The following is a 350,506-nucleotide window of genomic DNA, read 5'->3' on the forward strand; positions in this document are numbered from 1 at the left end:
TGTTCGGCCCTGATACATAGCTGACAGGTGTTCATAGACATGCCTGACACTTTCCGGATTGATTCTGGGAGGTGGCGATGACTTGGGAGACGAAGTCCGTGGTGGATCAACGGTTAGAGTTCTGCCGCCTTGCCGAGCTTGAAGGGGCGAATGTCTCGCAGTTGTGTAGACGCTTCGGGATTAGTCGGCAGACGGGCTATGTCTGGTTGAAGCGGCTTGGATCCGGCGAGCCGCCACAGGATCGCTCGCGCCGCCCGCATCACAGTCCGCGCCGCACGGAAGCATCGCTGGAGCAGGCGGTGTTGGAGGTGCGCGATGCCCATCCTGCATGGGGTGCGCGCAAGATTGCCCGCTTACTGCAAAATGCCGGGCTCGATCCGCCATCCGCATCGACGGTTCATGCCATTCTGGCTCGGCACGACCGTATCACGACACTTGCGGGTGCAGGGCCGGCGTTCGGTCGGTTCGAGCGCGCAGCGCCCAATCTACTCTGGCAGATGGACTTCAAGGGCCGCTTTCAGCTCGTCTCGGGCGATTGGTGTTATCCGCTCACGATTATCGATGATCATTCCAGGTTCGCCATCGGGATCGAAGCCTGTACCGACGAGCGCACATTGACGGTCCGCGACAGACTTGAACCCATCCTGCAACGTCACGGTCTGCCGATGGCGATCTATACCGACAATGGAAATCCATGGGGAACCGGAGTTCCCGGCGGCTGGACACGGTTGCGCGTGTGGCTCCTCAAGCTGGGCATAGACCTCATACATGCCCGTCCTTACCATCCACAGGGGCGCGGGAAGAACGAACGCTTCCACCGCAGCCTCAAGGCAGAGGTCCTGGCCTTCGCTTCGTTTTCCAATCTCAAGCAGGCTCAGGGCGCTTTCGACCGTTGGCGCGACCTTTACAACCATCACAGACCGCATGAGGCCATCGCCATGGTCGCCCCCGCAACCCGCTACACGCCATCGACACGAAACTTTCCTGCCAGACTTCCCGAGCCCATCTACGATGAGGGCGAGATCGTCAGACGTGTCAGCACCACAAAGGCTTACGTCACCTTCAAGGGGCGGCCATGGCGCGTGCCAAAAGCATTCCAAGGCGAAACGCTCGCCATCAGGCCGCTAACGCAAGACGGTCAATATGGCGTCTTCTTCGCAGCCAACCAGGTCGCGCTTATCGACCTCAACAAACGACAATGACTGTCAGGCATGTCTATGAACACCTGTCAGGCATGTCTCCGGGCTTTACAAGAGGCCGAAGTCGCGGATAAAAACCGCCGAACGGGGTACCGGAAGGTACCACTATACTAAACTAACGAGGTGCCCCCGGTACCCCGTCCGCTTCCCCTGTGTCTGGAGTTACGGGGAAGGAAATTACAGGTGATGCCGAACCGGAGGGGGAGAGCCTCTGCGGGGTTTTGGGGTGCCCAAAAATCAAACCGATGAAAGGAACCGCAATGCAGAGCCAACTGACACCGCAACAGCAACAGCACTATCAATATCGCCTGCGCATCGCCGAGACCTGGCGGATGCCGGCCGCCTGCGGCTATGCCGACTGCCGCCGCCACGGGCATTGCTTCTGGCGCCGCCGGGGCACCGCCCTGCCCCATTGCCTGAGCCTGATGGACCCGGCCGCGCAACAGCGGGTGGAGGAGATCCTCGCCGAGGTCAACGTCCTGTTCGACGCCATGCGGCAGCACACGACCTATGTCGTCGACCGGGCGGACGGCCCGCGCCGCGCCCTGCAGCTTCAGGCGCTCGCCGTCGCCGCCCGCTTCTATGGCCACGGCGCGCCCGATGACGCGAACCGCACCGCGCGGGACTGGCGCAATCTCTGCCGCAGCTACGTCAAGGATCCGCGCCGCGCCCCGCAGTCGCGCGGAAAGCTGGTGACGCCTGGCGAAACGCGCCGCTGATCCGGCTATTCCGCCGCCTTGGCCAGGTCCTCGGTGATCTGGTCAAGCTCGTAGGAATAGCCTTCGAGCATCGTGTAGGCCTGCTCGATCGCCTCGATCTGCGTCTCGGCCTGCTTGATCGCATCGGCGATCGACTGCGAGCGGGCGCGCAGCATCGAGCCGAGCACGTCGGTCTCCGGCTTCTTGCCCAGCCGGTCGAGATGCTTCCTGACCCGCGCCCGGTGGCGCTCCAGCTCCAGGATGTGGAAGCGGCTCTTCAATATGTCGTCCGAGAGTTTCCGCCGCATCGCCGCCACGGGGTCGAAACTGCCCGGCTCGCGCTCGTCGAGGATGAAGTCGTTGACCAGCGTCTCGATCATCATCAGGCCCTTGAGGTCCTTGGCGTCGGCGAGCTGCGGGTCGTAGCCGGTGTCGTCGTAGACCCTGCGGCGCACCGGGTCCTTCAACAGGTCGAAAGCCGCCTGCAGCCGCGAAAACTGCTCCGCGTCGCCGCCCGAATCCGGATGCGCGCTCTTGGCCGCCTTGCGATAGGCCGTCTTCACCGCCTGCTCGTCCGCATCGCGCTCGATGCCGAGCATCTTGTAGGGGTCGATCACCATCGTCACCTGTCTCTCGTCGCGTTCCACCCCGGCCCGCCCACAGACCTACCGCCCCCGCCGCCCCGCTTCAAGGCTCGGATGCGCTTTCCACCGATCAATGAAGGCGGGTATCATCACGGCAAAGCAAAGGCGGAAAATGTGGTGAAAGCGAGTCGACCGCCCTACTCCGCCGCCTGCAGCTTCGGCCCGCCGGCGATATCCACCGCCGAAAACGCGTCGAGGATCACCTGCGGTCCCGCCCCGGCCTTGGTCGCCTCGGTCGACAGGATCTGCCGATACCGACGCGCGCCGGCAAATCCCTGGAACAGCCCGACCATGTGCCGCGTCACGTGATTGAGCCGCCCGCCGCCCGCCACCCAGCGCTCCGCATAATCCGCCATCGTGTCGCGCACCTTCAGCCAGTCGACCGCGTCCGCCGCCTCGCCGTAGATCGCCGCGTCGACCTCCGCCAGCAGCCCGGCATTGTGATAGGCCGCCCGCCCGAGCATCACCCCGTCCATCACCTCCAGATGCCGCTTCGCCTCGGAAATCGTCGTGATCCCGCCATTGATGCCGAGGAAGACATCAGGGTTCTCTCGCTTCATCCGATGCACCAGATCGTAGTCGAGCGGCGGGATCTCCCGGTTCTCCTTCGGCGACAATCCCTGTAGCCAGGCCTTGCGCGCATGGACCCAGACCGCATCCGCCCCGGCGCCCACCATGCGCCTCAGGAAATCCGGCAGCACGTCTGAAGGCTCCTGCTCGTCCACCCCGATCCGGCACTTCACCGTCACAGGCACGGTCGCGACCTTCTTCATCGCGACGACACAGGCCTCCACGACATCAGGCGTCTTCATCAGGCAGGCGCCGAAGGTTCCCGATTGCACCCGGTCCGACGGACAGCCGACATTGAGGTTGATCTCGTCATAGCCGAACTCCGAGGCGATCCGGACCGCCTCCGCAAGCTTGCCCGGGTCCGATCCGCCCAGCTGCAGCGTGACCGGATGCTCTTCGGCCGAAAACCCGAGCAGCCGCTCGCGGTGTCCGTGGATCACCGCGTCCGCCACCACCATCTCGGTAAACAGCACCGCCTTCTTCGTCAGCTGCCGGTGAAAGAACCGGCAATGCCGATCCGTCCAGTCGATCATCGGCGCGACGGCAAAGACGGGTGTCCGGAGATGAGTGCGCTTTTCTGCGTTATCATGCGCCTGCAAGGATGTGATCTCCGTCTTCTTCACGCGCGTTTCGGGCCATAATCATCGATCCCGGTCGATCTGCGAACAGACGACCGCCCCAGGCCTTGCGTCCCACGGGATGACCGCATCCCGCCAATTGCCGCCCTTGTTACCGAAGGGCGCCGCCTTTTTCAAATCGGAAGGCCGCTTGACACATTTGTTGCACCGCACCAATAATTGCCGTGCGGCTTTTCAGCGCACTGTGGAGCATAGCCATGGCTTTCTCGGAAGTTCGCAAGCGGGAATTCATCGACGAGACATTTCGGCTGCTGTCCGGGACCCTGGGGGCAAGCAGGCTGGTCTTCTACTCCGTCGACGACAACAACAACCTGCACAACTTCGTCTGTTCGCGCGTCCCCTCCGAATTTCTGAAAATATACATCCGCGAAATGCACGCCCATGACCCGCTGCATGTGCGTCAGATCGAGCACGAGCAGAACCCGGTGGTCAAAATGACCGACGCGCGCCGCTATGCCCCCGAAAGCGAGGTGGCGCTCTATCGGCAATTCCTGGACGTGTTCAAGGTCAGCAACACCATCGAACTGATCTTCCAGCGCGACCGCCAGATCTACGCGGGGATCAGCGTGATGTGGACGGCCGACGACAGCATGCCGACCGACGAGCAGTTCCATCTGGCCGATACGCTGCATCCCTACATCGCCTTCAATCTCAAGGAAGTGCTTCCGACACCGAAAGCCGTCGTGACGCAGAAGGCCAATGCCCTCCTGCACCTCACCCAGCGCGAGGCCGAAGTGGCGAGACTTCTGTGCTGCGGGCGGACCAATGCCGACATCGCCCAATGTCTGGGGATCGGGCTGGCAACGGTGAAGACCCATCTCATCCACATCTTCGACAAGGCCGGCGTCGACAATCGCGCGGCGCTGGTGTCGCGGATGATGCAGTTCGGCTGAATTCCAACGACCCTGACACGAAAAGTCCGCCTCCGGCGGCCGTCGCAATCGGCTGCTCAACCGCAAGCGGCCGCAACGCTTTGCCGCGGCTGCGAAAAACCGCCTTTTCTTTGACATCTGTCAACCGTTCGGTGGATGGACAAGATTTAGGCATGCACAAATATTGACCTCCAAGAGTTGACGAAACGCAGTTGAGACCCCTGCGACCGTCGGCGGTAAACACCTTGAAATGGAGGATCGTCCGTGAACGAGAGACCGACAGTTTCCCTATCCCAGAAAGCCTCGCCCACCTTCGCGCATCCGCTCGATCCGCTGACGGCGGACGAGCTGATCAAGGCCGCGTCGATCCTGCGCGCCCATTTCGATTTCGGCCCGGCGCTCTTGTTCGAGACGATCGAACTGCTGGAACCGGCCAAGGACGTCGTCCGCGCCTTTGTTCCGGGCATGCCGATCGAGCGCAAGGCCCGCTTCAACGTGCACAAGCGCGGCGGCACCGGCGTCTGGCGCGGCCGGCTGGATCTGGACACCGGCACCGTGATCAAGGTCGATTTCCTGGCCGATGCCCGGCCGATGATCTCGCCCGAAGAGTTCATGATGATCGAGGATGTGGCCAAGGCCGATCCGCGCTTCCAGGAGGCCATCCGCCGCCGCGGTATCGACAACATGGCCTATGTCTGCGTCGATCCCTGGTCGGCCGGCAACTTCTCCGTACCCGGTGAGGAAAACAAGCGGCTGGCGCATACCTTCGTCTGGCTGCGCATGTCCGATCTCGACAATTACTACGCCCACCCGGTCGAGGGACTGAATGTCGTAGTCGATGTCGACAAGCTGGAAGTGCTGCGGGTCGATGATCATTCGGCTGCCTCCGGCACCTTCGTCCCGGTCCCGGACACCCCGATCAATTACGATGCCGAACTGCTCACCGATTTCCGCAAGCCGCTGAAGCCGCTGGACGTGGTGCAGAGCGAAGGCCCGAGCTTCACCATCGAGGGCAACAAGCTGACCTGGGACAACTGGGATGTGCGCATCAGCTTCAACGGTCGCGAGGGTCTCGTTCTGCAGCAGGTCGGCTATACGGTCGATGGCCAGCGGCGGCCGATCCTCTATCGCGTGTCGATGGCCGAAATGGTTGTGCCCTACGGCAATCCCGACGGCGTGCATTACCGAAAGAACGTGTTCGACAGCGGCGAATACGGCTTTGGCAAGCTGGTCAACTCGCTGGCACTCGGCTGCGACTGCCTTGGCCACATCCACTACATGGACGTCGTCCTGCCGGACATGATGGGCAATCCGCGCCTGATCCCGAGCGCCATCTGCATCCACGAGGAGGATGCCGGCCTTGCCTGGAAACACTTCGACTTCCGCTCGGAGCGCACCGAAACCCGCCGCCTGCGCCGTCTCGTCATCTCCTCGATCACCACGGTCGGCAATTACGAATACTGCTGCTACTGGTATCTCTTCCAGGACGGCACCATCGAGTTCGAGATGAAGGCGACCGGTGTCATCAACACCGCTGCCTGCATTCCCGGCACCGAACAGAAATACGGCACGGAAGTCGCCCCCGGCGTCGTCGGTCACATCCACCAGCACGTCTTCTGCATGCGCCTCGACATGGAGGTCGACGGCCCCGACAACACCGTTGTCGAATGCGACACGGTGGCCCCGCCGATCGGCCCCGACAATCCGATGGGCAATGCCTTCTATGTCGAGCAGACGCCGCTCACCAGCGAGCTGAAAGCGCAGCGCCGGGTCGACTTCGAAAAGTCGCGCTACTGGAAAATCACCAATCCCAACGTCAAGAACTGGGTCGGCAAGCCCACCGCCTACAAGCTGGAAACCCCCTCGGCCATCCAGCCCTACACACATCCGGACGGCCCGTCCGGCAAACGCGGCGGCTTCATCTACAATCATCTCTGGGTCACACCCTACGATCCCGAGGAACGCTTCCCGGCCGGCGAGTACATGAACCATTCGAGCGGCAATGACGGCCTGCCCGCCTGGACGGCCAAGGACCGGTCGGTCGAAAACACCGATATCGTCGTCTGGCATTCCTTCGGCCTGCACCACATCCCCCGCGTCGAGGACCACCCGGTGCAGCCTTGCGTGCTGTGCGGTTTCAAGCTGATGCCGGTCGGCTTCTTCAACGGCAATCCGCTGATCAACCTGCCGCCTGAAACCAACAAGGCCAGCAAGTCCAATACGCAAGGCGCTGCCTGCTGCCACAGTTGAGCGCGTGGCGGATCACGCCACCGCCTGTATCGCCGCAATGCCAGATCGCAATGATTGTCGATAACGAACCAGAGGGTCCTATCCATGAAGCGTCGAAACCTCCTGCAATCCTTCAGCCAGTCCCGGCGCGCCTTTCTGCGCGACACTGTCTCGATTTCGGCGGGCATCGCCGCCGCCTCCATGATGCCGCGCGGCGCCTGGGCGGCCCGCGAAAACGAAATGAACATCTATTGCTGGGAGGGCTACAATTCCGACAAGGTGCTCGACCCGTTCCGCAAGGAATTCAACTGCAACGTCAAGGCGCAGGGGCTGATCTCCGACCCGGAAGCCGTCAACCAGCTACGCGCCGGCGACACGAAGGTCTGGGACATCATCAACCTCAACAATGCCTGGGGTCGTCGGCAGCTTTATCCCGAAAACCTGATCAAGCCGCTGGACAAGGCGAAGTTCGAGCCCTTGTGGGACATGATGATCCCCGAGTTCAAGTGGCCCTATCACTGGGCCATGTCCGACGACGGCAATGCCCTGCTCGGCATGATCCAGCGCTACGGCCCCTCCGGAATGCTGATCAACACCGACAAGGTATCGGCGGAGACTCTCGCCGATGAAGGGTATGACCTGATGCTGTCGGATGACTACAAGGGCAAATATGCCGTGCTGATGTATGACGACTGGGTCATCATGCATGTGGTGATCGCCGCCGGTTTCAGCCCGTTCCGCGAAATGACCGACGACGAAATCGCCAAATACGAAGTGGTGATGCGCAAGCTGATCAACAATGCCGCCTTCCTCTCCGACGATATGAACGCCATTGCGCTTGGCATGATCAACGGCTCGATCGAAGGCTCCTTCCCGGGCAGCGTCTATTCCGTCTCGGCCGCCCGCTATGACGGCAACCCCAACCTGCGTTGCGTCGTGCCGAACAAGGGACCGGAAGAAATGGGCGGCAAGGCTGGCGTCTGCTGGATGGAACTGACCTCGCTGGTCAACAACCCGCAGCTCTCGCCGCGCGCCGAGGACTTCATCGAATACTGCTTCCGCCCTGAAACCGCAAAGAACGTCTCCTTTGCCGAGGGCACCTACAATCCGGTCGGCCAGATGGGCGATCCCAAGGTCATGGCGCTGTTCAACACGGAAGAACTCGACGCCTTCCAGTACGACACGCTGGCGGCCGACATGGCGAAGTGCGCCGACTTCGACATCATCCCGAGCTACGCCAAGCTGCACGAGATATTCCAGGCCGCCGTGCGCGAGAAGGCCTGACAAGGACGGGAGGTCGGCGCTCCCGTCCTCCCAACGCTCTGATCCTGCCAACAGACCGATGGGACCGCACGATGACAGTAACTGCCAACACCGATATCGCATCAGCAGCGCCCGTGCCCATTCTCCAGCTACGCGCGGTCGACAAGTTCTTCGGCGAGTTCCCGGCCGTGGACCGCATCAGCCTCGACATCAGGGAGGGCGAGTTCTTCACCATCGTCGGCCCGTCCGGCAGCGGCAAGACCACCATGGTGCGCATGCTGGTCGGCATGGACAAGCCGACCAATGGCGACATCCTGCTGCGCGGCGACCGCATCAACGACGTGCCGGCCAACAAGCGCCCGACCTGTATGGTCTTCCAGTCGCTGGCGCTCTTTCCCCATCGCACCGTCGGCCAGAACATCGAATTCCCCTTGAAGATCCGCGGCGTTCCGGCAGCACGTCGCAAGGAGCGGGCGCTGGAGCTGATGGCGCAGCTTCGCTTGCCGGACAGCTATTACGGCAAGGGCGTGCTGCAATGCTCCGGCGGCGAGCGCCAGCGCGTTGCGCTAGCCCGGGCACTCGCCTTCGATCCCGAAATCCTGTTCTTTGATGAACCGCTGTCGGCACTCGATTACAAGCTGCGCAAGATCCTCGAAAAGGAACTGAAGGACATTCACCGCGAGACGGGAAAGACGTTCGTCTACATCACCCACTCGCTCGAGGAAGCCATGGTGATGTCGGACCGCATCGGCGTGATGAACAAGGGCCGCTTCGTGCAGATCGGCACGCCCAACGAAATCTACGGCAATCCCTCAAGCCGCTTCGTCTCGGAGTTCATGGGTGAGGTCAATGTTCTCGAGGTCGGCCCCGGCCCTGATGGTACGGTGATCGACCAGACGACCGGCGCGAGCTATCTGGCCCCGCCGGTGGCCGACGCCTTTTCCGGCGGCGCGCTGGTCATCCGTCCGGAGGACATCCGCTTTCTGGACGGACCAGCCCCCCAGGCGACCAACACGCTCGAAGGCGTGGTCTACAACGAATATCTGCTGGGATCGCGGGTCCAATATCAGGTGCGCGTCGGCGATACGCAGGTCTTCCTCGTCGAGAAACTGCGCGAACAGCAACTGGCAGGCACAGCCGGCGGTCGCGTCACCATCGGCTGGGACGCCAGGGATTCGACGATCTTCCCGACCGCGCGGTTTGCCAACTGATATCAGCAGCACTGAGGGAGAATGTCGCGTATGACGGATGCAAGCGAAACGCTCAGCCACACCGCGGTCCCGCCGCGCCGGACATCCCGTACCGAGCCCTTTCAGATGCGGCTCGCGCGGGGCGTGCTGAACCCCGGCTTCCTCGCGGCATTACCGGTCGGTCTTCTCTTGCTCGTGGGCTTTCTCGGTCCCCTCACCCTGGTCCTGGTCTTCGCCTTCATGCCGCCGCAGACCTTCTCCGTGCTGCAGATGCCGACGCTTGAGAATTTCCGCGCGATTTTCTCCGACAGCTATTACCTGTCTTTCCTGGCGTCCGTGCAACTGGCGGCATCGACCGTCGCGATTCTCCTGGTGGTCTGCTATCCGCTCGCCATTGCCATGGTGCGCGTGTTTGACCGCTCGGCCGGAGTTCTGGCCCTGCTCCTGGCCGCGCCCCTTTTCGTCGCCGACAATCTGCGGCTGATGGGCTGGATGCTGTTCCTGGTCAAGGGCGGCGTGGTCTCCGGCACCCTGCAGACCTATTTCGGCATTCCCGTCGATTCCATGCTTTACACCTTCAGCGCCACGCTGTTCGGCCTCGTCTACATCAACCTGCCGATGATGCTGTTCCCGATGATCCTCGGCGTCTCGATGGTCCCGGCCCAGATGCGCGAAGCGGCCTTCGATCTCGGCGCCAGCCGCTGGCAGGTGATGAAGGAAGTCGACATCCCGCTCGCCATGCCCGGAATCATGATCGGCGCGCTGATCACCTTCATCCTGGCCGCCGGTGCGATCACCGAAGCCAAGGTGCTCGGCGGCACGGCCGTCGTAATGATTGCCCAAGACATCCAGAAGGAATTCACCTTCGCGCAGAACTGGCCGAAAGGGTCGGCGCTGTCGATGCTGATGATCGTGCTGGCCGGATCGCTGGCGCTGGCCATGTTCAAGCGCGTCGATCTCGACGCCATCTTCGGCCGCAAGAGATGAGAGGAAAGAGCCCATGAACGATTTCAGCCGCAGCGCCAAGATCGCCTACGGCGGTGCCATGGCCGCCCTCATCGTCTTCATGTACCTGCCGATGATCACCATGGCGCTCGCCTCGTTCTCGCGCTCGAAATACTTCAGCTTCCCCGTGCCGAAATATTCGGACAAATGGTATCTCGAGGTCTTCGAGTCCCTGTCGATCCGCGATTTCTTCTGGACCTCGACGGTCATCGCCGTGGCGGTCGCCTGCCTCTCCACCGTCCTGGCCTTCTTCGGCGCGCTCGCCTTTGCCCGCTACGACTGGAAAGGTCGGCGCCTGTTCCAGAAGATCATCCTCCTGCCCATCCTCTTTCCGCAGGCCGTACTGGGCCTTGCCCTGCTGCTGTGGTTCACCGCGCTCGGCATCACGCCCTCCTGGCAGGCGACCGTCTTTGCCCATCTGGTCTGGATCGCGCCGATCGCCACGCTTGTGATCGCCATCCAGGTCTATTCCTTCGATCCGGCGGTGGAGGAGGCCGCCTATGATCTGGGAGCGAGCCGCTGGCAGGTGATGCGCGAAATCACACTGCCCTTGCTGGCTCCGGGCATTTTTTCCGGCTTCACCTTCGCCTTCCTGCTGTCCTGGGCGAATTTTCCGCTATCGATGCTGTCATCGGGCGCCGATTCGACCATTCCCGAATGGGTCAGCGCCAAGCTGCAATCCGGATACACGCCCCAGGTCCCGGCGGTCGGTACGCTGACCATCCTCGCCGCCGCCGTGGTGATGGCGCTCGGATACCAGATCTCGGCCCTGATGAAGCGCCGCCAGGTCAGAGGCTAAGCGCAGGCAGAATTGGGGATGAGCGGCTTTCGGGCCGCTCTTTTTTTCAATTCACCGCCGCGCCATACATCCACAGCGATCCGGCGAGAACGAGGGCGATACCGATGCCGTGGGAGACGTGGGTTTTCGTCACGCTCTTCTCGAGCGCCATGGCGAGGAGGAGCAGCGCCATGGCGACGATGTTCATCATGCCAAGGAAGATCATGCACATCATCAGTGGCCCGTTGGACCTTACGCAATAGCCCGCATAGCGAATGCCTGCGGGCAATGAGGAGGTAAGGCGGGCATCGCCGTGAATGTCAGGGAGGTTACACGTCGCGATCTGGAGCCGCGCTCCGTGCTTGAACCCTGTCCATTGAAAAACGCCGGCGCCAATGACAGCGGCTGCAGCCAGAACGCCCGTCAAACCTGCCGTCGAGACGAGGTGCGGACCGACGTGAAGGTGCAAGGTCATGTCGACCGTCGCGAGCACCAGTGAAAACAGGATCCAGATAAAACCGTAGCCGCCGAGGAAGCCAAAAGCGGCGGAGGCGACCCCTCCGGTGCGGAGCATCCGCCAGGCAGGTGACGCACACGGCAACATCATGGCGAGCGTCATGATGGCCCCCATGGCGCAGAATTGGCTCCAGCTGGCCCAAGAGAAATCAGGCTCTACGTCCGTGACGCAAAGTGACTGCCAGAGCTCAAGGGGAATACCCTTCACCTTCAGGAGGACGCCACTGACGACCGCCATGCCGGGGCCGAGCGACCCGGCTTCGGAGGAAAAGATGGCGGTATCGAGCATGTCGAGGATTGCCAGCCAACCGAGGGCGACAAGGCCTGCCGCCAGCACGTATGGCGGTCGTACGACAGGCGGAAACCCTGTTGAGAACGAAAGCCGTTGGGAAGGCATACCGGTCGTTCCTCTCAAGGCAGACCCAACTTGATATGGGACTGAAGTCTGCGCACGAGGAAGTCGCTGTGCAATCAACCGTTTGGTGGAGAGCCCGAAGCGGCAGCCGGCCCGTACCACAGCCCGTCCTCGCCCCTGGCGAGCAGAGGCGTCTCAAGGCTGCCGCGCACCCGTTCCGGCCAGTGCGGCCCCTCCTCGCCCAGGGCCTTGTGCCAGCGATCGGATTGCAGCATCGCGGCGCCGACCACCACCGGCTCGACGCCACAGGTCTGAAGAAGCGACAGCGCCGCACGGATAGAGGTTCCGCTGGAAATCACGTCGTCGACAACAGCGACGCGGCGTTCCGTCAACAGCGGCAGCATGCGCGGATCGACGTAGAGGCGCTTCTGCTGGTCCGGCGTGGTGATAGACGACAGCGGCACCGACAAGGCATCGGAATACCAGAACTTGCGCGAGGTGCCGAGCGGCACGTAGCGGCGATGGCCAAGCTTTTGCGCCACGGCGGAGGCAAGCGTCAGCCCCAGCGTCGGCAGGCCCACCACGATCTCGGGGCGCAACGGGGACAGCCGCCCGGCAAGATCCTCGGCCAGGGCATCGACCACCGCAAAGCTGGCTTGATTGACGATCAGCGAGGCGAGCGCATGTCGCCCGTCTGAGAGCGGACGGATCGGCAGGCAGATCTGGCGTCCGTCGGCAAATGTCGCCGGATAGAAGTCCGCATGCCCGCGCGCCGGATCAAAACTCTTCGGCGGCAGGATGTCCTGCCAGAAATCATGGGGCTGCATGCCACGCTCCTTGAATTTCTCCGGGCCGCAGCGGGATGATCATCGCCCGTTATAGAGCCGCTGCGTCCAGCGTTCGCCGATGACACGCTCCCATTCCTTCGGCTCGAAACCCTCGTAGCCGCCGCCGGGGTAGAGCGTGATTTCGCCCACGTGGACGCTGTCGTCGGAGACGAAGAAATCGATACGGGCGAAGTCGAGCTCGCGGCCGAGCGTCGAAGCGATCCGGCACATCGCTTCGAACTGCTTCGGACGCGGCACCTCACCCTTGTGATGCGGGAAATATTCGGGGTCGTAGAACGGCAGCTTGGTCCAGTCCGGCCCATAGGCACAGGATGTTGCCGTCTCGCCGTGGCGGATGTCGACCATGAAATGCGAGATCTTGCCGTCGAAGACGAAGGCGCGGAAGTCGGCGGGGATGCCGCCGTCGACGACGAGCATCTGCTCGATCATCATCTTGGGCTCGACCTGGCTGTAGGCCCATTCGCGATTGTACCTGTAATGATTGACCGCCAGCCATTCGGCCGAAGGGTCATCGGCCAGAAGCTCCGCGACATCCTCGGGCGTGTAGATGAAGCGCCCGAGACCGCTGGCGTGGTTCGGCTTGACGACGACCGGCAGCGGAATGGTGCTCCAGTCGACGCTTTTCAGGTCCCTGCCGGCCCAGTAGACCTGCAGCACGTGCTCGGCTCCGACCCGCTCGGCGATCCACGCCTTGACGGCATTCTTGTCCACCAACGTGGCATAAAGAGGATTGCGGTCCCAGAGCTTGCGGGCCTGCACCTTCTCGCCGAACATGACCGGGTTCGAGAGGTTCGGCCAGGCGCCTCTGATCAGACGATATTGCAGCCGGACGTAAAGCGGATCTGGGAGCGGGGCGATCAGACGCCAGGCAATCCGCCGCAAGAGATTGCCAAGTCCCTTCGTATGGATTTCCTCGAGCTTGAATTTTTCTTTCCGGGCGATCGCCACGCCGCTTCCCCCTCCGTCGTGTCGTTGAACGGCAACTCATAAGCGAGGAAACCGAAATTTGCGTAAACGCGACACTACCGGATTTCGGAGGTTCAGCGCCCCCTACAGCAGTCCGAGCTCGGCCAGTTCCCGCTTCAGGTCGTCGGGCATGTCCTCGATATTGGCACCTGAGGCGGCAAGGTCGCGGGGCGCGGCATCGGCTTCAAGATAGCGCCAGCCCTGGAACGGACGGCGCGGCGCCGGCGCGACTTCGATGACCTCTGGACCGAGGATGAGTTCACAGCGCGTGATTCCGTCGCCACCGGTGAACGTCTTGATGTCGAGGAGTTTCTGCCGGGCCGAGAGCTGGCCCTTGATGATCCAGTAGAGCGAACCACCGTCGAGCAGTTCCGCGATGCGCTTCGGGACCATGCGGGTGACATGCGAGGAATGCGGCTCAAGCCCCGCCGCGACGGCCACCAGGCAGCGCTCAGAGACCCAGTCGCGCAGGTCATCAATCGAATCGGCTCCGACGCAGAGTTTGAGGAGATGCAAGGTCATGGCTACCGAGATAACCGGTCCTGGCCAGCGGTCAAGGGCAAGGCTGACGCAGACGGAGTGTGCTCAACAGCTTCAACACTCCACCACGTTCACCGCCAGACCACCGAGCGAGGTTTCCTTGTACTTCTCGTTCATGTCGTTGCCGGTCTGCCGCATGGTCTCGATCGCGGCATCCAGCGGAACGAAATGCGTGCCGTCGCCCTTGAGCGCGAGCGAGGCGGCGGTGACGGCCTTGACGGCGCCGAGCGCGTTGCGTTCGATGCAGGGTACCTGGACGAGGCCCGCGACCGGATCGCAGGTCATGCCGAGATGGTGTTCAAGCGCAATCTCGGCGGCGTTCTCGATCTGCTCCGGCGAACCGCCCATGACGGCCGCAAGACCTGCGGCCGCCATTGCCGAGGCCGAACCGACCTCGCCCTGACAGCCGACCTCGGCGCCGGAAATGGACGCATTGTGCTTGATGATGCCGCCGACGGCCGCCGCCGTCAGAAGGTAATCGCGGATGCCTTCCTGATCGGCATCAGGATGGAAGTGCAGGTAATAGCGGATGGTCGCCGGAACGACGCCGGCCGCGCCATTGGTCGGCGAGGTTACGACACGACCGCCGGCCGCGTTTTCCTCGTTGACCGCCATGGCGTAGACCGACAGCCAATCGTTGGCGAGCACCGGGTTCAACCGATTGGAGCGCCACTCCTCCTGCAGCTTGTCGTGGATCGACTTGGCGCGCCGCCGCACCTTGAGACCACCAGGCAGCTGACCCTCCTGTCGAAGACCGCGATCGATGCAACTCGCCATCGCGTCCCAGATCCGGTCGAGGCCGGCATCGAGCTCCTCGCGCGACATCACCGCCTCTTCGTTGGCCCGCTTCATCTGGGCGATCGTCAGCCCGGAACTTGCCGCCATCGCCAGCATCTGTTTCGCCGACGCGAACGGGTACGGCACCTTCTGCGAGGTCGCCGCCTTCTTCTGTTTCTGCATGGCGAGAAGCTCGGTGTCGGTGACGACGAAGCCGCCACCGATCGAATAGTAGATCTGGGTCAGGAGCAGCCGGTCGTCCCGGTCGAAGGCCGAGAGCCGCATGCCGTTTGCATGACCGGAGAGCGGCGTTTTCTTGTCATAGACGAGGTCGTCCTTCGGCAGAAAACGGTACGAGGGATGGCCGGGCGGTGTCACCTGCCCCGTCCGTTCCACCTCGGCGACAATGGCTTCCATGCGATCGGGATCGACCTTGTCAGGCGCCTCGCCTGTGAGCCCGATGATGACGGCGTTCCCGGTGCCATGACCTATTCCCGTATAGGCGAGCGAGCCGTGCAGGCTGGCCTTCAGCGCCACGACATGGGCTCCGGCCGGACGCGGCCAGTCATCGGAGGCAATGAGATCCAGGAAGCGGTTGGCGGCGGTCATCGGCCCCATCGTGTGGGAACTGGACGGACCGACCCCGATCTTGAACACGTCGAACACCGAAAGAAACATGCTTTTCCCCTTGCCGCTTTTGACCAAGGCTAAATCAGCGCGGGAGCCGAACCCGGCGGCGAACCGACATCGCCTTTCATTCGAGCGACACGGAAGAGCACGGACAATACAGGAACGGCGCGGCCCGTGAAGGCCACGCCGTCAAGATTTCGAGTTGTCGAACGTCTCAGACGCGTCCGAACAGGTAGACAATAGCCAGGACACTTGTGAAGCCGATCAGCGCGCGAAACGTGATGGCCCAGCAAGACTTCTGGATGCTGTTTTCCATGATAACTCCGAATTGGTCCGCCAAATGCGGAACGCTGTCCCCCGACCGCGTTTCCGGCGCCCTTATTATTAAATTCCGTCAACCTCCGCAACCTCCAAAAAAGGCTAAACCAAGGCGACCACGACATGGCAGTCATGCACAAGACGCACGAACGGATTAAAATTCAGTCACTTAATCAAACTGTCACATTTGTGCGCTTGTGGCACACCGCCCCAATTTTGGCGTAGAGATTGCGGTCGCGTTAAGGCCTTGCCTGTGGAAATGGCAAACGCCTACAACAGGTGACCGACGACGCCTTTCAACAAGGGACCTCCGCATGCCGATCGCCGATCTCGTGGCCCTCGCCTTCTTCATCGTCAGCTGGATCGTATTCGCCTGGGTGACCGGGGGCGCACGAATCGTGTCGCGAACCAGCCTGACGCAGGCGATGAGCGAACGGCGGCGCCAGTGGATCGAAAATTCGCTGAAGCGCGACCTGAAGATGATCGACACGCAGATTCTCGCCGGGCTGCAGAACGGCACAGCCTTCTTCGCCTCGACGTCCATCTTCGCCATCGGCGGCTGCTTTGCGCTTCTGGGCGCAGCCGAGCAGGCGGACGCGGTGTTCCGCGACCTGCCCTATGTCGCCGCCGGTGGACGCTCGGCCTTCGAGCTCAAGGTCTGTGGCCTCACTGCCATCTTCGGCTATTCCTTCTTCAAGTTCGGCTGGTCCTACCGGTTGTTCAACTACTGCACCATTCTGTTCGGCAGCCTGCCGATGCAGGACGAGGCGAAACGCTATCCGCTGGCCGCACGCGAGGCAGCCGAACGGGTGATCCGCATGAATGTGCTCGCCGCCGGCAATTTCAATGCCGGGCTACGCGCGATATTCCTGTCGATCGGTTATCTCGGCTGGTTTGCGGGTCCCTATGTCTTCATACTCATGACCTCGTTCATCTTCCTCGTCCTCATCCGGCGCCAGTTCTTCTCCGAGGCGAGGCAGGCGGTGCTGGCCGAAGTGCGTCATGAAAAGGACGAATTCCGGGTCTGAAACGCGGCCGTCCGGCCCGAGTCGGCGACCCATCAGAGGCCGGAGAGGACAGCCCGTGAACAGCGATACCCCTGCCACGAAAGCCCCGGCGCCGCGCCGGATCGAGATCATCGACACGCTGCGCGGTGTGGCGCTCGTCGCCATGGCGACCTATCATTTCAGCTGGGACCTGGAGTTCTTCGGCTATCTCGACCCCGGAACGACAACCCACGGCTTCTTGAAATACTACGCACGCTCGATTGCCGGCAGCTTCCTCTTTCTCGTCGGCCTGAGCCTCGTTCTCGCGCATTTCCCACAGATCCGCTGGAAGGGCTTCGGCAAGCGTCTCGCCATGGTGGTCGTCGCCGCCGCCGCCATCAGCATCGCCACCTATATCGGCACGCCCGACGCCTTCATCTTCTTCGGCATCCTGCATTCGATCGCCGTCGCAAGCGTGCTCGGTCTTGCCTTCGTCAGGTGGCCGCCGCTGGCGACGCTCGCTCTCGCCGTCGCGGTGATCGCGCTACCCCAGATCTGGCGGTCGGCGGTGTTCGATCATCCGGCATTGCTGTGGGTCGGATTGTCCGAAACGCCGCCGCGCTCCAACGACTACGTGCCACTCTTCCCCTGGTTCGGCCTGGTGCTCGCGGGAATAGCGGCGGGACGGCTGCTGCTGTCCTCAGGCTGGCTCTCGCGGCTCGCGGACATGCCATCCGGGCCGCGCCTCCTTGGCTTTGCCGGGCGCCACAGCCTGGCCTTCTACCTGGTGCACCAGCCGGTACTCATCGCATTGGTCTGGATTATCGCGCAGATCGCGCCACCGGCGGCCCCCGATCCTGCCGTGTCCTATCTTCGCAGCTGCGAAGTCAACTGCACCGCCCAGCAGGGCGACGCCGGCATGTGCGTGCGCTTCTGCGCCTGTACGCTGGACCGGCTGAACCAGGAGGACCTGTTCGAGCAACTCCAGTCCGGCGCAATCTCCGTGAATGAAGATGAGCGAATCTCGCGCATGGCGAGTGAATGCACAGCCGCAAGCCAATAACGGAACAGCATCATGAATGCCTATCGTTTGAAGCCAGTGCGTTTTCCTTGGCCCCCGTTTCTCTACGCCGTGGCGATCGTCGCCGCCTTCGCGCTCGGTCATCTCGTCCGCCTGCCGCTGCCCGGCCGGTCCGTGCTCATTCTGGTCGGCGGACTTGTCTTGATGGCAGGGATGCTTCTCGATCTCTCGGCGCTGAAGACGCTGATCACCGCGAAGACGACGGTGATGCCACATAAGGCGGCCTCGCACCTGATCACCACCGGTCCATATCGTATCACCCGCAACCCGATCTATGTCGGCTATACGCTGAGCACGGTGGGGATTGGCCTGATCCTCGGCAATCCCTGGTTTGTCGTCGCGGCAATCGCAGCGGCGCTCGTCACCGATATTGTGGTGGTAAGGCGGGAGGAAATGCACCTGCTTGCGCGATTCGGCATCAAGTACGAATCGTATTGCCGCCAGACGCGACGCTGGATCTGAGAAACGGTGCACCTCCGAGCGCTTGATCGCGTCAGGTGCCGACGCCGATCTCGACCAGCCGTGTGAGGCAGGATTCCTCGGCGACATCGAGCTCGGCGATGGTTTCCTCGATATCCTTGCGCTTCTGGCGCAATTCCTCGCGCTTCTCGTCGATGCGCTTCATCATCAGCTTGAGCTGGCCGACCTCGCCCGGCGGCTCCTTGTACATCTGGATGATTTCGCGAATCTCCGCGATGGTGAATCCGATGCGGCGACCGCGCAGGATTTCCATGATCAGCCTGCGGTCGGCCGCGCGGTAGAGCCGCGTGCGACCGCGACGTTCGGGATGGATCAATCCCTCGTCTTCGTAGAAGCGCAACGTGCGGGTGGAAACGCCGAATTCCCGCGTCAGCTCCGTGATGCTATAATGTTTTTTCAAGGTCGTTCCGATTCAAAGTGCACGACCATTCTATTAACTCTTACGTAAAAGTCAATTTGCCGGCCTCATCGGATATTGAACCACCACGCCGCAAGTCCGAGGAACGAGAAGAAGCCGGTGATGTCGGTGACGGTGGTGACGAAGACCGCCGAGGCGACCGCGGGGTCCGCACCGATCCTGTCGAGCAGCAGCGGGATCAGGATTCCCGCGATGGCGGCCGCCATCATGTTGATCAGCATGGCCGTCGCGATAATGCCGCCGATGTTCGGGTCCTGAAACCATAAAGCGGCGACGATGCCGATCAGGATGCCGAACACCATGCCGTTCAACAGCCCCACCCCCGCCTCTCGTCGGACGACGCGCCAGGCATTGTGGATGTCGAGATTGCGGGTCGCGAGCGCCCGCACGGTCACCGTCATCGTCTGCGAGCCGGCATTGCCGCCCATGCCGGCGACGATCGGCATCAGCACCGCGAGCGCCACGATCTCCTCGATGGTCGCCTCGAACAGCGATATGACCGAGGCGGCGAGAAATGCCGTGACGAGGTTGACCGCAAGCCACGGAACACGCGACCGCGACGTTTCCCGGACGCTATCCGACAGCTCTTCGTCGCCGACGCCGCCGAGGCGCAGCAGGTCTTCCTCGGCCTCTTCCTGGATCACGTCGACGACGTCATCGATGGTGAGAACGCCGACGAGGCGCTCGTTCTCGTCGACGACGGCGGCCGAGAGAAGGTCATACTGTTCGAAGAGCTGGGCTGCCTCTTCCTGGTCCATTTCGGCCGGGATCGGGTGATTGGTCTCGCGCATGATCGTCTCGACCTTCACCTGACGCTTGGTGCGCAGGATACGGTCGAGGTCGACGGCGCCGAGCAGCTTGAAGGTGGGATCGATAACGAAGATCTGCGTGAAGCTCTCCGGCAGTTCCTCCTCGTCGCGCATGTAGTCGATCGTCTGGCCGACCGTCCAGAACGGCGGCACGGCGACGAATTCGGTCTGCATGCGGCGGCCGGCCGAACTTTCCGGATAATCGAGCGAACGCCTGAGGCGAACACGCTCGGTAAACGGCAGCTGAGCGAGGATCTCCTCGCGGTCCTCGTCGTCGAGGTCTTCCAGAATGTAGACGGCGTCGTCCGAATCGAGGTCGCCGATCGCCGCCGCGATCTGCGCGTTCGGCATCTGGTCGACGATCTGCATGCGGATCGCTTCGTCGACTTCGGTGAGCGCCGTCAGGTCGAAGTCGTCGCCGAGCAGCTTGACCAGCGCGAGACGCTGGTCCGGCTGGATCGCCTCGATCAGGTCACCGAGTTCGGATTCGTGCAGCCGCGCCACATGCTGGCGCAGGAACAGCACGTCGCGGTCGGCGATCGCCGCGCCGACCAGCGTCAGGAAGTCGTGACGGACGTAGCCTTCCTCGTCGTAGATATCGTCGTGCTGATCATCCGGCGCCGGGCGGTTGAGGGCGTCTTCGTCGGTTTCGCTCATCGCTCCGCCTCTCGCTCCTGTGCCGGTTTATCCGGTTCGCGACGAGCACGGCCGGAGCTCAAATTATGCTGATGGACCAAACTCTTGCAGCACGCGCAGCAGCGCAGCCCAAGCCAGATGTCCGCCCCTCTGCTAACGCATTCGCGCCGACGCGTCCAGACCCGGAGCCACCGGCCTGGCGCATTGCACGAAGGCCCCGGCAGGTTTATCGGAAGGCGGCGAGATTTTGCCACACCGGAGGCCCAGCATGCGCCGCGACATCATCGTCTATCCCGATCCTAGGCTCGCCGCGGCGTGCCGGCCCGTCACCGACTTTGGCCCGGATCTCAAGGCCCTCGCCGATGACCTTTACGAGACGATGAAGGCAGCTCCGGGCGTCGGCATTACCGCCGCGCATGTGGGGATGGACCTGCGTCTCGTGGTGCTCGACCTGCCGCAACTGGGTGGCCGTCGCGACTTCGCCAATCCGGAGATACTGAGCGCATCCGCCCACACGATGGAGCACGAGGAAGGCAGTGTCTCCATGCCCGGCGCCATCGAAACCCTGGAGCGGCCAGCGGCGATCCGGTTGAGATACACGGATCTGTCGGGCGCCTCCCATGAAGTCGACATGGAGGGCTTCCCGGCGATCTGCATGCAGCACGAGATCGACCAGCTCGACGGCATTTTCTGGCTTCAGCGCCTGTCGCGGCTGAAGCGGGACCGGCTGGTCAGGAAATGGGAAAAATCGCGTCCCGGCCGAAAGGCATGACCGGCGACTGAACCAAGACGCCTCTGTGACGTTTCCTTGGCACCAACCCAAGGAGCACACCGATGGCCGACGAAAAGAAGCCCCTGTCCCGCGAGGAAGACTACCGCGATTATGCCGAACGAGATGTCGATGACGGCTGGCCCTATGCCGACGAGCCGGGTGCGGCCGCGCGCCCTGTCGACAATGTCGCCTATGGCGGCGCCGGCGCCAATTTCGATCGCCAGCGCAACGAGGGTTACCGGATCAGCCGCGCCGACGAGACAGGTCTCGAGCACAAGCCGAAAGATCCCGTCCTGCCCGAAACTGATCACCGCGAAGACAGCGACCAGCTGGAGGCGGACGTCACCTCGGCAATCGAGATGATCGACGGCATCGACCCTGACGCCATCGACGTTCATGCCGACGGGCATACGGTAACGCTGACGGGTGCTGTGGACACTGCCGAAGAACGGCGCATGCTGGAGCTTGCCGTGCTGGCCGTTCCGGGCGTGGCCGAACTGCGCAACCAGGTAACCACGCTCGGCGTCGACACGCACATTCCAGCCGACGCGGACGAATGATCAGACGCGGCCGAGCTGCTGTCCGGACAACAAAAAACCCGGCCGAAGCCGGGTTTTTGGTGCGGTCGAGAAGACTCGAACTTCCACGGGTTGCCCCACAGCGACCTCAACGCTGCGCGTCTACCAATTCCGCCACGACCGCATCGTGGTAGGCCGACTTGCGCCGGCGGGGCAGCATGTAGCAAAACGATTTCCCCCGCACAAGGCCACCATGACAGATTTTTGATGAATTCCGGGAACGACCCTCCAAAGCCCTTGCACCGCGGGATTCCGGCTCTTGATATTGTCCGCCGTCGCTGCCAATTAGGGGCCGAGGTGGCCAATGCTCCGTACCGATCTTTCCGTTGAAATGCACGCATCCGCCGGTTCTCCGCCAGTCCGCTGGAGAATCTCCGAGGGGCTCGTTCCGTACGAGGCCGCCATCGCCACGATGGAGGCCGAGGTGGCCGCCATTGCCGACGGAAAGGCGGACGAACTCGTCTGGCTGCTCGAACATCCGCCGCTTTATACCGCAGGCACCAGCGCCGACGCCAAGGACCTGATCGATCCGGATCGGTTTCCCGTTCACGCCACCGGGCGTGGCGGCGAATACACCTATCACGGCCCGGGCCAGCGGGTCGCGTATGTGATGCTCGACCTGAAACGCCGGCGCCAGGACGTCCGCGCCTATGTGGCTGCGCTCGAGGAGGTGATCATTCGCACGCTTGATGCCATGAACGTGAAAGGCGAGCGCCGCGAGGACCGCGTCGGTGTGTGGGTCCGCCGGCCGGACAAGCCGCCGCTGCCGGACGGTGCGGTGACCGAAGACAAGATCGCCGCCCTCGGCATCCGGCTGCGCCGCTGGGTCAGCTTTCACGGCCTGTCGCTCAACGTCGACCCGGACCTTTCGCATTTCGGCGGCATTGTGCCCTGCGGCATCAGCCGCTACGGCGTGACGAGTCTCGTCGATCTCGGCCTGCCTGTGATGATGGCCGATGTAGACATCAGACTACGCGAGGCGTTCGAAGAGGTATTTGGCGCGACCGCGAACGAGACGCGCCAAGCCGGCTGACTAGTCGCGCCGCGTTGAGCGCTGCATCTCGTCGACCTGCCGCTGAAGGCTGGACAGCAGCCGGCCGCTTTCGGTGTGAAGTTCCCGCATGCGCAGCAACTGCGTCTGCATCGCCTCGATCGAGAGTTCGCCATTGCCGCCGTGCACCGGCCCATCACCCTGCCCCGTCATCAGCCACATCGGCGAGACGCCGAGAATGCCGGCGAGATTGACGAGCCGCGACGGACGCGGCTCGGCGCGATCGGCCTCCCACGCCTGCAGCGTCTCGTGGCGAACGCCGAGCTGGTTGGCGAGGTCGGCGAGGCTGACGCCCACTGCGTCTCGCGCGCTGGAAAGCCGGCCGCCGAGCGTGTCGTCACTGGCATCGGGAACGAACTTGTCCATCCGGGTGAAGGTGTTCATGGGTATCCTTCCTGTATTTTCGCGGCCGGAGCGATTATCGCGGGGAAAAGCGTGCCGCGCTGCAGGCCGTTCTTCTTCAATTGCACTGGAACGAAGGCGATACGCCCGAAGAATGGTCCAGATGATGGCAGCTGGTACTATAGGTGGTGTGTACCGGGACCGCCACCCCGCTTGCGCCACAAAATGCCGTAGCATGACAAAAGTCGAATAAAGGTTGCTGCCAGCTTTTGGACCGTAAGGCCTTGCGAGGCCGCGACCCGCATGCTTCAAGGCGGCTTCAACGAACCGAGCCGCCATGTCGACAGCACTCCAAAACCACAGCCGCAGCCCGGTCCACGGCATGGTCCTGATGGGCGGCTGCATGCTGGTTTTGCCGCTGATGGACGCGATCGCCAAATACATGGCGTTGTACGAACACATGTCGCCGGCGCAGATCACCTTCTTCCGCTTCTTCTTCCAGTTGGCCTGCACGCTGCCCGTCCTGGTCGCACTGCACGGCCGGGCGGCCCTCACCGCAAAACGTCCCTTCCTCAACCTGCTGCGCGGCGTGCTGCACGGCGCGGCAAGCCTGATGTTCTTCATCGCGGTCAAGTACATGCCGCTCGCCGACGTCTTCGCCATCTACTTCGTCGAGCCCTTCATCCTCACTGCTCTGTCCGCGCTCTTTCTCGGTGACCGCGTCGGCTGGCGGCGCTGGCTGGCGATCCTGATCGGTTTCGGCGGGGCCCTGATCGTCATCCAGCCGAGCTGGGAGATTTTCGGCTGGACGGCGCTGCTGCCGGTCGCCTGCGCCTTCCTGTTCGCGCTCTACATGTTCTTGAACCGCGCCATCGGCGAGGCCGATTCGCCGATGACCATGCAGACCATGGCCGGTATCGGCGGCACGCTCTTCATGGGTGCAGCGATCCTGGTCGGCGACGGGCTTGCGATCCCGGATTTCGCACCGTCTCTCCCGGCGTCGCTGCTCGGCCTCGTACTGCTGATCCTGCTCGGATCGATCTCCGGCTATATCCATCTTCTGGTCGTGCGCGCCTTCCGGATGGCGCCGCTCTCGGTGCTGGCACCGTTCCAGTATTTCGAGATCATCGCCGCCACCGCACTGGGCTACGTACTGTTCGGCAATTTTCCGACGCTGTCGAAATGGGCCGGTATCCTGATCATCGTCGCCTCCGGGCTGTTCATCCTATGGCGCGAACACAAGCGTGCCGGAACGGCACAGGCCTGACAACGGGTTACGGACCGCTAACCCTTCCGATTGTCCGGTTGGAAACAGATCGCGCCTATTCTGTTTCGAGTTTCATGATGAAACGGGGATAGAAAGAATGGACGATCATCGTCTTTCTTTTCCGGCATGTGTGATCGCCGGGAAGACGGCGCTCGACGCCGCCGACATGGACAGATTGCGCCGCTACGCATTTCCGGAAGGGTTGCGCAGCCGACGCGACGTCATCGCGCTTCTCGGCATCAACAATCTCTGTCCCGTCAAATGTGCCGAATGGCGCAACTATGTCATCGAATCTGTCACCCTTTATCTTGTCGACGGCAGCGAACCCCGGGGCATCATCGACGACGTGTGGGGCCGCTGGCTGGAAAGCCTTCTTGCCAGCGACGGCGCGATCCATTCGACCCTCGAGCTTGAGATCGTCCTGCATGTCCTGGAGACGGCACGGTCGGTTCCCGAATTTCTGTCGACCCTGGCACTCGACCAGTTGCGCCTGGCGGTCTGCGAGGATCGCGGCGCTTACAGGCACTGGCGCAACAACGCGGGCTCCGGGGTCGGCCTCGACGATCTCACCTTCATCTACCGCATTCTGCGCGGCTGCGTGGCTCGCGGCAAGGTCGTCCTGAGCGCACCGCAGATTGAAATCCTGACGCGGATCGAGCGAGAGACGCCGGCGGGACGGGTGCACCATCCGGGCTGGCACGACCTGTTGTCGGCTATCGTTCCTTCCGAGGTCATCGCCAGGACCGGCAAGGCCCGATGGCTCAACGTGCCTGATCATGTTCTGCTGGAAGGCGTCAGAGCCGCCTGACCGCGACCTTGACAGCGACCGCCCAAAACGGTCCAAAGGGCGCATGGACACCAAGAACCCTCACCTTCCCATGGGCTACTCGCCCGTTCCACCCGGCAAGCTCGCCAACGTCGTCACCTGCCTCGAAATGCTCGAGCCTCCGCCAACGCGACCGGCGCCCGCCGGATCGTTGACGGTCGAACGCTGGCACAGCCCGTCAGTGGAAGACTACCGCGACCTGTTCCGGCGCGTCGGCGAGGACTGGATGTGGGTCTCGCGCCTGTTGATGGCGAAGGAAGAGCTGGCGGCCATCCTTGGCGACCCGGGCGTCGAAGTCTACACGCTGACGGATGGCCGCGAGCGGCTTGGCCTGCTGGAGCTCGATTTCCGCAAGGAGGGTGAGTGCGAACTCGCCTTCTTCGGCCTCGTTCCTGAAGCGATCGGCGGCGGCTCCGGGCGCCTGCTGATGAACACAGCAATCGGTCGCGCCTGGGAAAAGCCAATCTCGCGCTTCTGGGTGCACACCTGTAATTTCGATAGTCCGGCCGCCCTGCCCTTCTACCAGCGCTCCGGCTTCAAGCCGTATGCGGTGATGGTCGAGGTGAGCGACGATCCGCGCCTGACCGGCGAAATGCGTCGCGACGCGGCCAGTCATGTGCCGCTGATCGAAGTACCGTGAAGACCATTCTCGCCCCTTGAGGCGAACACGTCCGGCGTGCCAATGTCGGGCCGAAACAAAAGCAGATATGGAGGATACCATGGACGTTCGCGCCGCCGTCGCCACCCAGGCCGGCAAGCCCCTGGAAATCATGACGGTTCAGCTCGAAGGCCCGAAGGCCGGCGAAGTCCTGATCGAGGTCAAGGCGACCGGCATCTGCCACACCGACGATTTCACGCTGTCGGGCGCCGACCCGGAAGGCCTGTTCCCGGCGATCCTCGGCCATGAGGGCGCGGGCATCGTTGTCGATGTGGGCCCGGGCGTGACGTCGGTGAAGAAGGGCGACCATGTCATTCCGCTTTACACGCCGGAATGCCGCGAATGCTATTCCTGCCTCTCGCGCAAGACGAACCTCTGCACCGCGATCCGCTCGACCCAGGGCCAGGGCTTGATGCCTGATGGCACGAGCCGCTTTTCGATCGGCAAGGACAAGATCCACCACTACATGGGCTGCTCGACCTTCGCCAACTTCACGGTGCTGCCCGAGATCGCCGTCGCCAAGGTCAATCCGGACGCGCCGTTCGACAAGATCTGCTACATCGGCTGCGGGGTCACCACGGGTATCGGCGCGGTCATCAACACAGCCAAGGTCGAGATCGGTTCGACCGCCATCGTCTTCGGCTTAGGCGGCATCGGCCTGAACGTGTTGCAGGGTCTTCGCCTTGCTGGCGCGGACATGATCATCGGCGTCGACATCAATCCGGACCGCAAGGCCTGGGGCGAGAAGTTCGGCATGACCCACTTCGTCAACCCGAAGGACGTCGGCGACGACATCGTGCCCTATCTCGTCAACATGACGAAGCGCAACGGCGACCTGATCGGCGGCGCCGACTATACCTTCGACTGCACCGGCAACACCAAGGTGATGCGCCAGGCGCTGGAAAGCTCGCATCGCGGCTGGGGCAAGTCCGTGATCATTGGCGTCGCCGGCGCCGGCCAGGAAATCTCCACGCGTCCCTTCCAGCTGGTGACCGGCCGCAACTGGATGGGCACGGCCTTTGGCGGCGCACGCGGCCGTACCGACGTGCCGAAGATCGTCGACTGGTACATGGACGGCAAGATCCAGATCGACCCGATGATCACCCACACCATGCCGCTCGAGGACATCAACAAGGGCTTCGAGATGATGCACAAGGGCGAATCCATCCGGGGCGTCGTGGTTTATTGAGCGGAAAGGCTTACGATCGCGTCGACGTGCGGAGGATGGAAGACTTCCCCGCCGTCGAGCTTTACGAGATGCTGAAGCTGCGCGTCGACGTCTTCGTCGTCGAGCAGCACTGTCCCTATCCCGAACTCGATGGCAACGATCCGGACTGCCTCCATTTGCGGCTCTTCGATGGCGACGCCCTTGTCGCCTGCGCCAGGCTCTGGCGTCCGACGCCGGACCATCATCCCCGCATCGGCCGCGTGGCGGTCGCGCCTGAGCATAGGGGCAAGCGGCTGGGCGACGCGCTGATGCGCGAGGCGATCGCCGAAATCGAGAAGCGCCACCCCGGCGAGCCGATCGAGATATCGGCGCAAAGCCACCTGCGGAAATTCTACGGATCGCTTGGCTTCAAGCCTATCTCGGAGGAATATCTGGAGGACGATATTCCCCATGTGGACATGCTGCGGCGGGGATGAACTGATGCCTGAAATCTACGTCGATGCCGATGCCTGCCCGGTGAAGGCGGAAATCCTCAAGGTCGCGGAGCGGCATGGCCTGCCGGTGACCTTCGTCGCCAATTCGGGCCTCAGGCCTTCGCGCGATCCCATGGTGAAGAACGTGATCGTGTCAGGCGCATTCGACGCCGCCGACGACTGGATAGCGGAGCGGGCCGGCGATGGCGACATTGTTGTGACGGCGGACGTTCCGCTGGCGGGACGTTGTGTGACCGCTGGCGCCCTCGTAACGGGCCCCACCGGCCGCATCTTCGACAAGGCCAATATCGGCATGGCGACCGCCATGCGCGACCTTGGCGCGCATCTGCGCGAGACCGGCGAAAGCAAGGGCTATAACGCTGCCTTCACGCCACGCGACCGCTCCGCCTTCCTCGAAACGCTCGACCGGCTATGCCGGCGCGCCAAGGCGTGATAGCCAGACCGCACGATTGAACGCAGATGACGGAGGCCCCTTGCGGCTGGAGAGTATCCTATCCCGGCGCCACAGGGCCTTTATGATCGCCATTGCGACAGCGGCGGCGGCAGGCATTGCCTGCACCCTCATGCTCCCACACCTTGCGGTCGAGCTCTCCGCCGTTGTCTTCTTTTTCCTGTATCTCGTGCTGATGATGCTTCGCCTCCCGCATCTGACGGCGGACTATCTGCATGGCAGCGCGGAAGAGGCGGACGAGCCGGCACCCGTCATCCTTCTGGTCACCCTGTCAGCAGTGGGCGTGTCCGTTACGTCACTGTTCATCGCCCTCAATGACGGCGGACGCGTCGGACTGGCGGAACTGCTCTTCGCCTTCGCATCCGTAGTCGGCGGCTGGTTCGCAATCCATATGATGGCGGCCATGCACTATGCCCATCTCTTTTGGCGCCCCGATGGCGACAAGGCCAAGGGCCGCCATCATGGCGGGCTCGACTTCCCCGCCACGCCCTCCCCTTGCGGCTGGGACTTCGTCTATTTCGCCTATGTCATCGGCATGACGGCGCAGACCTCGGACACGGCCGTGACCACGACCGCGATGCGGCGCCTCAACCTGCTGCACGCGATCGTCTCCTATTTCTTCAACACCGTGCTGATCGCCGCCGCCGTCAACGGCGCGGTGCAACTGGCCGGCTGATCTCAATTGAAATGAAAGGAACAGAAATGAAAGTCATTTCCCAGAACACGGCCTTCGGCGGCATGCAGGGCGTCTTCTCCCACGAGTCCGAGGCCTGCAGGTGCGAGATGACCTTCGCCGTCTTCGTACCGCCGCAGGCGATCGCAGAGAAGCGGCCCGTGCTCTGGTATCTGTCCGGCCTCACCTGCACCCATGCGAACGTCATGGAAAAGGGCGAGTATCGGCGGCTTGCTGCCGAACTCGGCCTGATCATCGTTTGCCCCGATACCAGCCCGCGCGGCGATGACGTTCCGGACGAACTTACCAACTGGAAGATGGGCAAGGGCGCCGGTATGTACCTAGACGCCACCGAAAAGCCTTGGGCCGATCACTACCGGATGTACACATACATCACCGAAGAGCTACCGGCCCTGATCGCCGAACAGTTCCGCGTCGATATGGACCGCCAGGGCCTGCTCGGCCATTCAATGGGGGGCCATGGCGCCATGACGATCGCGCTGAAGCACCCCGACCGGTTCAAGAGCTGCTCCGCCTTCGCGCCGATCGTCGAACCCTCGACCGCCGGCTGGACCTCCGACGCGTTCGAGAAGTATCTCGGTGCCGACAGGGCCAAATGGCGCGAATACGATGCCTGCGCGCTCGTCTCCGATGGTGCCCGTTTCCCGGAATTCCTGATCGACCAGGGCAAGGCCGATCCCTTCCTCGACGAAGGACTGCGCCCGTGGCTGTTCGAGGAGGCGGTGAAGGGGACGGACATCAAGGCGACCGTGCGGATGCACGATCGCTATGACCACTCGTATTTCTTCGTCTCCACCTTCATGGACGACCACCTGCGCTGGCACGCCGAACGCTTGGGCTGAGTCTCGGTCGGCCCGCTTCGTCTATCGCGGCAGATAGGCGAAGCGGTCGAAGTCGGCGGCTTGTCCCCGCCCGCTCGTATCGAAGGCGAACATCCCGGTGAACGCACCGGTGAACGAGCCGTGCTCGCCGCGACCGCCCTCGTCGGAAACGACGCCTGCGTCAAGAACGGGACCGATCGCCCGCCATTCGTCCCGGCCGTTTTCGCTGATGTAGAAGCGCAGCTCGTTGTCGCTGACCTCCATCGCCAGCTCGACCGGCCCGTCCGTGACCGCCTCGCCCTCCCCGATCGGGAACGACAGCCGGCTTTCCGGATAATCGCCCGGGCAGCTGAGGATCGTCACGACACGGCCGAGCTTCTCGTGCAGGGTCACACCGATCGCGTGGAACTTGTAGCGGTTGTAGTAGTAGGTCAGACCCGCGACCTGCTGGTAGGTATCCGGAGAGAAGTCGAGCACCGTCTCCGCGCGGAAACAATGGCTTTCCTGGCGGCGTGCGACCAGCGACTGCTCGAACCAGGAACCGATGCTTTCGCGTCCGAAGAGCCTGAGATGGCCGGGTCGCGCCGCCAGACTGAAGAGCCTTGCAGGCTCGGGCGTGCGCAGCCACTGGAACTCCGGCGGCAGTTCGCCGTCGTCGAAATGCCGGACCGCGGCCGAGGGCGCCTCGGGTTCGACGTCGGTCGGCGACGGCACGAAGACCTCGGGCACCTGGGTCCCGTTTGCGAGATAAAGCCAGCCGTCGTCCTTCCAAACGCATTTCTGGATCGATGTCTCGCGGCCGAGCGTGCAGCGCCGCTTCGGCGCCAGTGGCCGGCCGCTCAGATGGGTATGATAGACTTCCCCATCCGGTGTCTCGACATACTGGCCATGACCGGCCCGCTGCAGCTCGGCGTCAGGATGGTCTTTCGAAGTGATCAGATGCGTCTGCGGATGCATTTCGTAGGGACCATCGATGGTGCGTGAGCGGGCCATCGTGACCGCATGGTCGTAGCCCGTACCGCCTTCGGCCGTCGTCAGGTAGTACCAACCATTGTGTTTGAAGAGGTGCGGACCCTCGACGAGGCCGAGGCTCGACCCCGGGAAGATGTTCCTGATCGGGCCCACCAGTTCCTTGGCGACTGGGTCCCATTCCTGCATGAGGATGCCGTCAAAGGCCGGATGCTTGGGAGAGCCGCCGTAGCTGGCGGTGCGATGGTTCCACTGCATGTTGAGGAACCACTTGCGGCCATCGTCGTCGTGGAACAGCGTCGGATCGAAGCCGCTGGAATTGACATAGACCGGATCCGACCATTCGCCTTCGATCGACGACGCGGTGACGATGTAATTGTGCGCGTCCTTGAAATTACCGTCGAAGCGCTTGACGTCGGTGTAGACCAGCCAGAACAGCCCGTCGGCATGGGAAAGGCATGGCGCCCAGACGCCGCAGCTGTCGGGATTGCCGCGCATGTCGAGCTGGCTCTTCCGGTCCAGCGGCCGGCGCACGAGCGTCCAGTTCACCAGATCGCGCGAGTGATGGATCTGGACACCGGGATACCATTCGAAGGTGGAGGTCGCGATGTAGTAGTCCTCCCCCACCCGGCAGATGGACGGGTCGGGATTGAAGCCCGGCAGTATCGGATTGCGGATCAAATGTGCGTCCTCCCAAAGGTTTCGAACTGCCCCTCATCCCCTGCCGGGACCTTCTCCCCGCTTGCGGGGAGAAGGAGGATGGAGCGCGGCGGTGCCACTTGTCCCTTCTTCCCGCGCGCGGGGAGAAGGTGGCGTCAGCCGGTTGAGGGGCCTGTCTTGCAAAAACTACTTTTTCCGCCGGGGCGGCCCTTTCCGTTCCGCCGAGGCGGCCCAGAGGTTGATGTCGGCGTCCCTGGCATGAACGTCGATCCGCGCCAGTTCGTCGTCGGTGAAGCTGTCGTTCTCGAGCGCCTTGACGCAGTCGATGATCTGCTGCGACCGGCTGGCGCCGATCAATGCCGAAGTGATGCGGCCGCGCCGCAGAACCCAGGCGATCGCCATCTGCGCAAGGGTCTGGCCGCGCTCCTCGGCAATGGCGTTGAGCGAGCGGATATTCTCGACATTGCGATCGTTGAGAAAGTTCGGGTCGAGCGAGCGGTCGAGCGAGGCGCGGCTGCCTTCGGGAATGCCATTGAGGTATTTGGCGGTCAGCATGCCCTGCGCCAGCGGAGAGAACACGATCGAGCCGATACCGAGGTCTTCGAGCGTGTCGATGAGCCCGTCTTCCTCAATCCATCGGTTGATCATCGAATAGCTCGGCTGATGGATCAGCACCGGTGTGCCCATCTCCTTGAGGATCGCATGGGCCTCGCGCGTGCGCTGCGAGTTATAGGAGGAGATGCCGACATAGAGCGCCCTGCCCGACCGGACGATGTGATCGAGCGCGCCGCAGGTCTCTTCGAGCGGCGTATCGGGGTCGAAACGGTGCGAGTAGAAGATATCGACATAGTCGAGGCCAAGGCGCTTGAGGCTCTGGTCGCAGGAGGCAATGAGATACTTGCGGCTGCCCCATTCGCCATAGGGACCCTTCCACATGCCGTAGCCGGCCTTGGAGGAGATGATGAGCTCGTCGCGCAGTCCTGAAAACTCGTCCTTCAGGATCCGGCCGAAGGCTGTTTCGGCGGTGCCGGCCGGCGGACCGTAGTTGTTGGCGAGGTCAAAATGGGTGATGCCGAGATCGAAAGCCGTGCGGCACATATCGACCTTGCGGTCGTGCGGCGTGTCGTCGCCGAAATTGTGCCAGAGGCCGAGCGAGATCGCCGGCAGCTTCAGACCGCTCCGGCCGAGGCGGTTGTATTTCATTTTCTCGTAGCGATCGTCAGCCGGTTGCCAGGCCATGGTTCTCTCCCTGTCTCGTCATGCGGGGCGGAGCACGTCTGCGCCCCGCCCGGACCATAAACGGCCAGCCTTCTATTTCAACAGGGCCTGCGCTTCCTCGATGCCGAGCGCCGCCGGCTGGGTGCAGGTGGTGGAGAGCTCGACGAAACGGCCCTCCTCGCCTGACTGCAGGATGGCCGTCATCACGTCGACGCCATGCAGCGCCCGGTCGAGCGAGCAGCGCGCATCCCGCTTTTCGAGGATGGCCATCGCCATGTCGGCGAGGCCGGCCGTGCGGTAGTTGGCGCGAGGACCTTGCGGGCTCTCCTGGTTGTTGACGCCGAACGGATGCTCCCAGGCCGGCAAAGGCTGGATGTCCTTGTTGCGGCCCGACGCTTCGACGAGACCGCCGAAAAAGTTCGGGTCGGGCACATAGAGCGAACCTTCGGTGCCGTAGAGCTCCATGTTGGCGTGACGGTGGCTCCAGACGTCCCAGCTGGCTGAAAAGGTGATGGTGGCGCCGTTCTGGAATTCCATCAGCGCGTGGATGTTGGTCGGCGTCTCGACCGGGATCACCTCGCCCGAACGCGGCTGGCTGGTGATCGTGCGCGTGGTGCTCGCCATGGAGGTGAGAGCGGCGACGCGCTTCACCGGGCCGATCAGGTTGATCAGATTGGCGATGTAATAGGGCCCGAGGTCGAGAATCGGTCCGCCACCCGGCAAGAAGAAAAAGTCGGGGTTCGGATGCCACATCTCCATGCCCGGGCTCATGACATGGCAGGTTCCCGAGGTGACCCGGCCGATGCCGCCCTGGTCGACATACTGGCGGGCGAGCTGATGCGCGCCGCCGAGGAAGGTGTCGGGCGCGCATCCGACGGAGAGGCCCTTGGCGCTCGCGATGCGCCGCAGCTCCTCGCCCTGTTCAAGCGTCAGCACCAGCGGCTTTTCCGAATAGACGTGTTTGCCGGCTTCGAGGATCGCCTTCGACACCGGAAAATGCGCAGCCGGAATGGTCAGGTTGACGATGATGTCGAGCTCGTCATTGGCGAGAAGCTCCTCCATCGGCTGGGCGATGACGCCGTATTCTTCCGCCCGCAGTTCAGCGGCGTTCATGTTGAGGTCGGTGCAAGCCAGCACCTTCAGCCCCTTGAAGAGCGGTGCGAGGCCAAAATAGGTGGTGGAGATATTGCCGCATCCGATGATGCCGACGCCGAGTTCGCGTGCCATGTGGTGCCTCGAAGGAAAGAAGGATATCAGTAGGTGCCGAACGACGCGATCGAGCGCGTGATGAGGCGATCGATGTCGTTCGGATTGTCGTGTTCGACGATGTAGTGGCGGACATTGAACGGCTTAAGCGCCGCGACCAGGCCCTTCCAGTCGACGGTGCCATGGCCGACGTCAGCCCACCCGTCCTCGTCGGTGTTCTCCCCAGCCGGCGCGATGTCCTTGACGTGGACGGAGGTGATGCGCTTGCCGTAGCTCTCGATCCACGAGAACGGGTCCGCCTTGCCCCGGATCACCCACGCGATGTCGGCCTCCCAGGACAGATCCGGCCCGCCGGCGAAGATCTGTTCCTGCGGCGTCGAGCCGTCGGCGAGTGTCGCGAATTCGAAATCGTGGTTGTGCCAGCCGAAGTCTAAACCGGCGTCGCGGAAAGGCTTGCCTGCTTCCTGCAGGCGTTTGCCGAACGCGAACCACCCCGCAGCATCCGTCGGCCGCTGGTCAGGCATCAGATAGGGGCAGTAGATTGCCTCAAGACCGAGCGTGCGGGCGATCGTCAGCGCCCGGTCCGTCTCCTGCTCCAGCATGTCGATGCCGAAATGCCCTGTGGGCATGGTCAGGCCGCAGCCATCGAGCTCGTCGCGAAGGGCCTGGAGACCGCTTTCGTCGAGCGAGGCGTAGAGAGCGCCATAGCCCTCGACCTCCCGGTAGCCAGCCTTGGAAAGCAGCGGAAAAATCTTCGAAAACGGCTGGAAATTGCGGGCGCTGTAGAGCTGGAAACCGAGACTGGTCATTGTCTTTCCTCCTGGATGCCGGACGGGGCCTCGTGCTCCGCGTCCGGAAACGTGGTCATCCCGCCGACTGGCAGGAATGAAGATCGTAGAGCCTGAAGGCCGGTACCGTACCGGCGGCAGGCGGTGAAGATGGCGTGAAGACGATCCGGCGGCTCCCGCCGGCTGGAAGGTCGAAAGCGTTGTCGGAGTACCGTCCGGCCATATCGCTCTCAACCATGATGTAAAGGGCAAGACCGGTCGCCGAGACCTCCAATTCGTAGGTTCCGTCACCAATGTTGGTAACGTTGAGATCAAGACCGGATGGCTGAAGTTCCAGCGCCTTGTAGCCTTCGGCGACGTAGTGCCCTTCGCCGCTCATGCCATTCGACGCGATGAAGCTCCAGGCGAGGATCGCGCCCGGCGGGATGTCGACGAGATCCACGGTCGCCAGAAGCCCTGCCCTGTCCGCTGCGCACTCTCCGCTCGCTGTCTTCAGCGGCACTTGCTCGCCCGTCATCGTCAGCGCGAAGATATTGGCATCGAGCGTCACCGGTTCGGCCGTGTCGTTGACCATCCGGAGTTCGATCGTCCCGCCCCCCTCCTCCGGAACCGGCATGACGTTTACCGGCTGGAAGAAACGCCGCGCCATGTAATGCATCGCCTTCCAGCCGCCGCCATGGTCGAGGCTCGACCACGAGGCGACCGGCCAGGTGTCGTTGAGCTGCCAGTAGAGCGTGCCCATGCAGTGCGGTTTCAGCGACCGCCAGTAGTCGACGGCGGTCTTGATCGCCAGCCCCTGCTGAATCTGACTCAGATAGACGAAATTGGCGAAATCCTTCGGAAAGCGGAAATACCGGAACATCGTCCCGGCGATCCGCTCGTTGCCGCCGACATTCTTCTGGTGCAGCTCCATCACCGGGGAAGCGATGTTCATGTCCTTGCGGTCCGCGAAACCTTCGATGACGGGCAGCGACGTGTAGGACTGGAAGCCGAATTCAGAGCAGAAGCGCGGCTTGACGCTCCGATAATTGTCGAACGACTTGTTCTCGTGCCAGACCGACCAGTAATGCATGTCGCCGGACCCGTCGGCATGCCAGGCGTCTCCATAGTCGAGATAGCCGGACGCCGGGCTCGATGGCCACCATATCCCCTCTGGCTCGGCCTTCTTCACGCCCTGCTCGATAACCCTGTTCAACCGGTCGTAGGCGACGAGATAGCGGTCACGGTTGTCGACCGATTCCGGGAACCAGGTGAGCGCGCCGACCAGTTCGTTGTCGCCACACCACAGCACGATCGACGGATGCGAAGCGAGCCGCTTGACCTGGTAGTCGACCTCGGCCGCGACGTTGTCGAGAAACTCGTCGCTGCATGGATAGAGATTGCAGGCGAACATGAAATCCTGCCAGACCATCAGCCCGAGCCGGTCGCATAGATCGTAGAACCAATCGTGCTCGTAGAACCCGCCGCCCCAGACGCGGATCATGTTCATGTTGGCCTGGATGGCCGACCGCAGAAGGTCTTCGGTCTTGTCGGGTGAGGTGCGGGAAAACAGCGCGTCGGCCGGTATCCAGTTGGCGCCGCGGCAGAAGATTTCGCGCCCGTTGATCCGGAAGGCGAAGCGGCTGCCTGCCTCGTCGGGGTCGGTCAGCAGCTCGACCGTGCGCAGACCGATCGTCCGGCTGACAGTATCGCCCGGCACATCGACCGTGAGCGTGTAGACTGCCTGCTCGCCGCTGCCGGCCGGCCACCACAGACGCGGTTTGTCGATGACGAAGACGTGGTTGACCTGCGTTTCGCCGCGCTCTATCCCGCAATCGAGACGGACGCGCTCGCCATCGAGATCGAAATGCACAGGCACGACGGCCGGATCCTCGGCGAAGACGGTGGCTGTAACGTGCAGTTCCACCGAGCCGTCGACAGCATGCACCTGCCGCGTCGTGACGTGCTCGATGCGCGCAGGCTCGAGCTTGCGGATCGCGACCCTGCCGTAGAGGCCAAGCGGCGACAGCGCGATGTTCCAGTCCCAGCCGAAATGGCATTGCGGCTTGCGCAGCATGTTGCCGTTCGGGATCGGCGAGTTCAGCTTCTGATAAGGGATGTAGAATGGTTGACGCGCCTGACGCTCGGCGCCAGCCGCGATCGCCGAATGGATGACGATCCGGATATGGTTTTCGCCCTGCTGAAGGGCGCGCGAGACAGACGGCCGGTAGCGCCGGAAGCAATTGTCCGCCGTCAGAACCGGAACGTCGTTGATGAACACCACCGCGACCGTATCGAGATAGTCGACGTCTAGGTACCAGTCGCCGTCGACATGATCGACCGTGAAGCTGCGCTCGATAACCCAGTCGCGCTCGGCGACCCATTGCACGGCCTCCTCGTTCCGACCGAAATACGGTTCCGGAATGACGCCCCCAGCGGCGAGCGCCGAGTGCACGTCGCCGGGGATCGGCATCGCCACCGCATGTTCGCCGTCGCTCGTGGAAGCCTGCCACGAACCTCTGAGGTCGATCATCTGGGAAGCGGTCTGCGTCATCGTCGTCTCTCATATCTGCCGGTCGGCCGTTGCAATGGGGCCGCGCCCCTCGTTGATTCTCGCCCCGCATTCGGGCGGAACGAGGCCGAGGAGCGGTTTATCCGTCAGATGCGCTCCTCCGTCACCGCATCGAACAGCGAGGCAACAGACATGTCAAAGCCGAGACGCAAGGCGTCGCCCGGCGAGAAGCGCCGCGTGCCGCCGATGCGGACGGCCAGTACGTGACCCGCGTGCTTGAGCCACAACAGGTTGTCCGCACCCATCGGCTCCTCGATGTCGACCACGGCGTCATGGGTTTCTCCGCCGGCGGGAATGTCTTCATTGATCCGGATGTGCTCCGGACGAACGCCGAGCACGACCTCGCGACCAGCCTGAAGTGGCTCCTGCGCCTGATATCCGTCGAGCGAAAAGACAGTCCCCTGCGTGACGAAGACGACTGCGCCGTTGCGCTCCTCCAGCTTTCCGTTGATGAAATTCATCGACGGGGAGCCAATGAAGCCGGCGACGAACTTGTTGATCGGACGATTGTAGATGGTCATCGGATCGTCGAGCTGCTGGATGACCCCGCCCTTCATGATGGCGATGCGATCCGCGAGCGTCAGCGCCTCGATCTGGTCGTGCGTCACGTAGATCATCGTGTTCTTCAGCGAATGGTGCAGGCGCTTGATCTCGACGCGCAGCTCCGAGCGGAGCTTGGCGTCGAGGTTGGAGAGCGGCTCATCGAACAGGAAGACATCGACGTCACGCACCAGCGCGCGGCCGATCGCGACACGCTGCCGCTGGCCGCCGGAAAGCTCGGACGGCTTGCGGTTCAAAAGCGGTTCGATCTGGAGGATTTCGGACGCACGGGCGACCTTCTCCTTGATCTTGTCGGAAGGCACCTTCGCGACCCTCAAGCCGAACGACAGGTTCTTCTCGACCGTCATCTGCGGATAGAGCGCGTAGGACTGGAACACCATGCCGATGCCGCGATCCTTGGGCTCTTCCCAGGTGACGTTGCGACCCTTGATGAATATCTGCCCTTCGGTCGGCTCCAACAGGCCGGCGATGCAGTTGAGCAGCGTGGACTTGCCGCAGCCGGACGAGCCGAGCAGCACCAGGAACTCGCCGTCGCGAACCTCGAGATCGAGGTTCTTCAACACTTTGACCGCTCCGAACGAAAGCGAGAGATCGCGGATGGATACGCTGTTGGTCATGGATTACCCCTTCACTGCGCCTGCGGCGATACCGCGGACGAAAAGCCGGCCTGAAACGAAATAGACGATGAGGGGAACGGCGCCCGTCAGAAGCGTCGCGGCCATGTTGACATTGTACTCCTTCACACCCTGGACGGAGTTGACGATATTGTTGAGCTGCACGGTCATCGGATAGGTGTCCGGGCGGGTAAAGACCACGCCGAACAGGAAGTCGTTCCAGATGCCGGTGATCTGGATGATCATCGCGACGACGAAGATCGGCAGCGACATCGGCAGCATGATCTTCAGATAGATCTGCCAGAATCCGGCGCCGTCGATGCGCGCCGCCTTGAACAGCTCGACCGGCAGCGACGAGAAGTAGTTGCGGAACAAAAGCGTCAGGATCGGCATGCCGAAGATCGTGTGAACGATCACGAGACCGGTCAGCGTTCCATAGATGCCGAGTTCGCGCAGCGCGATGACAACCGGATAGATCATCACCTGATAGGGAATGAAGGCGCCGATGATCAGGATCGAGAAGAACAGCTCCGATCCCTTGAACCGCCAGTTTGCAAGCGAGTAGCCGCTGACCGAGGCGACGAAGATCGACACGACGACCGACGGAACGAGGATCCGGACCGAGTTCCAGAAGCCGCGCGAAAGGCCGTCGCAGTTGAGGCCCGTGCACGCCTCCGCCCAGGCCTTGACCCAGGGCTCGAAGGTGATCTCCATCGGCGGCGAGAAGATGTTGCCCATGCGGATCTCGGGCATGCCTTTCAGCGACGTCACCACCATGACGTAGAGCGGCAGCAGGTAGTAGAGGGCCGCGACGAACAGTGTGCCATAGAGGATGATGTTGCGGCGCGACAGCGTCCGGCGCGGACGGCGCCCGCGCGGGCCGGAGACATCGGGCGCGACGGCATCGACACCTGCGGCGGTGGTATTGAGTGAGGATACGTTAGCCACGCTTCTTCCCTCCGAACTCGAGATAGGCCCACGGAATAATGATGATCGCGACTGTGATCAGCATCATGGTCGAAGCGGCGAAGCCCTGGCCGAGATTCTGGGCCTGGAACATGTAATCGTAGACGTATTTGGCCGGCACTTCGGACGCATTGCCCGGACCGCCGCTGGTTTGCGCCACCACGAGGTCGTAGACCTTGACGATACCGCTGGCGATGATCACCAGCGTGGTGATGAACACCGGGCGCATCATCGGGATGACGATGAAAAGATAGGTGCGCCACATCGGAATGCCGTCGACGCGGGCCGCCTTCCAGATGTCCTCGTCGATGCCGCGCAGGCCGGCAAGCATCAGACACATCACAAGGCCAGTCCCCTGCCACAATCCGGCAATCAGTATGCCATAAATGACGATGTCGGGATTATAGAGCGGATCGAACCGGAAACTCTCCCAGCCGAGCGACCGCACGATGCCCTCGACGCCGAATTCCGGGTTCAGGATCCATTGCCAGACGAGGCCCGTGACGATGAAGGAGAGTGCGAACGGATAGAGGAAAATGGTGCGGAAGACGTTCTCGAACCGGATCTTCTGGTCCATCAGCGCCGCAAGCAGGAAGCCGATCACCAGGCTGAAGATCAGCGAGAGGATGCCGTAGATGGCGAGATTCTGGATCGAGATGATCCAGCGCGATGTGTTCCACAGCCGCTCGTACTGGTCGAAGCCGACAAAGTTCGCGCGCGGGAGCAGCTTGGAATTCGTGAACGAATAGACGATGGTCCAGATCGAGCCCCCGAAGAAGATGCCGACGGCAATCAGGATCATCGGAATGGAGGCAATCTTGGAATTCAGATTGCGGAAAAGCTGGTTGGGGCGTTTGGCAGGCGCGTGACCTGTCATCTCGTTTCCTCCTCGAGCGCTTTATCGCCGGAACACGGGGACGCGTGGCGTCAAAGCCGTCGCCGCCGAATGGTGCGGGCCAGAGACATGCCGATCCGGCCGGAGCCCGCGCGGGTTCCGGCCGGATGCAATTGTTCTCGATCAGTCGGCGGAGCCGATGATGTCGGCGAAGCGTTCCTGTGCCGCCTCGGGCGTCATCGAGTTGCTGGCGAAGAACTCGGTCAGAAGGTCTTCCTTCTGCTTCTGGCTGTCGGCCGAAAGCGCCTGGTCGGTACTGGTGAGCGCATTGCCGGCGGCAACGATCTCCAGACCCTTCTTCATGCAGTCGTTGGCGGCCGACAGGTCGACGTCGCCACGAACCGGAAGAGAGCCCTTTTTGAGGTTGAAGGCGACCTGGGTGGCCGGATCGAGCATCGTCTGCGCGAGCACGTCCTGGGCCTTCGACTTCTCCTCGTCCTGAAGAACCGGGAAGTAGAACGCGTCACCGCCTGTGGTGATGTAGGGGCTGAGACCAAGACCTGGAAGGCAAGTGTAGTCCTTGCCGGCGACCTGTCCGGCAACCTGGAACTCGCCCTGGGCCCAGTCGCCCATGACCTGACCACCGGCCTTGCCAGTGATCACCAGGTTGGTCGCCTGGTTCCAGTCCTGCACATTGCTGCCGGCGGCCATTTCGCGGGCCTGGGCAGCGGCCTGGAACACCTTCGCCATTTCCGGACCAGCCGCGGCGTCGGCGTCCTTCTTGACGAACACGTTTTCGAACAGGTCCTTACCGCCGAGGTTCAGCACCAGCACGTCGAACAGACCACCGGACTGCCAGGCCTGGCCGCCGAGGGCGAGCGGCTGCAGACCGGCTTCACGAAGCTTCGGCGCAGCGGCAACGAACTCGTTCCAGTCCTTCGGAACCGGGACGCCCGCCTTTTCGAAGGCTGCGTTCGACAGCCAGAGCCACTGCCACGAATGGATATTGATCGGCGCGCAATAAATCTTGCCATCGATGGTGCAGCTATCGAGCAGCGACGACGGCTTGATGATGTCCTTCCACTTGCCGGCTTCGGCGACAGCCGTGAGGTCGCGCATCAAGCCTGCCTCGACAAGCTCCTGCGCCTGACGACCGTGGTTGAACTGGGTTGCGCCCATCGGGTCGCCGCCGGTGATGCGGCTGATCATGATCGGCCGGGCGGTGCTGCCGGCACCGGCAATGGCGCCGTCGATCCACTTGTTGCCGGTGGCGTCGAAAGCCTTGGCGAGTTCAGCGACCGCAGCCGCTTCGCCACCGGATGTCCACCAATGGGTTACTTCGAGATCGGTTGCCTGCGCCAAACCGAACGGCATGACGACGGTTGCCGCCAATGCGGCTGCAAAGCTACGAAAATTCATGAGTCTCCTCCCTCACTGAAACGTTGCCGTAAAAACTTATTCGAAACGATTTAGGGACGCAACCGTCCCACAGAAGAAAAAATTCATTCGCCGGCAAATCCCGCAATGATTGCATCCCAATACCTGTAACCAAATACATGCGCAGCGCATATTTTTGCGACGCAATAAGCGAAAAAAGGCGTTTTCTCGATGGGTTTTACGCATTCAAAGCCTTGAAGTCTCCCTCTGCCGAATAGTACTCGCCTTCGCATCCGCACAACCGAACATCAATATCTCGTGCTTCAATCAGCGGTTATCCTAACAACCGCCGGGCGTAAATTTTCCTCGACATTTCTACTGTATCGTTACAGATTTACCGCTTTCAGCGCTGTGCGGCCGTGACCGCGTGGCATTGGACGAACGTGATTTAGGTCGTATAAGAACAATACAGACACACGGGGCGGGAATGGCTGAGGCATACGAGGGGGACCGCGCGAGACTCGCGGCCATGCGCGAAAGACCGACACTGAAGACGATAGCCTTCATGACGGGCCTGGGCATAACGACGGTGTCGCGTGCGCTCAAAGACGCGCCAGATATCGGAGCGGAAACCAAGGAACGCGTGCGGATGGTGGCGCGGCAGCTCGGCTACCAGCCGAACCGCGCGGGCGTGCGCCTGAGGACCGGCAAGACCAACGTGATCGCCCTGGTGCTGTCGATCGACGAGGAGATCATGGGCTTTTCCAGCCAGATGATCTTCGGCATTTCCGAAGTGCTGAGCGGTACGCCCTATCACGTCGTCGTCACGCCCCACTCGCACAGCAAGGATCCGATGCTGCCGGTGCGCTACATCCTCGACACCGGATCGGCCGACGGCGTCATCATCTCGCGCATCGAGCCGGATGACCCGAGGGTCAGGCTGCTGGAAGAGCGCAACATGCCATTCGCGACCCACGGCCGCACGAGCGGCGGCGTCGTTCATCCCTATCACGACTTCGACAACGAGGCCTTCGGCTACACCGCCGTCGAGAAACTCGTGAAGCGCGGTCGCCGCCGGATCGCTTTGCTCTCTCCGCCGAAGTCACTCACCTATTGCGCCCACACCCGTGCCGGCTTCGATCGGGCGCTCAAGGGTTGCGACGCCAGCGAAGTGCCGGTCTCCGTGGACATCGATACGCCGCTCGCCGACCTCAACGGTGCGATGGAGGCGCTGATGCGCTCTCCGGAACGGCCTGATGGCATCGTCTGCTCATCGAGCAGTGCCGCGATCGCCGCCAACGCCGCGATCGAGACGGCCGGACTGAAGCTTGGGCACGATGTCGATCTCGTCTCCAAGCAGGGCCTGCCGATCCTTAACTGGATTCGCCCGGAGATCATCACGGCGCTGGAGGATGTCCGCCTTGCCGGACGCGAACTCGCCAAGGCTGTCATCGCCCGCATCGACGGCATTTCACCCGATCTGCTGCAGAGCATCAGCCAGCCGGCCTGGCCGGACGAGACGCGTTAGTTCTGCTATTTCCGCCCCGGTTCTTTGGTGCAAAAATGACCCGCGATCCGGGTGCAGCCTACCCTTGACGAACCCCAAAGCTTGTGACCTTGTCTCGGCAAAAAACCAGGGGCAAAACGTGCGTCAACGTCTCATCGACATCCTGAAATCCCAGCGCTGGGAAAACTTCATCATCGCGGTCATCCTGATTAATTCCGTCACGCTCGGCATGGCGACGGACAAGGACCTGATGGCCTCCTTCGGTCCTCTGATCGACGGCATAGACCGGCTGATCCTGGCGATCTTCGTCGTCGAAATCGTGGCCCGGTTCATCGCCTTCCGCTTCCAGCTGTTCCGCGACCCGTGGAGCGTATTCGATGTCTTCATCGTCGTGATGGCACTTATACCAGCGACCGGACCCTTCCAGGTCCTGCGCGCGCTGCGCATTCTGAGGCTCCTGCGTCTTATTTCGATCATCCCGTCGCTCCGGCGCGTTGTTGGCGGGCTGATCTCCGCCCTGCCTGGCATGGGATCGATCGTGGTGCTGCTGGCACTTCTGTTCTATGTCTCTGCCGTGATGGCGACGAAACTCTACGGCGACCAGTTCCCCGACTGGTTCGGCAGCTTGGGCGCGTCACTCTACACGCTGTTCCAGGTCATGACGCTCGAAAGCTGGTCGATGGGCATCGTCCGTCCGGTGATGGAAGCCTATCCCAGCGCATGGATGTTCTTCGTACCCTTCATCCTCCTCAGTACCTATTCGGTGCTGAACCTGTTCATAGGTGTCATCGTTTCCGCGATGCAGAAGGAAGCGGAGGCGCACACGGACGCGGAACTGCAATCGCTGCATAGCGACAATACCGCCGTCTTGGCCGAGCTGCGCGCGTTGCGGGCAGAAATCGGAGAACTGCGGCAGAAGCTGACACCTTAGCGGGCAGCTTCTGCTTGCCTCACCAACCAGAACGTTGAAACGAAAAAAGCCCGGCAATGCCGGGCTTGTCTGTTATTCATCCGCAAATCAGAACGTCGCGGCACCGCTGCCCCACGGACCGTGGTGGAAGTCCTTGCCATCGATGCGGTCGAAGCCGTGAGCGCCGAAGAAGTCGCGCTGCGCCTGGATCAGGTTGGCGCTGCCGCGCGCCTGGCGATAGGCATCGAAATAAGTGAGCGCCGAAGCCAATGCAGGAACGGGCAGACCTGCGGTCACGGCCGCAGCGACGACGCGGCGCAGCGATGGCAGGCTTTCCTTGACCATCACAGAGAAGGCCGGCGTGACGATCAGGTTCGCCGCATCCGGGTTTGCGGTGAAGGCACGGGTGATCTCGTCGAGGAACTGCGAGCGGATGATGCAGCCCGCGCGCCAGATCTTCGCAATCGTCGGCATCGGCAGGCTCCAGGAGAATTCCTCGCTCGCGGCTGACATCACGGCGAAGCCCTGCGCGTAAGCCGCGATCTTGGCGGCGAACAGCGCCAGTTCAAGGTCCGCCTCGACATTGCCGCCGGCAAGCTCGAACCGGGCGGTCTCCTTGCCGAACATCTTCTCGGCGACCTCGCGTTCCGCTTTCATCGACGAGAGCGAACGAGCCGCGACAGCCGCCTCGATGGCGGTCGCCGGAATGCCCATCTGCTGGGCCTCGATGACCGACCACTTGCCGGTGCCCTTCTGGCCGGCCTTGTCGAGGATCATGTCGACCATCGGCTTGCCGCTTTCCGGATCAGAGGCCATCAGCACCTTCTCGGTGATTTCGATCAGGTAGGAATTGAGGCGCCCCTTGTTCCAGCTGCCGAACATCGTGCCGATCTCGGTCGCCGAACGGCCGAGACCGTCGCGCAGGATGCCGTAGATCTCGGCGATCATCTGCATGTCGGCATATTCGATGCCGTTGTGGATCGTCTTGACGAAATGGCCTGCGCCATCCGGGCCGAGCCAGGCAACGCACGGATCGTTATTGAACTTGGCGGAGATCGAGGTCAGGACCGGCTCGACGCGCTTCCAGCTCTCCTCGGTGCCGCCCACCATGATCGAAGGACCATGACGCGCGCCCTCTTCGCCGCCCGAGACGCCCATGCCGATGAAGGTCAGGCCGGTATCCTTCAGCCAGTCGAAGCGGCGCACGGTATCGCGGAAGTTTGCGTTACCTGCATCGATCATGATGTCGCCCTTTTCGAGATAGGGCTTCAGCAGCTCCATCTGCTGGTCGACCGGCTCACCGGCCTTGATCATGATGATGATCGGCCGCGGCGGGCGAATGGACGCCACGAACTGCTCGATCGTCTCGCAGGGAACGATGCGGTCGGCGAGATCGCCGGCCTCGGCCATGAATTCCTGGGTCCGGGCGAAGGTGCGATTGAACACCGCGATCCGGTTGCCCTTTTCGGCGATGTTCAGCGACAGATTGGCGCCCATCACACCGAGTCCGATCAACCCGATTTCCGCTTGCTGCATGCCATGCTCCGATTCATATGATCAATATCAACGGACCGTCTTGTGGCACTCCTCGTTCCTGCGGGCAAGGCTGAAGCTGTTCCGAAAAGGCATGTCAGCCTTGCGGACGATCGTCCCCGTCATCAAGCACCCGCCAGGCTGCCCCCTCCAGGTCGTCGTACTGCCCGCTTTTCAGCGACCAGAGAAAGGCGAAAAGACCGAGGCCTCCGAGGAAAAGTGCGATCGGGATGAGGTAGATCAGCATATTCATGAGGCTAGCCCGGTCCGTGGCGCAATCATACCCTGTGTCCGCATCTCGTCTGCCGCCTTCGCTTCGGCCGTGCCGAGGCGGTTGAGCCTGAGCGCGTTGACGACGACGATGATTGACGACGTCGACATCGCCACAGCGGCGATCAGCGGAGTTGCATAGCCGAGGATCGCGATCGGTACGGCGAGAATGTTGTAGCCGACGGACAACGCGAAGTTTTCCCGGATGAGACGGCCAGACCGCTTCGACACCTCGATCGCAAAGGCCACAGTGTCGAGGTTCGGCCGCACGAACACGAAATCCGCCGCCTGCCGCCCGACATCAGCCGCCGTGGCCGGCGCCATCGAAACATGCGCTGCGGCGAGCGCCGGGGCGTCGTTGATGCCGTCGCCAACCATCAGCAGACGGTGCCCGCTCGCCTGCATCTCGGCGCAGAATGCTGCCTTGTCGCGCGGGGCAAGCTCCGCTTTCCAGTTTTCGATTCCAAGCCGAGCTGCGATCGATCGCACAACGCCGGCACGGTCACCGGAGAGAATGCCGACCGAGAAACCCTGGCGCCGCATGAATGCGATCGCCTGCTCCGCGCCGGGCCGCAACGTGTCCTCGAAGCGGAAGGCCTGCAGCTCCCGGCCATCGAGCGATAGCACGACCTCGGAATACGCGTGCTGGTCCTTGGCCTCTGCCTGATTACCGCAGGCGAAGCGCCGGCTTCCGAGGCGATAGAGGCCCTCCTCCGTTTCGGCCTCAATTCCGGCGCCGGGGATTTCGCGCACGGTATCGAACAGGCGGGGCGCAGCCAGTGCGGCAGCCGACAACGCCTGCGACAACGGATGACGGGAGTGCCCGGCCAGGCCGGCGGCAATGGCAAGGGTTGACGACGATATCCCGGTGGCATCAACCAGCCGGGGGCGGCCCAGCGTCAGGGTGCCGGTCTTGTCGAATGCAACGGAATCGATCTCGGCCAGACGCTCCATGGCCGATCCATCCTTGACCATGATACCTGCCCGGTAGAGACGGCCGGCAGCGACCACCTGTACCACCGGAACGGCAAGGCCGAGCGCGCACGGGCATGTTATGATGAGCACCGCGACGGCGACAAGCAGCGCATGTTTCCAGTCACCGTTGTAGAAGCCCCAGCCGAGAAAGGTGAGGAATGCGGTCAGATGCACCACCGGCGAATAAAGCTGCGCGGCACGGTCGGCGATGCGGCGGTAGCGCGCCCTGCCCCCTTCGGCCGCCTCCATCAGATGGATGACTTCCGCAAGGAACGAATTCTTCGCCGTCGCCGTCGCCTCGACGACAAGCGATCCGGTAAGGCTCAGGGTTCCCGCCTGTACGACGTCGCCGGGCGCCGCCTGCATCGGCGCACTCTCGCCGTTGACGATGGAGACGTCCATGTCGCTCGCCCCGCTGACGATCGTTCCGTCGACCGGAATGCGTTCGCCGGCGGCAACGGCGATCCGGTCGCCGACACGGATTTCGTCGACCGGACGGTAGTCACGGCTGCCATCGGGTGCCACAACCATGGCGCCGCGCGGGCTGAGCCGCGCCAGCCCGCTGATCGCCGAGCGGGCACGGTCACGCATGATGTGGTCAAGGGTGCGGCCGATCAGCAGGAAGAAGAGCAGCGAGGCCGTGGCGTCGAACCAGGCGTGTTCGCCGTGGTTGATCGTTTCCCACAGCGAGATGAAATAGGAGAGCGAGATGCCGATGGCGATCGGCACGTCCATGTTGGTGCGACCGTTGCGGATCGCCTTCCAGGCGGAGATGTAGAAAAACCGCCCGGCGTAGATGAGCGCCGGTGCCGCGATCATCGCGGAAATCCAGTGGAACATGTCACGTGTCGAGGCGTCGGCACCGGACCAGATCGACACCGACAGCAGCATGATGTTCATCGCCGCGAAGCCGGAAACGGCAACGGCACGGACCAGCTGGTTTCGCAACTGGTCGGCGGCCTCCTCACCCGCGGCGAAAAGGTGCGTCTCGTAGCCTGTGGAGGCGATCGCGCGGGCGATGACCTGCGGGTCGGTGACGGCCTCGCCAACCTCTTCGCGCCAGACGACCGACACGCGGCGGGTCGACAGGTTGACGCGCGCACGCTCGACTTCGGGCAGGCGCTTCAATGCACCTTCGATTGCGGTGATGCAGGCGCCGCAGTGCACGGCCGGAACGCTGAGATCGATCTGGCGAAGGCCCTCGCCAACGTCCCGGCTGGCAAGCTTCAACTCTTCCGACGTCGGCAGAGCGTGGGCCGAGCGTTCGATCTCGAGAGCGCCTTCGGTTCCGGCGGCACAGCAGCTCATTTTTTTGCCTCGATCACCGCAATGCGGTTGGCTTCATGCATGATGATCTCGCCGTCACGCATCGCGATCATCTCGACGATCCAATGCCCGGGAAGAACGGGATGGCTTGCGACATAGTCGCCGTTCCCGGCCGGTTGCAGAGCGACGACAAAATCCTGATGCTCGCCGACGGGACGCTTGAAATGCGCCGTCACCGTGTCAGCGACAACGGGACCTTCATCCGCAATGCTGAGACTGTAGCGGATGTCTCCACCCGTAACTGTCAGCTTTCCCTTGATGCCGGTCGCCAGCATGTCCCGGATCGCCGCGGCCTTACCGTTGAACTGCTGGCTCGCCACATAGGTGTTCGGGACCACCAGACCGCTCCAGGTGGACGTTGCGAAATAGGCCATCAGCATGTTCACCGAGATGATCACCCCGAAGAAGGCGACCATGATCGTCGCCATGTGCCAGCCGGTGAAGACGAAGCCCGTCTTGCTCTGCTGTAACCTCATTTCTTGACTCCCGGTCCATTGAAGACGGCCTTGTAGCTCGCGGCCTCGTGACCCTCGACGTCTTCCACGATGAATTCGAACTCTTCCGACGTCCAGGCGACCTGATCCCCGGGCAGCGTGACGAACACCTTCAGCGTATTGGCTTCGTCCGGCTTTGCCTCGATGACCATGCGGCGCGGGTCACCGCTCTCGACGCCGTTGGCCTTCATCGAGGCGCCAGGCAGACCTTCAAGGGCGACGCTGATTGTGCGCGGCTCCGGGATCATGTTCAAGATGCGGACAGTATAGCCGTTGCGGATCGAGCCGTCGGATTCCAGGACGTATTGCGGATTGCGGTCGTGAAGCACGTTGACCTCCAGTCTGTCGCGCGACAAAAGCGCGATCAGCAGACCGAGGCCGACGGCGCACCAAACGCCCATGTAAAGCAGCGTGCGCGGACGGAAGATGACCTTCCAGTTGAAGTGCCGGATGCTGTCGCTGAACGAGCCGTCAGCCTTGCGCACCTTGCGGGGATCGATCGCCGTCGCGCCGTTGCCGGTCGCGAGCGCCATGTTCGACTGGTACTCGTCGAGCGTCGCATAGGCGATCAGTCCGCGCGGCTTGCCGATCTTGTCCATGACGCCGTCGCAGGCGTCGATGCACAGCGCGCAGGTGATGCACTCGAGCTGCTGGCCGTCTCTGATATCGATCCCCATGGGACAGACCGCGACGCAGGCATTGCAGTCGACGCAGTCGCCGACCACCTCGCCGGCTGCCGCTGCCTTCTTGGCGTGCCGCGAGCGCGGTTCGCCACGCCAGTCGTTGTAGGTCACAACGAGCGAGTTTTCGTCCAGCATCGCGGCCTGAATGCGCGGCCAGGGGCACATGTAGACGCAGACCTGCTCGCGCATGATGCCGCCGAACACATAGGTCGTGGCGGTAAGGATCGCCACGGTGATGTAGGCGACGGCCGGTGCCTGTCCGGTCACGACATTGACGAGCAGAGTCGGCGCGTCAGCGAAATAGAAAATCCAGGCACCGCCCGTCGCGACCGCGATGACGATCCAGGTCGCGTGCTTGGCGACGCGCTTACGGACCTTTTCGACGGTCCAGGGGCCGGCATCGAGTTTCATCCGGGCATTGCGGTCACCTTCGATGAAACGCTCGACGACAAGGAACAGGTCGACCCAGACCGTCTGCGGACAGGTATAACCGCACCAGGCGCGTCCGACGGCCGAGGTGATCAGGAACAGGCCGAAACCGGCCATCACAAGCAGGCCCGCAACGAAGAAGAATTCCTGCGGCCAGATTTCGATAAAGAAGAAATAGAAACGGCGGTTTGCCAAGTCGATCAGCACCGCCTGATCGGGCGCGAAAGGCCCCCGGTCCCAGCGCAGCCAAGGCGTGAGGTAATAGATGCCGAGCGTGATGAGCATCACCAGCCATTTGAACTGGCGAAACCGACCCTCCGCCCTTTTGGGAAATATCTTTTTACGCGCTTCGTAAAGCGGTTGTCGGACCTTGGCCGACATCACCGGTTCAGCTTCGATGCGCTCGATTTCGCCGCTGTTGGCGGCATCTTTGTCTAACTGGACGTTCATCTACGGCAACCTCGTCTTTCGAGGTTTGTCATCCCACGTCGGACGGCCATCCTCCTTGACTTATATCAAGTAGCGGCCAAGTGTCACAACAGATGCGATTTTCAATATATGGCAGGAGATTTCGAAACACCCCAAGCAAGCCGATTTCCTGGCAAATTTCGGGGGTTCCGGTGGTACGCAAAAGGAAATGCGGCGGAATGTCGCCATTCCGCCGCATTGGTTTTCAACTCATTCGCCGCCGCCCAGCGAGTGGACATAGATCGCCAGCTGCTTGACCGTGGCTTCGCCGAGGCGCGCGCCCCACGCCGGCATCACGCCGTGTTTGGGCTGTGCGACCTGGGACGCGATCCCGGCCTCACCCTGGACCTTCAGCCAGATCGCATCGGACAGATTCGGCGCGCCGAGATCGCGATTGCCCTTGGCATCCTCACCGTGGCAGGCCGCGCAGTTGTCCATGAATATCTGCTGGCCCGGAGCAACCATCGAGGCATCCGCCGGCGTACCAGTCAGGCTGATGACATAAGCGGCCACCTGCTTGATCTGCTCCGGCTCCAGAATGTCGGCGTAAGCCGGCATTTCGGAGACCCGAGTGTCCGGATCGCCGTCGTAACGGATGCCGTGCAACAAGGTCGTCTGGATCGCTTCCAGATCGCCGCCCCACAGCCAGTCGTCGTCGTTGAGGTTGGGATAGCCGGCACCGCCGGCCGCACCCGAACCGTGGCATGGCGAGCAGTTGACCTTGAACGCAGCGGCACCGCCAGCGGTAGCGAACTGCGTCAGTTCCGGATCGGCGACGATCTCCGTGATCGGCAGCGCCGCGATCTTGTCGAGGTAGACCGCTTGCCCTGCCTTGGCCTCGCTGAGTTCGGCCGCGACCTGGGCACGGCTCGAATAACCGAGCAGACCCTTGGTGTTTTCCGTCAGGAGCGGCCACGCCGGATACATGATCGTATAGCCGATGGCCCAGACGATCGTGGCATAGAAGGTCCAGACCCACCAGCGGGGCATCGGATTGTTGAGCTCGCGAATGCCATCCCACTCGTGGCCAGTGGTTTCGACGCCACTGATCTCGTCAATATGTTTTTCTGCCATTTCTCAATCCTCCTTGAGAGGGATGCTGGCGGCCTCGTTGGCGGACTTCTTTCCGCCCGGCCGGAACGTGAACAGGACGACCCCGACGAAGAACAGCGCCATGGCAAGAAGCCCCCAGCTGTCTGCGAAGTGGCGCATGGCCGTATAGGTTTCCATGGTTCACACCTCTCAACGGTATCCGGTCGCGTCGTCATACGTGGAGAAGTCGACGAGAGTGCCGAGCATCTGCAGGTAGGAGACCAACGCGTCCATTTCGGTCAGTTGCGCGGGATTGCCGTCGAAGTCCCCTATCTTTGCCTTCGGGTAGCGGGCAAGAAGCCCCTCCGTGTCGGCGTTCGGATCGGCCTGGGCCTTGAGATCGGCTTCCGCGTTTTCGAGCATCTCGTCGCTGTAGGGCACGCCGACAAGGCTGTTGGCCTTGAGGTTGGCCGTAACGTTCGCGACCTTGAGCGGCGTCTGCAACAGGAACGAATAGCTCGGCATGATCGACTCCGGCACGACGTCGCGTGGCTCGGTCAGGTGCTGGACATGCCAGGCGTTCGAGTAGCGGTCGCCGACGCGGGCGAGGTCAGGCCCCGTCCGCTTCGAACCCCACTGGAACGGATGGTCGTACATCGACTCCGCCGCCAGGCTGTAATGGCCGTAACGCTCGACTTCGTCGCGGAACGGACGGATCATCTGGCTGTGACAGACATAGCAGCCTTCGCGGATGTAGATGTTGCGTCCGGCCAGTTCGAGCGGCGTGTACGGCCGCATGCCCTCGACCTTTTCGATCGTGTTCTCGAGATAGAACAGCGGAGCGATTTCGACGATGCCGCCAATGGTCACGACCAGCAGCGAACCGAGGAGCAGAAGGCTCGAATTCTTCTCGAGAATTGCGTGTTTATCAAGAATGGACATTGAGCCTTCTCCTTATTCAGCGGGCTGCACGGCCGCGGGCACGATGGAGCCCGGGATCGGCGCTTCCTGCCGCTCGTATCCGAGGATGGTCATGAGCACGTTGTAGGCCATGATCACACCACCGATGAGGTACAGGCCACCACCGAGGGCGCGCAGGACATAGTAGGGGTACATCGCGGCGACCGACTCGGCGAACGAGTAGACCAGGAAGCCCTGATCGTCGTATTCGCGCCACATCAGGCCCTGCTGGATGCCGGCGACCCACAGAACGGCGGCGTAGACGACGATGCCGAGGGTAGCGAGCCAGAAGTGCCAGTTGACCAAACGCAGCGAGTAGAGCCGGTTACGGTGCCACAGCTTCGGCGTCAGGTAGTAGATCGCGCCGAACGAGATCATGCCAACCCAACCGAGAGCGCCGGAGTGGACGTGACCGATGGTCCAGTCGGTGTAGTGGCTGAGCGAGTTGACGGCCTTGATGGACATCATCGGACCTTCGAAGGTCGACATGCCGTAGAAGGCAATTGCAATGACCATCATGCGGATGATCGGGTCAGTGCGGATCTTGTCCCATGCGCCCGAGAGCGTCATCAGACCGTTGATCATGCCGCCCCAGGAAGGCATCCAGAGCATGATAGAGAAGACCATCCCGAGGGTCTGCGCCCAGTCCGGCAGAGCCGTATAGTGCAGGTGGTGCGGGCCGGCCCAGATGTACATGAAGATCAGGGCCCAGAAGTGGATGATCGACAGGCGGTAGGAATAGACCGGACGACCGGCCTGCTTGGGCACGAAATAGTACATCATGCCGAGGAAGCCGGCGGTCAGGAAGAAGCCCACGGCGTTATGGCCGTACCACCACTGTGTCAGCGCATCCTGGACGCCCGAGAACAGAGAATAGCTCTTCACGCCGACGAAGGAGACCGGCATCGCCAGGTTGTTGACGATGTGCAGCATCGCGATCGTGACGATGAACGACAGGTAGAACCAGTTCGCCACATAGATGTGTGATTCCCGCCGGGTCATGATCGTCCCGAGGAAGGTGATCAGGTAGGCGACCCAGACGACGGTGAGCCACAGGTCGACATACCATTCCGGCTCCGCGTATTCGCGGCCCTGGGTGATGCCGAGCAGGTAGCCGGTCGCGGCCATGATGATGAAGAACTGGTAGCCCCAGAACACGAACCAGCCGAGGCTGCCGCCGAACAGACGCTGCCGCGAGGTGCGCTGGACGACGTAGAAGGACGTCGCGATCAGGGCATTGCCGCCAAAGGCGAAGATCACGGCCGAGGTGTGGAGAGGCCGCATGCGACCGAAATTGAACCAGGGCTCGATGTTGAGGTCGGGATAGGCCAGCTGCAGCGCGACCACGACGCCGACCAGAAAGCCGACAACGCCCCAGAAAACGGTGGCGATGACGCCGTATTTCACGACTTCGTCGAAATATTCCGACTTGGCCTGTGCGGAGGATGTGCCATTCGCCGGCGCGAAGGTCATGCGACGCAGCATCACGATGGTGCCGGCGGCTAGCGTAAAGAACGCAACCCACATGTGGGCAGCAAAGAGGCTGTCGGCGGCGAACGCCACTCCGAGCAGCGCGGCGAAGGCAAGGACCGCCATCACCAATGTTTCAAAGGTATAATTCATTGTTGGTATCCCCCAACACATTGTGCGTTTCGTGCGCAGGTACCCCTTCGACGGACCCGAAGCGACATCCTGCATCACGGTGAGGATTGCCATTCCCGGCAACAAGCCACCTTGATCCAGATCAAGGCGAGCCTGCCTTGATTGAGGGAAAAACAATTTACTTTGGCCGGACGTCCGCGCCGCTTCTGACAGGCGGCGCAACGATGCCCCTTCAAGGACGCATAAGACGGGCCACCCGCCTCGCGCATCCGGTCGCGACGCGCGGACGTGACATCGACGGAGAGAGCAAGATGCAGTCGGAAACGCCGTTAAGTGCCGGCATTGACGTCATACAGGTCCAGAAACCGGGCGTATCCGGCGAGAGCAAGAACCTGGGCTGGCTGCGCCGCGCTCATCAGGAACAGCTGGCCCTCTGCCGCGAACTGGAGGAGATAGCCGATTCGCTGCCGGCAAATATCAACCGCCAGAAGTGCATTTATGCCGCCAAGGCGCTCGGCCCCTTGATTCGCGGTGTCCATCATTTCGAGGAGACAACACTCTTTCCCTGGCTCAGCGATCGGGAATACGGAGACCTGGATCTTTCACGCACGCTAGACCGCCTGCGGTTCGAACATTGCGAGGACGAGTGCTTCGCCGAAGAACTGACCGACGCGCTCCTGCATCTCGGGGCCGGCGAAGCGGTCAACATGGAGGCTGTCGGCTATATGCTGCGCGGCTTCTTTGAGGGCGTGCGGCGCCACATCGCCTTCGAAACCGAGCACCTTCTGCAGCACCTTCCGGAGGATGCTCTGCAGACGGCCTAACGGCTCAAAGTCGTTTTCTCCCAGAGCCCTGCCTATCGCTTCGAACGTCAGGCCGCGAGAACGGTATTCCCGTCGCGAAGCGGCCGCGCCATCACAATGACGCCGAGCGTTTTGCCTGCGGACCCGGCCAGAGGACTGAGCCGGCATTCAAGCCCGCCCCCGTCCGTACCATTAGACCAGGACGGGATTTCAACAGTCTCGCCGCCCAGGCAACGATCGAAATGGCTCTTGCCGGTCGATTGAAACCAGTCCTGCCCGAACAGATCACCCACATGCCGTCCGATCGTGTCGAACGGCGTACGACCGAAATAGCGCGCATGCGCAGGGTTGCAGAACAGGTATCGATAATCCACGGTAATGACCGAGACGAGATCTGGCAGGCTGTTGAGAACCGTCTCGTTGAGAAAGACGTCGTCGCCAGGGCCCGACCGGTTTTCCATGCCGTGCGACGTCGGGCAGGACGCGGCGATGCCTTCCGAGCCAAAGTACCGCTCGAGCAGCACCGCCAGCATCGCAGAGTGCCTAAGCACACAGGACCTGTCGTCTGCATCCTCGCGGATGAGGCTGTTGATGAAGCGGAGCTGCTGATGCACCTCGTGGGAGCATTGGGCTCGGTGGTCGATGATCGCGCCGATCAATGGTTCGAGTTCGCGGTCCAGCATGCGCACGAGCCTCTCGTCCCCAACCCGAATCGCATGCTGGAGCTGATGACACTTCAGCGAAAACGCCTCGAAGAGCGGCAGCAGGCTATGATCTTTGACGTTCTGTGCCATCGTGACCGATCTGGTGCTCGACCTGTTTCTCTCCCCGGCGCATCGCCGCAACGCGGACTACGCCCCATTGCAAAGTGGGTAACATGACGCCCCTTCATGTTCAACAGACTAGGTTTAGGGTATTTGCAGAACGGAAGAATGTACTAAAATGAAGATACCGGAATGTATAAAATGCAGGTGAAACCGCCAGCGTGCAATGCTCCGGGTTTGACTTGAAATATTAGCGAATAACAACCGGTTACATTGCCTTGAAGGCGTCTGACGTTGCGCCTCCGATTGCCTGAGCGATTACAGGCTACGCTTGATCGACCAGCGATCGTGATACCAGAGCCATTGCTCCGGATATTCGCGCACCCAGCTCTCCACCTTGTCGTTCAACAACTGGGCCGTCGCATCGACATCGAGCTGACCGCGCTCGTCACGCGGAAGCGTCATGGCCGGTTCGATCTCAAGACGAAACCTGTTGTCCGGGAGGCGGATGCATCTCGCTGGATAGACTTCGCAGTTGAACTGCCGGGCGAGCTTTGCCAGCAAGGGGTTGGTCTTGACCTTCTGGCCGAAGAACACTGTCTCGCGGCCCTTGTTGAATTTCTGATCGACCAGCACGCCAACACCGCCGCCCGCCTCGAGCTGGCGCGCGAGCGCAAAGGATGACCCGGCGTGCGAAGGCACCAGCTTTCCCATTCTGCCAGCGCGGAAGTCGAAGACCTTCTGGGCGATGTAGGGATTGTTCGGCGGACGGAACAGCACGGTGACATAGAGGCCGAACGCGGCACCGGCGACCGGCAGCATCTCGAAATCTCCCGAATGCGCGGTGAAGACGATGAAGGGACGCGGATTGTCGCGCAGGTCGAGGAAGATCGGTATTCCCGACACCTCCACCCTGCCCGTCTTGTCGCTGAACGGGTCGAAATCGAAGAGACGGTCAAGAAAGATATACTCCGCCGCCATCCGGCCCATGTGGCCCCAGGCGGCAAGCGCGATGGCTTCGCGCTCGGCCTCGTCCTTTTCGGGAAAGGCGTTGGCGAGGTTGACCTGCATCAGCCGGTGACGGCTGGTCTTCGGACCGATCCAGCGCATGGCCTGGTCCGCAAATCGGATTGCCGGGTCGGCCGGCAGGATCTTCAGGAGATTGAGCAGCGCGAATGTCAGCTGCGCCACGGCCCATTGCGGGAACCGGCGCATCGCCACAACGAATCGCGTGACCAGTGCTCTCAAGGGATCAATCCATCCTGAGCACGATCTTGCCGAACACCTGGCGGCCTTCCATCCGTTCCAGCGCACGGTCGATGTCGTGAAGCCCGACCTCGGTGTCGATCACCGGATGCACGATGCCGCGCGCCATCTTCTGCATGGCGTTCGCCATGTTTTCCATGCGGCAGCCGAAGGAGCCCAGCAGTTTCAGCTGCTGCTGGAAGAGCATCATCAGGTTCATGTCGGTCGAAACGCCGGACGTGGAGCCGCAGGTGACCAGACGCCCTCCCCGCTTCAGGCAGAGCATCGAGCCGGCCCAGGTGTCCTTGCCGACGTGTTCGAACACGACGTCGACACCCTTCTTCTTGGTGATCTTGCGCACCACACCCTCGAAGCGATCGGTGCGATAGTTGATCACGTGATCGGCGCCGAGCGCCTTCGCCTTTTCGATCTTGTCGTCGGAGCCGACGGTGGTGATCACCGTGCAGCCGATGCGCTTGGCAAGCTGGATCGCCGCCGTGCCGATGCCGGAGCCGCCTGCATGGACCAGAATGGTCTCGCCGGGTTCGAGCCTGGCATTGTCGAACAGCATGTGCTCGACAGTACCGAACGTGACTGGCGCGAGCGCTGCTGCGACGGCATCGATGCCCGGCGGCGCCGGCACGAGCTGGCGCGCCGGAATGTTCATCTTTTCCTGCGCAAAGCCGTCGAGATGGAAGCCGTGCACACCGCCGACGTTTTCACACAGATTGTCGCGCCCCTCGCGGCAAGGCTTGCAGAGGCCACAGACCCTGGCACCGTAGACCGAGACCAGCTGACCCGGCAGCACATTGGCGACGCCGGGACCGATGGCATCCACCACGCCGGAAGCCTCGGCACCGATGACCAGCGGCATCTTGCGCTTGGCGAACGCCATCCCGCGCCAGCCCCAGACATCGATGTGGTTAAGCGCAACCGCCTTGACCCGAAGCGTCACCTCGCCTGGGCCGGGAGCCGGCGGTTCGGCGATATCGGTGATCTCAAGCTTGCGGTCTTCGACGAGCTGCAGTGCGCGCATGGAATTGGTCCTCGCCGGTCAGGCGGTTGATTGATCTGGCGTTGGGCGGTGACTTAGGCCGGTTCCCGCGTCATGACAAGGCTGGCGTTCTGTCCGCCGAAGCCGAATGAGTTCGACAGTACGGCCGACACATCCGCGTCACGCTTCACGTTCGGCACCACATCCAGCTCGATTGCCGGATCGGGATTGACGTAATTGATGGTCGGCGGGACCGTCCCGGTCAGCATCGTCTGGATCGAGAATACCGCCTCGACGGCGCCGGCGGCCGTCAGTGTATGGCCGATCATCGACTTGTTCGACGACACCGGGATCGCCTTCAGGCGGTCGCCGAACACCGCAAGCATGGCGCCGTATTCCATCTTGTCGTTCTCGGGCGTCGACGTGCCGTGGGCATTGATGTAGCCGACCTGGCTCTCCAAGAGACCTGCGTCGTCCAGCGCCGCACGAATGGTAGCAATCGCAGGCGCACCGTCCGGCGACGAGCGCGTCCGGTGGAAATGGTCTGCCTTCTCGCCGCAACCCTTCATGATGCCGAGCACCTTCGCACCGCGGGCGACGGCCGATTCCAGCGATTCCAGCACGACCGTCGCCGCGCCTTCGGCGATGACGAACCCGTCGCGATCCTTGCTGAACGGCTTCGAGGCCTTCTCCGGCGGATCGTTGTGGGTCGACAACGCCGACAGCAGCGCGAAGCGGATGAGCGCCTCGGCGCCAACGGAGCCGTCAGTCGCCACAGTCAGCGCGCGGTCGGTGCGGCCCTGACGGATGGCCTCGACGCCGAGCTGGATCGCGGTGGCGCCCGAGGCGCAGGCCGTCGACAGCGTCACCGGCAGTCCGCGCGTGCCGAACCGGTCGGCGAGCCGTTCAGAGATCGAACCGAACTGGACCGCCTCCATGAAGACCGGATCGGCCTTGGCGCGCATCGCGGCCGTCAGTCGATTATAGGCGTGCCCGTGGTTCTCGTCCGGCGGGCACCGCTCCACCACCCGGAAACGATCGTCCCATTCTGGCTCGACCGGCGGGGCGGCGAGGAAGAGAGGACCCTCGAAATCACCCGAAAGGCCGGCTTGCGCCAGCGCTTCGAGGGTCGTCTCGCGTGCCATGGCGTAGGAGCGCTCGACGGCGTTGACTGCCGGGAGTTCGATGAAATCGACCGTGCCTGAGATCCGGGTGTTGAGCCCTTCGGTCGGAAAGCGGGTGATCTTGTGGATACCCGAAACGCCGCTTGTTAGCTTAGCCCAGTTATCCTCTAGCCCCTGACCGAGCGAGGTGATGACCCCCATGCCGGTGACGGCAACGATTGGGCGGCCGAGATGATCCTTGAAGCGGGACTGTGTCATGTCTGTCTCCTCAGCCTTCCGCGCTCAACCGGGCCATGCCTTCACCGCGAACATAGCCGACGGTGGTCACGATGGCGTCTGACGCTTTCGTCGTCATTGCCGCCTCGGCGCCGGCATCGAACGGCGGCACGAGCGCCTTTGTATCTAGCGCAAGCGCGGCAAGCGCCAGTCCAAGAGGGAACTGCGCCTCGAGCGCATGCCCCGTCACGCCGCCAAAACCGCGTAGAACGGCCTTCCGGAAGGCGGTTTCAAGAGCGGATTTTTCGCGCCGGGACAAGTCGACCATGCCGCTTGCGCCCGAAAAAACCAGCGTCCCGTCGCCGGCACCCGCGCCAACGGAGGCAGCCATGCGCGCCAGACGCTTTTCAAGGCCGCCGTCCTCACGGCGACCACGGTCGCCCTCGATGGCATCGATCGTCGCGTAGATGTGGGCGGATCGGGATTCCGCGTGCGAACGCGATTCAAGAACAAGGAAAGCGCCGACGGTGCCGAACATCATGCCGCCGCCATGCGACGTATCGCGCTGCCAGAGCGGTTTCCACGCTCCGGTCAGATGCGCCTGAACCCCTTCGACCAGCAGGAAGATATCGTCGCGATCTGCGACGAAGGCGCCGCCGACGAGGGAATGGGTCGACTGGCCAGCGCGGATGCGCGCAAAGGCTGTCTCGATCGCGGAGATGCCTGCGGCTTCCTCGCCCATGAAGGTGCGCGACGATCCGGTAACTTTGTGAACGATCGAGATGTTTCCGGCCATAAGATTGGAGAGCTGTGCCAGGAACAGGGTCGGGCGCAACTCGGTGGTGAGCTTCTCGTTGACCAGTTGGTCGCGATCGTTCCGCTTGAGGCCTTCATCCAGGATCAGCGTGTCAACATTGATGTCGCGTTCGCCGCCGCCGGCAGCAACGATCATGTCCATGGTCGCGCAGGCCTCCGCATCATCCTTGAAGCCTGCGTCGTCGAGAGCAAGACCTGCCGCGTAGACACCGAGCCGCTGCCAGTTTTCCATCTGCCGCTGGTCGCCACGCTTCGGGATCTGCGTCGACCAGTCGATCTCCGGCATCGGATGGATCGGGTAAGGCTTGAAACGCTCCGCTTCCACCGGTGGCTGCAAGCCTGATTGGCCGGACAACAGCGCGACATGCGGCTCCTTGCCGGTTCCATGGCAGGTGACGATGCCGATGCCGGTGATCACCACATCGTTTGGCTGTTTTGTCATATGTCGTCCTCTCGGCGGAGAGTGTGTGAAGCGGCAGCGTTGGAGCCGGGTACCGCAATGGTCGGGATGACCCGCTCTAAAAGCGCAAGCGACGCCGCCCGTCAACAGTCTTCAATCAAGGAGGAATGCAATGCGGACGGCGACGGATCAGCCGGCGGCCTTCATCGCGGCGACAAGTCCGACCTCGACGGCACGCGCCTTGACGATATCGCCGATCGGAATTTCGCCGAACGGCATCGTTCTCAGCTTCAGCTGCGCGTCGCAGACCTTCTTGGCGCCGGCGCTGATCTTTGCCTTCGTCACGGCGAAACCGGATCCGTCATGTTCCAGCCGCGCCTCGATCTCGAGCTCCGTCTCCGGCTCGACGAAGGTTCGCATCTTGGCGCCGTCGACTGTCATCAGGAAGGGCATCGCCGAGAAATCATTGAGCGCGAGCAGCAGGAAGCCGGACGCCTGGGCCATGGTTTCGATCAGGAGAACGCCGGGAACGAGCGGCATGCCGGGAAAATGTCCCTCGAATACCGGGCTCGCCGCAGGTACGCGTGACCGCGCTCGCAGTACGCGCTCGCCCAAGTCGACCGACTCGATCCGGTCGATCATCTGGAAGTATTCGAGCAGCATATCGGTCTCCCGCGCCTGGAAGGGCTCAGCCCTTGGCGGCGCGCAGTTCGTCGATCTTGGCGCAGAGGTTCTTCAGGACGAAATAGTCTTCCGTCGAAACCTTGCCCTCGTTGACATCCTGCGTCCACTGTTCCAGCGGAATCTTGATGCCGAATTCCTTGTCGATCGCGAACACGATATCGAGGAAGTCGAGGCTGTCGATGCCGAGATCGTCGATCGTGTGGCTCTCGGGCGTAATCGTCTCGCGATCGATTTCGCTCGTTTCAGCGATGATGTCGGCAACCTTGTCGAATGTAGCAGTCACGCCAGTGTACCCCGTGGTCTCAAAAATCAAAGCCCCACATAGGCAAATGAAACTGAAATGCCAATGGGTTCCGCATCGCGCGGTGACGATTTGCAGGCGAAGTGTTGCCTAAACAGCAATGGAATGGCGGCCTTTGCCATTCGAGAGGTAGGCGTCGAAGACCGCCGCGACGCTGCGGGCAAATGGCCGACCGGCCGCTGTCAGGCTGAACCGGTCGCCCTCTATGCGACAGACGCCATCCCTATCGCCGGCGGCAAACACGCGTGCTTCCCCGATGACCTCCTCGGCACCGCGAGGGAAAAGCGCGCGGGCGGCCGAAAAATCGAAGCCGAAATTGCACATCACCTGCTCGATCACATAGGCGCGCAGCCGGTCATCCGCTGTAAATTCGATACCCCTGACGGCGCAGAGACCATCGGCCAGCGCCATTTTCTGGTACTCGCCGGTGGCAGGCATGTTCTGGATATAGCCCTGCGGCAATTGCCCGATAGAGGATGCACCGAGACCGATGAGCACCTCGGCGCCATCGTCTGTATAACCCTGGAAATTCCGTCGCAGCTTTCCCTCGCGCGCGGCAATCGCAAGCCGGTCGGCGGGCTTGGCGAAATGGTCGATGCCGATCTGCTCGTAGCCGGCGGCAAGCAGCATGTCGGCGGCTCGCACCATTTGCTCATAGCGCGCCTCGACATCCGGAAGCGCCGCCTCAGGGATCATCTGCTGGTGCTTTTTCATCCATGGTACATGCGCATAGCCGAACAGCGCGATGCGGTCGGGATCAAGGGAAATGATATCGGTGACCGTGCTCTCAAGGGTTTCCAGCGTCTGGTACGGCAGGCCGTAGAGAAGGTCGCAATTGACAGAATGGACGCCGCGAGTCCGAACAGCCTCGACCACGCCGGCCGTCTGCTCGAACGTCTGGATGCGGTTGATCGTCTTTTGAACCTGCGGATCGAAGTCCTGGACGCCGAGGCTGGCGCGTGTCATGCCGATCGCGGCGAGCGCGTCATAGCGGGAGTCGTCGAGATCGTTCGGGTCCATTTCGACGCTGATTTCCACGTCGTCGGCGAAGCTGAACGCCGCACGCAGTTTCCGCATGAGCAAGATCAAGTCATCCGGTTGGAGCATTGTGGGCGAACCGCCGCCAAAATGCACGGCCGTGACCTTCGCCGCCGGATCGATGAACGAGCCGACCTTCTCGATCTCCGCGTGGAGCGACGCAAGATAGGTGGTGATCGGCTCATACTTAAGCGTGTGTTTTGTATGGCACGCGCAGAACCAGCAGAGCCGGTCGCAGTACGGAATGTGAATATAAAGCGAAATGTCCTGCTCACCTGTCAGCGCTCCGAGCCAGCGTGCGTAATTGCCGCACGCGACACCCTCATGGAAATGCGGTGCCGTCGGGTAGCTCGTGTACCTGGGAACAGCCCCGGAATACTTGGCCAGCAGGGATTTTGTCATGTCGCGTGCACCATGAATCTAAGCCTCTCGATACCTGAAGCTTAGAGGTAGTCACATTCACAACCTTTGACTTCGATCAATTTACTGGTAGATTCACGACAACAAGCAAGACGGTGAAGAACCCGTGGAAATGGGTCATTTGGTCACGTCCGTCGCGAGTCGTCTCGACGCGGCTTGCCGGCGTGTTTAAGAGGGTGGAAAAACCATGGACGCGCAGAAAATGGACGCGCAGAAGAGAGCCCCCATCGATCTTGAAGCTCCTGTCGTGTGCCGGGCCTGCGAAGCTCGGCATGGCGGTGTATGCTCGACCTTGACCTCGGCACAGCTTCTCGAACTCAATCGTCATTCCACGCGCCGCAAGGTCGAAGCCGGTAACGAAGTTATCGGCCAGGGCGAGTCGATCGACAGCTATTCGAACATACTCCGCGGTGTCGTGAAGCTGTCGAAGATGATGGCCGATGGCCGTCAGCAGATCGTCGGCTTGCAGTTCGCACCCGACTTCATGGGACGACCTTTCATACACGAAAGCACCGTGACCGCGGAGGCCGCGACGGACGCGGAGATATGCTCTTTCCCAAGAGCTCTGATCGACCGCATGGTCGCCGAGGCGCCGGATTTCGAACGGAAGCTGCACGACCAGTCGCTCAAGGAATTGGACGAAGCCCGTGACTGGATGCTCACGCTCGGCCGCAAGACGGCACAGGAAAAGGTGGCGAGCTTTCTCCATCTGATCGCCAGCCATGCTGACCCGATCAGGGGACATGTCACATCGTTCGACCTGCCGCTTTCCCGCGCCGACATCGCCGATTTCCTCGGCCTGACGATCGAAACCGTGTCGCGCCAGATGACCAAGCTGCGCAAGGACGGCATCATCGTCATCGAGAACAACCGGCACGTCACGGTTCCGAACCTCGAGCGGCTTCGGTACGCCTCCGGCAACGACTGAACCGGTCGCGGCTATCTGCGGCCCGGTTCAGCTCTAGTCCAGCGCCGTCAGCGCGTGATCACGATGCGCGTATTTGCAAGACCATTCTTCTGAGCCATCGCAAAGAGCTGAGCCGCATTGTCCGGATGCAGTCGCACGCAACCGTGCGAAGCGGGACGACCAAGGCGCTTCAGGTCGAATGTCGCGTGAACCGCGTAGCCGCCCTTGAAGAAGATCGCGAATGGCATCGGTGCATTGTCGTACTTGCGCGACCGGTGGTTCTTCGAAAGCCATTTCGCCGAATAACTGCCGGTTGGCGTGACGTAACCTTTGCGGGCCGTCGAGACTTTCCATCTGTATTTGACGATGCCGTTCTGGCTGACGGTCATCATCTGGTCGGAAATGCTGATGCGAGCTACGAGGCTCGCGGCTTCGGCGATCGCCGGCTGCATCTGAAGGCAAAGAAAGGCCGTGGCGACCATAAGCAACTTGCGCATGTTTTCCCCTCCGTTTTACCCCTTGCCGGGTTTTGGCGCTGCTCAAGATAGTAAAAACAGCGCTACACTCCGTTAAGGCGTATCGGATCGAAACAGTAAAGCGGGTTGCTAGACTTTTAAGGGATCGGGTGTCAGAGCGCCGTGACGGCGAAGATGGCAAGCACAAGCCCAGCCGTGACGCTGCAAGAGGCCCAGAACAGCCGCGTTGCGCGATCAATGTCCACGGCAGAGGCATCGGCGCGTCCGGCGCCGTTGATCATCGGCTCGCTGACCAGGTCGCCGCCATAGACGCGTGGACCGGCGAGCCTGAGATCGAGCGCGCCGGCGAAAGCCGCCTCGGGCCAACCGGAATTGGGCGAGCGATGCAGGCCAGCATCGCGACGACCGACGCTGAAGGCACGCGACATGGCCGCGCGCCCTGCCGTGAACAATGCGCCTGCGGCGATGATGAAGAGCGACAGCCGCGCTGCCGGCCAGTTGGCCAGATCATCCAGCCGTGCTGCCGCCCAGCCAAACGCAAGATATTTCGGGCTCTTGTGGCCGATCATCGAATCCGCCGTATTGAGCATCTTGTAGGCGAATATCCCGGGAAGGCCGCCGACGGCATACCAGAAGGCCGGCGCGACCACGCCGTCGGCGAAGTTTTCCGCAAGGCTTTCTATGGCAGCCCGGCAGACCCCGGGCTCGTCCAGCGTCCTGGGATCGCGCCCGACGATCAACGATACGGCGCGACGGCCGCCCTCCAGCCCGTCCTGCCGCAAGCCGTCAGCCACGGCACCCACATGGTCTGCGAGACTTTTCTGGGCAAGCAACACCGCAACGACCACGATTTCGACGAGAACGCCGAGAACATGGAGGTGCGACAGCAGTGCATGAAGGACAAGACCTGCAAGGCCGCTGCCAATCACGAGAACCGTGGCAGAGACCAAACCGTTGAGGCGCCTTTGCTCGGCGGGGAGTTCGTCGCGGTTGAAGCGGACGTCAAGGAAAGAGATTGCCGCGCCGAAGAGCACCACCGGATGCTTTACCTTTCCCCACAGCCACGGTGGATCGCCAATCAAACGATCGGCGATCAGGGCGAGGAACAGCAGAGGCAGGTGCGACATCTCAGGATTTTCCGAAAGCAGCGAGCGCTGTCGCCAGCCGGGCTTCGGAGGTCTCGTTCGGGGTCAGTCCGAACCGAAGCCAGGTCGGCGCATAGTCGAAGGGGCGCGTCAGGATATGGTGGCGGCAGAGGTGTTCGTAAAGACCGCGGGCGTTGTCGTGGCGAACGAGCACGAACAGGTTGGTGCCGCCGACGATCTGAAGGCTTGCGGTCTCCAGCACACGCCGCAGACCCGCATGTCGTTCGGAAATGACGGCCCCAAGTGCACGCGTGTCCGCGCGAAGAAGTACGGCGGCCACCGCCAAGGCCGGCCCCGACACTGACCACGGACCCAGCCAGTCCGACATCGTCGCGGCCCGCTCGGCACGCGTGAAGACGAAACCGAGCCGGACGCCCGCCATGCCGAAGAACTTTCCGAACGAGCGGAAGACAATGAGATTGTCGTGTCGGGCAACGAGCGGAACCAGGCCGGCGCCGCTCTCGGCGTCTGCAAAGGCCTCGTCGACCACCAGGAGCCCGTCGGAGGCCCCGAGCCGCGACGCGACATCCTCCAGCAGGGACGCGTCGTATCGACGACCATCGGGATTGTTGGGGTTGACGACGACCAGCAGCCCGTGCCGGTCAGGATCGACGTCCTCCGGCCTGTCGAGACGATCGACCGGCAGTCCGGCGGCGGCAAGCGATCGCTCGTATTCGCCATAGGTGGGCCAGACGACGGCCGCCCGCTTTGTCGCTCCAACCAGTCGGGGAAGAAGCTGGATCGCGGCCTGCGTTCCGGGGACGGCGAGCGGAAGCAACGCACCGGAACCATAGAACGTCCGTGCAGCCTCGCAGGCGGCCTCTACGAGGGACCTGTCCGGCAGACGGTGCCATGCCTCGGCAGGTATGACAGGCAGATCGGGCGGACACGGATTGATGCCCGTCGACAGATCCAGCCACGCGTCCGGGGTACCACCGAAGCGGGCGACAGCCGCCGCGATCGCTCCACCATGCGCGATCGGAGCGCTCATGGCGCGTGGCTCTCGATATCGATCAGATGCAGGAAAGAGCCTGCGACCCGGCCGCGCTGCCTCCCGAAGGTCCCGAGTTCGCTGCCAAGGGCGTCGACGGCCGAAAACAGCGGCTCGCCCTCGCCTTCCGACACGACCGTCGCATAGTGAAATTCGTGGGCGGTCATCGGCGCGTCGAAGAAGGCTCCCACCGGCGTCACCCGACGATAGCCGAGATGACGGGACCGTGTCTGGAAGCTCGTCACGACGGGAAGCAGACCGAGCATTTCGTGCCGCTCCCCGCTCGCGTCGATCAGCCCCTCGCCCATCACCATGTAGCCCCCACACTCGCCGAAGATTCGCGCGCCGCGATCGCGGGCTGCGAGCACGCCGGCACGGAAGGTTGATGCGGCTGCGATCCTGCCCGGCTGCAGTTCGGGATATCCGCCGGGAAGATAGACGGCATCGACGTCCGTGGCCGGTGCTTGGTCTGCGAGCGGAGAGAAGAAAGATATCTCCGCGCCCCGCCGACGCCAGCCCATCAGCATGTGCTCATAGGAGAAGGCGAAAGCCACATCCCTCGCGACCGCGATCTTCTGTCCGAGCGGCGGCAACCGGTCGATATTGGCCTCTGACGGCCGGTCTGGAATGTGCCGCGCCGCACGCAGCAGCATGCCGAGATCGCATTCCGCCGCCACGATCTCGCTCGCCTGCTCGATGAACCCGTCGAGTTCCGCATGTTCGCCGGCCTGGACGAGGCCCAGATGACGCTCGGGGATTTCCAGCACCTTGTGCGACCGGATGACGGCGAAGACCGGCATGCGGATCTTTTCCATCGCAAAGCGCAGCATCTGTTCGTGCCGGTCGCTGCCGACCCTGTTGAGGATGACCCCAACGATACGGGTATCGACACGGTAATTGGCAAAGCCGCTGACAAGCGCGGCAATCGAATGCGAGGCCCGTGCGCAATCGACCACCAGAACCACAGAAAGGCCGAGGATGGAGGCAAGGTCCGCCGCAGATCCCGAACCGTCGGCCGCTCCGTCGAACAGACCCATCATCGCCTCGATCACCAGCGTCTTGCCGCCGCTGGCGTGGAGCGCGGCATTCGCCAGCAACAGCTCGCGACGCATGCCCCAGGGGTCGAAATTGAGACAGAGCTCACCGCTTGCCGCTGCGTGAAACGCGGGATCGATGTAATCAGGCCCCGCCTTGCCCGGCGCGATCGCATGACCGGCCTTCCTGAGCGCCCGGAGTAGCCCGAGCGTCACCGTCGTTTTCCCCGAGCCGGTTGACGGCGCGGCGATCATCAATCCACTCATGCACTGTCCTTCTGGGCCCGGTCCGCGAACGGATCGGGCTGCAATGTGCGCCCGGCCATGGCGCCAAGCCAGTCGAGCGATGGCCTCAGCCGCACCACTTCGCCGACAACGACGATCGCCGGCGGTTCGAGCCCCGATGCCTCGACCGCCTGGGCCGCCTCGACGAGCGTGGTTTCCAGCACCCGCTGCCGCGCGGTCGCTGCGTCGCAGACAAAGGCAACAGGTTCGTCCGCACGACGACCCGCGGCGATCAAAGCGTCAGCGATATGCCCGATATGCTTCATCGCCATGTACATCACGATGACAGGCGAACCGCGTCCGATCGCCTCCCAGTCGATTCGGTCTGGCACGACACCCGACGAATCATGGCCTGTGAGGAAGGTCACCGCGTGATTGACCTCGCGATGCGTCACCGGGATGCCTGCATAGGCAAGACCGCCAATACCGGCGGTGATGCCCGGAACGATGCGGAACGGAACGCCATGCTCGACGAGTGTCAGCGCCTCCTCCCCACCTCGGCCGAAGACGAAAGGATCGCCGCCCTTCAATCGCAGAACACGCTTGCCGGCGCGCGCGAGCTCGACCAGTCTCAGAGAGATGTCACGCTGCTTGGCCGACGGCTTACCACCACGCTTGCCGGCATACTCAAGCTGCGCCCCAAGCTTTGCGAGCTTCAGGCAATCATCGTTGACCAGCGCGTCATGGACGATCACGTCCGCCTCCGACAAGGCCTTGGCGGCGAGCAGCGTCAGGAGACCGGGATCGCCCGGCCCCGCGCCCGTGAGCCAGACATGGCCGGGCAGCATCGAAGGCAGATGGGCGAAGGGATCGAACGTCATGGCCAAGCTCTATGCTCCGCATGTCGAAATTGCAATCTTTGACAGCGCTGCCGGTGCTTTCGCCCGACGGCCCGCTGGCCTATAACGACGCCATGAGCGCGCCGGTCGACAGTCCAGAACACGCAACAGCATCCGACGGTCGTCGGCCCGGCGGTCCGTTGCGCAAGGGCTGGACGACAGGCGCCTGCGCGACTGCCGCGACAAAGGCGGCGCTGACCGCGCTGCTCACCGGCGACTTTCCCGATCCCGTCATCATAACCCTGCCACGCGGCGAGACACCGGCCTTCTCGCTGGCCATGGAGCGGCTCGGCGACGGATTTGCAGAAGCTGGCATCGTCAAGGATGCCGGTGATGATCCGGACGTGACCCATGGCGCCACAGTAATATCCCGTGTGCGACGCCTTCCGCCCGGAAGCGGTATCCGCTTTGCCGCTGGCGACGGCGTCGGGACCGTCACACGCCCCGGCCTGCCGATCGGGGTTGGTGAACCCGCCATCAATCCCGTGCCGCGCTCCATGATGACGACGGAAATCGAGGCGATCTGCGCCAAGCAAGGGATCGCCGCCGATGTCGAGGTGACCATCACCATTCCGGGCGGAACCGAGATCGCCCGACAAACCTGGAATCCGCGCCTCGGAATCGTCGGCGGCCTGTCGATCCTCGGCACCACGGGCATCGTCAATCCGTTCTCGTGCGCCGCCTGGATCCACTCCATCCATCGCGGCATCGACGTGGCCCGCGCCATCGGCCTCACGCATGTGCTCGGCGCCACCGGTTCGACCTCGGAGAACGCCGCCCAGAAATTGCTTGGGCTTCCCCAGGAGGCCCTGCTCGACATGGGCGATTTCGCAGGCGGACTTCTGAAGTATCTGCGGGTCCATCCAGTGCCCCGCCTGACGATTGCGGGCGGCTTTGCCAAGATGGCGAAGCTGGCGCAAGGCGCCCTCGATCTGCACTCCTCCCGCAGCCAGATCGACATGGCATTTCTGGCATCTCTGGTGGAAAAAGAGCAACTGACTCAATCACTCAGCGACCGGATTCAATCTGCCAACACCGCGCTTGAAGTGCATGAAATAACGACGGAAAACGGAATTGACCTAGCGCCCGAAATCGCCGTCCGGGCACGGCTGACAGCGCTGGACACCTTGCGCGGCGCGCCTGTCTCCGTGGATGTGATCGTCACCGACCGCAAGGGACTTATCCTCGCCCATGCCATCTGATCATCCGATATCCGGGGCGAGCAAGATACTTATCCTGGGCGGGACCACGGAAGCCCGTGCGCTGGCAGAGCGTCTGGTCGCTGAAGGCTATCACGTCATCACCTCGCTCGCCGGCCGCACGGCGGATCCTGCAATCCCCCCGGGCGATATCCGCATCGGCGGCTTCGGCGGAGTGGACGGCCTCGTCCGCTATCTGCGCGAGGAAAAAATCACGAGGGTGATCGACGCCACGCACCCCTTCGCGCGACAGGTCTCCGAGAACACGGCCACCGCCTGCGCGGCGGCAGGTGTGCCACTGGAGAGGGTCGACCGTCCGCAATGGCAGCCGCAGCCCGGCGACCAATGGATCGATGTATCGTCGCTGACAGAGGCGGCCGCCGCCCTGCCCGCCGGCGCCACCGTCTTCCTCGCGCTTGGCCGACAGTATATCTCCGCCTTCGAGGGTCGTGACGACTGCCATTTCGTCGTCCGAATGGTCGACCGGCCCGAGCATCGGCTGCCGTTCCGATCTCACGACCTGCTGCTCGGCAAACCATCACCGGATGCAGCCAAGGAAGCAGCGCTCTTCACTCTATACCGCATCACTCATCTGGTGGCGCGCAACTCCGGTGGTGACGCGGGATACGGCAAGATTGCCGCCGCGCGCGCGCTCGGCATTCCCGTGATGATGATCGGCCGCTGAAACTGACTGCGGTTCGTTGAACGGGATGGTCCGGACTCGTGACTTTGCCGCCTGATCAGCCGATCATTCGGCAGCACGCATCGGCGCGCGGCTGAGGTCGTTGCCGGCTTCCACGGCCTTCCGGAGCAGACCAAGCAAGGTTTCCGCCTCGTCTTCGTCCAGTCCGCGCAACATCAGCGTCTGCGCGGAGCGCACGGCGGGCTCGATCTCCTTGAGTGTTTTCGCTCCGAGCGCAGTGACGCGCAGTTCCCGGACCCGCCGGTCACTGACGCTGGCCTGACGCGTCGCAAGGCCCTTCTGCACGAGACGGTCAACGACACCGGTGATTGTCGTCCGGTCGTAGGCGATCACGCCGGCAAGACCGGCCTGATCGATGCCTGGATAACTGTCTATAGCTGAAAGGGCCGCGAACTGGACGGGCGTGAGGTCGAACCCCAGCGCATTCGCCTCGGCATGAAAGACCGCGACCGCGATCTGCTGAAAGCGGCGGGCGAGATGGCCAGGCATGTGGTCGAAATCCTTCATCGTCGTTCCTCGCAAATTTTCTTTACAGTATACCGATAATATGTATGCTGATCAATAGGAGACGGGCGGAGGATTGCCCGTAATGGGAGGCTGGCGGGGACCATCGGGAACGGTGGTCACCCGCGAAGGAGGATCACACCATGCAGTTCCACCACAACGGTTTCAGAACGGGCGATCCGGATATCTCGGAAGCGCTCAGTGACGCAGAGCATAACCCCAACGCCTTGCCGCGCGAGGTGGACGTCCTGATCATCGGCTGCGGCCCGGCCGGACTGACGCTCGCCGCACAACTGTCCGCCTTTCCAGATATCCATGTCGCGATCGTCGATCAGAAACCCGGCCCTCTTGAACTTGGCCAGGCGGACGGTATCGCCTGTCGTACGATGGAAATGTTCAACGCCTTCGGCTTCGCAGAGCGTGTCCTGCGGGAATCGTACTGGGTCAACGAGACGACGTTCTGGAAACCCTCCGACGCCGATCGTAGCAAGATCATCCGACATGGTCGGGTGCAGGATGTCGAGGACGGGCTGTCGGAATTTCCGCACGTTATACTGAACCAGGCGCGGGTCCATGATTTCTACCTGGACATCATGAAAAAATCCCCTCGCCGCCTTGAGCCCCATTACAACCGCCGACTGTCCGACCTCACGATTTCCCCGGTTGGCGACCACCCCGTCACCGCCTCGCTGGAGGGGCCCGGTGCTGGTCACGAGGGAGAAACGGAAACGGTGAAGGCCCGCTACGTCGTCGGTTGCGATGGCGCCCGGTCCGGCGTCAGGAAGGCGCTGGGCCGCGACCTGAAGGGGGATTCCGCCAACCAGGCTTGGGGCGTGATGGACGTTCTCGCCGTCACCGACTTTCCGGATATCCGGCTGAAGGCACTGATCCAGTCCGAGGGCGAAGGTTCGATCGTGCTGATCCCGCGCGAGGGTGGCCATCTCGTGCGCATCTATGTCGAACTCGACAAGCTGGCGGAGAACGAGCGCGTCGCCACACGCGCCATAACCGTCGACTACCTCGTCGCCGCCGCGAACCGCATCCTCAAACCATACAGCATCGACGTGAAGCAGGTCGCCTGGTGGTCGGTCTATGAAATCGGCCAGCGGCTCACCGACAAGTTCGACGACGTACCGGAAAGCGAAGCGTCGTCGCGCACGCCCCGCGTCTTCATCGCGGGCGATGCCTGCCACACCCACAGCCCAAAGGCTGGCCAAGGCATGAACGTCTCCATGCAGGACACGTTCAATCTCGGTTGGAAGCTCGCCAACGTGCTCCGGGGCCATTCCGCGCCCGACCTGCTGCACACCTATTCGGCGGAGCGGCAGGCAATCGCCAGGACGCTCATCGATTTCGACCGCGAATGGGCGAAAATGTTGAGCGCGCCACTGAAATCCGAACGCAATCCCGACGGCGTGGAGCCTGCCGAGGTGAAGCGCTATTTCGTCGAGCACGGCCGCTATACCGCCGGCACCGCCACCGTCTACAGTCCCTCCATCCTGACGGGCAAGTCGACGTACCAAGAGCTGGCGAAAGGCTTCCTTATCGGAACCCGCTTCCACTCGGCGCCGGTGATCCGCCTCGCTGACGCCAAACCCATGCATCTCGGCCACGCCGCGAAAGCGGATGGCCGCTGGCGGATCTATGCCTTCGCGGACCGGGCTGGAGCCGCCAACGGCTCACCGCTTCACAAACTCTGCGAGTTCCTGGAAACCGACCCTGCATCACCGGTGGGTAAAGTTACGCCACGGGGTGCCGACATCGACTCGCTGATCGACCTGCGGGCCATCTTCCAGAAGGATCACCGCGACCTTGACCTCGAGACGATGCCGCCTCTCCTGATGCCGAGAACCGGAAAACTCGGCCTGCGCGATTACGAGAAGATGTTCTGCCCGAACCTCAAGGACGGACCCGATATCTTCGACCTACGCGGAATCGATCGCGACCGTGGCGCTCTGGTGATCGTTCGCCCGGACCAGTACGTCGCTCACGTCCTGCCGCTTGACGCCCACGGCGAGCTTTCCGATTTCTTCGCGGGCTTCCTGCTGCCGGCCAGTTAGCCGGCAGGATCTCACCAGGACGTGGTCAGTCTTCCTTGACCGACACGATCGTGTCGTGGATCAGCCGAAGCACGCCGTCCGGATCGATGCCTGTGCAGATCTTCTGACTGACGATGCCGTCCCAGTCGGACGGGCCGAAGCCCATGCCATCAGGCTTCTGGATCGTCTGGCCATCCGCCAGACCTCCGCAGACCACGCGCACCGCGCCGGACCGGGTGGTGAAAAGCCCCGGCGCCACGACATAGGCACAGGCGCAGCTGTCATGCACCACCATGCCGTCAGGCACGCGGCTTTCGTAAAACTTGATGTAGAACTGCGAGAGGTCGAAAAGCAGCCGTGCACGGCTGGAACCGGCCGCATCCCGGATATCGGCGAGTTGCTGGCGCGTCATCACTGTCTGCGTGGTCACGTCGAGACCGACGATCACGACGGGCCAGCTCGCGGTGAACACCACGTCGGCGGCCTCCGGATCGCCATGGATGTTTGCTTCCGCTGCCGGCGTCACATTACCGTTGATGTCGAAGGCGCCGCCCATGATCACGACCTCCTTCACAAGGCCGACGATCTCCGGATCCTCCTTCAGCGCATTGGCAAGGTTGGTCATCCGGCCGACGGCCACCAGCGTGACCTCTCCCGGATGGGCGCGGACGGTCTCGACGATGAACCGGTGCGCCGGACGCGGGTCAAGCGGCAGGTCGATCTCGTCGGGCACGCCGATATTGCCGAGACCATCGTCACCGTGAATGAATTTCGGCGGCTCGTGGCTGACACGGTGCGGAATAAAGGTCTCCCCCGCTCCCTTGGAAACCGGCGCGTCGATCTTCCATTCCCGTTTCAGGAACAGCGCATTGCGCGTCGTCATCTCGATCGTCGCGTTTCCGAACACAGTGGTGATACCGACAAGGTCGATGTCCCGGTGATGATGCAGGAAGAGGAGCGCCATCGCGTCGTCGACGCCGGGATCCGTATCGAAAATGACCTTGTGCATGAAGGGGAAGCCTTTCAGAAGTGAGCCGGCGTCTTATCGCAATCCCGTCAAACGGGAAAGCGATTACCGGGATGTCTCCGCAAACTCCGCCAGAAGGGCCGGAAACGCCTCCATCGGCGGGAACTGCTCGTAACTGTGCCGCACCGGCACCGTTACCCATGGCAGTTTTTCCGCCGCACAGGTCTCGATGAAGGGCGCAATTTCTGCGGTGTGATCCAGCATGCTCGACCGTATGTTGATCAACGGACCGAGCATGTCCGCCCGCGTAAAGATCCAGCTGAGGCAATGCGGACAGAAGTTGTGCTTCAGTTCGCCATGCATGCCGCCAATGACCGGATCGAGGCCCGTGATTTCCACCGAAGCCTCGGGAAAAAGCGCGCTGAGGGAAAACGCGCTTGCCGTCATCCGCTGGCAGCCTTTGCAATGGCACGCCATCGTCATCAACGGCTTGCCCTGCACCTTGAGACGGACCTGGCCGCAGCGGCACGCACCATGGGTAATGCTGTTTTCGTCCGTCATGCCTCGATCCTTTCACTGCGTTTGAAGCGACACCTGTTGACGGGGGGGTCACGACAGGCGACACAAGCCTCCGTCGCGATCTAGCACTCTTACCTGACGACAATCCAGCGGCGGAGAAAAATGTATCCGGCGGTCAGGACGACCAAGAGCCCGGACACGCGCAGCACCTGCCGGTCTATATCCGTCGAATAGGCGACAAGACCGAAAGCATAGACAGTTAGCCCGAGAGCCACATAACCGATCATCATGCGCCACCAGACTGGCGGAAAACCGGTCATCCAGCCGAGGATAACGCGGCAGACAGGCAGAGCCGGCAGACCCCATAACAGGATGTTGAAGGTCCACTGCCAGGCCGTGCCGCTGTCGATCACGGTATAGCCGAGCCAGCCGCGGAAATTGCGGATCCAACCGCTTCCCATATATACGGACAGGTAGAGAAAGAGGGACATCAACATGATGATGAAGCCGGCAACAAAGGCTGCAAGGAAGACCATGTACCGGCCGAATTCAGTCGTCACATGATAACCCCGCTGAATGTCCGGGCGCTCAGCCACCCACGGCCTTCTTTTTCTTGCCTACATTCCGCAGTACGTGACTGAAACCGGAATTGTAGAGGTCGCTGTCTCGGAATTCGACGTGCCCGAACACCCTGCCGACCATGATCAGCGCCGTGCGGGTGATCTTCGCCTTGCGCACCTCTTCCGCCATCCCCTTGAGCGTCGTGCGGATGAAGAGCTCGTCCGGCCAGGTCGAGCGGTAGGCGATCACCACCGGGCAATCCTCGCCGTAGTACGGTGTCAGCCTATCGCGGATATGGCCGAGATTGCGGATCGACAGGTGGATGGCAAGCGTCGCGCGCGACTTGCCTAGGATCTCCAGCGTCTCGAACTCCGGCATCGAGGATGCCTTCATTTCTGTACGGGTGACGATCACCGTCTGGGCGATCTCCGGCAGCGTCAGTTCCGTCTTCAGCCGCGCCGCCGTCGCAGCGAAGGCCGGCACCCCCGGCACGACCTCATAGGGAATGCCGAGCGCATCGAGCCGCCGCATCTGTTCGGCGATTGCGCCGTATATAGACGGATCGCCGGAATGGACACGCGCCACGTCCTCGCCGCGCGCATGCGCCGCCTCGATTTCGGCGATGATCTCGTCGAGATGCATGGGCGCCGTATCCTTGACGATGGCGCCTTCCGGTGCGGCCTTGACCGTCTCCTCCGGCACAAGCGATCCGGCATAGAGACAGACCGGGCAACGCTCGATAAGCCGCAGGCCGCGCACGGTGATGAGATCGGGGGCTCCGGGCCCAGCGCCGATGAAATAGACGGTCATGCCTCAGCTCCCTTCATTCCCGTATCCGCCTTTCCAGAATAGCCGCGCGGCGTGTAGACCCAGGTCTTGCCGTCGCCGGTCTTCACCGTCCGGCTTTCCGAAGAACCAACGACGACCACGGTCAGCATATCGACATCGTCGACATTGAGGTCGCCGAGCGGCACGGTGCGCACAGTCTCGCCCTCGCGGCCGAGATTGGTGGCAAGGATCACGGGCGTCGACGCCGGGCGGTACTCGAGAAGCTTGTCGCGCGCCCAGGCGAGTTGGGTACGACGCTTCATCGAAACGGGGTTGTAGAAGGCAATGACGAAATCGCCCTCGCCGGCCGCCCTCACGCGGCGCTGGATATGCTCCCACGGCGTCAAGAGGTCCGACAGCGAGATGGTGCAGAAATCGTGCCCGAGCGGCGCGCCAATGCGGGCGGCGGCGGCCTGCAGGGCCGATATGCCGGGCGAAACCTGCACCTCGATCCGGCTTGCCGCATCCGTGATGCCGCCCTTGTCGAACAGTTCGAACACCAGCGTCGCCATGGCATAGATTCCAGCATCGCCCGAGCAGACCAGCGCCACCGTCCGCCCCTGCCCCGCGAGCTCCATGGCATGCACGACACGGGCCTCCTCCTTGCCGAGGTCGAAATCGTGTCGCGTCTTGCCCTCGCCAAGCGGTCCCAGCAGGTCGAGATAGAGCGAGTATCCGACGAGATCGGTGGAGGCCGAGACCATCGCCGACACCTCGGGCGAGCGCCAGCCTTCCGAGCCGGGGCCGATGCCGACGACATAGAGCCTGCCCCGTGCCCGGCCAATCGATTGCGGATCGACAATATCGCTGGCGCGCGCGATGGAAGCGGTCGCCCCCTTCGACTTGATCTTTTCGACGACGAGTTCGCCCGAAACACCGACGGCAGCCAGAGCGGCCCCTTCGGCGACACCATGGCAACCGACTTCGGCGAACACGACATCGGAGGGGTTCTTAAGCCTCGTCGCCTCCGCCTCCAGCGTCTGCGCCGTGAAGAAGCGCGCGGGAATGCCGAAATGGCTGGCAACCGCATGGATCGCCGTCTCGTCGGCCTTGAGGTCGATCGAGCAGACGGCAGCGAGGCTGTCGCGGGAAAAGCCGCCGCTCTCCAGCGCCTGCTCGGCCAGCGCAATCGCCTCTTCGCTGGACGCATGTCGCTCGCAACCCATGCCGAGCACCAGCGTCTTCGGATGATAGACGAGCTCCATCGGCTCGGGCGTCTTTGTCTTGTCGGTCACGGTCAACGTCACACGGGCCTCATTGTCGAAAGGAAGTCGGGATTGAGTGAGCCAGGCGGCAACGGCCGGACCAGAGGCGCCGGCATCGATGGTCAGCCTCGCCTCGGCGCCAGCCACGAGCTCGGCCATCACAGCCTTTGCACCCAACGGATTGGCGAGCACATGACCAACCGGCGGCTGGTCCAGCGCAATGCCGAATTTCAGGTCTCCGGCTGTGGTGATCGCCGCGTGAGTACCGAGCCCTTCGGCGATCATACGTGCGAGATCGTTGGCTCCATGATGCCCGCCCAGCAGTGGCACCACGGAAGCTCCGTCCTCCGAGACAGCCAGCACGGGCGGTTCGCCCTGCTTGTCGGCCAGAACCGGCGCCAGAAGTCTTATGACGGCGCCTGACGCCATCACCGAAACGATCGGTCGACCGCCGGCGAAGAGTTGCCGAAGGTGTTCCTTGGGCGAAGCGAAGGACACATCAGCCGTCGTTACCCGCGCAGTCGCTCCATGCAGCTCGCCGCCGACGATAGCGGCAATGCGACGGCCGATGGCGGCCGCTTCCTCGGTTAACACCACGACAGCGGGAACAAGCCCGTTCATGCGCCAGCCTCGTTGTTGCCAAACGCCGGATGCCAGACCTCGCCACCCTTATAGATCAGGATCATAGAGAAATACGGCGCAGCGTCATCCGGCACTTCGTCGAGAGGCATCAGTTGCTGATTGTCGAGGCTGACGCGCTCGGCATAGGCCGCCTGCCCCATCAGTCCGAGCCGCTCGACCAGTGCCCGGATACGCGTGAAGTGCCGCCCGACCTTGATGATCGCCACCGCGTCGGCGGCTGCAATCCGAGCTTCCAGTATCTCATCGTCCAACGGTCCCGGCACGACGCTCAGGACGTCGTTGCGCGCCGCCAACGGTCGCTTGAGCGCCGAAGCCGCCGCCATCACCGACGAAACGCCGGGTACGATCTGGGTCGGATAGCGATCCGCTAGCCTCTCGAAAAGATACATGAAAGACCCATAGAAGAAGGGATCGCCCTCGCAGAGCACGGCGACATCCGATCCCGCATCGAGATGGCGCCCAATGGTCTCGGCGGCAGCGTCATAGACCTCCTGCGCAGGAAACCGCTCCACCCGCATGGGCATCACGACAGGCACTTCCAACTGGTACGCTCCGATATAGGAAGCCGCGATCTGGCGGGCGAAACTCGGGCCGGTATCCGGCGCCGGATAGGCGATCACAGGCGCGGCCGTCAGGATACGGTGTGCTTTCAGCGTGATCAGTTCCGGGTCGCCGGGACCAAGGCCAAGGCCATAGAGCTTGCCGGTCATTCCAACTGTTCCTTCTTCATCCCCCAGATCGTCACCGGCATCAGCGATTTCCAGCCACAATAGCGGCCGACCGGAGCGGAGCGGGACACCTGGAGGCGGACGAGATCGCCACCATGGAGACTGCGCAGATAGGCAATCTGCCCTTCCCCCTCGATGGTGACGGCATTGGCAACAAGAAGTCCGCCGGGTTTCAGCGCCTCGAAGCACGCCTCGAACACACCCTCATTGTTGATCCCGCCACCGATGAAGATACGATCCGGCGCCGGAAGACCATCGAGCGCGGTCGGCGCCAGACCTTCGACGATCTGCAGGTCGGGCACGCCCAACCGGTCGGCATTCTCCTCGATCATGGCGCGGCGTTCCGCCTTCGCCTCGATCGCGATCGCCTCGGTGCCCATGCCGCAGCGCAGCCATTCAACCGAGATCGAGCCGCAGCCGGCCCCGACATCCCAGAGCAGCGCATTGGGCTGCGGCTTCAGGAAGGACAGCGTGACCGCGCGGATCTCGCGCTTGGTGAGCTGTCCATCGTGACGAAAGGCATCGTCCGGCAGACCCGGAACGGGCGGCAGCACCGCGCCATCGCCGGCGACATCGATGCCGAGCGTGTAGAAATCGTCGATCTCGGGCTTTTCCGCCGCGAAATCCTCGGCGGTCATCCGCACGATCCGTTCCGCCGCGCCGCCGATATGCTCCAGCACGGTCAGGACAGATGCTCCGAAGCCCGCGCCGACGAGACGGTCGGCCACCTCGCCAGCGGTATGCCGGTCGCCGGTCAGGGCCAGGATGCGAGCGCCAGGCATCATGTGGCGGGCAAGATGCGCGACGGGGCGGCCATGCAGCGAAATCTGCGCCGTCGTCTGCAGTGGCCATCCCAGTCGCGAGGCGGCCAGCGAGAAGGCCGAGGGCGACGGGATCACATGCATCTCGCGGGCGGAGACGTACCGTCTCAGCGTCGCGCCGATACCGAAATGCATCGGATCGCCGGTCGCCAGAACCGTGACAGGCGTGCCGCGCAAAGCCAGCACCTGCTCCAGCGTATCGCGAAAACCGCCGGACCAGTTGAGCATGCGCTTCAGGCCGGGAAGCTGGCTGCCGGACAGCACCGCGTCCAGCCGTTCGCCGAGCACGATGGTCTCCGCCTGCCAGAGCAGCGATTGCGCCTCCGGCGTCAGGCTCGCAAGCCCGTTGTCGCCGATGCCGATGACGGTGAGCCAGCGGCCCGTCTGCTGTTCAGACATTGGTGCCAAGCCCTCCCGCCAGCGCATTGATAGCGGCCGAAGCCATGGCCGAGCCGCCGCGCCGTCCGCGCACCGCGATATAGGGAATGCCGCGACTGTCCGCGATCAGGGCCTCCTTGCTTTCCGCCGCCCCGACGAAGCCGACCGGGAAGCCGAGGATGACCGCCGGCTTCGGCGCGCCCGCATCGATCCGTTCGAGTAACCGGAACAGGGCTGTCGGCGCGTTTCCGATCGCCACGACCGCCCCTTCCAGCCTGTCGTCCCAGAGATCGACCTGCGCGGCGGAGCGCGTGTTGCCGATCTCCTCCGCCTTCGGCCGGACCCGCTCGTCGTTCAGCAGGCAGACGACATCGTTGTCGGCCGGCAGCAGCCGGCGAATGACCCCGTGGCGCACCATCTCCGCGTCGACCAGCACGGGCGCGCCCTTTTCAAGGGCCGCTGCCCCGGCCTCGAACGCGCCCTCGGAGAAAGCAATGTCGCCGGCCAGATCGACCATGCCGCAGGCGTGGATCAGCCGGATGACCAGCGGGTGAAGCACGGCGGGAAAGCGACCAAGATTAGCCTCGGTACGGATCGTCTCGAAGGACTTTTTGTAAATCTCGGTGGGATCTCGAATGTACTCGAGGTGCCTGCCTCCCGGCGGTGCGGATTCAGAAGCGTCAACGGCAACAGACAGCTCTCGATGACCAATACCCAAAACCCAGCCTTCCTCGGCAACCGATGTCGCGACTTCCTCTTCGGTCAACATCGCCGGACGACCGAGAAGCGTCGCGAGCCGACCATCCGCATCGAAACGACAAAAGGCTTCGGCCACCGCCCTCACCTGCGCCGCGTCCCTCACCTCGTCGCCGTCAGGCAGGGCAAAGAGCGACGGATAGATTTCGGCAAACACGAAGGGTTTGTCGAAGCGCGTCGTGAAACCGGTCTCAAAGGGCCAGACGGCGATTTTGTCTTGAAGCCCACCTTCATCGAGAAAACGCGAGAGGCATGCGATCCCGAGCAGCGTCTGGCTGCCGACGGAGCCGTTATAGGAGAGCTGCCAAACCGACTTCGCGCCCTTGGCGAACTGCTCCGAGCGGCGAAAGGCAAACGGCGCGCCTTGTGGCGCCGGTGGCTTCGTATCGCTCAAATCGGCGTAGACATGCTGGTGAGGGCGACCCCAAAAGCGCGGCTCTCCCGGAAAATAGGTCGCGTTCCAGCGGGAAGCCAGGTCGAAACGGTTGTTGGTATTGTCCGGCCCGTCCTCGATCTCCGCGGCGATCTTGCGCCACAGGGAACGCCAATCGGCCTTGCCGGTCAGCCGCTCCGCCGTGCCGGCGGGGTAGCCAAAGGCAAAGTCAAAGCCGCAGAGAAGGCATTCGCCCTTTGCAATCGCTTCCCGCACGATCTGATCGAGTCGCAGCATGAAGGCGTGACGGGTCGAAAAATTCTCCAGCCATTCGATCGCGGTCCCATCGCCCTCGCGCCGGGCGAGGCACGCCCAGAGCGAGTTGCGGCCGGTCGCCGGTTGCCCGGCGCCCGACCAGTCGACGATCAGGATGCGATCGAACAGCGCCATTACTTTTTCTTCTGCATCGACTTCGGCCCCAGCGGATGGTCCGCGTGCGGGTACGGCGCATGATGGTGGTGATGATCGTGGCCGTGACTGTGACCATGCGAATGATCATGCCCGTGATGGGAATGATCGTGGCCGTGGTCGTGCGAATGGCCGTCATGGTGGTCATGATGGCCATGGTCATGGCCGTGATGACCGCAACCGCAGTTCGGTCCGTGCTCGTGTCCGGCGAACTTGCCGCTCGACGGCGCGTCCATCACAGCCTGCAACTCGGCATCCACCGCCTTGTCCGCGAGCGCTGCATATTTGCCGCCGAGCGTGAAGGAGGCAGAATAATCGAAGGCCGGTTCCAGATCGTGCGGCTCGGCATGCGAGTGAACCGGCGTCCAAGGAAGACCATGTTCCCGGCAGAAATCAGGATCGCGACAGGAGGCATCGCAGTCACCCTTGCACGGACAGTTTTCCAAGCCCCCGCCGATCCCCTCGACATGATGGTGATGGCTCTCCTGGGGCTGGCCGATATCCGCCTCGAAGCCGAGCACCTGCTCGCGGTACTTGCACATCTGGCAGTTCATGACCGCGGCGCCCTCGAGGATTTCCTTGACGCGATCCTGGAAGGCATCGAGCACCAGCGGGTGGTCGTTGAGATAGCTCGCCTTGACGAACTGGATCTCCGGATGCCGCGCGGCCACCTCGTCGGTATAGCTGTAGATGCGCTTCACCAGCACGCCGGTGAACAGGAAGTACGGGAAGACGATGATGCGCTTGTAGCCGAGCTTGGCCGCGTGCGTCAGGCCCGGTTCGACCAGCGGGAAGGTCACGCCGGAATAGCAGGTCTCGCCCCAGCCGAAGCCCATGCCTTCCCAGAGCATGCGCATCACCTTGGTGGCGTTCGAGTTGGCATCCGGATCGGAGGAACCGCGACCGACGACCATCAACAGCGTGTCATGCTTCTCGACGAAGCCGAGTGTCTCGTTCGCCTCGTCGACGGCCGCCTGAATACGGTCACCGGCGGCGCGGATCATCTTCAGGTCGATGCCGAGTTCGCGGCCGTAGTTGATCACCATGCCGGGGTTCTGAGCTTGGTAGGTATTCAGCACCGACGGGATGTCGTTCTTGGCATGGCCGGCCGCAAACAGCATGCCGGGAACGGCGAGCACCCGCGTTACGCCCTGTGCCTTGAGGCTGTCGAGCCCGGCGGCGATGACGGGATTGCAGAATTCGAGGTAGCCGTACTCGACCGGCATGTCCGGATTGCGGGCGCGCAACGCCTCCGCGATCACGGCGAATTCCTTCGCCGCGTTCTGATTGCGGCTGCCGTGGCCACAGACCATGATTCCGAGTTTTTCCGCCATAGATAAGGCCTCCCTGCTTCGTTGCACCATGTACGAAGCGCCGGAATCACTCGATGATTCCATGGCCTTTACGGACAGCTCCGGAATTGGCCCCCTGCTTGGGTCGGCCGCACCGGACTATTTCCAGCCTGTCGAACAGGCGCCGTCGCACATGGCACGAGCTTTATCCAACCAGGCTTGAGGGGTCAAACCCGTTTGCGCCGTATTGTGTGGAGGATGCGCCGATTGCGACATTCACCCGAAAGCGGAACGGTTGCGGGCGCGACCGGTTTGGGGCAAGAGAGGCAACCTGTCGCAGCGTTCCGGAATTCCCGTGGTCGAACTCGCTTTTGAGAGCATCGCTCTCCTTTTTCTCGCCGCCTTCATTGCAGGCTTTGTCGATTCCATCGCCGGCGGCGGCGGTCTCATCACCATTCCGGCCATGCTGATCGCCGGCATCCCGCCTCTCCAGACGCTCGGCACCAACAAGCTGCAATCCATGTTCGGTTCGGCGTCCGCCACCATCGCCTATGCTAGGCGTGGCCATGTCGATCTCAGGAGCCAGCTGCCGATGGCGGTCATGGCCTTCGCCGGCGGAGCGATCGGTGCGGTGATCGCAAGCTTCGTGCCGGGCAATGTCTTGCGCGTGCTCATGCCGTTTCTGCTGATGGCGATCGCGCTTTACTTCGCGCTTAAACCGAATCTCTCGGATCAGGACCGCCACCAGCGGATGACGCCCTTCGTCTTCTGTTTGACATTCGTTCCCCTGATCGGCCTCTACGACGGTATCTTCGGCCCTGGCACCGGTTCTTTCTTCATGCTGGCTTTCGTCTCGCTCGCCGGATTCGGCATGCTGAAGGCGACGGCTCACACCAAGCTCCTCAACTTCGGCTCCAACCTGGGCGCCTTCGTCGTCTTCACCTTCGCCGGTGTGATCCTCTGGAAGATCGGCCTGTTGATGGGGCTCGGTCAGTTCTTGGGTGCGCAGGCTGGCTCTCGGCTGGCAATGAGAAGCGGCGCAAGGCTGATCAAGCCGCTGTTGATCATCACCTGCCTGGCGCTGGCTGTTCGGTTGCTGATGGACCCGACCAATCCGGTACGGGTCTGGGCGGGTTTCTGAATTCCATCAGTATCGAACGATCTGGCGGTCACACTGGCGGATGATCTCGACGCGCGGGTCGTAGAGCGGCGCGCGGTACTCGATGTAGTATTCGTCGCAACGGACAGGACGCACCGCCACGGAGGCGGGGGCCACGACCGCCGCCGCTCGCTGCTGGACGACCACGGGCCGTTCCGTCTGGTAGAGCATGTCCGCCCCCACCGCAGGGCTTGCGCCAATCACCAGCAAGACGATCGCGGACGATAGCAGAACGCTTTGAATGACCCTCAGCATGGTGCGGCTCCTGTTGCAGACGTCTCGTAAACACGCGTGGCGCCGGGAGGTTCCCTTATAAGTTCCGGTTCAAAACTCGACGCCCACCTGCGCCTTGATCCCGGAGCGGAACGGATGCTTGACCAGTTCCATCTCGGTGACGAGATCGGCGATTTCGATCAGCTCTTCCTTGGCGTTTCGTCCCGTCAGGACAACGTGGGTCATGTGCGGCTTTTCGGCGCTGAGAAACTCCACCACTTCGCCGATATCGATGTAGTCGTAGCGGATCGCGATGTTGATCTCGTCGAGCAGCACCATGGAATTGCTCTCGTCGCGGATCAGGTCTTTCGCCTTCTCCCAGGCTGCCTTCGCCATGGCGATGTCGCGCGCCTTGTCCTGGGTTTCCCAGGTGAAGCCCTCGCCCATCGTGTGGAACTCGCAGACATCGGAGAAATGCCGCAGGATCAGGTCGCGTTCGCCGGTCGACATAGCGCCCTTGATGAACTGCACGACCGCGCATTTCTTGCCATGGGCGATATGGCGGAAGATCATCCCGAACGCAGCCGACGACTTGCCCTTGCCCTTGCCGGTATGGACGATGACAAGACCCTTCTCGTCGGTCTTCGTCGCCATGATCTTTTCGCGGGCGGCCTTCTTCTTCGCCATCTTTTCCGCGTGGCGGGCCAGATCGTCCGTTTCCGGCTTGATGTCCTCGGTCATGTATCGCTCCCGCTATCGTCAAATGTCTTTGCATACCAGATACGCTGTGGCGCCTGGCCGGTTTTCGGAAGGCGGCCGATCTCGGCATAGCCTTCCCGTAGATAGAAGCGTGGCGCCTGAAACTCGAACGTATCGAGATAGACGCCGGCGAGCCTATCGTTGCGCGCCATGTCCTCCGCCGCCGCAAGAAGCTTGGCACCGACGCCGCGGCCACGCGCGTGTTCGCTGACGCCGAGCAGCTTCACGTAGAGCCAGCCCTGCAGCCGCGCGCCGACCAGGCCGCCGAGCATCGTCCCGTCCGGAGCACTCGCACGGATATGGACGCGTTCGCTGACGAACGGCCTGCCTAGCGCCAGCGCGGCCTCGTCAAGGATGCCGTCGACGGCGGTGACGAATTCGTCGACACCGTCCCCGGTCACCTCTGCAATCAGGATGTCAGTTGTGTCAAAGGCCATTTCAGTGCTCGTTCTTCGGCAGGCCGTCGACGACATGCAGCCAGCCCACACGCTCGCTCCAGAAGTCATGAGCCTTGGGCACGATAGCGGACGGATCGTCGAGGCAGGCGATGTAAAGATCGATCTCCGCCGGTCGTCTTTCCGTTTCATAGGACATCGGCGAACCGCACGTGCCGCAAAAGCCGCGCGTGACACCGGGTGACGATACGAACCGCCTCAAGCTCGCGCCGGAGAGTTCGGCATCCTTCCGCGCCACCGTGAAGAAGCTCGCGACGCCGGACGAGGTCGCCCGGCGGCAGCTCTCGCAGTGGCAGTGGTTGGCGTTGAGGACAGGCCCCGACACCGACAGCCGCACGGAACCGCAGAGGCAGCGACCGACAAGCTCAGTCATGACACGCTCCCTTCCAGAACGATTTCGGAAAGCGAGAACTTGGCGGAATTGCTTCTCGGCGTCCACAGTCCGCGCTCAATCGCCTCGATCAGCCGCTCGGCAAGTTCCTTCAGCGCCGGGGCGTTCTTCTCCGCCATGAACGCGCGCACGCGCTCATCCATCAGAAAGGCTTGGTAGACAGCCTCGAAGTGGTGGTCGCGCACGGCCCCTGTCGTCGCTGCGAAGGCGAACATGTAGTCAACAGTCGCGGTGATCTCGAAAGCGCCCTTGTAGCCGTGCCGCATCACGCCCTCGATCCACTTCGGATTGACGACGCGGGCGCGGACCACCCGGCCAATCTCTTCCTCCAGCGAGCGGATCACCGGCTTTTCCGGCCTAGAGTGGTCGTTGTGGTAGACGGCGGGACGCCCTCCGGCGACGTGCTCGATCGCCGCCGTCATGCCGCCCTCGAACTGGTAGTAATCGTCGCTGTCGAGCAGGTCGTGCTCGCGATTGTCCTGGTTCTGCACGACCGCCTGCACAGAGCGCAGTCGTTCCTCGAACAGGCCGCGCTCCGCCTTGCCCTCGACATCCGCGCCATAAGCATAGCCGCCCCAGACGAGGTAGGCCTCGGCCAGATCGCCGCGCCGCTCCCAGCCCTTTTCGTCGATCAACGCCTGCAGGCCGGCACCGTAGGCGCCCGGCTTCGACCCGAACACCCTGTATCCCGCTTGCCGCGCCGCCTGCTTCGCGTCGAGCCCCTCGGCCTCCAGCTTTTCCGTTTCCGCGCGAACGCGCGCCGCGACCGGATTATCGCCCTCGTCTTCATCCAGCGCGGCAATGGCCCGGACAGCCTTGTCGAACAGCGCGATCTGCTCCGGAAAGGCATCGCGGAAGAAGCCGGAGATGCGCAGCGTCACGTCGACGCGCGGCCGCCCGAGCATCGCCATCGGGATCACCTCGAACCCCGTCACTCGCCGGGACGCCATGTCCCAGACCGGTTTGACGCCAATCAGCGCCAGCGCCTGGGCGATGTCGTCACCACCGGTACGCATGTTCGACGTGCCCCAAGCGGTGAGTCCGAACGATGTCGGCCAGTCGCCGTGGTCCTGCACATAGCGCTGGATCAGCAGTTCGGCGGACTTTCGGCCGAGCTCGTAGGCCACCGGTGTCGGCACCGCCCTACTATCGACGGAGTAGAAATTCCTGCCCGTCGGCAACACGTCCGGCCGACCCCGCGTCGGCGCCCCGGAGGGACCGGGCGGCACGAAGCGGCCGTCGAGGCCCTTGAGAAGCCCCGCGATTTCGGCGGCGCCCGACTTCACCACCGCTGGCTTGAGACGCGTTTCGATTTCGTCAAGCACGACCCGTGTCGACACCCAGTGGTCTGGCGCGTCGATCTCCGTCGCCACAAGGTTCGCCGCCAGCAGTTCTATCCGCTCGACCGTATCGCCATTGGTGCGCCACGGCTGCTCGTCGAGCTCGGCGAGAATCACGGGTTTGGGTCCGGTCCACGGTTCGGACATGACGCAATCGAGAGGGTCGAAAGCGACGCCATTGGCGCTCAGATCAAGGTCGTCGGCGATCGCCCGCTGGAGACTCCGGTCTCCGCCCTCGCCCAACCCGCGCGGCACCCGCGCCAGAGCCACGACGAGATCGGTCAGCAACCGCCCCTCCGGCGCCAGACCGAACACGTGCAGCCCATCTCGGATCTGCATTTCCTTGAGGTCGCAGAGATAGGCGTCGAGCTTTTCGAGCGCCGTGTCCTCAGCCTCGCCCTTGCCGATCCCGACATCCTGGTCGAGACCGATGTCCGCGATGAGGTCGAGGATCTGCTTCTTCAGCAGCTTCAGACGACGCGGATCGCCGCCCGCCGCCTCGTAATATTCGTCGACCAGCACCTCGAGATCCTTCAGCGGACCGTAGCTTTCAGCCCGCGTCAGCGGCGGGGTCAGGTGGTCGATGATGACGGCCGAGGTGCGCCGCTTGGCCTGGGTACCCTCGCCCGGATCGTTGACGATGAAGGGATAGAGATGCGGCAGCGGGCCGATCACGGCTTCCGGGTAACAGGTCTCCGACAGCGCCAACGCCTTGCCCGGCAACCATTCGAGATTGCCATGCTTGCCCATGTGGATCATCGCATCGACCCCAGCGACCTTCCGCAGATAGGCGTAGAAGGCGAGATAGCCGTGTGGCGGAACGAGGTCCGGAGAGTGATAACTCTCCTTCGGATCGATGTTGTAGCCGCGCGCCGGCTGAATGCCGAGGAATACGTTGCCGAAGCGGGTGAGTGGCAACGCGAATGCTCCATCCTGAAAGAAGGGATCGCCTTCCGGTCCACCCCATCGAGCCGTGATCTCTTCTTGAATCCGCTTGGGAAGAGATTCGAAAAACGCTATGTAATCATTCAAGGAAATGACATCGCGGATTTCCCGCCCATCACGCGCGGCATTGGTCGGCCCGGCCATCATATGCGCCATCAGCGCATCGCCATCCGAGGGTATGTCGGCGACCGAATAGCCTGCCGCCTTCATCGCCCTCAGCACCTCGACGGTGCCGGCGGGCGAGTCGAGGCCGACGCCATTGCCAAGCCGGCCGTCGCGGTTCGGGTAGTTCGCCATGATCAGTGCCACGCGGCGGTCCGCCGCCGGCGTCCGTCGCAGCCTAGCCCAGCGCGCGGCAAGCTCGGCGACGAAAGCCATGCGGCCGATATCGGGCTCGTGGCTGACGATATTGGTCTCGACCGTCTCATCGAACCGCGCTGCCGCCTTGAACGACACGGCCCTCGTCATCACCCGCCCGTCGACCTCCGGCAACGCCACATGCATCGCAAGGTCACGTGCCGAAAGGCCCTGAGACGATTTTTCCCAAGCGTCCAGAGCGGAACTCGAGAAAATCGCCTGCAGCACAACCGCCCCGCTCTCGTCGAGCACGGTAGACGGATTTTCACTGCCGGGCGCCGAAACCGCGAATCCGGTGACGTTGATGACCACGTCGGGCGCCACCTCGGCGAACACCGCCCGCAGCGTTTCTACCGATACCGGGTCCTTGAGAGATCCCACGAACACCGGCAAGGCACGCATGCCCTGCGCTCGCAGCGCCTCCACCATCGCCGCGACTGGCTTGGTTTCGCCGCTCTGCACGAGCGCGCGGTAAAAACAAATCGCGGCGATCGGCGCCGTTGATCCTGCAGCCTTTTTCCACCCTTCCACGCCGACGACACCCCGGCCCGGCCACCAGATACCCGCCTTCATCAGCGGAATGGCCGGTGCCGGCTGCACGCCTTCTCCAATGAGGAAAGCGGCAAAGTCTAGGAACGCCCGTGCGTTCTCCGCCCCACCCTCGATCAGGTAGGACCACAGATTGGCAAGGTTATCCGGCCCGACAGTCGAAAACGGCGCCAGCCCTTCATCCGGTTTGTCATCTCCCGGCAGCACGGCGATCTTCGCGCCGCTCCGCCGAGCGGCGGCGTGCAGCGCCTCTAGCGCATAGTGAAAATAGCTCGCCCCTCCGAGCGCCCTGACCACGATCAGCTTCGCATGCCGAGCTGTCCGCTCGACATAGGTATCGACCGACATCGGGTGCTTGAGGCTCATCAGGCTCGCCAGCCGCACGGATGGCCCGCCCTCACGGCCAGCAGCAGCGGCCGCGATCGCCGCGAGCTCCGTATCGGCCGCAGACAGGAAGAGGATGTCGCCAGGCGTCTGCCCGAGATCGATCGCCTCCTCCCCGTCGCTGATCGAGCCTTTCTGGGCGAGCAGAAGATGCATCGATCAGCCGGCCGCCGCCTGCACCGCCTCGACAACCGCGCCGTAGTCCCACTCGTGCAGGCCGATGACCACGAGACGGGTCTCGCGTTTTTCGCCGCTCGTCCATGGGCGGTCAAAATAGGTGTCGACGCGGCTACCGACGGCCTGCAAGACGAGGCGCATCGGCTTGCCGGGCACGTCGATGAAGCCCTTGAGCCGCAGGACGTCATGGGTTGCGATCACGTCTTTCAGCTTCTCGACGAAACCCGCCGGATCGGCGATCGGCGGAAGCTTCAACACGAAGCTCTCGAACTCGTCGTGATCGTGATGGTGCAAGTGGTCGTGATCGCCGCCGGCGGCGTGGGCTGCCTCGTGCTCCAGTTCGTGGTGTGACTTCCGGTTTTCGATATCGTCCTCGGTGCCGGCGCCGATGCCGAGCAGCACGAGCGAGGGGACCTCGCCGTTCCGGGCCTCGATCATTGTCGGCTTGCGCGCGGTGCGGCCGGCCACCTCGGCGCGCACCGCGACGACACCAGCGGCATCGAGCAGGTCGGTCTTGTTGAGCACGATCAGGTCGGCGCACGTCAACTGGTCCTCGAACAACTCCTCGATCGGGCTCTCGTGATCCAGGCTCTCGTCGTCGGCCCGCTGGGCGGCAACGGCGTCATGATCGTCGGCGAAACGACCCGCCGCGACCGCCGCGCTATCGACCACAGTCACCACGCCGTCGACCGTCACGCGGGTACGGATGTCGGGCCAGTTGAAGGCCGCCACCAGCGGCTGCGGCAGGGCAAGGCCGGATGTTTCGATGACAATGTGGTCAGGCTTGATATCGCGGTCGAGCAGCTTCTGCATGGTCGGCACGAAATCGTCCGCCACCGTGCAGCATATGCAGCCATTGGTCAGCTCGATGATGTCGTCTTCGGTGCAGTTCTCCGCCCCGCAGCCTTTCAGCACCTCACCATCGACGCCAAGATCGCCGAACTCGTTGATGATCAGCGCGATCTTCTTGCCGCCGGCATTGGTCAGCATGTTGCGGATGATGGTCGTCTTGCCCGCGCCGAGAAAGCCGGTGATGACGGTGGCGGGAATTTTCTGCTGCAACATGGTTCAACCCTTCATCTTGAGCGGCAGTCCGGCCGCCACGAAATACACTTGCGCCGCCACCTCGGCGACGCTCTGGTGAAGCCGTCCGGCATGATCGCGAAATTCCCGCGCCATCCTGTTATCGGGCACGATGCCAAGCCCGACTTCGTTGGAAACGACGATGACACGCGCCGAGAGCGACGGAAGAACTTTCACGAGGCTGGTGGCTGAAGAGTCGACGGAACGCTCCTCCATCATCAGATTCGTGATCCATAGCGTCAGGCAGTCGACGAGGACCACACGGTCCGGCGAGTCGAGAGCCCACAGACGATCGGCAAGATCGAACGGCTCCTCGTGCGTCGTCCAGCCATCCCCGGCGCGATCCGCCTTGTGTTTGTCGATACGCGCTTGCATCTCATCGTCAAAGGCGCGGCCTGTCGCCAGATAGTGCAGATCGAGACCGCTTTGACGAGCCAGGCGCTCCGAAAAGGACGACTTGCCTGAGCGGGCGCCACCGAGCACGAGAATGGTCCTGTTCATCTTGCCTCCATCGCATCCGTCGCATACATGCCGCCGCCCCGCGCCGCAAAGGCTGGAAAAGTCGCGGTTGGCCTTGCGGCAGACCCGTCAGAAGGGTGCAGGGAATAGGTTGATGTCACGACACGGCTCGTAGTCTCAGCAGACGCAGAAGAAAGTCCATCAACCGTCTGCTGGGTCGTGATCGGATCGTCCTGAAAAGACGGAACCACCGCAAACGCCGTCGCGGCAACAATCAGGATGCCGAGGGCGATCGAAAGGAAAGAGAAATTCTTACGCACGACGTGTCGCCCCGGCGCGTTTCACAGCGCGGCCCAGGGACTCATCGCGTGTTGACCGGACGTACGGATACACCACGCCTGTCGTCTGTGTCGCCATGACAACCTCCGTGCTGGCAACGGGGAAATCCTTCCCCAAGGCTGGGCAAAATGCCCGGCACGGATGGCAGGTCTCCTGGCTCATGGCATAAGGCCCAATCAAGGGCACGCGGGTCCGTCTCGCCTTCCCGGCGCATCGGCAATATCGCGAAAAGGTGGACGATTCGTAGATCCTAGAGGCGTCCGACCCCGGCTGATCGCGCATGCCGCGCCAGTGACTTTTCCGGACTTTCCCGTAGCGCCGTCCAAGGCACCATGCCCTGATCCCGACGTGTCCGGGGCAGATCCGGATGACGGACCCTCGCCACTCTACAGTCGCGGGGTCGGCTGCGATGGGGACGCCCGGAATGGGTCCGTCCTGTCGCATTCCCTTTTGCTCTCCGCCCACCCTTTGCGGGACGACGGAAACCATCCGTTCATTCCGACTTGATTAGGCCGACGACATCGGCAAGTCAATCGCGCCGGCGACCTTCGCCGTTCACGGATTGCAGGTCGGATCGGTTGCCACGTCGCAAGTGGAGCCGCCGCCGATGGTGATCTTGCCGCTAGCACCTTCCTCCACATTGGTGCCCGATGGGACCAAGGGCGCGGCAGGCGGCGCGACGGTCGGCGCGGGCACCACCGCGGGCGCGGCAACCGAGACTGGCGCGGCCACAGCCGGAGCATCCGCTTTCAGCTTGGTCGACATGGTCCGCGGCTTCGGGCGGGGCGGAGGCAGGCGAGGCGTTTGCAAGGAGAAGGCGAAGCGAATTCGCGCTGCTGCCTCTTCCGCAAGGTTCTCGTCGGCGATACGGGGATTGTCGGTAGAACTGTGAACAACGAATGTTCCCGATGCGACGGGATTGCCGGTGTCGATGTCGGCGGCTGTCACCTTGAAGCGAACGCTCGCACGCCTGTCACCATAGCCCTGTACCGGACGATAATCGTCGAACTTCACCGTCAGCACGACCCTTTGCAGCGGAACAGTGCGACGAGTGGCATTGACTGCCGCAGCGACACGGCGGTCAACGCCGGCAAGCACGACGAGAGGCACGTCGGCGGCACCGATCACCGCAACATCCCTGACATCATACATCAGTGGCCGGCGGATCGGCTCGCGCCCCGTGAGAATGCAGGAGGGCAGCACCGCGACGACCGCGATAATCGCAAGGAGACGGAGAAGGAATCGCTGCATGGGGAATCCCGAAAAGACGTTTCGTCTTTTTCGACATTCCTGATTTATGGTTAGCGGGTGGTTAACTCAGCCGCGACGGGCCGAAAATACACCATAAGCCGCGGCCATTTCCTCGAACCGCTTGGCCCGGCGATGGGCCGCTTCCGCGTCGATACCCCAATGCTCGTCCGTCCAGTCTTCGTCGAGATGGGCCAGAGACCATGCCTCTTCCAACGAAATCCGCCCTTCGGCCAGCGCGAGGCCGATGAGCGCCGAGCCCGTGAGGGTTGTCATGACGTGCAAAGCCGAGAGCGCGAAAGGATCGCGATGCCTGGCAAGCGCCTTTTCGAATGCGGCGATCGCCGCTTCTGGCTGCTCCTGGTGCATCACACCAACAGCCAGGATGAAGCGCGCTCCAAGGGTCTCCGCGGCCCAGTCCAGCAGGGGATTCCACGAGAGGTTCTGGCGCTCTACCAGTTCCTGCGGCGTGTCGGCGCGATAAAAGATCATGTCCGTGCCTGCAAAGCGGAGAATTTCCGCCGCCACCATGTCGACCTGTTCGGCCACTGCATCGATTGCGGTGTTGGCGAGCCTCGTCACGGGCATGGTCGCCGGATCGATCACATCCCTCTGAGCCCGCCATTCAACCGCCACAAGTTCGGCGAGCGGTGTGGTCGGAAGGAGAAGCGTATTCCTGGCAGGCGTCTTTACGGGTCGCCCGTCGAGCTTGACGGCGAAGCTGTCGCCATCTGCCTCCACGCTTACGTTTTCGTAGAATTTCTTCGGCAGAGGCCGCTTCATCTGGATCTGCGCTCGGCGGACCGGATCTTCGTGGCTGGGCTCAGGCACGAATGTGCCGAAGATATCAGAAAGTTCATCGCGCATCGGGTTACCCCTTGTGAATATAAGCGAGAAGATCAGCGGGTCGCTCCACCACCGCGTCGGCGCCGGCCTGCCAAAGCTCCTCGACGGAACAGTAGCCCCAGGAGACACCGATCGCCGCAGCACCCGCCGCCTTCGCCATCTGCATGTCGTAGATCGCGTCGCCGATGACGACCGTCTCCGCCGGCGAGATGCCGCTCTGGTCGCAGCATTCCGTCACCATGGCCGGATGTGGCTTGGACGGACAATCGTCGGCGGTGCGGCTGACGAAGAAATGGTCCCGCCAGCCGTTCGAATCAAGGATCAGGTCCAGCCCGCGCCGCGACTTTCCTGTCACCGCCCCGATCAGCACATCGTCCCGCGCGGCAAGCGTAGCAATAACCTCGGCGATGCCGTCGAAACGCCGCTCTGTGGCTGCCCCGCTGCCGCGGACATCCGAGAAGATCGCCTTGTAGTACGCGGTCATCTCGATCGCTTCGTCGTCGACATGCGACTTCCCTTGCAACCGCGCGATTGCGATATCGAGCGTGAGCCCGATGATCGCCTTGGTCGCGGCAAGGGTCGGAGGTGGGTAGCCAGACCGCTCGAAAGTCTTCTCCATCACTGCATGGATCAACCCCGCGCTGTCGACCAGCGTCCCGTCGCAGTCGAAGAGCACGAGCTTCATTCGATATCTGCCTCTGGCCCATCGACATCGAAGCCGAGCAGGTTCCAGCTCTGCACCATATGCGGAGGTAGCGGCGCCGTGACGCGCAGCCGCCCGCCGTCCGGATGCGGAATGTCGATATGGCGCGCGTGCAGATGGAGCCGCTTCTGGATACCGCCCGGGAATTCCCAGTTGTGGTCGTCGATGAAGTATTTCGGATCGCCGATGATCGGATGCCCGATGTGCAAAGCGTGCACGCGCAATTGGTGGGTACGGCCGGTATACGGTTCCATTTCCAGCCAGGCGAGGTTCTGCGCAGCCGTGTCCACGACGCGATAGTAGGAGACTGCGTGGTCCGCCCCCTCCTCGCCATGCTTGGCGATCCGCATGCGGTCGCCGTTGATCGTCGGCTCCTTGACCAGCCAGGTGGAAATCTTGTCCTCCCGCTTGCGCGGCACGCCCTTGACCAGCGACCAGTAGGTCTTCTTCGTATCGCGCTCGCGGAAAGCCGCCGTCAGTTTCTGGGCCGCACCGCGCGTCCGCGCGACGACCAGAACGCCGGAGGTGTCGCGGTCGATACGGTGCACAAGGCGCGGTTTCTCGCCCTTTCGGCTGGTCCAGGCCTCGAGCATCTTGTCGATGTGCCGCGTGACGCCGGAACCGCCTTGCACCGCGATCCCCGCCGGCTTGTTCAAGACGAATACCTTCTCGTCCTCGTGCAAGAGCATGCGAGACAGCAATTCCGCGTCGCCGGCATGCTTCAGATCTTTGCCGGCGATCGGCCCGGTCTTCGGGCTTTTCGGATCGATATCCATCGGCGGAATTCGAACGAGTTGGCCCGGCTGGACGCGGCTGTCGCTTTTCACCCGGCCGCCATCGACACGGATCTGCCCGGAGCGCAACAGCTTCTGCAGCGCTCCGAAGCCCAGTCCCGGATAGTGCACCTTGAACCACCGGTCGAGGCGCATGCCCGCCTCGTCCGCGTCCACCTTGATATGCTCTATGCCGGCCATGGGTTCTCTTCCGTGCGCGCGGCCGAAACGCCGCGTCTTGCTTGTCAGACGCCGGCTTTACTGCATTTCACCGCCTTCGGACAACCTCTATCGAGGATACCGTCAAAACAGCATGCGGCCGATCTGCAGACCGCCAATCACCGCGCAGATGGAAAGGAGGACACTTGCCGCGAGGTAGGTCACCGCCGCAACTGTTGCGCCGCGCTCGAACAACGAGATGAAATCCAGGGAAAAAGCTGAAAACGTGGTGAAGCCGCCAAGGAAACCGGTGATCATCAGCAGTCGTAATTCCGCCGAGGCGTTGAACCGCCGTGCCACCAGTTCGGCAAACAGCCCGATCGCCAGAGAGCCCACGACGTTGACGGTCAACGTGCCGCAAGGGAAGGCCGGCCCGAACCAGCGCAATGTCAAAAGACCGACGAGATAGCGGCAGACCGAGCCGGTAGCGCCGCCGAGGGCGACGAGAAGGACATGCAGCATAGGGACTCCGGCGTCGAACGCGGGCGAGATTCGTCCGGACCTTACATCCGGCCGCCGTTGTTTGCACCCTGTCAGCGGTCAGCCGACCACAGGAAAACGGACACAAACCGGTCGATTTCGCTCCAGTCGGTGAACTCGACATCCTCACCGGTGTCCGATGGTGCGCCTTCCCGCTCCGCCATGCGCTTCATCATCCAGCGCTTGAAGAAATCGTACTCGCTGAAGCTGAAGGCACCGGCGGCATGGTGCACATGATCCGGCGCCCATCCGGTTTCGGTCTTCAGCGCATCCGGAAAGTGTCGGGCCTCCTCCTGTTCCGCTTCGATATCGCTGCGGATGAACAGCGAAACGGACACGAAGGCATTCGGAACGGACGACAGCCAATCCTTCTCGCGGCGGACGAAATCGACGAAGGGCGCCGGATAGCGGCCGGCATGGATGGGGGCGCAGAGGATCGCCGCATCGGGCCGCTCCAGCGCATACTCCGCCATCGACATCACGTTGAAGAGAACGGCGCGGTGGCCGTCCTTTTCGATCCGCGCCGCGATCGCTTCGGCGATCTTCCGCGTCTGGCCTTCGATACTGACGTAACCCACGAGTACGATCATCTGAACCCTCCATCAGGCATCGCGAGCCGGCGCAGTCTTAACATTTTCAGGCACTGACAGACAGGTCGCGCCGCCGATGCTCTGTTCAAGCTTGACCAGTTTCTCCGCAAACGCAAGCGACCGGCCGGAGGCGCCATGTCGCACCCTCCGTTGAACCGTTAAAATTCTAGGCTTTAATTTAAAGAACCGTACAAGCAGGGGCTGTTATATTAGAGAGATAAACAAAGTGGTAAGGCCATGACCCAAGTAGTCACAGTGTCGGCCCATACCGCCGCCTATGCGTCGGAGGCCGTGAAAAAACCGATCCGGTCTCCTCGCAAGACCGATGTCCAGGACAATATGCGCGCGGTCGTCAACAACGCCGCCGAGGGCGAGGACGTCTGGAAGACGGCACCGCTGAACATGGTGCAATCGTCCAAGCTCAGCCTAGATTTCCTGAGCGCGAACCAGTCGCGGCACGAGCAGCAGGCAACGCTGAAGCAGACGATCGACGCCTACAAGAACAGCACGACCTGACCTGCCAAAAGGGGGTTCGGCAAGGCCGCGGCCTGACTGACCGCGGCCTCTTGTTTGGTATCAGTTCTTCTTGCCGGCAGCCGCCACCGGAAGCATGATCTCCACCTCGCCCGCGTTCTGGAAGACCAGCTTCACCGGAACAGTTGCGCCTTCGGCGAACGGTTCCTTGACCTCCATGAACATCATGTGAAGTCCACCAGGCTTCAACTCCACGGTCTGCCCGGCCGGCAAAGGAATGCCGTCCGCCAGTGCACGCATCTTCATCACCTCGCCGACCATCGCCATTTCGTGCAGTTCGACGCGACCGGCATTCGGCGATTCCGCCGACACCAGAACGTCGTCGTGATGACCGTTGTTCTTGATGGTCACGAAGCCGCCGCCGACGGGCTGTCCGGGCAACATCGCCTTGGTAAAGCCGGCCGTCAGTTCCAGGTCACCGACCGTAACGGGAGTGAAGCTACCGGGGTCGGCTGCCGCGGCCATATCACCGTGCCCGGCATGGGCATCGTGGGCGCCGTGCGCTCCATGGCCTGCATGAGCGTCTTCGGCCGGATCGGCGGTCACGATCTTCAGAACGGGCGCCGGGTTTTCCAGAGAATGCGGATCGACACCCGCCGCAGCGACCTCGGTCCAGCTGACCTGCGCATCCGAGCCGCATAGCTGAACAGTCGGGAAGGCGAGGCCCGCCTCGTCGGCTTCGGCGACCTTCCCGTAAATCACGAACGTATCGTAGAAATTATCCGGCAGTTCGCCGTTCTTCCAGCGGATTTCCACCGGACCGGAGGTGATCTGCGTGCGGTGATTGTCATAGGCTTTCTGGTAGTCGCCGGTGATCACCTCGATTTCCCAGCCGGCTTTGGGCTGCGGCTTGGCGGAGATGAAGCCTTCCGGCAATTTGATCTGGACCTCGTTGGTCGCCTTGCCGTCGCAGCCGTGCGGCACCTGCAGCGCCGCGGCGACATAGGAACCGACCTTCACCGGCTGGTTCGCGAAGGTGGCGTGGGCGAGCGCCTGGCCGCCGGTGAGCGAAACGAGCGCGGTGGCGCCGAGAAGAAAAGTGGTTTTCATGGGTGTTCTCCGTGTCCGGCCGCCCTGCGACGTCACCGGATTTGCCGCAAGGCGGCGATTGATCATCGTTTGCATTGAAGATCAGGAGAACGTCGGCGGCCCGCGCGACCGGGGCAGAGAAAGCGCATCAACGGTGACATGGGCCACGACGTCGGAAAGGCCATTGTCCAGACATTTAAAGCTGTCGATCAGCCATGACTCGTCGTCAGGCAGCGGCAGAAGCGTCGAGCCGCCGATGAGGCAGGCCTCGCATTTCGCCATGTCATGGCCTGGATGCGGCAGGCCCTCGTCACCGATACAGAGATCGGCATAGGTTCCGTCGGGAAGGAGGAGCGCAGCCGTATCGAACGCCGCGAGCGCGACACGCGGCGGAGTATGTGCGAGCCCCAGCGACAGCATCGCGATCGCGCACAAAAGGCGCGTCATCGTCCCGACCATCGCAATTGTCTTGCCCATTTCCGCAGGCCCTCCGGCAGCCCTCCTTAGCCGGAATCAGTCGGCAAGGCAAAATCGAAAAGGGGCTGCGACAAAGGAACACAAAACCGTCTCTCGCTGTTTGTCGTTCATCAACAACCAGAGGAGAAACCAATGCCCGCAAAATCGAAAGCCCAGCAGAAAGCAGCCGGCGCCGCCCTCTCGGCCAAGCGTGGCGATACCCCGAAGGAAAAGCTCAAGGGGGCCTCGAAGAGCATGGCCGAATCCATGAGCGAGAAGGAGCTTGAGGACATGGCGGAAACGAAGCGCAAAGGTCTTCCGGACAAGAAAGACTAAGCGCCACATTCGGCACGCGCACGCCCCCGCGTACGATGCGACGAAAATTGTGCTGGCGACGACATTTGCCCCTTGCCAAGCGCCGGGTCCCGTCGATAATGGCGACAACCCGTTGGGAGAACCGGTTCGATCCGGTGCCGAAGGAGCAACCGCCCCGGAAACTCTCAGGCCAAAGGACCACGGGTGCCGACAGGACTCTGGAGAGACGTCACCCGAGTATGTGTGACGCGCCGAAGGGATAACAATCTCAGGCGAAGGGACAGAGGGGGCTCAATGAACCGGTGCGCGGGAATCGTGCGCCAATTTTGAGCCAGCGCGCTTCGCGCCAATCCGGAGGCCATGGTGGACGACACCGTTCCGCTGAAAAAGACCCCGCTCCACGCCCTTCACCTGTCGCTTGGCGCCCGTATGGTACCCTTTGCCGGCTATGACATGCCGGTGCAATATCCGATGGGCGTCCTGAAGGAGCATCTTCATACCCGCACCAGCGCCGGCCTCTTCGACGTGTCCCACATGGGCCAGGTGCTTCTGCGTGCGAAGTCCGGCCGATACGAAGACGCCGCCCTTGCCCTGGAGCGTCTCGTTCCCGTCGACATCCTCGGACTGAAGGACGGGCGCCAGCGCTATGGTTTCTTCACCGACGCGAACGGCGGCATCCTCGATGACCTGATGATCACGCACCGCGGCGACCATCTGTTCGTCGTCGTCAACGCCGCCTGCAAGGACGCCGACGTGGCGCACATGAGGGCGCATCTGTCCGAAACCTGCAACATCGAACTGCTTGAAGACCGCGCCCTCATCGCCATCCAGGGCCCCCGCGCCCACGAAATCGTGCCGCAGATGTGGGCCGGTCTCGACGCGATGAAGTTCATGGACATGCGCGAGGGACCTCTGCACGACATAGACTGCATAGTCTCCCGCTCGGGCTACACCGGGGAGGACGGCTACGAGATCTCCGTTCCCGCAGACCGCGCGACCGAACTGGCCGAGATTTTCCTCAGCCACCATGCCTGCGAGGCGATCGGCCTGGGCGCCCGCGATTCGCTGCGGCTGGAGGCTGGCCTCTGCCTCTACGGCAACGACATCGACACCACCACCTCGCCCGTCGAGGCTGGCCTGGAATGGGCGATGCAGAAAGCCCGTCGCAGGGGCGGCGAACGCGAAGGCGGCTTCCCCGGCGCGGACCGCGTGCTCGCCGAGCTTGAAGACGGCGCCACGCGCCGCCGTGTTGGCCTGAAACCTGAGGGTAAGGCCCCCGTCCGCCCTCCGGCGAAACTCTTTGCGGACGCGGAAGGCTTGAACGAGGTCGGCCATGTCACCTCGGGCGGCTTCGGCCCGACCGTCGAAGGTCCCATCGCGATGGGCTACGTGCCCACGGCGCTCGCCGCACCCGGCACGCAACTCTTCGCCGAGGTTCGTGGCAAGTATCTGCCCCTAACCGTGACCGCCCTGCCCTTCGTGACGCCCGGCTACCGGCGTTAGCCGCCACCAGCATTTTTTTCCCTATCCCACCAGAGGACAACACAATGATCAAATTCACCGCCGAACACGAATGGCTCAAACTCGACGGCGACGTCGCGACCGTCGGCATCACCCGTCATGCCGCCGACCAGCTGGGCGATCTTGTCTTCGTCGAGCTTCCGGAGGTCGGCGCGACATTCAAGAAGGATGGTGAAGCCGCCACCGTCGAGAGCGTCAAGGCCGCATCGGACGTGTTTTGTCCGCTCGACGGCGAGATTGTCGAGGTCAACCAGGCGATCGTCGACGACCCGTCGCTGGTCAATTCCGATCCGCAGGGTGCTGCCTGGTTCTTCAAGCTGAAGCTCGCCAACGTGGCCGATGCCGACGCCCTTCTCGATGAAGCCGCCTACAAAGAGCTGATCGCATGACAACGCCAGTCGAATTCTCCTTCACCGACTACGATCCGTACGACTTCGCCAACCGTCGTCATATCGGCCCCTCACCGTCCGAGATGACGGAGATGCTGAAGATCGTTGGCTATCCCACGCTCGATGCGCTCATCGACGCCACTGTGCCGCCCTCGATCCGGCAGGAAATCCCGCTCACCTGGGGCGCCGCCATGACCGAGCGCGAGGCGCTGGACAAGCTGCGGGAAACCGCCAACAAGAACCAGGTGCTGACATCGCTGATCGGCCAGGGCTATTACGGCACGATCACGCCGCCGGTGATCCAGCGCAACATTCTCGAAAATCCCGCCTGGTATACGGCCTATACGCCCTACCAGCCCGAGATTTCCCAAGGTCGGTTGGAAGCGCTGCTGAATTACCAGACCATGGTCTGCGACCTGACCGGCATGGACGTGGCCAACGCCTCGCTGCTGGACGAAGCAACCGCGGCCGCCGAAGCCATGGCGCTCTGCCAGCGCGTCGCGAAATCCAAGGCCACCTCCTTCTTCGTCGACAGGGACTGCCACCCGCAGACCATCGCCGTCATCCAGACCCGCGCGGAACCGCTCGGCTGGACCGTGATCGTCGGCGACCCCTTCGCCGATCTCGATCCGACCGAAGTCTTCGGCGCGATCTTCCAGTATCCCGGCACACACGGGCACGTCAGGGACTTTTCGGGCCTGATTGCCCGCTTGCACCAGACAGGCGCAGTCGCCGCCGTCGCGGCGGATATCCTCGCTTTGCTTCTCCTGAAGTCGCCCGGCGAAATGGGCGCCGACATGGCGATCGGCTCCTCCCAGCGCTTCGGCGTGCCGGTTGGCTATGGCGGACCGCACGCGGCCTACATGGCCGTCAAGGACGCCCACAAGCGATCGATGCCCGGCCGTCTCGTCGGAGTCTCGGTCGACGCGCGCGGCAACCGCGCCTATCGCCTGTCGCTGCAGACCCGCGAACAGCATATCCGCCGCGAAAAGGCGACCTCAAACATCTGCACCGCCCAGGTGCTGCTCGCCGTCATGGCCTCGATGTATGCCGTCTTTCACGGTCCCGATGGCCTGAAGGCGATCGCGCAACAGGTCCACCGCAAGGCGGTTCTAACGGCCAAGGGGCTGCAAAAGCTGGGCTACAAGGTCGAGCCGGACACCTTCTTCGATACGATAACCGTCGACGTCGGCCATATGCAGGGCCTTATCCTGCGCGCTGCAGTGGCCGAAGGGGTAAACCTCCGCAAGGTCGGCGAGACGAAGATCGGCATCGCGCTCGACGAGCGCACACGCCCGGCAACGCTGGAAGCAGTCTGGCGCGCCTTCGGCGGCGGCTTCAAGGTTTCGGAGTTCGAGGCGGATTATCGCCTACCGGCGGACCTGATGCGCACGAGCGACTATCTCACGCATCCGATCTTCCACATGAACCGCGCCGAAAGCGAGATGACGCGCTACATCCGCCGGCTGTCCGACCGCGACCTGGCGCTCGATCGCGCCATGATCCCGCTCGGCTCCTGCACGATGAAGCTCAACGCCACGGCCGAGATGCTGCCGATCACCTGGCCGGAGTTCTCCGAAATCCACCCCTTCGCGCCGCCGGAACAGGCGCTCGGCTACAAGGAGATGATCGACGACCTCTCTGAAAAGCTCTGCGCCGTCACCGGCTATGACGCGATCTCGATGCAACCGAATTCAGGAGCTCAGGGCGAATATGCGGGCCTCCTGACGATCCGCAACTACCATCTCGCCCGGGGTCATGCCCACCGCACCGTCTGCCTTATCCCGACCTCGGCGCACGGCACGAACCCGGCCTCGGCACAGATGGCGGGAATGGTAGTCGTACCGGTCAAGGCGAAAGACAACGGTGACGTCGACCTCGATGATTTCCGCGCCAAGGCCGAACAGCATGCGGACAACCTCTCCTGCTGCATGATCACCTATCCCTCGACGCACGGCGTGTTCGAGGAAACGGTGCGCAAGATCTGCGCCATCACGCACCTGCATGGCGGCCAGGTCTATCTCGACGGCGCCAACATGAATGCCATGGTCGGCATCTCCCGGCCCGGCGATATCGGCTCCGACGTGTCGCACCTCAACCTGCACAAGACCTTCTGCATCCCGCATGGCGGTGGCGGCCCCGGCATGGGCCCGATCGGCGTCAAGTCGCATCTGGCGCCCTACCTGCCGGGCCATGTCGCGACCGACGGTCGTCCGGGCGCGGTCTCGGCCGGTCCCTACGGTTCGCCGTCGATCCTGCCGATCTCCTGGTCCTACTGCCTGATGATGGGCGGCGAAGGCCTGACGCAAGCGACCAAGGTGGCTATCCTCAACGCCAACTATATCGCCGAGCGACTGAAGGGCGCCTACGACGTGCTCTACAAGTCCGAGGCTGGACGCGTGGCGCACGAGTGCATCATCGACACGCGACCGCTGAACGCCTCTGCGGGCATTTCGGTCGATGACGTCGCCAAGCGCTTGATCGACTGCGGCTTCCATGCCCCGACCATGAGCTGGCCGGTGGCCGGCACGCTGATGATCGAACCGACGGAAAGCGAGACCAAGGCGGAGATAGACCGCTTCTGCGAGGCGATGCTGGCGATCCGCGAGGAAGCCCGCGCGGTCGAGGACGGCCGGATGGATAAGGACAACAATCCGCTGAAGAACGCGCCGCACACGGTCGAGGATCTCGTCGGCGAGTGGAACCGTCCCTACAGCCGCGAACAGGCCTGCTACCCGCCCGGTGCCTTCCGCGTCGACAAGTACTGGTCGCCGGTCAACCGGGTCGACAACGTCTTCGGCGACCGCAACCTCGTCTGCACCTGCCCGCCGATGAGCGAATACGCCGAGGCAGCCGAGTAAGGCTTGCGCAACATCGAAACGCCGCCCCAGGGCGGCGTTTCTCGTCAAGCAACTTGCGACGCAACCTATCGCAGATAATGAATATGCGGCCGGCCGTGATGGGCCGAAGCCTCCACCCGCGCGTCGACGGCAAAAACCCGCCGAAGCAGGTCTTCCGTCAGCACGTCCTCGGGTGATCCAAAGGCCACGATCCGTCCGTGATTCAACACGATCAGCCGATCGCAGAACATGGCGGCGTGGTTGAGGTCGTGAAGTGCGATGATGCTGGTGACCGGCAGACCGGCGACAAGCCGCAGAAGCCCGATCTGGTGCTGGACGTCGAGATGATTGGTCGGCTCGTCGAGGATCAGCTCTCGCGGGCTTTGTGCCAGTGCCCGCGCGATATGCGCCCGCTGCTTCTCCCCACCCGAAAGGCTCTGCCAGCCGTCGTGGCGCTTTGCCGACATCCCTGCCCTTTCAAGCGCCTCCTCGACGGCCACGTCGTCTGCCGCAGTCCAGCCGGCGAACATCCAGCGGTGCGGAAAACGACCAAGCTTGACAACGTCGACGACCTGCAGATTGGCATTGGTCGCAGCATGCTGCTCGACAAAGGCGACCCGTTGCGCGATCGCTCGACGGGCGGTCTCGCGGATATCCCGGCCTTCGATCAACACGCGGCCGGCGTGAGGCGTCTTCAATCCGGCGATCAGCCTTAGAAGCGACGTCTTTCCGGACCCATTCGGACCGAGCAGGCCCAGCATCTCGCCTGGCCGCGTCTCGAACGAGACCCCGTCGAGGATCGTCTTCCTGCCGATCTTCCAGCCGAGATTTTCAACCGAGATGCTCATGACACGCGCTGGAACCGATAGAGGATGACCGAGAAGAAGGGGACGCCGACAAGCGCCGTCACCACACCGATCGGCAGAATCTGCTGCGGCACGAGGATGCGGGAGGCGATGTCCGCGAGAACCATGAATACCGCCCCGCCGACCGCGCAGGCCGGCAAGAGCCTGATGTGCAGCGGCCCCACGAGGAAGCGCACGGCGTGCGGGACGACGAGCCCGACGAAACCGATCGAACCGACCATGCTGACGATCGTCGCCGTCATCGCCGCCGTCAGCGAGAAAAGCGCGATCCGCGAGCGCCCGACATTGACGCCGAGCGCCGCCGCCGCCTCGTCGCCGAACGCGAAGGCATCGAGAACGCGTGCATAGAGCAGACAGATGACGAGCCCGCATCCGACCACGACGGAGACGACCGCGAATTCCGGCCAGCGCACGCCGCCGAAGCTGCCAAGCAACCAGAACATGATGTCGCGCGCCTGCTGGGCGTTTGCTGATGTGGTCACGATATAGGAGGTCGCGGCGTTGAAGAGCTGCGACGCGGCAACGCCGGCGAGAATGGTCCGGTCGGCGCCACCACGGGTGCCGTTGGAGAGCAGTGCCACGAACAGGAAGGCGGCGAAGGCGCCTGCGAAGGCGCCCGCCGAAAGCGACACCGCCCCTGCCCCGAGTCCCAGGATCACGATGGCCACCGCCCCCGTGGACGCTCCGGCGGAAATGCCGAGCACATAGGGTTCGGCGAGCGGGTTGCGCAGCAGCGACTGCATGATCGCGCCGGACAGCGCGAGCCCAGCGCCGCAGAAGGCCGCGACCAGCGCCCGGCTCAGCCGATAGTCCCAGATGACGGTCTCATGAATGCGGTTGAGCTCGGCCGTGGTCCAGCCGAGCTTGTTGGTCACCGCGTAGAAGGTCGTCTGCAGTGGGATCGGCAGGTCGCCGATCCCAACGCTTGCGGCCACGGCGAGCGCCACAGCCCCGAGCGAGGCCAGAAGCAGCGCCCAGAACGTGAAAGCGCGGTTGCGTGTGGCCGTCAGCGTGCTCACTTGAGAAGACCGAGTGCCTTCAGCTGTTCGGCCACCTGTTCCGCCCCATAGACGGTGCGGATCGTCGGGTTCATCGCCTGGCCGTCCATAACGACGATCGCCTTGTTCTGCACCGCCGGCATCTGGCTGGTAGCCGGATCGGTCGTCAGGAACTGGATCTTGGCCTCCGGCTTGTCGAGTTCCCACCGGTTGCGGTCAAGGCTTGCGACGACGATAACGTCGGGATTGGCGGCGATGATGCCCTCCCATCCGACCGTCGGCCACTCCGCTTCGGTGGTGATCGCGTTCGTTCCGCCGAGCAGGTCGGCAATGAAGCCTGAGGCGCCGTTCTTGCCACCCAGATAGGCTTCGGCCGACGGCGAAGGGCTGGAGAACCAGAAAACGTAGGAAAGCTTCTTGCCGTCCTTCGGCGCCGCTGCGCGAAGTGCTGCCTCGCGGGCCTTGAAGTCGGCGATCAGTGCCTGGCCGCGATCGGCAACATCGAAAATCTGCGACAGCTCGTCGATCTCCTTGTAGAGCAGGTCCATACTCCACAACGCCTTGCGGCTACCGTACATATCCGACTTGCCGTCCGTCGCAAGGCAGGTGCTCGGCGACAGGTAGCTCGGCACGCCGACCTTGTCGAAGTCCTCGCGCTTGGCGACCTTGCTGTCGGGTCCGACAAGGCTCGGCAGGGCTGACGCCACGAAATCCGGGGTCTCTGCAAGGATCGACTCGAACGTCGGGAACTCGACCGTCAGAAGCTTGACCTTGGCATTGGCTTCCGCGAGCTCCGGCAGCACCTTGCTCGGCCAGAAGGCCGTCCCGGCCATCTTGTCCTCGAGACCGAGCAGCAGCAGGATTTCCGCGCTGTTCTGCCCAAGCGCGACCGCCCGTTCCGGCGCCTTCTGGAAGGTGACCTGGACACCACAATTCTCAAGCGTCAGAGGGTATTCCGTCGGAGTAGCCGACGCGGCTCCAGCAAGTAGACCGATGGTCACAAGGGTGGAGGCGGCGAGCGTGCGGGCAAAAATCATCGGGATAAATCCTAGTCGGTTGTCTGTCCGCAGGCCTATAGTTCCGGGCGCGACAGAAAACAAGATAATAACAATCATGTTTCTATGCATTGCCGGATGCGGGACGCGCGTTGTGGGTGGAAAGATGGCGTCGCAAGACGCTGACACGCCTCTCCGTTCGAAACGGACCGGGCAATCCGCCGCTCTCTCCCGCTCCCTGAAACCGTAGTCAGGTCGATCGTTTACACGGCACCGACCTCGAGAAAAACGAAATGCGTAACCAGCTTATTCTTGCCGGCACTATGGCACGGTCCGGTGGAACTCTACCCCGAGTGAAGGGCTTCCGCTTGTCATTCGGCCGATGTCGATGCAAGACAGCGACTATCCCGTCAAGCAGAGCCCTTTGACGAATGCCGCACGCCCAAAACATTATCCGCCCGAATGGTGGAAAAATATCGGAACCGTCGGCGTGAGCGGCGGTATGGGGGCGTTATTCGGGCTTTTTTCCTCTGCCTTTCTGGCGGCCACCCTCCTCCCGGCGCAGTCGGAATCCGTGCTTGTTTACCTCGTTCTTGCCGGCGGCCATCCGCTCGCTCTGCTGGTGACCGTTGCGAGCCTCGGCAATGTTCTCGGCTCCGTCGTCAACTGGTTTCTCGGGCGCGGTCTTGAACGGTATCGCGACCGTCGCTGGTTTCCCGTCTCGCATGCGGCCCTGGAGCGGGCGCAGCGCTGGTATGCCAGGTACGGCCGCTGGTCGCTGTTGGCGAGCTGGCTTCCCGTCGTCGGCGACCCGATCACGGTGGTCGCGGGTGTGCTGCGCGAACCGTTACCGACCTTTCTCGCACTCGTCACTCTGGCCAAGGTCGGACGGTATCTCGTGCTCGTCGCCGCCACAGCGGGCTGGATGTCCTGAAGACTGAACGTCAAGAACTAGCCCCGGCTCTCCGGATGATCACCGGAGGCACCACGTCCAGGTCGCTTGCCTTTCGCTTCCGGCTTCGACATAGCTCACCCTCACCATCGAGGCGAAGGCGCATCCATGTTCGTTTCCGAAACTCTGGCCATCGGCTCCGCCGCCTGCATCGCGGCAAGTTCCATGTTCGTCAATGAACTGAACGGCCGGGTTCCATTGATGCGGCTGACGCGCTGGCAGCTCACCTCCGCCTTTCTCTTCACTGCCATCGCGGCGACGATGACCGGCGGCTGGAATACGCTCGGTCCATGGCAGATCTGGGCACTGATCGGCTCCAGCATAGCCGGCATCGTTGTTGCGTCCACAACCTATTTCGCGGCGATCTACACGGCCGGACCGCGCGTAACGGCGCTGCTCTTCTCCCTTGCGTCACCCTTCGCGCTGCTGTTCGGCTATGTGGCTCTGGGAGAGACGATCTCCGGCCGCCAAGGCGTCGGTGTAGCGCTCATCCTGACCGGGATCCTCATTGCCATCGGCGTACGCCGCCGACGCCCAGCCCCCATGATACCGCTCGCCGACCAGAAGCCTATCGAGGCACCGGCACCGCAAAGCCCGCCGATATCGCTGCTTGGGACCGCGCTTGGCGTTGTTACCGCTTTCGGCCAGGCATTCGGCAGCCTGCTCGCTCGACCGGCAATGGCATCCGGGGTTGAACCGTTTGCGGCGATGGACATCCGGTCAGGCTTTGCTGTCCTTGTGTTCTGGGCTCTTCTCTTCATTCCTGCCATCCGGCGCGAAGGCGGAAGATTCCGCCTCGGCGACCTCGGACTTGCCGCGACCGCAGCATTTTTCGGCACCACCCTCGGCATGTCCCTGCTGATGGCAGCGCTGGCGGGCGGCAATGTCGGCATCGTCTCCACCCTTTCTTCCATGACGCCGATCGTCATCCTGCCGATGGTATGGCTGCGCAGCCGGAAGATGCCGCGGCCACACGCATGGGTCGGCGCCGCGCTGGCGATCGCGGGAACGGCGCTCATCAGTCATTGACGGCCAAAGATGCAAAAAGCGGGAATGTATCTTCCTTAAAATGCAGTGTTTTCAAGAAATGCTTCGCTCACCTCGTCTTTTCAGAGTTTGCTAAAACCTTCATATTATCAATGGAGCCCTGACCGTTCTGTGCATCGGGGGGCAAGGAATGAGCATCTCAGCCGTCATGGGTGTCGCCCTGTCCGGCATGCAGGCGCAAACGACGCGGCTAAGCGCGACGGCGAACAATGTCGCCAACGCCCTGACGCCCGGCTATGACAGGCGCGTGACCGACTTCGTTACAGGCTCGCGCGGTGGCGTTACCGCTTCCGTTTCTCCGTCGGGGGAAACCACCCTCCCCGACGCTTCCAATGTCGACCTCGCCCAGGAAATGCTATCTCTCGTCGAGGCAGAAACGGCCTTCAAGGCGAACGCCGCCGTCTGGGAGACCGGCGCCGAAATCTGGGACGTGCTGCTCTCCATCAAGCGCCACTGAGCCCTGCGGTCGGCGAAGCCGGCCATCATCGGACCGGCTTCCGGTTATCTTACTCTTCTTCGTCGATCACCGGCTCATCGTCGACAGGCTCGTCTTCGACAAACTCGTCTTCGACGGGCTCCTCGACCTCTTCAGCATCGTCCGCATAGTCCGGTTCTTTGTCGACAACCTCCTCTTCCACGACATCGTCCTGCTCCGTCGTGTCGTCGGACTCCTCGTAAATCGCCTCGTCATCGCCGGCCTGATCGTCCGCGCCATCGACATCGTTGCCGACATCGTCGCTCATGTCTTGTTCGATGTCAGCGGCAGTGTCCTCATCGGCGCTCTGGTCGGATTGCGGTGAGATGTCCCCGTCATCAGTCGTTTCCTCCGTTTGGTGGTCCTCCGAGAATGTCGCTTCTTCCGAATACTCCTCGATCTCCTCTTCCACCAGCAGATCGCCGGCAGCGTCGTCCGGCAGGCCTTCGTCGAGATCACCCTCGGCGTATTCCTCGACCTCTTCGTAGACGACCTCCTCGTATTCCTCGTACGTCACTTCGACATACTCTTCGGTCACGGAGAGTTCCTCCGTGGTGATGACGGTGTAGCTTTCGAACACGGTCCACTCCACCGTGTAGCCGAACGTGTAGGTCAGGTCGACGAAATGGCGGCCGCGCGAACCGGTCACGATCGGGCTTACCCCGCGACCGAGCGATAGGACGAGAAGGCCGATGATCTCCGAGTTGCGACCATCGACGGCCATCAGCGCTTCGGTGCCGAAGCCATCCCTGACGTGCAGGAAATAGACCTGCGCCAGACGGCGCATGGCGATAACCTCGATGCCGCGCTTCTCGAGTGCGGTCATGATGAAATACGGAGACCTCACGCGTTTCATGCGGTGCTGGACGGCCGCTTCCGCTTGGTAGTGGGAGATGGAGGCGACGCCCGCCGCCAGTTGCAGCGCAATGGCCGCCGAGCAAAGAACTTTGCGCACGGAAATGATCCTTGGAGAGAATGATCTGTGGACGCTCCGGCCCCTCCGAGGGCGTCCGTCGGCAACGTTGGCGCAAAGCATGGCCACGGTCACCGTCCAAAACCGGGCCTATCGGATATGGCCTATTTTGGCCGATTTATAGGAGCAACGTCCTCAGCCCGAGGCCCACGGAAAGCAGCCCGAACCCGAGAAGCACGGCACCCGACACCCAAGACACCCAGGTGGAGAATGAAGGCGGTAGGCGATGCTGCAGAAGCCGCACGAGGCCGGAGAGAAAAATCCACCAGAGCATCGAGCCGCAGAAGACCCCAGCCACGAGCAAGGCCGGGCCGGCCCGCTCCCCCGCCAGCCCAAGCCCGGCGAAGATGGCCGCGAACGAGAGGATTGTCGCCGGATTGGCAATGGTCAGGAAAAAGGTGGCGACCGTGGTCGAGACCAGATCGCGCGCACCTGTGCCGGCGGCCTTCACTTCGCCGCGCGGACGAAAACTCGTCACACCGAGCCAGAGCAGGAAGGCACCTCCAGCCAGTTGGAGCGGCAACGACACCACCTCCAGCAGGCCCGAAAGAGCCGCAAAACCAGCCGCCGCCATCGCGGCATAGGCACCGTCGGCGAGCGCGGTTCCCAGACCGCCGGCGACACCGGCGAGAAAACCCCGCTGTAGCGTTCTCTGGATGCAGAGCGCTCCTATTGGACCCACCGGGGCAGCGATGGCGAGTCCCAGCAACAGCCCCTTCCCGAACAGCAGCATACTCACCCTGCGCCCACCCGATCGATCACCACGCCAAGCTGCCACATTGGCAAATCATCGTGACTGAGGCAACGCGCGGAGCAGACCTGTCATCCGTGCGCGTCGGCCACCTGTTTCTGCCGCGCAAGCTCGGCAAGGTCGGCCGCTTTCAACTCCACCGACTCACCACAGCCGCAGGCTGACGTTTGGTTGGGATTGTGGAACGTGAACCCCGAGCGCAACGTCGTGGTTTCGAAATCCATTTCAGTTCCAAGCAGATAAAGCACGGCAGCCGGATCGATCCAAACCGACGCGCCATCGCGTTCGATCCGGTCATCCTTCGCCTGGGGCTCGGTCACGAGGTCGATGGTGTATTCCATCCCGGCGCATCCGCCCTTCTTGATGCCGACGCGCACGCCCCTGGCGCCCGGGGAATTCTCGACGATCGCACGAACCCGTGCTGCCGCCTTGTCCGTCATGGTCATGACGCTGAAAGCCATGGTCTTCTCCTTGGGCATCCGGGTTCAAGGTCCGGTGCCTTCGTCTTCAATGTAGGGGTTGGCGGTCAAAGGATCAACAAGACCGTCAACGAAACAACCGTCCCCAGTCCCGTGCGCCGTGAAGAACGCGTAGGATTTCGATATGCCTGCCCGAGCGCCGAAAGAAGATCAGATAACCATCCTTGGGAAAGAACAGCAGTTTTCCACGTCCTATCGTGCGCTCGATACCGATTCCCGGCAAATCCGCAAGCAAGTCGAATGTCCGGAAAATCTCGTCTTGCCAAGCCAGCGCTGCCCGAGGATTCTTTTGACCGATGTAGGACATAATCGAGTAGATGTCGCCTTCCGCCGATGGCCGAAGACGATAAGCCATTTAAAGCTTGTCCCCGAACTCTCGTTCGAATTGCGCACGAATACGCCGAAACGCCTCTTCCCCATCGATCGGATCGCCGCTGTCCAAGCCCTCCTGGATCAGCGCATCGAGCTCCTCCGGCGTAAAATTCGCCAGCAGCCGTTCGGCCTGCCATTGTGTGAGGGCCGCCGACACGACATCTTCCGCCGACTTGAAGTCGCCCGACGACATTGCATCCTCGACAATGTCGCGCATGTCGTCGCTCAAGGTCACGCGGATTGTTTCGGCACCCATCGTCTTCGCCTCCGCAAATCCCGCAGAGAATACCCGATCCGTCGCCTCAATACCAGCCTACGGCCACCTGCGCTTCTTCCGACATGCGATCCGGCGTCCACGGCGGATCGAAGCTCATCTCGACCTCGACATTCGACACACCCTCGACCGCGCCAACGGCGTTCTCCACCCAGCCGGGCATCTCGCCGGCAACAGGGCAGCCGGGCGCCGTCAAGGTCATGACGATTTTGACTGTACGGTCGTCCTCAATGTCGATCTTGTAGATGAGACCAAGCTCGAAGATGTCGGCCGGAATCTCCGGATCGTAGACGGTCTTGAGCGCCGCGATGATATCGTCGGAAAGCCGCGCCACTTCCTCGGCCGGAATGGCGGTGTTGATGATGCCCTCGCGGACGTCGATCTTGTCTTCCGTGTCGCTCATGGCATGATCCTCAGGCAAAAAAGCTGCGGGCATAGTCGAGCGCGTCGGCGAGCGCATCGACCTCTTCCCTCGTGTTGTAAAGTCCGAACGAGGCGCGGCAGGTCGACGTCACGCCGTAGCGGGCCAGAAGCGGCTGTGCGCAATGCGTACCTGCTCGAACGGCGACACCGCGGCGGTCGATCAGCATCGAAACGTCGTGCGCATGGATACCGGCAAGCTCGAACGAAAAGATCGCCCCCTTGCCGGGCGCATTGCCGAAAATCTTCAGCGAATTGATCGCCCTCAGCCGCTCCTCGGCATAGGTTTTCAGATCGGCCTCGTGCGCAGCGATCGCATTCCGGCCAAGACTTTCCATGTAGTCCAGCGCGTATCCGAGCCCGATCGCCTGGACGATCGGCGGCGTGCCCGCCTCGAACCGGTGCGGCGGATCGTTGTAGGTGATCGCATCTTCGCTCACCTCGACGATCATCTCGCCGCCGCCCATGAACGGGTCCATATCGCGCAACCGGTCCATCTTGCCGTAGAGCACGCCAATGCCGGAGGGACCATAGAGCTTGTGGCCGGTCACCGCATACCAGTCGCAGTCTATATCGGTGACATCGACCGGCATGTGCACGGCGCCCTGGCTGCCGTCGACCATGACAGCGATGCCACGCTCACGGGCGATGCGGCAGACTTCCTTGACCGGAACCACGGTGCCGAGCGCATTCGACATATGCGTGATCGCGATCAGCTTGGTGCGCTCCGTCAGGCAGGCTTCGAAGGCCTCCATGTCGAAGGCGCCATCGTCTGTGACAGGTGCCCAGACGAGCTTCGCCCCTTTGCGCTCGCGCAGGAAATGCCACGGCACGATGTTGGAGTGATGCTCCATGATCGACAGAACGATCTCGTCGCCCTCGCCGATATGCTTCATGCCCCAGCCATACGCGACCGTGTTGATCGCCTCGGTCGAGGATTTTGTGAAGATCACCTCATCTATCGAACCGGCGTTAAGGAACCGCCGCACCTTCTCCCGCGCCGCCTCGTAGGCATCGGTTGCCGCGTTCGACAGGAAGTGCAGGCCACGATGCACATTGGCATATTCGTGGCCATAGGCATGGCTGATCGCGTCGATCACCATCTTCGGCTTTTGCGCCGAGGCGGCATTGTCTAGATAGACCAGCGGCTTGTCGCCGTGGACGGAGCGCGACAGGATCGGAAAATCCCTGCGTACCGCCTCGATGTCATAGCCAGCCTGCGTGGCGATCGTATCAGCCATGACGCTCCAGCCAGTCGGAGATGACGGTTTCCAGTGCTTCCACCAGCGCCTCGTCCTCCAGTTCCTCGACGATCTCGGCAACGAAGCCGTTGATCAGCAGCCCACGTGCCTTCTTCTCCGGAATGCCGCGCGACATCAGGTAATAGAGATGCGTTTTCATGATATCCGCGACCGTCGCACCATGGGCGCACTGCACGTCATCGGCAAAGATTTCCAGCTCCGGCTTGACCGAGAACTCGGCATCATCAGACATCAGCAGCGTATTGCAGGCCATTCGGGCATCGGTCTTTTGCGCATCCGGCGCCACCTTGATCATGCCCTGGAAGACGCCCTTCGCCCGATCGAACACCACGTTGCGGATGACTTCCGTCGACGTCGTATTGGGAACGTCATGGCCGAGCGTCATGGTGATGTCGGTATGCGTGTCCCCACCGAGCAGGTTCACTCCCCGCAAGGTGAAGTCCGATCCCTCGCCGGCCGTGTTCACATGCACTTCCTGGCGCACAAGCCTGCCGCCGGTGTTTACGATGAACAGCCGGAACTTCGCATCGGTGCCGAGTACCGCCTTGATCTGGCCGAGATGGGTATCCTCGGAACCCTGCCCCTGCACGATCACCCAGGTGATCTCAGCACCTTCACCGAGCTTGAGATCGCTGACCGAACTCACGAAAGACGCACCGGACGCGGACGAGATATGCCGTTCGATCACCGTCGCCTTAACACCGGCGCCGATCGAAACCGGAAACCGACTATGCGCTTGTCCGGCCGCATGCGTGAGCTGGAGTTCGAGTGGCGCCTCGAGTTCGGCGCCGTCGGCAAACGACAGTGCAAAACCGTCGGTCACGAAACTTCCGTTGATCCGGCCGATCGCATCGTCCGCCTTGAACGGCACGAGGCAAGCGACGTGACGACCTGCAACGAGAGCTTCGCTCAACCGCTCGACGACAACGCCGTCCGGCAGCGATCCCGCGTTTTGCGTGCGACCCTGGTTGACAACCAGCAGCGACGACCCGGCGACCAGCGGCGTAGCCACGTCACCCGTCGCCGCAGGCTCCATCGCCGGAACCGCGCGCAGCAGGGTCTTGAGGTCGGTATAGTGCCAGGCCTCGACCCGGCGTGTCGGCAACCCACCCTGACGAAGCTCGGCGAACAGCCGGTCGCGGGCGATCATCACGGAGCCGTCACCCGGCAGGGTTCCGACCTGGGCGGTATAGGCCTCGATCAGCGCGCTTTCGGCGGCTGTCGGCCTGTTTGCAGCTTTCAGATCCATCGAAAAGCTCCTTCCTGGCCTCAGGCCGCCTCACCGATGATGTCGGCATAGCCATTGGCTTCGAGCGCAAGCGCAAGGTCCTTGTCTCCCGACTTGATGATCTGGCCCTTGTAGAGAACGTGAACGGTATCCGGCACGATGTAGTCGAGCAGGCGCTGGTAGTGGGTGATGACGATCACGGCGCGATCCGGCGAGCGCAGCGCATTGACACCATCGGCAACGATCTTCAGCGCATCGATGTCGAGACCCGAATCCGTTTCATCGAGAATGCAGAGCTTCGGCTCCAGAAGCGCCATCTGCAGGATCTCGGCGCGTTTCTTTTCGCCGCCGGAGAAACCGACGTTCAGCGGGCGCTTCAGCATATCAGGATTGATCTGCAACTTGGCCGAGGCTTCCTTGACGAGACGCATGAAATCCGGCGTCGTCAGTTCCGACTCGCCGCGCGCCTTGCGCTGCTCGTTCATCGCCACCTTCAGGAACTGCATGGTGGCCACGCCCGGGATTTCGACCGGATACTGGAAGGCGAGAAAGATGCCCTTGGCGGCGCGCTCGGCCGGATCGAGTTCGAGAATGCTCTCGCCGTTATAGAGGATATCGCCCTCGGTGACCTCGTAGTCCTCGCGACCCGACAGGATGTAGGACAGCGTCGACTTACCCGAGCCGTTCGGGCCCATGACGGCGGCGATCTCGCCCGGCTTCACGGTCAGGTTCAGGCCGCGGATGATCTCGGTGCCGTCTTCGGCGATGCGGGCATGGAGGTTCTTGATTTCAAGCATGATTTCTATCCCAGATATTTGGTTGTCTTGCGCGGCGATCGGCTATTCGCTCAATTCCAGCCGCTTTTCGATCCGGTCGAGACGCAGCTTCAGTTCCGCAATCTCGCCATCCTGTCTCGTCTCGTCGGTCATGAACCCGGCCATATGCTGCTTCATAGCCCGCATTTCGGACCGCATCCCGACCATCTCCTCTTTCAACGAGGCGATATCGGTGCGCATGACACGCAGATGCTCCAAAATGAGGTTCTCGACCTTCTCGTTCATTACCCCACGCTACCCTCGAGCGAGATGTTGATCAGCTTCTGCGCCTCGACGGCGAATTCCATCGGCAACTGCTGGATGACGTCGCGGACGAAGCCGTTGACGATCAGCGCGATCGCCTCTTCTTCCGGGATGCCACGCTGCATGGCGTAGAACTTCTGGTCCTCGGAGATCTTCGAGGTCGTCGCCTCGTGTTCCACCTTGGCCGTCGAGTTCTTCACCTCGATGTACGGCACCGTATGCGCGCCGCACTTGTCGCCGATGAGCAGCGAGTCGCAGTTGGTGAAGTTGCGGGCGTTTGCCGCCTTGCGGTGCATCGACACCTGGCCGCGATAGGTGTTTTCCGACACGCCGGCCGAAATACCCTTCGAGATGATCCGGCTTCTGGTGTTCTTGCCCAGATGGATCATCTTCGTGCCGCTGTCGATCTGCTGATGGCCGTTCGACACCGCGATCGAGTAGAACTCCCCCTGGCTGTCGTCGCCGCGCAGGATGCAGGACGGATATTTCCAGGTGATGGCGGAGCCGGTCTCGACCTGGGTCCAGGAGATCTTGGAGCGCGCACCACGGCAATCGCCACGCTTGGTGACGAAGTTGTAGATGCCGCCCTTGCCATCCTTGTCGCCCGGATACCAGTTCTGGACGGTCGAATACTTGATCTCCGCATCGTCGAGCGCCACGAGTTCGACAACGGCCGCATGCAGTTGGTTTTCATCGCGCTGTGGCGCCGTGCAGCCTTCGAGATAGGATACGTAGGCCCCTTCTTCGGCGATGATCAGCGTGCGCTCGAACTGGCCGGTGTTCTTCTCGTTGATACGGAAGTAGGTCGACAGCTCCATTGGGCAACGAACACCCTTGGGAACGAACACGAAGGAACCGTCGGTAAACACCGCGGAATTCAGCGTCGCGTAATAATTGTCGGAGGTTGGAACGACCGATCCCAAGTACTTTTTCACAAGATCAGGGTGCTCGCGAATGGCTTCCGATATCGACATGAAGATCACGCCGGCCTTCTTCAACTCTTCCTTGAAGGTCGTGACGACCGAAACCGAATCAAACACCGCGTCGACAGCAATCCTCGACGACTGAACGCCGGCCAGCATTTCCTGCTCCTTGAGCGGAATGCCGAGCTTCTCGTAAACCTTCAGAAGCTCCGGATCGACTTCATCAAGCGACTTCGGACCCGCAGCAGTCTTCGGTGCGGCGTAGTAATAGATGTCGTTGAAGTCGATCTTCGGGTAGTTGACGCGTGCCCAGGTCGGCTCCTCCATGGTGAGCCAACGCTTGTAGGCTTCAAGCCGCCATTCCAGCATCCATTCCGGCTCCTGCTTCTTCGCGGAGATGAAACGGATGATGTCTTCGTTCAGACCCTTCGGAGCCTTCTCGACCTCGATCGTGGTCTCGAAACCGTATTTGTACTGGTCGACATCGATCTGGCGGACCTGATCGATTGTTTCCTGTACCGCAGCCATGTGCGTTCTCCAATCTTGCCGGGTCAAGGCCGGCAGCTTGTCAACGTAGTGAGGCGGGGAAGTCCCGACTCTATGTAAGAGCGAAAGGCGTGATTTCACCCCTTTTCGCAAGCGAAATTTGCCAATCGGCAAGTTTTACGACCTCAGGCGGCCCTTTCCTCCCGAGGCCGCCGGCCGTTGACCAGGGCGAAGACCTCCAAGGCCCGGTCGATCTCTTCCTCTGTCGTCGAATACCCGAGAGACATACGCAATCCTCCCGATTTCGGATCGTGCCCCATCGCCGTCAGCACGTGACTTTGCCCGACCTTTCCCGACGAACAGGCCGATCCGGCCGACAGCGAGACACCTTCGATGTCGAAGGCGATCTGCCCGGTTTCGGACTTCAGTCCCGGCAGGCCGAAGAACGTGGTGTTGCAAATCCTCGGTACCGACGCGCCGTAGATTGCGACATCGGGCGCAACTTCCCGCATCCGCGTCTCAAGCCGGTCGCGCAAAGCCCCAATTGACGCATTTCGATCGCCGATGCCTTCGGCCATTGCGGAGGCCGCGACCCCGAAACCGACAATCGCGGCAACGTTTTCCGTACCGCCGCGGTGCCCCTTCTCCTGCCCGCCGCCCGTCACCAGCGGCTTCGGCATGAGGGTCTCGCCACGCGACACCAACGCGCCCACCCCTTTCGGACCGCCGATCTTGTGAGCCGAGACAATCAGGAAATCGGCGTCCAGCGCCGCGATATCGAGCGGAATGCGTCCTGCGGCCTGCACGGCATCGACGACGATCAGACCACCCCTGGCATGGACGAGCGAAGCCGCCTCCCGAACGGGCTGGATCACACCGGTCTCGTTGTTCGCCGCCATGACCGCCACCAAAGGCAGGCCGGCATCGGCCGGATGGCCAGCAAGCAAGGTTTCAAGCGCTGCAAGATCGACGACGCCATCCGATGTCACAGAAATTTCGGTCACCTCGGAAGCGGCGAACCGCCCTCCGAGCCTGACCGCCGGATGCTCGATTGCAGAAACGTAAAGCCGGCCGAAGCGAAGCGGCGAGCGGCCCATCGCGAAATCGGGCGTCAGCACCATATTGGCCGCTTCCGTCGCCCCCGACGTGAAAACGACATTCGCCGGCGTCGCCCCGACCAGCGCCGCCACCTGCCGGCGCGCGGTCTCGATGGCGGCCCGTGCCGCACGACCATCCGCATGAACCGAATTCGGGTTTCCCTGAAGCGAAAGCGCGTCGACGAACGCATCACGAGCGACCGGTAGAAGCGGCGCCGTGGCATTCCAGTCGAGATAGATGCGGCTCTTGCTCATCCGGGACCAGTTTTCGTTGGTTTCGGTCAACCGACGCATTTTTCTTGATATTCGCGCCGGGCTTGAACTAAGACACGTCCACACCGGATGGCCTACCATCGCAGTTTCGAACGGTTCTAAACTGTTCTAGAAAAGCTGACATGTTTCGTCAAGTCAGCTCGCGGGATATGGGGTGTCCGAACACAGAAAAAAGACAGGGACCCGAGTTTATGCCCGAAGTCATCTTCAACGGCCCGGCCGGCCGCCTCGAGGGACGCTACCAGCCGTCGAAGGAAAAAAGCGCCCCGATCGCCATCATCCTGCACCCGCACCCGCAGTTCGGCGGCACGATGAACAATCAGATCGTCTACCAGCTCTTCTACATGTTCCAGAAGCGCGGTTTCACGACGCTCCGTTTCAACTTCCGCGGCATCGGCCGCAGCCAGGGCGAATTCGACCATGGCGCGGGCGAACTCTCCGACGCGGCTTCGGCGCTCGATTGGGTCCAGAGTCTGCATCCCGATTCGAAGAGCTGCTGGGTTGCAGGCTATTCCTTCGGCTCGTGGATCGGCATGCAGCTGCTGATGCGTCGCCCGGAAATCGAGGGCTTCATTTCTGTGGCCCCGCAGCCGAACACCTACGACTTCTCCTTCCTGGCACCCTGTCCCTCCTCTGGCCTGATCATCCACGGCGATAGCGACAAGGTCGCGCCGGAAAAGGACGTTCAGGGCCTGGTCGACAAGCTCAAGACCCAGAAGGGCATCCTGATTACCCATAAGACCATCCCCGGCGCCAACCACTTCTTCGGCGGCCAGGTGGAAACGCTGATCGAGGATTGCGGCGACTACCTTGATCGCCGTCTCGACGGCGAGCTGGTGCCGGAGCCCGCTGCGAAACGCATTCGGTAACCCAATACGGGTTGTCTGAAGGGCGGCGAAAGCCGCCCTTTTTCGTTTGCGCCTTGTCTGCCGGTATTGGGCATTGACACGGCAGGACGAAAGTTCTGACCTGAACGACAGCGCACTCTACGAAACGAACACATGTCAGATCATCCAACTTTTGATGCCGTCGGGCTCGCAGGGGGCGGCAACCGCTGCTACTGGCAAAGCGGCTTCCTGAAGGCTTATTCTGAACACGCCAGCCTCACGCCGCGCTTCTACGTTGCCGTGTCGGCCGGCGCCTATCATGGCGCCATGCATCTGGCGGGAGTCGGCGACCGGGTTCGCGCGGCAGCCTTCGCCTTCGCCGAAACCCGTCAGCGCGACTTGGACTGGAGGGCGCTGAAGCGGCGTCAATCGCCGCTTGTCGTCGGAGACCTCTATCGCCGGTTCCTCGCCCAGGAATTCGGAGAAGCCGAACTGGACGCGCTGAAGGCAGCCCCACCCATGCTGATCCAGCTATCCGCGCTGCCCGGCTGGATGCCAGGCGCCCTTGGCGCACTCGGCTCGATTGGCGCCTACCAGATCGAGAAGCTTTTGACGGACGGGTCCCATTCTCGCGCCGGACGACACATGGGGCTGAAGCCGGTCTGGATCTCGACGCACAATGTCGACTACCCCGGCGAACTGGTCGACGCCCTCATGGCGACGTCCTCGGTACCGCCGTTCATGCCCGTCGGACGACTGCGCGGCCGCGCCTATCTCGATGGGGGGCTCGTCGACAACCCGCCGCTCATCAAGCTCCGGGAAGTCGAGGAAAAGGGTTGGCGCACGCTGCTGCTGTCAACCCGGTTTGGCCGAAAGCCCCCGGAGGCTCCAAACCGCACAGTTGTCGGTCCGAGCGAGGACATCCCGGTCAACAAGTTCGCCGTGGGAGATCCCGATGGCATACGCCATGCCTACGAAGTGGGGTTGCGGGACGGCAAATCGTTTTCACAACGCTCCCTTGCGACCATCTCTTGTTAGGCGCGTATCGGCCTCGCCAAGACCCCACCCGTCATCGGCCGCGCCACGCCGGTGGTGCCCGGAAAGGTGAGCGGCAACCCGGCGAGCGAGCGTACCGAGAGATAGGCCCAGGCTTCCGCTTCCATCGCATCGCCGTCGAAACCCGCTTCCTCCGCCGTCAGCACCTGAGCGTCATGCCGGGAAGCCATTTCGGCGAGATCTTCCATCACGGCGCCGTTGAGCCGCCCGCCGCCGCAGATGATGAAGCATTTCGGCATCGCCGACAGGTGACCTGCCGACCGCATGACGGAAGCCGCCGTCACGTAGGCCAGGGTTCGCGCGCCGTCGTGGAGGCCCGCCTCGTCCGCAGCAGGCGGCCGAAAATCGCTGCGGTCGAGCGAGCGGCGCGTGTCGGAGGTGAAGAAGGGATGATCCAGATAGCGATCGGCAAGGGCCATGATGATGGTACCCTCGGATGCGATCCGTCCGCCCTGATCATAGGGAACGCCGGCGTTCTCCTCGACCCACTGGTCGATCAGCGTATTTCCCGGTCCGCTGTCAAAGGCAATGATCTCGTGATCCGGGCCGATATAAGTGAGATTGGAGATACCGCCGATATTGACGAAGCAGACCGGGCTCGTCCGATCCTCCAGCCGGGCGGCAAGCGCGGCATGATAGGCGGGAACGAGCGGCGCCCCCTGCCCGCCATGCGCGATGTCGTTTGCCCGCATGTCGAACACCGTGGCGATGCCCGTGCGGTCCGCCAACAGCTGGCCGTCGCCAATTTGCACCGTCAGTGCGGCATACGGACGATGAAGCACCGTCTGCCCGTGGAAACCGATCACATCGATATCGCCGGGCAAAATGCTGTTTTGCTTCAGGAAGTCATTGACAGCATCGACGTGTCGCAGGGTGAGATCGCGCTCCAGGTCCGCAAGATCGCCGGGCCGCTCATGCCGCTCGTGAATGGTCTTGGCGGTTTCGAGGCCGGCCTTCAGGCGCTCCCGAAAGTCAGGATCGTAGGACACGGAAAGAAACGGCCCCCGCTCGACAGTCTCGCGCCCGTCGGTCGCCAGCAGCGCCACGTCGATCCCGTCCATCGACGTGCCGCTCATCAGACCCACGGCCCGCTTCAACTCACTCACGATTCAGCTCCTTTTCGAATCAACGTCACGAATGAAAGTCTTGACGAGATTTCATGGCCGAACCACGTGCACAAATCACAAAACAGTGGTAAAGCGCCGGCGCATTTGCGTTTATTCCAGAAAGCCAAGAGTCATGTCGAAGTTCAAGTCCGATTTTCTCCGCACCATGCACGAGCGCGGCTTCATTCATCAGGTCTCCGATGAAACAGGCCTCGACGAGCTGCTCGCAAAGGAAAGCGTGACCGCCTATATCGGCTTCGACCCGACGGCCCCCTCCCTTCATGCCGGCGGCCTGATCCAGATCATGATGCTGCACTGGTTCCAGGCGACCGGACACCAGCCGATCTCGCTGATGGGCGGCGGCACCGGCATGGTGGGAGACCCCTCCTTCAAGGAGGAAGCCCGGCAGTTGATGACGATCGAGAAGATCGAGGACAACATCGCCTCTATCAAGCGCGTCTTCGCCAACTACCTCGACTACGACAAGGGTCCGAAGGGCGGCGCCCTGATGATCAACAATGCAGAGTGGCTGCGCGGCCTCAACTACCTCGAATTCCTGCGTGATGTCGGCCGGCATTTCTCCGTCAACCGCATGCTGTCCTTCGACAGCGTGAAGACGCGTCTCGACCGCGAGCAGTCGCTGTCCTTCCTCGAATTCAACTACATGATCCTCCAGGCCTACGATTTCGTCGAGCTGAGCCAGCGCTACGGCTGCCGCCTGCAGATGGGCGGTTCCGACCAGTGGGGCAACATCGTCAACGGCATCGATCTCGGCCACCGCATGGGCACGCCGCAGCTCTACGCCCTGACATCGCCGCTACTGACGACGTCGTCCGGCGCCAAGATGGGCAAGTCGGTCAACGGCGCGGTCTGGCTCAACGCCGATATGCTGTCGGCCTACGACTTCTGGCAGTACTGGCGCAACACCGAGGATGCCGATGTGTCCCGCTTCCTCAAGCTCTACACGACGCTACCAATGGACGAGATCGCTCGACTCTCCGCGCTTGGCGGCTCCGAGATCAACGAGGTCAAGAAGATCCTCGCGACGGAAGTGACCGCCATGCTGCATGGCCGCGTGGCGGCCGACGAAGCCGCGGAGACGGCGCGCAAGACGTTCGAGGAAGGAGCATTGTCCGCGAACCTGCCGACCGTCGAGGTCGCGTCGAGCGAGCTGGAGGCCGGCATCGGCCTGCTGGCCCTGATCGTCCGCGCTGGCCTTGCAGCGTCGAACGGCGAAGCTCGCCGCCACGTCCAGGGCGGTGCGGTCCGCATCAACGACGAGCAGGTCTCCGACGAGCGGAAGACGATCGGCACCGGCGAACTGACCGCCGACGGCGTCATCAAGCTCTCGCTCGGCAAGAAGAAGCACATGTTGGTAAAGCCGGCCTGACATCAAGGCGCATCGAAAGACATGTGGAAAAGCCGGCCCTGCGCCGGCTTTTTCGTCAGCGGAATTCGAAGATCTGACGAAAAACGCCGGGAGCGATGATCGATAGCGGATTGACGGCCAGCCTCGGCTCTTCCGTCGGTCCGGAGAGCCGGAAGGTGATGCCAAGCAGGCCGCGGTCGCGGCCATTTCCGAGGATGGCGCCGATGATCGGCAGCTCGCCGAAGATGCGGTTCAGCCCGTAGGCAGGCATGAAGGTGCCGGTGAGGTCCATGCGGCCGCTCTCGTCACGGACGACCCCCTGGAATGTCGCGCCCACCTGCTCTCCCCGCACGACGCCGTTTTCGACGCGGAAGGCACCCGCTGTGGTCACCAGCCGGGCAAAAGCGCGCTGGAAGCGTTCGGAGCTCACGTCGATGTCACGCCGCACGGCATTGTTGAGGCTTTGTCCGTCGCGGCCGGCCGGCGTCGAGACGATGGACTGCAGGCGCTGCTCGTTCACCAACTGGAAATTCCGGACGTCGACCGTGCCGCTCCAGCCATTGGCCTGCTCGTTGAGCTTGAGGTTCAGCAGCCCCCCCGCCATGCGGGTGTAGAGGTTGGCGATCCTGAGCACGGCGCCGGCATCGCTGCTGGTCAGGGTGAGCGTCCGCGTTTCTCCAGGAGTCATTTTCGCGACGACCGCCTCGCCCCTTTCGGTGACGGCCGTTAGGTCGAGCGATGATGTCTTGCCCCCACTGGCAAGGTAGGAAAGGGAGACATTGCGCAATTCTTCGCCACCGAAACCCTCGACCGAGTCGAGCCCCACGGTAAGGGCAAGCCGCTTGGAGCCGGTCGCGGCACCACTGCCAGCACTCGACTTCAACTGCGCCATAAGCGACCGGATATCCGCCGATCCGCCGGTGACCCTGACATCGTAGCCACCCTTTGCCGACGTCATGACGACGGCGAAATCGTCGGCCGGCGATAGCCTGACCTTGCGGAATTCCGCCGACTGCAGCCCGTCCTTGCCGACGACCAGATCGCCGCTGGCACCGAAGCCGTCGCCGGTCAGCTCCAGCCCCTTGATCCGCGTCAGGCCATCGGCTTCGGTCACCTCGAAACTGGCCTTCGCGGCGACCCCCTGCCCCTTCGACCAGCCCACCCACGGCACCCGCAGCGTCGCACGCGCAAGGTCGAGATCGAGCTTCTGGCGGCTCTCGTCGATCCGCGTCATCGTCAGCGACAGCGGCCCGTCGATGATCTCCTCGAGGCCCGGCACTAGCCGATCCCGCTCCGCGTTCGACAAGGTGGCCTTGACGATTCGCTCGCGCGCGACGGTAGAACCTGCCTCCACCGGCTCGACGAGGGTGAGCTCCATCGGCACCCCGTCGATTTCTCCGCCCCCTTTGAGGCGCGCTGCCGCGCGGTCCACGTCCAGCGTTCCATCGAACGCGGCGACCTTACGCCCCGCAATCTCCGTCGCCAGCGACACCTTGCTAAGATCAAGATGCGCATTCCACTCGGTCGGCGGTGGATTTTGATCGCGTATCAGACCGACGCGCAGCCTCACCTTGGCCTTGACGTCTCCGGAGAGATCTTCCGGCTTCAGACCGGTCCGCGACAGCACGTTGATCGGCTCATAGGTGACGAGCTCACCGACGGCATCCGCCTTGCCTGAAAGGTCGAGGTCGAGATCGGCCATCAATGGCTTGAGATAGACGTCGTCGACCGTCAGTCGCCCGGCATCCAGCTTCACCGTGCGCCCGGAGCTGAAATAGGAGGCCCCGGTCTTGAAATCGATGGCAAGAGCCTCGCCATTCATCGTGATATGGGCGCTCGCATCTCTCACCGGCGGGATTTTTCCTGTGACGTTGACCCGACTGTCGACAAGATCGATATCGAGTTTCAACTCGTCGCCCCGCAGGTGTAGCGGCGTCGGCTCGACGCTCATCCGACCGGCAGGAATGAAGACGTCGATCGTCCCCCTGGCGACGGTACCGCCTATGACGTTCTGCATTATCCAGTCGCGCGGCTTGTCCGCGATCCAGAACGGCCACAATTGTTTCACCACCTCGGTTTTCATATCGGCAACGTTGCCGCTGAACCGCACCTCGGGCGACTGCGCTCCCGTATTGCGCACGCGCGCCGATGCCGTCATGGTGCCGGCTGGCGTCGAAACGATCAGCTGGTTGGCCTGCAGTTCGGAGGTCGCGTAGAGATAGCGTCCGTAAACCTTGAAATCGAAGGGCACCGGGGCTGCGGCCGCCTTCGGCACAGACGCCGTTCCCTGCCGTACCAATAGGTCGATGCCGATCCCGCTTCCGGTGGGATAGTCGCCTTCAAGGCGGTCAAGGTCGATCAGCGCACCGGTAAACGGCAGCACCGTGGCGCCGAAAACGGCGCGAGATGACCGCAGTTCGATCGTATCCTTCGAAAAGTCGTAGGCGAGGTTGATGTCCGCCATCGTCAGCGGCTGAACCTTGCCGTCCATGTAGAACAGCCCGTCCTGGCCGGTGACTTGGGCCGACAGCACAGGCGACTGCCCGTCATCGGCACGGCGCGCCTCCATCGCTATGGTGGCATCCGCATCGAGCCCCTGGCGAATTTCGCCGGCCCGGCTGCGGCGAATGAGGAAAGGCGCAAGGTCCACCGATTCCAGCCGCGCGTTCATCGACAACGTTCGCCCCGGCAGCCCCTGGCTATCGATCTTCAGCGTCGTTGCCTTCCCCGCGACGGCGACGGAACCCTCGATCACCAGCGACGTCTCCTCCACCCGCTCCAGCGTCAGGTCATCGAGCGCCGCCACGATCCGCCCGGTCTCCGGATTGCCCCGAAGGATCTGCAGGTCGTGTAGGCTAACCCGGTCGAGACTACCGCGGGCGATGAAGGTCGAGGCGTTATCGATCTCGACGAAGGCTCTTTCGAGCAGCGCCGGCAGCTGGTCGACCCGAAGCTTCGCAAGATCGATGGGCGGACCGGCTGGCAGCTGGTTGGCGTCGATCACCAGACCTTCCCCGTCGATCTCGTCGATCTCCACGCGTCCGAACCCGAGCGCCAATGGATCGATGACCAGGCGGACGCTCTCCGCCTGCCCGAACACGCCGCCGCCGTCGCGCTTGTGGACCGTCACGCCGCGCGCCTCGACGGACAGATGGATGCCGGTGAAAAAGCGGACCTGGGTCGTCTCGATCCGCGCGATGAAATCGGGAGCAAGCGCCGTATTCAGCGCGGCCTGCGCCCTTGCCGCGAGGATGCGATCGAAGCCGCCGCCCTCGACCGTGAGCATCACGGCCGACACGGAGAGCAGAAACAACAGGCACGTCACCAGTCCATACCGCAACAGGCGGCGGCCCAGTCCCAATCGCGGCGGGCAGTGAACGATCAACGGATCCTCGGCCTGCGCCGACGGAAGCCGGTGCAGTGGCACGATGTCTTGCCTGCGAAAGCTGACCTTTTCGCCCCGGATTTCTCCCATGCGCGGTCGATCGTCTCCATCGATCGGCGATGGCCAGTCCTGCTCTGGACCTTCTCCGAACCCTTTCCATATCTACGCAGTCGTTTATATCGACAATGACGGCGAAAGAAAGGATTACCATGAGCGCGCTTGCAATCGGCGATACCGCACCGGCCTTTACCCTGCCCCGCGACGGCGGCGGCAGCGTCTCCCTCTCCGATTTCACCGGAAAACCGGTGGTCGTCTACTTTTACCCCAAGGACGACACCAGTGGCTGCACCACCGAGGCCGTCGCCTTCAGTGGCCTGGCGGACGACTTTGCCAAGACAGGCGTGATCGTCATCGGCGTCTCCCCCGATTCGGTGAAGAGCCACGACAAGTTCGTGTCGAAGCACGGCCTGAAGGTGATTCTCGCCTCCGACGAGGGCCAGGACATGCTGAACGCCTATGGCGTCTGGAAGGAAAAGAGCATGTACGGCCGCACCTACATGGGCGTCGAGCGCACCACCTTCCTGCTCGACAAGGATCACAAGATCGCTGCAGTCTGGCCGAAGGTGAAGGTGCCCGGCCATGCCGAAGCCGTTCTCGAGGCGGCAAAGTCGCTGTGACACCTCGTGAAGGCGGCACGCTGCCGCAGATATCATCGCTGCGCGGCGGCGCGACGCTTGCCATCATCTCGGCCGACCTCGACGTGAAATGCGCCCTCGCCCGTGATACGGCGAGGCGCTGGCACGAGCGACGGCTGTCATTGCGTTCGCCGCTCGACCCGCCGCTGCCCGATCGCCCGGGTCGACCGGCCAAGCCCGAACTCGTCCCTCCGAAAGCGGTCGGGAAGCGCTCGCTGCACACGCTGCCGGGCCGCGTTGCCATGTTGCATGCGCTCGCCCATATCGAGCTCAACGCCGTCGACCTGGCGCTCGACATCGTCGCGCGGTTCGCCGCCGAACCGGTGCCACATTCCTTCTTCGACGGATGGATGCGGGTCGCCGATGAGGAGGCCAAGCATTTCGGTCTCGTGCGAGATCGCATGCGCGCGCTAGGCGCCGATTACGGCGATATGCCCGCCCATGACGGCCTCTGGCAGGCGGCGCATTCCACCCGCAACGACCTGACGGCCCGCCTCGCGGTCGTACCGCTGATTCTGGAAGCCCGAGGCCTCGACGTGACGCCGTCGCTCCAGGAGAAGATGCGCGAAACCGGGGATCTGGAGAGCGCCGAAGTCCTGCGCATCATCTACGAGGACGAAAAGGGCCATGTCTCGGTCGGCGCCAAATGGTTCCGATTTCTGTGCGCCCGCGAAAAGAAGGACCCGGCGGCCACGTTCAAGGAGCTGGTTCGCGTCAACTTTCGTGGGGCGCTCAAGGCGCCGTTCAACGATGTCGCCCGCGCAGAAGCCGGTCTCACCCCCTCCTTCTACCGCTCTCTGACCTCCACAAGCAACGGCTGAAATACCGTTGCGATCGAGGCCGCGCAACCATCGCGAACAGCATCGGGAAAGGCTTCGTTAACCATATTCGGTTCTACTCCTGCCATCGGTAAGGCGCCGCCCATCGGTCTGGATCATGCGGCACTGAGAACGGCAGGAGAGTAGCTTTGTCAGCCAGGACGCAGGGCCGCGTATTTGGAAAACGCCGCGAGCCACACATCATCATCGTGGCGCAGGGCGACAACATCCGGCACGTAACGGTCAGGCCGTGGATGGTTGCGCTTGGCGTCTCCTTCCTCGGCATGATGGCGATCGGCTATCTCGGAGCCACAACCTATCTCGTCCTGCGCGACAATCTCATCGGCGCCAGCATGGCCCGCCAGGCCCGCATGCAGCACGACTACGAAGACCGAATCGCCGCCCTTCGCGCCCAGGTCGACCGTGTCACCTCGCGGCAGCTCCTGGACCAGCAGGTTGTCGAGGAAAAGGTCGAGAAGCTTCTCGAACAGCAGATGGCGCTCAGTTCCCGCCATGGCAAGCTCGATACGCTTGTCGATCGCGCCGAAGAAAACGGCCTCGTCCCGGAGGCTGCACCGCTGCCGACAGTGAAACCCGGAGACGGCTCGCAGCGTGCAACGCTGAGCGGCGGCATCGGCGCCATCGACAGACTGCTCGGCAAGGACAGCGCGGAAGCAGAAGCCACACCGGACAACCTCACCCTCGCCTACGTGCCCTTGCGGCAGACGGCTGCCGATCGGGCGGACCGGCTGTTCTCGACGGTGACGCGGTCGCTTAAGGATATCGAACGCAGCCAGCTCGACCGTCTCCAGCAGTTGACGATCGGCGCCACGGTTGTCGCCGACGAGATCGACAGCATTCTGCGAAAGACCGGTGTCCGTGTCGACGTCGCGTCCAGCGCGATCGCCGACCAACAGGCGATCGGCGGACCCTATCTGGATCCCCAGTCGCCGACGGATTTCGACAATTCCCTCGATGAACTCGATGCGGCACTTACCCGGCTCGAAGCCATGCGCTCGACCGCCAAACGACTGCCCTTTGCCAACCCGGCACCCGGAAAACCGATCACCAGCCGTTTCGGCAATCGCATCGACCCCTTCTTCGGACGCCTTGCCATGCATGCCGGGATCGACTTTTCCGCGACGACCGGCAGCGATGTGAAAAGCACCGGCGCAGGTGTCGTCATCACTGCGTCCCGCTCCGGCGGCTACGGAAACATGGTCGAAATCGACCACGGTGACGGCATTACCACGCGGTTCGGCCATCTGTCGCGCATACTCGTAAAGGTCGGAGACGAGGTCGCCGCCGGTGATCTCATCGGCCTGGCCGGCAGCACAGGGCGCTCCACGGGCCCGCACATCCATTATGAGGTCCGCCGTCACGGCGACGCCGTCGATCCGATGCACTTCCTTAATGCCGGCATGAAACTCACCTCGCTGGTAGATTGACAGCAGCAGAGGCGCGCGCGAGGGTACGTCAACCTCCGGAGTCGCCATGGACAGCCATATTCTCCTAGCCTTCGCCGCCGCCTTCTTCGTGTTCGCCGCAAGTCCCGGCCCTGATAACATGACGATCGTCGCGCGCACGGTGACCAGCGGTCCCCTCTCGGGAATCGCTTATGGGCTTGGCACGGTTGCCGGAATCCTCGTCTATCTCGCGCTAGCGGCCTTCGGCCTGACGGTGCTTGCCGCCGAGATGGGCTGGCTGATGACGCTCCTGCGCTATGGCGGCGCCATCTACCTGATCTGGATGGGCATCAAACTGTGGACCGAGCCGGCCCGCGTTCCAGCCGAAAACGTCGAGGCACGCCAAGGCGATGTGTTCAAGATTTTTCTGACCGGGTTTGTCCTCAACCTTGGCAATCCCAAGATGCCGCTGTTTTACGTGGCCCTTTTGCCGAACTTCGTCGGAGAAAGCTTCGGCCGCGCCGATTTCGTGGCCCTCGCGACCGTCATTCTCGGTGTCGAAACGCTGGTGATCGGCGGACATGTCGTGCTCGCCTGGCGCGCGCGACGTCTGCTGCGGACGCCGTCCGTCGTCACCATCACCAACCGTGTCGCCGGCACGCTTCTGGCCGGCGCCGGCATCGCCACGCTTGCGCTCCGCCGCGGCTCCTGAATTGCTTGTTAAGGGTTAATCGCGGGAATCTCCCGCATTCCTTGACTTTCAGGCTCTTTGGCTCTATCCCGCCCTTGCGAAACGGCCCGTCTGACGGGTCGACTCATGAGTTTTCGCCAAAACCGAAATGGAAAACGATCTCCCTTTGACAACGTTCGCCGATCTTGGCCTGAGCCAAAAAGTCCTGTCCGCCGTTACCGACGCCGGTTACACAATCCCGACGCCGATCCAGGCAGGCGCCATTCCGCCGGCGCTTCAGCGCCGCGACATCTGCGGCATCGCCCAGACCGGAACCGGCAAGACGGCCTCGTTTGTTCTGCCGATGCTCACACTGCTGGAAAAGGGCCGCGCCCGCGCCCGCATGCCACGCACGCTGATTCTCGAGCCGACGCGCGAACTCGCGGCACAGGTTGCCGAGAATTTCGAGAAGTACGGCAAGAATCACAAGCTGAACATCGCGCTTCTGATCGGCGGCGTCTCCTTCGAGGAACAGGACCGCAAGCTTGAGCGTGGCGCCGACGTGCTGATCTGCACGCCCGGCCGCCTGCTGGACCACTGCGAGCGCGGCAAGCTACTGATGACGGGAGTCGAGATTTTCGTCATCGACGAGGCCGACCGCATGCTCGACATGGGCTTCATCCCAGACATCGAGCGCATCGCCAAGATGATCCCGTTCACGAGGCAGACGCTGTTCTTCTCCGCGACCATGCCGCCGGAAATCCAGAAGCTGGCCGACCGCTTCCTGCAGAACCCGGAGCGGGTCGAAGTCGCTCCGCCGTCCTCTACGGCCAAGACCGTGACCCAGCGTCTCGTCGCCGCCAACAAGAAGGACTACGAGAAGCGCGCCGCCCTTCGCGATCTGATCCGCGCCGAGGAAGGCGAGTTGAAGAACGCGATCATTTTCTGCAATCGCAAGAAGGATGTCGCTGACCTGTTCCGCTCGCTGGAACGCCACGGCTTTTCTGTCGGTGCCCTCCACGGCGACATGGACCAGCGGTCGCGCACCAACATGCTGGCCGGCTTCAAGGACAACCAGATTAAGCTGCTCGTGGCCTCCGATGTCGCCGCACGCGGTCTGGACATCCCTGATGTCAGCCACGTCTTCAATTTCGATATCCCGATCCATGCGGAAGACTATGTCCACCGCATCGGCCGTACCGGCCGCGCTGGTCGTTCCGGCAAAGCGTTCACGCTCGTGACCAAGGCCGACACGAAGTATCTCGACGCCATCGAGAAACTGATCGGCCAGAGCATCGAATGGATGAGTGGCGACCTGTCGGCGTTGCCGGCATCGGAAGAAAGCCTGGACGAGCCGCGTTCGCGTGGCCGTGACAAGGATCGCGACCGCCGCAAGGGTGGTCGCAAAGCTGAACCCCGGCGGGCGGAAGCTGCTCCGGTTATCGAGGAGATCGAAGTGCAGACAGAAGTCCGCGAACCGCGTCGCAGCGAAAACCGCCCGGCACCGCAGCCGCGCAACGAACGTCCGCGTTCGCGCGACAACGATCGTCCGCGTCCGGCCAATGACGACCAGCAGCGTCGCCGCAACCACTACCGCGATCACGATGATGGCCCGACACCTGTCGGCTTCGGCGACGACATCCCGGCATTCATGCTGATCGTCGCAAACGCCAAGGCCTGATCGCTTCCCATGGGAATGCCCGGCATCGACTTTCCCGGCCTCGGTGTCGGGCTCGCGCTCCTGCGCGACGACCGGATTCTGCTCTACCGCCGCATGAAGGCGCCCGAGGCCGGCCACTGGAACATCGTGGGCGGCAAGGTCGACCACATGGAACCGGCTGAACGGGCCGCGCGCCGCGAAGCGGAGGAGGAAACGGGTCTGTCGATCGGCGCGCTGACCTTCCTCGGCCAGACCGAGCAGATCATCGAGGCCGACCGCCAGCACTGGGTCTCGCTGCTGTACAAGACAACCGACTTCAGCGGCGAGCCGCAACTGACTGAACCCGACAAGCTCTCCGAGTTCGGCTGGTTCGATCTCGATGCGCTCCCCGAGCCCCTATCGGCCTTTACCCGCGCCGTCCTTCCGCTTCTTCGCTGACTTCTTCTTCGGCACCGTCGGCCCGGCCCTGAGCCCCGCCTCGTAGGCGAGACCCACCCATTTCGCCATCTCGTCCGGATCGTCATAGGCACCGTCAGGGATTGTCCAGTAAGGCATCGCAACCGGCGACTTGCCCTCGCGCTGGTAAACCCACTGCGTCGCACCAGCCTCGGCGAACTGGGGTCCGCTTTCGGTGTCGGCTTTCAGCATGATCTCGTCGAAAAGGTCGATCGCGATGATCACGCCGTGATGATAGATGCCCTTGCCGCCGAACATTCGCTTGATCGTCACGGGCCCGAGCGACTGGAACATCTCCTCGATATCGATCGTATCCACAGTCTCACCCCTTCAGGATTCCACCAGCGGAGACTACCGCCTCGGGGGTATCGACGTCGAGATGGGCGGCGGCACCAATCTCGACGTCGATCACCGGAAGTCCCGACCCCTCGACGATCGGCCGCGCGCCGATATCACCCTCAAGAGCCTTTACGGCATCGAAGGTGGAACGCGGCAGGATCACGGGATTGCCGCGCTTTCCATTGGCGACGGCCCGCACGATGGCCGTGCCGCCATGCTCGCGAAAAGCATCTATCAGTCGTTTCAGGTCGTCCGCCTCCAGTCCCGGCATGTCGGCAAGCATGACCAGCACGCCGTCGCTCTCCGCGACCTGCGGCACCGCAAAACCCGTCTTGAGCGAACTCGCCATGCCGCTCGCAAAATCGGGATTGTCGACGACATCAACGGCAAGACCAGCCAGCGCACCACTGATGTCCGCTTCCCTGTGCCCGGTCACGACGACGACGTGCCCGGCACCGCTCTCCAGCGAGATCCGCGCCGACCGCCTGACGAGCGGTTCGCCATCGAATTCCGCGAGCAGCTTGTGGTTTCCGCTGCCGCCCATACGGCTGGCTTTGCCGGCTGCCAACAACACGGTCGAGATCGACAAACTCGTATCGCCATGCGTCGCGACCTCGCGCGGCAGCGGCCGGCTCGGAATTTCCATCAGCAAGCCTCCAACGCCCAATCCGGACAACTCCCGCGCGGTCGGCCATTCGCCCGCCAGCAGCCGGTTCATCACCCAGTCGAAGCCGTTTTCCTTCGGTGAACGCGCGCATCCCGGCGCGCCGATAACAGGCACGTCGTCCACGCGTCCGAGCACCAGCAGATTGCCCGGATCGACCGGCAGGCCAACCTGCTCAACCATGCCGCCAGCCATCCGGATCGCCTCGGGGATCACGTCGGCCGGATCGGTCATCGCCGACGCGCCGAAGATAATGACCATCGACGGTTCCTCATGCCGAACCGCCAGCGCCGCCTCGATCGCCGCCGCAACATCGCGCGCATGATGCGGAACCCGACGCTCACCGACGAGCCGGCTGCCTGACGGCGAAAGCCGTTGCTGCAGGACCCGTGCCGTCTTTTCCATCACCGAGGTCTTCAGCGACGGCAGTTCGGTGGCGATCAGCGACACTGCATATGCGCTGTAAGGCTTTAGCGTCACCGGCGCCGATTGCCGGAAGATGTCCACGGCGATATCCACGCTCTGCCGCGAGACAGCCAGCGGAATGATCTTGACGGTTGCCACGAGATCGCCGGTCCGCACATCGCTGTGGTCGTCGAGACAGGCGAAGGTGATCGCCGGATCGACGCGGTTGAAGCGATCGACAACCTCGCGATCGGCCACGAACAGACCGTTACATGCGGCATGTATGTTAACGCGGCCTGTGGAAGCCGGCGAGAAACGCAGATGATCAGGCGCCATGGCGGTCGCCAACGCCTCGGCCGCCAAATCTTCCCCAAGATCGCCCTCCTCGATGCGGCAGGCGATCACTCTTGTGACACCGCCGGCCCTCAACGCCTCGACGTCACCGGCCGTCAGGTGATGGCCCTTTGGCAGCTTTCCATCGGCCAGGCGTATCGAATGGGCGAGCACCAGCCCCTCGGCCACATCAAGCGAAAACTCGCCGAAGATCATGCTGCTTCTCCGGCGGCCAGCCCGCGCCGACGGAAGGCGCCGATGATATCGGCCAGCACCGCAACGGCGATCTCGCCCGGATTGGCGGCGCCGATATCGAGTCCGATTGGCGCTGAGATGCGCCCGATCTGCTCGGGGCCGAAGCCTTCGGCGGCAAGCCGTTCGACGCGTTTCGCATGCGTCTTGCGACTGCCGAGCGCGCCGACATAGAAACATCCTGTACGTAAAGCCTCCGCCAGCGGAAAATCGTCGATCTTCGGGTCGTGCGTGACCGCCGCCACCGCCGTATAGGCATCGAGCGGCCGCGCCTTCAGCACATCCTCCGGCCATTCGGCGACGAGATCGACGCCCTCGAACCTTTCAGGCGTGGCAAAGGCGGTGCGGGGATCGATGACGGTGACGTCGAAGCCCGCAATCCGTGCCATCGGACAAAGCGCCTGACTGATATGGACGGCGCCGATGATGACGATGCGCGGTGGCGGCAGGTAGACATTGATGAAGTGACTGCCGCCGCCCGTGTCCACCACTCCCGCCTTGCCGGACCGAAACCGCGTGGCAACCTCGTTGCCCAGTTCCCCCGCAACGCTCTCGCCCTCCAGCACCAGCCGCCCCGCGCCTGTGACGAGGTCCGTGACAACGGCCGCCGCCGTCCGGGCGGCCCGTGCCGCGTTCAGCCGCTCCAACAGGTTCCGGTCCATCAGCCGAGCCTCTCGACATAGACGCGAATACGCCCGCCGCAGGAAAGCCCGACGCGCCATGCGGCCTCGTCGGCCACGCCGAACTCCAGCATGCGCGGCGCGCCGCTCTCGATCACCTCCATCGCCTCGGTGATGACGGCGCCCTCCACGCATCCTCCGGACACCGAGCCCTCGAAATTGCCCTCGCCGTCGATCACCAGATGGCTGCCGACAGGACGGGGCGCCGAGCCCCAGGTCTCGACCACGGTCGCAAGCGCGACCGAGCGTCCTTCGCCGGACCAGGTCTGCCCGATGACAAGCGGATCGCGCGTCTCGTCCATGGATGTCGTCACTGCAGCCTCCCGTGTTTCAGAAATCGCCGCGGATCCGCTTTCCGGCTCGTCGCGCCGGACAATGCGGCCGCGAGATCCGCGAGTGAATTGAGATTGTGGACCGGGCGGAACTCGTCGACATGCGGCAGCATGGCCTTGACCCCGCTCGCCCGCGCCTCGAAACCGTCGAACCGGAGCAAGGGATTGAGCCAGACGAGCCTGCGGCACGAACGGTGCAGCCGGTCTACCTCGGTCTTCAGAAGTTCCACCCCATCGCGCTCCAACCCATCGGTGATGAGCAGCACCACTGCGCCCTGCCCCAGCACCCGCCGCGCCCATATGCGGTTGAATTCCTTGAGCGTCTCACCGATTCGCGTACCGCCCGACCAGTCCTTCACCAGCGCCGAACATTGGTCGAACGCCTCGTCTGGATCGCGAAAACGCATCTGCCTCGTGACATTCGTTAGCCGGGTACCGAACAGAAAAGTGTGCACCCGCCGCCTTCGCTCGGTCATCACATGCAGGAAGTGCAGGAAGACGCGCGTGTACTGGCTCATCGAGCCGGAAATGTCGGCGAGGATCACCAGCGGCGGCTCTATCTCCCGTCGGTCGCGAAAGCGCGGCAGGATGAGATCGCCGCCGCTCTTCAGCGACGCCCGCATCGTCGCGCGCGGATCGAACGCGCGTGGCCTGTGCGATGGCTGGAAGCGCCGCGTCTGCAAGGTGTCGAACGGCATGACGAGCTGTTCCATGATCCGCCGTGCATGTGCCAGTTCCGAGGCCGACATCTGGGCAAAATCCATCTGCTTCAGAAACTCGTTACCCGACACTGTGAAACGCGCATCAATCTCGATCTCCGGCTCGTCCTTTTCCCGCAGTGGGCGCTCACGTTCGGCGAACAGCGCACCGCTAACGCGCGCCGAGCCGGCCTTGTCCTTCTCCTTGTGTCCTTCGGGCGCAACCGGCGACATCATAGCGATCATCTTGCCGACGAGATCGCGGGTCCGCCAGTAGAGCCGGAACGCCTCGTCGAACACGGCCTGGTCCTCATGGCGCTTGACGAACACCGCCGAGAGCGCCGCGTGAAATTCCTCCCGCGACCCGATGCCGATCGCCGACACCGCCTCGATCGCATCCGCCACCGCGCCCGGCCCCGGCTTCAGCCCTGCCTTGCGCAGCACGCGAGCGAAATGCACGATGTTGTCGGCGAAGCGACCCTCGCCTTGCGCCACCGGCGGCATCACGAGACCGTCCTGTGCTCCGGTCGCCGCCATCGTCAACCCGCCAGCAGTTCCGCCCGGACCTCGGCGAGCAACTTCTGTCCCTCGCCGCCCTGTATCCGGGCAATATCGTCCTGATATTTCAAGAGAGTCCCGAGCGTGTCGGAAATCGTCTCCGGATCGAGCGCCAGCCGATCGAGTTCGGTGAGCGCCGTCGCCCAGTCGATGGTCTCGGCAACGCCGGGGTTCTTGAAGAGGTCGAGCGTTCTGAGTTTCTGCACATAGGCGACGATCTGGCGCGACAGCGCCTCGTTGCATGCAGGCACCTTGCGGCGGATGATCTCCAGCTCCTCGGCGGCCTTGGGATAGTCGACCCAATGGTAGAGGCAGCGCCGCTTCAGCGCGTCGTGCACCTCGCGTGTCCGGTTCGACGTGACGATGACGATCGGCGGTTCGGCGGCGCGGATGGTGCCAAGCTCGGGCACCGTGACCTGGAAATCGGACAGCATCTCAAGCAGAAAGGCCTCGAAGGCCTCGTCCGTACGGTCCAGTTCGTCGATCAAAAACACCGGCGCCTTGCCCTCGACACCCTGCAGCGCCTGCAGCACCGGCCGGCGGATCAGGTAGCGCTCGGAGAAGATGTCGCCCTCCAGGCGACCCCGGTCAGACACGCCGGTCGCTTCCGAGAGGCGAATCTCCAGCATCTGCGCCGGATAGTTCCATTCGTAGACGGCCGACGAAATATCGAGGCCTTCATAGCATTGCAGGCGGATCAGTGGCCGGTCGAGTGCCTTTGCCAGCACCTTGGCAACCTCGGTCTTGCCGACCCCCGCTTCGCCTTCGAGAAACAGCGGCCGTCCCATTTTGAGCGAGAGAAAAAGCACGGTGGCGAGTGGGCGGCTGGCCAGATAGTCATGACGCCCAAGAAGCCCGGCCATCTCGTCGATGCTTGCCGGCAGGTTGCCGTCCGACTGTCCGCTCATGGCTGCTCCCTCGTGTTTTCGAAGGAGCTTACAGGCTGTGATAGCCCCGGTCCAGATAGATGAGACTTTCGTCCTTCGGACCGAAATGGACGCCTGCCACCTCGCCGAAGAGAACGGTATGCGTCGCCGTCACCTTCATGTCGACGACCCGGCAGTCGAAGGATACGATGGCGTCCTTCAGCACCGGCGCTCCGGTCGCGAGACTGATCCACTCTGCCATCCCGAAGCGTTCGTCCGCAGAGAGGCTTCCGAACCCGGCAAAGGCGTTGGCAAGCGTCTGGTGCCGTGCACCGAGCGTGTTCAGCGCAAAACGGCCGCTCTCGAAGAAAACGCCGTTGCTGGCGTTGCTGTTGTTCAGGCAGGCAAGCACCGTCGGCGGATTGTCCGAAACAGAGCAGGCGGCTGTAATGGTCACGCCGCGCCTGACGCCCTCGTGTTCGGTCGTCACGATCTGCACATGCCCGGCATACTGCGCCATCGCATCGCGATAAAGGACGGGTTCGATCTTATGCCTGTTCAACAAGTCTATCTCCAGGAGTGCCTGCACGGCGCCAGCGTCTCAGATGTGGCTGTGCCGTCAATATGGAGCGCAGGCGTTACCTTTTCCACAATGGGCGTTGCAATATGCCTGCAACGGCAATTTGGCCACCATCTTGCGGTTTCCTTTGCGATGGCATGCCTCTAAGCTGCATCCATTGCCGAAGGACCGATTGCTGATGACGATCCGACTTGCCCTCACCGCCCTCTCCTTCCTGTCCGTCGCATCCCATTCGGTTGCGGAAGGCATCGCCGTCGTGGCACCCCAGTCCGGTCCCTATGCGGTGCTCGGCGAGCAGATCCGCGATGGTGCCGCGGCCGCCGCATCCGCGGTCGGGCAGAACATCTTCCTCGTCAACGAGAGCTGCGAGGCGGGCAGTGGCCCCGACATCGCCGCCCGGATTGTCGAGGCCGGCGTCGACACCGCCATCGGCTTCCTCTGTTCGGAATCCCTTGACGGCGCCCTGCCGGCCCTCGCCGAGGCTGCCATCCCGGCGATCACAGTCTCGGTGCGCTGGAAGGTCCTGATGGAAGACGCGCTGAAAAAGGGCTGGCCGTTCTTCCGGCTGGCACCCGCTCCGGACGACGAGGCGGAAAAGCTCGTCGAGGTCATTCTCGCCAACTGGCCCGGATCGCCCATCGCTCTCATCGAGGACGGCACCATTCACGGACGCGAACTGGTCGAGTCCGTCAGGGCGGGACTGGAGGAGCGCGGCCTGACACCTGTTTTCACCGACACCTTCCGTCCCGGCCAGGAACAGCAACTCGCCCTCGTGCGCCGTCTGAAGACCGCCGGCGCGACGCACGTTCTGGTCGGCGGCGACCGCAACGACGTGTCGATCATCGCCCGTGACGCCGCCGCCGAATCCATTCCGCTGACGGTGATCGGCGGTGACGCCATGCGAGCCCTGGATGAGCCCGTTCCCCTGGCCGACGGCGTGTTGGCCGTCGCCCTGCCCGACCATGCCGGCGACACCACGGCCGCAGGTGCCCTCGCAGCACTCGCCGCCGTCGATGTCGCCCCGCAGGGCTACGTGTTACCGGCCTTTGCCGCTGTCGAGATCGCCCTTGCCGCGGCGACGACGGCGACCGATCGCAAGCTGCCGATTGCCGACATCCTCGCCAGCGAAACATTTCAGACCGCCATTGGCCCGATCAGGTTCGGACCGGATCATGAACTGGCAGAAAACCCCTACCGGCTCCTGGAGTGGCAAAACGGCCGTTTCGTCGAGCCTGCGCCGCAGGGACAGTAATATCCGTCGGCGTCAAACCGGATAGGGCCATTGGGGCTGCGAAAACAGACCGCCATCAACCCAGATCGTCTGTCCCGTGATGAAGGCGGCGTTGTCGCCCGAGAGAAACAGCACGGCCGACGCGATATCCGCCGGCTGTCCGGCACGGCGCAGCGGCGTCAGCTTCGACCACGTCTCCTCGTAATCCGGCGCCTCCTCCAGCGTCCGCTCGGTGATGATCGCGCCGGGCGCCACGCAGTTGACCCGGATACCCTGCGGCCCGAGCTCCACGGCCGCCACCTTGGTGAACTGCTCGATCCCGCCCTTCGACGCCGTGTAGTCGACGAGGCGCGGAAAGGCGAGCTTGTTGCAGCCAGACCCGATATTGACGATCGCCCCGCCCTTTCCGGCATCCACCATGCGTCGCGCCGCCGCCTTGGTGTTGAGGAAGGTTCCCGTCAGGTTGGTCCGGATCACGCGGTTCCAGGCCTCCTCGGGAAGATCGAGCAGAGGCGACCAGGTCTGGATGCCGGCATTGTTGACCAGAACATCCGGCACCATCCCGGCCCAGTCAACGACGGCGTCGAAAAACCGGTCGACCGCCTCCCCCTCACCAGCGTCGGCGGCAAACCCTCTGGCCTGTCCGCCCCGCTCCGTGACATCTGCCTCGACCGCAACGGCGCCGGCCTGGTCGTTGAAATGGCTGAAGGCAACCCGGTAACCGGCCGTCGCGAAGGCCTCCACCAGTCCGCGGCCGATACCGCTGCTTCCACCCGTGACCACCGCCAGTTTCGTCATGTCATTCTCCTTGCCGTCGCGAAACGTCCTTACACCGGCCGACGGAGGTCCGCCAGATCGTCGATCCCGACGCCGTGATGCGACGAAAGACGCGGCCGACCGATCCGCGCGAGTGTTGTGACACGGCCCGCCCGGTGCTATGGGCGGCAACATCGCCGAATGCCGAGGAGCCCGCCGCCATGACCCGCCCGTTGAAGATCGCCCCGTCGATCCTTGCCGCCAATTTCGCCAAACTCGGCCAGGAAGTCGCCGACGTGACGGAGGCCGGCGCCGAATGGATTCACCTCGACGTCATGGACGGGCATTTCGTGCCGAACATCTCCTACGGGCCCGCCGTGATCAAGGCGCTCAGGCCCTTCTCGACAGCCGTCTTCGACTGCCACCTGATGATCTCGCCCGCCGACCCCTATCTGGAAGCCTTCGCCGATGCCGGCTGTGACGTGATCACCGTCCATGCCGAAGCCGGCCCGCACCTGCACCGCTCGCTGCAGAAGATCCGCTCCCTCGGCAAGAAGGCCGGCGTCTCGCTCAATCCGGCGACACCGGTCAGCGTCCTCGAACACGTCCTCGACGACCTCGACCTGATCCTGATCATGAGCGTCAACCCCGGCTTCGGCGGCCAGAAGTTCATCCCAGCCATGGTCGAAAAGACCGCGCAGGCCAACCTGCTGATCGGCAACCGTCCGATCGAGCTTGAGGTCGATGGCGGTGTCACCGCCGAGACCGCGCCGCTCGTCACGGCCGTCGGCGCCAACGTACTCGTCGCCGGTTCCGCCGTGTTCAAGGGCGAAGGCGTTGACGACTATCGCAAAACCGTCGACACTCTGAGGAAAGCTGCGGAGGGAGCACGCGCTTGACGCGATGGGAGAGAGGCCGGCTGGTCGCGATGACGATGTTTGTGCTCGGCATGACCGGGCCAACGCTTGCCGGAGATATGGCGGCCTTCAATCCCCTCGGTTTTTCCGCCGATGGCAATATCTTCGCCTTCGAGCAATACGGCATCCAGGACGGCTCCGGCTTTCCTTACTCGGAGATCTTCGTCATCGATACCGCGAAGGACGCCTTTCTGCCAAAGACCCCTGTCAGGGTCAGGATCGACGATGAGGCGGCAGGCCTTTCGCAGGCACGTGCCAAGGCCGCCAGCGACGCCTCGCCCCTCCTGAACCAATATGGCCTCTCAGATCATCCGGGCCATCTGGTCGCTTTCAATCCGGTCAGCGAGATCGAGGCGCCGGCGCACCAGCTCGGCTATCGCGCTTTTCCGGCGAAGCCCGCCTTCGGCGAACCCTACCGGCTATCGCTGACGGAAACCGAAGCCCAGCCGTCCGACGCCTGCAAGGATCTCGGAACGCCGATCAAGGGGTTCCGCCTCTCGCTGACGGAAAAGAACGGCGAGGCCGCCGATGTAACGCTTCATGAGGACGGCAAAGCCGTCCCGTCCAGCCGCCGCTGCCCGACCGGCTACCGCATTGGCGGCGTCATGACGTTTCATCCCATGCAGGGCGAGCCGGTGCATGTGGCCCTGGTGCTCGTGCTCAGCTACGGCTTCGAAGGCCGGGACGGACGATGGATCGCCGTTCCGTTTCGCCCCTGACGATGGTCGACGACACGCGGCACACGCCGGGCGGCAGACCTTCGGCCCTCAAGACACCTCTGCTGCCATGGCTCGGCGGCGCTGTTCTCTGGGGTACGGCGATGGCAATCTCCGCCTGGCTCGGGTTTGCGTTGTTGCAGAACATCCCCGTCACCCACCACGACGAGTTGATGATCCTGTATTTCGCCGGAGGCTCGCTGACCTGGTTAACCGTCCTGCCGCTCATCCGCTTCCTGTCTTATGCCCGACCGGCCGAAACCCGCTTTGCTGCCGCCTTGCTTCTGCTTGGAGCAGGCACGGTCGCGATGACGGCTTTCATCTTCGCCATGCAGTACCGGCTGTTCTATGCGCAATGGCACGCACCGTTCGGATCCCGGATCTGGATGTTCCAGTTCGTTTTCACCTCCGCCGGTGCCGTATACCAGTTCGCGGTGCTCGGCATCCGCCCCCTGCTGCCGATCGGCGGACCGATCCTCGTGGCGATGAGCCTGCTGCTTGCCCGCCGGCACCGTTGAGATTGCCGCCGCTCTTTGCTAAAGCGGCGCCAGTCCTTCCCGCACCCGTTCTTTCGAAGACAGAAAGCCCAAGCCGATGATCCCCCGCTATTCCCGTCCCGAGATGGTCGCCATCTGGTCTCCCGAAACCAAGTTCCGCATCTGGTTCGAGATCGAGGCCCATGCCTGCGACGCGCTTGCCGAGATCGGCGTGATCCCGAAGGACGCGGCCAAGACGATCTGGGAAAAGGGTGGTGCCGCCGAGTTCGACGTCGCCCGCATCGACGAGATCGAGGCCGTCACCAAGCATGACGTCATCGCCTTCCTGACGCACCTTGCGGAATTCGTCGGCCCCGACAGCCGCTTCGTCCACCAGGGTATGACGTCCTCCGACGTGCTCGACACCACGTTCAACATCCAGTTGGTGCGCGCCGCCGACATCCTGATCGCCGACATGGATCGCGTTCTGGCGGCACTCAAGAAGCGCGCCTTCGAGCACAAGGACACCGTCCGTATCGGCCGCAGCCACGGCATCCATGCCGAGCCGACGACCATGGGCCTCACCTTCGCCCGCTTCTATGCCGAGATGGACCGCAACCGCGCCCGCCTCGTCGCCGCCCGCGCCGAAGTGGCCACGGGTGCGATCTCCGGTGCCGTCGGCACCTTCGCCAACATCGATCCGCGCGTCGAGGAACATGTCTGCGAAAAGCTCGGCCTGAAGCCCGAGCCGATCTCCACCCAGGTCATCCCGCGCGACCGCCATGCGATGTTCTTCGCCACGCTCGGCGTCATCGCCTCGTCGATGGAAAACATCGCGATCGAGATCCGTCACATGCAGCGCACCGAAGTGCTGGAGGCCGAAGAGTTCTTCTCGCCCGGCCAGAAGGGCTCGTCCGCCATGCCGCACAAGCGCAATCCCGTTCTCACAGAGAACCTGACCGGTCTCGCGCGGCTGGTGCGCATGTCGGTCACGCCGGCGATGGAGAACGTTGCCCTTTGGCACGAGCGCGACATCAGCCATTCGAGCGTTGAGCGGGCCATCGGCCCCGATACGACGATCACCCTCGATTTCGCCCTGAACCGGCTGGCTGGCGTGATCGAAAAGCTCGTCATCTACCCCGAGAACATGTTGAAGAACATGAACAAGTTCAAGGGCCTGGTGATGAGCCAGCGCGTGCTCCTGGCCCTGACGCAGGCCGGCGTGTCCCGCGAGGACAGCTACCGTCTCGTCCAGCGCAACGCCATGAAGGTCTGGGAAAAGGGTGCCGACTTCCTCGAGGAACTGCTGGCCGACGAAGAGGTCCGCGCGGCACTCTCCGAGGAAGAAATCCGCGAGAAATTCGACCTCGGCTATCACACCAAGCACGTCGACACGATCTTCAAGCGTGTCTTCGGCTGATCTACAGCACTCTTGCTGCTCCGGTTTTCGCGGGCCGCCGGAGATCATCCGGCGGCCTTGCCGTATCCGTCGTCAGCGTCTGTCCGAAGCCACCATTGCCCGGTAGAGATGCCAGGTCCCATGGCCGAGGATCGGCATGGTGATCGCCAGGCCGACGAGCAGCGGGATGGACCCGACCACCAAAAGTCCGGCGACGATCGCGCCCCAGAGCGCGACCGGCAACGGATTAGCAAGCGTTGCCCGTATCGAAGTCTCAACTGCCGTCGCAACGCCGCAGTCTCGGTCGAGCAGCATGGGGAAGGCGATGACGGTCGACGCCAGGACGGCGACGGCAAAGAAGAAGCCGACGAGAATGCCCCAGAAGGTCATGGCCCGCCCATGGCTGGTCTCCAGGACGCCGCTGATAAAATTTGCGAATGACGTCGGGATGACCTCGCCGAAATAGCTGGCATAGATCTGCTGGGCGGTCAGAAGCCAGACCACCAAGACCATGGTCAGCAACACGCCCAGCGCCAGGATCGAAGGCAGCGCCGGAGACCGTCGAATGGCAACGATGTCCTCGAATGTCCAGGACAACCCCTGCTCGCGCCTCCGGCTGATCTCGTACAGCCCGAGCGCGGCGAACGGACCGACCAGCGCGAAACCGGACAAAAGCGGAAACAGCAGCGGCAAGAGATTGGCGCCGGAGGCCCAGGCCATCAGCAGCGCGCCCGCCACCGGATAGATGAGACCGAGAAAGAGATAGTGCGACGGACTGGCGCGAAAGTCCTCCGCCCCCGCCTTCAGTGCCGCCAGAACATCAGCTATGCCGATCTCGCGGATGACGACACGAGACCTTTCGACGCCGGTGGATCCGGCCCATACGTGGAAAGTAGCCATGCAAACCTCCTCCGTTTCACGACTGGTGAGACCGGCGCATCCGCGGCGAAGGTTTCGACCGACGTCACGAAAGAGCACCGGCAGAGTTCAGATTAGCAAAAGCAGCGCCCTTTGTCGCCCCGAGCCTTGACACCACTTCGTGAACGTCACAAATCGGGCGTCACCATGAAAGCATCCGACGCCGACATTCTCATCATCCCCGGCTATACCAATTCCGGGCCCGACCACTGGCAGAGCCGATGGGAGAGCAAGCTCTCCACCGCCCGCCGCGTGGAACAGGCCGAATGGTCGAAGCCCGTGCGCGAAGACTGGGTCGAACAGGTCGCGGAGGCCGTCAATGCCGCGAGCCGGCCGGTCGTTCTTGTGGCCCATTCCCTCGGTGTTCCAACCGTGATCCATGCGATACCGCATTTCCGCAAGCCGGTCGCAGGCGCCTTCCTCGTCGCGCCGCCAGACGTCGCCAATCCGGCGATCCGTCCGAAGCATCTGATGACCTTCGGCCCCTACCCGCGCGATCCCCTGCCCTTCCCGTCGATCACCATCGCCAGCCGCAACGATCCCTTCGGCACCTACGACCACGCCGACGATATCGCCTCCGCCTGGGGTTCGCTGCTGATCGACGCCGGCGAGTCGGGCCACATCAACGCGGAGTCCGGGCATGGGCCATGGCCGGAAGGGTCGATGGTCTTCGCCCAATTTTTGGGGAGGCTCCGGTAAAACTTCCGGCGCCTCTTTAAGCCGATCTTAATCTGCGCATACACATAGTCAGCCTTCTAGTTTTGCTTGCAGACGAGTTGGCCGTGCCCGTCAGTTCCGCCTTACCCTTGAGCCGCGAGGCGACGCCGCAGGAGCGATCCGCATATCTTGAGGCCCTACCGCAAGCCGCGGCCATCGTGGATGTATCCGGTACCGTCCTCGCGATGAACGAACCGTTCCATCGGTTGATGGGCAGCGCACGACGTAACGGTACATCATCATGTTTCGAACTCGTTGATATCTCCGACCAGCCGAGACTTCAGGCCAACCTGACGGCCGCTCTGACGGGAAGCACGCCGCCGCCTTGCGACGTGATCCTCACCGCCGGCGATGGGAGACGTTCCACGGTCCTGGCGCTGACAAGCCAGGTGGATGATCGCCGCACACGCACCGCCGTTCTGCTACAGTTTGTTGACATCAGCGAACGCGCGGAACGCGAGGCGGAACTTGCTCGACATGAAAGTCGCTGGCATCAGGCCCTCACCAGTGCTGCGACGGGAGTCTGGGATCACAATTTCAAAACCGGCGAGATGTACTACTCGGAAACGTGGCGGCACCTGCGAGGTCTGGGCCCCGACGACATGCCGGCTGCAACGGCAGAGGAATGGCTCCAGCTCCTGCACCCCGACGACCGGGATCGCGTCTGCCACGCCCTCGAACGGCAGAACGCCGGCGATCCGGACTACATGGCGTTCGAATACCGTGAACGCCACAAGGCCGGTCACTGGGTCTGGATCGAGTGCCGCGGCGCCTGCGTCGAGTGGGATGACAAAGGCCAGCCGACCCGAATCATCGGCACGGACATCGACATCACGGCGCGCAAAAACGCCGAGGAAATGTTGCGACAGATGACCGCGCGGCTGGAACTTGCGCTGGAGACATCCAAGATCGGCGTGTTCGAGGCCGATCTAGATACGATGGAGGTCTACTGGGACGAGCGCGTGATGCGCATCTACGGCATGGAGGGACCCGGCCGGATACTGCCGAACGGCACGTGGCAGAGCGTGCTCCATCCCGACGACCGGGACCGCGCAATCGGCAACTCCGAAAATGCGATCCGGGGCGGCGATGAGTTCTACGACCAGTTCCGGATATTCAGGAAGAACGACGGCGAGATTCGCCACCTGCGCTCGCGGGCAACGACCATCATCGACCAGAACGGCCGCCGGCGCCTTCTCGGTGTAACCTGGGACGTCTCCGACGATATCACCCTGCACCAGCAGCTCGACAGCGCAAAGACGCTGGCCGAGGCGCGCAATCGCGAGTTGGAAGGCGCGCGCCAGCGCATGGAGCATATCGCGCTCCACGACCACCTGACCGACCTGCCGAACAGGCGATATCTCGATGCGATGCTGGACCAGATGGAAGAGCATTGCCGGTTGACGCACAAACGTCTCGCGGTCCTTCATATCGATCTCGACCGCTTCAAGCAGATCAACGACACGCTCGGCCACAATGCCGGCGATGCGCTGCTGCGTCACGCCGCATCGATCCTGAGGGCCGAGGTCGGCCAGGGCGATTTCGTGGCTCGCATCGGCGGCGACGAGTTCGTTGTCCTCGTTCAGTTCGAAGGACCGGAGAAGCGGCTCGGCAAGCTCGCAGAGCGCATCATCGATCACACCCGCCGCCCCGTCACCATCGAAGGACATGAGTGCCGGTTCGGCAGCAGCATCGGCGTCGCCGTGTCGCGCGGCCCTGTCATCAATGCGCGCCAGCTACTGCTGAATGCCGACATGGCGCTCTATCACGCCAAGAACCGCGGCCGGAACCGGTTCGAATTCTTCCGCGACGACGACCAGACCCGCGCCGTCAGCACCAAGCGCTTGTCGGACGACATTCTGCGCGGGCTTGAGCAGGACGAGTTCGTTCCCGTTTACCAGTTCCAGTTCGACGCCCGGACGCTTGACGTCGCTGGCGTCGAAACTTTGGTTCGCTGGCAGCACCCCGAGCGTGGCCTTCTGACACCCGATCTGTTCCTGAAGGCCGCCGACGATCTGAACGTCGTCTCCGATATCGACGGCCGCGTGCTCGACAAGGCGCTGGCCGACATGCGCCTCTGGCGCCAGCGCGGCTTTTCCATTCCCAAGCTGTCGGTCAACGTTTCCTCAAGGCGGTTGCACGATCCGAACCTGCGCAAGGCGCTGGCCGGAATCGAGATCCCGCCCGGCGCGCTGTCCTTCGAACTGCTGGAATCCATCTTCCTCGACGACTTCGACGCGCAGGTGAAGGAGAACCTGCGGCTTCTGCGCCGGCTCGGCATTTCCATAGAGATCGACGACTTCGGCACCGGGCATGCGTCGATCGTCAGCCTGTTGCGCCTCAATCCTCAGGCGCTGAAGATCGACCGTGAGCTGATCCGCAAGGTGCCTGACTCCCGCGAGCAGCGGCAGCTCGTCCGGGCGATCATCGAGATCGGTCACTCCCTGAACGTCAAGGTCGTCGCCGAGGGGGTCGAGACCGACGCCCATGTAGAGGTATTGCGCGACCTCGGCTGCGATGTCCTTCAGGGTTTCGGACTCGCCCGCCCCATGCCGTTCGACCAGACGGAAACCTTCCTCAAAGGCCAGACATGGAAACGCCCCGCCACGGCCCTATCGGGCAACGACACGGGGCGTTGAAAAATCTGTCCTGATATTAGGTGTTCTGAACCTGCTCCACGGCGACGCCGAGAAGTTCCAGCATCTTGGCGCGCAGTTCCTCATCCGAAACGGACACGCCGCCGGCAGCCAGGTCGCCCTTGACCTTGCGGAATACGTCCTCGTCGCCGGCTTCCTCGAAATCCGAGGCTACGACTTCCTTGGCATAAGCATCGACATCGGTCTTGCCAAGCAGTCCGCCAGCCCAGATGCCAAGCAGTTTGTTGCGACGCGCTTCAGCCCTGAACTTCAGGTCCTGATCGTGCGCGAACTTGTTTTCAAACGCTTTTTCCCGGTCGCTCATGCCACTCATATCGTTCTCCCGAAATCTCTTGCCTTCTTGATGGCGCGTTTCCCCATTAATCAAAAGGCTGTAGAAAGTGCAATGCGAAGTTTGTCGTTTCCCTGAGTCGTTACCGGTTTGTCGGAAATATCCGTGAGGAACAACAGCTGCATTGTGAAAACGGATGTTTTCCTTTATGGGACCGCTTCAATTGCCGATCCACTGCGCCCCGCGCGAGGCGCCAACCAGCAGAGTAATTTGTCCATGAACCGTCGCCGCCGTATTTACGAGGGCAAGGCCAAGATCCTGTACGAGGGTCCGGAGCCAGGCACGCTGATCCAGTTCTTCAAGGATGACGCCACGGCTTTCAACAAGAAGAAGCACGATGTCATTGACGGCAAGGGTGTCCTCAACAACCGCATTTCCGAATACCTGTTCACGCACCTGAACAAGATCGGCATCCCGACCCACTTCCTGCGCCGCCTCAACATGCGCGAGCAGTTGATCAAGGAAGTCGAGATGATCCCGCTCGAGATCGTCGTGCGCAATGTCGCCGCCGGCTCGCTCGCCAAGCGTCTCGGCATCGAGGAAGGCGTCGTTCTGCCGCGCTCGATCATCGAATTCTACTACAAGTCCGACGCGCTCGACGACCCCATGGTCTCCGAGGAGCACATCACCGCCTTCGGCTGGGCCAATCCGGCCGAACTCGATGACATCATGGCGCTCGCCATCCGCGTCAACGACTTCCTGTCAGGCCTCTTCCTCGGCATCGGCATCCAGCTCGTAGACTTCAAGATCGAGTGCGGTCGCCTGTTCGAAGGCGAGATGATGCGCATCATCCTTGCCGACGAGATTTCGCCCGACAGCTGCCGCCTCTGGGACATCGAGACCAAGGAAAAGCTCGACAAGGACCGGTTCCGCCAGGATCTCGGCGGGCTTCTCGAAGCCTACCAGGAAGTCGCCCGGCGGCTTGGCATCATCAACGAGAACGAACCGATCCGTGGAACCGGCCCGGTTCTGGTGAAGTAAGGAAGAGGGAAATTCCAGTGATCAAGGCCCGTGTCACCGTCACCCTGAAGAATGGCGTTCTCGATCCGCAGGGCAAGGCGATCGAAGGCGCGCTCGCAACCCTCGGCTTCGACGGCGTTGGCCACGTCCGCCAAGGCAAGGTCTTCGACCTTGAACTTGATGGCGCCGACAAGGCAAAGGCGGAGGAAGACCTCAAGGCCATGTGCGAAAAGCTCCTCGCAAACACGGTCATCGAGAACTATACTATCTCCATCGCCTGAGGGTTGAAGGAGCGGTGGCATGGCCGACCAGACGCAGGAACTGATGTTCGAAATTCTGCGGAAACTGCAGGCGGATATTTCGACCATCAAGGATGGCCAGCGGGAAACGCGTCAGGATATCAATTCGCTCCGCAACTACATGCATGTGATGCAGGGCGACCTCAACAATATGCATGGGACGATGAGCCAGGTTCTGGACCGTCTCGATCGCATCGAAAATCGCCTGGAGCTGCGGGAGCTCCAGGAAGCCCAAGCAAGGTTTGAGCACCAGCCATGAAATCAGCCGTTCTCCAGCTTCCAGGCCTCAACCGCGACCGCGACATGATCGCCGCGCTGACCAAGATTTCCGGACAGGCGCCGGTGACGGTGTGGCAGACCGAGACGGACCTGCCCGATGTCGACCTCGTGGTCATCCCCGGCGGTTTCTCCTACGGCGATTATCTCCGCTGCGGCGCGATCGCCGCCCGTATGCCGGTGATGCAGGCGGTCAAGAAGGCGGCTGAGCGCGGCGTGAAGGTTCTCGGCGTCTGCAACGGCTTCCAGATCCTCGTCGAAGCCGGCATGCTGCCTGGCGCGCTGATGCGCAATGCCTCGCTGAAATTCGTCTGCCGCCAGGTGAAGCTCGAAGTGGTCAATTCCGACACCGACTTCACGCGGGCCTACGAAACCGGGCAGATCATCCGCTGCCCAGTGGCACACCATGACGGAAACTACTTCGCCGACGACGAAACGCTGAAGGCGCTCGAGGGCAACGGTCAGATCGTCTTCCGCTATGCCGATGGAACCAATCCCAACGGTTCGGTGAATGACATCGCCGGCGTCATGAACGAAAAGGGCAATGTGCTCGGCATGATGCCGCATCCGGAAAACCTGATCGAGGCCGCCCATGGCGGCAATGACGGACGCGCGATCTTCGCCTCCGCCCTCGAAGTCATCGCTGCGGCGTGAAGGTTTGAAAAACATGCGCAAAGCGCTCGGTGCGACCGCCCTGCTCGCCCTCATGGCCCTCGTCGGCTGCCAGCCCAAGGCGACGACGCCGGCCGGGGGGCCTTCGGCGCTCGACATCATGGAAAAGGTGGCCGTCGGCGCCAACCGCTGCTGGTTCAAGTCGGGCGATCCCGCTTTCAAAGCCTATTCGCTGGCGCCCGAACTGACGTCCTTCTCCGGCCGGCCGCGCATCCTTCTCGTGCGTAAGGGGTCAAGCGACATCCGCCCCCTGCTCGTCGTGCAGGCCGAAGGCAAGCCCGCTCGCCTCCAGGCCTTCGGCCCGATGATGGGCGAGCCGATTTCCGGTCGTATCGGCAAGGATGTCCAGCGCTGGGCTGCCGGCAATACCGACTGCTGAACGGATCCGGCGTCACGGGGTCGGGGAGACGCAACGCCGGATCCGTGCTTCCGCCAGGGGCGGAGGTCTAAGCGGCGGAAGCTCAGAACCAGGTCAGCAGGCGAGAACGACCCGCCTCCGACATCGCCTCGAGCCGCGACACGCCGATATCGCGCAACTGCTCGTCCGACATGCCTCTCAGCGAAAGCCGGCCGACGCGCCGTGCGTTCCAATTGCGCCACCGATCCACCAATCCCAAAATCCCGCTGCGCGGCGCCGGCATCGGCGCTGGCGCCAACAGGTCGCCGCTTGCGAGAAACTGTGACTCCCTGACATAGCTATCGGGATAGATTGTATCGATTGTGATGAGATATTCGTCATATCTACGCATATTGCACCTGCCACATCGGGCGTTTCGGATGAATTGTCATCTATATTGACAGGGACATTATGCCAATGTAGAGAATTGTCCCCATGACAAATTGGCTTCCCAATCTCGCGGCGGGCAAAGGTCCGCTCTACGTTCGCCTTGCCGATCAGATGGAGGATGCCATCATGACCGGCCATCTTCCGGCGGGTAGCAAGCTCCCGCCGCAGCGAAACCTCGCCTTCGATGTGAAGGTGACAATCGGGACGATAACCCGCGCCTACGCGCTGCTGCACGAGCGCGGCCTCGTCAGCGGCGAAGTCGGCAGAGGGACTTACGTCCTTCCCCGCCCCAATGGCGAGGCGGCCAACGATCCCGTCAGCGCGAGCCTCGCCGGCACCCGTCCCTTCGTCGCGCCGGACGACAAGATCCGCTTCGACAGCACCGCCGCACCCGATGTCGGGCAGGCCGAGGTTCTGAGCGGCCTGATGGCGGAGATCACGCGCGACCACGCGACCGATATCGCGAGCTACACGCGCTCTTTCCCACGCCAGTGGTTCGAGGCGGGCGCCGACTGGCTGGCCTGCAACGGCTGGCGCCCCGCGCCCGAGACGATCGTGCCGACGCTCGGCGCCCATGCCGCGATCATGTCTGTCCTGACCGTGCTGACGAGCCCCGGTGACAAGATCGTCTTCGAGCATTTCACCTATTCCCAGGTCTCGCGGGCCGCCGGTCTGGCAGGCCGCCGGACGGCGCTCGTCGAGTCCGACGCCGAGGGCGTGAAGCCGGACGACTTCGAAAGGGTCTGCATCCAGCAACATCCCAAGATGGCCTTCGTGATGTCGACGACACAGAACCCGACGCTGGCCACCATGCCGGTCGAGCGGCGCAAGGCGATCGCCGATATCGCCCGCAGGCACAATGTCTGGCTGATCGAGGACAATCTCTATGGCGCCCTGACCGACTCGGCCCTCCCCCTGATCGCCACCTTCGCGCCGGAGCGCACCTTCGTCGTCGACGGCCTGTCGAAATCGGTCGCCGCCGGTGTTCGCGGCGGCTGGGTCGCCTGCCCGCCGCATTTCGCACAGCGGGTCCGCATCGCACACAAGATGATGACCGGGGGCCTGCCGTTTTTGCTTGCCGAACTGGGTGCCCGGTTCGTGCTGTCAGGCGAAGCGGCGCGCATCCGCGATCTCTGCCGCAGAGAGATTGCTGCCCGAGTCGAGATCGCCCGAAGGGACCTCGCAGGCTTCGACTTCCGCTCGGATACCTTCGTGCCCTTCCTCTGGCTGAAGCTTCCCGAGCCGTGGTTGTCGGCGACCTTCAAGCAGGCTGCCTACAATGACGGCGTCCTCATCGACGATGAAAACGAATTCAAGGCCGGCCGGTCAGAAAAGGTGAGCCACCGCGTCCGTCTCGGCTTCTCTTCGTCGCAAGACCGTACAGAGGTCTCGCGCGGCATGAAGATCGTCCGCCGTCTGCTCGAAAACGGCGCAGCCGGCTACGACAGCGTCGCCTGACGGGCGCCCCCGGGTCCGGGAGGCGCTAAGCCGTTGAAACGGCCATTTTCCTGTCGCGCTTGCCCGTCACATGCGCTAAAGAGGCCGCAATCCCGAACCGGCAGCCGTCCCAGGAAAAGCGATGACGATCTCCAATACGATCCAGATCACTCCCGAACTCGTAGCCGCACACGGGCTCAAGCCCGACGAATACCAGCGAATCCTGGATCTGATCGGCCGCGAGCCGACCTTCACCGAGCTCGGCATCTTCTCCGCGATGTGGAACGAGCACTGCTCCTACAAATCCTCCAAGCGCTGGCTGCGCACCCTGCCGACCAAGGGTCCGCGCGTCATCCAGGGACCGGGCGAGAACGCCGGCGTCGTAGATATCGATGACGGCGACGTCGTGGTCTTCAAGATGGAAAGCCATAACCACCCGTCCTACATCGAGCCCTACCAGGGTGCGGCGACCGGCGTCGGCGGCATCCTGCGCGACGTCTTCACCATGGGCGCGCGTCCCATCGCCGCCATGAACGCGCTGCGCTTCGGCGCGCCGGATCATCCGAAGACCAAGCACCTCGTTGCCGGCGTCGTTGCCGGCGTCGGTGGATACGGCAATTCTTTCGGCGTGCCGACCGTCGGCGGGGAAGTCGAATTCGACGCCCGTTACAACGGCAACATTCTCGTCAATGCCTTCGCCGCCGGCCTCGCCAAAGCCGATGGCATCTTCCTGTCGGAAGCCAAGGGCGTCGGCCTGCCGGTCGTCTATCTCGGCGCCAAGACCGGCCGCGACGGTGTCGGCGGCGCGACGATGGCGTCGGCCGAATTCGACGAGTCGATCGAGGAGAAGCGCCCGACCGTCCAGGTCGGCGACCCCTTTACCGAGAAATGCCTGCTGGAAGCCTGCCTCGAACTCATGCAGACCGGCGCCGTCATCGCCATCCAGGATATGGGTGCGGCCGGCCTCACCTGCTCGGCCGTCGAGATGGGCGCCAAGGGCGACCTCGGCATTGAGCTCAACCTCGACAAGGTGCCGGTGCGCGAGGAGCGCATGACGGCCTACGAGATGATGCTGTCGGAAAGCCAGGAGCGCATGCTCATGGTGCTCGAACCTTCCAAGGAAGAAGTTGCCAAGGCGATTTTCGTCAAGTGGGGCCTCGACTTTGCGATCGTCGGCTACACCACCGACGACCTGCGCTTCCGCGTCATCCATCAGGGTGAGGAAGTCGCCAACCTGCCGATCAAGGATCTTGGCGACCAGGCGCCGGAATACGACCGCCCGTGGCGCGAGCCCGGCAAGCGAGGCGCCCTGCCCGCCAACCTCGTCGCCGAACCGGATGACTATTCGGCAGCCCTCCTGAAACTGGTCGGCTCGCCCAACCAGTCGAGCCGTCGCTGGGTCTACGAGCAGTACGACACGCTGATCCAGGGCAATTCGCTTCAGCTTCCCGGTGGCGACGCCGGCGTCGTCCGTGTCGACACGCACCCGAAGAAGGCGCTCGCCTTCTCCTCCGACGTGACCCCGCGCTACGTCGAGGCCGATCCGTTCGAGGGCGGCAAGCAGGCGGTCGCCGAATGCTGGCGCAACATCACCGCGACCGGCGCCGAGCCGCTGGCTGCCACCGACAACCTGAACTTCGGCAATCCCGAGCGCCCGGAAATCATGGGCCAGTTCGTGCATGCCATCAAGGGAATCGGTGAGGCCTGCCTTGCACTCGATTTCCCGATCGTCTCAGGCAATGTCTCCCTCTACAACGAGACAAACGGCGTCGGCATCCTTCCGACCCCGACCATCGCCGGCGTCGGTCTGCTGCCCGACTGGTCGAAGATGGCCCGCATCGGCAGCGCCCAGGATGGCGACCACCTGATCCTGATCGGCACCGACGGCAGCCACCTCGGCAGTTCGGTCTATCTCCGCGACATCCTCGGCCTGACCGATGGTCCTCCACCGGAAGTCGATCTCCATGCCGAACGCCGCAATGGCGACTTCGTGCGCTCGGCGATCCGCAACGGACAGGTCACCGCCTGCCACGACATCTCCTCCGGCGGCCTTGCGGTCGCGCTTGCCGAGATGGCGATGGCGTCCGGCAAGGGCATGTCCGTCAACCTCACCGAAAGCCGTGGCCCCGCCCACGCCCTGCTCTTCGGCGAGGACCAGGCCCGTTACGTGGTCGCCGTCCCGGCCGACATGGCGAATTTCCTCTGCGCCAATGCAGAAGGTGCCGGCGTTCCCTTCCGCCGTCTCGGTACGGTGGGCGGCTCGACGCTTGCCGTGGAAGGCGTGCTCTCGGTCTCCGTGGACCAATTGCGCTTGGCCCATGAATCGTGGTTTCCTGAGTTCATGGACGGCAAGGCCATGGCCTCTGCCGCGGAATAACAGGGAGCATACCGATGGCAATGAAGGCCGGCGAAATCGAAGATATGATCAAGGCGGGCATACCCGGCGCGAAAGTCGTGGTCCGCGATCTGGCCGGCGATGGCGATCACTATGCGGCGGAAGTCGTGGCGGAAGCCTTCCGCGGCAAGACCCGCGTGCAGCAGCATCAGATGGTCTATGACGCATTGAAGGGCAATATGGGCGGCGTTCTCCACGCGCTTGCCCTCCAAACCTCCATTCCGGAATAAGGTGATACCGCCATGGCGAAGGGGCTCGTCGCGGAAATCGTCGAAAACGTCATCGAAGGCGTCCTAAAGGAGGTCCTGAAGAAGACCACCGGCCGCAAGACGACGCGCCGTCGCAAGCGTCAGACGCGCTCGGCCACAACGGGCGGCTTCGTTCGCAAGAAGACGGTGCGCAAGCCCGCCCGCAAGCAGGTGAGCCGGCGCCGGACCGCCGCCAAGCGCAGCCGGCAGAAATCCCGATAACGAGGCGGACCGACCATGATCCTCCGTAGTCTGATGATCGCTGCGTGGGCATCCGCCGCGATGCTGACCCAGCTCCCTCTCAAGGCCCAGGCCGGCGAAATACACTGCCACGCCAATGAGAACTTCAACGTCGCTGTACGCGAATACGACGAAGAGCCGGGTTCGCAGTTCGCCGTCACAGTTCTCGATGGGGCGGAAGCGCCGGCGGACTGTGTATTCGATGCACAGCTTGCGGACATTGTCATCGGCGAGGCAGGAGACCCGCTCTGGTATGGCGAACTCACCGCCGATTTCCTCGTCACAACCCGGTCGACCGGCCCGGAAGGCGATCTCGTCGTCTTCGATCTGTCCACAGGCGAGAAAGTTCTCGACGCACCGGCGGACGAATATGACATCGAGGATGGCTTCATATCGTTCTGGCAGCGCGCCGGCGAGGCAACGTCGGCAACCTGCACGGAATACGCCGAGAACCAGGCGAACGGCTTCGGCTCCGTCATCCTCGAGCACGTCGCCTTCGACCTTCAGGCAAAGACCTTGGAAAAGACGGGCGATACGCGCTGCGGGGCGACCCAGTAGGCTTCAGTCTGAAGCGCCGGCAGCTTATCCGCACCATCACGGTTTTTTCGGCGGTCGGCTGGAATTTGGCCACCGACATGTTATTTAGGGGCAAGCAAAGCAGCGGACCTTGAACCCGCATGTGAAAGGATATGCCATGAGCGCCAACGAATTCATCGCCAATGAAGTGAAGACCAACGACGTGGTTCTCTTCATGAAGGGCACGCCGCAGTTCCCGCAGTGTGGTTTTTCCGGCCAGGTCGTGCAGATTCTCGATTACCTCGGCCTCGACTACAAGGGTATCAACGTCCTTGCCGACAGCGAAATCCGCCAGGGCATCAAGGATTATTCCAACTGGCCAACGATCCCGCAGCTCTACGTCAAGGGCGAGTTCATCGGCGGTTGCGACATCGTCCGCGAGATGTTCCAGGCCGGCGAGCTGCAATCGCATCTCCAGGAAAACGGTATCGCCGTCCGCGGCGCTGCCTGAGGTCTCTAGACCCTTTAAAATTTAATGGTTTCATGACAAGGCGCTGCCCCCGCAGCGCCTTGTCGCTGCTTGAAAGAAAGTCATGTCCAGTCAATCGGAAAACCCGCCGGCGCTCGGCGCTATGCACCGGGTCGAATTCATTGCCCTCATGGCAGCCTTGATGTCGCTGACGGCGCTTGCCATCGACAGCATGCTACCCGGGCTTGCCATCATTGGCGCCGACCTCGGCGTCACCGATCCCAACCACAACCAGTATATCGTCTCCGCCTTCCTTCTGGGCTTTGGCGCGGCACAGCTTTTCTACGGCCCGGCCTCGGATCGGCTCGGCCGTCGTATTCCTATCTTCTTCGGTCTCGCGCTCTACATCATTGCCTCGCTCGGCGCCGTCATCGCGCCGAGCTTCGAGGTCATGCTGGTGCTGCGCGCCATCCAGGGCGTTGGCGCCGCGTCGCTGCGCGTCATCACCGTGTCGATCGTCCGCGACGTATACGGCGGCCGCCGCATGGCCGAGGCCATGTCGCTGATCCTGATGGTCTTCATGGTCGTGCCGGTCATCGCGCCGGGCACCGGACAGGTGATCATGCTGTTCGCCGACTGGCACTTCATCTTCGTCTTCATGGCGCTGGGCGCGCTGGTTGTCGGTCTCTGGACATACATCCGCCTGCCCGAAACCCTGCCCGTCTCCGAGCGTCGCGCCTTCACGCCGAAGATCGTGCTCCAGGGTTTCCGGATCGTGCTCTCCGATCGCATCGCGCTGTGCTACACACTGGCCAGCACCTTCATCTTCGGAGCGCTGTTCGCCTTCATCAACTCGGCGCAGCAGATTTATATCGATATCTATCAGCTCGGTGAGTGGTTTGCCGTCGCCTTCGCGGCCGTCGCGATCTTTATGGCGTTGTCGTCCTTCATCAACGCCAGGCTCGTCGGCCGCTTCGGCATGCGCCGGCTTTCCCACGGCGCGCTGGTGGGCTTCCTGTTGATCAACCTGGTCTGGCTCGTCGGACACTTCGTCGGCCCGTCGCCAATGCCGTTCCCGCTGTTCATCGCGCTCTTCGCTCTGGCGATGTTCCAGTTTGGCTGGATCGGCTCGAACTTCAACTCTCTGGCAATGGAGCCGCTCGGCCATGTCGCCGGCACCGCGTCCTCCGTTCTCGGTTTCCTCAGCACGATCGGCGGCGGCCTGATCGGCGCCGTCATCGGCCAGGCCTTCAACGGCACCGCGATCCCGATGGTCGCCGGCTTCTTCACGGTCTCCGTCATCGGCCTCGTCTTCGTACTGATCGCCGAAAAGGGAAAGCTGTTCCAGGCGCACAACCCGCCGGTCTGACACGTTCGTCAGTCCCCGGAAACGACGAGGCCCGCGGAGATCGCTCCGCGGGCCTTCTCTTTTGGGCTGACAAGCCGGCTCAGGCGGGACGAAACACCTCGCGCGACAGCATCTCCCAGCTCGCCTTGTCGGGCGCGACCAGCAATCCGCCATCGACATGGCTCGGCAGATAGGTCGATCCGTCGAGCCTTGCCACATGGGCGCCCGCCTCCGCCGCGATCAGCGCGCCGGCCAGATGATCCCAGGGCATCAGCTTGCGATACATCAGGAAGTGCACGTGGCCGCCGACGAACATGCGGTATTCGTGCGCGGCGCAGCGGTAGGTGGTGAAGAGCCTCACCTCGGCGAGCCGCGTCAGCAGCCCGCGCCGTTCCTCGATCGGCACGTAGCTCGCATTGGCGATCCCGACCATGTCGGCAAGCGGCACGCCCGGCGCCACGCCCATCTGCGTCTGCGAACCGTCGGGACCGCAAAGCCAGGTACCCGAGCCCTTCTCCGCGATCACCCAGTCATTGCCCATCGGATCGTAGATGATCCCGGCCACGACCTCGCCCTTCGACACGACGCTCGCCATCACCCCGAACAGCGGCAGGCCGGCGGCGAAGTTGAAGGTCCCGTCGATCGGGTCGACGACGACGGCGAGATCGGCATCCGCCAGCTTCGGCAGGAGGTCCGGATCGGCCGCGACCGATTCCTCCCCGACGAACAGCGCGTCCGGCATCGCCGCCTCGATCCGCGCCCGGATCAATCGTTCCGCCGCCTCGTCCGCTTCCGTCACCAGGTCGATGGCCTCGGTCTTGATCCTGACATCGCCGTCACCGAGATTGCGGAACCGCGGCAGGATCTCGACCGCGGCCGCCTCCTGCAGCGCATTGGCAAGCATCGCGATATCGAGATCGGGCATGGGTGTTCTTCCTTCCTTGTTCAGTCGAGCGCGAGAATCTCGCGCCTGATCATCGTCCAGCTGTCTAAGTCGGGCGCCGACAATATGCCGCCCGTGGTCTCGCCCGGACGATAGGGAGTGCCATCGAGCTTGGCCGTATGTCCGCCGGCTTCCTGGTGAACGAGCACGCCGGCCAGATGGTCCCAGGGCATGAGCTTTTCGTGGCCGATGAAATGCACCTTGCCGGTCGCCGCCAGCCAGTATTCGTGCGCCGAGCAGTTGAGCGACAGCGCCATCCTGATACGGCTCATATTGGCGGCGATCAGCGGCCGCCGAGCGGGCGCGCTGTGCCCCCAGGAGAAGATGCCGACCATCTCACCGAGCTCGACCGGCGCGGCAACCCGGATTGGCGTCGTCTGACCGTCATGCCGCCGGAGACGCGCCCCCGCCCCCTTCACCGCGACAAGCGTATCGCCCATGACAGGATCATGGATCAGCCCGGCAACTGTCTCGCCGGCCACCGTCACCGCCAGCAAGGTCCCGAAAGCGGGGAGCCCCGATGCGAAGTTGAAGGTACCGTCCACCGGATCGATCACAAAGGCAAGCGGCGCCTCGGCGAGACCGTCTACAACGCCGGGATCGGCGGCATAGGCCTCCTCGCCGACGATGTGGGCGGACGGAAAACGCGCCCGGATCGCGGCGGTGATCCGCTTTTCTGCGTCGAGGTCCGCCTCGGTGACGAGATCGACGGAAGACGCCTTCTCGCTGATGTCGGCGGAGCCGAGATTGCGGAACCGTGGCATAATGTCATGAATGCCGGCTTCCCGTACGGTGGCCAGCAGGAAATCGATGTCTGTGTCTGAGAAGCTCATGGAAGAAGATCGGTCTCGGTGGAAGGGTCCGCCTGACTATCCTCTCCCGATGACGACGCCGTGACAGCAAGCCCGGCAAAATCGAAGAGTTTTCTATCCATGAGATGCGAAGGGTTCACGTGCCCGAGTGCCCGAAGCATGGCGTCCTTGCGGCCCGGCATCTTCGCCTCGATGCCGGCCAGCATCTCCTTCATCGCATTGCGCTGCAGCCCGTCTTGGCTGCCGCAGAGATCGCATGGGATGATCGGAAACGCCATGGCCTCGGCAAACCGCGCCAGATCTTCTTCCGCCGCATAGGCGAGCGGCCGGAGCACCATCAGGTCACCCTCGTCGTTGACGAGCTTCGGCGGCATGCCCGCAAGCCGCGCCCCATGGAACAGGTTCATGAAGAACGTCTCGAGAATGTCTTCGCGGTGATGCCCGAGCACCAGCGCCTCGCAACCCTCTTCCCGCGCGATGCGGTAGAGATTGCCGCGCCTCAGCCGCGAACAGAGCGAACAATAGGTCGCGCCCTGCGGCACCTTCTCCTTCACGATCGAATAGGTGTCGCGATACTCGATCCGGTGTTTGACCCCGATCGCGGCGAGATAGTCGGGCAGCACATGTTTCGGAAAGTTCGGCTGCCCCTGGTCGAGATTGCAGGCGATCAGCTCGACCGGCAGCAGACCGCGCCATTTGAGATCGAGCAGAAGCGCCAGCAGGCCGTAGCTGTCCTTGCCGCCTGACAGGCCGATCAGCCAGCGCTTTTGGCCCTTCAGCATGTCGAAGTCCTCGATCGCCTGCCGCACCTGCCGGATCAGCCGCTTGCGCAGCTTGTTAAAGCCGACGGAGCGCGGCGCTGCGGCAAACATCGGGTGCGCGCCGGAAAAATCGGCGTCGTCGACCGGTTCGGCATCCTGGAGGGACTGGGCTATGGGGGACGTGAGGTTCATGCCGTCTTCCGCAAATGGCGTTCGAGAAGCGACATGCCCCCATCCGGGTCCAAGATCAAGTCCCGAATACCGACCAGCCGGTGCGCGTCGCCAGCATTTCGAGCGCGACGGAGCCGAGCGCCGAGTTGCCGACCTTGTTGAGACCGGGCGACCAGACAGCGATCGACGCCTCGCCCGGGGCGACGGCGAGGATGCCACCGCCGACGCCGGACTTGCCGGGAAGGCCGACATGGAAGGCGAAGTCGCCCGACCCGTCATAGTGGCCGCACATCAGCATCAGCGCGTTGATGCGTCTCGCCCGCTTCGGCGAGACCACCGAAAAGCCCGTGATCGGATTGGTGCCGCGATTGGCGAGATAAAGCCCGGCATGGGACAGCTGCACGCAGCTCATCGCAAGCGCGCACTGGTGAAAATAGACGCCGAGCACATGCTCGACCGGATGATGCAGGTTGCCGTAGCCGCGCATGAAGTTGGCGAGCGCGAAATTGCGATAGCCGGTCTTCTGCTCCGACTGGGCGACCTTCTCGTCGATGCTGAGCGTCTCGTCATCGGCGAGATAGCGCATGAAGCGCAGGTATTCGCCGATCGCCTCGCGCGGCGCATGGCCGGCAAGCACCATGTCGGTGACCACGATGGCCCCGGCATTGATGAAGGGATTGCGCGGGATTCCGTGCTCGTATTCCAGCTGCACGATCGAATTGAATGACGATCCCGACGGCTCGCGCCCGACCCGTTTCCAGATCGTCTCGCCCGCCTTGCCGAGCGCCAGCGTCAGCATGAAAACCTTGGAAATGCTCTGGATCGAGAAAGAGGTATCGGCGTCGCCGGCCTTGAAGGTCCGTCCATCGACGGTGGTGATCGCGATCCCCAGCTGTTCCGGCTTCACCCGCGCAAGCTCGGGGATGTAGTCGGCGACATTGCCCTCGCCCAGCCGCGGCTTAAGCTCCCGCACGATGTCGTCGGCGATCGCCTGCAGATCCATGTCGTCCCCTCGTCACAAAACGCCCGTCGCAATATTCAACGACGACCACCGCACCGCAACAAAAAAGCCGCCCCGAGGGACGGCTTTTCCGAAATCGATAACTGAAACCAATCAGCGCGAATAGAATTCGACGACCAGGTTCGGTTCCATGATGACCGGGTACGGTACATCCGAAAGGGTCGGCACGCGCGCGAAGGTCGCAACCATCTTGTTGTGGTCGACTTCGAGATAGTCCGGAACGTCGCGTTCGGCGAGCGAAACCGACTCGAGAACTGTTACGAGCTGCTTCGACTTCTGGCGAACTTCGATCACGTCACCGGCCTTGCAGCGGTACGAACCGATGTTGACGCGGACGCCGTTGACCGTGACGTGGCCGTGGTTGACGAACTGACGGGCAGCGAAGACCGTCGGCACGAACTTGGCGCGGTAGACGATGGCGTCCAGGCGCGACTCGAGCAGGCCGATCAGGTTTTCGCCGGTGTCGCCCTTGCGGCGGTTGGCTTCTTCATAGATTGCGCGGAACTGCTTCTCGCGGATATCGCCGTAGTAGCCCTTGAGCTTCTGCTTGGCGCGCAGCTGTACGCCGAAGTCCGAAAGCTTGCCCTTGCGGCGCTGGCCGTGCTGGCCCGGGCCGTATTCGCGACGGTTGACCGGCGACTTCGGGCGGCCCCAGATGTTTTCGCCCATGCGGCGGTCGATTTTGTACTTGGAAGATGCGCGCTTGCTCATCCGTATTTCCTTTTCAACAGGTTACAGCGGTTTGTTGCCAAACCGCCTTAAGGAAACACGCCCTCCTCTGAGCCCTGTTTGGGAGCTCTGACAGGCTTCTCACGTCAGCGAACGGAGAAAACCACGGGACATGTCAAAACAAACACCGGGCATTTCGGCCCGGCGTTGGGGGCGTCTTTAGTCAGGATAGGCATTTTTGTCAACAGCCATGGCCCAACTTCGCACCCGCCACGCCGACCGTATCGCTTCGGGCGTCGGACCACACGGCCATACAGCGCCATGCCGTCGTCCGCCAACAGTTGAAAATACCGTGAAGCGGCACACGGCGGCTGACAGCCCGGGTGATCTGCGATATGCGGAAGGACTGCATTCCATTTATCGAAAGATCGCCATGTCGTCCCGCGTTCACACCGCCGTCGCCCGCACGTTTCTCGCAATAGTCCTGACTTTCACCGCCAGCCAGGCCCTCGCCGGTCGCGCCCATCTTGTGGTCGACGCGCAGACGGGGACCATTCTGGAAGCCGAGAACGCCGACGAGCTGAACTATCCGGCCTCGCTCACCAAGATGATGACGCTCTACCTCACCTTCGAGGCGCTGCATCAAGGTCGGCTGACATGGGACAGCAAGCTGGTGATGTCGGAAAACGCCGAGAGCAAGGAACCCTACAAGTTCGCCGTCGGCGTCGGCCGCTCGATCACCGTGCGCGAGGCAGTGATGGGCATGATCGTGCTGTCCACCAATGACGCCGCCGTTGCGGTCGCCGAGGCGCTCGCCGGCTCGGAGGCAGCCTTCGGCCAGATGATGACCGCAAAGGCCCGCCAGCTCGGCATGGCAAGCACCGTCTTTACCAATCCCGCCGGTCTGCCGGACCCGAACCAGGTGACGACCGCGGCCGACATGGCGCGACTTGGCCTTGCGCTGCTGCGCGACTATCCGGAAGAGTACAAGCTGTTCTCGACCCGGACCATGACCTTCCGCGGCATGAAGTTCCGCGGCCACAACGGCGTTCTCGCCGCCTATCCGGGCGCCGATGGCATCAAGACCGGTTATACGGAAGCGTCCGGCTACAATCTGGTCACCTCCGCCAGCAATGGCGGACGCCGCCTCGTCGGCGTCGTGCTCGGCGGCAACAGCGCAGGCGAGCGCGACAAGCAGATGATCGCGCTGATGGAGAAATATCTCGGGCCTGCCCCGGCCGGCCAGTAACAAACATTGAAGGATCGGAGCACGCCATGACCGACACCGTTCTCGACCGCCTGCTGCGCTACGTCATGATCGATACGCAATCCGATCCGGAATCCATGGCGCAGCCCTCGACGGAAAAGCAGAAGAATCTCGCCCGCGTGCTCGTCGACGAGCTTCTGGCCATGGGCCTGTCCGACGCCCACATCGACGAACACGGCAATGTCTACGCGACCCTGCCCGCCAATACCGGCAAGCCGGTCCCGGTCATCTGCTTCTGCTCGCACATGGACACCGCGCCCGATTTCACAGGCACCGGCGTCAAGCCGCAGGTCGTCAGGAACTACCAGGGCGGCGACATCGTTCTGCCGGGCGACACCAGCCGCGTGATCCGCGTCGCCGAACATCCGGACCTGAACGACCAGATCGGCCACGACATCGTCACCACCGACGGCACCACCCTTCTCGGCGCCGACGACAAGGCGGGCGTCGCCGAGATCATGACGGCGATGCGCCATTTCGTCGACAATCCCGACATCCCCCATGGCACGGTGAAGGTGCTCTTCACCACCGACGAGGAAATCGGTCGCGGCGCCGATAAGGTCGACCTCAAGAAGCTCGGCGCCGCCTTCGGCTACACCATGGACGGCGGCAAGGTCGGCGAGATCGAGAACGAGACCTTCTCCGCCGACGGCGTCGACATCGCCATCACAGGCGTCTCAATGCATCCGGGCACGGCCAAGGACGTGATGGAAAACGCCATCAAGATCGCCGCCGACATCGTCGCACGCCTGCCGAAGGATCAGGCGCCGGAAACGACCGACGGACGCCAGGGCTTCATCCACCCGACCGACATCTCCGGCGCCATGGACGCTGCCCACCTGAAATTCATCATCCGCGACTTCGACGTGAACGGCCTGCACGAGAAGGAAGCGCTGCTGGAGGGCATCGCCCAGGACGTGATGAAGGCCTATCCCGGCTCTTCGATGACCTTCAAGGTCCGCGAGCAGTATCGCAACATGAAGGAAGTGCTGGACCGCCATCCGGACGTAATTGCCAATCTGGAAGAAGCCGTCCGCCGCGTCGGCCTCACGCCCGTCACCGCCTCGATCCGCGGCGGCACCGACGGCTCCCGCCTCTCCTTCATGGGCCTGCCCTGCCCCAACATCTACACCGGCGGCCACGCCTACCACTCGCCGCTCGAATGGGTGAGCGTCCAGGACATGGAGGTCTCGGTGAAGACGATCGTCGAACTGGTGAAGGTTTGGGAGGAGCGGGTCTAGGACGTCCTCGCCGCCGACCTGTCCTCATCATCCGTCACCGATCCCCGTCTCGCGCAGACGCGGCGCTTCGTTCTGACGCTGCCCGGTGCCAGGGCCATTTCCCCTCGATCTCGACCTCCAGCGACAGGCTGAGAAACGTCCGGACCAGGACGATACCGGCCAGCACCGCAAGACTGTCGAGGCTGGGCTCGATCGCAACGGTGTTGATGATGTCGGCCGCGACCAGAAGCTCGAGCCCCAGCAGGATCGCCCGGCCGAGCGTCGAGCGAAGCTTCCGGTAGGCGCCCTCTTCCGCACGATCACGGATGAACTTGCCGAAGGCTACCGAGATGCCGATGACGATCACGACCACCCCGGCCGCCTCGATCGTCAGCGTCGTGATGTCAAGGAATGTCGCGAAGTTGATATCCATCCGGGGGCCCCTTTTTGCTGAAAGGGGAACTCGTTTCACCGGAGGAAGTTTCAAGAACAGACCCACGCAACCAACCCTCAATCCAGAGAGGACAGCCCGTGACGCAACCCGACGACAATCTCCAGCGCTTCATCGACGCCCAAGCCCCCGTCTACGACACGGTCCTGCGCGAGCTCCGCGCCGGTCGGAAGCAGAGCCACTGGATGTGGTTTGTCTTCCCCCAGATCGCGGGCCTTGGGTCCAGCCCGACCGCCCGGCGCTACGCCATCACATCGCTCGACGAAGCACGTGCCTATCTCGAACGTCCCGTTCTCGGCCCACGTCTCCGGGAAAGCTGCCAGATCCTGCTCGCACTCGACGAAACCGATGCCGAGCGCATCTTCGGCTATCCCGACGTCATGAAGCTGCGCTCGTCGATGACACTCTTTGCCAGGGCCAGTGCAAACCCGAACATCTTCGAGGATGTGCTTCGGAAATTTTATGACGGCAAGGAAGACGGCGAGACGCTGGCCCGCCTCTGACCCTCATTCGGCCGCGGACGGAACCTCGCCGCCAGCTTCGTCTGTCGCGTTCGGATCACCCGGCGCCGTCTCGGCCTGCAGGTCGGGAAACGCCACGATCCGCTTTCCGGAAAAATCCGTGTGCACCACCATCAGGCCCTGCTCCTCGAAATAGCCGAGCAGACGGCGCGCGCGCCGTGCCGAATGCGTGCCGTAGGCCTTGGCGATGCGCTGGTCCGACGGGCACACCTCGCGGGTCAAAGCCGCCTTGGCGAGCAGCAGGAAGACGCCCTGAAGGTCATCGGATACCTGCGCCGACAGCGATAGCGCCGTCGCCCAGCCCTCGCTGGCTACCGTCTCCTCGTCCACGCCGGAACGGGAAATGGCGACGCGACGCCGGAACTCCCCCATCGCCATCGGCGGACCGCCGACGCGACGCATGCGGGCGCGCACGAGGAATTCCTGGTAGAGAACCGAGTCGGTCCGATACGCCGCCTGCGGATCGGCGAGAATTTCGTCCAGTACGGCCGCAAGCCGCTCCTCGCGCTCCTCCGCCGAGATTTCGGGCGCGGCCGGACGCGACGGCGTAGCGGCGGACGGCTGGTCTTCGCCACCGGCGGGCGCGGCGCGCGACAGCTCCGCCAGGATATCCGTGGTCGGACGCGGCGCCGGCGGCGCGCGGCGCACGATCGGCCGGGTGAATTCCTCCGGATCGGGCGTGAAGATCAGGTCCTCCACATCCTGCGGCGCATCCGGCAGCGGCATCAGCTTCGGCGAGGACGAGCGCGCCGAGGTCTCGACATTGCCGATCACGATCGGCAGCGGCCGACGCGACAGTGCAGGTCCGAGCGCGACGAAATTGCCACGCTTCAGGTTACGGAACATCTCCGCCTGCCGCCGGTCCATGCCGAGCAGGTCGGCAGCGCGCGCCATGTCGATGTCGAGAAAGGTGCGCCCCATCAGGAAGTTGGAGGCTTCGGCCGCGACGTTCTTCGCGAGCTTGGCCAGCCGCTGCGTCGCGATCACGCCGGCAAGCCCGCGTTTGCGGCCGCGGCACATCAGGTTGGTCATGGCGCCGAGCGACATGCGCCGCGCGTCTTCCGACACGTCCCCCCCCATCGACGGCGCGAACATCTGCGCCTCGTCGACCACCACCAGCACCGGAAACCAGAATTCGCGGTCGGCGTCGAACATCCCGTTCAGGAAGGCGGCGGCCGCCCGCATCTGCTGCTCGATTTCAAGGCCTTCCAGCGTCAGCACGCAGGACACGCGGTGACGCCGGATGCGGTCGGCGATCCCGGCAAGCTCCGCCTCGGTCCGGTCGGCATCGATGACCACGTGACCGTATTTGTCGGCGAGCGTGACGAAATCGCCCTCGGGGTCGATGATCACCTGCTGCACCCATTTGGCGGACTGCTCCAGCAACCGGCGCAACAGATGCGACTTGCCCGAACCGGAATTGCCCTGCACCAGCAAACGCGTGGCCAGCAATTCCTCGATATCGAGCTTGGCCGGGTCACCGCCCGCCAATGTTCCCATATCGATCCCGACCTGCAACGTGAATCACCCTTTCAGACTGTCTGGAAGATGCCGGCTACGGCTATCGCGGCAAACCAATCCCCGCAATAGCAGACCCGGCGCGCGGTGACGCGCCGGGAATCGCGAAACCCACAGGCAATAACGCCACAGCGGTCAGATTTCGCCCTCGCCAACCGGCGTCACGAGAAGCTTGTCGATGCGGCGGCCGTCCATGTCGATGACCTCGAACTTCCATCCGTCCTTGATGAAGCTCTCGCCGAGATTGGGAATGGTCTTCATCTCGTCGATGGCGAAGCCCGCGACCGTCGTATAGTCGGGTTCGTCCTCGATGCGCACACGGATGTGATCGATGAATTCGTCGATCGGGGTCCAGCCGGCCACCAGATAGGAACCGTCCTCGCGGCGCAGCATCGCCGGCTCGTCGTCGCCCTCCTCCTGGAAGGCGCCGGTAATGGCCTCCAGAATGTCGCCCGAAGTGACGATCCCCTCGAAATGACCGTATTCGTCATAAACCAGCACCATGTGCAGCGGCGTCCGACGCATCGCCTGGATGATGTCGGTCGCGCCGGCGAGGTCGGAGATGATCGGCACCTCGGCCGCCATCGTGCGGATGTCCACCGGCTGGCCGAGCGCCAGCGCCTCGTAGACCTTGCGGCTGACGAGGACACCGAGGATTTCGTCCGAATCGCCGGTTCTGACCGGCAAACGCGAATGCTGGCTGTTCCTCAGCGTGTCCTTCAACTCTTCGAGCGTATCGTCGACGTCGACCATCTCGACATCGCGGCGCGGCGTCATCAGGCCCCGGGCGGTGCGATCGGCAAGCCGCATCACGCCGGAGATCATCGCCTGCTCTTCCGTCTCGATCACGCCGGCGCTCTGGGCTTCCGCGAGCACGCTCTTGATCTCCTCGTCCGTAACGGTCCCGACATTTCCGCCGCTTTGCCCGAGCAGGGCAAGGATCAGTTTGCCGGAGGTGTCGAGCAGCCAGACAAGGGGCGCCGCGACCTTGGACAAAAGAAGCATCGGCCGCGCCACACGCGAGGCGACGCCCTCGGGATTGCGCAGCGCGATCTGCTTCGGCACAAGTTCGCCGACGATCAGCGACAGATAGGTGATGAGCACGACGACCGAGCCGACACCAAGCGCATTGGCAGCCGTCGTCGAAAGCCCCTCGCTTGCGAGAAACTGGGCAAGGCGCGCACCGAGCGTGGCGCCTGAAAACGCACCCGAAAGGACGCCGACAAGCGTGATGCCGATCTGTACCGTGGAAAGAAAACGACCGGGGTCTTCACCCAGCCGGATGGCGACTTGCGCGCCGTGATTTCCCTGATCCGCCAGGATTTTCAATCGAGCCGGCCGCGACGAGACAACAGCCAGTTCGGACATGGCGAGAACGCCATTCAGCAACGTCAAGAAGATGACGATCAATATCTCTGTTAACAAAACGAAACGAGCAACGCTCCTCTACACCGGCTAAACGGCCGGCCACTCCGGTTCTCTATCATACAAGACCGGTCCTTCCAAACGACAAGGACCGGCAACCGGCGATCAATTCTTGCGGAACAGGATGCGGCGACGAGGTCACCGCATCCTGCCTGATTGACGGGAATTTACCGGTCCTGTCACTCAGAACCGGATATCCCAAAGGCTCGGGCGCGACGGAGGAGGAAAGCGCTCCTCGAGCGGCAAACCCATGTCGCGGCGCATCCTGTCCGACAGGCCCGCGATGGCGTTGTAGCGCCGCCGGAGCCGCATCTCGTTGATGAGCAGGGACAGGGCGATGCGCCAGAAGCCGAATTTTTCCCGCAGTTCCTGGAGCGGAATCCGCGGCGACGCTTCAATCAAAAGTTGATCTCTGAACATGGTTTCTCATGCCGTCGCCTCTCGGCCGACGGCTCCTCGAAAAATGAATGAGCGCGCGATTACGGCTTACGGCGCAACAGGCGCCGAGGGGCAGAAATCAGGCACGGGATGATGGTGAAAAGGCCGACGAACCGGACTTATCGGGCTCTCAATGCGAGGCGCGACCGGAGCAACCTCGGACGACGTTTGTCGAAACACGCGTCGAGGCGGCGAGACCGAGGGTTCGGCGCATCAGTCGTGCAAAATGAGTCATAACGCCTCCAACGGTTCGGATTTCGGATTGTTGGACGATGCCATAGAGGTCCGATCACGGCAAGAGCACAATTCGCGATTGCATCAACGGGGCGTGAGCCGTTGCCCAATAGCAACATTATCGACGCTCACCCCACGCGCAGACCAAATCCCTGCATCAGCCGCCGCGTCGAGAAATCCGGATTGCCGGACGTGAAGACGGCGAGATCGAATCCCTCCGGATGCTCCGCGCCTTCGACAACAGGCACCAGCCGCCGCGCCTGCCGGGCGATCGCCTCGGCCGGGTCCAGCCAGTCGACCGGCCATGGCGCCAGCCGCCGGAAGACGTTCGCCATGAACGGATAGTGCGTGCAGGCGAGCACAACGATGTCGGTCCTGCGCCCCTCGCTCTCGACAAAGCATGGCGTAATCTCCGACAATACCTCGTGGTCGGAGACGGCATCACCCCGAATATAGGCCTCGGCCATGCGCGCAAGGTTCTGCGATCCGACCAGCCGGACGTGGCACTGTGTGGCGAAAGACTGGATGAGGTCGCGGGTATAGGCGCGTTTCACCGTTCCCGGCGTGGCCAGCACGGAAACCAGCCCCGATCGCGTGCGCTCCGCCGCTGGCTTGATCGCCGGCACCGTGCCGATGAAACGCATTTCGGGAAATGCTGCCCGCAAATCCGCGCCGGCCAGCGTAAAGGCGGTATTGCAGGCGACGACAACGGCTTCGGGATCATAAGTGACGATGAGCTCTCGGAAGAGAGCGACGATCCGCGCCTTGAGCGGCGCCTCCTCCCAGTCGCCATAGGGAAAGCCGGCGTCGTCGGCCACGTACACGAAACCGCGTTCCGGCATCAGCACCCGCGCCTCGCGCAGGACCGTCAGCCCGCCAATGCCCGAATCGAAGACGAGAACAGGCTTCAGCTCACGCGTCTCCGTCGCCATCCTCGTCCCCGCTCCTAGACTTGACCGACCCTTTGGGATTGTTGCGGCTGTAGCGGTCGAATGTGGCGAAAACACCGCGCAACACGCTGATCTCCTGCTCGGTGAAGGCCCGCCGCGACAGCACCGCGCGGAGATTTTCGATCATCCGTGGCTTCTTGCCCTCAGGGCGAAAATAGCCGCGTGCGTCGAGCGCCTCCTCCACCTGCTCGAACAATCCGATCAGATGGTCCTTGGTCGCCGGTCGCTGCTCGGAGGCGGTAAACCGCGTCTCCGCCAGATCCTCCATGCCCGATTTCATCCACTCATACGACATCAGGAGCACGGCCTGGGCGATATTGAGCGAGGCGAAGGCCGGATTGACCGGAAAGGTCACGATCTCGTCGGCGAGCGCCACCTCCTCGTTCGTCAGTCCCCAGCGCTCGCGGCCGAACAGGATGCCGGTCCGCTCGCCGCCGGAAAACTTCGCCCGCAGCGTCGAGGCAGCGACAACGGGCGAGCGCACCGGCTTGAAGCCGTCGCGTTCGCGCGCGGTCGTCGCATAGACGAAGTTCAGATCGGCGATCGCTGCCTCAAGCGTTTCGTAGACCTGCGTGGCGTCGATCACGTGATCGGCCTTGGAGGCGGCGGAGCGCGCCTTCTCGCTCGGCCAGCCATCGCGCGGATTGACGAGCCGGAGCTCCCAAAGCCCGAAATTCGCCATGGCGCGAGCCACCATGCCGATATTCTCACCGAGCTGCGGCTCGACCAGAATGATCACCGGACCTTCCGCCAACAATTCGCGCTCGCTGTTCGTGCCTGCCATTCTATTCGCCCGCTCTCGATGAAACGGCGGCTTCACTGGCACAGGTGCCGCGAAAATGCAAAAGCGATGATCATCTCCACGGCACCGGCTTGCCCGACGCCTGCCGTTCGAGCCAGGCCTTGAGCGAAAACCATCCGCCACTTTCAAGTGGCCTGAGAACATCGTCGATCGCATATCGCGACGATGAACCTGCGACCGGCTCGAAGATGAACATCAGGCGGTGCCCCCCCTCGGGAAAGTTGTCGCCACAGTCCGGTGTCTGCAGGCTCACATCGATCATGTTGCGGGTATCGGCGCGTGTCCGGTCGATTACCCCGACCTTGCCGATCGGACAACGGTTGGGATCGCCGGTCATCGCATCCGTCTCGAACAGCACCACCGCGCCCGCCGCCTTCGCCATACGGACCGCACCGGTATAGGCCTCGACGAAGGACAGCGTGAAATCGTTCAACAGTTGCGTTTCCGTAAAATACGGCTCATGCCGGTCGGGTTCGTCGAGCGCGTTCACCACGATCCGCTCCACATAGCCGTCAACCAGATCCCGCCGGTTGTCGGCCTGAGCCGGCGCCGCCAGAACCAATCCCGAAGTCAGGAACAAACACGCCAACCGAAACATTGCATCTCCCGGACATCCGTCTCTGTCCGGAGATTGCGCGCAAGACCAAAACAGCGCAAGGGCGCCGCGACCATCAGTCTTCGGCGAGCGCCCGGAACTGTTCCCTGAGCGAGTGGTCCGTCTTGCCGTCGTCGCCGAGATGGCGGATGTCATCGACGTAATACCACGGCGCGGGCTCGTTGTAGCCCTCCTGCACGACGTCGAAGACCACACGCGTTCTCACCTTGGCCCACTCCTCGCCGAAACAGGCAAAGGCATTGAACTCCACGAAGACAGGCGTCTTGTCGCCCTCCGGCTTGCCGACCTCGTAGGTAACGTCGGTCACCTCGCAATTGTCCTGCCCGCCGATCACGGGCTCGTGGTCGAGGAACATCATGTCCTCGTTGCTCTTCACCTTGACCAGTGCAGCGGCGAGATCCCTTGTGAAGCCGACGCTGTAGAGCGCCATCAGCGCCTCAGGATCGAAATAGCTGGTCGACACGTCCCCGCCGGTCGTCTCGCCGCCCGAACTGCGGATCGTCACGCCCATCACGGCCTTGACCGGCCGCAACGGATCGGCGCCGTCGGCCAGCGAGATCGAGGGCGTGGCCGTCAGCATCGCCAGACCAAGGCTTACAAACAGCAGGCGTCTTGAGGACCGCGGACTGCTCATTGAGCACCGATTTCCTTCAGATAGCCCTTCAGCGATTCGCCGGTCTGCCCGTCGACCACCTCATAGAGGTCGTCGATCACCGCTTTGCCTTGCTCTTCGATCACATGGAAGATCAGCACGCGTTCGGGCTCGTTGGTCGCCTCGTCGAAGCAGTTCCGGTTATCGAAGGTCGCGACCACCTGGCCGTCGCCGTCGTCCTCTATCTTGAGCTTCTCGATCGGGCAGCTGTCCTGTCCGCCGACGATCGGATCGTAGTCCAGCGGCGTGCCTGTCGTTTCACCTTCCGGCGGATCGTAGACCGGAAACTTGGATGCCTCGCGATAGCTGTTGGCGAAGTCGCGGCTGTAAATCTCGTCCAGCAGGTCGTCGCCGAACATGTCCCGGAAATCGGTATTGTCCCTTTCCCAGTTCTTCTGGGCGATCTGCATCAGGGTCTTGACCGGAGCGGTCATGTCGATGGCCAGGGCGGAACTGGCGAGAAGCGTCAGCGACAGGCCGAGGAGGATGGATTTCATCTGTGGATTTCCGCAGGTTTTGAGTTTATCGCAATCTATCGATACCATGGGAAACGGCAAGCGCGCCTCCGATCGACGACGCGACCAAAGTTGGTGGCAATTTCTTCAGCAAAAGCACGATAGCAGGGCTTCTGCGCTTTGCCTCGCGCCGTCGCGATGCTATAGCGCAGCAAATTTCGCTTGAAACCCCGCGGGATTCCCCTCCCACAGAGCAGAAGAGGCAATTCATGAACAAGATCAAGGTTGCGAACCCGGTCGTCGATCTCGACGGCGACGAGATGACCCGCATCATCTGGCAGTTCATCAAGGACAAGCTGATCCTTCCCTACCTTGATCTGGACATTGAATACTACGACCTGTCGGTCGAGAACCGCGACGCCACCAACGACCAGGTGACCGTCGACGCCGCTCACGCCATCAAGAAGCACGGCGTCGGCATCAAGTGCGCCACCATCACGCCGGACGAAGCCCGCGTGAAGGAATTCAATCTGAAGCAGATGTGGAAGAGCCCGAACGGCACGATCCGCAACATCTTGGGCGGCGTGATCTTCCGCGAGCCGATCATCTGCAAGAACGTTCCCCGCCTCGTTCCCGGCTGGACCCAGCCGATCGTCGTCGGCCGTCACGCCTTCGGCGACCAGTACAAGGCAACCGACTTCAAGTTCCCCGGCAAGGGCAAGCTGTCGATCAAATTCGTCGGCGAAGACGGTGAAGTGATCGAGCGGGAAGTCTACGACGCCCCCGGCGCCGGCGTGGCGCTCGCCATGTACAACCTCGACGAATCGATCCGCGAATTCGCCCGCGCCTCGATGATGTACGGCCTGATGCGCAAGTGGCCGGTCTACCTGTCGACCAAGAACACCATCCTGAAGGCCTATGACGGCCGCTTCAAGGACATCTTCGAGGAAGTCTACCAGAACGAATTCAAGGCCAAGTTCGACGAAATCGGCATCGTCTACGAACACCGCCTGATCGACGACATGGTCGCCTCCGCTCTGAAGTGGTCCGGCGGCTATGTCTGGGCCTGCAAGAACTACGATGGCGACGTCCAGTCCGACACGGTAGCCCAGGGCTTTGGCTCGCTTGGCCTGATGACCTCGGTTCTCCTGTCCCCGGATGGCCGCACGGTCGAGGCAGAAGCCGCCCACGGTACGGTCACGCGCCACTACCGCCAGCACCAGAAGGGTCAGGAAACCTCGACCAACTCGATCGCCTCGATCTTCGCCTGGACCCGTGGCCTCGCCCACCGCGCCAAGCTCGACGACAATGCCGAACTCGCGAAGTTCGCAACAACGCTTGAAAAGGTCTGCATCGACACGGTCGAATCCGGCTTCATGACCAAGGACCTGGCGCTCCTCATCGGTCCCGATCAGCCGTGGCTCTCCACGACCGCCTTCCTCGACAAGGTCGACGAAAACCTGAAGAAGGCCATGGCCGCCTGATTGTCATAGACCAAGTGACGACGAGAAACCCGGTCTTCTGGCCGGGTTTTTTTCTTGCATGGAGCGCCGAGCCATTGACGCGCCGGTGATGCGGGCCCTAGCCTTCCGCACAACCTTTGGGAGGGCTCAAGATGTCCGAAATCGTATTCTACACCAATCCGATGTCGCGCGGCCGCATGGTGCGCTGGATGCTGGAAGAGGTCGGCGTTCCCTACCGCGCGGAGATCGTGCCCTTCGGCCCGCCGATGAAGACCCCGGACTATCGTTCAGTCAACCCGCTCGGCAAGGTGCCGTCGATAAGGCACGGCGATAACGTTGTCACCGAAGTCGCCGCAATCTGCGCCTATCTGGCGGACGCCTTCCCCGAAGCTCACCTTGCTCCGCCACCCGCCGACCGCGCCTCCTATTATCGCTGGATATTCTTCGCAGCCGGCCCGCTGGAGGCCTGCCTCGTCAACCGGGCGCTGGGCGTCACGGTCCCTGACGACAAGCGCGGTATGGTCGGGTACGGCCGCTACGAAACCATGCTCGATACGCTCGAAGCCGCCGTTAGCGCATCGGACTATGTCGCGGGCAAGGCCTTCACCGCCGCTGATGTCTATGTCGGCTCCCATATCGGCTGGGGGATGCATACCGGCGCGATCGAGAAACGCCAGGCCTTCACAGACTATCTTGGTCGTGTCGGCAGCCGCCCCGCCGCGCGGCGTGCGGCGGAACTCGACGATGCCGCTGCAGCGGCCATGCAAAATACCTGAGCCGCTGCGGGGGCCGGCCTTGCCCCAAGCAAGGCCAAGGTCTCTAATCCGGCATCACAATCTCCGCTCGACCGAGTCGCCATGTCCGCCAGCCTCGAGACCTTCGAACCGAAATCCTTAAGCGTCCTGAAGGAAGGCTACGGACTTGCGCGGCTGCGCGCCGACGCGATTGCCGGGCTCACCGTCGCGATCGTCGCCTTGCCACTCTCCATGGCCATCGCGATCGCTTCGGGCGTGACACCGGATCGGGGACTGTTCACCGCTATCATCGGCGGCTTCCTCGTGTCGCTGCTCGGCGGCAGCCGCCACCAGATCGGCGGTCCGGCCGGCGCCTTCATCGTGCTGGTCGCCGCCACAGTCGACCGCCACGGCATTACCGGCATGCTGCTCGCCGTGATGATATCAGGCTTCTTCCTGATCCTCGCCGGCAGCCTGAAGCTCGGCACCTACATCAAGTTCATCCCCTACCCCGTCACCGTCGGCTTCACCGCCGGCATCGCCGTCATCATCTTTTCCAGCCAGCTCGGAGAGCTCTTCGGCCTGACGCTGCCGGGCAAGGAACCCGGCCCGATTGTCGAGAAACTCGAAACGCTGGCCGGCGCCTGGCAGACGATCAATCCGGCGGCCTTCGCCATTGCCGCGCTGACGATCCTGATCATCCTCGTGCTCCGGCGCCTGCGCCCGCATTGGCCGGGTCTGCTGATCGCAATTTGCGTCGCCTCGCTCGCAACCGCGCTGCTCAGCCTCGACATCACCACGATCGGCTCGCGTTTCGGCGGCATTCCGCGCACGCTGCCGCTGCCGGAAGTGCCGCCCTTGTCGTTCGATCTGGCGGTCGCCGTCCTGCCGGATGCCATCGCCTTTGCGCTGCTGGGGGCGATCGAGTCGCTTCTCTCCGCTGTCGTAGCCGACGGCATGACCGGACGACGTCACCGATCGAATGTCGAACTCGTCGGCCAGGGTGTCGCCAATATCGGCTCGGCGCTGTTCGGCGGCATCTGCGTCACCGGCACCATCGCCAGAACCGCCACCAATGTCCGCGCCGGCGCCACGAGCCCCGTGTCAGGCATGCTGCACGCCCTCTTCCTGCTGCTCTTCATGCTCGTCGCCGCGCCGCTTGCTGTCTACATCCCGCTTGCCGCGCTCGCCGGCATGCTGGCGGTCGTCGCCTGGAACATGGTCGAGCGACCCGCCTTCGCCGCACTCCTGCGATCCTCGCGCGGCGACGCGGCGGTGCTTCTCGTCACCTTCCTGCTGGTCGTCTTCCGCGATCTGACCGAAGGCATCGTCGTCGGCTTTGCGCTCGGCGCGCTGCTCTTCATCGGCCGCATGAGCAAGGCTGTGACCGTGACACCGCACGAGGAACCGGGCGCAGCCGAAAAACCCATCGACCAGAGCGACGAGGACACCGTCGTCTACCGGATCGGCGGCGCCTTCTTCTTCGGCGCGGCCGCCACAGTCGGTTCGGTTCTGGACCGCATCGCCGACCGCTACCACAATTTCGTCCTGGATTGCTCCGATGTCTCCTTCATGGACTCGACGGCGGCGAACGTAATCGAGGGAACGGTCCGGAAGGCCGAGCGCGCCGGTGTCAGCGTCTACATCGTCGGCGCAGGGGAAGAGCTTAAGAAGCTGCTGGAGACGCATGAACTGGAGCCGCCGCGCGTCACCTATGTAGCCCGCATCGCCGACGCCCGCGCGGCCATTGCCGCAAGGCGTGCCGTCACGTCGCCTGTCTGAGGCCGTCCCGGTCCGGCCGGCCGGCATCCTTGCTCTCCGCCATCAGCGAAGCGATCAGCTTGAGCCCGGCGCTCGCATTGAGCGCGGTGACCCGGTTGCGGCCGTTGCGCTTGGAGATGTAGAGCCCCCGGTCGGCGATGCCGAGCAGAAAGTTAATGTCGGCGTAGCTGGCGACATCGGCGCTGAGGCCGATGCTGACCGTCATCCGCAGCTCCTGGGGTCCGAGCCTGACAGGCGCCCGTTCCACCGCCTCGCGCAGCCGCTCGCATGTCGCCCTGGCATCCTCGAGCTCGCAGTCCGGCAGGTAGAGCGCGAACTCCTCGCCGCCGATCCGGCCGAACACGGCACCCTGCGGCAATTGCGCGATGACCAGCCGGCTGAACGCCATCAGCGTCTCGTCGCCGCCCGCATGGCCATAGGTATCGTTGATCCGCTTGAAGTGATCGAGGTCGAGCAACGCCAAGGCGCCTTGCGCCTTCGACTGCTCGCGGCAGCGGTCGACCGCCTTGATGAACGCCCGGCGGTTGAAGATGCCGGTGAGCGAATCGATCTCCGCCTCCCGCCTGTAGCGGAATTCCAGCCGCTCGCGCGTCATCACGAAGATCGAGAAGCCGCCCATCAGCGCCAGCGCAAACAGGCTGAACATGAAGATGCCGTTGGTCAGCGAAGCGATGCTCTCCGGCGGTTGCACCAGCGTCACGATGAGCCGCAAAGCATAGACCGCCGCATGCAGGCCGAAAAACACCGAGAGCCAGGTCCGCGCCGGCAGCGGTTCTTTGGCCCGACCCCGCCAGCCGGCGCCGGCGACCAGAACCGATGTCACGACCATGAGCACCGAAGCGCCGAGGATACGGGCTCCGAGATCGTTCTGAAACGTGGGCAAGCCGAAATAGAGGCCGAGCCAGATTGCTGGCGGCACGGTGGCCCAGAGCGGATTGACCGGCCGGTCGTCGAAGGCCCGAATGCCGACCCAGTAGAGTGGCATGGCGTAGGTCGTGAGAGCGTTGCCGACGCCGGCGACCAGCCATTCGGGCGCAAGCCCGCGCAGGGACAACAGGAAAACACCGGTAGCCGACGTAAAATAGGCCAATGCCCAGAAGAACAGGGCGGCGTTGGATCGCTCACGAAGCCAGTTGGCGGTCACGAAGACACAGATGATCGCCAGCCCGGTGGACAGGCACAACATCAGGGTCGACACATTCAGCAATTCGGACACGCACTACTTCCCGCTCACTGATGCCGAGACGTAGCAGCGAAGTCTTAAATAATGACGTAAGCGGATCGTTAGAAATCTGTCGTGCCGAAAATAGTTCGGCACGACATCGGTTTTCGGGCAAATCGTCAGCCGCCGATTGCAGCGGCGACGGCATCCACGGCCGCCTGGGCATTGGCTCCATCCGGACCGCCCGCCTGCGCCATGTCGGGACGGCCACCGCCACCCTTGCCGCCAAGCGCGGCCGAGGCCACGCGGACCAGATCCACCGCGCTGAAGCGACTGGTCAGGTCTTCGGTGACCGCGACGACGGCGCTTGCCTTGCCATCTTCCGAAACCCCGATCAGCGCGACGATACCCGAACCGAGCCCGGCCTTGCCGTCGTCGGCGAGGCCCTTCAGGTCCTTCGGCTCGACGCCCGACAGCACCTTGCCGACGAACTTGACGCCGGCGATCTCGGTCGCTTCGACGGCACCACCACCCTGGCCGCCGCCCATCGCAAGCTTGCGCTTGGCATCGGCCAGTTCGCGCTCCAGCTTCTTGCGTTCTTCGATCAGCGCCTCGACACGGCCGACCAGATCGGCCGGCTGCACCTTCAGCGAGGCCGACAGCGTCTTCACCCGCTCGTCCTGCTCGGAAAGATAGGCGCGTGCAGCCTCGCCCGTCAGCGCTTCGATACGGCGCACGCCGGCGCCGACCGCGCTGTCCGACAGGATGCGCACGAGGCCGATATCGCCGGTCGCCGAAACGTGCGTCCCGCCGCAGAGTTCGATCGAATAGGCCTTGCCGGCCTTCTCGCCGCGCAGCGCCGTGCCCATGGCGACGACACGAACCTCGTCGCCATACTTCTCGCCGAACAGCGCCATCGCGCCCTCGGCGATCGCGTCGTCGACGCTCATCAGCCGCGTCGTCACAGGCGCGTTCTGCAGCACGATTTCGTTCGCCATCTCTTCGACGATCTTCAGCTCCTCGGCGCTGATCGGCTTCGGATGCGAGACGTCGAAGCGCAGCCGCTCCGGCGCCACCAGCGAACCCTTCTGCGCGACATGGGTGCCGAGCACCTCGCGCAGCGCCTCGTGAATCAGGTGGGTTGCCGAATGGTTGGACCTGAGGCGACCACGACGGGCGTGGTCGACATCGAGCGTCGCCGCGACACCGACGGCGACCTTGCCGTCGCGCACGGTGCCGATGTGAACGAACAGGCCCTCGCCCTTCTTCTGCGTGTCGGTGACATCGATGATGAAACCGTCGCCGGTGATGACGCCGGCATCGCCCATCTGTCCGCCCGACTCGCCGTAGAACGGCGTCTGGTTGACGACGATCTGCACTGCCTCGCCGGCCGATGCCTGGTCGACGGACGTGCCGTCGCGCACGATGGCCTGGATTTCGCCTTCGGCGGTTTCGGAGCTGTAGCCGAGGAATTCGGTGGCGCCGAGCTTTTCCTTAAGCTCGAACCAGATTGTCTCGGTCGCCTTGTCGCCGGAGCCGGCCCAATGCGCCCGTGCCTCGGCCTTCTGCCGCTGCATCGCGTCGTTGAAGCCGGTGATGTCGACCCCGATGCCCCGGGCGCGCAGCGCGTCCTGCGTGAGGTCCATCGGGAAGCCATAGGTGTCGTAGAGTTTGAAGACAGTCTCGCCGTCGAGCGTATCGCCCTTGGACAGATTGGTGGTCGCATCCGACAGCAGCGACAGGCCGCGTTCGAGCGTCTTGCGGAACCGGCTCTCCTCGAGCTTCAGGGTTTCGGTGATCAAAGCTTCCGCCCGAACCAGTTCCGGATAGGCCCGGCCCATCTGCTGCACCAGCGCCGGCACCATCTTGTAGATCAGCGGCTCGCGCGCGCCGAGCAGTTCGGCATGGCGCATGGCGCGACGCATGATGCGGCGAAGCACGTAGCCGCGGCCCTCGTTCGACGGCAGCACGCCATCGGCGATCAGGAAGGCGGACGAACGCAGATGGTCGGCGATGACCCGGTGGCTGGCGCGGCGCTCGCCTTCGGCGGCAACGCCCGTCAGGTCGACCGAGGCCTCGATCAGCGCCCTAAAGAGGTCGATGTCGTAGTTGTCATGCTTGCCCTGCAGAAGAGCTGCGACGCGCTCCAGGCCCATGCCGGTATCGATCGACGGACGCGGCAGGTCGATCCGCTCCTCCTTCGTCACCTGCTCGTACTGCATGAAGACGAGGTTCCATATTTCGATGAACCGGTCGCCGTCTTCTTCCGGCGAGCCGGGAGGGCCGCCCCAGATATGGTCGCCGTGGTCATAGAAGATTTCCGAGCACGGTCCGCACGGGCCGGTATCGCCCATCGCCCAGAAATTGTCGCTGGTGGCGATGCGGATGATCTTCTCGTCGGAAAGTCCGGCGATCTTTTTCCAGAGATCGAAGGCCTCGTCGTCAGTGTGGTAGACCGTCACGCAGAGACGCTTCCGATCGATGCCGAATTCCTTGGTGATCAGGTTCCAGGCAAGCTCGATCGCACGTTCCTTGAAATAGTCGCCGAACGAGAAATTGCCGAGCATTTCGAAGAAGGTATGGTGGCGCGCGGTGTAGCCGACATTGTCGAGGTCGTTGTGCTTGCCGCCAGCACGCACGCATTTCTGCGCCGTCGCCGCCGTCGAATATGGACGCTGCTCAAGTCCAGTGAACACGTTCTTGAACTGCACCATGCCGGCGTTCGTGAACATCAGGGTCGGATCGTTGCGCGGCACCAGCGGGCTGGAGGAAACGACCTCGTGACCATTCGTCTTGAAGTAGTCGAGAAAAGTCGACCGGATGTCGTTTACACCGCTCATGTCACGCCCTTCATTCGGGCCGGAAGCCCGGCCAATTCGCAAAATCAATGGCTTTTATCGCCCGGCATCGCCCCTGTCCAGCGGCGTATCCGCATGCGCAAATGAAAACCGGCCGCGTCCCGAAGGAAACGCGGCCGGTTGAATTTCGACAGACTGGCGAGAGCCTTACATGTCGTCGGCACCGTCGCCGTCATTGGCGTCGGGACCACCGTTCTGCAGGAAGCGCTCGGCGATCAGGCCGGCATTCTGCCGCAGCGCCATCTCGATCTCGTCGGCCACGGCCGGATTGTCGCGCAGGAACAGCTTGGCATTCTCGCGGCCCTGGCCGAGGCGCTGGCTGTTATAGGAAAACCAGGCGCCCGATTTTTCGACGATTCCGGCCTTGACGCCGAGATCGACCAGTTCGCCGGTCTTCGAAACACCTTCGCCATACATGATGTCGAATTCGACCTGCTTGAAGGGCGGTGCCATCTTGTTCTTGACGACCTTGACGCGGGTCTGGTTGCCAACCACTTCCTCTCGATCCTTGACCTGGCCGATACGGCGGATGTCGAGGCGCACGGAAGCATAGAACTTGAGCGCATTGCCGCCGGTCGTGGTCTCGGGAGAACCGAACATCACGCCGATCTTCATGCGGATCTGGTTGATGAAGATCACCATGGTCTTCGACTTGGAGATCGAGGCCGTCAGCTTGCGCAGCGCCTGGCTCATCAGGCGGGCCTGCATGCCCGGCAGGCTGTCGCCCATTTCGCCCTCGATTTCGGCCCGTGGCGTCAAGGCCGCGACCGAGTCGACGACGAGAACGTCGATCGCGCCGGAGCGCACCAGCGTATCGGTGATCTCGAGCGCCTGTTCACCCGTGTCAGGCTGCGAGATCAGCAGGTTCTGCAGATCGACGCCCAGCTTGCGGGCATAGACAGGGTCGAGCGCGTGTTCCGCGTCGACGAAGGCGCAGATGCCGCCCTTCTTCTGGGCTTCCGCGATGGTCTGCAGCGCCAGCGTCGTCTTGCCCGAGCTTTCCGGACCGTAGATTTCGATGATGCGCCCTTTCGGCAGGCCGCCGATACCGAGCGCGATGTCGAGGCTGAGCGACCCCGTGGAAACGGTCTCGACCTCGACCACGCTCTCGTTGGCGCCGAGCTTCATGATCGAGCCCTTGCCGAACGAGCGCTCGATCTGCGACAGCGCCGCTTCCAATGCCTTGCTTTTATCCACTGCTTTATCCTCTACGAGCCGCAAAGAATTCTGTGCCATTTGATCCACCTTTAGGTTATTGAAGCCGCATAGGCAATAAAGCAGCCGATGTCGGTTATGTACACTTTTTGTTCTTGTTTTGCAAGAGCCGCTCAACCACCTGTTATCATTGAGATAACGGGAGAGCGTTCGATTTTCGTTCCGCAGCCTCTCCTGGATGACAGGGGATATGCGCCGTCCGAGATCCGACACCCGTCGCGGACCCTGCTCGATTCGACTCGCCGGGGCCTTTCGGAGGGCGTGGCGTGAGCGGTCCCTTGGTGGTTTTCGGCGGGGCGCATATCGATCGCCGCGGACGCATCGAGGCCGATACGGTGATGGGTGCGAGCAATCCAGGTCACTTCATGTCGGAGGCCGGTGGCGGCGCCTTCAACGCGGCACGCGCGCTCGCGCGGCTCGGCCATAGCGTGCGTCTCGTGGCGCCGCGCGGCGGCGACGCGGCCGGCGAAATCGTCACCCATGCCGCCGCCGAGGCTGGCATCGACGACCGGCCCTTCGTTTTCCTCGATCGCGAAACGCCGAGCTACACCGCGATCCTCGACCGCGACGGCGGCCTCGTTATCGCCCTTGCCGATATGGAACTCTACCGCCTCTTCTCCCCCCGCCGGCTGCGCACATTGTCGGTGCGTGCCGCGCTTGCGGATGCCGGCGCGATCCTCTGCGACGCCAACCTGCCGGCCGAGACGCTGGAGGCATTGGCAGCGACCGGTCGCCAGCGTGGCCTGCCGGTCGGCGCGATCGCCATCTCCCCGGCCAAGGTGGTGCGGTTCCGCGCCGCGCTGCCCCATCTCGACTGGCTGTGCATGAACGTGGCCGAGGCACGGGCGCTTTCCGGCGCCGATGCAGCCTCCGCCGGCGACTGGGCGACAATCCTTCGCGGTCTCGGTCTTGCCGGCGGCCTCGTCACCAACGGCATGCATCCCGTCGTCGCCTTCGACCGCGAGGGCATTGCCATTCTGACACCCCCGCGCCTCGATAGGGTCGCCGATGTCACCGGCGCCGGTGACGCGACGGCCGCCGGCTTCCTGTCGGCCAGGCTTGCCGGGATACCGCTCGGCGAGGCGCTGCGCCGCGGTGTCGCGGCGGCGCTGGTGACGCTGAAGACTGACAGCGCGACGGCGACAAACCTTTCGCCCGACCAGCTGAATGCGAATCTGCCCCTTGTTCCGGCGGCGCAAATGTTGTCATGACAACGCGAACACTTGATCGGACGGCCCCATGACGAAGCATAACCTCCCGCAACTCCCCCTCGCCTATTCCAAGGAAGTCTCCGACGCCAAGGCGCGCGGCGCGCCGATCGTCGCGCTGGAATCGACGATCATCACCCATGGCATGCCCTATCCGGGCAATCTGGCGATGGCGAGAAGCGTCGAGGATATCATCCGCCACGCCGGCGCCGTTCCCGCCACGATCGCGGTGATCGACGGCACGCTGCACATCGGGCTTGAGGCCGACCAGATCGAAAAGCTCGCCCAGGCCACCAATGTCATGAAGGTCTCGCGCGCCGATCTCGCCTTCGCCATTGCCGAGCGGCGCACCGGCGCCACCACCGTCGCCGCAACGATGATCGCCGCCGCCCGCGCCGGCATTTCCGTCTTCGCCACCGGCGGCATCGGTGGCGTCCACAGGGGTGCCGAGGAAAGCTTCGACATCTCCGCTGACCTCGAGGAACTGGCCCGCACCGGCGTTCTCGTCGTCTGCGCCGGCGCCAAGGCCATTCTGGACATTCCAAAGACGCTCGAAGTGCTGGAAACCCGCGGCGTCCCGGTCGTGACCTTCGGCAGCGAGGACTTCCCGGCCTTCTGGTCGCGCGTATCAGGACTGAAAAGCCCGCTGACGCTGTCGAGCCCGGAAGCGATCGCCAACTTCCAGCGCACCCGCGAGAGCCTCGGCATCGACGGCGGCATGCTGATCGCCAATCCCGTGCCGGAAGAGTTCGAAATCCCGCGCGAGGAGATGGAAATCTATATCGGCAGGGCGCTCGCCAGCGCCGAGCGCGAGGAGATCGCCGGCAAGGCCGTCACCCCGTTCCTGCTCGACAATATCTTCCACCTGACGGCCGGCCGCAGCTTGAAGACCAATATTGCGCTCGTCGAAAACAATGCCCATCTCGCCGCCGAGATCGCGGTCGCGCTTGGTTGACATACTCAAGACAACGCGCGGCTTCGTCAGGAAATGAAGCCGCGCCTCAAAGCCTCGGTGACGGCATGCTCCAGCGTGTCGACGCCGAGCTTGGAGCAGACGGACGATACCAGATAGTTCACCGTCCGGGCCGAAAAGCCCATCTTCTGCGCGATAGCTGACGAGTCGAGACCCGATGCGGCAAGCGTCAGGCATTGAATGTCGAGTGCCGAAACACCGGCCGGCCAGCCGCCGCCGCGCTTCTCCAGCGTGTAGACCCGGTGGAGCAGCTGGAACGAGAGAAGGCTGAAATCGTCGAGTTCCGACGCCGACAGCGGCTCGCGGTTGCCGTAGAAGGCGACGATCCGGTTCGGTCCCTCAACCGCGTGAAGCGAAAAATAGACGCCGAGATGCAGCTGGTAATCGTCCAGCAGCTCCAGCACGCGGCAACGCTCGGGCTCCTGATAAGCCCTTTCGACGAAATCCCGTGTCCAGACGAACGTCCGGCTCTCCCCGGAATGGAAAAGCTCCTCAGGCGTCGGCACTCGTACGCCGGTCTGCTCAAGCCGGGTGAAAAACTCGTCCGGGAAATTGTTGAGAAGCAATTGCTCGCGGAAGCTGGCGCCCGGCTCCGGCTGCGACACGAAGATCTTGTAATAGGAAAACCCGAGCCGGACCTGGATCAGGGAAAGCGCCTCGCCGATGCCTGTCAGCGTTTCGGCGGCATGGATGCGCGCCACGATCCTCTTGCGGCCGTCGGGGCAGTCCTCGGTCTCGCTCATGCCGCTTCCCCTTGCTCGTTCGGTAGATATGCCGTCACCGGCTCACCGACCGCCTTGATCCGGCTCAACTGTCGAGCATCTCCCGCACGGCGACGGCCAGTTGCTTCAGCGAGAACGGCTTCGGCAGGAAGCCGAATTTCGCGTCGGCCGGCAGGTTCCGTGCAAATGCATCCTCGGCATAACCGGAGACGAAGATGAACTTGAGGTCGGGATAGTTTTTGCGCAGCTCGCGCAAGAGGCTCGGCCCGTCCATCTCCGGCATCACCACGTCGGAGACGACGATGTCCACCTTCCCGTCCAGCTCCTCCATGATGTCGAGAGCCTCGACGCCGGAACCGGCCTCGTGCACGGTATAGCCGCGCGTTTCCAGCATGCGCTTGCCGCCGCGCCGCACCGCCTCCTCGTCCTCGACGAGCAGCACGATCGCCGACTTGCCGGTGAGGTCGGCCTTCTCGTCCGCCGCCGGATCGGCGCTCGACGCCGGCGCATCCACGGCGGCCTCCGCCGCCTCGGCGCTCTCGGCCGGAACATGGCGCGGCAGGAAGATGCGGAAGGTCGTTCCCTTGCCGACTTCCGACAGCGGATAGATATAGCCGCCCGACTGCTTGACGATCCCGTAGACCATCGCGAGGCCAAGTCCGGTGCCCTTGCCGACATCCTTCGTGGTGAAGAATGGCTCGAAGATCTTGTCCATGATCTCGGGCGCGATGCCCGTGCCGGTATCGGTGACCTCGACCATCACGAAATCGTCGGCCGGCAGGCCGCGATGATTGAAGGTCGCGACCTCCGCCGCATCGACATTGCGCGTGCGGATGGCGATGGCGCCGCCGTCCGGCATCGCGTCGCGGGCATTGACGCAGAGGTTCACGAGCACCTGCTCGAATTGCGACAGATCCGTCTTCACCGGCCAGAGATCGCGATCGAACTCGACCGAGAGCTTGACGTTGGTGCCCGAGATCAGCCGATCGACGAGGATGCGCAGGTCGCCGATCACGTCGGTGAGGTTCAGGACGCTCGGCCGCATCGTCTGCTTGCGCGAGAAGGCGAGCAACTGCCTGACGAGCACCGCGGCGCGGTTTGCGTTGCGCTTGATCTCCATCAGGTCGGCGAAGCTCGCGTCCGAGGGTCGCGCCTGCAGGAGAAGATGGTCGGAGGAGAGCAGGATCGCCGTAAGCACGTTGTTGAAGTCGTGCGCGATGCCGCCGGCGAGCGTGCCGACAGCATTCATCTTCTGCGTCTGCGCCATCTGCGCCTCGAGCGCCTTCTGCTCCGTCACGTCGACGGCATAGACGATCGCTGCCTCTTCGGGCGCCTCATCGCTCTGGTCGATCACGGCGTTCACGTAGAAGCGGAAATGCCGGCCCTCGACGGACGGATGCCGGGATTCGATCGGCGCGATGTCGACCTGGCGGTCCTTGGCGGCGGCCAGCGCCTCGGCGAACCGCTCCCGGTCGCTTTCGGGAAAGACGACCTCCATGCGGGCCCCGCTTTCAAGATCGTCGCGCGAAACGAGATCGGCGAAGAGCCGCATGAACGGCGCATTGGTGCGCAGGATTTTCCCGTCGCCATCGACAGAGGCGATCGCCATCGGCGTATTGTTGAAAAAGCGGGTGAACCGCATCGAGGCGACGGAATCCGACTGGTCGGACCCAGCCGTTTCTGTGCGTTTCAGGATGATCGTCCGGCTTTCGCCCGGCGCGCCGTCGCGGGTGGAACGTACCCGATGGACGAAGCGGACGGGGAGGCTCTGGCCGTTGCTGCGGCGCAAATCGAGATCGAGCGTGGCAGTGCGCGTCAGACCCGGCTCGGCCTGGACGGATTCGATCAGCGCCATGCCCTGGCCGGCGACGATGTCGGCGACCGACATCGAGCCGGGCGCGAATTTGGTGAGATCGATGCCGAGCCATTCGGCGAGTGTCGCATTGATATAATAGATTTCGCCGTTTCGCCCCGCTGACAGGAAACCGGCGGGCGCGTGGTCGAGATAGTCGATCGCGTTCTGCAAGTCGCGGAAGAAGCGCTCCTGGTCGTCACGCTCGGAACTGATGTCGACGATCTGCCAGACATGCATTTCCCGCTTCTGCTCATCGCCCTTCAGAAGGCGTGCCTTGAGACGGTACCAGTGGGCGCCGGTCGGATGCGGCGCCGCCACCCCGAGAGGTTTCAGCAGGCGGAACTCCTCATAGCCCTCGCGCCCCTCGCGCAGCCCGTTCGTCAGCCGGTAGAGCGCCTCGCTGGATTCCCGGTGCTTGGAAAGCAGCGTCTCCAGATTCTGCACCTCGGCAGCCTTGCGCGCGCCGGTCAGCCGTCCGTAGGCGGCATTGGCATAGATCACCCGCCCCTTGGTATCGGTGATCAGCGTCCCATCCGGCTGGCTGGCGAGGAATGCCCGGGCGAGCGTGTCAGACTGCGATTGCGGCATCACCTCGACGAAGCCGATCACGGCAGAGACGAGGAAGAATATCCCGACCATGGCGAGAATGCCGAGAAGCCCTATCACCACCTGGCTGTCGAGCGTCTCCTTGAAGATGACGAATGATACGGCGGCCGCCATCAGCACGAGGGCGAGCATGAGGATACGGATCGCGGTCCCGGAACGGTTTCTGCGATCCACCAAAGGCGCTGCCGTATCGACGGCCTGCTGCGATGTTTTCATCAATCCCTCATGCACGACGCCGGCGACTGTTGCGGATAAACCGGAATCGCGCCCGTCGATTCTTCTTTAGCAACTTGCGCCATGCATCAAAAGCGCCGCCGCAGCAGATAACGCACTGCATTCACAACCAATCCCAAGCCCGATCCCAAGCATTGCCACAATCACCTCTATGCTGCGCCACCCCGGCGCCTTGCCGCCGGCAAGGGTCGGCCACGGGACGCTCAAAGCTGTGGCAGGGCGGCAGCTGTGCGTTGCCATTGTGCCGGTCTTCTGTCACAAAGCCGCAAAAGGAGACGCGACTATGCTCGAAGAAATGGTGTCTGCCTACGGCAACCGGTTTCTGATCGCGGCAGCTGGCGTGAGCCTTGCCCTGCTGGGTTTGTTCGTCGTTTTGTGGGTGCTGCGGCATCGCGCCCCCTCGCCCTTCGTGCGCGGCGGACGCAATCGCCAGCCGCGCCTGCAGGTTCTCGACGCCGCCGCGGTCGACGCGCGCCGCCGCCTCGTGCTCGTGCGCCGCGACAATATCGAACATCTGATCATGATCGGCGGCCCGACCGACATCGTTATCGAGAGCGGGATTGGTGACGACCGCACCTATATCTCCGTCCAGCAACCGAGACAGGAAGAGCTCCCGGAGCCGGAGCACGCCGCGCCGCTGATGCCGCCGGTGCAGCAGGTGACAGAGGCCCGGAAGATCGCTCCGCAACCGCCGGGAATCGAACAGCGTGTTGCCGCCCGCGCTCCAGAGCCGGCCATGCCTTCACCCCGCCCGGTGCCCTCGCAACCGCCGGCGCCCAATCCTGTGGCAGTCCAGCCAGCGGCAACCCAACCGTCCGCGATCCAGCCGGCCACCGCTCAGCCCGCCGCGTCCCAGCCTCCGGTGCAGCAGCAGTCCGCGCCGGCACCTGCTGTGGAGCGCGAGGCCGCAACCACCACACAGCCAATACCCGCGGCACGACCGCCGGCCGCGCCGACAGTACAGCAACTGGCTCCCGTCGCCGCACAGCCGGCTGCGAGCGCCGCGCCCCAGGCGCCGCAGACGCCTCCCGTCGCGCCGCCACGGGAGACCTCGCCGACGCCCATAACCGCGACGCGGACCGAGCCCAGTGTCGATGACGTCTTCGATGCGGCGCGCAAGCGCGTGCTCTCGGTCGATCCGGATGAGGCGGAGCCGGCCGCCGCCGTAGGCCCCGAGCCGATGCGCGCCGCGGCCCCCGGCGGCAGCGCGTTCGAGCAATTGCTCGAGGCGGAAATGGCGACGCATCTGGACGCGGTGAAGGCCGCAACCCAGGCAGCACCGCGTCCCGTACCGACCGTATTGCCTCCCGCACCGCCCAGCGTTTCCGCATCGATGGTCGCTGTGCCCTCGGCCACCTCGCGCCCGTTGGTAACGCCGGCCGCACCTGCCTCGCCGGTGCCGGCTAGACCCGCTCCGGCGGACGCTCAACCCGCGTCGAAAGCGGCACCGGCCCCGCAGCGCGAAGAACCCAATCTCCAGACGGAAATTGCCCGAATTTTCGGCGAAATGGAGTCGGGCCGCGATAAGTGATCGCCGGATTTTCTTCTGGTCGAGACAAAAAAACCCGGCGGAACGCTCCACCGGGTCTTAAAAATCACGGATAAAACCGCAGACTCATTCGTCCCGGTAGACTTTTTCGCGGCGCTCGTGTCGCTCCTGGGCCTCGATCGACAGCGTCGCGATCGGGCGGGCGTCGAGACGCTTGAGGCCGATCGGCTCGCCCGTCTCCTCGCAGTAACCGTAGGTGCCGTCCTCGATGCGCTGCAGAGCGGCGTCGATCTTGGAAATCAGCTTGCGCTGACGATCACGGGCGCGAAGTTCGATAGCGCGGTCGGTTTCCGACGAGGCCCTGTCCGCGAGATCGGGGTGGTTTGCGCTTTCTTCGGCGAGGTGGTCAAGGGTTTCCCGGGCTTCCCGGAGAATGTCGTTCTTCCAGGCAATCAGTTTGGCGCGGAAGTATGCCCTTTGGTTCGAACTCATGAACTCTTCGTCTTCCGAGAGCACATAGTCGCTAAGATTGATCTTCTCACTCAACGCGATTCTCCTGAAGAACATCTCAATGGGCGGCTGTATATCCTTTCAAAACGGTGCATTCAAGCCTAAAGCCACGATTTAAGAAAGAGTTCACATTGTCGTAAAACTCTCATAAACGGCTAATATTTCATCGTTTTTCGGAAAGTGTCGCTCATTTTTCCGGCAGTGCCCTCCAACCCATCGATCCGCCTTTGGCCTTACGCCCTTGGCTGTGGTTGACGGACATCCCCCTCAACCGCTAGTGCAGGAGAGCCGACCAGCCTCGCACATGAAGAACCGGGATGACGACCGTAACTCCGCCCCCCTACCGGATTTACCTGCTACGGCATGCCAAGGCGGGCTGGGCGCAGCCGGGAGGGCGCGATTTTGATCGCGAACTGACGGAAGACGGACATGCGGAAGCCGAGGCCATCGGCCGTATGGCCGCCGAACGTGGCTACAGGCCGTCCATGGTCATCAGTTCCACCGCCGCCCGCTGCCGCCAGACCGCCGAGGCGATGCGCCGCGCGCTCGGAGACAGCGGAGAAGTCCGCTTTACAGACGATCTCTACAACTGCCCCGCCGAAACCTATTTCGACCTTCTGGAAAGGCTTGGCGACGTCCAGTCCGTGATGATCGTCGGCCACAATCCGGCAATCGAGGAGGTTCTGGCCGGACTGGCGGGCTCAGACGCGGTGTCTGACCGCGTACCCATGGGCTATCCGACCGCCGGCCTCGCCGTTATCGACCATTCAACCGGCAACGGTGACAGCGCCACCTGGCGCGTCGTCGACTTCCTCGGCGCCTGATCCGTTGCCAAACGCCGGCCGATGGCGAACCGTTGCCTTCCGTCCGCGTTGCCGTCTTCCTATATGTCGTGAAGAACAACAGACCGGGAGCGCATTTTGCCGCCGAGAATAACCACCTTCGCCGACGAGGCGATCATTGCGCTCGACAACATCGCCGATCGCGCCGTGCATTTCATGCAGCCGACGCTGCGCCTCGGGGTGACCGGCCTCTCCCGCTCCGGCAAGACTGTCTTCATCTCCTCGCTGGTCCACAATCTCCTGAACGGCGGCCGCCTGCCGCTGTTCGAACCGCTGCAGTCCGGCCGCATCACCGCAACCCGGCTGGAAGAGCAGCCGGATGATGCCGTGCCGCGCTTCCAGTACGAGGATCACATCCGCTCGCTGGTCCGCGACCGCGTCTGGCCCGACTCGACGCGGGCGATTTCCGAGCTGCGGCTGACGATCGACTACGAAAGCGCCAGCGGCTGGAGCCGCTTCTTCTCGCCCGGCCGCCTGTCGATCGACATCGTCGACTATCCCGGCGAATGGCTGCTCGACCTGCCGCTGCTGGCGCAGGACTTCCGCACTTTCAGCGACAATACGACCGCGCTTGCCAGAACCGGCATCCGCGCCGAACTCTCCTCCGAATGGCTGGCGGCCGCGGCCGCGATCGATATGGACGCGCCCGCAGACGAAATGACTGCCCGCGAGATCGCCCGGGTCTTCTCTGAATACCTGAAGGCCTGCAAGCGGGATGAGCGCTCCCTCTCCACCCTGCCGCCGGGCCGCTTCCTGATGCCCGGAGACCTCGACGGCTCGCCGGCCCTCACCTTCGCTCCGCTGCCCGACATGCCATCAGGCCCGCCGCCGGCGGGTTCGCTCAGGGCCATGATGGCGCGGCGTTTCGAGGCCTACAAGAGCGTCGTCGTCAAACCCTTCTTCCGCGAACATTTTGCCCGGCTCGACCGGCAGATCGTTCTCGTCGACGCGCTGCAGGCGATCAATCGCGGCACCGAGGCTGTCGAAGACCTCGAAAGAGCACTCGTCGATGTGTTGAGCTGCTTCCGCCCCGGCACCAACAATTTCCTGACTTCGCTGCTCCAGCGCCGCATCGACAAGGTCCTGGTCGTTGCCACCAAGGCCGACCATCTCCACCACGAAAGCCACGACCGCCTGCAGGCTATCACGCGCCGGTTGGTCGACCGGGCCGTCCGCAGCATAGGCCTGTCCGGCGCCGGCATAGAGGTCATGGCGCTCGCCTCCGTCCGCGCCACCCGGGAGGCCACCGTGCGCGAAGGCGGCGAGGACCTGCCTGTCATCGTCGGCACGCCGATGGACGGCGAAACGATCGGCGGCGAGCGCTTCGACGGCAACCGCAAGACCGCCGTCTTCCCCGGCGACCTGCCGGAAGACCCGGAAGCCTTCTTCGCCTCGCTGGAGAACGCCACCGGCAGCCGGCCGATGCCGGAACTCAACATCGTCCGCTTCCGTCCGCCGGAACTGGAACAGACCGGCGAAGGCCTGAAGCTCTCCGTCCCGCACATCCGCCTCGACCGCGCCATGCAGTTCCTGCTGGGAGACCGTCTCGCATGACACCGACCTCCAAAACCCCGAACGCGGGCCGCCGGCCGGCGTCCTTTACCGTCAAGGACGATACCGCTCCGCCGGAGACGAAACAGCTGCCGCGAACCCCACGCAGCTTCGACGCGCCCGTGGCCGTCGTCGTGCCGGACGAGGAGGATGTTTTCCTGGCCGAAAGCCTCTCCGCGGACATGACGACCGCGGACGCGATCGCCCTTCCCCGTCGCCGCCGCTTCTCGTTCCTGAAGCTTGCGATGAGCGCCTTCGGCGTGCTGGTCTCGCTGGCGCTCGGGCTCTGGGTCGACGGACTGGTGCGCGATCTCTTCGCCCGCGCCGACTGGCTTGGCTACACCGCGCTTGCGGTGCTGACGATCGGACTTTCCGCCACGCTCGTCGTCATCCTGCGCGAACTCGCCGGGCTGATGCGGCTCGACGAGGCGCAGGTGCTGAAAAGCCAGGCCGCCGACGCCATCGCGAAGAACAACGACCGCGAAGCCCGCTCCGTTGCCGACAGGCTCTCAAGGCGCCTCGCCACCCGCCCCGAGACCGCCAAGGGCCGGGCGACGCTGGAAGCGAGCCGCGACGACATCATCGACCCGCCGCACCTGATCGCGCTTGCCGAACGCGAACTGCTGGCGCCGCTCGACCGCAAGGCCCGCGCCCTCATCCTCGGCTCCTCCAAGCGCGTCTCCGTCGTCACCGCTGTCAGCCCCCGCGCCATCGTCGATCTGGTCTATGTGCTGTTCGAGGTCGTTCGACTCGTCCGCGCCATGGCCGAACTCTATGGCGGCCGGCCTGGGCGGCTCGGCATGCTGCGCCTGCTGCGCGACGTGATCGCCCACCTCGCTGTCACCGGCTCCATCGCCGTCGGCGATGGCCTTGCTCAGCAGATTCTCGGCCACGGCCTCGCCTCGCGCCTGTCCGCCCGTCTCGGCGAAGGCGTGATCAACGGCCTGATGACCGCCCGCATCGGCATCGCAGCGATGGACCTCTGCCGCCCTCTGCCCTTCGTCGCCGTCAAACGTCCGGGTATCGGCGATTTCATTGGCGATCTGACACCCAGCATGAAGGGCGAAAAACCCGACAATCGCGAGTGACGGTACGCGCGAAGACGATTGCCGAACGGCGGCGAATATGGTTAATCGAAATGAAGCATTAACCACTCCGCGTTAAGGTGCGGTCAGGTTTCCGGTTGCTCGTACCCCAAGGTAGCTCGATGTCTTTCCGTTCGTTCACGCTCATCGGCGCGTCTTTCGCCCTCCTCGCCACGGCGGTTGTTGCCGTGCCGTCTCCGGCCGACGCCGCCCCCCGCGACAAGCGCTTCTTCGATTCCGTCGCCGGCATCTGGACCGGTCCGGGCGAAATTGTCGCCGGCAAGTACAAGGGCACCAAGTTCACCTGCAATCTCACGGGCATCTCGTCCACGGGCCCTGCCGGCCTGACACTGGATGGCACTTGCCGCGTCGGCGTCTTCTCTCAGCCGATGAAGGCTGTGATCTCGCAGGTCGGCAACGGCTACCAGGGCAAGTTCCTGGACGGCGCCGAAGGCAAGGGCCTCGACATCATCTCCGGCAATGTCAGCGGCAACAAGGTCGTGATGGGCATCAACCGCGCCAAGCTGAACGGCGCGATGGTCGCGAGCCTCAAGAACCAGACCGCGATGAACATCACCATTTCCGTCAAGGTCGAGGACCAGCTGGTGCCGGTAATCGGCCTCAGCCTCAACCGCCAGGCTGCCGCGCGAGCTGACTGATCAGCGAAATTCACCGACAGCTTTCGAAGGCCGCGTTTTCGCGGCCTTATTCGTTTGAGCGCCACCAGCCGCCGTCGGCGCTGGCCGCCTCGATGCCGCCGGCGTCGACGATAGAAGTCCAGTCCCGTACCGACTTGCCTGCAATGTCGAGCTCCGGCGCGATATCCGCGAGCGGCACCAGCACGAAGGCCCGTTCGGTGATACGCGGATGCGGAATGGCAAGCGTCTCGGTCGAGACGTCCTGGTCGTCATAGGTCAGGATATCGATGTCGATCGTGCGCGGCCCCCACCGCTCGATCCGCACCCGCTTCATCTCCCGTTCGATCGACAGGCAGAGCTCAAGAAGCGGCTGCGGCGCAAGCCGCGTCTCGATCAGCGCGCAACAGTTCAGGAAATCGGCCTGGTCGGTCTTCCCCCATGGCGGCGTGCGGTAGAGTTTCGACACCGACACGACCCTGCAATCGTCCCGCCCATCGAGCCGCGCCAGAGCGTCGGCCATGGTCTGCCGGGGATCGCCGACATTGCCGCCGAGGCCGAGCGTGACGCGCGACCAGCCGGACGTCTCAACGGGAGAGTTCAACGCACACCTCGGCGTAATCGAGCACGCCCTGGATCGGCGCCGACGGTTTCCGCACTGTGATCGCCACGTGGCGTATCGGCGGAAACCTGCCGAGAAGCGTGCGGCAGATGTCGAGCGCCAGCGCCTCGATCAGGCGCCGGCGCGTGCCGGTGACGACCTTCTCGATCTCCTTGAAGGCGGCGCCGTAGTCGACCGTATTCTCGAGCGCCTCGCGGTCGAGCGACTCGCCGGCATCCACATCCATCTCCGCGTCGACGAAGAACCTCTGTCCCAGAACCCCTTCCTCTGGATAGAAGCCATGATGGGCGAAGAACGCGCAGTTTTTCAGTCTGATCTTGTATCGTCCGGTCAAAGACCCTGTCCTTCTGTAAATACGCCGCGGGCGGCCAGCATAGCATCGGCCACCTTCAGCGCGTCGCGATTCGCCGCGACATTGTGCACCCGGAAAACGCTGGCGCCCGCCAGCCTGAGCAGCGCCGACGTAGCAGCCGTCGCGATATCCCGATCGGCCGCCCCCCGCCCCGTCAGCGTCCCGAGAAACCGCTTCCGCGACGTGCCGACCAGAAGCGGCAATCCGAGATCATGAAGCTCCGCGAAGCGCGCCATCAACTCGACGTTTTCGGCTTCTGTCTCCTTGGCGAAGCCGAAGCCGGGATCGAGCACGATCCGTGCCCGGTCGATCCCGGCGCCGGCGGCGATCTCAAGCGAACGCGCAAGATAGGCCTTTTGATCCTCGATCGGATCGGCAAGCCGGGCCCGGCCGCGGCCCGAATGCATGATGCAGACGCCCGCAGATGCGGACGCGACGACGCCGGCGATGTCGGGCTCGCGCTGCAACCCTTGCACGTCGTTGACGATATGCGCGCCGGCGGCAAGCGCCAGTCTTGCCGTTTCCGCCCGGTAGGTGTCGATCGAGATGACCGCGTCGGTCTCGCGCGAAAGCCGCTCGATCACCGGCAGGACCCGGTCCTGCTCCTCATCCGCCGTCACTTCGACGGCGCCGGGACGGGTCGATTCGCCGCCGATGTCGAGGATGTGAGCGCCGTCCTCCAGGCACCGCAGCGAATGGCGCAAGGCCGCCTCCGCCGTCGCATGCTTGCCGCCGTCGGAGAAGGAATCCGGCGTGACGTTGACGATCGCCATGATCAGGCTCTCCGGCCCGAGCTGCAGCTGACGACCGTGGCCGATCAGCCACGTCGATCGAACGATCTGCTCCATCGAGCCTCTCCCTCTCAAAAATCGCGACCCGATATTGCGCTCGCGATGGCTATGCCCCAAGGTCGGGTGGAATTCAACAGATGGACTCGCCGATGACCCGCCTGCGCAGCCTTGCGACCTTCTTTCTCGCCGCAATTCTGCCTCTTGTGTTTGTCCAGCCAGTCCCCGCCGAAACGATCGTCAAGAAGCGCACAACCTATTTCACGATCGGTGGTCGCACCGCCGAGGAGCTGGACAACGAGTTGTCGCGCCACGGCCCGATGACTCAGACGACCGGCGCCCGGCACCCCGGGGCGACCCGGATCAAGTTCGACGGTGAACTGACATACGTGGAAAAGGGCGGACGCTGTCGCATCGGCAAGGCAACCGTCGTCGTGGACACGCACCTGATCCTGCCGCGCTGGAAGAACCGCAAGACCGCCAGCCGCGACTTGGGCTTCATCTGGGATGCGCTGTCGAGCGACATCAAGCGTCACGAGGAACGGCACGCCGAAATCGCCCGCCAGCACGCCCGTTCGCTGGAGAAATCCCTGAAGGCCCTACCCGCCATGCGCAGCTGCGAACCGCTCCAGGAACGCGTCCAGCAGCTCTCCGACCGCGCCATCGAGGCGCATGACGCCGACCAGATGCGGTTCGACCGCGTGGAATCGGTCAACTTCGAACGCCGCCTGATCCGGATTCTGGAAAGCCGGCTCGAGCGTTCGGCCAAGTCCAAGTAGCCCACGGCCGAATCTGCACAACTTTTTTACAACTTTGCTCGCAAGCTTGTGCAAAACTTGTGCGTAAGCCTGTGAATAACAGGCCATTTCTCGCCGTGGAACTTGATAAAAAACTGAAATACAACTGTCATCAACGTCAAGTGCTGGCGTTGATGGTCCCGAGTTCTCCTGGCGCGTCCTTGATGCCGCGGGTGTATCCTCCCTCTCCCGTTGGCGATGCGCCCCCTTGCCTCGCTCGTCGCATGCGACGTAGCGAGGCCTTTTTATGTGGGTATGCCTCAGGGAGACGGGTCTGCGGATCAGCCCTGGCGCTCGGGAACGTTGACCACGAGCCCGTCAAGGGCCGGCGTGATCTTGATCTGACAGGACAGACGCGAGTTTGGACGGACATCGACGGCAAAGTCGAGCATGTCTTCCTCCATGGGCGACGGCTGGCCGGCAGCGGCGACCCAGGCGTCATCGACATAGACATGACACGTGGCACAGGCGCAGGCGCCGCCGCATTCGGCCTCGATGCCGGGCACCGAATTGCGGACAGCGTTTTCCATCACGGTTGAACCCGGCTCCACCTCCAGGTCATGGCGGGTACCGTCAAAGGCGACAATCGTCAGTTTGGTCATTTTTGCATAAGGTCCAGGCTAGGCTTTCGGAGAGGCCCGGAGTCATCCACGAATTCCCGATCCCAGTCAACAAAAAGGCCGCCGCCGATAGGGTTTCTAGGGCGCGGCCTCTTGTCTCTTGTTCTGTCGAGGTCAGCGGCAGAGCTTCAGGATGAAGTTTTCCGCTTCGACGATCGCCGCGCTGACGACGGCGAGATTGGCAGCCGAGGCGCCATCGCGCTCCAGTGCCTCCGCCGCGTCGATGACGCGCTGCGCCCCGATCTGGCCGGCCGCACCCTTGAGCCGAGCCGCGGCTCCGGCAATGGTGGCCGGATGCTGGCTGACGAGATCAAGAAGGCAGGCCCGCGCCTGGCGGCTGTAGGCCTTCAGGGCCTCGATCTCACGTTCTTTGTCGCCCTGCGCCGCAGCGGCCAGGAAGACGAGGTCGACGGGCCGCGACAGCGACGCAGTGGCGGCGGTGGCGTTGACCGGAGGTTCAAATGCGATATTCAAGGCAGCCATGATCAGGTTTCCCGAGTTTTTGTCCTTTGGCACGGACACCCTGCGCCCGGAAAAGTCGATTTCGCGTTAAATGCGCCTGGTTGGCGCCTGCAAATCTCTGAACATGGTTAATTTTCGGTAAATGCTTATATAGTTTCGCATTTCCGTCCGAGACTTCGTTCAAATGCTGTTAACAACCTCCGACGAAAGCCGTAAGCGACCCGCCCTATTAATTGTCACGGCCCTGTGAATGTGTCACTACGATACGAATGAATGGGCAAGTGTCTCAAACCTTTGCCTGAAATGGCTGGAGGATGGTATGTAAATATCGTCCAGCGCCCGACGAAATTCGGGCTCCGGCAGAGTAATAGTGTACGTCGTATCCCGTTAGGGCAAGGGGATGCGGCGGGCCAGAGTACGGATCTGCCAACGCTCTCGAGGCAGCGGCGGAAGGGGGCAAGGCGGAACTGGCTTGGAAAGCGGTAACGAGGCGTAACCCTATGGCGAATAATAAAACGAGCGGATCGATCGACGAAAGCGCCTATCAGGCCCTTGAAGCTGCGCTTCGGATCGAATTCGACGACACCGAACAGCCGGCGCCTGGTAGGCAGTATGCGCCGGACGCTGCGGAGGCCAAAGTGTCCGATCAGTCCAACCCGCGTACCGCCGCAGATCGCCGCAATGTTGAGCGAAAGGCAGCACGGCCAAGCGAGAGCCCCGAACCGCGCGCTCCCTCATTCGAACCGGCCAATGACGCATCCCGACGCAGCTCGGCCGCGATCATGAAATCGCTCGACGGCGCTTCCATGCGCTCGGCCCTGCGCAATGCGTCGATCGTGTCCGTCGCCTGGGTGATCGGCGCTGTCGGACTTGCACAATTGCTGTTCGGGTCGATGATCTGGCAGTCGCCTTCGGTCTCCGACCTCGTCGCCAATCCCGGTCTCGTCGCCATCCTCGTCGGCACGATCCTGCCGGTCATGCTGTTTTTCGCCTTCTCCATCATGATGGCCCGCGCCCATGACCTGCGCAACGCCGCCCGCTCGATGGCGGAAGTGGCACTGCGCCTCTCCGAACCGGAAACGATCGCCTCCGAGCGCATCATGACGGTCGGCCAGGCCGTGCGCCGCGAAGTCTCGGCCATGAACGAGGGCATCGAACGCACGATCGCCCGCGCCACGGAACTCGAAACCCTCGTCCACTCTGAAGTCTCGGCGCTGGAGCGCAGCTATACCGACAACGAACTGCGTGTCCGCGGTCTCGTCCACGAACTCGGTGCCGAGCGCGATGCCATCGTCAATCACGCCGAGCGCATCCGCACGTCCATCATCGGCGCCCACGAACAGCTTAAGGAAGATCTGTCGCTGTCGACCGAGGAAATCTCGGTTCGCCTCGCGACATCGGGCGAAGCCTTCGCCTCGCTGCTCGACACCCGCGCCGCCGCCCTCATGGAGAAGTCGGACGCCGCCGCCAACGCGCTCGGCAGTCTTCTCGCAACCAAGACCGAGAATCTGGTCCAGGCGCTGAGCGTCTCCGGCATCTCGCTCGCCAGCGAGTTCGACACCCGGTTGCACTCGCTGACCTCGACACTGGCGGAAAGCGGCCAGCGGCTGCTCGGCGAGTTCGAGACGCGCGCCTCCACGCTCGAAGCCAATACCGAGAAGCTGAACGAAGCGCTGATCGAACGCGCCCGCCAGCTCAACGAGACGCTGGCCGAGCGCACCCGCGCCATCGCCGACAGCCTGACGACCGGCGAACGCGACATCACAACCTCGCTCGATTCGGTTCTTGCCAAGCTCAACAGCGCGCTCGACGAAAAGGGCACCAGCTTCCGCCACAGCCTGCAGTCCAGCGTCGACGACGTGGTCGTCGATCTCGACCTGCGCACGGGCCTGTTCGAGGAGCGGCTCCAGGGCACGATCGGCCAGATCAACACGATCTTCGACGACAGCATCTCCGGCTTCGCCACCGCCTTCGACCAGCGCGCCGGCACGCTGGACAACAAGCTGATGGACAGCCTCAACCGGATCAACGAATCGCTGTCCGGCAACGTCGAGTCCCTCGACGGCATCCTGAACTCCGGTATCGACCGCCTCGGCTCGACCCTGACCGACCAGTCGTTCGCGCTTGCCACCACCCTTGGCACGGGTCAGGAACTGATCGAAGGCGCCCTTTCCGATCATCAGGCGAAATTCCAGCAGGTTTTCTCGGAACGCTCGGCGGAGGTGATCTCGACCTTCGAGAGCGGCCAGCAGCGGCTCGCTGAGACGCTCGATGCCAAGACCGCCGAAATCGACGGCCTGCTCTCGACGGGTGTCGACAATGTCACCCGCAGCCTCGAAAGCCGCTCCGGCACGCTGATCGGCGCGATCTCCGGAACCGAGGAACGCCTGTCCGAGACGCTTGGTACACGGACCCGCGAAATCACCGAGGCGCTCGATCACGGTCAGGAACGGCTGGCGCAGAGCCTTGATTCACGCACCGAAATCCTGTCGCAGTCGCTGTCCGGCACCGAGACCCGCCTCGCCGACATCTTCGAGCGCCAGACCTCGGCCATCGCCGAAACGGTGTCGGACGCCGAGCTGCAGATCGAAACCGTTCTCGCTGTCCGGGCGGAAACGCTGCAGGCCTCGCTTGAGGAAAGCCAGCGCCAGATCGACGAAAGCCTCGGACGCCACACCGAAGGCATGTCGACGGCTCTTGCTTCGGGCACCGAGCGCCTTGATGGCGTGTTGCGCGGCGCCGGCGAACAGATCGAGGTCAACCTCTCCCGCCATGCCGACGATATCTCCGGCGCCCTCACCTCCGGCACCGACCGGCTGGATGGGGTACTGCGCGGCGCAAGCCAGGAGATCGACGGCCACCTGTCCCGCCACACAGAGACGCTCGCCGAGACGCTGTCTTCAAGCGCCCGGACGCTCGACGCAGTACTTCGGGACGGCGAGACCCAGATCGGCAACACCATCTCCGAACAGGCCGCAGCCCTTGGTGCAACCGTGGCAGCAAGCGCCGGCATGCTCGAAATCTCCATCGAAGGCCACAGCGACGAGCTGCGTCGCGCGATCGACGACAGCGGCAAGGCGCTCGACGAACGCCTCCGCAGCACCGTCGGGGCGATAGCCGGCGAACTCGGCTCGGCCGCGACCGACGTCACCCGCTCGGCACAGGACTTCTCCGAACGCGTCGAGAAGTCGATCAGCGGCATGACCACGCGCCTCGACGAAACCTCCACCCGCATCGAGACAAGCCTCGGAACGCTGGAAGACCGCATCCGCAACGGCCTCGACGGGGTCGACAGCGCCGTCGACGATGCCGGCGAGAAGTTCTCCGCTCGTCTGTCCGAGAAGGTCTCCGTCATGGAGCGGGTCGGCTCGGAAACGACCGAGCGGATCGCCCGCGTCATCGAGGAAGGCACAAGCCGCGTTGGCGAGACGCTGGACAGCCGTACGGCGAAGATCGACGAACGCCTCTCCACCATGGACAAGGCTCTGAATATCGGCCTCGAAAACGTCAACCGCACGATCGAAACAAAGGCGGCGGGTCTCGCGAGCGCTCTGCGCGCCGCGGTCTCCGATGCCGCCCAGACGATCGACACCGAAGCCAGCCGCTCGGTCGAACGCATCGGCGAGACCGGCGAGCAGTTCGCCTCCCGTCTGGCCCAATCCACCAGTGACTCGACGCGCAGCCTGACGGAAGCCGCAAGCAGCGCCGCAGCCTCGCTGAGCGAAGCGGCGGCGAACGCAACACGATCCTTCGGCGAAGCTGGCGACGCGCTGGAAAGCCGCGCCGAATCCGTCCGGACCGTCCTGTCGACGACCGCCACGGATGCGACCACCTCGCTGGAAACGGTCGAGAAGGCATTGGAAGCGCGCGGCAATTCGATCCGCTCCGTCCTCGACGAGCGGACCCGCGAACTCAATTCGATGCTCTCCGGTCGTGCCGCCGAGCTCAATCGTGTTCTCGACGAAAAGGCCCTGCCCGCGATCGAGCAGTATACCCGCACCAGCCGGACCATCGCCGACAATGTCACGAGCGCAGTCCAGGAAGGCGCCGACCGCATCCGCACCGAAAACGCCGCGATCGTCGGCGCGATCAACGAGCGGACGGAAAACGCTGTCCGAACCTTCGGCTCCACCGAGAATTCGCTGGTCAACAGCGCCGGTCGCCTGATCGAGCGCCTGGAAGCCAACAGCGCGATCATATCCGAAACCCTGCAGAGGGCGTCGTCGGAAATCGCCTCGGCCGACGAGCGCCTGGATGCGACGACCAACCGCTTCGCCGAGGCCTCTTCGCGTGCGGCGGATTCGCTGTCGAGCTCCAGCCGTCTGCTCGACGATAAGCTGCAGCGCCTGTCGACCATCTCCGACGAAACGCTGTCGCAGGTCTCCAGCATCGTCAGCCGCTTCGGCGACCATTCCCGCGTTCTCGGCCAGGCCGCGGAGCTTCTCTCGGCCGCGCAGTCGAACCTCGCCGGCACGCTCGAAGAGCGCCAGCAGGCGCTGCGCGATCTCTCCATCGGCCTCGTGAAGCGATCCGAGGAAATCGAGAACACCATGAAGTCGCTCGGCAGCATGGTCGAGGTCGCCTTCGACCGCGTCGAGGATCGCTCCAACCAGGTCGCCGGCAATCTCCGCCAGTCGGTCTCCTCGTCCTTCTCGGATGTCGGCCGCATTCTCGGCGAGACCGAAAAACAGGCGACCGCCACCGCAGCGTCGATGCGCGAGGCGCTGATGTCGGCGGGTCAGGACGTCACCAGCACGATCGAAAGCACGCTGTCGGAAGCGGAAAAGCGCTCGGCCGACATCGCCAACCGGCTGCGCTCCGGCCTGTCGAACTCGCTCGGCGATCTCGACCGCCTGCTCGCCGATGCCGGCCATCGCTCGGATCAGACCGCCGCCCACCTGCGCGAAGCGCTCAAGGGTGCGGTCGAGGATGCCGTCGGTCGTTTCGCCGGCGCGACGGAGGAAATCCGCCGCTCGGCCAGCGACATCCGCAAGGAACTGGATCTGACCCGCAACGAGCTGAAGCGCGGCGCCTTCGATCTGCCGGAAGAAGCCAAGGAAAGCGCTGCCGCCATGCGCCGCGCCGTCTCCGAGCAGATCCGTGCTCTGCAGGACATCTCGCAGTTGGTCGGCCGTTCCGTCCAGCCGATGGAAGTCTCGACGCCCCGCGCACCGGCCCCTGCACCCGCTCCCGCTCCGGTCGCCCAGGCGCCGCAGCAGGAAGCCCGCCGCGCTCCGGCGCCCGCCGCCGCTCCGGCACGCCAGGCTCCGGCCGCCGATTTCGGCCTGCGCGGCAGCCTCGGCATGGAACAGCAGCCAGCCCGCCAGACTGCCCCGGCCCGCAGCGACGAAAGCGGTGGCTGGATCAGCGACCTCTTGCGCGGCGCCTCCCGCGACGAGCAGCCCGAGCAGCCGAGCCGTCCGGCGGCACCTCGTCAGCCGGAACCGCAGCAGGCCACCCGTGCCAATGACAGCCGCAACCCGCGCCATGTCGTGGAATCGCTGAACTCGCTGTCGGTCGATATCGCCCGCGCCATCGACCACGACGCCTCGGTCGACCTGTGGCGGCGCTACCAGCGCGGCGAGCGCGATGTCTTCACCCGCAGGCTCTACACGCTGAAGGGCCAGCAGACCTTCGACGAGATCAAGCGCAAGTACGACCGCGAGCCGGAATTCCGCGTCGCCGTCGACCGCTACATCGCCGATTTCGAGAAGCTCCTCGCCGACGTCGCCCGCACCGACCGCGACAAGACCGTGACGCAGTCCTACCTGACGTCCGATACCGGCAAGGTCTACACCATGCTGGCGCACGCGGCGGGTCGCTTCAACTAAGGCAAGCCGCCCAAAACGATCAGAAAGCCGCCGCTCACCCGGCGGCTTTTTCGTTGGTGGCCGGGCAGGCCGTCGAAGCCGGAAACGCTAAGATTTTATTGATGATATAAATCGCAGCGAAAGAAACCCTGAGTAGCATCGCCTGAAAGCCGTCAGCCTCGGAGTGAATCATGATCAGCATCCTTCTTTCTATCGTGGCGGCCTTCGGCCTGACGATCATGAAGGGCTGGCTCGTTTGCCAGGATCTAACTGCGGGACGGTACAAGCCTCGCAATTTCGCTGTGCTTGCCGTGTTGTGGTTGGTGGTGGTCGTGCCGGGCATCCATCGAGTCTGTACTGATATCTATTGTCGTTACGGCATTCGTCTTGGCTGGTTGCTCGACGGCTTCGTACAATCCGCCAGCGCAAACGCGAACATACAGATCACCTACGCTCTCCTCACCGCGTTGGCTCTGTTGTCGGTCTACGTGTTCGGGCATCTCCTCGGTTTGATTTTCTATGGGTTTCAGCGTGCCTTCAAAGCCTGGGATCCCCGAGCGCAGTAATCAAACGAAATTAGAGCAGCAAAAAACCCCGGCCGGGCGAAAACCCTCCGGTTGGTGACTGTTCATTCTGTTGTCCCTCCGAAGAAGGACGGGGCACCGGCGCTGCCGGGTATGCGGTATGCCATGCGGTGTCGTTCGTGGCAGCTTTATCGGCGCCCCGTTCGGCAATTAAGTCTCCCGGTCTGATCCATGCCAGCATCGGCGCCACCCGATGCCTCCTCCGGTCGACACGTGTCAGTTGCCGTCCGGTCTCTGCGGCGACGCATCTGGCGTCGCCGTGGCATGCCTCATTCCGGTCGGCCCTCGGGGATGAAGGATCGCGTCCGCTCCCACCCGCCCAGGCGCCGGTCCCGCCTCGCCGGCACGTCTGCCGGTGTATCCAAAGCGGAACGGGAGAATTGTCTCACGACCTGGAAAAAGGGGGACGCGGAGCAAAGAATATTTTTCAAAAATTTTTCGGGGTCGAAGTCGAGGTCGCCAGTATCTCAACAAAAACAAAGCCCTGGACGATGCCAGGGCCATAATCTTTTTTTTCAAGCGGAAAGCGCCGTCAGATATTCGACAGCGTCCACGACACGATCTGCGCCGATACCTGGCCGAAAGCTCGGTCGAGCGCGGAGATATAGGCTGGGTTCTGTGTGCCCGATGCGGGGACGGTGGCGCGAAACACCTGCTGCGCCTTAACCGTGCCGTTCCGGTCGTTGAGCAGCTTGACGGAGATCTCGACGATCGCCCGGTCGGCACCATTGGTATCGATCTCGAAGGCCCTGATGTCGGTGACCAGCTGGTAGTCGATCGCAAGTCCCTGCCCCGGCTTGCCGACGCCGCCGAGACGGCCGGTGTTCTCGAAGGTCTCGACGAGCTTGGCCTGGACCACCTTCGGCAGGCTGTCGCTCCATTGGGCACCGGAGAGATACTGAACCTCCGAACCCGAGAGACGGACGACGACCTGTTCGCTGTCGAGCACCTTGAGCGCGGTCGGATCGGGGACCAGCAGCTGCCGCGAGCGCGCGGAGGACGAGGCCTCTATCGCGGCCGCCGAAAGATCGAAGGTGTCGTTCTTGGCACCCGTGCCGCAGCCGGACAGCGCTGCCAGGCAAACCGCGACAACGGCGGCGGTGACACCCCGGCGATACGCAAGACGCTCCGATACACCCATGACTAGCCCGCCTTCCCGCATCTCTGTCCTCAACGCCTTGTCCGCCCGTCATACTGCTTGACGGTTTCCCCGCCGAAAAGCAACCGCTGCGGATTTTCGTCGAAATTGCTCACAGCCGAATTCAGCGTGCGCACCGCATCGCGCGTCTCGCCGACCAGCGACTGGATGTCTCTCAGCCCCGTACCGGAGAACCGCGCCAGGTTGGCGGCGATGGGGCCGATCTGGGCATTGAGGTTGTCGGCAACCGCCCGGATCGATTCGAGCGTCCGGCGCGCCTCGGCCGAGAGCGACTTGGTGTCGTCGGTACCGAGTAGTTCGTCGACCTTCCTGAGGATACTGTCGACACGGTCGGAGGAATTGTTGAGCTTGTTGGCAAGCTGCGTGAAGTCGGTGATCGCCTGGTCGATGTCCTGCTGGCGTCCGCTGACATTCTTGCCGACTTCCGCGAAGGAGGAGATCGCCTCCCGCGCTTCGCCGGTGGCGACAGAGATGTCGTCGACCGCCTTGCCGATCTTCTGGCTGTCGACGGCGGCGATCAGCTGGTCGACCCGGTCGAGCGTCTCGTTGGCGCTGGCGCCGAACTGCTTGAAATTCGCGATCGTCGCCTCGAATTCGTCGATGACCGGACCCGCCTTCGCCGACACGTCGGCGGCATTGCGGCTCACCGTCTCCACATTCGACAGGATCGTGTCGATCTTCTTCGCATCGACCGCCCGCACCAGATCCTCAACCGCCGTCAGCGTCGAATCGAGACGGCCGGAGAGACCTGTGACCGTATCGGACAGCGCGCTCACGCTGGTGAGGAACTTGTCGACACCATCGGCATTGTCGGCGAGCGCCTTGGAAAAGGTCTCGGCATTGCGAACGGTGTTCGTCAGCGGCGTACGCGCATCGGCGATGAAACCCTGCAGATCGCCGATCGCGCTGTCGGCGCGCTGCAGGATCTTGTCAGCGGTCGCGAGCAGGTTCGTAACGCTCGACTGGTCGGCGACGAGCACGGCCGGCTCGTCCCGCTCGATCGAATCCCTGAGGATTTCCCGATCGCCCGGCTCCCCGCCGGAAAGTTCGATATAGGCAGCACCCGTCAGCCCCTGGATCTCAAGGACCGCCGTGCTCGACGCGGTGACCGGTGCATCGGCCCGGATTTCGGTCATGGCGATCGAATACTTCGGATCGGCCTTGTCGATGAACAGGCTGCGCACCGAACCGACCGCAATACCGTTGAAGCGCACGGGAGAGCCGACGCTCAGCCCGTTGGCGGAACCTGGAATGCGGATGATCAGCTGCGCCGTCGGGCCGCCGCGGCCGTATTCGGACATCCAGTAGATGAAGCCGAAGGCGGCGAAGATCACGACGACCGCGAAAAATCCGACGATTGCGTAGTTGGCTCTGGTTTCCATGTCGTTACGTCACTTCATCGGATTTTCGCCCGCCTCGGAGGCCGGCACAATGGATCGGGCCCGCTTGCCGCGGAAATAGGAGCGCACCCAGGGATCGTCGCAGGCGAGCATATCGTCTATCGTACCCTCGACCAAGACCCGCTTCTCGCCGAGTACCGCAATTCGGTCGCAGACGGAAAACAGGCTGTCGAGGTCGTGCGTCACCATATAGACCGTCAGCCCCAGCGTGTCGCAGAGCCTTGCGATCAGATCATCGAACTCGGCCGCGCCAATGGGGTCAAGACCGGAGGTCGGCTCGTCGAGGAAGACCAGATCGGGATCGAGCGCCAGCGCGCGGGCAAGCGCGGCGCGCTTGATCATGCCGCCGGACAGCTCGGACGGATACTTGTCCGCCGCATCCTCCTGCAAGCCGACCAGCTTGATCTTCAGATGCGCCAGTTCGTCCATCAGCCATTGCGGCAGGTCGAGATATTCGCGCATCGGCAGCTGGATGTTCTCCTTGACGGTCAGCGAGGAAAAGAGCGCCCCATGCTGGAACAGCACCCCTAAACGCATGTCGAGCCGTGCGCGTTCCTCCTGCGTCGCATTATCGTAATCCGTGCCGAGAATTTCGATCCGCCCCGCACGACGCGGCAGCAGGCGCAGGATCGTCCGCATGAGCACAGACTTGCCGGCGCCCGACGCGCCGACGAAACCGAGGATCTCGCCGCGATAGATGTCGAGGTCGAGATGATCCAGAACGATCTTGGGTCCGAAGCCCACGGTGACACCGTGCACCGACAGTACGACCTCGCGTCCCGACTTGCCCTGCCTCTTCTCGTCCAAAGCGTCGCTCCTCAAAAATCGATCGCCGAATAGAACATGGCGAACAGGGCATCCACGAGGATGACGACGAAAATGGACTTCACCACCGAAGCGGTAACGTGGTGGCCGAGCGACTCCGCACTGCCGCCGACCTTCATGCCCTCGACGGCGGCGACGACACCGATGAGCAGCGCCATGAACGGCGCCTTGATCATGCCCGACGCGACGGTCGAATAGTCGATCGCATCGTGCAGGCGCGAGATGAACACCTCATAGGTGACGCCGGAATAGACATTGGCAATTATCGCGGCGCCGACGAGCGCCGAGAAATTGGCGATCACCGCAAGCAGCGGCAAGGCGATGGTGAGCGCCACGAGGCGCGGAAAGACCAACACGCCGATCGGATTGAGGCCGATGACCTTGAGCGCATCGACCTCCTCGCGCATCTTCATCGAGCCGATTTCGGCCGTGATGGCGCTGCCGGAGCGGCCGGCGATCATGATCGCCGTCAAGAGCACGCCGATCTCACGCAGTTGGAGAATGCCGACGAGATCGACGACGAAGACTTCCGCCCCGAAATAGCGAAGTTGGAAAGCGCCCTGCTGGGCGATGATCGCGCCGATCAGGAAGGACATCAGCGCGATGATCGGAACGGCGCGCACGCCCATGTGGTCGAGCTGGTTGACGACGGCCGCAGGCGAGACGCCGCCGCCACGGCCAAGTTTCATCTGCGCGCCGCGCACGGCAGAGCCGACGACGTAGAGCATCGCGACGACATCGTCGAAAAGGTCGTAGGCGCCCTTTCCGATCGGCGTGAAGATACGTTGAAAAAGGGCAGGCTTCGGGCCTTTGCCGGCCTCGGTCTCGACCCTCTCCGGCAGGGCCTCGACCAGGTCGGTCATGATCGCGGACGCGCCGACGAGACGAACCTCCGCCCCGGCCTTGCGCCGGGTCACCAGAAGCCGCTTGACGAGCCACGCGCCGGTCGTGTCCATGTCCGTGACGCCGCTGAGATCGATGTCGACCCGGCCTCCGCCTCCGGACGCGCCAAGTTCGTCCAGAGGCTGGAGCACACCGCCGATGCTGGTATTGAGCCAGGCGCCCGACAGGCGCAGCTGCGCATCCGCTCCTCCGCCGGAACTGGCGAGCTCGATCCGTGCGCTGTCAGGATGAACGGGCTTCAAGCTGCTGCCATCTCCGCTTGCTCGATACATACAGACGCCGCGAGTCACGCCAAACGGCTCGCGGACGCCGGACTATAGACAAGCCTTGGGCAAAAAGCACCCGTCCGCAACCGTTAAGCAGCAGGCGTCTCCATATCGCAACAGCAGACCGAAAGCCCTGCCGAAATCACGCCGCCTGGACGTCTTCGGCCTTCGCCCCTTCCGGCAGCAAAACCGGTACGGCGGGCGCGGCGAGCAGCTTCACCTTCTTCGGCATGGCGATCATGTGACCCCAGGAAATCATCTCGAACCGGCCGTCGAAATGCTCGACAACGGCCGTGCAGCTTTCGACCCAGTCGCCCGTGTTGATGTAGTGGATACCGTCGATATCCTCCATCACGGCATGATGGATGTGGCCGCAAATCACGCCGTCGACCTCGTTGCGGCGGGCCTCCTCGGCCACGACCCGCTGGAACTCGCCGATGAAGTTGACGGCCTGCTTGACCTGCTGCTTGGCCCAGGCGGAGAATGACCAGTAGGGCATTCCGAGACGACGCCGCACGGCCGACAGCACGACGTTGATCGAAATCGCCGCGTCATAGGCCCAGTCGCCGAGATAGGCGAGCAGGCGGGCATTGCGCACCACGACGTCGAACTCGTCGCCATGCAGGACGAGATACTTCTTGCCGTCGGCGGCTTCATGGATGATGCGCTCGGCCACTTCGATCCCGCCGAAATGCGTGCCGGGAAAATCGCGGAGAAACTCGTCGTGATTGCCCGGGATGTAAACGATATGCGTTCCCTTGCGCGCCTTGCGCAGCAGTTTCTGCACCACGTCGTTGCAGTCTTGCGGCCAGAACCAGCTGCGCTTCAGGCGCCAGCCGTCGACGATGTCGCCGACCAGCACGATCTTTTCCGCCTCGTGCTCGCGCAGGAAGTCGAGCAGGAAATCCGTCTTGGCCGCCTTCGAACCGAGGTGGACGTCGGAGATGAACAGCGTTCTGTACTTGCGGGGTTCAGAATGGGAAGTCATGATCATGGCCTCTCGCCTCATCAGCGTTTGGCCTTCCAAGATCAGACTCTTGTATCAGGAAGATGACAGCGCTGGCGAAGCCGCGTGCGGATTCGGATCAGCCGGCGCATCCCGTCGTGTAGTTGACCTGCATCTCGCCGCTGGAACGCTTGCTGAACATGGCCAGATAACCCTGCTTCCCGTTGACGCGCGTGACACACCACGGCCCTGTCCCGTTGGTATCGAAACAGGCCCAGATCGGCACGCAGCTGCCGGCCGGGATGCTGAAATGCACCGGCTGGTCGAAACCGATCTTCGCCCTGAAGTTCAGCCCTGTCAGAACGGTGACGTTAACGGGCTTGGTGTAGGCGGTGGAATTGCGTGGCAGAGACGTGGGAAGGCCGAGCTCGTAATCGGTGGCGCAACTGTCGCCGCTGCCGCGCTTGACGCAGGAAACACCGCGGACGAAGGCTTCCCGTGCCCCCACCGGCACCGAACCGCTTCCGGCCACCCGTGGCGCAGCACCCGCCGGCGCCGGTGTGGTGCGCTTGAAGCGGATCTCGGCACCGGACGACAGATATGTCACGAGGTCGCCGCCCGATGGTTTCAGCCGCGCCACCGACTTGTCGAGAACGGTTCTTAGATCGACCAGATCGCCTGACATCCGCCACTGGGTGACGAAGGCCCAGTCGCCCGAGCAGAAATTCGTCTCGGCCTGGAGGTTGCCGAGGATGTCGCCGCCCTTGAGGTGCAGGGTGCAGCCCTTGTAGGTCCAGGTTCCGACGTAGAAATTGTTGGCCCCGGCCGTGCCCACGCCCCAGAGCATGAGACCGAAGGCAATCAGCAAGCATCTCAGTGCCATCCTCACCTCGGTTCGCCCTCCGGTGCTCAAGTCGTCTCTAACGGGTTGAGCGCATGGCCCTTCACCCGGCACCGCGGCACAGACTGTCATGATGGGGTAACCCTGTCACGTCACAAAATCGCCAGCAATTGGCGGCGGGTACTCCCAGCGTGCGCCATTTGGTGTATGCAGGAATCGATTGAACTTAAGACGACCGCACGCGGGGACAGCATGGATACGAGCGACACGACCAAGAAACCAATCGGCACGGTGCCGGCAGATCTGGACGAACAGGCGCTGTTCTACCACCGCTATCCGCGCCCCGGTAAGCTCGAGATTCAGGCGACCAAGCCCCTTGGCAACCAGCGCGACCTGGCGCTGGCCTACTCGCCGGGCGTCGCAGCCCCCTGCCTTGCGATCCGCGACGATCCGGAAACCGCTTTCGACTACACCGGGCGCGGCAACCTCGTCGCCGTTGTCTCGAATGGCAGCGCCGTCCTCGGCCTTGGCAACATCGGTCCGCTCGCCTCCAAGCCGGTGATGGAAGGCAAGGCGGTCCTCTTCAAGAAGTTCGCCGGCATCGACGTCTTCGACATCGAGATCGAGGCGCCGCTGGTCGACCAGATGGTCAGCACAGTCGCCGCGCTCGAGCCCACCTTCGGCGGCATCAACCTCGAGGACATCAAGGCGCCGGAATGCTTCGAGGTGGAGCGACAGCTGCGCGAGAAGATGAATATCCCCGTCTTCCACGACGACCAGCACGGCACCGCAATCATCGTCGCAGCCGCGATCCTGAACGGCCTTGAACTGGCCGGCAAGTCGATCGCCAGCGCCAAGATCGTCGCCTCGGGCGCGGGTGCGGCAGCCCTCGCCTGCCTCAATCTGCTCGTCGAGCTTGGCGCCAGACGCGAAAACATCTGGGTCCACGACATCGAAGGCCTTGTCTATGTCGGCCGCGAAGCCCTGATGGACCAGTGGAAGGCCGTTTACGCGCAGGACAGCGACAAGCGCGAGCTGTCGCAATCGATCGACGGCGCCGACGTCTTCCTCGGCCTCTCCGCCGCCGGCGTCTTGAAGCCGGACCTGCTGGAGCGCATGGCGGAAAACCCGCTGATCATGGCGCTGGCCAATCCCACGCCCGAGATCATGCCCGACCTGGCGCGCGCCGCCCGTCCCGACGCAATGATCTGCACCGGCCGCTCGGACTTCCCGAATCAGGTCAACAACGTCCTCTGCTTCCCCTATATTTTCAGGGGCGCGTTGGACTGCGGCGCCACGACCATCAACGAGGAAATGAAACTGGCCGCGGTCCGCGCCATCGCCGCGCTGGCGCGCGAGGAAGTCTCCGAGGTCGCGGCCAAGGCCTATACCGGCGAATCCCCGACCTTCGGCCCGAATTACCTGATCCCCTCGCCCTTCGATCCGCGCCTTATCCTGCGCATCGCCCCGGCCGTGGCGCGTGCCGCGGCTGAGACCGGCGTGGCGCGACGGCCGATCGCCGATTTCGACGTTTACATGGATCAGCTGAACCGCTTCGTGTTCCGCTCCGGCTTCGTCATGAAGCCGATCTTCGCCGCCGCCAAGAAGGCCGAGAAGAAGCGGGTGATCTTTGCCGAGGGCGAGGACGAACGCGTGCTGCGCGCCGCTCAGGTGCTGATCGAGGAAGGAACGGGCCGTCCGATCCTGATCGGTCGTCCGCAGATCATCGAGACGCGCCTCAAACGCTTCGGCCTGCGCATCCGCGCCGGTGCCGACTTCGAACTGGTCAATCCCGAAGACGATCCGCGCTACCGCGAATATGTCGACGAGTATTTCGCCCTTGTCGGCCGTGCCGGCGTCAACCCCGAGGCAGCGCGCACCATCGTGCGCACCAGCAACACGGTGATCGGCGCGCTTGCCGTGCGCCGGGGCGATGCCGATGCTCTGATCTGCGGCCTCGAAGGCCGTTTCGACCGTCACTTGCGCGATGTTAGGCAGATCATCGGCAAGAAGCCCGGCGTCTGCGCCTTCTCCGGCCTCAGCCTGTTGATCTCGCAACGCGGCGCGATCTTCTTCACCGACACCTTCGTGACATACAACCCGTCGGCCGCGGAGATCGCCGAAATGACGGTGCTCGCCGCCCAGGAAATCCGCCGCTTCGGCATCACGCCGCGTGCGGCGCTTGTGGCCCATTCGAACTTCGGCTCGCGCGATTCCGAAAGCGCCCGCAAGATGCGCGAAGCGCTGGTGCTCGTCCGCGAGCTGGCCCCCGATTTGGAAGTGGACGGCGAAATGCAGGGCGGTTCGGCGCTGTCGGAAAGCCTGCGCAAGCGTGCCATGCCGGACAGCACGCTGACCGGCGAGGCCAACCTGCTGGTGTTCCCCAACCTCGACGCGGCCAACATCTCGCTCGGCATCGTCCGGACGATGATGGACGCGCTGCATGTCGGCCCGATCCTGCTCGGCGCCGCCCTGCCCGCCCACATCCTGTCGACCTCGGTGACGTCGAGAGGCGTGGTCAACATGGCAGCGCTCGCGGTCGTAGAGGCTGAACAGCCCGTCTGATCCACCGCTCCAGATAGTCGGCGCGACACCCCGAAGGATGTCGCGCCTCCGGCCTCGCCCCGCCGCCATTAAGCAAAACCGCCATAAGCGGTTGGCCTTGTGGCACCGCTTGGTTATGGTGAGGGCGGAACAGGCGGAAGCCGTCCCGCCCCGGCCCCACAGGATGAACGCGTGAAACAACGCCGCCCATTGCTGCAGTTGATTTCCCTGGCTTTGCTCCTTGCCACGCAGGCAGGCGGAGCCGAGGCCTCGCTCGTCTGCGACAGGCTGCGCATGAAGCTCGCCAACACGCCGGAGAGCGAGGCGACGACGGCCGAAATCCGCAGTTATTCCAGCGCAATAGCCAGACAGAACCTGGAGATCCGCAAGACGATCCAGGACCGGAAACGCCTCGGCTGCACGAGCGGGAGCATCACCGTGGTCAGCGAGCCGTCAGGCTGCGACGTTCTGAATGACGCGCTCGACCGGATGGAGAACAACAAGCGCATCCTGACCTCGAAGCGCGAAGGCCTAGAGCGCAGCGTCGGCCAGCAGGCGGCGCGCAACCGCGTTCTCGCGGCCATGCGCACCAATGGCTGCGGAGACGGTCCGGCCGCCGACCTGGCCTCGGCGGTTATCGAAGACGACGCGATGATCGGCGAACTGCGTATCCCGAACGAGGGGCTGGACACCGATGGCGGCTGGACGCTGAGCCCGTCGGACCGGGTAGGCACGCTCCGGACGCTCTGTGTGCGGACTTGCGACGGCGCCTTTTTCCCGATCTCGTCGAATGCCACGCCGCTGAGCTTCCGGCGGGACGCGGCGATGTGCCAGCAGATGTGCCCCGGCACAGAGACCGAGCTCTACTACCACTCGATCATGAAACAGGAATCGGCTGAGATGGTGTCGGCCACGACCGGCCGGCCCTATCGCGAAATGCCCGGCGCCTTCGCCTATCTGGGCCGCGCCTCCTCCAAGGACCCCTCCTGCAGCTGCAACCTGTCGGCCTACTACGACCGCGCCAGGCAGTCGCAGCCGTCGTTTGGCCGGGAAGAGCAGCCCTATTCGTCGATCAAGCAGATAAGAACCCGCCCCGCCAAGCCGGATGAACCGATCGAGGCGCGCGAACGCCCCTACGATCCGGCCAGGGACAAGGTACGTCAGGTCGGCCCGACCTTCCTGCCGACGGAAACAAGCAGCATCGACCTGAAGAACCCGGCGCTCGACGGCCCGCAACCGCTGCAGCAGTGACGCTTGGCCGCCCAAATGCAAAGAGCCGCCCGATCGGCGGCTCCTGCGGTATCGGTGTGTCACGCGGCGCGTGACAAGCGGGGCTGCCGCTCCTGTGAAAGCCGGAACTGGCCGATCTGGCCGCTCATGTCCTCGGCTTCGCCCGCGAGTTTGTGTGCGGACGCGGTCATTTCCTCGACCATGGCGGCGTTCTGCTGCGTGACCTGATCCATCTGCGAAATCGCCGAATTGATCTCGCTGAGGCCCATGGCCTGCTCGCGAGCACCCGTCACGATGTGGCGGATGTCATCGTTGATCTGGAGCACCTGCTGCTGGATCAGCGACAGGATTTCGCCGGACTGGTTGACCAGCGACACGCCATTGCTGACGGCACCGTTCGACTGACTGATCAGCGCGGCGATCTCCTTGGCGGCGGTCGCGGAGCGTTGCGCCAGTTCGCGGACTTCCTGGGCGACCACGGCGAAGCCCTTGCCGGCATCGCCAGCACGCGCGGCCTCGACGCCGGCGTTGAGCGCGAGCAGGTTGGTCTGGAAGGCGATCTCGTCGATGACGCCGATGATCTGGCCGATCTGCGAGGAACTCCGCTCGATATCGCCCATGGCCTTGATCGCGTTGCGCACGATACCGTCCGACTGGTCGGCCCGCTTGCTCGCCTCGGCGACCTTCTGGCCCGCCTCGTCGGCGATACGGGAGGCGTTCTTCACCGTGTCGGTGATTTGTCCGAGAGCCGCTGCGGTCTCTTCGAGCGCTGCCGCCTGCTGCTCGGTCCGCCGCGCCAGGCCGTCTGAGGCGGAACGCATCTCGGCCGAGTCGCCACGGATTTCGTCGGAGATGTTCGAGATATCGGTCATCGCCCGCTGAAGCTTCTCCGCCGACTGGTTGAAGTTGAGGCGAAGCCGGTCGTATTCGCCGTCGAAGGTGGTGTGGATACGGGCCGTCAGGTCACCCCCGGCAAGACGGTCGAGCGCGTCGGCCAGAACGTCGACCGTCGACTTAGACCGATTGAATTCGGCGGTCCGCCGCGCCTCTTCCGACGAGCGCATGTCATCCATTTCCAGCCTGCGACGCTTGTCTTCCTCGTCCGCATGCTGCTTGGCGAGAAGGTTCTCTCGGAACTTGACGAAGGCGCGGGCCAGATCTCCGATCTCGTCGCGGCGATCGGCGCCGTCGAGCGAGACCGACAGGTTTCCTTCGGCAAGGCCGTTCATGGCGCCGGTCGCCCGCGTCAACGGCCGCATCAGGCGCCGCGACACGAAAAACGCCAGCGCGATGCCGCACAGCACGGTGAAAGCGCCAAGCAGCTCCATAACCAGCAGCATCCGGGCGCCGTTCGCCTGCACGCTGACCAGCGCCGCCCCGGCCTCGGCGTCGCTTTTCGCGACGATGCCGGAGACGATCGACGTCATCGATTCCACTTCGGCCTGCAGCGCGTCGGACACGGCGTCGAAATTGCCCATGAGGACATTGCCCTTCTCCGGCCCACCCGCGATATAGGCGTTGGCCATCTCGATGCCGCCGGCGTGGAACTCATCGTACCGCGCGACGAGCTGACCAATGGCGGAGGCCAGTTCGGGTGAATTGAGTTTCGACGCGAGCTGCGTAATGCCACCCGCATATTCGTTTAGATGCCGCGCCTCTTCCTCGGCGAGCGCGAAACCGTCATCGAGACCGTCTCTGCCCTGTGTAGCCGAAATATCGGTCAGCGATTCCTGCGTGCTGACAACGGAGAGCTCGACATTCTTCTGGAGCGTCACCAGCTCGCGGATGAGCAGCGCTTCGTTCTGTGTGCGCTCATGCAGGTCAATCACATCAGCGAGCTGCCGCTGACCAACAATATCCGAGATGACAAGCGATCCGGCGCTCAGGGCAACGAGGCCCGCCACGGCAAGGGGCACCGCCCGGCCAAGTCTAACATTTCCAAAAGACATGATTTCTCCGCTCAAACACTCTCGTGCGCAGCAACCGCCCCTAGGGGGATCAAAGATCCCGCATAGGCAGCTCGTTGCCGTTACGTGATGCTGAAATTAGTAATCGTCCTTTAAAATAACATTAAACATATGATGCAGCTTTTAAGCGACCGATCGAATTCAGACACCTTTAGGACGAAGGCCATGTCTCCTCGAAGACGAGTTCATCGAGCGGCATCCGCTGGCGCCAGCCCTTGATCGCAAGCTCCGGCTGATCATAGAGCCTCTCGACATAGCCGAGACAGAACCAGCCGATGATTTCCACATGCTCGGGAATGTTGAGGAGGACGCGCAGATCCTCCTGGTGGAAGATGCTGACCCAGCCCATGCCGATCCCCTCAGCCCTCGCCGCGAGCCAGAGGTTCTGCACCGCGCAGACGGAGGAATAGCTATCCATGCGAGGGTTATGGGTCCGGCCAAGGACCACCGGACCGCTCCGCGTCGGGTCGCAGGTGACGCAGATGCCGACGGGCGCCTTGCGGATGCCCTCCAGCTTCAGCCGCATGTATGCGTCACGACGCTCCTGCGGAAACATGGCCGCCGCCTCCTCGTTGGCACGGCTGAAGGCTTGCCAGACAGCCTGCCGCTTCGCCGCGTCGCGCACCACGATGAAGTTCCAGGGCTGCATGAAGCCGACGGAGGGCGCGGCGTGGGCGGCTTCCAGCAGGCGCCGCACCAGGGTATCGGGCAGCGGGTCGGGCAGGAACTGGTCGCGCACGTCGCGGCGCGTATGAATGGCGCGGTAGACCGCTTCCCGCTCTTCCGGCGAAAAGGCAGCGGCCCGCACGAGATGGTCGTTCGGTTCGTCGTGCATCGTCAAATCCCCAACGGTGCATGCGACCGCCTGCCGTCCACGCAGGCAAAGCCTATCTTGTCGGGCCGGTCTTCTGGCTCGGCTTCCTCTGCCTTTCCCACCTTCCCGGCGAAACCGCCAGTGGCCTGAGCAATCGCTCCTTGAGAAAGGCATCCGCCTCACAGCGTTGGGCACGCACCGGATTTCCACCGGCTTCCCGATTCTCCCCCGTCGCCGAGGGCACCTGACGATGATGTTCTAGCGCGCCCGGAGGGCAAGGCAAAGCCCTGCCTGCGACGCCCGGATGCTATTCCGGGAAATAGCGGACGAAGGCGAACGCGCTGCCGTCCGGCGACCAGTTGGGCACATTGATGCTGCCCTGCCCGCCGAAGAACTCGAACAGCGTCTCGACATTGCCGCCATCGGCATCCATCAGCCGAAGCCGGACGGTCTTGTCGCGGGGATGGTCGAAGACGTCGGCGTCATAGGAGAGAAACAGCACCTTGCTGCCATCGGGCGACGGATGCGGAAACCAGTCACCGTAGCCGTCCGACGTCAGCTGTTCGAGCCCGGTGCCATCGGGATGCATACGCCAGATCTGCATCAGACCGGTGCGACTGGAATTGAAATAGATCCACTGTCCGTCGGGCGAATAGTCGGGTCCGTCATTGCGCCCCTCGCCCGATGTCAGTCGCCGCTCGGCGCCGCCGTTGACGGAGATCGTGTAGATGTCGAACTGGTCGTTTCGGATGCCGCAATAGGCAAGCTCCTTCCCGTCCGGCGACCAGCCGTGCCAGTAGGACGGCATGTTGGCCGTCACCTGGCGCGGCGCCTCATCCCCGTCGCCGAGGATATAGATGCAGGACTTGCCGAACAGCGTCTTGTCGGAGAAGGCAATGGAGGCGCCATCGGGCGAAAGCCCGTGGTCGTTGTTGAGCCGGACCGCGAAACCCGTATCGATCAGTTCCGGCTCCGGATCGTCCTCATCGAGCGGCAGGGCATAGAGCAGGCCATCGCCGTTGATAACGAGGAAATCCCCGTCGCGCGACCAGTTGGGCGCCTCGACCAAGTCTTCCGTCTGCCAGACGACCTCGCATTCGTGTGTCGCAATGTCATAGATCTCAACCGAACTGCGCATCCGCGCATCCTCCCGATAAAGGGTTCAACGATCCCTGAACCGGTTGGTGATCGGGTAGCGGCGATCGCGACCGAAATTCTTCTTGGTGATCTTCACACCCGGTGCCGACTGCCGGCGCTTGTATTCGGCGAGGTAGAGAAGGTGCTCGACGCGATGGACGGTCGCGATGTCATGGCCACGGGCGACGATCTCGTCGACCGACATCTCCTTTTCGACGAGGCATTCGAGAATGTCGTCGAGAACCGGGTAAGGCGGGAGAGAATCCTGGTCGGTCTGGTTGGGCCGAAGCTCGGCCGAGGGCGCCTTGGACAGGATATTCGCGGGGATCACCTCGCCCGAAGGCCCGAGCGCGCCGGGCGGCACGTGGCTGTTGCGCCAGGCCGACAGCGCGTAGACCTGCATCTTGTAGAGGTCCTTGATCGGGTTGAAGCCGCCGTTCATGTCGCCGTAGAGGGTGGCGTAGCCGACCGACATTTCCGACTTGTTGCCGGTGGTGACGACCATCGACCCGAACTTGTTGGAGATCGCCATCAGGATCGTGCCGCGCGTGCGGCTCTGCAGGTTCTCCTCGGTGATGCCGCTCTCGGTGCCCTCGAACATCTCAGACAATGCCGACAGGAAGCCTTCCACCGGTTCGGCGATCGGCACCGTATCGTAGTGGCAGCCGAGCGCCTTTGCACAGGCTTCGGCATCGGTGAAGCTCTCCTGCGAGGTGTAGCGATAGGGCAGCATGACCGTGCGCACCCTCTCCTCGCCCAGCGCATCGACGGCGATCGCCGCACAGATGGCGGAATCGATCCCGCCGGAGAGGCCGAGCACCACGCTCTTGAATCCGTTCTTGTTGACGTAATCGCGGAAGCCCAGCATGCAGGCGCGGTAGTCCGCCTCCTCCGCCGTCGGGATTTTCGACACTGGCCCGGCGTCGCAACGCCAGCCATCGGCGGCGCGCCTCCAGGTAGAGACGTAATGGGTCTGCTCGAACTGGCTCATCTGGAAGGCGAGCGTCTTGTCGGCGTTGAAGGCAAAGCTCGCGCCGTCGAAGACGAGTTCGTCCTGGCCGCCGAGCTGGTTGGCATAGACCATCGGCAATCCGGTCTCGATCACCTGCCTGAGCACCACCTGATGGCGCACGTCGACCTTGCCGCGATAGTAGGGAGAACCGTTCGGGGAAAGCAGGATTTCCGCGCCCGATTCCGCCAGCGTCTCGCAGACCCCGAGTTCGCCCCAGATGTCCTCGCAGATCGGGATGCCGATGCGGACCCCCCTGAAATTGACGGGTCCGGGCATCTCGCCGGCGACGAAGACGCGTTTTTCGTCGAACTCGCCGTAGTTCGGCAGATCGACCTTGTCGCGGATCGCGACGATCTTGCCGCCGTCGAGCAGCGCCACCGAATTGTGCCGCCCGGCCTCGCCCTGGCGCGGAAAGCCGATCACCACGCCCGGACCGCCGTCGGCCGTCTCGGCGGCCAGTTCCTCGACCGCCATCAGGCAGGCCTTCAGGAAAGCCGGCTTGAGCACGAGGTCTTCCGGCGGATAGCCGGAGATGAAGAGTTCCGTCAGCATCACCAGGTCCGCCCCATGGGCGGCGGCCTCCGCACGCGCCTCGCGGGCCTTGGCAAGGTTGCCCGTCACGTCACCCACGGTCGGGTTCAGCTGGGCGATGGAAATGCGGAGTGTGTCGGTGCGTGAAGGCGTGTCGGTCATGTCCATTCCTCTACCGTGCGCGCCCACCGATCGCAATCGCGAAGCCGCCTCGCAAGCCCCTTCTTCGCACCGCAAAATTTTTTCGCCGGAACAAAGTTCCCCGCCGCCGGTTCATCTGGCGTTCATGACAGTAATGTGACAGTGATATGACGCAATCGTCATGAAGGCCGGATTTTTCGAAACTGGCCAATCCGAACCATCGCTGGAGAACCGAGTTGGCCGACACTGCCTCCGACACCACCGCTGTGACCGCCGCCATGCCGGCGAATGGCCGCTCGCTCGAGGTCGGCAATGCGCGGTTTTTCATGCGTTGCGCCAGCCGCATGGCGATATCCGGAGCGCTCGCGCTGCTTCTGGTTTTCGTCACCGAATGGATCTCGCGAGGCAGCATCGTCGACATCGGCAACTATCTCCTGGCCCCGGATCGCCCGGGTCTCGCGGTCGTCGGCGTGCTGTTCCTCGTCTTCCTCGGGCTCGACGCGCTGTTCGGCCGCGCGCACCAGGCCGCGCTGGTTCTTTTCCCGGCCGCTCTGCTGCTTGCCTTCTTCTCCAGCCAGAAGCAGCTCTATCTGTCCGACCCACTCTACCCAAGCGACATGCTGTTCGGCCGGCAGATCGCCGAACTGCTGCCCGTGATGGCCGCAGCCCAGCCGCTGAAGGCCGTGGCGGCCGGGATCGGTTTTCTCGTCGTCTGCGCCCTCCTGGTCTACATGTGGATCTTCGGCCGGCGCAATTTCAACGCCATTCCCATGGGCGGCCGGGCTCTGCGGCTCGTCGTTGCCGTGCCGCTTCTGGTGGCCTTCGTTCCGCTGCTCGACTACACCCGCTTCTACGAGCTGCGCGACCGGCTGAACATGATCCCGATGATGTGGGATCAGCAGGAAAACTATCGCCACAACGGCTTCCTGCTCGCCTTTGCCTTCAACGTGCCGATGACGAATGTCACCGCGCCAGAGGGATATGGCGCCGAAGCGATCGACATGATCCCCTCGCCCGGCAATGTCTACGGCTATTCCCCGAGCCGTCAGCCAGACGTGATCGTCGTCATGAGTGAATCGCTGTGGGACCCGACCCGACTGTCGAATGTCGAGCTCTCCAAGGATCCGATGCCGGTCATCCGCGCCAACCAGTCGGGCCAGGTATTTTCGCCGGAATTCGGCGGCATGACCGCCAATGTCGAGTTCGAGGCCCTGACCGGTTTTTCGAACGCCTTCCTGCCCTATGGCAGCATTCCCTACCAGCAATATATCCGGGGCGAGCTTCCCTCGCTCGCCACCTTCTTCCGCTCCAAAGGATATGTGGCGAAGGCCTTTCACCCCTTCCAAAGTTGGTTCTGGAACCGCGGCAGCGTCTATAGCCATCTCGGCTTCGAAAGCTTCCTGTCGGAGGAAAATCTGCCGGCAATGGAAAAGCGCGGCATCTTCGCTTCCGACGCAGCTCTTACCGACAGCCTGATCCGCGAGGCCGATCGCAGCAGCGCGCCGTTCTTCTTCTTCGCCGTGACGCTGCAGGGTCATGGACCTTATGAGGCGAACCGCTATGTCAAGAACACGGTAGAAGTGGAGAGCGACGTGCTCTCGCCGTCGGCCCATGCCTCCCTCGCAACCTATGCGCAGGGCGTGCGCGAGGCCGACGACAGCCTCAAGCGGCTGATGGACTGGGCGAAGAAGCGCAAGCGCGAAACGATCATCGTGCTCTTCGGCGACCACCTGCCGCCGATGGGCGACGTCTACACCCAGACCGGCTACATGGAAAAGCCCGTTGCCACCCGCAAGGCCTCGCCTGCGATCATGGCACGCGAGCATGAGACACCGCTTGTCGTCTGGTCGTCTAGGCGCGGCGTGCAGAAGGACCTCGGATCGATCAGCCCGTCACAGTTGCCCTACCACGTCGTCCGCCTGACGGGTTTCCGCCATCCGTTCTATACCGGCCTGCTGCGCGATGTTCAGAACCGCTATGCCGTGGTCGACCGTCACCAGCTGATCGACCGCGAGGGCCGCGGTTATCCCGACTGGCAGATAAACGGCGCCGACCGTGATCCGCTGCTGAAGAATTACGGCCTGCTGCAATACGATATGATGTTCGGCAAGGCCCACGCCGGGGAACGCTATTTCCCGGAACTGGGCGAGCTGCAACCAAGCACGTGAGGTCGTCCTTCCGGCATCACTAAAGTAGCTTGTTTATCATAATAATGCATATCAGTTGACTTTTTCGGGTATCGCCCGTTGATATCGAGTGGCGGGCTGTCCGTAGTCTGACCCTGCGCTTCCGTACGGCTGTTCCGTGCCTTGTGATCTGACCGATGATGCTGAAAATCGAAGCCGTTGCCGCGCCGCAATCCCGCCCCCTGGACCGCGAGGATATCCAGTCCCATCCGCTGTTCGCGGAAATCGAGCGCCAGATCGCGCTGCATCTCATCGCCATCCACGATCGCACGCCGCGCCTGTCGCGCCTCAAGGCCTCGCACCGCAAGTGGCTGATGACGCATTCGCTTTTCGCGCTGAGCCTGCAGCGCCGCGACGACGATCCGCTGTCGGGGCTGACGGCCACCCGCTTCGTCGACACCGTAATGCGGCTTGCGGCCGCGAGCCGGAACACCGCGACCGCCTATCTGGCCGAACTGGTCGCCTACAAGTTTCTCCGCGACGTGCCTGACGTCCCCGACCGCCGCGTGCGCGTGCTCGAGACGACGGAAGCGGCCTATGACGCCATGCTCAGCTGGTTCAATGGCCACCTGGCGTGCCTCGACCGTCTGGACGGCGGCACCCGCCAGCAGCGGAGCCTTGCCGACGGACGGATCTTCCGGCTGGCCCAGCCGATGATCGCCGAACGCCTGTCGGAAGACCCCCTTTGGCGCGATCCGCCCGACAGTATCGGCAACTTCCTCTGGTCCGACTATGGCGGCATGGTCCTGCACGACTTGATCACCCGCATCGAACACTACGATCCGAAAGCGGAAACGACCGAGATCGCCCCGCTGGCGCTGTCGACCCTGAGCGACAAGTACATGCTCTCCACCACCAATCTGAAGCGCATGTTCAAGAAAAGCGAGGACGACGGGCTGATCGGCTGGCAGCAACCGCGTCGTCGGGGGCACATGTGGTTCTCGCGCTCGTTCCTGCACGACTATTTCCAATGGCAGTCGGCCAAGTTCGCAGCCGTCGACGCGGCGTTCCACGAGGCAAGCTCGCGCCTGGACGACAATCGTTGGACAGCCGCACCGGGCGCGTCCGGCTAGCCAGTACGCCCTTGCGGATAGCGCGGCTTGCCGTCGTCGATCTCGTAGAAATCACCCTTGTCGGCGCAGAAGATATGGTAGCCGATCGACAGGCCGCTCGGCTGCTCGAAGGCACCGGCCATCACGGACACATAGTCCTCGCCATCGCCTTGCCAGAACAGCGCCGACCCGCAGACCCGGCAGAAGCCCCGGCTTGCCGTATCGCTGGCGCGATACCATGTGACATTGTCGGCGCCCTCCACCTCGATCCTGTCGCGCGCCACATTGGTCGCGGCATAGTAGAGCCCCGTCTGCTTGCGGCATTGCGAACAATGGCAGGCAATCACCTCGCGCAGCGGCCCTCGCGTTGAAAACCGGACCGCGCCGCACAGGCAGCCGCCGCGATGCTCATCGTTCATCCCTCACTCCCCTCAAACGAAAACCGGGCCAGCATTTCCATGCCGGCCCGGTCCGTCAACTTAAAAGCGGTGAAGCTTAGCTTCAGCCGTTTTCACCGGCCATCAGCCGTTGGCGACCATCATCCGCTTTTCGTCGCGGCCGCTCTTCATGCGCTCGGCCAGCAGGAAGGCCAGTTCCAGCGCCTGGTCGGCGTTGAGGCGCGGGTCGCAATGGGTGTGGTAGCGATCCTGCAGGGCTTCCGCCGTGACCGGACGGGCGCCGCCGGTGCACTCGGTCACGTCCTTGCCGGTCATCTCGATATGGATGCCGCCCGGATGCGAACCCTCGGCACGGTGGATCTGGAAGAAGCTCTCGACTTCCGACAGGACACGCTCGAACGGACGGGTCTTGTAGTTGTTGAGCGTGATCGTGTTGCCATGCATCGGATCGCACGACCAGACGACCTTGCGGCCTTCCTTCTCGACGGCGCGGATCAGCTTCGGCAGATGGTCGGCGACCTTGTCGTAGCCGAAGCGGCAGATCAGCGTCAGGCGGCCGGCCTCATTCGCCGGGTTCAGCGCGTCGATCAGCTCAAGCAAGCCGTCAGCCGTCAGCGACGGACCGCACTTCAGTCCGATCGGGTTCTTGATGCCGCGGAAGTATTCGACATGCGCATGATCCGGCTGGCGCGTCCGGTCGCCGATCCACAGCATGTGGCCCGACGTCGCGTACCAGTCGCCGGTGGTGGAATCCACCCGGGTCATCGCTTCCTCGTAGCCGAGAAGCAAAGCTTCATGGCTGGTGAAGAAATCGGTCTCGCGCAGACTCGGATTGTTTTCCGACGAAATGCCGATCGCCCGCATGAAATCCATGGTCTCGGAAATGCGGTCGGCGAGCTTGCGGTAGCGTTCCGCCTGGGGTGAGTCCTTGATGAAGCCCAGCATCCACTGGTGGACGTTTTCCAGGTTGGCATAGCCACCCATCGCGAAGGCGCGCAGCAGGTTGAGCGTTGCGGCGGACTGGCGGTAGGCCATGATCTGCCGTTCCGGATTCGGAATGCGCGATTCCGGCGTGAACTCGATGCCGTTGATGATGTCGCCACGGTAGCTCGGCAGTTCGGTGTCACCGGACTTCTCGAAATCGGACGACCGCGGCTTGGCGAACTGGCCGGCAATACGGCCGACCTTGACCACCGGCAGCTGGGCGCCGAAGGTCAAGACGACAGCCATCTGCAGGAAGGCGCGGAAGAAGTCGCGGATATTGTCGGCGCCGTGTTCGGCGAAGCTCTCGGCGCAGTCGCCGCCCTGCAGCAGGAAGGCATTGCCTTCCGCCACTTCGGCGAGCTGCTTCTTCAGGCGGCGTGCCTCACCCGCAAAAACGAGCGGCGGAAAGCTTGCGAGCCGCCCTTCCGCGGCCGCCAGCGCGGCAGCATCCGGATAGGCCGGAACCTGCTTGATCGGCTTTTGCCTCCAGCTGTTCGGGGTCCAGTTCTGTGCCATGTCATCACCTGTTGTCGATCGGGCCGGCATATCCGGCTTTTTGAATGGGGCGGCTTATAGACGGTTAATCGGGTCTTGCAAAGCCGCAGTGCGACGCCCGCTGTCCGATTCGACACCCCTTCTCCGGCAAAAGCCATCAAAAAAGATGCTGCATCGCAGCGTATTCTGCCGACTGGGAGAGCGGGTTTGCGCCTATACCCGCTCGCCGTTCCTGACCCGATAGCTCGGGCTGTACATGGTCACGAGTTCTTCCGCCGCCGTCGGGTGAACGGCCATGGTGCGGTCGAAATCGTCCTTGGTGACGCCCGCCTTCAGCGAAACGCCAAGAAGCTGCGCCATCTCGCCGGCGTCGTGGCCGAGGATATGGGCACCCACCACCTTGCGGTCTGCGGCGTTGACGATCAGCTTCACGATCATCTTTTCCTGCCGGCCCGACAGCGTCGCCTTCATCGGCCGGAACTGGGCGCGATAGACCTCGATTTCATCGTACCGCTTCGCCGCATCCTCTTCGCTCAGGCCGACGGTGCCGATTTCCGGCTGCGAGAAGACGGCGGTGGCGATCAGATCGTGGTCCGGTGCGGTCGGATTGTTCTTGTATTCGGTCTCGATGAAGCACATCGCCTCGTGGATCGCGACGGGCGTCAGCTGCACGCGGTCCGTCACGTCGCCGAGCGCGTAGATGTTCGGCACGTTGGTGCGGGAGTATTCGTCGACGATGACCGCACCACGATCATTGACCGCCACGCCCGCGGCCTCGAGGCCGAGACCGGCGGTGTTCGGATCGCGGCCGAGCGCCAGCATCACCTGATCGGTGGACAGGTGGCCGTTGTTTTTCGTCTCGGCCAGCAGGCCGCCGGCGGCGGTACGGCTGACCTTGGTGATGATATCCTCGCAGAGGATGCGAATGCCCTTGGCTTCCATCGCCTCGTGCAGCCCGTGACGCATGTCCTGATCGAAGCGCGACAGGATTTCCTTGCCCCGATAGATCAGCGTCGTATCGACGCCGAGGCCGTGGAAGATATTGGCGAATTCCACCGCGATATAGCCACCGCCGGCGATCACGATCGAGCGGGGCAGTTCCTCCAGATGGAAGGCATCGTTGGAGGTGATGCAGAGCTCGTATCCCGGCAGCGAGGCGTGCGGATTGGCCGAACCGCCGACGGCGATGACGATGCGCTCGGCCGTCACCACCTTGCCGCTCTTCACGAGCCTGATGTTGTGCGGCCCAACCAGTTCCGCCCGCGTCTCGAGGATTTCCGCACCGGCGTTTTCCAACCCCTTGCGGTAGAGACCCTCAAGCCGAGCGATTTCCCTGTCCTTCGCCTCGATCAGCGCCTTCCACGAGAACGAGGTGTCGCCGACCGTCCAGCCATAGCCGCGGGCGTCTTCGAAATGCTCGTGAAACTGAGACGCGTAGACGAAAAGCTTCTTCGGCACGCAACCGCGGATGACGCAGGTGCCGCCGAACCGGTATTCCTCGGCGATCGCCACCCGCTTACCCATGGCCGCGGCGAGCCGGGCGGAGCGTACACCGCCGGAGCCGCCCCCGATTACGAAAAGGTCGTAGTCGAATTGGGTCATGGTCATCTCCGGATTAACAACGTGAAAAGCCGCCCTTCTCAGGCGGCCATTGGAAAGAAGGCCCGGACATGGTGTCCCGGGCCTTGTTTTGCAAGACGATCAGGGATTGGCCGGAGCCGCGGTCCCCTCGGCGGCCGCCCCGTCCGCCGGCTGCTGCGTCGGTACCAGCTTCAGCATTTCCTCGTTGGTCTTGGTGCTGAGGTCACGCTGGATGCCCGATGCCCAGATGTCGGCGGCCTTCAGCATTTCGCGCGCCGCGATCGGACCGTCCTTCAGGAGCTTCTTGCCCGTTTCGCTGCCGTAGAAGTCGGCGATCGCCTTCAGTTCCTCGACGCTGAAAGACTTGGCGTAGACCAGAGCCGCTTCGCGCTCCAGATCCGCACGACGCGGGGCCAGCGACAGCGCCGTCTGGTCGACCGTAGCGGAGATCTGATCCTCGAGGTTCGGATAGTTGAGGATAAGTTCGCGCTTCAGCCTTTCAGCAAGCGTCGGCAGGATGTTGTCGAACTGGTTCGTCAGGCCCAGCGCGCTGATCGCGGCGCGCGCAGCCTGCACATGTTCTTCCGGCACGTCTTGCGCCCGGGCCGAGGCACCAAGGGCAAGTCCGCTGATGACGATAGCGACCGATACGGCGCGGCCGAAGCCCGTTTTCGTGAACATGAAACTCATTGCTCCTGTTTATTTTTGTGTCTCGACCGTGCGCGCGCCGGACGGACCGGCGATGATCGCAAGCGCAGCCAGATTGATGAAAAGCCCGTGCTCGACGACCCCCGGAATCGCGTTCAGCGAAGCTCCGAGCGCCTCTGCATCAGGAATACGGCCAAAAGATGCATCAAGGATCAGGTGCCCGCCATCCGTCATGAAAGGATCGTCACCCGACTTGCGCGGGGCGATATCGCCGCTGAGACCGAGCCGTGCGGCGACCTTCTCGATGGCGATGCGGGTTGCGACCTGACCGAAGGGATTGATCTCGATCGGCAACGGGAATGCGCCGAGCGTGTCGACCATCTTCGTCTCGTCAGCGATCACGATCATCCGCGAGGAGGCCGCTGCCACGATTTTCTCGCGCAGCAGAGCGCCACCGCCACCCTTGATCAGGCGCAACGAGCGATCCACCTCGTCGGCGCCGTCGATGGTGAGATCGAGTTCGGGGAGTTCGTCGAGCGATTTCAGCGGCACGCCGAGTTCGACACACAGCCGCGCTGTACGTTCGGAGGTCGGAACGCCCTCGACCTTCAGCCCGGAGGCCACCTTTTCCGCCAGCAACCGGACGAATTCTTCGGCGGTCGACCCAGTCCCGATCCCGAGCCGCATGCCGTCCTCGACATGCGACAGCGCCGCCTCGGCGGCCTTGATCTTCATCTGGCGGGCGTCCATGCGCCGGATACTCCGTCTGTTTCGTCGCAAGCTGTTTACACGCCTCGCCCGCCAAACGAAAGCCCCTTTTGCCACCCTCGCCCGCCTTGCATTTCGGGCATGCGTGACGTACGCGCAGACCATGAAACGCTTCGAAAGGCCGCGCCGTGACAGTCACCACAATCGTATTCGACCTTGACGGAACGCTGGTGGATACCGCTCCGGACCTGATGCACAGCCTGAACCACACGATCGCCGCTGTCGGTCTGGCGCCTGTCGGCTACGAGGACATAACTCATCTCGTCGGACAGGGCGCCAAGGTGATGATCGAGCGGGCCTTCAGGCTGCGTGAAGCACCCCTGGCGGATAGCGAACTGCCAGCCCTTCTCGACCGTTTCATCGACCACTATTCCGCGCATATGCCGGGCGAAAGCCTCCCCTTTCCGGGGGTCGTCGACGCCCTCGACCGGCTGACGGCTGCCGGCTACCGGTTGGCGGTATGCACCAACAAGATGGAGCGCCTTGCCGTTCCTCTGATCGCAAATCTCGGCCTTGGCGATCGTTTCGCGGCGATAGCGGGCGGCGACACCTTCCCCACCCGCAAACCGGACGGGGCGCATATCGTGTCGACGGTTGAAAAGGCCGGCGGCGATCCCCGCCGTGCGATCATGGTCGGCGATAGCGTCAACGACATCCTGGCGGCCCAGAATGCCCGAATGCCTTCGATCGCCGTGCCGTTCGGCTATTCGGATGTCCCGGTCGACACACTCGGCGCCGACCGCATCATCAGTCACTTCGACCAGCTGACATCGGAACTGGTCGAAGCTCTTCTCGCCTGAAGCCGTTGAGCCAGGGCGTCAGCCCTGGGCTCCGCGTGCCTTGGTCGTTGCCTCGAACGCCTTCATCGTGTGCTCGTCGCGACCATAGACGTCGTCGAAGAACTCGACCTGACCGTCCTTGTTCGGCCACGCCGTGAAATAGGACACGTAGACTGGAATGTCGCCCTTGACCGGGATCGCCTTGTTGCGACCCTGGGCGATCTCCCGGCCGACGTCCTCGACGCTCGTGCCCAGCACCGCCGCCGCCATCACCCGCGGTTCCGCAAGGCGCACGCAGCCATGGCTGAGCGCCCGGACGTCACGCTGGAAGAAGCTCTTTTGCGGCGTGTCGTGCATGTAGATCGCGTGGCTGTTGGGGAACAGGATCTTCAGTTCGCCAAGCGCATTGCCGCCGCCCGGCGGCTGACGGACATCGACGCTGTGGGTCGAGTTCCAGTCGACCTGGCTCGATGCGACGGTTCGGCCCTTATAGCTCACTTCATAGCCGAGACGATCGAGATAGGTCGGATCCTGGCGCAGCTTCGGCAGCATCTCGTTGACGATGATTGACTGCGGCACGCCCCAATAGGGATTGACCTCGACGGTCTCGATCTTGTCCTGGAAGAAATAGGTCTGGTTGGCGCGCGAGCCGACAACGACGCGCATCGACAGCTGCTCGCGTCCATCATTGACATAATAGACACGATAGGCCGGCTGGTTGATGAAGACGTAGCGCGAGCCGAGATCGGCAGGAAGCCAGCGCAACTGCTCCATGGCGATCACGAGCTTGGAAATCTTCTCGGCATTGCTGTGCCCGACGAGCGCGCGGATCGTGGCGGGGCCAATGACGCCATCCGGCTTCAGGCCGGCTTCCTTCTGGAAATCCTCGACGGCAGCGACGAGTTCTGGCGTGTAATCCTGACCATCGACATAGGCTGAAAGCGTCGCGGCATGCGTAGCCTTCATCGCCTCCGATCCGTTCTTGCGCAGCGCCGCGACGACATTGCGAAGTTCGGGGCTCGTATTGCCGGGTTTCAGGAGCGTGCCGCTGGCGATCACGATCGACGGACCGGCGGAGGCTTCCTCGGCCCGCAGCTTCGCCAGCTCGCCCTTCAGCGCCGCAAATTGCGGGCTGGACGGGTCACGGTTGCGCAGATAGGCCGCGACATCGGGGCTGAGCCGCAGCATGTTGAGCACAGGTCCGAGGTTGACCGGCTTGCGCTTGAAGTCATGGTAGCCGGAGAGCTTGTTCGGGTCGATCCGACCGCGCACCGTGTCCTGAACATAGGCGACGACCTTGGCCGACAGCATCAGCTCGAACCGTGCCAGCGCGCGGCGCTGGGCATCGATATCGGTAGCGGCGAGCGTGGCTTCGGGAGGGCTGACCAGGTAGTCGGACGCATCCAGACCGACATCGCCTGCGGCAGCCAGCGCCGACATCGCCGATTTCGCCTTTTCGGTAACCGCATCGCCTTCGACCCAGATCAACGGCTTGCCGGAGGCATAATAAGCCTCGACCGCCTTGGCGACGTCGTCGGTCGCCAGAACCTTAGTCTCGGCAAGGGCCGCCCGAACGTCGGAAACAGGCGCAACCGAGCCGGTCGTCACGTCGGTGTCGGTCGCAGCCGGTGCGGAGACGGCGGGCAAAGCGATCTTGATCGGCCGCTGCGCCTCGGTCTTGTAGGTGTAGTAACGCGGTCCGCTCACCTTCGGCAGCGGTTCGGGATCGCCGTCGAGCATCGGCGCGGCAGCGGACGAGGAGCCGCCGAAAAGCGTGGGACGCTTTTCAGCATTCCTCTCTGTCGACTTGCCGGGGCCGCCGCGCAGAAGGTCCATCAGCGTGGTCGCGTGGGCATCCGCAACGAGGGCGGTGCTCGCAATCAGGGAAATGGACAGGGCCGAGGCCCAAACGAATGGTGTCTTGAACTTAGGCAATGTCATTCCCCGACGGATCTAGGCGAAGGCTGAATCGAAGTTTGGAGCTGAATGCTCCAGTTAGCGGATAGGCGAAAGGTTGAAAAGGCAAAGCCTGCAACACCCGTCGGCTAATTTGTCACTTGTCCGTGAGACGGCCACGGTGCTCGTCACAGGCCAACGATTGTAAAAGGGCCGCCAGTTAATGCAAAGTTAATCTGGACCGTAAAATCCACAGCATTCCTCGGTGACCTCGGAACGCCGCCAGCGCGTGAGCGAAAAACGATAAGATGACTGCAGACATCAAATTAACCGCTTCATCGTATCGCCGACCGGCAGGCCGTTGTGATAAGGCGATGGCCTGCAATTTCTGTGACGGAGACACTTCATGACGACGACACGCACCGAAACCGACACCTTTGGCCCGATCGACGTGGCGGCCGACCGCTACTGGGGCGCGCAAGCCGAACGCTCGCGCGGCAACTTCAAGATCGGCTGGGAAAAGCAGCCGCTGTCGGTCGTTCGTGCGCTCGGCATCGTCAAGAAGGCGGCCGCCCGCGCCAACATGGCGCTCGGCGTTCTCGATCCGAAGATCGGCAATGTGATCGTGGACGCCGCGCAGGAGGTGATCGACGGCAAGCTCGACGACCATTTCCCGCTGGTCGTCTGGCAGACCGGGTCCGGCACCCAGTCCAACATGAATGCCAACGAGGTGATCTCCAACCGCGCCATCGAAATGCTGGGCGGCGAGATGGGCTCGAAGAAGCCGGTCCACCCCAACGACCACGTCAACATGAGCCAGTCGTCGAATGATACCTATCCGACGGCCATGCACATCGCCTGCGCCGAGCAGATCGCCCATCACCTGATCCCGGCTCTCACCCATATGCACAAGGCGCTGGAGGCGAAGTCGCAGGCCTTCGCGCACATCATCAAGATCGGCCGCACCCATACGCAGGACGCGACGCCGCTCACGTTGGGTCAGGAGTTCGGCGGCTATGCAGCCCAGGTGCATTCGGCGATCAAGCGCATCGGCGACACCATGGGCGGACTGCTGGAACTCGCACAGGGCGGCACGGCCGTCGGCACCGGCCTCAATGCTCCTGTGGGCTTCGCCGAAAAGGTCGCAGAGGAAATCGCCAGGATTACCGGCATGCCGTTCGTGACCGCGCCCAACAAGTTCGAGGCGCTCGCCGCCCATGACGCAATGGTCTTTGCCCATGGCGCCATCAACGCCGCGGCCGCCGCCTGCTTCAAGATCGCAAACGACATCCGCTTCCTCGGCTCCGGTCCCCGCGCCGGACTCGGCGAGCTGGCCCTGCCGGAAAACGAACCGGGCTCGTCGATCATGCCCGGCAAGGTCAACCCGACCCAGTCGGAGGCGATGACTCAGGTCTGCGCCCACATCTTCGGCAACCAGGCGGCCATCACCTTCGCCGGCAGCCAGGGCCATTTCGAGCTCAACGTCTACAATCCGATGATGGCCTACAATTTCCTGCAGTCGGTACAGTTGCTCGGCGACGCCGCGATCTCCTTCACCGACAATTGCGTCGTCGGCATCCAAGCCCGCGAGGACAATATCAAGAAGGGCGTCGAGAATTCGCTGATGCTGGTCACGGCGCTGAACTCGCGTCTCGGCTACGACACCTGCGCGAAGATCGCCAAGACAGCCCACAAGAACGGCACGACGCTGCGCGAGGAAGCGGTCGGCGGCGGTTACCTGACGAACGAGGAGTTCGACCAGCTGGTGCGGCCGGAACTGATGATCGGTCCGAAGTAAGCCGCGTCACATCTCGGCGAGGTGAGCGTCAGACCGTGCTCACCTCGACACGGTTTCGTCCGGTTTCCTTCGCGCGGTAGACAGCCATATCCGCCGCGTGAATGAGTTCGGCAATCGACGGGTTTTTCGAGGCCCGCGTCGCAACGCCAAAGCTCGAAATCAATGCGCCCTGCTCCACGGCATTCGTCGAGGCAGTCTCGAGAGTAGCCCGCAAGGCTTCCGCCCGTTCGCGCGCGTCCTTCTGGCTCGCCCCTGCAAGGACCAGCGCAAAGGTCTTCTCCGACAGGCGCCCGCCAAGATCGGCGGGGCCAAGCACACCGCGAACGATGTCGCCGACGACGACCAGAGCCCTGTCGGCCGCCTCGCGGCCATGCCGGCGTCGGATGTCGCCGTATCGGTCGAGGTCGAAGACGACGACGCTCAGCTTTCCCTGGCCGAGGACGACCTCCGCCAGCCGCTCGTCGCCCATGTCATAGATACCGCGCGCGTTCGCTAGTCCGGTCAAGGGGTCGCGCATGGCGCGCTCGGTCACCTGCTCTCCCAAAACGGCGATCTCGCCAACGAGGCCGCAGACGCCACGCGTGACGATCCCGATCTCGCTATTTCCGCGCTTGTCGAGCCTGCTTTCGCTGAGATGACCGGTCGCGCGGTAGACGGAAATGGCCTTGGACAGTCGGCGGATTGGTGAAACGATCTTCCACATCAGCCCGAGGCAGACGACAGTCCCGACCAGAGTGGCACCGAGCACGGTCCAGAATGCCGCAAGGTCCTCAGCCAAGCCGCGCGAGAAGAACAGGGCGGCCAGAGCCAGCAGCGGCAGGTGAATGCAGACGAAGCTGACCACGAATATTCTGAAGATCACCGTCTGATGCCACACCGGTGATTGCTGCGTCGTCCTGCTCATTCCTGTCTCCGCTCGTCGTGTCCTGTCGCCCCTCATGTCATGACAGACATTATGAATATCCTAAAAAGGGAATGCTATGTCTCCGTCCTGACCGGCCGTGGCCATAGGCTTTCGGCTCATTGAAATTCCGCCCCGATAATCCTAAACCACGGCGATTTTTCCGCGTCCGCACGAAAGGCTCGCATCCATGGCTGACGATCTCTTCCCACTTGGCGAAGACCAGACCCCCTACCGCAAGATCACGTCGGACTACGTGTCGACGACCAGCTTCAACGGCAAGGACATCCTGTCCGTCGATCCGGAAGGCATCCGCCTTCTCGCCGAAACCGCGATGGCCGACATCAACCATCTCCTGCGTCCGGGCCACCTGAAACAGCTGGCCTCGATCCTCGAAGACCCGGAAGCCACCGATAATGACCGCTTCGTCGCCTATGACCTGCTGAAGAACGCCAATATCGCCGCCGGCGGCATCCTGCCCATGTGCCAGGATACAGGCACCGCGATCGTGATGGCGAAGAAAGGCCGTCGCGTCTGGACCGAGGGTGGCGACTACGAGGCGCTGGCCCAGGGCGTGCGCGATGCCTATGAGCGCAAGAACCTGCGCTACTCGCAGCTCGCGCCGCTGAAGATGTTCGAGGAAAAGAACACGAAGACCAACCTCCCGGCACAAATAGACATCTACGAGGAGGGCGAGGACGCCTACAAGTTCCTGTTCATGGCCAAGGGGGGTGGCTCGGCCAACAAGACCTTCCTCTACCAGGGCACACCGTCGCTGCTGACTCACGACCGGATGATCGACTTCCTCAAGGAGAAGATCCTCACCCTGGGTACGGCGGCCTGTCCCCCCTACCACCTGGCGATCGTCATCGGCGGCCTCTCGGCGGAGATGACGCTGAAGACCGTCAAGCTCGCTTCGGCGCGCTACCTCGACGACCTGCCGACCGAAGGGTCCGAAAGCGGCCACGCCTTCCGCGACATCGAGATGGAGAAGGAAATCCACAAGCTCACCCAGTCCATGGGCGTCGGCGCCCAGTTCGGCGGCAAGTATTTCTGTCATGACGTCCGCGTCATCCGCCTGCCCCGCCACGGCGCCTCGCTGCCGATCGGGCTCGGTGTCAGCTGTTCCGCCGACCGCCAGGCGAAGGGCAAGATCACGAAGGATGGCATCTATATCGAGCAGCTGGAAACCAATCCGTCGAAATACATGCCTGATATCGACGAAAGCGCCCTCTCCTCCTCGGTCGTGAAGATCGACCTCAACCAGCCGATGAGCGCCATTCTGGCCGAGCTGACGAAGCATCCGGTCAAGACGCGGCTGTCGCTGACAGGCACGATCATCGTCGCCCGCGACCTGGCTCATTCGAAGATCAGGGAACGGCTGGAAAAGGGCGAAGGCATGCCCGACTACATGAAGAACCATCCGGTCTACTACGCCGGCCCGGCCAAGACCCCTGCTGGCTACGCCTCCGGCTCCTTCGGCCCGACGACCGCCGGACGCATGGACAGCTATGTCGACCAGTTCCAGTCCTTCGGCGGCTCCATGGTGATGCTTGCCAAGGGCAACCGGTCCCGCGCGGTCCGCGAGGCCTGCAAGACGCATGGCGGCTTCTACCTCGGCTCGATCGGCGGCCCCGCCGCCCGCCTCGCCCAGGACTGCATCCGCAAGGTCGAGGTGCTCGAATATCCGGAACTCGGCATGGAGGCGGTCTGGAAAATCGAGGTCGAGGACTTCCCCGCCTTCATCGTGACCGACGACAAGGGCAATGATTTCTTCCAGGAATTCAACCTTGGATGAAGCGGGTACGCGCCGGGCAAAGCGGCAAGACTTTGCCCGGCACCCAAAAATTCAAATAAAGACAATCACTTGGTTGGATTCTTGCTGAGATACCCAAGAATTACTGAACCACAACTGGGGTAATCTCCATTAAAACTTTTCAAACAATTTTACCGTAACCATTAAGCGAATGCGGTTTAAGAATTTGGGGGCATGCGGATGGCCACGGCAACGACGCCGAAGGGTATGAATCCGGACATTGGCGCACAGATCAGCTATGCCATGCGTTCCATGGGCATTGCCCCGATCCCGCGCAATTACGAGCTTTTTTACGAAGCCTACATAGGGTCCAATCCGGCGCTCAGCCGCGAACTGGCGGCACTCGGAAGCCAGGCGACCCAGGAAGAGCTCGACGCCATCGGCCAGCAGTATTTCTCTTCGCAGCATGGGCGAATGGTGGAGACTGCGCACGACCGGATCGCCGCCGAACTGGACAGCCTGCTTCGCCTGCTGCGCCAGGAACAGAATTCGCTGGAAAGCTACAGCCGCCTTCTCGGCGAAACCTATTCGCGCATCAATTCCAAGAACAACGCCAGCGCCGATATCCTCAGAAGCGCAATCACAATTCTGACGGAAGCAACCGAGGGCACCATGGCCCACGGAGAACAGACCGTTGAAAGCGTCACGCGCAAGTCCCACGAAATGGACATGGTGCGCAAAGAGCTCGACGAATACAAGCGGATCGCCAACACCGATTCTCTCACCCGTCTGTCAAACCGCCGCGCCTTCGACGACCGACTTGCCGCAGTCTACGACGGCAGCGCCGGGCTGACCGGCCTCATCCTGATCGACATCGATCATTTCAAGCGCGTCAACGACAGTTTCGGCCATCCCGTTGGCGACAAGGTGCTCGCCACCGTCGCCACCGTGATCCGCAACCATGTGCGCAAGGACAGCTTCATCGCCCGCACCGGCGGCGAGGAATTCGCCGTCATCGTTGACGGACTGGGCGCGGAAGAAATCCAGCAGATCTGCGAGCGCGTTCGAACAGCGCTCGAGTCCACTCCGTTCAAGAACTCGAAGTCCGGCGTCAACTATGGCCCGATCACCATTTCTCTCGGCTACTGCATGGCAGGAGAAGCGGACGATGCGGGCGACCTCTACAGCAAGGCCGATATCGCGCTCTACTGTGCCAAACATGCCGGACGAAACCGCACCAAGATGTTCGAAGCCGGCATGCAGAAGGATTTCACGAAGAGCTGGTTGATCTATCGCCGCTGAACCGAAAGATTACCACATCGTCTTGGCGGCCCGCTCCGGCCACTGCCTGTCATAGGTTTCCTTGTCGAAATCGGCTTTCGCCGCCTGCAGGAGATCACCGGGCGTTGGCAGGTTCTTCGGATCGGCGTAACGCTGCGGGTTCCAGAGTTGCGACCGGATCAGCGCCCGCGCGCACTGGAAATAGACCTCATCGATCTCGATCAGCACGACGCTGCGCGGATGTCTGCCCTCCATCTCGAAGCTCGCGAGAAGGTCCGGATCGACGGATACGACGGCCTTGCCGTTGACGCGCATGGCCGTATTCGAGCCCGGGACGAGGAACATGAGCGCGACACGCGGATCGCGCACGATGTTGAGGAGCGAATCGATCCGGTTGTTGCCGCGCCAGTCCGGCAGCGCGAGCCGTGTCGGGCTTTCGACGCGGACGACGCTGCCATCGTCGCCGCGCGGGGAACAGTCCATGCCCTCCGGGCCGATGGTTGCCAGCGCCACGAACGGCGAGGCTTCGATCATCTGCCTGTATGCAGGCGTGAGAGACGCTGTGACCTTGACCACAGATGCTTCGCTGACACCGTCATAGATCGCCTTGAGCTCTTCTACGCTGCGAAGAATGGTCATGTCGGATGCGCCTCCCTTGGGGTGTCTCCCTGCTGCTATCGCTCGACCATATCAGTTTCATGACGACCGGCCACCGCCTCTGTCGCTGCATCCCCATGCGCGAAGACGGCGACGGTTCCGATGACCTCCGGGGCGCTGACGATGCGCCGGTGACCGCGACCGTTCGCCCATTCGAGGCGAACATGTTCACCTAAACCTTCGTACCTGCGGGCGTGGCGGGGATGGACCTCCTTGTCGTCCTCCGCATGGATCACCAGCAAAGGGCGTCCCAGGCGGCGGGCGATTGCAACGGTGTCAAACGCCTCCAGCGTCGTCCCGACCCTGCGCTCCGCGTGGCCGAAAAGACGCCTCTGCGCCTTGGGCGGCAGACCCACCATGGCGAAGAAATCCTCGAAGATGAACTCGATTTGCGATGGTGCGCCGAGAACAGCGAGCCTGGGCGCCCGCACCGCCTCGATGCCCGGGAAAATCCCTCCGGCCGCAACCAGCAGCGACGCGCCACCGAACGAATGGCCGACCGCCGCGTCGAACGGCCCGAGCGTCTTTTCGACCGCTGCGATCGCCTCGGCCGCCAGCCGCATGTCGAGCGCTCTTCCGTAGGATCGCCCATGGCCTGGCAGATCAAGGACGGTGACGTCGAGGCCGCTGGCGCGCAACCCCGAAGCCAGACCGGCCAGATATTCCGCCCGCGATCCCCAGCCGTGGATGATCAGGACCCGTGGCGCGTCGTGGCACGAAAGCCTGTACGTCATGACGGCGCCCGAGCCGGTCGGGACCGCGACACGCTGCGCGCTGGCGAGCGTCCGCACGCCCTCATCGAACGCCTTGCGGGCCTTTTCGCCTGCCGGCCGGCGCGACGGTGTCCGGCGGAACAGCCGCCAGGCAAGCCTGCCGGCCAGATCCGGCGCGACCGCACCGAGCCCGCCGACTCCGAGACGGGTGACCTTGAGCAGAAACGGTGGCATAGTCGGGACTCCGCAGATATGTTCAACTATGAACAATAAGAACAAATATGGACGAAAATCAAGTTCTGCCTTGGGATCATCCGCGATTTCGCAGCTGGATAGCCGTCGGCCGCGCCTGCCAGATGATGCAACAGGCCCTGTCGCGGGCGCTCGCACCCCTCGACATCAAGCCGCCGCATCTCGACATTCTCGTCAACCTCTACCGTTTCGAGGGCATCTCGCAGCAGGAACTGGCCCGCAAGCTTCTGGTCGGCCGCTCCAACATGAGCATGCTGCTGCCGCAGATGGAAAAGCGCGGACTGGTGGAGCGTCGCGGCGATCCGGCCGACAAACGCGTCCTGCGGCTTTATTTGACGGAGAGCGGGAACGCTCTGACCCGCAAGGCGATGGTCATCCAGACGGAACTGATCGAAGCGACGCTGTCGGCCACCCCGCTCGAAGAATGCCTTGCCATGGCCGAAGTGATGGAGGCGCTGACCCGCCGGTTGCAGTCCGAGGAGAAGTTAGCCTGCTGACGCTCAGTTGTGGTGATCAACCACAACTTTCTCCAGACGTCGATCCGGCACGATCCACATCAGGGCGACGACCGCGTAGAGACCGTAGGATATCAGCGGAGACACGAAGGCCAGAGCAATGGCCGTCACGTATATCACAGGCGAGATCAGTCCTTTTACGTCCCGACCAAGGGCCGATCTTAGGGCGTCCCGCCGGGACGACGAGTCGATGATCTGCACCTGGAGAATCTTGTAGGCGATCGCCGCCATCAGCATGACCGCACCGTAGCAGGCGGCCGGCATCGCGGCGCCATGCGACTCTCCCACCCAGCCGGTGACGAATGGCACGAGAGACAGCCAGAACAGCAGATGCATATTGGCCCACATCTCGCGCGCCGTGGTCCGCCCGCAGAACGTCAGGAGATGATGGTGATTGTTCCAGTAGATCGCCACATAGACGAAGCTCAGCACGTAGCTGAGAAATACCGGTAGAAGCGGAATGAGATTAGCGAGGTCCTCGCCGTGCGGAACCTTGAGCTCCAGCACCATGATGGTGATAACGATCGCAAGCACCCCGTCACTGAATGCTTCCAGTCGTGCCGTACTCATGACGCTCTCCCTCGCCCGTGTCGTCAGCGAGGATCGCGGCTGAGCCCCTTTTCCGCAAGTGCCTTTTCATAGTCGGCGAATTTTTCAGCGCCACTCTCCCCGAGCTCGCCGAGATAGGCCCAGGTAAAGATGCCGCTGTCGTGACCGTCGTCGAAACCGATGCGCACCGCATAATTGCCGGTCGGCGTCATCGAGGCGATCGCGACCAGACGTTTTCCGGGCACGGTAACGCCCTGCCCCGGCCCGTGACCCTGCACCTCCGCCGAGGGAGATAGAACCCGCAGCATTTCGGCCGGAAGCGCGTAGGACGCCCCGTCATTGAAACTGACTGTCAGGGTTCGCCTGTCCTTGGAAACCTTGAGTTCGGTCGGCCAGATGTCGGTCATGAGCGCAATATCCCGCGAGTTTTCAGAGGCAGACCTAGTCGCCGCACGACCGCCGCGCAAGAGATTTTGAACCGATTGCACGTACCCTTCCTTGACCGGATTGCCCGCAAGTCCCAGATTAGCCGCAAGCGTAGGGAGACATGCCTTGGACAACAGCATTGCGGCCTTTCGGGAGGGAAAACCTCTTGCCGCCGCCGAAGGACCGATGATCGACCCGTTCGGACGCGCGGTGACCTATCTCAGGGTCTCCGTCACCGACCGTTGCGATTTCCGCTGCACCTATTGCATGGCGGAGAACATGTCCTTTCTTCCCAAGAAGGATCTGCTGACGCTGGAAGAGCTGGACAGGCTCTGTTCTGCCTTCATCGCCAAGGGCGTGCGCAAGCTGCGCCTGACCGGCGGCGAGCCGCTGGTGCGCAAGAACATCATGTACCTGGTACGCCAGCTCGGCCGCCATATCGAGGCGGGTTCGCTCGACGAACTGACGCTGACGACGAACGGCTCGCAACTTGTCCGCTTCGCCACCGAACTTTATGACTGCGGCGTCCGCCGCATCAACGTTTCCCTCGACACGCTTGACCCGGCCAAGTTCCGCGCGATTACCCGCTGGGGCGAGTTCGACAAGGTCATGGAAGGCATCGAGGCCGCCCAGTCTGCCGGCCTGAAGGTGAAACTGAACGCGGTTGCCTTGAAGGGCTTCAACGAGGACGAACTGCCGGAGATGCTTCGTTTCGCCCATGGCCGGGGCATGGACCTGACCCTGATCGAGACCATGCCCATGGGCGAGATCGACGAGGATCGCACGGACCAGTATCTACCGCTCTCCGAAGTGCGGGCCCGGCTCGCCGAAACCTTCACTCTGAAGGACAACCTCTTCCGCACCGGCGGGCCCGCGCGCTATGTCGACGTCGCCGAAACGGGCGGACGGCTGGGCTTCATCACGCCGATGACCCATAATTTCTGCGAGAGCTGCAACCGCGTCCGCCTCACCTGCACCGGAACGCTCTACATGTGCCTGGGGCAGAACGACGCGGCGGACCTGCGGACAGCGCTCAGGGCGTCCGATGATGACGCCTACCTTCACAGCGTCATAGACGAGGCGATCCTGCGCAAACCGAAGGGCCACGACTTCATCATCGACAGGGAGCATCGCCGCCCGGCTGTCGCGCGCCACATGAGCGTCACCGGCGGCTGAGCGCCGCCGGCGGATACCTCACGCGCTTCGGCGGAACGCGGTCTCCGAGATACCGGGCGTCTCGGTCTGGAAATGCCCGACCTTCTGCATCAATACGTCGACGCGCTGGCGAAGCCCGTGGATTTCGGCATTGTTTTCCTCGACCATCGCCGCGTTCTGCTGGGTGATCAGCTCGACGTCGCGCACCGCGCTGGTAACCTCGCTGATGCCGGTCGACTGTTCGCGGGTTGCCGACGAGATGGTTTCCACCAGCCCCTGAACCTCTTCCACCTGGTCGATGATGGACCGTAGCGCAGCGCCGGTGTTTTCCACGAGCTCGACGCCGGTCTTCACCTGGTCGCCACTGACGGAAATCAGCGACTTGATCTCCTTCGCCGCATTGGCACAGCGCTGGGCAAGATCGCGGACTTCCTGGGCCACGACGGCGAAGCCGCGACCCGCCTCTCCGGCACGGGCAGCCTCGACGCCGGCGTTGAGTGCCAGCAAGTTTGTCTGGAACGAGATTTCGTCGATGACGCCGATGATCGTCGAGATTTTCTCAGACGACTGGCTGATCGCGGCCATGGCATCGACGGCCCGCCGAACCACGACACCCGACTGTCGTGCATGTTCGCGCGCAGCCGTGACCGATTGCGCCGTCCGCGCGGCACCGTCGGCGGTGGAGCGCACCACTTCGCCGAGATGCGAGAGCGCCCGCACGCTCTCCTCCAGTGCGGCCGCCTGCTGTTCGGTGCGGCGCGCCAGATCGTCGGCCGAAGCCGCGAGGTTTTCCGTGCCGGCATTGATGTCGCTGCTGGCGCCGCGAACCTCGTCGATGGTCGCCCGGAGCGCCTCGACCGCCTGGTTGTAGGTGGTCGCCATGGCGCGGAAGTCGGCCGGCAGGTCGTTGCGCATGGACGCATGCAACTGGCCGCGGGCAAGCGCCTCCAGAACAGAGGAAAGGGCATCGAGCGCCGCTCTCTGGTCCGCTTCGACCTGCGCCCGTTCGCGGGCGCGCTGCTCGTTCTCTTCCGCCGACCGTTGCCGCGAGGCGGCGGCCTCCTCCTCGAGGCGGCGGTTTTCAAGGGCGGCATCGCGGAACACCGTGACGGACCGCACCATGTCGCCGATCTCGTCGCCGCGATTGCGACCGTCGATCGGGACCGACAGATCGCCGCTTGCGAGCCTGGACATGACGCCGGTGATGCGTTTGAGCGGCGCGCGCAGCGTCTCGATCAGCATCAAGCCGCCGACGATCGCCAGAAGCGTGCCGACGACCATCGTGACCACCGAGATCGTCGCGGACCGCTCGCTGTCTTCCTTGCCAATTTCCTGGGCTTGGCTGACGAAATCGCGCAGCGCAGCCATGGCGGCGGCAACCTGCGCGTTCGTCGCAAGCCGCTGTTCATCCCACGCCTTGCCGGCGTCAAGCAGCGCCTGCGAACCCGTCTCGATGGCAGCGACACGCGGCGCGATCTTCTGCGGAAAGTCGCGCAATGCCGCGTTCTTCGCGCCAAGTACGGAAATCCGCCCCGCCATGTCGGTCAGCGACGCAAGATTGGCGAGCACGGCGGCGCGGGTCTCGCCCTGCGGATTGCCGCGCATCTGCTGGATCCGCAGCTCAAGTGTCGCGATCTGCAGCGCGGCGGCGTCCACGAGGCTCATGAGTTCGCGCTGATCGATGACCAGCTTGTTGAGGCCGACGAAACGGTCAGCCGCGATATCGGTGTTCTTGGCCGCCTGCAGCGTGATCTTCTGCTCGATCTGCACAAGCTCGGACAGGACGCGCGACAGAGCCTGCGCCTTGGTATCCTCCGGCTCGCTCCCCTGGAGCAGCGCATCGATCTTGCCCATGGCGCCCTCCACCTCGGCGATCAGGGCCATGCCCTTCTTCGAGGCGATCGCCTTGGCTTTCGCGATATCCTTGTTGACCGGGCCTGCGAACTTCGTCGCCTCCTCGATCTGTTCGGCCGGAGTGAAAGCCATCTGCACGCCGGCGCGCAGCTTGCCGAGCCGGTCGATCAGCATCTTGTATCCGGATGCGTCGAACAGCAGTTCCTTGGCAAAGGTTTCCTTGTCGGAAATCTCCTTGCGCACGAAATCCACCTGCTTGACGATCTGCTGGCCGTCGCCCTGGAGCTGCGCGAACGCCTCGGCAAGCCCTGCATCGAGCGCCGCGCGCTCGCTTTCGGTCTGCCACATCGTGGCGGCCTGCTGGCGCATCCGCTCCGGCAATGCGCGCAGATCCTCAAGATCGGCGCGTTCGGCCTGCTCGGCGATGACACCGTCAAGCACGGTCAGGCCGCTCTGCTGAGCGTCAACTGCGGCGAGAAAAGCATCCCGGCTGCCTTCCGTCGGCTCAAGGCTGAACTCCTGCAAACCCTGCTGCACGCGTTCGAGATCACTGATGTTGCCAATGGTGGCGCGGGTAACCGTCATATGGCCGTTGAGCATCGTGGCAGTCCGGTAACCCAGAAGTCCGACGCCGGCCATCAGAAGAACGAGAGGAACGACGAAAAGCAATACTTTGGTGACGATCCTGCGGCTCTGCAGGAGGCGATCGATAAAATTCATGAGGGCCCTCGGCAATATCAACCGACGGCAGCCATGCATCGGCCGGTCGTCGAACGGGCATAAACCCGCCTCATGCGGGTCGTGCCAGCTTTGCGAGCGAAGTTTGAACAAAGGTTAAACCGGAAGCAGAGTTTTCGCAGTGCAGCACATTTTCTTGGTGTCCCGATCCCAAAAAGGCGGTTTCGCCATCTCACCGCTTGGTCTACAAGAACCGGCGCAATTGAGAATCTGGTAAGACATGGCCTTTTCCGACAATACCCGCGGCGCTCTCCTGATGTCGCTCGCCATGGCTGGCTTCACCTTCAATGACGCGCTGACCAAGACGCTGACTGATGACCTGAATGTCGGGCAGATCATGTTCGTGCGCGGCGTGATGATGACGATACTCGTCTTCGCGCTGGCAAGACGTTTGGGCGGTTTCGCGCCGATCCGGACCGTCATGCAGCCGATGGTCCTGGCACGGGTGGCGCTGGAATGCGCCGCGACCATTCTCTTCCTGTCGGCGCTCGGACTGCTGCCGCTCAGCAGCGTGTCGGCGGTGCTGCAATCCATGCCGCTCGTTGTCACGGTTGGCGCAGCACTCTTCCTGCGCGAACCGGTCGGCTGGCATCGCTGGACGGCGATCATCATCGGCTTCGGCGGCATGCTGCTGATTATCCGCCCTGGTCCGGAAGGGTTCCAGCCGGCATCGGTCCTACTTCTGATCTGTGTGTGCTGCACCGCCGGACGCGACCTCGTCACCAAGAGGATCGGCCCCACCGTACCGTCCGTGATGGTGACCTTGCTCACCGCCATCGCCGCCATCGTCATCGGCGCCGCGCTGATCGTGCCTCTCGGCGGGTGGCGCCCGCTCACGGCATCGGCGGTCGGTGTCCTGGCAATCGCCGCCGTCCTTCTCGTCGTGGCGCACCAGGCGATCGTCATGGCCATGCGCACGGCGGAAGTCTCCTTCGTCGCGCCGTTCCGCTACACGAGCCTCATCTGGGCGGTCGCGATCGGCATCGTGTTCTTCGGCGAGACGATCAACATTCCGACCGCCTTCGGCGCTGTCATCGTGATCTGCTCGGGCCTCTACACCTTCTACCGCGAAAACAAGCGCAAGAACGCCCGGCCCATCAGCCAGTCGTCCCGTCCGGGATCACCTTTGTGACGAAGATGATAGCGCTGACAGGACACCGACAGACATGACCGGCGGCCGTTTCCTAGACCGGCGCACGCCGCCGCACATCCTGACCCTCGTGCTGATCGCCGGCCTCTCGGCACTGACGATGAACATCTTCCTGCCGTCGCTGCCGGAAATGGCACAGCATTTCGGGGTCGACTATTTCGTGATGCAGTTCGCCGTCTCCGGCTACCTGACTGGCATCGCCATCCTGCAACTCGGCATCGGACCGTTTTCCGATCGCTTCGGCCGTCGCCCGACGATGATCCTCGGCATCGTCGTCTTCCTGTTCGCCACCGTCCTCTGCATCGTGGCGCCCTCGGTCACCTGGTTCATGGTCGGACGCCTTCTCCAGACGACCGTCGTGGCCGGCATGGTGCTCTCGCGCGCCATCGTCCGCGACATGGTGCCGATGGAGGAAGCGGCCTCGATGATCGGCTATGTCACGATGGGTATGACCATCGTGCCGATGATCGGCCCGACCGTGGGCGGCGTCCTCAGCGACGTGTTCGGCTGGCAGGCGAATTTCATCGCGCTCGGCGTGGCCGGCCTCATCGTACTGGCGCTCGTGGTCTTCGATCTTGGGGAGACCAATCGGCAGCGCTCCACGAGTTTCATGGATCAAGTGCGAGCCTGGCCGCAGTTGCTGCTGTCGCCACATTTCTGGGGTTTCACGCTGACGGCCACCCTGACATCGGGCGCCTTCTTCGCCTTTCTGGGGGGCGCACCATTCATCGGCAGCACGATCCTCAAGCTGTCGCCGAGCGTGCTCGGCATGCAGTTCTTCTTCGTTGCCGGAGGATATCTGATCGGCAACTTCCTGTCCGGCCGCTACACGCGCCGCTTCGGCATCCCGAACATGATGCTGTGGGGCGCCCTGCTCTCGGTGGTTGGAACGGTGATCCCGCTGGTGCTGCTGGTCTTGGATTTCCACACGGCGCTGTCCTTCTTCGGTCCGCTGGTTCTGGTCGGGCTTGGCAACGGCTTGACGCTTCCGAGCGCCAATGCCGGCATGGTAAGCGTCAGGCCGCATCTCGCCGGATCGGCATCCGGTCTCGGTGGCGCCATCACCATGGCCGGTGGGGCGATGCTGTCCGCCCTCGCCTCGGCGATCCTGACCGAGGAGACCGGCGCTCTTCCGCTTCTGATCGTCATGCTCCTCTGCTCTCTGGCCGCGATCGGCTCCGTGCTCTATCTTCGCCGCCTGGACGCTCCGGCATAAGCGGCAAGGGGAAGGCATGAGAACGCAATCGGTCGACCTCGCTGTGATCCTGGCCGGTGGCCTTTCCCGCCGCATGGGGCAGGACAAGGCGACGGTATCACTTGCCGGCAAACCGCTCGTCGGTCACGTCATCGACCGCCTGCTGCCACAGGCGCGAACGCTGGCGATCAACGCACCGGCGCCGCTCGATCTGCCCTATCGGATGCTGCCAGACACAAGATCGGACCGGCCCGGGCCGCTGGCCGGTATTCTCGCGGCCATGCGCGAATCCGCGCGCTGTGGTCTGCCGCACGTCCTGACGGTGCCGGTCGACACGCCCTTCCTGCCGACCGACCTTTCGGAACGGCTAGGTGCAAAAGCCGCGCCGGGTTGCATCGCAGTTGCAAGCTCCGCCGGGCGAAGCCATCCGGTGGTGGCGCTTTGGCCGAGCGCTCTTGCCGAAGATCTGGAGCTTTGGCTGGCCGACCCGCAAAACCGCAAGGTCACCACCTTCCAGGCCCGCCACCCAAGCATTGTTGTGGAATTTCCGCTGCGCGAGGACCCAGCCCGCCCGCTCGATCCGTTCTTCAACGTCAACAACGCCGACGATCTCGCGAGGGCGGAACAGATAGTGGAGGCAGGGGGATGGGACTGATGCGTGTCTTCGGCATCGCCGGCTGGAAGAATTCGGGCAAGACGGGCCTCGCCACGCGCCTCGTCGAGGAATTCACGCGGCGCGGATATCGGATCTCGACCATCAAGCACGCACACCACGACTTCGACATCGACAAGGTCGGCGCCGACAGCTGGCGGCATCGCCATGCCGGCGCCCACGAAGTGGTGATCGTCTCCGGCACCCGCTACGCCATCATGCACGAATTGCGCGGCGCGCCCGAACCGAGCTTCGAGGAAATCCTCGGCCGCATCGGTCCCTGTGACCTTGTGCTGATCGAAGGTTACAAGCGCGAACCCGTTCCGAAGATCGAGGCGCGACGCTTAGAGGCTGCCAAGCGCGAGCCCTTGGCGCCGACCGATCCGCATATCGTCGCCATTGCAGCCGACCACGCCGTCACCAACACCGACCTTCCGGTCTTCGATCTCGACGACACCGTCGCCGTGGCCGATTTCATCGCACGCATCACCGGACTGCCGCCGCGCACGTGAAAAAGCCGCCGGATCGCTCCGGCGGCCAGGTCTTGGCGTCTGTGCCGATCAGCGCGAGGCGACCGGCTTCACCAGCGGCGTCACGCGCCGGATCGTCACCCGGCGATTTTGCTCTTCGGCCGCCTGCGTGCGGATCTTCAGGTACCGCTCGCCATAACCCTGCGTCGACATGTTCTCCGGCGGGATGCCGTAGACCTCGGTCAGAAGGTTGGCCACGGTTTCCGCCCGCTCGTCCGAAAGGATCAGGTTTGAGCGATCCGAACCGACGGCATCGGTATGGCCTTCGATCAGGAAGACCTCGCCCGGATCCCGGTCGAGGATCTTGAGCATCGCCTCGGCGACGCGGCGCAGGGTTTTGGCCTGCGACAGCGACACCTCGGCCGAACCGGTCTGGAACGTGATCGTGTCGAGATCGATACGACGGACCTTGTCGCGCAGTCGGGCCGACGACTTCACCTCGTCGATCGAGTAGACGCGCTCGACGCGCTCGACCGGCGGACGGGCGAGGAAGTCGTAGTAGTCACGATCCGGCTCGTGCGACATGGTCACGATATAGTCGCTGACCGGAACCGTCAGACGCATCGGCGGCAGGCTGGCGCCCACGTCGACATACATGCGCGGGCGGTCGCTGTCGGCTTCGGGCGAGTAGAACAACACATATTCCTCGCCGCGCGGCGAGAACCGCGAACGAAGAATGATGTCGCCGAACCGGTTGTAGATCGTCACAAGGCGCGAGCCGTCCAGTCGCTCGATCGTCTCGCGAACCCGGCCACGCGATAGTTCCTCGTAATACGTACGCTCTTCGTCGTAGCGCAGGCGCGGACGGTCATCGTGACGAACGACAACCTTGTCGCCGACATTGATGATCGTCCGGTTGTCGACCTGCTCGACGACCCGCACTTCGGTGACCTGGTTCACGACGTTATTGGTCACATTGTTCGTGACATTGGTCACGTTGGTGACGTTGTTGACAACGGTCGTCGGGACCTGGAACGTCGGTGCGGCATTGAGTTCGGTGCCCTGCTCGTTGGCCGCTTCGCGGATCACCTCAGGCTCTATGCGGACGGCATCGGCCTGGGCATCGGCATCGCTCTCCGGCGGCGGAGCAACTTCTGCTTCCTCGCGCTGCTCGCTGCGCTGTTCGCGAACGTCGGTCTGGCCGCTATTGTCGGCGTCCTTGTCGCTGTCGAGAACGGCGGCGCCGTCCTCGACCGGAAGCACGATGGTCTCGGACGTCGAACCTGGATCCTCGGCGATCGCCTGCTTCTCTTCCTCGGTGCGGGTGTCCTCGATTTCGACGACCGGCTGTTCCTCGGGCGGCTCTACCGCCGGGACGACAACCTGTTCGCCTTCCGGAAGCGGCTCTTCGCCGGTCTGCTGCTCGTCGGTCTGTTCCTCCTGGCCGGCAGTGTCCTCGCCATCCTGCGACGGACGAAGGTCGCCGTCACCGGGCTGTTCGGCCTGCTGCTCTTCGTCGCTCGAAGGCTGCTCGGCCTGTTCGTCCTGCTGCTGCTCGACCTCGGCAGGTTGTTCTGCCTGTTCCTCAGTCTGTTCTTCCGCCTGCGGCTGTGCCTCCTCGACAGGGCATTCGTCTTCGGAAGCGGCCTCTGAGCCGTCGGCGCAGGTCACGACGCCGGCCTGGGTTTCGCCGGCTTGCTGTGCGTCCTGGTCAGCCTGCTCGGCAGCCTGGCGTTCCGCTTCTTCGGCGGCCCGCTGTTCCTCGGCCTGACGCGCCGCTTCTTCCTCGGCGGCCTGTTGCTCGGCCTGTTCGGCGGCCTGCTGTTCCTCGGCCTGGCGAGCGGCCTCCTGCTCTTCTGCCTGACGCGCGGCTTCTTCCTCAGCCTGTCGCTGGGCTTCCTCGGCGGCCTGCTGCTCTTCCGCCTGGCGTGCGGCTTCTTCGTCAGCCTGACGCTGGGCCTCTTCCGCCGCCTGCTGCTCTTCAGCCTGACGAGCAGCCTCTTCCTCTGCTTGACGTGCGGCTTCCTCTTCGGCGGCTTGCTGCTCGGCCTGACGTGCCGCCTCCTCTTCGGCGGCTTGTTGTTCTTCCGCCTGGCGCGCGGCTTCTTCGTCGGCCTGACGCTGGGCTTCCTCTTCCGCCGCCTGCTGTTCCTCGGCCTGGCGCTGCGCCTCGTCGTCGGCGGCCTGCGCCTCTATCGCATCGCAGGTCTCCTGGTCCGGAGCCTCCGACCCGTCGGCACAGGTGACAGTCTCGGCCTGGGCGACAAGCGTGCCGACCGGTTCGGCCTGTATCCTCGTCTCGCCCACGCGGGCGGTTGCGGAAGCCAGGGCGGGTTGTCCGGCGACGACGGCGGACAGCACCGGCACCGCGACAGTGGCAAAGAGTTTCGATCTCAACGTCATTTCATCTTCCTTGCAGGGCGTGCAGACACGCTCGTTTGAGGCGGGAGCGCGTGAAAACAGTCGTTACGACTCTCCGGACGCCCTCCCAGACACGTCCGAAGCTATTTTCCGGCACATTAACCGCCGCTGAACGAAAAAGTTTCGCAGCATCTCGGGATCACGCCTCCATGACGAATTTCACTCGATTGCGGCGCAATTCGGCGCGATTCGTCACCTACACCCGTCTTTCCTGTTGATTTTCCGGTGAAAGGCGTAGGAATATCGGCCCAGGCCCGACATGGAGACATGAAGGCTTCACCGTTCAGCGCGGGCATCACAACCGTGCGGACGACCAACAGAGAGGATCTCATGCGTATTTCCACCCGCTTCTTCGCCGCTGCATCGATCGCCGCCCTGTCGCTCTTCGCCGGCAGCGCGATGGCTGAAGACAAGCTGATCATCGGCACCGAAGGCGCCTACCCGCCCTTCAACAACCTCGAGGCGGACGGCACGCTCGTCGGCTTCGACATCGACATCGCCAAGGCACTTTGCGAGGAGATGAAGGTCACCTGCGAGTTCGTCACCAACGATTGGGACGGCATCATTCCCGCCCTGCAGGCCAAGAAGTTCGACGCCATCATCGCCTCGATGTCGATCACGCCTGAGCGCGCCGAAAAGGTCGACTTCACCCACAAGTACTACAACACGCCGCCGGCACTTGCCGTGCCGAAGGACAGCCCGATCACCGACGCCACGGCCGAAGGCCTGAAGGGCAAGGTCATCGGCGCCCAGGGTTCGACGACCCACTCCAACTACGCCGAAAAGCACATGCCGGATTCCGAGCTGAAGCTTTACCCGACCGCTGACGAGTACAAGCTCGACATCTCCAACGGCCGCGTCGATGCAGTCGTCGACGACGTCGTCGTTCTCTCCGAGTGGGTCAAGTCCGACGCCGGCAGCTGCTGCAAGATCCTGGCGACCCTTCCGGTCGACGTTGAAATCAACGGCGAAGGCGCCGGCATCGCCATCCGCAAGGGCGAAACCGAGCTGGCCGAAAAGTTCAATGCCGCCATCGACGCGATCCGTGCCAACGGCAAGTACAAGGAAATCAACGACAAGTACTTCGATTTCGACGTCTACGGCGAATAAGCGCCAGACGTTCTGTTGATACAAGACGGCGGAAGGGTTGCCCTTCCGCCGTTTTTGCTGGAAAAAGACCGGATAACAAGAAACGCGGCGCCTGCCGCGAGGGGATAGAAATTTATGGGCGGAGCCCTTTCCGCGATCGGGTCTTTCCTTGCATCCGCCGGACATCTGGTCGATCCGCTGTGCGGACCGGTGGGTGTGTTCACGCTGCTTGGTCCGTCGTCGATCCTGTCCTGTGGGGCCGAAGGCTGGGGTGACGAGATCGCGTTCGGTTTTCGCGTCTCCCTCTCGCTTGCCATCGCCACCTTGCCGGTCGGCCTTGCCATCGGCTTCTTCGTGGCCCTTGGCTCCCAGTCGGGCGAGCGCAGCCTGCGCACCGCCGCCGGCATCTACACCACCATTTTTCGCGGACTGCCGGAGCTCCTGACGCTCTTCATCGTCTACTATGGCCTGCAGATCCTCATCCAGTCGACGCTGACAGCGCTCGGCATCGAGCAGCGCATCGAGATCAACGCCTTCTTCGCCGGCATGATCGCGCTCGCGGTGGTCTTTTCCTCCTACTGTTCTGAAGTCCTGCAATCGGCCTTCAAGGCCATTCCCAAGGGACAGTACGAAGCCGGTCACGCACTCGGTCTTTCCGGCGGCCGGACACTTCGTCTGATCGTCCTGCCGCAGTTGATCCGCATCGCCCTCCCCGGCCTCGTGAACCTCTGGATGAACCTGTTGAAGGATACCGCGCTCGTCTCGGTGGTCGGCCTTTCGGACATCATCCGCCAGACCGGCATTGCGGCGAAAGTGACCAAGGAAGCGTTTTTCTTCTACCTGATCGCCTGCGCCCTTTATCTCGCGCTTGCGGTAGTCTCCTCGATCGGCATCCGCTTCATCGACCGCTGGACCAAACGATCGGAGGCACCGCGATGAGCGTCGCCGAACACATGATCGACCCGCGCCCGGCGCCGCCGCCGGCTCCCAAGCCGTTGACCGCCGGCCGCATCATTGGCACCGGCATGATGGCGCTCTGGCTGCTGCTGGCCGCGAGCCTCCTTGCGATGATCGTCACAGGTTGGGACACGGATAAATTCGTCCGCTACGGCCCCCGCTATCTCGAAGGCCTGTGGGTCACGGTATCGCTGGTGACGGTGTCGGTGGCACTCGGCGCCCTGCTCTCCGTCCCGCTCGTCTTCGCCCGCATGTCGAAGAATTCCGTGCTGAACGCCATCGGTTTCGGTTACGTCTATGTGTTCCGCGGCACGCCCCTGCTCGCCCAGCTCTTCCTGATCTACTACGGCCTCGGCAGCTTCCGTGGCTTCTTCGAGAGCATCGGCCTGTGGTGGTTCTTCCGCGAGGCCTGGTATTGCGGCCTGCTGGCGCTGACGCTGAACACCGCCGCCTACCAGGCGGAAATCCTTCGCGGCGCGATCCAGAGCGTGCCGAAGGGTCAGCATGAAGGCGCCGCGAGCTTGGGCCTGCCGAAACTCGTCACCTTCTGGAAGATCGTCCTGCCGCAAGCCCTCATCGTCGCGCTTCGACCCTACGGCAACGAAATCATCCTGCTGATCAAGGGCTCGGCCGTCGTCTCCATCGTCACGGTCTTCGACCTGATGGGCCAGACGCGCTACGCCTTTTCGCGTACTTTCGACTATCAGGCCTATCTCTGGGCGGCGATTTTCTACCTCGCGATCGTCGAGACCATGCGGCATGCCTGGGCGGCGATAGAGCGACGCCTGACGCGCCACCTCGTCCGGTAAGCGCTTGTCAGCACTCTCACCGATTGGCTGCTAACAATCTGAAAGAAAAAGAGAAAATCTCTTTTGACGACGATCCGTTAAGCTTCGGTTAAGCATCCCTTGTTTCCATTGAGGAAGCTCCCGGGCGGAGCACAAAAAAATGGGAACAGCTTGACGAGGCGGACATGAACGCAGACATGGACATGATGTTGAAGGGCTATGGCCTGACGACGGCGCAGATCCTCTACCGCATGCCGGACCACCCGGCTCTTCTGCAAACCTATCTCTGGCAGCACTACGACCTGGCGCCGGACTTCCCCGAAATGAAAAGCTTCCTCAAATTCTGGCAGGAAAAGCTCGACGGCCCTCTGCACTCGGTGCGCTACGTGCACCGCAAGCTGATCGGCGCCAGCGAATGGAGACATCTGAACGGCGAATTCATTCTGCACTGACCTCGCTCAGACATGCACCTCGCCATAGGCGAACTCGCCGTTGTCAGGCTCGCGCCGGACGGCGAAATAGAGGATTGCGAGGTGCACCAGACCGACCGTCATGAGCACCGACCAACCGGGCAGCGGGCCAAGGCTGGCATTCTGCACCAGATGTCCCCACGACCAGACCAGATCGGTCGCCGGCTGGTTGGGCAGAAGCTTGGGTGTCGAAATCTTGAGGCTCCAGGCGAGCAGCAGGATCAGGTACATCCAGCCGTAGTTCCGGCGGATGCGGCGCGCCACGGCCTGACGCCGGGTCATCAGAAAGGCCGGCGACCGTAGGCTGTTGGCAATCGCCCCCGCCCAATCGGCATTGAGTTCGGCCTGTGGCAACAGGGCCTGCGCGAAATAGTGTCGCTCCAGCTGCCGCACCCGCGCCCTGTAAACGTCGAAGAACCGATAGCGCCGGGCCTCGATCATCAGGAACACGGAGATGATCAGCATCGCGAACAGCACGACGCCGTGGTGAGAGGTTGGCGTCGACAGCGACACCGACAGCAGTCCGGCGACCACCGTCATGGCCCAGTTCGACGTGCGGTCGATGCGGTCGCGCCAACTCGTCATCCGGCCGAGTTCCCCGCGATAGTAGTGGATGATCATGTTGGCCTTCTCGCCGGACGACGACGGAAGCCTTGGCGCCGTCGGCCCCGGTCGCTCCGTCTTCTCGAAAATGGTCTCCTGCGTATCCATCGCTCGCTCCGTTCGTTCAAAGGAGAACGGAGAAATGGAAATTCCGGTTCCACCCCGCTTTGCATTGCCAAAGCGGCGGCGAAGCTTTAGAGCCCGCCTCAAACGACCTTCAGGAGACGACAATGGCCAAGATCGACGAGGAAGCCCTGGCGGAGGCCTATAACCGCGCCCTGGCGCACGAGAAGGCCGGAGAGGTCGACGCCGCGGTCAAGGCCTATGAGGAATGCCTCGCGCTCGATCCCGATGATCACGGCGGCGCATCGGTGCGCATCGCCGCACTCGGTCGTGGCGAAGCGCCGCCGAAGGCGCCTGACGCCTATGTCGAGACCCTGTTCGACCAGCACGCCGCCGCCTTCGAGGATATCCTGGTGGAGCAGCTCGGCTATGCCGTTCCCATGCTCGTGCGCCAGCGCCTCCAGGAACTGAAGCTTGGGCCCTTCAAGCGTATGCTCGATCTCGGCTGCGGCACCGGCCTGACCGGTGGCGCGCTCCGCGACATGGTCGAGGACATCACCGGCATCGACATCTCGGAAAACATGGTCGAGCTTGCCCACGAAAAGGACCTGTACGAGACCCTCTACGTGGCGGAGGTCGAGGACTACCTCGAAGACAATGACGAGGACGCGTTCGACCTCGTCACCGCCACGGATGTGCTGCCCTATCTCGGCGCGCTGGAACCGCTGTTCTTCGGTGCCGCCGAAAACATGGAACAGGGCGGCATCTTCGTCTTCTCGTCGGAAACGCTGCCATCCGGAACCGGCACCTATGCCGTCGGCCCGCATCAGCGCTTCCTGCATTCCGAGGCCTATATCCGCGACCGCCTGGCGGCGACCGGTTTCGAGCTTCTGGAAGTCACCGAGATCAATGTGCGCATGCAGGACGGCGAGCCGAGCCCCGGCCATCTGGTGATCGCGCGACTGGCGTGAGCCAATCCAGCCACGCAGCCTGCCATCGCATCGGCGACCCTGACAGCCCCTTTCGTCGGGCGCCCACATGCTTTAATCGTTCGGCCAACAAGGCAAGACAGGAGTTTAAGGCATGGCGAAGGTAGCGTTCATCGGTTTGGGCGTCATGGGGTATCCGATGGCGGGACACCTGAAGGTGAAAGGCGGCCACGACGTCACGGTCTACAATCGCACGACCGCAAAGGCCGATGCCTGGGTGAAACAGTACGGCGGCACATCGGCCGAGACGCCGGCAAAGGCTGCCGAGGGCGCTGATTTCGTCTTCACCTGCGTTGGCAATGACGACGACCTGCGGTCCGTTACCCTCGCCGACCAGGGCGTCATCGGCGCGATGAAATCAGGCGCCGTCCTGATCGACAATACCACCGCCTCCGCAGAGATCGCCCGAGAGCTGGAAGCAGCGGCGAAAACACGCGGCTGCGGCTTCGTCGACGCGCCCGTCTCCGGCGGACAGGCCGGCGCTGAGAACGGCGTGCTCACGGTCATGTGCGGCGGCGATGAAGCGACCTTCGAACAGGCGCGGCCGGTCATCGACGCCTATGCCCGCATGGTCGGCCTGATGGGTCCGGCCGGCTGCGGCCAGCTCGCCAAGATGATGAACCAGATCTGCATCGCCGGCCTCGTCCAGGGGCTGGCCGAGTCGATCCACTTCGGCAAGAAAGCCGGTCTCGATATCGAGAAGGTGGTCGAAGTCATCTCCAAGGGAGCCGCCGGCTCCTGGCAGATGGAAAACCGCCACAAGACCATGAACGCCGGCAAGTACGACTTCGGCTTCGCCGTCGACTGGATGCGCAAGGACCTCGACATCGTGCTGTCGGAGGCCCGTCGCAATGGCGCCAATCTGCCGGTGACGGCGCTGGTCGACCAGTTCTATGGCGAAGTTCAAAAGCTCGGCGGCAAGCGCTGGGATACGTCCTCGCTTCTCGCGAGGCTGGAATCCAAGTGATCGGCCCGTCCTCCTCCGCCGAGGACATCATCGCGCATCTGCGAACGATGCGGTCCGATGAAAATATCGCCGGCATGGCCCGCTATGGCATCGTCACCGAAGATGCGCTGGGGATCGGCAATCCGGCCATCCAGAAAATCGCAAAGGCGATCGGCAGCAATCAGGCGCGGGCGTCCGCGCTCTGGGAAAGCGGCATCCGCGAGGCGCGGCTGCTGGCGATATGGACATTCGATCCCGCGCAGTTGTCGCGGGACGACATCCGGCGCCTTGCGGCCGATTTCAACTCCTGGGAAATCGTCGATGCCGCCTCCGATCTTCTGACCGAGACGCCCTTCTGGCGCGAACTTGTCGAAGAATTTGCGAAAGACGAGCGAGAGTTCGTGCGGCGCACGGCATTTGCCATGCTTGCCGGTGCGACGGTGCACAACAAGAAGGAGCCGGACGAGACCTTCATCGCCTGGCTGGCGCTGATCGAGCGATACGCTGTCGATCCCCGCAATTTCGTGAAGAAGGCTGTCAACTGGGCACTGCGCAACATCGGCAAGCGCAGCCGCAAATGCCACGACCACACGCTGCCGCTGGCCGAAAGGCTTGCGGAAAGCGGCGATCCCTCAGCCCGCTGGATTGGCAAGGATGCCCAGAGGGAACTGCGCGACCCGAAGCGCATCGCCAAACTGAAGAGCTGAGGCGGTCGGCCTATTCCTCGCCGGACTTCTGGTTGTCGATCACCATGTAGTCGAGCGGCAGCTCGGTCGTGTACTTGATCTGCTCCATGGCAAACGCCGAGGAGACGTCGCGGATTTCGATCTTGGCGATCATCCGCTTGTAGAAGGCGTCGTAGGCGGCGATGTCTGGCACGACGACGCGCAGCAGATAGTCGACGTCGCCGCTCATGCGGTAGAATTCGACCACCTCCGGAAATTCGGCGATAACTTCGGAGAAGCGCTTCAGCCATTCGATCGAATGCGTATTGGTGCGGATCGACACGAAGACAGTCACCTTGGTGTTGACCTTGGCCGGATCGAGCAGCGCCACGCGCCGGCGGATCACACCGTCCTCTTCCATCTTCTGGATACGGCGCCAGCACGGCGTCGTCGACAGTCCAACCTTCTTGGCGAGGTCGGCGACGGCGAGCGTCGAATCTTCCTGGAGGATACGCAGAATCTTTCGGTCTAGTCGGTCCATTGCATGCCTTTCACGTTCCCTCCGTCTTATAGAACGAAGACATTAAAACAAACTCTATCTTTCTAGGCGATCATTCGCTCCACCTCTTTCCGCAGCACCGGCAACACCTCTGCCTCGAACCACGGATTTCTCTTCAGCCAGCCGGTATTGCGCCAGCTTGGATGCGGCAGAGGCAGCACGCGCGGAAAGATGTCGTTGGCGAAGAACATGGCCCGCCAGTTCTTCACGGTGTCGGTCATCGTCTTCTGCCGGTGGTCGCGCATGTGCCAGGCCTGCGCATACTGGCCGATGACCAGAATAAGCTCGATCTGCGGCATCGACGCCATCACCGTTGCCCGCCACAGCGGCGCGCACTCCCGCCGCGGCGGCAGATCGTGCCCCTCGGCGTCATATCCCGGAAAACAGAAGCCCATCGGGACGATGGCAAAGCGATCGCGATCGTAGAAGGTCTCCCGGTCCACCCCCAACCAATCCCGCAGCCGGTCGCCGGAGGCGTCGTTGAAGGTCAGTCCGCTCTGATGCGCCTTCATGCCGGGCGCCTGGCTCGCGATTAGCACCCTTGCCGTTGCGGAAATCACGGGTACGGGCCGCGGCTCGTGCGGCATACGGCGCTCCGGTCCGCCATCTGGCGCATCGCGGCATTTCCGGCAGCCGGCGATTGCCAGCCTCAGCTCATCGAGGTCGTGCATGTGTTCTCCATCGACGCCATTCTCCCAGTCGTCCCGGCGAAATCCTGAACGGCGGGGCGATCCGTTGAGTTTCATGGCAAACAAATCCTTTAGCGAAGCATCTTCTTAAGAAATCGCCTCTAGTCTGTCGTGAGTTTGGTGAAATCGTCAGATCGTCATGAGTACAGACGCAAGTTCCTCGACCGACAAGAACATCGTCGACCTGACGCGCAAGCACCGCGACAAGGCGGTGGCGAAAGCCGTCCGCACTACGCGCGAGCGGCTGCAGTCCGGCAACAATGCCACCGGTGCGTTTGCTCCCGAAATGCTCAGGATGTATCTCTCGTCGAGCCTTCAGGGTGCTGCGATCATGCCGGTTCTGGTGATGCTCGTCGGCGGTGTCGGCGCCTATCTCGACCTCCGGCCGGAACTCTATCTCTGGGCACTTCTGACGCTCTCTGTCCACGCCCTCAATATCGTGCTGGCCCGGAAGGCGATCAAGAGCGAGATCACCCAGACCACTGTCGGCAAATGGCGTACCGCCTTGCTCGTCGGCCAGGTCGCGATGGGATCGTGCTGGGCTGTGTTCGCCTGGCAGGATTGTTCAGCCTGCGACGGCAATACATACATCCTCTACAAGGGCGCGGTCCTTCTCATCGTCCTGTCGATCACGGCCATGGCCAACATGCTGTTGCGACAGGCGGTACTCGTCGGCTTCTTGCCGACTGTCCTTGTCCTCAGCCTCATCGCCGGCACCACCCGCCAGCCACTCGATATCGGCCTTACCGCGATGTTCACCACGGCCATGGTGTTCTTCGTCTACGTGACCGACCGGCTCTACCAGAACAGCCTCAGGCTCATGTCCTTCCAGACAGAAAAGGATGACCTGATCGCGGAGCTGGAGGTCGCGAATTCCATGTCGGACGAGGCACGTCGCCGGGCCGAGGAGGCCAACCTCGCCAAGTCGCGCTTCCTCGCCTCGATGTCGCACGAGCTTCGCACCCCGCTCAACGCGATCCTGGGCTTTTCCGAGGTGATGGCGACCGAAGTCCTCGGCCCCCTCAACAATCCGCTCTACAAGGAATATGCTGGCGACATCCATCGCTCCGGCCAGCACCTTTTGAACCTCATCAACGAAATCCTCGACCTCTCCCGCATCGAGGCGGGCAAATACGAGCTGAATGAGGAAGCGATCTCGCTGCTCGAGCTCGCCGACGACTGCATCGGCATGGTGCAACTGCGCGCGCGGGCCAAGAACATCTCGATCACGCCGCACCTCGAACAGCAGCTGCCGCAGGTCTGGGCCGACGAAAAGGGCATGCGGCAGGTGATCCTCAACCTGCTTTCCAATGCCGTGAAATTCACACCGCAGGGTGGCGAGATTTCCGTGAAGGTCGGCTGGACGGCCGGCGGCGGGCAATACGTTTCCATCCGCGACAACGGTCCGGGCATTCCGGAAAAGGAAATCCCGGTGGTGCTCTCGGCTTTCGGCCAGGGATCTATAGCCATCAAGAGCGCCGAACAGGGTACGGGCCTCGGCCTGCCGATCGTCCAGGCCATCCTCGCCAAGCATGGCGGCGACTTCAAGCTGAAATCCAAGCTGCGCGAAGGGACCGAGGTCATCGCCATCATGCCCGCGAGCCGCGTTCTTCAGAGCCTGCCGGCCGTTGCCGAAACCCAGGCGATCGAGCCCCGCAAGCGCCAGTTCGCCTAACGTCGGGCCTGTTGCTTCAAGGCTTTCCGCCTTCTTCCAGCCGTCACGATTCCGCGATAACGTCGGGCCGATCAACCGCCGTTCCGGAGCAAATGATGTTCAGCGCCCGCGCAACCCTTCTTGCCGCCCTCGTCTCCTCGATACTCTGCTTCAGTGCGCAGGCGCAGGTGCCGACAACCGAATTGACGGTGATGTCCTTCAATATCTGGGGCGGCGGCGCCAATGAAGGCAAGGGCGTCGAGGAAACGGTCGCCGCCATCCGTGCGGCCGGTGCCGATATCATCGGCATTCAGGAGACAAAACCGGAACCGGAGGTCTGCGAGGCGGACGATTGCGCCGCCACCGGCGAGAGTGTGGCTGCGCGCATCGCCGAAGCGCTTGGCTTCCACCACTTCGATCAGAGCGAGGAAAACCCCGCGCTTTGGGCAAACGCGATCATCAGCCGCTATCCGATCGGCAAGCCAACCGCAAACGAACTCGGCGTCGAGATCGCGGTCGGCGACCGCAAGGTCTACGCCTTCAACATCCACCTGACGGACTTTCCCTACCAACCCTACCAGCTTCTGAACATCGAATACGGGCCGGCGCCGTTCCTGAAGACCGGCAAGGAAGCGGTCGCCGCTGCCAAAGCGGCGCGCGGCCCGGCGCTCGACCTGTTGATGAGCGACCTGAAAGAGGCCGACGGCGCCGATGCGGTGTTCCTCTTCGGCGATTTCAACGAGCCCTCGCACCGGGACTGGACCGAGGCCGCGGTCAAGGCCGGTCATCAACCCACCGTCGTTGAATACCCGACCACACTCAGGATCGAGAAGGAAGGCGGCTTCACCGATCTTTTCCGCGCGGCATTTCCCGATGAAGTCGCAAAGCCCGCCTTCACCTGGACGCCAACGAGTGAGCCGACGAATCCCGAGGATCACCACGACCGCATCGACTTCACCTTTGGTAAGGCGGATAACCTAACAGTCGTTAAGGCCGGCATCGTCGGCGAGAAGGCGCCGGAGGCCGATATCGTCGTGACGCCGTGGCCGTCGGATCATCGCGCCAGCATGGCGACCGTCAGGTTCTAGGCGAGAGCGGTGCGGACAACGACGCTCGCGACGAACACCGCATTGGCCACGAGAAGGCAGAAAACGGCGAAGGAACCCAGATCCTTCGCGTGTTTTGCGACGATGGAAAACTCCGGCGAAATGCGGTCGATGATCTCCTCGATCGCCGTGTTCAGCGCCTCGACGGCGAACAGCACGAAGGCCAGAACGCTGAACAGCAGGTAATCGTTGAACGACGCGCCAAAAACGGCGAAGAGAACGATGATACCGGCATAGGCGAGCAGTTCGTGGCGGAACGCCGACTCCTGCGTCAGCCGCTTGAAACCCTGAAACGAATAGCGGGACGCGGCAAAGAAGTGAGCGATCCCCCTCTCCTTGCGGATTCCGGTGTTGCCGATGATGTCGGGCTCGGGTGCCTTGTGTTCATTCATGGGACTTGTTGCTCACGCCTGCGCTTTCGAACGTCGCCATGCCCGAATGGCAGGCCGCAGCGGCCTTCACGATACCGGCCGCGAGTGCAGCGCCTGTCCCTTCGCCAAGCCGCATGCCGAGCGCCAGGAGCGGCGTCTTACCAAGACGGTCAATGGCCTTGATGTGACCGGGCTCGGCCGAGACGTGGCCGATCAGGCAGTGATCGAGCGCCGACGGGTTCATCGCCTTCAGGATCGAGGCCGCCGCCGTCGTCACATAACCGTCGAGCAGCACCGGAACGCGCTCGACGCGGGCGGCCAGGATGGCACCCGCCATGGCCGCGATTTCGCGCCCGCCGAGACGGCGCAGCACTTCGAGCGGATCGCCGAGATGGTCACGGTGGAAATCGACGGCCTTCTCCACCGCCTCGATCTTCCGCTTCAGGACGTCGCCTTCCGAACCGGTGCCGGGTCCGACCCATTCCTCTGCTGTGCCGCCATAAAGCGCGAGGTTGATCGCAGCCGCGATCGTCGTGTTGCCGATGCCCATCTCGCCGACGCAAAGAAGATCGGTGCCGCCGGCAATCGCCTCCATGCCGAAGGCCATGGTCGCCGCGCAATCGCGCTCCGACAAAGCCGGTTCACAGGTGATGTCGCCGGTCGGATAATCGAGCGCCAGATCGAAGATCTTCAGCCCGAGGTCGTTGGCGACGCAGATCTGGTTGATGGCAGCGCCACCCGCGGCGAAGTTCTCGACCATCTGCTGCGTCACCGACGAGGGGAACGGCGTGATACCGTGCTTGGTGACACCGTGATTGCCGGCGAAGATGGCAACCAGTGGGCGATTGACCGCCGGCGGACGACCGGTCCACGCTGCCAGCCACATCGCGATCTCCTCGAGACGACCGAGCGCGCCCGGCGGCTTGGTCAATTGCCGATCGCGGTCGCGCGCGGCAACGAGCGCGGCCGTATCCGGTCCCGGCAGATCCCGCAGGAGGGTGCGAAAGTCGTCGAAAGGCAGTCCGGTGACCGTCATGGAGAAAGCTTTCTTGTCATCTTCGTGTAAATCAGGCTTTGTGCGCTTGTCATAATGAGGCTGCGTCACGGCCACAACATGAAAAAGCGACATTTGTCGCGTCCGATGGAGCAGTCGATCGCCATGCAATTGCGTGGATTTTTGGGCGATAGCGTAAGAGCGGTCGGCTTTCTCAGCCGCTTTCCCGTCCCTTCACGGTTTTACGAGGGGCATACGGCGCCTATCTCCGCCATGGCGGGCGCCTTTCCCCTGGCCGGTGCGATCGTGGCCCTGCCTGCCGCCATGCTGCTCCTCGTTCTCGACGCGACGGGCGCGCCAGAACTGCTTGTCGGCTTTCTGGTCGTCGCCACACAGATCGTATCGTCAGGCGCACTGCACGAGGACGGTCTCGCGGACTGCGCCGACGGCCTCTTCGGGGGCCGCGATCGGGACAGGATGCTGGCCATCATGAAGGACAGCCGCGTCGGCAGCTACGGCGTGTTGGCCCTCGTTCTGGCCGTTGGCATCCGCGCATCGGCCATCGCGGCCGTTGCCGACGCACAGTCGCCGCTTGTCGGCGCCGTCGCCTTGCTGATCGCAGCGATCCTCAGCCGCAGCGCCATGGTGTGGCACTGGTCATCGCTCCCGCAGGCCCGGCCCGACGGCGTGGCGGCCGCGGCTGGCGCACCGGATCGGTCCGCAAGGAGGATCGCCGTGATCAGCGGTGTCGCGCTTTGCCTTGTTCTCGGCACGGTGGAGTTCATCGTTCCTGCCGTCCTGCTGGCCATCACAGCCTCGGCGGTGACCGGCCAGGTCTTCGCCAGCTTCGTGACCCGCAAGATCGGCGGCCACACCGGCGACACCATTGGTGCCAGCCAGCAAATTGCCGAGATCGTGACACTGCTCTGCCTTGCCCTGGTGCTCTGACATACCAATATTAGGCCGCAAACACGGAACATCTCATGGAATCGCCCTGCATTCTCGTCTGCTCCATCGACGACAAGACCGGATACTGTTTCGGCTGCGGCCGCACGCGCGACGAAATCGCCGGCTGGATCGGCTATTCCAGCGCCGAACGTCGAGCGATCATGGACGCGCTTCCGGCGCGGCTGGAAACGGTCGAACGTAAGCCCCGCCGGGAAACGCGTCGCACCCGCATGGCCAGGGAGCGCCAGGACGGTGTTTAGGCTCGGTTTCGCGCTCGCGGTTCTCGGCTTCGGCCTCGTCGTGCTGATCATGAACAATAACAGCGGCCGGAGCTTCGGCATGGACAACGACCGGTTCGGCGAGATGATCACGCTGCTGCCCTTTGCCGCTCTCATCGGCGCCGGAATCCTGGCGAGCCGCAGGTCGCTCGGCGAAAGCGCGCGCCAGATGTTGATCTGGGTGGTGATCGTGCTGGCGCTCGTCACGGGATACGTCTATCGCGGCGACCTGATGGCAGTAAGCGATCGGGTGCTCGCAAGCCTGGTCCCAGGCCGCGCCGTGGTGGTTGAGGAAACAGACGGAGCCCAGTCGGTGGTCCTGCACAAGTCGATGGGTGGCCACTTCGAGGCCACGGTCGATGTCAATGGCACGGGACTGCCGATGCTGGTCGACACCGGAGCATCATCGGTGGCGCTGAGCTGGGACGACGCCATCAGGGCGGGCATCGATCCCCAATCGCTGACCTTCTCTCGCACCATCCTGACAGCCAACGGAACGGCGCAGGCGGCACCGGTCAGGCTGCGCAGCGTATCGATCGGTCCGATCTGGCGTGAAAATGTCGAGGCTCTGGTAACCGAACAGGGCAAACTCAGCCAGAGCCTGCTCGGCATGAGTTTCATCGGCACGCTCGGCGCGCTGGAAATGCGCGCCGACGAGCTACGGCTCAGAAACTAGCAGTATCGCTGCCAGAGAAGCGAGAGACGCCTAGCGCTTCTGCGCGCTCCTGATCTGGGTCAGGGTGTCGAGGTTCTGGTTGACGCGGCAGTAGAATTCCTCGTCGATGAACGGCCGCAGCATGAAGTCGTTGCCGCCGACCTTCAGGAACCGCGCCGACAGGAGGCGGTTCGTCGAGGACGAGACGCCGATGATGCGCAATTCGTGCGAGCCGCGCACGCCGCGGATACGGCGGGTCAGTTCGAAGCCGTCGATGTCGGGCATGTTGTAGTCGGTGACCACCAGGCCGATATCCGGATTGGCCTTGAGAATCTCGAGCGCCTTGGCGCCGCTCTCCGCCGTGCTGACCTTGAAATTGTAGCGCTTCAGACGGCTCGACAGCAGGGTTCTGGCGGTCGGGCTGTCATCGACGATCAGCACGTGATGGCGATGGTTGGTCAGGAAGCGATAGACCGACTCGATCAGCATTTCGACGGCGAAGATGCTGTCCTTCAGGATATAGTCGACGATGTTCTTCTGCAGCAGCTTCTCGCGGGTCTCGTCGTGGAACGTACCCGTGAAGACGATCGTCGGGATATTGCAGTCGATGAGATATTCCAGAGCCTCGCCGCTTTCCGCGCCGGGCAGGTTGATGTTCGAGATGGCAAGAACCACCGGCTCGGACGACAGCTCGTTCGCCGCCTGTATATCCTCGAACGTCCGGCAGATTTCGCAATCGATGCCGAGAAGTTCCTTCAGCCGCGCCGAGATCATGGAAGTGAAGACATTCGAATCCTCGCCCACGAGGATACGAACATCAGGAAACTGCTCACCGGAATACTGCATTCCGGAAATACCAAGGACTGCCATGCTGCGCCTTTTCTGGGAACGACCGAACTGAATCGGACGCTAGCACGTGTCACTTAGGGAACAGTTAATCGGCAAACGCGAGGAATTGGTAAAGCCTAACGAAGGGTAAATCCCACCAGGCTAGATTTGCCACAGCCACGCCGGTGCGAGAGCAGTTAGCGGTGGTCAACGCACGGTCGCCGAGCCATCCTTCACGTCGACGGTCTCGCCGCCCTCCAGGCCGACGCGGTCGCCGTTCGGCAGCGTCAGGAAACAACCGGCCGGGCAGATGGTTTCCGTCTGGCCGGCGTCGAGCGCCACCTCCATCCGGTTGCCGCCCTCGACAACGACGAGGACAACCGGGGCGGAGCCAGAATTGGTCACCGTCGCGGAGAAAGCCGGCACGGCTGCGGCGGAGATCATCGACATGGCGATCAGAAATCTTTTCATTCTCGTCCAGCGTGCGAGCGCTGCCTCTCAGTAGTCGACCCGGTGTTTCCGGGCCTGCCCCTCTTTATTAGTTGAATGAGACTGAACGGACGCTGAACGACCGTTCAGTCTCGCGTGACTGTGTCAGCCTCTGGGCGATCTTGCAATTGCCCGTGGTCGCCATCCGGCAACTTCGCCCCCGTTGCGCGCCCGAGTTCGGTCTGGACGACCTCGCGTACGAAGAGATTGACGTCGTGCTTCTGGTAGGGAATTTCGATGCCCTCCGCCCGGAATTTTTCCAGAATCGAAATGCGGACACCATTCTTCACGGCAAGACTGTCCAGAATATCGGGCACGAACAGACAAACCTGGAAGTCCAGCGACGACGCGCCGAAGCCGAGGAAGATAACGAAAGGCTCAGGCGTCAACAGCACGCCCTCCTGCTCCAGCGCCGCCTGCTGAAGGAGTTCCATGACCTTTCGCGGATCGCTGTCGTATCCGGCTCCGACGACCACATCGATACGCGCCAGGCGGTTGCGGTGGGTCCAGTTGCCGACAGACGCGTTGATCAGCTCGGAATTCGGGACAATGATAGACTGGCGCTGGAAAGTCTCGATCTCGGTCGCCCGCACCGAGATGCGCCGCACGAAGCCTTCCGTCGTTCCCGTCGCCACCCAGTCGCCCACCTTGAACGGCCGCTCGGCGAGAAGAATGAGACCCGAAACGAAGTTCGAAACGATGTTCTGCAATCCGAAGCCGATGCCAAGCGACAGGGCGCCTGCTACCAGCGCCAGGCTTGAAAGGTCGATCCCGGCTGCGGAAATGCCGATCAGCCCTGCCAGCGCCGTTCCAAGATAGCCGACAGCCGTCCTCACCGAGTTGCGCACACCGCCATCCACATGCGAGCGCGCCATGACGCTGCCGTCGAGCCATTTCTGGAACCAGCGGGTCGCAAGAAGGCCCAGCACGAACAAAAGGATGCCGCCGAAGATCCCGACAAGCGAGATTCGAATGCTGCCGATCGAGATCTCGGTGAACGCCTGGTAGGCGAGGAGTTGCAGGTCGCGTGGACTGAACCCCCAGGAAAACAGGATGAGCGGCAGGCCGATTGCGATCGCGAAGGCATAGATGAGTAGACCCGCCGCCAGACCCGTCTGGTCTAGCGCAACCGGCGAAAGGGCGAACCGCTGACCGAGACGCCGGCCGACCAGCGTCTCGCCGAACCGGTTGGGCGCGGAAATCGCTTTACCAGACAGGATACCGAGATAGACGGTGACAAGAACCGCGCCCGTCACAACGATCTGGGTCGCCATGAAGCGGGCGAAGCCGACATAGCCGGTCAGTGCAGCGAGGATGAGACCGAGCCCGACCAGGCGGAAGCTGATGGCAAGCGTCCTCGGCCAGGGGCGTCCGCGCAGTGCCGGGTCACCGCTGGCATCCGTGACAGGACGCAGGAAGGACACGATGAAGATGATGAGACCGACGAGAACCGAAGAGATCAGGCTCTTGACGACCGTCAGGACGATTGGCGAACTCAAGGCTTCCGTCGCGGAGCCCACCACATAGTCCAGGCCGTTGATCACGGCCATCATCAGCACCGCGAAATTGAGGTCGCGTGCACCCTTGTTCGACAGCCGCACCAGCCGCCAGTCAGGCTCCCTTGGCGCAAGGACGGCTGTCGCCAGCAGCGAGACGAACACCACCAGACCGACGAACCCGAACAGCGCCTGGACGATCGGCGCGATGTCGGCTCGCAGCACGTTGAAAACATCAAGGAAAAAATAGCTCGAGATCAGGAAGACCCCGAGCGCCAGCGTCGGGAGGATCGTCGACCAGAACGCCACCGATAGCCGGCTCATGTAATTCGGATTGCCGCGAGTCCGACTGCGTCGGATCAGGTTTCCGAAGAGGCGATATTCGGAGAAAGCAAGTGCCAGTGCCAGGACGAGCGACAGTGTCACGGCGGCGCCGAGCGCGGCGCGCTTGAATTTCCACACGAACGAATACCAGCTCGACACGACCCGACCGAACCGGTCGGCTTCCTGCACGAAGGCTCCGGATGCTTCCGCGAACACGTCGGCGGAAATATCCGTGTGCTTGAACAACTCGTCGGCAAAAAGCTGCCGACGGATCTCCGTCACGGAATTGGAGAGCGTCGTCCCGCGGATCGACAGGTCTTCGGCCTGTCCCGTCAGCGCATTGATCTGCAACCGTTCGGCGTTCAGCCGATTGCGCTCGTCGGTAATCTCGGGAGCCTCCGCCGGCTCTCCTTCGGCCGGCGGCTCTCCCAGTTCCGTGAGGCGCGACTTCACCTCGTTGAAACGCGGCCGCAAGTCGACGGAGATTTTCAGGAGGTCCCGCACGATCGAATCGATCTGCGCCTTGATCTCCGTCAGGGCAGCGTCGTTGGTGCTTCGGCCCTCGATCTGGCCTTCAAGACTGTTAAGCCTCTGGCTGGCCGTTTCGATCGATTTGCCTGCCTGCTCTAGCTGCGCGGGCGCTGCCGGCGCCTGGGCAAGAACCGGCGTCACGGCGAAGCTGCCGCAGACGAGACATGCGGCCAAGATCACTCGAAGCAAAAGCAGGCGTTGAAAAATAAGAATCAAAATCGGTCCCTGTCGGAGTTCGCAGCACGAGCGCGGAAAATAGGGACAGTTCGGGACAAAAGAAAGGAGGCGTTGATCCTCGCCTCCTCCGGACTTGCTGCAAATGCGTGTGTGTCAGGCCGACGCCATGTCGCCGCGCAGGGTTTCGAACTGCTCGAGTTGCGCGGCGATCAGGTTCCGTTCGGCATCGCGCCGCACGAAGACCTTGAACATCGCCTTGCCCTCGCTGTTCATGAACCATACCGAGCACGACCGCCGGCCGTGGAAACCACGATCGACAAACACGATCGAGACGCAACGATCCTTGCGGATGTGACCGCCGATCGGGCTGTCGCCGTGAATGTTGAACCATCCATGGCCTTCGCTGCCGGCAGGCAGCGCGCCTTCGACTTCAAGCACGATATCCTCGGTATGCACGATCATCAGGACGTCTCCCCAGGCGCCGAGACGCGCCCAGATGTCCTCGAACCGACTGGCCGGCACGATCACCGCGGCGCCCTCAGGCAGCACGGCAAGCACGTCGAGCGGCGTGACGCGGCCATTGGCGGCGATCGCCTCGACCACCCCGTCCGGCTTCTCGGCCAGTGCCGCCCGCGCCTTTTCGGCCGTCTCGGGCGCGATTTCGATGCTCAAGGCGCTCATCACGCGGCCTCGGTCAGGCGCTGGCCCTTGCTGTCTTCGTGGATGATCACCTGGAAGCCCTCGAAATGCGGTCCGGCCAGATACTGCACCTTGCTCTCGCCGGTGCGGGAATGGGCAGCGCGGAACTGCTCGGACTTGGTCCAGTCCTTGAAGTGCTCCTCGGTTTCCCAAACCGTATGCGATGCATAAAGCGTGTGATCGTCGCTCTTGGGGCCTTTCAGCATGTGGAACTCGAGATAGCCCGGCATTTCCGCAAGCCTGCCCTGGCGGCTGCGCCACATGCTCTCGAAAGCTTCTTCGTAACCGGGAACGACCCGGAAGCGGTTCATTGCGATATACATCGACCTCAATCCCTTGCTTTGCCACGGTATTCGCCGCGACGGCGATTATCGCCCGCCGCGATCCTGTTGCCTTCTTATTTAAACATGCGTATTAGAGTCAAGTTATAACGCCCTCGGCAAACCGACGACGCGAGCTCCGCACGCGCGCCGGAAACTCGTGCCCGGCGACCAAAGAAACCTCGTGTTTTCAAAGGCCTGATAATATGAACGCTTTCATCTCCAGACTGTTCGGCTTTGCCCTCGGGGTCGCCTGCGTGGCCACGCCCGCGCTTGCCGATGACACCTATCCCGACGCCCGGCGGATCGTCTCGGTCGGCGGAACGGTGACCGAAATCCTCTATGCCCTCGGCGTACAGGATCGCATTGTTGCGCGGGACTCGACAAGTCTTTATCCGGCTGACGCCGCCACGAAGCCGGATGTCGGATACATGCGACAGCTGTCTGCCGAAGGCATCATATCCCAGAACCCCGACCTGATCCTCGCCGAAAGCGGGGCCGGACCGGCAGACACGATCGCCATTCTTCAGGCGGGCAGTGTTCCGCTGGTCTCGATCCCGACTCCGCCCACGGCGAAATCGGTCGGGCCCCGGATTCGCGCCGTCGGCGCAGCGGTCGGCAAGCCAAAAGAAGCGGAGGCGCTGGCTACCGATGTCGAGGCGCGCCTTGCCACATTGACCGACGAAATCGGCAAGCTCACGGGCGCCAAGAAGCGCGTGCTCTTTGCTCTGTCTCTGGCAAACGGCCGCGTGATGGCCGCCGGCCGCAACACCGCCGCCGATGCCATGATAAGGCTTGCAGGCGCCGCGAACGCGGTGGAATCCGTCGAAGGCTACAAGCCGCTGACAGACGAAGCGGTGATCGAGGCGGCGCCGGACGCGATCCTGATCATGAACAATCCGGGCCGCCACATGACAGCGGATGAGGCCTTCGCCATCCCGGCCCTTAAGGCCTCGCCAGCGGGGCAATCCGGCACGCTGATCGCCATGGACGGTCTCTACCTTCTGGGCCTCGGCCCGCGCACCCCGCAAGCGGCTCGCGAACTCGCCTCGAAGCTCTATCCCGACCATTTGGCGCCATGAACGCGATCGCCCTGATGCTCCGCCGCAATGACGACGGCGATCGGACCGGCAAGGGGATCATGACCCTTGCCGCCCTGATGTTTCTGCTCGCCATCGCCGCTCTGGTATCGCTCCACAGCGGCGCCACGGAGGTCGGTCTTGCCGACCTTCTGCGCTATTTGTTCGGCGACGCATCGGCGCTTCCCGAGCAGGACCGCATGATCCTCGAATCCGTGCGCCTGCCGCGCACGGTGTTGGGCCTTCTCGTTGGCGCTGGCCTCGGCGTTTCGGGTGCGATGATGCAGGGCCTGTTCCGCAACCCGCTCGCCGATCCGGGCATCGTCGGCGTCACCTCGGGCGCCGCCTTCGCCGCCGTCACCGCCATCGTGCTTGGTGGGACGGTCCTTGCCCCGTTGCAGGCGCTGCTCGGCCTGCATTTTCTGCCGATCATGGCCTTCCTTGGCGGGTTGGCGAATACCCTCGTGCTCTACGCGATCGCCACCCGCAACGGCCAGACATCGACCACCGCCCTGATCCTTTCGGGCATCGCGATCGGCGCCATGAGCGCCGCCGCCACCGGACTGCTGATTTTCTTGGCCGACGACAGGCAATTGCGCGACATCACCTTCTGGAGCCTCGGCTCGCTCAGCGGTGCAAGCTACGCCAAGGTCACAGCCACCCTCCCCTTCATCCTTGCCATCCTCGCCGCCACGCCGTTTGTCGCCCGCGGGCTCGATGCGCTGGTGCTTGGCGACGCCGCGGCCTATCACATGGGAATCTCCGTCCAGCGCCTGAAGAAGCTGTCGATCCTGGCTGTCGCCGCCGCCTGTGGCGCCACCGTTGCCGTCGCCGGTTCGATCTCCTTCGTCGGCATCGTCGTCCCGCATCTTCTGAGGCTCGCCATCGGTCCTTCGCACCGCTTCCTGCTGCCGGCATCCGCGCTTGGCGGTGCCGCTCTGCTGCTCTTCGCCGACAGCGTCGCCCGCGTTGTCGTCGCGCCGGCGGAACTACCGATCGGCATCATCACTGCGATCCTCGGTGCCCCCGTGTTCCTGATGCTGCTGCTCGGGAGGACCGGCCGCGCCCAGATGGAGAACCTGCAATGATCAAGGCAAGCGGGGTTTCCGTCATCCGCGCCGGCCGCGCGCTCGTCGACCAGGTGGATCTTGCGCTCTGCGCCGGCCGCTTCACGGTCGTCCTCGGCCCGAACGGCGCCGGCAAGTCGACGCTTCTCAAGGTGATGGCCGGCGAAATCGCGGCCGATGCGGGCCATGTCCTCTACGACGACCGCGACATCAGGGACTGCCGCCCGGTTGATCTCGCACAGCGTCGCGCCGTCCTGCCCCAGTCGATGGCAATCGCCTTTCCGTTCACCGCGCTCGAGGTCGTGCGCATGGGCGCCATCGCCCATGGCAGCCTGACACCGACGGAAGATGCCAGACGGGCGCTTGCCCGCGTCGATCTGAAGGGTTTCGAGGCTCGGTCGTATCAGGCGTTGTCTGGCGGCGAGCAGCAGCGCGTGCAGTTCGCCCGGGTGCTGGCGCAGGTGTCGGAACCGGTCGAGCACGGCCGCCCGAAGGCGCTGTTTCTGGACGAACCGACGGCAAGCCTCGACATCGGTCACCAGATATCGGTGCTGGAAATTGCGAGAGATTTCGTGGCCCGCGGCGGCGCGGCACTGGCCATTCTGCACGACCTCAACCTCGCCTGCGAGTTCGCAGACCGCCTCGTCGTCATGCACCGGGGTCGCGTCGTTGCCGCCGGAACGCCGGTCGAGACCATCACCGAGGAGGTGATCGCGTCGGTGTACGGCATCAGGGGCGCAGTCGGTCGCGTACCCCACGCCATTCCCTACGTGCTGCCGCAGGCACGTATATAGCCGGCTATCGGCCCAATAGTTATCCACAGCTCTCCACAGGAACATTCTGAGGCGCACGCGGCGCGCAGGGAACGAGTCCGGAACATAAGGGGAAACCAGGGACTTTTTCGGTCCATCATGCGCCGCTTTCGATGCCACCCTTCAAGTTCGCATCTCGCCGTGGCGCATCGCCCGCGACCATGACTTTCGTTTATTCGGCCGGACGATGGAACAGAGCGCGAGCCTTAAGGTTAGCCCTGTGCAAGGCACAAGGAGAAACACATGCGCGCGCTCAACCTCATCACACTGCTTCTCGTCATCGTCGGCGGCCTGAACTGGCTTCTGGTCGGCATTGCCGACTTCGATCTCGTAGCCACGCTGTTCGGCGGACAGGACACCGCACTGGCCACCATCGTCTACGTCCTCGTAGGTCTATCTGCGATCTGGCAGTTGGTGCCGTTCGCCAAGGCTATGTCGGTAGGCGAACCGGCAGCCGAATCCAATCTCGGTCACCGCCACTAACAGGCCGCAAGGTTTTCACACGCGCGCCGCTGGCAGGGTCTGCCGGCGGCGTTCTTTTGCGTGGCTGCGAGAAAAGCCCTGCGCCGGTCATATAGATCAGCGCAAAACGCCAAAAAGCGGCCATAGCCGCTCTTCCACATCATCGCTAACTCTTTGAAAATGGTGGGTGATGTAGGGCTCGAACCTACGACCCGCTGATTAAGAGTCAGCTGCTCTACCAACTGAGCTAATCACCCGAACGCTGCCTTCCGGCGGCGTGAGGGGGGCTATAAAGGGGAACGTTCGGCTTGTCCAGCACCTTCGGAAAAAAACTTTCGCCACCGGGCGATTTGCGCAGAACAGGGTTACCGCCCGCTCATATCTCCAGCGTGCCGGTAGCGATACGGACCGCCTGACCTCCGATACGGGCACGGGAAATACTGCCATCCTTGATGTCCATGTGCAGATGGATATAGGAGGGCCGCCCCATTTCGACCCCCTGCTCCACCAGGACTGGATGATGGCCGTCGGGCATGGCGTCGAAATGGTGGATGGCGCCGGCAAGTGCCGCCACCGCCGAGCCTGTTGCTGGATCCTCCGATATCCCCATTCCGGCCGCAAACATCCTGGCATGAAAACGCGCCGTATGGTTCACACCGCCACGACAGTAGACATAGGCTGAAACGAGCCCGCCCTCGGCGAACGGCGCGACCTGTTGCCAGAGTTCTGCATCGAAATCGAGACTTTCGACCGCTTGGAGATTATGCACCGGTATCACGGCAAACGGCACGCCAGCCGTCCAGATCGACGGCACGTGGTTCTCGAAGCCGATATCGGTGCTCTTCAGTGACAAGGCATCGGCCACGCCCTGTCGGTCGAGCGGATGATCGAGGCGCACCGGCACTTTCGGCAGGTCAAACTCGGCAAAGGCGGCCTCGTCCTCGCGCAGCCGCACGGCGCAGCGGACCGGACCGATCTTTTCCTCGATGACGGACACGATGTCGAGCGATGCGCCCTCCCCGCCATAGGATCGCTCGGCGAGCGCGATGGCGGTTCCGACCGTCGGATGACCGGCGAACGGCAGCTCCCGGCCGGGCGTGAAAATGCGGATCCGTGCTGTGTGGGCGGGATTGTCGGCGGGGATGACGAAGACCGTTTCCGAGAGCTTCAGCTCTGCCGCGATGGCCTGCATCGTCTCGTCGCTCAGACCATCACCATCGAACACCACGGCAAGGGGATTTCCGGCCAGTTTCGTGCCGGTAAACACATCATAGATCGAGTAAGCGCGCGCCAAGCCTGCCTCCGCTCCTTCATTGCCGTCCGCCGCGACGGCCGCTCCACATTTCTGCCGCCCCCTTCGACAGGGTCAAGTGCCGCCGCCGAAAAACCACGAGAGGAGCGGCGGCATGGTCGGGTTATACGGATGCGCGTCCGGATCGGCCGAGCGTATCGCGATCGCACCCGCGATCTCCTGTTCCTCATCCTCCACCATGTGCCGCTCGATGGCCGCCAGAAGTTCGTCCGCCGACTGGCGGAAACGAAACACCCGGCAGACCATCATCCGCCGTTCCTGATGACAGGCGAAATAGCGACCGTCGTCATCGGCCTGTCTGAGGTCGAGGCCGGTTTCCTCCCGCACCTCGCGCACCATGTTGCCGAGCACGTCGCATACGCCGTCAACGACATCGGAGGCATCGAGCGAACCGGCCGGACAATAGACCTGTCCGGGATTGGCGGTCCGCTCGCCCATCCGCACTGCGATGATCGCCCCGTCGGAACTGACCGGCACGGGATAACAGAACAGGTGCAGGCCTCCGCTCGGCCGCTCCTGCCGGCGCCACCAGAGAAAGGTGGAGAACGGCACCATGTAGGCCTCGCCGCGAATGATGCCGTCCTGCAGCGCCAGCCGGTGCTGGAACACCATCTTGCCGTCGAACAGCGCCGGATTGGCAGCGACTTCCTTCCGCCAGTTTTCCGCCGCCCTCTCACGCTCGGCGAGATACCAGGGATGGTCGCCGGGAGAGACCTTGAGGTCCAGCCCCGAGATCGGAAAGACAGTGTTCGCCGGATAAAGACGGAAAGGATCGTGATCGATCGACACGGTCATGCAAAATCCAGGCTCATGACAACAGGACAATGGTCGGAGGCCTTCGGCCGGTCCCAGCCGACCCGCGGAAAACGCTCGACCTCCTGCCCCGGCGGAAACACGGTACGGAAGGGCTGCCCGCCGCGCACGATCTCCGGCGCCCGTCCGGCATTCCGGGCCGCGAGCGACGGCGACAGCCAGATATAGTCAAGCTGGCAGAGGTGCTGCTCCTCCGGACCGCGGGCATGATACAGCGTCCAGCGGTCGAGAGGCTCTCGCCGCCGCATGACGTTTTCGGCGAATCCATCGTGGCTGAAAACGTCGAGCGCGCTAGGCAGGCCGTCCTCGTGCGTAAAGCCGTATCCGGTGCGTCTGGAGCCCGATACGATGACCCGCTCTTGGTAGTCGTTCATGTCGCCGCAGATCGCAAAGTCCTTGCGGCCCGCATGAACTGGCCCGAAGCGGTTCTCGATGATGTGCCGGACGGCAAGCGCCTCAGCCCGGCGGATCGGCATGGTCGAGGTGCGCCCGTCGACGCCGTCCCGACCGTTGGTCATCGACTTGAAATGCACGACATAGAGCGTGAACGGCCGTCCGCCGATCTTGAGATCGAGTTCCAGGCAATCGCGCTTGAAGATCTTGTCGTCCGGCTTGTTGGTCGCGGCGATCTCGGGCGAAAAGAGCCCGATGTCGGCATAGGTCAGCGCCGCATGGCTCTTGATGTCGACGATCTCGATCCGCTCGCCGTCGCGCGTCTGATCGCGCATCATCACGCCCACATCGATGCCGCGGCTGTCGTTACCCTCGACGAGATACTTGTGCATGTAGCCGTGCCCGACCATGCGAAACAGGTAGCCGTATTCAAATGCCCTCAGGGCATCCATGTTATCGACTTCCTGCAGGCAGATGATGTCGGCCTCGGCCTCGGCGATCGCCAGTGCCGAAAGCTGGCGGGTATCGTCGGTCGAGGCGACGATGCGGGCGGCTTCGAGCCTACGGTAATCCTCCTCCGACTTCACGTCGAACAGCTTCAGCACGCGGTCCTGGCGCAACTGGTTGCGAAAGCCCGTGAAATCGAACCGGCTCATGAGATTTTCGACATTGAAGGTGGCAAGTCTCAAAGACATCGGCGGTCCGCTGTGAGAAAGCGCCGACTGGGCCGGCTGATCATTTCTGGCATGTCACGCCTGGCGGGTCAAACGCCGCTGGGCAAGCCATCCGTCAGCCTATATCGTCGCAAGCGAGCATTATCCGGGGGGACGCATGCAACGTATTTCGACATTTCTCTTCACTATTACCCTGATCGTCGCGACCACTCTGTCCGGCACGGCCGAGAGTGCCGGCCAGAGCTTCGGCGCGATCGCCTACTCGCCACAAACGGGCGCCATGGGCTGGTCCTATGATTTCGGCAATCAAAGACAGGCGGAGCGGCGCGCGCTTTCGGGCTGCGCGAAGCGGGCCCGCGACTGCCGTGTGGCGATCTGGTTCAGCAATGGCTGCGGCGCGGTGGCCGTCGGTTCGTCCGGATGGGGATCCGGATGGGGCGGCGATCGCAACCGGGCAGAGTACGAGGCGATGGGCAGTTGCGCCAAAAATAGCTACGGATGCCGCGTCGTCCGGTGGCAGTGTTCCGGCGCCCGCTGACGGCATCAAAGCCGCCACCCCGACCTGATCGTCACCCGCAGCACATCACCGGCTGCCGCCAGCAAGCGGCTGTAGGCCCTCAACCGTTGCCCGTCACCAAGTATCAGCCGCAAGGCGTGGCGCTCGCCCTCGAAGGTGGCGCTTTCAACGGTGGCCGTTAGCCCGTCGCCACCGATCTCGACATCCTGGGGACGAACCAGCACGTCGACCGTGGGCATGCCCGCGGCTGTGCCAAGGCAAGCCCTCAGGCGCGGCCAATCATAGCCGCGCTCGCTCGTGCCGTCGTCGCGGACCTGAAGGATAGCGCCCTGCCCGATCAGCGACCCCACAAGCCGGCCCTGGGGCCGGGCGTAGAGCTCGGCCGGCGGCGCCATCTGCAGCACGCGCCCCTCCGACATCACCGCGACGTCGGTCGCCAGCGCCATCGCCTCGGCCTGATCGTGCGTGACATAGATCATCGTGGCGCCTGAGCGGGCATGGAAGTCGCGGAACGCCTCCTCCATTTCCTGCCGCAGATGACGATCGAGATTGGCGAGCGGTTCGTCGAGCAGCACCACGTCAGGCTCGGTCACGAGGCATCGGGCCAGCGCCACGCGCTGCCGCTGGCCGCCGGAGAGATCCGCCGGTCGTCGGTCGGCGAAGGCTTCCAGATGCACCGCCGCAAGCGCCTTGCCGACCTTATCCGCGACGACACCGGCCGAAAGTCCCCTCACCTTCAGCGGATAGCCGACATTTCCGGCAACCGTCATATGCGGCCAGAGCGCATAGGACTGGAACACCATCGCCATGTTCCTGCTCTCGGGCGGCACGACGGCATTGGCGGACGAGAGCAGCCTGTCGCCGAGCCGGATCGCCCCCTCGTCGGGCGTCTCGAAGCCCGCAACCATCCTGAGCACGGTTGTCTTTCCGCAGCCGGAGGGACCGAGAAGTGCCAGAAAGCCACCAGGACGCAGCGTGAGCGAGACACCATCGACGGCCGCCCTCCCACCGCCGAACGTCTTTCGCAAATCAGAAAGGATCAGTTCCGCCACGGCACAACTCCCTTCGGCAGCCTGGCCGCCATCAGTTCCAGCAACAGCATGAGGATAACGACCATGATCACCACCAGCACGGAGAGCGCCGAGGAAAGATCGTAGGAGCCGCTGTCATCGAGATTGTAGATTGCCACGCCGAGCGTCTGCGTGCCCGCCGACCAGAGCAGCGCCGAGACAGTCAGCTCGTTGCAGGCGATCAGGAAGACGAGGATCACCGACGCGCCCGCCGCAGGTGCGATCAGCGGCACCAGTATATCGGAAAGCCTTTGCCTGAATCCGGCACCCGAAAGCCGCGCGGCCTCCTCGAGCGCCGGGTCGAGCTGGCGGAACGCACTCAGAATCGGCTTCAGGCCGACAGCAAAGAAACTGGACAGGTAGGCAAGCAGGATGATCCAGATCGTCCCGTAGATCGACACCTCGATCACCGGCAGCGGCGCGGCGAAGAGCAGTATGAAGCCGACGGCAATGACGATTCCCGGCAGCGCGTAAGGTATCTCGATCATCGCCGACAGCAGCCCGACCAGCCGCCCGCGCTGCCGCGTCAGCACATAGGCCGTCAGCACCGAGAGCGCCAGCAAAAGCACGGCGGCCGAGGCGGCGAGGAAGATCGAATTGGAAAACGCCGTCTGCGTCACCGACTGCCGGAACAGGATTTCCTCGTAGGCCGACAGCGATGCCGTCTTCAACGACAGCGCCACGCCGTAGGCCGGCACGAGCGAGGCTGACACCAGCGCCAGGAACGGCGCCACCAGCATGACAATCAGCATCAGCCACAGGCAGAGTTGGATCGGCAGCCGCAATCGACCGAGTGCGAATGTCGCCATCGCGCCCGACAGGCCGATCAGCCGGTAGTCGCGCCCCTTCAACGCCCGCTCCTGCACCGCGAGCCCCGCCACGGCAAGAAGACCGATCATGGCGGAGAGAATGGCGATATCGCCGAACGTGCTGGTTCCGAAGCTCGCGAAACGCGAATAGACCAGCGTCGGCAGCGTGTAGATCGAAGCAGGTATGCCGAGGATAGCCGGAATCCCGAAATTGCCGATCCCGGAGACGAAGGCGAGAGCCGCCCCGGCAATCAGCCCCGGCAGCGACAGCGGCAGGATGATGTCAAGCAGCACCCGCATCGGCCTGGCCCCCGCCAGCATCGCCGCCTCGACGGCATCACGCGGCAAGGCGAGCAGCCCCGCCCGCAGAGCCAGATAGACGAGCGGTGCGTGCTGCACACCGTAAAGCAGCGCAATCCCGCCGATCGAATAGAGCGGCTGTGGGCTGCCGAGCGGCGGCGCAAGCCCCAGCGTCTTCAGAAGCGGGCTCGACGGCCCGGACATGCCGATCCAGGAGAGCGCCGTCACCTGCGGCGGGATCATCATCGGCAACATGAACAGGAAGCTCAGCCACCACTTGCCGCGAATGTCGGTGAGCGTCAGCACAAGCGCGAACAGACCGCCGATCAGGACCGCGATGATCATGCCGAGGAAGGAGGTCGTCAGCGTATTCCAGGTCGCCAGCCAGAAGGCGCGGTCGGCAAGAAGCGACGCCGCCGACCCCGAGGAAATCGTCCCCACGCCGGCGGCCGCCAGCCTCAGCAGCGGCAGCGCGCACAGAAGGAAAACCGTTGCGAGCACAAATGGAAACAGCCAGCGGGGCTGGCTGTTTCCCTTGATGAAAGGCTTGGGCATCAAGACTGTCAGTTCGTTCCGAAGATAGACGAAAAGGTCTTCAGGTCTTCGTCGGTGGCCTTCAAAGCCGCGGCGGCGTCGAGCGGCAGGACCTTGATCGACTCGCGGGCCGGGAAGCCATCTGGAACCGGCATGCCATTGCGCGCCGGAATATAGCCGAGCTTCAGGAAGCCCTCCTGGCCCTTTTCGGACAGGACGTAATCGACGAACTTCTTGGCGGCGTCGGCATGTTCGGTGCCGTTGAGGATCGCGACCGGCTCGGTCACGGCCGAAACGCCCTCTTCCGGGAATACGAACTCCACCGGCGCGCCCTTGGCCTTCTCGCGGATCGGCATGTAGTCGACGACGACTCCATAGGCCTTTTCGCCCGATGCCACTGATTTCAGGACCCCGCCATTGCCGCCAGCGGCGATCGCGCCGTTTTCCTGAAGCGCGCGGTAATAATCCCAGCCTAGGCTGTCGACGCCGGTCAGCGTCTGGGCATGAATCAGCGCGGCCCCCGAGGTCAGCGGGCTCGGCATGGTGACGAGCCCCTTGGCTTCCGGCTTGGCCAGATCCTGCCAGCTCGTCGGCTTCATCGAAGCCGCCGTGTTGTACATGATGCCGGTGGTGATCAGCTTGGTCGAGTAATAATGGCCGTCGGCATCATAGAGGCTCGCCTCGTAGTTGGCGGCCTCCGGCGACTGGTAGGCCATCAGCTGGCCGGCCTGCTTCATGCGTTCCAGCGTCACGGTATCAGCGATCAAGAGAACGTCGGCGACCGGATTGCCGGCCTCGATCTCGGCCATCAGCTTGGCCATGATCTTCGGCGTGCCGTCGCGCACCCAATCGACCTTGATATCGGGGTTTTCGGCCATGAAGCCGTCGACGGTCGCCTGCGCGTCCTCGTTGGGCTGGCTTGTGTAGAGCACCAGGTCGGCGGCGTTTGCGAAAGACGTCGCGGCACCGAGGGCAACCAGGGCCGTCGCGGTCAAGAGCAGCTTCTTCATGGGATATCTCCTTTCATCGGTGGCCGCTCAATAGGACCCGGTTTTAACAGCCATGTGACATCGCGGCCGTCCCGCCCCGGCAACTCGCCCGCTCGGTCACCGATTTTTGCAACGTTCTCAGACTTTTATCGGTCGAAAGCCGGCACCCGCTTCCAAGCCGGATTGTTTTGCACTAGTGGCCTTCACGGAACATTGATCTTTGCAAGGGGGCAAGGGCACCATGAAGGCGGAAGCGGGTTGGCGCGCGCGGGCACGCTATGCATTCGACAAGAGCATGGCGGGCGGCGCCGTGGCGCTGATCGGCTGGCTCGGGCTGATCTCGCTGATCGTCATCATTCTCGCCGGCCTGTTTCTGTCCCTGACTGGAATAGCCCCTGAAGGCGGCGAACCCGTCGGCTTCATCGAGGGCGCCTGGGAATCCCTGATGCGCACCATGGACGCCGGGACCATGGGTGGCGACATGGGGTGGAGTTTCCGCATGGTGTCGCTGTTCGTCACCATTTCGGGCATCTTTGTCTTCTCCGCCTTGATCGGTGTTTTAAGCAGCGGTCTCGAGAACAAGCTCGACGAATTGCGCAAGGGCCGCTCCAGGGTGCTGGAACAGGATCACACGATCATCCTCAACTGGTCGCCCTCGATCTTCGACATCATCTCCGAACTCGTCATCGCCAATCAGAGCCGCCGCAATCCGCGGATCGTGATCATGGCGAACCGCGACAAGGTCGAGATGGAGGAAGAGATCGCCGCCAAGGTCGACAATCTCAAGAACACCAGGATCATCTGCCGCTCCGGCGATCCGACCGACCTCTACGACCTCTCTATCGTCAATCCGCAAACCTCGCGCTCGATCATCGTGCTCGCCCCGGAAGGCGACGATCCGGACAGCCAGGTCATCAAGACCGTACTGGCACTGGTGCATGATCCCAAGCGCCGCCAGCAACGCTACATGATCGCCGCGGAAATCCGCGACGCCGAAAACGCGGAGGTCGCCGGCATCGTCGGTGGCGGCGAACTGCAGCTCGTGCTCGCCGACGACCTGATCTCGCGGATCGTCGTCCACACCAGCCGGCAATCGGGTCTTTCGGCCGTCTACTCCGAACTTCTCGATTTCGACGGCTGCGAAATCTATACGCTGGAAGTCCCGGCGCTCACCGGCAAGAGCTTCGCCGCATCGGTCATGGCGTTCGAGAACTGCGCGCTGATCGGTGTCTGCGACCGGAACGACGCGGTCCATCTCAATCCCCTGCCCAACCGCGTATTCGAAGCCGGCGACAAGGCGATCATCATCGCCGAGGATGATGCCTCCATCGGTACCTGGGGCGAGGACATAAAGCTTGACCGCGAGGCAGTGATCGCGCCCGTGAAGCATCCGAACCAGCCGGAACACACCCTGATGCTGGGCTGGAACCGCCGCGGCCCGATCATCACCCGCGAACTGTCCCGCTATGTCGCCAAGGGCTCGCACCTGACCATTGCCGCCAGCACGCCCGAGTTTGAGAGTGAGATCGACGCGCTCGCGCTGCCGGTCGACAACATGACGGTGACCCATAGGGTCGTTGACACCAGCAGCCGTTCTGCGCTCGATACACTCGACATCGACAGCTATGATCACGTGCTCGTCCTCGGATACAGCGACCACATGAATGCGCAGTCCGCCGACACGCGCACGCTGATCACCCTGTTGCATCTCAGAAAAATCGCAGAGCGCGCCGGACACCATATCAACGTCGTCAGCGAGATGACCGACGTCCGGAACCGGGAACTGGCCGAGGTAACGCGCGCCGACGATTTCGTCGTCAGCAACAAGCTGGTCAGTCTGATGCTCGCCCAGGCATCGGAAAATCCCTACATGTCGGCGATCTTCGCCGAACTTCTGAACGAGGAAGGTTCGGAACTCTACATGCGCCCGGTGACGGATTACGTCTCGATCGATCGTCCCGTGAACTTCTTCACGATCGCTTATTCGGCCTTGCGCCGGGGCGAAGTCGCGATCGGCTATCGCCGTCTGCGCGACAACGACCCGGACGAGCGCAATCTCGGCGGCGTTGTCGTCAACCCTCACAGGGCGCCGGCCATGACCTACCAGCCGGAGGACATGATCATCGTGCTCGCGCGCGACTAAGCGCGCGGAAGCCTGGTCCAATGCAAAGGCCCGCGATCGCTCGCGGGCCTATTTTTGTTTTGGCTAACGACACGCGGTCACGCTGCTGCGGCAATCGCTCCGCCGACCAGGCGTCCGAGACGCTTGATACCCTCGTCGATCATCGCCTCGTTGGCGCAGGAGAAGGAGAGCCGCAGCGTGTTCGTCCCCGACCGGTCGGCGAAGAACGCCTGCCCCGGCACGAAGGCGACCTTCTCCGTCTCCACCGATCGCGCCAGAAGTTCGGCGCCGTCCATGCCCTCGGGCAGCGTCACCCAGACGAACATCCCGCCTTCCGGCTTGGTCCAGGTCGTCCCGGCCGGCATGTACTTTTCCAGCGCCTTCAGCATCGCGTCGCGGCGCGCGCTGTAGGCAGACTTGATCTTGGCGACCTGCTCCGGGAAATGCCGCTCGGCCACATGGGTGATGGCGATCTGGTTGATCGTCGAGGAATGAAGGTCGGCAGCCTGCTTCATCAGCACCAGCTTACGGATGACGGGCATGGCGGCGACAACGAAGCCGACCCGCAGGCCCGGCGCCAGAGTCTTGGAGAAGCTGCCGCTGTAGATCGTACGCGTCTCCTCGATCGAGCCCTTTTCGGCGATCTCGAGCGCGAGGATCGGCGGAACCGGTTCGCCGTCGTAGCGCAGCGACTGGTAGGCAGCATCCTCGATGATGGCGATGTCGAGTTCCTCGGCAAGCTTCAAAAGCCGCTCGCGACCGGCGCGGTCGACCGTCTCCCCCGTCGGATTGGCGAAATCGGCCGAGAGATAGGCGAACTTGACGGCACCGCCGTTCTTCTCCGCAGCCGCCTTGTAGCTCTCCGGCGTGCGATTGCCGGAAAGGCTGAGCTGGTCGTAGTTCGGCTCGTAGGCATTGAAGGCCTGCAGGGCGCCGAGATAGGTCGGCCACGTCACGAGCGCGGTATCCTTCGGCGACAGGAACAGCTTGCCGAGATAATCGAGCGCCTGTTGCGATCCTGAGGTTATGAAGATGTTGTCGATGGTGCAGGGAATGCCGAGCTTTTCCATCTCGCCGCGCAGCCATTCGCGCAGCGGCTTGTAACCCTCGCTCACCGAATACTGCAGCGCCGCGCCGACCTGGTCGCCGGAAAAGATGTCGGCATAGGCGGTCTTGAACGCCTCGTCCGGAAACAGCGCCGGATCGGGAATGCCGCCAGCAAACGAGATGATGTCAGGCCGCTCGAGCAGCTTCAGAAGTTCACGAATTTCGGAGGCGCGCATACGCGAGGAACGCGTTGCAAAGATATGGTCCCAATTCAGCACGGGAGTTTCCTCGAAGTGTTTTTGTGATCGAGGAAGATCACCACACAAACCACGATAAGTCAACAATGCTGACCTATCGCCACACGCAACATTTCTCACATTTTTTCGGATGCTGGATAATGTTCGGTCGTCTCTACCCCTTCAGCGGACCGAATCGAACCGCGTCAACGGGTGCACAGCCAGCGAAACACCCAATTTGGTCAGTGGGCGGAGGACTTTGTTTAGACTCCGGCGCTAGCGTGCAGTCACACAATCGAAGCGTTATATTTATGCCCGCCAAGTCAAATTACATCCTGCAGTCTGTCATCGGTCGTGAATTCGGTTCCGAACGCTATTGTTGGTCGGTGCTGGATGACCTCTTCTCCATCTGGCCTCATCTTCTCGCGGGCGCGGCCATCGCCCTTGTGGCGCTGCAGACCGCAATCATAGCGGAACCCGCCTATCTCCAGTGGTCCATGGCAGCCCTCGCAATTCAACTCGTCGGCCGGTTCGCCGTCGGATACGCCTACAGACACCGATCCGCATCGTCCTCCGAAGCGCTGAACCGGTGGCTGATGGTCTTCTGGCTTGTCGCCGGCGGTTCGGGAGCGCTGTGGGGTGCTTCCCTCGGACTACTGCTGCTCGATGCCAGCAGCGAGGCGACGGTCACCATCCTCGTCGTCGGCTGCATTCTCGTACAATCGGCAAGCGCGCGCGCCTATATGACGCCGATGCCGGCCCTCACCCAGGCTGGGCTGCTGCTCTCGACGCTGCTTATGATCTCGGTCGCGAAAGGCCATCTTCTGATGCTGCCCCTGACAGCGATCTTCGTCGCCTTCCAGCTGGCCTATGTCAGCCGCCTGATCGGCCTGCGCCTGTCGCAGATGAAGGCAGAGACCGAAAAGGACGGCCTTCTCGGGGAGTTGGAACTGGCAAACCGGGAACTGTCCTCGGCGAACGAGCGTCTGGCCCGCCACGCCTTGACCGACGGGCTGACAGCGCTGCCCAACCGCCGCCATTTCGACCGTAGCCTGCCGAGCCTGCTGGATCGCGCCAACCGCCTCGGCCTGCCGTTCTCGATAATCCTCGTCGACGTCGACCACTTCAAACGCTTCAACGACACCCACGGGCATCTTGCCGGCGACGCCTGCCTCCGTGCGGTTGCGACAGCAATGGCGACTCGCGTGGACGACTCGCACGTGCTTGCCCGCTATGGCGGAGAGGAGTTTGCGGTGCTGCTGCCGGACACTGACGCTTGCAAGGCGCAAGACGTCGCTGAGCGGCTGCGCCAAGCAATCGCCGGGCTTGATCTCGCCGCGGCAACGGGAACCGCAACCTCGATATCCGCCAGCTTCGGCGTCGCCACCAAGCCCGCGCGCGATGCCGCGAAGGATGAGACCCTGTTGTCTGAAGCTGATGAAGCCCTCTACGCCGCCAAGGGCGCCGGTCGCAACTGCGTCCGCCACGCCGGCGACCTCTCGCGCCAACAGCCCCGGCTGGAAGCCTGACTCAAGGTCAGGCATCCCTCCTTGTGGAAACATCGGCGAGAACACCCGCGATCAGCTTCCGGGCGGCCCACAGGGCCGTATCGATGGCCTCTTCGGTTTCGAGGTCACAGACATCCTTGAGAACGACGAGCGTTTCGATGCCGCACATCAACCCCAGCGCATGAACGAGACGACGGAAGTCCGCGGCGGAAAGCTCGGCCTCGAGCGGCTGTAGCGCCTCGCTGAGCCAATCCGCCCGCCGCCCGGCACGCTTAACGGAATGGCTGCCGCCCACGGTGCTCGCAAGCAGAGCGCGAAACGTCGCTTCATTTGTCTCCACCATGTGCAGAACCTGTCCGATGACATCGACCGCCCTGCATGATGCATTCGAATCGTCGCTGAGCGGCTGCACCTGAATTCGGTTCGCAACTGCATCCAGCACGGCTTCGCGGATCATATCCTCGGCTGTCGAGAAATACCGGTAAGCGGTCGCCTTGGATATGCCCGCGTGTTCCGCCGCCTCTACAACGGTCGGCGACAAGCCACGTTCCGTCAGTTCCAGTGCGGCGCGCATCAGCTCGGCGCGTGTACGCTTCTTCTGGTTGACTCGTTCGAAATTTTTCTCTTGACCTGGCATTTACACCTCATTATGAGACTATCGTCTCGTGATGATCCGATACTATCATTTAAGAAAGGAGTTGCAAGCATGAATCCCTCACATGCGTCATCCGGCCACTCGGCGCCGCGCACAGTTCATTTTCTCGGAAACCTTTTGACCTTCATTGCCAAAGCGCCGGACACGTCCGGGAGCTTTTCGCTGGCGGGGTGCCTGACGGCGCCGGGAGCGGGATCGCCCTATCATACCCAGCAGGACGAGGAGGGCTTTCTCGTCGTCGAAGGCACCTACGAATTCATCCTCGACGGCCAGCCGCGCACATGCAAGGCGGGCGACTTTGTCCACATTCCCCCGGGCCTGCCGCACATGTTCCGCAACACGGGCGACGCCCCCGGCAAGCTCGTCATCATCAACCTACCTGCTGGCCCGCACGAGGATTTCTTCATGGAAGTCGGAACGCCGGTTGAAGCCGACTCAACGACCTTCCCGCCGGCATCGGAGCCGGACATACCCTTCGTCATGGCGGCGGCGGCCCGTCACGGTATCGCAATCCTCCCGCCGCCCTCGGCCTGACCGTCATATATTATCGACACGCGCGCGGATTTAGGGAAGTTTTAGGAAGCGGATAACACCCCGAGCGCGTATTGCCGCCACGAGGTGAAGCGAGGCCCGCGCCATCGCCGGCCGACGACTATCAGACACAAACACAGCAGATCAGCTCGGGCGATCAGTATCGCGTCCTCCCGCCCGTCGCAGCCGCTGTCGCGACATTCGAAATCAACTGCATGTCCGCGCCCTGATCCGGCTGACGGACGGTTCCATATTGGAGAGGTATAGAAATGCGTGGACTTTCATTCTTCTGCCTGGCGACTGCCGTCGCCTACGCGCTGGTCGCCATGGCGCTCGGCATCTTCATGGCAGCGTCTCATGACCACATGCTGGCACCCGCCCATGCACACCTGAACCTGGTCGGTTGGGTCAGTGTCGCCTTGTACGGTCTCTTCTATCATGCCGTTCCGGCGGCGTCGGGGATGAGGCTGGCAAAGGTGCAGGTCGGCTTTGCCACGGCCGGTGTCGTGACGCTTTGTCCCGGTATCGCGCTCGCGGTTCTCGGCATTTCGGAAGGTCTGGCGGTGCTTGGCTCCTTCCTCACCATTATCGCAATGGCGCTGTTTGCGACCGTCGTCTTCAGGTCCCGCGCTCGCGCCTGAGACGATCATCGCCGTCGTTATGCAAAAGCGCATAACATAAAGACGGGAATGCAGTTTGCTGATCGGTCGGACCGTCGCTAGAGCAAGGCGGCGGAGCGCTGGCGGCAGGCGGCGATCCATTTTCAACAACAGGAACGCTGCGGGAATTCGGAGCGGGTCCGGACAGGCCGGAAGCCGGTAACGCAGGGACCGCTTCCGGCAAGGCCGTCGCGCGCCGTTTCTGCGGGCGGACGGCATCACCAAGAGTAGGGATCGGCCGCACCGGACGATCGCAACCATCAGCATGGCGAACCACGTGCGCACCCGCACGGGGGCGGGATGACGCGTGCCTTTCAACCGGTTTTGCCGGTGGCGGCGGTCATCCTGTGCGGCCAGCGGCAACACAACCATTGAAAGGAAACACCATGGCTTACAGGTACGGAACAGATAACGCTGAAACCATGATCGGCGACGACAGCGCCGACTATTTTGCGGCACTCGGCGGCAACGACCAGATCTACGGCGGGTTTGGCAGTGACATTGTCTCCGCTGGCGAGGGCGAAGATACCGTGGACGGCGGCTTCCAGGACGACACGCTCTATGGCGAAGCCGGCAACGACAAGCTGATCGGCGGCTCGGGCGATGACCTCCTGATTGGCGGAGTTGGTGCCGACACGTTGTCCGGCGGCATCGGTGAGGACACCTTCAACGAATTCGACCCGGGAAATTGGGACGGCGACACGATCGACGGCGGCCTCGGCGTCGATATGATGCAGTTCGACCTGCGCTGGTTCTCAAGCGGCGTCACCTTTGCTGTTGCCGATCCGACCGTGACGAACTCCATCCTCGGCGCAACTGTCAAGAACGTGGAAAGGTACGGGATCTTCGGCACCTCCTACGCCGATACGCTGACAGGCGGCGCATGGAACGACGAGCTTTACGGCGGTGCCGGCAACGACAGGCTGAACGGCGGCGGCGGCAACGACTACCTCATCGGCGACACCGGTGCGGATACCCTCTATGGCGGTCAGGGCGACGACTATATCTCCGGCGGCAGTGACAACGACACGCTCAGCGGCAGCTACGGCAACGACTACATCAGCGGCGACGATGGCGACGACACGCTTTCCGGCGCCAACGGTAGGGACAGCCTCTATGGCGGGCGCGGCAAGGACAATATCACGGGCGGCTCCGGCAACGACTATATCGATGGCGGCGAAGGCGATGACATCATCGATGCCGGCAACGACAACGACTATATCATCGGTGGCGACGGCAATGACCGCATCAATGCCGGCAGCGGCAACGATGAGATCATCATGACCATCGGCCAGGGCCGCGACACCGTGGATGGTGGCTCCGGCACCGACATCCTCGACATCACCGGGCTGAGCGGCGTGTTCACCGCCAAAGCCGCCAACCTGACCAATACGCTCTCCGACGGCACCACGATCAAGGGTATCGAAGCCTACAACCTCAAGGGCTCGAACGGCAGCGATACCTTCACGACACTCGATGGCAACGACGTGATCTTCGGCTATGGCGGCAACGACCGCCTGAAGGCCGGCGCCGGCAATGACATGGTCAACGGCGGCCTGGGCAACGATGTCATCTACGGCGAGGCCGGCAACGACGTCCTGATCGCCGGAGGTGGAAAGGACACCATCTATGGCGGTTCCGGCATCGACACGGCCGTGATCGACGTGTCCGACTCCAACGCCAACACCACCTTCTCGATCAGCGGCACGACGGGCAAGGTCTCCAACGGCACGACCGCAAAGGACGTCGAAATCTACGAGATCACTACCGGTCGGGGCAATGACATCCTGCGCGCCGGCACCGCGCGTCAGGTCACCTTCCAGACGGGCGACGGCAACGACCAGCTCTATGGCGGCAAGGGTGACGACTATCTCTACAGCGGCCTCGGCTCCGACAAGGTCGAGGGCGGAGACGGCGATGACACCGCCTACGACCTCGGCGGCAACAACACCATGAACCTCGGGAACGGAAACGACCGCGTGGACATCACGGTGTTCCAGAACCATTCCGGCGGCGACAAGTCGGTCGTCAATCTTGGCGCTGGCAATGACAGCGTTTCCTTCAACAGCGGTCTCGGCTACACCTATGGCGTCCTGCAGGCCGACGGCGGCTCCGGCACCGACGTCGCATCGGTGGATCGTTCGCGCGGCACGTCGAACATGTCCTTCACGCTGAGCTCGAATGCCACCTTCGTCAACGGCAATGCCGTTCTGAAAAACTTCGAGGCCGTCATCCTGGCCAGCGGCTCCGGCAACGATACCCTCAAGGGCGGCAATCTCGCCGACACCTTCCGCGGCAATGCCGGCAACGACACCATTTCCGGTCTTGGCGGCAATGACTGGATCTATGGCGGCAGCGGTGCCGACAAGCTCTACGGCGGCGACGGCAATGATCGCCTCTATGCCGCCGACGGCAGCGGGGATACCAGCCGCGATGTCATCAGCGCCGGCGCCGGCAACGACCACATCTACATGAACGGCAACGACACCGCAGATGGTGGCAGCGGCATCGATACCGTCCACCTGAACCTCAGCACCCTGTCGGAAGGCGTCAAGTTCACCCTGTCGAGCGGCACGGTGAAGGTCAATGCCAACACCACGATCACCGGCATGGAACAGCTGGACTTCACCGGCACCTCCGGGAACGATGTCGTCACCGGTGGAGCACGCAACGACGTCCTGCGCGGCAAGAACGGTAATGACACCCTGAACGGCGGCGCCGGCAACGACACGCTTTATGATGGCGCCGGCAATGACAAGCTCTACGGCGGCTCCGGCAATGATCAGTTCTACCGCGATGTCTACAGCGGCACCGACCGTTTCGACGGCGGCTCCGGCACCGACACGCTTTCCTTCGGCAACTGGTATGGCGACATCTCCGCCAAGGTGGACCTCCTGGACTCCACCAAGAATGACGGTCCGGCTCGCGGTCTGACTTTGGTCTCCATCGAGAACGTCACCGGCTCCGCCAAGGACGACTGGATCGCCGGCAGCAATGAGGCAAACGTGCTGACCGGCGGCGCCGGCGGTGATGCCCTTTACGGTCGCGGCGGCAATGATACGCTGAACGGCGGAAGCGGAGCCGATCTTCTGTCAGGCGGTTCTGGCGACGACCGGTTCGTTTTCGATACCTTCGTCGGGGGCGGTGACGAGATCACCGACTTCCAGCGGGGCCACGACAAGATCGCGATCGACTCCATCGATTTCGGCCTGAAGAGCAACTACAAGCTCGCGCTCATCCAGGGCGCAAATCCAGTGGCCACCGGCCACGGTCCGACCTTCCTGTTCGAGACCGACACGCACCGCCTCTGGTTCGACGCGGACGGCGCCGGCGGCGATCAGGAAGCGCACCTGATCGTCACCCTGGACAATGTGAAGTCCCTGTCGGCCAGCGACTTCCTGTTCATCTGAACAGGCGAACCCACGAAAACAAAAGGGCCGGAGAGCGATCGCTCTCCGGCCCTTTTGTTTGCAGCAGCGCCGTGCGCGACGCGCCTTGGCGACAATCAGTTGCGGGCCTTGTCGACCAGCTTGTTCTTGCCGATCCACGGCATCATGCCGCGCAGCTTTTCACCGACCTGCTCGATCGGATGCTCGTCGTTGAGGCGGCGGGTTGCCTTGAAGCGGGCCGCACCCGAATGCCATTCCTGCATCCACTCGGCGGTGAAGCGGCCGGTCTGGATGTCCTTCAGGACGCGCTTCATTTCGGCCTTGGTCTCGGCAGTGATAATGCGCGGACCGGTGACGTATTCGCCCCACTCGGCCGTGTTGGAGATCGAGTAGTTCATGTTGGCGATGCCGCCTTCATAGATCAGGTCGACGATCAGCTTCACTTCGTGCAGGCACTCGAAATAGGCCATTTCCGGAGCATAGCCTGCCTCGGTCAGCGTCTCGAAGCCGGCGCGGATCAGTTCGACCAGACCGCCGCAGAGAACGACCTGTTCGCCGAAGAGGTCCGTTTCGCACTCTTCGCGGAACGTCGTCTCGATGATGCCCGAACGGCCGCCGCCGACGCCGCAGGCGTAGGAGAGCGCGAGTTCGAGCGCGTTGCCGGAAGCGTTCTGGTGAACGGCGACCAGGCACGGCACGCCGCCGCCCTTCTGGTATTCGCCGCGAACGGTGTGGCCCGGGCCCTTCGGCGCGATCATCACGACGTCGACCGAAGCCTTGGGCTCGATCAGGCCGAAATGCACGTTGAGGCCGTGAGCGAATGCGATTGCCGCGCCGTCACGAATGTTCGGAGCGATGTCGGCCTTGTAGATGCCGGCCTGCAGTTCGTCCGGGGTTGCCATCATCAGGAGGTCGCCCCAGGCGGCCGCTTCCGCAACCGTCATGACCTTGAAGCCGTCGGCTTCGGCCTTCTTGGCGGTCGGCGACCCGGCCTTCAGCGCGATCGCAACGTTCTGCGCGCCGGAATCCTTGAGGTTGAGGGCGTGCGCCCGGCCTTGGCTGCCATAGCCGACGATGACGACCTTCTTCGACTTGATGAGGTTTACGTCGGCATCACGATCGTAATAGACGCGCATTGTCTGTTCCTTCCCTATGCTTGTCAGTTGTGGTGAGTGTTTGTGACGGACCGGCCGGAGGCGGAATTGCCCTCCGGTCCAGCCAGAACCTTGTCCGTGCCATAGAGCGCCAGGAAGGCGTGAACCGCCTGCTGGGCCCGGGCTGCGAATTTCTTGGTGTCGGGCATCTCGCCAAGCAGCATGCGCACATGCATGTCCTGAACGATGAGCCCGTAAAATGTGCGGTAGGCCTCTTCGCCATCGGAAAAGCGTAGAAGTCCGTCGCGCTGGCCGGCGTCGAGGAGCGCCCTCGCCCGCCTGTCGATCTGCCGGCGGCCGCGCTCGCGCAGCAGCGTCCCGAGCTTGGAACCGTCGCGGCTGGTCTGGCCGATCGCCAGCCTGTTGAGCGCCAGCGACACATCACCGGCAAGAACATCCAGAAGATCATGCGCGAAGATGTCGAGATGCTCGCGCAGGCTCGCCGGCGTCAGTCTCTCGCCCTGGCGCTCGACGGTGCGAACCTTGCTCGCCTGATAGGAGATCATCGCGGCAAGCAGCCCGTCGCGGTCGCCGAACCATTTGTACAGGCTTTCCTTGGAGCAGTTCGCGGCGCGGGCCAGCCCAGCCGTCGTGAGCGCCTTGTCGCCGCCCTCCACCAGCAGACGCAGAGCCTCCGCCAGGACGGCGTTCTGCCGCGGCGTGAATCCTGCATCGCTCGTGAGATCCGCTGACAAAAAAGCACCTCCAATTCGCGTACCGTACCGTACGGTTCATATCTCTATAGCGGCGGATATGGGAGGTCAAGCGTCTATGACTGCGAAAACGCCATTTAAAAAAGACAAGCCCAACAACCGCCTCACGATCCCATCACACACGAGTGATTGTTGTTGCATATAATTAATCACAGCGTTCACAAAACCGGAATAGTAATGTTAAGTTATTGATTTTAAACGGATACACAAAAGCTTCACACAGGACGTATCGAACCAGAAAGTTCGATTGACCGCAATTGACCCCTTGTCAAAAACCAATCCGTATCCCAAATCCAGCTCATCGAACCGACAAGTTCGATATACAAGACAACAAAGAGGTTCGTCATGAACAAGCTCGCAATCGTAGCAGCCGCTACACTTCTCGCCGGCGCTTCCACCGCCTTCGCTATCGAACCGATCCCGGGTTCGATCACCTACGGTGGAAACGTCGCCCAGCTGGAGAAGGCACCGGTAGGCTCCACCGTCCTCCACACGTTCACCAACGCGGGCAAGGACGTCAATGAAGTTTACGTCGTTGCCGCTGACAAGACCCTTCAACTGGTCTCGCGCTCCATCAGCAACGACTGACATTCAACCGCTCAACCAGAGAGATCTCCGGCAATCACCCGAAGTCTCCCCATAAAACACTGAAAAGGAAACACCCCATGAAGACCATCATCGCAGCAACCGCCGTCATTGCATCGCTTGCCGGCGCATCCTCCGCTTTCGCCGTTGAGCCGATCCAGGGTTCGATCACCTATGGCGGCCATGTCGCCCAGCTGTCTGAAGCTCCGGTCGGCTCCACCGTCCTTCATAGCTTCAGCGCCGGCGGCAGCGACTTCCGCGAAGTCTATCGCGTATCGGCTGACCGTACGCTCGACCTGGTATCCCGTTCGGTCGCCAACGACTGATCTCGACAAAGGTGAACGCCAGCAACGTCACCACAAATACAACCCAAGATTAAAGTCCTCCCAAGACTTGAAAGGAACACAACCATGAAGACCATCATCGCAGCAACCGCCGTCATCGCTTCGCTTGCCGGCGCCTCCTCCGCCTTCGCCATCGAACCGATCCAGGGTTCGATCACCTATGGCGGTAACGTCGCCCAGCTCCAGCAGGCACCGGTCGGTTCGACCGTCCTTCACAGCTTCAGCGCCGGCGGCAGCGACTTCCGCGAAGTCTACCGCGTCTCCGCTGATCGCACTCTGGACCTCGTCTTTCGCTCGGTCGCCAACGACTGATCCCAACACACATCAAGACCCGGCGCAGTCGACTGACTGACCGGAACCCAAATCGAAAAGGAACATGACCATGAAGACCATCATCGCAGCAACCGCCGTCATCGCTTCGCTTGCCGGCGCATCCTCCGCTTTCGCCGTTCAGCCGATCCAGGGTTCGATCACCTACGGCGGCCACGTCGCCCAGTTGTCTGAAGCTCCGGTCGGTTCGACCGTCCTCCACAGCTTCAGCGCCGGCGGCAGCGACTTCCGCGAAGTCTACCGCGTGTCGGCAGACAAGACCCTCGACCTGGTATCCCGTTCGGTCGCCAACGACTGATCTCCACCATCCCATTGCGGCCGACAGCACTAGGCTGGACGGCATCAGATTTGAAAGGAACAAGACCATGAAGACCATCATCGCAGCAACCGCCGTCATCGCTTCGCTTGCCGGCGCCTCCTCCGCCTTCGCCATCGAGCCGATCCAGGGTTCGATCACCTACGGCGGCCATGTCGCCCAGCTGTCTGAAGCTCCGGTCGGCTCGACCGTACTCCACAGCTTCAATGCTGGCGGCAGCGACTTCCGCGAAGTCTATCGCGTATCGGCTGACCGTACGCTCAACCTGGTATCCCGTTCGGTCGCCAACGACTGATCGACACCTCCGGGTGACACGGGGTCCCGGCTTCGGCCGGGACCCCCGAACTTTTTTGCCATACCACATTTGGTCTTTGGCAGCCGGCGTGACCTGCGATACTGAGCTTCAGGCCCTATCGGAGGAAATCATGCGCCCCCACCTGCTCTCCCCAATTCTTGCTCTCAGCCTCATGGCCCTTCCGGGCCTTGCGTTCGCCAAGGAAAACCGCTGCGGCTGGATCCAGAACCCCACGCCCGGCAATTATTGGCTGGACGATCGCGACGGCACCTGGATCATCCTCTCCCAGGGCAGTCCCGACGAACCGCTCGGCATGGAAAACTTCCCCGACATCTCGACCGGCGACTATGTCGCGGCCAACGGCAATTACGGCTACACCTGCGGCTGCATCCAGGCCGAAACCGAAGGTGACCCGCGCGACATGGGCCGCATCACCGCGATCTATTCGGTGAAGCTCCTGCCGCTCAACAAGTGCCTGGCCGATCGCAGCCTGCCGAAGCCGGAATAATCTAGACGGCGTAGCCGACCGGCAGCACCGCACCGCTTTTCAACGTCTCCATGGAAATGAACGCGGAGACGTCGAAAAGCTCGATGCGCTTCACCAGCCGCCGGTAGACCACGTCGTAGTGCTCGACCCGGGGCAGCACGATTTTCAGCAGGTAGTCATAACTGCCCGTCAGCCGGTGCGCCTCGACCACCTCGGCAATGTCGGCGATGGCGCGCCGGAATTCCTCGATCCACTCGTCCGAATGATGCGCGGTCTTGATCAGCGCGAACACGGTCGTGGGCACCCCGGCCTTGCCGCGATCAAGCTGTGCCACGCGCGCCACGATATAACCTTCGTCCTCCAGCTTCTGGATACGCCGCGAACACGCCGACGGCGACAGCGCCACCTTGTCGGCAATGGCGGCCACGGGCATCGCCGCGTCGAGTTGCAGCAAATCCAGAATCTTCCTGTCTCTGTCGTCGATCATGATCACCTTTACGCAATAGAACAGCGTAAAGAAGACATATCATGCATCTTCGTTGCGCGGAACCTCGACTACCGACATCAAAACACACCCCGCTTGCCTCAGGCGAGCGCTAAGCTGCGAGCAGATGGAAACGCAGGAGAACGGGATGAAAACCATAGGTCTGATCGGCGGCATGAGCTTCGAGAGCTCGGCGGTCTACTACCGTCTGATCAATGAGGCCGTCCGCGACCGTCTCGGCGGCATCGCGTCGGCGGAGATCCTCATGCACTCCCTGAACTTCGCGGAGATCGTCGCCCTGCAGAAGGCCGACCGATGGGACGAGGCGGCCGAACGCCTCTCCGCCTCGGCCCGCATGCTGGAGCGCGGCGGCGCTGGATGCGTGCTGATCTGCACGAACACGATGCATCTCGTTGCCGACGCCGTGTCCTCGGCCATCTCGGCTCCTCTGCTGAACATCGTCGACGTCACGGCCGACGCCATCAGAATGACTGGCCTGCGCCGGCCCTTGCTGCTCGCCACGCGCTACACCATGGAACATGGCTTCTATACCGAGCGCATGCGGACCTTCGGTCTCGATCCGATGGTGCCAGAAAAGTCGGATCGCGGCGCAGTCCACGCCGTCATCTTCGACGAACTCTGCGCCGGTCAGGTGAAGGACGCCTCCCGCGACCGTTATCTGGCGATCATCGACAAGGCGCGCGCCGCCGGCGCAGATTGCGTCATCCTTGGCTGCACCGAGATTTGCCTGCTGCTCGATCCCTATGATCTTCCCCTTCCCGGCTTTGATTCCACCCGCCTGCATTGCCAGGCCGCCGTCGAACTGGCGATGAAAGCCGATCTGCGGCAACCGGAATTTACTTGACTCAGTCAAATATTGTCTTGATCAAGTCAATTTTTCGGATTAGCTGTTGTGGCGGGGAGATCATTCGCCATGCACGCGCCAAACGACATTGACGTCATAGACGGCATCCGCGCCTTCAACCGCTTCTACACCGACCGCATAGGACTGCTCGATCGGGCCTATCTGAAAGCGGATTATACACTGGCAGAAGCCAGGGTTCTCTACGAGATCGGCGCAAGAGGCACGACCACGGCCACCGATCTCGTCCGCGACGTGCACCTCGATCCCGCCTATCTCAGCCGTATTCTGAAGGTCTTCCGCGACCGCGGTCTCGTCGCGATCGAGAACGACCCGGCCGACCGCCGCAGCCGCCGCCTTCGCCTGACACCCGTCGGAACGGCGGAATACGAACAGCTGGCCGACCTGTCTCGCGGTCAGATCCGCGAGATGCTGTCAGCGCTTTCCGCCATTGAGCAGGAGGTGCTCGCCTCGGCGATGCAGCGCATCACCGGCCTGCTGGACGGCGAGGAGACTCAAAAGACGCCCATGGTCCTTCGCCCGCACAGACCGGGCGACCTCGGCTGGATCATACAGTCGCAAACGGAGTTCTATGCTAGCGAATTCGGATGGCGCCAGGGCTTCGAGGGGCTGGTGGCGAAAGTGGCGGCGGACTTTCTCGCCGGCCACGATCCCCGTAATGAAGCCTGCTGGATTGCCGAGCGCTCCGGCGTGCGGCTGGGCTCGATCATGGTGGTGAACGGCGGAGGCGATGTCGCCAAGCTGCGGCTGCTTTACGTCGATCCGATGGCCCGCGGCCGGGGGCTCGGGATGCTCCTTGCCGAACAGGCCACGTCCTTCGCCCGGCAGTCGGGATACCGGCGGATGACCCTTTGGACCAACGACAACCTCGACGCCGCGCGCCATATCTACAGGAAGCTCGGCTTCTCTCTCGTCTCCGAGGAGAAACACACGCTGTTCGGACCCGAACTGACTGGCCAGACCTGGGAGCTTGACCTGTAAATCAGGTCTCGTCGGCCTCGTCGAACCTGCGCCGCGCCTCGCGCACGGCGAGATAATTCTCTTCCGCCCAGGTGAGCAGGCTCGACAGTGCGCCATACAGCGAGAGCCCGAGTGGCGTCAGGCGATACTCCACGCTCGGCGGTTTTGTCGGAAACACTGTCCGCTGCACATAGCCATCGCGCTGCAACTCCCGCAGCGTCTGCGTCAGCATCCGCTGCGAAATATCGGGCACCAGCCGACGCAGTTCGCCGAACCGGTAAGGCTTTTCCGAAAGCGCTAGCAACAACAGCGACGACCATTTCCCGCCGATATGATCGATCACCGTCCGCACCGGGCAATTGGCAAGCCCGCCTTCGCCGCTGCTGAAATCGGCAAGCTTGTTCTTCAGATCGACAGCAACATTCATCCGGGTGGTTCCCTGAAGGTAACGAGGTCCCGAAAAACTGCCTTCTTTACAGCTCCACGTCAATTCCCATTTTAGTGTTACTCTCATTTTGAGAGCGACTAACCGGCCGGACGCGCCGATCGAAAGGGATACCCATGAGCAAGATTCTTATCACCGGCGCCTCGGGCAAGCTTGGCCGCCTCGTCATCGACAACCTCTTGGCCTCCGGCAAGGTATCGGCCTCCGATCTGGTCGCCGGCACGCGCGACACGGCAAAACTTGCCGACCTGTCCGGCAAGGGCGTCGAAATCCGCCGGGTCGATTTCGACGATGAGGCGGGCCTCATCGAGGCATTTGCCGGTATCGGTCGGCTGCTGATCATCTCGACGGATGTGCTCGATCGTCCTGGTCACCGGCTGGTCCAGCACCAGGCAGCCGTTCGCGCGGCAAAGGCTGCCGGCGTCGGCCGTGTCTACTACACCTCGATACCGAATGCCGAAACGAGCAAGGTCAGCTTCGCCCCGGATCACGCCGGCACGGAGGAAGCGATCAAGGCGAGCGGCATGGCCTACACGATCCTGCGCAACGGCTGGTACATGCAGAACCTCTTCATGGGCCTCCCCTCGGCCTTCGCCTCGGGCCACTGGTATACATCGGCCGGCGACGGCAAGACCTCCCATATCGCCCGCGAAGACATCGCCCGGGCGACGGCGGCGGCCCTCGCAAATCCACCGTCTGAAAACGTCATCTACACGCTGACCGGCGCCCGCGCCTATTCAAACAGCGAGATCGCCGCCCTCGCTTCGGCTGCCACCGGAAAGCCGCTCGCCGTCGTCAACATCACCGATGAACAACTGGCCGAGGGAATGGCCGCCCATGGCGTACCGGCCCCCTTCATTCCGACGCTGGTTTCCTTCGAGGCGGCGACACGCGCCGGCGACCTCGGCAGCGTGACATCCGATGCGGAGAAGCTGGTGGGTGCTCCGCTCGTCACGCTGGAAACCTTCATCGAGACCAACTCCGCGTCCCTCGCCGGATGAGGAGACGGGGGAGCGGCGCGAGCCGCCCGTTCAGGCCGCTCCCCACCCCCGTTGAAACCAGACGATCAGATCGTCTGTCCACATGCCTTGCGGAAACGGCGCACCGTCTCCGCCATCCCGTATTCCAAAGCATCCGCCGTCAACCCGTGGCCGATCGACACTTCGGCCAGTCGCGGGATCCGCTTCACAAGGGCCGGAAGGTTCGCAACCGTCAGATCGTGCCCGGCATTGACGCCAAGCCCGAGCGCGAGCGCCGCATCCGCCGTCTTCCCCAGAAGATCGATTTCCTTGGCAGCCCTCTCCGGATCGTCGAAGCACCCGCCATATGGTCCGGTATAGAGCTCTATCCGGTCTGCACCGGTCTCCTTAGCCAGCCGAACCCGCTCGGCATTGCCGTCACCGTCTGCAAACAAAGACACGCGCATGCCGCTGCGCTTCAGTCGCGCGACCACCGTCTTGAGAAAATCGCGATGTTTCTCGAAATCCCATCCGTGGTCCGACGTCGCCTGGGATGGATCGTCAGGCACCAGCGTCACCTGTTCCGGCTCGGTTGCCTCGCAGAGCGCCAGGAAATCCTCGGTCGGATAGCCCTCTATATTGAACTCCGCCTCGGGAAACTGGTCATCGATCAGGGCCCTGAGCACCGGCAGGTCGTTGAAGCGGATGTGGCGCTGGTCCGGCCGCGGATGGACCGTCAGACCGCTGGCGCCGGCTTCAAGGGCGATACGGCCGAAATCGGCGACGTCCGGCCACGGCAGATCGCGCCGATTGCGCAGCATGGCGATGGCATTGAGATTGACCGAAAGCTGGGTTGGCATGACGGGTTCACTTTTTGAAGCGATGATCGTTCCGTCCGGATTTAGGCCAAGTCGGGCCCGATTGCCAACGCGTTTCGTTCGTCATTCGATGAGCGGCGTTGATGGATCGCTCTCATTATCTCCACCGGCTCGCCGAGGTTGCAGCAAATTGCCCCGCTTCGGCACAAAAATCGCGACGAATGAGGACTTTTTCAGACTTTTGCAGCAGACGCGGCGTTTCCCGGTTTACAAGTTTGACGACAGCGGCGTAACCTGCATGATCGTCGCGGGAGGAGAGACGCGGCAACGATGCGTTGAGGAACGCAAACCGGAAAGCACGCCTTGGCGCGATTGCCGGGACGGGACGGTCATGGTCCCGCCCAGGGAAGTACCGTGCCCGGACGACCGAGCAGGAAGGGGACAATATGGCGGAACGCTCCAAGCACCTGCATGAACGGAAACCTCCTGCGGCGGGCCAGCAAGCGGCTTCCGGCTTCCTGCCGCAAGCAACGCTGCCGCGCAATCCGCCCGACGAGCCGATCGCGATCGCGGAAATGGCGAACCACTTCGGCGTCACCCATCGCACCCTGCATTTCTACGAGGAAAAGGGACTGTTGTCCGCCGGCCGCATCGGCCTGATGCGCGTTTATACCCGCGCCGATATGCAGCGCATGGCGCTGATCAACACCTGCCGCGAAATCGGCATGCCGGTCGCCGTGATCCAGGAGCTGTTGGAAGAACTGTCCGGCGCCACCAGCCAGGAGGAGGCCGATTGTATCTTCCGCCAGGCCCTGCGCACCCGCCGCCGCGAACTGACGGCCGCGCTGTCGACCATCCAGCGGCAGAGCCAGCAGATCGAGCGTCTCCTGTCGGACGACGACGATCATGACGATGCGCCAACCGCGCACCGGATTGCAGTCCAGCTCACCGATCTGGAGAAACGATGCCTCGAACTCATGGCCGAAGGCTATACGCCGATGCGACTGTCGCGGGCGCTAGGCCTCCAGTCGGACGAGATTGCCGCGCTTGAAGAGCGCATCATCCGCAAGTTCGACGCCAACAACCGGTTTCAGGCCGTCGCCAAGGCAGTCCTTCTCGGCGTCGTCGCCTCTTAGGCTGCATTTGCCCTCTGTCAAAGCTTACGGGGATTTAAGCTGACTCCGGAGGAATAGCGTGTATGCCGAAGTCTGTTATCACAACGAACGGACTCGTCTTATGCCCTCCCTTTTCTCGCGCTACGCCACGCCTCTCGTCACTGGCCTTTTCCTTGTCTCGCTGATTTCCGGCATCGCCCTCTTCTTCCACGTCGGCACCGCCGCGTTCCACGGCATGCACGAATGGCTGAGCATGGTGCTGATCGCTCCGTTCGTCTTGCATGTGTGGAAAAACTGGCGCGCCTTTCTCACCTATTTCAAACGCCTGCCGATGACCATTTCGCTGGCGCTTTCGCTGGTCGCCGGCCTCGCCTTCGCCTGGCCCTCCCTGACCGCAAGCGGAACCGGAGCCGGCAATCCGCAGATCGCCATGATCACGCTGGTCACCGCGGCAAGGCCCGGCGAAGTGGCGCCCCTCTACCACCAGTCGGAGGACACTTTCCTGTCGATGCTGAAAGATAAGGGCTATACGGCCGCGACCGCTGACATGCCCCTGAACGACATCGCGACCGCCTCGGGCAAGAGCGAGCGCGATCTTGTCATGACGCTGGTATCGCTGAAAAACTGACGGCTGAAGCGCTCACCGCACGATGGTGAGCGTCTGCGCCGCGCGGGTCACGGCCGTATAGAGCCAGCGCTCGCGCGTGTCGCGAAAGGCCCAGCTCTCGTCGAACAGCACCACGTCGTTCCACTGCGAGCCCTGTGCCTTGTGAACGGTGAGCGCGTAGCCATAATCGAACTCGTCATAGCGCTTGCGCGTCGACCACGGGATTTCGGTCTCGATATCCTCGAAGGCCGCCTTCAACAGCTTGATCTTCGCCGCACCTCGGTCCTCGTCGTCCTCGGGCCGCACCAGGAGATTGATGCCGGGCTTAACCGTCTCGCGCGACGAGCTCATCACCTGCCACAGCGAGCCGTTCAGAAGCCCCTTCACCTGGTCGTTACGAAGACATACCAGCTTGTCGCCCGCCTGCGGATAGTCGGCGGAGAAACCCTTCAGCTCCCGCAGTCGCTTGTTGTAGCGCCGGCGAGTCTTGTTGGTCCCGACCAGCACCTGATCGGCGTCGAGCACCAGTTCCTGCGTCACCTCGTTCTTGGAAATCACCTTGGCGGTGCCGTAGTCACCATACATGATCTCCTTGCCCTCACGGACATGCATTGCAAGCTCGATGATCGGATTGTCGCGCGCCTGTCTATGGATTTCGGTCAGCAGGTAGTCGGGATCATGCTCCGTGAAGAAGCCGCCGCCCGAGACCGGCGGCAGCTGGCCGGGATCGCCGAGCACGAGGATCGGCGTGCCGAAGCTCATCAGGTCCTTGCCGAGCTGCTCGTCCACCATCGAGCATTCGTCGATGACGATCAGCGCCGCCTTGGCGACCGGGCTCTGCCGGTTGATCGCGAACATCGGCGCGATCGAGGTCTTGCCGGTTTCCTCGTCTTCCACCGCCTCCTCGCCGCGCGGGCGGTAGATCAGGGAGTGGATCGTCTTGGCATTGGATGCGCCGCGCTGGCGCAGAACCTGCGCGGCCTTGCCGGTGAAGGCCGCGAACAGCACGTCGCCGTCGACATGCTCGGCGAAATGCCGCGCAAGCGTCGTCTTGCCCGTACCGGCATAGCCGAACAGGCGGAACACCGGCTGGCGGCCCTCCTTCAGCCATTGCGAAACGGCTTTCAGAGCCTCGTCCTGTTGCGGCGCGAACTGCATGAACCGGTCTTGTCAGGATTCGGAAGCAAGACGCAACGGCTATTTGCCTCACGGCTGAAATCACTGCGGCGATTTCGCGCGAACGTGGCGAAGAAACGTGTGCCAGCTATTCGGTGACCTCGACATGCGCGGGCTTGGATCGACCGCCATTGCCGGCCGGATTGATGACCACCACCGGGACCTTGCGCGCGCTGGCCAGTTGCCCGTCCTCGAGCATGACCTGCAATCTGCCATCGTCCATCACCTTGTGAACGACGGCTTTGCCATCAATCTCGACGGTCGCCCGGGCCGCGAAATTGCGTCCCTTCACCAGGATCCCCTTGTCAGCGTCGTTGATCTTCTTGTTGGAGGGCTCGACGCTGTCGATAACCGGCGGCAGCGCTTCGATCTCCTCCTGAACCTTCGGCGCTTTCAGGAGCGTATCGAACAATTCGTCCAGCTTGGCGATGCCCTTGCGCGCGAACATCCCAACCAGCGCCGACAGGGCGGCAAGGCCCGTCGGATCGACGGCCGCAGTCTTGTCCCCAGCCGTACCGACGGCAAACAGCCCGCCCTTGAACAGCAGGCAGACCAGCAGCCCCAACCCCATTCCGAACACCGGGTGCATGACATACCACCAGTTCCAGCTGTCGTTGAACTGGCCGAGCCCCTTGTGAATGGCGAACTTGTAGGAAGCGTTGAGCGACCCGCCTAGCGCGCCGGCCATGGCGATGATCAGCAGCAGGCCGACATCGGGCGCCACAGATTTCAGCAGAAAGGTTGCCCAGAGTTCATCCTTGATACCCGAAGGCCAGAGACCGATCAGGAGAAACACGAGTATGAAGGGAAGCGTGACGAGATAGGCGCCAAGCTGCCAGTTCTTGCTTTCCGCATAAGACTGCTTGTCCGGTCCAATCTCCATGGCTACCCCTCCAGCGCCGAAGGGATAACGCTAGCATAAAACCCGGTGCCGTCAACCAAAACGAGAATTTCAAACAAACACACCCGGACACTTCCTGGCGCGTCTCATCACTATAGCAGGCAAGCGGCGCATCCTAGCGCTGCGGATCGTTTTCCAGCAGGATCGGCCGACCGTGTGGCGTAGCCTCGGCTGCCCGCTTCCAGCTCTCCTGCAGCGCGAGCACGTCGCTTTCGTCGCCGATACCCTTCGACACCAGAAGGCCCGTCAGGGCCGCGACCCAGGCATCGAAATAATCCGATCCGTCCTCGGCCCGATCAGGCCCGTGCACTTCAGCCGAAAGGCGCTCCGCCCACTCGCTCCAGGAAAACACCCCGCGCTCGTGCAGATGCACGGTCATGGCGAACGCCTGCGCATGCCAGGGCTCGGCAAAGACCGGATCGCCCTCCGCCGACACGGGCAGACCCGGCGAACCCGACATCGGCGAGCGAACCTCACACGTGCTCAAGATAGCTCTCCCAGGCATCGATCGACACCGTCAGCGTCGGGTCGGCCCCCTCGCCCCAGATTTCCGATGCGTCGAAGACAACCGTGTAGACCCATTGCGGGTTCTCGCCCTTGCCATGCGCGTTGTCGTCGGGAAACACGAAACTGCCCTGCACCGCCTCGATCGTTCCCGTCTTGGCCCGCGCGTAACGCGGCAGCCGGGTATGGGTCTCGGGATGGAAGTTCTTCGTCTTGACGACGTCGCCAGGCATGAAACGCGGCTCGGAATGGACCGGCCGGTCGCAGGGGCCGCCCTTGGCAAGCACGCCGACCACCATATCGGCCTTGAGCACCCGTTGCGGCTGCCGTCCTTTCCCCATCGAATGCCCCGAGAACAGCTCCTCCCGGGTGGCGAAGCGGTGTCGCTCCAGCAGCACATCGAGTGCCCGTATCCAGATTTCGTAGTAGCTGGCCGAGAGATATGTGGCAGGCGGAATATTCTCCCGTGCATGGCGGCTTTCGTCGATGGTCCATGCGCCGAACGCACCGCAGGAGAGCGTCAAACCCAGCGCCCGCTTTTCCCAATCGGCATGGAAATAGGGCTCGTCCTTTTCAGGCGCGACCGGCCCCAGCCCCATCTGCCCGCCAAGATCGTGGGGCCCGTTCATCGCCGCGCCTCCGGCGAGAGCGCCAGCCCGGTGCCGATCATCGAGTCGCGTGTAACAAGGGCCGCAAGCGCGTCCTCGTCCAGGTCCTCGCTCCCGGCCGGCCGCTCTGGCACCACCAGGTAGCGCAGCTCAGCGGTCGAATCCCAAACGCGAATATTTTTAGAATTCTCTAAAGTTAAGCCGAATTCCTCAAGCACCGCGCGAGGATTGATCACCGCCCGCGACCGGTAGGCTGGCGCCTTGTACCAGACCGGCGGCAGCCCGAGCACCGCCCACGGATAGCAGGAGCAGAGCGTGCAGACGACGATGTTGTGGGTCTCGAGCGTGTTGAACACCGCCCGCATGTGCTCGCCCTGCCGGCCGGTGAAGCCAAGGCTTGCGATCGCCGCCGTTGCATCCTCGCGTAGCCAGTCGGCGAACCGCGGATCGGTCCAGGCCTTGGCAACCACGCGGGCGCCGTTGCGTGGCCCCACCTTCGTCTCGTAGGTTTCCACGATCGCGTCGATCGCCGCCGGATCGATCAGGCCCTTTTCGGTCAGCAGCGTCTCGAGCGCCCTCACCCGCGCCTGCATGTCGGAGTAGTGATTGTCGTGATCATGGTCGTGGTGGTGATGATCGTGGTCGTGCACGTCGGTCGGTCCGCGTTGTTGATCCCCGATGATTAAGCGGGCGGCGGATCAAATCCAAGTGAAAAGAGCGCGTTACCGTAGCATCGGCCAGAGGCTGGCCACCAGCAGCACCGCCATGGTGATGTTGAACCACTTGAGCCTGACGGGCACCGACAGCCAGTCCCGCAGAACAGACCCGAAGCCGGCCCAGGTCGACACGCTCGGCAGGTTGACGGCCGCGAACACGAGCCCGATGACGATCACGCTGAAGACGTAGCGGCCGGGCGTCGGATCGGCATAGGTCGCCATGGCCGTCACGGCCATCACCCATGCCTTGGGATTGACCCACTGGAAGGCGGCAGCGCCAAGGAACGTCATCGGCCGCGCGGCCCCTCCACCCTCCGAGAGGCTGCGCGACGTTCCGATCTTCCAGGCGATATAGACGAGGTACAAGCCGCCGGCGATCTTGAGGGCAGTATAGAGAAGAGGCACAGTCGCAAGCAGCGCCCCGAGGCCGAAGCCGACGCCGATCAGCAGCGACAGAAACCCGACCCCGATCCCCAGCATGTGCGGGATCGTCCGCCGGAACCCGAAGTTCACGCCGGAGGCAAACAGCATCATGTTGTTGGGGCCGGGCGTGATCGAGGTCGTGAAGGCAAAGACGACCAGCGTGGCAAGCGTCGCGAGTTCCATGAAATCCTCCGGTATCGAGCCACTGCATTAGCGCCTGCGCTAAGACGCCACCACACGAAAATTGTCATGGTGGCAAGCTTCGAACGCATTGTAATGGCGTGCATCTTCTCTAATCTCGGCTCCCGAAGAGGAGATCACACCCGATGCATGACAACCTCCCCACCGTCACCCTTGCAAACGGCAGTTCCGTCCCGGCCCTTGGCCTCGGCACATGGAAGATGGGCGAGCAGAAGAGCCGCGAACGGGCGGAGATCGACAGCCTTCGACTCGGCATCGATCTCGGCATGACGCTGGTCGACACGGCCGAGATGTACGGCGATGGCGGCGCGGAGATCGTGGTCGGCAAGGCGCTGGAGGACCGCCGCGACGACGTCTTCCTCGTCAGCAAGGTCTATCCGTGGAATGCGAGCTTCGAGAAGACGGTCGCCGCCTGCGAGGCAAGCCTGAAGCGTCTCGGCACCGACAGGCTGGATCTCTATCTGCTGCACTGGCGGGGCGACCATCCGCTCGACGAAACCGTCCGCGCCTTCGAGCACCTGAAACGGCAGGGCAAGATCGAGGCCTGGGGCGTGTCGAATTTCGATACAGATGATATGGAGGAGTTGTTCGCCGTACCCGATGGCGAAAAATGCGTCGCCAACCAGGTCCTCTACAATCTTGCCCGACGTGGCATCGAATACGATCTGCTGCCGTGGTGCCAGCAGCACGGCGTCGCCATCATGGCCTATTCGCCGATCGAACAGGGCCGCATTCTCGCAAACCCTGTTCTCGTCGATATGGCCAAGGCCTATCAGGCCACCCCGGCGCAAATCGCCCTCGCTTTCCTGATGGAACGCGAGGGCGTCATATCGATACCAAAGAGTGCAAGTCTGAAAAGAATTCAGGAGAACCGGGAGGCGGTGGATGTCGACCTGACGGACGAGGATCTCGCGGTTCTTGATGAGGCCTTTCCACCTCCGGCACGCAAGGTACCGCTCGAGATGATTTGAGCGATCAGGACGGCATCAGGCAGCTGTCGAGAGAGGTCGTATTGGGATCGCTACCCTCCGGACCGAACTGGTCATAGCAGTCGAGAGCCCATTCGCTCGCCGCCTCGTCCCATTCCTCGTTCGGTGCGACCGGCAGGCGCACGGTTTTCTGCAGGGTGATCGTCTCCATGGCCGGAATGCTGCTGTGGGCCTCGGATGCACTCTGCGCCGCGAGCAAGATCGCGGCGGTGACAAACAAAGAGGTGGCTGCTGACAGTATGATCGGCTTGTTCATGGTCATATCCTTCCGTGCCAAGTAAACGCGCGACCAGCGTTTTTGTTCTGCACCAGGAGAAATGAACCATTCCGGAACGGCCGATTAATCCGCCGTTAACCATATTCTTCACATGCAAGCGCCCGCTTCTCATCGAAGCGGGCGCATTCTTCTTGGCGACGACTATAAGACGCCGAAAATTACATACCTTGCGAGCCGCGGTTCATGGCCGCGATGCCGGTGCGGCAGATTTCGTTCAACCCAAGCGGCTTCATGATCGCCACGAACTGGTCGATCTTGGAGGACTTGCCGGTCAGCTCGAAGATGAAGTGGTCGACGGTCGCGTCCACCACCTTCGCATGAAAGGCATCGGCGAGACGCAGCGTCTCGGCCCGCATGTCCCCGGAGGACACCACCTTTATCAGCGCCACCTCGCGCTCGATCGGCCGCTCCTGCCCAAGCTCGCGCGCCCGGACCGTCAGGTCGACGACCCGGTGCACCGGCACGATGCGCTCGAGCTGCGCCTTGATCTGTTCGAGCACGCTTGACGTCCCGCGGGTCACGATGGTGATCCGGGAGAGATGCGCCTCGTGCTCGGTCTCGGAAACCGTCAGGCTTTCGATGTTGTAGCCACGGCCGGAAAACAGGCCGATGACGCGGGCGAGAACGCCCGGCTCGTTGTCGACGAGCACCGAGAGTGTGTGGCTCTCGATGACAGCCGTTTCCTTGGCAATGAAATAGGCCGAACCGGTCGGCTGAAGATGTGCGTTCATGGTCTTCTTCCTTCGGTCAGACGAGCTGGCGGCCCTTGGCGTCGATGGCATTGGCGACAACTTCGTCGGTCGCCTCGTCCGGCAGCAGCATTTCATTATGCGCCTTGCCCGACGGGATCATCGGGAAGCAGTTGGCGAGGTTGGCGACGCGGCAGTCGAAGATGACGGGCTTCTTCACGTCGATCATCTCCTGGATCGCCCCGTCGAGATCGTCAGGCTTCTCGCAGCGCAGGCCGACCGCGCCATAGGCTTCCGCCAGTTTGACGAAGTCGGGCATCGCTTCCGTATAGGAGTTCGACAGCCGGTTGCCGTGCAGGAGCTGCTGCCACTGGCGCACCATGCCCATGTACTGGTTGTTCAGGATGAAGATTTTGATCGGCGCCTCGTACTGGATCGCCGCCGACATTTCCTGGATGCACATCTGGATCGACGCGTCGCCGGCAATGTCGATGACGAGGCTTTCCGGATGCGCGATCTGCACGCCGAGCGCCGCAGGCAGGCCGTAGCCCATCGTGCCGAGGCCGCCCGAGGTCATCCAGCGGTTGGGCTGTTCGAATCCGTAGAACTGTGCCGCCCACATCTGGTGCTGGCCGACTTCGGTCGTGATGTAGGTATCGCGATCCTTGGTCAGTTCATAAAGCCGCTGCAGCGCGTATTGCGGCATGATCACGTCCTTGGCCGGGGTATAGGCGAAGGAATTGCGTGCCCGCCACTTGGCGATGCTGTCACGCCATTCGGCCGTCTGCGAGGCCTCCGGCTTCTTCGGCAACGCGCGCCAGGCGCGGACCATGTCTTCCAGAATGCTGCCGACATCGCCAAGGATCGGCACGTCGACCCGGACGTTCTTGTTGATCGACGACGGATCGATATCGATATGGATCTTCTTCGAGTTCGGCGAGAACGCATTGAGACGACCCGTGATGCGATCGTCGAAGCGGGCGCCGATGCAAACCATGACGTCGCAGTCGTGCATCGCCATGTTGGCCTCGTAGGACCCGTGCATGCCGAGCATGCCAAGCCAGTTCTTGCCCGATGCCGGATAGCAGCCGAGGCCCATCAGCGTCGAAGTGATCGGGAAATCAGTGAGACCGACCAGATCGCGCAACAGCTTGGAGGCTTCCGGACCCGAATTCACGACGCCGCCGCCCGAATAGATGATTGGCCGGCGCGCGTTTGCCATCAGCTCGACGGCAGCCTGGATGGCACGCGCATCGCCCTTCAGCTTCGGCTGGTAGCTGCTCTGGATCTTGTGCGTTTCTGGCGGCGTGTAGGTTCCGGTGGCGAACTGGATGTCCTTGGGAACATCGACGAGAACAGGACCGGGACGGCCCGACTGGGCGATGCGGAACGCCTCGTGGATGATGCTGGCAAGCTCGTTGACGTCCTTGACCAGCCAGTTGTGCTTCGTGCAGGGCCGGGTAATGCCGACGGTGTCGCACTCCTGGAAGGCGTCGGAGCCGATCAGCGAGGTCGGAACCTGGCCGGAAATGCAGACCAGCGGAACGCTGTCCATCAGCGCATCCTGAAGCGGCGTGACCGCATTTGTCGCGCCGGGGCCCGAGGTGACGAGCATGACGCCGACCTTGCCGGTCGACCGCGCATAGCCTTCCGCCGCGTGACCGGCGCCCTGCTCGTGGCGGACGAGGATGTGCTGGATCTCTTCCTGCTGGAAGATCTCGTCATAGATCGGAAGCACGGCGCCGCCCGGATACCCGAAGATATGCTCGACGCCATTGTCCTTGAGCGCCCGCAAAACGATTTCCGCGCCCGTCATCTGATTGTCTGTACCCGTCATGCCTCTTCCCGTCATATTTTCTCTTGGAGTTTTGGGATGGGGTGCTACCCCGGTTTCGGCCATAAAAAAAGGCCCCTTCGAGGAGCCTGTCTTCTAGCGCATGGGTGGCTGTCGCCGGATGGTTACACCATCCTGCCCATGCGCCTTCCCACCACGATAAGAACGATCGAGTTTGCCATGGGCGAAGTGATAGCCAGAAATATCCGATCCGTCAACGAACAATCGGCGCAATTATCTTTCCCTCTCACCATACCGTCGAAAGCCCTACACCTCTTGTTAACGCACCCCCGCTAGGCTCTCGCGAGCAGGGAGAAGTCCGTATTGCGTAACAACGATCTCCACACGTCCGGATCCGCCGGCGAGTTGGACCGCCGCAACACCATGGCGCCGGGCAACCGGCTGCTGGGTCGCGTCGTCGCATGCAACGGTTCGCGCGCGACCATCGCCGCTGTCGCGGAAGAAGGCGGTACCGATCTCACCGAACTCTGGTCCGTTGGTCGCCTGATCTCCATCAGCGTCGGCGAAAACCGTGTGGTCGCGCTGGCATTCTCCATGCACACGGAAGCCCACGCCTGGGGCGAAGGTGCAGACAACACCTTCCTGATCGAGGTCGAACTCCTTGGCGAGGTCTACAAGGCCCCTTCGGGCCGCGACGAGTTCACGACCGGCATTTCACGTTATCCCTATCTCGGCGCCATTGCCCATCGCATCCGCGCCGCCGACCTCCTGCGCATCTACGAAAGCCGCCAGGGCAATCATTGCGTCATCGGCAAGCTGACGCAGGATGAGTCGATCGACGCGACGATCCACATCCCGTCGATGCTCTCCAAGCATTTCGCCGTCGTCGGCTCGACCGGTGTCGGCAAGTCGACCGCCGTCTCGCTGCTGCTCCACAAGGCGATCGAGAGCGACCCGAAGCTGCGCGTCCTGATCCTCGACCCGCACAATGAGTTCGCCGCCGCCTTCCCCAACGATGCGGTCGTCATCGACACCGATACGCTCGACCTACCCTTCTGGCTGATGAAGCTCGACGAATTCGCCGAGGTGCTGTTCCGCGGCCGCCCGCCGGTCGCGGAGGAACTCGACATCCTCCGCGACGTGCTGCCCGAAGCCAAGCGCGCCTTCCGCGGTTCCGATTCGAGCCTGATGCGTCGCCAGACGGAAAAAAGCTCGATCACCGCTGATACGCCGGTGCCCTATCGCATGGCCGACCTGCTCGCCCTGATCGATGAGCGTATCGGACGCCTGGAAGGTCGCGGCGAAAAGCCGTTCCTCCGCTCGCTGAAGATGCGCGTCATCTCGGCGATCAACGATCCGCGCTACCACTTCATGTTCTCCAACAACACGATCAACGACACGATCATGGAGACCATCGCCCACATCTTCCGCATTCCGGGTGACGGCCGCCCGATCTCGACCTTCCAGCTCGCCGGTATCCCGTCGGAAGTGGTGAACTCCGTCGCCTCCGTGCTCTGCCGCATGGCCTTTGAGATCGCGCTCTGGTCCAATGGCGCGATCCATATGCTGGTCGTCTGCGAGGAAGCCCACCGCTACGTGCCGGCCGATCCCAATCTCGGCTTCTTCCCGACCCGCCAGGCGATCGCCCGCATCGCCAAGGAGGGCCGAAAGTACGGCGTTTCGCTCGGCATCATCACGCAGCGCCCCGGCGAACTGGACCAGACGATCCTGTCGCAGTGCTCGACGCTGTTCGCCATGCGTCTCTCCAACGACCGCGACCAGGAAATCATCCGCTCGGCGATCCCCGATTCGTCGATCTCCACCACCAGCTTCATCTCCTCGATCGGCAATGGAGAGGCGATTGCGTTCGGCGAGGCCATCGCGGTTCCCATGCGCATGCGCTTCTCGCGCGTCGAGGAACAATACCTGCCGAAGGCGAATGGCGTCAGCGCCAAGACCACCGAGGAGACGCCTGACACCGTCGACCTGCGCAACGTCGTCGCCCGGATGCGCGCCGTCAGCGGCGGCCCCGACATTTCGGCCTTCCAGCAGAGTTACGAGGCCGCCGCCTCGCGGCAGCCGGGGGATGACGACGACGATCGCGACGAAAGCGTCCTGCCCGACAGCCGCGACCTGCGCGCCGCCCATGCCGCCCTGTCGTCGCCAGCCCTGTCGCCACCATCCCTGTCATCCCCCGCAATGTCGTCTCCCGCACCGGCACAGGCCGCCGCTCCGCTCGAATCCTACCGATCCGACATGCTCCCCCGTGCCGAGGTGGCGGCAGCAGCGGCGCCCCGGCCGGATTTCGTCGAGATCCGCCGCGATCTGTCCCAGCCCAGCCTCCGTCGCTCCACCGACGGCGCCCAGGAGCCCGCGCCATCCCTCCGCCGGGAACCGGGCACGTCCCTGCGCGAAAGCATCCTCAGAAAGCCGCTGTCGAGCCTCTACGACAAGGATTGAGCGGCCGCCGGATCGACCCGCTGCCAGCTCTCGTCCATCTGGTTGCGGAACCATGTCATCTGCCGCTTGGCATATTGCCGCGTCGCCGCCGATGCCGTCTCGATCACTTGGGACCGCGTCATCTCGCCTTTCAACATTGCCGCAATCTGCGACACCCCGATCGCCTTCATCGCCGGCACGGCGAGCGGCAGGTCAAGCGCAAGCAGCGCCTCGACCTCCTCCACTGCCCCCTCGTCCAGCATCTTGGCGAACCGCCGGTTGATGCGGTCGGCAAGCACGGTCCGGTCCGGCAGGACGACAAGCTTCCTCGCCCGCGCCGGATCGACGATCACGGGACCGCCGGAAGACTGCAAGTCGGCGATCGACCGACCGGTCGCTTCAAGAACCTCCAGCGCCCGGACAATCCGCTGCCCGTCCGTCGCGCCCAGCCGTGCCGCCACGGCGGGATCGCGGGCCGCAAGCTCCCGATGCAGGATCTCCGCCCCCTCTTCCACCAGCCGCCCCCGCAGCCGCGTGCGCACATCCTCCGGAATGGCCGGCATCTCCGACAGCCCGCCGGTCAGCGCCTTGAAATAGAGTCCCGTCCCGCCGACGATGACAGGCAGCCGCCGTTCCGCTTTCAGCCGTTGGAGCAGCGGCCCAATCTCCCGCAGCCAGTCGCCCGTCGAATAGGACGTCGCCGGATCGACATGCCCGTAAAGCCGGTGCTCGATCCCCTCCATATCCTCCGCCGAAGGACGCGCCGTCACCACGCGCAGCACGCCGTAGACCTGCATGCTGTCGGCATTGATGACGACGCCGCCATGGCGTTTGGCGAGATCGAGCGCCAGCGCGGACTTGCCGCTGGCGGTCGGCCCGGTTATCAGGATCGCGTCCGGTTCTGTTGCGGGGTTCTTCATCATGGCCTTCGTTGCCACGCTTATCGCCAATCCGTCAAATCCCGTCCTCAGCCCAGCCCTTGGAGAAAAGGCGGCCGAGGCGGTCGGCGCCGCTGGCCTCTACTGGCTGGCGGACGGCATCGCCTGTGACATCGCGCTGAAGGACGGCTCGGATCCCGCTCAGGTCGAATCGACGCTGCGCACGCTGCTTGCAGGAATGCCCGTCGATCTGGCGGTGCAGGATCAGGAAACCCGCCGCAAGCGCTTCCTGATCGCCGACATGGATTCGACCATGATCGGTCAGGAATGCATCGACGAACTCGCCGCCGAAGTCGGCCTTAAGGAAAAAGTGTCCGCCATCACCGCCCGCGCGATGAACGGCGAGATCGAATTCGAGCCGGCCCTGCGCGAACGCGTCGCGCTTCTGAAAGGCCTGCCGGTCACCGTCGTCGATGAGGTCATCGCCAGGCGCATCACGCTGACATCAGGCGGGCCGGAACTGATCGCCACCATGAAGGCCAGGGGGCATTACACCGCTCTCGTCTCCGGCGGCTTCACCGTCTTCACCACCCGCATCGCCGCCACGCTCGGCTTCGACGAAAACCGCGCCAACATCCTGATGGAAAAGGACGGCCACCTCACCGGCGAAGTCGCGGAACCGATTTTGGGCAAGCAGGCCAAGGTCGACGCCCTCATCGACATCACCGCCCGCCTCGGCATCGAGCCCGCCGATGCCATCGCTGTCGGCGATGGAGCCAACGATCTCGGCATGCTGCATCTCGCCGGCGCCGGAGTCGCCCTGCATGCCAAGCCCGCCGTCGCGGCGGAAGCGAAAATCCGCCTCGATCATGCCGATCTGACCGGCCTCCTCTACCTGCAGGGCTACCGCAAGACCGACTTCGTGACGCCATGACCGTGATCCTGGAAACGGAACGGCTGATCCTGCGCAACTGGCGCGACGAGGACCGCGACCTCTTCCGCGAGATCAACCGCGATCCGAAGGTGATGGAGTTCTTTCCCTGGCGGCGAACCCATGAAGAGGCCGACGCCATGCTGGAGCGCGTCCGCGCCATGATCGACGCCACCGGCCTCGGCTTCTACGCCATAGAGGAGAAGGAGAGCGGCGATCCCGTCGGATTCTGCGGCCTCGGCCCCGCCATGGTGACACCCGTCATGCCGGAGGAGACAATCGAGATTGGCTGGCGGCTGGCAACCCGCTACTGGGGCAAGGGCTACGCCACAGAGGCCGCCACCGCCGCCCTCCGCTACGGCTTCATAGACCACGGACTGGAGGCGATCGTCTCCTTCGCCGTCGCCGGAAATACCCGCTCGACATCCGTCATGAAGCGCATCGGCCTCCGTCGCCTCGAAAGCCTCGATTTCGATCACCCCCGCGTGCCCGATACCCATCCGCACCTGAAGCGGCACGTCGTCTACGGCATCACCGCCGGCGCCTGGCGCGAAGCGCAGCCCTCGGCCTGAAACGAAACGGCCGCCCCAAAGGACGGCCGTGGTCTCTCTGCATAGAAGGCGCCGCTATTCCAGGGGCACCGCGATGAAGCGCAGGTCGCCGGCCTTGTTGGCAATCATCAGATGCGCGCTGCGCCGTCCGTCGCGACGGAGTGCCGTCACTGTATCGGCAACGTCCTCGGCCGACTGCACGAATTCCTGGGAGACCTCGACGATCACCTCACCCTCAGCGATCCCCTTTTCGGCAGCCGCCGAACCCGGCGCGACCGAGGTGATGACGACGCCCTCGACGCTGGCGGCAATGCCGTAACGCTCGCGGGAGGCTTCGTCGAGCGGCGCCAGCGCCATGCCGAGGATCGTGTCGCCGGCAGGCTCCTGCTGGGCGCCTTCGCCGGCCGGCGGTGCTTCGTCTGCTTCGCCGATCTCACCCTCTGTTGCCGGAGCCTGGTCGTCCGCCTTTGTGTTTGCGGCAGTCCGTTCCCCATCCTCAAGCCGGCCGAGCGTGACCTTCACGGTCTGTTCCTGGCCGTCCCTGAGGATGCGCACCTCGACTTCCTTGCCGACGGGCGATTCCGCCACCACCCGCACCAGTTCGTCGCTGTCCTTCACGTCGCGTCCGTCAAACGAAACGATGACGTCGCCGATCTCGATCGGTCCGTTTTCGACCGGCCCGCCCTTGATGACGCCGCTCACCATGGCGCCGCGCGCCGAGGTCAGCCCGACGCTCTTGGCAACCTCGTCGGTCACTTCCTGGATGCGCACGCCGAGCCAGCCGCGCCGGGTTTCCCCAAACTCGATCAACTGGTTGACGACGTTTTCGGCAAGCTCCGTCGGCACCGCGAAACCGATGCCGATCGATCCGCCGCTCGGCGAGATGATCGCGGTGTTGATGCCGATGACCTCGCCCTGCATGTTGAACAGCGGACCGCCGGAATTGCCCTTGTTGATGGCCGCATCCGTCTGGATGAAATTGTCATAGGGGCCTGCATTGATGTTGCGGCCACGCGCCGAAATGATGCCGAGAGTCACAGACCCGCCGAGCCCGAACGGGTTGCCGATCGCCATGACCCAATCGCCGATGCGCATCTTCCGGGAATCGCCGAATTTGACCGCTTTCAGCGGCTTCGGCGGCTCGACCTTCAGCACCGACAGGTCTGTCTTCGTGTCGGTGCCGATCAGTGTCGCCTTGAGTGTCGAGCCGTCGGCGAACACCGCCTCGATGTCGTCGGCGTTCTCGATCACGTGGTTGTTTGTGACGATGATGCCTGAGGGATCAATCACGAAGCCGGAGCCAAGCGAATTCACCTTCTGGCTGCCGCCGCCCTCGCGCCGGTTCTGGAAGAAGTCCTCGAACAATTCCTCGAAGGGCGAGCCTTCCGGCACTTGCGGCCGCGGCCCTTCGCCTTCTCCCTCGCCGTCGACTTTCTGGGACGTGGAGATGTTGACGACCGCGTCGAGCAGCTCTTCCGCGACATCCGAGACCGCCGCCGGGCCGACCGCCTGGGCATGGCCGGCGGACAAACCGCCGATGCCGGAGCCGGCGACAAGGGCACTCGCAAGCACGATGGACAGCAGCTTCGAAAACGGATTGGCGATCACGACCATGGGCTTCCTCGCGGCTCGGTTGAATGACGCCGGCACCATAGGATGCTTCGGCCGATTGCGAAACGGCTATTGCCGCGAAAACGGCCTCTGGCCGATCACATCCGGATGAGCCAGACCAGACCCACGCCGAGACCGATGGCAACAAGGCCCGTCATCCGCAATTGTTGTTCGGGAATTGATGGCAGCAATTTGGCCATCGCGACAAGAAAACGAGGGGCCAGTGCGTAGACCAGCCCCTCGATGATCAGAAAGAATGCGATTCCCGTCAGGAAATCCTGCATCGCCCGCCCGTCAGTTGGCGGGCGCGGCCGGTGCCGCCGGCGCTGCGGGTGCAGCGGCGCCGGGCGTGGCAGGTCCGCCGGGCGGAACCGCGCCGGCCGGATTGCCGAAGTACCGGAAGAACTCCGAGTCCGGCGACAGCACCATGGTCGTGCCGGTATTCGACATCGAGGCCACATAGGCACGCATCGACCGGTAGAAGTCGAAGAAATCAGGATCGCGCGAGAAGGCCTCGCCGAAGATGCGGTTGCGTTCCGCATCGCCCTCGCCTCGGATGATTTCCGAGTCGCGCTGCGCTTCCGACACCAGTTCGACGACCTGACGGTCGGCGATCGCCCGGCGACGCTGGCCTTCTTCACCACCACGGGCGCGGATCAGTTCGGCTTCCGCCAGACGTTCCGCCTTCATGCGCTCGAAGGTCTGCTGCGACACTTCCTGCGTCAGGTCGGTCCGGCGGATGCGGACATCCTGGATGCGCAGGCCGAGCGTTTCAGCCGCGACGTTGAGGTCCGAGTGAACCTCTGCCATCATCGACGCCCGCTCTTCCGAGAGAGCCGCGGTGAAGCTGCGCAGACCGTAGACCCGGCGAAGGCCGGCATCAAGACGGGTGCTGAGACGCGATTCGGCCGCAGCCCGGTCGCCCGATACGGTTTCCCGGAACAGACGCGGATCCTCAATGCGGTAGACCACGAAGGCGTCGACTTCATAGAAGGCACCGCCGCTCACCTGGACGCGGATGTTGTCGAGGTCGAAGCGCAGCGCCCGGTCCTCGACGTACTGGACGCGGTCGGCGTCGAGGAAGGCGAACGGCAGCTTGAAGTACAGCCCCGGCTCGGTCTTCACATCCTGGATTTCACCGAAGCGCAGAACGATCGCCTGTTCGCGTTCGTTCACCACGAAGATCGACGAATAGAGCACGAACAGCACGAGGCCGATGGTAATGATGAAGGCAGGCAATTTGTTCGAGTTCATCAGTTGCCTCCCTGCTGTGTCGTTGCTGACCGGTTCAGCTCGTTCAGCGGCAGATACGGCACGACGCCCTGCCCGCCCTCGATGATCACCTTGTTCGAGTTCTTCAGCACGTTCTCCATGGTTTCCAGGAAGATACGCTGACGCGTCACATCAGGAGCATTGACGTACTGGTCATAGATCGAGATGAAGCGCTGCGCCTCACCGGTCGCCTCGTTGACGACACGGTCGCGATAGGCGGACGCCTCTTCGCGCACCTGCGCCGCCTGGCCTCGGGCCTGACCGAGTTGCTGGTTGGCGTAGCGGTTGGCTTCTTCTACGATACGATCCTCGTCCTGTTCGGCACGCTGCACTTCTTCGAACGCGTCGGCCACTTCGCGCGGCGGAGCGGCGTCCTCGATCGGAACCGCATTGATGGCGATGCCGGCGCCGTAGCGGTCGATGGTGCCCTGGATGATATCGCGCACGAGATTGGAGATGCCTTCGCGGTCATCACGGAAGATGTCCTGCGCCGGACGACGTCCGACCACTTCGCGCATCGCGCTGTCGGCCACCTGCTGCAGCGTTTCGGCCGGAGACTCGACGTTGAACAGATAGGCTTTCGGATCGGTCACGGTGAAGAGCACCGAGAACTGCACGTTGACGATGTTCTGGTCACCCGTCAGCATCCAGCCGGTATTGGTGCCGGAGGTATTGCCGCGCGAGCCGATGTTCTGCTGCTGCTCGGTCACCTTGACCAGTTCGACGGTTTCGAGCGGCCAGAGGTGGAAGTGCAGGCCCGGCATCGAGATTTCGTCTTTCGGCTTGCCGAAACGAAGTTCGACGCCGCGTTCGTCCGGCTGCACGGTGTAGACCGCCTGCATCAGCCAGAAGACCAGGAGGATCGCGACGACGGCGAAAATCGCCCCGCCGTTGAACCCGCCCGGAACGATGTTCTTCAGCTTGTCCTGTCCCCGACGGATGATGTCCTCGAGATCCGGCGGATTTCCGTTTCCGCCACCACCACCGCCCCGGGGACGGTTAGGACCTTGTCCCCACGGACCTTGGTTGTTACCACCGCCGCCGCCGCCCCAAGGGCCGCCGCCGCCGTTCTGATTGCTCCAGGGCATTCATACCTCTTTGTTTAAAACGCTCCCAATCCCGCTCCAACGGCCGGTTTTCCGGCCACCCCGCAGGCTCATGGCATGGTTATAGGGACGAGACCCCAAGCTTTCAACGGAAAGCCCCTAACTTCTTTGAGAGCTATGGAAAATAGAGCGTTATGCCGCAGCTTTTCGGCGATAGACGACGTATAGCGTGGCGTGGCTGTCTTTCTCCCCGGCCGGAACCTTTTCCTCCGAGGTTTTGTCGAAGACAGCAGGGTCTATCTCGGGAAACACGGTATCGCCCTCGATCTCCGCCTCGACATGCGTCACGTGCAGCTCATCGGCGAGCGGCATGGCCTGCCGGTAGATCTCACCGCCCCCAACGACGAACACCGTATCGACACCGGTTTCCGCCGCAATCGCCCCTGCCCGCTCAAGGCCAGCCTCCAGGCTCGTCGCGACCTCGACCCCGTCGGGATGAAAGTCGCGATTGCGCGTCACGATCACATGCGGTCGACCCGGCAAAGGTCGCGAACCGATCGATTCGAACGTCTTCCGCCCCATCACCATCGGCTTGCCAAGCGTGATCTGCTTGAAGCGCTTCAGATCCGTCGACAACCGCCACGGCATGTCACCATCCCGCCCGATCACACCGTTCCGCGCCGCCGCCACCACGATGACGATGTTCATCAGGCAGCCAGCCTGTGTATGAGGGCATCCTCGACGTAGATGCCATTGACCATCGAACGGGAAAACCGCGCACTCGTCGTCCCGGGCACGCGCAGGACCTGCGTCAGGCCCGCGACCAGCGGATCTGACGAACTTGTGATCCTGACACGATCGAGCGGCAGGAGATCGGGGAGCCCGCTTTCGCGAGCTTTGGAGATAATCCCCGCAGCATCCAGGTATTTCTGCCCTAGATCCCGCTCGGCGTCCCTCGCGGCAACGACGAACCGCCAGCGTTCCTGATCGGAATCGTACAACCAAAACGCCGCGGTCACGCCGAAGCCCGCCCGGTCGAGCAGTTCCAGCAACCGCAGGCCGGCATCGATGTCATCCTTCACCAGCGTTTCCGCAACCATTCGAACACCCCGTCTTCCTCGGACGCCACCGCATCGCGCATTGCCGTTGCTCGCGATTGGTCGATCATATCATAGCGGGACGCCTCGGACCAATCAGTAACGGTGGACCAATGGGCGTTTAACCGCACCGACTGGGCCTGCGCCGCACGCAATTCGGCCTGGAGGCCAGAAAATTCCATGAGGCGCGCAAGATTATGGGTGTGAAGATCGTTCACGAATTTCCTGTCCGGTATCGTATCGGCCTCGAAAAAGCGCGCGAGCCGCGCCTTGAGAGCGATCTCCACCGCATAGCCGAAAAGGTAATACGCATTCGAGTATCGTCCATGGCGAAACAGAAGCTCCGCATCATCGAGCTTTTCCACCGCGATGCGTTGAAGCTCCGCCCGCCTCATTTCTCCCTCACACCGCGATCGGCGCCTTGATGTTCGGGTCGGCCTCGTAGCCTTCCAGCGTGAAGTCCTCGAAGCGGAAGTCGAAGATGTCCGTGATGTCAGGGTTGAGCCGCATCACCGGCAACGGCTTCGGCGTGCGCGACATCTGCAGCTTCGCCTGCTCGAAATGGTTGGCGTAGAGATGCGCGTCGCCGAAGGTGTGGATGAAATCGCCGGGCTGAAGCCGCGTCACCTGCGCCACCATCAGCGTCAGGAGCGCGTAGGAGGCGATGTTGAAGGGCACGCCGAGAAAGATGTCGGCGGAACGCTGGTAGAGCTGGCAGGAGAGCTTGCCGTCCGCCACGTAGAACTGGAACAGGCAATGGCACGGCGGCAGCGCCATCTCGTCCACCTCAGCCGGGTTCCAGGCCGAGACGATGTGCCGGCGCGAATTCGGATTGCTCTTGATGCTCTCGATCAGGTTGGCGATCTGGTCGATCTTGCGCCCGTCCGGCGCCGGCCAGGACCGCCATTGCGAGCCGTAGACCGGGCCGAGATCGCCGTTCTCGTCGGCCCACTCGTCCCAGATCGTCACGCCGTTCTCTTGCAGGTAGGCGATATTAGTGTCGCCGCGCAGGAACCACAGCAGCTCGTGGATGATCGACCGCAGGTGCAGCTTCTTCGTCGTCGTCACCGGAAAGCCGTCCGAGAGATCGAAGCGCATCTGGTAGCCGAACACGGAGCGCGTGCCGGTGCCCGTGCGATCGCCCCGGTCGGAGCCGTTGTCCATCACATGACGAAGAAGATCGAGATATTGCCGCATGGTTCACCACGAGTCGAAAGTAGCCGCATCCTACAGGCTCGGCCTGGGGGAACCAAGCGAAGGACCGGCCCGTAAGAGGTTTTCCATAGCCTATATGGGCTGGGTCCTGTCGATGCAAATTTTGGACCTTGCCCGCTGATCGGCAATGACGGAAGAAAGCAGGGCCGCGTTCGCGGCGCGACTAGGTGGGGATGGACATGAAAAGACTGGCAGTTCGTGCATTCGCTATCCTGGGCCTTCTGGCCCTTCTTGACATCACGGCGGCCAGCGCCCAGTCGCCGCAGGATTTCGTCGGCAACTGGACCGTCGAGGGCGGGCCGCTTGGGGCCTGCTCGATCAATCTGTCCGGCCAGGCCATGGGCGGCCAATTGAAGGCAACGACCTATACCTGCGTCGGCCCGATGTCGTTTGCCTGGGCCTGGGCGCCCACCGGCAATGGCGTGACGATCCTCGGCACCAACAACTTCCAGATTGCCACGCTCAACGTCAATCGCGGCGTGCTGACCGGTCGCATGAACGACGGCAGTCTTGTCACCATGAAGCCCGCCAGCGGCCAGCGTATCGGCGCGCCCCAACGCCAGGAGAATGCCGGCAATACCCGCCGCGAAAAGTGCTATCGCCGCTACGACAACGATCGCTGCGCCGAGGATGTCGACGTCGTCCCGCCCCGCACCGGCAATGGTCCCATCCGCGCCCAGGCTCTCAACATGCTCAACATTCGCGGCAAGGAGGACATGAAGAGCGAGATCATCGGCCGGATCGAGCCGGGCCAGTGCTTCCTGGTCGAGGCCTGCCGCGAGACCCAATGGGGTCTCAGATGCCGCGTGCCCGTCGGAGACAGCGGCCAGAAGGGCTACGTCATCAAGTATTTCAGCGACAAGACCGGCGATTACATCGTCTTCCGCAACCGCTGCCGCTGATTGCACCTGCGGCGGGAGGCCGGGATAGTTCGCCCGCCCCTCTTTTCATTGCCGGCGGAAACACCTATATCAGCCTTGCCGGGGCTTGCTCCGGCTATGGCAATAAACGGTCGGTGTAATAAACCTATTGGACCCGGGGGCGGTACCCGGCGCCTCCACCAAAAACCGGTCGGTGACGAAGTCTTTCGGACCGGCTTTTGAAGGGGGCGAAATAGGATCGACAAGGGCGTAAAGATCGAACTTTTGCTCGGCATGATACCGCCGTTATCGGGTCACAAGTGTAGTTGCAAACGACAACAACGCTAAGGGTTACGCTCTCGCTGCCTAATGGCGGTGCGGGAAACCCGCTCTAAAGTCCTTGGGGTTAGCCCCTCAAGGCGGGGTTCGAAGGCACCTGGCAACAGAAGCCTTCACCTACTCCCCTTTATGAAAATCGTGTAGTATGGCTTTCCGTGACTCGTGACCGGCTTTGACACTTCGCCGGATCATGCGATAAGGCGCGCCTCGCGAGAGGAACAGCAAGGAAAGACAGGATCACATGGCGACGGACCACATTCGCTACGACATTCTCGCTCAGGACGCCCTTCGTGGTGTCATTCGCAAGGTCTTGGCGGAGGTGGCGGCGACCGGCCGGCTGCCGGGTGATCATCACTTCTTCATCACCTTCCTGACCGGTGCGCCGGGCGTGCGCATCTCGCAGCACCTGAAAGCCAAATATGCCGAGCAGATGACCATCGTCATCCAGCACCAGTTCTGGGATCTCAAGGTCACCGACAGCCTGTTCGAGATCGGCCTCTCCTTCTCCGACACGCCGGAAAAGCTGGTCATCCCGTTCAACGCCGTCCGCGGCTTCTACGACCCCTCGGTCAACTTCGAGCTCGAATTCGACGTCCCGCTTGCGGACGAGGATGAGGAAGGCGGCGAAGTTACCGCCTATCCCGTCGCCACGGCCGAAAAGCAGGAGGATGGCGCCGAAGCCAAGCCAGCCTCCGACGAAAAGAAGGAAGGCTCCGTCGTCTCCCTCGACGCCTTCCGCAAGAAGCAGTGACGGAGCCGGGTCCATGACCGGCGACGTCGTCAATCTCCGCCAGTTCCGCAAGGCCAAGGCGCGCGACCTCAAGGCGCGCGAAGCCGAGCAGAACCGCATTGCCTTCGGCAGGACCAAGGTGGAGAAGGACCTGACGCGCGCGCTGAACGAAAAGGCCGAGCGCGCGCACGAGCAGGGACGACTGGAAAAATCCGACGAAACGTGACGTTCGCCACCGCCGCAGCGCGAGGCCGGTGGAGGAACGTTTTCGCCGTTTTTGAATTTCAATGCGTGTCGCGCAGCGGAGGTGTCTTTTGATCCGCAAACATTCCGTCTCCCTCCATGGTCACCGGACCAGCCTGTCGCTCGAGGAACCCTTCTGGCAGGAACTGAAAGCCATCGCATCCGATCGCGGCCTCTCGCTGGCCGCCCTCGTGGCCGAGATCGACGAGACCCGCGAGGCCTCCACCAACCTCTCCTCCGCCCTTCGCCTGCATGTGCTCGATGTGTTGAAGGCCGGCGCGGCCGGGGACTGAACGGGCTTGGACGGCATTTGCAAGCGCCTCTGACCGACGCTCCTGGGACCGGATTCATGCTCGCAACGACCATCCGGCGGTCAACTATCGCCGCATCCGGTTCAAGTACGCACACTAACCATTCGTTCACGCCTGACCCCCTATATCGAATTTATTCGATTCGCCGAATCGCGCGCCGGTCATTCGTTTCCCGGTTCACCGCGTCGTCCCTCAGTCGTTGGTCCTTGCCGCCCACTATCAGGAGCGTCCCATGGTCAGTGCCGTCACATCCGCATCCACCACCATAGAGGTCTCTACGACAAACAACACGGCCGCATCGATCCGGTCGAAAATCGCCGGCATCGAAAACCGGATTTCCGCCAAGCAGCAGGAAATGAGCGCGGCGACCGACGAGGAAGCCAAGTCCGCTCTGGAAGACGAGATCGGCGAGCTTCAGGAGCAAGTGGCGCAGCTTGAGGCGAGCGCTGCCGCGGCGGAGGCTTCAGAACGCATGCAGGCATCCGCTCGCGGTGACGAGGGCGGGCAATCCACCGAAACCCGCGCCGACGAGAAACTGTCGGGCGAAAGCGACCGGATCGGCACCCGCAACTACGACGACGAGACGCCCTTCGGTGATCGCAGCGCGATCGTCTGACCTGCCTTGCTGCCGCCGCTCGTGACTTAACCGAGCATCCCCGTCCTCACGCAAAACATCAATAAACGCCCGGAAGCCCCTCGAATTTAAGGGGCGGTAATGGTGCGCCGCGCGTCACGCGCTCCTGTGCGGGAACCGGCATGCCACCGGAACCGCCGCCCGGAGCCGCAGCCGGATCTGCCGCTGGAACCTCCGGAGCTTCGATTTCCCCGGTCGGCGCCACCGTGCCCGTCGATCCGTCGTCGGGCGTTGCGTTGAGCCGCTGCTCTTCGATCTCCCGCGCCCGGCGTTCGGCCGCCAGCGCCCGCAGGCGCGCCTCTTCCGCCGCCTGCAGCTTGCGCGCCTCTTCCTCCTTCAGGCGCGTTTCCTCACGCACAAGGTCCAGCGCCCGGTAGAGTGCCACCTCGCGCCGCAGCCGCTGTTTCTCCAGCACGTTGGACTGCAAGGTTTCCACACGGCGCCGCTCGCGCTCGAAGGCTCTCAGCGACAGATAGTTGGTGAGGTCGGTGACGGAGATTTCGCTGAGCGGCCCCGCGACGTCGCCGATCAGGTCGACACGGAAGGCAGGTTCGGCGCCCGTGACCTCCTCCTCGCCCGCATCGAGCGTCACATCTGCCGAAATCTCCACGCCAGCGCCTCGCAAATCGAACCGCCCGTCCGTGCGGATCGTTGCTGTCCCGGCCGGCACGGTCAGGTTCTGGACGCGCACCACGCTGTCCGTGATGTTGAAAGGCACGGATACATCGCCGAGACGCACCGGCGCCCTTGCAAGCAGCGGACCGATCGCCTCCCTCACCGAAGCCTCTGTGATTTCCGTCTCCTCCGCGTCGAACATCGCCGTCAATGCCGGCAACAGCGTCAGGTCGAACCGGGAAATGTCCACCTCCCGAAGCATGGCGCTACCGGAACCGTTGAACGAATGCAGGATCTCGTCGACGCTCGCGCCGGCCGCCTCGCCGATCAGCGTCAGCCCGAAGCGGCCCGTCGCCGCCGGCACACCGCCGGGACGCGGGGTCACCGCGGCAAGATCGCCATTCTCGATGGTCAGCTTCAATTGCGCGAAGCCGCTCGCATTGGCGTTCGTCAGTGCCAGACGGCCCGTCGCGGTCCCGCCAAGCCACGTTCCGGAAATATCCTCCAGCGCCAGGCTTCCGTCGTTCAGCACCAGCGAACCGCTGACATCGGTCAGCTCACCGCCGACGCCCAGCGACAGGCGGGACGTGGTGAACTTGACCGTTCCGTCCAGTCCTGCGATCGATGCCATGCCGAGCGGCTGGGTATTGCGGTCGCCCGTCGCCGGATCGGAAAGCGGCCCGAACACCGACTCGGCCAGAACGGCAAGATCGAGTATGCCGAGGGAAAGCTCGCCGGTCACCTTCGGCCGGGACTGGCCCCGATCGACCGTGAGCGCGCCGCTTATCGGCGTCCCGGCGATCTCGCCGACAATCTTCTCCGCAGCAACGGTGGTGTCGCCGATCGCGACATCAGCGCCGCCCTTCACCGCCAGCCCGTCCAGCAGCGCCGGTACCTGCACGCCACCTGCCAGCAGGTATGGCGCGAGATCGCTGCTGTCGATGTCGACCCGCATCTGGCCGCGCAGAAAATCTTCCGCCTGCAAGGAAACCTGGCCGGAGGCCGTGACACTCGCATCGTCGGTCGTGAAGGTCAGCGTGGTTTCCGCCGCGCCATCGCCTTCCGGCTGGGCGATCAGCAGGGTCAGTATCCCCGCCTGGTCGAGCGGCAGCGGCAGCGGCTGCAGCCCCGCCTGTCCGAGCAGGATCGACGCGTCTGCGTTCTCGACCGTCAGGTCCATCTGTCCCGCCGGCGCGGCGAAAAGATCCTCCGCCGCCTCGCCCAGATAGTTGAGATCGATGCGGCTGCCGTTCGCGGTGCCGCCCACACGCACGCCAATGCCACCGCCCTGGCTCTCCCCAAAGGCGATCCGCGCCGTCAGGTCGGCGTTCTCGAACCACGCGGCGTTCTCGACCAGCCTGTCGAGCGCTGGATGGGCCGCCATCTGCGACCGGACGATCTCGAGGAAGGGTCGCGGATCGGCCGCCCGCACCCTGAGGGTCGCGTCGCCGCTGGAATCCAGCAGCGATCCGCTGGCGCGACCCGAAGCGGAAATCACAGCGCCGCCGAGATTGCCGATTTCGAGCTTTTCGAGGGAAATCCCCTCCTCGCCGACCGTGAACGTCGTATCGACGTCGCGCGCCGTCACACCGCTGTAGGTCAGTTCGTCCACCGTCAGTCGCGCACCGATCTGGTGCGCGAAGAAGCTTTCGGCGCTCGTCTCGCCAGCGACCAGCGAATAGACCGCCTGCATCGCCTCAAGATCGACCGCGTTGCCGTTCAGGTCGAAGGTGATATTCGGCTTTGAATTGACGAAAGACTGCCGTTCGATCCGGCCGTTGAGCGTCGCCCCGCCCATCGCAAGCTCCAGCCGGTCGAAGCGCTGGATTTCCGGCGTCAGGTCGACCCGGGCCGAAAATCCGAGCGAAGCAAGGCCGCGAATGGCGGGATCGACCGACCCGGCGAGCCATTGCGAAAGACCGGAGGGCTGCGTCGACGCCACCAGCAGGTCGCCGGTGAACGACATGTCCCCGGAGAGCCTCAGATCGCCGCTTGCCTCCACCGTCGTGCGGCCCGGCAGCACGGCCACGGCCTTGTCCACCGTCCAGCCGCCGCCATCGGGCCTCAGATCGAGCTGGATGTCGCGCACGACGGTGTCGCCTGCGACGATCGCCGGCAGGCGCAGCGTCGCCCGGCCCGGCACCGAGGGGATCGGAATTTCCGCCGCCCGCGCAACGAGCCCCATCAGCCGCTGCCGCGCCGACAGCGACGGGTCGCGCCCTGTCTTACCATTGGCGCCCTCGTTGCCGATGCGGTTGACGTCGATCTGCTGGCCCTCCGCGGTCAGCAGGAATTCGGCCTCCTGCCCGGTATCCAGCGTCGCCTCGCCGGTCACGGCATAGGGATTGTCCGCATCGCCGAGTTCGAGCCGGTAGGAGGGAATGCGGATCGCCTCGTTCGTCAACGAAAACTCGCCCTTCATCTCCGGCGGCCGCGGCGGCTTGACGCCGTTCACGACGGTCGCCTCCTTGTCCGCCAGCCAGCGGGCATCGAAACGCCCTTCATAGCTCGGCCGGTCCTCCTTCAGCGCGATGGTGCCGTCGAGCTCCAGTGTGAACGGCCGCATGTCTGGCATCAGCCGCGTGCGGATCGGCAGGGCGGCGCTTCCCTCGGCCATCTGTTGCGTCGCGATCGAGAAGGCACCAGCCTCACCGTCCAGCACGCCGCGCCCTTCGATCGTCCAGGGACCGGCAAGCGAACTCGCCCGCATATCGGCCTGCAGGCTTTCGATTCGTCGGATTCGTCCGGTCTGTTCGTCGATGAACTCGACCGTGCCGCCGCTCACCCGCACGCTTTCAAGCACCACCGTCCGCGCCGGAATGGCCGGATTGCTGCCGCGCAGCCAGTCGAGCGTCCCGTTTTCCAGGAGCCGCAGCCGGACCTTCGGCTCCTCGATGCGCATGTCGAAGATGCGCGCCTCGCCGGAGAGGAACGGCGCAAGCTCCGCATCCATCGAAAACCGCGCCACCTGCACCAGCGGCTCGCCATTGTCGTCACGGCCAACCGTTACGTCATGCATCGTCACGGAGGGGAATGGCAGGATGCGCGCCTCGACCGCGCCGTTGACGGTCACCTTCTTGCCGAGAATGCGGCTCGCCCGGTCCTCGAAGTCGCTGCGGAAATCCGTCCAGTCGACGAAAAACGGCGCGAGCAGAGCGGCGAAAAGCGCCACCACCACCAGACCGCCGAGTGCCACGAGGAATCGTCCGAGCAACTATCCGCTCCCTTGTCGTTTACAGCAGACTACCCGTATTCGGCGGTGCGGCAAGCCGCAAAACCTTGTGATCCCGCGTACAATTCGCAAATCACGTCAGGCGGAAGATCTTGCCCGGATTGAAGATATTGTCGGGATCGAGCCCGCGCTTGATCTGCCGCATCAGCTCCAGCGCCGGCCCCATCTCCTCCTCCACGAAGGTCATCTTGCCCTGCCCGACGCCATGCTCGCCGGTGCAGGTGCCGTCCATCGACAGTGCCCTTTCGTTGAGCCGCGCCATGAAGGCCTCGGCCCGGGCCACATCGCCGGCACTCTTGTCGTCGAAGAGAATCAGCACATGGAAGTTACCATCGCCGGCATGTCCGACGATCGGCGCCAAAAGCCCGGTCTCGACGATGTCGGCTTGCGTCTCCGCCACGCAATCGGCCAAACGCGAGATCGGCACGCAAACATCGGTGGACAACCCCGCGAGTTCAGGCGCGAGCGCCCGTCCCGCCCAATAGGCGTTGTGTCTGGCCTTCCACAGTTGCGTCCGCTCCTCGGCATTGGCGGTATACTGGAACGGATCGGAGCCGCATTCGGCGGCAATCTCCTTGAACTGCTCCGCCTGCAGCGCCACCGTTTCTTCCGTGCCGTGAAATTCCAGGAACAGCGTCGGCTTCTCAGGATAGGAGAGCTTCGAATAGGCGTTCACGGCCCGCATCTGCGTCTCGTCCAGAAGCTCGATGCGCGCCACCGGAATGCCCATCTGGATCGTCAGCACAACCGCGTCGCAGGCCGCCTTGAGGCTCGGAAAGGCGCAGACGCCGCCGGAAATCTTCGCCGGAATGCCCTGCAGCTTCAGCGTGATCGAGGTGATCACGCCAAGTGTGCCCTCCGCCCCGACGAAAAGCCGGGTCAGATCATAGCCCGCCGATGTCTTGCGCGCCCGCCGCGCCGTGCGGATTTCCTCGCCGTTCGCGGTGACGACCGTCAGCGCCAGCACATTGTCCTTCATTGTCCCGTAGCGCACCGCATTGGTACCCGAGGCACGAGTCGAGGCCATGCCGCCGAGCGAGGCATTGGCGCCGGGATCGATCGGGAAGAACAGCCCGGTGTCGCGCAGATGCGTGTTGAGGTCCTCGCGCGTCACCCCCGGTTCGACCGTGCAGTCGAGGTCCTCGGAATTGACGTCCAGCACCCGGTTCATGCGCGAGAAATCAATGGAAATCCCGCCCGCCGGCGCATTGACATGGCCTTCCAGAGAGGTTCCCGTCCCGAACGGGATCATCGGCACCTTGTGCGCCGCGCAGGTCCTCACCACCGCCTTCACGTCATCCACGTTCTCGACGAACACGACCCCATCCGGCAGCTGCGCCGGCAGGTAGGTGGTCGTGTGCGCATGCTGCTCGCGGAAGGATTGTCCGGTCTGGAAACGCTCTCCGAAAGCCTGCTTCAGGATGCCGAGAACGGCAGCTATACCCTCTTCGTTGCGCGGCAGCGCGACGACATCTCTCATGACCATGGTGTGTCTCCCACGCGCCCGCCACGAACGGTCGGCGCGCTCCCTCGTTTGGCCGATGGTATCGGGCAAGTCGCCCCGCTTTGTCCAGACGGTAGATTGCGAGTAAGTACCTTTATCTTGCCGCTTCGGGCCGAAGTCGGGCGACTGCCTGGATCGTCTCGGCCCTTATCGGAAGATTGGCTAAGACCAGCCTCTCAGGTCATGGTTCACAACACCAATCTCTGGAATCGAGCTGACAGGCTGCGTATAGTTGCAGTGAAGTGGCAGGGGAAAAAGGCAAAAATCACATTCAACCAGGAACTGACAACGGCGCTCAGCCAAAAGGGTATCTCCATAACCGGGGCAAAAGGAGAGGTAAGCATAAACCCCCATCTGTCGCTTGAGCCTCCCTTATCTGTAGATGCAAACGTTTCTCTTTCTAGCTTTCTCCAGATAGGGGCGTTTTCGCATTTGAACGGCGGGTTCATCCAGAATGTTTCCATCGGCCGCTATTGTAGCTTTGCGCGGGATGTGCAGATTGGGCATGGCGGGCACCCCATCGACTGGCTATCCGTCTCATCTATGCAATACAAAAGAGACTATCGGGGGTGGGCGAGTTTTGTCGGCAGCAAAGGCGTCGAGCGTTTCATAGCGCGCGAAGTCATTCCATTTGAACATACACGAAGGACCATCATCCAAAATGACGTTTGGATTGGTAATGGCGTGTTCATTAAGGATGGCGTGACGATCGGGAACGGTGCAATTCTTGCGGCAGGCAGCGTCGTGACAAAAGATGTCCCTGACTACGCTATCGTAGGCGGTAACCCGGCTAGACTAATTCGTATGCGCTTTCCTGAAAAAACAATCGAACAACTAATGGAACTGCAGTTCTGGCGCTACTTTATCGGTGATTTGCATCCAATTGACTTTTCCAACATTGACGCCGCAATCGAGCGCCTATCGGAATTGGTCGGCAATGGTGACATCGAAGAATACCGGCCCGCGCCGGTGGGTTTGGCCGAGTTGAAGAAACTGGCTCTGATAACGACTACACAAAAACAAGAAAGTATCCCCCGTCGTCCCTGGCTACGGCGATTCCTCAAGTTACGTCGGTAAACTGCCGAACGGGAGCCGAATCTAAGCACGCTTGCCGACTAAAGAAGCGTCTCGCGGAAGAAGGTCGTCACCCGCTGCCAGTGCCGCTCGGCCCCGGCCCGGTCATAGGCGCTGTGATCGTCGATGCACCAGCCGTGATTGACGCCGGCATAGGTCTCGAGCGCAAAGTCGATGTCCGCCCGGTGGAACGTCTCGACCAGACGCGAAGCCTGTTCGGGCGGGAACGATCCATCAGAGCTGGAGGTGCCGATATGGATGCGCGCCCGGATCGAAGACGCCAGCCGGTGCGGACTGTCCTCGGCCTCCGTCGCCAGGTGACCGCCATGAAAGCTAGCAGCAGCCACGATGCGCTCCGGATAGGTCCCGGCCGCCGTGATCGCCCGTCCGCCACCCATGCAATAGCCGACGACGCCGACCGGACCGGGGGCGCCGGCCTCGGCAAGCGCGGTCAGGAAATATTTGGTGTCGGCCGCCGTCATCGCCTGGCTGGTCGCCGAAAGCATCCCCTTTAGCCGCGCCCCCTGCTCCGGATCCTTGAACCCGATCCCGGCATCGAACGTGCCCTTGTCCGGATGGCGGTAAAAGAGATCCGGCACCAGCACCGCATAGCCCTCCGCCGCATAGCGCTCCGCCATGGCGGTCAGCGCCGGCCGCAGGCCAAATATGTCCATGAACAGCAGCAGGCCGGGCATTCCGGACCTCTCGGCCTCCGGCAGCACCAGCGTCGCTTTCGCCACGCCCTCGTCCATCCGCACGTCGATCTGCCGCGTCACCGTCATGCCATGCTCCTCTCCGGACGCCACCCTATTCGGCGGCCTTCGGAGACATCGCACCTTCCATCTCGCGCTTCAACCGTGCTTCCTCGTCGGCATGCGGTTTGGCGAAGCGGGCAATCGCGAAATAGGCGACCGGCGTGATGTAGAGCGTCACGGCTGTCGCGAGCCCCAGGCCGCCGACGATCACCCAGCCGAGCGCAATGCGCGCTTCGGCGCCGGCACCGCTGGCGAGGATCAGCGGCAAGCCGCCGACGATGGTGGCGATCATCGTCATCATCACCGGGCGCAGCCGCAGCCGGCAGGCATTCTCGATCGCCTGGCGAACGCCCATGCCCCGGTCGCGCAGCTGGTTCGCGAACTCGACGATCAGAATGCCGTTCTTCGCCATGACGCCCACCAGCAATACGAGCCCGATCTGCGAATAGACGTTGAGCGACGACCCCGTCAGCACCAGCGCGAACACCGCGCAGGCAAGCCCGAGCGGCACCGTCGTCATGATGATCACAGCCGAGAGCACGCTCTCGAACTGCGCCGCCAGCACCAGGAAGATGATCGCGATCGCAAAGCCGAAGGTCAGCGCCATGCCGGCCGAGTTTTCCTCCAGCGACGCCGCCTCCGACAGCGGGATCAAGCGACTGCCGGGCGGCAGCAGCGGCGCGGCGATCTCTTCGACAGTGGCCACGGCATCGCCGAGCGCCACACCTTCACCGAGACCGGCCGAGAACGACACTGAGGCCAGCTGCTGCTCGCGGTTGAGCTCCGGCGCCACGGCACCTTCCCTGAGCGTCGCGATGACGGACATCGGCACGATCTTGCCATCGTCGGTCTTCAGGAAGATGTTTTCGAGGTCGGTCGGATCGTTGATCGGCCGCGTGGTGGAGGTCAGCCGCACCGGCAGCGCCTCGCCGTCGACGAACACGTCGACGATCGAGCGCCCCTCAAGCAGCGACTGCATCGCCGAGGAAAGCCCGGTGATGTCGATGCCGAGGTCGGAGGCCCGCTCGCGGTCGATGGAGACCGACAGCTGCGCCTGCGTCGGCTCGTTGTCGAGACGCGGCGTGTCGAACATGTCCGTCCCCTCCATCGCCCGTACGATGTCGGCCGCCGCCCGCGTCAGGCTGTCATAGTCGCTGCCCACCACCGCCATCTGCAGCCCGTTGCCGGCGCCGCGAATGCGCAGGCTGTTCGACTGGATCGCAAAGCCCCGCAGCGCCGGAACACGCTGTGCCGCGGCATTGATGTCCTGCACGATCTCGTTCTGGGTCCGCTCCCGGTCCTCCCAGGGCGCCAGCGTCAGCACCATGAAGCCGCTATTGGTCGAACCGCCGAAGCCGGAGATCGAGAACACGTTGAGCACTTCGCCGCTGTCGACAAGGGGCATCAGGTTTTCCTCGACCCGCTGCAACTGATCACGGGTGAAATCGAGGCTGACGCCCTGCGGCGCCGATGCCCGCATCATCACCATAGCGCGGTCCTCGCGCGGCGTCAGCTCGTTCTGCACCGTCAGGAAGGCCATGTAGCCGGCACCGGCGAACAGCACGGCGACGACGAAGACGATGAACGGCGCGTTGAGGCAAGCCTTGAGCGACCGGTCGTAGAAGCGCGCGAATCCGCTGCCGATCCGGCCCATGACGCCGCTGTCGTGATCCCGGCTCTCCTTCAGCATGCGCGATGCCAGCATCGGGCAGAGCGTCAGCGCGGTAATGGAGGAAAGACCGACGGCGAAGGCGAGCACGAAGCCGAACTCGCGGAACAGACCGCCCAATTGCCCCGGCAGGAAGGACAGCGGAATGAAGACCGCGGCAAGCGTCGCCGTCGTTGCGATGACGGCGAAGAACACTTCCTGCGTGCCCAGCACCGCCGCTGCCCTCGGCCCCATGCCTTCCGATCGTCGTCGCACGATGTTTTCGAGCACCACGATCGCATCGTCCACCACCAGACCCGTGGCGAGCACGATGGCGAGCAGCGTCAGCGTGTTGATCGAGAAGCCGACGAGATAGATCGCCATCAGCGTGCCGATCAGCGCGACGGGCATGGTGAGCGCCGGAATGAGCGTCGCTCGCCAGTCCCTGAGGAACATGAAGATGACAGCGACAACGACGGTCGCCGAAATCACCAGCGCGATCTCCACCTCGTGCAGCGCGCCACGGATAAAGATCGCGTCGTCGCTGGTGACGAACAGCCGCGTGCCCTCTGGCAGGATGCTCTGCATATTGTCGACGGCGGCCCGCACGCCGGTGGAAATGTTGAGTGTGTTGGACTGCGCTTGGCGGATGATGCCGAGACCGACGCCCTGTACCCCGTTCGACCGCAGTACCGTGCTGCCATCGTCGGGCCCGAGCGTCACGGTGGCGATGTCGCGCAGGCGCACGTTCGGACCGATCAGCAGGTTCTCGAAGTCCTCGGGCTTGGTCAGGTTCGCCGTCGCACGCACCACGATGTTCTGCATGGAGCTTTCGAGCGAGCCCGCCGGCACGTCGAGCGCCGCCGATGACAGCGCCGTCGATATGCTGGCAACCGTCAGCCCCCGGCTGGCAAGCGCTTCCTGGTTGATGTCGACGCGGAAGATTTTCTCCTGGTCGCCATAGAGCTCGACATCGGCGACGCCATCGACCGAGGCGAGCCGGTCGATGATCTCGTTGTCGACCAGGAGCGTCAGGTCTTCCATCGAAAGCGTGCTCGACGTCACGGCAAGCCGCATGATCGCCTGGGAGTCGGAGTCCGCCTTGACGATGCGCGGATCGTCGGCATCGTCGGGCAGCTGGTTGGTGACGCGGCTGATCGCATCGCGCACGTCGTTCGAGGCGACCTGCAGGTCGACGGTATCGTTAAATTCCATCGTCACGCGGCTGGAGCCGGACTGCGATTCCGACGAGATCGATTTGAGCCCGCTGACCCGTGCCACCGCGCCCTCGATCACCTGCGTGATCTCCTGGTCGATCGTCTGCGGCGCCGCCCCGTCATAGGAGGTTCGCACCGTAATGACCGGCTGGTCGACATCTGGCAGCTCGCGCACCTCGACGCCGGCCAGCGCCGCGAGCCCCGCGACGACCAGCAAAGTATTGATGACGGCGGCGAGGATGGGTCGACGCACGAACAGCGCCGTGAAATGCTGCCCGGATTCCGAAGGCGTATGGTTCTCCGATGTCATTGGCGCGCCACCTCCGGTTCGGCCGGACCGCCGAGCAGGCGCACCGCCTGTCCCTCGCGCACCCGCTGGATGCCCTCGGTCACGACCAGATCGCCCGCCTCCACGTCACCTTCGACCAGCACGCTCTCGGGATTGCGCTGCACGATGCGCACCCTTGCCTTTTGGGCTTTCTCGTCCGTCACCTTCCAGACGAAGGAACCGTCGACATCCCACTGCACCGCGAGCGGATTGACCGACGGATAGGTCTCACCGGGGAACCGCATGGAGACGTTGAAGGCCATGCCGGCCCGCAGCACGTCCTGCGGATTGTCGATGCGGGCGCGGATGCGGATCGTCCGGCTTTCGAGATCCACACGGTTGTCGATGGCGTCGACGACGCCGCTGAACACCTGGCCCGGCCGGGCAATCGATGTCGCCTCGACCGCCTGCCCCGGTTCGATGGTGACCGCGAAACGCTCCGGCGCCCAGAAATCGACCAGGATTTCCGAACGGTCGTCGATCGTCACCACCGTCGTCTGGGTCGTGACATTATCGCCCACGTTGACGGCGACGATGCCGGCCACACCGTCGATGGGTGCGACGATGTCGCGGCGCCTCAGGTCGAGTTCGGCAGTGCTCACCGCAAGCTTGGCCGTTTCCTCGGCGATCTGTGCATCGAGTACCTCAAGACGGGCGACCGACTGGAGATTTTTGTAGGACGAGGAGCGTTCCACCGCGCTCCGAAGCGCCACGCGGGCCCGGTCGAGCGCGATCACCTGCTCGTCGCGGTCGAGCTTCGCCAGCACCTGACCCTTGGTCACGCGCTGACCCGACGTCACAAGGATCTCCTCGATCGTGCCCGCCACCTGCGGCATCACGACGACCGACTGGATTGCCTCACCGCTGCCGATCGCGCTCAACCGGTCGTTCACGGTCCCGGTCTCGACGGCGACGGCGACCACCGCCGGTGCGTTGCCGCCCTGCCGCCGGCCACCGTTTGCACCGGCCTGCCCACCGTTGACTGCGCCGGTCTGCGTCGCCGCATCCGGTGACGGTCCGAGCGCCGACACCAGAGCCTGCGGCAGGCCGAGCCGGGCAAGCGTCTGCCCGCTTCCCGGTACGAACCACAGCCAGCCGACCAAGGCCACCACCAGCAGCACCGCCGCCAGAAGCAATTGTTTCCAGAACGCCATCAAGGACTCCGCGCATCAAAAAAAATAAGTCATCGAGCGTTCGGCCGGCGCCGAAAAACGACACCGGCCGACAGCCCGGTCCAAGGAATTCCTGGTACTATTTATGCGCCGCAACAGAACGGCAAGCCAGATTGTTCAACATTACCAAATTGTCATCGCTATCACGAAAGCGTCATCGGCCATTCGCTCGCCAGCTTGACTTTTGCCGCACCGCAGCAAGACTGCCTGAACTCCTTTGGCAAAAGTGACCTGACCCATGATCTCGATGGCGGAATTCCTGGCGAAAATCCCGAAGATGGAACTGCACTTGCATCTGGAGGGTGCCATTCGCCCGCAGACGGCCGTCGATTTGGCCCGAAAGAACGGCGTCGCCCTGCCACCCTTCGAACGGGTCGAGGACCTTTACCGCTACGACACGCTTGAGCAGTTCCTCAAGATCTACACCGCCGTCTCCGACAGCCTGGTCTCCGCCGACGACTATAGGCGCGTCACCTACGAGATGCTGGAGAGCTGCGCGGCGAACAACTCACGTTACGTCGAGTTCTTCTTCTCGCCGCAGATTCACTTCCCGAACGGCGTCAGCTTCGACACTCAGATGGATGGCATCCGCGCCGGCATGGCCGATGCCGAAAGCGATTTCGGCGTCGTGAGCGTCTGCGCGCCGGGCGTCAACCGCGAACTCGGGCCGGCGGCGGGCGAGGATTTCCTCGACATGATTTTCGCCCGCGGCGACGAAAAGCTCGTCGGCATCGGCCTCGACTTCAACGAGGCCCCCTTTCCGCCGGAACCCTATGCCGCCCTGTTCGAGCGGGCCCGCAACGTGGGTCTGCAGGTCACGGCGCATGCCGGCGAAACCGGGCCGGCCGAGTTCATCCGCGGTTCGATCGACGCGCTCAAGGTCCGCCGGATCGATCATGGCTATCATGTCGTCGACGATCCCGAGCTGATGCAACGCTGCAAGGATGAGGGCATCCTCTTCACCGTCTGCCCCTCGACCAGCGCCGTCACCTCCCCCTGGCACGACCTGTCTGCCCCGGACCACGCCATCCGCGTCATGAAGGACTTCGGCCTGAAGGTCATGATCAACAGCGACGATCCGCCGATGTTCTTCACGGACCTCGGCAAGGAATACGGCAAGGCCGCCCATCAGCTCGGCTTCACCCCCGCCGACATCCGCCGCAGCACCATCGACGCCATCGAAGGCAGCTGGCTGGACGACACGACGAAGCGCCGCTACGCGGCCGAATGGGGCGCCGAAATCGATGGTCTCATCGCCGAGCTCGGGTGATTTTCCCCTTCCGGAATCCGGCCCGTCAAACCGCCGCCGGAATGAAAGGAGAACATCTTGACTCGCCTTTCGGGCTCGAATCACTACATTGGGGCCCATGAGTAACGGTTTCGACGACATTCCTTTCTTCGACGAGGAGCCGACGCCGCGCAACGGCGCGCCCGCCCCGGCCCCAAAGGCCGGCGGCCTCGGCATTGCCGCGCGTGCCATGGCGGCCCGGGACCAGGCCCAGGCACCCGACTATCTTGCCGGCCTCAATCCCGAGCAGCGCGAGGCGGTCGAGACGACTGAGGGTCCTGTCCTGGTGCTGGCCGGCGCCGGCACCGGCAAGACGCGCGTGCTGACCACCCGCATCGCCCACATCCTCGCCACCGGCCGCGCCTATCCCTCGCAGATCCTCGCCGTGACTTTCACCAACAAGGCCGCCCGCGAGATGAAGGAGCGCATCGGCATGCTGGTCGGCGGCGCCGTCGAGGGCATGCCCTGGCTCGGCACGTTCCACTCGATCGGCGTCAAGATCCTGCGCCGCCACGCCGAACTCGTGGGCTTGAAATCCGATTTCACCATCCTCGACACCGACGACGTCATCCGTCTGATCAAGCAGCTGATCCAGGCGGAAGGCCTCGACGACAAGCGCTGGCCGGCCCGCACCTTCGCCGCCATGCTCGACGGCTGGAAGAACAAGGGCCTCGACCCCGCCCAGATTCCGGAAGGCGATTCCCGCGCCTTCGCCAACGGCAAGGGCCGCGAACTCTACACCGCCTACCAGAACCGCCTGAAAAGCCTGAACGCCTGCGATTTCGGCGACCTGCTGCTCCACCCGATCCGCATCTTCCGGCAACATCCCGATGTGCTGAAGGATTACCACCAGCGCTTCCGCTACATCCTCGTCGACGAGTACCAGGACACCAACACCGCCCAGTATATGTGGCTCAGGCTGCTGGCCCAGCGGTCGCCGGCATCGCGCAGCAGCCCCATGCCAACCAAACAGGTTGCAGATCACGAGATCCAAAGATCCGAGCCATGGGAAGATATTGGCGCGTATCCGACCGAAGGTCGGCAAGGCCAAGCGGCCGTCGCGCCCGATGGCGCGCCCCCGCGGAGCGAGCCGCGCAGCGGCGACCGCGTGAGCGAAAACAAATCGCAGCAGATAAATATCTGCTGCGTCGGCGACGACGACCAGTCGATCTACGGCTGGCGCGGCGCCGAAGTCGACAACATCCTGCGCTTCGAGAAGGATTTTCCGGGCGCCAAGGTCGTCAAGCTGGAGCGCAACTACCGCTCCACCGAGCACATTCTCGGCGCCGCCGGCCATCTGATCGCCCACAACGAGGGCCGTCTCGGCAAGACGCTGTTCACCGAGCGCACCAATCCCGACGACGAGAAGGTGCTGGTCCACGCCGCCTGGGACTCGGAGGAAGAGGCCCGCGCCGTCGGCGAGGAGATCGAGCGCCTGCAGCGCGGCGATGGCGCCGACGGGAAAAAGCACAATCTCAACGACATGGCGATCCTGGTCCGCGCCTCCTTCCAGATGCGCGAGTTCGAAGACCGCTTCGTCACGCTCGGCCTCAACTACCGCGTCATCGGCGGCCCGCGCTTCTACGAACGGCTCGAAATCCGCGATGCCATGGCCTATTTCCGCCTCGTCTGCCAGCCGGCCGACGATCTCGCCTTCGAGCGCATCGTCAACACCCCGAAGCGCGGCCTGGGCGACACCACGGTGCGGACGCTCCACGACTATGCCCGCGCCCGCGACATCCCGATGCTCGCCGCCGCCGCCGAGATCGCCGAGACCGACGAGCTGAAGCCCAAGGCCCGCAAGGCGCTCTACGACGTCGTGCAATACTTCACCCGATGGTCGCAAGCCCTTGAATCGACTCCGCATACCGAGCTCGCCGAGCAGATACTCGAAGAGTCCGGCTATACCGACATGTGGAAGAACGACAAGTCGGCCGAAGCCCCAGGCCGGCTCGAAAACCTCAAGGAACTCATCCGCTCGATGGAAAGCTTCGAGTCGATGCGCGGCTTCCTCGAACACGTCTCGCTGGTCATGGACGCCGAGCAGAACGAGGACATGGACGCTGTCTCGATCATGACGCTCCACTCCGCCAAGGGCCTGGAATTCGACACCGTCTTCCTGCCCGGCTGGGAGGAAGGCCTCTTCCCCCACCAGCGCGCGCTCGACGAGAGCGGCCGCGCCGGCCTGGAGGAGGAACGCCGCCTCGCCTATGTCGGCATCACCCGCGCCAAGAAACTCTGCCACATCTGGTTCGTCTCCAACCGCCGCATCCACGGCCTCTGGCAGTCGACCATGCCCTCGCGCTTCCTCGATGAACTCCCCGCCGTCCATGTCGAGGTCGCCGAGGCCGAGACGAGTTACGGCGGTTACGGTCGCGGCGGCTACGGCCAGTCGCGCTTCGACAAGGCCGACCCCTTCCAGAACAGCTATTCCACCCCCGGCTGGAAACGCGCCCAGGCCAACAAATCGGACGCCACCCGCGACAACTGGGGCACCCGCTCCGGCCACGCGGTGGAACGCATCGGCTACGGCGAGGCGGGTCCGAGCGGCAAGGTCATCGAAGGCCAGCTCGTCGCCAAATCCGTCGCCGACACCCCCTCGAAATTTTCCGTCGGCGACCGCGTCTTCCACCTGAAATTCGGCAACGGCAACGTCTCAGGCGTCGAAGGCAACAAGCTGACGATCGATTTCGATCGGGCGGGACAGAAGCGGGTGCTGGACGGGTTCGTGGAGCGGGCGTGAGGGTTACGCCTCGGCTGGACAGGCCTTTATGATCTGGAACAACCACAACGGGGTCATTCCGGCGGGACCCCTGAGGTTTCCCAGTTCTCTCTGCCGTGCCGCACGCGGACGATTAGAACCTCGTCATTTTCTTCCACGACGTACACGATCAAATGCGCTTTGAAAGGCTGCAGCCTCACCGGCGGAACGATCTCAGTTCTCTCGCGGGCCATTCGGGGATTCTCACCGATCAGCGCCAGAAGCGCCAGCAGTTCGGTATGGTAGCGCTTCGCCTGGGCTCGGCCGAAGACCGAAACTCCATGTTCAGCGATCGCGATGATGTCTTCTTCCGCCTCGCCTGACAGACGGAATCCCATCCGTCAGCGTCCGTTCTTGGCGCTCGCCCGCGCAACCGCCTCTTCGAAAAGCGCCTCGGGCGACCGCTCGCCGATCCCGCTCGCCAGCCCCTCGTCGACCAGTCGCTGCATGGCCGCGATCTTGTCAGCCCGTTCCTGGTCCCGCCGGATCAGGTCGCGGACATAGTCGCTGGCATTGGAATACCGGCCCGACTTGGCCTGCGCCTCCACCCAGTCCTTCATCGGATCTGGCAGGGATACGTTCATCGTCGCCATCGGCATCGTCCTCTTTCCCAGGATAATGGCAAACTTTGCCATCTGCTGCAATCCGCGCGCCCGGGAAGCGGAGCATACATATCAAATTCAATTTTAGATTGAACTCAGGAACAGCTTGCCCTATCCTCTCCCCTTAACCGGGAGCGACGCCAATGACTGGCAATCTGATCGTCTCGCTGTCTTTCGTGGTGCTGGCCGCGCTGTGCATTCTTGGCAGCATCTTCGTGCTGTCGCGGGTGAAGTACAATCCGGGCGCCGGCACCGAGATCAACATCCCCTTCCTGGGTACGATGAAGACCGATGTCCCGGCCATTGGCGGCCTCCTCGTCGGCATTGTCTTCGCCGGGTTCGCCTATGACCTGCAGCGCCCCAACAAGATCGAGTTCGTCAATTTCACCGGCAAGGTCCATATCGATCCCGAGGTCCTCCGCGACGTTCCTGCCGTCGTCGTCGGCGTCACCACCAGCCGCTGGAACCTGACGGAAACCCCGCGCGACAATGGCACGATGGAGATCACCATTCCGGTGCCCAACAATTGGGACAACTACACGGCCTATGCCTTCGCCCACGGCGTGCCCTCCGTCCGTCCGGCGGTCGAGGGCCTGCGCCTTGATGCGGCGAGCTTCGAACTGGATCTGAAACGATGAGCCCGCGCGCCCTCCTCCCCGCCCTACTGGCCGCCGTGGCGCTGCCGTCCGCCGCTCTGGCCCAATCCGCCGAGGTCACCGGCGAGGTCAAGACGCCAACGGCCGAGCCGCTCGCCGGCGTTCCCGTCATCATCGAGGGGCCCGAAGGCAAGAGCGTGCTGTTCACGGACAAGGAAGGTCGCTGGACGCTCTATAACGCGCCGGCGGGAGATTATTCCGTCCAGGCGGTCGTGCCGGACGAGAGGGTCGCCGATGTGGCGCCGACCGTGCCCTTCTCCATCGAGGAAAAGGGCTTTTTCAAGAGCTTCGGCTCGGACTCGATCACAAACGTCGAACCGCTGATCACATCCCCTCAATACTGAGGGGTGGGGCTTCTGTCAGCCCTGCGCCATCTGCTCGCGGTGCAGGGTCATCAATTCCATCTGCACGGCCAGCTGGAAATCCATGATCTGCGTCCGCATCTCGTCTTCCGGGCATCCCCGGGCGACGAGATCGGCGCCGAGCGCCCGGCAGGTCGTCTTCCAGAAATCGACAGCCGCTTCGCCGTGATGACGGTCGAGATCGTGTGCGGCCTTGCGCACCAGATCGCGGCGCATGTGCAGGGGAAAGAAACTCAAGGAACCACCGGCCTCAGCCGAACGCGCGTCTACCGACATACCAAAACACCCTTACATCTGATTCCTGGAGTTAAGGGCATGCGGGTTAATGAAGGGTTGAGTCGCGGCATTTTGGCGGCGGCCGCCGTGCCAAAATGAAAACGAGGCCGCGTGTCGGTTGGCGGGACGGCGCCGAGGATTGACCGCGGCCGGCAACTCACCCTCGCCTGTCCGTCACCTTTGTCGCCATGCCGACAACGCCGTGCCACTTGGCATGGATCAAGGCGCCCCGCCAAAAAGCAATGTCTTACAATGGACGGCACGGCCCGTTCGCGACAGCATGCATCCCAACACGATGCCCCTGTCCCGAAACGGAAATGCAGGCCTGTAAGACTGACGCGAGACGACGAAGGAGAACGCCGCCGATGACGATCCCCGACCGCGCGATCGACAGACGCCATGCCGACATGCCCCACCATGCCCATACCGCCGAGACCGTCATCGCCGCTCTGTCCTCGGACAAAAACGGGCTGAGCGCGAAAGAAGCCGGAGACCGGCTCCTGCGCCACGGCGCCAACAGCCTGCCGGTCGGCAAGCAGCGTCACCCGCTGTTTCGCTTTCTCGCCCAGTTCAACAATGCCCTGATCTATTTCATGCTGGCGAGCGCGCTCGCCGCCGGGCTGCTTGGACACCTCGTTGATACAGGCGTGATCCTCGCCGTGGTGCTGGTCAATGCCATTGTCGGCTTCCTGCAGGAGGGCAAGGCCGAGCAATCGCTTGTCGCCGTGCGCGACATGATCGCCCCGAGCGCCGCCGTGCTGCGCGATGGCAAGCGGATCAGCATCCCGGTCTCGGGGCTGGTGCCGGGCGATGTCGTCCTCATCGAGGCCGGCGACCGCGTGCCCGCCGATCTTCGCCTCTTCAAGGCGCGTGGCCTGAGGGTCGACGAGGCGCTTTTGACGGGCGAATCCGTCGCCGCCTCCAAACATGTCGATCCGGTGGCGGAAGATGCCGCTCTCGGCGATCGCAAGTCCATGGTCTTCTCCGGAACCCTGGTCTCCACCGGTCAGGGCACCGGTATCGTCACCTCGACCGGTCTTCGCACCGAGATCGGCAGGATCAGCGCGCTCTTGGGCGAGGTCGAACAGCTGACGACGCCGCTGCTGCGCCAGATCAACAGCTTCGGCCGCGGCTTCACCTGGTTCGCCTTTCTCGGCGCCGCCATACTGTTCGGCTTCGCCGTCGCTGTCAGCGGTTTTGCCTGGGACGAGGCGCTGATGGCGGTCATCGCGTTGTCCGTCAGCCTCGTGCCGGAGGGCCTCCCCGCGGTCATCACCATCACGCTTGCCATCGGCGTCCAGCGCATGGCCGCCCGCAATGCCGTCATCCGCCGCCTGCCGGCGGTCGAAACCCTCGGCGCCACCTCCGTCATCTGCTCGGACAAGACAGGCACGCTCACCCGCAACGAAATGACCGCCCGCCGCCTCATCGCTCCCGAGGGAACGATCATGGTCGCGGGTTCCGGCTACGATCCCGGCGACGTCCTCCTGTTCGACCACAGGAAGCCGGCCGGACACGGCACCGCCCTGTCGCTCGCCCGTGCCGGTCTGCTCTGCAACGACGCCACGCTTCGGCAAGATCGGAGCGGCTGGCATGTGGAGGGCGACCCGATGGAGGGCGCGCTCGTCACGCTGGCCATGAAGGCCGGCTTCCAGCCGGATGTCGAACGGGCTGAATGGCAGCGCCTCGACGAAATCCCCTTCGATGCCGCCCATCGCTTCATGGCGAGCCTGCACCACATGTCGCTTGCCGAGCGGGTCGTGCTTGTGAAAGGCGCGCCGGAGGTGGTGCTGGCGATGTGCACCAACCAGGAAGGACCGGCGGGGCCGGTCCCGCTCGACGTTGAGCTCTGGAACCATCGCATCGCGGAAGCCGCCACCGAGGGCGAGCGCGTGCTCGGTTTCGCCACGCGGCCCCTGCCCGCCGGAACGGACAGCATCGATTTCGACGACGTCGAGGGCGGCCTCACTCTGCTCGGCATGATCGGCTTCATCGATCCGCCGCGCGAGGAGGCCATCCAGGCCGTCGCCGAGTGCCGGTCGGCCGGCATCGCCGTCAGGATGATCACCGGCGACCACGCCGCCACCGCCAGGGCGATCGCCGGGCAGCTCGGCCTTGACGACGATCCGAAGGTGCTGACCGGCGCCGATCTCGATGCCCTCTCCGACGAGGATTTCGCCCGTGCCATCCGCGAAACGACCGTCTTTGCCCGCACCAGCCCGGAGCACAAGCTGCGCATCGTCCAGGCCCTTCAGGCGGAGGGACGCGTGGTGGCGATGACGGGCGACGGCGTCAACGACGCACCATCGCTGAAACAGGCCGATGTCGGGATTTCGATGGGCCTGAAGGGCACCGAGGCCGCGAAGGAGGCCTCGGAAATGGTGCTGATGGACGACAATTTCGCCTCCATCGTCGCCGCCGTCCGCGAAGGCCGCACGGTCCACGACAACATCCGCAAGGTCATCGGCTGGACCCTGCCCACCAATGGCGGCGAGGCATCGGCTGTCATTCTCGCCATCCTGTTCAATTTCGTGATGCCCATGTCGCCGGTGCAGATCCTCTGGATCAATCTGCTCTCGGCCGCTACCCTCGGCCTCGCGCTGGCCCTGGAACCGGCCGAACCGAACGTCATGCAACGCCGCCCGCGTCGTCCCGATGCCGGCCTGCTCACACCCTTCATCCTGTGGCGTATCGGCCTCGTCACGGTCATGTTCACCGGCATCGTGCTCGGCCTGTTCTTCTGGGCGCTCGGTCAGGGCCGCGATCTCGAAACCGCGCGCACCATGGTCGTCGACATGCTTGTCGTGCTGGAAATCTTCTACATGTTCAGCGTCCGCTACCTGCACACGACCTCGCTGACGTTCACGGGCGCCAAAGGCACTTGGCCCGTTCTGACAGCGCTTGCCGTCGTCGTGATCGGCCAGCTCGCCTTCACCTATCTGCCGGTGATGAACACGATCTTCGACTCCCGGCCCCTGACGTTTCTCGACGGCATCCTCATCCTCGCCATCGGCGCCGCCTCCTTCATCGTGCTGGAGATCGAGAAGCGCTTTACGCGTCGGCTGTTCGCCGAGCAGTGAACGGTGCCCGACCTCAAAAATTCGCCGCCGAGGCGCATATCTTCGGCGGCGATGGGGAATATCCAATCCCTGCTTCGGGACGAGCCGGAACCCTTATCGGTGTAGCCTCAGCCCGCCATCGCCGGCGGCGGCATGTGGAAGGGCTCGCCGGTCTCGGCCAGCGTCTTCAGCCGCGACAGCGCTTCCGGCCAGCCGCCGGTGATCGCCTTGCTGGTGGCCGTCTCGCCTCCGAAATCGTCATGCGTCAGCGTCAGCTTGCAGGCCTTGTCGCCGACGGGTTCCAGCGTCCAGGTCACCCGCGAAGCGGGGTCGACCGCCACGTCCGGCGACCACTGGGCGCTGAACGTATGCACGAAGCGGCGCGGCGGCTCGATTGCCACCACCTTGCCCACGATCATCGGCCGGTCGCCGACGAGGAACGTGATCGCTCCGCCTTCGGTCCATTCGGTTTTCGAGGTCATGTTGAAGTGTTGCCAGAGCGGCGTCTTCTCGTCGTCCGTCAGGATCGACCAGACCGCCTCCGGCGTGGCGCGGATATACATTTCCCAGACATGCTTCGGTGCTGCGGCGCTCATGGTCCTGTCCCTTGTTTCTGCGGCCGTTGCCAGATCGCTCAGCGTGCGCGCGAACGGCGCTGCGAAACGCGACACCCACCGGTCCGCCACCTGCTGGATCGGCAGCGGATTGAGATAGTGCAGCTTTTCGCGGCCCACCTTGCGGGTCACGATGAGATGGGCGCTCTCCAGCACGCCGAGATGCTTCATCACGCCGAACCGCGTGACAGGCTGGTCCCGTTCGAGCTCGCCCAGCGTCTGACCGTCGCGTTCGCGAAGCCTGTCCAAGAGGTCGCGACGGATCGGATGTGCCAGAGCGTTGAAGATATCGTCCATGCCGCTACAATAGGTGACTATTTAGTCACGTGTCAATAGGGTCACATTTTCGGCGCGGCCTCTCGTCAGCGTCCATGCCAGCGCGCCGAGACCGAGCAGCGTCGTCAGCGCCCCCACCACCATCATCACCTCGGACGGCCCGAGAAACGCGATGTCCATCGTCGCGTGGAAAACGGCCGCAGCGAAGACGCTACCGCCCGTCCCGTTCAGAATGACCGTCAGCAGGAAGGCGCCGGTCAAAAGGCTCGCGGCCCATCCGGCGATACCGCCGGCGCCCAGTGCCGACAGACCGGGCGAGAAGAGAAACAACGGCCAGTGCCAGACGGCCCAGATCGCGGCAACGCCGAGCGTTGCCATGAACGGCGAGAACCGCTCCTGCAGCATCGGCAGCGCAAAGCCTCGCCAGCCGATTTCTTCGCCGAAGCCGTAGAAAAACAGCACCGCCAGCCAGTAGATCGCAACAGGCATAGCGGGATACTCCGCGCTCGGTGCCAGTTCGCCCGGCGTCACCTCTGCGCCATTCGCCCGCGCGACCAGTTGCGCGAGGACGAGCAGCGCGAACGGCCCCAGCCAGACCGCCATCTGCCAGCCCCATCCGATCCGCCGGAAGGCGATACGACGCACCAGCCGCCGCAAACCCTCCCGCCCGCCGGTGAGCCACGCCCATAAAAGCCCGGAAAGCGCCGGCCCAAGACTGCCGACGAGATGCAGGATGGCGAGCGGTGACGTTCCCGTCTGCCCCGGTCCACCGAGCGCAAGCGGCAACCACAAGAGCCACGAAAACAGGCCGGCGCAGAGAAAGAAACCGGCAAGATGTCGGAAGACGGCTGATGATGACGGGGCGGAGGACATCCGGCACAACCTTCGGGACGAGCGGCCGCGCCTGTTTTACCCCCATGCCGGCCCGGCGAGAAGTGCGGCGCGACGTCCCGCATCCGCCGTAAGACAATGACCAGCAATCAGGGCGGCGCCGGCCCCGTGCCGGCTAGCTTGTCGAGATAGGCATTGCTGTCGTCGATATCGAACTCCACCCACATTGGCAGGTGGTCGCTCATCCGGAAGGTCCGCCAGTCCTTGTAGCTCCTGCCGCCCTTCACAGCCCGCTCGGCCGCGTAGTCCGCCTCCTGATCCGCGCGATAGACGTGGTCGAAGACGTTGAACACCCCTGCCCGCTTCGTCGGCTTCAAGCCGGCAAGCTTCTTGTGGTAGGCGATCTGGTCGTAGTGCTTCTTCTGGTCGACATTGGAGCCCGGAATGCTCTGCAACCCGTCAGGCACCACGAAGCCCGCCTTGGTCAGCGCCTCCATCGTCACGTCCTTGCGATTGAAGATGTTGAAGTCGCCAAGCAGCAGCAGGTTGTCGCGTTGCGGCTTGCCGTCCGGCGAATAGACGCGGGCGCTCGAAAAATCGGGCGCGAACTTCGTCAGCGTTTCCGCGAGCTTCTGGATCTCCGCCAGCCGCCGTTCGTCCACCGGCACGCCCTTGCCGTAGTAGACGTGCACGGTCACAAGCGTGAAATAGGCCCAGCCGGCCCGGAAGCCGGCGATATAGGGCGAGCGGGCGAACTGCACGATCTTCTCGTCGATGGCGATCGCCTTGTCGAGCACCAGTTCCGCCGCGAGCCCTGTGAAATCGACCTTGCGCCGGTCGTAGAGAAACGCCATGCGCTCCGAATTGCCGCCTGCGCCGAGCGTGATATCGGTCACGAGGAAATCCCACCAGCTGCCGAGCAGCCGTTTCAGGTTCTGCAGCGGATAGAGGCTGCGCCGCACCTCCTGGATCGCCACGATATCGAACCGGCTGATGATTTCAGCGATATAGTAATAGGCCTCCTCGTCGCGGAAGCTCGCCTTCGATCCGGCGTCGAATTCGCGGATATTCCACGAGGCCATCAACAGCGTGTTGTCCGCCGATTTCGACGGTATGCCATGTTCCGGATCGGCAAAGCCCTCGCGCAGCGCCTTCAGCCCGCGCACGATCCGGTTTCGTTTCGCCTGATCCTTGATCGTCCGGATGTCACTGTAGAACGGCATGCCACCCTCCCCGCGTCCGATAACCCATCATACACGCTCTGCGGGATAATTCGAGTCTGTCACACCGAAATGACGAAAGGCCCCGGACATGCCGTCCGGAGCCTTCTCCTTATGCTTTGCGGGCTGCCGCCGGTCAGTTCTCCGGCAGCGTGTAGGCGATCACGTAGTCGCCCGCCTTCGTACCGACAGAGCCATGACCGCCGGCCACCTGCACGACATACTGCTTGTCGCCGATCGCATAGCTCATCGGCGTCGCCTGTCCGCCGGCCGGCAGCCGGGCTTCCCAGAGCTGCTTGCCTGTCGTCAGGTCATAGGCGCGCAGGTAGTCGTCGACCGAAGCGGCGAGGAACGCAACGCCGCCCTTGGTGATCATCGGACCGCCGATGCCGGGCACGCCCACCTTGAAGGGCAGCGGCAGCGGCGTCATGTCGTAGACCGTGCCGTTGCGGTGCTTGTAGGCGATCTCGCCGGTGCGGAGATTGGCGCCCGCGACATAGCCCCACGGCGGCGCCTGGCAGGGAATGCCGAGCGGGCTGAGGAACGGCCCCATCTTCACCGCATAGGGCGCGCCCTCGTTGCGGTTCAGGCCCTGCTCGGAACCCTTCTCGTTGGCGCCCGGCGGCGGCACGTCCTCACGCGGCACCAGCTGCGAGGTGAAGGCGAGATAGGTCGGCATGCCGAACATCACCTGCCGCTCCGGATCAACCGCGATCGAACCCCAGTTGAACGTCCCGAAATTGCCGGGATAGACGATCGTTCCCTCAAGCGACGGCGGCGTATACTGCCCCTCGTATTTCAGCTGGTGGAAGGCGATGCGGCAGGCGAGCTGGTCGAACAGCGTGATGCCCCACATGTTGCGCTCCTCGAGCGGCGGCGGCCGGAAGGTGAGGTCCGAGATCGGCTGCGTCGGCGCGGTGAAATCCTCAGGGATCGCGCCGCCGGGCGCCGCGATCTCGCGCACCGGGATGATCGGCTCGCCGGTGCGGCGGTCGAGCACGTAGATGTCGCCCTGCTTGGTCGGCCCGACCAGCGCCGGAACCGTCGTGCCGTCGTCCTTGGTGATGTCGAGCAGCACGGGCTGGGCCGGAACGTCCATGTCCCAGAGGTCGTGATGCACGGTCTGGCGCACCCAGCGCACCTGGCCGGAATTCACGTCCAGCGCCACGATGGAGGACGAATAGGTCTCCACCGCCTCGCTGCGGCCCATGCCGAGTTGGTCGGGCACCTGGTTGCCGAGCGGGATGTAGACGAGCCCCAGCGCGTCGTCGACCGAGAAGATCGACCAGCTGTTCGGCGAGTTCGCCGTATAGGTCTCGCCCTCCGGCAGCGGTTCGGTTTCCTCCGGATTGCCCGAATCCCAGTTCCACAGCAGTTCGCCCGTATCGACGTCGAAGGCGCGGATCACGCCGGACGGCGAGCGGATCGAATAGTTGTCGTTGACGGCGCCGCCGATGATGATCTTGTCGTCGACGATGACGGGCGGCGAGGTCGAGTAGTAGTAGCCGGCCGGATTGTACGGCATCTTCTGCTCCAGCCGCAGCGTACCGCCGTCGGCGAAGTTCTCGCAGATCTCTCCGTTCTTGGCGTCGAGCGCGATCAGCCGCGCGTCCGAGGTCGGCAGGTAGACCCGCTCGCTGCAGGCGCTGCCGGCCGGAACCGACGGATCGGCATAATAGGTCACGCCGCGGCAGGTCTGGTGCTGGCGCTGCGGTTCGAGCCCGGCATTCGGATCGAACTTCCACTTCTCCTTGCCGGTCGCGGCATCGATCGCGATCGCCCAGTTGTGCGGCGTGCAGATGTAGAGCGTGTCGCGCACCTTCAGCGGCGTCACCTGGTAGGTGGTTTCACCGACATCCTCCGGCAGCTTCACATCGCCGGTCTGATAGGTCCAGGCGACCTCCAGCTGATCGACATTCTCGGTGGTGATCTGGTTGAGCGGCGAATAGCGCTGACCATAGGGGGTGCGGCCATACTGGTGCCATTCCTGGTCGGCCACCTGCCCGCCATAGTCGACCGTCTGCGCGACCGTTTCGGTCGGCAGCGACCCGGACATGTCGGCCGGATCGGTGGTCAGCGAATAGCCGGCAACAACGATTGCCAGCACCACCGGCACCGCCACCGCCGTGGCGCTCGCCGCATGCCGACGCCCGTCCGATCCGCGAAAGCCGAGCGGACGACGCACGGCCGGCAAAAGCAGCCAGAGACCGGCCACCACGACGACCCCGCCGCGCGTGCCGAGCTGCCACCAGTCGAAGCCCACCTCCCAGATCGCCCAGGCAAGACTGCCGACGATGAAGAGCCCGTAGACCCAGAGCGCCGACGGGCGCCTGAGGAGGAGAAGGATCGCGGTAAGCGCGAAGGCAAGGCCGGCAATCAGGTAATACCAGCTGCCGCCGAGCATGACGAGCTGGCCGCCGCCGACGCCAAGGAAAAGTCCGATGGCGCCGAACACGACGGCGGTGAGGATGATGATCATGGTGAAACCCCGGGGTGTCTTTGTCGAGAAAGGGCGAGAGCCGGCGCATGGTCCGACGAACCCCAACGCAAAACACCCCGCAAAGGTTCCGCGCGTCGATTTCACAAAGCGCCAGCGTGCTTTACGTCCGTTGACGATATGCCGCCCGCCTCACCCCCGCCACGTCATCGCCACCCCTGCCAGCGTCACCGCCAGCCCCGCGAACATGACAGGCGTCAGCGGCTCGGAAAACAGCATCAAGGCCCAGATCATGGTCACCGGCGGCGACAGATAGATCGCCGCGCTCACCTGCGCCACCGGATAGAGCCGGAGCGCCGTATAGTAGACCCCGTAGGCCGCGAAGGTCGCGAGCAGCACCAGCCAGCCGATGCCGAAGGCGAAATGCGCCGTCAGCGGCGGCATCAGCGCTTCCTGCCACCACGCCACCAGCCCGAACACCGCCGCCCCCGTCAGCGTATGGATCGAGAGCGCCTGGTGGATCGGCATCCGGAGCGTCGGCCGCTTCTTGTGCATGACGGAGGCGAGCGCGAACACCAGCGTCGAGGCGACCGTCAGACCATAGGCCCAGAGCGGCGCCTCCCCCACCGTCAGGCTGTCGAACGAGACGATGAACACGCCCCCGACCGCCACCGCCGTTCCCGCCCACTGCCGCCCGGACAGCTTCTCGCCCAGCACCGGCTGCGACAGCGCCGCGATGGCCAGCGGCAGCATGTCGGAGATCAGCGCCACCAGCCCCGTCGGCACCCGCTCGGCGATCGCCACCGCGAAGCCGCCGAGGTAGAGAACCACCGCCGCCACGCCGAACACCATCTGCTCGGCCACGCCCCGCGCCGTCATCCGCGGCCCGATCATCAACGCGAACGGCAGCAGGATCAGCCCCGACATCAGCGTCCGCCAGAACAGCACCGTCGCCATGCCGGCCTCCTCGTTGGCATAGCGCAGGCCGATGAAGCCCGAACTCCAGCTGACGATCATCACGAGCGCAAGAACCGGCCAGAGCCAGCGCCTGTGAAAGACGGGAGCGGGTGAAGGAACGCAGGTCATGGGCCAATCTCCGTGTGGATGACAGCCGGAGACTTAGGCCTGAATGATCCGCAAGGCACATGACAAAAATCGATGATCGGATGACAATCAAGAAAAATATGGCATGAACATTTGCCATACCAATCGATATCCCGCACTATGGCCAGACAACGACGAGGAGCCAGTCATGACCGACCTGAACGCCCGCCGCCTCGAGATCGACGCGCTCCGCGCGCTACTCGCCATCCGCCACCACGGCGGCATCACCCGGGCGGCGGACGCCCTCGGCCTGTCGCAATCGGCCGTCAGCCACAAGATCAGGCGCCTGGAGGTGAGCCTCGACTGCGATCTCCTGAGCCGCAAGCCCGGCGACCGCACCTTCACCGCCGCCGGCGAGGACCTGCTCGATTATGCAGGCCGCATCCTCGGCCTGCACGACGAGGCGCTCTTGAGCCTCACGCGCACCACGCTCGCCGGCCGACTCGCGCTCGGGCTGACCGAGGATACCACCTGCACCGATCTCGCCCGCATCCTCGGCCGCTTCCGCCGCCTGCACCCTGAGGTCGCGGTGCGCACCAAGGTCCGCATGAGCCTCGTGCTGCGCGACATGCTCGATCGCGGCGAGCTCGACGCGGCGATCGTCCAGGTCTTTTCTCATGAGGTCCGCCCCACCGACCTCGTGCTCTTCCGCGAAAACATCCACTGGGTAAGACACCGCGATTTCGTCCTGCCGGAAGAGGGGCCGATCCCCTTCCTCTCCTTCGACGACAATTGCTTCTATCGCCGCTGGGCGCTCGATATCGGCCAGGATGAGGGCGGCGTGCTGGAAACCGTGTTCGAATGTTCGAGCGCCGCCGGCATTGTCGCCGCCGTCACCGCCGGCCTCGGCGTCGCCCTCCTCTCCGGCCGGCATCTGCGCCCCGACATGACCCTGATCGAGGACCGCCTGCCGGCACCCCCCTCCGTCGCCTACATCGTCCGCCGCGCCCGCAAAACCCGCAACCCGGCGCTCGACACGCTGGTTTCGGAAATCGAAAGCGAAATCAGCCGCTACGGCGGACTGGGCCTCGCAAGCTGACGGCCGGAACCGCCGACCGCTCCCCTCACCCCAACCCGAGCGGCATCACCGCCAGCGGCCCGATCAACATCAGCGCCGCCATGCCAAGCGCGATCCGGTCGCGGGTTTCGAACAGCGGGCCGCGAAAGGCGGCGGCGGGGTAGCGGGTTACTGCGGCCCGCTCGGCCTCGTCGGCGAGGCGGGTGGGTGTGGGGGGTCGTCGTTGGGAGGTCAGTGTGGCGGTGTCGATGGTGCTGTTCATTGGGACTCTCCTTTTTGGGGTTGAGAGAGCCGAACTGGCACGCGGCGAGGGAGTTCCAAAACAATAAACAAACCGCAACTCCTACAACCCCCGCGCCATCCATTACGCAGCGGTCTACACGCCGATTTGCAGAGCCTTGTACCCAAATTGATTGCTCCACGACACTACCCAGACAAACTAGACTTCTGATAGTGACAAAGAAGGGCGACAACTTTGGAGGACAACATGGAAGCGTCACCGGCACAAGTTATTCAGTACTTCAATGGCGAGAAGCAGAATCTTATTCCCCTGTTCCAGCGTCCCTATTCGTGGCAGCGAGCGAATTGGAAGACTCTGTGGGATGATATGTTGGTGCAATACGACGCTGATGAACGTTCCGCTCATTTCATGGGAACTATCGTATCTGTCCCAGCACGCAGCGTGCCCGTTGGAGTAAGCAAGTATTTAATAATCGACGGTCAACAGCGCCTTACGACGATTTCCATTCTTCTGGCCGCGCTACGCGACACGCTTGATAAAAATTCGTCAGATCGGATCCAAGAAGTTTACCTTACGAATAGATTTCGTGACCCTGAAGACACATTGAAATTTGTGCCGACCCAAATCGATCGTGATCGATATCGCGCGATGATTCTGGATCGCACGATCGCTAACGATCAGAGTCTGATGTCTGACGCGTACAACTATTTCAAAAATCAGCTACTTACAGGTGCAGATCTCAACGGCGACCCGATAGATTGCACCAAAGTACTTACAACTGTAGAGCGCGCTCTGCAGGTGGTGATGATTAACCTAGGGGATGATGATGATCCCTACCTCATATTCGAGAGTTTAAATTTCAAAGGTGAGCCGCTCACACAAGCTGACTTGGTCAGAAACTATATACTCATGCGGTTCCGTCATTCCATGTCGTCCGGAGGGGAACAGGAACGAATCTATAAAAGCTACTGGGCTCCGATGGAGGGACGACTAGGTAACAACCTAACTGAATTCTTGCGTCACTACGCAATGAAAGGCGGTGATAACGTCTATCAGCGCGGCATATACGCTGCGACTAAGGCACTACTTAAGGGCATGTCGGAACCCACTGCGGTTGAAGTAGAGCTAACCGAAATGGCAAAGTTCTCGGAGATATACGCAAAAATACTCGATCCACATTTAGAAACAACTCCTTCTATCCGTACATGCCTCAAGAACTTAAAAATATTGGATGTTGGAACGTCGTACCCTCTCCTGCTAAGGCTTTTTGAGGCACGAGATTGCCAGAAGCTTACCGATGTTGATCTTGAACAATGCCTGTCGCTTGTTGAGTCATTCGTGGTGAGACGCGCGATCTGCTTTGTTCCAACGAATGCGCTCAACAAGCTATTTCTGCAGTGGGCCCGCCAATTTCCGGAAGAAAACCATTTCGATTGGCTTCTTTCGTCAATGTCCGCTGGTTCAGGTGGAAGGCGCTTTCCAACTGACGAAGAATTCAGCGAAAACTTCAAAAAATCCCCCCAGTATGGTCGGGGATACACTCGCTACATCTTGCTACGTCTTGAAGATTCCTTCGGCCATCGGGAGAGAGTCGACCTTAATAACGCAACTATCGAGCATATAATGCCACAGACGATGACCAACGAGTGGGAAAGAGAAGTTGGAGAATATTCAGAATCGGTTCATCTCCGACTTAAAGACACTTTCGGAAATCTGTCGCTAACAGCATATAATGCCGAACTAGGCAATCTTCCATTCATTGAGAAAAAGGCAAAGTTAGCTACCACTCATATCGAGCTTAACCGCTTCGTTCTTCAACAGGAAAAATGGGATGAGGATGCCATACTAAGGCGAGCCGAGGCTATGTTTGAACGCGCGGTGTCGCTATGGATGGGCCCAACAATTCCGAGAAGTGTTGAGACATTAGACTCCGGAATACCAAACGACATTGGGTTCTGAGATCCATGCTTTGGCGCCCCACCTCGCTCCAACCTAGTGCAAGGCGCCGCCAACAAACCCTGTAGGTGATCGTTTTGCGACAAGGTGAGGACGTTGGAAAACGTTTTCCCCTCTCCTGCCAAAGCTCAGGTACGGCCCTGGCCGAGTGTTCGCGGGCTTGGCTTTGGATCCTCGGGTCAAGCCCGAGGATGACGACCGGAAGGAGGAGGAACAATGGTGCCCCAAGCAACGCTCAACCCGCTAACCTCTCTTTTGGCACCGACCGTAACCCCACACTCCGTCATCCTCGGGCTTGATGTTCGGCCCTGATACATAGCTGACAGGTGTTCATAGACATGCCTGACACTTTCCGGATTGATTCTGGGAGGTGGCGATGACTTGGGAGACGAAGTCCGTGGT

General features: G+C 63.1%; 343 protein-coding genes, 2 tRNA genes, 1 other RNA gene, 1 pseudogene and 3 riboswitches. Of the genes and pseudogenes, 147 read left to right on the plus strand and 200 right to left on the minus strand.

Annotated elements, in window-relative coordinates; all coding sequences use genetic code 11:
• Positions 1-77 precede the first annotated feature (77 nt).
• Both J5J09_RS12000 and J5J09_RS12005 read left to right on the plus strand, forming a co-directional pair.
• Positions 78-1,273 (plus strand): annotated as a pseudogene (locus J5J09_RS12000) (IS481 family transposase).
• Between the two features lie 186 nt (positions 1,274-1,459).
• Positions 1,460-1,918 (plus strand): hypothetical protein, encoded by a 459-nt coding sequence (locus J5J09_RS12005; RefSeq protein ID WP_208551019.1) that lies wholly within the window; start codon positions 1,460-1,462, stop codon positions 1,916-1,918.
• A 5-nt stretch (positions 1,919-1,923) separates the two neighbouring features.
• On the opposite strand, the gene J5J09_RS12010 is transcribed toward J5J09_RS12005, so the two are convergent.
• Both J5J09_RS12010 and dusA read right to left on the minus strand, forming a co-directional pair.
• Complete coding sequence (locus tag J5J09_RS12010; RefSeq protein ID WP_208551024.1) at positions 1,924-2,544, minus strand: J domain-containing protein; 621 nt, start codon at positions 2,542-2,544, stop codon at positions 1,924-1,926.
• A gap of 134 nt (positions 2,545-2,678) precedes the next feature.
• Positions 2,679-3,710 (minus strand): tRNA dihydrouridine(20/20a) synthase DusA, encoded by a 1,032-nt coding sequence (gene dusA / locus J5J09_RS12015; protein ID WP_281436274.1) that lies wholly within the window; start codon positions 3,708-3,710, stop codon positions 2,679-2,681.
• Between the two features lie 236 nt (positions 3,711-3,946).
• On the opposite strand from dusA, the gene J5J09_RS12020 reads away from it, so the two are divergent.
• From J5J09_RS12020 to J5J09_RS12045, 6 genes are all read left to right on the plus strand, one after another.
• Complete coding sequence (locus J5J09_RS12020; protein WP_208551028.1) at positions 3,947-4,642, plus strand: LuxR C-terminal-related transcriptional regulator; 696 nt, start codon at positions 3,947-3,949, stop codon at positions 4,640-4,642.
• Between the two features lie 243 nt (positions 4,643-4,885).
• Positions 4,886-6,871 carry a primary-amine oxidase gene (locus tag J5J09_RS12025; RefSeq protein WP_208551031.1) on the plus strand — a complete coding sequence of 662 codons (1,986 nt, stop codon included), beginning with the start codon at positions 4,886-4,888 and terminating at the stop codon, positions 6,869-6,871.
• A gap of 84 nt (positions 6,872-6,955) precedes the next feature.
• Entirely contained in the window at positions 6,956-8,134 is a 1,179-nt protein-coding gene (locus tag J5J09_RS12030) for a PotD/PotF family extracellular solute-binding protein (protein ID WP_208551037.1), read from the plus strand.
• A 71-nt stretch (positions 8,135-8,205) separates the two neighbouring features.
• On the plus strand, positions 8,206-9,324 hold the full coding sequence (locus J5J09_RS12035) for an ABC transporter ATP-binding protein (RefSeq protein WP_208551044.1): 1,119 nt from the start codon (positions 8,206-8,208) through the stop codon (positions 9,322-9,324).
• Positions 9,325-9,354: 30 nt separating this feature from the next.
• Positions 9,355-10,290 (plus strand): ABC transporter permease, encoded by a 936-nt coding sequence (locus tag J5J09_RS12040; protein ID WP_208551051.1) that lies wholly within the window; start codon positions 9,355-9,357, stop codon positions 10,288-10,290.
• 13 nt (positions 10,291-10,303) lie between these two features.
• Positions 10,304-11,107 carry an ABC transporter permease gene (locus J5J09_RS12045; RefSeq protein WP_208551057.1) on the plus strand — a complete coding sequence of 268 codons (804 nt, stop codon included), beginning with the start codon at positions 10,304-10,306 and terminating at the stop codon, positions 11,105-11,107.
• Positions 11,108-11,153: 46 nt separating this feature from the next.
• On the opposite strand, the gene J5J09_RS12050 is transcribed toward J5J09_RS12045, so the two are convergent.
• From J5J09_RS12050 to J5J09_RS12070, 5 genes are all read right to left on the minus strand, one after another.
• A complete protein-coding gene (locus tag J5J09_RS12050; RefSeq protein WP_208551063.1) occupies positions 11,154-11,999 on the minus strand; it encodes a DUF2182 domain-containing protein in 846 nt (281 codons plus the stop codon).
• Positions 12,000-12,073: 74 nt separating this feature from the next.
• Positions 12,074-12,784, minus strand: a complete 711-nt coding sequence (locus J5J09_RS12055) for a phosphoribosyltransferase (protein ID WP_208551066.1) — start codon at positions 12,782-12,784, stop codon at positions 12,074-12,076.
• 39 nt (positions 12,785-12,823) lie between these two features.
• Positions 12,824-13,753: an ATP-grasp fold amidoligase family protein gene (locus J5J09_RS12060; protein WP_348646449.1), complete on the minus strand. Its 930-nt coding sequence runs from the start codon at positions 13,751-13,753 to the stop codon at positions 12,824-12,826.
• 102 nt (positions 13,754-13,855) lie between these two features.
• Positions 13,856-14,293 carry a DUF1489 family protein gene (locus tag J5J09_RS12065; RefSeq protein ID WP_208551069.1) on the minus strand — a complete coding sequence of 146 codons (438 nt, stop codon included), beginning with the start codon at positions 14,291-14,293 and terminating at the stop codon, positions 13,856-13,858.
• Between the two features lie 72 nt (positions 14,294-14,365).
• The gene (locus J5J09_RS12070; RefSeq protein ID WP_208551080.1) at positions 14,366-15,766 is read right to left on the minus strand and encodes an L-serine ammonia-lyase; all 1,401 of its coding nucleotides are present in this window, start codon (positions 15,764-15,766) and stop codon (positions 14,366-14,368) included.
• Positions 15,767-16,350: 584 nt separating this feature from the next.
• On the opposite strand from J5J09_RS12070, the gene J5J09_RS12075 reads away from it, so the two are divergent.
• The 3 genes from J5J09_RS12075 to J5J09_RS12085 are packed head-to-tail and all read left to right on the plus strand — an operon-like array spanning position 16,351 to position 18,565.
• Positions 16,351-17,064 (plus strand): DUF599 family protein, encoded by a 714-nt coding sequence (locus J5J09_RS12075; protein WP_208551084.1) that lies wholly within the window; start codon positions 16,351-16,353, stop codon positions 17,062-17,064.
• A gap of 55 nt (positions 17,065-17,119) precedes the next feature.
• Complete coding sequence (locus tag J5J09_RS12080; RefSeq protein WP_348646450.1) at positions 17,120-18,085, plus strand: DUF1624 domain-containing protein; 966 nt, start codon at positions 17,120-17,122, stop codon at positions 18,083-18,085.
• Positions 18,086-18,097: 12 nt separating this feature from the next.
• Complete coding sequence (locus tag J5J09_RS12085) at positions 18,098-18,565, plus strand: isoprenylcysteine carboxylmethyltransferase family protein (protein WP_208551090.1); 468 nt, start codon at positions 18,098-18,100, stop codon at positions 18,563-18,565.
• A 31-nt stretch (positions 18,566-18,596) separates the two neighbouring features.
• Here the strand turns inward: J5J09_RS12085 and J5J09_RS12090 are convergent, their stop codons facing one another.
• Together J5J09_RS12090 and mgtE are read right to left on the minus strand one after the other, a co-directional pair.
• Positions 18,597-18,983: a MerR family DNA-binding transcriptional regulator gene (locus tag J5J09_RS12090; protein WP_208551094.1), complete on the minus strand. Its 387-nt coding sequence runs from the start codon at positions 18,981-18,983 to the stop codon at positions 18,597-18,599.
• A gap of 65 nt (positions 18,984-19,048) precedes the next feature.
• A complete protein-coding gene (mgtE, locus tag J5J09_RS12095) occupies positions 19,049-20,467 on the minus strand; it encodes a magnesium transporter (RefSeq protein WP_208551106.1) in 1,419 nt (472 codons plus the stop codon).
• 247 nt (positions 20,468-20,714) lie between these two features.
• On the opposite strand from mgtE, the gene J5J09_RS12100 reads away from it, so the two are divergent.
• Both J5J09_RS12100 and J5J09_RS12105 read left to right on the plus strand, forming a co-directional pair.
• Positions 20,715-21,218, plus strand: a complete 504-nt coding sequence (locus J5J09_RS12100; RefSeq protein ID WP_208551110.1) for a peptide deformylase — start codon at positions 20,715-20,717, stop codon at positions 21,216-21,218.
• A 62-nt stretch (positions 21,219-21,280) separates the two neighbouring features.
• Positions 21,281-21,778, plus strand: a complete 498-nt coding sequence (locus J5J09_RS12105) for a BON domain-containing protein (RefSeq protein ID WP_208551117.1) — start codon at positions 21,281-21,283, stop codon at positions 21,776-21,778.
• Positions 21,779-21,835: 57 nt separating this feature from the next.
• On the opposite strand, the gene J5J09_RS12110 is transcribed toward J5J09_RS12105, so the two are convergent.
• Positions 21,836-21,920: transfer RNA gene (locus J5J09_RS12110), tRNA-Leu, on the minus strand.
• Positions 21,921-22,100: 180 nt separating this feature from the next.
• On the opposite strand from J5J09_RS12110, the gene lipB reads away from it, so the two are divergent.
• On the plus strand, positions 22,101-22,829 hold the full coding sequence (gene lipB / locus J5J09_RS12115; protein WP_208551129.1) for a lipoyl(octanoyl) transferase LipB: 729 nt from the start codon (positions 22,101-22,103) through the stop codon (positions 22,827-22,829).
• On the opposite strand, the gene J5J09_RS12120 is transcribed toward lipB, so the two are convergent.
• The gene (locus J5J09_RS12120) at positions 22,830-23,231 is read right to left on the minus strand and encodes a helix-turn-helix domain-containing protein (RefSeq protein ID WP_246745830.1); all 402 of its coding nucleotides are present in this window, start codon (positions 23,229-23,231) and stop codon (positions 22,830-22,832) included.
• A 295-nt stretch (positions 23,232-23,526) separates the two neighbouring features.
• Between J5J09_RS12120 and J5J09_RS12125 the strand changes: the two genes are divergently transcribed.
• The 8 genes from J5J09_RS12125 (at position 23,527) to fghA (ending at position 29,589) form a co-directional block, all read left to right on the plus strand.
• A complete protein-coding gene (locus J5J09_RS12125; RefSeq protein ID WP_246745831.1) occupies positions 23,527-24,456 on the plus strand; it encodes a DMT family transporter in 930 nt (309 codons plus the stop codon).
• Positions 24,457-24,553: 97 nt separating this feature from the next.
• Positions 24,554-25,264 carry a hypothetical protein gene (locus tag J5J09_RS12130; RefSeq protein ID WP_208551131.1) on the plus strand — a complete coding sequence of 237 codons (711 nt, stop codon included), beginning with the start codon at positions 24,554-24,556 and terminating at the stop codon, positions 25,262-25,264.
• Between the two features lie 43 nt (positions 25,265-25,307).
• A complete protein-coding gene (locus J5J09_RS12135) occupies positions 25,308-25,922 on the plus strand; it encodes a GNAT family N-acetyltransferase (protein WP_208551134.1) in 615 nt (204 codons plus the stop codon).
• Between the two features lie 79 nt (positions 25,923-26,001).
• Complete coding sequence (locus J5J09_RS12140; RefSeq protein ID WP_208551140.1) at positions 26,002-27,129, plus strand: S-(hydroxymethyl)glutathione dehydrogenase/class III alcohol dehydrogenase; 1,128 nt, start codon at positions 26,002-26,004, stop codon at positions 27,127-27,129.
• Positions 27,130-27,164: 35 nt separating this feature from the next.
• Complete coding sequence (locus tag J5J09_RS12145; RefSeq protein WP_208551154.1) at positions 27,165-27,584, plus strand: GNAT family N-acetyltransferase; 420 nt, start codon at positions 27,165-27,167, stop codon at positions 27,582-27,584.
• Between the two features lie 4 nt (positions 27,585-27,588).
• The gene (locus tag J5J09_RS12150; protein WP_208551157.1) at positions 27,589-28,035 is read left to right on the plus strand and encodes a YaiI/YqxD family protein; all 447 of its coding nucleotides are present in this window, start codon (positions 27,589-27,591) and stop codon (positions 28,033-28,035) included.
• Positions 28,036-28,117: 82 nt separating this feature from the next.
• Positions 28,118-28,729 carry a DUF1345 domain-containing protein gene (locus J5J09_RS12155; protein WP_208551161.1) on the plus strand — a complete coding sequence of 204 codons (612 nt, stop codon included), beginning with the start codon at positions 28,118-28,120 and terminating at the stop codon, positions 28,727-28,729.
• Positions 28,730-28,755: 26 nt separating this feature from the next.
• Positions 28,756-29,589: an S-formylglutathione hydrolase gene (gene fghA / locus J5J09_RS12160; RefSeq protein ID WP_208551169.1), complete on the plus strand. Its 834-nt coding sequence runs from the start codon at positions 28,756-28,758 to the stop codon at positions 29,587-29,589.
• A gap of 21 nt (positions 29,590-29,610) precedes the next feature.
• On the opposite strand, the gene J5J09_RS12165 is transcribed toward fghA, so the two are convergent.
• From J5J09_RS12165 to J5J09_RS12205, 9 genes are all read right to left on the minus strand, one after another.
• On the minus strand, positions 29,611-31,218 hold the full coding sequence (locus tag J5J09_RS12165) for a glycoside hydrolase family 43 protein (protein WP_208551170.1): 1,608 nt from the start codon (positions 31,216-31,218) through the stop codon (positions 29,611-29,613).
• Between the two features lie 165 nt (positions 31,219-31,383).
• Positions 31,384-32,436, minus strand: coding sequence for an L-glyceraldehyde 3-phosphate reductase (gene mgrA / locus J5J09_RS12170; RefSeq protein WP_208551171.1), 1,053 nt, complete (start codon positions 32,434-32,436; stop codon positions 31,384-31,386).
• A gap of 72 nt (positions 32,437-32,508) precedes the next feature.
• A complete protein-coding gene (locus J5J09_RS12175; RefSeq protein WP_208551172.1) occupies positions 32,509-33,642 on the minus strand; it encodes a Gfo/Idh/MocA family oxidoreductase in 1,134 nt (377 codons plus the stop codon).
• A 26-nt stretch (positions 33,643-33,668) separates the two neighbouring features.
• The gene (locus J5J09_RS12180; RefSeq protein ID WP_208551173.1) at positions 33,669-34,430 is read right to left on the minus strand and encodes a sugar phosphate isomerase/epimerase; all 762 of its coding nucleotides are present in this window, start codon (positions 34,428-34,430) and stop codon (positions 33,669-33,671) included.
• A 55-nt stretch (positions 34,431-34,485) separates the two neighbouring features.
• On the minus strand, positions 34,486-36,942 hold the full coding sequence (locus J5J09_RS12185) for a glycoside hydrolase family 2 protein (protein WP_208551174.1): 2,457 nt from the start codon (positions 36,940-36,942) through the stop codon (positions 34,486-34,488).
• 104 nt (positions 36,943-37,046) lie between these two features.
• Complete coding sequence (locus tag J5J09_RS12190; protein ID WP_208551175.1) at positions 37,047-38,138, minus strand: ABC transporter ATP-binding protein; 1,092 nt, start codon at positions 38,136-38,138, stop codon at positions 37,047-37,049.
• 3 nt (positions 38,139-38,141) lie between these two features.
• Positions 38,142-39,083, minus strand: a complete 942-nt coding sequence (locus J5J09_RS12195; protein ID WP_208551176.1) for a carbohydrate ABC transporter permease — start codon at positions 39,081-39,083, stop codon at positions 38,142-38,144.
• Positions 39,076-39,978 (minus strand): sugar ABC transporter permease, encoded by a 903-nt coding sequence (locus J5J09_RS12200; protein WP_208551177.1) that lies wholly within the window; start codon positions 39,976-39,978, stop codon positions 39,076-39,078. Before J5J09_RS12200 ends, J5J09_RS12195 begins: the two co-directional genes overlap by 8 nt.
• A 141-nt stretch (positions 39,979-40,119) precedes the next feature.
• Positions 40,120-41,355 carry an ABC transporter substrate-binding protein gene (locus J5J09_RS12205; RefSeq protein WP_208551178.1) on the minus strand — a complete coding sequence of 412 codons (1,236 nt, stop codon included), beginning with the start codon at positions 41,353-41,355 and terminating at the stop codon, positions 40,120-40,122.
• A 445-nt stretch (positions 41,356-41,800) separates the two neighbouring features.
• Here J5J09_RS12205 and J5J09_RS12210 point away from each other — a divergent pair, with 445 nt between their 5' ends.
• Positions 41,801-42,841 (plus strand): LacI family transcriptional regulator, encoded by a 1,041-nt coding sequence (locus tag J5J09_RS12210; RefSeq protein WP_208551179.1) that lies wholly within the window; start codon positions 41,801-41,803, stop codon positions 42,839-42,841.
• 118 nt (positions 42,842-42,959) lie between these two features.
• The gene (locus tag J5J09_RS12215; protein WP_348646451.1) at positions 42,960-43,751 is read left to right on the plus strand and encodes an ion transporter; all 792 of its coding nucleotides are present in this window, start codon (positions 42,960-42,962) and stop codon (positions 43,749-43,751) included.
• Between the two features lie 87 nt (positions 43,752-43,838).
• On the opposite strand, the gene gndA is transcribed toward J5J09_RS12215, so the two are convergent.
• The 9 genes from gndA to ccoN form a co-directional block, all read right to left on the minus strand.
• A complete protein-coding gene (gene gndA / locus J5J09_RS12220) occupies positions 43,839-45,266 on the minus strand; it encodes an NADP-dependent phosphogluconate dehydrogenase (RefSeq protein ID WP_208551181.1) in 1,428 nt (475 codons plus the stop codon).
• Positions 45,267-45,360: 94 nt separating this feature from the next.
• Positions 45,361-45,516 (minus strand): cbb3-type cytochrome oxidase assembly protein CcoS, encoded by a 156-nt coding sequence (gene ccoS / locus J5J09_RS12225; protein ID WP_208551182.1) that lies wholly within the window; start codon positions 45,514-45,516, stop codon positions 45,361-45,363.
• Positions 45,513-47,816, minus strand: coding sequence for a cation-translocating P-type ATPase (locus tag J5J09_RS12230; RefSeq protein WP_208551183.1), 2,304 nt, complete (start codon positions 47,814-47,816; stop codon positions 45,513-45,515). The genes ccoS and J5J09_RS12230 overlap by 4 nt, the downstream gene beginning before the upstream one ends.
• Complete coding sequence (locus J5J09_RS12235) at positions 47,813-48,310, minus strand: FixH family protein (RefSeq protein ID WP_208551184.1); 498 nt, start codon at positions 48,308-48,310, stop codon at positions 47,813-47,815. The genes J5J09_RS12230 and J5J09_RS12235 overlap by 4 nt, the downstream gene beginning before the upstream one ends.
• Positions 48,307-49,890 (minus strand): cytochrome c oxidase accessory protein CcoG, encoded by a 1,584-nt coding sequence (ccoG, locus tag J5J09_RS12240; protein WP_208551185.1) that lies wholly within the window; start codon positions 49,888-49,890, stop codon positions 48,307-48,309. The genes J5J09_RS12235 and ccoG overlap by 4 nt, the downstream gene beginning before the upstream one ends.
• Before the next feature lie 228 nt (positions 49,891-50,118).
• On the minus strand, positions 50,119-50,982 hold the full coding sequence (gene ccoP / locus J5J09_RS12245) for a cytochrome-c oxidase, cbb3-type subunit III (RefSeq protein WP_208551186.1): 864 nt from the start codon (positions 50,980-50,982) through the stop codon (positions 50,119-50,121).
• A 3-nt stretch (positions 50,983-50,985) separates the two neighbouring features.
• The gene (locus J5J09_RS12250) at positions 50,986-51,138 is read right to left on the minus strand and encodes a cbb3-type cytochrome c oxidase subunit 3 (protein WP_208551187.1); all 153 of its coding nucleotides are present in this window, start codon (positions 51,136-51,138) and stop codon (positions 50,986-50,988) included.
• Positions 51,139-51,150: 12 nt separating this feature from the next.
• Complete coding sequence (gene ccoO, locus J5J09_RS12255; protein WP_208551188.1) at positions 51,151-51,882, minus strand: cytochrome-c oxidase, cbb3-type subunit II; 732 nt, start codon at positions 51,880-51,882, stop codon at positions 51,151-51,153.
• Between the two features lie 12 nt (positions 51,883-51,894).
• On the minus strand, positions 51,895-53,523 hold the full coding sequence (gene ccoN / locus J5J09_RS12260) for a cytochrome-c oxidase, cbb3-type subunit I (protein WP_208551189.1): 1,629 nt from the start codon (positions 53,521-53,523) through the stop codon (positions 51,895-51,897).
• A gap of 203 nt (positions 53,524-53,726) precedes the next feature.
• On the opposite strand from ccoN, the gene J5J09_RS12265 reads away from it, so the two are divergent.
• The gene (locus J5J09_RS12265; RefSeq protein ID WP_246745832.1) at positions 53,727-54,326 is read left to right on the plus strand and encodes a hemerythrin domain-containing protein; all 600 of its coding nucleotides are present in this window, start codon (positions 53,727-53,729) and stop codon (positions 54,324-54,326) included.
• A 47-nt stretch (positions 54,327-54,373) separates the two neighbouring features.
• Here J5J09_RS12265 and J5J09_RS12270 read toward each other — a convergent pair whose 3' ends face one another.
• The 8 genes from J5J09_RS12270 to hemN all read right to left on the minus strand — a co-directional run bounded on the left by J5J09_RS12270 (position 54,374) and on the right by hemN (position 62,289).
• Entirely contained in the window at positions 54,374-55,099 is a 726-nt protein-coding gene (locus J5J09_RS12270) for a PAS domain-containing protein (protein ID WP_208551190.1), read from the minus strand.
• A gap of 288 nt (positions 55,100-55,387) precedes the next feature.
• On the minus strand, positions 55,388-56,317 hold the full coding sequence (locus J5J09_RS12275; RefSeq protein ID WP_208551191.1) for a lipid A biosynthesis lauroyl acyltransferase: 930 nt from the start codon (positions 56,315-56,317) through the stop codon (positions 55,388-55,390).
• 4 nt (positions 56,318-56,321) lie between these two features.
• On the minus strand, positions 56,322-57,350 hold the full coding sequence (locus tag J5J09_RS12280) for a zinc-binding dehydrogenase (protein ID WP_208551192.1): 1,029 nt from the start codon (positions 57,348-57,350) through the stop codon (positions 56,322-56,324).
• A 53-nt stretch (positions 57,351-57,403) separates the two neighbouring features.
• Positions 57,404-58,690, minus strand: coding sequence for a beta-ketoacyl-ACP synthase (locus tag J5J09_RS12285; protein WP_208551193.1), 1,287 nt, complete (start codon positions 58,688-58,690; stop codon positions 57,404-57,406).
• A 10-nt stretch (positions 58,691-58,700) separates the two neighbouring features.
• Entirely contained in the window at positions 58,701-59,906 is a 1,206-nt protein-coding gene (locus J5J09_RS12290) for a beta-ketoacyl-ACP synthase (RefSeq protein ID WP_208551194.1), read from the minus strand.
• Between the two features lie 147 nt (positions 59,907-60,053).
• Positions 60,054-60,527 carry a 3-hydroxyacyl-ACP dehydratase FabZ family protein gene (locus J5J09_RS12295; protein ID WP_208551195.1) on the minus strand — a complete coding sequence of 158 codons (474 nt, stop codon included), beginning with the start codon at positions 60,525-60,527 and terminating at the stop codon, positions 60,054-60,056.
• Between the two features lie 25 nt (positions 60,528-60,552).
• Complete coding sequence (locus tag J5J09_RS12300; protein WP_208551196.1) at positions 60,553-60,831, minus strand: acyl carrier protein; 279 nt, start codon at positions 60,829-60,831, stop codon at positions 60,553-60,555.
• A gap of 108 nt (positions 60,832-60,939) precedes the next feature.
• Complete coding sequence (gene hemN / locus J5J09_RS12305) at positions 60,940-62,289, minus strand: oxygen-independent coproporphyrinogen III oxidase (RefSeq protein ID WP_208551197.1); 1,350 nt, start codon at positions 62,287-62,289, stop codon at positions 60,940-60,942.
• A 220-nt stretch (positions 62,290-62,509) separates the two neighbouring features.
• On the opposite strand from hemN, the gene J5J09_RS12310 reads away from it, so the two are divergent.
• A complete protein-coding gene (locus J5J09_RS12310) occupies positions 62,510-63,235 on the plus strand; it encodes a Crp/Fnr family transcriptional regulator (protein ID WP_208553558.1) in 726 nt (241 codons plus the stop codon).
• A gap of 47 nt (positions 63,236-63,282) precedes the next feature.
• Here J5J09_RS12310 and J5J09_RS12315 read toward each other — a convergent pair whose 3' ends face one another.
• From J5J09_RS12315 to cobA, 5 genes are all read right to left on the minus strand, one after another.
• Entirely contained in the window at positions 63,283-63,711 is a 429-nt protein-coding gene (locus J5J09_RS12315) for a L,D-transpeptidase (RefSeq protein WP_208551198.1), read from the minus strand.
• 131 nt (positions 63,712-63,842) lie between these two features.
• Positions 63,843-64,817, minus strand: coding sequence for an adenosylcobinamide-phosphate synthase CbiB (gene cbiB / locus J5J09_RS12320; RefSeq protein ID WP_208551199.1), 975 nt, complete (start codon positions 64,815-64,817; stop codon positions 63,843-63,845).
• Between the two features lies 1 nt (position 64,818).
• Positions 64,819-65,826 (minus strand): threonine-phosphate decarboxylase CobD, encoded by a 1,008-nt coding sequence (gene cobD / locus J5J09_RS12325; RefSeq protein ID WP_208551200.1) that lies wholly within the window; start codon positions 65,824-65,826, stop codon positions 64,819-64,821.
• Positions 65,823-67,127, minus strand: coding sequence for a cobyrinate a,c-diamide synthase (locus J5J09_RS12330; RefSeq protein ID WP_208551201.1), 1,305 nt, complete (start codon positions 67,125-67,127; stop codon positions 65,823-65,825). Before J5J09_RS12330 ends, cobD begins: the two co-directional genes overlap by 4 nt.
• Entirely contained in the window at positions 67,124-67,966 is an 843-nt protein-coding gene (gene cobA, locus J5J09_RS12335; RefSeq protein ID WP_208551202.1) for a uroporphyrinogen-III C-methyltransferase, read from the minus strand. Before cobA ends, J5J09_RS12330 begins: the two co-directional genes overlap by 4 nt.
• 29 nt (positions 67,967-67,995) lie before the next feature.
• Between cobA and J5J09_RS12340 the strand changes: the two genes are divergently transcribed.
• Positions 67,996-69,186, plus strand: a complete 1,191-nt coding sequence (locus tag J5J09_RS12340) for a cobalt-precorrin-5B (C(1))-methyltransferase (RefSeq protein WP_246745833.1) — start codon at positions 67,996-67,998, stop codon at positions 69,184-69,186.
• Entirely contained in the window at positions 69,176-69,868 is a 693-nt protein-coding gene (locus J5J09_RS12345; protein ID WP_208551203.1) for a cobalt-precorrin-6A reductase, read from the plus strand. The genes J5J09_RS12340 and J5J09_RS12345 overlap by 11 nt, the downstream gene beginning before the upstream one ends.
• Before the next feature lie 63 nt (positions 69,869-69,931).
• On the opposite strand, the gene J5J09_RS12350 is transcribed toward J5J09_RS12345, so the two are convergent.
• Positions 69,932-70,393 (minus strand): MarR family transcriptional regulator, encoded by a 462-nt coding sequence (locus J5J09_RS12350; protein WP_208551204.1) that lies wholly within the window; start codon positions 70,391-70,393, stop codon positions 69,932-69,934.
• A gap of 140 nt (positions 70,394-70,533) precedes the next feature.
• Between J5J09_RS12350 and J5J09_RS12355 the strand changes: the two genes are divergently transcribed.
• Complete coding sequence (locus tag J5J09_RS12355; protein WP_208551205.1) at positions 70,534-72,450, plus strand: FAD-binding monooxygenase; 1,917 nt, start codon at positions 70,534-70,536, stop codon at positions 72,448-72,450.
• A gap of 25 nt (positions 72,451-72,475) precedes the next feature.
• On the opposite strand, the gene J5J09_RS12360 is transcribed toward J5J09_RS12355, so the two are convergent.
• The 9 genes from J5J09_RS12360 to J5J09_RS12400 form a co-directional block, all read right to left on the minus strand.
• Entirely contained in the window at positions 72,476-73,438 is a 963-nt protein-coding gene (locus J5J09_RS12360) for a nucleoside hydrolase (protein WP_208551206.1), read from the minus strand.
• Positions 73,439-73,501: 63 nt separating this feature from the next.
• Positions 73,502-73,957, minus strand: coding sequence for a GFA family protein (locus J5J09_RS12365; protein WP_208551207.1), 456 nt, complete (start codon positions 73,955-73,957; stop codon positions 73,502-73,504).
• Positions 73,958-74,046: 89 nt separating this feature from the next.
• Positions 74,047-74,511 carry a hypothetical protein gene (locus J5J09_RS12370; protein WP_208551208.1) on the minus strand — a complete coding sequence of 155 codons (465 nt, stop codon included), beginning with the start codon at positions 74,509-74,511 and terminating at the stop codon, positions 74,047-74,049.
• Complete coding sequence (cobM, locus tag J5J09_RS12375; RefSeq protein WP_208551209.1) at positions 74,504-75,286, minus strand: precorrin-4 C(11)-methyltransferase; 783 nt, start codon at positions 75,284-75,286, stop codon at positions 74,504-74,506. The genes J5J09_RS12370 and cobM overlap by 8 nt, the downstream gene beginning before the upstream one ends.
• Entirely contained in the window at positions 75,283-77,130 is a 1,848-nt protein-coding gene (gene cobJ, locus J5J09_RS12380) for a precorrin-3B C(17)-methyltransferase (RefSeq protein ID WP_208551210.1), read from the minus strand. Before cobJ ends, cobM begins: the two co-directional genes overlap by 4 nt.
• Complete coding sequence (gene cobI, locus J5J09_RS12385; protein ID WP_208551211.1) at positions 77,127-77,861, minus strand: precorrin-2 C(20)-methyltransferase; 735 nt, start codon at positions 77,859-77,861, stop codon at positions 77,127-77,129. The genes cobJ and cobI overlap by 4 nt, the downstream gene beginning before the upstream one ends.
• The gene (gene cbiE / locus J5J09_RS12390) at positions 77,858-79,099 is read right to left on the minus strand and encodes a precorrin-6y C5,15-methyltransferase (decarboxylating) subunit CbiE (RefSeq protein WP_208551212.1); all 1,242 of its coding nucleotides are present in this window, start codon (positions 79,097-79,099) and stop codon (positions 77,858-77,860) included. The genes cobI and cbiE overlap by 4 nt, the downstream gene beginning before the upstream one ends.
• Positions 79,092-79,775, minus strand: a complete 684-nt coding sequence (locus J5J09_RS12395; RefSeq protein ID WP_246745964.1) for a precorrin-8X methylmutase — start codon at positions 79,773-79,775, stop codon at positions 79,092-79,094. The genes cbiE and J5J09_RS12395 overlap by 8 nt, the downstream gene beginning before the upstream one ends.
• A gap of 881 nt (positions 79,776-80,656) precedes the next feature.
• Positions 80,657-82,009 carry a sirohydrochlorin chelatase gene (locus J5J09_RS12400; RefSeq protein ID WP_208551213.1) on the minus strand — a complete coding sequence of 451 codons (1,353 nt, stop codon included), beginning with the start codon at positions 82,007-82,009 and terminating at the stop codon, positions 80,657-80,659.
• A gap of 313 nt (positions 82,010-82,322) precedes the next feature.
• Between J5J09_RS12400 and J5J09_RS12405 the strand changes: the two genes are divergently transcribed.
• Positions 82,323-83,108, plus strand: a complete 786-nt coding sequence (locus J5J09_RS12405) for a TSUP family transporter (RefSeq protein ID WP_208551214.1) — start codon at positions 82,323-82,325, stop codon at positions 83,106-83,108.
• Positions 83,109-83,114: 6 nt separating this feature from the next.
• Here J5J09_RS12405 and J5J09_RS12410 read toward each other — a convergent pair whose 3' ends face one another.
• The 13 genes from J5J09_RS12410 to J5J09_RS12470 all read right to left on the minus strand — a co-directional run bounded on the left by J5J09_RS12410 (position 83,115) and on the right by J5J09_RS12470 (position 95,436).
• Positions 83,115-83,381 (minus strand): hypothetical protein, encoded by a 267-nt coding sequence (locus tag J5J09_RS12410; RefSeq protein ID WP_208551215.1) that lies wholly within the window; start codon positions 83,379-83,381, stop codon positions 83,115-83,117.
• 69 nt (positions 83,382-83,450) lie between these two features.
• Complete coding sequence (gene cobO / locus J5J09_RS12415) at positions 83,451-84,080, minus strand: cob(I)yrinic acid a,c-diamide adenosyltransferase (protein ID WP_208551216.1); 630 nt, start codon at positions 84,078-84,080, stop codon at positions 83,451-83,453.
• Entirely contained in the window at positions 84,077-84,535 is a 459-nt protein-coding gene (locus J5J09_RS12420) for a GNAT family N-acetyltransferase (RefSeq protein WP_208551217.1), read from the minus strand. The genes cobO and J5J09_RS12420 overlap by 4 nt, the downstream gene beginning before the upstream one ends.
• A 1-nt stretch (position 84,536) precedes the next feature.
• A complete protein-coding gene (locus J5J09_RS12425; protein WP_208551218.1) occupies positions 84,537-84,926 on the minus strand; it encodes a GFA family protein in 390 nt (129 codons plus the stop codon).
• A complete protein-coding gene (gene cobN, locus J5J09_RS12430; protein ID WP_208551219.1) occupies positions 84,923-88,675 on the minus strand; it encodes a cobaltochelatase subunit CobN in 3,753 nt (1,250 codons plus the stop codon). The genes J5J09_RS12425 and cobN overlap by 4 nt, the downstream gene beginning before the upstream one ends.
• 3 nt (positions 88,676-88,678) lie before the next feature.
• Positions 88,679-89,761, minus strand: coding sequence for a cobalamin biosynthesis protein CobW (cobW, locus tag J5J09_RS12435; protein WP_208551220.1), 1,083 nt, complete (start codon positions 89,759-89,761; stop codon positions 88,679-88,681).
• 3 nt (positions 89,762-89,764) lie between these two features.
• Entirely contained in the window at positions 89,765-90,280 is a 516-nt protein-coding gene (cobU, locus tag J5J09_RS12440; RefSeq protein ID WP_208551221.1) for a bifunctional adenosylcobinamide kinase/adenosylcobinamide-phosphate guanylyltransferase, read from the minus strand.
• Between the two features lie 422 nt (positions 90,281-90,702).
• Positions 90,703-91,082: riboswitch (cobalamin riboswitch) on the minus strand.
• A 50-nt stretch (positions 91,083-91,132) separates the two neighbouring features.
• On the minus strand, positions 91,133-91,828 hold the full coding sequence (locus J5J09_RS12445; RefSeq protein ID WP_208551222.1) for a hypothetical protein: 696 nt from the start codon (positions 91,826-91,828) through the stop codon (positions 91,133-91,135).
• Between the two features lie 66 nt (positions 91,829-91,894).
• Complete coding sequence (locus J5J09_RS12450) at positions 91,895-92,692, minus strand: ATP12 family protein (RefSeq protein ID WP_208551223.1); 798 nt, start codon at positions 92,690-92,692, stop codon at positions 91,895-91,897.
• A gap of 4 nt (positions 92,693-92,696) precedes the next feature.
• Entirely contained in the window at positions 92,697-93,356 is a 660-nt protein-coding gene (locus J5J09_RS12455; RefSeq protein WP_208551224.1) for an HAD-IA family hydrolase, read from the minus strand.
• A complete protein-coding gene (locus J5J09_RS12460; protein ID WP_208551225.1) occupies positions 93,353-94,348 on the minus strand; it encodes an RluA family pseudouridine synthase in 996 nt (331 codons plus the stop codon). Before J5J09_RS12460 ends, J5J09_RS12455 begins: the two co-directional genes overlap by 4 nt.
• A 102-nt stretch (positions 94,349-94,450) precedes the next feature.
• Positions 94,451-94,828, minus strand: coding sequence for a fluoride efflux transporter CrcB (gene crcB, locus J5J09_RS12465; RefSeq protein WP_208551226.1), 378 nt, complete (start codon positions 94,826-94,828; stop codon positions 94,451-94,453).
• A gap of 71 nt (positions 94,829-94,899) precedes the next feature.
• Positions 94,900-95,436, minus strand: coding sequence for a flavodoxin domain-containing protein (locus tag J5J09_RS12470; RefSeq protein ID WP_208551227.1), 537 nt, complete (start codon positions 95,434-95,436; stop codon positions 94,900-94,902).
• Positions 95,437-95,673: 237 nt separating this feature from the next.
• Between J5J09_RS12470 and J5J09_RS12475 the strand changes: the two genes are divergently transcribed.
• On the plus strand, positions 95,674-95,952 hold the full coding sequence (locus tag J5J09_RS12475; protein WP_208551228.1) for a hypothetical protein: 279 nt from the start codon (positions 95,674-95,676) through the stop codon (positions 95,950-95,952).
• Positions 95,953-96,012: 60 nt separating this feature from the next.
• Here the strand turns inward: J5J09_RS12475 and J5J09_RS12480 are convergent, their stop codons facing one another.
• Both J5J09_RS12480 and J5J09_RS12485 read right to left on the minus strand, forming a co-directional pair.
• Entirely contained in the window at positions 96,013-97,020 is a 1,008-nt protein-coding gene (locus tag J5J09_RS12480; protein WP_208551229.1) for a DUF1775 domain-containing protein, read from the minus strand.
• An 81-nt stretch (positions 97,021-97,101) separates the two neighbouring features.
• Positions 97,102-97,476: a hypothetical protein gene (locus J5J09_RS12485; protein ID WP_208551230.1), complete on the minus strand. Its 375-nt coding sequence runs from the start codon at positions 97,474-97,476 to the stop codon at positions 97,102-97,104.
• 132 nt (positions 97,477-97,608) lie between these two features.
• On the opposite strand from J5J09_RS12485, the gene J5J09_RS12490 reads away from it, so the two are divergent.
• The 4 genes from J5J09_RS12490 to gcvP all read left to right on the plus strand — a co-directional run bounded on the left by J5J09_RS12490 (position 97,609) and on the right by gcvP (position 102,541).
• Entirely contained in the window at positions 97,609-97,791 is a 183-nt protein-coding gene (locus tag J5J09_RS12490; protein WP_208551231.1) for a DUF3008 family protein, read from the plus strand.
• A 102-nt stretch (positions 97,792-97,893) separates the two neighbouring features.
• Positions 97,894-97,981: riboswitch (glycine riboswitch) on the plus strand.
• 152 nt (positions 97,982-98,133) lie between these two features.
• The gene (gcvT, locus tag J5J09_RS12495; protein WP_208551232.1) at positions 98,134-99,273 is read left to right on the plus strand and encodes a glycine cleavage system aminomethyltransferase GcvT; all 1,140 of its coding nucleotides are present in this window, start codon (positions 98,134-98,136) and stop codon (positions 99,271-99,273) included.
• A 44-nt stretch (positions 99,274-99,317) separates the two neighbouring features.
• Positions 99,318-99,680: a glycine cleavage system protein GcvH gene (gcvH, locus tag J5J09_RS12500; RefSeq protein WP_208551233.1), complete on the plus strand. Its 363-nt coding sequence runs from the start codon at positions 99,318-99,320 to the stop codon at positions 99,678-99,680.
• Positions 99,677-102,541: an aminomethyl-transferring glycine dehydrogenase gene (gcvP, locus tag J5J09_RS12505; RefSeq protein ID WP_208551234.1), complete on the plus strand. Its 2,865-nt coding sequence runs from the start codon at positions 99,677-99,679 to the stop codon at positions 102,539-102,541. The genes gcvH and gcvP overlap by 4 nt, the downstream gene beginning before the upstream one ends.
• 65 nt (positions 102,542-102,606) lie before the next feature.
• On the opposite strand, the gene J5J09_RS12510 is transcribed toward gcvP, so the two are convergent.
• Genes J5J09_RS12510 through J5J09_RS12520 form a run of 3 tightly spaced genes read right to left on the minus strand, consistent with a single transcriptional unit; the run spans position 102,607 to position 105,421 of the window.
• The gene (locus J5J09_RS12510) at positions 102,607-103,368 is read right to left on the minus strand and encodes an ABC transporter ATP-binding protein (RefSeq protein WP_208551235.1); all 762 of its coding nucleotides are present in this window, start codon (positions 103,366-103,368) and stop codon (positions 102,607-102,609) included.
• Complete coding sequence (locus J5J09_RS12515; protein WP_208553561.1) at positions 103,365-104,396, minus strand: iron chelate uptake ABC transporter family permease subunit; 1,032 nt, start codon at positions 104,394-104,396, stop codon at positions 103,365-103,367. The genes J5J09_RS12510 and J5J09_RS12515 overlap by 4 nt, the downstream gene beginning before the upstream one ends.
• Before the next feature lie 5 nt (positions 104,397-104,401).
• On the minus strand, positions 104,402-105,421 hold the full coding sequence (locus J5J09_RS12520) for an ABC transporter substrate-binding protein (RefSeq protein WP_208551236.1): 1,020 nt from the start codon (positions 105,419-105,421) through the stop codon (positions 104,402-104,404).
• 460 nt (positions 105,422-105,881) lie between these two features.
• On the opposite strand from J5J09_RS12520, the gene J5J09_RS12525 reads away from it, so the two are divergent.
• From J5J09_RS12525 to J5J09_RS12535, 3 genes are all read left to right on the plus strand, one after another.
• Complete coding sequence (locus J5J09_RS12525) at positions 105,882-106,313, plus strand: YqaA family protein (RefSeq protein ID WP_208553562.1); 432 nt, start codon at positions 105,882-105,884, stop codon at positions 106,311-106,313.
• Between the two features lie 126 nt (positions 106,314-106,439).
• The gene (locus tag J5J09_RS12530) at positions 106,440-107,360 is read left to right on the plus strand and encodes a DMT family transporter (RefSeq protein ID WP_208551237.1); all 921 of its coding nucleotides are present in this window, start codon (positions 106,440-106,442) and stop codon (positions 107,358-107,360) included.
• A gap of 148 nt (positions 107,361-107,508) precedes the next feature.
• Positions 107,509-107,835 carry a flagellar basal body protein gene (locus J5J09_RS12535; RefSeq protein WP_208551238.1) on the plus strand — a complete coding sequence of 109 codons (327 nt, stop codon included), beginning with the start codon at positions 107,509-107,511 and terminating at the stop codon, positions 107,833-107,835.
• A gap of 49 nt (positions 107,836-107,884) precedes the next feature.
• Here J5J09_RS12535 and J5J09_RS12540 read toward each other — a convergent pair whose 3' ends face one another.
• From J5J09_RS12540 to J5J09_RS12595, 12 genes are all read right to left on the minus strand, one after another.
• Complete coding sequence (locus J5J09_RS12540) at positions 107,885-108,808, minus strand: hypothetical protein (protein ID WP_208551239.1); 924 nt, start codon at positions 108,806-108,808, stop codon at positions 107,885-107,887.
• 136 nt (positions 108,809-108,944) lie between these two features.
• The gene (locus J5J09_RS12545; RefSeq protein ID WP_208551240.1) at positions 108,945-109,565 is read right to left on the minus strand and encodes a LysE family transporter; all 621 of its coding nucleotides are present in this window, start codon (positions 109,563-109,565) and stop codon (positions 108,945-108,947) included.
• An 83-nt stretch (positions 109,566-109,648) separates the two neighbouring features.
• The gene (gene sufA / locus J5J09_RS12550; RefSeq protein ID WP_208551241.1) at positions 109,649-110,038 is read right to left on the minus strand and encodes a Fe-S cluster assembly scaffold SufA; all 390 of its coding nucleotides are present in this window, start codon (positions 110,036-110,038) and stop codon (positions 109,649-109,651) included.
• An 85-nt stretch (positions 110,039-110,123) separates the two neighbouring features.
• A complete protein-coding gene (locus J5J09_RS12555) occupies positions 110,124-110,411 on the minus strand; it encodes a type II toxin-antitoxin system RelE/ParE family toxin (protein ID WP_208551242.1) in 288 nt (95 codons plus the stop codon).
• Positions 110,412-110,684, minus strand: a complete 273-nt coding sequence (locus J5J09_RS12560) for a type II toxin-antitoxin system ParD family antitoxin (protein ID WP_208551243.1) — start codon at positions 110,682-110,684, stop codon at positions 110,412-110,414.
• 46 nt (positions 110,685-110,730) lie between these two features.
• Positions 110,731-111,105 carry an SUF system Fe-S cluster assembly protein gene (locus J5J09_RS12565; RefSeq protein ID WP_208551244.1) on the minus strand — a complete coding sequence of 125 codons (375 nt, stop codon included), beginning with the start codon at positions 111,103-111,105 and terminating at the stop codon, positions 110,731-110,733.
• Positions 111,106-111,115: 10 nt separating this feature from the next.
• Positions 111,116-112,363 carry a cysteine desulfurase gene (locus tag J5J09_RS12570; protein ID WP_208551245.1) on the minus strand — a complete coding sequence of 416 codons (1,248 nt, stop codon included), beginning with the start codon at positions 112,361-112,363 and terminating at the stop codon, positions 111,116-111,118.
• Positions 112,356-113,633 carry a Fe-S cluster assembly protein SufD gene (gene sufD / locus J5J09_RS12575; protein WP_208551246.1) on the minus strand — a complete coding sequence of 426 codons (1,278 nt, stop codon included), beginning with the start codon at positions 113,631-113,633 and terminating at the stop codon, positions 112,356-112,358. Before sufD ends, J5J09_RS12570 begins: the two co-directional genes overlap by 8 nt.
• 20 nt (positions 113,634-113,653) lie before the next feature.
• Positions 113,654-114,409 (minus strand): Fe-S cluster assembly ATPase SufC, encoded by a 756-nt coding sequence (gene sufC, locus J5J09_RS12580; protein WP_208551247.1) that lies wholly within the window; start codon positions 114,407-114,409, stop codon positions 113,654-113,656.
• A gap of 42 nt (positions 114,410-114,451) precedes the next feature.
• On the minus strand, positions 114,452-114,673 hold the full coding sequence (locus tag J5J09_RS12585; RefSeq protein ID WP_208551248.1) for a hypothetical protein: 222 nt from the start codon (positions 114,671-114,673) through the stop codon (positions 114,452-114,454).
• Positions 114,673-116,142: a Fe-S cluster assembly protein SufB gene (sufB, locus tag J5J09_RS12590; RefSeq protein ID WP_208551249.1), complete on the minus strand. Its 1,470-nt coding sequence runs from the start codon at positions 116,140-116,142 to the stop codon at positions 114,673-114,675. Before sufB ends, J5J09_RS12585 begins: the two co-directional genes overlap by 1 nt.
• Positions 116,143-116,285: 143 nt before the next feature.
• Positions 116,286-117,452: a cysteine desulfurase family protein gene (locus J5J09_RS12595; protein WP_208553563.1), complete on the minus strand. Its 1,167-nt coding sequence runs from the start codon at positions 117,450-117,452 to the stop codon at positions 116,286-116,288.
• A 209-nt stretch (positions 117,453-117,661) separates the two neighbouring features.
• On the opposite strand from J5J09_RS12595, the gene J5J09_RS12600 reads away from it, so the two are divergent.
• Complete coding sequence (locus J5J09_RS12600) at positions 117,662-118,339, plus strand: alpha/beta hydrolase (protein ID WP_208551250.1); 678 nt, start codon at positions 117,662-117,664, stop codon at positions 118,337-118,339.
• 132 nt (positions 118,340-118,471) lie between these two features.
• Positions 118,472-119,335: a patatin-like phospholipase family protein gene (locus tag J5J09_RS12605; protein WP_208551251.1), complete on the plus strand. Its 864-nt coding sequence runs from the start codon at positions 118,472-118,474 to the stop codon at positions 119,333-119,335.
• Here the strand turns inward: J5J09_RS12605 and J5J09_RS12610 are convergent.
• The gene (locus J5J09_RS12610; RefSeq protein ID WP_208551252.1) at positions 119,332-120,459 is read right to left on the minus strand and encodes an anhydro-N-acetylmuramic acid kinase; all 1,128 of its coding nucleotides are present in this window, start codon (positions 120,457-120,459) and stop codon (positions 119,332-119,334) included. The genes J5J09_RS12605 and J5J09_RS12610 overlap by 4 nt on opposite strands.
• Before the next feature lie 133 nt (positions 120,460-120,592).
• Here J5J09_RS12610 and tyrS point away from each other — a divergent pair, with 133 nt between their 5' ends.
• Positions 120,593-121,849 (plus strand): tyrosine--tRNA ligase, encoded by a 1,257-nt coding sequence (gene tyrS / locus J5J09_RS12615; protein WP_208551253.1) that lies wholly within the window; start codon positions 120,593-120,595, stop codon positions 121,847-121,849.
• Between the two features lie 55 nt (positions 121,850-121,904).
• Here tyrS and J5J09_RS12620 read toward each other — a convergent pair whose 3' ends face one another.
• The gene (locus J5J09_RS12620; protein WP_208551254.1) at positions 121,905-125,303 is read right to left on the minus strand and encodes a DUF3971 domain-containing protein; all 3,399 of its coding nucleotides are present in this window, start codon (positions 125,301-125,303) and stop codon (positions 121,905-121,907) included.
• A gap of 119 nt (positions 125,304-125,422) precedes the next feature.
• On the opposite strand from J5J09_RS12620, the gene bcp reads away from it, so the two are divergent.
• The 6 genes from bcp to J5J09_RS12650 all read left to right on the plus strand — a co-directional run bounded on the left by bcp (position 125,423) and on the right by J5J09_RS12650 (position 130,900).
• Positions 125,423-125,890 (plus strand): thioredoxin-dependent thiol peroxidase, encoded by a 468-nt coding sequence (bcp, locus tag J5J09_RS12625; RefSeq protein WP_208551255.1) that lies wholly within the window; start codon positions 125,423-125,425, stop codon positions 125,888-125,890.
• Positions 125,887-126,729, plus strand: a complete 843-nt coding sequence (locus tag J5J09_RS12630; RefSeq protein WP_348646454.1) for a ferritin-like domain-containing protein — start codon at positions 125,887-125,889, stop codon at positions 126,727-126,729. The genes bcp and J5J09_RS12630 overlap by 4 nt, the downstream gene beginning before the upstream one ends.
• Positions 126,730-126,875: 146 nt before the next feature.
• A complete protein-coding gene (locus J5J09_RS12635) occupies positions 126,876-128,174 on the plus strand; it encodes a peptidoglycan DD-metalloendopeptidase family protein (RefSeq protein ID WP_208551256.1) in 1,299 nt (432 codons plus the stop codon).
• A gap of 46 nt (positions 128,175-128,220) precedes the next feature.
• Positions 128,221-128,844, plus strand: coding sequence for a LysE family translocator (locus tag J5J09_RS12640; RefSeq protein ID WP_208551257.1), 624 nt, complete (start codon positions 128,221-128,223; stop codon positions 128,842-128,844).
• Positions 128,845-128,989: 145 nt separating this feature from the next.
• Positions 128,990-130,483, plus strand: a complete 1,494-nt coding sequence (locus J5J09_RS12645; RefSeq protein ID WP_208551258.1) for a DEAD/DEAH box helicase — start codon at positions 128,990-128,992, stop codon at positions 130,481-130,483.
• Positions 130,484-130,492: 9 nt separating this feature from the next.
• On the plus strand, positions 130,493-130,900 hold the full coding sequence (locus J5J09_RS12650; protein WP_208551259.1) for an NUDIX domain-containing protein: 408 nt from the start codon (positions 130,493-130,495) through the stop codon (positions 130,898-130,900).
• Here the strand turns inward: J5J09_RS12650 and J5J09_RS12655 are convergent.
• From J5J09_RS12655 to J5J09_RS12685, 7 genes are read right to left on the minus strand one after another with little or no spacing between them, the layout of a single operon-like run.
• Complete coding sequence (locus J5J09_RS12655) at positions 130,859-131,236, minus strand: TfoX/Sxy family protein (RefSeq protein ID WP_208551260.1); 378 nt, start codon at positions 131,234-131,236, stop codon at positions 130,859-130,861. The two genes, J5J09_RS12650 and J5J09_RS12655, sit on opposite strands and share 42 nt — an antisense overlap.
• 4 nt (positions 131,237-131,240) lie before the next feature.
• Positions 131,241-132,875: an NTP transferase domain-containing protein gene (locus J5J09_RS12660; protein ID WP_208551261.1), complete on the minus strand. Its 1,635-nt coding sequence runs from the start codon at positions 132,873-132,875 to the stop codon at positions 131,241-131,243.
• Positions 132,872-133,573 (minus strand): XdhC family protein, encoded by a 702-nt coding sequence (locus J5J09_RS12665; RefSeq protein ID WP_208551262.1) that lies wholly within the window; start codon positions 133,571-133,573, stop codon positions 132,872-132,874. Before J5J09_RS12665 ends, J5J09_RS12660 begins: the two co-directional genes overlap by 4 nt.
• Complete coding sequence (locus J5J09_RS12670) at positions 133,573-133,893, minus strand: XdhC family protein (protein WP_208553565.1); 321 nt, start codon at positions 133,891-133,893, stop codon at positions 133,573-133,575. The genes J5J09_RS12665 and J5J09_RS12670 overlap by 1 nt, the downstream gene beginning before the upstream one ends.
• 8 nt (positions 133,894-133,901) lie before the next feature.
• Complete coding sequence (locus tag J5J09_RS12675; RefSeq protein WP_208551263.1) at positions 133,902-135,158, minus strand: VWA domain-containing protein; 1,257 nt, start codon at positions 135,156-135,158, stop codon at positions 133,902-133,904.
• A 2-nt stretch (positions 135,159-135,160) separates the two neighbouring features.
• Entirely contained in the window at positions 135,161-136,087 is a 927-nt protein-coding gene (locus tag J5J09_RS12680; RefSeq protein WP_208551264.1) for a MoxR family ATPase, read from the minus strand.
• Positions 136,088-136,115: 28 nt separating this feature from the next.
• Positions 136,116-136,610: a flavin reductase gene (locus J5J09_RS12685; protein WP_208551265.1), complete on the minus strand. Its 495-nt coding sequence runs from the start codon at positions 136,608-136,610 to the stop codon at positions 136,116-136,118.
• A 193-nt stretch (positions 136,611-136,803) separates the two neighbouring features.
• Between J5J09_RS12685 and J5J09_RS12690 the strand changes: the two genes are divergently transcribed.
• Positions 136,804-137,877 (plus strand): ABC transporter substrate-binding protein, encoded by a 1,074-nt coding sequence (locus J5J09_RS12690; RefSeq protein ID WP_208551266.1) that lies wholly within the window; start codon positions 136,804-136,806, stop codon positions 137,875-137,877.
• Between the two features lie 12 nt (positions 137,878-137,889).
• On the opposite strand, the gene J5J09_RS12695 is transcribed toward J5J09_RS12690, so the two are convergent.
• Positions 137,890-138,654, minus strand: a complete 765-nt coding sequence (locus tag J5J09_RS12695) for an SDR family NAD(P)-dependent oxidoreductase (protein ID WP_208551267.1) — start codon at positions 138,652-138,654, stop codon at positions 137,890-137,892.
• 179 nt (positions 138,655-138,833) lie between these two features.
• On the opposite strand from J5J09_RS12695, the gene rpe reads away from it, so the two are divergent.
• The 4 genes from rpe (at position 138,834) to purB (ending at position 142,141) form a co-directional block, all read left to right on the plus strand.
• On the plus strand, positions 138,834-139,511 hold the full coding sequence (rpe, locus tag J5J09_RS12700) for a ribulose-phosphate 3-epimerase (RefSeq protein WP_208551268.1): 678 nt from the start codon (positions 138,834-138,836) through the stop codon (positions 139,509-139,511).
• Positions 139,508-140,248, plus strand: a complete 741-nt coding sequence (locus J5J09_RS12705) for a DUF2259 domain-containing protein (protein WP_246745834.1) — start codon at positions 139,508-139,510, stop codon at positions 140,246-140,248. Before rpe ends, J5J09_RS12705 begins: the two co-directional genes overlap by 4 nt.
• Complete coding sequence (locus J5J09_RS12710) at positions 140,221-140,763, plus strand: hypothetical protein (RefSeq protein ID WP_246745835.1); 543 nt, start codon at positions 140,221-140,223, stop codon at positions 140,761-140,763. Before J5J09_RS12705 ends, J5J09_RS12710 begins: the two co-directional genes overlap by 28 nt.
• A gap of 76 nt (positions 140,764-140,839) precedes the next feature.
• Positions 140,840-142,141 carry an adenylosuccinate lyase gene (purB, locus tag J5J09_RS12715; RefSeq protein WP_208551269.1) on the plus strand — a complete coding sequence of 434 codons (1,302 nt, stop codon included), beginning with the start codon at positions 140,840-140,842 and terminating at the stop codon, positions 142,139-142,141.
• Positions 142,142-142,213: 72 nt separating this feature from the next.
• Here the strand turns inward: purB and J5J09_RS12720 are convergent, their stop codons facing one another.
• Positions 142,214-143,020, minus strand: a complete 807-nt coding sequence (locus tag J5J09_RS12720; protein ID WP_208551270.1) for a DUF2189 domain-containing protein — start codon at positions 143,018-143,020, stop codon at positions 142,214-142,216.
• A gap of 165 nt (positions 143,021-143,185) precedes the next feature.
• Here J5J09_RS12720 and J5J09_RS12725 point away from each other — a divergent pair, with 165 nt between their 5' ends.
• Together J5J09_RS12725 and J5J09_RS12730 are read left to right on the plus strand one after the other, a co-directional pair.
• Entirely contained in the window at positions 143,186-143,737 is a 552-nt protein-coding gene (locus tag J5J09_RS12725; protein ID WP_208551271.1) for an alpha/beta hydrolase, read from the plus strand.
• Between the two features lie 83 nt (positions 143,738-143,820).
• Positions 143,821-146,394 (plus strand): EAL domain-containing protein, encoded by a 2,574-nt coding sequence (locus tag J5J09_RS12730; RefSeq protein WP_348646455.1) that lies wholly within the window; start codon positions 143,821-143,823, stop codon positions 146,392-146,394.
• Positions 146,395-146,410: 16 nt separating this feature from the next.
• On the opposite strand, the gene J5J09_RS12735 is transcribed toward J5J09_RS12730, so the two are convergent.
• Positions 146,411-146,725 carry a DUF1476 domain-containing protein gene (locus J5J09_RS12735; RefSeq protein ID WP_208551272.1) on the minus strand — a complete coding sequence of 105 codons (315 nt, stop codon included), beginning with the start codon at positions 146,723-146,725 and terminating at the stop codon, positions 146,411-146,413.
• Between the two features lie 234 nt (positions 146,726-146,959).
• Here J5J09_RS12735 and purC point away from each other — a divergent pair, with 234 nt between their 5' ends.
• From purC to J5J09_RS12760, 5 genes are read left to right on the plus strand one after another with little or no spacing between them, the layout of a single operon-like run.
• On the plus strand, positions 146,960-147,724 hold the full coding sequence (gene purC, locus J5J09_RS12740; RefSeq protein ID WP_208551273.1) for a phosphoribosylaminoimidazolesuccinocarboxamide synthase: 765 nt from the start codon (positions 146,960-146,962) through the stop codon (positions 147,722-147,724).
• 17 nt (positions 147,725-147,741) lie between these two features.
• A complete protein-coding gene (purS, locus tag J5J09_RS12745; protein WP_208551274.1) occupies positions 147,742-147,984 on the plus strand; it encodes a phosphoribosylformylglycinamidine synthase subunit PurS in 243 nt (80 codons plus the stop codon).
• A gap of 19 nt (positions 147,985-148,003) precedes the next feature.
• Positions 148,004-148,261, plus strand: coding sequence for a hypothetical protein (locus J5J09_RS12750; RefSeq protein WP_208551275.1), 258 nt, complete (start codon positions 148,004-148,006; stop codon positions 148,259-148,261).
• Positions 148,258-148,932: a phosphoribosylformylglycinamidine synthase subunit PurQ gene (purQ, locus tag J5J09_RS12755; RefSeq protein ID WP_208551276.1), complete on the plus strand. Its 675-nt coding sequence runs from the start codon at positions 148,258-148,260 to the stop codon at positions 148,930-148,932. The genes J5J09_RS12750 and purQ overlap by 4 nt, the downstream gene beginning before the upstream one ends.
• A gap of 13 nt (positions 148,933-148,945) precedes the next feature.
• A complete protein-coding gene (locus J5J09_RS12760; protein ID WP_208551277.1) occupies positions 148,946-149,329 on the plus strand; it encodes a hypothetical protein in 384 nt (127 codons plus the stop codon).
• Between the two features lie 82 nt (positions 149,330-149,411).
• On the opposite strand, the gene J5J09_RS12765 is transcribed toward J5J09_RS12760, so the two are convergent.
• On the minus strand, positions 149,412-149,699 hold the full coding sequence (locus tag J5J09_RS12765; RefSeq protein ID WP_208551278.1) for a DUF1127 domain-containing protein: 288 nt from the start codon (positions 149,697-149,699) through the stop codon (positions 149,412-149,414).
• Between the two features lie 83 nt (positions 149,700-149,782).
• Here J5J09_RS12765 and J5J09_RS12770 point away from each other — a divergent pair, with 83 nt between their 5' ends.
• The 7 genes from J5J09_RS12770 to J5J09_RS12800 all read left to right on the plus strand — a co-directional run bounded on the left by J5J09_RS12770 (position 149,783) and on the right by J5J09_RS12800 (position 156,411).
• Positions 149,783-151,195, plus strand: a complete 1,413-nt coding sequence (locus J5J09_RS12770; RefSeq protein WP_208551279.1) for a PLP-dependent aminotransferase family protein — start codon at positions 149,783-149,785, stop codon at positions 151,193-151,195.
• Between the two features lie 121 nt (positions 151,196-151,316).
• Positions 151,317-153,551 carry a phosphoribosylformylglycinamidine synthase subunit PurL gene (purL, locus tag J5J09_RS12775; protein ID WP_208551280.1) on the plus strand — a complete coding sequence of 745 codons (2,235 nt, stop codon included), beginning with the start codon at positions 151,317-151,319 and terminating at the stop codon, positions 153,549-153,551.
• Between the two features lie 14 nt (positions 153,552-153,565).
• Complete coding sequence (locus tag J5J09_RS12780; RefSeq protein ID WP_208551281.1) at positions 153,566-153,799, plus strand: BolA family transcriptional regulator; 234 nt, start codon at positions 153,566-153,568, stop codon at positions 153,797-153,799.
• Between the two features lie 12 nt (positions 153,800-153,811).
• On the plus strand, positions 153,812-154,039 hold the full coding sequence (locus tag J5J09_RS12785) for a hypothetical protein (protein WP_208551282.1): 228 nt from the start codon (positions 153,812-153,814) through the stop codon (positions 154,037-154,039).
• Positions 154,040-154,054: 15 nt separating this feature from the next.
• The gene (locus J5J09_RS12790; protein WP_208551283.1) at positions 154,055-154,615 is read left to right on the plus strand and encodes a hypothetical protein; all 561 of its coding nucleotides are present in this window, start codon (positions 154,055-154,057) and stop codon (positions 154,613-154,615) included.
• 136 nt (positions 154,616-154,751) lie between these two features.
• On the plus strand, positions 154,752-155,084 hold the full coding sequence (gene grxD / locus J5J09_RS12795) for a Grx4 family monothiol glutaredoxin (protein WP_208551284.1): 333 nt from the start codon (positions 154,752-154,754) through the stop codon (positions 155,082-155,084).
• Between the two features lie 121 nt (positions 155,085-155,205).
• On the plus strand, positions 155,206-156,411 hold the full coding sequence (locus tag J5J09_RS12800) for a multidrug effflux MFS transporter (protein ID WP_208553568.1): 1,206 nt from the start codon (positions 155,206-155,208) through the stop codon (positions 156,409-156,411).
• A 79-nt stretch (positions 156,412-156,490) separates the two neighbouring features.
• Here the strand turns inward: J5J09_RS12800 and J5J09_RS12805 are convergent, their stop codons facing one another.
• The 5 genes from J5J09_RS12805 to rpsD all read right to left on the minus strand — a co-directional run bounded on the left by J5J09_RS12805 (position 156,491) and on the right by rpsD (position 160,809).
• Positions 156,491-157,315, minus strand: a complete 825-nt coding sequence (locus tag J5J09_RS12805) for an inositol monophosphatase family protein (protein WP_208551285.1) — start codon at positions 157,313-157,315, stop codon at positions 156,491-156,493.
• A gap of 20 nt (positions 157,316-157,335) precedes the next feature.
• Positions 157,336-158,166, minus strand: coding sequence for an inositol monophosphatase family protein (locus J5J09_RS12810; protein ID WP_208551286.1), 831 nt, complete (start codon positions 158,164-158,166; stop codon positions 157,336-157,338).
• Positions 158,163-159,098 (minus strand): tRNA 2-thiocytidine(32) synthetase TtcA, encoded by a 936-nt coding sequence (gene ttcA, locus J5J09_RS12815; protein ID WP_208551287.1) that lies wholly within the window; start codon positions 159,096-159,098, stop codon positions 158,163-158,165. The genes J5J09_RS12810 and ttcA overlap by 4 nt, the downstream gene beginning before the upstream one ends.
• Positions 159,099-159,153: 55 nt before the next feature.
• Complete coding sequence (locus tag J5J09_RS12820) at positions 159,154-160,080, minus strand: glutaminase (RefSeq protein WP_208551288.1); 927 nt, start codon at positions 160,078-160,080, stop codon at positions 159,154-159,156.
• Between the two features lie 111 nt (positions 160,081-160,191).
• Entirely contained in the window at positions 160,192-160,809 is a 618-nt protein-coding gene (gene rpsD, locus J5J09_RS12825) for a 30S ribosomal protein S4 (protein WP_208551289.1), read from the minus strand.
• A gap of 310 nt (positions 160,810-161,119) precedes the next feature.
• Here rpsD and J5J09_RS12830 point away from each other — a divergent pair, with 310 nt between their 5' ends.
• Positions 161,120-162,016, plus strand: coding sequence for a D-alanyl-D-alanine carboxypeptidase family protein (locus J5J09_RS12830; RefSeq protein WP_348646457.1), 897 nt, complete (start codon positions 161,120-161,122; stop codon positions 162,014-162,016).
• A gap of 26 nt (positions 162,017-162,042) precedes the next feature.
• Entirely contained in the window at positions 162,043-163,275 is a 1,233-nt protein-coding gene (gene pepT, locus J5J09_RS12835) for a peptidase T (protein ID WP_208551290.1), read from the plus strand.
• A gap of 34 nt (positions 163,276-163,309) precedes the next feature.
• Here pepT and J5J09_RS12840 read toward each other — a convergent pair whose 3' ends face one another.
• Positions 163,310-163,687 carry a DUF1622 domain-containing protein gene (locus tag J5J09_RS12840; protein ID WP_208551291.1) on the minus strand — a complete coding sequence of 126 codons (378 nt, stop codon included), beginning with the start codon at positions 163,685-163,687 and terminating at the stop codon, positions 163,310-163,312.
• A gap of 98 nt (positions 163,688-163,785) precedes the next feature.
• On the opposite strand from J5J09_RS12840, the gene J5J09_RS12845 reads away from it, so the two are divergent.
• The gene (locus J5J09_RS12845; RefSeq protein WP_208551292.1) at positions 163,786-164,208 is read left to right on the plus strand and encodes a DUF1810 family protein; all 423 of its coding nucleotides are present in this window, start codon (positions 163,786-163,788) and stop codon (positions 164,206-164,208) included.
• Between the two features lie 3 nt (positions 164,209-164,211).
• Here the strand turns inward: J5J09_RS12845 and J5J09_RS12850 are convergent, their stop codons facing one another.
• The 8 genes from J5J09_RS12850 to J5J09_RS12885 form a co-directional block, all read right to left on the minus strand.
• The gene (locus J5J09_RS12850) at positions 164,212-165,744 is read right to left on the minus strand and encodes an ATP-binding protein (RefSeq protein WP_208551293.1); all 1,533 of its coding nucleotides are present in this window, start codon (positions 165,742-165,744) and stop codon (positions 164,212-164,214) included.
• 135 nt (positions 165,745-165,879) lie between these two features.
• Positions 165,880-167,169 carry a hemolysin family protein gene (locus J5J09_RS12855; protein WP_208551294.1) on the minus strand — a complete coding sequence of 430 codons (1,290 nt, stop codon included), beginning with the start codon at positions 167,167-167,169 and terminating at the stop codon, positions 165,880-165,882.
• Positions 167,170-167,352: 183 nt separating this feature from the next.
• Positions 167,353-167,589 carry a DUF1127 domain-containing protein gene (locus J5J09_RS12860; protein WP_208551295.1) on the minus strand — a complete coding sequence of 79 codons (237 nt, stop codon included), beginning with the start codon at positions 167,587-167,589 and terminating at the stop codon, positions 167,353-167,355.
• A 380-nt stretch (positions 167,590-167,969) separates the two neighbouring features.
• Entirely contained in the window at positions 167,970-168,773 is an 804-nt protein-coding gene (murI, locus tag J5J09_RS12865) for a glutamate racemase (RefSeq protein WP_208551296.1), read from the minus strand.
• Positions 168,754-169,575, minus strand: coding sequence for an RNA methyltransferase (locus tag J5J09_RS12870; RefSeq protein WP_208551297.1), 822 nt, complete (start codon positions 169,573-169,575; stop codon positions 168,754-168,756). The genes murI and J5J09_RS12870 overlap by 20 nt, the downstream gene beginning before the upstream one ends.
• 70 nt (positions 169,576-169,645) lie before the next feature.
• Positions 169,646-170,191 (minus strand): hypothetical protein, encoded by a 546-nt coding sequence (locus J5J09_RS12875; RefSeq protein ID WP_208551298.1) that lies wholly within the window; start codon positions 170,189-170,191, stop codon positions 169,646-169,648.
• Positions 170,192-170,264: 73 nt separating this feature from the next.
• A complete protein-coding gene (locus tag J5J09_RS12880) occupies positions 170,265-170,843 on the minus strand; it encodes a hypothetical protein (protein ID WP_208551299.1) in 579 nt (192 codons plus the stop codon).
• Positions 170,840-171,358: a hypothetical protein gene (locus tag J5J09_RS12885; RefSeq protein ID WP_208551300.1), complete on the minus strand. Its 519-nt coding sequence runs from the start codon at positions 171,356-171,358 to the stop codon at positions 170,840-170,842. Before J5J09_RS12885 ends, J5J09_RS12880 begins: the two co-directional genes overlap by 4 nt.
• A 227-nt stretch (positions 171,359-171,585) precedes the next feature.
• Here J5J09_RS12885 and J5J09_RS12890 point away from each other — a divergent pair, with 227 nt between their 5' ends.
• The 3 genes from J5J09_RS12890 to J5J09_RS12900 all read left to right on the plus strand — a co-directional run bounded on the left by J5J09_RS12890 (position 171,586) and on the right by J5J09_RS12900 (position 175,295).
• Positions 171,586-172,800, plus strand: coding sequence for an NADP-dependent isocitrate dehydrogenase (locus J5J09_RS12890; RefSeq protein WP_208551301.1), 1,215 nt, complete (start codon positions 171,586-171,588; stop codon positions 172,798-172,800).
• Positions 172,801-172,931: 131 nt separating this feature from the next.
• Positions 172,932-173,555: a glutathione S-transferase family protein gene (locus tag J5J09_RS12895; RefSeq protein WP_208551302.1), complete on the plus strand. Its 624-nt coding sequence runs from the start codon at positions 172,932-172,934 to the stop codon at positions 173,553-173,555.
• Between the two features lie 81 nt (positions 173,556-173,636).
• Positions 173,637-175,295: a SulP family inorganic anion transporter gene (locus J5J09_RS12900; protein ID WP_208551303.1), complete on the plus strand. Its 1,659-nt coding sequence runs from the start codon at positions 173,637-173,639 to the stop codon at positions 175,293-175,295.
• On the opposite strand, the gene J5J09_RS12905 is transcribed toward J5J09_RS12900, so the two are convergent.
• From J5J09_RS12905 to recA, 3 genes are all read right to left on the minus strand, one after another.
• Positions 175,279-176,511, minus strand: a complete 1,233-nt coding sequence (locus J5J09_RS12905) for a GGDEF domain-containing protein (RefSeq protein WP_208551304.1) — start codon at positions 176,509-176,511, stop codon at positions 175,279-175,281. The two genes, J5J09_RS12900 and J5J09_RS12905, sit on opposite strands and share 17 nt — an antisense overlap.
• Positions 176,512-176,636: 125 nt before the next feature.
• The gene (gene alaS, locus J5J09_RS12910) at positions 176,637-179,297 is read right to left on the minus strand and encodes an alanine--tRNA ligase (protein ID WP_208551305.1); all 2,661 of its coding nucleotides are present in this window, start codon (positions 179,295-179,297) and stop codon (positions 176,637-176,639) included.
• A gap of 165 nt (positions 179,298-179,462) precedes the next feature.
• Entirely contained in the window at positions 179,463-180,551 is a 1,089-nt protein-coding gene (gene recA / locus J5J09_RS12915; protein WP_208551306.1) for a recombinase RecA, read from the minus strand.
• A 245-nt stretch (positions 180,552-180,796) separates the two neighbouring features.
• Between recA and J5J09_RS12920 the strand changes: the two genes are divergently transcribed.
• Both J5J09_RS12920 and J5J09_RS12925 read left to right on the plus strand, forming a co-directional pair.
• On the plus strand, positions 180,797-181,741 hold the full coding sequence (locus tag J5J09_RS12920; RefSeq protein ID WP_208551307.1) for a PfkB family carbohydrate kinase: 945 nt from the start codon (positions 180,797-180,799) through the stop codon (positions 181,739-181,741).
• A 28-nt stretch (positions 181,742-181,769) separates the two neighbouring features.
• Positions 181,770-182,693, plus strand: coding sequence for a pseudouridine-5'-phosphate glycosidase (locus J5J09_RS12925; RefSeq protein WP_208551308.1), 924 nt, complete (start codon positions 181,770-181,772; stop codon positions 182,691-182,693).
• A gap of 26 nt (positions 182,694-182,719) precedes the next feature.
• Here the strand turns inward: J5J09_RS12925 and J5J09_RS12930 are convergent, their stop codons facing one another.
• Both J5J09_RS12930 and J5J09_RS12935 read right to left on the minus strand, forming a co-directional pair.
• A complete protein-coding gene (locus tag J5J09_RS12930; protein WP_208551309.1) occupies positions 182,720-183,454 on the minus strand; it encodes an autoinducer binding domain-containing protein in 735 nt (244 codons plus the stop codon).
• A 64-nt stretch (positions 183,455-183,518) separates the two neighbouring features.
• On the minus strand, positions 183,519-186,110 hold the full coding sequence (locus J5J09_RS12935; protein ID WP_208551310.1) for a response regulator: 2,592 nt from the start codon (positions 186,108-186,110) through the stop codon (positions 183,519-183,521).
• Between the two features lie 301 nt (positions 186,111-186,411).
• Between J5J09_RS12935 and J5J09_RS12940 the strand changes: the two genes are divergently transcribed.
• Complete coding sequence (locus J5J09_RS12940) at positions 186,412-187,659, plus strand: flagellar biosynthetic protein FliO (RefSeq protein ID WP_208551311.1); 1,248 nt, start codon at positions 186,412-186,414, stop codon at positions 187,657-187,659.
• Positions 187,660-187,743: 84 nt separating this feature from the next.
• Here the strand turns inward: J5J09_RS12940 and dksA are convergent, their stop codons facing one another.
• On the minus strand, positions 187,744-188,163 hold the full coding sequence (gene dksA / locus J5J09_RS12945) for an RNA polymerase-binding protein DksA (protein ID WP_208551312.1): 420 nt from the start codon (positions 188,161-188,163) through the stop codon (positions 187,744-187,746).
• A 281-nt stretch (positions 188,164-188,444) separates the two neighbouring features.
• Here dksA and J5J09_RS12950 point away from each other — a divergent pair, with 281 nt between their 5' ends.
• From J5J09_RS12950 to J5J09_RS12965, 4 genes are all read left to right on the plus strand, one after another.
• The gene (locus J5J09_RS12950) at positions 188,445-188,951 is read left to right on the plus strand and encodes a histidine phosphatase family protein (RefSeq protein ID WP_208551313.1); all 507 of its coding nucleotides are present in this window, start codon (positions 188,445-188,447) and stop codon (positions 188,949-188,951) included.
• Positions 188,952-189,047: 96 nt separating this feature from the next.
• Positions 189,048-190,523, plus strand: a complete 1,476-nt coding sequence (locus J5J09_RS12955; protein ID WP_208551314.1) for a YcjX family protein — start codon at positions 189,048-189,050, stop codon at positions 190,521-190,523.
• Positions 190,520-191,608 (plus strand): TIGR01620 family protein, encoded by a 1,089-nt coding sequence (locus J5J09_RS12960; protein WP_208551315.1) that lies wholly within the window; start codon positions 190,520-190,522, stop codon positions 191,606-191,608. Before J5J09_RS12955 ends, J5J09_RS12960 begins: the two co-directional genes overlap by 4 nt.
• Positions 191,609-191,727: 119 nt before the next feature.
• Positions 191,728-192,264 carry a hypothetical protein gene (locus tag J5J09_RS12965; protein ID WP_208551316.1) on the plus strand — a complete coding sequence of 179 codons (537 nt, stop codon included), beginning with the start codon at positions 191,728-191,730 and terminating at the stop codon, positions 192,262-192,264.
• Between the two features lie 46 nt (positions 192,265-192,310).
• Here J5J09_RS12965 and folK read toward each other — a convergent pair whose 3' ends face one another.
• Genes folK through folP form a run of 3 tightly spaced genes read right to left on the minus strand, consistent with a single transcriptional unit; the run spans position 192,311 to position 194,062 of the window.
• A complete protein-coding gene (folK, locus tag J5J09_RS12970) occupies positions 192,311-192,844 on the minus strand; it encodes a 2-amino-4-hydroxy-6-hydroxymethyldihydropteridine diphosphokinase (RefSeq protein WP_281436233.1) in 534 nt (177 codons plus the stop codon).
• Positions 192,828-193,196 (minus strand): dihydroneopterin aldolase, encoded by a 369-nt coding sequence (gene folB, locus J5J09_RS12975; RefSeq protein ID WP_208551317.1) that lies wholly within the window; start codon positions 193,194-193,196, stop codon positions 192,828-192,830. The genes folK and folB overlap by 17 nt, the downstream gene beginning before the upstream one ends.
• Positions 193,193-194,062: a dihydropteroate synthase gene (gene folP, locus J5J09_RS12980; RefSeq protein ID WP_208551318.1), complete on the minus strand. Its 870-nt coding sequence runs from the start codon at positions 194,060-194,062 to the stop codon at positions 193,193-193,195. Before folP ends, folB begins: the two co-directional genes overlap by 4 nt.
• Positions 194,063-194,142: 80 nt before the next feature.
• Between folP and J5J09_RS12985 the strand changes: the two genes are divergently transcribed.
• Positions 194,143-194,781, plus strand: a complete 639-nt coding sequence (locus J5J09_RS12985; protein WP_246745836.1) for a DUF922 domain-containing protein — start codon at positions 194,143-194,145, stop codon at positions 194,779-194,781.
• Positions 194,782-195,080: 299 nt separating this feature from the next.
• Here J5J09_RS12985 and J5J09_RS12990 read toward each other — a convergent pair whose 3' ends face one another.
• Both J5J09_RS12990 and J5J09_RS12995 read right to left on the minus strand, forming a co-directional pair.
• Positions 195,081-195,401, minus strand: a complete 321-nt coding sequence (locus tag J5J09_RS12990) for a 2Fe-2S iron-sulfur cluster-binding protein (RefSeq protein ID WP_208551319.1) — start codon at positions 195,399-195,401, stop codon at positions 195,081-195,083.
• A 132-nt stretch (positions 195,402-195,533) separates the two neighbouring features.
• A complete protein-coding gene (locus J5J09_RS12995) occupies positions 195,534-195,902 on the minus strand; it encodes an Hpt domain-containing protein (protein WP_208551320.1) in 369 nt (122 codons plus the stop codon).
• Between the two features lie 479 nt (positions 195,903-196,381).
• On the opposite strand from J5J09_RS12995, the gene J5J09_RS13000 reads away from it, so the two are divergent.
• On the plus strand, positions 196,382-201,712 hold the full coding sequence (locus J5J09_RS13000) for a hypothetical protein (protein WP_208551321.1): 5,331 nt from the start codon (positions 196,382-196,384) through the stop codon (positions 201,710-201,712).
• Positions 201,713-201,746: 34 nt separating this feature from the next.
• Here J5J09_RS13000 and J5J09_RS13005 read toward each other — a convergent pair whose 3' ends face one another.
• Positions 201,747-201,893 (minus strand): hypothetical protein, encoded by a 147-nt coding sequence (locus J5J09_RS13005; RefSeq protein ID WP_208551322.1) that lies wholly within the window; start codon positions 201,891-201,893, stop codon positions 201,747-201,749.
• On the opposite strand from J5J09_RS13005, the gene J5J09_RS13010 reads away from it, so the two are divergent.
• The gene (locus J5J09_RS13010; protein ID WP_208551323.1) at positions 201,883-202,257 is read left to right on the plus strand and encodes a hypothetical protein; all 375 of its coding nucleotides are present in this window, start codon (positions 201,883-201,885) and stop codon (positions 202,255-202,257) included. The genes J5J09_RS13005 and J5J09_RS13010 overlap by 11 nt on opposite strands.
• Before the next feature lie 550 nt (positions 202,258-202,807).
• On the opposite strand, the gene J5J09_RS13015 is transcribed toward J5J09_RS13010, so the two are convergent.
• The 6 genes from J5J09_RS13015 to J5J09_RS13040 all read right to left on the minus strand — a co-directional run bounded on the left by J5J09_RS13015 (position 202,808) and on the right by J5J09_RS13040 (position 208,657).
• Positions 202,808-203,416: an ABC-type transport auxiliary lipoprotein family protein gene (locus tag J5J09_RS13015; protein WP_208551324.1), complete on the minus strand. Its 609-nt coding sequence runs from the start codon at positions 203,414-203,416 to the stop codon at positions 202,808-202,810.
• A 29-nt stretch (positions 203,417-203,445) separates the two neighbouring features.
• Positions 203,446-204,816 carry an MlaD family protein gene (locus J5J09_RS13020; protein WP_208551325.1) on the minus strand — a complete coding sequence of 457 codons (1,371 nt, stop codon included), beginning with the start codon at positions 204,814-204,816 and terminating at the stop codon, positions 203,446-203,448.
• Positions 204,817-204,825: 9 nt separating this feature from the next.
• Entirely contained in the window at positions 204,826-205,641 is an 816-nt protein-coding gene (locus tag J5J09_RS13025; protein ID WP_246745837.1) for an ABC transporter ATP-binding protein, read from the minus strand.
• Positions 205,642-205,652: 11 nt separating this feature from the next.
• A complete protein-coding gene (locus tag J5J09_RS13030; protein ID WP_348646482.1) occupies positions 205,653-206,774 on the minus strand; it encodes an MlaE family lipid ABC transporter permease subunit in 1,122 nt (373 codons plus the stop codon).
• Between the two features lie 196 nt (positions 206,775-206,970).
• On the minus strand, positions 206,971-207,816 hold the full coding sequence (locus J5J09_RS13035) for a UDP-2,3-diacylglucosamine diphosphatase (protein ID WP_208551328.1): 846 nt from the start codon (positions 207,814-207,816) through the stop codon (positions 206,971-206,973).
• A gap of 97 nt (positions 207,817-207,913) precedes the next feature.
• Positions 207,914-208,657 carry a hypothetical protein gene (locus J5J09_RS13040; RefSeq protein ID WP_208551329.1) on the minus strand — a complete coding sequence of 248 codons (744 nt, stop codon included), beginning with the start codon at positions 208,655-208,657 and terminating at the stop codon, positions 207,914-207,916.
• 210 nt (positions 208,658-208,867) lie between these two features.
• Here J5J09_RS13040 and J5J09_RS13045 point away from each other — a divergent pair, with 210 nt between their 5' ends.
• Both J5J09_RS13045 and J5J09_RS23030 read left to right on the plus strand, forming a co-directional pair.
• A complete protein-coding gene (locus tag J5J09_RS13045) occupies positions 208,868-211,180 on the plus strand; it encodes an NADP-dependent malic enzyme (protein WP_208551330.1) in 2,313 nt (770 codons plus the stop codon).
• 171 nt (positions 211,181-211,351) lie between these two features.
• A complete protein-coding gene (locus J5J09_RS23030; protein WP_208551331.1) occupies positions 211,352-212,410 on the plus strand; it encodes a DUF2865 domain-containing protein in 1,059 nt (352 codons plus the stop codon).
• Positions 212,411-212,469: 59 nt separating this feature from the next.
• On the opposite strand, the gene J5J09_RS13055 is transcribed toward J5J09_RS23030, so the two are convergent.
• The 4 genes from J5J09_RS13055 to J5J09_RS13070 all read right to left on the minus strand — a co-directional run bounded on the left by J5J09_RS13055 (position 212,470) and on the right by J5J09_RS13070 (position 218,012).
• Positions 212,470-214,338 (minus strand): HAMP domain-containing methyl-accepting chemotaxis protein, encoded by a 1,869-nt coding sequence (locus J5J09_RS13055; RefSeq protein ID WP_208551332.1) that lies wholly within the window; start codon positions 214,336-214,338, stop codon positions 212,470-212,472.
• A 169-nt stretch (positions 214,339-214,507) separates the two neighbouring features.
• A complete protein-coding gene (bluB, locus tag J5J09_RS13060) occupies positions 214,508-215,191 on the minus strand; it encodes a 5,6-dimethylbenzimidazole synthase (protein WP_208551333.1) in 684 nt (227 codons plus the stop codon).
• A 45-nt stretch (positions 215,192-215,236) separates the two neighbouring features.
• A riboswitch (cobalamin riboswitch) is annotated at positions 215,237-215,433 on the minus strand.
• A gap of 44 nt (positions 215,434-215,477) precedes the next feature.
• Entirely contained in the window at positions 215,478-216,308 is an 831-nt protein-coding gene (locus J5J09_RS13065) for a PD40 domain-containing protein (protein ID WP_208551334.1), read from the minus strand.
• 24 nt (positions 216,309-216,332) lie between these two features.
• Entirely contained in the window at positions 216,333-218,012 is a 1,680-nt protein-coding gene (locus J5J09_RS13070; protein WP_208551335.1) for an NAD+ synthase, read from the minus strand.
• 215 nt (positions 218,013-218,227) lie between these two features.
• On the opposite strand from J5J09_RS13070, the gene J5J09_RS13075 reads away from it, so the two are divergent.
• Complete coding sequence (locus J5J09_RS13075) at positions 218,228-220,159, plus strand: LTA synthase family protein (RefSeq protein ID WP_348646458.1); 1,932 nt, start codon at positions 218,228-218,230, stop codon at positions 220,157-220,159.
• A 155-nt stretch (positions 220,160-220,314) separates the two neighbouring features.
• Positions 220,315-221,250: a hypothetical protein gene (locus tag J5J09_RS13080; RefSeq protein WP_246745838.1), complete on the plus strand. Its 936-nt coding sequence runs from the start codon at positions 220,315-220,317 to the stop codon at positions 221,248-221,250.
• Here the strand turns inward: J5J09_RS13080 and J5J09_RS13085 are convergent.
• The 5 genes from J5J09_RS13085 to rpiA all read right to left on the minus strand — a co-directional run bounded on the left by J5J09_RS13085 (position 221,247) and on the right by rpiA (position 226,085).
• The gene (locus tag J5J09_RS13085) at positions 221,247-221,648 is read right to left on the minus strand and encodes a GFA family protein (protein WP_208551336.1); all 402 of its coding nucleotides are present in this window, start codon (positions 221,646-221,648) and stop codon (positions 221,247-221,249) included. The genes J5J09_RS13080 and J5J09_RS13085 overlap by 4 nt on opposite strands.
• Positions 221,649-221,750: 102 nt before the next feature.
• Positions 221,751-223,127 (minus strand): 3-deoxy-7-phosphoheptulonate synthase class II, encoded by a 1,377-nt coding sequence (locus tag J5J09_RS13090; protein WP_208551337.1) that lies wholly within the window; start codon positions 223,125-223,127, stop codon positions 221,751-221,753.
• Positions 223,128-223,319: 192 nt separating this feature from the next.
• Positions 223,320-224,708: a glutathione-disulfide reductase gene (gene gor, locus J5J09_RS13095; protein ID WP_208551338.1), complete on the minus strand. Its 1,389-nt coding sequence runs from the start codon at positions 224,706-224,708 to the stop codon at positions 223,320-223,322.
• 99 nt (positions 224,709-224,807) lie between these two features.
• Positions 224,808-225,368 carry a DUF2059 domain-containing protein gene (locus J5J09_RS13100; protein WP_208551339.1) on the minus strand — a complete coding sequence of 187 codons (561 nt, stop codon included), beginning with the start codon at positions 225,366-225,368 and terminating at the stop codon, positions 224,808-224,810.
• A gap of 18 nt (positions 225,369-225,386) precedes the next feature.
• Positions 225,387-226,085 (minus strand): ribose-5-phosphate isomerase RpiA, encoded by a 699-nt coding sequence (gene rpiA / locus J5J09_RS13105; protein WP_208551340.1) that lies wholly within the window; start codon positions 226,083-226,085, stop codon positions 225,387-225,389.
• A gap of 146 nt (positions 226,086-226,231) precedes the next feature.
• On the opposite strand from rpiA, the gene J5J09_RS13110 reads away from it, so the two are divergent.
• On the plus strand, positions 226,232-226,903 hold the full coding sequence (locus tag J5J09_RS13110) for an HAD-IA family hydrolase (protein ID WP_208551341.1): 672 nt from the start codon (positions 226,232-226,234) through the stop codon (positions 226,901-226,903).
• An 18-nt stretch (positions 226,904-226,921) separates the two neighbouring features.
• Here the strand turns inward: J5J09_RS13110 and J5J09_RS13115 are convergent, their stop codons facing one another.
• On the minus strand, positions 226,922-228,817 hold the full coding sequence (locus J5J09_RS13115; RefSeq protein ID WP_246745839.1) for a L,D-transpeptidase family protein: 1,896 nt from the start codon (positions 228,815-228,817) through the stop codon (positions 226,922-226,924).
• 367 nt (positions 228,818-229,184) lie between these two features.
• Between J5J09_RS13115 and fumC the strand changes: the two genes are divergently transcribed.
• Positions 229,185-230,576, plus strand: a complete 1,392-nt coding sequence (gene fumC / locus J5J09_RS13120) for a class II fumarate hydratase (protein ID WP_208551343.1) — start codon at positions 229,185-229,187, stop codon at positions 230,574-230,576.
• 28 nt (positions 230,577-230,604) lie between these two features.
• On the opposite strand, the gene J5J09_RS13125 is transcribed toward fumC, so the two are convergent.
• On the minus strand, positions 230,605-231,480 hold the full coding sequence (locus J5J09_RS13125; RefSeq protein ID WP_208551344.1) for a GGDEF domain-containing protein: 876 nt from the start codon (positions 231,478-231,480) through the stop codon (positions 230,605-230,607).
• Between the two features lie 187 nt (positions 231,481-231,667).
• Here J5J09_RS13125 and J5J09_RS13130 point away from each other — a divergent pair, with 187 nt between their 5' ends.
• A complete protein-coding gene (locus tag J5J09_RS13130; protein WP_208551345.1) occupies positions 231,668-233,275 on the plus strand; it encodes a fumarate hydratase in 1,608 nt (535 codons plus the stop codon).
• Between the two features lie 198 nt (positions 233,276-233,473).
• Positions 233,474-234,535 carry a GGDEF domain-containing protein gene (locus J5J09_RS13135; RefSeq protein WP_208551346.1) on the plus strand — a complete coding sequence of 354 codons (1,062 nt, stop codon included), beginning with the start codon at positions 233,474-233,476 and terminating at the stop codon, positions 234,533-234,535.
• A 9-nt stretch (positions 234,536-234,544) separates the two neighbouring features.
• On the opposite strand, the gene J5J09_RS13140 is transcribed toward J5J09_RS13135, so the two are convergent.
• Together J5J09_RS13140 and J5J09_RS13145 are read right to left on the minus strand one after the other, a co-directional pair.
• A complete protein-coding gene (locus J5J09_RS13140) occupies positions 234,545-235,153 on the minus strand; it encodes a pyridoxamine 5'-phosphate oxidase family protein (protein ID WP_208551347.1) in 609 nt (202 codons plus the stop codon).
• A 35-nt stretch (positions 235,154-235,188) separates the two neighbouring features.
• Positions 235,189-236,118, minus strand: a complete 930-nt coding sequence (locus J5J09_RS13145; RefSeq protein ID WP_208551348.1) for an alpha/beta fold hydrolase — start codon at positions 236,116-236,118, stop codon at positions 235,189-235,191.
• 47 nt (positions 236,119-236,165) lie between these two features.
• On the opposite strand from J5J09_RS13145, the gene J5J09_RS13150 reads away from it, so the two are divergent.
• Positions 236,166-236,633 (plus strand): MarR family transcriptional regulator, encoded by a 468-nt coding sequence (locus J5J09_RS13150; protein ID WP_208551349.1) that lies wholly within the window; start codon positions 236,166-236,168, stop codon positions 236,631-236,633.
• Positions 236,634-236,636: 3 nt separating this feature from the next.
• Here the strand turns inward: J5J09_RS13150 and J5J09_RS13155 are convergent, their stop codons facing one another.
• Positions 236,637-237,221: a TMEM175 family protein gene (locus J5J09_RS13155; RefSeq protein ID WP_208551350.1), complete on the minus strand. Its 585-nt coding sequence runs from the start codon at positions 237,219-237,221 to the stop codon at positions 236,637-236,639.
• A gap of 23 nt (positions 237,222-237,244) precedes the next feature.
• Positions 237,245-237,607, minus strand: a complete 363-nt coding sequence (locus J5J09_RS13160; protein ID WP_208551351.1) for a DUF971 domain-containing protein — start codon at positions 237,605-237,607, stop codon at positions 237,245-237,247.
• Between the two features lie 205 nt (positions 237,608-237,812).
• Between J5J09_RS13160 and moaA the strand changes: the two genes are divergently transcribed.
• A complete protein-coding gene (gene moaA, locus J5J09_RS13165; RefSeq protein ID WP_208553574.1) occupies positions 237,813-238,802 on the plus strand; it encodes a GTP 3',8-cyclase MoaA in 990 nt (329 codons plus the stop codon).
• Positions 238,803-238,820: 18 nt separating this feature from the next.
• Here the strand turns inward: moaA and J5J09_RS13170 are convergent, their stop codons facing one another.
• Entirely contained in the window at positions 238,821-241,355 is a 2,535-nt protein-coding gene (locus J5J09_RS13170) for a HAMP domain-containing methyl-accepting chemotaxis protein (RefSeq protein WP_208551352.1), read from the minus strand.
• A 238-nt stretch (positions 241,356-241,593) separates the two neighbouring features.
• On the opposite strand from J5J09_RS13170, the gene J5J09_RS13175 reads away from it, so the two are divergent.
• From J5J09_RS13175 to mobB, 4 genes are read left to right on the plus strand one after another with little or no spacing between them, the layout of a single operon-like run.
• A complete protein-coding gene (locus J5J09_RS13175; RefSeq protein ID WP_208551353.1) occupies positions 241,594-242,505 on the plus strand; it encodes a DMT family transporter in 912 nt (303 codons plus the stop codon).
• A 34-nt stretch (positions 242,506-242,539) separates the two neighbouring features.
• Positions 242,540-243,739: a multidrug effflux MFS transporter gene (locus J5J09_RS13180; RefSeq protein ID WP_208551354.1), complete on the plus strand. Its 1,200-nt coding sequence runs from the start codon at positions 242,540-242,542 to the stop codon at positions 243,737-243,739.
• Positions 243,740-243,755: 16 nt separating this feature from the next.
• The gene (gene mobA, locus J5J09_RS13185) at positions 243,756-244,373 is read left to right on the plus strand and encodes a molybdenum cofactor guanylyltransferase MobA (protein ID WP_208551355.1); all 618 of its coding nucleotides are present in this window, start codon (positions 243,756-243,758) and stop codon (positions 244,371-244,373) included.
• Positions 244,364-244,882, plus strand: coding sequence for a molybdopterin-guanine dinucleotide biosynthesis protein B (mobB, locus tag J5J09_RS13190; RefSeq protein WP_208551356.1), 519 nt, complete (start codon positions 244,364-244,366; stop codon positions 244,880-244,882). The genes mobA and mobB overlap by 10 nt, the downstream gene beginning before the upstream one ends.
• 48 nt (positions 244,883-244,930) lie before the next feature.
• On the opposite strand, the gene J5J09_RS13195 is transcribed toward mobB, so the two are convergent.
• Positions 244,931-247,243, minus strand: coding sequence for an OmpA family protein (locus J5J09_RS13195; RefSeq protein WP_208551357.1), 2,313 nt, complete (start codon positions 247,241-247,243; stop codon positions 244,931-244,933).
• Positions 247,244-247,591: 348 nt separating this feature from the next.
• On the opposite strand from J5J09_RS13195, the gene J5J09_RS13200 reads away from it, so the two are divergent.
• The 4 genes from J5J09_RS13200 to J5J09_RS13215 all read left to right on the plus strand — a co-directional run bounded on the left by J5J09_RS13200 (position 247,592) and on the right by J5J09_RS13215 (position 250,547).
• On the plus strand, positions 247,592-248,371 hold the full coding sequence (locus tag J5J09_RS13200) for an ABC transporter substrate-binding protein (RefSeq protein ID WP_208551358.1): 780 nt from the start codon (positions 247,592-247,594) through the stop codon (positions 248,369-248,371).
• A 114-nt stretch (positions 248,372-248,485) separates the two neighbouring features.
• Positions 248,486-249,289: an ABC transporter permease gene (locus tag J5J09_RS13205; protein ID WP_208551359.1), complete on the plus strand. Its 804-nt coding sequence runs from the start codon at positions 248,486-248,488 to the stop codon at positions 249,287-249,289.
• Positions 249,286-250,116 (plus strand): ABC transporter permease, encoded by an 831-nt coding sequence (locus J5J09_RS13210; RefSeq protein WP_208551360.1) that lies wholly within the window; start codon positions 249,286-249,288, stop codon positions 250,114-250,116. Before J5J09_RS13205 ends, J5J09_RS13210 begins: the two co-directional genes overlap by 4 nt.
• Before the next feature lie 164 nt (positions 250,117-250,280).
• Complete coding sequence (locus J5J09_RS13215) at positions 250,281-250,547, plus strand: usg protein (RefSeq protein WP_208551361.1); 267 nt, start codon at positions 250,281-250,283, stop codon at positions 250,545-250,547.
• Between the two features lie 6 nt (positions 250,548-250,553).
• Here J5J09_RS13215 and J5J09_RS13220 read toward each other — a convergent pair whose 3' ends face one another.
• The gene (locus tag J5J09_RS13220) at positions 250,554-251,276 is read right to left on the minus strand and encodes a DUF2270 domain-containing protein (RefSeq protein WP_208551362.1); all 723 of its coding nucleotides are present in this window, start codon (positions 251,274-251,276) and stop codon (positions 250,554-250,556) included.
• Between the two features lie 122 nt (positions 251,277-251,398).
• Here J5J09_RS13220 and J5J09_RS13225 point away from each other — a divergent pair, with 122 nt between their 5' ends.
• From J5J09_RS13225 to J5J09_RS13235, 3 genes are all read left to right on the plus strand, one after another.
• The gene (locus J5J09_RS13225; protein WP_208551363.1) at positions 251,399-252,202 is read left to right on the plus strand and encodes a methyltransferase domain-containing protein; all 804 of its coding nucleotides are present in this window, start codon (positions 251,399-251,401) and stop codon (positions 252,200-252,202) included.
• 112 nt (positions 252,203-252,314) lie between these two features.
• Positions 252,315-253,187 (plus strand): NAD(P)-dependent oxidoreductase, encoded by an 873-nt coding sequence (locus tag J5J09_RS13230; RefSeq protein ID WP_208551364.1) that lies wholly within the window; start codon positions 252,315-252,317, stop codon positions 253,185-253,187.
• Positions 253,184-253,873: a DNA alkylation repair protein gene (locus J5J09_RS13235; protein ID WP_208551365.1), complete on the plus strand. Its 690-nt coding sequence runs from the start codon at positions 253,184-253,186 to the stop codon at positions 253,871-253,873. The genes J5J09_RS13230 and J5J09_RS13235 overlap by 4 nt, the downstream gene beginning before the upstream one ends.
• A 10-nt stretch (positions 253,874-253,883) precedes the next feature.
• Here the strand turns inward: J5J09_RS13235 and J5J09_RS13240 are convergent, their stop codons facing one another.
• Together J5J09_RS13240 and J5J09_RS13245 are read right to left on the minus strand one after the other, a co-directional pair.
• Positions 253,884-254,372 carry an Lrp/AsnC family transcriptional regulator gene (locus J5J09_RS13240; RefSeq protein WP_208551366.1) on the minus strand — a complete coding sequence of 163 codons (489 nt, stop codon included), beginning with the start codon at positions 254,370-254,372 and terminating at the stop codon, positions 253,884-253,886.
• A 62-nt stretch (positions 254,373-254,434) separates the two neighbouring features.
• The gene (locus J5J09_RS13245) at positions 254,435-255,061 is read right to left on the minus strand and encodes a uracil-DNA glycosylase family protein (protein WP_208553575.1); all 627 of its coding nucleotides are present in this window, start codon (positions 255,059-255,061) and stop codon (positions 254,435-254,437) included.
• Between the two features lie 157 nt (positions 255,062-255,218).
• Here J5J09_RS13245 and J5J09_RS13250 point away from each other — a divergent pair, with 157 nt between their 5' ends.
• Both J5J09_RS13250 and J5J09_RS13255 read left to right on the plus strand, forming a co-directional pair.
• The gene (locus J5J09_RS13250; protein ID WP_208551367.1) at positions 255,219-256,754 is read left to right on the plus strand and encodes a HAMP domain-containing sensor histidine kinase; all 1,536 of its coding nucleotides are present in this window, start codon (positions 255,219-255,221) and stop codon (positions 256,752-256,754) included.
• 95 nt (positions 256,755-256,849) lie between these two features.
• Positions 256,850-257,821 carry an endonuclease/exonuclease/phosphatase family protein gene (locus J5J09_RS13255; protein ID WP_208551368.1) on the plus strand — a complete coding sequence of 324 codons (972 nt, stop codon included), beginning with the start codon at positions 256,850-256,852 and terminating at the stop codon, positions 257,819-257,821.
• Here the strand turns inward: J5J09_RS13255 and J5J09_RS13260 are convergent.
• Complete coding sequence (locus tag J5J09_RS13260) at positions 257,818-258,231, minus strand: diacylglycerol kinase (protein ID WP_208551369.1); 414 nt, start codon at positions 258,229-258,231, stop codon at positions 257,818-257,820. The genes J5J09_RS13255 and J5J09_RS13260 overlap by 4 nt on opposite strands.
• The gene (cobT, locus tag J5J09_RS13265) at positions 258,224-259,246 is read right to left on the minus strand and encodes a nicotinate-nucleotide--dimethylbenzimidazole phosphoribosyltransferase (RefSeq protein ID WP_208551370.1); all 1,023 of its coding nucleotides are present in this window, start codon (positions 259,244-259,246) and stop codon (positions 258,224-258,226) included. Before cobT ends, J5J09_RS13260 begins: the two co-directional genes overlap by 8 nt.
• 78 nt (positions 259,247-259,324) lie before the next feature.
• Here cobT and cobS point away from each other — a divergent pair, with 78 nt between their 5' ends.
• The 3 genes from cobS to J5J09_RS13280 are packed head-to-tail and all read left to right on the plus strand — an operon-like array spanning position 259,325 to position 261,106.
• The gene (gene cobS / locus J5J09_RS13270; protein ID WP_348646459.1) at positions 259,325-260,152 is read left to right on the plus strand and encodes an adenosylcobinamide-GDP ribazoletransferase; all 828 of its coding nucleotides are present in this window, start codon (positions 259,325-259,327) and stop codon (positions 260,150-260,152) included.
• A gap of 35 nt (positions 260,153-260,187) precedes the next feature.
• A complete protein-coding gene (locus J5J09_RS13275) occupies positions 260,188-260,412 on the plus strand; it encodes a DUF1289 domain-containing protein (RefSeq protein WP_208551371.1) in 225 nt (74 codons plus the stop codon).
• Positions 260,413-260,461: 49 nt separating this feature from the next.
• Positions 260,462-261,106: a TIGR02281 family clan AA aspartic protease gene (locus tag J5J09_RS13280; protein WP_208553577.1), complete on the plus strand. Its 645-nt coding sequence runs from the start codon at positions 260,462-260,464 to the stop codon at positions 261,104-261,106.
• 30 nt (positions 261,107-261,136) lie between these two features.
• Here the strand turns inward: J5J09_RS13280 and J5J09_RS13285 are convergent, their stop codons facing one another.
• The 5 genes from J5J09_RS13285 to J5J09_RS13305 form a co-directional block, all read right to left on the minus strand.
• Entirely contained in the window at positions 261,137-261,955 is an 819-nt protein-coding gene (locus J5J09_RS13285; protein WP_208551372.1) for a response regulator, read from the minus strand.
• Between the two features lie 165 nt (positions 261,956-262,120).
• A complete protein-coding gene (locus J5J09_RS13290; protein ID WP_208551373.1) occupies positions 262,121-262,384 on the minus strand; it encodes a hypothetical protein in 264 nt (87 codons plus the stop codon).
• 104 nt (positions 262,385-262,488) lie between these two features.
• Positions 262,489-264,927, minus strand: a complete 2,439-nt coding sequence (locus J5J09_RS13295) for a mechanosensitive ion channel domain-containing protein (protein WP_246745840.1) — start codon at positions 264,925-264,927, stop codon at positions 262,489-262,491.
• A gap of 156 nt (positions 264,928-265,083) precedes the next feature.
• Positions 265,084-265,611, minus strand: a complete 528-nt coding sequence (gene hutX / locus J5J09_RS13300; RefSeq protein WP_208551374.1) for a heme utilization cystosolic carrier protein HutX — start codon at positions 265,609-265,611, stop codon at positions 265,084-265,086.
• Complete coding sequence (locus J5J09_RS13305) at positions 265,611-265,952, minus strand: antibiotic biosynthesis monooxygenase (protein WP_208551375.1); 342 nt, start codon at positions 265,950-265,952, stop codon at positions 265,611-265,613. Before J5J09_RS13305 ends, hutX begins: the two co-directional genes overlap by 1 nt.
• Before the next feature lie 203 nt (positions 265,953-266,155).
• Here J5J09_RS13305 and J5J09_RS13310 point away from each other — a divergent pair, with 203 nt between their 5' ends.
• The 4 genes from J5J09_RS13310 to J5J09_RS13325 all read left to right on the plus strand — a co-directional run bounded on the left by J5J09_RS13310 (position 266,156) and on the right by J5J09_RS13325 (position 269,390).
• On the plus strand, positions 266,156-267,031 hold the full coding sequence (locus tag J5J09_RS13310) for an ABC transporter substrate-binding protein (protein ID WP_208551376.1): 876 nt from the start codon (positions 266,156-266,158) through the stop codon (positions 267,029-267,031).
• Positions 267,028-268,116, plus strand: a complete 1,089-nt coding sequence (locus J5J09_RS13315; protein ID WP_208551377.1) for an iron ABC transporter permease — start codon at positions 267,028-267,030, stop codon at positions 268,114-268,116. Before J5J09_RS13310 ends, J5J09_RS13315 begins: the two co-directional genes overlap by 4 nt.
• The gene (locus J5J09_RS13320) at positions 268,113-268,889 is read left to right on the plus strand and encodes a heme ABC transporter ATP-binding protein (protein WP_208551378.1); all 777 of its coding nucleotides are present in this window, start codon (positions 268,113-268,115) and stop codon (positions 268,887-268,889) included. Before J5J09_RS13315 ends, J5J09_RS13320 begins: the two co-directional genes overlap by 4 nt.
• Positions 268,890-269,150: 261 nt before the next feature.
• Positions 269,151-269,390, plus strand: a complete 240-nt coding sequence (locus J5J09_RS13325) for a DUF378 domain-containing protein (protein WP_208551379.1) — start codon at positions 269,151-269,153, stop codon at positions 269,388-269,390.
• 160 nt (positions 269,391-269,550) lie between these two features.
• Here J5J09_RS13325 and J5J09_RS13330 read toward each other — a convergent pair.
• The 4 genes from J5J09_RS13330 to J5J09_RS13345 form a co-directional block, all read right to left on the minus strand.
• Positions 269,551-269,626, minus strand: a tRNA-Lys gene (locus J5J09_RS13330).
• Between the two features lie 119 nt (positions 269,627-269,745).
• Positions 269,746-270,663 carry a PhzF family phenazine biosynthesis protein gene (locus tag J5J09_RS13335; RefSeq protein ID WP_208551380.1) on the minus strand — a complete coding sequence of 306 codons (918 nt, stop codon included), beginning with the start codon at positions 270,661-270,663 and terminating at the stop codon, positions 269,746-269,748.
• Positions 270,664-270,735: 72 nt separating this feature from the next.
• Positions 270,736-271,476, minus strand: coding sequence for an NUDIX hydrolase (locus tag J5J09_RS13340; RefSeq protein WP_208551381.1), 741 nt, complete (start codon positions 271,474-271,476; stop codon positions 270,736-270,738).
• On the minus strand, positions 271,473-272,582 hold the full coding sequence (locus tag J5J09_RS13345) for an endonuclease/exonuclease/phosphatase family protein (RefSeq protein ID WP_208551382.1): 1,110 nt from the start codon (positions 272,580-272,582) through the stop codon (positions 271,473-271,475). Before J5J09_RS13345 ends, J5J09_RS13340 begins: the two co-directional genes overlap by 4 nt.
• A 136-nt stretch (positions 272,583-272,718) precedes the next feature.
• Here J5J09_RS13345 and J5J09_RS13350 point away from each other — a divergent pair, with 136 nt between their 5' ends.
• Positions 272,719-273,099 carry a DUF4189 domain-containing protein gene (locus J5J09_RS13350; protein WP_208551383.1) on the plus strand — a complete coding sequence of 127 codons (381 nt, stop codon included), beginning with the start codon at positions 272,719-272,721 and terminating at the stop codon, positions 273,097-273,099.
• Between the two features lie 5 nt (positions 273,100-273,104).
• On the opposite strand, the gene J5J09_RS13355 is transcribed toward J5J09_RS13350, so the two are convergent.
• The 3 genes from J5J09_RS13355 to J5J09_RS13365 are packed head-to-tail and all read right to left on the minus strand — an operon-like array spanning position 273,105 to position 276,801.
• Complete coding sequence (locus J5J09_RS13355) at positions 273,105-274,130, minus strand: ATP-binding cassette domain-containing protein (RefSeq protein WP_208551384.1); 1,026 nt, start codon at positions 274,128-274,130, stop codon at positions 273,105-273,107.
• The gene (locus J5J09_RS13360; RefSeq protein ID WP_208551385.1) at positions 274,118-275,812 is read right to left on the minus strand and encodes an iron ABC transporter permease; all 1,695 of its coding nucleotides are present in this window, start codon (positions 275,810-275,812) and stop codon (positions 274,118-274,120) included. Before J5J09_RS13360 ends, J5J09_RS13355 begins: the two co-directional genes overlap by 13 nt.
• Before the next feature lie 8 nt (positions 275,813-275,820).
• Positions 275,821-276,801 carry an ABC transporter substrate-binding protein gene (locus J5J09_RS13365; RefSeq protein WP_208551386.1) on the minus strand — a complete coding sequence of 327 codons (981 nt, stop codon included), beginning with the start codon at positions 276,799-276,801 and terminating at the stop codon, positions 275,821-275,823.
• A gap of 220 nt (positions 276,802-277,021) precedes the next feature.
• On the opposite strand from J5J09_RS13365, the gene J5J09_RS13370 reads away from it, so the two are divergent.
• Positions 277,022-278,923: a hypothetical protein gene (locus J5J09_RS13370; protein WP_208551387.1), complete on the plus strand. Its 1,902-nt coding sequence runs from the start codon at positions 277,022-277,024 to the stop codon at positions 278,921-278,923.
• A 77-nt stretch (positions 278,924-279,000) separates the two neighbouring features.
• Here the strand turns inward: J5J09_RS13370 and J5J09_RS13375 are convergent, their stop codons facing one another.
• Positions 279,001-280,227: an aminotransferase class I/II-fold pyridoxal phosphate-dependent enzyme gene (locus J5J09_RS13375; protein ID WP_208551388.1), complete on the minus strand. Its 1,227-nt coding sequence runs from the start codon at positions 280,225-280,227 to the stop codon at positions 279,001-279,003.
• A gap of 269 nt (positions 280,228-280,496) precedes the next feature.
• Between J5J09_RS13375 and J5J09_RS13380 the strand changes: the two genes are divergently transcribed.
• Positions 280,497-281,714 (plus strand): GGDEF domain-containing protein, encoded by a 1,218-nt coding sequence (locus tag J5J09_RS13380; RefSeq protein WP_208551389.1) that lies wholly within the window; start codon positions 280,497-280,499, stop codon positions 281,712-281,714.
• Between the two features lie 7 nt (positions 281,715-281,721).
• Here J5J09_RS13380 and J5J09_RS13385 read toward each other — a convergent pair whose 3' ends face one another.
• Positions 281,722-282,330 carry a TetR/AcrR family transcriptional regulator gene (locus J5J09_RS13385; RefSeq protein WP_208551390.1) on the minus strand — a complete coding sequence of 203 codons (609 nt, stop codon included), beginning with the start codon at positions 282,328-282,330 and terminating at the stop codon, positions 281,722-281,724.
• 69 nt (positions 282,331-282,399) lie between these two features.
• On the opposite strand from J5J09_RS13385, the gene J5J09_RS13390 reads away from it, so the two are divergent.
• The 3 genes from J5J09_RS13390 to J5J09_RS13400 all read left to right on the plus strand — a co-directional run bounded on the left by J5J09_RS13390 (position 282,400) and on the right by J5J09_RS13400 (position 286,948).
• Complete coding sequence (locus J5J09_RS13390) at positions 282,400-282,882, plus strand: cupin domain-containing protein (protein WP_208551391.1); 483 nt, start codon at positions 282,400-282,402, stop codon at positions 282,880-282,882.
• 266 nt (positions 282,883-283,148) lie between these two features.
• On the plus strand, positions 283,149-283,520 hold the full coding sequence (locus tag J5J09_RS13395) for a hypothetical protein (RefSeq protein ID WP_208551392.1): 372 nt from the start codon (positions 283,149-283,151) through the stop codon (positions 283,518-283,520).
• A 404-nt stretch (positions 283,521-283,924) separates the two neighbouring features.
• Positions 283,925-286,948, plus strand: coding sequence for a calcium-binding protein (locus J5J09_RS13400; protein WP_208551393.1), 3,024 nt, complete (start codon positions 283,925-283,927; stop codon positions 286,946-286,948).
• A gap of 95 nt (positions 286,949-287,043) precedes the next feature.
• Here J5J09_RS13400 and ilvC read toward each other — a convergent pair whose 3' ends face one another.
• A complete protein-coding gene (gene ilvC, locus J5J09_RS13405; protein WP_208551394.1) occupies positions 287,044-288,063 on the minus strand; it encodes a ketol-acid reductoisomerase in 1,020 nt (339 codons plus the stop codon).
• A 23-nt stretch (positions 288,064-288,086) separates the two neighbouring features.
• Positions 288,087-288,776 carry a TetR/AcrR family transcriptional regulator gene (locus J5J09_RS13410; RefSeq protein WP_208551395.1) on the minus strand — a complete coding sequence of 230 codons (690 nt, stop codon included), beginning with the start codon at positions 288,774-288,776 and terminating at the stop codon, positions 288,087-288,089.
• A gap of 363 nt (positions 288,777-289,139) precedes the next feature.
• On the opposite strand from J5J09_RS13410, the gene J5J09_RS13415 reads away from it, so the two are divergent.
• The 6 genes from J5J09_RS13415 to J5J09_RS13440 all read left to right on the plus strand — a co-directional run bounded on the left by J5J09_RS13415 (position 289,140) and on the right by J5J09_RS13440 (position 291,172).
• Positions 289,140-289,382, plus strand: coding sequence for a hypothetical protein (locus J5J09_RS13415; RefSeq protein ID WP_208551396.1), 243 nt, complete (start codon positions 289,140-289,142; stop codon positions 289,380-289,382).
• Between the two features lie 77 nt (positions 289,383-289,459).
• Positions 289,460-289,705, plus strand: a complete 246-nt coding sequence (locus J5J09_RS13420; RefSeq protein WP_208551397.1) for a hypothetical protein — start codon at positions 289,460-289,462, stop codon at positions 289,703-289,705.
• 84 nt (positions 289,706-289,789) lie between these two features.
• Positions 289,790-290,035 (plus strand): hypothetical protein, encoded by a 246-nt coding sequence (locus J5J09_RS13425; RefSeq protein WP_208551398.1) that lies wholly within the window; start codon positions 289,790-289,792, stop codon positions 290,033-290,035.
• Between the two features lie 70 nt (positions 290,036-290,105).
• The gene (locus J5J09_RS13430; RefSeq protein ID WP_208551399.1) at positions 290,106-290,351 is read left to right on the plus strand and encodes a hypothetical protein; all 246 of its coding nucleotides are present in this window, start codon (positions 290,106-290,108) and stop codon (positions 290,349-290,351) included.
• A 67-nt stretch (positions 290,352-290,418) separates the two neighbouring features.
• Positions 290,419-290,664, plus strand: coding sequence for a hypothetical protein (locus J5J09_RS13435; protein ID WP_208551400.1), 246 nt, complete (start codon positions 290,419-290,421; stop codon positions 290,662-290,664).
• Between the two features lie 130 nt (positions 290,665-290,794).
• A complete protein-coding gene (locus J5J09_RS13440; RefSeq protein ID WP_208551401.1) occupies positions 290,795-291,172 on the plus strand; it encodes a DUF4087 domain-containing protein in 378 nt (125 codons plus the stop codon).
• 1 nt (position 291,173) lies between these two features.
• Here J5J09_RS13440 and J5J09_RS13445 read toward each other — a convergent pair whose 3' ends face one another.
• The gene (locus J5J09_RS13445) at positions 291,174-291,638 is read right to left on the minus strand and encodes an Lrp/AsnC family transcriptional regulator (protein ID WP_208551402.1); all 465 of its coding nucleotides are present in this window, start codon (positions 291,636-291,638) and stop codon (positions 291,174-291,176) included.
• Between the two features lie 145 nt (positions 291,639-291,783).
• Here J5J09_RS13445 and J5J09_RS13450 point away from each other — a divergent pair, with 145 nt between their 5' ends.
• Both J5J09_RS13450 and J5J09_RS13455 read left to right on the plus strand, forming a co-directional pair.
• The gene (locus tag J5J09_RS13450; protein WP_208551403.1) at positions 291,784-292,500 is read left to right on the plus strand and encodes an aspartate/glutamate racemase family protein; all 717 of its coding nucleotides are present in this window, start codon (positions 291,784-291,786) and stop codon (positions 292,498-292,500) included.
• A 69-nt stretch (positions 292,501-292,569) separates the two neighbouring features.
• A complete protein-coding gene (locus tag J5J09_RS13455) occupies positions 292,570-293,499 on the plus strand; it encodes a helix-turn-helix domain-containing GNAT family N-acetyltransferase (RefSeq protein ID WP_208551404.1) in 930 nt (309 codons plus the stop codon).
• A gap of 1 nt (position 293,500) precedes the next feature.
• Here the strand turns inward: J5J09_RS13455 and J5J09_RS13460 are convergent, their stop codons facing one another.
• Entirely contained in the window at positions 293,501-293,905 is a 405-nt protein-coding gene (locus J5J09_RS13460; RefSeq protein WP_208551405.1) for a helix-turn-helix domain-containing protein, read from the minus strand.
• A 134-nt stretch (positions 293,906-294,039) separates the two neighbouring features.
• Here J5J09_RS13460 and J5J09_RS13465 point away from each other — a divergent pair, with 134 nt between their 5' ends.
• Positions 294,040-294,924, plus strand: a complete 885-nt coding sequence (locus J5J09_RS13465; protein ID WP_208551406.1) for an SDR family oxidoreductase — start codon at positions 294,040-294,042, stop codon at positions 294,922-294,924.
• A gap of 65 nt (positions 294,925-294,989) precedes the next feature.
• Here J5J09_RS13465 and J5J09_RS13470 read toward each other — a convergent pair whose 3' ends face one another.
• Positions 294,990-295,742 (minus strand): pyridoxine 5'-phosphate synthase, encoded by a 753-nt coding sequence (locus tag J5J09_RS13470; RefSeq protein ID WP_208551407.1) that lies wholly within the window; start codon positions 295,740-295,742, stop codon positions 294,990-294,992.
• A gap of 404 nt (positions 295,743-296,146) precedes the next feature.
• Here J5J09_RS13470 and J5J09_RS13475 point away from each other — a divergent pair, with 404 nt between their 5' ends.
• On the plus strand, positions 296,147-296,836 hold the full coding sequence (locus tag J5J09_RS13475; RefSeq protein ID WP_208551408.1) for a MerR family transcriptional regulator: 690 nt from the start codon (positions 296,147-296,149) through the stop codon (positions 296,834-296,836).
• 100 nt (positions 296,837-296,936) lie between these two features.
• The gene (locus J5J09_RS13480) at positions 296,937-297,443 is read left to right on the plus strand and encodes a DUF4405 domain-containing protein (protein WP_208551409.1); all 507 of its coding nucleotides are present in this window, start codon (positions 296,937-296,939) and stop codon (positions 297,441-297,443) included.
• A gap of 12 nt (positions 297,444-297,455) precedes the next feature.
• On the opposite strand, the gene J5J09_RS13485 is transcribed toward J5J09_RS13480, so the two are convergent.
• The 6 genes from J5J09_RS13485 to J5J09_RS13510 all read right to left on the minus strand — a co-directional run bounded on the left by J5J09_RS13485 (position 297,456) and on the right by J5J09_RS13510 (position 301,933).
• Positions 297,456-298,580 (minus strand): ATP-dependent RecD-like DNA helicase, encoded by a 1,125-nt coding sequence (locus J5J09_RS13485; protein ID WP_208551410.1) that lies wholly within the window; start codon positions 298,578-298,580, stop codon positions 297,456-297,458.
• Positions 298,581-298,686: 106 nt separating this feature from the next.
• On the minus strand, positions 298,687-299,481 hold the full coding sequence (locus tag J5J09_RS13490; RefSeq protein ID WP_208551411.1) for a hypothetical protein: 795 nt from the start codon (positions 299,479-299,481) through the stop codon (positions 298,687-298,689).
• 133 nt (positions 299,482-299,614) lie between these two features.
• Entirely contained in the window at positions 299,615-299,986 is a 372-nt protein-coding gene (locus J5J09_RS13495) for a nitrile hydratase accessory protein (RefSeq protein ID WP_208551412.1), read from the minus strand.
• A complete protein-coding gene (gene nthB / locus J5J09_RS13500) occupies positions 299,973-300,632 on the minus strand; it encodes a nitrile hydratase subunit beta (protein ID WP_208551413.1) in 660 nt (219 codons plus the stop codon). Before nthB ends, J5J09_RS13495 begins: the two co-directional genes overlap by 14 nt.
• Positions 300,629-301,261 carry a nitrile hydratase subunit alpha gene (nthA, locus tag J5J09_RS13505; RefSeq protein WP_208551414.1) on the minus strand — a complete coding sequence of 211 codons (633 nt, stop codon included), beginning with the start codon at positions 301,259-301,261 and terminating at the stop codon, positions 300,629-300,631. The genes nthB and nthA overlap by 4 nt, the downstream gene beginning before the upstream one ends.
• Before the next feature lie 72 nt (positions 301,262-301,333).
• Positions 301,334-301,933 (minus strand): LysE family translocator, encoded by a 600-nt coding sequence (locus J5J09_RS13510; protein ID WP_208551415.1) that lies wholly within the window; start codon positions 301,931-301,933, stop codon positions 301,334-301,336.
• Between the two features lie 143 nt (positions 301,934-302,076).
• Between J5J09_RS13510 and J5J09_RS13515 the strand changes: the two genes are divergently transcribed.
• Positions 302,077-302,922 carry an aldo/keto reductase gene (locus tag J5J09_RS13515; protein ID WP_208551416.1) on the plus strand — a complete coding sequence of 282 codons (846 nt, stop codon included), beginning with the start codon at positions 302,077-302,079 and terminating at the stop codon, positions 302,920-302,922.
• Positions 302,923-302,926: 4 nt separating this feature from the next.
• On the opposite strand, the gene J5J09_RS13520 is transcribed toward J5J09_RS13515, so the two are convergent.
• The 3 genes from J5J09_RS13520 to J5J09_RS13530 form a co-directional block, all read right to left on the minus strand.
• A complete protein-coding gene (locus J5J09_RS13520; RefSeq protein ID WP_208551417.1) occupies positions 302,927-303,196 on the minus strand; it encodes a hypothetical protein in 270 nt (89 codons plus the stop codon).
• 179 nt (positions 303,197-303,375) lie between these two features.
• Positions 303,376-303,948: an acetolactate synthase small subunit gene (gene ilvN, locus J5J09_RS13525; RefSeq protein ID WP_208551418.1), complete on the minus strand. Its 573-nt coding sequence runs from the start codon at positions 303,946-303,948 to the stop codon at positions 303,376-303,378.
• Between the two features lie 16 nt (positions 303,949-303,964).
• A complete protein-coding gene (locus J5J09_RS13530; protein ID WP_281436236.1) occupies positions 303,965-305,743 on the minus strand; it encodes an acetolactate synthase 3 large subunit in 1,779 nt (592 codons plus the stop codon).
• Positions 305,744-306,064: 321 nt separating this feature from the next.
• Between J5J09_RS13530 and J5J09_RS13535 the strand changes: the two genes are divergently transcribed.
• The gene (locus J5J09_RS13535) at positions 306,065-308,161 is read left to right on the plus strand and encodes an ATP-binding protein (RefSeq protein ID WP_208551419.1); all 2,097 of its coding nucleotides are present in this window, start codon (positions 306,065-306,067) and stop codon (positions 308,159-308,161) included.
• Here the strand turns inward: J5J09_RS13535 and miaA are convergent.
• Positions 308,146-309,063: a tRNA (adenosine(37)-N6)-dimethylallyltransferase MiaA gene (gene miaA, locus J5J09_RS13540; RefSeq protein WP_208553580.1), complete on the minus strand. Its 918-nt coding sequence runs from the start codon at positions 309,061-309,063 to the stop codon at positions 308,146-308,148. The two genes, J5J09_RS13535 and miaA, sit on opposite strands and share 16 nt — an antisense overlap.
• Here miaA and serB point away from each other — a divergent pair.
• The gene (gene serB / locus J5J09_RS13545; protein ID WP_208551420.1) at positions 309,062-309,952 is read left to right on the plus strand and encodes a phosphoserine phosphatase SerB; all 891 of its coding nucleotides are present in this window, start codon (positions 309,062-309,064) and stop codon (positions 309,950-309,952) included. The two genes, miaA and serB, sit on opposite strands and share 2 nt — an antisense overlap.
• Complete coding sequence (locus J5J09_RS13550) at positions 309,949-310,521, plus strand: GNAT family N-acetyltransferase (RefSeq protein WP_208551421.1); 573 nt, start codon at positions 309,949-309,951, stop codon at positions 310,519-310,521. Before serB ends, J5J09_RS13550 begins: the two co-directional genes overlap by 4 nt.
• Positions 310,522-310,575: 54 nt before the next feature.
• Here J5J09_RS13550 and J5J09_RS13555 read toward each other — a convergent pair whose 3' ends face one another.
• From J5J09_RS13555 to J5J09_RS13590, 8 genes are all read right to left on the minus strand, one after another.
• Entirely contained in the window at positions 310,576-312,114 is a 1,539-nt protein-coding gene (locus J5J09_RS13555; RefSeq protein ID WP_208551422.1) for a Do family serine endopeptidase, read from the minus strand.
• A 95-nt stretch (positions 312,115-312,209) separates the two neighbouring features.
• Positions 312,210-312,395: a DUF2065 domain-containing protein gene (locus J5J09_RS13560; RefSeq protein ID WP_208551423.1), complete on the minus strand. Its 186-nt coding sequence runs from the start codon at positions 312,393-312,395 to the stop codon at positions 312,210-312,212.
• 10 nt (positions 312,396-312,405) lie between these two features.
• The gene (locus J5J09_RS13565) at positions 312,406-313,365 is read right to left on the minus strand and encodes a protease modulator HflC (RefSeq protein ID WP_208551424.1); all 960 of its coding nucleotides are present in this window, start codon (positions 313,363-313,365) and stop codon (positions 312,406-312,408) included.
• The gene (hflK, locus tag J5J09_RS13570; RefSeq protein WP_208551425.1) at positions 313,365-314,471 is read right to left on the minus strand and encodes an FtsH protease activity modulator HflK; all 1,107 of its coding nucleotides are present in this window, start codon (positions 314,469-314,471) and stop codon (positions 313,365-313,367) included. The genes J5J09_RS13565 and hflK overlap by 1 nt, the downstream gene beginning before the upstream one ends.
• A 150-nt stretch (positions 314,472-314,621) precedes the next feature.
• A complete protein-coding gene (locus tag J5J09_RS13575; protein ID WP_208551426.1) occupies positions 314,622-315,137 on the minus strand; it encodes a dihydrofolate reductase in 516 nt (171 codons plus the stop codon).
• Complete coding sequence (locus tag J5J09_RS13580; RefSeq protein WP_208551427.1) at positions 315,137-315,511, minus strand: hypothetical protein; 375 nt, start codon at positions 315,509-315,511, stop codon at positions 315,137-315,139. Before J5J09_RS13580 ends, J5J09_RS13575 begins: the two co-directional genes overlap by 1 nt.
• A complete protein-coding gene (locus J5J09_RS13585) occupies positions 315,508-315,921 on the minus strand; it encodes a HEPN domain-containing protein (RefSeq protein ID WP_208551428.1) in 414 nt (137 codons plus the stop codon). The genes J5J09_RS13580 and J5J09_RS13585 overlap by 4 nt, the downstream gene beginning before the upstream one ends.
• A gap of 7 nt (positions 315,922-315,928) precedes the next feature.
• On the minus strand, positions 315,929-316,723 hold the full coding sequence (locus tag J5J09_RS13590) for a thymidylate synthase (protein WP_208551429.1): 795 nt from the start codon (positions 316,721-316,723) through the stop codon (positions 315,929-315,931).
• 197 nt (positions 316,724-316,920) lie between these two features.
• Between J5J09_RS13590 and J5J09_RS13595 the strand changes: the two genes are divergently transcribed.
• The 6 genes from J5J09_RS13595 (at position 316,921) to J5J09_RS13620 (ending at position 319,840) form a co-directional block, all read left to right on the plus strand.
• A complete protein-coding gene (locus J5J09_RS13595) occupies positions 316,921-317,643 on the plus strand; it encodes an AprI/Inh family metalloprotease inhibitor (RefSeq protein WP_208551430.1) in 723 nt (240 codons plus the stop codon).
• Positions 317,644-317,681: 38 nt separating this feature from the next.
• Positions 317,682-318,058: a transfer-messenger RNA gene (gene ssrA / locus J5J09_RS13600) on the plus strand.
• 123 nt (positions 318,059-318,181) lie between these two features.
• Entirely contained in the window at positions 318,182-318,691 is a 510-nt protein-coding gene (locus J5J09_RS13605) for an SspB family protein (RefSeq protein WP_208551431.1), read from the plus strand.
• 13 nt (positions 318,692-318,704) lie between these two features.
• Complete coding sequence (locus J5J09_RS13610) at positions 318,705-318,896, plus strand: DUF4169 family protein (protein ID WP_208551432.1); 192 nt, start codon at positions 318,705-318,707, stop codon at positions 318,894-318,896.
• Positions 318,897-318,984: 88 nt separating this feature from the next.
• Entirely contained in the window at positions 318,985-319,206 is a 222-nt protein-coding gene (locus tag J5J09_RS13615) for a ribbon-helix-helix domain-containing protein (RefSeq protein WP_208551433.1), read from the plus strand.
• 250 nt (positions 319,207-319,456) lie between these two features.
• Complete coding sequence (locus J5J09_RS13620; RefSeq protein ID WP_208553634.1) at positions 319,457-319,840, plus strand: hypothetical protein; 384 nt, start codon at positions 319,457-319,459, stop codon at positions 319,838-319,840.
• 58 nt (positions 319,841-319,898) lie between these two features.
• On the opposite strand, the gene J5J09_RS13625 is transcribed toward J5J09_RS13620, so the two are convergent.
• Together J5J09_RS13625 and J5J09_RS13630 are read right to left on the minus strand one after the other, a co-directional pair.
• Positions 319,899-323,687 (minus strand): AsmA family protein, encoded by a 3,789-nt coding sequence (locus J5J09_RS13625; protein WP_208551434.1) that lies wholly within the window; start codon positions 323,685-323,687, stop codon positions 319,899-319,901.
• Between the two features lie 91 nt (positions 323,688-323,778).
• Positions 323,779-325,191, minus strand: coding sequence for an FAD-linked oxidase C-terminal domain-containing protein (locus J5J09_RS13630; RefSeq protein WP_208551435.1), 1,413 nt, complete (start codon positions 325,189-325,191; stop codon positions 323,779-323,781).
• Between the two features lie 201 nt (positions 325,192-325,392).
• On the opposite strand from J5J09_RS13630, the gene J5J09_RS22975 reads away from it, so the two are divergent.
• On the plus strand, positions 325,393-326,286 hold the full coding sequence (locus tag J5J09_RS22975) for a CatB-related O-acetyltransferase (RefSeq protein WP_281436237.1): 894 nt from the start codon (positions 325,393-325,395) through the stop codon (positions 326,284-326,286).
• A gap of 38 nt (positions 326,287-326,324) precedes the next feature.
• Here J5J09_RS22975 and J5J09_RS13640 read toward each other — a convergent pair whose 3' ends face one another.
• Genes J5J09_RS13640 through J5J09_RS13650 form a run of 3 tightly spaced genes read right to left on the minus strand, consistent with a single transcriptional unit; the run spans position 326,325 to position 331,385 of the window.
• The gene (locus J5J09_RS13640) at positions 326,325-327,065 is read right to left on the minus strand and encodes a dienelactone hydrolase family protein (protein ID WP_208551436.1); all 741 of its coding nucleotides are present in this window, start codon (positions 327,063-327,065) and stop codon (positions 326,325-326,327) included.
• Positions 327,066-327,090: 25 nt separating this feature from the next.
• Positions 327,091-330,213, minus strand: coding sequence for an efflux RND transporter permease subunit (locus J5J09_RS13645; protein WP_208551437.1), 3,123 nt, complete (start codon positions 330,211-330,213; stop codon positions 327,091-327,093).
• A complete protein-coding gene (locus tag J5J09_RS13650; protein ID WP_208551438.1) occupies positions 330,210-331,385 on the minus strand; it encodes an efflux RND transporter periplasmic adaptor subunit in 1,176 nt (391 codons plus the stop codon). The genes J5J09_RS13645 and J5J09_RS13650 overlap by 4 nt, the downstream gene beginning before the upstream one ends.
• A gap of 256 nt (positions 331,386-331,641) precedes the next feature.
• Between J5J09_RS13650 and add the strand changes: the two genes are divergently transcribed.
• Together add and J5J09_RS13660 are read left to right on the plus strand one after the other, a co-directional pair.
• Positions 331,642-332,673: an adenosine deaminase gene (gene add, locus J5J09_RS13655; RefSeq protein WP_208551439.1), complete on the plus strand. Its 1,032-nt coding sequence runs from the start codon at positions 331,642-331,644 to the stop codon at positions 332,671-332,673.
• A 97-nt stretch (positions 332,674-332,770) separates the two neighbouring features.
• The gene (locus tag J5J09_RS13660; RefSeq protein WP_208551440.1) at positions 332,771-335,434 is read left to right on the plus strand and encodes a UvrD-helicase domain-containing protein; all 2,664 of its coding nucleotides are present in this window, start codon (positions 332,771-332,773) and stop codon (positions 335,432-335,434) included.
• A 53-nt stretch (positions 335,435-335,487) separates the two neighbouring features.
• On the opposite strand, the gene J5J09_RS13665 is transcribed toward J5J09_RS13660, so the two are convergent.
• Both J5J09_RS13665 and J5J09_RS13670 read right to left on the minus strand, forming a co-directional pair.
• Positions 335,488-335,790, minus strand: coding sequence for a type II toxin-antitoxin system RelE/ParE family toxin (locus tag J5J09_RS13665; RefSeq protein ID WP_208551441.1), 303 nt, complete (start codon positions 335,788-335,790; stop codon positions 335,488-335,490).
• Positions 335,791-335,793: 3 nt separating this feature from the next.
• Entirely contained in the window at positions 335,794-336,045 is a 252-nt protein-coding gene (locus tag J5J09_RS13670) for a type II toxin-antitoxin system ParD family antitoxin (protein ID WP_208551442.1), read from the minus strand.
• A 152-nt stretch (positions 336,046-336,197) separates the two neighbouring features.
• On the opposite strand from J5J09_RS13670, the gene J5J09_RS13675 reads away from it, so the two are divergent.
• Both J5J09_RS13675 and J5J09_RS13680 read left to right on the plus strand, forming a co-directional pair.
• Positions 336,198-336,692, plus strand: coding sequence for a hypothetical protein (locus tag J5J09_RS13675; RefSeq protein ID WP_208551443.1), 495 nt, complete (start codon positions 336,198-336,200; stop codon positions 336,690-336,692).
• Entirely contained in the window at positions 336,689-337,054 is a 366-nt protein-coding gene (locus J5J09_RS13680; RefSeq protein ID WP_208551444.1) for a carboxypeptidase-like regulatory domain-containing protein, read from the plus strand. The genes J5J09_RS13675 and J5J09_RS13680 overlap by 4 nt, the downstream gene beginning before the upstream one ends.
• Positions 337,055-337,069: 15 nt before the next feature.
• On the opposite strand, the gene J5J09_RS13685 is transcribed toward J5J09_RS13680, so the two are convergent.
• On the minus strand, positions 337,070-337,309 hold the full coding sequence (locus J5J09_RS13685) for a DUF6074 family protein (protein WP_246745841.1): 240 nt from the start codon (positions 337,307-337,309) through the stop codon (positions 337,070-337,072).
• A gap of 404 nt (positions 337,310-337,713) precedes the next feature.
• Between J5J09_RS13685 and J5J09_RS13690 the strand changes: the two genes are divergently transcribed.
• A complete protein-coding gene (locus tag J5J09_RS13690; RefSeq protein WP_208551446.1) occupies positions 337,714-340,428 on the plus strand; it encodes a cation-transporting P-type ATPase in 2,715 nt (904 codons plus the stop codon).
• A gap of 107 nt (positions 340,429-340,535) precedes the next feature.
• Here the strand turns inward: J5J09_RS13690 and J5J09_RS13695 are convergent, their stop codons facing one another.
• The 5 genes from J5J09_RS13695 to J5J09_RS13715 all read right to left on the minus strand — a co-directional run bounded on the left by J5J09_RS13695 (position 340,536) and on the right by J5J09_RS13715 (position 346,871).
• Positions 340,536-341,318, minus strand: coding sequence for an SRPBCC domain-containing protein (locus J5J09_RS13695; RefSeq protein WP_208551447.1), 783 nt, complete (start codon positions 341,316-341,318; stop codon positions 340,536-340,538).
• Positions 341,319-341,339: 21 nt separating this feature from the next.
• Complete coding sequence (locus J5J09_RS13700; protein ID WP_208551448.1) at positions 341,340-342,170, minus strand: type II CAAX endopeptidase family protein; 831 nt, start codon at positions 342,168-342,170, stop codon at positions 341,340-341,342.
• 107 nt (positions 342,171-342,277) lie between these two features.
• The gene (locus J5J09_RS13705; protein ID WP_208551449.1) at positions 342,278-343,351 is read right to left on the minus strand and encodes an endonuclease/exonuclease/phosphatase family protein; all 1,074 of its coding nucleotides are present in this window, start codon (positions 343,349-343,351) and stop codon (positions 342,278-342,280) included.
• 133 nt (positions 343,352-343,484) lie between these two features.
• A complete protein-coding gene (locus J5J09_RS13710; protein WP_208551450.1) occupies positions 343,485-345,827 on the minus strand; it encodes a glucose/quinate/shikimate family membrane-bound PQQ-dependent dehydrogenase in 2,343 nt (780 codons plus the stop codon).
• A gap of 150 nt (positions 345,828-345,977) precedes the next feature.
• The gene (locus tag J5J09_RS13715; RefSeq protein ID WP_208551451.1) at positions 345,978-346,871 is read right to left on the minus strand and encodes a DMT family transporter; all 894 of its coding nucleotides are present in this window, start codon (positions 346,869-346,871) and stop codon (positions 345,978-345,980) included.
• Between the two features lie 166 nt (positions 346,872-347,037).
• On the opposite strand from J5J09_RS13715, the gene J5J09_RS13720 reads away from it, so the two are divergent.
• Positions 347,038-347,928, plus strand: a complete 891-nt coding sequence (locus J5J09_RS13720; RefSeq protein ID WP_208551452.1) for a LysR family transcriptional regulator — start codon at positions 347,038-347,040, stop codon at positions 347,926-347,928.
• A 25-nt stretch (positions 347,929-347,953) separates the two neighbouring features.
• On the opposite strand, the gene J5J09_RS13725 is transcribed toward J5J09_RS13720, so the two are convergent.
• Positions 347,954-348,169, minus strand: coding sequence for a hypothetical protein (locus tag J5J09_RS13725; protein WP_208551453.1), 216 nt, complete (start codon positions 348,167-348,169; stop codon positions 347,954-347,956).
• Positions 348,170-348,394: 225 nt separating this feature from the next.
• Between J5J09_RS13725 and J5J09_RS13730 the strand changes: the two genes are divergently transcribed.
• Positions 348,395-350,107: a DUF262 domain-containing protein gene (locus J5J09_RS13730; protein ID WP_208551454.1), complete on the plus strand. Its 1,713-nt coding sequence runs from the start codon at positions 348,395-348,397 to the stop codon at positions 350,105-350,107.
• Positions 350,108-350,506 lie beyond the last annotated feature (399 nt).

Source organism: Ciceribacter sp. L1K22 (genome assembly GCF_017599385.1).
Lineage (GTDB): Bacteria > Pseudomonadota > Alphaproteobacteria > Rhizobiales > Rhizobiaceae > Allorhizobium.

Coding starts and splice junctions, on each gene's coding strand:
- J5J09_RS12760 (WP_208551277.1), top strand. CDS start 148,946: ATGCGCAAAGCGCTCGGTGCGACCGCCCTGCTCGCCCTCATGGCCCTC.
- J5J09_RS12735 (WP_208551272.1), bottom strand. CDS start 146,725: ATGAGTGGCATGAGCGACCGGGAAAAAGCGTTTGAAAACAAGTTCGCG.
- mobB (WP_208551356.1), top strand. CDS start 244,364: ATGGGACTGATGCGTGTCTTCGGCATCGCCGGCTGGAAGAATTCGGGC.
- J5J09_RS13585 (WP_208551428.1), bottom strand. CDS start 315,921: ATGAGGCGGGCGGAGCTTCAACGCATCGCGGTGGAAAAGCTCGATGAT.
- J5J09_RS12485 (WP_208551230.1), bottom strand. CDS start 97,476: ATGGGCAAGACAATTGCGATGGTCGGGACGATGACGCGCCTTTTGTGC.
- cobN (WP_208551219.1), bottom strand. CDS start 88,675: ATGCATCTTCTGCTCGCCCAGAAAGGCTCGATCAGCGACGGGGAGGAG.
- J5J09_RS12425 (WP_208551218.1), bottom strand. CDS start 84,926: ATGACTGAGCTTGTCGGTCGCTGCCTCTGCGGTTCCGTGCGGCTGTCG.
- J5J09_RS13710 (WP_208551450.1), bottom strand. CDS start 345,827: ATGATCATCATCCTCACCGCCGTCGTGTTCGGCGCCATCGGACTTTTC.
- J5J09_RS13520 (WP_208551417.1), bottom strand. CDS start 303,196: ATGAACAAGCCGATCATACTGTCAGCAGCCACCTCTTTGTTTGTCACC.
- J5J09_RS13230 (WP_208551364.1), top strand. CDS start 252,315: ATGGCGAAGGTAGCGTTCATCGGTTTGGGCGTCATGGGGTATCCGATG.
- J5J09_RS12680 (WP_208551264.1), bottom strand. CDS start 136,087: ATGAGCGGACAGTCGGACGGCAACCTGCCGGCAAGCATCGACGAGATG.
- J5J09_RS12790 (WP_208551283.1), top strand. CDS start 154,055: ATGATCCTCCGTAGTCTGATGATCGCTGCGTGGGCATCCGCCGCGATG.
- J5J09_RS13470 (WP_208551407.1), bottom strand. CDS start 295,742: ATGCCAACCCAGCTTTCGGTCAATCTCAATGCCATCGCCATGCTGCGC.
- J5J09_RS12045 (WP_208551057.1), top strand. CDS start 10,304: ATGAACGATTTCAGCCGCAGCGCCAAGATCGCCTACGGCGGTGCCATG.
- J5J09_RS12105 (WP_208551117.1), top strand. CDS start 21,281: ATGGCCGACGAAAAGAAGCCCCTGTCCCGCGAGGAAGACTACCGCGAT.
- J5J09_RS12295 (WP_208551195.1), bottom strand. CDS start 60,527: ATGCTGCTCGAATACTTCCAGATGATCGACCGGATCGAGTCGGTCGAC.
- J5J09_RS12265 (WP_246745832.1), top strand. CDS start 53,727: ATGCCCCTTCAAGGACGCATAAGACGGGCCACCCGCCTCGCGCATCCG.
- J5J09_RS12710 (WP_246745835.1), top strand. CDS start 140,221: ATGGATCGCCGTTCCGTTTCGCCCCTGACGATGGTCGACGACACGCGG.
- J5J09_RS13435 (WP_208551400.1), top strand. CDS start 290,419: ATGAAGACCATCATCGCAGCAACCGCCGTCATCGCTTCGCTTGCCGGC.
- J5J09_RS13675 (WP_208551443.1), top strand. CDS start 336,198: ATGACTGGCAATCTGATCGTCTCGCTGTCTTTCGTGGTGCTGGCCGCG.
- ccoO (WP_208551188.1), bottom strand. CDS start 51,882: ATGTCCATTCTTGATAAACACGCAATTCTCGAGAAGAATTCGAGCCTT.
- J5J09_RS12875 (WP_208551298.1), bottom strand. CDS start 170,191: ATGTTTCGGTTGGCGTGTTTGTTCCTGACTTCGGGATTGGTTCTGGCG.
- J5J09_RS13425 (WP_208551398.1), top strand. CDS start 289,790: ATGAAGACCATCATCGCAGCAACCGCCGTCATCGCTTCGCTTGCCGGC.
- J5J09_RS12870 (WP_208551297.1), bottom strand. CDS start 169,575: ATGGCAGGCACGAACAGCGAGCGCGAATTGTTGGCGGAAGGTCCGGTG.
- J5J09_RS12360 (WP_208551206.1), bottom strand. CDS start 73,438: ATGCACAAGGTCATTTTCGATACGGATCCCGGCGTCGACGACGCGATG.
- J5J09_RS13205 (WP_208551359.1), top strand. CDS start 248,486: ATGGGCGGAGCCCTTTCCGCGATCGGGTCTTTCCTTGCATCCGCCGGA.
- fghA (WP_208551169.1), top strand. CDS start 28,756: ATGAAAGTCATTTCCCAGAACACGGCCTTCGGCGGCATGCAGGGCGTC.
- J5J09_RS12750 (WP_208551275.1), top strand. CDS start 148,004: ATGGCCGACCAGACGCAGGAACTGATGTTCGAAATTCTGCGGAAACTG.
- J5J09_RS12880 (WP_208551299.1), bottom strand. CDS start 170,843: ATGAGCAGTCCGCGGTCCTCAAGACGCCTGCTGTTTGTAAGCCTTGGT.
- J5J09_RS13630 (WP_208551435.1), bottom strand. CDS start 325,191: ATGGTCATGAGAGATGTCGTCGCGCTGCCGCGCAACGAAGAGGGTATA.
- J5J09_RS13320 (WP_208551378.1), top strand. CDS start 268,113: ATGATCAAGGCAAGCGGGGTTTCCGTCATCCGCGCCGGCCGCGCGCTC.
- J5J09_RS12030 (WP_208551037.1), top strand. CDS start 6,956: ATGAAGCGTCGAAACCTCCTGCAATCCTTCAGCCAGTCCCGGCGCGCC.
- J5J09_RS12860 (WP_208551295.1), bottom strand. CDS start 167,589: ATGTTCAGAGATCAACTTTTGATTGAAGCGTCGCCGCGGATTCCGCTC.
- J5J09_RS12050 (WP_208551063.1), bottom strand. CDS start 11,999: ATGCCTTCCCAACGGCTTTCGTTCTCAACAGGGTTTCCGCCTGTCGTA.
- J5J09_RS13275 (WP_208551371.1), top strand. CDS start 260,188: ATGGAATCGCCCTGCATTCTCGTCTGCTCCATCGACGACAAGACCGGA.
- purB (WP_208551269.1), top strand. CDS start 140,840: ATGATCCCCCGCTATTCCCGTCCCGAGATGGTCGCCATCTGGTCTCCC.
- J5J09_RS12280 (WP_208551192.1), bottom strand. CDS start 57,350: ATGCGCGCACTGCAGCTCGTCGAAGACCGCAAGCTTGAGATCACCGAT.
- J5J09_RS12120 (WP_246745830.1), bottom strand. CDS start 23,231: ATGAACACCTTCACCCGGATGGACAAGTTCGTTCCCGATGCCAGTGAC.
- J5J09_RS12020 (WP_208551028.1), top strand. CDS start 3,947: ATGGCTTTCTCGGAAGTTCGCAAGCGGGAATTCATCGACGAGACATTT.
- J5J09_RS12650 (WP_208551259.1), top strand. CDS start 130,493: ATGGGAATGCCCGGCATCGACTTTCCCGGCCTCGGTGTCGGGCTCGCG.
- J5J09_RS13250 (WP_208551367.1), top strand. CDS start 255,219: ATGAGTACAGACGCAAGTTCCTCGACCGACAAGAACATCGTCGACCTG.
- J5J09_RS12205 (WP_208551178.1), bottom strand. CDS start 41,355: ATGAATTTTCGTAGCTTTGCAGCCGCATTGGCGGCAACCGTCGTCATG.
- J5J09_RS12690 (WP_208551266.1), top strand. CDS start 136,804: ATGACGATCCGACTTGCCCTCACCGCCCTCTCCTTCCTGTCCGTCGCA.
- J5J09_RS13125 (WP_208551344.1), bottom strand. CDS start 231,480: ATGAGCAGGACGACGCAGCAATCACCGGTGTGGCATCAGACGGTGATC.
- J5J09_RS13455 (WP_208551404.1), top strand. CDS start 292,570: ATGCACGCGCCAAACGACATTGACGTCATAGACGGCATCCGCGCCTTC.
- J5J09_RS13080 (WP_246745838.1), top strand. CDS start 220,315: ATGATGCTGAAAATCGAAGCCGTTGCCGCGCCGCAATCCCGCCCCCTG.
- J5J09_RS12330 (WP_208551201.1), bottom strand. CDS start 67,127: ATGAGTGGATTGATGATCGCCGCGCCGTCAACCGGCTCGGGGAAAACG.
- J5J09_RS13055 (WP_208551332.1), bottom strand. CDS start 214,338: ATGTCTTTTGGAAATGTTAGACTTGGCCGGGCGGTGCCCCTTGCCGTG.
- J5J09_RS13225 (WP_208551363.1), top strand. CDS start 251,399: ATGGCCAAGATCGACGAGGAAGCCCTGGCGGAGGCCTATAACCGCGCC.
- J5J09_RS13305 (WP_208551375.1), bottom strand. CDS start 265,952: ATGTATATCGCAATGAACCGCTTCCGGGTCGTTCCCGGTTACGAAGAA.
- hemN (WP_208551197.1), bottom strand. CDS start 62,289: ATGACAAAATCCCTGCTGGCCAAGTATTCCGGGGCTGTTCCCAGGTAC.
- J5J09_RS13130 (WP_208551345.1), top strand. CDS start 231,668: ATGGCTGACGATCTCTTCCCACTTGGCGAAGACCAGACCCCCTACCGC.
- J5J09_RS12900 (WP_208551303.1), top strand. CDS start 173,637: ATGTCCGCCAGCCTCGAGACCTTCGAACCGAAATCCTTAAGCGTCCTG.
- J5J09_RS12420 (WP_208551217.1), bottom strand. CDS start 84,535: ATGGCCTTTGACACAACTGACATCCTGATTGCAGAGGTGACCGGGGAC.
- recA (WP_208551306.1), bottom strand. CDS start 180,551: ATGGCACAGAATTCTTTGCGGCTCGTAGAGGATAAAGCAGTGGATAAA.
- J5J09_RS12005 (WP_208551019.1), top strand. CDS start 1,460: ATGCAGAGCCAACTGACACCGCAACAGCAACAGCACTATCAATATCGC.
- J5J09_RS12565 (WP_208551244.1), bottom strand. CDS start 111,105: ATGAGCGACACGGAAGACAAGATCGACGTCCGCGAGGGCATCATCAAC.
- J5J09_RS13020 (WP_208551325.1), bottom strand. CDS start 204,816: ATGGAAACCAGAGCCAACTACGCAATCGTCGGATTTTTCGCGGTCGTC.
- J5J09_RS13000 (WP_208551321.1), top strand. CDS start 196,382: ATGGCGAATAATAAAACGAGCGGATCGATCGACGAAAGCGCCTATCAG.
- J5J09_RS12140 (WP_208551140.1), top strand. CDS start 26,002: ATGGACGTTCGCGCCGCCGTCGCCACCCAGGCCGGCAAGCCCCTGGAA.
- J5J09_RS12570 (WP_208551245.1), bottom strand. CDS start 112,363: ATGGCTGATACGATCGCCACGCAGGCTGGCTATGACATCGAGGCGGTA.
- J5J09_RS13345 (WP_208551382.1), bottom strand. CDS start 272,582: ATGTCTTTGAGACTTGCCACCTTCAATGTCGAAAATCTCATGAGCCGG.
- J5J09_RS13650 (WP_208551438.1), bottom strand. CDS start 331,385: ATGGCGTTCTGGAAACAATTGCTTCTGGCGGCGGTGCTGCTGGTGGTG.
- cbiB (WP_208551199.1), bottom strand. CDS start 64,817: ATGTCGCACCTGCCTCTGCTGTTCCTCGCCCTGATCGCCGATCGTTTG.
- J5J09_RS12175 (WP_208551172.1), bottom strand. CDS start 33,642: ATGGCACGCGAACTCGGCGTCGGCATCATCGGATGCGGCAATATCTCC.
- J5J09_RS12460 (WP_208551225.1), bottom strand. CDS start 94,348: ATGGCCGGCATAGAGCATATCAAGGTGGACGCGGACGAGGCGGGCATG.
- J5J09_RS12055 (WP_208551066.1), bottom strand. CDS start 12,784: ATGCAGCCCCATGATTTCTGGCAGGACATCCTGCCGCCGAAGAGTTTT.
- J5J09_RS12960 (WP_208551315.1), top strand. CDS start 190,520: ATGACACCGACCTCCAAAACCCCGAACGCGGGCCGCCGGCCGGCGTCC.
- J5J09_RS13015 (WP_208551324.1), bottom strand. CDS start 203,416: ATGGGTGTATCGGAGCGTCTTGCGTATCGCCGGGGTGTCACCGCCGCC.
- purQ (WP_208551276.1), top strand. CDS start 148,258: ATGAAATCAGCCGTTCTCCAGCTTCCAGGCCTCAACCGCGACCGCGAC.
- J5J09_RS13175 (WP_208551353.1), top strand. CDS start 241,594: ATGGCCTTTTCCGACAATACCCGCGGCGCTCTCCTGATGTCGCTCGCC.
- J5J09_RS13415 (WP_208551396.1), top strand. CDS start 289,140: ATGAACAAGCTCGCAATCGTAGCAGCCGCTACACTTCTCGCCGGCGCT.
- J5J09_RS13420 (WP_208551397.1), top strand. CDS start 289,460: ATGAAGACCATCATCGCAGCAACCGCCGTCATTGCATCGCTTGCCGGC.
- J5J09_RS12290 (WP_208551194.1), bottom strand. CDS start 59,906: ATGACAAAACAGCCAAACGATGTGGTGATCACCGGCATCGGCATCGTC.
- cobD (WP_208551200.1), bottom strand. CDS start 65,826: ATGAGCGCTCCGATCGCGCATGGTGGAGCGATCGCGGCGGCTGTCGCC.
- J5J09_RS12235 (WP_208551184.1), bottom strand. CDS start 48,310: ATGAGGTTACAGCAGAGCAAGACGGGCTTCGTCTTCACCGGCTGGCAC.
- ccoN (WP_208551189.1), bottom strand. CDS start 53,523: ATGAATTATACCTTTGAAACATTGGTGATGGCGGTCCTTGCCTTCGCC.
- lipB (WP_208551129.1), top strand. CDS start 22,101: ATGCTCCGTACCGATCTTTCCGTTGAAATGCACGCATCCGCCGGTTCT.
- J5J09_RS13400 (WP_208551393.1), top strand. CDS start 283,925: ATGGCTTACAGGTACGGAACAGATAACGCTGAAACCATGATCGGCGAC.
- J5J09_RS12190 (WP_208551175.1), bottom strand. CDS start 38,138: ATGACCAACAGCGTATCCATCCGCGATCTCTCGCTTTCGTTCGGAGCG.
- J5J09_RS12950 (WP_208551313.1), top strand. CDS start 188,445: ATGACGACCGTAACTCCGCCCCCCTACCGGATTTACCTGCTACGGCAT.
- bluB (WP_208551333.1), bottom strand. CDS start 215,191: ATGCACGACGAACCGAACGACCATCTCGTGCGGGCCGCTGCCTTTTCG.
- J5J09_RS12780 (WP_208551281.1), top strand. CDS start 153,566: ATGGCAATGAAGGCCGGCGAAATCGAAGATATGATCAAGGCGGGCATA.
- J5J09_RS13260 (WP_208551369.1), bottom strand. CDS start 258,231: ATGAATGAACACAAGGCACCCGAGCCCGACATCATCGGCAACACCGGA.
- J5J09_RS12940 (WP_208551311.1), top strand. CDS start 186,412: ATGCTCGAAGAAATGGTGTCTGCCTACGGCAACCGGTTTCTGATCGCG.
- J5J09_RS12185 (WP_208551174.1), bottom strand. CDS start 36,942: ATGACGCAGACCGCTTCCCAGATGATCGACCTCAGAGGTTCGTGGCAG.
- J5J09_RS12965 (WP_208551316.1), top strand. CDS start 191,728: ATGTCTTTCCGTTCGTTCACGCTCATCGGCGCGTCTTTCGCCCTCCTC.
- J5J09_RS12070 (WP_208551080.1), bottom strand. CDS start 15,766: ATGTTTCTTTCGGTGTTCGACGTGTTCAAGATCGGGGTCGGTCCGTCC.
- J5J09_RS13440 (WP_208551401.1), top strand. CDS start 290,795: ATGCGCCCCCACCTGCTCTCCCCAATTCTTGCTCTCAGCCTCATGGCC.
- J5J09_RS12890 (WP_208551301.1), top strand. CDS start 171,586: ATGAACAAGATCAAGGTTGCGAACCCGGTCGTCGATCTCGACGGCGAC.
- J5J09_RS13065 (WP_208551334.1), bottom strand. CDS start 216,308: ATGCGCAGTTCGGTTGAGATCTATGACATTGCGACACACGAATGCGAG.
- J5J09_RS12480 (WP_208551229.1), bottom strand. CDS start 97,020: ATGAAAACCACTTTTCTTCTCGGCGCCACCGCGCTCGTTTCGCTCACC.
- J5J09_RS13595 (WP_208551430.1), top strand. CDS start 316,921: ATGAAAAGACTGGCAGTTCGTGCATTCGCTATCCTGGGCCTTCTGGCC.
- cobM (WP_208551209.1), bottom strand. CDS start 75,286: ATGACCGTCTATTTCATCGGCGCTGGGCCCGGAGCCCCCGATCTCATC.
- J5J09_RS12895 (WP_208551302.1), top strand. CDS start 172,932: ATGTCCGAAATCGTATTCTACACCAATCCGATGTCGCGCGGCCGCATG.
- J5J09_RS12450 (WP_208551223.1), bottom strand. CDS start 92,692: ATGCGCGATGAACTTTCTGATATCTTCGGCACATTCGTGCCTGAGCCC.
- J5J09_RS12990 (WP_208551319.1), bottom strand. CDS start 195,401: ATGACCAAACTGACGATTGTCGCCTTTGACGGTACCCGCCATGACCTG.
- J5J09_RS12250 (WP_208551187.1), bottom strand. CDS start 51,138: ATGGAAACCTATACGGCCATGCGCCACTTCGCAGACAGCTGGGGGCTT.
- sufB (WP_208551249.1), bottom strand. CDS start 116,142: ATGGCTGCGGTACAGGAAACAATCGATCAGGTCCGCCAGATCGATGTC.
- J5J09_RS12355 (WP_208551205.1), top strand. CDS start 70,534: ATGCAGTTCCACCACAACGGTTTCAGAACGGGCGATCCGGATATCTCG.
- J5J09_RS13555 (WP_208551422.1), bottom strand. CDS start 312,114: ATGGTCGTGATCGCCAATCCGTTTTCGAAGCTGCTGTCCATCGTGCTT.
- J5J09_RS13665 (WP_208551441.1), bottom strand. CDS start 335,790: ATGGGATTCCGTCTGTCAGGCGAGGCGGAAGAAGACATCATCGCGATC.
- J5J09_RS12510 (WP_208551235.1), bottom strand. CDS start 103,368: ATGAGCATCTCGGTTGAAAATCTCGGCTGGAAGATCGGCAGGAAGACG.
- J5J09_RS13180 (WP_208551354.1), top strand. CDS start 242,540: ATGACCGGCGGCCGTTTCCTAGACCGGCGCACGCCGCCGCACATCCTG.
- serB (WP_208551420.1), top strand. CDS start 309,062: ATGGCCTTCGTTGCCACGCTTATCGCCAATCCGTCAAATCCCGTCCTC.
- J5J09_RS12130 (WP_208551131.1), top strand. CDS start 24,554: ATGGACGATCATCGTCTTTCTTTTCCGGCATGTGTGATCGCCGGGAAG.
- J5J09_RS12995 (WP_208551320.1), bottom strand. CDS start 195,902: ATGGCTGCCTTGAATATCGCATTTGAACCTCCGGTCAACGCCACCGCC.
- J5J09_RS12410 (WP_208551215.1), bottom strand. CDS start 83,381: ATGCTGAGGGTCATTCAAAGCGTTCTGCTATCGTCCGCGATCGTCTTG.
- J5J09_RS13010 (WP_208551323.1), top strand. CDS start 201,883: ATGATCAGCATCCTTCTTTCTATCGTGGCGGCCTTCGGCCTGACGATC.
- J5J09_RS12925 (WP_208551308.1), top strand. CDS start 181,770: ATGACGAAGCATAACCTCCCGCAACTCCCCCTCGCCTATTCCAAGGAA.
- J5J09_RS13160 (WP_208551351.1), bottom strand. CDS start 237,607: ATGACCGACATCTGGCCGACCGAACTCAAGGTTTCCAAGGACAGGCGA.
- ilvC (WP_208551394.1), bottom strand. CDS start 288,063: ATGCGCGTCTATTACGATCGTGATGCCGACGTAAACCTCATCAAGTCG.
- J5J09_RS12770 (WP_208551279.1), top strand. CDS start 149,783: ATGACAAATTGGCTTCCCAATCTCGCGGCGGGCAAAGGTCCGCTCTAC.
- bcp (WP_208551255.1), top strand. CDS start 125,423: ATGAGCGCGCTTGCAATCGGCGATACCGCACCGGCCTTTACCCTGCCC.
- J5J09_RS13350 (WP_208551383.1), top strand. CDS start 272,719: ATGCAACGTATTTCGACATTTCTCTTCACTATTACCCTGATCGTCGCG.
- J5J09_RS13170 (WP_208551352.1), bottom strand. CDS start 241,355: ATGAATTTTATCGATCGCCTCCTGCAGAGCCGCAGGATCGTCACCAAA.
- J5J09_RS13460 (WP_208551405.1), bottom strand. CDS start 293,905: ATGAATGTTGCTGTCGATCTGAAGAACAAGCTTGCCGATTTCAGCAGC.
- J5J09_RS13480 (WP_208551409.1), top strand. CDS start 296,937: ATGCCCTCCCTTTTCTCGCGCTACGCCACGCCTCTCGTCACTGGCCTT.
- J5J09_RS12665 (WP_208551262.1), bottom strand. CDS start 133,573: ATGGACCGGAACCTGTTGGAGCGGCTGAACGCGGCACGGGCCGCCCGG.
- J5J09_RS13530 (WP_281436236.1), bottom strand. CDS start 305,743: ATGACGGGTACAGACAATCAGATGACGGGCGCGGAAATCGTTTTGCGG.
- J5J09_RS12150 (WP_208551157.1), top strand. CDS start 27,589: ATGCCTGAAATCTACGTCGATGCCGATGCCTGCCCGGTGAAGGCGGAA.
- J5J09_RS13605 (WP_208551431.1), top strand. CDS start 318,182: ATGGCGACGGACCACATTCGCTACGACATTCTCGCTCAGGACGCCCTT.
- J5J09_RS13340 (WP_208551381.1), bottom strand. CDS start 271,476: ATGACCGTGTCGATCGATCACGATCCTTTCCGTCTTTATCCGGCGAAC.
- J5J09_RS13660 (WP_208551440.1), top strand. CDS start 332,771: ATGAGTAACGGTTTCGACGACATTCCTTTCTTCGACGAGGAGCCGACG.
- J5J09_RS12885 (WP_208551300.1), bottom strand. CDS start 171,358: ATGAAATCCATCCTCCTCGGCCTGTCGCTGACGCTTCTCGCCAGTTCC.
- J5J09_RS13150 (WP_208551349.1), top strand. CDS start 236,166: ATGGACGAAAATCAAGTTCTGCCTTGGGATCATCCGCGATTTCGCAGC.
- J5J09_RS12445 (WP_208551222.1), bottom strand. CDS start 91,828: ATGCAGCGATTCCTTCTCCGTCTCCTTGCGATTATCGCGGTCGTCGCG.
- J5J09_RS12285 (WP_208551193.1), bottom strand. CDS start 58,690: ATGACACAGTCCCGCTTCAAGGATCATCTCGGCCGCCCAATCGTTGCC.
- J5J09_RS13255 (WP_208551368.1), top strand. CDS start 256,850: ATGTTCAGCGCCCGCGCAACCCTTCTTGCCGCCCTCGTCTCCTCGATA.
- J5J09_RS13035 (WP_208551328.1), bottom strand. CDS start 207,816: ATGACTTCCCATTCTGAACCCCGCAAGTACAGAACGCTGTTCATCTCC.
- cobI (WP_208551211.1), bottom strand. CDS start 77,861: ATGACCGGCAAGCTCTATGGCCTTGGCCTTGGTCCCGGCGACCCGGAA.
- J5J09_RS13565 (WP_208551424.1), bottom strand. CDS start 313,365: ATGAACTCGAACAAATTGCCTGCCTTCATCATTACCATCGGCCTCGTG.
- J5J09_RS12935 (WP_208551310.1), bottom strand. CDS start 186,110: ATGAAAACATCGCAGCAGGCCGTCGATACGGCAGCGCCTTTGGTGGAT.
- J5J09_RS12490 (WP_208551231.1), top strand. CDS start 97,609: ATGCCCGCAAAATCGAAAGCCCAGCAGAAAGCAGCCGGCGCCGCCCTC.
- ccoG (WP_208551185.1), bottom strand. CDS start 49,890: ATGAACGTCCAGTTAGACAAAGATGCCGCCAACAGCGGCGAAATCGAG.
- J5J09_RS13465 (WP_208551406.1), top strand. CDS start 294,040: ATGAGCAAGATTCTTATCACCGGCGCCTCGGGCAAGCTTGGCCGCCTC.
- sufC (WP_208551247.1), bottom strand. CDS start 114,409: ATGCTTGAAATCAAGAACCTCCATGCCCGCATCGCCGAAGACGGCACC.
- J5J09_RS12595 (WP_208553563.1), bottom strand. CDS start 117,452: ATGAGCAAGAGCCGCATCTATCTCGACTGGAATGCCACGGCGCCGCTT.
- J5J09_RS12720 (WP_208551270.1), bottom strand. CDS start 143,020: ATGGCTACTTTCCACGTATGGGCCGGATCCACCGGCGTCGAAAGGTCT.
- J5J09_RS12470 (WP_208551227.1), bottom strand. CDS start 95,436: ATGATCGTACTCGTGGGTTACGTCAGTATCGAAGGCCAGACGCGGAAG.
- J5J09_RS13360 (WP_208551385.1), bottom strand. CDS start 275,812: ATGCCCAAGCCTTTCATCAAGGGAAACAGCCAGCCCCGCTGGCTGTTT.
- J5J09_RS13310 (WP_208551376.1), top strand. CDS start 266,156: ATGAACGCTTTCATCTCCAGACTGTTCGGCTTTGCCCTCGGGGTCGCC.
- murI (WP_208551296.1), bottom strand. CDS start 168,773: ATGGCGACGGAGACGCGTGAGCTGAAGCCTGTTCTCGTCTTCGATTCG.
- J5J09_RS13430 (WP_208551399.1), top strand. CDS start 290,106: ATGAAGACCATCATCGCAGCAACCGCCGTCATCGCTTCGCTTGCCGGC.
- J5J09_RS13240 (WP_208551366.1), bottom strand. CDS start 254,372: ATGGACCGACTAGACCGAAAGATTCTGCGTATCCTCCAGGAAGATTCG.
- J5J09_RS12800 (WP_208553568.1), top strand. CDS start 155,206: ATGCACCGGGTCGAATTCATTGCCCTCATGGCAGCCTTGATGTCGCTG.
- J5J09_RS13285 (WP_208551372.1), bottom strand. CDS start 261,955: ATGGCAGTCCTTGGTATTTCCGGAATGCAGTATTCCGGTGAGCAGTTT.
- J5J09_RS12930 (WP_208551309.1), bottom strand. CDS start 183,454: ATGAGCGAGACCGAGGACTGCCCCGACGGCCGCAAGAGGATCGTGGCG.
- J5J09_RS12100 (WP_208551110.1), top strand. CDS start 20,715: ATGCGCCGCGACATCATCGTCTATCCCGATCCTAGGCTCGCCGCGGCG.
- J5J09_RS13730 (WP_208551454.1), top strand. CDS start 348,395: ATGGAAGCGTCACCGGCACAAGTTATTCAGTACTTCAATGGCGAGAAG.
- J5J09_RS12400 (WP_208551213.1), bottom strand. CDS start 82,009: ATGGCGGAAAAACTCGGAATCATGGTCTGTGGCCACGGCAGCCGCAAT.
- J5J09_RS22975 (WP_281436237.1), top strand. CDS start 325,393: ATGGTTCACAACACCAATCTCTGGAATCGAGCTGACAGGCTGCGTATA.
- crcB (WP_208551226.1), bottom strand. CDS start 94,828: ATGCTGCATGTCCTTCTCGTCGCCCTCGGCGGCGCTACCGGCTCGGTC.
- J5J09_RS13090 (WP_208551337.1), bottom strand. CDS start 223,127: ATGGCACAGAACTGGACCCCGAACAGCTGGAGGCAAAAGCCGATCAAG.
- J5J09_RS13715 (WP_208551451.1), bottom strand. CDS start 346,871: ATGACCTGCGTTCCTTCACCCGCTCCCGTCTTTCACAGGCGCTGGCTC.
- gor (WP_208551338.1), bottom strand. CDS start 224,708: ATGACCCAATTCGACTACGACCTTTTCGTAATCGGGGGCGGCTCCGGC.
- cobA (WP_208551202.1), bottom strand. CDS start 67,966: ATGACGTTCGATCCCTTCGCCCATCTGCCTTCGATGCTGCCCGGCCAT.
- hflK (WP_208551425.1), bottom strand. CDS start 314,471: ATGCCCTGGAGCAATCAGAACGGCGGCGGCGGCCCTTGGGGCGGCGGC.
- J5J09_RS12125 (WP_246745831.1), top strand. CDS start 23,527: ATGTCGACAGCACTCCAAAACCACAGCCGCAGCCCGGTCCACGGCATG.
- J5J09_RS13210 (WP_208551360.1), top strand. CDS start 249,286: ATGAGCGTCGCCGAACACATGATCGACCCGCGCCCGGCGCCGCCGCCG.
- J5J09_RS12840 (WP_208551291.1), bottom strand. CDS start 163,687: ATGGATATCAACTTCGCGACATTCCTTGACATCACGACGCTGACGATC.
- J5J09_RS13705 (WP_208551449.1), bottom strand. CDS start 343,351: ATGCCGTTCTACAGTGACATCCGGACGATCAAGGATCAGGCGAAACGA.
- J5J09_RS12985 (WP_246745836.1), top strand. CDS start 194,143: ATGGACTCGCCGATGACCCGCCTGCGCAGCCTTGCGACCTTCTTTCTC.
- J5J09_RS13290 (WP_208551373.1), bottom strand. CDS start 262,384: ATGAAAAGATTTCTGATCGCCATGTCGATGATCTCCGCCGCAGCCGTG.
- J5J09_RS13145 (WP_208551348.1), bottom strand. CDS start 236,118: ATGCCACCGTTTCTGCTCAAGGTCACCCGTCTCGGAGTCGGCGGGCTC.
- J5J09_RS13695 (WP_208551447.1), bottom strand. CDS start 341,318: ATGGACGATATCTTCAACGCTCTGGCACATCCGATCCGTCGCGACCTC.
- rpe (WP_208551268.1), top strand. CDS start 138,834: ATGACCCGCCCGTTGAAGATCGCCCCGTCGATCCTTGCCGCCAATTTC.
- tyrS (WP_208551253.1), top strand. CDS start 120,593: ATGTCGAAGTTCAAGTCCGATTTTCTCCGCACCATGCACGAGCGCGGC.
- J5J09_RS13395 (WP_208551392.1), top strand. CDS start 283,149: ATGCGTGGACTTTCATTCTTCTGCCTGGCGACTGCCGTCGCCTACGCG.
- J5J09_RS13560 (WP_208551423.1), bottom strand. CDS start 312,395: ATGCAGGATTTCCTGACGGGAATCGCATTCTTTCTGATCATCGAGGGG.
- cobJ (WP_208551210.1), bottom strand. CDS start 77,130: ATGAACGGGCTTGTTCCCGCTGTCGTGGTGTTAACCGAGGAAGCGGCC.
- J5J09_RS12785 (WP_208551282.1), top strand. CDS start 153,812: ATGGCGAAGGGGCTCGTCGCGGAAATCGTCGAAAACGTCATCGAAGGC.
- mgrA (WP_208551171.1), bottom strand. CDS start 32,436: ATGGCCTGGCAACCGGCTGACGATCGCTACGAGAAAATGAAATACAAC.
- J5J09_RS13725 (WP_208551453.1), bottom strand. CDS start 348,169: ATGAACAGCACCATCGACACCGCCACACTGACCTCCCAACGACGACCC.
- moaA (WP_208553574.1), top strand. CDS start 237,813: ATGATCGACCCGTTCGGACGCGCGGTGACCTATCTCAGGGTCTCCGTC.
- J5J09_RS13515 (WP_208551416.1), top strand. CDS start 302,077: ATGCATGACAACCTCCCCACCGTCACCCTTGCAAACGGCAGTTCCGTC.
- J5J09_RS12585 (WP_208551248.1), bottom strand. CDS start 114,673: ATGAACGAGAAGGTCGAGAACCTCATTTTGGAGCATCTGCGTGTCATG.
- J5J09_RS13200 (WP_208551358.1), top strand. CDS start 247,592: ATGCGTATTTCCACCCGCTTCTTCGCCGCTGCATCGATCGCCGCCCTG.
- J5J09_RS13045 (WP_208551330.1), top strand. CDS start 208,868: ATGGATACGAGCGACACGACCAAGAAACCAATCGGCACGGTGCCGGCA.
- cobS (WP_348646459.1), top strand. CDS start 259,325: ATGAAAAAGCGACATTTGTCGCGTCCGATGGAGCAGTCGATCGCCATG.
- J5J09_RS13135 (WP_208551346.1), top strand. CDS start 233,474: ATGGCCACGGCAACGACGCCGAAGGGTATGAATCCGGACATTGGCGCA.
- J5J09_RS12765 (WP_208551278.1), bottom strand. CDS start 149,699: ATGCGTAGATATGACGAATATCTCATCACAATCGATACAATCTATCCC.
- J5J09_RS13195 (WP_208551357.1), bottom strand. CDS start 247,243: ATGACGTTGAGATCGAAACTCTTTGCCACTGTCGCGGTGCCGGTGCTG.
- J5J09_RS12350 (WP_208551204.1), bottom strand. CDS start 70,393: ATGAAGGATTTCGACCACATGCCTGGCCATCTCGCCCGCCGCTTTCAG.
- J5J09_RS13490 (WP_208551411.1), bottom strand. CDS start 299,481: ATGGAGATTGGACCGGACAAGCAGTCTTATGCGGAAAGCAAGAACTGG.
- J5J09_RS13450 (WP_208551403.1), top strand. CDS start 291,784: ATGAAAACCATAGGTCTGATCGGCGGCATGAGCTTCGAGAGCTCGGCG.
- folP (WP_208551318.1), bottom strand. CDS start 194,062: ATGGAGCAGATCGTTCGATCGACGTGGCTGATCGGCCACGGTCGTCAG.
- J5J09_RS13645 (WP_208551437.1), bottom strand. CDS start 330,213: ATGACATCGGAGAACCATACGCCTTCGGAATCCGGGCAGCATTTCACG.
- J5J09_RS13155 (WP_208551350.1), bottom strand. CDS start 237,221: ATGAGTACGGCACGACTGGAAGCATTCAGTGACGGGGTGCTTGCGATC.
- J5J09_RS12075 (WP_208551084.1), top strand. CDS start 16,351: ATGCCGATCGCCGATCTCGTGGCCCTCGCCTTCTTCATCGTCAGCTGG.
- alaS (WP_208551305.1), bottom strand. CDS start 179,297: ATGAGCGGTGTAAACGACATCCGGTCGACTTTTCTCGACTACTTCAAG.
- J5J09_RS12620 (WP_208551254.1), bottom strand. CDS start 125,303: ATGGGAGAAATCCGGGGCGAAAAGGTCAGCTTTCGCAGGCAAGACATC.
- sufA (WP_208551241.1), bottom strand. CDS start 110,038: ATGGCTTTCAGCGTCATGACCATGACGGACAAGGCGGCAGCACGGGTT.
- J5J09_RS12365 (WP_208551207.1), bottom strand. CDS start 73,957: ATGACGGACGAAAACAGCATTACCCATGGTGCGTGCCGCTGCGGCCAG.
- J5J09_RS12230 (WP_208551183.1), bottom strand. CDS start 47,816: ATGAGCTGCTGTGCCGCCGGAACCGAAGGCGCTCTCGAGATCGAACGC.
- J5J09_RS13380 (WP_208551389.1), top strand. CDS start 280,497: ATGCCCGCCAAGTCAAATTACATCCTGCAGTCTGTCATCGGTCGTGAA.
- J5J09_RS12200 (WP_208551177.1), bottom strand. CDS start 39,978: ATGACAGGTCACGCGCCTGCCAAACGCCCCAACCAGCTTTTCCGCAAT.
- J5J09_RS12600 (WP_208551250.1), top strand. CDS start 117,662: ATGCCCGAAGTCATCTTCAACGGCCCGGCCGGCCGCCTCGAGGGACGC.
- J5J09_RS12315 (WP_208551198.1), bottom strand. CDS start 63,711: ATGCGCAAGTTGCTTATGGTCGCCACGGCCTTTCTTTGCCTTCAGATG.
- J5J09_RS12040 (WP_208551051.1), top strand. CDS start 9,355: ATGACGGATGCAAGCGAAACGCTCAGCCACACCGCGGTCCCGCCGCGC.
- J5J09_RS12555 (WP_208551242.1), bottom strand. CDS start 110,411: ATGGCTTATCGTCTTCGGCCATCGGCGGAAGGCGACATCTACTCGATT.
- cobT (WP_208551370.1), bottom strand. CDS start 259,246: ATGACGGTCACCGGACTGCCTTTCGACGACTTTCGCACCCTCCTGCGG.
- J5J09_RS12085 (WP_208551090.1), top strand. CDS start 18,098: ATGAATGCCTATCGTTTGAAGCCAGTGCGTTTTCCTTGGCCCCCGTTT.
- J5J09_RS13590 (WP_208551429.1), bottom strand. CDS start 316,723: ATGCGGCAATATCTCGATCTTCTTCGTCATGTGATGGACAACGGCTCC.
- J5J09_RS12820 (WP_208551288.1), bottom strand. CDS start 160,080: ATGGATCTGCAGGCGATCGCCGACGACATCGTGCGGGAGCTTAAGCCG.
- J5J09_RS13390 (WP_208551391.1), top strand. CDS start 282,400: ATGAATCCCTCACATGCGTCATCCGGCCACTCGGCGCCGCGCACAGTT.
- cobO (WP_208551216.1), bottom strand. CDS start 84,080: ATGACCGAGGACATCAAGCCGGAAACGGACGATCTGGCCCGCCACGCG.
- J5J09_RS12520 (WP_208551236.1), bottom strand. CDS start 105,421: ATGATTTTTGCCCGCACGCTCGCCGCCTCCACCCTTGTGACCATCGGT.
- purL (WP_208551280.1), top strand. CDS start 151,317: ATGACGATCTCCAATACGATCCAGATCACTCCCGAACTCGTAGCCGCA.
- J5J09_RS12535 (WP_208551238.1), top strand. CDS start 107,509: ATGAGCATCTCAGCCGTCATGGGTGTCGCCCTGTCCGGCATGCAGGCG.
- ccoS (WP_208551182.1), bottom strand. CDS start 45,516: ATGAATATGCTGATCTACCTCATCCCGATCGCACTTTTCCTCGGAGGC.
- J5J09_RS13680 (WP_208551444.1), top strand. CDS start 336,689: ATGAGCCCGCGCGCCCTCCTCCCCGCCCTACTGGCCGCCGTGGCGCTG.
- J5J09_RS12675 (WP_208551263.1), bottom strand. CDS start 135,158: ATGGCGGCGACCGGAGCACAGGACGGTCTCGTGATGCCGCCGGTGGCG.
- ilvN (WP_208551418.1), bottom strand. CDS start 303,948: ATGAACGCACATCTTCAGCCGACCGGTTCGGCCTATTTCATTGCCAAG.
- cobW (WP_208551220.1), bottom strand. CDS start 89,761: ATGTTGCAGCAGAAAATTCCCGCCACCGTCATCACCGGCTTTCTCGGC.
- J5J09_RS13700 (WP_208551448.1), bottom strand. CDS start 342,170: ATGTCCTCCGCCCCGTCATCATCAGCCGTCTTCCGACATCTTGCCGGT.
- J5J09_RS12805 (WP_208551285.1), bottom strand. CDS start 157,315: ATGCCCGATCTCGATATCGCGATGCTTGCCAATGCGCTGCAGGAGGCG.
- J5J09_RS12155 (WP_208551161.1), top strand. CDS start 28,118: ATGATCGCCATTGCGACAGCGGCGGCGGCAGGCATTGCCTGCACCCTC.
- cbiE (WP_208551212.1), bottom strand. CDS start 79,099: ATGTCTGAACAGCAGACGGGCCGCTGGCTCACCGTCATCGGCATCGGC.
- gcvP (WP_208551234.1), top strand. CDS start 99,677: ATGACAACGCCAGTCGAATTCTCCTTCACCGACTACGATCCGTACGAC.
- J5J09_RS12210 (WP_208551179.1), top strand. CDS start 41,801: ATGGCTGAGGCATACGAGGGGGACCGCGCGAGACTCGCGGCCATGCGC.
- J5J09_RS13220 (WP_208551362.1), bottom strand. CDS start 251,276: ATGGATACGCAGGAGACCATTTTCGAGAAGACGGAGCGACCGGGGCCG.
- nthB (WP_208551413.1), bottom strand. CDS start 300,632: ATGAACGGGCCCCACGATCTTGGCGGGCAGATGGGGCTGGGGCCGGTC.
- J5J09_RS12670 (WP_208553565.1), bottom strand. CDS start 133,893: ATGGACGAGACGCGCGATCCGCTTGTCATCGGGCAGACCTGGTCCGGC.
- J5J09_RS13140 (WP_208551347.1), bottom strand. CDS start 235,153: ATGACCATTCTTCGCAGCGTAGAAGAGCTCAAGGCGATCTATGACGGT.
- J5J09_RS13550 (WP_208551421.1), top strand. CDS start 309,949: ATGACCGTGATCCTGGAAACGGAACGGCTGATCCTGCGCAACTGGCGC.
- J5J09_RS13005 (WP_208551322.1), bottom strand. CDS start 201,893: ATGCTGATCATGATTCACTCCGAGGCTGACGGCTTTCAGGCGATGCTA.
- J5J09_RS13280 (WP_208553577.1), top strand. CDS start 260,462: ATGAACAATAACAGCGGCCGGAGCTTCGGCATGGACAACGACCGGTTC.
- J5J09_RS12145 (WP_208551154.1), top strand. CDS start 27,165: ATGGAAGACTTCCCCGCCGTCGAGCTTTACGAGATGCTGAAGCTGCGC.
- rpiA (WP_208551340.1), bottom strand. CDS start 226,085: ATGGACGCCCGCCAGATGAAGATCAAGGCCGCCGAGGCGGCGCTGTCG.
- J5J09_RS13215 (WP_208551361.1), top strand. CDS start 250,281: ATGAACGCAGACATGGACATGATGTTGAAGGGCTATGGCCTGACGACG.
- fumC (WP_208551343.1), top strand. CDS start 229,185: ATGACGACGACACGCACCGAAACCGACACCTTTGGCCCGATCGACGTG.
- J5J09_RS12065 (WP_208551069.1), bottom strand. CDS start 14,293: ATGACCTTGCATCTCCTCAAACTCTGCGTCGGAGCCGATTCGATTGAT.
- J5J09_RS13445 (WP_208551402.1), bottom strand. CDS start 291,638: ATGATCGACGACAGAGACAGGAAGATTCTGGATTTGCTGCAACTCGAC.
- ccoP (WP_208551186.1), bottom strand. CDS start 50,982: ATGGCAGAAAAACATATTGACGAGATCAGTGGCGTCGAAACCACTGGC.
- hutX (WP_208551374.1), bottom strand. CDS start 265,611: ATGAGCGCCTTGAGCATCGAAATCGCGCCCGAGACGGCCGAAAAGGCG.
- J5J09_RS12530 (WP_208551237.1), top strand. CDS start 106,440: ATGTTCGTTTCCGAAACTCTGGCCATCGGCTCCGCCGCCTGCATCGCG.
- J5J09_RS12525 (WP_208553562.1), top strand. CDS start 105,882: ATGGGGGCGTTATTCGGGCTTTTTTCCTCTGCCTTTCTGGCGGCCACC.
- J5J09_RS13245 (WP_208553575.1), bottom strand. CDS start 255,061: ATGCACGACCTCGATGAGCTGAGGCTGGCAATCGCCGGCTGCCGGAAA.
- J5J09_RS12560 (WP_208551243.1), bottom strand. CDS start 110,684: ATGGGTGCCGAAACAATCCGCGTGACCTTGAGCGACGACATGCGCGAC.
- J5J09_RS12605 (WP_208551251.1), top strand. CDS start 118,472: ATGTCAGATCATCCAACTTTTGATGCCGTCGGGCTCGCAGGGGGCGGC.
- J5J09_RS13085 (WP_208551336.1), bottom strand. CDS start 221,648: ATGAACGATGAGCATCGCGGCGGCTGCCTGTGCGGCGCGGTCCGGTTT.
- J5J09_RS12180 (WP_208551173.1), bottom strand. CDS start 34,430: ATGACCAGTCTCGGTTTCCAGCTCTACAGCGCCCGCAATTTCCAGCCG.
- J5J09_RS12810 (WP_208551286.1), bottom strand. CDS start 158,166: ATGAGCTTCTCAGACACAGACATCGATTTCCTGCTGGCCACCGTACGG.
- miaA (WP_208553580.1), bottom strand. CDS start 309,063: ATGATGAAGAACCCCGCAACAGAACCGGACGCGATCCTGATAACCGGG.
- J5J09_RS13370 (WP_208551387.1), top strand. CDS start 277,022: ATGAAGGCGGAAGCGGGTTGGCGCGCGCGGGCACGCTATGCATTCGAC.
- J5J09_RS12035 (WP_208551044.1), top strand. CDS start 8,206: ATGACAGTAACTGCCAACACCGATATCGCATCAGCAGCGCCCGTGCCC.
- J5J09_RS12310 (WP_208553558.1), top strand. CDS start 62,510: ATGGACGCGCAGAAGAGAGCCCCCATCGATCTTGAAGCTCCTGTCGTG.
- J5J09_RS12725 (WP_208551271.1), top strand. CDS start 143,186: ATGAAAGCATCCGACGCCGACATTCTCATCATCCCCGGCTATACCAAT.
- sufD (WP_208551246.1), bottom strand. CDS start 113,633: ATGGATCTGAAAGCTGCAAACAGGCCGACAGCCGCCGAAAGCGCGCTG.
- J5J09_RS13720 (WP_208551452.1), top strand. CDS start 347,038: ATGACCGACCTGAACGCCCGCCGCCTCGAGATCGACGCGCTCCGCGCG.
- J5J09_RS13575 (WP_208551426.1), bottom strand. CDS start 315,137: ATGAACATCGTCATCGTGGTGGCGGCGGCGCGGAACGGTGTGATCGGG.
- rpsD (WP_208551289.1), bottom strand. CDS start 160,809: ATGAGCAAGCGCGCATCTTCCAAGTACAAAATCGACCGCCGCATGGGC.
- J5J09_RS13070 (WP_208551335.1), bottom strand. CDS start 218,012: ATGACCGACACGCCTTCACGCACCGACACACTCCGCATTTCCATCGCC.
- cobU (WP_208551221.1), bottom strand. CDS start 90,280: ATGAACAGGACCATTCTCGTGCTCGGTGGCGCCCGCTCAGGCAAGTCG.
- mobA (WP_208551355.1), top strand. CDS start 243,756: ATGAGAACGCAATCGGTCGACCTCGCTGTGATCCTGGCCGGTGGCCTT.
- J5J09_RS12455 (WP_208551224.1), bottom strand. CDS start 93,356: ATGAAGCTCGTGCTCTTCGACTGCGACGGGACGCTGGTCGACAGCGCG.
- gndA (WP_208551181.1), bottom strand. CDS start 45,266: ATGCAGCAAGCGGAAATCGGGTTGATCGGACTCGGTGTGATGGGCGCC.
- J5J09_RS12640 (WP_208551257.1), top strand. CDS start 128,221: ATGGACAGCCATATTCTCCTAGCCTTCGCCGCCGCCTTCTTCGTGTTC.
- J5J09_RS13640 (WP_208551436.1), bottom strand. CDS start 327,065: ATGACGGTGACGCGGCAGATCGACGTGCGGATGGACGAGGGCGTGGCG.
- J5J09_RS13670 (WP_208551442.1), bottom strand. CDS start 336,045: ATGGCGACGATGAACGTATCCCTGCCAGATCCGATGAAGGACTGGGTG.
- add (WP_208551439.1), top strand. CDS start 331,642: ATGATCTCGATGGCGGAATTCCTGGCGAAAATCCCGAAGATGGAACTG.
- grxD (WP_208551284.1), top strand. CDS start 154,752: ATGAGCGCCAACGAATTCATCGCCAATGAAGTGAAGACCAACGACGTG.
- J5J09_RS13325 (WP_208551379.1), top strand. CDS start 269,151: ATGCGCGCGCTCAACCTCATCACACTGCTTCTCGTCATCGTCGGCGGC.
- J5J09_RS12695 (WP_208551267.1), bottom strand. CDS start 138,654: ATGACGAAACTGGCGGTGGTCACGGGTGGAAGCAGCGGTATCGGCCGC.
- J5J09_RS13315 (WP_208551377.1), top strand. CDS start 267,028: ATGAACGCGATCGCCCTGATGCTCCGCCGCAATGACGACGGCGATCGG.
- mgtE (WP_208551106.1), bottom strand. CDS start 20,467: ATGAGCGAAACCGACGAAGACGCCCTCAACCGCCCGGCGCCGGATGAT.
- J5J09_RS12135 (WP_208551134.1), top strand. CDS start 25,308: ATGGACACCAAGAACCCTCACCTTCCCATGGGCTACTCGCCCGTTCCA.
- J5J09_RS13475 (WP_208551408.1), top strand. CDS start 296,147: ATGGCGGAACGCTCCAAGCACCTGCATGAACGGAAACCTCCTGCGGCG.
- J5J09_RS12270 (WP_208551190.1), bottom strand. CDS start 55,099: ATGGCACAGAACGTCAAAGATCATAGCCTGCTGCCGCTCTTCGAGGCG.
- J5J09_RS13365 (WP_208551386.1), bottom strand. CDS start 276,801: ATGAAGAAGCTGCTCTTGACCGCGACGGCCCTGGTTGCCCTCGGTGCC.
- J5J09_RS13620 (WP_208553634.1), top strand. CDS start 319,457: ATGGTCAGTGCCGTCACATCCGCATCCACCACCATAGAGGTCTCTACG.
- J5J09_RS13510 (WP_208551415.1), bottom strand. CDS start 301,933: ATGGAACTCGCGACGCTTGCCACGCTGGTCGTCTTTGCCTTCACGACC.
- J5J09_RS13040 (WP_208551329.1), bottom strand. CDS start 208,657: ATGGCACTGAGATGCTTGCTGATTGCCTTCGGTCTCATGCTCTGGGGC.
- J5J09_RS13485 (WP_208551410.1), bottom strand. CDS start 298,580: ATGCAGTTCGCGCCGCAACAGGACGAGGCTCTGAAAGCCGTTTCGCAA.
- ttcA (WP_208551287.1), bottom strand. CDS start 159,098: ATGAACCTCACGTCCCCCATAGCCCAGTCCCTCCAGGATGCCGAACCG.
- J5J09_RS13690 (WP_208551446.1), top strand. CDS start 337,714: ATGACGATCCCCGACCGCGCGATCGACAGACGCCATGCCGACATGCCC.
- J5J09_RS13610 (WP_208551432.1), top strand. CDS start 318,705: ATGACCGGCGACGTCGTCAATCTCCGCCAGTTCCGCAAGGCCAAGGCG.
- gcvH (WP_208551233.1), top strand. CDS start 99,318: ATGATCAAATTCACCGCCGAACACGAATGGCTCAAACTCGACGGCGAC.
- J5J09_RS12660 (WP_208551261.1), bottom strand. CDS start 132,875: ATGATCTTCGGCGAGTTTTCGCTTGATGTGGCCGAGGGGCTGGTGCTC.
- J5J09_RS13385 (WP_208551390.1), bottom strand. CDS start 282,330: ATGCCAGGTCAAGAGAAAAATTTCGAACGAGTCAACCAGAAGAAGCGT.
- J5J09_RS12475 (WP_208551228.1), top strand. CDS start 95,674: ATGACCCAAGTAGTCACAGTGTCGGCCCATACCGCCGCCTATGCGTCG.
- J5J09_RS13100 (WP_208551339.1), bottom strand. CDS start 225,368: ATGTTCACGAAAACGGGCTTCGGCCGCGCCGTATCGGTCGCTATCGTC.
- purC (WP_208551273.1), top strand. CDS start 146,960: ATGAACCGTCGCCGCCGTATTTACGAGGGCAAGGCCAAGATCCTGTAC.
- pepT (WP_208551290.1), top strand. CDS start 162,043: ATGACCGACACCGTTCTCGACCGCCTGCTGCGCTACGTCATGATCGAT.
- J5J09_RS12345 (WP_208551203.1), top strand. CDS start 69,176: ATGCCATCTGATCATCCGATATCCGGGGCGAGCAAGATACTTATCCTG.